This window comes from Enterobacter sp. Taxon_2 (assembly GCF_058355295.1).
On the sequence record NZ_CM178024.1, the window covers coordinates 1,086,409 to 1,545,634 of the forward strand.

Below are 459,226 nucleotides of genomic sequence, written 5' to 3' on the forward strand. Positions count from 1 at the left end.
CAGCAGGTTCTGCTTCATGTTGCGCAGCGTGGCTTTTGAAATGGCCAGCGCGTCGGCAACGCCCATCAGGCTATGGCGCATCAGCGTGATGGCAGCGGTTTCAATGGCGACATCGCTCCCGCCACCCATCGCAATCCCCACGTCAGCCTGGGCCAGCGCCGGGGCATCGTTGATGCCGTCGCCGACCATCGCCACCTGACGGCCCTGGCTTTGCAGTTTCTTGATGGCGTCCGCTTTACCGTCCGGCAGTACGCCCGCAATTACCTCATCAATTCCGGCTTCTTTCGCGATGGCGTTGGCGGTGGTCGGGTTATCCCCGGTCAGCATTACCAGACGGTAGCCGGCACGGTGCAGGCGCTGCAGGGCGTCCACGCTGTCCTGGCGAAGCGGATCGCGCACGGCCAGCAGCGCGGCGGCTTTGCCATCCACCGCCAGCAGAACCGGCGTGGCGCCCTGAGACGCCTGCGCTTTCAGCTCGCTTTCCAGCGCGGTGGTATCAATACCGTTTTCATTGAGCAATGCCTGGTTGCCCAGCAGCAGCACGTGGCCTTCTGCTTCACCGCTGACGCCGAGCCCGCGTAGGGTGCGGAAATTGCTGACCTGCGGCAGGGCAGACTCACTCGCTTTATCGAGAATGGCGCGCGCCAGCGGATGGCTGGAGCCTTGCTCCAGCGCGGCGGCGAGGCGCAGCGCGTTCTCTTCCGTAATGCCGACCGTGTGGACGGCCACCACCTGCGGTTTACCTTCCGTCAGCGTGCCGGTTTTATCAAACACCAGCGTGTCGAGGGTGCTGGCTCGCTGCAGCGCGTCCGCGTCCCGCACCAGTACGCCAAATTCGGCCGCGCGGCCTACGCCGGAGATGATCGACATCGGCGTCGCCAGACCAAGGGCGCAAGGACAGGCGATGATCAGTACCGTGGTGGCGATCACCAGGGTATAAACAATCTGCGGCGCGGGGCCGAAGACATACCAGATCGCCGCACTCAGCAGGGCAATACCAACCACCACCGGCACAAAAATGGCCGAGATTCTGTCAGCAAGCTGGCCAATTTCCGGCTTGCTGCTCTGCGCCTGGCGCACCATGCGGATAATACGCGACAGCGTGGTGTGGCTGCCGACGGCGCTGGCGGTGAACAGCACGCTGCCGTCCTGCACGACCGTACCGGCATGCACGGCGTCGCCGTCTGATTTCTGCTGAGGGATAGGCTCCCCGGTCAGCATCGCTTCATCCAGCCAGGCTTCGCCCTGGGTTATCTTACCGTCAACGGGAACCCGGTCGCCGGTGGTCAGACGCAGCGTCATGCCCGGCTGAACCTCGGCCAGCGGAACACTCTTTTCCCCTTCGTCCGTGACCACGCGGGCCGTCGGTGGGGTTAAATCGAGCAATCTTTCCAGCGCTTTCGAGGAGCGCTGACGGGCGCGGGCTTCCAGCATATGACCTAAGTTAATCAGGCCGATAATCATCGCGCTGGCTTCATAATAGAGATGCCGCGCTTCCATCGGGAACCACTGGGGCCAGACGTTCACGCTCATCGAATAGAGCCATGCTGCGCCGGTACCGAGCGCCACCAGCGTATCCATCGTCGCGGTGCGGTTTTTCAGGCTTTTCCAGGCGCTGGTATAGAAATGTCCGCCTGCAAACACCATCACCGCAAGGGTAATCAGCCCAATCACCAGCCACAGGGTGCGGTTGTCGTCGGTGACCATCATGTTGTCTCCGATCATTCCCCAGACCATCACCGGAATACCGACCAGCAGGGCAACGATGGCCTGCCAGCGGAAGCGCTTCATGGTGGCGATAGCCGTTTCCTGCTGGCGCTCGCGGCGCTCGGCATCATCTTCGATGGCCTCCGCCCCGTAGCCCGCTTTCTCAACGGCCTGCACTAAATCTGCGGCGGAGGCACTGCCCATCACCAGCGCAGTACGCTCCGCAAGATTGACCCGTGCCTGCGCGACGCCCGGTACGGCCTGCAAGGCGTTTTGTACCCGGGAGACGCAGCTGGCGCAGCTCATGCCGTTGATCAGCAGCTGTTGGCTGTCATCAATATCATCAGCTACCGGAAGCTCAGGAGTGGCCGCTGTCAGTGCTTCCGACGGGGATGATGACTCTGCCAGCGGTTTAGCCTTTGGGTGGCTTAACTCCGCCCCGTAACCGGCCTGCTTGATGGTATCGATCAGCGCATCCGCGCTGGCGCTGCCGGTCACGGCGGCATGATCGATAGTCACCTCAGCGCTTTCAACGTCAGGGCGCTGTTCCAGGCTTTCTTTAACGCGTTTGACGCAGTGACCGCAGGAGAGGCCGTCCAGCGTCAGGTCAATAGTGTGAGACATAACAAAACTCCCGTATAATATTTTGGTCAGTTGTTGACCGGAGTAACGCTTTTCACTAACTGTTATGAAGGTTAAACCTTCCATCAAGGGGAAGGTCAAGGGGGAAATGTGAATATCAGTGATGTGGCAAAAAAAACCGGCTTAACCAGCAAGGCAATCCGCTTTTATGAAGAGAAGGGGCTGGTCACGCCGCCGCTGCGCAGCGAAAACGGCTACCGTAGCTATACGAAACTGCATATTGATGAGCTGACGCTACTGCGCCAGGCAAGACAGGTCGGGTTTAATCTGGAAGAGTGCGGCGAGCTGGTTAACCTGTTCAACGATCCGAAGCGTCACAGCGCCGACGTGAAAAAACGCACGCTGGAAAAGGTGGCCGAGATTGAACGTCATATCACCGAGCTGCAGGCGATGCGCGAACAGCTGCTGCAGCTCGCGGAATCCTGTCCGGGGGATGACAGCGCCGACTGCCCGATAATCGACAATCTTGCCGGCTGCTGCCATCGTAAGGCCTCTGCCTAACAGGCTTTCACCCGCAGGGTAATGCCTTCCACCGCAATGACCTCAACCCGCGTGCCGGCGCTGAGGTCGTCGTCGGCCACCACCGGCCACGAGCTGTCGCCCACCCGCATATGCCCCCGCCCGTTTACCAGGGCGGTGTCGAGCGTAAAACGTTTGCCGACTATTTGCTGTCCGCGCTGGTTAAGGTGCGCGTCCAGTGGTTTCTGCTCGTTAACCCGCCGGTTGAGCCAGCGCCACCACAGCCAGGCGGCTACCAGCGTCAGCACGGCAAACAGTGCGCCCTGCCACGCCCACTCCAGGGGAAGGATCCAGACCAGAAGGCCCGTAATGACGGCGGCAACACCGCTCCAGAGCAGGTAGCCGTTGCCGCCCAGCATCTCCGCCGCCAGCAATAAGCCACCGAGGCTTAGCCAGAAGGCATGAGGATGTGCAACGATCAGCTCAATCATTTTTTACGCTCGTTTCCGCTGTCCTTGATCAGTTCGGCAATACCGGCGATAGAGCCCATCAGGCTGCTGGCATCCAGCGGCATCATCACCACTTTGCTGTTGTTCGCCGAACCAATTTCTTTCAGCGCGTCGGTATATTTTTGCGCGACAAAGTAGTTCACGGCCTGGATATCACCGGCGGCAATCGCCTCAGACACCATTTGGGTGGCGCGGGCTTCCGCTTCGGCCGAACGTTCACGCGCTTCAGCCTGTAAGAATGCAGACTGACGATCGCCTTCCGCTTTCAGGATCTGCGACTGTTTTTCACCTTCCGCTTTGAGGATCTCCGCCTGACGCACCCCTTCGGCTTCCAGAATATAGGCGCGCTTGGTACGCTCGGCCTTCATCTGGGCGTTCATGGAGGCGATCAGCTCCGCCGGCGGGCGTACGTCGCGGATCTCAATGCGGGTGACCTTGATCCCCCACGGGTTTGTTGCCTCGTCGACAATGTGCAGCAGGCGGGTGTTGATGCTGTCGCGCTGGGAAAGCATCTCGTCCAGCTCCATCGAGCCGAGCACGGTACGGATGTTGGTCATCGTCAGGTTGACAATCGCCAGCTCCAGGTTGCTGACCTCATAGGCCGCTTTTGGCGCATCAATCACCTGAATAAAGCAGACGGCGTCGATGGTGACGTTGGCGTTATCCTTGGAGATCACTTCCTGGGACGGAATGTCCAGAACCTGCTCCATCATGTTGATCTTGCGACCAATTCTGTCCATGAAGGGAACAATCAGGCTTAAGCCTGGCTGGAGTGTGTTGGTGTATCGACCGAAACGCTCAATGGTCCACTGATAACCCTGAGGGACAATTTTGACGCCGGCGCCCACGATAACCAGCGCAACGAAAATAAGGACAGGAACAACGATAAGCATAAAAACCTCCTGTTTTGCATGCTGTGACGAGTGAAAGTGTGTGTTTATTGCTCGTAAGTATAGGTAAAGTCAGAGATGAATCCATCACCCGCTTCAGCAATGGCTTTCGATAATCCCTCGTAGTAATTCTCCAGCCCCAGCGCTTCGATACGCTGGATCTGTTCGCGAATGGGGGCGCAGAACAGTACGGCATTACCCGCCTCAACGCGTTTGTTATTCGGGGGAAGGTCGCCAGCGATGGCTTTAAACCAGGTTCTGATGCCCTGCTTCAAATTATGCGGCGCTTTTGTCAGATTATCCATGCCCGTCAGGACCTGCAGGGTGGGGAACTCATCGGCCAGCACGGCGGTTTTCATACGTGCAAAGAACTGACGGAACAATTCAAACGATCCCAGATCGGTCACGCGTGGTTTGGTGGTTTTACCGTTCTTATTGCCGATTTTACCTGCGGCTGACGCTGCGGCCGGAACCGCATTCACCTTTTCCAGCTCCAGCCCAAATAACAAATTACAGTGCGCGCGGCGTTCTTTCAGCGGGTAGGACATCAGCACGTCAATGAACTGAGTGGCTTTTACATCCGCAAGATTGTGGTTGATAAGCCACTGGGTGCGTGAAAATTCAGCCGGAGAGATGAACCAGTCGGGTACGTCATTGAAACGTTTTGATTTTCCCTTACCGTCAAATTCAAGGAAGTGTGTCCCGTTGTCGAAGGCGAAATAGCAATTTTTGAAGCTGCCGATCGTGGTGTTCACGATGAGCGCCTTCTTAACAAAATCCACCACCTCTGCACCAATGACAAAACGCGTGAGTTCCGACGATTTGATGACTTCCATTAATGTTTCGACATCAGGAACACCAGGCTTCAGGGAAGGAAACTCATAAAAGATATGTGCCATGTCGCATACTTCCTGTAGTGATGGTGGTGACAAATAACAAACAAAAAGTTTAACACTTGCTTTAGCGTGAGGCTATTCGCTCTGTGCGGGCGAAAGGATTATGCTACAGACGGTTATGACAAAAAGCGGTTAACGGAAGCGCAATGAACGATAAAAAAAACGTATTACTTCTCAGGGATGTCGGATTTCGGGTCGGGGAAAACACGATCCTGCAGCACGTCGGGTTTAGCCTGTCGCCGGGCGAGTTTAAATTAATCACGGGCCCCTCAGGCTGCGGCAAAAGCACGCTGTTGAAGATGGTGGCCTCACTCCTCAGCCCGACGGAGGGAACCATTCTGTTTGAAGGGCAGGATATCGCGTCGCTCTCTCCGGAAAGCTATCGCCAGCAGGTCTCCTATTGCGTGCAAACGCCAGCGCTTTTTGGCGATACGGTTTATGACAACCTGATTTTCCCGTGGCAAATCCGCAATAAAACGCCGGAGCCGGAACAGTTTATCCAGGATCTGGCCCGCTTTGGCCTGGCGCAGGAGACGCTGACCAAATCCATCAACGCGCTGTCGGGCGGAGAAAAGCAGCGCGTCTCGCTGATCCGCAACCTGCAGTTTTTACCGAAGGTGTTGTTGCTTGACGAAATCACCAGCGCACTGGATGACGTCAACAAGCGCAACGTCAACGAGATTATTCATCGCTACGCCCGAGAGCAAAATATTGCCGTGCTGTGGGTGACGCACGATGCTAACGAAATAACCCATGCGGATGACGTGATTACGCTTCAGCCGCACGGCGGAAAAATGCAGGAGGCAAACCGTGGGTGAACATAACATTACCAACGAATCGCTGGCCTTTTCGATGGTGCTGGTATTGATTGCGATTGTGGTCAGCTACCGCGAAAAGCTGGGGCTGGAAAAAGATATTGTGTGGAGCATCTGCCGCGCGGTGATTCAGCTCATCATCGTCGGCTATGTGCTGAAGTATATCTTCAACGTTAACCACGCGGTGCTGACGCTGCTGATGGTGCTCTTTATCTGCTTTAACGCGGCGTGGAATGCGAAAAAACGCAGTAAATACATTGATAAAGCGTTTATCTCGTCGTTTATCGCCATTACCACCGGAACGGCGCTCACGCTGGCGGTGCTGGTGCTCTCCGGCTCGATTGAGTTTACGCCGATGCAGGTTATCCCTATCTCCGGGATGATTGCGGGGAACGCGATGGTGGCCGTTGGGCTCTGTTACAACAACCTTGGCCAGCGATTCAGCAGCGAACAGCAGCAGCTGCAGGAGAAACTAAGCCTGGGGGCAACGCCAAAAGTGGCCTCGGCGCGGCTGATTCGCGAGAGCATTCGGTCATCGCTGATCCCAACGGTAGATTCCGCCAAAACGGTGGGGCTGGTGAGCCTGCCGGGCATGATGTCGGGGCTGATTTTTGCCGGTATCGATCCGGTAAAAGCGATTAAGTATCAGATCATGGTGACGTTTATGCTGCTTTCCACGGCAAGCCTGTCGACCATCATTGCCTGCTACCTGACCTATCGGAAGTTTTACAACGCACGTCACCAGCTGGTGGTGACGCAATTAAAGAAAACGGGTTAAGCCTGTTTTGTAGGCCCGGTAAGCGTTAGCGCCACCGGGCATTTTTTTGTTAGTAGAGCAACGCGTACAGCTGACGACGATACTTCGACGCCAGTGCGTCTCCGGTGCCCAGCGCGGCCAGGATCTCCTGGAACATCTTACGCGCCTGACCGTCTGCGGCAGCGAGATCCTTTTGCAGATGGCTGAACAGCAGCTCAAGCGCCTCTTCGTTACGCCCCACCTGGTGCAGCTGCAGCGCCAGCTGGCTTGCCAGCGCGGCGTCCGCCGGGTTGTCGGCAACCTGCTGCTGCAGCTGCTGAATTTCCGGGGTGTCCGCCGCCTGTTTCAGCAGCTCAATTTGTGCGACCAGCCCCTGATAGCGGGTATCCTGATCCTGCAGCGGAACGGTCTTGAGTACGGCTTCCGCGTCTTCTGAACGGTGCAGGGCGATCTGCGTTTCCGCCAGCAGCAGGCCAATCTGGCTGTTTTGATTCGACAGCTGCCATGCGTCTTTGAGCAGCGGCAGCGCCTCGTCGTATTTGCCTTCCTGCATCAGCGCCATGCCTTCCTGCGCCTTCAGCTCTTCTTCGCGCGGCAGCACTTTATCCAGCAGGGCGCGGATAGCCTCTTCCGGCTGCGGCCCCTGGAAGCCATCAACAGGCTGGCCGTTCTGGAACAGATAGACGGTGGGAATGGCGCGCAGACCAAACTGGGACGCCACCATCGGCTCGGCGTCGCAGTCCAGCTTCGCGAGAATGAACTGACCGTTGTACTGGGCGGCAAGGCTCTCCAGTACCGGCGTCAGCTGCAGGCAGTGTTGGCTGCGTTCAGACCAGAAGTAGAACAGGACCGGTTTGGTCATCGACTGTTCAAGGGTCTGTTGCAGGTTAGCTTCTGTAATATTGACGATATTCTGTACGGACATGCGGCTTTCTCTTTTGTCGGTTTGTTCTTTACATGGGGATGCGCGTCGTCGCTTCAACTCAGCCGTGTAAAATTTTGTCCATCATCCGGCCCGGCAGCAGGCGTTTTAACCAGCCTACGGCATGGGTGACCAGCGTCACCGGATAGCGCATTTTGGGATGTTCGCTCTCAAAAGCATGGCGCACTTTGGCCACCACTGCCTCTGGCCCGAGGGTAAAACGTGCGGCAATACCGGGGTTCTCGACCGGTTTATCCGCCTGCGTCTGGTTCACGTTTTCTGTAAAGCGGGTGCGAATTGGGCCGGGTTCAATCAGGCTGACCTTAATGCCGCTGTGGCGTAGCTCCATGCGCAGGGCGTCGGACCAGGCCTCCAGCGCATATTTGCTGGCGGCGTAGGCGCCGCGTCCCGGGGTGGAAATCAGCCCCATCACCGAAGACGTCATCACGATGCGCCCCTCACCGTGGGGCAGCATGGCGGGAAGCAGGCGCATGGTGAGCTGATGCACGCCGAAGAAATTGGTCGAAAACTGCTTCTCCAGCGTTTCGCGGGAGAGCGTATCCAGCGGTCCATACACGCCGTAGCCGGCATTGTTAAAGAGCCCGTACAGACGATTGTCGGTCAGTGCGATCACTTCATCGGCGGCGCGCTCAACGCTCTCCGGTGAGTCCATATCCAGCAGCACACCGGTAAAGCCCAGCCCGTTCATGCGTTCGACATCGTCGGGTTTGCGGCAGGCCGCCAGGACCCGAAACCCCTGGCGCTTCAATTCGAGCGCGCTTTCCAGACCGATTCCACTGGAACATCCTGTAATTAAGACCGATTTTTGCATAACTTTACCTGTCAGGATCTCCGCTTAATCAGGAGTCATGTTTAACTAAAGGAGCCAGCCGCGTTGCCATCCAGTCGGCAATAAACGGCTGCGCATCGCGATTGGGGTGGATCCCGTCGTCTTGCATCCACTGGGGTTTGAGATAGACCTCTTCCATGAAAAATGGCAGCAGCGGAATATCAAACTCTTTGGCAAGCTTAGGGTAGATCGCGCTAAAGGCCTCATTATACCGACGACCGTAGTTGGCGGGCAGGCGAATTTGCATCAGCAGCGGCCGGGCGTTTGCCGCCTTAATGTCCTGCAAAATGGTGCGCAGCGTATTCTCCGTTTGCTGAGGCTGGAAACCGCGCAGGCCATCATTACCGCCAAGCTCCACCAGCACCCAGCGCGGCTGATGCTGTTTGAGCAGCGCAGGCAGGCGCGACAGGCCCTGCTGCGAGGTATCACCGCTGATGCTGGCGTTGATTACAGACGTTTTGCTCTGCCATTTGTCATTGAGCAGAGCGGGCCAGGCCGCGCTGGCCGCCATGCGATAGCCTGCGCTCAGGCTGTCGCCAAGAACCAGTAACGTGTCCGCTGCTGCCGCGCGGAAGGTCATCAGAATCAAAAACAGGAAGGGCAAATGCCAGCGGAAAACAGTGTTGAAGTTCATCATCTTAAGAAGTCCGTCGGTCAGGGGGAACACGAGCTTTCCATCCTTACTGGAGTTGAACTCGTTGTCAAACGCGCTGAAACCATCGCGCTGATTGGCGAATCCGGTTCCGGTAAGTCCACGCTGCTGGCGATTTTGGCCGGTCTGGACGACGGCAGCAGCGGCGAGGTCCACCTTGTCGGGCAGCCGCTGCACCAGCTTGATGAAGAGTCGCGGGCGGCGCTGCGCGCGCGTCACGTGGGTTTTGTCTTTCAGTCCTTTATGCTGATCCCGACCCTGAACGCGCTGGAAAACGTCGAGCTCCCGGCGCTGTTGCGCGGTGAAAACAGCCGTGAAAGCCGCGCTCACGCGAAGGCGCTGCTGGAACAGCTCGGTCTGGGTAAACGTCTCGACCATCTTCCCGCCCAACTTTCCGGCGGTGAGCAGCAGCGCGTGGCGCTGGCCCGCGCGTTTAACGGCCGCCCTGAGGTGCTGTTTGCCGATGAGCCTACCGGCAACCTTGACCGTAAAACCGGCGACAGGATTGCCGACCTGCTGTTTTCGCTCAACCGCGAACACGGCACTACGCTGATCCTCGTGACCCACGATCCGCAGCTCGCCGCCCGCTGCGACCGCCGCCTGCGGCTGGTCAACGGTGTTCTTCAGGAGGAAGCATGATTACCCGCTGGTTCTGGCGTGAATGGCGTTCCCCCTCGCTGCTAATAGTCTGGCTGGCGCTAAGCCTGGCGGTGGCCTGCGTGCTGGCGCTCGGCAGCGTCAGCGACCGCATGGAAAAGGGGCTCAGCCAGCAGAGCCGGGAGTTTATGGCGGGGGACCGGGCGCTGCAAAGCTCCCGCCCCGTGCCGCCGGGTTGGATTGACGAAGCGCGTAAAGAAGGGCTAAAGGTGGGGGAGCAGGTAAGCTTCCAGACCATGACCTTTGCGGGCGACACGCCGCAGCTGGCGAGCGTCAAGGCCGTCGATGACATCTACCCGATGTACGGTGACTTGCAGACCCGCCCGCCGGGATTAAAGCCCACGCCCGGTACGGTGCTACTGGCATCGCGTCTGATGGCGCTGCTGAATCTGAAACCCGGCGACAGTATCGACGTCGGCGACGCCACCCTCAAAATTGCCGGGGAGGTGGTACAGGAACCTGACTCTGGGTTTAACCCGTTCCAGCTTGCGCCGCGCCTGCTGATGAACACCGCGGATGTCGCGGCCACCCATGCGGTACAGCCGGGCAGCCGCGTCACCTGGCGCTATAAGTTTGGCGGCACGCCTGCCCAGCTTGACGCATATGAAAAATGGCTTCTGCCGCAGCTCAAACCGGAACACCGCTGGTATGGGCTGGAGCAGGACGAAGGGGCGCTGGGTAAATCTCTGGAGCGCTCTCAGCAGTTCCTGCTGCTGTCGGCATTGTTGACCCTGCTGCTGGCGGTGGCGGCGGTGGCCGTGGCAATGGGGCATTACTGCCGCAGCCGCTACGACCTGGTGGCGATCCTCAAAACCCTGGGGGCGGGCAGGGCGCAGCTGCGCAAGCTGATTGTCGGTCAGTGGCTGATGCTGCTGGTCCTGTCCGCGCTGACCGGCGGAATAATGGGGCTGCTGTTTGAAAAACTGCTGATGGTGATGCTGAAACCGGTGCTCCTGGCCGCATTGCCGCCGGCCAGCCTCTGGCCGTGGCTATGGGCAATCGGCGCGATGACGGTCATTTCGCTGCTGGTAGGGCTACGCCCCTACCGACTGCTGCTCGCCACGCAGCCGCTGCGCGTGCTCCGCAGCGATGTGGTGGCGAACGTCTGGCCGCTGAAGTTCTACCTTCCGGTGATTATTGCGGTGGCGGTGGGGCTGCTGGCGTGGCTGATGGGCGGCAGCACGCTGCTGTGGGCGGTACTGGCCGGGGCGGTTGTGCTGGCGCTGCTGTGCGGCGTGCTGGGCTGGATACTGCTTAACCTCCTGAAAAAGGTGACGGTAAAATCCCTGCCCGTGCGCCTGGCGGTCAACCGCCTGCTGCATCAGCCCTGGTCAACGCTCAGCCAGCTGTCGGCCTTTTCGCTGTCGTTTATGCTGCTGGCGCTGCTTTTAGTGCTGCGCGGCGATCTGCTCGATCGCTGGCAGCAGCAGCTTCCCCCGGAAAGCCCGAACTATTTCCTGATCAACATTGCCCCAGAACAGGTCACGCCGCTAAAGGGTTTCCTGTCGGAGCATCACATTATCCCTGAGTCGTTCTATCCCATCGTTCGCGCGCGTCTGACGCAGATCAACGGGCAGCCAACGGAGGGGAACAAGGACGAGTCGCTGAACCGCGAGCTGAACCTGACCTGGCAGGAGAAACGCCCTGACCACAACCCGATAACCGCCGGCATCTGGCCGCCGAAAGCGGGAGAGGTGTCGATGGAGGAGGGGCTGGCGACGCGCCTGAACGTGAAGCTTGGGGACAGCGTGACCTTTACCGGCGATACCCAGGATTTTACCGCGAAGGTCACCAGCCTGCGTAAAGTTGACTGGGAAAGCCTGCGGCCCAACTTCTTCTTTATCTTCCCGCAGGGGGCGCTGGACGGTCAGCCGCAGAGCTGGCTCACCAGCTTCCGCTGGGAAAACGGCAACGGCATGCTGACCCAGCTTAACCGGGAATTTCCGACGGTCAGCCTGCTGGATATTGGGGCGATCCTGAAGCAGGTAGGGCAGGTTCTGGAGCAGGTGAGCCGCGCGCTGGAGGTCATGGTGGTGCTGGTGACGATCTGCGGCGTGCTGTTGCTGCTGGCCCAGGTGCAGGTGGGCATGCGCCAGCGCCATCAGGAGCTGGTGGTCTACCGCACGCTGGGGGCCGGAAAGCGGCTGCTGCGGATGACGCTCTGGAGCGAGTTTGCGCTGCTGGGGCTGGTGGCGGGTCTGGTGGCAGCCATTGGCGCAGAAACGGCGCTGGCGGTGCTGCAGACAAAGGTCTTCGACTTCCCGTGGGAACCTGACTGGCGCCTCTGGTTGACTCTGCCTCTCTGTGGCGCGGTGCTGCTTTCTCTCTGCGGAGGCTGGCTCGGCACGCGGCTGTTAAAGGGCAAAGCCCTGTTCCGTCAGTTCGCGAGTTGATTTAGCACGGTGAAAGTTACGCACCGGTTTTAAATGCCGGTGCGTAGTGTTTAAAAAGCACAAAGTGATAATACCCACTCATTTAGTAGCACAAAACATTAAAAACCCGACCACACAGCCCGATTATTTCCAGTTAATATTCACCCGCTAAATATTTAGCAGCGTGTCTATTAAGGAAAAATAATGACTATAAAAAAATCAGCGCTGGCGGCAACGATCGGCGCGGCAGTGGCATTAACGACCTTCGCTTCTCAGGCGGAAATCACCGTTCTTAAGCAGGATCCTCAGGCGGGTAACCCGCTGAGCCGCCTGAACTTCACCGTTGGCGGCAGTATTCGTCCTCAGTTCCAGAACATGACCGGCGACGACGGTAAAAACAGCTACAAGCGTAACGGCTTCGACGGCGGCACGCGTTTCCGTTTCGCGGCTGATTACTACCTGTTTGATGACATCAGCTGGATTAGCTACTACGAGCTGGGTGTCAATATTCCCGCGCAGTTTAACTGGGATCACCACTATGCCGACGGCGCACACGACACCACGCGTCGTATGCTCTACACCGGTCTGAAGAGCGACACCTGGGGTACGCTGACCTTCGGTCAACAGAACAGCGTTTACTATGATGTGGTGGGCGCGAAAACCGATATCTGGGACTACGACATGATCGCTCAGGCGCCAGGTAACGGGATCAACGGCGATTACGACGGTTCTTACCGTTCACGCCAGATGCTGAAATATAAGAAAACCGTGGGCGATGCTGATATTTATGCATCCTACCTGTTTGAAGACAGTGAATACCTGCCGGGCAACGGCCTGCGCTACAAGCGTAAAGGCGGCGGTTCACTGGGTCTGGATTACCACCTGACCACCGATCTGACCTGGGGCGCCGCGTGGAACTACACCCGCGCCGACATGCGTAACCCGGACAACGGCGACAGCAAAACCTACGACCAGAACATCCTCGGTACCGCGCTGAGCTGGACCCCGGACAACTGGACCTTCTCCGCAGGCGGCGGCTGGTATCAGAACTTCCTGACCACCAAAAAAGTGTCTGTTAACGACTACTTCGCCGGTGATGCATGGGGTATTGAATACTTTGCAGGGTACAAATTCCCAGTCGGTCAGTACGCGGTTAAATCCATCCAGCCTTACTTCATGGGTGACCGCATTGAGTACGTGAACGGCCGTAACTACCAGCGCATCGACAACGGCGTGGGTATCAGCTTCCAGCTGGATTACGGTTTCCGCGTGGACTACGAACACGTGTTCACCTCCAGCACCGACAACCTGGGCGACATGAACCTGGTGCGTCTGCGTTACGACTTCTAAGTCGTCTGTTCCCCGGTGGCGCTGCGCTTACCGGGGCTACAAATGCACGAGTAGGCCGGGTAAGGCGTAGCCGCCACCCGGCTTTTTTATTTGCGAGGCGCTTTCCAGTTTGTTTCTGAAGTTGTAGCTGTACAAAAATACAGATCTATAATGTCTCCGCATCTGCAAAATCAGATGCCAGGATTGGCGTCCTGTAAACATAACGTAGGCATGAGCGCTTGTGCATGCCGCCTCGATTTCGTTCACCTTATTTTTGGCATTATGGATATAATGCTTACTTAAGATATGGTGGACTGAACGAGGGCTTCATTAGAAGCGCCGGTTTCCGTTATGACCCGGTACTCTGCCTCCAAAATGTGGCGTTTACGGTGGCATCGCAAGGTAAACATAACGGATGCTAAGAAATGGAAACTTATACTTCAGTACAGCAAGCTACAATTCATTTTTATTCTGAATTATCTAGCGATATTTCAATAGTAGATCTTATAGAACGTTGTGAATTGTTAACTCAAATTCTCATGGATGATGAAAAAACTCAGAGTTCAAAAGCAATCTATAGATGCTTAGGTGCTTATCTAGATGTTTTGAGTAAGGAATTGAAATTATCAATGGCTGATTTCATCATTATTAATGATGAGTCAAGCAATTGTAACTTTGGTTCTGGGGGGGGTATTTGATAGTTCAGGTTTACAATGTGAATATTGCCAAGCAATAAACCATGTACTAGCCTCATTTGACTGTAGCGATACACTGCAAAAATCTCTTAATGGATTATTACACGATCTAATGTTGGATATGTCCCTTGATATAACATCTTCATATGTAACTTTAGGGAAACAATACCATACGCATATGATAAAGCCGGAACAAGTCCGGCTTTTAGATATACAACTGAAATTAGTCCATAAATGGAGATAGCAATTCATCCAGTTCAGCATCATCTTTTATGATCCAGCGATTAAATGCTGAGTATGGATAAGAACGTCTGATCATGACTTTAATATCCTCGATGGAATCTTCTCTTTGAGAATCGGTGGAGTTCTCATCGTAATATATTGTCATTAATTTTGTTAGTCTGTGTGTTATCTTAACAACATCTGAACGTAACGAACGCGCCGTGAAACGTTTGTTTATTGTTTTATCATTATTATATACATCATTAAGTAAAGCCGCAGTTTCAATTGTAGCGGCATCATGTGTCATAGCTTCAATAAAAAAATTTTTTGCTCCAGGAGAAAAACCTGGAAGTAATTTTATTTTCTCCCAAACACTATCATTACAACAATCAAGTAGATTTTTATATTTTGCAAGCTTGATGTTATTGCACCTTGAACAGACCAAATAAAGATTACGCCAGTCAAATTTCTTATTGATATCGCCCATGTGTGGGATGAAATGTTCAACATTAATATCTAATGGTGATTTTGTTTCACAAATATAGCACTTTTTATAGAATGATTGTTCAAGCGCTATATAAACATCTTCGCCATCATAACGTCGTTGCGATGCTAGAGATGCAGGGGCAGGTAATATTCTATTTACATTAAACATGGCTACACCTTACCCTTGTATTCTTTTTTTGCTTTTCAATAATTGTAATTTTGCTCGATCAAGGAAAGCTTGGGCATCTTCACTCATATTGCTTTGATCTACAGCTAGCGAGCTAATTTCTTTATCTATTTCTTGAATGTTATCGTTATTTATATCATTTATAAGTTTTTCTATGTTTAGAAGCTTATCAGTTAATGCGTGAGATTCTGTTGCAACTCCAAATAATTCCTCCATAACTATGCCATATGAGTAGGAAGATACATCTGTAATTTGTTCGTTTGAACTGAGGTCGTATATAACAGCCTCTGTTACTGAGGTTACTACAAATGGTGAGTGGGTAGTTACAATAAATTGTACTTTAGGAAAGGCTTTCATAAAGAAACGAAGGATTTGCTTTTGTAATGATACATGTAGATGGGCATCTATCTCATCAATGAAAATTATTCCTTGAATATTATCTGGCGTAACCCCCCACATCTCTACACGCATAACGAGATCTGTATAAATGCTCAGTATGGAAGAGTAACCTGAAGAAAGAGTTTGAAAAGTATATTTTTCCTTACCTTTTTGAATAAGATAAAATTTCTCATCGCTAGTGTCAAAATCTAAAATTAAATCATGGTCCTCAAATAATGAACGTAAATCGCTTTGGATTTTTTCAAACCACAACGCAATATTTGCAGCTTTTTCTTTATCCTCATCGAATGAAATCGCGTAACTTTGGTTTTTTTTCAAACTCAATAAATAACTTTCGAAAATATTACTTCCATCAACATTGTTACCAAAATGCTGATGGTTCTGCATAAGGGTTGAGTACTTTGGAGCATCGACAGGTGATTGAATATTCGACTGCCTTGTTGCATTGTGAAATCGTAGTAGTGAACGGATTTCTGTTATTTCGTTGGAAGTTGTTTCAATGTTGAAATTTAATAGGTCGTTTAATCTTTTTTCATATTTTATTTTTTGAGAGGTGTAGTGGGAATAAGAACCATCATCCCTTCCAATTCTATTTAAATTGTCTGTTGCGGATTTTAATTGTCTTTTGACATAATCAATGTCATTTTCGTTTATATTGTTAATACTTTGAAGTAGATGATTATACACTTGATTTATAAAACTAGTTTTACCACTACCATTATTCCCTGTGATAATTAAGCTTTTTCCGTCAAGTTCTATGCAGGCTCTTTTGAAAGAATATTGAATTGGAATATCTATTCTAGTAATGCTACATAACATACATTTATCCTTCAAGCAGTAGGTGAACGATTTTTTAATTAATCACATTTTATGGTGTGGCGATATAGTATGGTTGTATTCTAGCCACTCAGCAATTTCTTCGTACGTCCCGCGATACACAATTTTCTCCGCTTTCTTCTCCAGCTGATAGCCGTACATCGGGTCGTAATAGTCGTTCAGGAGCGGCACAAGCCAGCTGAAGTGCGCGTCCGTGCAGCCAGAGCGTTGTTGTTCCAGCAGCGCGGAATCTAACAGCGCGGTGAATTCTGCGTACCGCTGCAACCCCAGGCGGCGGCGAATGGCGAACAGGCCGTGATGCAGGTACTCGCTGTACTCCTTCCAGCCCGCTTCTTCACCGTAGGCAGCAGAAAAATCTGCCCACATATGGTCGAAATACTCTTCGCGCAGGCGCTCAAGGCGGACGTCAAACGGGTCTTCGACGACAACGATAGGGGCTTCAACCATGCGGTCGCGCAGGCACTCCGGCAGGTGGTTGGAGCCAATCATCCGGCCTTCATCTTCCAGCACCCAGCGCGCGGCGTCTTTTTTCAATAGCTCAACCGCAAGGTGGTTTTCAAAGCTCGCCTGGGAAAGCTGCGGCGTGAGCGTGCGGCCAAACGACGAGCCGCGATGGTGCGCCAGCCCTTCCAGATCGATGCCCTGTGCGTGCTGCTTCACCAGCAGGGTTTTACCGTTTCCGGTACAGCCGCCAATAAGCACCATCGGCTTTTGCGACTGCTCAATGGTCACCTGAATCGCCGTCTGGCGCAGGGCCTTATAGCCGCCGCGGATCAGCGGGTAGCCGATGCCAGCCTCTTTAAGCCAGGCCTGCGAGATATGCGAGCGCTGACCGCCGCGCGCGCAGCAGAGAAAGCCCTCAGGATGGGCAAGGCTGGCTTCCCGCCAGGCGTTGATGCGTGTCTCACGCGTCTCGCCGTTCACCAGGCTATGGCCAAGCGCCAGCGCGGCCTCGGGGCCCTGGCGTTTATAGCAGGTGCCGACGGCGGCGCGTTCGTCGTCATTCATCAACGGCAGGTTAATGGCGGCGGGCATCGCACCCTGGGCAAATTCGATCGGCGCGCGAACGTCGATTAAAGGGGTATCAGACGCGAGGATCGCGCGATAGTCCGTTCCATCGTTCATGGTTATTCCAGAAGAAAACTCAGCAGCAATGGGCGGGGATTGTACGCCGGGGAAGGGGAAGGTCAACTCCCCGGCGCAGATGTCTTACTTGAGCTTTGACTGTGCCCAGACGATACCGCTCGCATATTCCGGCGGCAGGAGAGGGATCATGGCTTCCAGGGTGGCGCTCAGGCGGCCCGTGTCGCTGTCGTTCAGGTTCAGGTGACCGACCTTACGACCCGCGCGAACCTCTTTGTCATACCAGTGCAGATGCACCAGCGGCAGCTTCAGCCAGTCGTAGTTCAGATCGGTGCCGATCAGGTTGATCATCACCGACGGGCTGTCCACCACCGGCTGCGGCAGCGGCAGGTCGGTGATCGCGCGCAGGTGCAGTTCGAACTGGCTGATGGACGCGCCGTTTTGCGTCCAGTGGCCGCTGTTGTGTACGCGCGGCGCAAGTTCGTTGATCAGCAGACCGGACGGGGTGATAAAGCACTCCATCGCCATGACGCCCACATATCCGAGTTCGTGCATGATGGCAGAAAGCATCTCTTCTGCCTGCGCCTGCTGCTCAGCATTGGCGTGCGGGAAGGCGACGCTGGTGCGCAGAATACCGTCCTGATGCAGGTTATGCGTCAGCGGATAAAAGACGGTATGTCCGTCGTGCCCGCGTGCGCCAACCAGCGACACTTCACCGCTAAAGTTGATGCCCTGCTCAACGATGCATTCGCCGTAGCAGTCGTCCGGCAGCTCGGCAGTGTCGTCTGCGCGCAGACGCCACTGGCCACGGCCGTCGTAGCCGCCCACGCGGCGCTTCACGATGGCCAGCTCGCCCAGCATCGCGAAAACATCATTCCACTCGCTTTTATCGGACAGGAGCTGCCACGGCGCGGTCGGCAGGCCGAGTTTGTCGAACAGCTGCTTTTGCGTCAGACGGTCGGCAATGATCGGGAACACGTCGCGGTTCACGAAAGCGTTATGACGCGCCAGCTCGCGGGTCAGTGCGGTTTCCGGCCAGCGTTCGATCTCGGCGGTGATCACGCTCTGGTGGAACGGTACGGCTTCAGGTTCAGCGTCCAGCCCGACGGGCCAGACGGCAATACCCAGCGGCTCACCGGCCTGACGCAGCATGCGGCCTAACTGGCCGTTACCGAGGACGCAAACCTGCTTCATGCCGCACCCCGCGGGTCCGGATTATCCAGCACTTCGTCGGTCTGGGTTTTACGCCACTCCGCCAGACGCTGATGTAACGCTTTATCGTGCGTCGCCAGGATCTGCGCGGCCAACAGGGCAGCGTTCGCCGCGCCCGCTTTGCCAATCGCCAGCGTCCCGACAGGAATACCGCGCGGCATCTGGACGATGGAGTAGAGGCTATCCACACCGCTTAACGCGGCGCTTTGTACCGGGACGCCCAGAACCGGCACCAGGGTTTTGGCGGCAATCATGCCCGGCAGGTGTGCTGCGCCGCCCGCACCGGCAATGATCACCTCATAACCGTTCTCTTCGGCGCTTTCGGCGAAGCTGAACAGTTTGTCCGGTGTACGGTGCGCGGAGACCACTTCGACGTGGTGCGGAACATTCAGGATTTCAAAGATTTCGGCGGCGAACTGCATGGTAGCCCAGTCGCTTTTGGACCCCATCACGATGGCGACACGCGCCGGATTATTGCGGGAAGACATGCGTCTTAAAACTCCTGTGGTGCGAAACACACTGCTTTCGAGGGCACAGAGAATAGCATGTTATACGGGCAAGGAAAACGGTTGCGTGGCTGAGAAATAAGCGAAACGACGAGAAAACGTTAAAACGGAAAAGCGATCAGTTCGACGCCTTCCGGGGTGACTTTGACCATCGACCCCTCGGCGTGCCAGGCACCCAACACCACGCGATGGGCCGGTTCGCCGTTGGCGATAAGGGAATGCACGTCAGGACGATGAGTATGCCCGTGGATCAACCACTGCACGCCATGTTTTTCCATCACGTTGACCACCGCTTGAGGATTAACGTCCATGATGGTCATGGATTTGCTGCTGTTGGCGGCTTTACTGCCCGCGCGCATTCTGGCGGCGATACGGTTGCGGATAAACAGCGGCAGGGCGAGGAACAGCGTTTGGATCCACGGGGTGTGGACTTTGGCGCGAAACGCCAGGTAGCCGGTATCGTCAGTGCAGAGCGTGTCGCCGTGCATGATCAGCACCTTGCGGCCATAAAGGTTAAGTACCTGCTCTTCTGGCAGCAGCGTCATGCCGCTTTCGCGGGCGTAGCGCTTGCCGATCAGAAAATCACGGTTGCCGTGAATGAAGTAGCAGGGGACGCCGGAATCCACCAGCGCTTTAATGGCCGAAGCCATTTCACGGTGCAGCGGGTTAGGGTCGTCGTCGCCAATCCAGGCTTCAAAGAGGTCGCCCAGGATGTACAGCGCATCGGCGCTTTTCGCTTCACCGCGTAAAAAACGCAGAAAACCGGCGGTTATCGCCGGTTCTTCTGTTTGCAGATGCAGATCCGCAATAAAGAGTGTCGCCACGAATTACTCGCTGACGGTCACGCTTGTAATCACAACGTCTTCTTTAGGAACGTCCTGGTGCATACCGCTGCGGCCAGTAGAGACGGCTTTGATCTTGTCAACCACGTCCATACCTTCAACCACTTCTGCGAATACGCAGTAGCCCCAACCCTGCAGGCTTTCGCCGGAGAAGTTCAGGAAGTCGTTGTCAGCCACGTTAATGAAGAACTGTGCAGTAGCAGAGTGAGGCGCCTGAGTACGCGCCATCGCCAGCGTGCCGCGGGTGTTTTTCAGGCCGTTGTTCGCTTCGTTCTTGATCGGCTCTTTAGTGGCTTTCTGGTTCATGCCAGGTTCGAAACCGCCGCCCTGGATCATAAAACCGTTGATCACGCGGTGGAAAATGGTGTTGTTGTAGAAACCTTCGCGGCAGTAGTCCAGGAAGTTTTTAACTGTTTCAGGCGCTTTGTCATCAAAGGTTTTGATTACGATATCGCCATGATTAGTGTGGAAAGTAACCATTTTTGCATCCTGTTCCGTTATTGTGGTACGTCGACCCGCGTTCGGGTCATCTATAGGGGCTTGTTATAGCATAACCACAGGATGCGATCACCTTGCATTGTGTGCTGCTTCGGGTTTGAATTACGGGTAGAATAGCCGGTTTTCAACCACACACGTGTTTATATGGAATCTTCGATGTTAAAAATCTTTAATACAATGACGCGCCAAAAAGAGGAATTTAAACCTATCCATGCCGGGGAAGTCGGCATGTACGTGTGTGGTATTACGGTTTACGATCTCTGTCACATTGGCCATGGCCGTACCTTTGTCGCTTTTGACGTGGTGTCACGCTACCTGCGTTTTCTGGGCTATACCCTGAAATACGTGCGTAATATCACCGACATCGACGATAAAATCATCAAGCGCGCTAATGAGAACGGCGAAAGCTTTGTTGCGCTGGTCGATCGCATGATCGTCGAGATGCACAAAGATTTCGACGCCCTGAATATTCAGCGTCCGGACAGCGAGCCGCGCGCGACCCACCATATTCACGAAATCATCGAGATCACCGAAAAGCTGATCGCACGCGGTCATGCCTACGTGGCCGACAACGGTGACGTGATGTTCTCCGTGCCGACGGACCCAACCTACGGTTCGCTTTCCCGTCAGGATCTGGAGCAGCTCCAGGCCGGCGCGCGCGTTGACGTGGTTGACGTGAAGCGTAACCCGATGGACTTCGTGCTGTGGAAAATGTCCAAAGAGGGCGAACCAAGCTGGCCATCCCCGTGGGGCGAAGGCCGTCCGGGCTGGCACATTGAGTGTTCCGCGATGAACTGCAAACAGCTGGGCAAGCACTTCGACATTCACGGCGGCGGTTCAGACCTGATGTTCCCGCACCACGAAAACGAAATTGCGCAGTCCACCTGCGCCCACGGCGGCGAGTACGTGAACTACTGGATGCACTCCGGGATGGTAATGGTTGACCGCGAGAAGATGTCGAAATCGCTGGGTAACTTCTTTACCGTGCGCGACGTGCTGAAGTATTACGACGCGGAAACCGTGCGCTACTTCCTGATGTCCGGCCACTATCGCAGCCAGCTGAACTACAGCGAAGAGAACCTGAAGCAGGCGCGCTCGGCGCTGGAGCGTCTGTACACCGCGCTGCGCGGGACCGACAGGTCTGTTCCGGCGGCAGGCGGCGAAGCGTTCGAAGCACGCTTTGTTGAGGTGATGAACGACGACTTCAACACCCCGGAAGCCTACTCCGTGCTGTTCGACATGGCGCGCGAAGTGAACCGCCTGAAGTCAGAAGATATGGCGGCGGCGAATGCGCTGGCGTCTCATCTGCGTAAGATCTCTTCCGTGCTCGGCCTGCTGGAGCAGGATCCGGACGTGTTCCTGCAGAGCGGTGCGCAGGCGGACGACGGCGAAGTGGCGGAAATTGAAGCGTTGATCAAAGCGCGTCTGGAAGCGCGTCAGGCGAAAGACTGGGCGGCGGCCGATGCGGCGCGTAACCGTCTGACCGAGATGGGCATCATTCTGGAAGACGGCCCGCAGGGCACCACCTGGCGCCGTAAGTAAGTCTGTAACGCCCGGTGGCGCTTACGCTTACCGGGCCTACGGGTAAAAGTAGGCCGGGTAAGGCGCAGCCGCCACCCGGCTTTTTTTTACCTTCTTTTCCACCACAACATTCCCATCAGCACAACCCCCGGCAGCCACACCCACAGCAGTTCTGAAATAATCACCTGATGCCCGTACGGCGTGGTATAGCGTGAGAGCGCAAACGGCGCGACCTTAATCACCTGCCACGGCGCAAAAAAACGTTCATCTGACCACGGCCACAGCCAGCCGACGCCTTTCCCGCCTGTAGTAATCGAATCCAGCAGGCTGTGCGACAGCAATGACACCGTTAAAAACAGCCAGCACCGCGTCAGGCTGGCCCTGAACCATCGTCGTCCAGTCAGCACGCAAAGTATCGGCACCGCAAAGGCAAACAGCAGGGAGTGGGTAAAGCCGCGATGGCCGAAAATATTGCCGTACGCGACGCCGAACTTAAACGCCAGCACGTCGGCGTCCGGCAGCATGGCGAGAACAATCCCGGCAAACAGCAGGCGGGGAGGAATCACTTTGGTTCCCAGGCCCAGGCCCAGGCAAAGCGGAACAGCAGCGTGTGTAATGACGGTAGGCATTGTGATTATCCATGGCAAATCATGGAAATATAGCAGTCATCTCGCGCTAAAAAACCTGTGCGAAATTCTGATTTTACGCCGACTCGCGCGCGATAAGCTGTCCGGAAAGCGTAATGCGCTGGGTTTGCAGCGTCGGCTCCTTTAGCGTGCGAATAATCAGCCCGGCAGCCTGACGCCCCGTCTCTTCGCTTGCGGACGAGACGTAGGTAAACGAGGGCGAGGTGAGGTTAACATGGAGCATATCTTCGAAACCGACCAGCGCGACCTGCTGTGTTAAAAACACATCTTTACCCACCGTACGCCCGACCTGATGAATACCGGAGATTGAACCGATCATGGCATCCGGCGAGTGGCAGAGCAGGGCGGTGATAGTATTGTTTTTTTCCAGCAGCTGGCGGGTGGCGAAACCCGCGGCCAGAGTGTCATCGCTGCAGGCCGGAGAGTATTCATCGCGCCAGACCAGCCCGTTTTGCGTCATCGCGCTGCGAAAACCGAGCAGGCGCTGCTCGCGGATAAGGCAGCCTTCACGTCCACCAATGTAGGCGATATTGCGATGGCCGCGCTCGATAAGATAACGCACCGCCAGGTTTGCCGCCTGACGGTTGTCGCGCATCACCAGATTGCATTTTTCATCCAGCAGCGACTGAGAGACCACCACCAGCGGTAGCGGGCAGCGGCGAATCTGTTCCGGTAGGGTAGAGGTGCGGGTATCCGAGGCCAGATAGATCACCCCGGCGACGCCCTGCTGCTTAAACGACAGCAGGCAGCGCTCAAGTTGGTCATGGTCGTTCTGGGGCTGTCCGAGAAAAACCATATACCCCTGTTTTTCAAGATCCTGAACGATGCTCGCCATCACCTTGATGGAGAAACTGTCGCTAAAGTCACGGAGGATCAGGCCAATCAGATTGGACGTATTGGCGCGGAGGTTGGCAGCGGCAACGTTATGAACATAGCCCAGCGTATTGATGGCAGCGTTGACCTTCTCGATCGTTGCCTCTGAGATTTTCCCTTTCTGGCGCAGCACCAGCGAGACGGTTGAAACTGACACACCCGCGTGCTTTGCGACATCAATAATGCTGACTTTCTTCAAAACCGCTCCCTGAAATTTGCCGATTATCAGCCAGATAAAACACGTCTCCCAGCGTACAGGAGACGTGTCGCTCAGGCATCTTATTATTTGCCGATCATGGTGGACATGGTCTGGGCGATAAACTGTGCTCTGGCACCGAAAATCACCTGAATACCGTTATCGCCGACGAAGACCACGCCGCGCGCGCCGAGTCCGTTCAGGCCGTCTTTATCCACCACCTCGCTTTTTGTCACTTCCAGGCGAAGACGGGTGATACAGGCGCCGACGGAGTCGATGTTATGCGCCCCGCCCAGCAGGGTGATAATCTCGGTCGCGAGTTCGGAATCCGATTTCTCATCCGCGTTGGCGGTCACTTCAGTGCGGCCCGGCGTTTTCACGTCGAAACGACGGATCACAAAGCGGAACGTGAAGTAATAAATCAGGCCCATTGGAATGCCGATGATAATGGCATTCAGGAAGTGGGTCTGGTAGCCGTTAAACGACGGCAGGATCCCGAATGACAGATAGTCGATAAAGCCCGCAGAGAACGACTTGGCGATATGCGCATGCAGCAGGTACATGGTCATGTAGGCCAGACCCGCCATGATGGCGTTAAAGACGTACAGAATCGGTGCCACGAAGATAAAGGTAAACTCAACCGGTTCGGTGATCCCGGTCAGGAAGCAGGTGAGCGCCGCGGAGAAGAGAATACCGGCCGCGATTTTTTTATTCTTCGTATGGGCTTCGTGATACATCGCCAGGCACGCCGCAGGCAGCGCGAACAGCATCAGCGGGAATTCACCCTGCATGAACTTGCCGGCGTTCTGGTAGGTGTCGCTGCTGAAGGATTTCACCCCTTCTTCCAGCATCTTGAACCAGATGGTCTGGTCGCCATGGATCACCTGGCCTGCCTGGGTGGTGTAATCGCCAAACGAATACCAGAACGACGGATACCAGATATGGTGCAGACCGAGCGGGATCAGCGCACGTTCCACCAGACCGAAGATAAAGGTCGATGCCGCCTGATTATCGCCGTTCACCACCACGGAGAGCGCGTCGATACCGGCCTGGATATGCTGCCAGACGTACGGCAGCAGCAGCCCCATCAGGAAAGAGAGGAACGCCGTTGCAATCGCTACGAAGCGCTTGCCGGAAAAGAAGCCCAGGAACTCCGGCAGCTGCATGGTGTGGAAGCGGTTATAGCACCAGGCCGCGAGAATACCGCAGATCAGGCCGCCAAAGACGCCCATCTGCAGCGTCGGAATGCCCACCACCATGGCGTATTTCCCGCCCTGGGAGGCCATTTCCGGCGTGATGCTCAGCACGGTGCTGATGGTGATATTGGTGACAAACACCGAAACGGCCGCAGACAGCGCCGCGATGCCGGATTCTGACGCCAGACCCACGGCGGAGCCAATGGCAAACAGCATTGGCAGGTTATCAAAAATAACCCCGCCTGCGTTCATCATCAGCGGCAGGTGAAACTTATCGCCGAAGGCCAGCAGCAGGCCCGCAGCGGGAAGCAGTGAAATTGGCAGCATTAAGGCGCGACCAATCATCGATAACTTAGACAGCGATTTAACAAACCCTGATATCAGACTCATGCTGATTTCCCCCGAATAGCGCTTTTTTTGGCGCTGTTATTGTAAGTAGAACGTTTTAGTAGAACGTTCTACTTATCGTGGGCAAAGAGTGAAAAACGCGCAACTGAATTTTCACGTTTCAACAGATGAAATAGCGATTATTTGAAGTGGATCGATAAATAACCGTGATGGGTGTGAGGGAATAGTGAGAGAAATTGCCGGGTGGCGGCTTCGCCTTACCCGGCCTACAAACGGAGACCGTACGTAGGCCCGGTAAGCGCAGCACCACCGGGCATCAAAGGGCTCAGGCCGTAACGGTTACGCTCTGTCCTTCAAAGCTCACGGTCTGGCCCGCGACAATCTTGCAGCGCTTGCGCGTTTCTACCACGCCGTCGACTTTCACCCGCCCGTCGGCGATAACGATTTTCGCCTGCGCGCCGCTTTCGCTCCAGCCTTCCAGCTTGAGCAGATCGCACAGCTCAACGTGCGGATGTTTACCTAATGAAAAAGTCGCCATCTTACGCGTCCTCTACGTCGTGATATTCTTCGCATGCCTGCAAAGTATTCTGAATCAGCGTTGCGACGGTCATTGGACCTACGCCGCCCGGTACGGGGGTAATGTAAGAGGCGCGCGCGGCGGCATCTTCATACACCACGTCGCCAACCACTTTGCCGTTTTCCAGACGGTTAATCCCGACGTCCACGACGATCGCACCCTCTTTAATCCACTCGCCCGGAATAAAGCCCGGCTTACCGACCGCGACGATCAGCAGATCGGCATTTTCGACGTGATGACGCAGGTTCTTGGTGAAGCGGTGGGTCACGGTGGTGGTGCAGCCGGCCAGCAGCAGCTCCATGCTCATCGGACGGCCCACGATGTTAGAGGCACCAATTACCACGGCGTTCAGGCCGTAGGTGTCGATGTTATAACGCTCCAGCAGCGTCACGATGCCGCGCGGGGTGCACGGGCGCAGACGCGGCGCACGCTGGCACAGGCGGCCAACGTTGTACGGATGGAAACCGTCCACGTCTTTATCCGGTGCGATACGCTCCAGCACCTTAACGTTGTCGATACCTGCTGGCAGCGGCAACTGAACCAGAATGCCGTCGATCTCTTTATCGGCATTCAGAGTGTCAATAAGTTCCAGCAGTTCTGCTTCGCTGGTGGTTTCCGGCAAATCGTAAGAGCGGGAGACGAAGCCGACCTCTTCACACGCTTTGCGCTTGCTGCCGACATAAATCTGCGATGCCGGGTTGCTGCCAACCAGCACAACGGCCAGCCCGGGGGCGCGTTTTCCGGCGGCTTTACGCGCCTTCACTTTTTCCGCGACCTCAGAGCGCACCTGCTGCGCAATCGTTTTACCGTCAATAATCTTTGCTGCCATCAGAGAGAAGATTCCGTCTGTAACGTTTGAAGGGGGGGATGCGTGTATTTTGTCAGAAGCGAGCCTCGCTGTCAGTCACCCTTTACGCGTTTTTATCAGCAAGACGCAAAAACCCTTCTTAAGGGATGGTCAATTTCTTAGGCGGGATTAGGATGTGACCTGGCGAAATGGCAGCGTTTTGACATATTTAAAAATCGCCTCCTGAGCTACTTTGTCTCCTCCGAAATAAGCTTTCAATTACTCAATTGAACGTATTTCTTATTCCCGATTATTCGCGGGAAGGGTTATTTACATTTTAAAGGAATAGACATGAAACTCAGCAACATTGCTTCTACTGTTATTGCAACTTTGGCCCTGGTTGCGGGTGCCGCAAATGCAGCAGATCCTGCTGCGCCGGTTTCCGTAAATGGCGGTACCGTACATTTTAAAGGTGAGCTGGTTAATGCCGCTTGTTCAGTAAATACGGATTCTTCCGAGCAGACCGTTAATCTGGGTCAGTATCGCACCGCGAAATTTACTAAAGTGGGCGACACCACCTCTAATATTCCATTCAACATTGAACTGAATGATTGCGATCCGCTGGTTGCCAAAACTGCAGCTGTTGCGTTCACCGGTCAGATCGACCCAACCGACAAAACCCTGCTGGCCGTGACCTCCGGTAACAACGACAACACCGCGAAAGGTGTGGGTATCGAAATCCTCGACAGCAAATCCAGCGTTCTGACCCCAGACGGTGCGACCTTCTCTGCTGCGCAGACGCTGATCGAAGGGACCAACACCCTGAAGTTCACCGCGCGTTATAAATCAACGGCTGCCACCACCGAGCCGGGCCAGGCGAATGCTGACGCCACCTTCGTAATGAAATACGAGTAATTCCTCCGCACAGGGATGTTCAGGCCTCAGGGACGAGGCCCGTCATACGCTATTGCCAGGAACGAAGGATGACAAGGACTGGAACACTACTGCTGTTAACCCTTGCGATGGCTTGCCCGGCATCGGCGCATACCGTGGTGATCGAAGGTGGCAAGGTTCATCTTCGGGGTGAACTGGTGAACGGCGGCTGCGCCGTGGCGCCCGATAGCCAGAATATGCGCATCGACATGGGGCAGTACCGAACCAATTCATTTTCCGGCGTGGGCAGTTTTTCCACGGTGAATGTGCCTTTCACCGTGCGGCTGCTGGACTGCAGCGTGGATGTTTCGCGCACCGTGGGGATCCAGTTTCAGGGCGTCACACCCGCAGAGGATCCGCAGGTCTTTCTGGCGACATCGCGGCCGGGTGAAACACCTGTCAGCAGCGGCGTCGGGCTGGCGCTCTTTGACGAACAGCAGCGTCAGATTATCCCAAACGCCACGGCCATCAGTTGGCTGCCGATCGAAACCCGCGAGCTCGCGTTCCATTTTAGCGCTCGCTATCGGGCTATTTCCGAACATCTCGAGCCAGGCAAAATTCAGTCGGATGTCTGGTTTACGTTGATTTATCCATAACACCTGCGAACACATTATTAAAGGTACGGTTGTGATGAATACCCTAATTAAACCAGGACTTTTTTTATCGTTTATTTTGATGATGGTTTCTGCCTGCGCAAATGCATCCGGCGGTATTGCGCTGGGGGCCACGCGTGTTATTTATCCCGCAGAGGCGAAGCAAACGTCGCTGGCGATCACCAACAGCAACAAACAGGAACGCTATTTAATTAACGCGTGGATCGAAAATGCGAACGGGCAAAAAGAAAAAACCTTTGCCGTCACGCCGCCCCTGTTTGTTAGCGAGCCGAACAGTGAAAACACGCTGCGTATTATTTACGCCGGGCCGGCGCTGCCTGCCGACCGCGAATCGCTGTTTTACATGAACGTGAAAGCGATCCCGTCAGTGAACAAAGCGAAAACGGAAAACAATAACGTGCTGCAGCTGGCGATCCTCTCACGCATCAAGCTGTTTGTACGCCCTAACAACCTGGCGATGCAGCCGGAAGAGGCGCTTTCCCAGCTGCGGTTCGAACGCGCGGGTAACCACCTCAAAGTCAGCAACGCGTCCCCGTATTACATCACCCTCGTCAATCTGAAGCTGGGCGGGCAGCAGCTGGATAACCTGATGGTTGCGCCGAAAAGCTCGGCTCAGCAGGTGCTGCCAGCCGGTGCTAGCGGTACGCTTTCCTGGCAGAGCGTGAATGACTACGGTGCCATCACCCCGGCGCGTAGCGTCAACCTGTGAGCAGAGTCAGGGCGATGAAAAACCACCAGAGACGTTACTGCCCGGTTGCGCTGGCGCTGATGGCTGCGCTCTGGCCGCAGGCTGGCTGGAGCGAAAGCTATTTCAACCCGGCCTTTTTGTCCGACGACACCGCCAGCGTGGCGGATTTGTCGCGTTTTGAACAAGGACATCAGCAGGCACCCGGCGTTTATCGCGTGGATATCTGGCGCAACGATGAGTTTATCGGTACCCAGGACGTGCGTTTTGAGCAGGCCGAGAACACGCCGCCGGTGGCGGGCGGTTTATCGGCCTGCATTACGCGCGCGATGCTTGACCGCTTTGGCGTCAACGTTGCGGCGTTTCCCGAGCTGGCTAAGGTGCAGGGCGAGACCTGCGTTCCGCTGGCTACGGCCATACCCGGCAGCGAAACGGTATTCAACTTTGCCTCACAGCGTCTGGACGTCAGCCTGCCGCAGGTGGCGTTGCAGAACAGCGCCCGGGGGTATATTCCGCCCGAACAGTGGGATGAAGGCATTCCCGCCGCGCTGGTGAACTACAGCTTCACCGGTAACCGGGGAAGCGAAGACGACAGCTATTATCTGAACCTGCAAAGCGGGTTGAACTATGGCGCCTGGCGTTTACGTAACAACGGTGCATGGCGGTACACGCAGAATAACGGGCAGCGGCACAGCGAGTGGCAGAATATTGGCACCTGGGCGCAGCGCACCGTTATCCCGCTGAAAAGTGAACTGGTACTGGGCGACAGCAATACCGGCAATGACGTTTTCGACAGCATGGGGTTCCGCGGCGGGCGGCTCTTCTCGTCTGACAGCATGTACCCGGACAGCATGCAGGGCTACGCGCCGACCGTGCGCGGGATCGCCCGTACGCCCGCCAAAGTGGTGGTTCGCCAGAATGGCTACGTTATCTATCAAAGCTATGTCCAGCCGGGCGCATTTGCCATTACCGATCTTAACCCGACCTCCTCAAGCGGTGACCTGGAGGTCACGGTCGAAGAGAAAGACGGCACCCAGCAGCGCTATACCGTGCCGTACTCCACCGTGCCGCTTCTACAACGTGAAGGGCGCTGGAAGTACGACCTCGTCGCGGGGGATTACCGCAGCGGTAACAGCGATCAGGATACGCCGTTCTTCACCCAGGGAACCCTGATTACCGGTCTTGCCAACGGTTACACGCTCTACGGCGGGACACAGCTGGCGTCACGCTATACCGCGGTGGCCGTCGGGGCCGGAAAAAACCTGGGTGACTGGGGGGCGGTCTCGCTCGATATCACCCACGCCCGCAGCCAGCTCGCGGACGACAGCAAGCATGAAGGGCAGTCTCTGCGCTTCCTCTATGCGAAATCCCTTAACGGCTTCGGCACCAACTTCCAGCTGCTGGGCTACCGCTACTCCACAAAAGGCTTTTACACCCTCGACGATGTCGCCTGGCGCTCAATGGAAGGCTATCAGTATGCCGATAGCCAGAACGATAACGATGTGCCAGATGTGCAGAGTTATCACAACCTGACGTGGAATAAAAAAGGCCGCTTCCAGCTCAACGTATCTCAGTCGCTGGGGGACTACGGCTCGGTCTATATCTCCGGTAGCGAGCAGACCTACTGGGGAACCGATGAGACGAACCTCTGGTACCAGTTGGGCTATGCGGGCGGCGTGAAGGGGATCAACTACTCCGTTTCGTGGTCGTGGAACAAATCTGTTGGGATAGACGGCACCGATCGGATCGCGTCATTTAACGTCTCCGTGCCGTTCAGCCTCTTTACCCGTCAGGGCTATCGCCGGGACAGCGCGATTGACCGCGCCTACGCTACGGCATCCGCCAGTCGAAACAGCGATGGCGACACAAGCTGGCAAACCGGCGTCAGCGGAACGCTGCTGGAGGACCGCAACCTGAACTACAGCGTGACCCAGGGACACACCAGCACCAACGGCGCAAGCGGAAGCGCCAGCGCCAACTGGCAGGCGACCTACGGCACATTGGGCGTGGGCTACAACTACAGCGACGATCAGCACGATCTCAACTGGCAGCTCTCCGGCGGGGTGGTCGGACACGCCGACGGCGTGACCTTCAGCCAGCCGCTGGGCGACACCAACGTGCTGATCAAAGCGCCGGGAGCATCAGGCGTCAGCATTGAAAACCAGACCGGGGTGAAAACCGACTGGCGAGGCTACGCGGTGATGCCGTATGCCACCGTCTATCGCTACAACCGCGTGGCGCTGGATACCAACACCATGAGCAACAACACCGATATCGAAAACAACGTGAGCAGCGTGGTGCCGACGAAAGGCGCGCTGGTGCGCGCCAGCTTTGATACCCGCATTGGCGTACGCGCTCTGCTGACGGTGATGCGCGGTAACCAGCCCGTGCCGTTCGGCGCGGTGGTCCGTGAAACCCGAAGCGGTGTCACCAGCATGGTGGGGGATGACGGGCAAATTTACCTGAGTGGGCTGCCGCTGGAAGGCGAACTGCTGATCCAGTGGGGCGACGGGGCGCAGTCCCAGTGTCGCGCACCTTACAGCTTGTCTGAACAGAGCCTGCAACAGGCAATCACACTTAAGGGGATCAGCTGTGATTAAAACCCAAATCTTTGCCTTGTCGCTGCTGGCGTTACTGCCCGCGACAAACGCATTCGCTACCGTGTGCGTCAATGAGAAAGGCGTGCCGACGGAGGTGCATTACGACCTGACGGATAAATTTAATAGCTCGAATAACCAGATTGGACAGGTCGTAACGCTCAGCGAAAAATCGCAGTGGGTAGGGGTGAATGCCGTCTGCCCGAAGGGCACGACCGGGAACACCACCAAGCGCAGCTATGTGACGGATTATCCAATCACCGGGACCAGCGATGGCTACCAGTATCTGAAGCTGAACGACTATCTGGACGGGGCCATGAAAATCACGGACAGCTACGCTGGCGTGTTTTACCCGCCAAAAAGCTATATCCAGATGGGGAGTCATCCTAACGTCTCCAAAAACAAACCGTTTGGCGTTCAGGACTCCAGCCTTGTCTTCCGCCTTAAGGTGACCCGGCGTTTTATCAACATGGTGGTTATCCCGCGTGCCACCATGTTCCGGGTCTACGTCACCACTACCTCCTCCGATCCGCTAACCACGCCGGTCTATACCATTAGCTACAGCGGAACCATTCAGGTGCCGCAAAGCTGTGCCATTAATGCCGGTAACGTGGTGGAGTTTGATTTCGGTGACATTGGCGCCTCTTTGTTCAGCAAGGCGGGCGTGGGTAACAAGCCGGAGGGCGTCTCATCGCAAAGCAAAACCATTGCGATCAAATGCACCAACGTGGAGGCGAACGCCATGCTGACGATGCGCGTCGAGGCGGAAAAAGTCTCTGATAATGTGCTGGTGTCGGATAACCCGGATGTGGGGTTCATCATTGCCAACGAGAGCGGAGCGCCGCTCACGCCTAACAATCTGACAAGCAAAATTCCGTTCCGCCTTGACGACAGCGCGCAGGCGCAGGTGGGGATCCGGGTATGGCCGGTGAGCGTGACGGGCAATAAGCCAGCGGAAGGGCGTTTCACCTCGCGCGGGTACTTGCGCGTGGATTACGACTAAGGAGCCAATATGCGAAACGGGATCCGTTTTATCACCGTGGCGCTTTTTGCGCTTTGCACACAGGCTCAGGCGGACACCGCGTTGGGCGAGATTAACATTCGGCTCTACGGCAATATCGTCGATTTTACCTGCGTTGCCGAGGGCAGCGACAGCGACAAGACCGTCACGCTGGGCACCTGGCCCACGAAACAGCTCAGCACCACCGGAAGCCGCACGCAGCCCATGCCATTTACGCTGAAGCTGACCGGCTGCCCGCCGGGCGCGGCGTCCATTACGTTTTCGGGTAAAGCTGACGGGAGCAATAACGGTTTGCTGGCGCTCAATGACGCCAGTACAGCAAGTCATGTCGCGGTAGAGATCAGGGATGCAGATAAAACGCGTCTGGCTCTCCAGCAGGCCAGCCAGCCGGTGTCGGTTGATGCGCAGGGGAATGCGACATTGTCGTTTTATGCCAATTATATTGCCACCGCAGATAATCCTCAGCCCGGACGAGCCGATGCGGATGCCACCTTTATGATTAACTATAATTAGCACTGACCGCACTCCCTGCAGCTCAGATAAGCTGCAGGGAGTGAATTCAGGTTAAAGCAGTTCGTGCGCTTTGGCGTAATCAATTAATTCCACGATGCTTTGCACACCCAGCTTGGAATAAATATTGGATTTATGCGCGCTAATAGTTTTGTTGCTTAATAGTAGCTGTTCAGCAATTTCCTTATTGGATAATCCATTCGCCAGATACCGTAATACCGTGACCTCACGATTCGATAATGGCATATCTACTGCCATCCCTTTCCCTGACCCCAGGTGGTTTATAAAGTTCAGCGTTTCCGACGGGAAAAAGGAATAGCCCATCAGGATCATTTCTACGGCGTTGTAGATCTCACCCAAATCTTTCCGTTTGCTGACGAAGCCATTTGCCCCGGCGCGAATGGCGCGACCCGCGTAAAATAGCTCTGATTTAGACGAGAGGAACAGAACCTTAATCTCTTTGTTTAAGTTTCTGATTCTCTTAAGTAAAGAGAAAGCATCCGTGCCCGTGAGTTCAATGTCAAGGATCACCAGATCGATAGGGTGATTGCGGATACAGTCAAGGACTTCATGGCTATCGCCAGACTTGAGCTTGACTGCGATATTCTTATTTTTCTGTAGCAGGACTTCTATCGACATTCTGACGATAGGATGTTCGTCCATAATGATAACGGATGCCGGTTTCATTTTTAATGCCTCAGATTGTTAAAAGCGTTATGCAGAGTTTGGTAAAACTCTCGAAATGCCGGAAGGATATAATGTGCAGATCCCTATACCGTAGTATTTCCCTGGAAAGAGCGAAAGCATCCTTGTTTACGTAATGAAAAGAACTATGCCTCAGCGCGGTCATCTCATTAGGCTGGTGTTGGCAAAAAGGTTTTTCTTATTCAAATTTGGTACGCATCTTATTATACAGGGTAAGTTTTTTCCGAAAACCCTGTAAATTAATATCCGCGTATGGGTTTGTATTATCTTCTGGATCTGAATCACTATTTTTTTAAAATTAGCGGAAATATCCTATTATCTCATTTACCGCATATTTTCATCTTTATGTAATAACAAAAAATAACAGATATCTCTGTATGTTGATCAATTGTTAACAAAAATAGACATCATTTCTGCGGGTGAACCCACGACGCTGAGGTTAAAAATTGCCCTCGCAGGCCGGTAGACCTTCATCCGAAAGTGCTTGCGTTGACCACGATAACGGCGCCAGCTCCGCAGGAGAACATGCTACCCGCTTCGCTTTTTACTCCTGGACGTTGTCGCTAAGCTGCTTGTTTTTACATCATTATCATCTTGTTAACGCTATCTGCATTCACTTAACGGATGGAGGAAAGTGCTGCCGTTCATTCAATTTATGGCATTTCACAAGGTTTACGCCCATAAATTAGGAATAGTTATAATTTCGATTTTATTGTTAAAAATTAACATTTATGTAACGCATTTGGTAAGTAAATTCCTAAACCGCTTTAGGAAATAAGGGGTTAGGACGTGAGTGTAAATGTGCAGTCTGAGAGGTTATTAAGAAGGTGAAGTAATTCCTGCCGATGACTCAGCCCCAGTTTCACCAGGATGCAGCTGAGACGATAGATAATGCGGCTATAGGGGCGATTCTGCATCAGGGCAATCTGACGCAGCGTCTTGCCCCGTGAGAGTTCCTGCAGGATGGGCCATTCATTGCGTGAGAACCAGTCTTTGTCGGAACCCTGCGGGGGGCGGGTATCCAGCAGGCTGTGCTGGAGCGCGGCGGCGTTCAGTTGACGTTCGAGCACATGAAAGGGACCTGCCGCTTTGCAGAAGAGGCGGGTGTCGTAATTATCGGCCCGGACTAACAGCCAGGGCGTCAGGAACGGAGGAAACAGGCTATGCCTTCTCAACTGATCCAGTTTCTCCAGCAGCCCCGTGGACCGGCTTTCTATATCCACGACCAGACGGGCGGAGGGCCACTGTGTCTGCGCGATAAGGGCGTCGTCCAGCGTGGCGTAGTCGCAGCAGCTGCTCAGAGGAAACTGCCCGTTGAGAAAGCCGGTGCGCAGATAGTGATCCTCCGTCACCAGAAGGATAAAAGGGGCGTCTGTTTTGCGGGGCTGGCTGATGGACTGGCTCAAAAATTCGAGTCGGTCGAAAAAGGGGGGAGCAAAAGGTGAGCGCGTAAATCCCAGTGCATCACTTCCTGTACGCCGCCGCCGGTAACGGCGCACTGTCATTCGCATGGTCTCCCTCCTGGAAATGGCGTTTTAATCCTCCGGCCATGTCCAGGACGGCCAGTAATATCCCTGGCCGAGGTCTGCGCCTGCCTGCAGTGCCCAGGTACGATCGCGTTCAGTCTCAATACCTTCAATAAGCACTTTCCCGGCCAGCTGAAAGCAAAGGGAAACCAGTTGCCTCAGCGCTGGGGTGTCGCGTAAACGCCAGAATGCTTCCTTATCTATTTTGACGCCGCTTAACGGGAGTCGACAGGATAAAAACGACTGCACTAAGACGTCATCTACGTCATCCAGCCAGATAGCGTGTCCCTGTCTGCTAAGTTGCTGCAGATTCTGAACCACATGCTGCTTCTGTGCGACAGATAGCGCCAAAAAGGACGCGAGGTCGACAATCTCAATATTGAGCGGCACGCCAGGTAACTTGATAAGTCGCTGAAAAGACGCAGGCTCCGTCAGGACGGTTATCGGCAGATTAATAAAAAGGTTATGTCCGTGCGGCGTATTTTTTAGCGTGGCAAGCTGCGCTTCAAGCAGGGTTATCGACCACTCAGCGGACCGATCGCAAAAAAAGTCCTCGCTGTGACGCGTGTCGGACAGAACGCTAAGTACCTCCACGCCAACCTGGCGCAAGGAGGTGAGGGCGACGATAGGCTCAAGCTTAATGCCGACGATGTCCTGAGAAAGGTACTGTAACCGGGGGGGCGTATCGATCAGGTTTTGCGCTGTCACTCCATTGTCCTGTTGTCTGTCAGCCTCCAGGCGGCCGGGATACCTGACTCTAGTGTGACGAGCTGACGTTCAGGAAAACAGCAGGCGTTACTTAAATGCAACTAGGCCTTTTCGCAGCGCTAAATTTTACGGTGAAACAGGGAGAAATGTTGAGAAAATAGCCGTATTTACAATCGGCTAGCGGTAATTGCCCAGGAAAGCGGAAAAGGCATTGACTCACCTGCCATTGACCGTATAATTCTTCGCGTTTCACCACCGCGAAGCACACGCTTCTCAGTGCGCCCTTAGCTCAGTTGGATAGAGCAACGGCCTTCTAAGCCGTAGGTCGTAGGTTCGAATCCTACAGGGCGTGCCATTTCCTCTCAACGCACGTCTTTATTCGTCGACATCACCCACGCTATGAAGGTTCTCAGCGGTGCTGGCAGATGTTTTCGGCTCGGGTAGTAAACACAAAAATTATCAGCGGGATAGGTATAATCAGGTAGCAAACGGACAAGTTTGTTTTCGCTAATTTTATCCTCAACCAGATTCTCATAAACAAACGCAATCCCTAACCCATATTCAGCAGCCTGGATCATTGCCGCGTCTGAATCGACAACCAGATCGCCATTAACAGATACCTCCATTTTTTCCCCTTGTGGATCCATAAACTCCCAGCGATACAGCTTTCCATCAGGAAAACAGCGATTTATACACCTGAAATTGACCAGATCTTTTGGTGAGTCAGGCGTGCCTGATTTCTTCAGAAAATCGGGGCTGGCAACGGGAATAAGAGCCATCTTGCCACCAAAAGGAATGGCAACCATATCTTTAGGAACATCTTGTGTATAACGTATTCCGGCATCGAAACCTGAGTCGATAATATTGATTTTTCTGTCAGTGGTGAACAACTCTAATGTAATACCCGGGTAATCATTTTTGAACGTAACGAAATGGCTTTGAAAAAAGAGATCAACCACGATCCGGGGTAAGTTGACTTTGATGACGCCTTCTGGCTTTTCTTTGTGGTCATTGAGATTATCAATGACGCGTCTGTAGTCATTCAGGACGGGCGTCACGTCATCAAGAAACGCTTTACCGACGGCCGTCAAAGACAAGCTTCGGGTGGAGCGATTCAAAAGTCTAACCCCAAGTTTTTCTTCAAGATTATTTATGGCGACAGTTAACGTCGGCGCTGAAACATTTAATTCTTTTGCGGCCTGACGAAAACTCCCGTGTTTTACAATAAGAAGTAATATTTCTATATGTTGTAATTCTGGTGCATTTTTCATTGTTAATTCTCATAAAATACTGCATTAAAAATATACTAATTGTTATGCGTTAAGAATGAAAGTATATATTTCCTGTCATTTATCAAAACAGGAATATAAGATGAAATCACGTTATCTGGGAAAAGATAAATTCCAGGTGTCAGCGCTGGGGTTGGGTTGTATGGGGATGAGTTTTGCCTATGGTGGCGCCGAAGAATCGGAGGCGATCAATACCATTCACGCTGCGGTCGATTTGGGCGTTACCTTCCTTGATTCCGCGGAAGTCTATGGCCCCTATGATAATGAAGTCCTGGTCGGGAAGGCGATTAAAGGCATTCGCGACAAGGTACAGATTGCGACAAAATTTGGTTTTCGCATCCTTCCTTCCGGACATGGTCTTGAACGTATGGCTGGTGTTGACAGCCGCCCTGAACATATTCGTGAAGCGGTAGAAGGTTCACTTAAACGTCTCAATATCGAGACTATCGATCTGCTTTATCAGCACCGCGTCGACCCGTCTGTACCTGTTGAAGACGTTGTGGGAACAATGGCTGATTTAATCAAGGAAGGGAAAGTTCGCCATATCGGGCTTTCAGAAGTCTCAGCCGAAACGTTGCGCCGGGCCTGCAAAGTTTATCCGATTACCGCCGTGCAAACGGAATATTCGCTCTGGACTCGCGAGCCGGAGGAAAGCATTCTCAACGCTTGCCGCGAGCTGGGCGTTGGGTTTGTGCCCTACAGTCCGCTGGGTCGCGGATTTTTAACCGGGAAAATCACGGACAGCTCAGGCTTTGGCGAGGATGATTTCCGGCGGAACCTGCCTCGCTTCCAGAAAGCAGCGATGCAGAAAAACCAACAGCTGCTCGGCCAGCTACAGGATGTCGCGGATAAATACCGCTGTTCCCTCGCACAGCTGGCCCTCGCATGGGTGATGAGTAAAGGAGATGACATTGTTCCTATTCCGGGGGCTCGAAAAATAGCGCATTTGCAGGATAATGCGGGGGCGGTCAGCCTGAATCTTTCCGATTCTGATATTAAGTTCGTTGACCATGTCTTTACGCCTGACAATATTCAGGGGCAAAGATATAACCAGGGTGATTTTAATTTAATCGATAAATAACACACCGCATTACATTCTCCCGCTTCTCTGGCGGGAGAGTTGTTCATCTGTGCATTAAATATCGCAATAATAAATAGAAGGCTAATGAATTCTTCTTCCGTTCAGTCTTAAGGTTTTCTTAATTTTGAATTGAACTATCTTTCCCATCTGGATTTTTATCATTTCAAACCACGCAATAATGAAATTTTACACTTTTACGCGTAAACTGGATTGATACTAATTATCATTAGCGTTGTTGTATGCTTTAATCCTGTCCCACAAAGCTATGAGTGGTTACTCCCGTTGGTCTATTAAGGATATGTTCATGAATTCTCGCCTGCTGTCCTGCTTCTCGCTTGCCTTGTTGTCGTCATCCCTTTTCCTTTCCACACAATCAGTTGCCGCAGATAACAACGAAGGTATCGTTGTGTATAACGCGCAGCATGAAAACCTGGTGAAGTCGTGGGTTGACGGTTTTACCAAAGAAACCGGCATTAAAGTGACTTTGCGCAATGGTGATGACAGCGAGCTGGGTAACCAGCTGGTTCAGGAAGGCAGCGCATCGCCGGCCGACGTATTCCTGACGGAAAACTCACCGTCCATGGTGCTGGTGGATAACGCTAACCTGTTTGCGCCGCTGGATGCAGACACCCTGAAGCAGGTACCGGCAGAGTATCGTCCGGCGCACGGTCGCTGGATCGGCATTGCCGCCCGCAGCACGGTATTCGTCTATAACCCTGCGAAACTGAGCGAGCAGCAGCTTCCTAAGTCGCTGATGGATCTGGCGAAACCCGAGTGGAAAGGCCGCTGGGCGGCATCACCGTCAGGCGCGGATTTCCAGGCCATCGTGAGCGCGATGCTGGCTCTGAAAGGCGAAAAGGCCACTCTGGAATGGCTTAAGGCGATGAAAGCCAATTTCGTTGCCTATAAAGGCAACAGCACGGTGATGAAAGCCGTCAATGCCGGCCAGATTGATGGCGGCGTGATTTATCACTACTACCGCTTTGTCGATCAGTCCAAAACCGGTGAAAACAGCAAAAACACTCAGCTCTACTACTTCAAACACCAGGATCCGGGCGCGTTTGTGAGCCTCTCTGGCGGTGGCGTGCTGGCGTCCAGCAAGCACAAAGCCCAGGCGCAGGCCTTCATCAAATACATTACCGGCAAAGAAGGTCAGGAGAGTCTGCGTACCAACAACGCCTTTGAATACGCTGTGGGCGTAAACGCGGCCTCAAACCCGAAACTGGTCCCGCTGAAAGATCTTGATGCACCGAAAGTTGAACCTTCAACGCTCAACAGTAAAAAAGTTATCGAGCTGATGACGCAAGCCGGTCTGCTGTGATCCTGAGAGTGAAGTGAACGTCTTATGTCTGGTCTGAGTCTCGACATCGGAAAAAACAGAGTGCAGGAGCCTGCCCGCAGGCGTCCTGCACTGCCGATGGTTGCGTTAGCTGTGTTGTTTTCATTAATGGCGCTTCTGCCTTTGGGTTTTATCATTGCCATTGGCATTGAGACCGGCTGGGAAACCATTAAGGCGCTGGTGTTTCGCCCGCGTGTTGCTGAGCTACTCAGCAACACGCTGTGGCTGACGGCTTTAGCGGTTCCGCTGTGTATCGTGACGGGCGTGGCGATAGCCTGGCTCACCGAGCGCACAGATCTTGCCGGGCGAGGGATCTGGTCTGCACTGGCGGTCGCCCCGCTGGCGATCCCCGCGTTTGTGCAAAGCTATGCCTGGGTGAGCGTTGTCCCTTCCATGCATGGGCTCTCTGCGGGCGTGTTCCTCTCCGTTCTGGCCTACTATCCGTTTATCTATATGCCGGTTGCGGCGGTGCTGCGTCGTCTTGACCCGACGCTTGAAGATGTCGCCGCATCGCTCGGCACGCCGCCCTGGCGGGTCTTTTTCCGCGTGGTGCTGCCTCAGCTCAAGCTGGCTATCTGCGGCGGCGCGCTGCTGGTGGCGCTGCATCTGCTGGCGGAATATGGCCTGTACGTGATGATCCGCTTTGATACCTTCACCACGGCAATCTATGACCAGTTCCAGTCTACCTTCAGCGGCCCGGCGGCGAACATGCTGGCGGGCGTGCTGGCCTTGTGCTGTCTGGCTATTCTGGTGCTGGAAGGCGTAACGCGCGGAAAAGCACGCTACGCGCGCATTGGCGCCGGGGCCGCGCGCGAACAGAAACGCTGGCCGCTGAAGCCTGCGGCTACCGCGCTGGGCCAGCTGTTTTTCATCGTGCTGATCGTGCTGGCGCTGGGCGTGCCGTTGATTGTCCTGTGTCGCTGGATTTGGCTCGGCGGCGTGCAAAACTGGATGAGTCCCGATCTCTGGCACTCCCTGCGCCAGACGCTGATGCTCGGCGTGGGCGGTGCGCTCCTGACGACGGCGTGCGTGATCCCCATCGCGTGGCTCGGTATCCGCTATCCGCACCGTATCTTCCGGATGCTGGAAGGGTGCATCTATATCACCAGTTCACTGCCGGGCATTGTCACGGCGCTGGCGCTGGTCACCGTCACCATTCATTACGCCCGCCCCATTTACCAGACGGAAATTACCCTGTTCCTGGCCTACCTGCTGATGTTTATGCCCCGAGCGCTCATAAACCTTCGGGCGGGGATTGCGCAGGCGCCGGTCGAGCTGGAAAACGTGGCGCGCAGCCTGGGCAGCACGCCCGCGAAGGCGCTCTGGAGCGTCACGATGCGGCTGGCCGCGCCTGGTGCTGCGGCGGGTGCCGCGCTGGTTTTCCTCGGCGTCAGCAACGAGTTGACCGCCACGCTGTTGCTCTCTCCGCTGGGCACGCGCACGCTCTCCACCGGATTCTGGGCGCTGACCAGCGAAATTGACTATGTGGCCGCCGCGCCTTACGCGATGCTGATGATCCTGATTTCACTCCCGCTGACCGCCATTCTCTATATGCAGTCGAAAAAAATTGCAGGGCTATGACATGCTTGAATTAACCGCCATTTCTAAATCGTTTTCTGATGTGCAGGTGCTCGACAGCTTAAACCTGAGCGTTGCGCCGGGGAGCAGGACGGCGATTGTCGGTCCGTCCGGGTCGGGGAAAACCACGCTGCTGCGTATTCTTGCCGGTTTCGAAACGCCTGACATCGGGCGTATTGTCATGCAGGGGAGAACGCTGTTTGATGAAAACCGTTTTGTCCCTGCTCACCAGCGCGGGATCGGTTTTGTACCTCAGGAGGGGGCGCTGTTCCCGCACCTCAATGTGGCAGACAACATTGCCTGGGGGCTGGACGGCACCCGCCATGAGAAACGCCAGCGCGTTGAGGCGCTGATGGAAATGGTGTCTCTGGACAGGCAACTGGCAACGCACTGGCCTCACGAGATTTCCGGCGGACAGCAGCAGCGCGTGGCGCTTGCCCGTGCGCTGGCCCAGCGTCCTTCACTGATGCTGCTGGATGAACCGTTCTCGGCGCTGGATACCGGCCTGCGCGCCATGACGCGTAAGGCAACGGCCGATCTGCTGGCAGAAGCGGGCGTGGCCTCGATTCTGGTCACCCACGATCAGAACGAAGCGTTGTCCTTTGCCACGCAGGTTGCCGTGATGCGCTCCGGATGCTTCACACAGGTCGGTACGCCTTATGAGGTTTACACCCGTCCCGTTGACGAAGAGACGGCGCTGTTTCTTGGCGACGCCGTGATCCTGCCAGCGCAGCTCGCTGCCGGGTATGCCGTGTGCGCGCTGGGTGAAGTGCCGACGGACAACGCGCATGCGACAGGACAGGGCAGGGTGATGATGCGCCCTGAACAATTACGCGTGACGGCATGTGCCTCACATGAAAGCCCGATCTCGATTCTTGATGTGGATTTCACCGGACAGCTATCGACGCTCACCCTCGGATTAGCCGGGCAGCAACAGCCCGTGATTCTGAAGACCGTCAGCCAGCCAGGATGGAACCCGGGCACGGCGGTACGCATTGATATTGCTGGCACCGCGCGGGTATTCGAATATTCTTAATATTCGTTAGTAATTTCATGCAACGGGTTGTTATAAAAGAATTTTCCCGACCGTATGGCATTTCCTGAGATTCTCTACCATGCTCATAAAACCTCACCACAATGCGTGAGGTTTTTCGTAGTTGCTGATTAATCTCAAGGAAAAAAGGTTATGAAAAAGACGACTGCTATTTTGTTGGGAACGGCGTTACTGTTTACGACCAATGCTTTTGCTGCTCAGTTGCTGACAAAAAATGAGTTCAAGAAAGTTGCGTCTCAGTATCAAAAAATCGGTACGGTAAGTACCTCGAATGAGGTATCGGTTGATGATGCAAAAAAAGAACTGATTGAGAAAGCCGATAAGAAAGGCGCAGATGTCCTGGTGCTCACGTCAGGGAACACCAACAATAAAATTCACGGTACGGCCAATATCTACAAGAAAAAATAACGTCATTGCAGCCACCCCCGCAACGGGGTGGTTGTTCCCCTCATTTCTCGCCAAACCTCCTCATGAACGCGGTTACACTTGCTAATGCATGTATAATGCGTATAGTTCTCATTTGCATTTCAATAAACACATTCTAAGGCCCGACAACGGGTCATTTTTGCGCGCACGTTTAAATGAGTTAACGATGAACAACACTAAAATAAACAACACGCTGTTGGCGCTCGCCGTTGGCGCGGTGACGCATTCCGCCTTCGCGGCGGACGATCAAAAAGAGGACACCCTCGTTGTCCAGGCTGCACCAGCCAGCGATTTCAAACCCGGTGGCGACCAGTTGGTACCGGCCTTCCTTGACGGGCAGATGGCGAATGGCGGGCGCATGGGGATGCTGGGCCAGCAGAACGCCATGGACGTGCCGTTCAACATCATCAGCTACACCTCGAAGCTGGTGGAAGATCAGCAGGCGAAAACCATTGCCGATGTCGTCGCGAACGACGCGGGCGTGCAGTTCGTCCAGGGATTCGGCAACAGCGCGGAAACCTACCGTATCCGTGGCTTGAAGTTCGACGGTGACGACATGACCTTTGGCGGGCTGTCCGGCGTGCTGCCGCGCCAGGTGGTGGATACCCAGATGGTTGAGCGCATTGAGATCTTCAAAGGGGCAAACGCCCTGATGAACGGCGCGGCGAGCTCCGGCGTGGGCGGGATGATCAACCTTGAGCCAAAACACGCGGGCGAACTCCCGCAGGCGAAAGTGGGCGTGGACTACACCTCAGATTCTCAGATTGGCACCACGCTGGATGCGGGTCGTCGCTACGGCGACAACGACCAGTTTGGCGCGCGGGTGAACCTGGTCCATCGCGAAGGGGAAACCGGCATACCGAACGATCGCCGCCGCACCACGCTGCTCTCTACCGGCCTGGATTACAGCGGTGACCGCTTCCGCACCTCGCTTGATCTGGGCTATCAGAAGAAAACCTTCCACGGTAGCCCAACCAGCGTCAACATTTCGGCGGTGGATTTCGTGCCCGAGCCGCCGAAAAACGATCGCAACTTCTCGCAGAAGTGGGCCTACAGCAACATCGAAAACGAGTTCGGGATGTGGCGCAGCGAGTACGACATCACCGACGGCTGGACCGCCTATACCGGCCTGGGCGCGCAGCATGCGCATGAGGAAGGGATCTACAGCGCGCCGAAGCTGGTGGACAAAAGCGGCAAGGCAACGGTCAGCCGCCTTGATACCAACCGCATCAGCGACTCCGTCAGCGGTATGGCGGGCATTCGCGGTAATTTCAATACCGGTTTCGTCTCGCATAAGGTCAACGTCGGCTATTCGGCGATGACCAAAAACGAAAAAATCGCGTGGAAAATGTCGGCGACGAAGGATAACCCGACGACCAACATCTACCACAATACCGGCGTGGATATGCCGGACAGCAGCAACCTCAACGGCTCAGGCGGGAAATACAGCGATCCGCTGACCAGCGGACGCACCCGTACCCAAGGCTGGCTGTTGAGCGATACGCTGGGCGTACTGGACGACAAACTGCTGTTCACCGCCGGCGCGCGCCACCAGAAGGTGGTCATTCGCGGGTATAACAAAATTACCGGTGCGGAAAACGCGGCAGACGGCTTCGACGGCAGCCGCTGGATGCCAACCTACGGCGTGGTCTACAAGCCGTGGGAGGAAATCTCCCTCTATGCTAACCATACCGAAGCGCTGCAGCCGGGCAAAACCGCGCCTAATACCGCCACCAACTACGGCCAGAGCACCGGTATCGTGCACTCTAAGCAGAACGAAGTGGGCGTGAAGGCGGACTTTGGCCGCGTGGGCGGATCGCTTGCGCTGTTCGAAATCAAGATGCCGTCGGCGATCCTCGACGACAGCGGCCACTACGGCCTTGACGCCGAGCAGCGTAACCGTGGCGTGGAGCTGAACGTCTTTGGCGAGCCCCTGCTGGGGATGCGCCTCAACGCCAGCGCCACCTGGCTGCAGGCCGAGCTGACCAAAACCAAAAATGGCGTCAATCAGGGGAACGATGCGATCGGTATTCCGAACTTTTACGCCGTGCTGGGCGCAGAGTACGACATCAAGCCGATTGACGGTCTGACCGCCACTGCCCGCGTCAACCACTCCGGCGCGCAGTACGCTGACCTGGCAAACACCAAAAAGCTGGACAGCTACACCACGCTGGATCTGGGTATGCGCTATCGCTTCGCGGTGAACCACAATGCAAACCCGATGACCGTGCGCGCAGGCATCGACAACGTGACCAATGAAAACTACTGGGCCAGCGTGGACGATTCCGGTACTTACATCACGCAGGGTGAACCGCGTACCTTTAAGATCTCGGTTGGCTACGAATTCTAAGCGTTCCATCTCGTTATCCGGGGCTGGGATGCCCCAATCCCTTGCTACCTCCAGCATGAAGTGTTAAAACGTGCCCCTTCTAAAAAAGAGACAGGGGTAGGACGTGAAAGACGCGTCATCCGCTTCAGGCCATGGTAGCGCCGAAGCCTCGTCGGATCAGAATCCGACGCTGCAACGTGGTTTGCAAAATCGACATATTCAGTTAATTGCCCTTGGCGGCGCGATCGGTACCGGGCTGTTTCTTGGCATCGGCCCCGCTATTCAGATGGCGGGCCCGGCGGTACTGCTGGGGTATGGTATCGCCGGGATTATTGCCTTCCTGATCATGCGCCAGCTTGGCGAGATGGTTGTTGAAGAGCCGGTTTCAGGCTCCTTCGCGCACTTTGCTTATAAATACTGGGGCCCGTTTGCCGGCTTCCTGTCCGGCTGGAACTACTGGGTTATGTTCGTGCTGGTGGGGATGGCGGAGCTGACCGCCGCAGGCATCTACATGCAGTACTGGCTGCCGGATGTCCCGACGTGGATCTGGGCGGCGGCCTTCTTCATCATTATCAACGCCGTAAACCTTGTTAACGTCCGCCTGTATGGTGAAACCGAGTTCTGGTTTGCGCTGATCAAGGTGCTGGCGATTATCGGCATGATCGGCTTTGGCCTGTGGCTGCTGTTCTCCGGCCACGGCGGCGAGCGCGCCACGATCGATAACCTCTGGCAGCACGGCGGCTTCCTGGCGACCGGCTGGAAAGGGCTGATCCTCTCGCTGGCAGTGATCATGTTCTCCTTCGGCGGATTAGAGTTGATTGGCATCACCGCCGCGGAAGCGCGCGACCCGCATAAAAGCATTCCAAAAGCGGTCAACCAGGTGGTGTACCGTATTCTGCTGTTCTACATCGGCTCGCTGGTGGTGCTGCTGGCGCTCTATCCATGGGTGGAAGTGAAATCCGACAGCAGCCCGTTCGTGATGATTTTCCACGATCTGAACAGCAACGTGGTCGCCTCGGCGCTGAACTTTGTCATTCTGGTGGCGTCTCTGTCGGTCTATAACAGCGGCGTTTACTCCAACAGCCGTATGCTGTTTGGCCTCTCCGTGCAGGGCAACGCGCCGAAGTTCCTTACCCGCGTCAGCCGTCGCGGCGTGCCGGTGAATTCCTTGTTCCTTTCCGGTGCCATTACGTCGCTGGTAGTGCTAATCAACTACCTGCTGCCGAAAGAGGCCTTTGGCCTGCTGATGGCGCTGGTTGTCGCCACGCTGCTGCTGAACTGGATCATGATCTGCCTGGCGCACCTGCGATTCCGCGCCGCGATGCGCCGCAAGGGACGCGAGACGCAGTTCAAAGCGCTGCTTTACCCGGCAGGGAACTACATCTGTATCGCTTTCCTGGGGCTAATTCTGGTGCTGATGTGCACCATGGATGAGATGCGCCTTTCGGCGATGCTGCTGCCGGTGTGGGTGATCTTCCTGTTTGTGACGTTTAAGCTTTCCCGCAAAAAGTAGCACGTTTTTCACCCTCTCCCTGTGGGAGAGGGCCGGGGTGAGGGCACCAGACCGCACTTGCCTTCACGCCCGGTTGCCTACACAGATTACCTGGCAATGATCCCCGACAGGGCGCGAATATCGTTCCCGGTCGGGGACTGGTGAATACGCAACCCAAATTCATCCACCACCGCGAAAATATGGTCGAAGATGTCGGCCTGAATCTCCTCATATTCTGCCCAGACCACCGTATTGGTGAAGGCATATATTTCAATCGGCAAACCATTCGCGTCAGGTGCTAGCTGGCGCACCATCAGCGTCATATCTTTGCGAATGCGCGGGTGGTTGCGCAGATATTCGTTCAGGTAGGCGCGGAAGGTGCCGATATTGGTCATCTTGCGCAGGTTTAATACCGATTCCCCTTCACCGTTCTGCTGATTCCACAGGTTAATTTCCTCATGACGCGCGGCCAGATAAGGCTTCAGCAGTTTCGCCTGAATGAGTTTCTGCTGCTCCTGCTCGTCGAGGAAATGAATACTGGTGGTATCAATATTCAGGCTGCGCTTAATACGTCGCCCGCCGGAGGCAGACATGCCGCTCCAGTTGATAAAGGCGTCGGAGACCAGGGCCCATGTCGGAATGGTCGTAATCGTATTATCGAAATTGCGTACTTTCACGGTGGTCAGGCCGATATCCGTCACCGTGCCGTTGGCGCCGTATTTCGGCATCTCCAGCCAGTCGCCGAGCTTGAGCATGTCGTTGGCGGAAAGCTGAATACCCGCCACAAGTCCGAGTATCGGGTCTTTAAACACCAGCATCAGCACGGCGGCCATGGCGCCCAGACCGCTTATCAGAATCGCCGGGGACTGGCCGATGAGCAGGGAGATAATCAATATCCCCACCAGGATGGCGCTCACCAGCTTGATGCCCTGGAAGATCCCTTTCAGCGGCAGCTGTGACGCGGTGGCCATTTTCTGCGACAGATTGAAAATCACGTCCAGCAGCGAGAAGAAGGAGAGCAGGGCATATACCATTACCCACAGCCTGGCGCAGGTAGTGAGAATTTCCGCTGCTTCGCTGCCTTTTTGCAGCCACAGTACCGCCTGGACGTTGACAATTATCCCCTGCAGGGTAAAGGCCAGACGGTGAAATAATTTATTCTGGGTGATGATCTGCAGCCATAAATGGCTGCTGGCCTGCGCGCGTTTTTCGAATGCGCGAAGCACCCCTTTGTGCAGAATAAAATGAACGATGATGGCGGTAAGAAAAATAATACCAAAGATAATCACTAAAGAGGTGGTGTGATTAATTTCAATGCCTAACTCTTCAACCTGAGCAATCAATTCCTGCATAACGTCTCCTGTATTTTTGCAGCCCCATAATGGCGGCTGCGGATCTATTATGCAAATTCACGAACTTATTTGACGGCCTGGCAGACCTTTACCACTGGCAGGCACAGGCTATGGCGGATGCGCAGCGTCGCCAGAGCCAGCACCACCATCATGGCCGTTTCCACCATCAGGAAGACGTTAACCGCCTGGGTGTAATCCCCGTGATGGTTTTGCAGCGCGTGCAGCAAAATTGCGCCAAAAATGGCCGGGCCAAGACCCAGCGCGGCCTGCTGCAGCGTGCTTAAAATAGCGCTCGCGGCCCCCGCGTCGTCAGGCTGAATGTCGCGCATCCCGATGCGGTAGAAGCTGTTCACGATCAGCGCCTGCCCGTAGCCCACCAGTCCGGTGGCGGGTGCCAGCGTCAGGGCGGTATTCTCCATGCCCCAGACGCGGAACGTGGCGATCAGCGCCAGCAGGCCGGTAATCTGGATCGCCAGACCCGTCAGCAGGATGGTGCTGGTGCTGTAGCGGGCAATCAGCCGCGGCGCGAACCACGCCGAAACAAAGTAGGTCACGCCAAGGGCGATAAAGCTGTTCCCGGACTGCCACGGCGCCATCCCCAGACCCGTTTGCATGGTCAGTGCCATACAGAACATAAATCCGGACCAGACGCTGAAAAAGAGCATCGCAATCAGAATGCCAAAGCGAACGCTGCGAAGCGCAAGCAGGCGCGGCGGGATCAGCGGGTGGGCATTCTCACGCTCTTTTTTGCGCGCATTCAGCGCCATCAGCCAGGCCAGCGGAACAAGGGCTAGCAGCATCGCCTTCAGCGGCCAGGACCAGTGCCACTGCGGGCCGAGCGCCATCGGGAACAGCAGGCAGCAAAGCATGATGGCCAGCAACACGGTACCCGGCCAGTCGATGCGTGACGGCGTCTCGCGACGGGTTTCCGGTACGAAGCGGCGGCTCAGCGCCAGCACCACCAGACAGATCGGCACGTTGATAAAGAAGGCGTTACGCCAGCCCAGTCCGGCGATATCCGCCGACACCAGCCAGCCCCCGCCCATCTGCCCGACGATAAACGCAATCCCGCCGATGCCGCCGAACAGGCTGATGGCTTTTGCATGCGCCGTACCTTTCAGCGTCACGTGCAGCGTGGCAAGAATTTGCGGCATGATCAGTGCGGCACCCGCGCCCTGAACGATGCGCGCGGCGAGCAGCTGTTCAATGTTCCCCGCCATTCCGCACAGCAGCGAGGCCAGACCAAAGCTCGCCACACCCCACATAAACAGACGGCGACGGCCAAAATTATCCCCCAGCTTGCTGCCGAGCGCGAGGCAGACGGCAAAGGCCACGCCGTAGAGCGCGACGATCAGCTCCAGCTCGGTGGCGGTAGCGTGCAGTGAATGGGTAATGGCGTCCAGCGCCACGTTGGTGATTGAGGTATCAATCATCGGCAGCATCTGGCCGGTTAACAGCAATATCAGGCCAGCGCGACCCGGTGAAACAACTGACGTATTCATGGTAACTCCATTGCGTCATTCAGCAGATGGTCGTAGCATCTACCATCAGATAAACGGGTACCAGTTCTTGCTTATACTGGTACTGGCACTACCATGCAGGGGGATTTATGGCGCTGATGTCTGAACCCGTCGTCTCACTTCAGGATGACACCCGAAAACAGCTGGGGGCATTTTTACGCGCGCGGCGTGAAAGCCTCGATCCGCAGCGCTTAGGCCTGCCGCGCAGCGGTCGCCGCCGCACGCCCGGTCTGCGTCGGGAAGAGGTAGCGATGCTCGCTGACGTGGGCGTAACCTGGTACACCTGGCTTGAGCAGGGCAGGGACGTCAATCCGTCCAGCGCGGTGATGGCGGCCGTGGCAAAAGCGCTGCAATGTACCCCGACCGAGGCCCGGCATCTGTTTGTATTAGCGGGTTTGCCGCCGGGTGAAGCACCCCAGGCGGTCTGCTGCGAGGGCATCAGCGAAGGCACACGCCGCCTGCTCGACACCCTGCTGCCAAAACCTGCCAGCATCCAGAAGCCCAATTTCGACATCGTGGCGTGGAACGACAGCTTCGGCCACCTGATGGGGGTGGATTTCAATGAAATCCCGCCGGAAGATCGCAACTGTATTTACCTGTTCCTCACGCATCCGGCGTGGCGCGCGCGCCTCGGCAGACGCGACGACGTGCTGCCCATCTTTGTCTCCTATTTCCGCGCGGCGATGGCCGAGCACCGGGGTGACCCGCTGTGGGAGGCCAAACTGGCGCGCTTCTTTGCGGTGTCCGAAGAGTTTAAAACCCTGTGGCACCAGCGTAACGACGTGCGCGGCGTGGAGAACCAGCTCAAGCTGTTTACCCATCCCGAACTGGGGGAGTTTACGCTGCAGCAGATGTACTGGTATTCCGCGCCGCGAAACGGGTCGCGTCTGCTGGTGTATCTGCCGGTAGATGAGGCAGGAGAGCGGGCGATGGCGTGGCTGGCGGCGCAGGGGAAATAGTTTTTTTGCGAGGGGTTTTCAGGGAATAAGCACGGTTTCGGTTTAGCCTGGTTGAAGCGTATAAAGTGCGTCATGAAAGGCAATATTAGCCTTTAATGCAAATTGTCTTATATGCTAATATCATCAGGGATGAAAATCGTGTTCAGACTTATCGTTCATGAGGCCGTCAGAGAAGAAATTCTCGCATTGCCAGCAGAGGTACAGGCGAAGCTGATTCGCCAACTTGATAAATTACGCACTCACCCGACAGCACTACGAGAACCAGACAGCAAGCCCTTACCCTATGGTTTGTTTGAAATCAGAACCGTTGGGGCGATCCATAGCCGTGGGATCTATGTGTACCAGCGGGAAAAGACGATTTTCCTGTTGCGTGTGTTTATCAAAAAGACGCAAAAAACACCCTCTGCTGAGATTCGTCTGGCGCTGAAAAGACAACAGGAGATGTTGGATGAGCAAGAAGATTATTGACTGGGACGAATTAAGAACCGAGCTGTTAAGTGATGCGGAAGTAAAGGCGTCTTTTGATGCGGAAGCCCGTAAAGAACGTTTGCAGGAGATGCTGGCACAATGGCGTAATCATGCTGGCCTGACGCGTGCTCAGGTTGCAGAGCGAATGGGCGTCAGCGCGCCAACGGTATCGCGAATGGAAGCCAATATCACCCGGGCGAGCCTTGATACGTTAACGCGATATGCGCTGGTATGTGGGGTTAAGCATCCGCAGATCACGCTTTATTGATGGCTGGCACGCCGGGATCCAGCGTGCCAGTAAGGTTTAGCACTCAGTCACAATCGTGCTCAGCGGCAGGCGAGATTTCGGCAGCGTGGCGTTGAAATCTTCCACGCTGTGATGCCCAACCGGCACCACCACCAGGCTGGTGAAGCCCTTCTCTTTCAGGCCAAACTCTTCGTCGAGAATAGCGGCATCGAAACCTTCAATCGGTACCGCGTCCAGGCCCATTGCGCCCACGCCCAGCAGGAAGTTGCCGACGTTCAGGTAAACCTGCTTCGCCATCCACTGGTCGTCATCCTTCAGATCCACGCGGTGCATGTCGGCAAAGTAGGTACGGCCCTTATGGTTCGCGGCTTTGGCTTCCGGGGTGTTGAAGCGACCGTCAGCTTCTTCCTGATCGACAACGCGTTCCAGCCAGGCATCGTCCATCGCGGTTTTCGCGCAGAACACCACCACGTGAGAAGCATCCAGCATTTTGCGTTCGTTGAACACATAGGTGCCCGCCGCGGATTTCGCCACGCGCGCTTTTCCTTCCTCGGTGCTGGCCACAATGAAGTGCCACGGCTGGGAGTTGGTGCTGGACGGGCTGTACTGCAGCAGGGTTTTGATTTTTTCCGCTTCTTCCGCGGTCAGTTTTTTGCTTGCGTCGAACGCCTTGGTGGAGTGGCGTTTCAGGGCGACAGAAATGATATCCATAACAACTCCTGGTGATGAAATTCGCCCGCTCGCGGGCGCGAAAGGAAAGCAGATTACCGCGCGAAGCGGCAAAAGATAAGTGCAATTCGAGCGCTTAATCTGTTCGTCTCAGACGAACAATCAGACTGGCCGGATCCACTTCTGGTCTTTTTTCGGCAGCTTATCCACCACCAGATGCCAGGAGTCATTAATGAGGTCGGTAACCAGTTCCGGCGTCACGTCGTCAGTGCCGTAAAGGGAAATCCAGTGCTTTTTACTCAGATGGTAGCCGGGTTCTACCCCGCGGTAGATCTGCTGGTTTAACAGTGATTTCTCCGGGTCTGACTTCAGGCTGACGTGCGGCCGCCCGTGCGCGACGGCCACAATCATGAAAATTTTTCCGCCCACTTTGAAGACGTCAAACTCCGGCCCGAACGGCCAGCAGTGTTCGGTGAACGGCAGTTCCAGGGCCACATGCATAGCGTGCTCCTGTAAGGCTTTACTCTCCATTGGCGTCCTCATACGCAAGCCCGCGCCACATCACCTCAAAGCCGAGCGCTTTAAAATCAACGGCGCGGGACGGATCGCGGGTGGCAAATTCCATCGTGCTTTCAGCCAGCGATAAGAAAAGTGCATCGCCAAACGTTTTAAATTCATCCGACATAAACACCGGGCGCACCGAGCGGCGGCACAGCTCATGGAGTTCCGGGAACATATCTTTCACCGCCTGTTCCGTTTCGACGCTCAGCTTTTCACTGACGCCAATCTGGCGGATCGCCGCATGAGAAACGGGGTTACGTATACCCCAGTCCACATAGCTGTTCCAGATATTGCGGGTATGTTCTTTAGGCAGCGTGATGGTGCGATCGAGGTTCGCCAGCATGGTCTGGCAGAGATCCTGCTTTAGATGCACATAGAGGGCATTCAGCAGATCGTCTTTCGTAGCAAAGTAGCGGAACAGGGTACCTTCGGCGACGCCCGCCTTACGGGCAATGAGCGCCGTTGAGGCGGCAATACCTGACTGTGCAAACGCCGCCGTTGCGGCTTCCAGTAAGGCCTGTTTTTTATCTTCACTCTTCGGACGTGCCACTAAATTGTTCCCCCTGTCAATGGTTAAAACCCTGATTGAAACACGTGCTTTGACACGCTGCAACGCGGAATGTCAAAGATCGAAAACGTCTTGACGACTTTATCATCATATCTATAATGAGTGCTTACTCACTCATAATCAAGTTTACCCTGCGCACGCTATCGGATGGGGCGCGTTTTCGGGTCAGGATATGAAAAAACCTCTCTTCATCTGCGTGGTGTTAATCATGATTATTGCTTCAGCCGCGAGTTTACCGTTTGTTCTGAATGCCGGATTCGGCCAGCCGCCGCAGGGTGAGCAGCTCACTGAAGTGGAGGCCTCCCCTCAGTATCGCGAGGGGAAATTCCACAATACGTTGCCGACGCCGGGTTATAACGGTGACAAAAACATGCTGGTCGCGATGTGGGAATTTCTGACCAAAAAAACCGAAAACGCCCGCCCGGCCCGGCCGCTTCCGCTGGTGAAAACCGATCTTGCGAGCCTGCCGCTGGAGCAGGACACCCTGGTGTGGCTCGGTCACTCCTCGTGGTACCTGCAGCTCGCGGGCAAACGCATCCTGATTGACCCGGTTCTTGGCAACTATGCCGCGCCGTTCTCGTTCCTCAATAAGGCCTTTGCCGGCGAGTATCCGTGGCGCGCTGAACGCATGCCGGCGATCGACCTGCTGATTATCTCGCACGATCACTACGATCATCTGGATTACGCCACCATCAGGGCGCTACTGCCGAAGGTGAAGCGCGTGGTGACGCCGCTGGGCGTGGGATCCCACCTGCGCTACTGGGGAATGAAGCCCGAGATTATTGACGAGCGCGACTGGAACCAGTCGGTACGCATCAGCGATGAATTGACGGTGCATGTTCTGCCAGCACGTCACTTCTCCGGGCGCGGCATTAAACGCGATCGCACCCTGTGGGGCAGCTTTATGTTCGTCACGCCAGATCAGAAGATTTATTACAGCGGGGATTCCGGTTACGGCCCGCACTTTAAGGCTATCGGAGAGCAGTTTGGCGAGGTGGATTTAGCCATTATGGAAAACGGCCAGTACGACCAGGACTGGAAGTACATCCACATGCTGCCGGAGGAAACGGCGCAGGCCTCGGCGGATCTCAACGCGAAAGCCGTGGTGCCCGGGCATAACGGACGCTTCGTGCTGGCGAAACACGCCTGGAACGATCCGCTGATCCAGCTGGCAAAAGCCAGCAAGGATAAAAATTATCGGCTGCTGACGCCGGAACTGGGCGAGCCCGTCAGGGTAAGCGACAGCGCACAAACCTTTCGTGCGTGGTGGGAATAATGTTTAAGCGAGAAGCAGAGGGGGACAGCAGTATGACCATTTCCGCTCAAGTCATCGACACTATCGTCGAATGGATCGACGACAATCTGCATCAGCCATTACGTATAGAAGAGATTGCCCGCCACGCGGGTTACTCGAAGTGGCACCTGCAGCGGCTGTTTATGCAGTACAAAGGGGAGAGCCTGGGACGTTATATCCGTGAACGTAAGCTGCTGCTGGCGGCGCGCGATCTGCGAGAATCCGACGCCCGGGTGTACGACATCTGCCTGCGCTACGGGTTTGACTCGCAGCAGACGTTTACCCGTATCTTCACCCGTACGTTCAACCAGCCGCCGGGTGCGTACCGTAAAGAGAACCATAGCCAGACACATTAATCTGTCGCGTGTAGGCCGGGTAAGGCGTAGCCGCCACCCGGCTTTTTTATGGGCTCAGGACGCGAGTGAAAACCAGCGTCGCCAGACGAAACGCAGCACGAAGAATTCAATCGCCCCGAGCAGTAAAAACCACACGCAGAACAGAATGGTGTAGAGCTGGTTAAGATCGACCATGTGAAAGGTCTGAACCAGCTTTTGCGCCAACACCAGCCCAAGCGAAGGCGCAGGGAGCAGCAGGCACGAAAGCAGGGCCAGCAATAAAATGCCCCCCGCCGTAAGCAGCGATTCTAACGGGTGTTTCATCGTAATGTTAATCGTCAGTTAAAAATGTCATTGTCCGGCATTCTGTAACGTAAAGCAATATCAGCCCCGCTGGCCTTTTTGAATAAAACAAAGACATTATTACTGCGAATTAATAACAACATACGACCCGGCGTTTATATTAATATCGCGTTATGTAAATAAACGTCCGCATCAGGAAAATAATTTTACAAATGTATAGGTGCTATAACCAATTAACGTGGCAATAACAATGGCCGCGATAACGTATAACACCAGTCTGCGCCCGCGATAAATACCCCACATGGTTCCCCCTCGTTTAGTATTGGTTTAGAAATATTTTGTAAAAATCAGCTCATCGAAATAGTTTTAATCAGTTTTGAATAACCGAGAAGCCATTATATTGCGGTAGATCAATTTTACCCGCAAGACTTTAAAATGAATTTATTTAAGCCCGAAAGGAATTCAGGCTTCAGTTCACCGGATATTGAAGGAAAAATACCATGAGCGAAAAAAAATTGTCCCCAAACATGCCGCCTTCCGGCGGGCTGGCATACCAGCAGACCGCAGAGCAGGTGCTTGCACACGCGCAGAGCCAGGCCAGCGGTCTGGATCGTGCGGAGGCGCAGGCGCGTCTGCAAAAATCAGGGCCGAACGCGCTGCCGGAGAAAAAAGGCAAACCCGCCTGGCTGCGTTTCCTGGCCCATTTTAATGATGTGCTGATTTATGTCCTGCTGGCCGCCGCCGTATTAACGGCAGTAATGGGCCACTGGGTGGATACGCTGGTTATTTTGGGCGTGGCGGTAATCAATGCCTTAATTGGCCATATTCAGGAAAGCAACGCGGAAAAATCCCTGAAGAGTATTCGTAATATGCTCGCCAGCGAGGCGCGCGTTATTCGTAACGGTAACCATGAAACAATCCCCACAACTGAAATAGTCCCGGGCGATATTATTGTATTACGCGCGGGGGATCGTATTCCGGCGGATATGCGTTTAATTGAAGCGCATAATTTACGCGTGGAAGAAGCGATTCTGACCGGTGAATCCACCGTGGTGGATAAACACGTTAATCCGCTGAGCGGTGAATTACCGCTGGGCGATCGTACCAACATGGTCTTCTCCGGGACGACAGTCAGCGCGGGCGGCGGCGTCGGTGTGGTCACCGCGACCGGTCAGGATACGGAACTCGGCCACATCAACCAGATGATGGCGGGTATCGAAAAGCACCGCACACCGCTGCTGGTGCAGATGGACAAGCTGGGTAAAGCGATCTTCGCGATTATTCTGGCGATGATGGCCGCGCTGTTTGTCTTCAGCCTGGCGTTCCGCGAGATCCCGATGGGCGAGCTGCTGCTCTCCCTGATTAGCCTGGCGGTCGCCTCCGTACCGGAAGGTCTGCCGGCAATTATCTCCATCATCCTCTCCCTGGGCGTGCAGGCGATGGCGCGCAAGCGGGCGATTATCCGCAAGCTGCCGACGGTTGAAACCCTGGGCGCGATGACCGTGGTGTGCTCGGATAAAACCGGCACCCTGACCATGAATGAGATGACGGCTAAAGCCATCATCACCGCCGACGCCTGCTACCGTGTGGACGGTAACAGCTACGAGCCGGAGGGCAACATATACCTGGAAGGCAGCGACGAGCCGGTGCAGATCCAGCCGGGCACCGTGCTGGAGCAGTACCTGCGCACCATCGACCTGTGTAACGACAGCCAGCTGATTCAGGACGATCGCGGGCTGTGGGGCATCACCGGTGGGCCGACCGAGGGCGCGCTGAAGGTGCTGGCGGCGAAAGCCAGCCTTGAGCCGGTGATGACCACGCTGGTTAACAAGATCCCGTTCGACTCGCAGTACAAGTACATGAGCACCCACTACCAGATTGGCGGTGAGGAGCAGATCCTGATCACCGGCGCGCCGGACGTCATTTTCGCCCTCTGTGCGCAGCAGCAGACCCGTCACGGTGCGGAAGCCTTCAACCGCACGTACTGGGAAAGCGAGATGGAGCGCTATGCGCGTCAGGGGCTGCGCATGGTCGCCGCGGCGTTCAGGCCGGCGAACGGCGAGCAGGAGCTAACGCACGATGACCTGAGCCACGGCCTGATCTTCCTTGGCATCGCCGGGATGATGGATCCGCCGCGTCCGGAAGCGATTGACGCGATTAACGCCTGCCAGCAGGCGGGGATCCGCGTGAAGATGATCACCGGGGATCACCCGCAGACGGCGATGAGCATTGGTCAGATGCTGGGAATCACCAACAGCGAGCAGGCGGTCACTGGCTACGAGCTGGAGAAGATGGACGACGCCGCGCTGGCGGACGCCGCGGTGAAGTATGACATCTTCGCCCGTACCAGCCCGGAGCATAAGCTGCGCCTGGTGAAAGCGCTGCAGGACAAAGGTGAAATCGTCGGCATGACCGGTGACGGCGTGAACGATGCCCCGGCGCTGCGTCAGGCTGACGTGGGCATCGCGATGGGCATCAAGGGCACGGAAGTGACCAAAGAGGCGGCGGATATGGTCCTGACGGACGATAACTTCGCCACCATCGCCAGCGCGGTGAAAGAGGGGCGTCGCGTTTACGACAACCTGAAGAAGACCATCCTGTTCATCATGCCGACCAACCTGGCGCAGGGGCTGCTGATTGTGATTGCGCTGCTGGCGGGAAACATCATTCCGCTGACGCCGGTGCTGATTCTGTGGATGAACATGGCTACCTCCGCCACGCTCTCCTTCGGCCTGGCCTTTGAGGCCGCCGAGCGCAACATCATGCGCCGTCCGCCGCGTCAGACCGGGCAGCACGTGATGGACGCCTACGCCGTCTGGCGCGTGGCCTTCGTCGGCACCATGATTGCCATTGCCGCCTTTGCGCTGGAGGCCTGGCTGGCCCCGCGCGGCCACAGCGCGGAGTTCATCCGCACCGTGCTGCTGCAGATGCTGGTCTGCGCCCAGTGGGTGTACATGATTAACTGCCGCAACACCGAAGGGTTCTCCCTGAACCGCGGCCTGCTGGCGAACAAAGGGATCTGGCTGGTGACGGGCGTGCTGTTCCTGCTCCAGGCGGCGATTATCTACCTGCCGTTTATGCAGATGCTGTTCGGCACCGAAGCCCTGCCGCTGCGCTACTGGTTTGTGACCCTGGCCGTTGCAGGCGTGATGTTCTTCGTCGTCGAAATCGAGAAGCGACTGACCCGCAGGTTCCGTAAGGCTGCATAACCTTTTGCCCTCACCCTAACCCTCTCCCACGGGGAGAGGGGACTCTGACCTCCCTCTCCCTGTGGGAGAGGGCCGGGGTGAGGGCAACAACCCTGAGGTACTCCCATGAAATTCCCACTCCTGTTCGCGCTCCTCGCCTGCACCCTGCAACCCGCATTCGCCGCCATTCCCGTTCGCTTCGCCACCGTGGAGCAGACCGCCCATGCCGCCGAGCGCCAGATCCCGGGCCGCATCGAAGCCATCCACACCGTTGAGCTGCGCGCCCGCACGGAAGGCGTGATTACCCAAATCCACTTCCGCGACGGGCAGTACGTGAAAAAAGGCGACGTGCTGTTTGAGCTGGACGACGCCGAGCCGCGCGCCGCCCTGCGCCTGGCGCAGGCCGAAGTGAAAAGCGCCGAAGCCACGCTGCGTCAGGCGCAGCAGCAGCTTTCCCGCTTTGAAAGCCTGGGCAGCAGCAACGCCATCAGCCGTCACGACGTGGACAATGCCCGCATGCAGCGGGACGTGGCGAGCGCCGCGCTGGAGCAGGCCAAAGCCCGCCTCGACACCCGCAGCGTCACCCTGAACTACACCCGCATCACCTCGCCGATTGACGGCCGCGTGGGGCACAGCAGCTTCCACGTGGGTAGCCTGGTCAACCCGGCGAGCGGCGTTTTGGTGGAGGTCGTGCAGCTCGATCCGATCCGCATCGCCTTTGCGCTGGAAGAGGGGGCGTTTGCGACCAAAGCCGGACAGCATGCGGATATCAGCGCCATGAAGCAGGCCTGGCAGGCATTAATTGACAGCAACGGCCAGCGCGTCAGCGGTGAGCTGACCTCCGTGGACAATCGCATCGACCCGCGCACCGCCAGCGTGATGCTGCGCGCCGAGTTTGCCAATCCGCGCCATCAGCTCCTGCCCGGAGGCAACGTAAACGTGACCCTGCGACCGGCAAGCGAGCAGCCGGTGCTGACCCTGCCTGCCGCCGCGGTCCAGCAGAACGGCGACGGGTTCTTTGCCTGGGTGGTTAACGCCGACGGCAACGCCGAAATGCGCCCGCTGAAGGTCGCCGGACAGATTGGCCAGCAGTTCCAGATTTCATCCGGCGTGAAGCCCGGTGAGCGAGCGATTACTGACGGCGCGCATCGCGTGCAGCCCGGCGCTGCCGTCCAGATACTGAATTAAGGAGCCATCATGCTGACGTTTTTCATCAAACGCCCGCGCTTCGCGATGGTGATTGCGCTGGTCATCACCCTGCTGGGGGCCATTGCGCTGAAGATTATCCCGGTGGAGCAGTATCCGCAGATCACGCCGCCGGTGGTGAACGTCTCTGCCAGTTGGCCGGGTGCCAGCTCCGCTGACGTGGCGGAGGCCATCGCCACGCCGCTAGAGACGCAGCTGAACGGCGTGGATCATATGCTCTACATGGAGTCCACCAGTTCGGACGAAGGCACGTACAGCCTGAACATCACTTTTGCGGCGGGCACCGATCCGGACCTCGCCGCCATCGACGTGCAGAACCGCGTGGCGCAGGCCGTGGCGCAGCTGCCCACCGAGGCGCAGCAAAACGGCGTGCAGGTGCGCAAGCGGGCCACCAACCTGATGATGGGGGTAAGTCTTTACTCACCGAATAATACCCACACGCCGCTGTTCGTCAGCAACTACGCCAGCACCCAGGTGCGCGAGGCGCTGTCGCGTCTGCCCGGCGTGGGGCAGGTGCAGATGTTTGGCGCGCGCGACTACAGCATGCGCATCTGGCTGCGCCCGGACCGTATGAACGCCCTGAACGTCACCACCGACGACGTGGCGCAGGCGCTGCGCGAGCAGAACGTGCAGGGCGCGGCGGGTCAGGTGGGCACGCCGCCGGTGTTTAACGGCCAGCAGCAGACCCTGACCATCAACGGGCTGGGGCGCTTAAGCCAGGCCGACGAGTTTGCCGACATCATCATCCGCGCGGGGGAGATGGGCCAACTGGTGCGCCTGAAGGACGTCGCCACCATCGAGCTCGGCTCGCGCAGCTACAGCTCCGGCGCGCAGCTGAACGGGCACGATTCCGCCTACCTCGGTATCTACCCGACGCCGTCCGCCAACGCCCTGCGCGTGGCCGACGCGGTGCGCGCGGAGCTGGAGCGCCTCTCGACGCGCTTCCCGGATGACCTGGTCTACGAGGTGAAATTCGACACCACCTCTTTTGTCGCCGCGACCATTAAAGAGATCGGCGTCTCGCTGGCGCTGACGATGCTGGCGGTGGTGGTGGTCGTTTCCCTGTTCCTGCAGAGCTGGCGCGCGACGCTGATTGTCGCCCTCGCCATTCCGGTGTCGCTGGTGGGCACCTTTGCGGTGCTCTATACGCTCGGCTACTCCGCCAACACGCTGAGCCTGTTCGCCATTATTCTGGCGCTGACCATGGTGGTGGATGACGCCATCGTGGTGGTGGAGAGCGTCGAAACGCTGATGGCGGAAGGGCAGAGCCGCACGGCGGCGACCGCGCTGGCGCTGCGCCAGATCGCCGGGCCTGTCATCGCGACGACGCTGGTGCTGCTGGCGGTATTTGTGCCGGTGGCGCTGCTGCCGGGCATTGTCGGCGAACTCTACCGCCAGTTCGCGGTGACGCTCTCCACCGCCGTGACGCTCTCAAGCCTGGTGGCGCTGACCCTGACACCCGCGCTGTGCGCGATGCTGCTGCGTCCGCGCCCGGAGAAACCGGCGGCCGTTTATCGCGTCTTCAACCGCGGGCTGGATGCCACGCGCGGTTTCTACACCCGCCTCGTGCATGTCTTAAACCTGCGTCCGTGGCTGGCGCTGCTGGCCACCGCAGGCGCGGCGGCAGTCGTGCTGTTCAGCTTTATGTCGATGCCAAAAGGCTTCCTGCCACAGGAGGACCAGGGCTACTTCTTCGCCAGCGTTCAGCTGCCGGAAGCGGCTTCGCTGGAGCGCACCGAAGCGGTGATGACCACCGCGCGGGAGCTGATCGCCGAAAATCCGGCGGTGGAGGACGTTATTCAGGTCTCCGGATTTAACATCCTCAACGGCACCAGCGCCTCCAACGGTGGGTTTATCTCCATCATGCTGAAGGACTGGAGCGAGCGTCCGCCGCTGGAGGAGGTGATGGGCACCCTGCAGCGCCAACTGCTGGCCCTGCCGGAAGCGACCATCATGACCTTCGCGCCGCCGACGCTGCCGGGGCTGGGCAACGCCTCCGGCTTTGACCTGCGCATCCAGGCTCAGGCGGGGCAGAGCCCGGCGGAGCTGGAGCGCGTCACCCGCGAGGTGCTGGCGAAAGCCAACCAGCATCCGCAGCTGAGCCGCGTGTTCACCACCTGGAGCAGCAACGTGCCGCAGCTGACGCTGACCGTTGACCGCGAGCGCGCCGCGCGTCTCGACGTGCCGGTATCGCGCATCTTCAGCAGCCTGCAAACCGCCTTTGGCGGCACGCGCGCCGGGGATTTCAGCATTAACAACCGCGTCTACCACGTGGTGATGCAGAACGAGATGCAGTGGCGCGAGCGTGCGGAGCAGATCGGCGAGCTGTTCGTGCGCAGCAACAGCGGCGAGCGGGTGCGCCTGAGCAACCTCGTCACCATCACGCCAACCGTCGGCGCGCCGTTCCTGCAGCAGTACAACCAGTTCCCGTCGGTGTCGGTGAGCGGCTCGGCAGCGGCTGGGGTGAGCAGCAGCACCGCGATGGCGGTGATGGGTGAGATTCTGGCGGAGAGCCTGCCGGCCGGATACGACTACGCCTGGAGCGGCATGTCGTACCAGGAGCAGCAGACCGGCAATCAGGCGATCTGGATCGTGCTGGCGGCGGTGGTGATGGCGTGGCTGTTCCTCGTCGCCCAGTACGAGAGCTGGACGCTCCCGGCGAGCGTGATGCTCTCGGTGCTGTTCGCCATCGGCGGGGCGCTGGTCTGGCTGTGGATGGCCGGATACGCCAACGACGTGTACGTGCAGATTGGTCTGGTATTGCTGATCGCGTTAGCGGCCAAGAACGCGATTCTTATCGTCGAGTTCGCCCGCGCGCGGCGTATGGACGGAATGGCGATTGTCGATGCCGCGCGGGAAGGGGCCTCGCGCCGTTTCCGGGCGGTGATGATGACCGCCGTGTCGTTCATTATCGGCGTTCTGCCCATGATGCTGGCGACCGGGGCAGGTGCCCAGAGCCGCCGCATCATCGGCACCACGGTGTTCAGCGGCATGCTGGTGGCGACCGTGGTGGGGATCCTGTTCATCCCGGCGCTGTTCGTGCTGTTCCAGCGCCTGCGCGAGTGGGGCCACGGCCTTACGGACTCGTCGCCCACAGCTCGCAGTGCTTCTGCACCAGAGAAATCAGCGAGCCGCCGTCGGCGATAAACTCCCGCATGCGCTGCGCCTCGCTCTTGCCCTGCTTTAACAGCAGGGCAATTTCATTAATTGCGCTCGTCGCGCCAAGCTTCTCGGCCGACGGCGCAACCTGCTCCAGTAGCCAGGCGATATCTTCCGCCACGGTTTTGTGCTCGCCGGTGTGCACGTCCGTCAGGATCCCCTCCAGCCCGTAGCGACACGCCTGAAAACGGTTAAAGCGGTACAGCAGAAAATCTTTTTCCTGATGCTTATAAGGCCGCGTGGTCAGCAGCCAGTGGGACGTCGCCTGGATCAGCCCAGCGATGTTAATCGCGTGGCCGAGCGTCAGCGGCGTATCCATCACCCGCACCTCCACGGTGCCAAAATGCGGGCTGGGGCGAATATCCCAGTGCAGATCCTTGATGCTGTCGATCATGCTGGTGGAACTCAGGCGGCGGAACAGCCCCTCGAACTCCTGCCAGCTGTTGACCCACGGCATCTGGCCGTTATCCGGGAACCCTGAAAAGATGTTGAGCCGCGACGAGGAGAACTTCGTGTCGGTGCCCTGCATATACGGCGAGGCGGCCGCCAGGGCGATAAAATGCGGCACGAAGCGCGACAGGCCGTGCAGCAGGTAAATCGCGTCATCCCCGGTCCGGCACCCGACATGCACATGCTGGCCGAATACCGTTGCCTGCAAAATCAGATAGCCAAAGCGCTCCAGCGTGACGTTATAGCGCTCGTCGTCGCACACCTCCTGGCGCTGCCATTTCTGGAACGGGTGCGTCCCGCCGCCGCAGATCTGGATATGCTGCTCCGCCGCCGCGCGCAGGATGCTCTGCTGCATCACTGAGAATTGTGCCGCCGCCTGATCGATGGTCTGACACACGCCGGTGGCGATTTCGAGCATGCTTTCGGTGATGTCGTGTTTGACCTCACCGCCTTTGATGTCGTCTTTGACGGCGGCGATGAGCGCGGAGGAGTCCTGGCTCAGATCGTAGCCCGGCGGGTTAACCACCTGCAGTTCGAGCTCGATGCCAAGGGTGAACGGTTCAGAGGATTTGAAATCGGGTAAAGGCATGGCGCACTCCGTTGTCTGTGAATGTTGAGTATAGACAACGGGTGTGGCGCACTCGTCTCAGGGTGGTATAACTGATAGCAGGCTTAGCAAAAGGGGAGTGACTCATGTCTGACTATCCAACCATTGCGCTGATAGGACCCGGTGCGATTGGCACCACCATTGCCGCAGTACTGCATGACGCTGGCCGCACGCCGCTGCTCTGCGGACGGACCGCACACGCGGCGTTACGCCTGCGTCACGATGAGGGTGAAACGGTGGTGCCCGGTCCGGTATTAACCGATCCGACAGCCATCGCGCGTCCCGTTGACCTCGTTTTTATCGCGGTGAAAACGACGCAAAACGCCGACAGCGCCGGGTGGCTGCGCGCGCTGTGCGATGAAAATACGGTGGTCTGCGCCCTGCAAAATGGCGTAGAGCAGAAGGCTCAACTTGAGCCTTTGGTCAGTGGCGCAACGGTGCTGCCGTCGGTGGTCTGGTTCCCGGCGCAGCGCGAGCCGGATGCCTCCGTCTGGCTGCGGGCGAAGCCGCGCCTGACGCTGCCGGACATGCCGCAGGCGCAGCGCGAGCCGGATGCCTCCGTCTGGCTGCGGGCGAAGCCGCGCCTGACGCTGCCGGACATGCCGCAGGCGCAGCGGGTGGTGGAGGCGCTTCGCGGTACGCGCTGTGAAGTTGCACTCTCGGCAGATTTCGCCACCGTCGCCTGGCGCAAGCTGCTGCAAAACGCGGTCGCCGGGCTGATGGTGCTGGCCAACCGCCGCGCCGGGATGTTCAGGCGCGAGGATATCAGCGAACTTTCGCTGGCCTACCTGCGCGAGGGGCTTACCGTCGCCCGCGCCGAAGGGGCGAAGCTGAACGATGACGTGGCGCAGGAGATCCTGGCGAACTTTCAGCGTGCGCCTGAGGACCTGGGTACGTCTATTCTGGCTGACCGTCAGGCGGATCGCCCGATGGAGTGGGACATCCGCAACGGCGTGATCCAGCGCTACGGCCGCAAACACGGCATTGCGGTACCCATCAGCGACGTGGTGGTGCCGCTGCTGGCGGCGGGGAGCGAGGGGCCGGGTTAACGGCCGCTGTTTTTCCGTTCGGCAAAGTAATGGGCGGGCGTGCTGCCCATCGCTTTTCGGAACATGGTGATAAACGCGTTCACGGATTCGTACCCGAGCGTTGTCGCCACGTTCTGGACCGGCACGCCGCTTGCCAGCTCCCGTAGGGCAATAATCAAGTGCAGCTGCTGGCGCCATCGCCCGAAGCTCAGCCCGGTCTCGCGCTGCATCAGGCGTGCAAACGAACGCTCGCTGAGGGCAAGCCGTTTCGCCCACTCCTTAAGGGTGCTTCGGTCCTCAGGGCGGCTGACCAGCGCGTCGGCCATGGCGCGAATTTTCGGGTCGGTTGAGACCGGCAGGCTCAGCTTCTGCTGCGGCATGCTGGCAAGCTCATCAAGCGTGACCCTGATTAGCCTGGCGACATGGCCGTCGGGCGGATAATCAACGCCCTCGCGGGTTAGGCGATCGACCAGCTCCTTGATCAGCGGCGAGATCGCCAGCGTGCAGCATCTCTCCGGCAGCGCCGCCGCGCCGGGCTCAATAAACAGATAGTTGAGATGCGCGTTCCAGGTCGCTTTGGCGCTGTGCGGGATCCCCCCAGGGATCCAGACGGCGCAGTCTGGCGGCACGATCCAGATGTCATTCTCCGCGTAACAGCTGACCGCACCGTACCGGGCAATAATCAGCTGTCCTTTCCGATGGTTATGCACCGGCACTTCCGCGGCGTAGTCCACGAAGTCCAGATGACGCGCTACCGCCGGGCTGACGGTAGAGTCGGGATCATACAGCGTAGTAGCAGATTGAGGCTTCACGATTCTGGCAACATTTAGGTATTTTTTGACAGAATAGAGTATTTAAGCGGGTCTGCAAGCCGGTAATAATTCCGGCATGAAAAACGTCTTCTCTTATCCCGTGCGCCTGCCCGCCGCGCTGCAAAACGACGCGGGGGCGCTGATCTACGCCGCGAAGAGTTTCGCCGCGGCGATGCTCGCTTATTACCTCGCGCTGTCTATCGGCCTCGAACGCCCCTCATGGGCGATTATTACGGTTTACATCGTGTCGCAGACGTCGGTCGGGGCATCGCTCAGCAGAAGCCTCTACCGACTGGCCGGTACGGTTGTCGGGGCCAGCGCGACCGTTCTGATTGTGCCCACCTTCGCGAATACGCCGATCCTGTGCAGCGTGGTGCTGACGGGCTGGATCGTATTCTGCCTGTGGCTCTCCCTGCTGGAGCGCACGCCCCGGGCCTATGCTTTTGTGCTGGCGGGCTACACCGCGAGCCTGATTGGTTTTCCCGCGGTATCCGATCCCGGCTGCATCTTTAACGTCGCCATTGTCCGCGTGCAGGAGATCGCGATTGGGATTTTCTGCGCGGCACTGATTCACCGCTACGTGCTGCCCGCGCGGGTATCAGGGCTGTTCAACGCTAAATTATCCCAGACGCTACAGGCCACGCGCGAGCGGGTGGCGGATACCTTAGCGGGCAAGCCCGATGCGGCTTCCGGCCCGCTGCATCTGGCCCTGGCGCTGCAGTTCCTGCAGGGTATAAGCCACCATATCCCGTACGATTTTGCCCTCTCCGCCCCGGTGCGGCAGGCCAGAAAAGCGATTCATGACCGGCTGGCGCGGCTCGTTATCGTAAACTGTGAACTACACGACCGCATGCCAACGCCTGGAACCCTGCCCGCCGACGTGCAGGCCTTGCTGGAGGATGTTCAGGCCTGGGTGGCCGGTGAAGGCGCTAGCCTCAGCAGTACGGCAGAGGCGCTGCGGCTCCGCTGTGCGCTTCTCATCGATCGGTATGCCGCGCAGGCGCAGACGTTTGACGACGCGCGGCTGGTCAGTTTTATCCGCTACCTCGCGGAGGCTATCGCTCTTCTGCAGCAGTGCGAGCGCCTTTCCGGGGCCATCCTCCACGCCAAACCCGTCTTTGGGGAGGTGCAAACCCGCGCGGCTAAAGGCTACGTTTTTCACCGCGATCCTCTTACCGCGGCCCGCACGGCGCTGGGGGCTTTCGCTATTATCCTGAGCGGCTGTCTGGTCTGGATCTTCTCAGCATGGCCGGATGGCGGTACGGCGGTGTCTATCCTGGGGGTCTGCTGCACGCTGTTTGGCAGCTTCGACACCCCGGCCCCCCACATTGTGAAATACATCATTGGCTCGTTCTGGGGCGTGGTGATTAGCCTGTTCTACAGCTTTGCGCTGCTGCCGCTGGTGAGCGATTTCCCGGTGCTGGTGGCGGTGCTGGCTCCTGCGTATCTTCTGGCCGGGTCGCTTCAGGCGCGTCCACCGACCACGTTTATGGCGATGGGCATCACCCTGACGCTGCCCATTCTGTGCGAGCTGGGGGCGCACTACAGCGGAGACTTCGCCGTTGCGGCCAACACCGCCATCGCGCTATTTGCCGCGACCGGCTTTGCCGTTATCAGCATGAGCCTGCTGCAAACCGTGCAGGCGGATGGTGCCATCACGCGTCTGCTGAACCTCTGTCAGCGCGACATTCGCCGCAGCGTGAAGGGCACGCTGCGGGTTGACGAAACGCACTGGATCAACCTGATGATGGACCGAACCGCCCTGTTGCTGCCGCGACTGCAGCGCAGCGAGCGCGCGCCAGAGCAGGCGCTCGATCGGCTGTTACACGCGCTGCGTCTGGGGTTGTCGGTCATGCATTTACGCCGCAGTGACGCACCGCCCGGCAGGGAGGTTGACGCACTTTTTCATCGAATAAACGACGCAGACCGTGACGCCTTACGGGAACGCATCGTCACCCTTATCGAGCGCCATCTGCCTGCGGCAGATGAACATACGCGCCAGTTTATCTTCAGGCTGGTGGATCTGCACTGTGCACTAGGGGGACCTGACTATGGTTAACGATCTTAATATCGGCGGGGTTTTTATCCCGGGGCTGCTGACGGTCGCCCTCGCGGCGCTGGTCTGCACGCTAAGCCTCGTCGCGCTTTTCTCTCTTAGCAGGGGCTACCGGCGCTTGCCGTTTCGCCCGCTGATGGATGTTTCAACCTGGATTGTCACCTTTTTCCTGCTGATGCAGGGTCTGACCGCGTTGGGGTTATTGTCATGAAATCACTGCTCTCTTTACTGGCTCGGTATGCGCTGACGTTGAGCGTCGTCGCGGCGGCTACGCTTCTGGCGTTTATGATGTGGAAACACTACGCAGAAACGCCGTGGACCCGCGACGGGCGCGTGCGTGCGGATGTGGTGCAGATTGCGCCGGACGTCTCCGGGCCCGTCATCAGCGTGGCCGTCCGGGATAACCAGTGGGTGAACCGGGGGGATGTGCTTTACACCATCGATCCGCGCTGGCTCAAGCTGGCGGTGGCAAGCGCGCAGGCTGATGTGGAGTCGAAACGCCATGAGATGCTGATGCGCCAGGACGCGGCCCATCGCCGCACGCTGATTAAAAACGCCATCTCCAGCGAGGATTTGCAGCAAACCGGCAGCGCGGCGAACGTCGCGGCGGCCAATTATCACGGCGCGCTGGCCGCGCTGGATCTGGCTGAGCTTAATCTGGCGCACGCCACCGTCCGTGCGCCGGTTTCGGGGTACGTTACACACCTGCGGCTGCGGCCCGGAGACTACGCGACGGCGGGAGAGACAAAGGTCGCCATCGTCGATGCCCACAGCTTCTGGGTGGTGGGGTACTTTGAAGAGACCAAGCTGCGCCATATTCGCGTTGGGGATGCCGCGCAGGTTGTGCTGATGGGATACGAGCCGGTCATCACGGGGCACGTTGAGAGCATCGGGCATGGGATTGGGGACAGCAACGACGAGACGGGAGGGCTGGGTCTGCCCGACGTCGAGCCTACCTTTAGCTGGGTGCGGCTGGCACAGCGCGTACCGGTGCGCATTCATATCGACAGGTTGCCGGAGGGGGTTGAACTGGTGGCGGGGCTGTCGGCGAGCGTGGCGGTGGGGGAAAAGTGAGGGGGATAGATGTGAGTATGAATGTCTGCTTTGTGCCAGAAGCGGACAAAGCTGACATCATCATGTACCAAGCAACGTGGCGCAAGCCAGTCAGTTGGTGATGTGAGTGAGTTGTCAAAGCTTGTCGCCCGCTACCACCGCCATCGGAGATTCTTGAGTGTACCAACCCTAAGTAAAAGTTGCTTCAATTAGAAGTAAAGGAAACGTACAATGACAATAAATACTCTTAATCAAGAGATCCCCCGTTCTCTCATGGACAGGGGGAGTACTGTTTTTTCAAATTTTCTTCTTAGCGATAAAAATACAATAAAAAAATAATGTTTTGATAATGTGATTGATGCTGTGCACCTCGCGGAATAATAACAAAAGCTTCCGCATAAAAGACATGAAACTAAGTTCGTTATATTTTGTGCGTTCCATTCCTTCCTTGGCGTAATAGTAGGTTATAATCTGAGTTGACTCTCTATACTCATATTTATAATGTGCAATGCCATTTCGAAGTTTATTGTCTAAGGCATTGAGGTCAACTATGTAAAAACTATTATCCAATCCACTTGTCTTTGTTCCTAAATCAACGTTTGCATATTCATTGAGGCTAGAAAATCCTTTTATCAACTCGCCTTTTTTATTTAATTTTACTGAATCATCAAAAGTGTTATGATCTCCGCGGTTTAGTAAATTATTCAATCCGGCCACAATAATTAATTGCCTAGAAAATACTTCAGATAAATCTTTGTAGAAATTATTGCAGTCATCAAATTCAGCAGTAGAAACTCGAGCAGGAATCATTGATAAATCTACATTTTCAACATAATCATAGTAAAGCGCTGGGCGTGAAGGGAGTTCAAAATCGAGCATTTTTGGATATAAGCTTAAACAATCAAAATGCAAGCTTTTCAGAAATCCACTTTTAATAATATCATCTAAAAAATTGTTTAGCTGTTTTGGATGGTTTTTCTGAATATAATGTAGAAATTGCGGCATTTTTTCACTAATTTCAGCATTATGTGCATGTATTGTAAATGGAAAAGACATTGTAGATGTTGCTGTATACAGTGCTGAAAGAATATCTTGTATTTTTAGCGAGCGTGGTTTTTTAAGGGTAGGTAATTCTTTCATTAGGTTACTGAAAGTATTGTAATTTTCTTGTTTGTATTGAGTGATAAGTCGCTGTAATTTATCGCGATGTTTATAAATAAAATTCATTCCATCCAAACGAGCATTCAGCATTAAGTATTTTTCATGACCAATTTCTCTTGTTGCTTTTAAGAATGCTGTTTTTCCTTTTTCGTATTTTCCAAAGCCTACTGGAAAATCCAAATGCAAATCGATGAATGGATTTGTTGTGCCGAAGTCATTGTCTTCTACAGTTTCCGCACCGTTAAATACTGGTTCCCCCTCGCCAAGAGTAAAAGATATATTATTCTCGCATTTTGGGCATGCAAATTGAAATGGTTGTATGTCGCGATTTGACATACCTATTCTTGTATCAATGATCGTGTCACATACAAGGCATTTAAATTGCTGTAAAAAGTTCATGATTTTTATGAATCCTATAAATTTAAAATGGAAAGTAATATTTTATCTACAAACCAAAGCCATTTTACTAGTCTGCTTAACTGCACTTTAAACAAAGTTGAGTGCTGTCTTAAAAAAGGTAAACGCAAGATACTATTTTATTCAAAAGCCATATTAATTCAAGACACCTATATGAGTAGAACACTATGAACACCATACAATGCTTTGAAAAGGTGTCTTCAATAACCCAGAAACTTACTGGATTAACAATTTGTAGATTTTCCGACTAAATTTCCGCGCGCAGTGTGACCCCATATCTTAGAGGTCACCTTATCTCTTTCCACTAGTTGTTTACGGTGCATCAAGTCGGCAAGCAGTATGGCAACAAAGAACATGAATTTTGCTTTGGGAGTGTTTGGAACATCTTTGGGGCCAAGCCAAGGTAACTGTTCCAATTGATTTTGTATTTTGGGTGTATCGAAGCTAACACCATTCCAACTATGCCCAAAAGCATTTCTAATTCTACGCAGAGTGTTTAATTCTTTATATTCATGTTCCATTATCAGTCCTAACGCATATGCTAAACCTGTCCTGGCAGCAAAAGATGATAGTGGCGCTGTTGCACCATTCAGTAGCCCCTTAGCTACTTTGTCATTCAACAGATGAGCTTGGATGATTTCGGATAACCACTCATCGAAAATGGATGCAGCTATAAGAACAGAGCCACGGTCTGATTCTTTATTCAGTTCGGACAAAAATTGACCGAGTTCATTTTGGGTTTTATCACTCGCAGAGTCTGGAACTCCTTAAACAAAAATAAAACATAAGGGTGTTTCGGTCGCATATCAATTTTAACCATTTGGAATTGAAATTATGTTAGGTCTGGGTCAAAGTATCCACAAAAAATTGGAAAAATGATTGTGGGATTATTTGGAGGTATCTACAATGATTCTTTCTGAATAATGTCTTTAATATCAATTAAATGCCGAGAATGTTTCTCTTCCGGTTATCGGTCAGCTTGTCGCTCATAGCGGATCTTCATCTCAGTAGGCTTATCAGTTCCGCTCTGCGAGCCCTATCGAAGCAGTTTAAGGGGGCACAGAATGACGTTCGCCACTATTGATGACGTCAGAAACCGGATCGAACCGTTAGACAGAGAACTGCTCAATAGCAAGAATAGTCTTTTTGCACATAAATAATTAACTTTAATATAATTTCAATTTTAATTGTCCCATTATTCTATGAGCACATCTTTGGGATAAAAGACAGATAAGTGGGTATGCACTGGAATAATTAGTGCGGAGAGGAGGGATGTCGTTATCCGCACTTTTTTAGTGCTCAAAGCGAGCTGCCTAAAGTTCACCGGCCACTACCATAGTGCCAGAACATTTCGCCCCCTCAGCAGGCATATTTATCGAGTACGAGCTTAAGCAACAAGACCAGCTTCAACATATTGCAGCGGCCGGATAACGGAAATGCAAGCTGTCGTTTTTACCCGTTCTGGTAGCTGTTAAGGGTGACCGGTTATGAGAAAATAACCCACGCAAACGGTTTCGTTGGTTTTAACCGTTTTCGACACATTATCTATCGCTGTGATGGCGTTGTTGTTTAGCATTTTATTCTTTACGTCTCCTCCCTTGGGGAGACGTCTTTTTCCCACGCACTCTTCACAATGTCTGCAACCCCAAACGCCCCTGAAAAATCGCCTTTGATAAGGGATTAGATGTACCTCTATGATAGTTTGGCCATCAGAAGAAAGGGTTTGAGCTCTGGATGGAAGTCAGATGCAGCCATGTTCCGTATTCGCTGCAGGGGAACCTGCTCTGAGTTTGTTTAACCTTTCCACGGCAATAACGTCTCTTTCGCACGGAACGGGAGGCGCGTAAAAATAACCCTGTATCTCTGCACACCTTCCTCAAGGATACGATCAAATTGCTCCTGAGTTTCAACACCTTCAGCGACAGCGACACAGTCCGGCCGAACGACGGCATCTTTAACAAAACTGCCGTCAATTTTGATTTTGTCAAACGTGAACATGCGCGGATCATGTCTATGCGTTATGGTATACCGCCCGATCACCATATTTCACAGGCGTTTCCCCAGATAAAAAAATTATCTGTAAAAGCATCGAAAACGCCTCTTATCGAAGGGTATTTTAACGTCAGTTTTTATGGCCGGTAACAGACCAGAATGCGGCCTGAACGTTTTCTGGTGAAGTCTTTCCGTTTGCAAGCAGAAGCTGAGTAAGGATCCGTGCTTTTGCCGGATTCAGCCCCGACGAAACAACAAAGCCGGCTTTGTTATCATCGACCTCCACGTTACGTTTTACTGCTCCTGTATAGGAGCGCGATGCGCGGACCACGACAAGTCCATGCTCCCGGGCTGCTTTGAGCGCGGCTAACGCTGAGGCGGATGTATTTCCGTCTCCCACGCCGGCGAGGATAATTCCTTTTGCACCATCACGCACCGCATTGTTGATTTGGACATCGTCCATATTACTGTGGGCATAAATGATCTCAACCCGCGGAAGTTTATGGGACGCAGGTAATTGTAGAGACAGACGAGATTCTGCCGGCACCGGGGTAATATAATGAACTTCTGCCGCATCGACATAACCCAGTGGGCCGGCGTAAGGTGACTGAAAAGTAGCCACTCCGGTTGTATCCGATTTCGTGGACCAAATCGGTGACTGGATAGTGTCATTCATCACAATCATTACTCCCCGTCCCTTCGATTGTTTGTCCACAGCAGCATTCACAGATTCAAGCAAATTAGCAGGGCCATCTGCACCAGTTGCTGTCGCCGGTCGCATGGCTCCAGTAATAATAACAGGTTGGGGGTGATGTATTACCAGACTGAGGAAAAAAGCTGTTTCTTCAAGAGTATCCGTGCCATGGGTAATAATAATAGCGTCAGCGGCACCTGTACTGAACAGATCGTCGATCTTTTGGGCAAGATCAAACCAGATTTTATCATTCATGTCCTGAGAACCAATGGATGCGACCTGGACACTACTAAGCTGGGCTTTTTTATCCAATCCTGGAACGGCTGCAAGCAATACTCTTGGGCTGATGGCGCCGGATGTGTATCCGATAGAGCTGGAGTCTTCACCAGTGCTCTGTCCAGCAATGGTACCGCCGGTAGCAAGGATCATCAATTTAGGCAGAGCTTCAGTCGCTTTTTGGCTATATGTCGTTAATGACGGCGAGGCCGTTGCAGCCTGAGAACCATGAGTAAATAGCGAGGCATATACTAGTGTTAGCGCAAACGCGACAGGATGATTTATAGGCTTAAACATGACTTATTCCTTAGATAAAAGGCAGATGCCTTAACTTTTGTCGCCGATACTTTGGCTGGAGCATCATGGGGCATGACAATCGTAGCCGACATACCGGGTAATTTTGCAGACAGAGTGGTAGCCTGAACATAATTGCCGGATGAAAAGGCCAGAGTGCCGACTGATCACCGGCGTTATAATTACTCATCTATCAATTTTTCAGCAGATGCAACTGCATCACTATAAGCAAGTAGTGTTATATAAAGAACACCTCATTTATACACACCTTGTCCTTTCACTTCCAGTTCTCACTCTGGAAGACAAGCTTATATTGCGACACATCTCAAAGAAAAAATCCCTGGAACATAAATGGGGTTATTTAATCTATGTAATTTATTCCATACAAAATTTGATACAGAACCCACTAATGAGTCAAAAGTTGTCCTGGTGATGGTTTTAACAGAGTTGATGTTATCAAAATATAAAAAATAGAACTAACGCATACGCAATGTTAACAATATGAAAACATTTTCAAGTCAATGCGTTAGCAAATTGCTAAGTCTGCATTGCATTCACCGGAGAGGTACAATGCAGACGATTAGATTACCTCTGCCAGTCAAGGAAAACCTCCAAATGAGGCCCGGTCGAGGGCTGTTGACTGGCTATTTCAGCTTCTGTCTCAGATCGATATAGACATTAGTCAGCGTTGCGACATTGGCTTCATCCATGGAGAGCTCTGAGAAGTCCACAAACCAGTTTCCAGTACTGTGCTTATTGATAACAAATAGCTTTTTACCGTTCACGAATCGATACTCAACATCGTAGTCTTTATGGGTCCACGAAAGATTATCCAGAATAGTGAATTTTGTCGGCTGCGCTGGATTTTGCGGATCCCATTTTAAAAAGTCAGTGTACATGGTTATCCAACTTTCGAGACTGTCCTTGGTGACATATCCGAAGTGACTCGACATATCCCCACCGTTGTATATAGCCATTACTGCGTATTTGCCTTTATCGTCAAGGCGAAGAATTCCATCAAAACCATCTTTGTACTGCGGTTCGTTGACCAGCATCACTTCAACACCGGTTTTGTACTGTGTCCAGGTATAATAGAAAGCTGGTTTTCCAGGCGTTGAACACCCTGCCGTAAGTAACAAAAATATAAACCCTAGAATTCTAATCATCATTATTCCCTATTTAATAAAAACTATGTCTTTATCACAGTCAATAAAGAAACATACTTAACTTCAGTACATAAACATCCATGTTATATCGGCAAAAAAAAGACTTTCATGAGCGGTTATTTGAGCTACATATGACGCCTCACCAGATTGTGGTTCAATCAGTAGAGAACCGTCCGTTTCTCGCTCTTAAGGGGCATTCAACAAACAACATTGTATTTTGCGTAAGGCCGAAATTCCTGCTTCTTACTCAACAGTTTTCCGGCCTCCCATCTCACACCTCAGTGCGCCGCGATATACGGCTCCTTCACAAACTCCGCCATTAGCCAGACCATATCATGCAGCAGCCCGGTCAGCTCTTTCGCCACGCTCGCAGGCAGTGTTCCGCCCATCACCGCCAGCGTTAACGCCACGGCATAGTCCACCTGCAGCGTCGTCTCTTGCCAGCAGTCCGGCACGCAGGAAACCATTTTTTCTCCCGCAATCAGCTGTTCAACCAGATACGGCGGGAGTTCAGCATCACAGCACTCCCGTAGTCGCTTCAGCGCAGCCAGCAACCGCTTACAGAGCGTGGTGTATGTCACTTCGTCGTCAGTTTCCACCAGCACGCTTACATATGCAGTACAGGCATCGGCCAGTTGGAAGAGATCCGCAGATTCGGAAATTGAATTGTTGATGAGGTGACAAACAGCGCTTTCCGCAGAGAGCGCGTAAGAAAATTCAGGAGTAGTAGCCATTTAGCATCCTCGTTGTGCAAAAAAATGTCATGTTATGCTAACGGGTTCCTACGCCCGGTTACGGATGTGCCGCAACGCAGGCACTTTACGACCGCGAACAAGGGATGAAAAGGGATTACCCTGAATTACATCAGGTTGCTTGCGGGTTTGCGAGGCGGCTTCCAGAAGGGCGTTGCCGGGTGGCGGCTACGCCTACCCGGCCTACAAAACCATCAACCAAACCCACCGCGACACGAACCGTAGGCCCGCGCAAGCGCAGCGCCGCCGGGCACATTTTGTACCGCGGTTACTCTTTACGCAGACTTTTTCATTTTGATCAATCCTTCTAATAACGTCTGCGTCGCGCGGGAAGCTTTGCCCGCCAGGGAACAAACAAGCCCAAACTCCCGGCACAGCGAAGGCGTCACGGGCACGATGCACAAACCGCGTAATTCATCCGGCAGGGCGGATTCAGGTATCAGTGCGACGCCCAAGCCTTCGCGTACCAGCAGGCAGGCGCTAATCCAGTCGCGGACGGTCACCTGCACGTCAGACAACTGCAAGCCTGCCTGTTCCATCAGGCTTTTTCCATTGACGGCACAACCGCCTGTGGCGAGTACGAAGGGCTGGTCTGCCAGTTCCTCAAGGGTGATGCCGCGCGTGCGTGTATAGCGAGCCAGGCGGTGGTTGGCTGGCAGCACCGCGACCCATGCATCTTGCCCCAGGATCGCATCCGCGCGTCCGGGAACAGGGTTCATGACCACGCCGAGATCAACCGTATCTGCCGCAAGCCACTCTTCGACCTCCTGGTCCGTACCTTCCAGTACGACCACCTCTATTTCAGGATGCAGGCGCTTCACGTCCCGCAGCAGCCCCGGCAAAAGCGTGGACGTCACAGACGGAAAACTGGCAAGTCGAATGCGCCCGCCACTCAGCCCGCGGCTCTCATCCGCCAGCGTGCGGATGGCGTCCAGCCGTGCCAGCATGCTTCTTGCCTCTTTGACAACCCGCTCGCCCAGGGCTGTAACACCGACGTGGCGTCGCTCACGCGTAAATACCGCAAATCCTAATGAAGCCTCTAACTGAGCGATCGCCTGGCTGGCACCCGACTGCGTCATGCCGACCTCTTCAGCGGCACGCGAAATATTACTGGCGTCCGCCACGGCAACCACCAGGCGCCAGTGCAACAGATTCATCATGGATATCAGTAGCTCAGCTAATAGTTAATTTATGAATCATTAATTTTACAGAGATAACGGTTTTAAGCACAGTGAATGCAAACCGAATGTTTATCACTCACAGCTTTAACGGAGAGATTATGAAACTCTATTACGCCCCGGACACCTGTTCACTCTCACCCCATATCGTGCTTCGCGAACTGGCGATTGAGTTTGAGCTGGTTAAAGTGGACAACAGGAGCAAGCTTACCGCTGACGGGCGCGACTTCCTGACCATTAACCCTAAAGGCTATGTCGCCGCGCTTGAACGGGATGATGGAAATGTCCTGACCGAGGGGCCAGCGATTTTGCAATACCTCGCTGACCTCAAGCCGGAGAGGGGGCTGGCACCGCGCGCAGACAGCTGGGAGCGGGTGCGGCTTCAGGAATGGCTTAACTTTATCACCAGTGAAATACACGCGGGATCGGCTCCTCTTTTCAATCGCGTGTTGCCCGAAGAGGTCAAATCCATTTTTCGTGAGAAGCTCTTCAGGCGGTTCAGTTTTCTTGAGGAAACGCTCTCCACTCGCGCTTATTTGACGGGATCGACCTTCAGCGTGGCAGATGCCTATCTTTTTACCGTACTAGGGTGGTGCAAGTTCTTCTCCATTGAGCTGAGCCCCTGGCCTGCGCTGCTGGCATACAGGGATAAAATCAGTGCCCGTCCAGCGGTGCAGGCCGCATTACGTGCGGAAGCGGCTCAGTAAGACTGTAAAGCAGGTTTTTGCCGATCGTGTGTGAATATCTGCCATTTTATCTCCGACGTACTCAGGGTAAAAATGGCCGTGGCCAGCGTGTTCTCTTCATCCGGGTCGTGTGGCGAGAGACGATAAATCGGGAGTGCGGGATCATGCTGGTCTGAAAGAATACCCAATGCCGCCGCACCATCAAGGTGATATTGCGTCTCCAGCCAGGCGTTTAGCCGCTGCTGGCGTGACCGGGAGCTTTCAGTGATCACCTGCTCAACCGCGTCAAGCTGAGGGTGGATAAGGTGATTAGCATGGGCGAAAACCTCCCGCAGCGGCGTGACGGAACAGCCTGTTCCCGTCGCTTCCACGCTAAACAGCCGGCTGTCTCCCATTTGTCCCACCGTATGATGAAATGCACCGGCGCGTGGCCCTGTGGTCAGTATGGTGATGGCTTCATCTAAGGTGGCGGCATTCAGCGCGGCGCGGGCTAATACCTGGCGCGGCATTCCGTCCGGACGGTGCAAAGCGCGAATGTTATTCACCGTATTCACCACCCCCTTTTCGTTTACGGAGAAGGTATGTCCGCAAATCGATCCCGGATAAGCGAAACTGGTGAACGCCAGGCCGTCATCCGGGGTGATGCTGACGATGGCGCAGTCATTGCGAAGCTGCGGGAAACCGTCTTCATTATGCGCGATAATCAGCTCCCCCTCTGCGGTTCTTCCCGCTACCGTGGTACAGCCATCTGATGTTGAGCGCACCAGATCGCCGCGGCAGTTCCAGGCAAACACCTCATCAAACGGTGCATCCAGACCCTCGGCCAATCCCTCCAGCTCCTGCCAGATCAGGGGATAGTGTGACTGGACCAGCGAGCGCATGCTTCGGGTCTGTTCTGCGTCTTTCATGGCGGTAACGGTTTGCCACAACGCCGTTTGCGTGAGTTTTGCATGCCAGGCCTCGCGGCCAAAGGCGCCAAGTTCCTGACCTACTGCAAAAGCGGAACCACGAATTTCGATTTTTTTCATAGTATTATCATTCACTTCTGTTCAGGATACGTGTTGCAAAAATTCTTTCAGGCGTGGATTGCGACTGCTATTCAGCAGCATATCAGGTGGACCATCTTCGGCAATGGTACCGCCATCAATAAAGATGAGCCGGGATGCCACATCCCGGGCGAAGCCGATTTCGTGGGTCACAATCACCATGGTCATGCCTTCTTCGGCCAGCGAGCGCATAACTTTCAGCACCTCGTGCCGTAATTCGGGGTCCAGCGCTGAGGTTGGCTCATCGAACAGCATCATTTTCGGTTTCACCGCCAGGGCTCTGGCAATGGCCACGCGTTGCTGCTGACCGCCAGAGAGCTCTGATGGGTAGTGACTGGCGCGTTCGCGTAAGCCAACGCGGTCCAGTAGCGCCAGCGCCTGCTCCCGCGCGGCGGCTTTGCTCTGTTTGCGTACGCGAACCGGACCAAACATCACATTCTCCAGCGCCGTCAGATGGGGGAACAGATGGAACTGCTGAAACACCATCCCGGCTTCGCGGCGGATATCACATTCGTTAGCGTGAGGATCGGTAATATGCATTCCCGCTACCAGCAGCGTGCCAGAGGAAATTTCCTCCAGCTTGTTAATGCAGCGCAGCAGCGTCGATTTGCCCGAACCGGAAGGGCCGATGATCACCACGACTTCGCCGGCGTCAATTTTTAAATTGATGTCGTGCAGCACCTGAGTGGCACCGAAATTTTTCGACACTGCGCTAAATTCAACCATGCTCATAAAATATGGATCCTCTTCTCCAGTTGCTTCAGCAGGAAACTCAGGCACAGCGTCACCAGCAGATAAATCATTGCCACTGCGGTCCAGACTTCCAGCGCGCGGAAATTACCGGCAATAATTTCTTGCCCCTGACGAGTCAATTCCGCCACACCAATCACAATAAACAGCGAGGTGTCCTTAATACTGATAATCCACTGATTACCTAACGCAGGGATCATACGGCGTAATGCCAGCGGCATAATGACGTGCCATAGCGTGCTGCGCTGAGATAATCCCATTGCCAGGCTGGCCTCTCTAAAACCTTTATTAATCGAGAGGATCGCCCCTCGGGTGATTTCTGCAATATAAGCACCCGAGTTAATCACAATAGTCGTAATGGCCGCCGTTACCGGATCAATATGAATCGGTAACACCATGGGCAGTGCGAAGTAAATAAACATCACTTGCACCATAATAGGCGTCCCGCGGATTAACTCAACAAAGACTAACGAGACTGTCTTTGATATTTTTCCTCCGAGCGCCCGGCAGGTTCCCGCCAGCAGGCCAATAACAAAACCACCCAATAAGCCTGATAATGAAATAATCAGCGTCAGCTGTAGTCCTTGCAACAACAGCGGCAGGGACTCCCAAATATATTTACTGTCGAAATTCATATGTTACCCGTTAAGATGCAACGAGGTCGGATCGCTCCGACCTGGCGGGATTATTTTGGCTGTTTAGCAAACCACTTCACGTAAATCTTGCTGTAAGTGCCGTCCGCACGTAACGCCTGCAGCGCGGCGTTGATCTTCGGCGTCAGGCTGCTGTTCTTCTGCATCGCAAAGCCGTAGTGCTGCGGCAGAATGCTGTCAGTCTCGCCGGTCGATTTCACTTTGCCATCACCTGCCGTTTTTACGTAATAGAGCACGTTGGGGGAATCATGCACCACGGCATCCAGGTTACCTGCCTGCAAATCAAGATAGGCGTTATCGATATTCGGGAATTCGACATAGTTCGCCTTATATTTGCTTTTCATAAAGCTGGCCGCCGCCGTTCCCTGCTTTAATCCCACTTTCTTTCCTGCTAAATCGCTGAATTTAGTAATGGTATTATCGCTGCTTTTCACCGCCATTAATAAATCAGCATCATAATAACCGTCGCTGAAATCGACGACCTGTTTACGCGCGTCGGTTATCGTAATGCCCGCCATGGCGACATCCAGATTACGTGATTGCAAACCCGGAATCAGCCCCCCGAAGTCCATCGGGCGTAATTCGTAGCTGACGTGCATTTTTTTAGCAATCGCATCCCACAAATCAATATCAAAGCCGACGTATTTATCGCCTTGTTTAAATTCAAAGGGGACAAACGCGGTATCAACGCCAACCGTTAATTTATCCTGTGCTTCCGCCACAAAACTGGCGGAGCAAGCGACCAGTGCTAACGTAACTTTTAATTTAGTGAATAATCCAGACATGATAACCCTCGGCGTCAGTGAAGTAGCGTGCATGAATGTCACCCGGCGAAATATATCGGCAGGGTGGGGAAATAAAAAAGTTGATATGCAGGGCGCACTTTCATGCGCCAAAATTAAAACGATACTTATGCGGGAATAATCTCATCCCGGGTGTCGGGTACCGGCGTCTGTGCGCCGTTCATTACCATCGAGAGAAAACTGTAATAACCATTAATTCCGATCAGATCCACCACGCCTTTCTCGCCCCACAGCGTGATAGCGTGCTGCCAGGTGGCATCGCTGACCTTCTGCTGCTCCTGTAACTCCTTGCAAAAGTGATAGACCGCCCATTCATCCGGCTGCAGATCCTCTGGAAGACGCTTTTCATTAATCGCCTGCACTGCCGCGGCAGAAATACCTTTCTCGCGCGCTATCGGCGCATGAATCGCCCACTCCACAGGCTGTGACCAGTGCCGCGCGGTCATCAAAATCGCCAGTTCCGACAGGCGCTGTCCCAGCGCGCTGCGATAACGCAGGTATTCGCCCATGCGTTGCGCATGCGCCATCAGCTCGGGACTGCGCAGCAGCGGCTCGAAAGGTGGCAGCAGCGCACCGCGGGGCCCATTGATTATCTCTTCGGCCAAAGCACGCTGCTGGTCGTCCCATTCATGCTCCGCCAGTGGGGGTAAACGATTGATCATAATTTGCCGGTCTCTTCGCGAATGACGGTGTTCAGCGTGTCCACTACAAAGTCGAGCTGGCCAGGCGTGACAATAAACGGGGGGGCGATCAGGATATGGTCGCCATACTGCCCGTCAATCGTTCCACCCATTGGATAGACCATCAGCCCACGTGACATACAGTTTGCTTTGATTGCTGCGTGCAGTTTCAGGGCAGGATCGAAGGGGGTTTTGCTGGCTTTATCGCGTACCAGCTCAACGCCCGCAAACAAGCCTCTTCCACGCGTATCACCGACATGCGGTAATTCCCCCAGCACTTCACGCAATGCGTTGTGCAGGTAAGCCCCCTGTTGCCTGACCGCCTGCAGCAAATTATCGCGCGCGATCACCTGCTGCACGGCCAGCGCTGCGGACGCGGCGGTCGCGTGACAAATGTAGGTGTGCCCGTGCTGGAACAGACCGCTACCGGCCTGCAGCGCTGAGACAATCTTCTCGCTCGCTAATACTGCGCCAATCGGCTGATAGCCGCCCCCCAGCCCCTTCGCGATGGTCACCAAATCCGGCACCACATCATCCTGTTCAAACGCATGCAATGTGCCGGTGCGTCCCATGCCGCACATGACTTCATCCGCGATATAGAGGATGCCGTATTTATCACACAGGTTGCGTACACCTTTAAGATAGCCCGGGGTAGGCGGCGTGGCGCCGGTGGTGGCTCCCACCACGGTTTCTGCACAGAAACCAATAATGGTGTCGGGACCGGCCTCAATAATCGCTTGCTCCAGCTCGTTGAGCAGACGCGTGGTGTATTGCTGCTGGGTTTCGTCAGCGCGGCGGTCGCGATACTCGTTGCAGGCCGAAACGCGGATAACGTCGATTAACAACGGGGCAAACTGGCGGCGGCGCCATTCGTTGCCTCCCACCGCGAGCGCCCCAAGGGTATTACCGTGATAGCTCTGCTTACGGGCGATAAATTTGGTGCGCGACGGCTGGCCGATCTCAACAAAATACTGGCGCGCCAGCTTGAGCGCGGTTTCGACCGCTTCCGAGCCGCCCGAAACGAAATAGGCATAGTTAAGATCGCCAGGTGCCGTGCGCGTCAGCTGTTCAGCAAGCTGTTCAACGGTGTCGCTGGTAAAAAAACTGGTGTGGGCATAGGCCAGTTGATCGATCTGGCGATGCATCGCAGCCAGAACGTCCGGATGCGCGTGGCCTAAACAGGAAACGGCGGCGCCACCGCAGGCATCCAGATACTGTTTTCCCTGTGCATCAAAAATGTACGCCCCCTGGGCGCGTACCGCCACGGCGGGCGTGTTGCGTAGACTGCGGTGAATGATATGGGTCATGCGGGTCCTGCTCCTGAATACGCTGTGCTAATAAAGCGCATCTTGCAGGATCCATTTGTATCACGTCAATTTCATTTTGATCCAAATGCATTCTGTTTTCTTATGCCGGATGCAAATGAATTATTTTTCAGGGTTTCCCGGGCACCACATAGGCACCAGAGTCGATAAGATAGCGTTCAGCATTTTCGATTTTATTGACTGCATCCCGACCATGGCGCGCGACCAGCATCGCCAGTAAACACTCGGCGAGCCCCATACCGGACACCACGGAAGGAAAAAACGACGGGCTGTCGATGGAAAACAGCAGCGTGCAATCGGCAGCCTGAGCTAATGGCGAGACGGGAGAATCCGTAATGGCGACGATTGTCGCGCCTGCCTGCTGGGCCGCGCGCAGGACATCGAGCGACTCACGCGAATAGGGGGCAAAACTGGTGAGTAACAGGCAATCTTGTGCTGTTAATTCGCGGGTGAACACCTCGATATTGCTCGCCAGACCATCAATGAGTGATGCTTGCCGATTGAACAGTCGATAGACATAAAACAGCGACCAGGCGATAGGAAAACTGGCCCGGAAGCCGCAAATATAGACATTCTCAGCCGCGTCCAGCAGCGATACAGCCTGCTCCATGGCCTGATGGTTTTCATGCTGTGTGAAAGCCAAATTTGCCTGATGCGCCTGAAACACCTCTTCATACAGCTGCGGCTGAGTGCCTTTGGCAATCAATTTCTCGGCTTTGGATACATATGTATCATTGCGCAGTCCGAGTTCATCAATGAATGCGTTCTTGAGTTCACCCCAACCGTTGTAACCCAATCGTTGCGCTAACCGCAGCAGCGTGGCGGGTTTTACACCGGCTTCACTGGCGAAGGCACGCATCGATAGCACGACCAGCTGATTGGTATTCTGTAGAGAGAACTCGGCAGCACGCTGTAATTCTGCAGACAACTCACTGAATGTACTGACAATATTTTCCCTTGGATTCATAGCAAATAGTCCCGCTTTTTAAGGTTAGCGCTGCTGTCGTCAACTTACGTTCGATCTTCTCAGACCGAACGGGTTCGCGTTGTCTCAGAAACGGATGATGAAAACACAGAGTGAATAAGTCAACGGGGAGCTGAACAGGGGGGTTATCAGATGCGCGAAACTAATCTGATGATCATTATGATAAAGGCCAAAGGTAAGACTGTTTTCTATGCAGCATAGCGCTGCTCCTCGCTCATTCCAGCCCTTCAATATTCGACTTAACCGCTTTCAGCGTCCTTCTTCGGATCCAGCCGCTCCCGGCCCGTATTGCCAGCCAGTAGGCTGCCATTTTTAGGTGAGTACGTTTGTCCGGACAATAGACGAAGGTCTCCGTACAGAGTTCATGTTGACCTGGCGCCAGTTCCGATACCTGGTAGCGGAGCAACAGTTTTGCGCTGCCCGGCGCGGCTGGAGACTGAAAAGCAATGGCATCCGGTGCGTTTTCCAGACCGAAATCAGTCCTCCAGAATTGGCCTTTTAAGCCGTAGCTGAGCTCAGAGGCTGAGCTTTTCAAAAGCGTAAAGCTGTGCAACCCAAAGTTGCTGATTGAGTTAGCCTGCTGATTGCGCAGAAATCTTTGCGGCAATTGCCGCAAAGACATCAGCCGACGAATCACGGCATCTTGCCGGACGTCAATGTTGGCAATCAACGGCAGAATATTTTCAGGATGCGCAGTATGAATGACCGCTCGGTGTTTTTCATGAAACTGGAACTGGGGGAGAAAAGCAGGAACATCCCGCCACTGAGCAAGCGCTTTGCGGGTAACGAATCCGGGGTTCAGCATTGTTCTTCCTTGTCATCCTTTGAGCACAGCCAGAGTAACAGATGGTTTGCGGCAGACAATTACCAGGAAAACGTAGTACCGAAGCGTGCATCAACAAAACAATTACGGCTTTTAGATCCCGTTTTCAGACATGAAATCAATAAAGCAGCGAATTCTCGGGGAAAGGTGGCGTCTGGTTGCCCACAGCGCAGAAAATTGCTCTTGTCGTATACATGAACCCGATAAAACTTCTCTTAACTCTCCCTTTTCCAGTGCGTCACTCACGACAAAATCAGGAACGTAACTGATGCCCATTCCCGCAGTGCTCATGCGGATGATGGCTTCAATATTGTTGGCGGTTAAGACAGAAACCGGTGTGAAGTTACTTATCCCATCCGCACACTGCATCTCCCAGGGCTGTAATAACCCAGTTGAGGGAAAGCGGTAGAGAATGCACTTATGGTTGTTTAAATCCTCCGGGGATGCCGGTGAACCATACTCCAGCAGATAAGCGGGGCTGGCGCAGAGAACAAAACGGAAGCTACCAAGCTTCTTCGATGTGAGCCTGGAGTCCGCAATTTCACCGCTGCGTATCGCCACATCGAACCCTTCATCAATGATGTTTACCAGCCGATCGCTGAAGTCCAGCTCCAGCTCTATAGCTGGGTAGCGGCGGGTGAAGGACGGTAGAAGGGATAACAGCAATCGATAGCCTGTTACCGGAAGAGAAACCCTGAGTTTGCCAGAAGGTTGAGCAATATGGCGGGTCAGTTCGGCCTCCGCGTCCTGCAACTGTTCCAGGATCTGCTGACAACGAACCAGTAATACCGCTCCTTCTGCCGTCAGGCTTACGCTCCGGGTGCTGCGATTGAAAAGCCTGACGCCCAGTTTTTGTTCAAGCCTGGCAACATTTTTGCCAACGGCTGACGCTGAAATGCCTAGCAATCTTGCTGCCTGAACAAAACTCAGCGTTTCCGCGGTCCTGACAAACGAGGTGAGTGACGTCAAACTATCCATTGATTATCAACTTTATCTCTATTCAGTTGGTATTTTCAGTCTATTTATCTTGCTAATTGTCCGCAATAACATGGTTCACGTATTTCTCGCGAACCAGGATAACCCGATGCGCTCTTTCATAACTTCATTTCTCCGGCTTGCAGGAAGCCCCGCCGCCGCCTCAATTTTCGTGGCGGCCATACTGCTGCCGGTCAGTTTTACCGGTGGAGTGGTGACCACCCCTGCAATCAGCCATGCACTGGGCGGTTCCGCTGCGGCACTCTCATGGTTGACGAATGGATTCATGCTGACCTTCGGTAGCTTTCTCCTGTCAGCAGGCATAATGGCAGATGCAGCAGGCAGAAAACGGGTATTCATCCTGGGATTATTGATCTTTGGCCTCAGCAGTTCGCTCATATTCTTGGCCAATAATCTCTTTTTAATCAGCGTGCTCAGGTCACTACAGGGTATCGCAGCAGCGATGACTTTAGCGGGCGGGAGTGCTGTGCTCGCTCAGCTCTATGAGGGCGTTGCCCGAACCCGGGCATTCAGTATCCTGGGGACGATGTTTGGCACAGGATTAGCCTTCGGCCCTCTGGTTATTGGGTTTATCACTGATGTTCTGGGCTGGCGGTGGGTATATGCCTTGATGGCGCTGATCTCCGGAACGGTCATGCTGGTGGGCTCGTTGTTTATTCCCATGTCGGAAAAAAGTGAAAATCGACAGGTGGATTACGCAGGCTTAGCGCTGTTTACCGCTGCGCTGGTTCTGTTTACCGCGGGGGTCATGCTGGTGCCTGTCTGGGGGTTCTTATCCCTCTCCAACCTTGCTCTGTTTGCTACCGCTTTACTGCTTTTTATCACGTTTATAGTGCGCTGCCTGAACGTCGAAAATCCTGTATTCGACTTATCTCTTGTGCGCGAGCCGCGTTTTGCCGGCGTCTTGTTGCTGCCGGTAGCAACCTGCTATTGCTATGTTGTACTGTTGATTATCCTCCCGCTGCATTTTATGGGCGGTGACGGCCTGAGCGAGACACAGAGTGCGTTTTATCTTATGGCACTGACGGCTCCGATGCTGATCGTTCCCTCATTCGCCGCCTTAATGACCCGGTGGTTTAATCCCGGGGCTGTTTCTGCCGCAGGACTCATGTTATCCGCAGCCGGATTGCTTATTCTCGGGCAGGCTTTACAGAGCACCAGTAGCAACCTCTTAGTGTTTTCACTGGTTTTAACCGGTGCGGGCGCCGCGCTTCCATGGGGGCTGATGGATGGCCTGGCTATTTCCTCCGTGCCTGTCGAAAAATCCGGTATGGCAGCAGGCCTGTTTAATACTGTTCGCGTTGCGGGAGAGGGCATTGCGCTTGCTATGGTGTCAGCATTTTTAGTGGAAATGAACGCGCTCAATCTTAGAAAGAACCTCTCCGGTTATGCGTCAAAAAGTATTGATAGTGCCGCTTCATGGCTGGGAAGTGGCAATATTGAACGGGCCGCCGCTCTTTTGCCGGAACTTTCTCATCCATTACTCAGGGAAAGTTATGATTCAGCCTATGTCTGGCTCTTTCGTCTCCTCGCCGTCATCACTGCGCTTTGCGCATTCCTGGTCTGGCGAATGTTAGGGCGGATAAGTCCCGTTTATACCACCTTACCTTCAGCGGAGTCCCGGCCCCGACCCCCGCGTTAGCGCAAGGTCTTGCCGCGTTGCCAGCGACGACTTTCCAAACTGCACCCTATGCGTTTATGGTGTTGTTTCACCCTCACAGGGCATCAGGTGTCATCTATGACGAATGCAAAAGCCAACAAAGACTGGGTCAGACTGGCGCAACAACCCGGGAAAATAGAGCGCATTGAGGCGTATTTCAGCGGCCATGGCTATGAGCCGCATCGCCATGACACTTACGCCATAGGCCGGACCTTGTCCGGGGTGCAGAGTTTTCACTATCGGGGGAGTCAACAACATAGCCTTCCGGGCGGAACGATGGCCCTGCACCCGGACGAAGTGCATGATGGAGAAGCGGGAACAACAGAGGGATTCCAGTATCGAATGCTGTATATCGATCCGGCGTTAATTCAAAAAATCCTGGGCGGAAAGCCTTTGCCATTTATTCCCGGCGGGATTTCATCCGATCCCCGGCTTTTTGCCGCGACCGAACCGCTGTTAAAAGCGCCAGAAGAATCTGTCGATACGCTGGAAGAAGACGATGCGCTCTACGATCTCGCCCACGCGCTGGCCATCGTGGGAGGGCAACGTTTTCGCCGGAACAAGGTGGATTATCAATCCGCAGAGCGCGCGCGCGAATATATACACACTGAATTCATTCAGAACATTACGCTGGATACCTTATCCACCGTCAGTGGCAGGGATCGCTGGAGCCTGAGCCGGGATTTTCGTGCGCTTTATGGAACGAGTCCCTATCGCTATGTGACCATGCGTCGTCTTGAATACTGTCGACGCCTAATTCAGGCAGGCTTGTCGCTTGCTGAGGCTGCCGCTGCCGCGGGGTTTTCCGATCAAAGTCATATGACACGACAGTTTATAAAAACGTTAGGGATCTCTCCGGGACGCTGGCAAAAATTCATCCAAAACAGCCGTGCCTGATTTGCACGATCGTTCAAGACCGGCACGCTGACCTTATTCTATCCTGGACGCTTCTCAACCATAGGAAGTGTCTCCATGTATCAACCTGTTAATTTAGAAAATAAATTTTCTCTCTTCGACGCGCACTGGCAGCCGAAAGTCATCGCCCGGATGAACGACTATCAGTTTAAAATCGTCAAAATATCGGGTGATTTTATATGGCACGCGCACCCTGAAACCGATGAGGCATTCATCGTGGTCGAGGGCGTGTTACGTATTGATTTTCGTGACGGACATGTGCTCGTCAATCAGGGGGAAATGTACGTAGTGCCACAAGGCGTTGAACATAAAACGTCTGCTGAAACGACGGTAAAAATGATGATGATAGAACCTTGCGGGGTCCTGAATACCGGACACGAAGGCGGGGATCGCACCGCAGAGAACGATGTCTGGATTTAACGTCGGAGGCTGACTTGCCGGGTGGCGGCTGCGCCTTACCCGGCCTACAAGAGAAAAAAGAAAAGCGACACGAACCGTAGGCCCGTGCAAGCGAAGCGCCGCCGGGCACAGCCACACTGCCGTCACCCTTCGCTCAGCATCGTCAAAAACCGCTTTACCGTCCGCGAACGTTCAAACCGCCGCCAGCAGAGCGCGATGTCGGTATAAAGCTCCGGTGAGCTCAGCGTGTGATAGGTGACATTCGGCGGCGAAATGGCCGCCATGGATTTCGGCACCAGCGCGAACCCGCCGCCTGCAGAGACCATGCTCAGGGAGGACGAAAGCTGCGACGACTGCAGCGCGTGCTGCACGTCAATCCCGGCCCGCTCGCAGCAGCCGTGAACCCGGTCATACAGGCCCGGCGCGACCTCCTGCGGGAACAACACCACCGGCGTCTCCCGAAGCTGCTCTAACGCCAGCGAATCGCACGCCGCCAGCGGATGATCGCGATGCAGCGCCACCACCATCGGCTCCCGGTCGAGGATTTTTAACTCGAACGCCTTGCTGCTCTCGCACGGCAGGCGCACGAAGGCGATATCCAGTTCACCCTCTGCTAGCATCGTCGTCAGCGACGACATATTGGCTTCCACCTGGTGAACCTGCACCGCCATGTTCTGCACCTGAAACTGGCGAATCAGGGTAAAGATTTTGGGATGAAAAGCGTCGGAGCTGGTGATGCCAATCGACAGGTTGCCGTTCAGCCCGCGCGCGATGCCGCGGGCTTTCTCCAGCGCGGCATCGCTCAGCGCCAGGATCTTGCAGGCATCCTCGTAGAAGGCTTCTCCCGCTTCGGTCAGCTCCACGCCCCGCGTCAGACGTCTGAACAACGGCGTACCCACTTCCTCTTCGAGCCGTTTGATTTGCTGACTCAGAGGAGGTTGTGAAATACCCAGCGCTTCGGCCGCCCTGGTGAAGTGTCGCTCGCGTGCTACCGCGACAAAATACCGCAGATAACGAAGTTCCATATCTAAAACGTCTCAAACCAGCATGGTTTCTATATTGGAACTCTCTGCTGAATCGGGTCAACATTTATTTAACCTTTCTAAATAAAGTTGAAGAGGAAGAGCATGATGATGCATTCATCTGCCTGCGACTGTGAGGCCAGTTTGTGCGAGACCCTGCGCGGGTTCTCCGCCCAGCATCCTGACAGCGTGATCTATCAGACATCGCTAATGAGCGCCCTGTTAAGCGGCGTGTATGAAGGAGAGACCACCATCGCCGATCTGCTGGCACACGGTGATTTTGGTCTGGGTACCTTCAACGAACTGGACGGCGAAATGATTGCCTTCAGCAGCCAGGTGTACCAGCTGCGCGCCGACGGCAGCGCCCGGGCCGCGAAGCCGGAGCAGAAAACGCCGTTCGCGGTTATGACCTGGTTCCAGCCGCAGTATCGTATCACCTTCAATGCGCCGGTGAGCCGTCAGCAGATCCACGACGTCATCGACCAGCAGATCCCCTCCGATAACCTGTTCTGCGCGCTGCGCATCGACGGCAACTTCCGTCACGCCCACACCCGCACCGTACCGCGCCAGAAGCCGCCGTACCGCGCGATGACCGACGTGCTGGACGACCAGCCGGTGTTCCGCTTTAACCAGCGCGAGGGTGTGCTGGTCGGGTTCCGCACGCCGCAGCATATGCAGGGCATCAACGTGGCGGGCTATCACGAGCATTTCATCACCGACGACCGTCAGGGCGGGGGCCATCTGCTCGACTACCAGCTGGAGAGCGGCGTCCTCACCTTCGGTGAAATTCACAAGCTGATGATCGATCTGCCCGCCGACAGCGCCTTTTTACAGGCCAACCTTCACCCCAGCAATCTGGATGCGGCGATCCGTGCCGTCGAAAACTAACAGGAGAACTACCGTGAACAGTGAGAAACAGTCACGTCAGTGGGCGCACGGCGCCGATTTGGTTGTTGGCCAGCTGGAAGCGCAGGGCGTGAAGCAGGTGTTCGGGATCCCGGGGGCGAAAATCGACAAGGTCTTTGATTCCCTGCTGGATTCCTCCATCGAAATTATTCCGGTGCGTCACGAAGCCAACGCGGCGTTTATGGCGGCGGCGGTAGGGCGTCTGACCGGCAAGGCCGGGGTGGCGCTGGTGACCTCCGGGCCGGGCTGTTCCAACCTGATCACCGGCATCGCCACCGCCAACAGCGAAGGCGACCCGGTGGTGGCGCTGGGCGGGGCGGTGAAGCGGGCAGATAAAGCCAAGCTGGTGCACCAGAGCATGGACACCGTCGCCATGTTCAGCCCGGTCACCAAATACGCCGTGGAGGTGAGTGCGCCGGACGCGATTGCTGAGGTGGTTTCCAACGCGTTTCGCGCCGCCGAGCACGGCAGGCCGGGGGGCGCATTCGTCAGCCTGCCGCAGGATATTGTCGACCAGCCCGCCACGGGGGCAATTTTGCCCGCCAGCGGTCCCGCGCTGATGGGGCCGGCACCGGAATCCGCCATCAACGACGTGGCGAAGCTTATCGAAAAGGCCAAAAACCCGGTCATCCTGCTGGGGCTGATGGCGAGCCAGCCAGCCAACAGTGCGGCGCTGCGCAAGCTGCTGGAGAAAAGCCGCATTCCGGTTACCAGCACCTATCAGGCCGCCGGGGCGGTGAACCAGGAGCACTTCACCCGCTTCGCCGGACGCGTCGGTCTCTTCAATAATCAGGCGGGCGACCGGCTGCTCCATCTGGCGGATCTGATTATCTGCATCGGCTATAGTCCGGTGGAATACGAGCCGTCCATGTGGAACAGCGGCGACGCCACGCTGGTGCACATCGATGTGCTGCCTGCCTATGAAGAACGAAACTACGTGCCGGATCTGGAGCTGGTGGGGGACATCGCCGAAACGCTGAATCAGCTCGCTAACCGTATCGACCATAAGCTTGAGCTAAGCCAGCGGGCCTCCGAAATTCTGGTCGATCGTCAGCATCAACGCGATCTGCTCGATCGTCGCGGCGCCTCGCTCAACCAGTTTGCCCTGCATCCGCTGCGCATCGTGCGCGCCATGCAGGACATCGTGAATAACGACGTGACGCTCACCGTCGACATGGGCAGCTTCCACATCTGGATCGCCCGCTATCTCTACAGCTTCCGGGCGCGTCAGGTGATGATCTCCAACGGTCAGCAGACCATGGGCGTCGCGCTGCCGTGGGCCATTGGCGCGTGGCTGGTCAACCCGAGCCGCAAGGTGGTTTCGGTCTCCGGTGACGGCGGCTTCCTGCAGTCGAGCATGGAGCTGGAAACCGCGGTGCGCCTCAACGCTAACGTGCTGCACATCGTCTGGGTGGATAACGGCTACAACATGGTTGCCATTCAGGAAGAGAAAAAATACCAGCGTCTTTCCGGCGTCGAGTTTGGCCCGGTCGATTTCAAAGTCTATGCCGACGCCTTTGGCGCGAGAGGCTTTGCCGTGGAGAGCGCCGACGCGCTCGAACCCACGCTGCGTGCGGCGATGGATGTGGATGGCCCGGCCGTGGTGGCCATTCCCGTCGACTACAGCGATAACCCGCTGCTGATGGGCCAGCTCCATCTCAGCCAGATTTTGTGAATCAACATAAGGACAGAGAAATGCAAAAAGTTGCTCTCGTAACAGGCTCAGGCCAGGGGATTGGTAAAGCGATCGCGCTTCGCCTGGTGAAGGATGGCTTTGCCGTCGCCATCGCCGACTATAACGTTGAGACGGCAAGAGCCGTCGCCGATGAAATCATCCGTAACGGCGGGAACGCCGTCGCCGTGAAGGTGGATGTCTCTGACCGCGAACAGGTATTTGCGGCGGTGGAGAAAGCCCGCACCGCGCTGGGCGGATTCAACGTGATCGTCAATAACGCCGGGATTGCGCCGTCTACCCCAATTGAATCCATCACGCCGGATATTGTCGACAAGGTCTACAACATTAACGTGAAAGGGGTGATCTGGGGGATCCAGGCCGCGATTGACGCGTTCCGCAAAGAGGGGCACGGCGGCAAGATCATCAACGCCTGCTCCCAGGCGGGCCACACCGGCAACCCGGAGCTGGCGGTCTATAGTTCCAGCAAGTTCGCGGTGCGCGGCTTGACCCAGACCGCGGCACGGGATCTCGCGCCGCTGGGGATAACCGTTAACGCCTACTGCCCGGGCATCGTTAAAACGCCGATGTGGGCAGAGATTGACCGTCAGGTCTCCGAGGCGGCGGGTAAACCGCTCGGCTACGGGACCGAAACCTTTGCCAAACGCATCACGCTTGGCCGCCTGTCCGAACCGGAAGATGTCGCCGCCTGCGTCTCATACCTGGCGGGGCCGGATTCCGACTACATGACCGGCCAGTCGCTCTTAATTGATGGTGGGATGGTGTTCAACTAAATTCTAATAAGCTCTGACATGAGTTTTCCCCTGCACCCGTGCAGGGGCTTTTTTTTGTCTCCTCCGCCATTGTGCATTACACTGCGCGCTGCAAAACTTTAGTCATTACGATCTGACAGGCGGTAACAGCGATGAACGGTACAATCACAACGTGGTTTAAAGATAAAGGCTTTGGATTTATCAAAGATGAAAACGGCGATAACCGCTATTTTCATGTGATTAAGGTCGCGAACCCCGATCTGATTAAGAAAGATGCCGCGGTGACCTTCGAGCCGACCACCAACAACAAAGGCCTTTCCGCCTACGCGGTGAAGGTGATCCCGGAAAGCAAACATCTCTTTATTGCGGGCGAGCGCGTGAAGCTCACCTCCATCAAATCCTTCGTGGTATTCAACGAAGAAGAGCCCGCGGATACCAAAATCGACAAAGAGAATGCGGTGCTGTCGGTGGGGCTGCTGATGAACAGCATCAAGCCGAAATCCGAGAAAAAGCCGGGCGAAATGCGCACGGTGAAGAAGCTGGCAATCACCACCTTCCAGAACACGACGCTGATCTTCACCGAAGATGAGATCGACATTGATGCCACGGTGAAGCTGCTGAAGTAACGTTTTGCCGGGTGGCGGCTACGCCTTACCCGGCCTACAAAAAAACTCAACGCGGCACGAAACGTAGGCCCGGTAAGCGCCGCGCCACCGGGCACCGCCGCACGGTTTACCCCATCCTGTGCTCGCCCCGTAACATCGCCTCATGGTCAAACACCTTCTGGATCTCCCCGTGCGACATAAACGCCGCCCGGTCGGACATATGGGCAATCACGTCCGCATCGTGACTCACCAGCAGATAGGTCATCTCGTGCTCGGCCTTCAGGCGGTTGAGCAGGTTCAGGATCTCCGCCTGTACCGACATATCCAGCGCCGAGGTCGGCTCGTCCAGCAGCAGAAGCTGCGGGCGCAGCAGCAGCGCGCGGGCAATGGCCACGCGCTGGCGCTGGCCGCCGGAAAGCTGATGCGGATAACGTTTACCCGCGTCGGCAGAAAGCCCCACCTCGTGTAGTGCATTGGCCACCTTTTCCGCGATTTGCGTCTCGCCATGGATGCTTAACGGCTCCGACAGCGTGCGCGCAATGGTGTGGTTCGGGTGCAGCGACGCCCACGGATCCTGAAACACCATCTGCACGTTGCGGCGAAGCTCGCCTTCAAAACGTCGCCCTGGCGTTAACGCTTCTCCCAGCAGTGCAATACTGCCGCGCCAGTCGCGCTGCAGCCCAGCCAGCACGCGCAGAAGGGTCGATTTGCCGCAGCCGGATTCACCTATCAGGCTGAAGGTTTCACCTTTCTCGATGGCAAAGCTGGCGGCGGACACCGCCGTTTTCTCCCCGAAGCTCACCTGGAGATCCTTTACTTCAACGAGCGCCATTATCGGCCTCCTTCCACGGCTGCGAACGGTCGAGCGTTGGCAGCATCTGCCCATAGGTACTGGCGTCTGGACGACAGGTCCACAGGGTGCGCGTGTACGGATGCGTTGCCTGCGGGAGTTGGCTTGCCGCCATCTCATCCACCTTTTCGCCCTGATACATCACCAGCACGCGGTCGCAGTGCTCCGCCACCAGCGGCAGATCGTGGCTGATTAACAGCATCGTCATCCGGCGTTCTTCGCACTGCTGCACCAGCAGTTCGAGGATCTGGCTACGCAGGCGGGCGTCCAGCGCGGAGGTAGGTTCGTCGGCAATCAGCACCTGCGGGTTGTTGATCAGCGCAATCGCAATCATCACCCGCTGGCCCATGCCTCCGGAAAGCTCACCGGGGTAGCGCTGGAGGACATGTTCGTTGAGTCCGACGGCGCGGATGATGTCGTGAATGCGTGCCTGGCGTTCTGAACGCGGCAGCCGCTGATGCAGCGTAAGCGCCTCATCAAGCTGGGCGGCGACGCTTTTCACGGGGTTAAGGGCGTAGCGCGGGTCCTGCAGGACCATCGCAATCCCGTTGCCGCGCAGCGCCTGCCAGCGGCGGGGGCTCAGGGTCAGGAGGTCGTTGCCGAGCACGTTAAGCCGGTTAGCGCTTACGATGCCGGGCTTACGCACCAGCCCCATCAGGGCGCGGGCGGACATCGACTTGCCGGAGCCGGATTCCCCCACCAGCGCCAGCCGTTCGTTGCCAAGCGTGAAGCTCAGGTTGTTGACCACGCGCGCGGCGGGGTAGTCGATATTCAGCGCATCGACGATGACGCGGTGTTCAGTCATGCTGTGGCTCCAGTACGTCGCGCAGGCCGTCGCCCAGCAGGTTAAAGGCCAGGCTGGCAAACAGAATCGCCCCGCCCGGAATGGCGGCAATCCACCACTGGTCGAAAATGACCTGCATGCCGTCGGCAATCATCGCGCCCCATTCGGCCATGGGCGGACGTGCGCCAAGACCGAGGAAGCCCAGCCCGGCGGCCGCCAGAATAATCCCCGCCAGATCCAGCGCCAGGCGCACAATCGCGGACGGCAGGCACAGGGGCAGAATATGGCCGACCAGCAGGCGCAGGCCGCGAATGCCCATCATCTCGGCGGCGGCCAGATAATCGCTGTGGCGCAGACGCTGAATTTCACTCCGCGCCTGACGCGCATAGGCAGGCCAGGTGGTTAAGGCCAGCGCCAGCGCGCCGTTGACCAGCCCCGGGCCGAGCATCGCCACAAACGCGAAGGCGAGGATCAGGCGCGGCATCGACATCACCACGTCGGTGAAGCGCATCAGGATGCGCTCCATCCAGCCGCCGTAGTAGCCGGACAAAATCCCCACCAGCAGCCCGGCAGGCAGGGTGATAACGGTAACCAGCGCCACCAGCCCGAGCGCCGGACGGGTGCCATAAATCAGGCGCGAGAGCAGGTCGCGCCCGTAGCTGTCGGTACCCAGCCAGTGCTGGCCGTTCGGGGCCTGTAAGCGCGTGGCGGCGTCCTGCCAGTTCGGGTCAAGCGGCGCGAGCCAGGGGGCGAACAGGGCGATAAACACCAGCAGCGCGATGGCCACCAGCCCGCAAAACGCGGCAGGGGAGCGGCGCAGGCGGCATAAGAAAAGATAAAACGGCATCAGCGCACCCTGGGATAGGTCGCCCGCACGAGCAGGTCGGTAAGGTTATTGATCAGCACGAAGCAGACGCCAATCAGCAGCGTGCCGCCCATGATGGCGGTGGTGTCTCCGGCGAACAGGGCGGTGGTGAGGTAGCGCCCGATCCCCGGCCAGGAGAAGACGGTTTCGGTCAGTACCGCGCCTTCCAGCATGCTGGTGTAGGCGAGGGCGATCACCGTCAGCAGGGTGCCGCGAATGTTTGGCAGCACGTGGCGCAGCAGGATGGTCATCTCCCCGGCTCCCTTGGCGCGGGCGAGCAGGATGTACTCTTTGTTCATTTCGCCGAGGCAGGCGGAGCGCGTCAGGCGGGTAATGCTCGCCAGCGAGTAATAGGCCAGCAGCAGCACCGGCAGCACCAGGTGGCTGATGGCGTTGCGAAACGCCTCGCGGTCGCCGGAAAGCCAGGTATCTATCAGCGCAAAGCCGGTACGCGGTTCGACGGTGAACTGCCAGATATCATCCAACCTGCCGGGACCCGCGCTCCACTGCAGCTTCGCGTAGAACAGGGCCAGCATCAGCAGGCCGAGCCAGAAGATCGGCACCGAATTGCCGAGCAGGGTGAGGGTTCTGATGGCGAAGTCCAGTGGCGAACCGGCGTAGCGGGCGCACAGCACACCCGCAATCACGCCGAGTACCGTGCCGATAATTAGCGCCAGCGTTGCCAGCTCCAGCGTGGCGGGGAAGGCGTGCAGCAGATCCTGCAGCACCGGCTGCCCGGTGGCGCTGGCGGTGCCCAAATCACCGTGGGCAAGGTTTTGCAGGTAGTGCCAGAACTGCACGGGCAGGGAACGATCCAGCCCAAGCTGGTGGCGAACCTGATCGTACGTCGACTGGCTGGCGTGATCCCCGACGATCTGCAGCACGCGATCGACCGGTGAAAACGCCGACAGCGCAAACGTGACGAGCAGCAGTCCGAAGAGCGTGAGCAGCAGGGTCAGCAGGCCCTGGAGCACGCGGGTGGAAAGATGTGGCATGGGAAAATCGTTATCCTGAAAATATGCACGGACGACCCCCTCTCCCCTTGGGAGAGGGCGGGGGTGAGGGGAAACAGGCGGCTCTGCTGCGCGATGTTGCCCTCACCCCAACCCTCTCCCACGGGAGAGGGAGAAAGACAAGGGCTACTTCGTAACGCGATCGTACCAGACCATATCCGCGTTCAGCCCCTGCTGATACCCCTTCACGTTATCGCGCACCACGATCTGGGTTTTGCCCTGATCGACAAATACGTATGGCGAGCTCTGCTGCAGCTGTTCCTGCATCTTCTTGTACAGATCCAGACGCTTCGCCGGATCCGGTTCGGCAACCGCCGCCAGCGTGGCCTTGTTCAGCTCCGGGATTTTCCAGCCGTTCAGGCCGGCCACGGTGCTGGACTTCCCGTCGTTCCACGCGAAGGCGCTGGCGTTAGAGTGCGCATCGAAGTAGTCCGGGATCCACAGACGAATCGCCGCCTGATGCTGCTTAGCGCGCACGCGGGCATAGACCTGGCTCCCGGCGGCAGGCAGCAGATCCACCTTCACGCCACCCTGCGCAAAGCTCGCCTGCATCGACTGGGCGATGGTGATAAACGGCGGCTTGTTCTCCACGTCCAGCGTGAAGTGCGCGTCCTTAATGCCCGCTTTGGCGAGAATGGCTTTCGCTTTTGCCGGGTCAAATTTAAACGGATTGTCTTCCAGCGCGCCCGGCAGACCGACCGGCAGGAAGCTCTGATGAACAAAGTACTGGCCTTTCAGCAGATTTTTAGTGATGCCGTCATAATCCACCAGCCAGCGCGACGCTTCCCAGAAGGCCGGGTTATTCAGCAGCGGGTTAGCGCTGTTGCCGGTGTTAAACACCAGGTAATTCTGTTCCGCAGACGGGATGCTCAGCACCTTCACGCCCGGCTTGCCGTCGAGCGCGCTTATCTGATCGGCCCCCAGATCGCGCGCCACGTCCGCATCACCCTGCTGGATCAGCAGGCGGCGTGAAGCAGGATCGGGGACGTTTTTAATGATGATGCTTTTGAGCTTCGGCGCGCCGCCGGGCGCGGAGTCGTTAGCTTCCAGCACGATAGCCTGATGCGGCTGATAGACGCGCATTTTGAACGCGCCGCTGCCCGCCGAGTGCATTTTCAGCCACGCGTTGCCGAAGTCATTATCCTTCACGTTTGCCGCGACCTGCTTTTCATCGACGATAGAGGCAATCGGCGTGGAGAGAATATTCAGCGCCACCGATGGGCTGACGTCCGCCGTCCAGTGCAGCTGGAGGGTGTGATCGTCCACCTTTTTTAGCTGGCTGGCGATGTTGCTCGCGTCCCAGCCCAGCACGTTGAGGATAAAGGCCGGGGATTTGTTCAGCGTCACGGCGCGGGTGTAAGAGAAAATCACGTCTTCCGGGCGCAGCGGGTTGCCGGAGGCGAATTTCGCATCGGGTTTAAGCTTGATGGTCAGGGTTTTTGCTGCCGCGTCCGCTTCCCAGCTTTCCGCCAGAATCGGCGTGATTTTTTCCGGATTATCGCGGTCCGGCTGGACCAGACGCTGGTACAGGCTCGGCACGGTCTGGATGCTGGAAAGCTCGTTGGCTTCAGCCGGGTCGAGGCTCACGATGTCATCAAGCCCCTGGGCAACCACCAGCGTGTTGGGCGGAGTAGCGGCGTGGGTAGCGCCTGAGAGCGCAGCCAGCACCAGTAACGGCAACAGTTTTTTCGTCATAGCGATCCCTGAGAAGAATATATTGTGATTGTTTTATGCTCCGCTAAGTTAGGTCGACTATGACATTCCGCAAAGTCGAAATTCAGCTTTACTTATACTTTCCGGGAATATCGCATGCGCTCGGGCTATTAAAACACGCTGCTTTTCGCGCGCTTTTTAACCTGATATAACAAATGCCTTACCTTTCAGGGAGTCACCACCGTGCCCGAAATCAATCAACATGGTCAAACCGTTAACGATATCGTTCCCGACTGGAAAGGCGCGCGCGTATTAACCCGCACGCCGCTGCTCGGCCAGTATTGCCGCCTGGAGCCGCTGGACGCCGATCGCCACGCGGCCGATCTCTATGAGGCCTACGCGCTGGGCGACGACAGCGACTGGACGTGGCTTGCCAGCACGCAGCCAGCGAGCGTGGAAGCCACCGCGCACTGGATCATGGCGAAGGTGATGGACGATGAGCTGGTGCCGTTTGCCGTCATTGATTTACGCACCGAGCGTGCGGTGGGGCTGGTGAGCTATATGGCCAACGAGCGGCTGCTGGGGTCGGTGGAGATCGGGCACGTCACCTGGTCGCGCAAGATGAAAGGGACCCGGATAGGCACCGAAACGGTGTGGCTGCTGCTGAAAAATGCGTTTGAGCACGGCTACCGGCGCCTCGAGTGGAAGTGCGATTCGATGAACGTTGCCTCACGCAGGGCGGCGGAGCGGCTGGGGTTTGTCTGGGAAGGGCGCCTGCGCCAGAAGCTGGTGCGCAAAGGGCGCAACCGCGACAGCGATATGCTTTCTATTATTGACGGCGAATGGCCGCAAAGAGACGCGGAGCTGCGCGCCTGGCTGGCGACGGAGAATTTTGACGACGACGGGCGTCAGATAAAGCGTCTTGAGGCGTTTCGGTTATAAGTTTTTTATGTAGGGTACAGCGTAAACGCGTGGCTAATCCGCGGAAATCGCGATTTCTATCAGGTTGGTTTTTCCTGACTGTAGCCCGCGCGCTACCGCTTCGGCGATATCTGCAGCCTCGGTTACCCGGCAGCAGTGGACGCCCATGGCGGTGGCCAGCGACTGAAAATCGATATGCGGGTTCACCAGGTCCATCCCGATAAAACGCCCCAGCCGCGTTGAGCTGTAGTCGGCCTGGCTCTTCATAAAGTTTTTCAGGATGTTGTACTCCCTGTTATTCATGACGATAAAGGTGACCGGCAGATTTTCGTGTGCCGCCGTCCAGAGCGCCTGCGGCGAGTACAGGGAGGCTCCGTCACCTATCAGGCAGACCACCGGCTCCCGTCCGCGTCCCAGCGAGTGCCCTACTGAGGCAGGCATCCCCCAGCCCAGTCCGCCGCCGCGCATAAAGTAGTAGCGCTGGTGCTGCTGGTCAGAGATGAACCGGCGGACATGCCTGGCGGTCGCTATTGCCTCATCAACGATGGTGGTACCCGCCGGAATGGATCGGATGACTTCCCAGGCTGCGACCATCGGGGAGATCGCCGGGCGTAGCCGCTCGGCGGCCAGACGTTCCTCCTGCTGCTGCCACTCCTTCTCCCGTTCGTCGCGGGCCGCAACCAGCATCCGCTGGTGGACCAGCCTGCTGGCGATCAGGCGCTGCTCAAGCTTCGGCAACAGTTCGTGCAGGGAGAGCTTGATATCCCCCATCACCGAAAGGCGAGTGGCATAGGTGCGGCCAAGCTCGTGCATATCCGCCGAGAGCTGATACACCGCGCAGGTCGCCGGAATGGCTTCGCCCTCGCTGTACAAAATGGTGATCAGGCTTCTGCCGCCGATGATGAATACGGCATCGTAGGCGTTAATGATGCTGGAGATTTCGCTGGCGGTGGTGGGCATATTGCCCCGCCAGAGCGCGTGCTGAGTGGGAAAAGGCAAATTCAGCGGCCAGGAGGAGCCGTAGACGTGGGCGCTGAGCGCTTCCGCCAGCTGGACAATCTCCTGCGTCGAGCCGCTGGAGTGCACCTCATCCCCCGCCACAATCATGATCCTGCCGGGCGTAACCTGGCTCAGTTCTTCGGCCAGTTCGTCCAGCGAGCCCGCCACGGTGTGGTAGTTCACTTTAGAGGCCGTTTGTATCCCGGCGTCGCTGAGCTCTTCCATCACGTTCATTGGCAGAGAGAGCAGCACCGGACCGGCCGGAGGATAGCTGGCAGCGTGAAACGCGCGGCGTACCAGCACCGGGAGCTGGTCGGCGCTGGTGACCTCCTGCGCCCATTTCATGACCGGGGAGCCAATGGAAACAATATCATCATACAGCAGCGGGTCGCGGACGTAGTGCCGCGTATCCTGCTGTCCGACGGTGACCACCAGCGGGGTTTTCATGATCCGCGAATTAATCAGATTCCCCATGCCGTGCCCCAGACCGCTGGCGGTATGCAAATTGATAAAGCCCGTTTTGCCGGAGGCTTTCGCATAGCCGTCAGCAATCGCCACCACGGTGCTCTCCTGAAGCGCCAGAATATAGTGAATATTTTCATGGCGAAGCAGGGCATCAATGAGTGGAAGCTCGGTGGTACCGGGGTTGCCAAAAATATATTCCACGCCTTCACTCTCCAGCACTTCAAGGAGAATATCGGCACCCGTTCGCATATTGAGATCTGATAAGGACGTTAATGATTTAATCATAATGACACCTCATTCAGCATTATTTAACGCCGGCTAAAATTCTTCCTGCGTTGGACGAACAACAATTTCATTAATATCAACGTCGCCAGGCTGTTCTATGGCAAATAAAACCGCGCGGGCAATCGCGTCAGCCGGAATAGCCTGCTTATAAAACTCATGGAGAAATTTTTTGCTCTCTTCGTCAGAGCTACCGAATTGCAGTTCGCTTTCAACGGCGCCGGGGGAAATAAGCGTCGTGCGGAGGGTTTTACCCGCTTCCTGACGTAAGCCTTCACTCAGCGCGCGGACGGCGAATTTCGTGGCGCTGTACACCACGCCGCCAGGCGCCAGCACCTTGATGCCCGCGACGGAGGCAACGTTAATAAAATGCCCACTGCCCTGACGCTGGAACACCGGGAAAGCGGCAGCGATGCCGTACAGCACCCCTTTCAGATTGGTATCAATCATCTTGTCCCATTCGTCGGTTTTCAGCTCGCTAAGGGGGGCGATAGCCATAAAGCCCGCGTTGTTGATCAGCACATCCACGCGCTGGTAGGCGGCAACGGTAGCGTCAATGGCGCGCTGAACCTCTTCCTGACGGGTGACATCGGCCTTGACGGCAATAGCCTGGCCGCCTTGCTGAATAATCTGATCCACCAGGGCATTAATTCTGTCCAGACGGCGCGCCACCAGCACCAGCGAAAACGCGTTATTCGCTAAATGGAGGGCAATCGCCTGACCAATACCGCTGCTGGCACCGGTAATGACAACAACCTTGTTTGCACTATTATTCATGATCTTATCTCGCTATTGAGTGATGCAAAAAATAAAAGGCAGAGAAGCGTTAATGAATAATGACAAATTCATTAACGCGGTTTTGGATATATTGTGTATCGGGAATAAAATGATGTTCGTTTAAAACTTAATGGAGTGCGGGAGAGTCTGTCAATGTCGTTTTTTTATAATTAAATTAATTACAGGCTTAATATTTAATTCTTATAGGTAACCGATAATAGTATATAAATGAAATGGGGTCACGATAGCGGCCCTGCGAACAGGGCCTGAGGATTACAATTTGCCACTGTAAAGCACCGGGCCAGTGGGAAGTCCAGTGGGCGAGCCGCCCTCTGGTTCAAGGCTTATGGCTATCGTGGCGTCAGGTGGAAGCGTTGTGTTCCTGAGAGTGACGCGTGTGGGGATGTCGTTATGCAGCAGCCCCATGGATACCGGCGCCTGCCCGCCTGGGATCAGCCAAAGCTGCAGGCTGTGTTGCGCCGCGACGGCCGTTGGTCGAAGAGGGGCAATGCTCAGGTGTTGACGGCTGGCGTCCGCGCTGACGACCCACTGTCCGTGCTGTTGGGTATCGTTGAGTACCATCAGCGGAGCGAGTTCCGGGGTACGGATGGCATACCAGGCAACGACCGACAGGGCGGCGAGGGAGGCCGCAGCCATCCAGCCGACATAAGGCCGACTTTTGCGTAAAGGCTTTTTGGGCGGCAGATCGAGGGCGATTCTCTTCCACACCGTCTCGGGTGGAGGGACGGGCACAAGATGACTATCCAGTGTGCTGAACATGTCCTGCCAGTACGCCACGCGGGCGGCCAGAGCGGGTTCATGGAGGACCCTTTTCTGGAACTGAAGCCGCGCTCCTCCCCGCAGCGTGCCGAGGGCATACTCTGCTGCCAGCATGTCGTCGCGTTTTTCTGCGTCATTCATAGCCCGACACACTCCCGAAGATGGTCCATTGCCCGACGTATCCAGCTTTTCACCGAGCCCAGAGGCTGCTGGAGCCAGTCGGCAATGTCGCTGTGAGACATTCCCTGATAGTAGGCGAGCGTAATGCTCTGGCGCTGTTCGCTGCTCAAATGTTCGAGACACTGCCTGAGCCGTTCTGCCTGCACATCGTCGTGCCAGTTATTCTGCTCATCGTTCTCGCAAGGCAGAATCGCGTCGTTATACGCCGTCTCGCGGTCGGCAGCGCGGGTTTGCCCGCTGCGCAGCCAGTCAATACAGCGGTTGCGCACAATGTGCGTAAGCCAGGTCATCGGGGAGCTCAGTGCAGCGTTGTAGGTTTCGGCTTTACTCCAGACGGTGATAAAACAGTCGTGAAGGATCTCTTCTGCCCACGCGCGGTCACGCAGCATGCGCAGCGCGACGGCAAACAGGTGTGGCGACGTGAGTCGATAAAGTTGTTCAAATGCACGGCGATCGCCGTTTGCGACCGCCTGCATTAATTTCAGTTGCTGTTCAGCCAGCGCGTTATCCATGTTTTTCCCGGAAGGCAACGTCACACTTCCGAAGTATAGACAACTACTTAGGCATCAGGACGGTATCAATCACATCGATCACACCGTTTTTTTGATGAACGTCATAGGTGCTAATGTTCGCCACATTGCCTTTACCGTCCTTAAGCTGAATATTGTGCGGACCGTTGCTCATGATCCACAGCGGCTGACCGTTAACGGTCTTCAGCTCCGCGTGGCCGCCGCCCTGTTTAATTTTCTGCTCCAGCGCTTTCATATCGTAATTACCGGCGACCACGTGATAGGTCAGGATGCTGGTGAGCGTGGCTTTGTTTTCGGGTTTGACCAGGTTCTCGACCGTGCCGGCAGGCAATTTCGCAAACGCCGCATTGGTCGGCGCAAACACGGTGAACGGCCCTTTGCTCTGAAGCGTATCCACCAGTCCTGCCGCTTTGACGGCGGCTACCAGCGTGGTGTGATCTTTCGAGTTTATGGCGTTTTCAACAATATTTTTGCTCGGGAACATTTCCGCTCCGCCCACCATCACGGAGCCTGACGTCATGGCGGCTGATGCGCCTGCACAGAAGAGTAAAGCGCTGGTTACGAATGCAACACGGGTTAGCTTTTTCATCATCTTTCCTCGGATTGGGGAGCAAAGGGGTTGCTCACAGACTCATATACGAGAGGCGGGGGGAAACTGGATGCAGGTAAATAAAAATAAATTTTTGAAGAGGGGGATCCCCTCTCCCCTATGGGGAGAGGGCCAGGGTGAGGGGAAATATCCTCAGCGACGAACAGGTGCCCCGTTCGCCACATAATACGCAGCCGTGCTCTTCGCCAGCGGCTCGCGTCCGCGAATGGCGTCGGCAATCTTTTCGCCGATCATAATGGTGGTGGCGTTCAGGTTGCCGGTAATGATCTGCGGCATAATCGACGCATCCACCACGCGCAGCCCTTCCAGTCCGTGAACGCGGCCTTCGCCGTCAACCACCGCCATCTCGTCATAGCCCATCTTGCAGGTGCCGCACGGATGGAAGGCGGTTTCGGCGTGGTTGCGCACGAACTCGTCCAGTTGCTCGTCGGTCTGGCATTCGATACCTGGGCTGATTTCGCGCCCCCGGTACTTGTCCAGCGCCGGCTGGTGCATGATCTCGCGGGTGATACGGATCGCGTCGCGGAACTCCTGCCAGTCCTGCTCGTGGGACATATAGTTGAACAGGATCGCCGGATGCTGATGCGGATCGCGGGACGTGATGCGCACGTGTCCGCGGCTCGGCGAGCGCATGGATCCGACGTGGCACTGGAAGCCGTGCTCTTTCACCGCGTTCGAGCCGTTGTAGTTAATCGCCACCGGCAGGAAGTGGTACTGGATGTTCGGCCATTCAAACTCTTCGCGGCTGCGGATAAACCCGCCCGCTTCGAAGTGGTTGCTCGCGCCCACGCCGGTACCGCCAAACAGCCACTCGGCGCCAATCTTCGGCTGGTTCCACCACTGCAGGGCAGGGTAGAGGGAGACCGGCTCTTTGCATTCGTACTGGAGGTACATCTCCAGGTGATCCTGCAGGTTTTCACCCACGCCGGGCAGATCGTGCACCAGCGGAATATCGAACTCGGCGAGCATGTCAGCGTCGCCCACGCCGGAGCGCTGGAGGATCTGCGGGGAGGCAATCGCCCCGGCGCTCAGCAGCACTTCTTTATTTGCCGTCGCTTTGGATGGGATGGTGCTTTCACCCTCCAGCCACTCGACGCCCACCGCGCGCTTGCCCTCAAAGATAATGCGATCGGTCATGGCATGGGTGCGGATGGTCAGGTTCGGACGCGGTTTCGCCTGGTCCAGATAGCCGCGCGCGGTGCTGGCGCGTCGGCCCTGCGGCGTGACCGTGCGGTCCATCGGGCCGAAGCCTTCCTGCTGGTAGCCGTTGAGATCGTCGGTGCGCGGATAACCCGCCTGCACGCCCGCCTCCACCATTGCCTCAAACAGCGGATTCACGCCCGGTTTCGAAGTGGTGACGCTCACCGGACCGTCGCCGCCGTGGTAGTCATTCGGCCCCACGTCGCGGGTCTCTGCCTTGCGGTAGTAGGGCAGGCAGTTGAGGTAGCTCCAGTGCTCCAGACCCGGCTCTTTTGCCCAGTGGTCGAGGTCCATCGCGTTACCGCGGATGTAGCACATGCCGTTGATCAGCGATGAGCCGCCCAGCCCTTTGCCGCGCCCGCACTCCATGCGGCGGTTGTTCATGTGCGGCTCAGGCTCGGTTTCGTATGCCCAGTTGTAGCGCTTACCCTGCAGCGGGAACGCCAGCGCGGCGGGCATCTGGGTGCGGAAGTCAAAGCGGTAATCCGGCCCGCCTGCCTCAAGCAGCAGGACAGTGGTGTTAGGATCTTCAGTCAGTCGCGTTGCCAGCACGTTGCCGGCAGAGCCGGCCCCGATAATGATGTAGTCAAATTGCAAATAAACCTCCCGGTTAAAATATGGACTGGAATTTACCCATCTCAACCTGGATGGACTTCACCTGGGTGTAGCTCTGCAGCGTCATGACGCCGTTCTCGCGGCCAATGCCGGAGTGCTTGTAGCCGCCGACCGGCATCTCTGCGGCGGATTCACCCCAGGTGTTGATCCAGCAGATGCCCGCTTCGAGCTGATGAATGGCGCCGTGGGCGCGGTTCAGGTCGGCCGTGACGATGCCTGCCGCCAGCCCGTAGTCAGTGTCGTTGGCGCGGCGAATCGCTTCTTCGTCGGTGTCATAAGTGAGGATGGACATCACCGGGCCGAAGATCTCTTCGCGCACGATGGTCATCTCGTCGGTGCAGTCGGTGAACACGGTCGGGGCCACCCACGCGCCGTTATCGAAGCCTTCGCCCTTCAGCGCGTCGCCGCCGCACAGCACGCGCGCGCCTTCCTCTTTACCTTTGGCGATGTAGCGCATCACGCTGTCGCGGTGCGGGAAGCTGACCATCGGACCAAAGTTGGTAGCTTCATCGAACAGATCGCCCGCGCGGATGCGGCCCACGCGCTCGACGATTTTCTGCTCAAACGCGGCTTTGAATTTGGCCGGAACAAACACGCGGGTGCCGTTGGTGCACACCTGGCCGGAGCTGAAGAAGTTGGCCATCATGGCGATGTCCGCCGCGAGATCCAGATCGGCGTCGTCGAAAATAATCAGCGGGGATTTACCGCCCAGCTCCATCGTCACCTCTTTCAGGGACGAGGCCGCCGAGTTGGCCATCACCTTTTTGCCGCTGGCGACGCCGCCAGTAAAGGAGACTTTGGCGATGCCCGGATGCTCGGTCAGGTACTGGCCGGTCTCCGCGCCCACGCCCGGCAGGACGTTAAACACGCCGTCCGGCAGGCCCGCTTCGGTGTAGATCTCGGCAAGCTTCAGAGCGGTAAGCGGCGTCACTTCGCTTGGCTTGAAGATCATCGCGTTGCCCGCCGCCAGCGCCGGGGCCGATTTCCACAGGGCGATCTGGATCGGGTAGTTCCACGCCCCGATACCCGCCACCACGCCCAGCGGCTCGCGGCGGGTGTAGACGAATGAGGTCTCGCGCAAGGGGATCTGGCTGCCTTCCAGCGCCGGGATCAGCCCCGCGTAATACTCCAGCACGTCCGCGCCGGTGACGATATCCACGGTTGAGGTTTCGGAATACGCTTTACCGGTGTCGAGGGTTTCCAGCTTTGCCAGATCGTCGTTGCGCTCGCGCAGGATGTCGACGGCGCGACGCAGGATGCGAGAGCGCTCCATGGCGGTCATCGCTGCCCAGACTTTTTGCCCGCGCGTTGCGCTTTCTACGGCGCGATCGACATCTTCGCGCCCGGCGGCCTGAACGGTCGCCAGGACTTCACCGTTGGCCGGGTTGATGGTCTCGAAGGTGCGACCGCTGGTGGCCGATGTATAACCACCACTGATATAAAGCTGCTGTTCTGCCATTCGGGACATAAATTCTCCTCGGTTATTCGGTCGGTAAATGCTGGCTGATAAAGTGGCTGGTCAGTGACTGGGCCAGGGTCTTATCCAGCGGCTTGCCGCTTAGTGCGGCGCGCAGCCACAGCCCGTCGATCAGCGCCGCCAGGCCGTAGCCCGCCTCTTCGGCCTGTTCGCGCGGCAGTTCGCGGCGAAACTCGTACACCAGGTTCGACAGCAGGCGGCGGCTGCTTACCTGCTGCAGGCGGTAGAGCATCGGCTGGTGCATGCTGCTTGCCCAAAAGGCCAGCCAGGCCTTCATTGCCGCGCCGCTGGTCTGGGTTTCATCAAAATTGCCGCCTACAATCGCCTGCAGGCGCTGCTCCGCGCTGGCGTCCGGCAGGGCGCGTAAGCGGCTCAATACCGCGTCGCGCAGCTGGCCGGTGATATCGCGCATGGTTGCTTCCAGCAGACCGTTTTTGTCTTTGAAATAGTGACTGATGATCCCCGTGGAAACGCCCGCCCGACGGGCGATCTGCGCGATCGTCGCGTCATGCATTCCCACTTCATTTATTGCTTCCAGCGTGGCGTCGATAAGCTGCCTGCGCCGGATCGGCTGCATCCCCACTTTGGGCATTTTTGCCACTCCATTCATCAGCGTTGGTTAACCATTAAAGCGGTTTTTGATTGGACGTTCAATATAAAATGTGTCTTAATTGTTGCGGATTTGGATTTTAATAGTTACAAAAACAGTGGGGATACTGGATGACAGACCTTTCACAGGACAGAGAAAAAGACAAAATCAACCCGGTCGTTTTTTATACCTCCGCCGGGCTGATTTTGTTGTTTTCCCTGACAACGATCTTCTTTCGCGATTTTTCTGCCGAGTGGATTGGGCGCACCCTGAACTGGGTGTCGAAGACCTTCGGCTGGTACTACCTGCTGGCGGCGACGCTCTATATCGTCTTCGTGGTCTGCATTGCCTGCTCGCGCTTTGGTTCGGTGAAGCTCGGGCCAGAGCAGTCAAAGCCCGAGTTCAGCCTGCTGAGCTGGGCCGCAATGCTGTTTGCCGCGGGCATCGGCATCGACCTGATGTTCTTCTCCGTGGCCGAACCCGTCACGCAGTATATGCAGCCGCCGGAAGGGGCAGGGCAGACGATGGAGGCCGCGCGCCAGGCGATGGTCTGGACGCTGTTCCACTACGGCCTGACCGGCTGGTCGATGTATGCCCTGATGGGCATGGCGCTGGGATACTTTAGCTATCGTTATAATTTGCCCCTCACCATCCGCTCCGCGCTGTACCCGATTTTCGGTAAAAAGATAAACGGCCCGATCGGCCACAGCGTCGACATTGCGGCGGTGATCGGCACCATCTTCGGTATCGCGACGACGCTCGGGATTGGCGTGGTGCAGCTTAACTACGGGCTGAGCGTGCTGTTTGATATTCCGGATTCGATGGCGGCGAAAGCGGCGCTGATTGCGCTCTCCGTCATTATCGCCACCATCTCGGTGACGTCGGGCGTCGATAAGGGCATCCGCGTGCTCTCCGAACTGAACGTGGCGCTGGCGCTGGGCCTGATCCTGTTCGTGCTGTTTATGGGCGACACCTCGTTCCTGCTCAATGCCTTAGTGCTCAACGTGGGCGACTATGTGAACCGCTTTATGGGCATGACGCTGAACAGCTTCGCCTTCGACCGCCCTGTAGAGTGGATGAACAACTGGACGCTGTTCTTCTGGGCGTGGTGGGTCGCGTGGTCGCCGTTTGTCGGCCTGTTCCTGGCGCGCATTTCGCGTGGCCGCACCATCCGCCAGTTTGTGATGGGCACGCTGATCATCCCGTTCACCTTTACCCTGCTGTGGCTGTCGGTGTTCGGCAACAGCGCGCTGCACGAGATTATCCACGGCAATGCTACTTTCGCGCAGGAAGCGATGGCGCACCCGGAGCGAGGCTTCTACAGCCTGCTGGCGCAGTATCCGGCGTTCACCTTTAGCGCCTCCGTGGCGACCATTACCGGCCTGCTGTTTTACGTCACCTCGGCGGATTCCGGCGCGCTGGTGCTGGGCAACTTCACCTCGAAGCTCAAAGACATCAACAGCGATGCCCCGAACTGGCTGCGCATCTTCTGGTCCGTCGCCATCGGCCTGCTGACGCTCGGCATGCTGATGACCAACGGCATCTCTGCGCTGCAGAACACCACGGTGATCATGGGGCTGCCGTTCAGCTTCGTTATCTTCTTCGTGATGGCCGGGTTGTATAAGTCCCTCAAGGTGGAAGATTACCGCCGCGTCAGCGCCAGCCGCGACACCGCGCCGCGTCCGATGGGCGCGCAGGACCGCCTGAGCTGGAAGAAACGTCTGTCGCGCCTGATGAACTACCCGGGCACGCGCTACACCAAACAGATGATGGAGACGGTCTGCTTCCCCGCCATGGAAGAGGTAGCCCAGGAGCTGAAGCTGCGTGGTGCTTACGTGGAGCTGAAAAACCTGCCGCCGGAGGAGGGCGAGACCCTGGGGCACCTGGATCTGCTGGTGCACATGGGCGACGAGCAGAACTTTGTCTACCAGATCTGGCCGCAGCAGTACTCGGTACCCGGTTTTACCTATCGGGCACGCAGCGGGAAGTCGACCTACTACCGGCTTGAGACCTTCCTGCTGGAAGGAAGCCAGGGGAATGATTTGATGGACTACAGCAAGGAGCAGGTGATTACGGACATTCTGGATCAGTATGAACGGCATCTGAACTTTATCCATCTGCACAGGGAAGCGCCGGGAAATAGCGTGATGTTCCCGGATGTTTGAGCCTTGAACTGAAGAACGTAAAAAGGCGTCGCCGCTGCCTTCATGCCGGGTGGCGGCGATGCCTTACCCGGCCTACAAAACCGGTTTGCCGTAGGCCTGATAAGCGAAGCGCCATCAGGCGTTAAATTTGCTTTGGGACTGAAGGGCAATATTTCCTTTATTTATATTCACCATTCTGTTTTTCTTTCTGCGCAGGTTTCATCCATGCATCATCATAAATAATATTGCCTTTAACATAGTTCCATTGAATGCCACGAAATCGCAGGCCTACTACTTCATGCATGTTAGGGGCAGAACTGCCTGGATAGTATACATGCGTAAAATCTAAAGATGAGATTACAACGCTATCAAGCGTGATGGTGTAGATCTCTCTTTCTGCTCCCGCTTCAATGATTTCATAATATTTAATAATAGCTTTTTGCAGGCGTCTTCCTTCGCAAGCGACAACGGCAAGGTAAGGACTTACCTTATCTAATTGCTTATGCAGCGTAACCGGGCCATGCTGTCGTGTTCCGGTCATATTTCCGGTATGACTATCGACGGCTTGTTTTACACCATAGCTGCTATTCATGATTTCGATAGCACCTTCTCGACCTGGCGTCATACATTCGCCCTGTACGAGCATTCCGTTCTCGTCGTAGAGAAATAGGTAAGCGGGTAGTGACATTATCGTTCTCCTAAATTTATTAGCTTGCCATTTTTATCGATATCGAACTGATGTACATATTCTTTGCCATTTAAGCCGTAGTGAATTACGTAAGTATTTTCATTCTCCCATTTAATATTCATACAGGTATCAGGATAGGAAAGGTTTAAATCACCGTATCCGGAACCCGTCACTATGCTTATCTGATGGGCTTTGCTTGAATAAATTGTGTAATATTTCAAAATGTCATTTTTATTTATGCTGAAACAAATATGATTGCCGTTAATAAAAGTTAGTCGTGTTATGGGGGCTCGTTTACCACCGGGACAACCGGTAATTGAAATACACATACCAATAATAAACAGCAGTTTTTTCATCCGGGAAATCCTTTTAAAACTGTTTTGTATTTATTCAGGAGGTAATAGATCGTTTCTTTAAGATGCAGATCTCGGTATTGTAATAAACTCTGATTTTTGTCCAGGCCAAAATATTTTAATAACCAGTAATCGCTTACAATTGATGCTTGCTGCTCTAACCCATAATGCAATAAATCTACTTTATCTAAGCTATAAGTGTAGTCAGCAATACCGGAAAATAATCCTCTGGTTCTGACAAACATTCCCTTTTGTGTTTGCCAGACGTGCATCATCTCATGCATAAATCTATGCTTCTTAACTAAGTCGTCCTCTAATGAGAAATCAGGTGAATAAGTTTCTTCTCTAAACCACATTTCACCATTGGGACTCATCGCTATATCGACAGGCTGGAGATTAAAAGGAAGATAACTTTCCCTGTGTACCCACACCAGATGATAATGGATACTGTAACCGTAAAGCGTCTTCGCGAGGGCTATCTCACCGATGGTGAGTTGTCGGATACCGCCTGGGTTAATCGGGGTTCCTGAGGTGGGAATAATGCGTTCATTTACCGGCATTATAAATCCATTTTAATAGTATGGTTATTGGGTTTTTATCCTACTCCTGTCTAAATGGAAAAGAAGATTGATATATTCCTAAAAAACGTTTTTTGCGTTGTGAGAAATAAATCAAATAGGGACTGAAAGAAGATTTTCGAAACCTGATGAGCGTTACAGCAAAGTGATCGCGTGGTCGCCATGAAGCAGCCAGTGAAGTGTAAATAGAGTTCCTTCTTTAAACTCAGCCTGTGGGTGGGTCAGCGCCAGCGTGAGTGTTTTCTCATTGAGTCTTGTTATGCGGGCACAGTCAAAACCTATGTAAATCTTCACCCGCGGATAGAGCGCCTTAAACAGACTCTCTTTGGCGCTAAATGCAAGCGTCAACGCCAGCGCAAAGGGGTAGCCCGAACGCTTCAGGCACATCGCTTCCTGTGCATCAATGATGCCGTCCTGGATTTCGCGGGCTTCAGGGTCTGGAAGAATGGCTTCGCAATCAATACCCACAAGCGCATCTGGATGACGGATGGCAAGCGCCATCGCCTGCGTGCCGCAGTGGGTGATGCTCCCTGATACGCCGTCAGCCCAGAGAGGTTCACCGCTGGGGCCGATGCCGGGCACGGTGTGGTCAGGTAAGGCATGCGCGGCGGCGATGCGGCCTGCCAGATGCTCGGCTTTGCGTTTGCGCCCGGCGTTTGAAAGCTCGGCGTGGTGGGGGAGCCAGAGGAGATCGGCGTCGGTGAAGGTGGTTGGGTCGAAGGTAACGTGGTGAACGGTGTGGTTAGCGAGAGAAAATGTGCTGTGGGTGGTGTGCATGGTTTTTTCCTTCAGAGTTGTGCGGCCTGATGCCCTCACCCCGGCCCTCTCCCACGGGGAGAGGGAGCAAACACTAAAAACGGCAACGGGGTTGCCGTTTTGCTTTTACCTAGAAACGCGTATTCACGCTCATGTACCAGGTACGACCCGGTTCATTATACGTATACGCACCCGCACCGTACATATACGCACCGGTGGTGGTGTTTCCGGTTGTCTGGGCATTACCCGCGCGCCACTGGCGTTTGTCGAAGACGTTGTCCACGCCGCCGGTCAGGCTGACGTTTTTGGTCATGTCCCACGTCGCGCTCAGGCCAACGATGCTGTACGGACTGACTTCGTCTTTTTCAGACCCGGTCACCGGCTGACCTTTGTAGTTGTACTTCTTCGGCTGCTGCTTGCCGTACCAGGTAAAGGTCGACTGGAGCGACACGTCCTGATGCACCTGCCAGCTCAGGGTTGAGTTCAGCGTGTACTCCGGAATGATCGACAGACGGTCACCGGTCTCCTTGTTCTTGCTCTGCAGCATGTAGGTGATGTTGTTGGTCCAGTTAATCGTGTCGCTGACCGGCACGTTCAGGGAGCCTTCCAGACCTTCCACCACCGCCTTCGGCACGTTTTCCCACTGGTAGATATCGGTCTGCACTTTACCGGAAGAGGTGTGACCAATCGGCGCGTAGCCCGCTTCAATCTTGTCGCGGTAGTCGTTGCGGAACCAGGTGACGCCCGCCAGCCAGCCGTCGCGCTTCCACTCCAGACCAATCTCTTTGTTGATGCTGGTTTCGGCCTTCAGGTCGTCGTTACCCATCATGTAGCAGCCCACGCCGTCGGAGCTGGCGTAGCAGCCCTGGCCTTTGCTGTAGAGCAGGTAGTTCGGGTTGGTCTGGTACAGGCTCGGCGCCTTATAGGCACGCGCGATCCCCATCTTCAGCGTGAAGTTATCCCCCAGACCCTGCGACAGGTTAAGTGACGGGCTCCAGTTGTTGCCGACGATGGTGTGATGGTCGAAGCGCAGGGCAGGGGTCAGCATGGTGCTGTCGGTCAGCTCCATGTTGTTTTCGGCGAACAGAGAGAAAATCTCTGCCGAGGTATAAGGGCTGCGATCGTTACTCATTCCCGGGATCGCGCCGCCCTGCTGGGTTTGGGTGAAGGAGGTCGAGTCCTTCATGCGCTGCTGGTTCCACTCGGTGCCGAGCGTCAAGTTTTGGTTGACGATGAAATCAATCGGCAGGTTGATTTCACTGTGCAGCATCACGTCGGCCAGATCGGTGTCGGTGAATTTATTACTGTTGAACAGACCTTCCAGACCGCCCGCCAGCCCCTCTCCCAGACGGGAGTTGCGGGTGTGCTCGTACTGCGCCCAGTTGCTGGTGGTAATGCCGTTATCCCAGCCGCCGTTCCAGGTCACCGCGAAGTTCTGGCGATAGATGCGGTTGGTCTCTTTGCCGTAGTTCTTTTTCACCAGACCGCTGGAGCTGTTGTCGTTGTTGGTGTTCTGGGTATCACCGGCGTAGAGGTTATTCTGGCGGCTGTAGCCCGCCTCAAATTCCAGAGACTGCATCGGCGCAAAGTCCCAGCGCACCACGCCGTTGATGTCTTTATTTTCCACCCCTTCACGGCCCGCGGGCAGCGTGTCGGCGTAGGCACCGGTTCGGTCAGACTGGTGACCCTGGTTGATGTCCCACGCGTCGGCCTGGGTTTTGTCCAGATTGCCGTACATGCGGAAGCTGAAGTCACCGCCCAGCGGGCCGCTTAGGCTGAAGTTGGTGCGTTTGGTGGAACCTTCATCCTTGTGCTCAGGCGCATTCAGGTAGGTATTCCAGGAGCCGTGCCACTGGTCGTCGAATTTTTTGGTGATGATGTTCACCACGCCGCCTGCCGCGCCGTTGCCGTAGCGCGCGGCGGCCGGACCGCGGATCACTTCGATGCGCTCGATCATCTCCGGCGGCACCCAGCCGGTATCGCCGCGGGTGTCGCGCTCGCCGCGCCAGCCCAGACGGATGGAGTTTCGGCTGGTCACCGGCTTGCCGTCGATCAGGATCAGGGTGTTTTCTGGCCCCATGCCGCGGATATCAATCTGACGGTTATTCCCGCGCTGGCCGCTGGTGGAGTTACCGGTCAGGTTAACGCCCGGCATGGTGCGGATGATTTCAGCCACGTCCCGCGCGGGCGGGTTTTTACGTATCTCATCGGCGGTGATGGTCGATACCCCCGGCGCCTGCAGATTCTGCTCGGCGGCGGTGATCACCATCGTGTCTTCGTGCTGCGCAGAGGTGGTGTTGTCGTCTGCCAGAGCGGGCAGCGCGACGCCGTAAATCCCTAAATTGACCAGCAAGGCCAGAGAGTGAATCTTCTTATTCATTGTACGTCCTGCTTTTGTGGTTGTTTTATGAGCGCTTCCCACAGCGCGGGCACTACGCTATTGCAAATGCAAATAGTTATCAATAATATTATCAATAAAATTTGCTCTGAAACAAAAAAGACTGTTAAACATGAGGTTATAAGGGTGACGGCGTTAACAACGGGAAGTGAAGCGTGGTGGCAGTCGAAAAACGGGCCTGAATGGAAGCCGGAAAAGGGAAACTACCGCGTCACGTTCTGGTGGCGTGACCCGGCAGGAACGCAAAGAACGTCACCGATCAAACGCGTCTGGCTCTACGTCACCGGCGTGACCGATCACCATCAAAATGCCCGCCCGCAGTCCCTCGAACGCATGCCCGATACCGACGTCTGGCAGTGGCAGGGCGAGTTCAGCCCCGAGTGGCGCGGAAGCTACTGTTTTATCCCCTCCGTGAATGAAAACGATTTTGCCGACGCGGTATTCGAAGGCCAGCAGCCGGACCGCATGGCGCTGCGCGAAGGCTGGCGCAAACTGCTGCCGCACGCGGTGTCTGATCCGCTGAATCCGCAGAGCTGGCGCGGCGGGCGCGGTCATGCCGTCTCGGCGCTGGAAATGCCGGAAGCACCCGTTCAGCCGGGGTGGAATCATCCCGATACGTCGTATCAGCCGCCAGTCTGCATTGAGTGGGAAAGCGCGCGCCTGAACAACCGCCGCCGCGTCTGGATTTTCACCAGCGGGGATCATAGCCCGGAACGCCCGCTGGCGGTGCTGCTCGACGGCCAGTTCTGGGCCGAAAGCATGCCCGTCTGGCCTGCGCTGGCGTCGCTCACCAGCGAGCGCAAACTGCCGCCTGCGGTCTACGTCTTAATCGATGTTATCGACATGGAGCATCGCAACCGCGAGCTGCCGTGCAATCCCGATTTCTGGCTGGCGGTGCAGGAAGAACTTCTCCCCCTTGTCCAGAAACACGCGCCGTTCAGCGACCGCGCCGACCGTACGGTGGTGGCAGGCCAGAGCTTTGGCGGTCTCTCTTCCCTTTATGCGGCACTGAACTGGCCGCAGCGTTTTGGCTGTGTGCTCAGCCAGTCCGGATCCTTCTGGTGGCCGCACCGCGGTGGGCAGCAGGACGGGCTGTTAATCGAACAACTTAAAGCCGGTGAAATATCCCCTCGCGGGCTACGCATCATTCTTGAAGCCGGGCGCAACGAGCCGCTCATCTTCCGCGCGAATCAGGCGATTTACGCCGAGCTGCACACGCACCAACCGGTTATCTGGCGTCAGGTTGACGGCGGACACGATGCGCTTTGCTGGCGCGGTGGGCTGACGCAGGGGCTGATGACCCTCTGGCAGCCGCTAATTCACTAACGGAGTCTGTATGGAATTCAGCAATCCTTTCGATAATCCGCAGGGACAGTTCGCCATTTTGCAAAACGACCAGGGGCAGTACAGCCTGTGGCCGCAGCAGTGCGAACTGCCGGCGGGGTGGCACGTGGTGTGTGAAGCACAGTCTCAGGAGGCGTGCCAGCAGTGGCTTGTCGGGCACTGGCAAACGCTTGTCCCGTCCCATTTTGCGGAGGGAAGCGCATGAACCGTCTTCCTCTCGTCGCCGCCCAGCCGGGGATCTGGATGGCGGAACAGCTGTCCACGCTGCCAAACGCCTGGAGCGTGGCGCACTACACCGAGCTGAAAGGCGATATCGACGCGCCGCTGCTGGCAAAAGCGATTGCTGAAGGCATGATGCAGGCCGATACCCTGCGGATGCGTTTTGCCGAGGAGAACGGCGAGGTGTGGCAGTGGGTGGACGAGTCCACGATCCTGCCTGAGCCGTCCATCGTTCGCGTTAACTCTCACGACGACGCCATGACGCTGATGGAATCCGATCTTGACCAGAACCTGCGCGTCGACAGCGGTCAGCCGCTGGCGTTTCAGCAGCTGATTCAGGTCGGTGAAAACCACTGGTACTGGTATCAACGGTATCATCACCTGGTGGTGGATGGCTTCAGTTTCCCGGCCATTACCCGCCAGATCGCCGCGATTTACGCCGCGTGGGAAAAGGGCGAACCTACGCCCGCATCTCCGTTTACGCCGTTTGAAGAGGTGGTGGACGAGTATCAGCGCTATCGCGACAGCGAGGCGTACCAGCGTGACGGTGCCTTCTGGGCAGAGCAGCGCAAGGAGTTGCCTTCTCCGGTCTCGCTCTCCTCCACACCGCTGCCGGGCCGAGCCGCGACAACGGATATCCTGCGCCTGAAAATCGCCGCCGACGGCCGCGCCTTCAGCCAGCTTGCACAGGCGGCAGGGCAGGCGCAGCGTACCGACCTGGCGCTTGCGCTGGTAACGCTCTGGCTGGGCCGCCTGACCGGACGGCTGGACTACGCCGCCGGGTTTATCTTTATGCGCCGCATGGGTTCCGCGGCGCTCACCGCGACCGGGCCGGTGCTTAACGTCCTGCCGCTGGCGGTCAATATCGATCCACAGGAGAGCCTGCCGGAGCTGGCGCTGCGCCTGGCGAACCAGCTGAAAAAAATGCGCCGCCACCAGCGCTATGACGCCGAGCAGATCGTGCGCGACAGCGGGAAAGCGGCGGGTGATGAAGCGCTGTTTGGCCCGGTGCTGAACGTCAAGGTGTTCGACTATCAGCTGGATATCGACGATGTGGAGGCCATTACCCACACGCTGGCAACCGGCCCGGTGAACGACCTTGAGCTGGCGCTGATCCCGGACGAGCAGGGCGGGCTGAGCATTGAGATCCTCGCCAATAAGCAGCGCTACGATGAAGTGACGCTTTCCCGACACGTCGCGCGTCTGAACGCGATGCTGAGGCAGTTTGCGGCTAATCCGGACCTGCGCTGTGGCGAAGTGGAAACCGTTTCAGAGCAGGAGTATCAGCAGCTGGCGCGCATCAACGATACCGGGCTGGCGCTGCCGTCCACCACGCTCGCGGATCTGGTGGCGGAGCAGGCGAGCAAAACGCCGGACGCGCCCGCGCTGGCGGATGCGCACGTTGAACTCAGCTATCGTCAGATGCGTGAGCAGGTCGTCGCGCTGGCAAACCTGCTGCGCGCGCGCGGCGTGAAGCCGGGCGACAGCGTGGCGGTGGCCCTGCCGCGCTCGGTATTCCTGACGTTAGCATTGCACGGCATTGTGGAGGCGGGCGCCGCGTGGCTGCCGCTCGACACCGGCTATCCGGACGACCGCCTGCGGATGATGCTTGAGGACGCGAAGCCGTCCCTGCTCATTACTACCGACGAACAGCTTCCGCGCTTTAGCGATCTGCCGATTACGACGTTTAGTTACAACACACTGTTACCGACCGCGGGTGCTGAGCCGCTGCGGCTGGCGACGCCGGAGCAGACGGCGTACATCATCTTTACCTCCGGCTCGACGGGGCGCCCTAAAGGGGTCATGGTCGGCCATACCGCCATCGTTAACCGCCTGAAGTGGATGCAGGATCATTACCCGCTGGACGCGACGGACGTGGTGGCGCAGAAAACGCCGTGCAGCTTTGACGTGTCGGTGTGGGAGTTCTGGTGGCCGTTTATCGCCGGGGCGAAGCTGGTGATGGCCGAGCCGGACGCGCACCGCGATCCCCAGGCGATGCAGAGCTTCTTCACCCGGTACGGCGTGACCACCACCCACTTCGTGCCGTCGATGCTGGCGGCGTTTGTTGCCTCGCTGACGCCGGAAAACGTCGACAGCTGCAAAACACTTAAGCAGGTGTTCTGCAGCGGCGAAGCGCTGCCGACGGCGCTGTGCCGCGAGTGGGAGCAGTTGACCCATGCGCCGCTGCACAACCTCTATGGCCCGACGGAAGCGGCGGTGGACGTGAGCTGGTATCCGGCGTTTGGTCCCGAGCTGGCGGCGGTGGAGGGCAACAGCGTGCCGATCGGCTTCCCGGTGTGGAACACGGGGCTGCGCATTCTGGACGTGATGATGCGCCCGGTGCCGTTCGGCGTGGCGGGCGATCTCTACCTCACTGGCATTCAGCTGGCGCAGGGGTATCTTGGCCGTCCGGACCTCACCGCCAGCCGCTTTATCGCCGACCCGTTTGCGCCGGGCGAGCGGATGTACCGCACCGGAGACGTTGCCCGCTGGCTGGATAACGGCGCGGTGGAATATCTGGGCCGCAGCGACGACCAGCTTAAAATTCGCGGCCAGCGCATCGAGCTGGGTGAAATCGACCGGGCGATGCTCTCGCTGCCGGACGTGGCCCAGGCCGTGGCGCACGCCTGCGTGTTCAACCGGGCGGCGGCAACGGGCGGCGATGCCCGCCAGCTGGTGGGGTACGTGGTTTCTGAATCCGGCTTACCGCTGGACCGCGACGCGCTGCTGGAATCGCTCAAAACCCAGCTGCCGCCGCATATGGTGCCGGTGGTGCTGCTGCAAATCAGCGCGCTGCCGCTGAGCGCCAACGGCAAGCTGGATCGCAAGGCGCTGCCGCTGCCGGAGCTGACCGGTAAAACGTCCGGACGGGCCCCGGAAAGCGAAACCGAAATCGCCGTCGCGCAGGCGTTTGCCGCGCTGCTGGGCTGCGAGGTGAACGACATTGAGGCCGACTTCTTTGCCCTCGGCGGCCACTCGCTGCTGGCAATGCGTCTGGCGGCGCAGCTTAGCCGCGCGTTCGAGCGCAAGGTTACGCCGGGGCAGATTATGGTCGCCTCGACGGTGAGCAAGCTCGGCGCGCTGCTGGACTCGCAGATGAGCGACGAGCAGGCGCAGCGTCTGGGGTATGAAACGCTTCTGCCGCTGCGCGAGAGCGACGGCCCGACGCTGTTCTGCTTCCATCCGGCGTCCGGCTTTGCCTGGCAGTTTAGCGTGCTGGCGCGCTACCTCAGCCCGCGCTGGTCAATCGTCGGCGTTCAGTCGCCGCGTCCGGACGGGCCGATGCAGCAGTGTGCGGATCTGGATGGGGTCATCGACCATCACCTGAACACCTTACGGGAGCAGCAGCCGCAGGGTCCGTATTATCTGTTCGGCTATTCCCTCGGCGGTACGCTGGCACAAGGGATTGCCGCCCGTCTGCGCGAGCTGGCTGAAGAGGTGGCCTTCCTCGGCCTGCTGGACACCTGGCCGCCGGAAACCCAGAACTGGGCGGAGAAAGAGGCCAACGGCCTGGACCCGGAAGTGCTGGCGGAAATCGAGCGCGAGCGGCAGGCGTTTATCGCCGCCCAGCAGGGGCAGGGCTCCAGCGAGCTGTTTAACGCAATCGAGGGCAACTACGCCGACGCGGTGCGGCTGCTCACCACGGCGCACAGCGCGCGCTTTGACGGCAAAGCGACGCTGTTTGTCGCCGAGCGCACGCGAACCCTGGATCCGCAGGTCGCCTGGGCGCCGTGGGTGGCGGAACTGGAGGTGTACAGTCAGGACTGCGCCCACGTGGATATCATTTCACCGCAGGCGTTTGAGAAAATTGGGCCAGTGTTGAAGAATATTTTGGGGTAACGTCAAAAGCGCCGGGTGGCGGCTACGCCTTACCCGGCCTACGGGAGCCGAGTGTAGGCCGGGTAAGGCGTAGCCGCCACCCGGCAATTACCGCCGACCTAACGGCACCACCAGCGGTGTGCCCGCCACCGGATCGTCAATAATCATGCAGCGCATGCCGTAGATCCGCTCGATCAGCTCCGGCGTCACAATCTCTTTCGGCGCGCCCTGCGCCACAATCTCACCGTCTCGCAAGGCAATCAGATGCGTAGCGTAGCGGCACGCCTGGTTTAAATCGTGCAGCACCGCTGCCAGGGTATACCCCTGCGAGCGGTTCAGCTCGCTCAGCAGCTCCAGCAGGTCAATCTGATGGCTGATGTCGAGCCAGGTCGTCGGCTCGTCCAGCAGCATGATCGACGTTTCCTGCGCCAGCACCATCGCGATCCACGCCCGCTGACGCTGTCCGCCGGAGAGGGTGTCTACGCTCTGCTGGGCCAGATCGGTAATCCCCGTCGCCTGCATCGCGCGGTTCACTGCCACGTCGTCCTCTTTACGCCAGCGGGTAAACAGCGGCTGGTGCGGATAGCGTCCGCGTGAGACCAGCTCCTGCACCGTGATGTCCCCCGGCGTGGTGGCGTTTTGCGCTAGCAGCCCGATGCGCCGCGCCACCTCTTTGCTGGCGAAACGCTGGATCTGCTCCCCGTCGAGGAATACGCTGCCTTCAGCCGGCGTCATCAGGCGGCTCAGGGTGCGCAGCAGGGTCGATTTGCCGCAGCCGTTCGGCCCGATAATTGCCGTGAAGTGGCCGTCCGGAATGGCAACGGATAAGTCACGGGCAATGATTTTTTTGCCGTAGCCAAGAGTGAGGTTTTCGCCGCGCAAGCGGGTGGTTGAATCTGTCATTTCTTGCGAGACTCCTGAACGAGCAAGACGATAAGGTAAATACCGCCGAGGCTGACGGTCACCACGCCCACCGGAAGCTGGTAAGGCATAAACAGCCGCTGGGCGCAGAGATCGGCGGCCAGCAGCAGCAACGCACCGCACAGCGCCGCCAGAGTTAATCCCCAGCGCGCCGTCCCGCTTAGACGTCGTGCGATATGCGGTGCGACGAGGGCAATAAACGAGATCGGCCCGGCAATCGCGGTGGAGGCGGCGGTCAGCAGTACGGCGACCAGCATCAGTATCAGGCGCGAGCGCTCGACGCCCACGCCCAGCGCGCAGGCGCTGTCGTCGCCCATTTCCAGCAGGCGCATACGCCGCACCAGCAGCAGCGCGCCGATAAACATCAGCACAATCAGCGGCGCGGCGGGCCAGGTTTTGCCCCACGTCAGGCCGTTGAGGGAACCGGCGTACCACAGCCCGGCGGAGAGCGCCGTTTCCAGCGAGGCCTGCAGCAGCAGCCAGGTATTAAAGGCCATCAGCATCGCACGTACGCCGATACCGATAATGATCAGCCGGAAGGTGTCGATACCGTTGCGCCAGGCCAACAGCCAGATAACCAGCGACGTCAGAATGCCGCCCGCCATCGCCGTAAAGGTGATGGCCGTCAGGTGCTGGCCGAACAGCACCATCGCCACCAGCACGCCGCTCCAGGCCCCGGTATTGAGGCCCATCACGTCCGGGCTGCCGAGCGGGTTGCGCATCAGTGACTGGAAAATCGCGCCGCTGACGCCGAGCGCCGCGCCGACCAGAATGGCCATCGCCACGCGCGGCAGTCGCCATTCGGTGACAACCAGAGTGATGTTACGCGGCGCGCTGCCGGTGAGGACGTCAAACACCTGGGTGAAATCGAGCGTCACCGCGCCGTTTTGCAGGCTCCAGACCGCCATCAGCAGAATGGCGATAACCATCAGGGAGACGCAGGCGACTAAACGCCGGGACGGGGCCATCATGCGCCACCTCCGCGTCTGCGTCGTACCAGGAAGATCAGCACCGGCGCACCGATAAAGGCGCTGACCACCGAGACGCGCAGCTCGCCGGGCACCAGCAGGCGGCCCAGCACGTCGGCAAACAGCAGCAAGGCAGGGGTGGCCAGCAGCGTCACCGGCAGCGACCAGCGGTGATCCGCCCCCACCAGCCAGCGCGCCATGTGCGGCATCATCAGGCCAATAAAGGCGATCGGGCCGACCACGGCGGTCGCGCTGCCGCACAGTACGGTGATGGCCAGCAGGCCCGTCAGCTGCGTGCGCGCCACGCGATTGCCGAGGGCGGTCGCGGTGTCGCTGCCGAGGCTCAGGCTGTTGAGCGACCGGCTTAAAAACAGCGCCACGGCAGCGGCAATCATCACCGGGATCGCCACCACTTTCAGGGTTTCAAGAGTGCGGATATCCAGCGAACCGGCCTGCCAGAAGCGCAGTTGGTCGTAAACGTCCGGGTTCAGCAGGGCGATGCCGTTGGATAAGCCTTCCAGCACCGCCGCGAGCGCCACGCCCGCCAGCGTCAGGCGCACCGGGCTCAGCTGTCCGCCGCCCTGGCTGCCGGTAAAGGCGACGACCAGCGAGGCGGCCAGAGCGCCGCAGAAGGCCATCACCAGCTGTTCAGAGGGCGACGTCAACCCGAACAGCGCCGCGCCGAGCACGATGGCAAAGCTGGCGCCGGAGTTAACGCCGAGAATGCCGGGGTCTGCCAGCGGGTTACGGGTAAGGGTTTGCATCAGGGCACCGGCAAGGCCGAGCGCGCCACCGGCCAGCAGTCCGGCAAGGGTGCGGGGCAAGCGGGCGTCGAGCACAATGACGCAGTCAGCGCTCTGGCAGGTACCGGAGAGCGCATCAACGATAACGGACGCGGGCAGAGGCTTCGCGCCAACCAGCAGGCTGAGTGCAATCGCCAGGCTCAATAGCAGCAATAAAACGGGCACGGCAACGGCGCGCACCGAAGAAGAGGAAAACGACATAGCAACATCCATGATTTGATAATGATAGTGATTATCGTTATCTATCTTATTTGGCTATGTTAGCATGTGCGCCCATGGAATGGGTAGAATTACACTCAAGGCTTTGTCATGAATCAAAAATCCTGGCTGCTCAACCTCAGCCTGCTCAAAACGCACCCGGCGTATCGCGCCGTTTTTATCGCTCGCTTTATCTCCATTTTGTCCCTCGGCCTGCTCGGCGTGGCCGTGCCGGTACAGATCCAGACTATGACCCACTCCAGCTGGCTGGTGGGGTTATCGGTGACGTTAACCGGCGGGGCGATGTTTATCGGTCTGATGGTCGGCGGCGTGCTGGCGGACCGCTACGAGCGTAAAAAGCTGATCCTGCTGGCGCGCGGCACCTGCGGCGTGGGCTTTATCGGGCTGTGTCTGAACGCTATGCTTCCGGAGCCGTCGCTGATCGCCATTTATGCCCTCGGGCTGTGGGACGGTTTCTTTGCCTCCTTAGGCGTGACGGCGCTGCTGGCGGCGACGCCCGCGCTGGTCGGGCGCGAGAACCTGATGCAGGCGGGGGCGATCACCATGCTCACCGTGCGCCTCGGCTCGGTGATTTCACCGATGGTAGGTGGCCTGCTGCTGGCGACCGGCAACGTGGCGTGGAACTACGGGCTGGCGGCGGTGGGGACCTTTATCACCACGCTGACCCTGCTGCGCCTGCCGCTGCTGCCGCCTCCGCCGCAGCCGCGCGAGCATCCGCTAAAATCGCTGATGGCCGCTATTCGTTTTCTGTTCAGCAACCCGCTGATTGGCGGGATTGCGCTGCTCGGCGGCCTGCTGACGATGGCGAGCGCCGTGCGCGTGCTGTACCCGGCGCTGGCGGGAGAGTGGCAGATGAGCGCGTCGGAGATTGGCATTCTCTACGCCGCCATTCCGCTCGGTGCGGCCTGCGGGGCGCTGACCAGCGGCAACCTGGCGCAGAGCGCGCGTCCGGGGCTGATTATGCTGCTTGCCACGCTGGCCTCGTTTATCGCTATCGGCTTCTTTAGCCTGATGCCGGTGTGGGCGCTGGGCGTGCTGTGTCTGGTGATCTTTGGCTGGCTGAGCGCCATCAGCTCGCTGTTGCAGTACACCCTGATCCAGACCCAGACGCCGGAAGGGATGCTCGGGCGCATCAACGGCCTGTGGACGGCGCAGAACGTGACGGGTGATGCCATCGGCGCGGCGATCCTCGGCGGGCTGGGGGCGATGATGACTCCGGTGGCGTCGGCGAGCAGCAGCGGGTTAACGTTAGCGATGGTTGGCGTGATTTTGTTAGTGGCGTTGGTGGAATTGCGGCGGTTCAGGCAGGAGAGTGCCCCGGTGTGATTTGCCGGGTGGCGGCAGCGCCTTACCCGGCCTACATTTTGCACCCGTAGGCCCGGTAAGCGAAGCGCCACCGGGCGCAGGCATTACCCGAAAATTGCCTCTAAACGCTGCAACACCAACATCGCGCTGTAATAATCCAGGCGGAACGTCTCCGTTCCCAATGCCCAAACCCGTTTGTTTTTCACCGACGGCAGATGCGCCAGCAGCGGGTTGGCGTAAATCGCCTCCACGTCTTTCTCGTCACCGGCAAACACAAACAGCCCTTCGCCGTTCAGCCCCGTCGCCAGGTTTTCGCCGCCTAGCTGGATAATGTCGTGGCGCTTACCCTGGCTAGTTGAGGTCTGCAATCCGGCAGGCAGCTCCGCCAGCGCAAAGCCCAGCTGGTGCAGCAGCTTGCCCTGTGCGGATTCCGCGGTCCACAGGTTGGCGCTGTGCGCGGCGGCGGTGTAGACGATGGCGTTCACCGGCTGCGGCGGCAGCTTCATCTGCTGTTTCACCTGCGCGAGCTGTTTATCAAACGCGGCAATGCGCTCTGCGGCCTGCTTTTCCTGTCCGGTGATGGTGCCCAGCTGGGTCAGCAGCGCCTGCCAGCTCTTGTCGTCGTAGTTGATGATAAGCGTCGGCGCGATAGCTGAGAGCTGATCGTACAGCGCCAGCGCGGAATCCCCGCCGGTAGCGCTGATCAAAATCAGGTCCGGCATCTGGGCGGCGACCGCTTCAGCGCTGGGCTCGCCAATGTACAGCCGCGCTACCTTGCGCTGCTTCGCGATATCACCCCACTGGCGCAGGAAGCCCTGCCCATCAGCCACGCGGTTATTCGGCGTGGTCGCGCCGCTGGCGACGACCGGTGCGTCAATCGCCAGCAGGGAGCCGGTTAAGGTCACGCTGGTGGAGACAATGCGCGTCGGTTTGCTCTCAAGCGTGTGAACGCCGCGGCTGTCGGTTACCTGACGCGGCCAGTCGGCGGCAGCGGCTGAGGCAAGTCCGAAAACAATAAGTCCAGGTAAAAGCAGGGTAATACGAAATACGGCGGGGAATTTCACAGCGCGACATCCTGTTTTTGTTGAGGATAATGCTTCTCATTTTCATGGTTGCCGCGAAGGGATGCAAGCTTTTGTCGCACAAGTTATTTGCCCGACGGTTGACAGCGAAGCGATGTGGGATTAGGTTAGCCGACGAAAATATAAATGATAATCATTATTGCTTCTTTTATCATTTTAAGGAGGATGATATGGATACGTCCCTGGCTGAGGAAGTTCAGCACACCGCAACCACGCTCGAATCAGACCGCTTTTTCTTTATGTCGCCTTACCGCAGCTTTACCACGTCCGGCTGCTTTGCCCGCTTCAGTGAACCCGCCGTTGGCGGCGACGATCAGGCAGGCCGTTTCCAGCAGAAATTAGCCCAGGCTTTCCAGAACGCGAAGGCCAGCGGCATCGCCCATCCGGTGATGGTAGGGGCTATCCCGTTCGATACCCGCAAGCCATCCTCTCTGTTTATTCCACAACGCTGGCAGACCTTTTCCCGTCCGGCGCGTCAGCAGTCTTCACGCTATTTTTCAGGCTCGCAGGCGCTGAAGGTGGAACAACGCACCGAGATCCCGCCGCAGCCCGTGTTCGAAGAGATGGTCGCCCGCGCCGCGTCGCTCACTGCCACACCGCAGGTGAACAAGGTGGTGCTGTCGCGCCTGATTGATATCGCGACGGACAAACTCATTGATAGCGGCGCGCTGATGGAGCGCCTGATCGCTCAGAACCCGGCGAGCTTTAACTTCCACGTGCCGCTGGAAGACGGCGGCGTGCTGCTGGGCGCCAGCCCGGAGCTGCTGCTGCGCAAAGAGGGTGGGCACTTTAGCTCGCTGCCGCTGGCAGGCTCCGCGCGCCGTCAGCCGGACGACGTGCTTGATCGTGAAGCGGGCAACAAGCTGCTGGCCTCCGAAAAGGACCGTCACGAGCACGACCTGGTGACCCAGGCGATGAAGGCCATTCTGGCACCGCGCAGCCACCATCTCAGCATGCCGGATTCGCCTCAGTTGATTACCACGCCGACGCTGTGGCATCTGGCAACGCCGGTAGAAGGCGAGGCGCGTAAAAATGAAAACGCCCTGACGCTGGCCTGTCTGCTGCACCCGACGCCGGCGCTGAGCGGTTTCCCGCATCAGGTGGCGAAAGACCTGATCGCCGAGCTGGAGCCATTCGACCGCGAGCTGTTCGGCGGCATCGTCGGCTGGTGCGACAGCGAAGGCAACGGCGAGTGGGTGGTGACCATCCGCTGCGCGCGTCTTCGCGAAAATACCGTTCGCCTGTTTGCCGGTGCGGGCATTGTGCCTGCCTCCTCGCCGGTGGGCGAGTGGCGCGAGACGGGCGTGAAGCTCTCCACCATGCTCAACGTGTTTGGTTTGCACTAAGGAAGACTCATGACCATCCCTTTTACCCGCTGGCCTGAGGAATTCGCCCGCCGCTACCGCGAAAAAGGCTACTGGCAGGATCTGCCGCTGACCCACATCCTGACGGATCGTGCGGACAGCGATGCCGTGGCGATAATCGACGGCGAACGGCACATCACCTACCGCGCGTTTAATCAGGCGGTGAACAACCTGGCGTCCGCCCTTCAGGCTCAGGGGCTGCACCGCGGCGAGACGGCGCTGGTGCAGCTTGGCAACGTGGCCGAGTTCTACATCACCTTCTTCGCGCTGCTGCAAATCGGCGTCGCGCCGGTCAACGCGCTCTTTAGCCATCAGCGCAGCGAGCTGAACGCCTACGCGGAGCAGATCAACCCCGCCGTGCTGATTGCCGATCGCGACCACGCGCTGTTCGCGGACGATGAGTTCCTCAACGCCTTTGTGGATGCGCACCACTCGGCACGGGTCGTACTCCTGCGCGGCGATAAGGGTGACTACGCTCTGGAAGCGGCGATTGCGTGTCCAGCTGACAACTTCATCCCTAACCCGACGCCCGCCGACGAAGTGGCCTTCTTCCAGCTCTCCGGCGGCAGCACCGGCACGCCGAAGCTGATCCCGCGGACGCACAACGACTATGACTACAGCATTCGCCGCAGCAACGAGATCTGCGGTATCACTGCGCATACCCGATATCTGAACGCGCTGCCCGCGGCGCATAACTACGCCATGAGTTCGCCGGGCTCGCTGGGCGTCTTCACGGCGGGCGGCTGCGTGGTGCTGGCGAACGATCCGAGCGCCACGCTCTGCTTCCCGCTGATCGAACAGCATCAGATTAACGTCACCTCGCTGGTCCCGCCGGCGGTGAGCCTCTGGCTGCAGGCGATTGCCGACGGTGCGGGGAACGCGCAGCTCAACTCCCTGAAGCTGCTGCAGGTGGGGGGCGCACGCCTCTCCGCCACGCTCGCGGCGCGCATTCCGGCAGAAATCGGCTGCCAGCTTCAGCAGGTGTTCGGCATGGCAGAAGGGCTGGTGAACTACACCGCGCTCGACGACGCGCCGGAGCGCATCATCAACACCCAGGGCCGCCCGATGTGTCCGGACGACGAAGTGTGGGTGGCGGACGAGCACGGCAACCCGCTGCCGCGCGGGGAAGTCGGGCGTCTGATGACGCGCGGTCCGTATACCTTCCGCGGCTATTTCAACAGCCCGGAACACAACGCCAGCGCCTTCGACGCCGACGGCTTTTACTGCTCCGGGGATCTGATCGCCATTGACGAGCAGGGCTACATCACCGTGCAGGGGCGCGAGAAAGATCAGATCAACCGCGGCGGCGAGAAGATTGCTGCCGAAGAGATCGAGAACCTGCTGCTGCGCCATGAGGCGGTGATCCACGCCGCGCTGGTGAGCATGGAGGATAGCCTGCTGGGTGAGAAGAGCTGCGCGTATCTGGTGGTGAAACAGCCCCTGCGCGCGGTCGAGGTGCGTCGCTTCCTGCGCGAGCAGGGCGTCGCCGAATTCAAGTTGCCGGATCGCGTAGAGAGCGTGGATGCGCTCCCTCTGACGCCGGTCGGCAAAGTCGATAAGAAACAGTTGCGCCTGTGGCTTGCTGAACGCGCCCGGGGCTGAGGAACAGAGTATGGCCATTCCAAAATTAACCGCTTACGCGCTGCCCACCGCCGCAGAGCTGCCGACCAGCAAGGTGAACTGGGCGTTTGAGCCCGAGCGTGCAGCGCTGCTGATCCACGATATGCAGGAATATTTCCTGAACTTCTGGGGCGAAAACAGCGCGATGATGCAGCAGGTGGTGGCGAATATCGCCAGACTGCGCGCTTACTGTAAAGCGCACAATATCCCGGTGTACTACACCGCTCAGCCGAAAGAGCAGAGCGACGAAGACCGCGCCCTGCTGAACGACATGTGGGGGCCGGGCCTGACCCGCTCGCCGGAGCAGCAGCGCATCGTCGCAGAGCTGACACCGGACGAAGCGGACACGGTGCTGGTGAAGTGGCGCTACAGCGCGTTTCACCGCTCGCCGCTGGAGCAGATGCTGAAAGAGACGGGACGAAACCAGCTGCTGATTACCGGTGTGTACGCCCACATCGGCTGTATGACCACCGCCACCGATGCCTTTATGCGCGACATTAAGCCGTTCTTCATTGCCGACGCGCTGGCGGACTTCACCCGTGACGAGCATCTGATGTCGCTGAACTACGTGGCAGGACGCTCGGGCCGCGTGGTAATGACCGACGAGCTGCTGCCGTCCGTTCCGGCGACCAAAACCGCGCTGCGCGAGCTGATCCTGCCGCTGCTGGACGAGTCCGACGAGCCGATGGATGACGAAAACCTGATCGACTACGGCCTGGACTCGGTACGCATGATGGCGCTGGCCGCCCGCTGGCGCAAAGTACACGGCGATATCGACTTCGTGATGCTGGCAAAAAATCCAACAATCGACGCCTGGTGGGCGCTGCTTTCCCGCGAGGTGAAGTGATGGGACTGGATTTCACCGGAAAAACCGTCTGGGTGACGGGCGCGGGGAAGGGGATTGGCTACGCGACGGCTCTGGCGTTCGCCGAAGCCGGCGCGCAGGTGACCGGGTTCGATCTGGCGTTTCCGCAGGATGATTACCCGTTCGCCACCGAAACGCTGGACGTGGCGAACGTCGCGCAGGTGCATGAGGTGTGCGGGCGCGTGCTGGCTTCGCTCGAACGGCTGGACGTGCTGGTCAACGCAGCGGGCATTCTGCGCATGGGGGCAACGGACCAGCTTTCGCAGGAGGACTGGCAGCAGACCTTCGCGGTCAACGTCGGCGGCGCGTTCAATCTCTTCCAACTGACCATGGGCCAGTTCCGCCGTCAGCAGGGCGGGGCGATTGTTACCGTGGCGTCCGATGCGGCGCACACGCCGCGCATCGGCATGAGCGCCTATGGCGCATCGAAAGCGGCGCTGAAAAGCCTGGCCCTGACCGTCGGGCTGGAGCTGGCAGGCAGCGGCGTGCGCTGTAATCTGGTGTCGCCGGGCTCAACAGACACCGATATGCAGCGCACCCTGTGGAAAAGCGACGATGCGGAGCAGCAGCGCATCCGCGGCTTCGGCGAGCAGTTTAAGCTCGGCATTCCGCTGGGCAAAATCGCCCGTCCGCAGGAGATTGCCAGCACTGTGCTGTTCCTGGCATCCGATGCCGCCAGCCATATCACCCTGCAGGATATTGTGGTGGACGGCGGCTCCACGCTGGGGGCGTAAGATGATCTGGAAACGTCATATACCGCTCGAGGAGCTGAACGCGACCAGCCTGAACACCCTGGTGGCGCATCTCGGCATTGTCTATACCCGTATCGGCGACGACACGCTGGAAGCGGAGATGCCGGTGGATGCGCGTACCCACCAGCCGTTTGGCCTGCTGCACGGCGGGGCCTCGGCGGCGCTGGCGGAAACGCTGGGCTCAATGGCCGGTTTTCTGATGACCCGCGACGGGCAGAGCGTGGTGGGGACGGAGCTGAACGCCACGCATCACCGCGCGGTCTCCCACGGTAAGGTGCGCGGGGTATGCCAGCCGCTGCATCTGGGGCGCTCCAGCCAGAGCTGGGAGATCGTGGTCTTCGACGAGCAGGGGCGGCGGTGCTGCACCTGCCGGTTGAGTACGATGGTGTTGGGTTGAACGGTGCAGAATTGCCGGGTGGCGGCTTCGCCTTACCCGGCCTACACCTCACACGTAGGCCCGGTAAGCGAAGCGCCACCGGGCAATGTTTACAGCATCGATACCACCCGCTTCAGCAGACGAATTCTCGGCTCAATCGACGCTTTATCCAGCCATTCCGCGGGGCTGTGGAACCCGGCGCCAATCGGCCCTAGTCCGTCGAGCGTCGGGATGCCCAGTGCGGCGGTGTGGTTGGCGTCGCTGCCGCCGCCGACCGCCTGCCAGGTAATGTCGATACCTTCCGCTTTTCCTGCAGCCTCAACCTGCTGCATCAGGGCCTGAGTCGCAACGCTTGCTGCCATCGCCGGTTTGTGATTTACCCGCGCAAGCGTGGTGGTCACGCCGTCTAAAAAGCCCTTTTCACATAATGCTTCCAGCGCCTGATTCACACGATCGTATTCGTCGTTTTCCCAGAAACGCACGTCGAGTTCGGCTACGGCGTTATCCGCCACCACGTTGGCCGCGCTGCCGCCGTGAATCACCCCGACGTTGAGCGTGGTGCCGCGATCCCAGTCGGTTAGCGCATTAATGGCGATGACGCTGTTTGCCAGGGCGGTAATTGCCGAGCGGCCTTTCTCCGGGTCGTTACCCGCGTGTGCCGCCACGCCGCTAAAGGTAAGGTGATAGCCCGCCATCCCTTTACGCGCTTTCACCAGCGAGCCGTCCGCGCGGGCGGCTTCGCAGACCAGCACGCAGCGGGAACGCTTCGCCAGCTCGCCGATCCATTCGTGGGAATGCACCGAACCGGTCTCTTCGTCCGGGTTCATCGCCACGGCAATCGCGAGACGATCGTTGTCCGCGGCGTCGAGCCCGCGCATCGCCCACAAAATATTCAGAAGTCCGCTCTTCATATCCGACACGCCGGGGCCGTACAGGCGGGTATCGTCCTCGCTCATCGGGCGCTCGGCGACGGTGCCGGGGGCAAACACGGTATCCAGGTGCCCGACCAGTAGCACGTCAAAGCGTTCCGCCTGCGGTTTGTTGCTGACGAACACGCCGGGGCCCACCTTATTGCCCAGATTCACCTGCTCGGTGTGCCAGCCCTCGCGCTGCCAGAGCTGCTGAATAATGCCTGCCACGGCGGCAACGCCCGCAATGGACTGGGTGCCGCAGTCCACGTTCACCAGGGTTTTCAGCTCTTCAATATAGTGGTCAAGATTCATGTTCACGTCCTGTTCAGAGAATAATGCGCATCAGCAGCATGGCTAAAAACGCGTTGACTACCGAGATGGCGATCATCAGCGGGATACGTTTGGCGCGGGTGCCGATCACGCCCAGAATGCGGCCCAGATACTGCACCTGCGAGCCCATCAGATAGATGGCGGGCGCCAGGATCGCCAGGTGCTCGCCGGTGATAATGCCTTTATCAAACAGGCCGATGGCGACGCCGATCCCGCCGCCCATCGACATCCAGCCGCCAATCAGCACGGCGGCGGCCTCACCCGGCAGGCCGAACAGGCCCATCAATGGGGCGAAGATCATGCCCAGCCCTTTCAGGGCACCGGTAATTTCCAGCGCTTTGATGATGATAAACGCCATCACCACGTTGGGCAGGGTGCTGCCGGTGGCAATGCTCCAGCCCTTGCGTGCGCCTTCGACGAAGACATCGGTAATCACGGGGTTAGACTGTGGGGCACTCATGCGGCGTCTCCTTTACGGGTGAAGGACAGGATCAATCGCAGCAGATTTGCGCCCACGATTTTCATGATGAACATGACGGCGATACAGGCCCCGATGGACGTGGGAACCGCCGCCGTGCCGTCAACGGCGACCAGCGTGAAGAGGATCGCCCCGGAAGAGAAAAAGTTGGTGATCATCGCCCCGGCGGAGAACTGGAACATGGCAAAAACGTCCTTCTCCTTTTCGCTGATTTGCCCTTCATCAGACAGATTGCGGGTCAGCGACGCGCCCACGTCGGTGCTTTGCAGGCTGCCAATCAGCGCCAGCCCGGTGGTGCCAGGGATCCCCAACAGCGGGCGCAGCAGGGGAGTTAAGAGTTTGCGCGCGGCACGCAGGGCGCCGTAGTGCTCCAGCACGTTGATCATCCCCAGCGCGAACATCACCGCGGGAATTAAACCGAGTGCGAAGAGAAAACCGTCCATCGCGCCGCTGCCGCCGGTGCCGCGAAAGGCGCTGCTGGCTGTGGTTAACGTGCCGTCATCCAGGCTGGCCTTGCTGACCACTTTGCCAAATGCGCCGTTGAGGGTGGTGAAATCAAAGACGCCGTACCACTCTTTTCCGCCTAACAGGCCGGAGAAGAAAACGGCTGCAAACGCCAGGGCGAAGTACGCGCCCGGCCCGACCTTATGATCCTGAGGTACAGAACTGTTCATATCCTTTTCCTTGTATGCACGCGATTGCGCAGGATCATTCTGGCGAGGTTATGAGCAAAAAAAATGATACAAATCATTCCGTAAGGCCGCGTCTGGCTGAAAAAGGCAAAAGTGTGACCGAGGACGTCGCGAAAGTGATCGGCTTAACACTGTGGTGTAAATCTCTGGTTTGACCACGCATTATTGCGTTTCAAAGTTGTTAAATTTTTCCTGTTGTTCTAGAAACAAAATGTAACATCTCACTGTTTCACAACAACGGACAACAACTATGAACAACTCAGGGAAATACCTTACATGGGCAGGGCTCTCCGTTGTGGGAGCCTTTGCCCTGGGCTATATCGCCCTCAACCGGGGGGAGCAGATCAACGCGCTCTGGATCGTTGTCGCCTCCGTCTGCATTTATCTGATCGCGTATCGTTTTTATGGCCGCTATATCGCAAAGAACGTGTTAGGCGTTGATGCGACGCGCATGACGCCAGCCGTCCGCCACAACGACGGGCTGGACTACGTGCCGACCGACAAGAAAGTGCTGTTCGGTCACCATTTTGCGGCGATTGCCGGGGCAGGCCCGCTGGTGGGGCCGGTGCTGGCGGCGCAAATGGGTTACCTGCCGGGGATGATCTGGATCCTCGCCGGGGTGGTGCTGGCGGGGGCGGTACAGGACTTTATGGTGCTGTTTGTCTCCACCCGTCGCGACGGACGTTCGCTGGGTGAGCTGGTGAAAGAGGAGATGGGGGCCACCGCCGGGGTGATTGCGCTGGTGGCGACCTTTATGATCATGGTGATCATCCTCGCGGTGCTGGCGATGATCGTGGTGAAAGCATTGACCCACAGCCCGTGGGGAACGTATACCGTAGCCTTTACCATTCCGCTGGCGCTGTTCATGGGGATCTACATTCGCTATCTGCGCCCGGGGCGCATTGGTGAAGTGTCGGTGATTGGTCTGGTATTCCTCGTGTTCGCCATTATCTCCGGCGGCTGGGTGGCGGAAAGCCCGACCTGGGCGCCGTTCTTCGACTTTACCGGCGTGCAGCTGACCTGGATGCTGGTGGGCTACGGCTTTGTGGCGGCGGTGCTGCCGGTGTGGCTGCTGCTGGCTCCACGTGACTACCTCTCTACCTTCCTGAAAATCGGTACCATTGTCGGGCTGGCGATTGGCATTCTGATTATGCGCCCGACCCTGACCATGCCTGCGCTGACCAAATTTATCGACGGCACCGGCCCGGTCTGGACCGGTAACCTGTTCCCGTTCCTGTTTATTACCATTGCCTGCGGTGCGGTGTCGGGCTTCCACGCGCTGATTGCCTCCGGCACCACGCCGAAGATGCTGGCGAATGAAAATCAGGCCTGCCTGATTGGCTACGGCGGCATGCTGATGGAGTCCTTCGTCGCCATCATGGCGCTGGTCTCGGCCTGCATTATCGATCCGGGTGTGTACTTCGCGATGAACAGCCCGATGGCGGTGCTGGCGCCTGCCGGAACCGTTGACGTGGTGGCATCCGCCGCGCAGGTGGTGAGCGGATGGGGCTTTGCGATTACTCCTGATACGTTGACGAACATTGCCAGTGAAGTGGGCGAGCAGTCCATTATCTCCCGCGCGGGCGGGGCGCCGACGCTGGCGGTCGGCATGGCCTACATCCTGCACGGCGCGCTGGGCGGGCTGATGGACGTGTCGTTCTGGTATCACTTCGCCATCCTGTTCGAGGCGCTGTTTATCCTGACGGCGGTGGATGCGGGAACCCGTGCGGCGCGCTTTATGCTGCAGGACCTGCTGGGGGTGATCTCCCCGAACCTGAAGCGTACAGATTCGCTCCCGGCTAACCTGCTGGCGACGGCACTGTGCGTGCTGGCATGGGGCTACTTCCTGCATCAGGGCGTGGTCGATCCGCTGGGCGGGATTAACACCCTGTGGCCGCTGTTCGGTATCGCCAACCAGATGCTGGCGGGCATGGCGCTGATGCTCTGCGCGGTGGTGCTGTTCAAGATGAAGCGCCAGCGTTACGCCTGGGTGGCATTAGTCCCAACCGCGTGGCTGCTGATCTGTACCCTGACGGCGGGCTGGCAGAAAGCCTTCAGCCCGGACAACAAGGTGGGCTTCCTGGCAATCGCCAACAAGTTCCAGGCGATGATCGACAGCGGCAAGATCCCGGCGCAGTACACCGAGTCGCAGCTGTCGCAGCTGGTGTTTAACAACCGTCTGGACGCCGGGCTAACTATCTTCTTTATGGTGGTGGTCGTGGTGCTGGCGTTGTATTCTCTCAAGACCGCGCTGGCGGCGTTGAAAAACGATAAGCCAACGGCGAAAGAGACGCCGTACGAGCCAATGCCTGAAAACCTGGAAGAGATTGTGACCCAGGCGAAAGGGGCGCACTAACCTTTGTGCCGGGTGGCGGCTTCGCCTTACCCGGCCTACATTCCCTGTGAGATCAGAATCATGTTCGACACTCTTTCCAAAGCAGGTAAGTACCTGGGCCAGGCCGCCAAAATGATGATTGGCGTGCCGGACTACGACAACTACGTCGAGCATATGCGCGTCAACCATCCGGACCAGACGCCAATGACCTACGAAGAATTTTTCCGTGACCGCCAGGACGCCCGCTACGGCGGCAAGGGCGGGGCGAAGTGCTGTTAACCCTCTTTCGGGAGATAGAGGCTGATCTGCTCCTGCTTACAGCCGTAGATCGCCGCCAGCTTTTCGCGGGTGCGTTTTTGCGGACGGGAGTCCAGCGCTTCCAGCTGTGATACGGCGGACTGGCTAATGCCAAGTTTATCCGCCACCTCCTGCTGGGATAACCCGCGCAGGATACGCCATGCGGCCTGCAGGCTGACGTTCTGCCAGGTCATGATGCTGCACACTTCTCCGGGCAATTCCACGTCATCCAGACTATCGTGTTCGACCTCAATATCCTCCAGATCGTCATCGGTTTCGTCGTCAATTTCTGACATCTGTAAGAGCATACGAAAATATTCGTGATAGGGAATAACGGCGTACTGCGTTTTCCCGTTATCGTCCTTGATTAGCTGTACAGCCATAGGTGGCACTCTCCTCATGCAGGTAAGTCGTTGAAGTTCTGCGCTTGACGGCCAAAACATAACAATGGTCATCGGGATCGTCCCGAAGCGTATAGACGATGCGGTAATCGCCAACGCGTAACCGGAAATGATTTTCTGTCGCCGATATTTTTTTGATATCGGGCCGGGGGGCTGAACGGTCATCCAGCTCAGTAAGCTTTACCTCAATGCGTCGCTGATACCGCTCGTCAATCTTTGAAAACGCCTTCTTTGCACCATTGGACCAGACAATCTTCATCCGTACCTCCACTGTACGCCCACACAGAATATAAGGAAATAATAAGACTATTAGATAAATTCCGAATTTCTAATGGGGTACTGTAGAGCGGAGAAAAACCGGGAGAAAGCGGCAAAACGTGAACCGTCGAGGGTGCTCGGGAAGGCCTCTGCCGGACGACAGAGGCTTGCAGGAAATGTGCGATCAGGCGTTCAAACCACCGTCCACGTCCAGACCGGTACCGGAGATCTGCCCGGCAGCCGGGCTAGCAAGGAAGGTGACCGCCGCCGCGATGTCTTCCGGCTGGCCGTAGTGACCGACCGCAATCATCTGGCGCTGGGCTTCCGCCTGTTCGCCGTCTTCCGGGTTCATATCGCTGTTCGTGGGGCCGGGGTGCACCAGGTTTACGGTAATGCCGCGCGGTCCTAAATCACGGGCCAGACCGCGGGTGAGGGAGTTAAGGGCAGACTTGGTCATCGAGTAAACGGCAATGCCCGGCATCGCCACGCGGTTTGCCAGACAACTGCCGATGTTGATGATGCGTCCGCCGTCGGACATGTGCACCAGCGCTTCCTGAATGGCGATCACCACGCCGCGGATGTTGACGTTGATAAGGGCGTCAATATCTGCCAGCGTCATGGACTCCAGCGGGCCGCCGCGCGCGATCCCGGCATTGTTGACCAGAATGTCCAGCCCGCCAAGGGAACGTGCCGCATGTGTGACGGCATCCTGAATCGCCTGCGCGCTGGCGCTGTCCGCCTGCACGGCTTCGCTGTGTCGTCCCAGCGCCTTAATCTCATCGGCGACCGCCTGGGCTTTATCGGCCGATTTTTCATACGTAATAATCACATCCGCACCGGCGCGCGCCAGCGAGAGTGCAATAGCCCGACCCAACCCGCGGCTGGCACCGGTAACCAGCGCCTTTTTACCTGTTAAATCGATCTGCATGATGACCTCGTTACAAGAGTAGAAAGAATCATCATTAGGTATAGCCTGTCGGCGCGATTAACGGCTGAAGGATTCCACTTTCTCAAACGCGGCGCGCAGAACGTCAGGCGTTAACGCAACCGGTAGATAGTGAATCGACTCCACCGGGCGCAGGGTGTGGGCGATGACCTTATCCAGCGCTTCCCGGTTATTGATGTCGACGTCCAGCTCGCGAAGCGTGGTCGGCAGGTTAAAGCGCTGGTACGCCGTCACCAGCTGCGCCAGCACGTCGTCCTGGCCGAGCAGGGCGCTCTGCACCAGAATGCCGTAGGCCACCTTGGTACCGTGGAGGTATTTTTCCGTCTGCGGCAGCACGGTTAAACCATTGTGCACCGCATGCGCCGCCGCCACGCGGGTATAGCGTTCGCCCAGACCGCCGACCATCCCGCCGCCGGCGATAATCGCATCTACCACGTCCTGGAACGCCTGCGTCTGTTCGCCGCGCTGCTGGTCGGCCAGCGCTTCCTCACTGTGCTCCAGCAGCACGTCGCGGATCGCCAGCGCGCCGTTGATGCCCAGCCGCACGGTCAGCGGCAGGTTCTCCGGCTCAGGTGCCAACACAACCGCTTCGTACCACTTCGCCAGCGTATCGCCGATACCCGCCAGCAGGTATTCCGCCGGGGCGTTAAGGACGATCTGCGGCTCCACCAGCACCAGGAAGTTGGCGTCGTCGAAGATCTCAAAATGCAGCGCCTGACCTGCATCGTTGTACCAGACGGAGAGCGGGGTCCACGCCGCGCAGGTGGCGGCAATGGTGGGGATGCCCACGAACGGCACGCCCAGACGACGCGCCACGGCCTTGACGGTATCCAGTACCGCACCGCCGCCCACGCCAATCACCACGCTGGCGTCACTGCCGGATTCGTTCACCAGATGGGTGACGTCGCGCTCGCTGCAGTGGCCTTTAAACAGCAGGTGTTTCGCCCCCGGCGCGTGAAAGCTCTCCGGCAGGAAAGGGCGCGCACCGTCGATAGCGCGCTCGCCGTAGATCCACACCGCGCGGGAAAGCTGTTCCGGGGTAAAGAAGTCATTCAGATACGCAAGGCTTCCGGGATGGGAGAAGTAGTTCGCCGGGCCAGGCACGACGCGGATATCGGTGTTGCTCATGGTGTTGTCCTTTTTTAGCAATCGCTAACCCGATGTTATGTCTGGACATCCGGATGGCTAATAATATTTCGCTTTAACTTATGCCTTTTCCTTCGTTGTCAGTCAACCGGAGCTGTGAAAAATTCGATAAATCAGAAGAGTAATGAAGGATTTACGTGGATGGTTTCCAGTCGCCTTGAAATGCGCGGTATCAGCCTGGCCTTTTCCGGCTTTCAGGCGCTGTCGCGCGTGAACTTCACCTTAACCGGCGGATCGGTACATGCGCTGACCGGCGCCAACGGCGCGGGGAAATCGACGCTGATGGCGGTGCTGTGCGGGACGCACGACCACTATGAGGGTGAGATCAGCATTAACAACCAGCCGGTAAGCATCCGCGAGCCGCTCGACGCCAAACGGCTGGGGATCCACCTTGTGCAGCAGGAGGTGGACGTGGCGCTGATCCCGGGGTTAAGCATTGCCGAAAATATCATGCTCGACCAGCTGGCGCAGCCGGGGCATCGCTTCCGCTGGCGTGCAATCCGCCAGCAGGCGAGACAGGCGCTGGCACAGCTGGACGTTTCTCTGGACGTACGCCGTTCCATCGACAGCTGCACGCTTGCCGAAAAGCAGCAGATTTTGCTGGCGCGCGCCTTGTCCCACCACTGCCGTTTTTTGATTCTTGATGAGCCCACCGCGCCGCTGGACGCGCACGAGAGCGAGCGCCTGTTTGGCGTGGTGAGACGGTTAAAGCAGCAGGGCATCGGGGTGGTGTTTATCTCCCACCGCATTCACGAGCTGAAGGCCATCTGCGACACCCTGACGGTGCTGCGCGACGGCAAGCTGATTGAGTCCGGCCCAATGGCCAATCTCAGCGGCGAAGCGATCGTCGAGAAGATGCTCGGCCACGTGCTGAGCGATATCTACCCGCCCGCTCGGCCGCCGCACGGCGACGAAACGCTGCTGCGGGTGGAAGGTCTGCATGACGACGCGCTGCTGAAAGATATCTCCCTGCACCTGCGCAAAGGCGAAATTCTCGGGATTGCCGGGCTGGCGGGGGCGGGGAAAACCGAACTCTGCAAGGCGCTGTTTGGCGCCAGCAAAAGCCGCGTGGCGCGCGGTGAGCTGAATCACCAATCCTGGCAACCTCGCGACCCGGCCGACTCGGTGCTGCGCGGCCTGGCGCTGGTGCCGGAGGAGCGGCGCAAAGAGGGCATTTTTATCGACGAGCCGGTGAGCATGAACCTTGCCGTGTGCGCCGATAACAGCTTCTCGCGCTGGAGCCTGTTTGGCCATCGTCAGGCGTGGCGCTGGGCGGAGGAGGTGATCGCTCGCGTCGGCGTGCGCGCCCGCGGTCCCAGGCAGGTTTTGCGACGTCTCTCCGGCGGCAACCAGCAGAAGGTCGCCATCGGCAAGTGGCTGCGCAATGATGCGAGCGTGCTGATCTTCGACGAGCCAACCAAAGGCGTGGACGTGAAGGCCAAAACCGATCTGTTCCAGCTGATTGACGGCCTGGCGCGCGAGGGCAAAGGGGTCATTTACGCCTCGGGCGAGTTTGCCGAGCTGGTCGGGCTGTGCGACCGCATCTGCGTGCTGTGGGACGGGCGCATCGTGGCGGAAATCGCCGGAGCCGAGGCCCGTGAAGAGACACTACTTTATTATTCAACCGGAGGAACGGCGTCGTGAGCAAGGCCCTTTCAGTAACCGCGACGGCGTCTGGCCGTCAGCAGATTTTCGATTTTCTCTACAAGTGGGGCATGCTGTTAACCGTCGTCGCGCTGGTGGCCGTCTTTGGCCTGGCGTCGGACAGCTTCCTCGATCCGAACAACATCATCAATATTCTGCGCTCAATTGCCATTGTGACGGTGATTGCCGTTGGCGTGTCGATATCATTGACCATTGGCGGGTTCGATCTCTCCGTGGGATCGACCGCCTCACTGGCGAATGCGCTGGTGATTTCCCTGTTCGTCTGGCACGGCTTTGGTACCACCGAGTCGATTCTGATCACCCTCGCGCTCTGCACGCTGGTGGGGCTGTTTAACGCCTTTCTTATCGTCATCCTGCGCATTCCGGACATGCTCGCGACGCTGGCCAGCCTGTTTGTGATCCAGGGCGTGGCGATGACCTACAGCTACGGCGGGTCGATTACCGAGAACATGGTGCTGCCGAGCGGTGACATGGCGGAAGGCACCATTCCGGCGGCGTTCAGCCTGCTGGGGCAGGTGCCGACGATTGTGATCATCATGCTGGTGGTGACGGTTCTGGCGCAGCTGGGGCTATCGCTCACCACTCACGGTCGTCGGATGTACGCCATCGGCGGTAACCCGGAAGCGGCGCGCCTCTCGGGGATTCGCACCACCCGCTACAAGGTGGCGGCCTACGTGATTGCCTCCCTGCTGGCGGGCCTGGGCGGGATTTTGCTGGCCTCGCGCATTGGCTCGTCGCAGGTAAACGCGGGCGGCGGTTACCTGATGGATGCGGTGGCGGCGGCGTGGATTGGCTTCTCGCTGGCCGGGTCCGGCAAGCCGAACGCGCTGGGAACCCTGGTCGGGGCGGTTATTCTCGGCGTGCTGTCGAACGGGCTGGTGATGCTCTCCGTGCCGTATTACGCCATGGACATTATAAAAGGGCTGGTGCTCGCGGTAGCGCTGGCGATTACGTACATACAAAAACGCTGACAACACAACGGGATAAAAAATGAAAAAGATTGCACTCTCTTTGGTGGCATTAGGGTTATTCACCGCTCTGCCTGGCTTCGCGGCTACGCCCGCGCCGCTTCCGGCGGCAATTGCCAACCATGATGGCCCGATCCGCATCGCGGTGATCCGTAACCTTGGCTCAGACGACAACACCACGCAGTTTATTGCCGGGGCCATTCAGGAAGGGAAGAAGCTTGGCTTTAAGGTCAGCACCTTTTTAAGCAACGGGGACGACGCCAAATTCCAGGACTTCGTGAACCAGGCTATCAGCCAGAAGTACGACGGGATTATCCTTTCTCAGGGCCGCGATCCTTACTCCACCGCGCTGGTGAAGAAGGCAGTGGATGCCGGAATTAAAGTCGCCGTTTTTGATACCGCCGTTAACGGCGAGATCCCGGGCGTGACCGTCACCCAGCAGGATGACGCCTCCCTGACGAATCTCTCCTTCGGCCAGCTAGCGAAAGATTTCAACGGCAAGGCCAATATCGTCAAGCTGTGGGTAGCGGGCTTCCCGCCGATGGAGCGTCGTCAGGCGGCCTATAAAGAGCTACAAAAGCAGTATCCGGACATCAAAGAGCTGGAGTCTATCGGCGCGGTCTCCTCTGACGTGCAGGGCGACACCGCTAACAAAGTGGGCGCGATCCTGGCGAAATACCCGAAAGGCAAGATCGACGCCATCTGGGGCACCTGGGACGCCTTCAGTCAGGGCGCGTATAAGGCGCTGAAAGAGAACGGCCGTACCGAGATCAAACTCTACAGCATCGACATCTCCAACCAGGATCTGCAGCTGATGCGCGAGCCGGGCAGCCCGTGGAAGGTGAGCGTGGCGGTGGATCCGAAGCTGATTGGCGCGACCAACGTGCGTCTGGTGGCGAACAAGATTGCCGGAGAAACCACGCCTGCGACCTACGATTTCAAAGCGGCGGCCATTCCGCAGGCGCTGCTGACCGCCCAGCCGGGCGCGGTGAACGTGGCGTCGCTGGGGAAAATCATTCCGGGCTGGGGCCAGACGGAAGATTTTATCGCGCCGTGGTTTGCGACGCTGGAAGCGAAGAATAAATAAAACCAAGCCGGGTGGCATCAGGTGCGGCCTGATGCCCTCACCCCGGCCCTCTCCCACGGGGAGAGGGGGAAAACCAACAGGAGCTAACGGTGAATCATTTACCCCCTCCCGAATACAGCCGCAATATGCGGCTGATTGGTCATAGCGACCAGGGCGGTCGCCCGGACGGCGTGCAGCTGATGGTGCACCGCGGTTTCGCCTGGATCGGCCATATGGTGTCGCAGGGCTTTTCGATTGTCGACGTGCGCGATCCGAAGAACCCGAAAGCGGCGGGCTACGTGCCCGCGCCGCCCGGCACCTGGAACGTGCACCTGCAGGCGCATGATGACCTGCTGCTGGTGATCAACGCCCGGGATCTGTTTGCCGATGCCCGCTTTGCCGACGAAAAGGTCTACTACACCCGCCAGGTGGGCGAGACCGTCAGCGACGTGCAGGACAAAGGCTGGAGCGCCGGGCTGCGCGTGTTTGATATCTCCACGCCGGACAGGCCGCGCGAAATCGGCTTTCTGTCGCTGAACGGGATTGGCATTCACCGCATCTGGTACGTCGGCGGCCGCTGGGCGTACGTGTCGGCGCTGATCGATGGCTTTACCGACTACATCTTTCTGACCATCGATCTTGCGGACCCGCGTAAGCCCGAAGTGGCCGGGCGCTGGTGGCTGCCGGGGATGAACCAGGCCGAAGGTGAGAAGCCGAACTGGCCGGAAGGGAAACGCTACGCCCTGCACCACGCGATTATCGCGGGGGATACCGCGTACGGCAGCTGGCGCGACGGCGGCCTGACGCTGCTGGACGTGAAGGATCGTACCCAGCCGAAGCTGATTAGCCACCGTAACTGGAGTCCGCCGTTTGGCGGCGGGACGCACACCGCGCTGCCGCTGCCGGACCGCGATCTACTGGTGGTGCTGGACGAAGCGGTGCTGGATAACCAGGAAGACGGCGAGAAGCTGATCTGGCTGTTTGATATTCGCGAGCCGTCGAATCCGGTCAGCATCTCTACCTTCCCGCAGCCGGACGAAACTGACTACGTGGCGAAAGGGGCGCATTTCGGGCCGCATAACCTGCACGAGAACCGGCCGGGGAGCTTTGTCAGCTCGACGCTGATTTTTGCGACGTATCAGAACGCGGGCGTGCGCGCGTATGACATCTCCAATCCGTATCGTCCGGTGGAAACCGGCGCGCTGGTGCCTGCTGCACCGGAGAAAATGATGGATACCCGCCCGAATCGCCCGCAGGTGATCCAGTCGTGTGACGTGTTTGTGGATGCGCAGGGGATTATCTACAGCACGGATTATAACGGTGGGCTGTCGGTGATTGAGTATTTGGGGTGAGTTTTTGCCGGGTGGCGGCTTCGCCTTACCCGGCCTACATTTTGCACCCGTAGGCCCTGTAAGCGCAGCACCACCGGGCAAATGCACTCAGCTATATTGCCGCACCCGCGCCACCAGCTCTTCCGCGCTGTCGATACGGTCGGCAATCACAATCAGCGCCTTGCCGAGCGTTATCGCGTGGCGAAGGCATTCGTGGCGCATCGCCTCGTCCTGAATGGTGTCGATATCCGCGACGTGGGAAAGCCCGACGCTGCGGCGAATGAGTTCGGTGCCGCAGAAGCCGATGGCATCATGCCAGACCTTTTTCAGGAATGCGGAGGCATAGCCCGGCGCGCCGAGCGCGGCGTCGCGTGTTTTCTCGTGTGCCAGCGCCTGGAAGCGTTCCGCGAAGGTGTTCCACAGTTCCTGAATATCGGTCAGGCGCTGCTCGCGCGCGGCGGCGGCATCGCGAATGCCCAGATGCCCCGGCAGGCCGCAGAAGTTGAGCAGCAGGTTGCCGATTGCGGTGCCGACGTCAAAGCCAATCGGCCCAAAATAGCCGAACTCGGCGTCGATGGCCTTCAGGCTGCCGTCGGCCACAAAAATCGAGCCGCTGTGAATATCGCCGTGCAGCAGGGCTTCCGCCTGAGAAAAGAAACGGTGCTTCAGGGAGGCCACGGCAATTTTCAGCTGGGCGTCGTCGCGCAGGGCGGCGACGTCATTTTCCAGCTCGGCCGGGTAGCTGTTGCGCGCGTGGATCTGGTACGGATCGTTGAAGAACAAATCTTCGGTGATCTCGCACATCGCCGGGTTGATGAATTTTGCCACCTGCGCTTTTTTCTCGTGCGGGTGCAGGTAGAAATCGCTGGTGTGGAACAGCGCGTGCGCGAGGTATTCACCCAGCTGACGCGCCGCCTGCGGGTAGTAAATGTTGCCGATCAGCTCGCCGCGCCAGATGCGATGGCTGGAGAGATCTTCCATCACCATCACCGCCAGCTCCGGGTCGAAGTGGTGGATTTTCACCGTGTGCTGCGGGCTGTGCCGGTAGTGCTCGACCAGGGTTTGCGCCTCCAGACGGGCGCGGTCCAGCGTCAGCGGCCAGGACTCGCCGACGCAGCGCACGTAGGGCAGCGCCTGCTTAACGATGATGCGGCTCACGCCCGTGCTGTCGAAAATTTTAAAGACCAGATTGAGGTTGCCGTCGCCTACCTCCTGCGCCTCCACCAGCGATGAAGGATCGTCAAGGCCGCCAAACTGCCTGGCATACTCCACGGCGTCCTGAGCGGTAAAGGTACGGTATTGCGACATGGCCTGCTCCTCACGGTTTGCTAATAAAGACATGTAGACGTCTATACATCTGGATTTCATCCTGACACAATGTGCTACAACAACGCAACAGGGAATTAACGACATGCAGACATTACAGACGACCAGCCTGCGGGTAGCGGATAATCAGCTCTTTATTCTCGACCAGCAGGCCCTTCCGCAGGAGAAACGCTGGCTGGATGCCTCAACGGTAGAGGCGCTGGTGGGGCATATTCACGCCCTGCGGGTGCGCGGCGCGCCGCTGATCGGTCTCTCTGCAAGTCTGCTGCTGGCGCTGCTGGCGGAAAACGGCAAAAGCCGTGACGAGCTGGCGGTGGCGCTGGAAACCCTGCGCGCATCCCGCCCGACGGCGGTGAACCTGATGAACAACCTTGACCGCATGAAGATTGCGCTGTGGCAGGAAGAGTATGTTCCGGCGCTGGTCGCGGAGGCGCTGCGCCTGATCGACGAAGACAAACGGCTCTGTGACGCCATTGCGCAAGCGGGCAGCGCGCTGGTGAAGCCCGGCAGCCGCCTGCTGACCCACTGCAACACCGGCGGGCTGGCAACGGCGGGCGTCGGTACGGCGCTGGGCGTGATTGCTCGCGCGCATCAGGAGGGCAAGGTCAGCAACGTCTGGGTGGATGAAACCCGTCCGCTGCTGCAGGGGGGCAGACTGACCGCGTGGGAGCTTGGCGAACTGGGCGTGCCGTATCAGCTGATTACCGATTCCATGGCCGCCAGCCTGATGGCGAAAGGGCTGGTGGATGCCGTGTGGGTGGGCGCAGACCGCATTGCGGCTAACGGCGACGTGGCGAATAAGATCGGCACCTATTCTCTGGCGGTGCTGGCGAAATTCCACGGCATTCCGTTCTATGTGGCCGCGCCGCAAACGACCCTCGATCCGGACTGCCCGAACGGTGACGCGATCCCGATTGAGCAGCGCGCCGCCAGCGAGGTGACGGGCGTCGCCGGAAGCTTTGGCGCGGTGCAGTGGGCGCCGGAAAACGCGCAGGTCTACAATCCGGCGTTTGACGTTACGCCAGCCTCGCTGGTTAGCGGCTGGGTGCTGGATACGGGTGTGGTCACGCCGGAAGCGGTGGCAAACGGAAAATTCGCCTGAGTCCGGCTATTCTTTAAGGGGTTTCCCTGAGAGGACAATATCGTGACGCTCGATCCTGAAACAGACTTAAAACTGGAGCGCGTGGTGGATGCCCCGCGCGACCTGCTGTGGCTCTGCTGGACTACGCCCGAACACATCAAAAACTTCTTCATTCCTGCTCCCCATAAGGTGACCGAATGCGACCTCGATCTGCGCGTGGGCGGACGGTTCAACACTGTGTTTGAGGTGGACGGTCAGCGGATGGATAACCGGGGTGTGTTCCTTGAAATCGACCCGGGGAAAAAGCTGGTCTTTACCGACGGCTATACCGAAGGCTGGAAACCGGTCGAGAAGCCGTTTATGACGGCGATTTTATTGCTGGAAGATGTCGGGGAGGGCAAAACGCGCTATACGGCGATTGCGCGTCACCCCACGGAGGAAATCCGCGAGCAGCACGAGCAGATGGGCTTCCACGAAGGGTGGGGGATTGTGCTGGATCAGCTGGTGGAGTATGTGAAGGGATTGAAGCGTTGAAGCTCGAGCGGCCTGATGCCCTCACCCCGACCCTCTCCCACAGGGAGAGGGAGCAAACACTAAAAACGGCAGCTATAGCTGCCGTTTTGCTTTTACCTATGCCAGCCGTGGATACGCATCCGCGATCGCATCACCCGTAAACTGGGCCACCCAGCCTTCCGGGTTATCGAAAATACGAATGGCGGTAAAGTTCGGCTCTGAGCCCATATCAAACCAGTGCGGCGTGCCCGCAGGAACGGAGATCAGGTCGTTTTTCTCGCACAGCACCTGATACACCTCATCGCCAATGTGCAGGCAGAACAGCCCTGCGCCTTCCACGAAAAAGCGCACTTCGTCTTCGCCGTGGGTATGCTCGTTCAGGAACTTCGCGCGCAACGCCTCTTTCTGCGGGTTGTCGGCGCGCAGGCTGATCACGTCCCAGCTCTGGTAACCCTTCTCTGCGACCAGCTTGTCGATCGCATGTTGATACGCCGCGATCACGGCTTCAGGAGCGGGATCGTGTCCTAAATCGCGATCCGCCGCCCAGCGTTCAAACCGCACGCCTTTCGCGTTGAGCTGTTGGGCAATCTCGGCGGCGTCGGTACTGTGCCACTGGTGTTGACTGGCGTCTTTATCGGAATAAATAGTCAATGCGCTCATGAAGGGATCTGCTCCGGGTTAATCTCGTCAAACTGGTGGACCTGATGGTGGTGGCTTGCGCCGTCATCATCGCCGCGAATCAGCTGCAGGGTGCGAAAACCTGCCTGTTCAGCCGCGTCCAGCTCCTGATGAATATCGGAGAGGAACAGGATCTGCGACGGGGCGATGCCCGTTTGCGCCGCGATGTTCTGATACGACTGCACCTCGCGCTTGGCGCCGATGTGGGTGTCGAAATAGCCGCTGAACAGATGAGTAATATCACCTTCGTCGCTGTAGCCAAATAACAGTTTCTGCGCAGCAACGGAGCCAGAGGAATAAACATAGAGATCAATCCCTTGCGCTTTCCATTTTTCCAGCGCGGGCAGCACGTCCGGGTAAAGATGTCCGGTAAAGTCGCCGTTAACGTAGCCGTCGTGCCAGATGATCCCCTGCAGCGCTTTTAGCGCGGTAGATTTGCGGTCTTCATCCATAAAGGCAAACAGGGCGTCGATAAGCTCGCTGACGCTGGCGTGCGGATTACCGATTTCATCACGCAGGTTGTCCAGAATGGATGTGACCGGCTCGGCGTACTGCTGCGCGGTGACGAAGGCCGCCAGCCGCTCACGCGCGTAGGGGAACAAAACATCATGGACAAAACGAATATCGCTGGTGGTGCCTTCAATATCCGTCACAATTGCGCGAATCATACTCTCTCCAGTTGTCGTAAACGCATTTCACATTCAAACAGGAATTCCAGTCCTTCCAGATGACGGCGGGCTTCGGCCACGTCGCATCCCCAGCAGGTTAAGCCATGACCGCGCAGAAGAAAACCATAATTAAGCGGGCGTTCCTGCGCGTAATGGGCGATTCGCGAGGCGAGGGCGTCAATATCCTGATCGTTATCGAAGACCGGGATAGCCACCGTATCCAGATGCGTGGTCTGCCCGGTGAGGGATTTTTGCATCTCAAAGCCGCTGATGTTGAGCTCGGCTTCTTTGACCAGACGCGAGAGCACCGTGGCGTTGACCGTATGAACGTGCAGGACGGCGTTGGCCTCCGGGAACAGACGATAGATAAGGGTGTGTAGCCCCGTTTCGGCTGATGGCTTACGACCAGACGGTGCGCGGTTGGTGGCGATCTCCACCTGGAGAAAATCCTCCGTCGTCAGGCTGCCTTTGTCTTTGCCGGATTCGCTGAGCCAGCAGAGGCGTTCATCCTGACGCACCGACATGTTGCCTCCGGTGGCGGGTGCCCAGCCTTTGGCGCCAATCCAGCGGCAGGCGTCGACCAGATGCGTGAGTTGCAGGTTGTCTGTCATTTTCCTTTTACCCTCTCGGACAGGAATATTCATATTGTTTAGACGTCTAAGCGTCTTGATTGCCAAAGACTAACATCGTGTTATAGTGGCAGCAACAAAAGTATTACAAGCAGGCACAACACAATGAGCATTAACCCATTGATTCCGCAAAGTAAACTTCCCAATCTCGGTACCACTATCTTTACGCAGATGAGCGCCCTGGCGCAGCAGCACAACGCCATTAACCTTTCTCAGGGATTTCCGGATTTCGACGGGCCGACCTATCTGCAGGAGCGTCTGGCGTACCACGTGGCGCAGGGGGCGAATCAGTATGCGCCGATGACGGGCGTGCAGGCGCTGCGGGAAGCCATTGCGGACAAAACGGCTGAGCTGTATGGCTACAAGCCCGATGCCAACAGCGACATCACGGTGACGGCAGGGGCGACCGAAGCGCTGTATGCGGCGATTACCGCGCTGGTGCGTGCGGGCGATGAAGTTATCTGCTTTGACCCGAGCTACGACAGCTATGCGCCTGCGGTTGAACTCTCCGGCGGCGTGGTGAAACGCGTGGCGTTACAGCCACCGCATTTCCGCCCTGACTGGCAGGCGTTTGCTGCGCTGCTGAGCGACAAAACCCGTATGGTGATCCTGAATACCCCGCATAACCCGTCCGCGACGGTGTGGCAGAAAGCCGATTTCGCCGCGCTGTGGCAGGAGATTGCCGAACGTGAAATCTACGTGCTGAGCGATGAAGTTTACGAGCACATCTGCTTTGCAGAAGAGGGACACGCCAGCGTGCTGGCCCATCCGCAGCTTCGCGAGCGGGCTATCGCCGTCTCGTCGTTCGGTAAGACCTACCATATGACCGGCTGGAAAGTGGGCTACTGCGTCGCACCGGCCGCCATTAGCGCTGAGCTGCGCAAGGTGCACCAGTACCTGACGTTTGCCGTAAACACGCCGGCTCAGCTGGCGCTGGCGGATATGCTGCGCGCGGAGCCCGAGCATTATCGCGCGCTGCCGCGTTTCTACCGTGAACGTCGGGATCTGTTCGTGACGGCGCTGAGTAAAAGCCGCCTGGAAATTTTGCCGTCTGAAGGAACCTACTTCCTGCTCGCGGACTACAGCGCGATTTCCGATCTGGACGACGTCAGCTTTTGCCAGTGGTTGACAAAAGAGGTGGGGGTGGCCGCCATTCCACTGTCGGTATTCTGCGCCGATCCCTTCCCGCACAAGCTGATCCGTCTTTGCTTTGCCAAGCAGGAATCGACGCTGCTGGCGGCGGCAGAGCGTCTGAACACGCTCTGATTATTTCACCGTCCAGGCATCGGAATAGCGACGGTCTGCAAACAGCATCAGCAGGCCGTTGATTTGCTTGAGGCGCAGCACCTCGTCGCTGTCCATCCCCAGCTCTTTGCCAATTCGCTCATCGTTCCAGCCGAGCTGTGCCAGTTCGCGCACGATATCCGACATGGCGTTAATCTGGTGCCGACCCCGCGCCCGGTTGTGACGGATCGTGGCGGCCATACGGTCATGCTTTTCCTGTCGATCCTGGCGCAGGCAGGTGACGGGGAGATATCCCCTGAGCTGACGCTTCAACACCGCCCGAGTTTTGCCGATTTCATGGCGGTGGAAACCATCCACAATTTCGTAATGTTGCGGTTCACTTTCTGTCACGACAATAGGTTGGGTGAATCCATCGAGTTCCAGCGACTTGCTGAGCAGCCGTTTTTCTGGAGGGGCAACGTTATTGGGGTTGTAGTCGTTAGCGGTAATCGCGTCCTGTTTGATCCAAAGCACGCAGTCTATCGGTTGCTCACGAAAAGGACTGTTTCGATGGATCGCTTCACGAAAAGCATTGATGGCGTTAATCCGATCCTCTTCGGGAAGAGACTGAAGGTACGTTTCGATCTCGGTGATTAATCGTTGTCGCATAATATGCCCCACTCCTTGCGTTTCGCCTTCACTCTTTCACTGTAGCGCTGATAATGTTTGGGTTTATTTGGGCTGAACGACAGCGCTCTGCACCAGTAGTCGTTATTAAGGATAACCTTGCAAATACGGCGCCATGAGGGAATGTCTTTGGCACCAATATCACCGTCCTGGGTGTCGGGAATATCCTCTATGCCTTTCTTCTGATACCAGCGCAGGTAAATGGCGATTTTATTGCGGTAATGCTCAGCCGTATTTTGCGGCATGCTGTCGAGCAGCAGCAGGGCATATTCGCGCCAGCAGAGGTGATCGGGTTTCAGGATTTTCCGGTGACCATAAAAGTGGTTATCGTGCCCGGCGTAAATTCCTCCGCTGCGTACGCCGCTCACGCGCTCGCACATGGCCGCCCAGCGATCGGGCTCAACAACATGGTAGAGCCATAATCCCTGACGCTGCTCCGGACCAAAGGGCTCACAAATACGCATATAGCGGGGCGGCACGCCGGCCTGGAACATCAGGTCATAGAGCGGGTTATAGCAACATCCCGATTTGGCAAACCAGGTCCAGATATCGGCTGTTTTCCAGTCGTAGAGGGGATAAACATACCAGGCATGCCCCCCAGGGGCGACAGTCGTCCAGGGTTTATCATCGGCAAACCGCTGCTTACGCGCCGACGCGATAGCCAGAAAACGGTTGTAAGATTCATCGGCGCGGATGCCAATCATCACCGCCGCCGGGCGATTGTGAGAGAACCAGTCGGAGAAGCTGCGAACAAAAGTTTCAAACGTCATGCCGGGCTGGTAGAAGGGAAAAAAAGCGGGATCGGTTATCGCACCGTCAGGGGGCTGGCGGACCCATCGGGTGCCGGGTTCCCAGCATTGCCATTCCGGCTGAAATTGCGACAGAGAATTTTGCGTTGTCAGGGGAAGCGCGACCCACCAGAAATGGCTGATGATATCGCTGTATAACTCGCGCATACGTTCAACATGGGTGATGGTATGGCTAAACTGCGCTTCCCAGTCGATAAAGAGAACGTCTATTTTTATATTCATCTGTCGCGCCTGCCGGGCAACCAGGTGCAGCATGGTGGTGGAGTCTTTACCTCCTGAGAAAGAGACACAGATCCTGGGTAAATTTTCGAGAGTCCATGTTATTCGTTCCCGAGCCGCAGAAAGAACATCCTGATTAAGAGGGTACTTATAAATTGACATGTTTATTCTCATCCTGAGGAATAAATACCAGACGTTAGTGTCAATACTAGAGTGAGAATGATATCAGTCAATAATTAATGAGGTGTGCAAAGTTTATACCGAATATTTCTATAACGGAGATGTATGTTTCTGAAACTGGCGGCTCCCATTATGTATGAGAACCACAATGCCGTTTCAGGGTAAGGTTATTTCTTCAATAAAGCTTGCGAAGGCTGCGCTATGCAATGCGGAGCGATTATACATCATGTAAATATCAATGATGGGAAATTGAATGTCTGTTTCGACTTTGTGAAGATTAAGTGCCTGTCCATATTGTTCAAAAGCGACTGTTGGCACTAATCCAATGAGGTCCGATGAACTGATCATCGACAAAAGAGAAATAAAAGAGTCACTTCGATAGACGATATTTCGTTCTGTTAAAAGATTATCGGCTTTCTCCTGATACTCTTTAACGCTACTTTCATCGCTCAGGTAGGCGGTAAAGTCTTCATTGAGGATCTCTTCGTGAGTAGGTTTTCCGCTAACGCGAGGATGACCCTTTCGGCAAACAAGAACAAAAGGGAGTCTGTAGTACAGACTGCAGGCGATAGAGCGGCTTGTAGAGGGGGCAAAAGAAAATATCAGGTCAGCCTTTCGGTAAGCTAAGAGATCTTCTGCTGAATCAGGAGCAAGAAAAACATCATGTAATTCAATGGAATAATTGTACTTATCCATCAGCAGCTTCATAGGCGCAAGCATCGTTTTCGTGCTCATAAACTGCGGGCTATAAATGACAAAGTTTTTTTTCAGCCCGGTGCTGTGCATCATGTTAATGGTCTGCTCGAGCTGGTTCAGGTTTTGTTCCAGATGATGATGCAGATTGACGCCGACCGTCGTGGGCGTTATTCCCTTTCCTGAACGGATAAACAACGGATCGTTGAGCTGCCCGCGCAGACGCTGCAGTGACTGGCTGACCGCTGAGGGCGTGATATAAAGCGTCTCTGCCGCCTTACTGATGCTCAGATGTTGATAAATGCATTCAAAAATGACCAGCAGGTTGAGGTCGAATTTTTTAAGGTCGTAGAGATTTGCCATGTTTCGTCCTGAGATTGTCATCTATGCTGGGTTATCACATCACTGATAACTATAGTTTGAAGTTAACCATTAACAATCCTTTCGATTAACCCTCTTAAATTTAAATTAAATTCACCTTAATATATCATGACGCCAGATTATTGAAATAGTGCTTCAAGGAACATTAAGATAATTTTATCTCAGATGTTGGAGTGAGCATTTTAAATAACAATTGTCATTTATATATTGAGGTATTTTTATAATAAAAATAAATTTATAACGTCCCGAAATGGTGTTTGGCAAAACCTATCACAGCCATAGGCAGGAATACCTCTCTTATGGATTGCCCAATTCCTGAACGGGTGGTGTAATCAAAGGGCTGTTACCCCTTGATATAAAGGGTTGTAGAGCGCAACGCAACGCCAGCTTCGGCTGGCACTGAATGTACCTGCGGGGAATTCAGGTATCAGGGCCGCCCGTTGAGGCGGCCTTTTTACTTTCAGGCTTTCCTGTAAAAGGTTCACCTTGTTGTCTTGTCGACGTTGTAAGGTTTGGCTGATTGATTTGATAAAGCATACGCATTAGCCCCGATGGATAAAGTTGGTTACCTTACATCTCAACGAAAACACGGAGGAAGTACAGATGTCTTTGATTAACACTAAAATTAAACCTTTCAAAAACCAGGCGTTCAAAAACGGTGAGTTCATCGAAGTAACCGAGAAAGATACCGAAGGTCGCTGGAGCGTCTTCTTCTTCTATCCGGCTGACTTCACCTTCGTTTGCCCGACCGAACTGGGCGACGTGGCTGACCATTATGACGAACTGCAGAAGCTGGGCGTAGACGTTTACTCTGTCTCTACCGATACCCACTTCACCCACAAAGCATGGCACAGCAGCTCTGAAACCATCGCAAAAATCAAATACGCGATGATCGGCGACCCGACTGGCGCCCTGACCCGTAACTTCGACAACATGCGTGAAGATGAAGGCCTGGCTGACCGCGCCACCTTCGTTGTTGACCCGCAGGGTATTATCCAGGCTATCGAAGTTACCGCTGAAGGTATCGGCCGTGATGCGTCTGACCTGCTGCGTAAAGTGAAAGCAGCGCAGTACGTGGCTTCTCACCCAGGCGAAGTGTGCCCGGCGAAATGGAAAGAAGGCGAAGCGACTCTCGCTCCATCCTTAGACCTGGTCGGCAAGATCTAAGTCTGTAAAGTCTGGCGGCGCTGCGCTTGCACAGGCCTACAGTATCGTAGGCCGGGTAAACGAAGTGCCACCCGGCAATCAATGGGCGCTCCCCGCGCCCATTTCATTCCAGCACCATGATGCAAGTTGCATTCAGGCCGCCCGTTAAAGGCAGCTTGCATGATGACGTTTTAAGAGAGGGAAGAATAATGCTCGACACTAATATGAAAACCCAGCTCAAGGCCTATCTTGAGAAACTGACCAAACCCGTTGAGCTGATTGCCACGCTGGACGACAGCGCGAAATCGGCAGAGATCAAGGAACTGCTGGCTGAGATCGCCGAACTGTCGCCAAAAGTGACCTTCAAAGAAGATAACTCGCTTAACGTCCGTAAGCCTTCTTTCCTGATTACTAACCCAGGCTCTGAGCTGGGGCCGCGCTTTGCCGGCTCGCCGCTGGGTCACGAATTTACCTCGCTGGTGCTGGCGCTGCTGTGGACCGGTGGTCATCCGTCGAAAGAGGCGCAGGCGCTGCTGGAGCAGATCCGCGATATCGACGGCGATTTCGAGTTTGAAACTTATTACTCGCTCTCTTGCCATAACTGCCCGGACGTGGTGCAGGCGCTGAACCTGATGTCGGTCCTGAACCCGCGCATTAAGCACACGGCGATTGACGGCGGTACCTTCCAGAATGAAATCACCGATCGCAACGTGATGGGCGTTCCGGCGGTGTATCTGAACGGTCAGGAATTCGGTCAGGGTCGTATGACGCTGACGGAAATCGTCGCCAAAGTGGATACCGGTGCCGAAAAACGTGCCGCAGAAGCGCTGAACAAACGCGATGCCTACGACGTGCTGATCGTCGGTTCCGGTCCGGCGGGCGCGGCGGCGGCAGTGTACTCCGCGCGTAAAGGGATCCGCACTGGCCTGATGGGCGAGCGTTTCGGTGGCCAGGTACTGGATACCGTGGACATTGAAAACTATATCTCCGTGCCGAAAACCGAAGGTCAGAAGCTGGCGGGGGCGCTGAAGGCGCACGTCAGCGACTACGACGTGGACGTGATCGACAGCCAGAGCGCCAGCAGGCTGGTACCTGCTGCGGTTGAGGGTGGTTTACACCACATTGAAACCGCGTCCGGCGCGGTGCTGAAAGCGCGCAGCATTATCATTGCCACCGGTGCGAAATGGCGCAACATGAACGTCCCGGGTGAAGATCAGTATCGCACCAAAGGCGTGACCTACTGCCCGCACTGCGACGGCCCGCTGTTTAAAGGTAAACGCGTGGCGGTGATCGGCGGAGGTAACTCCGGCGTGGAAGCGGCTATCGACCTGGCGGGGATTGTTGAACACGTCACCCTTCTGGAGTTCGCACCAGAGATGAAGGCCGACCAGGTTCTGCAGGATAAAGTGCGCAGCCTGAAAAACGTCGACATCGTCCTTAACGCGCAGACCACGGAAGTGAAGGGCGACGGCAGCAAGGTGACCGGTCTGGAATACCGCGACCGCGTGAGCGGCGACGTTCACAGCGTTCAGCTTTCAGGGATCTTCGTGCAGATTGGTCTGCTGCCAAACACCACCTGGCTGGAAGGCGCGATTGAGCGCAACCGCATGGGCGAAATCATCATCGATGCGAAGTGTGAAACCAGCGTGAAGGGCGTGTTTGCGGCGGGTGACTGTACTACCGTGCCGTACAAACAGATCATCATCGCCACGGGCGAAGGGGCGAAGGCGTCGCTGAGTTCGTTTGACTATCTGATTCGCACCAAAACCGCATAAGAAAAGAAAGTAAGACGATACCTGCAATAGCGAGAGGCCACCGAAAGGTGGCCTCTTTTTTTATCTGACGACCATCACCGGTATGTGTGTGTGGCGGATCACGCTGGAGGCGTTAGAGCCCAGCAGATGTGTGGTAATGGAAGGGTTGCGCGAACCGATGACCACCACGTCTGCTTTCAACTCGTTCGCCAGTTCATTTACCGCATCACGTACGCTGCCGAATCTGACGTGCGTTTTGATCCGTGAAGGGTCAATACTGAAGTGGCTGACCATGGTTTGCAGACGCGTTTCCGCTTCATGCTGCAAATGCTCCTCGAAGCGGCGCACATCGGCAGCGAAGCGGTGCAGGCTCAGGCTGGCTGAGCCCGGGAGCACGTGCAACAGATGGATGACACCGTCCTGCTGCGCCAGGAACTCCGCGTGGCGAACGGCCTTGTCGCTCAACTCCATCTCAAAAACATCAACCGGCATAATGATTCTCTGATACATACCCGTTTCTCCTTGTTTATAAACGCTGTACTTATTCAACCACAAAATATTAATGGTTTCTGTAAGCGCCCCGTCAGTTTTCTTATCTCGCCAGGATAAATCTCAAAAGAACCGTATTACGGGGCAGACCTTCAGGGGTAGCTACCCTTATAGACTTACCTGGAACCTTTCGGAGGTCGCATGAAAGCACTTACGTATCACGGTCCACACCATGTTCGCGTCGAGAATGTCCCTGACCCCATCATCGAACAGCCCGACGATATCATTCTGCGCGTCACGGCCACGGCGATCTGCGGCTCCGATTTGCATCTCTATCGCGGAAAGATCCCGAAGGTGCAGCACGGCGATATTTTTGGCCATGAGTTTATGGGGGAAATCGTCGAGTGCGGTGCAGAGGTAAAGAATTTGCAAAAAGGCGATCGCGTGGTGATCCCCTTTGTCATCGCCTGCGGGGACTGTTTCTTCTGTCGTCTGCAGCAATACGCGGCCTGTGAGAATACCAATGCCGGGCAGGGCGCCGCGCTGAACAAAAAGCAAATCCCCGCGCCGGCCGCGCTGTTTGGCTATAGCCACCTCTACGGCGGTGTACCGGGGGGACAGGCGGAATACGTTCGCGTGCCGAAGGGGAACGTCGGACCGTTTAAAGTCCCGCAGCTTCTTTCTGATGATAAAGCACTTTTCCTTTCCGACATTTTGCCCACGGCCTGGCAGGCGGCAAAAAATGCGCTGATTGCAAAAGGTTCAAGCGTAGCCGTTTTCGGCGCCGGGCCGGTGGGGCTACTGACCATTGCCTGCGCGCGGCTGCTGGGGGCTGAGCAGATCTTTGTTATCGATCACCACCCGTACCGGTTGCGATTTGCCGAGGCCCGTTACGGCGCAATTCCCATCAACTTTGATGATGACAACGACGCCGCGGAAAAAATCATCGAGCAGACAGCGGGCCAGCGCGGCGTTGACGCCGTGATTGATGCGGTCGGGTTTGAAGCGAAAGGCAGCACCACGGAAACGATCCTCAGCAATCTTAAAATTGAAGGCAGCAGCGGCAAAGCGTTGCGTCAATGCATTGCTGCCGTGCGGCGCGGTGGGGTGGTTAGCGTACCCGGCGTGTACGCCGGGTTTATCCATGGCTTCCTGTTTGGCGATGCCTTTGATAAGGGGCTGACGTTTAAGATGGGTCAGACGCACGTCCATGCCTGGCTGGGTGAACTGTTACCGCTGATCGAAAAAGGGCTGCTTACGCCGGAAGAGATCGTGACCCATTATCTCCCCCTTTCGGATGCGGAACGCGCCTATAAGATTTTCGAAAAACGGGAGGAGGAGTGCCGGAAGGTGATTCTGGTCCCGGGCGCAGAGACCCCCGAAGCCGCAGAGCAGACCGTTAAGGGCCTGGTGAATGCCTTCCCGGGTGGGGTGGCCTGAAAATGTTCGCTTACCAGTGGCGTTCAAGATAGAGCACGGCCGTGACGATAATCGCCACAAAAATCAGAAAGATAAGTGTGATAACGCCTATCTCACTCATGACCGTCCCCGCGGCACCAAAACAGATTAAGCGTGGATTAAGGCCATTTTGCGCGGTATAGGAAAATCGTGTGAATTTGCGGAAAGAGGATGCGGTGGCATCCTCTGTGCAAAGCGGGTAGGCGCTTATTCAGAAGAGATTAACGCAGGTAATCGCCTGCAGCTTCTGGCTGGTAGAGCAGCTCCAGCACTTCCAGATGGGTCGAAGCGCCGCCCGGCAATTCCCAGTGGATCGTATCCCCCGTACGCAGTCCCAGCAGTGCGGCACCCACAGGCGCAAGCACAGAAAGCTGTGCGCTGCTGTCGGTCATCTGCGCCGGGTAAACCAGCGTGCGGGTCAGCTCTTCACCGGTGGTCAGATTGCGGAATTTCACCTGGCTGTTCATGGTGACTACGTCATGCGGCATCGTCTCAGGCGTGCACATCTGTGCCCGGTCGAGTTCTTCATTCAGGGCGTCGGCCACGGGGAGCGAGGCGAACTCCGCTTTTTCCAGCAGCCTGTCGATACGTTCTGCGTCGAGCTCATTGATGATAATGGTAGGTCTGGACATTTTTTACTCCATGTCGTTAATGCTGCGTCTAACGCAGAAACTGATCCAAAAGAAAACCCTCGCCGTCTGGCAGCGAGGGTTTAACTCTCCCGATAATACTGGCTGAGCGCGCAAGTTTGAAGTGATGAAAGTCACATTCATGGTCCATATGAATTTTCGCTGAAATTTATTCAGTCTTCATTCCTGGCGGAATACGTTACGCTGAGTGTCCTGAATCCGGGCGTTGCCCGCCAACGAGAGAGCACTATGTACTTCTATCAACCGTCTCAGGGACACGGCCTGCCGCACGATCCGCTGAACGCCATTATTGGTCCACGTCCGATCGGCTGGATCTCCTCATGCGATAAGGCCGGTCAGCTGAACCTTGCGCCGTACAGCTTCTTTAACTGCTTTAACTATCGCCCACCGATCATCGGCTTTTCCAGCAACGGCTGGAAGGACAGCGTGCGTAATATTACTGAGACAAAAGAGTTTGTCTGGAATCTGGCGACGCGCGATCTTGCCCAGGCGATGAACCAAACCTCAGCGATGCTTCCCCACGATCGGGATGAATTTAGCTTTGCCGGACTCACGCCAGCGGCCAGCCAGCTGGTTAACGCCCCACGCGTTGCAGAAAGCCCGGTGAATTTTGAGTGTCGACTGTCGCAGTGCATTCAGCTTACCGGTGCCGATGGTACGCCGGTGGACACGTGGCTGGTGCTGGGGGAAGTGGTCGGTATCCATATTGCCGAAACGCTGCTGGAAGAGGGGATATACCAGACGGCGAAAGCGCAGCCCATCCTGCGTGCGGGTGGGCCGACGGCGTACTATGGCATCAGCGATGAAAACCGGTTTGATATGGTGCGCCCGGGCGCGGATCAGTAACCGGCTTTATCAATCACGAATTGGCTTCCGCAGTTACCCGGATGTGGCTGCGGGGCAAACGAGGTCGCAGAAAGCGGGTTGTTAATGGCGTTTGCCTTCAGCGAAACCTGCATCTCGGTGAGATACGCCGGATTGCCGTTGCAGGTCAGCTTGAACGCTTTGACGTTCTCGTTGCCCCAGCTTTTGGCCACGGCACTGTCAAAATCACTACGATTGACGGATTTCCCGTAGTTATCGGCGAGGAATTTTCCGACCGCACTGTTTTTAACTTCCTGATTCATCCGCACCATCGTGCCGAAATAGGCATCCGGGTCAAAACCAAAGCAGACGCCATGTTTGGCATATTCGTAGCGTTCCAGGCAGGAATTCCCGCCCGCGCCCGGCATCACGTCATTGAGCTTTGCGGCAGCGGAAAGCGACAGTCCGGTTTCGGCGGCATCGCATTTGCGGCTGGCCTTCACTTCCGGCATGTTCGGAATGGGGCGTGTGGCGCAGCCAAAACGCATCCATCGACGGTCATCCACGCCGCGTGAGGCAATAGATTTCGGCAGGCCGGGCCATAACCCGTGAACGGTCAGAAAATCGGCTTTATTCTCGCGCTCTTTTTGCAGGCGACATTCGTCAGGTTCATTACGGTTGCGCTCAACCATGCTCTGGCAAAACCCGGTTTGCCAGGACAAAGCCAGCACATAGCGATCGAAATCGCCATACTGGGTTGCCTTCAGCGGTTCCGCCTGTGCGGAGAAGATACAGAGTGCAAGCGCCAGTGCGCCAGACGGGATGACGATATCCTTCCTGAACATATGATTTCCTGATCGAATGAGCGTGATTAATTTCTGAGGGTTATTAAAGCATAAAAAGCGCCCGCAGGCGCTTTTTGGATATCCCTAATTTAGCTTAGGCCGCGCCGGGAACCAGCACTTCCGTGGCGATAATCACGATAATCAGGCCAACCATCACTGGCACTGAGGTACGTTTTACCACTTCGAATGGTGAGATTTTCGCCATCCCGGCAACGGCGACCACCACGCCTGATACCGGGGAGATGGTACGGCCCAGGTTTGACGCTTGCAGCATGGGTATGGAGAGATAGGCCGGGTTAATACCGGAGGAGTGTGCCAGTTTCGGGATCATCTCAACGAAAGCGTAGAAAGGCGCATTACCGGAGCCCGTGGTCATCGCCGCCAGCATGGTGAGCACCACCAGAACCAGCATCAGGATAATACTGGCCGATCCGAACGAGGTGGCGATCGAGATCAGGCTCTGGATAAAGCCGATGGTGCTCAGACCCTGGGCAAAAACGCCCGCTGCCACCAGCAGCATCACCACGCCAGCGAAGGCATCCGCCATACCGCGATAGGCAACTTCCAGACCCGAGAACACCTTTTGCGTATTAAAACCACGCACAAATTCCAGCACGGCAGCCAGCAGCATGCAGATAACCAGAATGGTGATGATGTGCAGCTGTGGACCCCATTTGCCGTCAAAAATCAGCACCCCGATAATCGGCGTGAAGGGCAGAATGGCATAAAACGCGGGAGCGGTGGTGGTGATTTCACTCACGTCCATCATTTCATGGCTGATGTTTTCTTTCTTATCGAGATAGCGCTGCCAGAAGAAATGCGCGATACCCATGCCGACAATGGCAACAATGGAGATCGGCAGCGTGGTTTTAAAGGCGAAGTCGATGAGCGACATCTCCGCCGCCTTTGCCGCCAGCACGACGTCACCGGAGGTCGGGGAGAGAATAATCGCTGCCGGAGACGCGCAAATGGCTGCGGCCGCGCCGCGGCTGATACCGACGTTCACCATGACCGGGAACAGCGTCGCCATCAGCAGTACGCCAAGTCCGGTAGCCGACGAAACGGCCAGCGACATCAGGCAGGCGAGGAAATAGGCGGCGACCATCAGCAGATACGGCGAGTTAATGTACTGCAGGGGTTTGGAGGCAAGTTTAACGACCATGTCGTTGGCGCCGATGTGGGTCATGTAGGCCGCAAAACCACACAGCATCATGATCATCATGCCCAGATCGCCGCCGCGGCTCATGAGCAATATTTTAATGTATTCAACAATATCTGTAGCGGTGTAACCGGTGCTCGTGGCGCTGGCAGGTAACACCTGGTGCCCCATCAGTGCGCTGATAATCAACAGCGTTAAACCGCCAACAAATAATACGCCCGTGGCCGAGTAGCCTTTAATGATGTAGCGCGCGACGCCGACAATGACGACGACTCCAATAAGGAGTTCGAATAGCGTAAGCATGATTTCCCCTGTATCTCTGCTGCAATGGAGCACAAAAAATCAATAAAAAAAGAAGGATGAAATGTGCCGAATAAATGGCCTGTTCTTGCTGATTAAAATCAATAAACAGACGACTAGAGAACAGAACAAGCGTGTTTTTGCCATGGCCCATACATTTATACCATGAGGGTCTTGACCGTCAGAAATAGCGCAATGTGTCCCAATAATGATAACAAATTGTTAATGTTTTGTATGGTTTTGCATGTCACTGATTACGAACACTAAATGGGAAAAGTCACACCTCTTGTGGGCTTATTCGAGCATATCCCCCGATTTCTTTAAGAATATTCCCGCAAAATGGTCGAATAATTAGGAATAACGCCGATGCCGTTAAGCCTTGATTCAACTATTTTATGGTAAACTTTGCCTCGAATACTAAGAATGGTAATTGCATTGTGATCGTACGTAATACATTTTTCTCTGTTTTGTTGTTTATTTTTGGGCAGTTAACGTTTTCTTCTGTTGCACAGGCAGAAGGCAACGCGACGGACAAAGGCTGGTTCTCCACCTTTACGGATAATGTTTCCCAGACCTGGACGGCACCTGAACATTATGATCTCTATGTTCCGGCAATAACGTGGCATGCGCGTTTTGCTTACGACAAAGAGAAAACCGATAAATACAACGAGCGTCCGTGGGGCGCGGGTTTTGGTCAGTCTCGCTGGGACGAAAAGGGAAACTGGCATGGCATCTATCTGATGGCCTTCAAAGACTCGTTTAATAAATGGGAGCCGATTGGGGGGTATGGTTGGGAGAAAACCTGGCGTCCGCTAGCGGACGAGAACTTCCACGTCGGTTTGGGCTATACCGCCGGGGTCACTGCACGTGACAACTGGAACTACATCCCGATCCCGGTGCTGCTGCCTTTGGCCTCTATTGGCTACGGCCCCGCAACGTTCCAGATGACCTACATCCCGGGTACGTACAACAACGGAAACGTTTACTTCGCCTGGATGCGTTTTCAGTTTTAACTGACAAAACGTTACATAGTGGTGAAAAAACGCGCAGGCGTTGATTCATAAACGATAAAAATCTGCCAGTGAAAATTAACGCGACTTTAGTCACTTTTTATCAAAGATCCGCTGGACAAAAGGTCCCACAATTGATGTACTGGTAACCGACACAGCATTTGTGTCGTTTTTTAATGTAAAGGTAATTTTGATGTCTAAGATTAAAGGTAACGTTAAGTGGTTTAATGAGTCCAAAGGATTCGGTTTCATTACTCCTGAAGATGGCAGCAAAGACGTGTTCGTACACTTCTCTGCAATCCAGTCTAATGGTTTCAAAACTCTGGCTGAAGGTCAGCGTGTAGAGTTCGAAATCACTAACGGTGCCAAAGGCCCTTCTGCTGCTAACGTAATCGCTCTGTAATTCAGACGCGTCAGCAAGAATTTCAAAACCCGCTCCCTGAGCGGGTTTTTTTCGTTTTGAATCAGCCAAGCAGATACATTTTCAGGAAGCTGGCAACGATCAGCACGCTCAACAACACCATGCCTGCGCTCATCAGACTCTGTTTCATTCTGTCACCCTCGTTCAGTACTGCACTCAGAGTGACAGAGAAAAATTAAGCCAACATTAACGGTTCGACAGTTAATGCGTGCTTGCGGTGGAAAAGAGCCAAAATGCGATCCCCGTCATCGCAAACGAGCCGAGCATGTTAATCGCGATGTTCGCGAGTGCCCAGCCGATACGGCCTTCCTGAAAGAGAAACACGACTTCTGCGGAGAACGTCGAGAAGGTGGTTAACCCGCCGCAGAAACCCGTCGTAATCAGGACCTTCCACATCGGGTCGATGTGCGTCATTCGGTTAAACCAGGCCAGACCCATGCCAATGATAAAGGCACCAATCAGGTTAGCGGCCAGTGTCCCCATCGGAATCGCCTGATGCAGAGGATTAAACCGCATACTCAGAAACCATCGCGCAACGCTACCCGTTCCCCCACCAATAAAAACGGCTAAAAGTAGTTGTAACACGCTAAATACCTGCTATTTGATGTGTAAGAGAAGCGAGTTTAACGCCGTTTATGATGAGGGGACAAATATGTATGTTGCGGTAGGGCAATTTGCGGTCACGCCTGACTGGCATGAAAATGCGCTCACGTGCGTCAACCTGATGAAGCAGGCCCGGCAGAAAGGCGCGTCGCTACTGGTTCTCCCCGAAGCGCTGCTGGCCAGGGATGATAATGACCCGGATTTATCGGTGAAGTCCGCGCAGTCTCTGGACGGCGAATTCTTGCAGCAACTGCTCGCCCAGAGCGTGGGCAATACGATGACGACGATCTTAACGATCCATGTCCCCTCCACGCCGGGCCGTGCAGTGAATACGCTGGTGGCGATTCGTGGCGGGGCTATTATCGCCCGCTACGCCAAGCTCCATCTCTATGATGCGTTCAGCATTCAGGAGTCGCGGCGCGTTGACCCCGGAGACAGTATCCCACCGCTTCTGGAGATTGACGGACTTAAGGTTGGGTTGATGACCTGCTATGACCTGCGTTTTCCGGAACTGGCGCTCCATCTGGCGCTACAGGGAGCGGACGTGCTGGTACTGCCTGCAGCGTGGGTTCGCGGGCCGTTGAAAGAGCACCACTGGGCAACGCTGCTGGCGGCACGCGCGCTGGATACCACCTGCTATGTCGTTGCCGCAGGTGAATGCGGCACGAAAAACATCGGGCAAAGCAGGGTGGTCGATCCGCTGGGAGTGACGATCGCCGCCGCTGCGGAAGCGCCCGATTTGCTGGTGGCGGAGATAAATGTAGGCAGAATTACGCTTGCACGTCAGCAACTACCTGTTCTTCGCAATCGTCGGTTTGCGCCACCGCAATTATTGTGATGTTTTTTTCAACAATGCTTGATTCACCTTGTTACAGATTGCTATTGTGTGCACGCGCTAAATGACCGTTAATACAATCAGGTTTTGGCGCTGAATGCAGCCTGTTTTAAGTAAAGAAGGTATCTATGGGTGAGATTAGTATTACCAAACTGCTGGTGGTTGCCGCACTGGTCGTCCTGCTGTTTGGTACCAAGAAGTTACGCACGCTGGGTGGTGACCTGGGGGCTGCCATCAAAGGCTTTAAGAAAGCGATGAACGACGATGATGCAGCGGCGAAGAAAAGCGCCGAGGATGACGTCCCGGCAGACAAGCTTTCTCACAAAGAGTGACAGCAACGCCTGAGGGCTTGCGAAAAAAAAAACCGGCTCATGAGGCCGGTTTTTTTGTATTACTGTAAAAGAATATTACAGCATTATTTAACTTCTTCGCCTTTTGCCTGCATATCGGCGTGGTATGAGGAGCGAACGAACGGGCCGCAGGCTGCGTGGGTGAAGCCCATCGCCATCGCTTCGGCTTTCATTTCATCGAACTCGTCCGGGCTAACGTAGCGCTGTACCGGCAGGTGGTGACGGCTTGGCTGCAGATACTGCCCCAGGGTCAACATGGTCACACCGTGGCGGCGAAGATCGCGCATCACCTCAATGATTTCCTCATTGGTTTCACCCAGCCCCACCATCAGACCAGACTTGGTCGGAATATGCGGATGCGCTTCTTTGAAACGCTCCAGCAGTTTCAGAGACCAGTTATAGTCAGCGCCCGGGCGGACCTGACGGTAGAGACGCGGCACGTTCTCCAGGTTGTGGTTAAACACATCTGGCGGCGTTGCGGTCAGGATATCCAGCGCGCGGTCCATACGGCCACGGAAGTCAGGCACCAGCGTCTCGATTTTGATGTTAGGGCTTTTCTCGCGAATGGCCGTAATACAGTCGGCGAAGTGCTGAGCACCACCGTCACGCAGATCGTCACGGTCAACGGAGGTGATAACCACATAGCGTAGCGCCATGTCGGCAATGGTCTGCGCCAGTTTCTGGGGTTCGTTAGCATCAGGTGCGACTGGACGGCCATGAGCAACATCGCAGAACGGGCAGCGGCGGGTACAGATAGCACCCAGAATCATAAACGTCGCGGTACCGTGATTGAAACATTCAGCAAGGTTCGGACAAGAGGCTTCTTCACACACGGAGTGAAGGCCATTCTTGCGCATCGCCGCTTTGATCCCCTGGATACGCGAAGAGTCGGCCGGAAGTTTGATTTTCATCCATTCCGGTTTTCTTAACAGCGCCTCGCGCTCTGTAGCCACGTTTTTAACCGGGATAAGGGCCATTTTATCGGCATCGCGGTATTTAACACCGCGTTCCATCACAATGGGTTTACTCATAGCGTGCGTGTTCCAGTTGCGAATATCGAAGGAAAGCGTTTCAATTCAAGGGAATGTTGTATTTATCAACTATTTTTGAACGAACGACAGGCAGTATATCATTGAAACGGTCGTTAAAGCAGCCTGCCAGATCGCCAATTTGTAAAATAGTTGTTGTTTTGTGCCTTTCGCCCTGCCTGGTGCAGGGTCTTGTGCTGGCTAAACCTGTCAGAAGGCCTGACGGATAATACGGATGACGTTTTCCAGAACCGGGTCGCGTAAACTCAGCTTGTTGTAATGCAGTGAAATCTCGATTGATTCCGCATTAAGCTGACTGAGTGGAATGCTCTCCAGCGGCCAGCATTTTTGTAGCAGGCTGTACAGGCGCGATGGCATAACGCACAGCATATCGCTGCTGCCGATCAGCGATGCGGTGGTAAACATATTGTAACTGCTGAAGCTGATCTGACGTTCCGGGAAAATTTCATCAATACGCTGACGAAGGGCGTGGTTAGACTGCCCTTCGGTCATGAAAGACGAGTGGTCGTAGTTGCGCAGGTTTTCGATGGTCAGCGGTTCGCTGAGAACCGGATGCTGCTGCCGGCAAACCAGCACCAGGTTATCCGAATAGAGCACATTTTGACCCAGCGCTCTGGCACTGAAGCTGCCGCTTTCAATAATCAGGTCCGTCTGGAACTGGGCAAGCTGAATGTCAGGTTCATTGAGCGGCACATTGCGAAGCAGGAGCTGCGGAGCATGCTCTTTCACGGCCTGGAAGATCGCCGGCATCACCAGCACACCCACAGAAGGGGAGCAGCCGATGGTGATGGTTCTCTGCTTATCATAGCTCCCGGTTAAATCCAGTGCGCCCAGAATCGACTCCAGCCCCTGGCTGATGTACTCGTGGAGATGCGTGGCGTAAGCCGTCGGCGTTACCCCCTGGCCCTTACGGATAAATAACGGGTCAGGAAATATAGCGCGTAGCTTTTGGATTGACTGACTTATTGCTGATGGCGTGAGATTAAGAATTTTCGCAGCGTTAACGATACCTTTATGGACATATACTGCCTCAAAAATAGTCAGTAAATTGAGATCAATATTACGTAAAGTCCGAAAAATTTGCGGCTTGTCTTCGCCACCAGGTTCATTCAGTCGTTTGGCTGGTAAATTATTATACTCCACGCTTTCACCCCGTATACATTCACAATATGAATGATAGTTGAATTTATTTATTATGCTTGTAGAGATTCGTAAAGTGTTGGTTCTGTTTCACTTGTTTATCAAAAGCAAACAGTTGTGTGATAATTGCTCACGTTACTTATGCCGTGTTTGCCGAGCTTGCTGGAGGCTAAATAATATGTAGCGGTAATATTCGGGCGCTTCGAAAATATAGAATCTGTGGTTTATTGTAAAGTGCAAAAGCGGTAAATAAACAGTGGCCCGTCAAATTATCGAGCCCTGTTGTACGATATATTAAGCAGGGATATATTCGTGTGGGGGATTGTTAAGTAGCGCTAACACGTTCTTCAAAAGCACGGGACGAATATGTTCGGGCGTAGCGGCTTCTACCCACTGGCGCATTTGCGTCATTTCCATGCCGGCGTAGCCGCAGGGGTTTATGCGCTGGAACGGCGCGAGATCCATATTAATATTCAATGCCAGGCCATGGAATGAGCAGCCTTTTCGAATACGCAGCCCCAGGGAGCAGATCTTCATTTCCCCAACGTAAACGCCCGGCGCATCGGCACGCGGATGCGCGTCAATACCATATTCCGCCAGCGTGTTGACGACGGTTTGTTCCAGTAAAGTGACCAGTTCACGCACGCCCAGCTTTCTGCGCTTCAGATTGAGCAGGACGTACATCACCTGCTGCCCGGGCCCATGGTACGTGACCTGACCGCCGCGATCGCTCTGAATAACCGGGATATCTCCCGTCATTAATAGATGTTCTGCTTTACCCGCCTGACCCTGCGTGAACACCGGCAGGTGTTCGACCAGCCAGATTTCATCTGGGGTGTTGTCATCGCGTGAATCGGTGAAGTCATGCATGGCCTGGGAGACAGGCTCATAAGGTTGCAGCCCGAGGTGACGGACCAGAATTTTATCCTGATACAAAACTGCGTCTCCGAAGACGAGGGACAAAAGGTGTGGGGGGAGTATATCACAGCGGGGAGAAGGGTTACCCGGCAAACCGGGTAACCGCAAAGGGACTACAGTACCATACGAACGATTTCGATATTGCCGAGCTCTTCGTACAGCGTCTCAACCTGCTCAATGTGTGTCGCAGTGATGGTGATAGAAACCGAGTGGTAGTTGCCCTTGCTGCTTGGTTTTACTGACGGAGAGTAGTCACCCGGCGCATGGCGCTGTACCACTTCAACCACCTGATCAACCAGCTCAGGTTTCGCCAGACCCATTACTTTGTAGGTAAATGGGGTAGGGAATTCAAGCAGTTCGTTAAGTTTGGTTTTCATGTCAGCTCCGGCGTAACGTCAAAAAATAATAACTCCCACGTCAGGTGGGAGTTATCAGGATACTTAGTATATGGGGATCAAAATCACACTTTCAAGTGTTCAATTTTTAACCAAACCAGTGGTGGAACATCAATTTAATGTAATCAATGATTTTGCCGAAGAAATTGCCTTCAGGAATTTCTTGCAGGACAACCAGCGGACGCTGATCGATCGTTTTTCCATCCAGCTGGAAGTTGATCGTGCCTACAACCTGGTTTTTCTGCAGTGGAGCGTGCAGCTCGGTGCTGTTCAGCACGTAGCTGGCTTTCAGATCCTTCATACGACCGCGCGGAATGGTCAGGTAGAGGTCTTTATCAACGCCGAGAGAAGCACGGTCGTTGTCACCGAACCAGACGGGTTCAGACGCAAACTCTTTGCCTGCTTTCAGTGGATTCACGGTTTCGAAGAAACGGAAGCCCCAGGTCAGCAGCTTCTTGCTTTCTGTTTCACGACCTTTAAAGGTGCGGCCGCCCATCACGGCAGAGATCAGACGCATCTGACCTTCAGTAGCAGAGGCCACCAGGTTGTAGCCCGCTTTGTCGGTGTGGCCAGTTTTAATGCCGTCAACGTTCAGGCTGTTATCCCACAGCAGGCCGTTACGGTTGGTCTGACGAATACCGTTGAAGGTGAACTCTTTTTCTTTGTAGATAGAGTATTCGTTAGGGACATCGCGGATCAGCGCCTGACCAATCAGGGCCATATCACGTGCGGAGCTGTACTGACCGTCTGCGTCCAGGCCGTGTACGGTCTGGAAGTGGCTGTTTTTCAGACCCAGCGCGGTAACGTAGCTGTTCATCAGACCCACGAAGGCATCCTGGCTACCGGCGGCGAAATCGGCCATCGCCACGCAGGCATCGTTACCCGACTGCAGGTTGATACCACGAATCAGCTGGGAAACAGGAACCTGCATACCCGGCTTCAGGAACATCAGAGAGGAACCTTTGAAGACAGGGTTCCCGGTTGCCCACGCATCGTTACCGATGGTGACCAGATCCGATTCTTTGAATTTACCTGCCTTCATCGCCTGGCCGATAACGTAGCTGGTCATCATTTTGGTCAGGCTGGCCGGATCACGGCGGGCATCGGCATTCTGTTCTGCCAGCACTTTGCCAGAGTTGTAATCGATCAGGATGTAGGATTCCGCATCGATTTGCGGAACGCCAGGGATCATGGTCTTGATATTCAGGTCATCGGCGTGAGCTGCGGAGAGCGCAGTCGCGCAAAGGGCCGTGGTCAGCGCCATGCGCTGCACAAAACGAGCAGAAAAAGTGGTCTTCATGGTCAGAACTACGACATCCGTGATGGAATTAAAAAAAGTGCCTTACTATAGCAAATGCTATTCAGGCAGGCATCCGACTTTAAGCATGAGTTTGTGAATGTGTTTTACACTAACTGACAATTCGGATACCGCCGGTTAATTATTTCGCAACAGCGATAAATGACTGAAGTTGAGCTTCATTCTGCAGACGCTGCTGCAGGGAGGCTGCCTGCGATTTGCTGGCAAACGGTCCCATCTGAATGCGCCAGACCGCGCCGTTCTGCTCAACGCGTCCTGGTACGCCAAACTGCTGGCTCAGACGCTGTTGATACTGTTTGGCCCGTGCCTGATCGCTCACTGCGCCTACCTGAACCACATAGCTTCCGCTGGCCGCTGCTGGAGCCGCCACCGCCGCACTTCGCGTGGCCGCTGGCGCCGTTACGGGAGCCGGCTGGGTCGCTGGCGCAGCGACGGGGGCAGGGGCTGGAGTGGGTTCACTGCCTTCCAGCACGCCCGCGGCTAAGGTCGTCGGTGCGCCAAGAAAGCCGCTACTCTTTACCGGCGCGCCGGTAGCATCCTCGCTTTGCAGCGTGTCATTGCTGATCGGGCGTATTTCTCCTCCCGGCTGAGCAGGCTCTGCCGGAGACGAGACGCTTCCCATTCCGCCGTCAAGATTTGGGCGGTCAGGAAGGGCATAGGTCTGTTTCGCCACCGTTGTACACGCGGTACCCGGTCCGGAGAGCGAACCATCCTGCGCGACGATAATCGGGTCAATACGGACTTTGGTGTTGTTGGAGGTGTTCAGGCGATCGGCAGACGCGCGCGAGAGGGAGATCACCCGGTCATTCCCGTACGGGCCGCGGTCGTTGATACGCACGACAATCATGCGGCCATTCGCCAGGTTGGTGATACGGGCGTAGCTCGGAATCGGCAGCGTTGGGTGTGCCGCCGTCAGTTGCATTGGGTCGAACGCCTCCCCGGAAGCCGTCAGGTTACTGCCTGGCTCGGCATCATAAATGGCGGCAAAGCCTGCCTGACTGAAACGGGAAGGATCCTGAACAATTTTATAGCTTTTGCCGTCGCGCTCGTAATCCTGATTGGCACTGGCATTCAGCGGTTCATAAACGGGATCGGCACCGCTGATTTCAACGATCGGGCCATTACACACCGCAGGCTGCGGCGGCGCGACGGTTGCCTGTTGCTGACCATCATCACTTGTGCAGGCCGCAAGTAAACTTGCCGCGATGCAGATCCCCAGCCACTGCTTACGCATTCCGATCCCCTTATTTTTATACGCTTTTTGACAACATTTTTCTGTGGGTATGGATCGACATCACGATACCAAACCCGGCCATCAACACGATCAGTGCTGAGCCTCCGTAACTCACCAGCGGCAGCGGTACGCCTACCACCGGCAGAATACCACTCACCATACCAATATTTACGAAGACATAAACGAATAAAATCAGCATCAACCCGCCAGCCATGACGCGACCAAACGTGGTTTGTGCACGCGCTGCAATCCACAATCCCCGCATGATCAGCAGGACATACAGCGCAAGAAGTATCAGAATGCCAACCAGCCCCAGCTCTTCCGCCAGTACAGCAAAGATAAAATCGGTGTGGCGTTCCGGTAAAAATTCCAGCTGCGACTGCGTACCGTGCAGCCAGCCTTTACCGCGCAGGCCCCCGGAGCCAATCGCAATCTTGGACTGAATAATATGATAGCCCGCGCCCAGCGGATCGGTTTCCGGATCGAGTAGCATCATGACGCGCTGGCGCTGGTAGTCATGCATCAGGAAGAACCAGAGGATAGGGATGAACGCCGCAATCAGCACCACCGCGATACCAATCAGGCGCCAGCTCAGTCCCGACAGGAACAGGACAAACAGGCCGGAGAGGGCAATAAGGATTGAGGTCCCCAGGTCAGGCTGTGCCGCAACCAGCAGCGTTGGCAGGAAAATCAGCACCAGCGCGATAGCGGTATTTTTCAGAGATGGCGGACAGACGTCGCGGTTGATAAAGCGTGCCACCATCAGTGGCACGGCGATTTTGGCAATCTCCGAAGGCTGGAAGCGGACAATCCCCAAATCCAGCCAGCGCTGCGCCCCTTTTGAAATGGCGCCAAACGCATCTACCGCAACCAGCAAAATAATACAGAAGATGTAGAGGTAGGGCGCCCAGCCTTCGTAGACGCGCGGCGGGATCTGCGCCATTACCACCATAATGATCAGACCCATGGCAATCTGGCCGATTTTGCGCTCCATCATGCCGATGTCCTGGCCGCTGGCGCTCCAGATAACCAGGGCGCTGTAAACCAGCAGGGCCAGCAGGATCAGCAGCATGGCTGGGTCGATGTGGATTTTGTCCCACAGCGATTTTTTATTTGGATTATCCGTCATGATTATTGGTCCTCCGCCGCAGCGGCGGCCGGGTTTTCAGCCGGCAGTTCGGTGTTGTTATCACCCAGCATAATGTGGTCAAGGATCTGGCGCATGATGGTCCCTACAGCTGGGCCGGCACCGCCGTTCTCCAGAATCATCGCCACCGCGACCTGCGGGTTATCATAAGGGGCAAACGCCGTCATCAGCTTATGGTCACGCAGACGTTCAGCAATGCGGTGCGCGTTATAGGTTTCGTTGGCTTTCAGACCGAACACCTGCGCAGTACCGGATTTCGCGGCCACTTTGTACGGCGTACCGGTGAAGTACTTATGCGCGGTACCGTTCGGGCGGTTTGCCACGCCGTACATACCGTCTTTCGCAATTTCCCAGAAGCCGGAATGAATGTCACCCACCGGGGCTTCGTGCGGCTGGTTCCACGGCACTTTTTTGCCGTCTTCAACCGTGCTCTGTAGCAGATGAGGCACTTTTACCACGCCGTCATTGATGAGGATCATCATGGCCTTGTTCATCTGAAGCGGTGTTGCCGTCCAGTAGCCCTGGCCGATACCCACCGGAATGGTGTCACCCTGATACCACGGTTTTTTAAAGCGCTTCAGCTTCCATTCACGCGTTGGCATGTTGCCAGAACGTTCTTCGGAAAGGTCAACGCCGGTGTAATGCCCGTAACCGAATTTGCTCATCCACTCTGACAGGCGGTCGATCCCCATGTCATACGCCACCTGATAGAAGAAGGTATCCGCAGATTCTTCCAGCGATTTGGTGACGTTCAGATGACCGTGGCCCCATTTTTTCCAGTCACGATAGCGTTTATCTGAACCAGGCAGTTGCCACCAGCCCGGGTCAAACAGGCTGGTATTACGGTTAATGACGCCGGCACTCAGCGCAGAAACCGCCACGTACGGCTTAACCGTTGATGCCGGCGGATAAACCCCTTGCGTTGCACGGTTCACCAGCGGCGTGTTCGGGTCATTCAGCAGACCGGAATAGTCCTTACTGGAAATGCCGTCAACGAACAGGTTCGGGTCATAGCTAGGCATGGAAACCATTGCCAGGATGCCGCCGGTACGAGGATCGGTGACCACAACGGCTGCACGGCTGCCCGCCAGCAGGGTTTCGATATACTGCTGCAGCTTAAGGTCGAGGGTCAGATAGACGTCATGCCCCGCCTGAGGCGGCACTTCTTTCAGCTGGCGGATCACTCGGCCGCGGTTGTTAACCTCAACTTCTTCATAGCCGGTTTGCCCGTGCAAAACGTCTTCGTAGTAACGTTCGATTCCCAGCTTACCGATATCGTGCGTTGCCGCGTAGTTTGCCAGCTTGCCGTCTTTATCAAGGCGGTCGACGTCTTTGTCGTTAATCTTGGAGACGTAGCCAATCACATGCGTCAGCGCGGAGCCGTAGGGGTAGTAGCGACGCTTATAACCCTTCACTTCCACGCCGGGGAAGCGGTACTGGTTTACCGCAAAGCGGGCCACCTGGACTTCCGTCAGGTTGGTTTTAACCGGAATGGAGGTGAAACGGTGAGAGCGGGAGCGCTCTTTTTTGAAGGCCGCGATATCGTCATCGTTAAGGTCGACAACGCTTTTCAGCGCTTCCAGCGTATCCTGAACATTATCGACTTTTTCCGGCATCATCTCGATTTGATAGATGGTGCGGTTTAACGCCAGCGGCGTGCCGTTACGATCGTAAATAATGCCACGGCTGGGGGCGATAGGTACCAGCTTGATACGGTTTTCGTTTGAGCGCGTCTGGTAGTCGGTAAAGCGGACAATTTGCAGATTATAAAGGTTGGCGATCAGCACGCCGGTAAGCAGCAAAATCCCGGTAAAGGCGACCAGCGCCCGGCGCACAAACAGCGCGGACTCAGCCGTATAGTCGCGAAAAGAATTCTGTAGTTTCATCCGCTGCTTAATCTACCCTGGTCAGTCATTACTCGCGGTGATAGGGGTGGTTGGTAGTAATGCTCCACGCGCGATACAGGCTCTCTGCCACCAGTACCCGAACGAGCGGGTGGGGAAGCGTCAGCGCGGAGAGGGACCAACTTTGTTCAGCCGCCGCTTTGCAGGCGGGGGATAACCCTTCTGGACCGCCAATCAACAGACTGACGTCACGGCCATCCTGCTTCCAGCGCTCCAGTTCGTGCGCCAGTTGCGGCGTATCCCAGGGTTTTCCTGGAATATCGAGGGTGACGATGCGGTTTTTGCCTGCGGCAGCCAGCATCAGTTCGCCCTCTTTATCGAGAATACGTTTGATATCCGCGTTCTTGCCGCGCTTACCGGCGGGAATTTCCACCAGTTCGAACGGCATGTCTTTTGGAAAACGACGCAGATATTCAGTAAAACCGGTTTGTACCCAGTCCGGCATTTTGGTGCCGACGGCGACCAGCTGCAACTTCACGCATTAACCCCAGAGTTTTTCCAGCTCATACAGGCGACGGCTCTCGTCCTGCATGACGTGGACAATCACATCGCCGAGGTCGACAACCACCCAGTCAGCCGTTGCTTCACCTTCAACACCCAGTGGCAACAGTCCTGCTGCACGCGATTCCTGAACCACGTGATCGGCAATCGAAACAACATGACGCGTAGATGTACCGGTGCAGATGATCATGCAGTCGGTAATACTGGATTTACCCTTAACGTCGATAGCGATGATGTCCTGACCTTTCAGGTCATCAATTTTGTCAATAACAAAATCCTGGAGTGCTTTACCCTGCAAGTTTTCCCCCTGGGGTGAATGAGATTGTAAAACGTTGAATTCGTAGCCAGACAGTATACCTGAACTCACGCCTGTGTCGGGACAAATGTCTCCGACCGGGCTTTTGAAGGCGGGTATCATCCCACCCTCTGCCTGAGATTGCATCGCCATTTTTGTAAAACAATTTCTGTAAAGCAATGATCGGCGGGAAAGTCTGGCAGCGGAGAATAACAGTATGGCTTAACCTGTCAAGGCAGGATAAACAATAAGCCGCTTTTTATGCCCTCCGGCTATTCATCTGCGCTTTTCTGATACAACCCGTGCGTATGGATATACGCCAGCACCGGGGCTGGCAGTAGATCGTCACAGGCTAAACCCTGCTGTAAACGCTCACGTATGAGGGTTGCAGAGATATCGAACCACGGCGTTTCCGCCAGATAGATCTTCCCGGCAGGCCGATTGTGAAGATCTTCAACATTATCGGTGAGATGATCTTCCAGCCACTGCTGGTACTGCGCTTCACGCATGGTCAGAGGATAGCCAGGGCGGCGGCAGACGAGGAGATGGCTGTTCTCCAGAATGGTTTCATACTGATGCCATGTGGGTAAATTCAGCAGGGAATCCTGGCCGATAATAAACGCCAGCGGCTGGTCTGGACCCTGTTCTGCGCGCCACTCCTGAAGCGTCTGTGACGTCCAGGAGGGCGTGTCGCGACGCAGCTCACGCTCATCAAGTTGGAAGAGCGGTTTATCTGCGATGGCAAGGGCGAGCATCGCTTTTCGCTGCTCGCTGGTCGCCTCGGGCTGTGGACGATGGGGCGGGACATTGTTGGGCATGATGGTGACGCGCTGAAGGCCGATCAGATTCGCCAGAATTTCAACCGGCTTCAGGTGCCCGTAATGTACCGGGTCGAAGGTGCCGCCATACAAGGCCTGTAAAGAATGCATACTATCCATCAATAAAAACGTCTGCCAGCGCCTTGTGGCAGAGCAGCAGAGAAAGGCTTTCCAGCTCCGCCCAGACTGACTGGCCGTAATCTTGTTTTAACGTGAGCTCAGCGCGCATCAGAAGCTGTACAGCCTGACGAAGCTGTTCATGACTCAGGCGGTTGACGGCCTCGGTGGTCAAAGCCCGGCGATTTTGCCACACGCGGTGTTTATCAAACAGCGAACGCAGCGGCGTATGGGCAGACTGACGCTTGAGCGTAATCAGCAGCAGTAATTCGCGCTGCAGGGTTCGCAGCAGAATAACGGGTTCGCTCCCTTCAAGACGCAGCTGTTGCAGAATATGCAGGGCGCGTTTGCTCTTCGCCGACAGTAGTGCATCCACCCAGTGGAACGGCGTAAAGTGCGCCGCGTCGTTAACGGCCTGCTCGACGCGCGGCAAGGTCAGCTTGCCGTCCGGCCAGAGCAGGGAGAGTCTGTCCAGCGCTTGCGCCAGGGCCAGCAGATTACCTTCATAGCAGTAGCAAAGCAGTTGATTCGCCGCGTCATCCAGCTGAAGGTTGTGCTGTTTCGCTCTCGCGGCGACCCATTTAGGCAGATGTGCCTGCTCAGGCGTCTGACAGGTGACCAGCACCGCGTGGGTCGCGAGTTGGGTAAACCAGGCCGCGTTTTCCTGCGCTTTGGTCAGCTTGTTGCCACGCACAATAAAGAGCAGATCGCTGTGTAAGAGGCTGACCAGCGTAGCGAGCTGCTCGTTCATGGCCGCGTTAGGGCCGTTCTCCGGCAGCAGGATCTGAATTGTCTGGCGCGAGGCGAAAAGGCTCATCGCCTGACAGAGCGAGAAGAGGGCGTTCCAGTCGGTGTTGTTATCCAGCTGGACGGTGTGATGTTCATCAAAGCCCTGCTCGGCGGCGGCATGCCGCACGGCATCCAGGCTTTCCTGAAGCAATAACGGATCGTTTCCAAGAAGCAGATACGCCGCGCGCAGCCCTTCATTGAGCTGCGCGCGGAGTTGTTCAGGATACAGCCTGATCATCATTTACCCAGAGAGTTAGCAGCAGGAAGCGTGCCATCAACCGGTTTATCAACAATGTCAGATCCTTGTTTGGTTGACGCTGCAATACTTGGCAGTTTACGGATCAGCTGTTCCGCCGCCTTGTCGTACATTTCGTTGATGATAATCTGCTGTTCGGCATCTTTTGCCAGCGCCGTCTGCGGGTTATCGAAGAACGAACGGTACACTTTCGTGCTGATCGGATAGATGTCTTTACCCGGTATCAGAACTGCCGCGTTGACCGTCAACACCATTTGATACTCTGCGGTACGGCCATCCTGGAAGATAGACGCTGTATCTCTCGACAGACCACTTCCTGTCACACGCAGAGATGGAATGTCCTGGCGCAGCGTCTGTTTCTCAACAAGCTCAACGCCGTTCAGACGCAACTGATTGCGAATTGCCCGGCTCAGTGGACCATTCGGATCTGATGAGTCGAACATCATCGTTTTCATCTCAGCGGGCACCGCCGTGGTATTGCGCAGGTGCCAGCCACAGCCAGCGGTGACAAGCACCGCCAGTGATAAGAGTATTGTTGCCAGTTGTCGCACGTTTCCTCCCGCGCTTAGCCAACGACCAGATTGAGCAGTTTACCCGGTACGTAGATCACTTTACGTACGGTAACGCCCTCAAGATATTTAGCGACCAGAGGTTCCTGGCCCGCGCGCTCGCGAACCTGTTCTTCGGTTGCATCGACCGCCACGGTAATTTTACCGCGGACTTTGCCGTTCACCTGGACCACGACCAGCGTCGTGTTTTCCACCATCGCGGCTTCGTCAGCCTGCGGCCACGGCGCGTTGTCGATATCGCCTTCGCCTTTCAGCTCCTGCCACAGGGTAAAGCTAACGTGCGGCGTGAACGGGTTCAGCATGCGAACAACGGCCAGCAGCGCTTCACGCATTAAAGCACGATCCTGCTCGCCGTCCTGCGAAGCCTTCGCCAGCTTGTTCATCAGTTCCATAATAGCCGCAATTGCGGTATTGAAGGTCTGACGACGACCAATATCATCGGTCACTTTTGCAATCGTTTTATGAACATCGCGACGCAGCGCCTGCTGATCTTCAGTCAGTGCGGCGGCATTCAGCGCCGGGGCATAGCCCAGTGCAGTGTGTTCGTAAACCAGTTTCCAGACGCGTTTCAGGAAGCGGTTTGCACCTTCCACGCCAGACTCCTGCCACTCCAGCGTCATGTCCGCCGGAGAAGCAAACATCATGAACAGACGCACGGTATCTGCACCGTAACGCTCAACCATCACCTGCGGGTCGATACCGTTGTTTTTCGACTTAGACATCTTGCTCATGCCGGTGTAGACCAGCTCATGACCTTCGGCGTCTTTGGCCTTCACGATACGGCCCTTCTCGTCGCGTTCAACGATCGCGTCAACCGGAGACACCCAGTTACGCTCGCCGTTTGCACCGACGTAATAGAAGGCATCCGCCAGCACCATGCCCTGGCACAGCAGCTGTTTTGCAGGTTCGTCAGAGTTCACCATGCCCGCATCGCGCATCAGCTTGTGGAAGAAGCGGAAGTAGAGCAGGTGCATGATGGCGTGTTCGATACCACCGATGTAGATATCTACCGGCAGCCAGTAGTTTGCCGCTTTGGAATCCAGCATACCTTCCTGATACTGCGGGCAGGTGTAGCGCGCATAGTACCAGGATGACTCCATAAAGGTGTCAAAGGTGTCGGTTTCACGCAGCGCAGGCTGGCCGTTGACGGTGGTTTTTGCCCACTCAGGATCGGCTTTGATCGGGCTGGTGATGCCGTCCATGACGACGTCTTCCGGCAGGATCACCGGCAGCTGATCTTCTGGCGTTGGCATCACGGTGCCATCTTCCAGCGTCACCATCGGGATTGGCGCACCCCAGTAACGCTGACGGGAAACGCCCCAGTCGCGCAGACGGAAGTTAACTTTACGCTCACCCACGCCAAGGGAGGCCAGCTTATCGGCGATGGCGTTGAAGCCTTCTTCGAAGCTCAGACCACTGAATTCACCGGAGTTGAACAGGGTGCCTTTTTCAGTCAGCGCGTTTTCGGACAGGTCTGGTTCAGAACCATCGGCGGTCAGAATAACGGCTTTAATCGGCAGGTTGTATTTGGTGGCAAACTCGTAGTCGCGCTGATCGTGGCCCGGAACAGCCATTACCGCGCCTGTACCGTACTCCATCAGCACGAAGTTCGCTGCCCAGACCGGGATCGCTTCGCCAGTCAGTGGATGCTTAGCATAGAAGCCTGTCGCAACGCCTTTTTTCTCCATCGTTGCCATGTCGGCTTCGGCCACTTTGGTGTTGCGGCACTCATCGATGAAGGTAGCCAGTTCCGGATTGTTTTCTGCCGCTTTCTGCGCCAGCGGGTGACCTGCGGCCACGGCCAGGTAGGTCGCGCCCATGAAGGTGTCCGGACGGGTGGTGTAGACAGTCAGAGTCTGGTCGTAGTTCTCAACGTTGAAGGTAATCTCCACGCCTTCAGAACGGCCGATCCAGTTGCGCTGCATGGTCTTAACGGTATCTGGCCAGTGGTCGAGGTTATCCAGATCGTTCAGCAGCTCATCAGCGTAAGCGGTGATTTTGATAAACCACTGTGGGATCTCTTTACGCTCAACTTTGGTGTCACAGCGCCAGCAGCAGCCATCGATAACCTGTTCGTTCGCGAGAACGGTCTGGTCATTCGGACACCAGTTAACGGCAGAGGTCTTCTTATACACCAGGCCTTTTTTGTACAGCTCGGTGAAGAACTTCTGCTCCCAGCGGTAGTATTCCGGGGTACAGGTTGCCAGCTCGCGGCTCCAGTCATAGCCAAAGCCCAGCATTTTGAGCTGGTTTTTCATGTACGCGATATTGTCGTATGTCCACGGGGCCGGTGCGGTGTTGTTTTTGACCGCCGCGCCTTCCGCAGGCAGACCGAACGCATCCCAGCCGATAGGCTGCAGAACGTTTTTGCCCAGCATGCGCTGGTAACGTGCGATCACATCGCCAATGGTGTAGTTACGCACATGGCCCATGTGTAGTCGACCAGAAGGATAGGGAAGCATCGACAGGCAGTAATACTTCTCTTTGCTCTCGTCTTCGGTTACTTCAAAGGTGCGCTTCTCGTCCCAGTGTTGCTGGACTTTTGATTCTATCTCTTCCGGGCGGTATTGCTCTTGCATGGCAGCCAGTGGTCCTGTTTTCAATACAGCTACAAATGTAGCCAATGGATGTGGTCATTCAGATCCGCATAGCATAGCCCAAACGCCCGCGTCAAAACAGCCTTTCGCACAAATGCGCTTTGCAGGAATTTACCGGGTCTGTGCTTCACCTGACAAAGCGGCGATGAAATAAGGTCTATTATTAGAAATAGTTACTTACCCGGGAGGCAAAATGATGAACAAGGTTGCTCAATTTTACCGCGAACTGGTGGCGACACTGACGGAACGACTGCGTAACGGCGAGCGCGATATCGATGCGCTGGTGGAGCAGGCGCGTGCCCGCGTGTCGCAAACGGGTGAGTTAACGCGAACCGAAGTGGAAGAGGTAACGCGCGCCGTGCGTCGCGATCTGGAAGAGTTCGCGCGCAGCTACCAGGAGAGCCAGGAGGAGGTCACGGACAGCGTTTTCATGCGGGTGATTAAAGAGAGCCTGTGGCAGGAGCTGGCCGATATTACGGATAAAACGCAGCTGGAGTGGCGCGAGGTCTTTCAGGATTTGAACCACCATGGTGTGTACCACAGCGGCGAGGTGGTCGGGCTGGGAAATCTGGTGTGCGAGAATTGCCACCACCATATTGCGGTGTATACGCCGGAGGTTCTGTCGCTGTGCCCAAAATGCGGCCACGATCAGTTCCAGCGTCGTCCGTTTGAGCCCTAGGTAAAAGCGCAGGTTTGCGCCCTCTCCCTGTGGGAGAGGGCCGGGGTGAGGGCATCAGGCCGCACAAGGTAAAAGCAAAACGGCAACCATGTTGCCGTTTTTAGTGTGTGCTCCCTCTCCCCGTGGGAGAGGGCCGGGGTGAGGGCATCAGGCCGCACTATAGTAAGCCAGTCTCTCCGCCAGTAAATCTACAAACGCCTCCCGGTCGATGTCCACCATCACGGTAGTATTCGGCGTATTCCCCGTCAGCGAGTAATAATCCACCACCGTCATTCCCTGGGTGTATTTTCCCTGCGTTTCCACGCCAACCCAGCGGTCAACCGTGGTGAATATCTCAGGCTTTAACAGCCAGGCAATGGTGCACGGGTCGTGCAGGGGCGCGCCGTGGAATCCCCATTTCTCGGCTTTGTGATACTCCATAAAGAAGTCGAGCAGCTCGGCCACGGTTGTCGCGACCGGATTACCAACGGCACGGAAGCGCTCAATATCGTCCGCCATAATCTGCGCGCGATGGGTAACGTCCAGTCCCGCCATTGCAATCGGTAAGCCGGACTGGAAGACAATCTCAGCTGCTTCCGGGTCGACAAAAATGTTGAACTCCGCCGCAGGGGTCCAGTTACCCAGCCCCATGGCCCCGCCCATGATGACGATACGGGCTATTTTGCTGTGCAGTTCAGGGTGGCTGTTCAGCAGCAGCGCGACGTTGGTTTGCGGCCCGGTAGCCACCAGCGTCACGGGTTCCACGCTCTCGCGCAGCACCTTCGCCATCAGCTCCACGGCGGTGCAGTTTTGCGGCGTGAAGCCCGGTTCAGGCAGCGCCGGACCGTCCAGCCCGCTTTCACCATGCACGTTATCCGCGATAATTAATTCACGCATCAGGGGCTTGAGGGCTCCACCAGCGACGGGAATATCGGTGCGCTTGAGCAACGTCAGCATACGTAAAACGTTACGCAGGGTTTTATCCGGCGTCTGGTTTCCGGCAGAAGAGGTGACGGCTTTGACGTCGAGTTCAGGGGAGGCAAGTGCAAGGACGAGCGCGATCGCGTCATCATGACCCGGATCGCAATCGAGAATAATAGGCTGTGCCATAGCGTTCTCCATACGTAGCGTTATTATGTGACAAGGTTAACGCTGCAATGTGACGCCGACGAGAGGAAGTGAGTGAAAGCGTGAAGCAGTGCGCAATCCGCAGATTGCGCACCGGGAAGATTAGTGCAGGATTTTCGCGAGGAAATCTTTCGCACGCTCGGATTTCGGGTTAGCGAAGAACTCTTCTTTCGGCGAGTCTTCGACAATTTTCCCTTCGTCCATAAAGATCACGCGGTTTGCCACTTTACGGGCAAAGCCCATTTCGTGGGTCACCACCATCATCGTCATTCCTTCGTGCGCCAACTCGACCATCACGTCCAGCACTTCGTTGATCATCTCTGGATCGAGCGCCGACGTGGGCTCATCAAACAGCATGGCCACCGGATCCATGCACAGCGCGCGGGCGATCGCCACACGCTGCTGTTGGCCACCAGAAAGCTGCGCCGGGAACTTATCGGCATGCGCAGAAAGCCCAACGCGTTCCAGGAGCTTCAGACCTTTCTCGCGCGACGCTTTTTTATCACGCTTAAGCACTTTTACCTGCGCCAGCGTCAGGTTCTCAATAATAGAGAGGTGAGGGAACAGCTCAAAATGCTGGAACACCATGCCAACGTGAGAGCGAAGCTGGGCGAGGTTGGTTTTCTTGTCGTTGACTTTAGTACCGTTGACGACGATCTCACCCTGCTGCACTGGCTCCAGCCCGTTGACGGTTTTGATCAGCGTCGATTTACCGGAACCTGACGGCCCGCACACTACCACCACGTCGCCTTTTTTCACTTCGGTGGAGCAGTCGGTCAGCACCTGAAAGTGCCCATACCATTTAGAAACATTTTTCAGGGAAATCATTATACCGTCCTTTTCTTCAGCCAGCTGACCAACAGCGACGCGCTTAAACTAATCACAAAATAGACCGCACCCGCAAAGAGCACCATCTCAACCTGCGTACCATCACGCTCACCGATGGTTGACGCGGTACGGAAGAAGTCTGCCAGGCTCAGCACGTAGACCAGAGAGGTATCCTGGAACAGCACGATACCCTGGGTCAGCAGGAGCGGAACCATGGCGCGAAACGCCTGCGGCAGAATAATGAGCTGCATGGACTGCCAGTGCGTCATCCCCAGCGCCAGCGCGGCGCTGGACTGTCCGCGAGAGATACTCTGAATGCCCGCTCGGATAATCTCTGAGTAGTAAGCGGCCTCAAACATCGAGAACGCTACCATCGCCGAGATCAGACGGATATCGGTTTTCGGCGACAGCCCCAGCACGTTCTGCAGGAAGCCGGGCACGATCAGGTAAAACCACAGCAGCACCATCACCAGCGGGATGGAGCGGAACACGTTAACGTAGGCGGTCGCGAACCAGGCGAGCGGCTTGAAGCTCGACAGGCGCATAACGGCCAGCAGGGTGCCCCAGACGATACCGACGATGATGGCAATAACGGTGATTTTTAAGGTAATCATCAGGCCATCAAGCAGGTAAGGCATGGATGGAACGATAGAACTCCAGTCAAATTCGTACATTATTTGCCCCCCATGTTGCCCGGCAGGCGAATTTTGCGTTCAACCAGGTTCATCACCAGCATGATGAAAGCGTTTATCAGAACATAGGCGAGCGTGATCGCGGTGAAGGATTCCCACGCGTGAGCGGAGTAATCCAGCAGCTTGCCCGCCTGCGCAGCCATATCGACCAGGCCAATGGTCGAGGCGATGGCCGAGTTTTTCACCAGGTTCATCATCTCGGAGGTCATCGGCGGAACGATGACGCGGTAGGCGTTAGGCAGCAGCACGTAGCGGTAGGTCTGTGGCAGGGTTAATCCCATCGCCAGACCCGCATTTTTTTGTCCACGGGGCAATGACTGAATGGCGGCACGCACCTGCTCGCAAACGCGCGCAGCGGTAAACAGCCCCAGACACATCATGGAGGAGACAAAGAACTGTACGTTCGGATCCAGTTCCGACTTGAACCACATGCCAATATTTTCCGGCAGCAGTTCCGGGATAACCAGATACCAGGTAAAGAATTGCACGATCAGCGGAACGTTACGGAACAGTTCCACATACAGGGTGCCGAGTGTTGAAAGAAAACGGTTAGGGACGGTGCGCAGAATACCGAACAAAGAACCGACAAGAAACGCGATGATCCACGCCGTTATCGATAATGCCACGGTGACCTGAAAGCCGCTCCACAGCCAGCCAAGATAGGTGATGTTGCCGAACGGGGCTTGTTGCAGGAATATGCCCCAGTTCCAGTCGATTGACATAATAAACTCCAGAAAAAAAAGGGTAGCAGCGCTACCCTCGAAGATTGGTGAGAAGCTCATTTTTCGCGCTGAGTGGGGAACGACCACTCAACGTATAGTCTGTCCATGCTTCCCGACAATCGAGAGGGCAGGAGATCCCGCCCCTGTTGTTCTAATTAGTTAAGAGCCTTGTCATTTGGAGATTTGAACAGCGCTTTCATGTCGTCAGACAGTTCAAAATTCATGTTGAGATTTTTTGGTGGAATCGGGTTCTTGAACCACTTGTCGAACCATTTTTCCGCTTCGCCGGAGGTCTGCACCTGAGCGATGGTGTCATCGATCAGCTTTTTGAACTGCGGGTCGTCTTTACGCAGCATACAGCCGTAGGCTTCTTTCGACTGCGCGGTGCCGACGATATCCCAGTTGTCAGGTTTCTTCGCTTTCGCACGCTCGCCCGCCAGCAGGGCATCATCCATCATAAACGCGACGGCACGACCGCTTTCCAGGGTACGGAAGGAGTCGCCATGGTCTTTCGCGCTGATGATGCGCATATCCATTTTTTTCTCGTCGTTCAGCTTGTGCAGCAGCACTTCTGAGGTGGTACCGGAGGTGACAACAACCGCTTTGCCTTTCAGATCAGCGAAGTCTTTAATGTCGCCGCCTTTCTTCGTCAGCAGACGGGTGCCCACGACAAAGATGGTGTCCGAGAAGGCAGCCTGTTTCTGACGCTCAAGGTTGTTGGTGGTGGAGCCACACTCGAAGTCAAAGGTGCCGTTTTGCAACAGTGGAATACGGTTTTGTGAAGTGATAGGGATCAGCTTCACCTGCAGGTCAGGTTTGTTCAGCTTTTTCTTCACGGCTTCAACGATAGCGTTGGAGTAATCCTGTGAATAGCCCACGACTTTTTGCGTGTTGTCGTAGTAAGAGAACGGGACAGAAGATTCACGGTGGCCGACCACGATGACGCCGTTTTTGGCAATCTTGTCGAGAGTGCTGCCTGCTGCAGGCGCATCTTCAGCGTGAACCACGCCAGCAGACATTCCCATAACCAGCATTGCTGTGGCCAGTTTACGTAATTGCATACCCAACTCCTTTTTTATCAGCGCCAGCGACGCATTGATACCCATTGTGATGTTGTTATATCTCGCGCAATGCGAGTGCAGTGTTATGCAAGCTTGTTAACATTTAGTCTGGCTTAATGTAAAGATTTTGCTGCGTTATTGTTTATTTTTGCGAAGCGCGCCGCACCATTCAGAGGCAAATATCTCCCGTTGCACCGTTTCGGTGCTACCGATGATCTACGCTGGTGCGACAAAGTTGCACATCAAGCCAAACTGCGTTTACCTGAATAAACAAAGCAATAGGCGTGCCAGAATGGGAGTTTGGGAGGATTTGCCGGGTAAGCGTCAGCGCCACCCGGCAACAGAAGGGAAGGTTATTTACGACGCTGACGCAGGCTCATCAGCACCGCGCCAAAGCCGAACAGCACGGTCAGTATCCACAGCGACCAGTTGCCTGTACGGGCGTATGGCGTCAGTCCCGTGGTCGGCGTGACGTTAGCGGTCAGTACCTCACGGGTAAACTGCGGGATCATCGCCTGAATTTCACCCTGAGGACCAATCACGGCGGTGATGCCGTTGTTGGTGCTGCGCAGCAGCGGACGCGCCAGCTCCAGGGAGCGCATACGTGCCATCTGGAAGTGCTGCCACGGGCCAATTGACTTACCAAACCAGGCATCGTTGGAGATGGTCAGCAGATAGTCAGTATCCGGGCGGAAGTTATCGCGCACCTGCTCGCCGAGAATGATTTCGTAGCAGATAGCCGGCGTCAGGGCAGCGCCGTGCGCGTGCAGCTGAGGCTGAACGTACGGTCCGCGGCTGAAGGAGGACATCGGCAAATCAAAGAACGGGGCCAGCGGGCGCAGAATCGATTCCAGCGGCACAAATTCACCAAATGGCACCAGGTGGTTCTTGTTGTATCGGTCAGTGGAGTGGTAGCTGTATTCGCTGTCTTTGCCGAGCGTAATGATGGTGTTGTAGGTGTCGTAGCGGTTCTGCTGATTCAGACGCGCATCGACAATCCCGGTGATCAGCGTGCTGCCGCGGGCCAGCAGCAGGTCGTTCATCATGTTGAGGAACGGCTGCTGGTTAATTTCCAGATCGGGGATCGCAGACTCCGGCCAGATAATCAGCTGCGATTTACCCATCACCTCTTCGGTGGCGTTGGCGTAGATCTTCAGCGTATTCAGCAGCTCTTTTTCGTCCCACTTCATGGACTGCGGGATATTCCCCTGCACCATGGAAACCCGCATGGCGCGATCGGGCTCAGGCGTGAACCACTGGATATAGCGCAGCGGGAAGGGCAGGGCGAACAGCACCAGCGCCACAGCCAGCGGTTTCCAGCCGCGCGTGACCAGCGCTAATACCAGCAGGCCGCTCACGACCATCAGCAGGAAGTTGATAGCTTCAACACCCATTACCGGTGCCAGGCCTTTCAGCGGGCCGTCAATCTGGCTGTAGCCGAACTGCAGCCACGGGAAGCCGGTCAGCACCCAACCGCGCAGGAACTCGGTTACCTGCCAGACCACCGGCGCGGCAATGGCGACGCGCAGCCAGTTGGTTTTGGGCCACAGGCGAGAAAGGATGCCGGCGAACAGACCGGTATAGAGCGAGAGATAGGCGGCGAGCAGTACCACCAGGAAGACGTTTACCGGGCCAGGCATACCGCCAAACTGGGCGATGCTGACATAAACCCAGTTGATGCCTGAGCCAAACAGCCCCAGCCCCCAGAAGTAGCCGATAGCGGCAGCCTGTACCGGACGACGGTTCAGGGTCAGACCCTGAAGCCCCATCAGGGAGAGAATGGCCGCGGGCCAGATATCGTAAGGAGAAAAAGCCAGCGTACCGCTGGCTCCGAGTAACAGCGCCAGCAGCAAACGGACGCGCTGGCGTTCAAGCAATGGGGCAAATGCCATTTACATTAATCTTCCAGTTTTGGCACCGGTGAGTCGTCCGGCGTTCTGACGTGAACCTGTATAATACGTCGGCTGTCGGCCATGGCTACTTTGAACTGGTAACCGTCGATGTCAACGGTCTCTCCACGCGCCGGGAGGTGGCCAAAGGCCTGCATCACCAGCCCGCCAATGGTATCGACCTCTTCATCGCTGAAGTGGGTTCCGAAGGCGTCGTTGAAGTCTTCGATGGAGGCCAGCGCGCGCACGGTCCAGGTGTGGCGGCTAAGCTGACGGAAGTCGATATCTTCTTCTTCGTCGTACTCGTCTTCGATTTCGCCCACGATCAGCTCAAGGATATCCTCGATCGTGACCAGACCGGAAACGCCACCAAATTCATCAATAACAATCGCCATGTGGTAACGCTGAGAGCGAAACTCTTTCAGCATCCGATCCACACGTTTACTTTCCGGCACAACCACGGCCTGGCGTAACACTTTTTCCATGCTGAAGGCTTCGGCATCGCTGCGCATAAACGGCAGCAGATCTTTCGCCATCAAAATCCCTTCGATGTGATCTTTGTCTTCGCTGATGACCGGGAAACGCGAGTGGGCGGATTCGATGATCACATCGAGGCACTCGTCCAGCGTCTGGTTACGTTTCAGGGTGATCATCTGCGAGCGGGGGATCATGATATCGCGAACGCGCTGGTCGGCGATGTCCATAACCCCTTCGAGCATTTCGCGCGTATCTTCGTCGATAAGGTCGTTCTGCCCGGAATCACGAATCAGCTCCAGCAGTTCATCACGGTTTTTCGGTTCGCCGTGGAAAAGCTGGTTCAGAATGAGGGAGAAAAATCCCTTTTTACTGGTTGTCGTGTCGCTACTGTGTGAATTGTCGTCGCTCATGGCGTTTGTTAAGGGTTCTCTTGTTAGTTCAACGTTTACCGCCACGCGATGTCCTTTCGTGGCGGCAGGGGAGTCCGTCAGGTGACGGACTATTCTTTCTCGGCAATGTACGGATCCTCATAGCCCAGAGCAAGCATTATCTCTGTCTCGAGGGACTCCATCTCTTCCGCTTCGTCGTCTTCAATATGATCGTAGCCGAGCAGATGCAGGCTGCCGTGTACCACCATATGCGCCCAGTGGGCCTCAAGCGGCTTTTGCTGCTCTTTGGCTTCCTGCTCAACCACCTGACGGCAGATGATCAGATCGCCCAGCAGCGGCATCTCGATGCCCGGCGGCGCTTCGAACGGGAAAGAGAGCACGTTGGTCGGCTTATCTTTCCCGCGATAGGTCAGGTTAAGCTCATGGCTTTCCGCTTCATCCACCAGGCGAATCGTAACTTCTGATTCTTCCTGAAACTGAGGAATAACGGCATCCAGCCATTTCTGAAACTGTGCCTCATCTGGCATGCCGGAATTGTCTTCACAGGCCAGCTGTAAATCGAGGATCACCTGACTCATTTCTGTTCTTGCTCCTGCGCTTCGCGCTTACGTTCTGCGGCCAGTTCGGCCTTACGCTTCTGATCCGCCTCTTCCCAGGCTTCATAGGCATTAACGATACGCGCGACCACCGGGTGGCGTACCACGTCTTCACTGTGGAAGAAGTTAAAGCTGATTTCGTCGACCTCGGCCAGCACCTCAATGGCGTGGCGCAGGCCGGATTTGGTGCTGCGCGGCAGGTCAATCTGAGTGACGTCGCCGGTAATCACCGCTTTCGAGTTAAAGCCAATACGCGTCAGGAACATCTTCATCTGTTCAATGGTGGTGTTCTGGCTCTCATCGAGAATGATGAACGCATCATTCAGCGTACGGCCGCGCATGTAGGCGAGCGGGGCAACTTCGATAACGTTACGTTCAATGAGCTTCTCGACCTTCTCAAAGCCCAGCATTTCGAACAGCGCATCGTATAAAGGACGCAGATACGGGTCGACCTTCTGGCTCAGATCGCCTGGCAGGAAGCCCAGTTTTTCACCCGCCTCAACGGCCGGACGGGTCAGCAGAATTCGACGGATCTCCTGGCGTTCCAGCGCATCGACCGCCGCGGCAACGGCGAGATAGGTTTTACCCGTCCCCGCCGGACCCACCCCGAAGGTGATGTCGTGGTCGAGGATATTGGCGATGTACTGCGCCTGGTTTGGCGTACGCGGCTTAATGACGCCACGTTTGGTCTTGATGTTAATGGCCTTGCCGTAGTCCGGGACGCTCTCCGCGCTCTGCTCAAGCACGCGCGCCTCTTTAATCGCGAGGTGGATCTGTTCCGGTTCGATATCCTGCGTTTCGCCGCGCATTGGGGCGGTATCAACATACAGGCTACGCAGAATATCCGCAGCGGCGTTGACGCAGATAGGGCGTCCGGTAAGTTTGAAATGATTATCGCGACGATTGATTTCGATACCCAGACGTCGCTCCAGTTGTTTGATATTGTCATCAAACGGCCCGCACAGGCTCAGCAGGCGAGCGTTGTCTGCTGGCTCAAGGCTAATTTCACGCGTATCTATGTTCAAACTGTTCCTCTTTAATTGGTTAACCGATCCGTTGCGACAGGACGTAATAAAACGGTCATTACCGAAATTATTCACGCCACAGAATAAAGGCGCAAGCGTTGCGGAAGATATTGGGGACGATGAGAGGAAATACAAGGCCTGCCGGAAGGGCAGGCCATGAGGATTAAGGCTGGTAAATCCCAACGCCAGAATCGTTTTCTTTTCGGGTGCGCGAGATCACGGATTCCGGTGACTCGGCAATGCGCAGGCCCATTTCGTCCTCGGTGCGGACTACCTTCGCGCGCAGCGAGTTGGTCAGCACTTCGACAATCTCGACGTCTACGAATTTACCGATCATATCCGGGGTGCCTTCAAAGTTCACCACGCGGTTGTTCTCGGTACGACCGGACAGTTCCATAATGCTCTTGCGTGAGGTGCCTTCCACCAGAATGCGCTGAACGGTGCCGAGCATGCGGCGGCTCCAGGCGTTGGCCTGCTGAAGGATACGCTCCTGCAGAATATACAGACGCTGTTTCTTCTCTTCTTCCGGAACATCGTCAATCATATCGGCCGCAGGTGTTCCAGGACGCGCAGAGAAGATGAAGCTGTAGCTGACGTCAAAATTCACTTCACCGATGAGCTTCATGGTGCGCTCGAAGTCATCAGCGGTTTCGCCAGGGAAGCCGACGATAAAGTCGGAGCTAATCTGGATATCCGGACGCGCTTCACGCAGCTTGCGGATGGTGGACTTGTACTCCAGCACCGTATGCGGGCGGCCCATCAGGTTCAGCACGCGGTCAGAGCCGCACTGAATCGGCAGGTGCAGGAAGCTCACCAGCTCTGGCGTATCGCGATAGACGTCAATAATGTCGTCGGTAAATTCCATCGGATGGCTGGTGGTAAAGCGAATGCGGTCGATACCGTCAATCGCGGCCACCAGACGCAGCAGTTCGGCAAAGCTGCCGGTGGTGCCGTCGTAGTTTTCCCCGCGCCAGGCGTTAACGTTCTGGCCCAGCAGGTTCACTTCGCGAACGCCCTGCGCGGCAAGCTGTGCGATTTCAAACAGAATGTCATCTGCCGGGCGGCTGACCTCTTCACCACGGGTGTACGGTACCACGCAGTAAGTACAGTATTTGTTGCAGCCTTCCATGATCGAGACGAAGGCGGTCGGGCCATCGGCGCGCGGCTCAGGCAGACGGTCAAACTTTTCGATTTCCGGGAAGCTGACGTCAACGACCGGGCTGCGGTTGCCGCGAACCTGGTTGATCATCTCGGGCAGGCGGTGCAGGGTCTGAGGGCCAAAGACAATATCCACATACGGGGCTCTCTGGCGGATCAGCTTGCCTTCCTGCGACGCAACGCAGCCACCCACGCCGATGATCAGGTCCGGATTTTTTCGCTTGAGAAGCTTCCAGCGGCCTAACACGTGAAAGACTTTTTCCTGCGCTTTTTCACGAATCGAACAGGTGTTCAGCAGCAGCACGTCCGCTTCTTTCACATTTTCTGTCAGCTGGTATCCGTGGGTTGAATCCAGCAGATCGGCCATCTTGGATGAATCGTATTCGTTCATCTGACAGCCCCAGGTTTTTATATGGAGTTTTTTAGTCATCGACTTGCTCAGCTCAGGATTGCAAGCCGCGTATTGTAATGCTTTGGTGGGGTTGTGACCAGTATGAAGGTTATGTGTCTCAGGACCGCAAAAATCCGGTAAACTTAAGGGATTCTCCAATAAGGAAAATTGACCATGACACTCCTACACACCGAAGTTGCCGTTGTCGGCGGCGGTATGGTCGGCGGCGCGCTGGCGCTGGGGCTGGCGCAGCAGGGATTTGAGGTAACGGTAATCGAACAGGCGGCTCCGCCGGCCTTCGATCCCGCCAGCAAACCGGATGTGCGCATTTCCGCGATCAGCGCAGCGTCCGTCGATCTGCTGCGCGGGCTGGGCGTCTGGGAGGCGGTGCTGGCAATGCGCGCCCATCCTTACAGCCGTCTTGAAACCTGGGAGTGGGAAAATGCCCACGTTGCGTTTGATGCCGCTGAGCTGAAGCTGCCGCGCCTGGGTTATATGGTGGAAAACAACGTGCTCCAGCTGGCGCTCTGGCAGGCGCTGGAGACACATCCGAAGGTGACGCTGCGTTTTCCGGCCTCGATTAAGGCACTGCATCCTCACGAGAGCGGCTATCTACTGACGCTCGACGGCGGCGATGAACTGGCCGTGAAGCTGGTCGTTGGGGCGGACGGCGCTAACTCGCAGGTCAGACAGATGGCGGGTATCGGGGTTCATGCCTGGCAGTATGAGCAGTCCTGCATGCTGATTACCGTTGAGTGCGAGAATGAACCGGGAGAAAGCACCTGGCAGCACTTTACGCCGAACGGTCCGCACGCCTTTTTACCGCTGTTTGATAATTGGGCGTCGCTGGTGTGGTACGACAAACCGGCGCGTATTCGCCAGCTGCAGGGGCTTTCAATGGAACAATTGCAGCGGGAAATCCGCCTGCACTTCCCGAGCCGTCTGGGCAACGTTACGCCGGTCGCAGCAGGGGCGTTTCCGCTCACGCGCCGTCACGCTTTGCAGTATGCCCGTGAAGGGCTGGCGCTGGTGGGCGATGCGGCACACACCATTCATCCGCTGGCCGGGCAGGGCGTGAACCTGGGGTATCGCGACGTCGATGCGTTACTGGATGTGCTGGGCAGCGTCCGCGGACACGCGGAAAACTGGGCCAGCCATCAGGTGCTAAAGCGTTATCAGACGCGGCGTATGGCGGACAATTTCATCATGCAATCGGGAATGGATCTGTTCTATGCCGGGTTCAGCAATGACCTGGCCCCGGTGCGCATTCTGCGTAATATTGGCCTGATGGCAGCGGAACGCGCCGGTGGTCTGAAGCGTCAGGCCCTGAAGTACGCCCTCGGACTCTAAACTTTTTTCCCTCTCCCCGTGGGAGAGGGCCAGGGTGAGGGCATCAGGCAGCACAATTCTGTACAAAAACAAAAAAGCCCGCAGAGCGGGCTTTTTTGTTACTAAGTGGCTGGGGTGCAGGGATTCGAACCCCGGAATGCTGGTATCAGAAACCAGAGCCTTACCGCTTGGCGACACCCCAATTGCGTTAAACAAACTGCTTAACGACTTTTTTAAATTGGCTGGGGTACGAGGATTCGAACCTCGGAATGCCGGAATCAGAATCCGGTGCCTTACCGCTTGGCGATACCCCAACAATTTTTTTCATTACCGAACAACATCGATAATCTAAATTTGGTGGCTACGACGGGATTCGAACCTGTGACCCCATCATTATGAGTGATGTGCTCTAACCAACTGAGCTACGTAGCCAGTACTGCAATCTTCGATGGCTGGGGTACCTGGATTCGAACCAGGGAATGCCGGTATCAAAAACCGGTGCCTTACCGCTTGGCGATACCCCAATACCGCGGAGAACCGCAAAATCGAAGAAATATGGCTGGGGTACCTGGATTCGAACCAGGGAATGCCGGTATCAAAAACCGGTGCCTTACCGCTTGGCGATACCCCATCCGTGCAACGCTTACCCGGGAATGGTGCGGGAGGCGAGACTTGAACTCGCACACCTTGCGGCGCCAGAACCTAAATCTGGTGCGTCTACCAATTTCGCCACTCCCGCAAAAAAGATGGTGGCTACGACGGGATTCGAACCTGTGACCCCATCATTATGAGTGATGTGCTCTAACCAACTGAGCTACGTAGCCATCTTTTTTCGCGTTACCTTATCGGCGTTGCGGGGCGCATTATGCGTATAGACCCTTGCAGCGTCAACACCTTTTTCAACGAAAATAGCCGGAATGTGACTGTTTGGTTAGGTTGCGAACAGCGTGACCGAATATTCGGCAATTATTGGTTATTAATCGTTTTTAGCTGTGCAAAAGCGGGGCAAAAAAAATCAGGCCCCGCAGGGCCTGATGATGAAATACGCGATTATTTGTAGGCTGACTGGTGAACGCCTACCGCACGTCCTGACGGATCGTTCATGGATTTGAACGATTCATCCCATTCGATCGCTTTGGCAGACGAGCAGGCGACGGACGGGCCACCCGGCACACACTCCGCAGCGCTTGGTACCGGGAACAATTCTTCAAAAATTTCACGGTAAAGATACGCTTCTTTCGAACCCGGCGTGTTGTACGGGAAGCGGAAGCTTGCGGTTTCCAGCTGTTGGTCAGAAACCTGTTTCGCCGCGACCTCTTTCAGGGTGTCGATCCAGCTATAACCTACGCCATCAGAGAACTGCTCTTTCTGACGCCACGCCACGCTCGCCGGCAGGTAGGATTCAAAACATTCACGCAGGATATGTTTTTCCATTTTACCGTTGCCGCACATCTTGTCCTGCGGGTTGATGCGCATCGCCACGTCGAGGAATTTCTTATCCAGGAACGGCACGCGCGCTTCCACGCCCCAGGCGGACATCGCTTTGTTGGCACGCGCACAGTCGAACATGTGCAGCGCCTGCAGTTTGCGCACGGTCTCTTCGTGCAGCTCTTTGGCATTCGGCGCTTTGTGGAAGTACAGGTAGCCGCCAAACACTTCGTCAGAACCTTCACCGGAGAGCACCATCTTGATGCCCATCGCTTTGATCTTACGTGACATCAGGTACATCGGGGTCGAGGCGCGGATGGTGGTCACGTCATAGGTTTCAATGTGATAGATCACATCGCGGATCGCATCCAGACCTTCCTGCACGGTGAAATGAATTTCATGGTGCACGGTCCCCAGGTGGTTTGCCACTTCCTGCGCGGCTTTCAGGTCAGGTGCGCCTTCCAGGCCCACGGCAAAGGAGTGCAGCTGTGGCCACCAGGCTTCTGAGCGCTCCTGATCTTCCACGCGACGGGCCGCGAATTTCTTGGTGATCGCGGAGATCACGGAGGAGTCCAGACCGCCAGAGAGCAGCACGCCGTACGGCACGTCGGACATCAGGTGACTTTTCACGGAATCTTCCAGCGCCTGACGCAGCTCGGCTTTGTCCGTGACGTTGTCTTTTACCGCGTCGAAATCGAACCAGTCACGCTGGTAATATTGACGGATCTCGCCGTCTTTGCTCCACAGGTAGCTGCCTGCCGGGAACTCTTTGATGGTGCGGCAGACCGGTACCAGGGCTTTCATTTCAGAAGCAACGTAGAAGTTGCCATGCTCATCGTGGCCCATGTACAGCGGGATAATGCCGATATGGTCGCGGCCAATCAGGTAAGCGTCTTTTTCGCTGTCGTACAGCGCGAAGGCGAACATGCCCTGCAGGTCGTCCAGGAACTCAGGCCCTTTCTCCTGATACAGCGCCAGGATCACTTCACAGTCAGAACCGGTCTGGAACGCGTAGCGGTCGCCGTATTCGGCGCGCAGCGCCTGGTGGTTGTAGATCTCACCGTTGACAGCCAGCGCGTGCGTTTTTTTCTCGTTATACAGCGGCTGTGCACCGGCGTTGACGTCAACAATAGACAGACGTTCGTGAGCCAGAATCGCTTTGTCACTGGCGTAAACGCCTGACCAGTCCGGTCCGCGATGGCGCATCAGGCGGGACAGTTCGAGTGCCTTTTTACGCAGTTCGCCTGCGTCAGTTTTAATATCCAGTACGCCAAAAATTGAACACATAACCTTCTCCGTTAACCCTGTTGCTTTGTAATGTTGCTTGCTTATGAAAATGCCGCAAAGGGGCAGGGCGCGCAAGCGTTTTACGGGTGAAAACGTAAATAGTGCAATGGCGGTTGCCGATCTGTGAAAAATGCATATGTCGTGAGCGCTTTTATTGATGATTATGCAATGAAAGTGCTTTTTCGTTAGATGCAGTTGTGTTTTACAGGCGAGAAAATAAAAAACCACGCCCTGAGGCGTGGTTCGGAATCAGATAATGTCGATTTCGTCGACGGAGGGGTAAATCCAGCTTGGCCGGAACGGCATCGAATCAATGTCATCAAGCTGAGAGACGCCAGAGAGGACCAGAATTGTCTCCAGACCCGCCTGGAAACCGGCCAGAATATCGGTGCGCAGGTTGTCGCCGACAATAACGGTTTCTTCAGAGTGGGCCTGCATTTTGTTTAGCGCGGCACGAATGATCCACGGGCTCGGTTTCCCGACAACGAACGGCTGACGACCAGAGATTTTTTCGATACCGGCACACAGCGCGCCGCAGGCCGGATAAAAACCGCGGCCGTGGGTATCCGGGTTGGTGGCGATAAAGCGCGCACCGCTGGCGACAAAGTATGCAGCTTTATGCATCATCTCCCAGTTAAAGGATCGCGTTTCGCCAACAATCACAAAGTCCGGGTTGACGTCGGTGATGGTAAAGCCCGCTTTGTATAGCTCATGGATCAGCGCACCTTCACCCACCACGTAGGCTTTTTTCCCTTCCTGGCGCTTCAGAAAATCCGCCGTGGCCATCGCCGAGGTATAAAACACGCTGTCCGGGACGTCGACACCCGCCGTGGCAAAGCGGTTTGCCAGATCCTGACCGGTCTGAGAAGGGTAGTTCGTGAGAAGAACCAGAGGCATTCCTTTGTCGATGATGCGGTGAAGAAACTCCGCAGCACCCGGCACGGCAACGTTGTCGTGCATCAGCACGCCGTCGATATCACAAATTACATTCTTAATGGTCATGGACAGTCCGACATTAAAAAAAGAAGGCGTTACTATAAGGTCCGATCAACTTTCCAGCAAATGCTGCAGCAGAATTCCGTTGAGCATGGCGCGTTTGACCAGCGCGAACGCGCCAATCGCCGAGCGATGGTCAAGCTTTGAACGAACCACCGGAAGATTCTGGCGGAATGCTTTCAGCGCCTGGGTGTTAATACAGCCTTCAATCGCGGGGAGCAGCACCTTTTCCGCTTCCACAATTTCACCGGCGATCACCACTTTTTGTGGGTTAAACAGGTTAATGGCGATGGCGATAGTTTTCCCCAGATGGCGCCCCACCTGCTCGATTACTTCACAGGCCAGCGCGTCGCCTTTATTAGCGGCTTTGCAGATGGTGCCTATTTTGCAGTCGTCCAGCGTGACGCGGCTTTGGTAACCCTGTTCAAGTAGATGGCGAACGCGCTGCTCGATGGCCGTGTTGGCGGCGATGGTTTCAAGACAGCCGAAATTGCCGCAGTGGCAGCGCTCCCCAAGGGGCTCAACCTGAATGTGGCCAATCTCACCGACGTTACCGTTGCGACCAATAAAAATACGGCCGTTAGAGATAATGCCCGCGCCCGTTCCGCGGTGAACGCGCACCAGAATAGAGTCTTCACAGTCCTGACTCGCACCAAAGTAGTGCTCCGCCAGCGCCAGCGAGCGAATATCGTGGCCCACAAAGCAGGTCACTTTAAAACGCTTTTCCAGCGCATCGACCAGCCCCCAGTTTTCAACCGGAATGTGCGGCATATAGCGGATCACGCCGCTTTCCGGGTCGACCAGACCGGGCAGAATTACGGAGATAGCGATGAGTTCGCGGATCTTGCGCTGACAGCTTTCAATAAACTGCGCGATGGTATTCAGCAGCGCATGCTCCAGCGTCTCCTGGGTGCGCTCCGGAAGAGGGTAGTGCTCTTCCGCGATGGCTTTACTGCTCAGATCGTATAGCGTGAGCGTGGTGTCATGACGGCCCAGACGGACGCCAATTGCCTGAAAATTACGGGTTTCAGTAATAATGGAGATGGCGCGACGGCCTCCGGTGGAGGCCTGCTGATCGACTTCTTTGATCAGACCGCGCTCAATAAGCTGGCGGGTAATTTTTGTCACGCTGGCGGGTGCAAGCTGGCTTTGTTCGGCTATCTGAATTCGCGAGATGGGTCCGTGTTGGTCAATCAGGCGATATACCGCCGCACTGTTAAGTTGTTTAACGAGATCGACATTACCGATTTGAGCTTGTCCGCCAGGTGTCATACTTTTACTTACTCAGTGACGACCTCGTTACCATTAACGATGGTCTTAATAATTTTATAATCGTGTGTGAATGCCGTCAGGTTTGCAACCATACCTGGTGCAATTCCGCCTAGCTGTTTATCCACGCCCATTGCGCGAGCCGGATAAAGGGTTGCCATACGCAGGACTTCATCAAGCGCAATCCCGCAATGCTCAACCAGGTTACGCACCCCTTCAATCATGGTCAAAGAGGAACCACTCAGCGTACCGTTTTCATCCACACACAGTCCATTGCGGTAGTATATTGTTTTACCGGCAAAAATGAACTGCTCAATATTTGCACCTGCCGGTGCAGTGGCATCCGTCACCAGACAAAGCTTGTCACCTTTCAGCCGCTTAGCGTTGCGAATGTTGGTGTAATCAACGTGTAAGCCGTCAGCAATAATACCGCAGTAGACGTCTGGCTCATCCAGAATCGCCCCGACCAGACCCGGTTCACGGCCTGTGATATACGGCATGGCGTTGTAAAGGTGCGTCGCAAAGGTAATGCCCGCGCGGAAACCGGCTTTCGCTTCTTTCAGCGTCGCGTTTGAGTGACCGGCTGAAACGATAATCCCGGCGGCAGCAAGTTTGTTGATGACATCCGTACCCGTCATTTCAGGTGCCAGCGTCACTTTGGTGATCACATCGGCGTTGGCACACATGTAGTCAACCAGCTCCGCATCAGGCTTACGCACGTAATTCGGGTTATGTGTTCCTTTCTTGACCATGTTCAGCCATGGCCCTTCAAGGTGCAGACCCAGCGCCTGATTAGGATGTTTGGCCAGATATTCACGCATCACACGGATACCCTGCTTCATGAGGTCATCACTGCTGGTAATGAGCGTTGGCAGATAGCTGGTGCAGCCCGATTTCTCATTGGCTTTTTGCATGATCTCCAGCGTTTCGACCGTTACCGCTTCGGCGGTATCATTGAATTGCACACCGCCGCAGCCGTTGAGCTGAACGTCGATGAAACCGGGGGAGATTACTGCTCCATTGAGTGAGCGCTGTTCAATCTCCGGCGGCAGTTCTGCCAGCGGGCAAACACGTTCAATCAGGCCATCAGCGATAACAATCGCATGGTCATCCAGAATTTCATGGCCGGTATAAATCCGACCGTGGGTTAAAGCGTACATAACGACCCCCGGTTAAAAAAAGCGTCCGCCTCCTGATGAAGAGGCGGTTATTCAATTACAGACCTTTGATATTCTCGGCTTCTAACTCGTTGAAGTATTTCAGCGTTTTTACCTTCAGCTCCATCGTGGACGGTTCGTCACAGATGATGACGGATTTCGGATGCAGCTGCAGGCAGCTGATGGTCCACATATGGTTAACGTTGCCTTCAACGGCAGCCTGGAGCGCCTGCGCTTTCACGCCGCCCAGCACCAGAATCATCACTTCTTCGGCATCCAGCAGGGTGCCTACGCCTACGGTCAGGGCGTATTTTGGAACCTGGTTAACATCGCCGTCAAAGAAGCGGGAGTTTGCCACGCGCGTGTCATGGGTCAGCGTTTTAATACGGGTGCGGGAAGCCAGAGATGACGCCGGTTCGTTAAACGCGATATGACCATCATTACCTACACCACCCATGAACAGGTGGATCTTACCGTAAGAACGGATTTTTTCTTCATACTGACGGCATTCTGCGTCAATATCCGGCGCGTTTCCATTCAGCAGGTTAATATTTTCAGATGGAATATCAACGTGATCAAAGAAATTGCGGTGCATAAAGCTATGGTAGCTTTCCGGGTGGTCTTTCGGTAAGCCAACGTATTCATCCATATTGAAGGTGACAACATGTTTGAAGCTAACCTGGCCTGCTTTATGCATCTCAACCAGCGCCTTATAGGCTGTCAGCGGCGTGCCGCCTGTTGGAAGTCCAAGAACGAAAGGACGATCGGCAGTCGGCTTGAATGCGTTAATGCGGTTTACGATATGGCGAGCGGCCCATTTACCAACTTGTTCAGCAGTTGCCAGGGGAATCAGTCTCATTGTTCACCTCGAGAGTTAAAGTAGAAGAGTGGGCGGATGGCTATCGGAACCTGATACTTAAGCGTAACCTGGAAACTTTCAGGCCGGATCAATCCGTCTTGATTTTTTGAATGATAAAATAAGTTTTCGCTGTTAGCCAGTATAAGGGAGGGTGAATAACGATATTTGGTGACAAAAATCACAAAAAGTACGCGTTTAATTTGCGATACGAATTAATTTTTCACACACTCACAATGCCAGTGAATCATCAACTGTATCTATAGTTCGTGACACAATAAAAAAACAGAGCTGAGAACATGCCTTAAACGGGGTCTCATAGGGGGAAGAAAGTGAGTATTCTAGGTTATTTACAAAAGGTTGGTCGCGCACTGATGGTGCCGGTCGCCACGCTGCCTGCCGCAGCCATCCTGATGGGTGTCGGCTACTGGATCGACCCCAACGGCTGGGGTAATACCAGCGCGCTGGCGGCGTTCTTTATCAAGTCGGGCTCTGCCATTATCGACAACATGTCCGTGTTGTTTGCTATTGGTGTGGCTTATGGTATGTCCAAAGACAAAGACGGCGCCGCTGCGCTGACCGGTTTTGTCGGTTTCCTTGTGTTAACCACTCTCTGCTCACCGGCAGCGGTGGCCATGATCCAAAAAATCCCGGCGGACCAGGTTCCGGCGGCATTTGGTAAGATCAGTAACCAGTTTGTCGGTATCCTTGTGGGTATCATCTCCGCTGAACTGTATAACCGCTTCAGCAGCGTAGAGCTGCCAAAAGCGCTCTCCTTCTTTAGCGGCCGCCGTCTGGTCCCCATCCTGACCTCGTTTGTGATGATCGTTGTTGCGTTCATCATGATGTACGTCTGGCCGATGATCTTCGACGGTCTGGTGAACTTCGGTGAGCACATCCAGAAACTGGGTTCTGTCGGTGCGGGCGTGTACGCGTTCTTCAACCGTCTGCTGATCCCGGTCGGTCTGCACCACGCGCTGAACTCTGTATTCTGGTTCGATGTTGCCGGTATTAACGATATTCCTAACTTCCTGGGTGGTGCACAGTCCATCGAAGCAGGTAAAGCGGTTGTCGGTATCACCGGTCGTTACCAGGCTGGCTTCTTCCCGATCATGATGTTTGGTCTGCCGGGAGCTGCGCTGGCTATCTACCACTGCGCGCGTCCAGAGAACAAAGCGAAAGTGCTGGGTATCATGATGGCGGGGGCGTTCGCGGCCTTCTTCACCGGTATCACCGAGCCGCTGGAGTTCTCCTTCATGTTCGTGGCGCCAGTTCTGTATGTGATCCACGCTGTCCTGACCGGTATCTCCGTGTTCATCGCTGCCAGCATGCACTGGATTGCTGGTTTCGGCTTCAGTGCGGGTCTGGTGGATATGGTGCTTTCTTCCCGTAACCCGCTGGCGACCCACTGGTGGATGCTGATTCCACAAGGTCTGGTGTTCTTCGCGATCTACTACATGGTGTTCCGTTTCACTATCACCAAATTCAACCTGATGACCCCGGGTCGTGAGCTGGCCGTGGCCGGTAGCGAAGCGGATGGTCAGGATGTGAACGTGAGCGGTGCTCAGGATCAGGACGTTTCAGGTCTGGCGCGTCAATACATCGCCGCTGTTGGCGGTTCTGACAACCTGACCGGTATCGACGCCTGTATCACCCGTCTGCGTCTGAACGTGAAAGATTCTTCCCTGGTGAACGAAGCGCTGGCCAAACGTCTGGGTGCTTCAGGTGTTATCCGCCTGAACAAAACCAGCGTGCAGATTATCGTTGGCTTCGTGGCAGAGAAAATTGCTAACGCCATGAAAACCACCGGTCCGGTAGCCGCAGCAGAAGCTTCTGCCGCACCTGCCGCCGCGCCAGCGGCTGCAAAACCGCAGGCAGTACCCAACGCCAAAACGGTAGCCGCGCTGGTTTCACCGGTAACCGGTGAAGTCGTTGCGATTGAGCAAGTGCCTGACGAAGCCTTCGCCAGCAAAGCGGTCGGTGACGGTGTGGCGGTGAAACCAACGGAAAAAACCGTTGTGTCTCCGGCGGCCGGTACCATCGTGAAAATCTTCAACACCAACCACGCGTTCTGCCTCGAAACCGAAAATGGTGCGGAGATCGTTGTCCATATGGGTATCGATACCGTTGCGCTGAACGGTCAGGGCTTTACTCGCCTGGTGGAAGAGGGCGCTGAAGTGGTGGCAGGGCAGCCGATTCTGGAAATGGATCTGGACTTCCTGAACGCCAACGCACGCTCCATGATAAGCCCGGTGGTTTGCAGCAACATTGACGACTTCAGCGGTCTGGTTATCCAGGCGAAAGGTCAGGTTGTTGCGGGTCAAACACCGCTGTATGAGATTAAAGGCAAGTAATCGCTCCTGAGTAGAGTCATGCCTTAAGCGGCGGGGGATATCCTCCGCCGCTTTTTTTTGCAGCAAATGCCCCCATTATTTTCTTCAGAGACGTTTTAAGGGTTGTCACTACGTCCGGCTTATAAGATCATACGCCGTTATACGTTGTTTACGCTTTGAGGAATCCACGATGAGTGAGGCAGAAGCCCGCCCGAGTAACTTTATTCGTCAGATCATCGATGAAGATCTGGCCAGTGGTAAGCACACCACAATCCATACCCGTTTCCCGCCGGAGCCGAACGGCTACCTGCACATCGGGCATGCAAAATCTATCTGCCTGAACTTTGGCATTGCCCAGGACTACCAGGGCCAGTGCAACCTGCGTTTCGATGACACCAACCCAGTAAAAGAAGACATCGAATACGTTGAGTCCATTAAGAACGACGTGCAGTGGCTGGGCTTCAACTGGTCTGGCGATATCTGCTACTCCTCTGACTATTTCGATCAGCTGTACGCCTATGCAGTAGAACTGATCAATAAAGGTCTGGCGTATGTCGACGAACTGTCTGCTGACGAAATCCGCGAATACCGCGGTACGCTGACCGCGCCGGGCAAAAACAGCCCGTTCCGCGATCGCAGCGTGGAAGAGAACCTGGCGCTGTTTGAAAAAATGCGTGCCGGCGGCTTCGAAGAAGGCAAAGCGTGCCTGCGTGCCAAAATCGACATGGCGTCTCCGTTCATCGTGATGCGCGATCCGGTGCTGTACCGCATCAAGTTCGCAGAACACCACCAGACCGGTAACAAGTGGTGCATCTACCCGATGTACGACTTCACCCACTGCATCAGCGATGCGCTGGAAGGTATTACTCACTCCCTGTGTACGCTGGAGTTCCAGGACAACCGTCGTCTGTACGACTGGGTGCTGGATAACATCACCATTCCTGTGCATCCGCGCCAGTACGAGTTCTCTCGTCTGAATCTGGAATACACCGTGATGTCCAAGCGTAAGCTGAACCTGCTGGTGACCGACAAGCACGTTGAGGGCTGGGATGACCCGCGTATGCCTACCATTTCTGGTCTGCGTCGTCGTGGTTACACTGCCGCGTCTATTCGTGAGTTCTGCAAACGTATCGGCGTGACCAAGCAGGATAACACCATTGAGATGGCTTCCCTGGAATCCTGCATTCGTGAAGATCTCAACGAAAACGCCCCGCGCGCGATGGCGGTTATCGACCCGGTGAAACTGGTCATCGAAAACTATCCGCAGGGTGAAAGCGAGCTGGTCTCCATGCCTAACCATCCGAACAAACCGGAAATGGGAAGCCGTGACGTGCCGTTCAGCGGCGAGATCTGGATTGACCGCGCTGACTTCCGCGAAGAAGCCAACAAGCAGTACAAGCGTCTGGTGCTGGGTAAAGAAGTGCGTCTGCGTAATGCTTACGTCATCAAAGCCGAGCGCGTTGAAAAAGATGCGGAAGGGAATATCACCACCATCTTCTGTTCTTATGACGCTGAAACGCTGAGCAAAGATCCTGCTGACGGCCGTAAAGTGAAGGGCGTTATCCACTGGGTGAGCGCATCCCACGCGCTGCCGGTAGAAATTCGTCTGTACGATCGTCTGTTCAGCGTGCCTAACCCGGGTGCGGCGGAAGACTTCCTGGCGACCATCAACCCGGAATCGCTGGTAATCAAGCAGGGTTATGCGGAACCTTCTCTGAAAGCCGCTGAAGCGGGCAAAGCGTTCCAGTTCGAACGTGAAGGTTACTTCTGCCTGGACAGCCGTTACAGCACCGCGGAAAAACCAGTATTTAACCGTACTGTAGGTCTGCGTGATACCTGGACGAAGATCGGCGAATAATATTGCTGCTCTGGTCAATGAGAAACAAACGCCGCACTGTGCGGCGTTTTTTTTATTTAACGATCAGGGTATTAAGCCAGGGCCTAAAGAGGTGTCATGAAAATATCAGGTCAATGAGGTGCTACTTATTTTTTAAAAAAAAGTTTGTGCCATTGCGAAAATCAAAAATGTTACATAAAAGGAAAGAGATACTACGTCTACCCACTGAAATACCTGATAATTCCCCGTCATTCCTCGCCTTCCCGTAAATGTTACAAAGCACTACCAATTATGTGCACTTCGTCATAATCCTGACTTTTGTCCGCTAAAAAGCATTGATAATTCGCGTCGCGAAAAATAACCTAAAGACGGTAGTTAATTCGAGGGTATTTAAAACTACCCCTGACCATTTGGTCTTTTTTATTTACGCCGTTTCAGGCGTTTTAATTCGTCAAAGAGGAATAATCTATGCGTACGTTCAGTGGCAAACGTAGTGCGCTGGCGCTGGCTATTGCCGGTGTGACAGCAATGTCGGGCCTGGTGATTGCGCCAGAGGCAAAAGCAGCGGGTTTCATCGAAGATTCTACCCTCACGGGCGGTATTTATTACTGGCAGCGTGAGCGTGACCGTAAAGACGTCACTGAAGATAAATACAAAACCAACCTTTCTCACTCCACCTGGAACGCCAACCTGGACTTCCAGTCAGGCTATGCCGCGGATATGTTCGGTCTGGATATTGCTGCGTTCACCGCGATTGAAATGGCGGAAAACGGCGACAGCGGCCACCCGAACGAAATCGCCTTCTCCTCCAGCAACAAAGCCTATGATGAAGACTGGTCCGGGGATAAGAGCGGTATAAGCCTTTACAAAGCCGCTGCGAAATTTAAATACGGTCCGGTATGGGCGCGCGGCGGTTATATTCAGCCTACTGGCCAGACCCTGTTAGCACCGCACTGGAGCTTTATGCCGGGTACCTATCAGGGTGCGGAAGCGGGAGCTAACTTTGACTACGGTGATGCGGGTGCGTTGAGCTTCTCCTATATGTGGACCAACGAGTACAAAGCGCCGTGGCATATCGAGATGGACAAGTTCTACCAGAACGATAAAAAAACCAAAGTCGATTACCTGCACTCGCTGGGCGCGAAATACGACTTCAAAAACGATCTGGTGCTTGAAGCGGCATTTGGTCAGGCACAAGGCTATATCGATCAGTACTTTGCCAAAGCCAGCTATAAGTTTGATGTCGCGGGTAGCCCGCTGAGTACCAGCTACCAGTTCTACGGTACGCGCGATAAAGTCAGTAACGGTGGGGTCAATGACATTTATGACGGCACCGCGTGGCTGCAGGCACTCACCTTCGGCTACAAGGTTGGCCAGGTTGATTTGCGTCTGGAAGGCACATGGGTGAAGGCGGAAGGGCAGCAGGGCTACTTCCTGCAGCGTATGACTCCGACCTACGCCTCCTCCAACGGCCGTCTTGATATCTGGTGGGATAACCGCTCAGACTTCAACGCCGACGGCGAGAAAGCGGTCTTCTTCGGTGCAATGTACGATCTGAAAAACTGGAACCTGCCTGGCTGGGCGGTGGGCGCTTCTTACGCTTACGCCTGGGACGCAAAACCTGCCGACATGGCAACACCGGATGCTTACTACGATCCAAACTATCGTCTGAAAGAGTCTTCCTACAGTCTGGATGCAATCTATACCCTGCAGGATGGCCGCGCGAAAGGCACGATGTTCAAACTGCACTTCACCCAGTATGACAACCACTCCGATATCCCGAGCTATGCGGGCGGTTACGGCAACATCTTCCAGGATGAACGTGACGTGAAATTCATGGTTATCGCCCCATTCACCATCTTCTGATAAACGCACCGGCGGGCTGAGTCCCGCCGGTATGGAGACTGTATATGATGAAAAAAATCGTAGTTGTCGCGTTGCTGGCATCAGGGCTGGTGGGGTGTGCTCAGACTCAGGCACCAAAAGAGGACTCCCGCCTGAAGGAGGCGTATAGCGCCTGCATTAATACTGCGGAAGGTTCGCCGGAGAAAATTGAAGCCTGCCAGAGCGTGCTAAACGTGCTGAAGAAAGAGAAAGCGCATGAGCAGTTCGCGACGCAGGAAAATGTCCGCGTAATGGATTACCAGGCCTGTATCCAGGCGCGTAAAACCGGCAACGATCAGGAAGTGGCGAAGCGTTGCGACCAGATTTGGAAAGAAATTCGAAGTAATAACAGTAAGTAACTCGTTGTTATCATGCCCGGTGGCGCTGCGCTACCGGGCATTTTTTTAGGCAAAAAAAAAGCCAACCTTACGGCTGGCTCAGAATATGAACACTTGTTTATTTCGCGTCGTGCGCGTGGTCGTCTTCGCGGCAATCGCCTTCAGCGCAATGACCGTAAAGGTACAGGCTGTGGTTGGTCAGGCGGATGCCATGACGCGCGGCGATTTCACGCTGGCGTGATTCGATGGAATCATCGCTGAATTCAATGACCTTGCCGCAATCGAGGCAGATCAGGTGATCGTGGTGCTGCTGCTGGGTCAGTTCGAAAACAGATTTACCGCCTTCAAAATTATGACGGGTAACAATGCCCGCGTCATCAAACTGGTTCAGCACGCGATAGACGGTAGCCAGCCCAATCTCTTCACCCATGTCGATAAGACGTTTATAAAGGTCTTCCGCACTGACATGGTGATTGTCTGGACCCTGAAGCACTTCAAGGATTTTTAACCGAGGAAGCGTAACTTTCAGGCCAGCCTTCTTTAATGCGGTATTGTTGTCAGTCATGCGGAATCTGTCCTGTTGCTAAACGATTCACTTCTGTAGGAAGTGACAGAAAATGCACCTGGGATAATGCGTCTCATTATAGAACTGCCATGGCTAAATGAAAACTGCAAGTCTCAGGCAAAATATGCTTATAAAAATGGGGTATCACCAACAAACTTGCTCAATGGAAAACCACATTTTATCAGGGAGACATTGTACAGGTCTGGGCGAAAAAGTTAAAAGATTGTAGCGATTAATTTAATCGGTTTGACCTGGGGCATGGGCGCAACCGCGGTTGCGCCGCGAAAAAATCAGGCGTTCAGAATATCGTCCAGGTGCAGTTCTTCACGGATCTGCTTCACCCACTTCTCAACACGCTCGGCGGTCAGTTCTGGCTGACGGTCTTCATCGATGGCCAGCCCCACGAAGTGATCGTCATCGGCCAGGCCTTTAGACGCTTCGAAGTGGTAACCGGCGGTCGGCCAGTGGCCTACAATAACCGCGCCATTCGGCTCAATGATGTCGCGGATGGTGCCCAGCGCGTCACAGAAGTATTCGGCGTAGTCTTCCTGATCGCCACAGCCAAACAGGGCGACCAGCTTACCGTTGAAGTCGACTTCTTCCAGCGTCGGGAAGAAATCATCCCAGTCGCACTGGGCTTCACCGTAGTACCAGGTTGGGATACCCAGCAGCAGAATGTCATAGCCTTCCAGATCTTCTTTGCTGCTCTTGGCGATGTCATGCACATCAGCAACGTCTTTACCGAGCTGTTTTTGAATGTTTTTTGCGATATTTTCGGTATTGCCGGTATCACTGCCAAAGAAAATGCCGATGATTGCCATGAGTAAAATAACCTCTTGAAACTTAATAGTATGGTGGCGCAATTCGGCCACGGATAAGGGCAATAATAGCAGAACTGGCAACCCTGCGGAAACAGCTATCGCGCAGGACTGCACTCTGTGCTACATGAAAAGGGTGATAAAGAGGATTTTCAGACTTATGCCTGGCCGCGTAACGTCTCAAGCTGCGCGATCAACATCTCTTCAATGAGTTCGCTGCGGCTGATATTTCGCGCGTCGGCCAGCTCGTTCAGCGCATCGACGGCGTCGGCGTTAAGCTTCAGTTCGACACGCTTAAGCCCACGATTTTTATCGCGTTTAAGCTGGTTGCGTTTATTGATACGCAGCTGTTCATCGCGCGAAAGCGGATTCGTCTTGGGTCGTCCCGGGCGACGCTCATTCGCGAACAGATCTAGTGTCGTACGGTCCGTTTGTTCTTTGGCCATGATTCTGAGACTTCGGGGGAAACACGCCGCCCTGCTAATGCCCGGGCGATAAGCGCGCCATCATACATCACCAAAAACGGCACGCCAACGACTGGACGCCTGCAGCCTTCCAGTCGCTTTCTTTTTAATCAATTTGCAGTATCAGCAAGATAGCGGCGAATGGCGCGCAGCACGGCGTCAGGTTTTTCCGCATGCACCCAGTGCCCGGCACCGGCAATAACGTGGGCGCGAGCCTGCGGGAATTGGGCCAGCAGCGTGTCGCGGTACGCGTCGGTTACGTAAGGCGAGTTTCCGCCGCGAATAAAGAGGGTAGGGTGCGGCCAGGCGGGGACGGTTTTCCAGCCCACGATGTTGTTGTACTGGTCCCAGAGCACCGGCACGTTAAAACGCCATTGTCCGTCAACAAACGACTTCAGCAGGAACTGCACGACGCCTTCTTCATCAAGATGCTCACGCATGACGGCAGCCGCCTGTTGGCGTGTCGCGACACCCGCTTCTGTGACCGCATTAATGGCGGCAAAAATCTCGTCGTGACGACGGACGTCATAATCCACGGGCGCGACGTCAATTACCACCAGGCCGCTAATACGGTCCGGGGCCAGTGCCGTTAGGGCCATCACCGCTTTACCACCCATTGAATGCCCGATCAGCGTTACCTTCTGCAGGCTATGTGCATCCAGCGTATCCAGCAGATCCTGCGCCATCGCCGCGTAGGTCATCTCGTCGGAACGCCCGGAAAGACCGTGATTGCGCATATCGACCTGTAAAATATCGTGGTCGGTAACCAGATCGCGTGCCAGCACGCCCAGGTTATCCAGGCTGCCAAAAAGCCCGTGAACCAGTACGATGGGAGAATTATTGTTCGGCGATTGTGCAGTTTGCGCTCGGGTATTCAATTTCATGGCAAAGTTCTTTTTTTACGTATGTCAGGTTAGGGTATCATGTTGACCATTCTGCCGCCCGGCTGCAAGGTTCCAGTTTAATCTGACTTTTGCCGCCAACCTGGTTTGACGCTATCCGCTGTTGGGATTTGACCTTATAATCCCAATGACTTGTATTCAGATAAGATATCGCACTGGATTAAGATGAAAACAATCGAAGTTGATGACGAACTCTATCAGTATATTGCCAGCCAGACGCGGCATATCGGGGAGAGCGCGTCCGACATTTTACGGCGTATGCTTAAAATTTCCGCCGCTTCACAGCCTGCTACCCCAGTCACCAAAGATGTCGTGTCTCAGCCAAGCGTTGTTGCACAAGCAAAACCTGCCGTGACGCCGGCAAAAGATAAAGTGCGCGCGATGCGCGAGCTGCTGCTCTCCGATGAATACGCGGAGCAGAAAAAGGCGGTTAACCGCTTTATGCTGGTGCTGTCTACACTTTATTCACTGGATAACAAAGCGTTTGCTGAAGCGACCGAGTCGCTGCACGGTCGTACTCGCGTCTATTTCGCGGGCGACGAGCAGACGCTGCTGCAAAATGGCAATCAAACCAAACCCAAACATGTTCCTGGCACCCCATACTGGGTGATCACCAATACCAATACGGGCCGCAAGTGCAGCATGATTGAACACATCATGCAGTCCATGCAGTTCCCGGCGGAATTGATTGAAAAGGTTTGCGGTACAATTTAACCCTTGCATCAGAAGGACCCGGTAATGGCAAATCACAGCCGTGCAGGCCAACCTGCACAACAAAGCGATTTGATTAACGTCGCTCAGCTGACCGCGCAGTATTACGTGCTGAAGCCGGTCGTGGGCAACGCAGAACACGCAGTGAAGTTTGGTACATCTGGTCACCGCGGCAGCGCGGCGCGCCACAGCTTTAACGAACCGCACATTCTGGCCATTGCTCAGGCCATTGCGGAAGAGCGCGCTAAAAACGGCGTTACCGGTCCGTGCTACGTGGGGAAAGATACCCATGCCCTGTCTGAACCGGCGTTCATCTCTGTTGTGGAAGTGCTGGCTGCAAACGGCGTCGATGTCATTGTTCAGGAGAACAATGGCTTCACCCCAACACCTGCGGTCTCTAACGCTATCCTGGTACACAACAAAAAAGGTGGCGCGCTGGCTGACGGTATCGTTATCACGCCATCCCACAACCCGCCGGAAGACGGTGGCATCAAATACAACCCGCCTAACGGTGGCCCGGCCGACACCAACGTCACCAAAGTGGTTGAAGATCGTGCGAACGCCTTGCTGGCCGACGGTCTGAAAGGCGTGAAGCGCATCTCTCTGGATGCGGCCATGGCGTCCGGCCACGTAAAAGAGCAGGATCTGGTTCAGCCGTTCGTGGAAGGTCTGGCGGATATCGTCGATATGGCGGCCATTCAGAAAGCTGGCCTGAAGCTGGGCGTGGATCCGCTGGGCGGCTCTGGTATCGAATACTGGAAGCGTATCGCCGAGCATTACAAGCTGGATCTGACCATCGTGAACGATCACGTCGATCAGACCTTCCGCTTTATGCACCTGGATAAAGACGGCGCGATCCGCATGGACTGCTCTTCCGAGTGCGCAATGGCGGGCCTGCTGGCGCTGCGTGATAAATTCGATCTGGCGTTTGCGAACGACCCGGATTATGACCGTCACGGTATCGTCACCCCTGCCGGGCTGATGAACCCGAACCACTATCTGGCTGTGGCGATCAACTACCTGTTCCAGCACCGTCCGCAGTGGGGCAAAGAGGTGGCCGTCGGTAAAACGCTGGTTTCCTCGGCGATGATCGATCGCGTGGTCGAGGCGCTGGGCCGCAAGCTGGTGGAAGTGCCGGTGGGCTTCAAATGGTTCGTTGACGGTCTGCACGACGGCAGCTTTGGTTTCGGTGGTGAAGAGAGCGCGGGGGCCTCTTTCCTGCGTTTCGACGGCACGCCATGGTCAACCGATAAAGACGGCATCATCATGTGCCTGCTGGCGGCGGAAATCACCGCGGTCACCGGTAAAAACCCGCAGGAACATTACAATGATCTGGCGGCACGCTTTGGTGCACCAAGCTATAACCGTATTCAGGCCAGCGCGACGTCAGCTCAGAAAGCGGCCCTGTCCAAACTCTCTCCGGAGATGGTCAGCGCAAGCACCCTGGCGGGCGATCCGATCACCGCACGTCTGACGGCGGCACCGGGCAACGGTGCCTCCATTGGTGGGCTGAAAGTGATGACCGAAAACGGCTGGTTTGCCGCGCGTCCATCCGGTACGGAAGATGCGTATAAAATCTATTGCGAAAGTTTCCTCGGCGCTGAGCACCGTCAGCAGATTGAGAAAGAAGCGGTAGAGATTGTCAGCGAAGTGCTGAAAAACGCGTAAGTGCGGTTTGTGTGCGGGCTGATGCCCTCACCCCGGCCCTCTCCCACAGGGAGAGGGAGAAAACAATAAAAACGGCAACCCTTGGGTTGCCGTTTTGCTTTTACCTAACTGTGCTTATTCTTCAATTCAAACCGTGGTGACACCAGACCGTACAGCGTCCAGCCCATAAAGGTCACCATCGCGCCATACAGCATCGCTTCCTGGCCGGATGAGTAGAGCGCGTAGAAGCTGTAGATTGCCCCAATCAGCGCCACGATATTCGCCGCACGCGCTTTGCGCGGATCCACCTTCGCGACTTTCTGAATAATCACCAGCGCCGCCATCGACAGAATATACGGAATGATATTTGTCACGACCGCCAGGTTGACCAGCACGTTGAACTGGCTGTTCAGCGACGGGCTAATGGTCATCAGCGACAATCCGCTCTGGAAGATAACAATCGCCAGCATGCCCTGCACCGGCGCATCCGCTTTGGTCACGCGGGAGAAGATTTTTGGGAAGTAACCTTCATCAGCGGAGGATTTAAACACCTGTGCGATGGTGAACTGCCACCCAAGGAGTGAACCGCAGCAGGACATCACCATCAGACCCATGATCACTTTCCCGACTTCCGGCGTGAACATCTGCGCGAAGGCCAGCCCGAACGGCGCCGTGGAGTTAGCCAGATCCATATTCGGTACGATGCCCGCAATCACGTTAGTCGAGACGATATAGATCACCGCCGCGCCCAGCGTTCCGCCAAGGACCGCAATCGGCACGTTCTTTTCAGGATTCTCCACCACTTCCGCGTTCGCGCAGGCGGATTCCAGCCCCAGGAAAGCCCAGAGCGTCATGGCGATAGAAGAGCCCACAGCGGTAAAGAACGGCACATGGTGCGGGTTCCAGGAATTGGCGTACAGCGTCGGGCTGAACCAGAACCAGCCGATGATGCACAGGCCGACAACCGGGATAATCACGCCCCAGACGGTAATGCTGGAGAGCTGTCCGGTGATACGCGCGCCGCCAAAGTTAGCCACGGTGCAGATCCACAGAACCCCGATGGTCGCCAGCCCAATTTGTACCGGGCTGAGCGTCGCGCCGAACAGCTCCGTACCGTAACCCACCGCGGAGATGGCAATCGCCACGTTGGCGATCAGCAGCGACACGCCGTAGGTGTAGTTGGCCATAAAGTTGCCCGACTTGCCAAAAGCGTATTCGGCATAGCCCCCCATCCCGCCTGACTTACGGCTGAACATCCCGCATTTGGCGAACGCCCACGCCAGTGCCATTGAACCGACTGCCGTCACCAGCCAGGAGATAATAGAGATGGTACCCACCTCTGCAAGCTTGGTGGGCAGCATGATAATCCCGGAGCCCATCATGTTCACCATGGTGAGGATGGTCAGCTGCACCACGCCCATCTTATTGGACTTACTCATAATTTCTCTCCTTTCAGCAGCGCGGGCTGAGCGGCGGGTTGTTTGATGACATTACAGCGAACCTGTTTGCGGCCCTCACACTCCTCGACGTACACACCCTGCAGCTCCGGCGCGAAGCCCGGCAGAAGGTTGATGCCTTCTTCCAGGGCGGCAAAGTAGCGCAGTACGGAACCGCCCCAGACTTCCCCTGGGACAACACACAGCACCCCCGGCGGATAAGGAAGTGCGCCTTCGGCGGCGATGCGGCCTTCCGCGTCGCGCAGGGAGACCAGCTCAACTTCACCGCGCAGATAGGCGTAGTTCGCGTCCTGCGGGTTCATCATCACGCGTGGGAAGTGAGACTTGCGGAACATCTCTTTCTGCAGTTGTTTCACGTTGTGACGGGCGTACAGGTCATGCATCTCCTGGCAGATCTGGCGCAGGGTGTAATCCGCGTAACGTTCCGGATGCTGTTTGTAGAGAGAAGGCAGGACCTCTTTCAGCGGAACATCGCTCTCGAGCAGTTTCTCGAAGCGCACCAACTGGGCCACCAACTGTTGAAGTTTGCCCATATCTTCCGCAGGCGTGAGCAGGAACAGGATCGAGTTGAGATCGCATTTTTCCGGCACGATGCCGTTTTCACGCAGGAAGTTGGCAAGGATAGTGGCGGGCACGCCGAAGTCGTCATACTCCCCGGTGCGGGCGTTAATGCCCGGCGTGGTCAGCAGGAGCTTGCACGGGTCGATAAAATACTGATGCTCTGCGTAGCCTTCAAAAGCGTGCCAGTTTTCACCCGGTACGAAGTGGAAGAAGCGCAGATCGGTTGCAATCTCCGCCGTGTCCCAGCTTTCCCACGGACGGCCATCCACCGTCTCCGGCACGAAGGGACGCAGATACTGGCAGTTCTCCAGGATCAGCTTGCGCGCTTCGATACCGTTCACCACGCAGTCCATCCACATGTTGCGGCCGCTCTGGCCTTCATGCATACGGGCGTTAATGTCCAGCGCGGCAAACAGCGGATAGAACGGGCTGGTGGAGGCGTGCATCATAAAGGCATTATTCAGCCGCTTATGCGGGACATAGCGCTGCTGGCCTTTGATGTGGCTGTCTTTCTTGTGAATTTGCGAGGTCTGGGAGAAGCCTGCCTGCTGTTTATGCACGGACTGGGTAACCAAAATCCCCGGATCGTTTTCGTTCAGCTCCAGCAGCAGCGGCGAGCAGTCGGCCATCATCGGAATAAACTGCTCGTAACCCACCCAGGCCGAGTCAAACAGGATGTAATCACACAGGTGCCCAATCTTATCCACTACCTGACGGGCGTTATAGATGGTGCCATCGTAGGTACCCAGTTGGATCACCGCCAGACGGAACGGACGCGCATCGCGTGCACGGCCCGGCGCCACCTCTGCCACCAGCTCTCGTAGATAACTCTCTTCAAAGCAGTGGGCGTCAATGCCACCAATGAAGCCGTACGGGTTACGCGCGGTTTCGAGATAGACCGGCGTTGCGCCTGCCTGGAGGAGGGCACCGTGATGGTTAGATTTGTGGTTGTTACGGTCGAAGAGTACCAGGTCGCCCGGGGTGAGCAGGGCGTTAAGCACCACTTTGTTGGATGACGAGGTGCCGTTCAGCACGAAGTAGGTCTTATCGGCATTAAAGACCTTCGCCGCATGTTGCTGCGCAATGCACGGCGCGCCCTCGTGAATCAGCAGATCGCCCATTGCGACGTCAGCGTTACACAGATCGGAGCGGAAAAGCGTCTCGCCAAAGAAATCAACGAACTGATTACCGGCTGGATGGCGGCGGAAGAACTGGCCGCCCTGATGCCCCGGGCAGTCAAACGCGCTGTTGCCCTGCTTCACGTAGTCGACCAGGGCGCGGAAAAACGGCGGGCGCAGTTGGGTTTCGTACTTCAGGGCCGCTGCTTCCAGCTGGCGTCCATAAAAGTCGTTGCTGGTGTCTGAATACTCAAATACGCCATGAATGCGCGATAAATAGTCTGCCGGAATGATCTCTTCTTTATGCGTCGCGACAAAAACAGGAATGCCAAAACCGGTGGCTTCTATTTCGTCCAGGATACCGCTGGCAATATCCGTGACCGCCAGAACAATGGCGGCAACATCAATATAATCAGAAGCGCGGACATCCACCAGTTCACGCTGGGTGGTAAAGCAATCCGGACAGGCACGGCTGGCTGCGATTTTTAAACTTTTCATCTTTCTCTCTTTATTTTAGGTAATAAACGTCCCTCGATTTCTTGCAAGAAAGAAATCGATAATTTTCCGGAAAAAAAGCAAAGGGTGGCCGCTGATTTAAATCAGTGAATTGCTTTTTTGATGATTGAAATTCAGTCCGCTCGGTGCGGATGAGTCTGAATCAAGATGAATGAGCGCACGGGTTCACAGGCAAAAGCCCGTAAAATAAGATGTTTCAGGATGACCTGTAAGCGAGTGCGCCAGAAGTCGAAGGACTACCGGGCATTAAAGAGATGAAAGTCAAAGCAGTTTCGGTGGGCAAACATCATGATATGTGTTGTCCGCCTTATATGGGGCATTAAGCGATTGTTGTTTTCCATGATTCATTTTCCTTTCAGTAATTGAAAGCATGGTCATTTTATCCAGGAAAAGGCGATTAACCGTGAGGTAGATCACCGATAATCGATCAAATCAGAAATAAATATTCGTTTTAGATGAATATCGCAGATCAAAATTCTGATTTGTTGATGGTGCGTTAATGGGTTGTGTTATCAATGTTTTAAATGAGCAAAAATAACCCGTAAAAATAACGTATGGGTTATTTTTGAAATGTTTTCTGAGGGATTGAGTTTTATTTAGAAATAAAATGAATAGTTATTCAAAGCATAAACCGATAACCGATACCGGTTTCAGTTAATAGATGGCGAGGGCGAGCGGGGTCGACTTCGAGTTTCTGACGAAGATGTCCCATATATATGCGTAAATAATGACTATGTTCCACAGCGTTGGGTCCCCACACCTGACTTAACAGTTGGCGTTGGGTGAGTACCTTACCGTGGTTGTTGAGCAGTACGGCGAGCAGGCGAAATTCTATCGGCGTGAGGTGAATCTCCTCATCGCCGCGCACAATGCGCCGCGCGGCCAGGTCAACCCGGATATCCCCAAACGTGTAGGTTGGGTCAGCAGGCGTGGTTGCGCTGTGGCGACGCAGCGCCACGCGAAGGCGGGCCTGTAGTTCGCCGATCCCAAAAGGTTTAATCAGATAGTCATCCGCCCCGGCATCCAGCGCCGCGATTTTATCCGTCTCTTCAGTACGGGCGGAGAGCACGAGGATCGGCATCTGGCTCCACTGACGGACTTCCCGGATAAAATCGATGCCGTCACCGTCCGGTAGGCCAAGATCGAGGATCACCAGGTCCGGCTTGCGGGTAGCGGCTTCAATTAAACCCCGCTGAAGCGTACCCGCATCATGAACGCGCAGGCCGTCTCCTTCCAGCGCAGCGCGCAGAAAACGGCTAATGGCGATCTCATCTTCAACAATCAGAACGTTGATCACAAATCCTCTGGTAATTCATTAAGTTCTGGCGGGGTTTCCAGAGGAAGTGTAACACAAAACCGCGCGCCGCCTTCCGGACGATTCTCTGCGGAAATGGTCCCGCCATGGACGTCAATGATCGCCTGGCAAATCGCCAGCCCCAGCCCGACGCCTGGAATGGCCGACTCCTTATTGCCGCGTGCGAATTTTTCGAAAATAGCCAGCTCCTGCCCGGCTGGGATGCCGGGGCCAGTATCCCAGACGTCAAGACGAAGCGTACCATCGTCCACCGTCGCATCCACCCCAATCCGGGCGCTGGAGCCCGCATATTTGCCGGCGTTCTCCAGCAGGTTGATCAGCACCCGCTCAAACAGCGGACCGTCGACGTGAATTAACGTCAGAGGCTCGGGCATGTTCAGCGCGATATGTCGTCCACCCAGGCCGGGTTCGAGCATTTTCAGGGCGCTGCCCACCACCTCTTCCAGCGTGAGCCACTCTTTTTTGAGGTTAAAACCGCCTGACTGGATACGCGCCATATCGAGCAGGTTATTCACCAGGCGCGTGGTATTCAGCACATGCTGGCGGATCTCGCTGGCCTGAAGGGCGTGTTTAGAGCCTTCCGCCGCCAGGTCCAGCGTCAGGATTTCTGACTGACCAAACAGGACGGTGAGCGGGGTACGCAGATCGTGCGAGAGCGCCGCCAGCAGCGAGTTACGAATGCTTTCACGCTCGCTCGCCAGACGGGCCTGTTCCTCGCTGGCGGTGAGGGCCAGTCGTTCCAGCGCGCTGGCAACCAGCAGTGTAAACGTCTCCAGTAAACGCTGCTGTTCGGGGATCATCAGCTGGCGCAGGTTGGAAGGCTCTACGATGACCAGCCCCTGATTTTTATCGGCACTGCGCAGCGGCAGAATTTGATAGGGCACGCCGGGGAGGGTGTCGGTCCCTGCGCCCGCCGGTAAGCCTTTGTCAAAGCTCCAGCGCGCGATGGCTTCGTCCCAGGGCGTCATGCCGGTGGCCGAGGTCAGCGGGCGCAGCTTACCGTGTTCATCCGGGAGTAAAATCAGGTTGCTGGCATGAAACGTCGAGCGAATAAATTGCTCGCTGGTCTGCACGATATCCAGCGGCGTACGGCCCACCGCCAGCGATTTCGACATCTCGTAGAGATGGCGCGTACGCTGTTCGCGATAGCGGGCGATGCGTGCCTGGTAGCGTACGCCCGCCGTCAGATTCCCGATCACCAGCCCGACGGTGAGCATCACCGCAAAGGTGAGAATGTATTGTACGTCCGAGACGGCGAGCGTCCCGCGGGGAGCAATAAAGAACAGATCGAAGCTGATGACGTTGACAACCGTCGCCAGTACCGACGGCCAGCGCCCGTAAAAGAGCGCCACCACCACCACGCCAAGAAGGTAGATCATCACCAGGTTGGCGGCATCAAACGCAATCAGCCACTGGCTGGCAATGACGGTAATCAGGGCGCAGAGCACGACGGCGACAAGACAGCCGCGAAGCTGAATGCGCCATTTATCGCTGAAGGTGCGGCTGTCCGGCGCGCGATTCGGTAAGGGGGTAGGTTTGTCATCCAGCGCCACGATCACCAGATCCAGATCCGGCGCACGACGAGCCAGCTTGTCGGCAAAGGATTCGCGGCTAAACCAGCGGCGATGCTGGCGACGGCCAATGACGATTTTCCCCAGGTTGTGCTCGCGCGCGTAGCGCAGAATGGCTTTATCTTCCTGCGGATCGGAAAGCGTCGCGGTTTCGGCACCCAGCTCCTGCGCCAGGCGCAGCGAACTCAGGATCGCGCGACGCTGGTTTTCGGGCAGCGCGTGCAGCTGCGGCGTTTCGACATACACCGCATGCCAGACGCTGCCAAATTTGGCAGCGAGGCGCGCGGCGGTGCGGACAAGCTTTTCATTACCGCTGCCGTGGCCGACGCACAGCAGGATGGCATCCCGCGTGTGCCAGACGCGTTCCTGGCCCTGCAGGTCGCGCCAGGCGCGCATCTGATCGTCCACCCGGTCGGCGGTTCGGCGCAGGGCCAGCTCGCGCAGGGCTATCAGGTTACCTTTACGGAAGAAATGTTCGATGGCGCGCTCGGCCTGGCCGGCGATATAGACTTTGCCTTCGTGCAGGCGCTGGCGCAAATCATCGGGGGGCAGGTCGACCAGCACCACCTCATCCGCGGAATCAAAGAAGGGGTCGGGCACCGTCTCGCGCACCTGAATGCCGGTCACGCCGCTGACCACGTCGTTCAGGCTTTCAAGATGCTGAACGTTAACCGTGGTGAACACATCGATACCGGCTTCAAGTAGCTCTTCAACATCCTGCCAGCGTTTTGGGTGGCGTGAGCCTGGCGCATTGCTGTGCGCCAGTTCGTCCATCAGGATAAGGGCGGGACGGCGGGCGAGGGCGGCATCGAGATCGAATTCGGTGACTAACCGACCGCGATGGCTGATGCGGCGGGGCGGCTGGGTAGCCAGCCCCTTCAGCAGCGATGCCGTCTCTTTACGTCCGTGGGTTTCAACCACGCCGATCAAAATATCGAGCCCCTGCGCCCGAAGCCGCTGGGCTTCCGTCAGCATGGCGAAGGTTTTCCCGACGCCCGCGCAGGCGCCGAAGAAAATTTTCAGTTTGCCACGATGGGCTTCAGCCGTCTGTTCAAGCAGCCTGTCCGGATCCGGGCGCATGGGCTCGTCGGTCATTTAGTTTTTCCTTAGCGCGTCCAGCGCCAGATTCAGCTCAACAATATTTACCACGGGCATGCCGATGAAGCTGACCAGCGGCTTTTGCGTGTGCTCTGCAACCAGCTGGCTCACCTGTTCGACGGTTAGCTGGCGGGCGGCGGCGACGCGCGGGATCTGCCATGCCACGGCTGCCGGCGTCAGGCTGTAGTCCAGCCCGCTGGCCGAGGCGGTCACCAGCTCCACGGGTACTTCCCGGCTGGCCTGCGGATTCGCGGCGCGCAGGGCTGCCACGCGCTCAGCGACGGCTTTGTCCAGCTCCGGGTTGCTGCCCGCCAGGTTGCTGCCGCCGGATGCCATCGGATTATACGGGCTTTCGGCAGTGGCGGAAGGGCGTCCCTGGAAGTAGCGGGCATCCGTAAAGTTCTGACCAATCAGGCGAGAACCGCGGTTTTCACCGTTTTGCAGTATCAGCGAGCCGTTAGCCTGATCCTTAAACCACCACTGGCCCAGCGCGGTGGTCACCAGCGGGTACAGCCCGCCGGTAATGAGAGACAGCAGAATAAACAGAAGTATAGCGGGACGTAACATTGTCATTTGAATCACCTTTTAAACCAGGCCGAACAGCGTCAACAGCAGGTCGATAACCTTGATACCGACGAAGGGCACCACCAGTCCGCCCAGGCCGTAAATCCACAGGTTACGGCGCAGCATGGCGGCCGCCGTGAGCGGCTTATAGCTCACGCCTTTCAGCGCCAGCGGGATCAGGAAGACAATAATCAGGGCGTTAAAGATGACTGCGCTCAGAATGGCCGAGGCCGGAGAGTGCAGGTGCATCACGTTCAGGGCGTTTAACTGCGGATAGGTCGCGGCAAACGCGGCCGGAATGATGGCGAAATACTTCGCCACGTCGTTGGCGATACTGAACGTGGTCAGCGACCCGCGCGTCATCAGCATCTGCTTGCCGATGTGTACCACTTCGATCAGCTTGGTCGGGTTAGAGTCGAGGTCGACCATATTGCCCGCCTCTTTTGCCGCCTGGGTACCGGAGTTCATTGCCACCGCCACGTCGGCCTGCGCCAGGGCAGGGGCATCGTTGGTCCCGTCACCCGTCATCGCCACCAGACGGCCTTCCGCCTGATACTGACGAATCAGTGCCAGCTTGGCTTCCGGTGTGGCTTCGGAAAGGAAATCATCCACGCCCGCTTCGGCGGCAATCGCCGCGGCGGTAAGACGGTTATCCCCGGTGATCATTACCGTTTTGATCCCCATCTTACGCAGCTGGGCAAAGCGCTCCTTGATACCGCCTTTGACGATATCCTTCAGCGCAATCACCCCCAGCACATGGGCCCCTTCTGCCACCACCAGCGGCGTCGCCCCCTGACGGGCCACGCTTTCGACCAGGCTGTCCACTTCCGGCGGGAAGTGACCGTTGTTAGCCTCGATGTGGCGGCGGATGGCGTCAACCGAGCCTTTACGGATCATGCGATCCTGAATGTTAATGCCGCTCATGCGGGTTTGCGCCGTGAAGGGCACGAACGTGGCGTGCAGGCTCTGAACGTCGCGCTGGCGCAGGTTAAAGCGCTGCTTGGCGAGGATCACGATACTGCGGCCTTCCGGGGTTTCATCGGCAAGGGATGAGAGCTGCGCGGCATCTGCCAGCGTTTTTTCATCCACGCCCGGGGCGGGTAAGAAATCTGACGCCTGACGGTTACCGAGGGTGATGGTCCCGGTTTTATCCAGCAGCAAGACGTCCACGTCACCGGCAGCTTCCACCGCACGCCCGCTGGTGGCGATAACGTTGGCACCGAGCATACGGCTCATGCCGGCCACGCCGATGGCCGACAGCAGGCCGCCAATGGTGGTTGGGATCAGACAAACCAGCAGCGCCACCAGTACCGTGACGGTGACCGCGGTACCGCCATAGGCAGAGAATGGCCACAGCGTCGCGGTTGCCAGCAGGAAGACGATGGTCAGGGCCACCAGCAGGATGGTCAGGGCAATTTCGTTTGGCGTTTTACGACGCTGGGCGCCTTCCACCATGGCGATCATCCGGTCGAGGAAGGTTTCACCCGGGTTAACGCTGCACTGGATCACCAGCCAGTCGGAGAGAATGCGCGTCCCGCCCGTCACGGAGGCGAAATCGCCGCCGGACTCACGGATCACCGGCGCGGATTCGCCGGTGATGGCGCTTTCATCCACCGATGCGCCCCCTTCAATGACTTCGCCGTCGCAAGGGATGATGTCACCGGCTTCCACCAGCACCACATCGCCTTTACGCAGTTCATCCGCCGGAACATGGTCCATCTGCGCGCCGTATTTCGGTTCACGTAGCTTGCGCGCGAAGGCGGTTTTTTTCACCCCTTTCAGGCTGTTGGCCTGAGCTTTACTCCGGCCTTCCGCCAGCGCTTCCGCAAAATTGGCGAACAGCACGGTAAACCACAGCCACAGGCTGATGGCACCGGTAAACATCGCATTCCCCGGCATGTGGCCCGTTCCCATGGCAATCGCCAGGCCGGTGGTCAGGACGCTTCCCGCCCAGACAATAAACATCACCGGGTTGTGCCACTGCACGCGCGGGCTCAGCTTTTTCACCGCATCCATGAGCGCCTGACGAACTAAGGACGGTTCGAACAGGGCCAGTTGTTTACGACTCATGACAATTTCTCCGCAAAATCAGCGTAAAGAGAGGTATTCCGCGACCGGGCCTAACGCGAGGGCGGGGATAAAGGTCAGGGCGCCGACCAGTAACACGGTGCCCGTCAGCAGGCCGATAAACAGCGCGCCGTGGGTCGGTAACGTCCCGGTGGTGGTCGGTTGGATTTTTTTGTTCACCAGCGATCCGGCAATCGCCATAACCGGCACAATGATCCCGAAGCGACCCACAAACATGCAGAACGCCAGCAGGCAGTTCCAGAACGGTGAGTTGGCGCTTAAGCCTGCAAAGGCGCTGCCGTTGTTGTTGGCGGCAGAGGAGACGGCATACAGCACTTCACTGAAACCGTGAATGCCAGGGTTAAAGATGCCGCTGCACCCGGCCTCGGTCATCAGAGCCAGCGCGGTGCCGAGCAGAACAAGCGCCGGAGTGACCAGAATCGCCAGAGCGGTTAATTTCATCTCGCGAACGTCGATTTTTTTACCAAGATATTCCGGGGTGCGGCCAATCATCAGACCGGCAATAAACACCGCCAGCAGCACGAACAGCAGCATGCCGTAAAGACCGGAGCCCACGCCGCCAAACACCACTTCGCCAATCTGCATCAGCCACATCGGGATCATGCCACCCAGCGCCGTAAAGGAATCGTGCATGGCGTTGACCGCCCCGCACGAGGCAGCCGTGGTGACCACCGCATACAGGCTGCTGGCGAGAATGCCAAAGCGGCTCTCTTTACCTTCCATGTTGATTGCGCTGTCGGCACCCATTGTCAGGAAGTGCGGATTACCCTGCCATTCGGCCCACATCACCAGCGCAACACAGACCACGAAGATAAGTGACATGGTCCAGAGCAGGGTGCGCCCCTGACGGCGATCGTTGACCACGTCGCCAAAGGCAAAGCAGAGCGCGGCGGGGATCAGAAAAATCGCCAGCATCTGCACAAAATTGGTCAGGGCGGTAGGGTTTTCAAACGGGTGCGAGGAGTTGGCGTTGAAGAAGCCCCCGCCGTTCGTCCCGAGCATTTTGATGGCTTCCTGCGACGCCACTGGCCCCATCGGCAGGAGCTGTTTTGCGCCTTCCAGCGAGGTATAAGGCGTGTAAGGCATCAGGTTTTGCAGGGTGCCCTGCTGAATAAAGAACAGCGCGATCAGCAGCGCAATCGGCAGCAGGATCCACAGCGTAATGCGCGTCAGATCCACCCATGCGTTACCCAGCGTGCTCACTTTCTGGCGCGCAAACGCACGCGTCAGCGCGAAGATCACCGCAATACCGCTCGCGGCAGAGAGGAAGTTCTGCACGGTTAACCCGACCATCTGGCTGAAGTAGCTGAGTGTGGTTTCACCGGAATAGGACTGCCAGTTGGTGTTGGTGACAAAACTGACAGCCGTGTTCAGCGCAAGATGCCAGGACAGGCCCGGTAACTGTTGCGGATTCAGCGGCAGAATGCCCTGCAACATCAGCATGGCAAAAAGCGCAATGAGACCAACGATATTCAGCAGCAGAATGGCGATCAGATAGTCACGCCAGTTCATCTCCCGATCGTCTATTCCCAGTACGCGCCAGATCCCTTTTTCAACGCTTCCCGTGCCGGGCAGGGGAACGTTATTGATTAGCCGTGCCAGCCCCGAGCCCAGTGGCCTTGCCAGCACGAACAACACCACCAAGAAACTGGCAATAAGCAAAAACGCCTGAGCAGCCATCAGAATGCCTCCGCATTAATCAGGGCATAAACCAGATAACCCAATAACAGGAACACCAGCACGATGCCGGCAATAAGACCTGCACTCACAATCCACCTCCGGGTGACTTTCGTTGTTGTACTAACGGTAGGATTTCTGGCGCAAAGATTTCGCAAAAATGGAGAAGGCGGGTGTAAAAAAAGTATAAAAATGGCAAAGCCCACAATTTAACTATTGATAAGTAAATCGTTAACTTTTTTGTAACTTAATTACGGTGTGAGTGTAAATTTTTGCTAAACGGACGAAAATAAGTGGTCGGATGAGTAGTAAAATTACAAACAAAGCGATATTATTTTAGCCAGGTCACAGATTTTGAATTTTCCGGATGACGTTTCCGGCCAACTATAGGGGAGAAAAATATGGATCTTTATAAAGAGTATCCGGCTCATATCGTGTTCATGCGCCGCGCTTTCGCCGTAGTGGCTGGCGTGCTGGCTCTGCCGGTGATGCTGTTCTGGAAAGATCGTGCACGTTTTTATAGCTATCTGCACCGCGTCTGGGCGAAAACCAGCGAGAAGCCGGTGTGGATGGATCAGGCCGAGAAAGCGACCTGCGATTTTTACTAAGACTACACACAGCAATAAAAAAACCGCCAACAGTAATGTGGCGGTTTTTTTGTCCCTCGGGATTCGCGGTCCGTTGGGTGGTTTTCAAGCCCTCGTCAGAGGCTTAAAAGAATATCTCGGGTCCTTAAGTAATCAAACTGCAACTCCCTAAATATATTCTTAAAAACCTTTTCGGTGGATTACGTTTTACGCCAGGGCCAACTACTATGCAGCGTCCCTTTCCGCCATCTCGCACGGCCTTTTTTATTTCATCCCGTCTACACTTCATGGCAAAGTAGTTCAATGCATGCTTTTTCCTTTTACAGCATGCCCTTACGGACATAATGGACAATAGCCTGGAGTTTTATGCCCACCCATCTGGTTTGGTTTCGCGCGGATCTGCGCGTACATGACAATATCGCCCTCGCGGCGGCCTGCCGCGCCAAAGACGCTAACGTACTGGCTCTGTTTGTGGCTACGCCCGGGCAGTGGCGGCAGCATGATATGGCGCCACGCCAGGCGGCCTTGCTGCGTGCGTATCTGACCGAACTGCAGCATTCGCTTGCTGGAAAAGGCATACCGCTTCTCTATAAAGAGGTGAGTGATTTTGCCGCACAGCTGCAGACGGTGCAGGAGACCTGTAAGCAGCACAACGTTACGCATCTTTTTTACAACTATCAGTACGAATTCAACGAGCAGCAGCGCGACCGTCAGCTGGAGAAGGAGCTGCAGGATGTGGTCTGTGAAGGATTTGATGACAGCGTGATGCTGGCGCCGGGCAGCGTGATGACCGGCAACAGTGAGATGTATAAAGTTTTCACACCGTTTAAAAATGCCTTTATCAAACGTCTGAAAGAGGCGTTGCCGGAGTGCGTTGCCGCGCCTGCCGCGAGGGGCGAACCCCTGAAGGACCTGCCTGAACTGACGTTCGATTATCCTCAGCAGCCGTTTGATAAAGCGCTGTTCCCCGCCGATGAGAAAGCAGCCATCGCCCAACTGCGCCAGTTCTGCAAACAGGATGCGGCCAACTACGACGCGCGGCGGGATTTTCCCGCCATCGAGGGCACCAGCCGCCTGTCGGCCTGTCTGGCACTGGGCGCGATCTCTCCTCGCCAGTGTTTACATCGTCTGCTGGCTGAGCAGCCGCAGGCGCTGGAGGGCGGCGCTGGGTCCGTCTGGCTGAATGAACTGATCTGGCGTGAGTTTTATCGCCATCTGATGACGTATCATCCCGATCTCTGTAAGCATCGTCCGTTCATTCCCTGGACCGACAACGTAAAATGGCAGCACGACGAGGCACTTTTACAGGCCTGGCAAACAGGGCAGACGGGCTATCCGATAGTCGATGCCGCGATGCGTCAGCTCAATGAGACCGGGTGGATGCACAACCGCCTGCGAATGATTACCGCCAGCTTTCTGGTGAAGGATCTGCTTATCGACTGGCGTATCGGAGAGCGCTATTTTATCTCTCAGCTGATCGATGGCGATCTTGCCGCGAATAACGGCGGCTGGCAGTGGGCAGCCTCAACGGGCACCGATGCGGCTCCCTATTTCCGGATTTTTAATCCAACCACTCAGGGACAAAAATTTGATGAGGACGGCGAGTTTATCCGCCGCTGGGTCCCTGAACTTAAAGAGATACCGGCTAAAGCGATCCACGAACCGTGGGCATGGGCGGATAAACAGCGTGTAAAACTGAATTATCCCCGTCCGATTGTCGATCATAAACAGGCGCGTGTCGCCACGCTGGCTGCGTACGAAGCGGCCCGCAAAGCATAAGAGAGTGATGATGAAAAACAGCGAACTGGAACGCCTGATTAACGAAAAACTGAACAGCGCCTCCTTCAGCGATTACGGCCCGAACGGGCTCCAGGTCGAAGGACGCGAAACGGTGCAAAAAATTATCACCGGCGTCACGGCAAGCCAGGCGCTGCTGGACGAGGCGGTCCGTCAGAACGCTGATGCGGTGATTGTCCATCACGGTTACTTCTGGAAAAACGAATCGCCGATTATTCGCGGCATGAAGCGCAACCGCCTGAAAACGCTGCTGGCAAATGACATTAACCTGTACGGTTACCACCTGCCGCTGGATGCGCACCCGGAGCTCGGTAACAACGTCCAGCTGGCGCAGCTACTGGGCATTACCGTGTTGGGCGAAATTGAGCCGCTGGTGCCGTGGGGCGAACTGGCGATGCCTGTTCCGGGGCTGGAGCTGGCCTCGTGGATTGAAGCGCGCCTGGGGCGTCGTCCGCTATGGAGCGGTGATACCGGCCCGGATACGGTGAAGCGTGTGGCCTGGTGCACCGGAGGCGGGCAGGGCTTTATCGACAGCGCCGCGCGTTTTGGCGTCGATGCTTTTATCACCGGCGAGGTGTCCGAGCAGACTATTCATTCGGCGCGTGAGCAGGGTCTGCATTTTTACGCGGCAGGCCATCATGCCACCGAGCGCGGCGGCATTCGCGCCCTCAGCGAGTGGCTGACGGAAAATACCGATCTGGATGTGACCTTTATTGATATCCATAACCCGGCCTGATGAGAGGTGCCTGAGTGCAGCGAGCGCGTTGTTATCTTCTGGGAGAAACGGCAGTGGTTCTGGAGCTCGAGCCGCCGGTGACCCTTGCCACGCAAAAGCGTATCTGGCGGCTAACCCAGCGTCTGGTCGATCTGCCGGAAGTGGTTGAAGCCATTCCGGGGATGAATAACATCACCGTGGTGCTGCGTAGCCCGCATACGCTGGCGCTGGATGCCATCGAACGTTTGCAGCGCTGGTGGGAAGAGAGTGAGGCGCTGGAGCCGGAATCGCGTGCCATCGAGATCCCGGTCGTGTATGGCGGTACGGGGGGACCGGATCTTGGCGTGGTGGCGGACCACTGTGGTTTAACAGCAAAGCAGGTTGTTGAGCTGCACAGCTCGGTTGACTACGTGGTCTGGTTCCTGGGGTTTCAGCCCGGATTCCCGTATCTGGGCGGATTATCCCCTCAGCTGCATACGCCACGTCGTGCCGAACCGCGCCTGAGCGTACCGGCGGGGACGGTGGCTATCGGCGGCGAGCAGACTGGCGTTTATCCGCTGACATCGCCCGGCGGCTGGCAGCTTATTGGGCATACCACCACACCCTTATTTGACCCGGGGCTGGAGACGCCAATACTCCTGCGTCCCGGCGATACCCTTCGCTTTATCCCGCAGAAGGAGGGGGTATGTTAACGCTTATTCGCGCCGGGCTTTATACCTCCGTACAGGATGCGGGCCGCTTTGGTATGCGCCAGTCTGGCGTGAGCTATTGTGGCGCGCTGGACAGGCCTGCGCTGGAGATTGCTAACGTGCTGGTGGGCAACCCCGGCAATACGGCCGCGCTCGAAATTACGCTCGGCCAGTGCGTCATTGAGTTTAGTCAGGAGACCTGGTTTGCCTTAACTGGCGCAGGGTGTGACGCGACGCTGGATGGTAAAGCGGTCTGGACCGGCTGGCGGCTGCGGGCGAAAGCCGGACAGCGTCTGACCTTAAAGCGTCCTTTGCACGGTGTACGTAGCTATCTCGCAGTGGCGGGCGGCATCGACGTGCCTGAGGTGCTGGGCTCATCCAGTACCGATCAGAAAGCCGGGATCGGCGGTCATGAAGGGCGTTTGCTGCGCGACGGCGATCGGCTGGCAATCAAGCCCTCGGCACGCCATTTCTCGACCGCGCAGGGCGTAAAACAGCTGCTGTGGGGAAACCAGATCCGCGCCTTACCGGGGCCGGAATATCATGAGTTTGACGAGGCTTCCAAAGAGTCCTTCTGGCGCTCGCCGTGGAAGCTCAGTCCGCAGAGTAACCGCATGGGCTACCGTCTTCAGGGGCAACCGCTGACCCGCACGACGGACCGGGAACTGCTCTCCCACGGTTTACTGCCTGGGGTTATTCAGGTTCCAGGCAACGGGCAACCGATCGTGTTAATGAACGACGCGCAGACGACCGGCGGTTACCCGCGAATTGCCTGCATCATTGAAGCCGATCGCTACCATCTGGCACAAATTCCTCTCGGGCAGCCGATTCACTTCGTGCAGTGTTCACTGGAAGAGGCGCTGAAGGCGCGGCAGGATCAGCAGCGTTATCTCGAACAGCTGGCGTGGAGGCTTGATGGTAAAGATTGATTTGAATGCCGATCTGGGCGAGGGCAGCAGCGCCGATGCGGCGCTGATGACGCTTGTCACCTCAGTCAACATCGCCTGTGGCTTTCACGCGGGCGATGCGCAAACCATGCTGGAGAGCGTGCGTAATGCCATCAAAAACGGCGTCGCGATTGGCGCTCATCCGAGCTTCCCTGACCGGGAAAACTTTGGCCGCACGGCGATGGATCTGCCGCCGGATACGGTCTACGCTCAGGTGCTCTACCAGATCGGCGCGCTGGAGGCGATGGTACGCGCTGAGAACGGTGTCATGCGCCACGTGAAGCCGCACGGCATGCTCTATAACCAGGCGGCAAAAGAACCGGCGCTGGCGGAAGCGATTGCTCGCGCGGTACGCGATTGTAACCCGCAGCTGATCCTTGTGGGGCTGGCAGGCAGCGAGCTTATTCGCGCCGGCGAGCTTCTGGGGTTAACCACGCGGCAGGAGGTCTTTGCCGACCGGGGTTATCAACCCGATGGCAGTCTTGTACCGCGTACACAAGCTGGTGCGTTGATAACGGACGAAGGTCAAGCGCTGGCGCAGACGCTGGAGATGGTGCGCGCCGGGCGAGTGACCGCCGTGGATGGCACATCGGCGCACGTTCAGGCTGATACGGTGTGTTTACACGGCGACGGCGAGCATGCGCTCCAGTTCGCGCGCCGCTTGCGGGCGGCGTTCTCTGAAGAGGGCATTCTGGTCAGCGCAGAATAATCATGAAAGGACAATAACATGCCAGAAGGTCCGGAGATCCGCCGCGCGGCGGATAGCCTGGAGGCGGCGATAAAGGGCAAACCGTTGACGCATGTCTGGTTTGCTTTTCCTCAGCTAAAACCGTTTGAATCACAGCTGGTGGGGCAGACGGTGACCCATATTGAAACGCGCGGCAAAGCGTTGCTCACGCATTTTTCCCATAACCTGACGTTATATAGCCATAACCAGCTTTACGGCGTCTGGCGCGTGGTGGAGGCGGACGAGCAGCCGCAAACCACCCGCGTGCTGCGCGTCAGGCTGCAAACGGCGGATAAAGCGATCCTGCTTTACAGCGCGTCGGATATCGAAATGTTAACGCCGGAGCAACTGCTGACGCACCCGTTTCTGCAGCGGGTCGGGCCGGACGTGCTGGACATGCGCCTGACGGCGAGCGATGTGAAGGCCCGGCTGTTATCACCTAAATTCCGTAACCGGCAGTTTTCCGGCCTGTTCCTTGACCAGGCGTTTCTGGCCGGGCTCGGCAACTACCTGCGGGTGGAGATCCTCTGGGAAGTCGGGCTGGCGCCGCAGCACAAAGCGTCCCAACTGAATGATGAACAGCTGGAGGCGTTATCCCACGCGCTGCTGGATATTCCGCGGCTGTCGTACAACACGCGCGGCGTGGTGGATGAGAACAAGCATCACGGGGCGCTGTTCCGGTTCAAGGTGTTTCATCGGGCGGGAAAGAAATGCGAAAGGTGTGGTGGCATTATTGAGAGAACCACTCTCTCTTCACGACCGTTTTACTGGTGTCCCGGGTGCCAGATGTAAAAAAGCCGGGTGGCGGCTACGCCTTACCCGGCCTACGTTTCACACTTGTAGGCCCGGTAAGCGTGAGCGCCACCGGGCTTAACTTTTAGCGCTTCAGGTCAGACTTAAAATCACGCTGCTCGTAGCCGGTATACAGCTGACGAGGACGGGCGATTTTCATGCCTTCGCTGTGCATTTCGTTCCAGTGCGCAATCCAGCCTACGGTACGGGCCATGGCGAAGATGACGGTGAACATGGAAGACGGAATGCCCATCGCTTTCAGAATAATGCCAGAGTAGAAATCGACGTTCGGGTACAGTTTCTTCTCGATGAAGTACGGGTCGTTCAGCGCGATGTGTTCCAGCTCCATCGCCACTTCCAGCAGGTCATCTTTGGTGCCCAGCTCTTTCAGCACTTCGTGGCAGGTCTCACGCATGACGGTGGCGCGCGGGTCGTAGTTTTTGTAAACACGGTGACCGAAGCCCATCAGGCGGAAGGAGTCATTCTTGTCTTTCGCACGACGCACGAACTCAGGAATGTGCTCAACGGTGCTGATCTCTTCCAGCATCTTCAGTGCCGCTTCGTTCGCGCCGCCGTGCGCCGGTCCCCACAGGGAGGCGATACCCGCAGCGATACAGGCGAACGGGTTCGCGCCTGAAGAGCCCGCGGTACGGACGGTAGAGGTAGAGGCGTTCTGTTCGTGGTCAGCGTGCAGGATCAGAATACGGTCCATCGCACGTTCCAGTACCGGGTTCACTTCGTACTCTTCGCACGGCGTGGAGAACATCATGCGCAGGAAGTTACCCGCGTAGGAGAGGTCGTTGCGCGGATACACAAACGGCTGGCCGATGGAATATTTGTAGCACATCGCCGCCATGGTAGGCATTTTGGACAGCAGGCGGAACGCCGCGATATCACGGTGACGCGGGTTATTCACGTCAAGGGAGTCGTGGTAGAACGCCGCCAGCGCACCGGTAATCCCGCACATCACCGCCATTGGGTGAGAGTCACGACGGAACGCATGGAACAGACGGGTAATCTGCTCATGGATCATGGTGTGACGGGTCACGGTGGTTTTGAATTCATCGTACTGGGCCTGCGTCGGTTTTTCGCCGTTCAGCAGGATGTAGCACACTTCCAGATAGTTGGATTCGGTGGCTAACTGATCGATGGGGAAGCCGCGATGGAGCAGGATACCTTCGTCACCGTCAATGTAGGTGATTTTGGATTCGCAAGATGCGGTAGAGGTAAATCCAGGGTCAAAGGTGAACACACCTTTAGAACCCAGCGTACGGATATCAATAACATCCTGACCGAGCGTGCCTTTTAGCACATCCAGTTCAATAGCAGTGTCACCATTTAGGGTGAGCGTTGCCTTTGTATCAGCCATTTACGGTCTCCTTAGCGCCTTATGCTTAAGACTGCGCTTCACCGGATTTGCTTTCAGCTGTAAATCACCGTTACCAGATTGTTATTTGGCTTACCGCTCAGCTCACGAGGACAAACCAGGGTACAGAGCTATGGCGCCTTGCAGGTAAACGAATGAAATATCAGTGAAACAACAGCAAATCAGCGTTTTTGCAGTCCGAATTATTCAAACCTGTATATCACTAATAACTGTCCTGATAACTTCGGTCAATACCATCACACTGTTACATAACTATTTGTCAGGTGAAAGTGAGACCTCATAACTTTTGCGCATTATATGCCTTTTCTGATGACGTTTGTAACAATATTGTTTAACATTTGTCAAATCAGATGATTAAAAATTAAAAAGATGTTGTTATCGTGACCCTGATCACTGTTCCAGAGAAAACCCGACAAACTGTATGTAGGTTAATTGTAATGATTTTGTGAACGGCCTATACTGCCGCCAGGTCTCCGGAACACCCTGCAATCCCGAGCCACCCAGCGTTGTAACGTGTCGTTTTAGCATCTGGAAGCAATGTTTTGCATGACGCGCAGTTATAGAAAAGGAACGCTGCTTGACCCGCATCGCAGTCCGGAGGAAGGAAACAATAAGAACAGCATGTGGGCGTTATTCATGATAAGAAATGTGAAAAAACAAAGACCTGTCAATCTGGATCTCAAAACGATCCGGTTCCCTGTAACAGCAATAGCGTCCATTCTGCACCGTGTTTCTGGTGTGATTACGTTTGTGGCGGTCGGTATTTTGCTGTGGTTACTGGGCACCAGCCTCTCTTCCCCTGAAGGATTCCTCCAGGCCTCTGCCATCATGAACAGCTTCTTCGTGAAATTCATCATGTGGGGCATTCTGACCGCGCTGGCGTACCACGTCGTTGTGGGTGTTCGCCATATGCTGATGGACTTCGGCTACCTGGAAGAAACGTTCGAAGCCGGGAAACGCTCCGCTAACATTTCATTTGTGATTACAGTCGTGCTTTCACTTCTCGCAGGAGTTCTCGTATGGTAAGCAACGCCTCCGCATTAGGACGCAACGGCGTACATGACTTCATCCTGGTCCGTGCTACCGCCATCGTTCTCACCCTTTACATCATCTATATGATCGGTTTCTTCGCGACCAGCGGCACGCTGACGTGGGAAATCTGGAGTGGGTTCTTCGGATCCGCCTTCACCAAAGTGTTCACCCTGCTGGCTCTGTTCTCCATCCTTATTCATGCCTGGATTGGTATGTGGCAGGTGTTGACCGATTACGTTAAACCGCTGGCGATTCGCCTCCCGCTGCAGCTGGCCATTGTGGTTGCACTGGTGGTTTACGTTATTTATGGATTCGTTGTGGTGTGGGGTGTGTAATGAAACTGCCAGTCAGAGAATTTGATGCTGTTGTGATTGGTGCCGGTGGCGCAGGTATGCGTGCCGCACTGCAAATTTCCCAGAGCGGCCAGACCTGTGCGCTGCTCTCTAAAGTATTCCCGACCCGTTCCCACACCGTGTCTGCGCAGGGCGGTATCACCGTTGCGCTGGGTAACTCCCATGAAGACAACTGGGAATGGCACATGTATGACACGGTAAAAGGTTCCGACTACATCGGCGACCAGGATGCCATCGAATATATGTGTAAAACCGGCCCGGAAGCGATTCTGGAGCTGGACCATATGGGTCTGCCGTTCTCCCGTCTGGAAAATGGCACTATCTATCAGCGTCCGTTTGGTGGCCAGTCGAAAAACTTCGGCGGCGAGCAGGCGGCACGTACCGCGGCGGCGGCTGACCGTACCGGTCATGCGCTGCTGCATACCCTGTATCAGCAGAACCTGAAAAACCACACCACTATCTTCTCCGAGTGGTATGCACTGGATCTGGTGAAAAACGCCGATGGCGCAATTGTTGGCTGTACCGCGCTGTGCATCGAAACCGGTGAAGTGGTTTACTTCAAAGCCCGCGCGACCGTGCTGGCGACCGGCGGCGCAGGCCGTATCTATCAGTCCACCACTAACGCCCACATCAACACCGGTGACGGTGTCGGTATGGCTATCCGTGCGGGCGTGCCGGTGCAGGATATGGAGATGTGGCAGTTCCACCCAACCGGTATCGCCGGTGCGGGCGTTCTGGTAACAGAAGGTTGCCGCGGTGAAGGTGGTTACCTGCTGAACAAACACGGCGAGCGCTTTATGGAGCGTTATGCCCCGAATGCGAAAGACCTGGCGGGTCGTGACGTGGTGGCGCGTTCCATCATGATCGAAATCCGTGAAGGCCGCGGCTGTGATGGCCCATGGGGTCCACACGCGAAGCTGAAACTCGACCATCTGGGTAAAGAAGTGCTGGAATCCCGTCTGCCGGGCATCCTGGAACTCTCCCGCACCTTTGCACACGTCGACCCGGTGAAAGAGCCGATTCCGGTTATCCCAACCTGCCACTACATGATGGGCGGTATTCCGACCAAAGTGACCGGTCAGGCGCTGACCGTGAACGAGCAGGGCGAAGACGTGGTTATTCCTGGTCTGTTCGCGGTAGGCGAAATTGCCTGCGTATCCGTACATGGTGCAAACCGTCTGGGCGGCAACTCCCTGCTGGACCTGGTAGTGTTTGGTCGCGCAGTGGGTCTGCATCTGCAGGAATCTATTGCCGAGCAGGGCGCGCTGCGTGACGCAACCGACGACGAAATTGATGCCTCTCTTGAGCGCCTCAACCGCTGGAACGGTAACCGTAACGGCGAAGATCCGGTGGAAATCCGTAAAGCGCTGCAGGAGTGCATGCAGCACAACTTCTCGGTATTCCGTGAAGGCGATGCGATGGCCAAAGGCCTTGAGCAGCTGAAAGCTATCCGCGAGCGTCTCAAAAATGCCCGTCTGGACGACACCTCCAGCGAGTTCAACACCCAGCGCGTTGAGTGCCTGGAGCTGGATAACCTGATGGAAACCGCGTTCGCGACGGCAATGTCGGCAAATTTCCGTACCGAAAGCCGTGGCGCGCATAGCCGCTTCGACTTCCCGGAGCGTGATGACGAAAACTGGCTGTGCCATTCCCTGTATCTGCCAGAGTCGGAAACCATGACGCGTCGTAGCGTCAATATGGAACCGAAACTGCGTCCGGCGTTCCCGCCGAAGATTCGTACTTACTAATGCGGAGACAGGATAATGAAACTCGAATTCTCAGTTTATCGTTATAACCCGGATGTTGATGACGCTCCGCGCATGCAGGACTACACCCTGGAAGCGGAAGAAGGTCGCGACATGATGCTGCTGGATGCCTTAATCCAGCTGAAAGAAAAAGATCCAACGCTGTCGTTCCGCCGCTCCTGCCGTGAAGGGGTTTGTGGCTCTGACGGGGTGAACATGAACGGCAAAAATGGCCTGGCCTGCATCACGCCAATTTCAGCGCTGCAGCGTCCTGGTCAGAAAATTGTTATCCGTCCTCTGCCAGGCCTGCCGGTTGTGCGTGATTTGGTGGTAGACATGGGGCAATTCTATGCACAATATGAGAAGATTAAGCCTTACTTATTGAATAATGGGCAAAATCCACCCGCTCGCGAGCACTTACAGTCTCCAGAGCAGCGTGAAAAACTCGATGGGTTGTACGAGTGTATTCTCTGCGCATGCTGTTCAACGTCCTGCCCGTCGTTCTGGTGGAACCCGGACAAGTTTATCGGCCCGGCCGGTCTGCTGGCTGCCTATCGCTTCCTGATCGATAGCCGCGACACCGAAACCGACAGCCGTCTGGAAGGACTGAGTGACGCTTTCAGCGTATTCCGCTGCCATAGCATCATGAACTGCGTCAGTGTGTGTCCGAAGGGGCTGAACCCGACGCGCGCCATCGGCCATATTAAGTCGATGCTGCTGCAGCGCAGTGCGTAAGTAAATTTGCCGGATGGCGCTGCGCTTATCCGGCCTACGAAACTGTAGGCCCGGTAAGCGTAGCGCCACCGGGCAAAATGCAGAAACCTTTAAAAACTGCCCTGTACTACCCTGAAGTCCAGACAGTTTCTAAAGGTTCCTTCGCGGGCCAAATGAAAAGAGCTCGCAGGTGAACCCCGGCACGTACACGCGGTGTGCGTGGTAGTTTCTACGGCGAAAGTAAGCATAAAAATGCTTAAGGGATCACGATGCAGAACGGCGCAATGAAAGCCTGGCTGGACTCTTCTTACCTCTCTGGTGCGAACCAGAGCTGGATAGAACAGCTCTATGAAGACTTCTTAACCGATCCTGACTCAGTGGACGCAAACTGGCGTTCCATGTTCCAGCAGTTGCCTGGCACAGGGGTCAAACCGGATCAATTCCATTCCAAAACACGTGATTATTTCCGTCGTCTGGCGAAGGATGCCTCACGTTACTCTTCTGCGATTTCCGACCCTGACACCAATGCGAAGCAGGTTAAAGTCCTGCAGCTTATCAACGCTTATCGCTTCCGCGGTCACCAGCATGCGAATCTCGATCCGCTGGGACTGTGGAAACAAGACCGTGTGGCCGATCTCGATCCGGCGTATCACGATCTGACCGAGGCCGATTTCCAGGAAAGCTTTAACGTAGGTTCCTTTGCCATCGGCAAAGACACGATGAAGCTGGGCGATCTGATTGACGCGCTCAAGCAAACCTACTGCGGCTCCATCGGCGCGGAATACATGCACATTACCTCTACCGAAGAGAAACGCTGGATCCAGCAGCGCATCGAATCCGTAGCGGGCCACGCGACCTTCTCAGCTGACGAGAAAAAACGCTTCCTGAACGAACTGACCGCAGCGGAAGGGCTTGAGCGCTATCTGGGCGCGAAATTCCCGGGCGCAAAACGCTTCTCGCTGGAAGGCGGCGACGCGCTGGTACCGATGCTGAAAGAGCTGATTCGTCACGCAGGCAAGAGCGGTACCCGTGAAGTGGTACTGGGTATGGCGCACCGCGGTCGTCTGAACGTACTGGTCAACGTGCTGGGTAAAAAACCACAGGACCTGTTCGACGAATTCGCGGGCAAACATAAAGAACACCTCGGCACCGGCGACGTGAAGTACCACATGGGCTTCTCGTCTGATATCGAAACCGAAGGCGGTCTGGTTCACCTGGCGCTGGCGTTTAACCCGTCACACCTGGAAATCGTCAGCCCGGTGGTTATCGGTTCCGTACGTGCGCGTCTGGATCGTCTGGACGAGCCAAGCAGCAATAAAGTGCTGCCAATCACCATCCACGGTGATGCGGCGGTAACAGGGCAGGGCGTGGTTCAGGAAACCCTGAACATGTCGAAAGCGCGTGGTTACGAAGTGGGCGGTACCGTTCGCATCGTGATTAACAACCAGGTGGGCTTCACCACCTCTAACCCGCTGGATGCGCGTTCTACCCCGTACTGCACCGACATCGGTAAGATGGTACAGGCGCCGATCTTCCACGTTAACGCGGATGACCCGGAAGCCGTTGCTTTCGTTACCCGTCTGGCGCTGGACTTCCGTAATACCTTTAAACGCGATGTGTTCATTGACCTCTTCTGCTACCGCCGTCATGGCCACAACGAAGCGGATGAGCCAAGTGCAACCCAGCCGCTGATGTACCAGAAAATCAAAAAACACCCGACCCCTCGCAAAATCTATGCTGACAAGCTGGAGAGCGACAAAGTGGCGACGCTGGAAGATGCGACCGAAATGGTCAACCTCTACCGCGACGCGCTGGATGCGGGTGAATGCGTGGTGAAAGAGCTGCGTCCGATGAACATGCACTCCTTTACCTGGTCTCCGTACCTCAACCACGAGTGGGATGAGAGCTACCCGAACAAGGTTGAGATGAAGCGCCTGCAGGAGCTGGCTAAACGCATCAGCACCGTACCGGACGCTATCGAGATGCAGTCTCGCGTGCAGAAAATCTACGCTGACCGTCAGTCCATGGCGGCAGGCGAGAAGCTGTTCGACTGGGGCGGCGCGGAAACGCTGGCTTACGCAACGCTGGTTGACGAAGGCATTCCTGTTCGTCTGTCCGGTGAAGATGCGGGCCGTGGGACCTTCTTCCACCGTCACGCGGTTGTTCACAACCAGTCCAACGGTTCAACCTACACCCCGCTGCAGCACGTGCACAACGGTCAGGGCCAGTTCAAGGTCTGGGACTCCGTGCTGTCTGAAGAAGCGGTACTGGCCTTCGAATACGGCTACGCCACCGCTGAACCACGCACCCTGACCATCTGGGAAGCGCAGTTTGGTGACTTCGCCAACGGCGCGCAGGTGGTTATCGACCAGTTCATCTCCTCCGGCGAGCAGAAGTGGGGCCGTATGTGTGGCCTGGTAATGCTGCTGCCGCACGGTTATGAAGGACAGGGTCCGGAGCACTCCTCCGCGCGTCTGGAACGTTATCTGCAGCTCTGCGCCGAGCAGAACATGCAGGTCTGCGTGCCGTCTACTCCGGCTCAGGTGTACCACATGCTGCGTCGTCAGGCGCTGCGCGGTATGCGCCGTCCGCTGGTGGTGATGTCGCCGAAATCCCTGCTGCGTCATCCGCTGGCGGTGTCCAGTCTGGAAGAACTGGCGAACGGTACCTTCCAGCCGGCCATTGGCGAAATTGACGAGCTGGATCCGCAGGGCGTGAAGCGTGTGGTGATGTGTTCTGGTAAGGTTTATTACGACCTGCTGGAACAGCGCCGCAAGAACGATCAGAAAGATGTCGCCATCGTGCGTATCGAACAGCTTTATCCGTTCCCGCATCAGGCGATGCAGGAAGTGCTGAAACAATATGCTCACGTACATGATTTTGTCTGGTGCCAGGAAGAGCCGCTCAACCAGGGCGCATGGTACTGCAGCCAGCATCATTTCCGTGAAGTGATTCCATTTGGGTCAGCCCTGCGTTATGCAGGTCGCCCGGCCTCCGCCTCTCCGGCGGTAGGGTATATGTCCGTTCACCAGAAGCAGCAACAAGATCTGGTCAATGACGCGCTGAACGTCGATTAATTAAAGGATACAAAATGAGTAGCGTAGATATTCTTGTTCCCGACCTGCCTGAATCCGTAGCAGATGCGACCGTCGCTACCTGGCACAAAAAACCAGGCGATGCCGTTAAGCGCGATGAAGTGCTGGTAGAAATCGAAACTGACAAAGTGGTACTGGAAGTACCGGCTTCGGCGGATGGCGTTCTGGACGCGGTGCTGGAAGATGAAGGTACCACCGTCACCTCTCGTCAGATCCTGGGTCGCCTGCGTGAAGGCAACAGCGCGGGCAAAGAGTCCAGCGCGAAGTCTGAAGAGAAAGCCTCTACGCCGGCTCAGCGCCAGCAGGCTTCTCTGGAAGAACAGTCTAACGACGCCCTCAGCCCGGCGATCCGTCGCCTGCTGGCTGAACACAGCCTTGACCCGGCAGCCATCAAAGGCACCGGTGTGGGCGGTCGTCTGACCCGCGAAGACATCGACAAACACCTGGCGAAAGCGCCTGCTCAGGCAGAAGCGAAAGCCCCTGCGGCAGCACCAGCAGCTCAGCCTGCTCTGGGCGCCCGCAGCGAAAAACGCGTGCCGATGACTCGCCTGCGTAAGCGCGTGGCCGAGCGTCTGCTGGAAGCGAAAAACTCCACCGCGATGCTGACCACCTTCAACGAAGTGAACATGAAGCCAATCATGGACCTGCGTAAGCAGTACGGTGACGCGTTTGAAAAACGTCACGGTATCCGTCTGGGCTTTATGTCCTTCTACGTGAAAGCGGTAGTTGAAGCGCTGAAACGCTACCCGGAAGTGAACGCGTCTATCGATGGCGATGACGTGGTTTACCACAACTATTTCGACGTCAGCATGGCGGTTTCTACCCCACGTGGCCTGGTAACGCCAGTTCTGCGTGATGTGGATACCCTGGGGATGGCTGACATCGAGAAAAACATTAAAGAGCTGGCTGTTAAAGGCCGCGACGGCAAGCTGACCGTAGACGATCTGACCGGCGGTAACTTCACCATTACCAACGGCGGTGTATTCGGCTCGCTGATGTCTACCCCGATCATTAACCCGCCGCAGAGCGCGATCCTGGGTATGCATGCCATTAAAGATCGCCCGATGGCGGTAGACGGTAAAGTTGAGATCCTGCCGATGATGTATCTGGCGCTCTCTTACGACCACCGCCTGATCGACGGCCGCGAGTCCGTGGGCTTCCTGGTAGCGATTAAAGAGCTGCTGGAAGATCCAACGCGTCTGCTGCTGGACGTCTAGTGACTATTTAGCATCACCTGCCCTGTAGGCCGGATAAGCGTAGCGCCATCCGGCACACAGACTGCGCCGGTCTACAGGTTTGAAGATAACGATTACCCTGAAGGATGGATAGAACACATGAACTTACATGAATATCAGGCCAAACAGCTGTTTGCCCGGTATGGCTTACCGGCTCCGGTGGGTTATGCCTGTACTACCCCGCGTGAAGCAGAAGAAGCTGCATCTAAAATCGGTTCCGGCCCGTGGGTAGTTAAGTGTCAGGTTCACGCTGGTGGCCGTGGTAAAGCGGGCGGTGTGAAGGTTGTTAAGAGTAAAGAAGAGATTCGTGCGTTTGCTGAACATTGGCTCGGCAAGCGTCTGGTGACCTACCAGACAGACGCGAACGGCCAGCCGGTTAACCAGATCCTGGTTGAAGCGGCGACCGACATCGCGAAAGAACTGTACCTGGGCGCGGTTGTTGACCGTAGCTCCCGTCGCGTGGTGTTCATGGCGTCTACCGAAGGCGGCGTGGAAATCGAAAAAGTGGCGGAAGAGACCCCGCACCTGATCCACAAAGTGGCTATCGATCCGCTGGCGGGCCCAATGCCTTACCAGGGTCGCGAGCTGGCGTTCAAACTGGGTCTGGAAGGTAAACTGGTTCAGCAGTTCACCAAGATCTTCATGGGTCTGGCAACCATCTTCCTGGAGCGCGATCTGGCGCTGATCGAGATTAACCCGCTGGTGATCACCACCCAGGGCGACCTGATCTGCCTCGACGGCAAGCTGGGCGCTGACGGCAACGCGCTGTTCCGCCAGCCGGATCTGCGCGAAATGCGCGATCAGTCCCAGGAAGATCCGCGTGAAGCGCAGGCTGCACAGTGGGAGCTGAACTACGTGGCGCTGGACGGCAACATCGGCTGCATGGTTAACGGTGCGGGCCTGGCGATGGGCACCATGGACATCGTTAAGCTGCACGGCGGTGAGCCAGCAAACTTCCTCGACGTGGGCGGTGGCGCAACCAAAGAGCGCGTAACCGAAGCGTTCAAAATCATTCTCTCCGACGACAACGTGAAGGCCGTTCTGGTTAACATCTTCGGCGGTATCGTCCGTTGCGACCTGATCGCCGACGGTATCATCGGTGCGGTAGAAGAAGTGGGTGTTAACGTTCCGGTTGTTGTGCGTCTGGAAGGTAACAACGCTGAACTCGGCGCGAAAAAACTGGCTGACAGCGGCCTGAATATTATTGCAGCGAAAAGTCTGACGGATGCAGCTCAGCAGGTTGTTGCCGCAGTGGAGGGGAAATAATGTCAGTTTTAATTAATAAAGATACCAAGGTTATCTGCCAGGGCTTCACCGGTAGCCAGGGGACTTTCCACTCCGAACAGGCGATTGCTTACGGCACACAGATGGTTGGCGGCGTAACGCCAGGTAAAGGCGGCACCACCCACCTGGGCCTGCCGGTGTTCAACACCGTGCGTGAAGCCGTAGAAGCGACGGGCGCAACCGCGACCGTGATCTACGTTCCGGCTCCGTTCTGCAAAGACTCTATTCTGGAAGCGATCGACGCAGGCATCAAACTGATCATCACCATCACAGAAGGCATCCCGACGCTGGATATGCTGACCGTGAAGGTGAAGCTGGATGAAGCAGGTGTGCGTATGATCGGCCCGAACTGCCCAGGCGTTATCACCCCGGGCGAATGCAAAATCGGCATCATGCCGGGCCACATTCACAAGCCGGGCAAAGTGGGCATCGTGTCCCGTTCCGGTACCCTGACCTATGAAGCGGTTAAGCAGACCACCGACTACGGTTTCGGCCAGTCCACCTGTGTGGGCATCGGCGGTGACCCGATCCCGGGCTCTAACTTCATCGATATCCTGAAGATGTTCCAGGAAGATCCACAGACCGAAGCGATCGTGATGATCGGTGAGATCGGTGGTAGCGCGGAAGAAGAAGCGGCTGCTTACATCAAAGAACACGTGACCAAGCCAGTTGTGGGTTACATCGCGGGTGTGACTGCGCCGAAAGGCAAGCGTATGGGTCACGCAGGCGCGATCATCGCCGGTGGTAAGGGTACGGCTGATGAGAAATTCGCAGCGCTGGAAGCCGCAGGCGTGAAAACCGTTCGCAGCCTGGCGGATATCGGCGAAGCACTGAAATCCATCATTAAGTAAGTCCTCTCTGCTCCCCGAAAGGGGGGCGTTGAAGTATAAAAATGTCCGTTTCGACATGGTTGGCCGCTGTAAAGCGGCCTTTTTTATTGCCTGCGTCTGGCGACAAGCGTGAACTTGTAATCGTCGGTATTGAACACGTTGCGGCTGTATTCAAATACCCGTCCGTCCTTGAGAAACCCGCGGGAGACTTTTTCCAGGATCGGCTTTGCCGGATCGAGCGACAGCGCGGCAATCGCTTCCTCTGACGGCATGACTGGCACCAACTCCTGCTCGCTGCGATCGATAACCAGCTTTTTGATCTGCTCAACGTAGTGGTATTTCGAATTCTCCATCACTTCCCAGGTGAGGTCGGGGAACAGGGCTAGCGGCATCCACGTTTCTTCCAGATTTACCGGTTTTTGTTTGATAAAGCGGACGCGTTTGACGTGCCAGACTTTATCGTCAGGAGAGAGATTCAGCTTTTCGGCAAGTTTTGCATCGGCTTTCAGCACTTCGAAAATGCTCACCTCACTGTGGGTATCCACGTTCCGGTCCGCCAGTTTTTCGTAAAACCCGGTGAGCTGGTAAATATCGTAATTGACGCGCTCTTCTTTTACGTAGGTGCCGCTGCCCTGAATGCTCTCGACTATCTGCTCTTCCGTAAGCAGCTTCAGCGCCTGTCTCACCGTGACGCGACTCACGTTGAATGCCTCCTGAAGGCTGGACTCGGTCGGTAACGCATCGCCAGGTTTTAACTCTCCCGCACTGATTTTCTCGCGAAGCGCATCGGCTATTTGCCGGTACATCGGTTTGTTACTCATCGAATCTGCCTTTCTAATACCTTTTCATGGAATTATGCCTCCCACTTAAGATTTGTAAATAATACAAATTAAATACAAATTTGCATTGTTAGTGAAAGTGATCACATAAATGTATTGTGTGACCTGCCACAATTGCCGCCAGACAATAACAACTTATGTGTGAGGATCTTATGAACCTGACGACTTTGACCCACACCAGTGCTGTCTGCGTGCAGGCGCACTATGCCAGCCGTGATGAGGCCATTCGCCAGCTTGCGATGCGGCTGGTGGCGCTGGGCAAAATCACAGATGGCGATGCATTTCTGGCGGAGGTCTACCGTCGTGAATCGCAGGGGCCAACCGCACTGGGTGAAGGGCTCGCTGTCCCCCATGGTAAATCGAGCGTGGTGATCGAAGCGGCTTTTGCGGTTGCTACGCTAAGCGAACCGCTGGAGTGGGAGGGGGTGGACGGCCCTGAAAACGTTGAGCTAATCGTCCTGCTTGCCATTCCGCCTGCTGAAGCGGGATCCACGCATATCCAGGTGCTGACGGCGCTGACGTCTCGCCTGGCTGATGATGCCCTCCGGGAACGCGTTATGGCTGCAGCGACGGCGGAGGATCTGCTTGATGCGCTAAATGGTATCTCGCAGGAAGACGAGGTTGCCACATTGGTGAATGCACCAACCGTCATCTGTGTTACCGCCTGTCCGGCCGGGATTGCCCATACCTATATGGCAGCTGAGTACCTGGAAAAAGCGGGACGTAAGCTCGGCGTCAACGTGGTGGTCGAAAAGCAGGGGGCGAACGGCATTGAAGGGCGCATTACTGCCCAGCAGTTGCAGGAGGCGAAAGCGTGCATTTTTGCCGCAGAAGTGGCGATCAAAGAGAGCGAGCGCTTTCAGGGGATCCCCGCCATTTCCGTACCCGTCGCGGAACCCCTGCGCCATGCTGAAGCGCTGATTGAGCGCGCGCTGGCGCTAAAGCCCTCCACCGATGCGCGTCATGCGCAGGTCGATACCGAAACGAAAAAGAGCGTTAAAACTGAACTCAAGCAGGCGCTTCTGAGCGGCATCTCCTTTGCGGTGCCGCTGATTGTCGCCGGCGGTACGGTGCTGGCCGTATCGGTACTGCTGGCGCAAATCCTTGGCCTGCAGCACCTGTTTGACCAGGAAAACTCGTGGTTGTGGATGTACCGCAAGCTTGGCGGCGGCATGCTTGGCATTTTGATGGTGCCTGTTCTGGCAGCCTATACCGCTTACTCGCTGGCGGATAAACCCGCGCTGACCCCGGGCTTTGCGGCTGGTCTGGCTGCCAATATGATCGGCTCTGGTTTTCTCGGCGCTATCGTCGGCGGGCTGATCGCGGGCTACCTGATGCGCTGGGTGAAAAACCACATCCGGCTCAGTAGCCGCTACAACGGCTTTCTGACTTTTTATCTCTATCCGGTGATTGGCGTGCTGGGCGCGGGCAGCCTGATGTTGTTTGTGATCGGCGAACCGGTGGCCTGGCTCAATAACACGCTCACCGTCTGGCTTAACGGTCTGTCCGGCGCGAATGCGCTGCTTCTCGGGGCGATCCTCGGGTTTATGTGCTCATTCGATTTGGGTGGCCCGGTCAACAAAGCCTCCTACGCGTTCTGCCTTGGGGCGATGGCGAACGGGGTATACGGTCCCTATGCCATTTTTGCCTCCGTCAAAATGGTGTCGGCCTTCACCGTCACGGCGTCAACGTTGCTGGCCCCGAAACTGTTTAAACCCTTTGAAATTGAAACCGGTAAATCCACCTGGCTGCTCGGCCTCGCGGGCATCACCGAAGGGGCGATTCCGATGGCGATTGAAGATCCGCTTCGCGTTATTGGCTCATTTGTACTCGGCTCCATGGTAACAGGCGCGATTGTCGGTGCGATGGGGATCGGCTTGTCTACGCCGGGGGCCGGTATTTTCTCTCTCTTTTTACTTCACGATGCCGGGTTGAGCGGTGTGGTTGCGGCGGCGGGCTGGTTTGGCGCGGCGCTGGTGGGTACCGCTATCTCCACCTTTATTCTGCTGCTCTGGCGACGCCAGGCGGTGAAAAAGGGCAACTACGTCACTGAAGACGCCATACCGTAACAATGCACAAACAGGAAACGAAGATGAAAGCTGTATCTCGCGTTCATATCACGCCGCATATGCACTGGGACCGTGAGTGGTACTTCACCACCGAAGAGTCGCGTATTCTTCTGGTCAATAATATGGAAGAGATCCTGACCCGTCTGGAGCAGGATGACGAGTATAAATATTATGTCCTCGATGGACAGACGGCGGTGCTGGAGGATTATTTTGCCGTCGTGCCCGAAAACCGCTCGCGGGTGAAAGCGCTTGTGGCGCGCGGAAAGCTGATTATCGGCCCCTGGTATACCCAGACCGATACCACGATTGTCAGCGGCGAGTCGATTGTCCGCAACCTGATGTACGGCATGCGCGACTGTATGGCGTTCGGCGAGCCGATGAAGATCGGTTATCTGCCGGATTCGTTTGGTATGTCCGGCCAGCTTCCGCATATCTATAACGGGTTTGGCATTACCCGCACGATGTTCTGGCGCGGCTGCTCGGAACGACACGGAACCGATAAAACCGAATTTCTCTGGCAGAGCCAGGACGGTAGCGAAGTGACTGCGCAGGTACTGCCGCTGGGCTACGCGATTGGTAAGTACTTACCGGAGGACGAAGCGGGGCTGCGAAAACGGCTCGACAGCTATTTCGAGGTCCTGGAAAACGCCTCCGTCACCAAAGAGATTTTGCTGCCCAACGGTCACGACCAGATGCCGCTGCAGCAGAACATTTTCGCGGTGATGGATAAGCTTCGCGAAATCTATCCCCAGCGTCAATTTGTGATGAGCCGGTTCGAAGAGGTGTTTGATTATATCGACGCGCACCGCGATGAGCTGGCGACGCTAAAAGGGGAGTTTATCGACGGGAAATATATGCGCGTTCACCGGACCATCGGCTCCACGCGCATGGACATTAAAATCGCCCATGCGCGTATCGAGAACAAAATTGTCAATATCCTCGAGCCGCTGGCGGCGCTTGCCTGGACGCTGGGCTTCGACTACCACCACGGCCTGCTGGAGAAGATGTGGAAAGAGATCCTCAAAAACCACGCTCACGACAGCATCGGCTGCTGCTGCAGCGATAAGGTGCACCGCGAGATTGTCTCCCGCTTTGAACTGGCTGAGGACATGGCAGACAACCTCGCGCGCTTCTATATGCGCAAGATCGTCGACAACATGCCGCAAAGCGACGCCGATAAGCTGGTGATGTTCAACCTGATGCCCTGGCCGCGTGAAGAGGTGATGAACACCACGATTCGGCTGCGGGCCAGCCAGTTCCGACTGCGCGATGAAAAAGGCAACGAGATCCCCTATTTCATTCGCAGCGCGCGCGAGCTCGACCCGGGGCTCATTGACCGGCAGATTGTCCATTACGGCAATTACGAGCCTTTTATGGAGTTTGATATTCAGCTCAGCCAGATACTGCCGTCGATGGGCTACCGTACTCTGTTTATCGAACCGAATGTGGCCGAGAAGAGGATTTCTGCGGTGAAAAACATCGAATCCTTACTTGAAAATGCCTTCTGGCAGATTGACTTAAATGACGACGGCACGCTGCGCCTGCGCGACAAAGAAAGCGGGCTTATTTATGACCGCGTACTGGAAATCGAAGAGAGTTCGGATGATGGCGACGAGTACGACTACTCGCCTTCTCGGGAAGAGTGGAGACTCACTTCAGCGCAGGGCGAATATGAGGTTGAGGTCACGCATGAAGGCTGGCAGAGCAGGGCGGCTATCCGCCATCGTATCGCCGTTCCGGCTAATCTGGCTGAACGCGCGACGCGCCAGCGAAACGGCTCTCTCAGCGTGGAGTTTGACGTCACGCTTAGCCATAACAGCAGGCGTATCGATGTGGCCGTACATCTCGATAACCAGGCCGACGACCACCGCGTTCGCGTGTTGATCCCAACCCCGTTTATGACAACGGAAGTGTTAGCGGATACGCAGTTTGGCTCGATCATTCGCCCGGTGCAGGACGCGGCGATGGCGAGCTGGGAGGAGGAGGGCTGGAAAGAAGCGCCGGTTCCCGTCTGGAATTTACTCAACTATGCCGTCCTGCAGGAAAAGCGAAACGGGCTGGCGCTCTTCACCGAGGGACTGCGCGAGTTTGAAGTGATGGGCAATGACCAAAAAGCATTCGCCATAACCTTGTTGCGTGGCGTGGGGCTGCTCGGGAAAGAGGATTTGCTGTTGCGTCCAGGCAGACCTTCGGGGATCAAAATGCCTGTTCCTGACTCTCAGGTGCGCGGGCTGTTAGCCTGTCGCTTTAGCCTCTTCAGCTTTAGTGGCGCGCCGGAAAACGCAGGCGTCGCACAACAGGCTAAATCGTGGTTAACGCCGGTGCAGTGCTATAACAAAATTCCCTGGGATGCGATGAAACTGAATCGCGCGTCGTTTATCACGCCGGAAAATTACAGTCTGTTAGCGCTTTCGCCAACGGGATGCGTGCTCAGTACGCTCAAAAAGGCTGAAGATCGTGATGAGCTCATTCTCCGACTGTTCAACCCTTCGGCGTCCAGCGCCTGTGACACGACGTTATCCATTAATCCGACGGTGAAACGGTGGCGCGAAACGGACATGAACGAACGGATAATGGAGCGGTGTGAAGAAGAGGGCATTGTCGGGGCATTCAGGCCGGGGCAGTCGCGAACCTTTAGTATTCTTATCGCCTGAACCCGTGATACAAAAAAGGCTGCAGAGAAGGCGGCCTTTTTTCATTAAATAGTCACACAGTGGTGTTAACTTATGGGGTGCCAAAAGTAAATTAAATGTAATTTTGAAGGGTTGCATAAATGCAATGGAAAAATATTCTGGCCCGACTACGCTTTATTGTTTGTCCCGCGTCGAAATGGTGCTTTCTTTAGCGTTAATTAAAATCACTTCTGTTTATATTTTTTCCCGTCTTCGATAACTAACTCCATCTTTGTATGCACATATCGTTAACATGGTTTTTACCATTCTTACCATGATTAAACATGGTTAACATCAGTGGTTGTTTTTGATTTAAATCAAAGTTTAATCCTTGGAAAAAGACACTGAAAAGCGCTAAATTGTCCGCGATCAAAATGGCCGAAAAGTGGTAATTTTGCTATAAATTGATCACCGTCGAAAAACGTAAATGTGATTCAATAAAAACCTGTTTATTGTAAGGGTTTTGCAGCGTATTATATTTGCGGGATCAATTTGAGTTTTTTATTAACGTATTTGTAACCTCACGTCATCGTTTTTATCCTCCTTCAGGGTAATAACGACGACAAGGATGCGAATAATTTGTATTGGGGCATGCGTGTGGATCTCTCTCTGACGGGGTTCACTCTCGGAGTCTTCATGCGATGAGCAAGGAGTCATGATGTTAGATATAGTCGAACTGTCGCGCTTACAGTTTGCCTTGACCGCGATGTACCACTTCCTGTTTGTGCCACTGACGCTCGGTATGGCGTTCCTGCTGGCCATCATGGAAACGGTATACGTTCTCTCCGGCAAACAGATTTATAAAGATATGACCAAGTTCTGGGGCAAGTTGTTTGGTATCAACTTCGCACTGGGCGTGGCAACCGGTCTGACCATGGAGTTCCAGTTCGGGACTAACTGGTCTTACTATTCCCACTATGTAGGGGATATCTTCGGTGCGCCGCTGGCCATTGAAGGTCTGATGGCATTCTTCCTCGAATCCACCTTTGTAGGTCTGTTCTTCTTCGGTTGGGACCGTCTGGGTAAAGTCCAGCATATGGCGGTGACCTGGCTGGTGGCATTAGGTTCGAACCTGTCCGCGCTGTGGATCCTGGTGGCGAACGGCTGGATGCAGAACCCGATCGCGTCTGATTTCAACTTCGAAACCATGCGTATGGAGATGGTCAGCTTTGCCGAGCTGGTCCTGAACCCGGTTGCGCAGGTTAAATTCGTCCACACCGTCGCTTCTGGCTATGTGTGCGGCGCAATGTTTATCCTGGGTATCAGTTCTTACTACATGCTGCGCGGTCGTGACTTCGCGTTTGCGAAGCGCTCCTTTGCTATCGCGGCAAGCTTCGGTATGGCGGCTATCCTCTCTGTTATCGTTCTGGGTGATGAATCCGGCTACGAAATGGGTGACGTGCAGAAAACCAAACTGGCCGCTATCGAAGCCGAATGGGAAACCCAACCGGCGCCTGCGGCCTTTACGCTGTTTGGTATTCCGGATCAGGACGCGCAGCAAAACCACTTCGCGATTCAGATCCCTTACGCGCTGGGTATCATCGCCACCCGTTCTGTTGATAAGCAGGTGACGGGGCTGAAAGAGCTGATGGTTCAGCACGAAGAGCGTATCCGTAACGGTATGAAAGCCTACTCGCTGCTGGAACAGCTGCGTGCCGGTTCTACCGACCAGGCCGTTCGCGATCAGTTCAACAACGTGAAGAAAGATCTGGGTTACGGTCTGCTGCTGAAGCGCTATACCCCGAACGTGTCTGATGCGACAGAAGCACAGATCCAGATGGCAACCAAAGACTCGATTCCACGCGTTGCGCCTCTGTACTTCGCATTCCGTATCATGGTGGGCTGCGGCATCATCATGCTGCTGATCATTGCGGCGTCCTTCTGGTCCGTGATTCGCAACCGCATCGGCGAGAAAAAATGGCTGCTGCGCACTGCGCTGTACGGTATTCCACTGCCGTGGATCGCAATCGAATCCGGCTGGTTTGTGGCGGAGTATGGCCGTCAGCCATGGGCGATTGGTGAGGTACTGCCAACGGCGGTAGCGAACTCCTCCCTGACAGCGGGCGACCTGATCTTCTCCATGCTGCTGATTTGTGGTCTGTACACCCTGTTCCTGGTAGCTGAACTGTTCCTGATGTTCAAGTTCGCGCGCCTTGGCCCAAGCAGCCTGAAAACCGGTCGCTATCACTACGAGCAGTCCACTGCGACTACTCAGCCGGCACGCTAAGACAGGAGTCATCAAATGATCGATTATGAAGTATTGCGTTTTATCTGGTGGCTGTTGATCGGCGTTCTGCTGATTGGTTTCGCCGTCACGGATGGTTTCGACATGGGGGTGGGGATGCTCACCCGTTTCCTCGGTCGTAATGACACCGAGCGTCGAATCATGATCAACTCCATCGCCCCTCACTGGGACGGTAACCAGGTGTGGCTGATCACCGCAGGCGGCGCGCTGTTCGCTGCCTGGCCGATGGTCTACGCGGCTGCGTTCTCCGGCTTCTACGTGGCGATGATTCTGGTGCTGGCTTCTTTATTCTTCCGTCCGGTCGGTTTCGACTACCGTTCCAAGATTGAAGACACCCGCTGGCGCAACATGTGGGACTGGGGCATCTTCATCGGTAGCTTCGTTCCACCGCTGGTGATCGGCGTGGCGTTCGGTAACCTGCTGCAGGGCGTACCGTTCCACCTGGACGAGTACATGCGTCTTTACTACACCGGTAACTTCTTCCAGCTGCTGAATCCGTTTGGTCTGCTGGCCGGCGTGGTGAGCGTGGCGATGATCATCACTCAGGGCGCAACCTACCTGCAGATGCGTACGGTTGGTGAACTGCACCTGCGTTCTCGCGCGACGGCTCAGGTCGCTGCGCTGGTCACGCTGGTCTGCTTCGCACTGGCCGGTGTGTGGGTGGTGTACGGTATTGATGGCTACGTGGTGACGTCTGCGATTAACCATACTGCGCCGTCTAATCCGCTGACCAAAGAAGTGGCGCGTCAGGCAGGTGCATGGCTGGTGAACTTTAACAATACCCCTGCACTGTGGGCTATCCCGGCGCTGGGCGTATTGCTGCCGCTGCTGACCGTGTTGACGTCTCGTCTGGAGAAAGGTGCGCTGGCGTTCGTGTTCTCATCACTGACCCTGGCGTGCATTATCCTGACGGCGGGTATTGCGATGTTCCCATTCGTCATGCCATCCAGCACCATGCTGAATGCTAGCCTGACCATGTGGGATGCAACGTCCAGCCATATGACGCTGAACCTGATGACGTATGTTGCTTGCGTGTTCGTTCCGATCGTTCTGGCCTACACCATCTGGTGTTACTGGAAAATGTTCGGTCGCATCACGAAAGAACATATCGAAAGCAACACCCACTCTATGTACTAAGTAAGGAGCTGAATATGTGGTATTTCGCATGGATTTTAGGGACGCTTCTTGCCTGTGCATTTGGTGTCATCACTGCCCTGGCGCTTGAGCACGTAGAAGCGACCAAAGCGGGTGAAGAAAAACACTGATGAATATTATCGCGAAACTTTACGCGGTAATGGACAAGCGCCCGTTACGGGCGCTTTCTTTAGTGATGGCATTACTGCTGGCAGGTTGTATCTTCTGGGACCCTTCGCGCTTTGCAGCGAAAACCAGCGAGCTTGAAATCTGGCACGGCTTCCTCATTATGTGGGCGGTGTGTGCAGGTGTGATCCACGGCGTGGGCTTTCGTCCGAAAGCCGTTCACTGGCAGGGAATTTTTTGCCCGCTGATTGCCGATCTGGTGCTTCTCGCCGGTTTGATTTTCTTCTTCTTCTGAATAAGAAATGTCCGTTAACGTTATGGGCTTACCCGAGCCCATAAAAATTTACTCTCCGTTTACTTTCCCCCATTCCCAACCCTCTTTCCCGCGCGTATAGTAGCGAAGTTTAAAAGCATTAACTTTTGTTGCATTACCGGGATGTAAAGTGAATACAACGCTGTTTCGATGGCCGGTTCGTGTCTATTACGAAGATACCGATGCCGGTGGTGTGGTTTACCACGCCAGCTACGTTGCTTTTTATGAACGGGCACGCACAGAGATGCTGCGCCATCATCACTTTAGTCAACAGGTACTGTTGGCTGAGCGAGTTGCCTTCGTGGTTCGCAAGATGACGCTTGAGTATTTTGCGCCTGCCAGACTCGACGATATGCTCGAAGTCCAAACTGAAATTACATCAATGCGCGGGACCTCACTGGTTTTCACGCAGCGGATAGTCAACGCAGAGAATACCGTACTGAACTCAGCTGAAGTACTGATTGTTTGTGTTGATCCAACCATAATGAAGCCTCGTGCGCTTCCTAAGTCTATTGTCGCGGAGTTTAAGCAGTGACTGACATGAATATCCTTGATTTGTTCCTGAAGGCAAGCCTTCTGGTTAAACTTATCATGTTGATTTTGATTGGTTTTTCAATCGCATCCTGGGCCATCATCATCCAGAGAACGCGTATCCTCAATGCCGCTGGCCGTGAAGCCGAAGCGTTTGAAGATAAGTTCTGGTCGGGTATTGAGCTTTCTCGTCTGTATCAGGAAAGCCAGGGACGCCGTGAAAACCTTACAGGCTCCGAGCAAATTTTTTATAGCGGTTTCAAAGAGTTTGCCCGTCTGCATCGTGCAAACAATCATGCGCCGGAAGCGGTGGTGGAAGGTGCCTCGCGTGCGATGCGCATCTCTATGAACCGCGAGCTGGAAAACCTTGAAACGCACATTCCATTCCTCGGTACTGTCGGTTCCATCAGCCCGTATATCGGCCTGTTTGGTACCGTGTGGGGGATCATGCACGCCTTTATCGCGCTGGGCGCGGTGAAGCAGGCGACGTTGCAGATGGTTGCACCGGGTATCGCTGAAGCACTGATTGCGACCGCTATCGGTCTGTTTGCGGCAATTCCGGCGGTTATGGCTTACAACCGTCTGAACCAGCGTGTGAACAAACTGGAACTGAACTACGACAACTTTATGGAAGAGTTCACTGCGATTCTGCACCGTCAGGCGTTTACCAGCACCGAGAGCAACAAGGGGTAAACCATGGCCAGATCGCGTGGACGAGGTCGTCGCGAGCTCAAGTCCGAAATCAATATCGTTCCACTGCTGGACGTCCTGTTGGTACTGCTGCTGATCTTCATGGCGACAGCGCCAATCATTACCCAGAGCGTGGAAGTGGATCTGCCGGATGCGACAGAATCACAGGCGGTGAGCACCAATGACGATCCTCCGGTTATCATTGAGGTTTCCGGCGTAGGGCAATACAGCGTCGTGGTAGAGAAAGATCGTATGGATCAGCTGCCGCCTGAGCAGGTGATTGCTGAAGCGCAGCGTCGCCTGGAGTCAAATCCGAAAACGGTCTTCTTAATCGGTGGCGCGAAAGACGTACCCTACGATGAAATTATTAAAGCGCTGAACTTGCTACATAGTGCGGGTGTTAAGTCAGTTGGCTTAATGACCCAACCTATTTGATCATCCGCGTAGTTTTTGGGAACCGATAGTGTCAAAGGCAACCGAACAGAACGACAAGCTTAAGCGAGCGATAATCGTCTCCGCAGTGCTGCACGTTATTCTCTTTGCAGCGCTGATCTGGAGTTCGTTCGACGAGCATATTGATGCATCAGCCGGCGGCGGTGGAGGGTCTTCCATTGACGCCGTGATGGTGGATCCCGGTGCGGTAGTACAGAACTATAATCGCGAACAACAGCAGAAGGCGAGTGCCAAACGGGCTGAAGAGCAGCGTGAAAAACAGTCGCAACAGCAGGCGGAAGAGCTGCGTGAAAAGCAGGCCGCAGAGCAGGAACGTCTGAAGCAGCTTGAGAAAGAACGTTTGCAGGCGCAGGAAGCTGCGAAAGAGCAGGCGGAACAGCAGAAACAAGCCGAAGAGGCCGCGAAGAAAGCACAGGAACAGCAAAAGCAGGCGGAAGAGGCGGCAGCAAAAGCCGCAGCGGACGCGAAAGCACAGGCTGATGCCCAGGCAAAATTAGCGGCAGAAGCGGCGAAGAAAGCCGCTGCTGATGCTCAGAAGAAAGCTGAAGCAGAAGCGGCGAAGAAAGCCGCTGCAGATGCTCAGAAGAAAGCTGAAGCGGAAGCCGCGAAGAAAGCCGCTGCTGATGCGCAGAAGAAAGCCGAAGCGGAAGCCGCGAAGAAAGCCGCTGCTGATGCTCAGAAGAAAGCTGAAGCGGAAGCCGCGAAGAAAGCCGCTCAGGACGCAGAGAAGAAAGCTGCTGCCGAGGCCGCTAAGAAAGCGGCTGCTGCTGAGAAAGCGGCAGCAGAAAAAGCAGCTGCCGCGGAAAAAGCCGCTGCTGATAAAAAAGCTGCAGCTGAGAAGGCCGCTGCCGATAAGAAAGCCGCAGCTGAAAAAGCGGCTGCTAAAAAGGCTGCCGCAGCTGAAAAAGCCGCTGCCGCCGCAGGGGTTGACGATCTGCTGGGCGATTTGAGCTCCGGTAAGAATGCACCGAAAACGGGTGGTGGGGCGAAAGGAAACAACGCAGCGCCGACCGGAAGTGGTAACACTAAGAGTAACGGTGCGACCGGGGCTGAAATCAACGGTTATGCCGCGCAGATTAAATCCGCTATTGAAAGCCGATTCTATGATGCGTCTTCCTATACCGGTAAAACGTGTACGTTGCGTATAAAGCTGGCTCCGGACGGCATGCTGCTGGATATCAAGTCGGAAGGTGGCGACCCGGCTTTATGTACTGCGGCCCTGGCTGCAGCGCGTCAGGCGAAGATGCCGAAACCGCCGTCTCAGGCAGTTTACGAAGTCTTCAAAAATGCGCCGCTGGACTTCAAACCTTAAGTTACATTTTCCCCGTGCAAACGGGGAAAAATAGACCAGGTTTAGTCACAGGGTTCGGGTAGTTTTGTCTATTTGAGTTTGTTAACATTCTGCTAAATTATCGTGGGTAAGGTTACCCGGATAAGGGAGATATGATGAAGCAGGCATTACGTGTAGCATTTGGTTTTTTAATGCTGTGGGCAGCAGTACTGCACGCAGAAGTACGTATCGAGATCACCCAGGGGGTGGACTCGGCACGCCCAATCGGTGTTGTTCCGTTCCAGTGGGCCGGTCCTGGCGCTGCACCTGAAGATGCCGGTGGCATCGTGGCGGCTGACCTGCGTAACAGCGGTAAATTCAACCCGTTAGATCGTTCTCGTCTGCCTCAGCAGCCGGGTAGCGCGCAGGAAGTACAGCCTGCAGCATGGTCTGCACTGGGTATTGATGCCGTGGTTGTGGGTCAGGTTACGCCTAACCCGGACGGCTCTTACAACGTGGCCTGGCAGCTGGTGGATACCGGCGGTGCACCGGGTACCGTTCTGGCTCAGAACTCTTACAAGGTCACTAAGCAGTACCTGCGCTACGCGGCTCACGCTGCCAGCGATGCGGTATTCGAAAAACTGACCGGCATTAAAGGTGCGTTCCGTACCCGTATTGCTTATGTGGTGCAGACCAACGGTGGTCAGTTCCCGTATGAGCTGCGCGTATCTGACTACGACGGCTACAACCAGTTCCTGGTGAAACGTTCTTCACAGCCGCTGATGTCTCCAGCCTGGTCTCCGGACGGTTCTAAACTGGCCTATGTCACCTTCGAAAGTGGCCGTTCAGCACTGGTTATCCAGACGCTGGCAAACGGTGCTGTTCGTCAGGTAGCATCTTTCCCACGTCACAACGGTGCGCCTTCGTTCTCTCCGGACGGTTCTAAACTGGCGTTTGCGCTGTCAAAAACCGGTAGCCTGAATCTGTACGTGATGGACATTGGCTCTGGCCAGATCCGTCAGGTGACCGACGGTCGCAGCAACAACACCGAACCTTCATGGTTCCCGGACAGTCAAAACCTGGCGTTTACCTCTGACCAGGCTGGCCGTCCACAAATCTACAAAGTCAACATCAACGGCGGTGCTCCGCAGCGTATTACCTGGGAAGGTTCGCAGAACCAGAACTCAGACGTGAGCAGCGACGGTAAATTTATGGTAATGGTGAGCTCCAACGGCGGGCAGCAGCACATTGCCAAACAAGATCTGGTAGCGGGTGGCGTTCAAGTTCTGTCGTCAACGTTCCTGGATGAAACGCCAAGTCTGGCACCTAACGGCACGATGGTAATCTACAGCTCTTCTCAGGGGATGGGATCTGTGCTGAATCTGGTTTCTACAGATGGGCGTTTCAAAGCGCGTATTCCGGCAACTGATGGACAGGTAAAATCTCCTGCCTGGTCGCCGTATCTGTAAATAATAATTAATTGATTACTAAAGGAATCATAGAAATGCAACTGAACAAAATGCTGAAGGGGCTGATGATCGCTCTGCCTGTAATGGCAATCGCAGCGTGTTCTTCTAACAAGAACGCAAGCAATGACCAGAGCGGCGAAGGCATGATGGGTGCCGGCACCGGTATGGACGCGAACGGCAATGGCAACATGTCTTCTGAAGAGCAAGCGCGTCTTCAGATGCAGCAGCTGCAGCAGAACAACATCGTTTACTTCGATCTGGATAAATACGACATCCGTTCTGACTTCGCTGCGATGCTGGATGCGCACGCTAACTTCCTGCGTAGCAACCCATCTTACAAAGTCACCGTAGAAGGTCACGCGGACGAACGTGGTACTCCAGAGTACAACATCTCCCTGGGTGAACGTCGTGCTAACGCTGTTAAAATGTACCTGCAGGGTAAAGGCGTTTCTGCTGACCAGATCTCCATCGTTTCTTACGGTAAAGAAAAACCTGCAGTACTGGGTCACGACGAAGCGGCTTACTCCAAAAACCGTCGTGCCGTACTGGTTTACTAAGAGAATTGCATGAGCAGTAACTTCAGACATCATCTGTTGAGTCTGTCGTTACTGGTTGGAATAGCGGCCCCCTGGGCCGCTTTTGCTCAGGCACCAATCAGTAGTGTCGGCTCAGGCTCGGTAGAAGACCGGGTCACTCAACTCGAGCGTATTTCTAACGCTCACAGCCAGCTTTTAACCCAACTCCAGCAACAGCTCTCCGATAACCAGAATGATATTGACGCTCTCCGTGGGCAGATTCAGGAAAGCCAGTATCAGCTTAACCAGGTTGTGGAACGTCAGAAGCAGATTTTGCTGCAGATGGATAGCCTGAGCAGCGGTGGTGGTGCAGCACAAGCACAGCCAGCCGCGGGCGATCAGAGCGGTGCAGCGACATCAGCTCCGGCTGCGGATGCTTCTGCTTCAACAGGTGCGCCTGTACAGAGCGGTGACGCGAATACGGACTACAACGCGGCCATTGCCCTGGTGCAGGATCAATCTCGTCAGGATGACGCGCTCGTTGCGTTTCAGAATTTTGTTAAGAAATACCCTGATTCCACTTATCAGCCAAATGCGAATTACTGGCTCGGTCAGCTGAATTACAACAAGGGTAAAAAGGACGATGCGGCGTTTTATTTTGCCTCCGTGGTAAAAAACTACCCGAAATCGCCAAAAGCGCCTGATGCGATGTACAAAGTGGGCGTCATCATGCAGGACAAAGGCGACACTGCGAAAGCCAAAGCGGTTTATCAGCAGGTGGTCTCTAAATTCCCGGGTACCGAAGGTGCTAAGCAGGCGCAAAAACGTCTGAATTCGATGGGATGATTATCGCATGACCAGAAATCGCGTTATTTCTGGTCGTGCAGCATGATTCGTAAGCAGTTAAGTGATCTTCATCGAAATTTTTGTTGCGCTGAATTCTTAAATCAGTAATATATGCCGCCGTTGCCACGGGATATCAAACAACGTGAAAACAGCGTAAAAGTGGGTCGTTAGCTCAGTTGGTAGAGCAGTTGACTTTTAATCAATTGGTCGCAGGTTCGAATCCTGCACGACCCACCACTTAACGCATACCGGCAGTACAGAGTGGGTGATTAGCTCAGTTGGTAGAGCATCTCCTTTACACGGAGGGGGTCGGCGGTTCGAGCCCGTCATCACCCACCACTCGGGTCGTTAGCTCAGTTGGTAGAGCAGTTGACTTTTAATCAATTGGTCGCAGGTTCGAATCCTGCACGACCCACCAATTTTAATATCTTACTCAGATATTAAACGTGAAGGATAACGTTGCTTTAGCAACGGCCCGAAGGGCGAGGCGAAGCCGAGTCATCCTGCACGACCCACCACTCTCCGGTGGTACCGAGTAAAAATCTTCGAAGTCAGCACCCGAATGGGTCGTTAGCTCAGTTGGTAGAGCAGTTGACTTTTAATCAATTGGTCGCAGGTTCGAATCCTGCACGACCCACCACTTCGAAGAAAAAAATCCCGCAAGGGGTCGTTAGCTCAGTTGGTAGAGCAGTTGACTTTTAATCAATTGGTCGCAGGTTCGAATCCTGCACGACCCACCAGTGTAAAAAGGCGCCCTAAAGGCGCCTTTTTGCTATCTGCGGTACAACAAATGCTCCGCCCATCTATTCCCGGTGACTTTTCACTCCAGATTCGCTATCTTGTTTAGTATACAAAACACAATTGCCACGCGTTTTGCTATGTCAGGCAAAAGAAAGGCAATATTGTTAAGCCAGTAAAACGAGAAGCCATAATGAGTGTGATGTTTGATCCTGAAGCCGCAATCTATCCGTTTCCGCCAAAGCCTGTCCCGCTGAGCCAGGATGAAAAGCAATTCTACCGCGAGAAGATCAAACGTCTTCTTAAAGAGCGCGATGCGGTAATGGTGGCCCATTACTACACCGACCCGGAAATTCAGCAGCTGGCTGAAGAGACCGGAGGCTGCATTTCTGACTCACTGGAGATGGCACGCTTCGGTGCACGACATCCCGCTTCCACGCTACTGGTTGCTGGCGTGCGTTTTATGGGCGAAACGGCAAAGATCCTGAGCCCTGAAAAAACCATTCTGATGCCCACGCTTAATGCAGAGTGTTCGCTGGATCTGGGCTGTCCGATTGACGAATTCACGGCCTTCTGTGACGCCCACCCTGATCGGACCGTGGTGGTTTACGCCAACACCTCTGCGGCGGTAAAAGCGCGGGCCGACTGGGTAGTCACGTCGAGCATCGCCGTTGAGCTGATTGAACATCTGGACAGCCTGGGAGAGAAAATTATCTGGGCGCCTGACCGTCATCTTGGAAATTATGTCCAGAAGCAGACGGGGGCTGACGTTCTCTGCTGGCAGGGCGCCTGCATTGTGCACGACGAATTCAAAACTCAGGCGCTGGCGCGCATGAAGGCACTTTATCCTGACGCCGCCATTCTTGTTCACCCTGAGTCACCGCAGTCAATTGTCGACATGGCGGATGCCGTGGGCTCAACCAGCCAGCTTATCAACGCGGCAAGGACGTTGCCTCACAAGCAGCTCATCGTGGCGACCGATCGCGGTATCTTCTATAAGATGCAGCAGGCCGTGCCGGAGAAAGAGCTCCTTGAAGCGCCAACGGCGGGTGAGGGCGCAACGTGTCGCAGCTGTGCCCATTGCCCGTGGATGGCGATGAACGGCCTGAAGGCCATTGCCGAAGGGCTCGAGACAGGCGGTGCAGCACATGAAATCCATGTGGATGCCGCTCTGCGTGAAGGTGCGTTGATTCCGCTTAACCGCATGCTGGATTTTGCGGCTACACTACGTACTTAATTCAACACGCCGCGGAGAAAAGATGGATTTTTTTAGCACACATAACATTCTGGTTCATATACCGATTGGTGCAGGTGGCTATGACCTGTCATGGATTGAGGCCGTTGGCACGCTGGCGGGTTTACTCTGTATCTGGCTGGCAAGCCTGGAGAAGATCAGCAACTATGCTTTCGGGCTGATTAACGTCACGCTGTTTGCGATTATCTTCTTCCAGATCCAGCTTTACGCCAGCCTGCTTTTACAGCTGTTCTTCTTCGCCGCTAATATCTACGGCTGGTACGCGTGGTCGCGTCAGAACAGCCAGCAGGAGGCAGAGCTGCAGATCCGCTGGCTGCCCTTGCCAAAAGCCATCGCCTGGTTTGTCGCCTGCGTGGTGGCCATTGGCTTAATGACCGTCTACATCAACCCGGTGTTTGCGTTCCTGACCCGCGTCGCCGTTTCGGTCATGTCCGGTATCGGCCTGAACGTGACGATGCCAGAGCTGCAGCCGGATGCTTTCCCGTTCTGGGATTCCTGCATGATGGTGCTGTCGATTGCGGCGATGATCCTGATGACCCGTAAATATGTTGAGAACTGGCTGCTGTGGGTCATCATCAACGTGATCAGCGTGGCGATCTTCGCCCTGCAGGGCGTCTATGCGATGTCGCTGGAATATCTGCTGCTGACCTTCATTGCGCTGAACGGCAGCCGGATGTGGATTAACAGCGCGCGTGAGCGAGGCTCTCACGCGCTTTCCAGCTAGTGGTGATGATGATGTGAATGTCCGGACTGCGCCTCGTTAAGGTGGCAGTCCGGCCCGTTACAGGGCTGATACTCCATCTGGATGGTGGAGTGGCCAATTTCGTAGTGATGCTCAAGAAAATGCTGGATGCGTTCCAGCAGCGCATCGTGGTCGTGAGGCGGGATCACCTGGACGTGCAGCGTCATGACCGGTTTTTCCCCCACCAGCCAGACGTGCACATGATGCACATTGCGGACTTCCGGGACTGAACGGCGCAGGTTACGCTTCAGCTCATCAATGTCCATGGATGCTGGAGCCCCTTCAAGCAGTTCATTCACGCTCTCCTTCAACAGCCGCCAGGCACTGCGTAAGACCAGACACGACACCAGCACGGACAGAATCGGATCGACAGGTGTCCAGCCGGTGTAGAGGATCACCAGCGCGGCGACAATCGCCCCGACGGAACCGAGTAAATCCCCCAGAACATGCAGCGCCGCCGCGCGCACGTTGAGGTTCTTTTCCCCGCTGCCGCGGTGCAGAATCCAGAAGGCCAGGATATTCGCCAGCAGCCCCGCCACGGCAATCACCATCATGGTCGCTCCGGCGATCGGCTGAGGATGCCGGAAGCGCTGTACGGCCTCCCAGACGATAAGCACGGTAATGACCACTAGCGCAATGGCGTTAACAAACGCGGCCAGGGTGGTCAGCCTCAGCCAGCCGAATGTGTGGCGCGCATTTGGTGGACGACGCGCGAACTGCACCGCCAGCAGGGCGAAGAGCAGCGCGGCGGCATCGGTCAGCATATGTCCGGCATCGGCCAGAAGCGCCAGAGAGCCGGAAACCAGGCCGCCAATGACCTCGATAACCATAAACGTTGCCGTGACGCCAAAGGCCAGCATCAGTCGTTTAGCGTTGTCGTTGCCGGGAGAATGCGAGTGGGAATGGGAGTGCGCCATGTCTGCTTTCCTGAAGTGTTATTGTTTTTAGTGTAGCGTTTTTAATAGCTTACTCCAAAAAGAAAGGAGAGCCTGGGCTCTCCTTTTTCTGAGGGTTCATAACAAATTACTGGGTGGTGCCATCAGTTTTGGTATTGGCGCCGTTACCCACTTTGTCGTTAGGGTCCGGGCATTTGCCGTCCTTACACATCGAGTTCTTATGAACCTCATCCGAACTCATATTGTCATGATTCATGGTGCCGGAAGCGCTGCCGTTGGGATGCAGCATCGTGCCGCCGGTGTTGGTGTTCCCGGTATTGATCTGGTTGTTGTCGACATTATTCGGGGCGATATTCTGTTTCGCATCCGGGGCTGGCTGGCCTGCTGCCGCAGCCGCATTCGCATCCCCGTTGCTGTCTGATGTGCCCGTTTCCGCGGCCAGGACGCTGCCGCTGGCCAGAGTGAGTGTGGCGGTCAGGAAGAGGGTTGCCAGTTTTGTCATTTTCATCATGGTGCTCCTGTTCTTGTCGTTACGCTGGATAACATTCTCCAACAGTGCATCTTTTTCAGAGGCGAAAGATTCCGCCTTACGGACTTACGTCAGTAGGGAATCGCGTTTAAGCGTGTAAAATTGGTTGTTACAGTTAAAAAGCTTAGGTTAGATCTCATTTTTCGCTATTTTGTGGCGATTTTTAGGCGAATTCCAGGAATTATCTGCGTGAAGTGTAAAACCGTGTTTACACTTCCTGGTCGACAAGATAGATTGAAAGGATTGCTTTCATTACTAAAGATATGGCAGAGCTGGAAAGAAAATGAATTATCAGAACGACGATTTACGCATCAAAGAGATCAATGAGTTATTACCTCCTGTAGCGCTCCTTGAGAAATTCCCCGCCACTAAAAATGCCGCAAACACGGTTTCTCATGCTCGTAAAGCGATCCATAAGATCCTGAAAGGTAATGACGATCGTCTTCTGGTGGTGATTGGCCCGTGCTCCATTCACGATCCTGCAGCCGCGAAAGAGTACGCAGCCCGTCTGCTCACCCTCCGTGAAGAGCTGAAGGACGAGCTTGAAATCGTCATGCGCGTCTACTTTGAAAAACCGCGCACCACTGTGGGCTGGAAAGGGCTCATTAACGATCCGCATATGGATAACAGCTTCCAGATCAACGACGGTCTGCGTATTGCACGCAAGCTGCTGCTGGAGATCAACGACAGCGGCCTGCCTGCGGCCGGTGAATTCCTGGACATGATTACGCCACAATACCTGGCAGACCTGATGAGCTGGGGCGCAATTGGTGCCCGTACCACTGAATCTCAGGTGCACCGCGAGCTGGCGTCCGGTCTCTCTTGCCCGGTGGGCTTCAAAAACGGCACTGACGGCACCATCAAGGTCGCCATTGACGCTATCAATGCTGCAGGTGCACCGCACTGCTTCCTGTCGGTGACCAAATGGGGTCATTCCGCCATCGTTAACACCAGCGGTAACGGTGACTGCCATATCATTCTGCGCGGCGGTAAAGAGCCGAACTATAGCGCAAAACACGTGGCAGAAGTGAAGGTCGGGCTGGAAAAAGCCGGGCTGCCACCGCAGGTGATGATCGATTTCAGCCACGCCAACTCCAGCAAGCAGTTTAAAAAGCAGATGGAAGTGGGTGCAGATGTCTGTCAGCAGATTGCCGGCGGTGAGAAGGCGGTGATTGGGGTGATGATCGAAAGCCATCTGGTTGAAGGTAACCAAAATCTGGAAGGCAGCGAACCGCTGGTGTATGGCAAAAGCGTGACCGATGCCTGCATCGGCTGGGAGGATACCGATACCATCCTGCGTCAGCTGGCGAATGCGGTAAAAGCGCGTCGCGGCTGAATTATCAGGCACAAATAAAAAAGCGCGGAAGGCTCCGCGCTTTTTTTATGTCTGGCGAAAATTACTTCGCTTTACCCTGGTTCGCGACAGCCGCTGCTTTCGCAGCGATCTCTTCCGCGTTACCCAGATAGTAGTGTTTGATTGGCTTGAAGTTTTCGTCGAACTCATACACCAGCGGTACGCCAGTTGGGATGTTCAGTTCGAGGATTTCGTCTTCACCCATGTTGTCCAGGTATTTCACCAGCGCGCGCAGGGAGTTACCGTGAGCCGCGATGATCACGCGCTCGCCGCTTTTCAGGCGTGGCAGAATGGTTTCGTTCCAGTAAGGCACAACGCGGTCGATGGTCAGCGCCAGGCTCTCGGTGGTTGGCAGCTCAGCGTCGGTCAGCTTCGCGTAACGCGGGTCGTGGCCCGGGTAGCGCTCGTCATCTTTGGTCAGCTCTGGCGGGGTGATTGCGAAGCCGCGACGCCACTGTTTAACCTGCTCGTCGCCGTATTTCTCAGCGGTTTCCGCTTTGTTCAGGCCCTGCAGCGCACCGTAGTGACGTTCGTTCAGTTTCCAGGACTTCTCAACCGGCAGCCAGGCCTGATCCAGTTCGTCCAGCACGTTCCACAGGGTGTGGATGGCACGTTTCAGCACAGAGGTGTAAGCAAAATCAAAGCTGAAGCCTTCTTCCTTCAGCAGTTTACCTGCTGCTTTTGCTTCGCTTACGCCTTTCTCAGACAGATCAACGTCGTACCAACCGGTAAAGCGGTTTTCGTTGTTCCACTGGCTTTCGCCGTGACGCACCAGGACCAGCTTAGTTATAGCCATCTCTTACTCCTCAAGCATTTTTAGAATGATAACAATTCTCATTATATTGCCGTGGCCGTGCCACCAGCAACGCTTAACCCTAACCATAGCGAAAATAGTCTCTGAGTGTAAGATGCTTGTGAATCCAGGGTTATGATTTTGTCTGCGATCGGCGCTATTTTCAGCAAGGCGCGCAGAAAAAAGCCCTCCGATGGGAGGGCTGGAAATCAATGCGGAATAAAATGATACTCTGTGACGCTAACGTACTCTTTACCCGGGCGCAGCACGCAGTCCGGCTGCGGCCATTCCGGATGGTTCGGGCTGTCCGGCAGGAACTCGCTCTCCAGCGCCAGGCCTTGCCAGTCGCTATACTCTTCGTGTTCGCGCGCCGTTGTGCCGCCGAGATAGTTACCTGAGTAGAACTGCAGGGCAGGGGCAGTGGTATACACCGTCATCTGCAGCTTCTCATCCGCAGACCAGACCTGCGCGGCAGGTTGTTTCACATCACCTTTGGCCTGTAGCAGGAACGCGTGGTCGTAGCCTTTCACCTTGCGCTGATCGTCATCGCTCAGGAAATCCTGGGCGATCGTTTTCGCGCTGCGGAAGTCAAAGCTGGTGCCGCTCACGTCTTTGAGGCCCTGATGCGGAATACCCATCTCGTCAACCGGCAGCCAGGCATCCGCCAGGATCTGCAGCCTGTGGTTACGCACGTCGCACTGGTTACCGTCCAGATTAAAGTACGCGTGATTGGTCAGGTTGACCGGACACGGCTTGTCGACCGTCGCACGGTATTCAATGGCGATACGGTTGTCGTCGGTCAGCGTAAAGCGCGCGGACGCGATAAGATTCCCCGGGAACCCCTGATCCCCATCAGGCGAATCCAGCGAGAACAGCACTTCCCCGTCGTTTTGACGAACAATCTTCCAGCGGCGTTTATCAAACCCGTCCGGTCCGCCGTGCAGCTGGTTCTCACCCTGGCTTGGAAGCAGGGCGTACTGCACGCCGTCGAGCTCAAAACGGCTCTTCGCGATGCGGTTAGCATAGCGCCCAACGGACGCGCCCAGATAGGCGGACTGATTGACGTACTGCTCAGGCGAGGCGCAGCCCAGCAGAGTCTCGCGCACGCTGCCGTCAGGCATCGGTACGCGGGCAGAAAGAAGGGTAGCACCCCAGTCCATCACCGTAACGACCATCCCTGCGCGGTTGCGCAGGGTTAACAGGCGATACGGCAGACCATCCGGTGCGAGGGTAGGCGTTTCGTTTAGCACTGTCCGGCTCCTTGTGATGCTTTGCAAACATAGAAGGTTTCTTTGATACCCGTTTTTGCTTCGTACTGCTTCGCCACGGCATCCTGTACGGCAGGAACCAGCTCTTCAGGCACCAGCGCAACGATGCAGCCGCCAAAACCGCCGCCCGTCATGCGCACGCCACCTTTATCGCCGATGGTGGCTTTGACGATGTCCACCAGGGTGTCGATTTGCGGAACGGTGATCTCAAAATCATCGCGCATGGAGGCGTGAGATTCCGCCATCAGCTCACCCATACGTTTCAGGTCACCTTTCGCCAGCGCGGAGGCGGCTTCAACGGTACGGGCATTTTCCGTCAGCACGTGACGAACGCGCCTGGCGACGACCGGATCCAGCTCGTGCGCCACTTTGTTAAATTCATTAAGCGTTACGTCGCGCAGGGCAGGCTGCTGGAAGAAGCGGGCACCGGTTTCGCACTGTTGGCGGCGGGTGTTGTACTCGCTGCCCACCAGCGTGCGCTTAAAGTTACTGTTGATGATTACCACAGCCGCGCCTTTTGGCAGGGGAACGGCTTTAGTGCCCAGCGAGCGGCAGTCGATCAGCAGCGCGTGCTCTTTTTTGCCCAGCGCGGAGATCAGCTGGTCCATAATGCCGCAGTTACAGCCTACGAACTGGTTTTCAGCTTCCTGACCATTCAGGGCGATTTGCGCGCCATCCAGCGGTAAATGATAAAGCTGCTGGAACACCGTACCCACGGCGACTTCCAGAGAAGCAGAGGAGCTTAAGCCCGCACCCTGCGGCACGTTGCCGCTGATCACTAAATCTGCGCCGCCAAAGTTTTTGTTACGCTTCTGCAGATGCTTCACCACGCCGCGCACGTAGTTTGACCACTGCTGGCTGTCGTGTGTCACAATCGGGGCATCGAGGGAAAACGCGTCCGTTTCATTACCGTAATCCGCCGCAATCACGCGAACCTGGCGGTCGTCGCGCTTCGCACAGCTGATGACGGTCTGGTAATCGATGGCGCACGGCAGGACGAAACCGTCGTTATAGTCGGTGTGTTCACCAATCAGGTTGACGCGGCCAGGGGCCTGGATAACGTGGGTGGCAGGGTAGCCAAATTTCTCAGCAAACAGGGATTGTGTTTTATCTTTCAGACTCATTTTTTAGACTCCTGATTCGCGATAGTGGACGTCGCTAACGGCACGCAGACGTTCTGCTGCCTGTTCAGCCGTCAGGTCACGCTGGGTTTCCGCCAGCATTTCATAGCCCACCATAAATTTACGCACCGTCGCAGAGCGCAGCAGCGGCGGATAGAAATGGGCGTGCAGCTGCCAGTGTTGATTCTCTTCCCCGTTAAACGGGGCACCGTGCCAGCCCATGGAGTACGGGAAGGAGCACTGGAACAGGTTGTCGTAACGGCTGGTCAGCTTTTTCAGCGCCAGGGCAAGGTCGTCGCGCTGCGCGTCGCTGAGTTCGGTGATGCGCTGTACGTGCGCTTTCGGCAGCAGCAGCGTTTCAAACGGCCAGGCTGCCCAGTAAGGCACGACGGCCAGCCAGTGTTCGGTTTCCACCACGGTGCGGCTGCCGTCGGCCAGCTCACGGCGGGTGTAATCGACCAGCATTGGGGAACCGTTTTCCGCGTAATACGCTTTTTGCAGACGGTCTTCACGCTCGGCTTCGTTAGGCAGGAAGCTGTTCGCCCAGACCTGGCCGTGCGGATGCGGGTTGGAGCAGCCCATAGCCGCGCCTTTGTTTTCGAATACCTGCACCCACGGGTAAGTTTGACCCAGCTCGGCGGTTTGCGCCTGCCAGGTGCTTACCACCTCTTTCAGTGCCTCAACGCTCAGCTCCGGCAGCGTTTTGCTGTGGTCGGGGGAGAAGCAGATCACGCGGCTGGTACCGCGCGCGCTTTCGCAGCGCATCAGTGGATCGTGGCTTTCCGGTGCGTCCGGGGTGTCGGTCATCAGGGCGGCAAAATCGTTGGTGAAGACGAAGGTGCCTTTGTAGTCCGGGTTTTTATCCCCGGTGACGCGCGTGTTGCCCGGACAGAGGAAGCAGTCCGGGTCGTGCTGTGGCAGCGTTTGTATCGCAGGCGTTTCCTGCGCCCCCTGCCAGGGGCGCTTGGCGCGATGCGGAGAAACCAAAATCCATTGCCCGCTTAACGGGTTAAAGCGACGATGCGGATGATCGACGGGATTAAATTGCGTCATGACGGATCCTTAGTCCGGATAGCCCTGCGGGTGGCGTGACTGCCAGTGCCAGGTATCCTGTGCCATTTCATCAAGCGTGCGCGTCACACGCCAGTTAAGCTCTTTGTCGGCTTTGGTGGCATCGGCCCAGTAAGCAGGCAGATCGCCATCACGACGCGGCGCGAAGTGGTAGCTCACCGGTTTACCGCAGGCTTTGCTGAAGGCGTTAACCACGTCCAGCACGCTGCTGCCGACCCCGGCGCCGAGGTTGTAAATATGCACGCCCGGCTTGTTGGCCAGCTGCTGCATCGCGGCAACGTGGCCGTCGGCCAGATCCATGACGTGGATGTAGTCACGCACGCCGGTGCCGTCTTCGGTAGGGTAGTCATTGCCAAAAATCGCCAGCGAGTCGCGGCGACCCACGGCAACCTGCGCGATATACGGCATCAGGTTGTTCGGGATGCCCTGCGGATCTTCACCCATATCGCCGGACGGATGCGCGCCGACCGGGTTGAAGTAGCGCAGCAGCGCGATGCTCCACTCCGGCTGGGCTTTTTGCAGGTCGGTCAGGATCTGCTCCACCATCAGTTTGCTCTTGCCGTACGGGCTTTGCGGTGTCCCGGTTGGGAAGCTTTCAACGTAAGGGATTTTGGGCTGATCGCCGTAGACGGTAGCCGAAGAGCTAAAGATGAAGTTTTTGACGTTGGCCGCACGCATGGCGGAGATGAGACGCAGAGTACCGTTGACGTTGTTGTCGTAATACTCGAGCGGTTTCGCAACGGATTCACCGACCGCTTTCAGACCTGCGAAGTGGATCACCGCTTCGATGGCGTGGTCGTGAAGGATCTCGGTCATCAGCGCTTCGTTGCGGATGTCGCCTTCTACAAAAGTCGGTTGTTTACCGCCAAGACGTTCAATCACAGGCAGCACGCTGCGCTTACTGTTGCACAGGTTGTCGAGGATGATGACGTCGTGACCGTTTTGCAGCAGTTGCACGCAGGTATGACTACCTATGTAACCGCTACCACCTGTTACCAGAACTCGCATATTTCGCTCCATTGGGCTTATGGTATGTAATAACCATAGCATAACAGAGACGCGAAAAGTGTGACATGGGATAAAATAGTGGAATCGTTTACACTGTTTTTAAAGTCCGATTATCAGCCGCTGTGGGGCATTGTAGATCAACGGGATAGCAATGTCTTAGTGCAGGTTATCTGAAAAACGGAGGGCGGTGCCCTCCGGGAGTTAATCGATTTTGCTTTGCAGATAACGATACTGCTCACCGTCCGGAACAAACTCCAGCCGATGGGTGATGCAGGAGGGGGCATCTTCGGCATGGTGTGAAACGAAAAGCAGCTGCGTTTCACCTTCGCTAATCAGCACGTCCACAAAGCGGCGGATAAGCTGTCGGTTCAGCGGATCGAGTCCCTGCAGCGGTTCGTCGAGGATCAGCAGCGTAGGGTGTTTTACCAGCGCGCGAACGATCAGGGCCAGACGCTGCTGCCCCCAAGACAGACTATGAAACGGTGCGTCAGCGACCCGGTTGTCCATGCCCAGGATATCCAGCCACTGCTGGGCCAGCTTGTGCTGTTTGTCCGACACAGCCTGATAAATACCGATGGAATCAAAATAGCCGGAGAGGATCACGTTGCGTACCGTGGTACTGACCCGGTAATCCAGATGCAGGCTGCTGCTGACATAGCCGATATGTTTTTTAATATCCCAGATGGTTTCGCCGCTGCCGCGACGCCGACCGAACAGCGTCAGATCGTTGCTATAGCCCTGCGGGTGATCGCCGGTGATCAGGCTAAGCAGCGTTGATTTTCCCGCGCCGTTAGGGCCGACAATCTGCCAGTGCTCGCCTGGATTGACCGTCCAGCTTAGACGGTTAAGGATCGGGCGATCGTCATAAGAGACCATCCCATCCCGCAGCACGATGCGCGGCTGGTGGGGGTCAAGCGCATGGCGGGCCGAAGGGGCGTCAGGTTCCGGAAGAGTAATACCGTCGAGCTGTTCGCTATGCGCGAGCTGGGCAATGAGCGCCTGCTTAAGCAGTGCGGTTTTTTCGCCAGTCTCGGTCAGGTTACAGTCGGCCAGTACGCCCGCGTGCTTGATAAAGTCCGGAATTTCATCGAAGCGGTTAAGGACCAGCACCAGGGTATATCCCTGCCGATTAAGCGACTCCAGCAGAGCCGCAAGCTGCGCACGGGACTGCACGTCAAGACCGTCGAACGGTTCGTCCAGAATAAGAAGGTCAGGCTCGCTCATCAGCGCCTGACAAAGCAGCGTTTTCCGCGTCTCGCCGGTCGAAAGGTATTTAAAGCGCCGGTTCAGCAGGGCGGTGATACCGAACCGTTCTGCCAGGCGCTGACAGCGGGCGGGGTCTTTCACCTCATCCTGAATAATTTCTGCCGTCGTACGGCCGGTATCGTCTTCGCCAGGGCTGAGTAAATCGGTGTTGTTGCGCTGCCACTCGTCGCTGACCAGCTTTTGCAGTTGTTCAAACGACAGGCGCGTCAGGCGCGTAAAGGTGCTCTGGTATTCGCCCTTGAGGAGGTTGAGCTCGCCGGCCAGCGCGCGGGCCAGCGCAGATTTACCGCTGCCGTTAGTGCCGACAAACGCCCAGCTTTCACCCGCGCGTATCGTCAAATCAGCAATCGTCAGCGTTCGGGTATCGCTAAGACGAAACGTGCCTTGCGAAATATGCAATGATGACATGATTTATCCCTGTTTTTGCAGCAATAGATATCAGGGATACGCACTGTCGGCGCGATTGTCAATGTGCTCAGCACAATGTGGCGATAATCACCCGATCTGCGTTGAACCAGGCGGTGACGACAGTACCTTCTTCTAAACCGTCCGCCTCGCTAAGCGGTATTGTCGCGCAAAGCCGTTGCCCGTCTGCCAGGGTCATCAGCACTTCGCACTGCGCCTGGCCGCGTTCGATATGGCTAATTTCGCCCTGCAGCTGGTTATCTGCTGCCTTTGCGGTGTCGGGATCGCGCGTGATATTGACCCACGGTGCTTTCAGCAGCACCAGCACCTCTTTCCCTTCGTCCAGCTCAAGGCGCTCTGCACTCTGCGCCGTTATGGCGGCTTTCAGACGGGTAGTCCCATCGGCAAGCAGGATTTCAATATGCTGCTGTACCTGGAGATTATCGCGCGCCGTCACCGTGCCAAACCACTGGTTGCGGGCGCTGGTTTGTAACGAGAAGCGGGAAATGGCGGCCAGCAAACTGTCCAGCGGAACGTCGTCGTCGTCGCTCAACACATCAAACGCTTTTTGCTGGATCCGGGCCAGCAGATCGTAAAGCTGAATAAGGCGCTGACCGTAACGTGTCACGATTGCACCGCCGCCGCCTTTGCCGCCCGTGGCTCTGTCTACCAGCGGCTGTTCGCTCAGGGTGTTCATCTCGTTGATGGCGTCCCAGGCGCTTTTATAGCTGATGCCCGCGTTTTTCGCCCCCTGGCTAATCGAGCCTGTTTGTTCTATTTGTTTAAGCAGGGCGATACGTCGCGGATCGGCGAACAGCTTTTGCTGAAGTCGGAGTGTGAGAAGAATTTCGGCCTGCATAACAGTGTCCTGGCAAAAAGAGTATTGTGACCCAAATGGTGCAGGGCGCAAAGGGTACCGCACAAAAGGGGATGTTTTTCTCACTTGAAAGGGTAGAATAAGCTATTCACAATATCTGGAGAAAACCATGTTAGAGTTGTTGAAAAGTCTGGTATTCGCCGTGATCATGGTACCAGTAGTGATGGCCATCATCCTCGGTGCCATCTACGGCCTGGGTGAAGTGTTCAACGTCTTTTCGAACATTGGTCACAGAGACCAGGCTAAAAAGCAGCATTGATTCCCCACAAAACGCCCGGCTTGTCCGGGCGTTTTGCTCTCAAGATTTTCCCGTTTTCGCCGATAATATTTAACGTATCACACCGGTTTACCTCTTCAGCGGTACGATTTAACGCTGGGATCTCCCTGACGTTACCGTTATATTAATATGTATATAACGCTACTCACAGGAGTTAAAAATGGCACGTACCTGGGTACGCCTTTTCGCAGGGGCAACGCTGACGCTTTCACTTACCGGACACGCGCTGGCGGACGAGGGTAAAATCACGGTCTTTGCGGCGGCATCACTGACCAACGCGCTGCAGGATATCGCGGCGGCGTATAAAAAAGAGAAAAACGTCGAGGTGGTCTCCTCTTTTGCCTCTTCCTCGACGCTGGCGCGCCAGATAGAAGCGGGCGCACCGGCGGATTTGTTCATCTCCGCCGATCAGAAGTGGATGGATTACGCGGTGGAGAAGAAAGCGATTGATGCGACAACCCGCGAAACGCTGCTGGGGAATAGCCTGGTTGTCGTGGCGCCAAAAGCCAGCGCCCAGGCGGACATTACCATCAACAAAGAGACCAACTGGACGAGCCTGCTGAACGGTGGCCGTCTGGCGGTGGGCGATCCGGAGCACGTTCCGGCCGGTATTTATGCCAAAGAAGCGCTGCAAAAGCTGGGGGCATGGGAGACATTGTCGCCGAAGCTGGCTCCGGCGGAAGATGTCCGCGGCGCGCTGGCGCTGGTGGAACGCAACGAAGCCCCGCTGGGCATTGTGTATGGCTCTGATGCTGTTGCCAGTAAGGGTGTGAAAGTGGTGGCAACGTTCCCGGAAGACTCCCACAAGAAAGTGGAATATCCTGTTGCGATTGTTGATGGACATAAAAATGCGACCGTGACGGCCTTCCGCGATTACCTGAAGGGGCCGGAAGCGTCCGCAATCTTTAAACGTTACGGATTTACGACTCACTGATGATATTGACCGATCCTGAATGGCAGGCTGTTCTGCTGAGCCTTAAAGTCTCTTCCCTGGCGGTTGCGCTGAGTTTGCCCTTTGGGATCTTCTTTGCCTGGTTACTGGTTCGCTGTCAGTTTCCCGGCAAAACGCTGCTCGACAGCGTGCTTCATCTTCCGCTCGTTTTGCCGCCCGTGGTGGTCGGTTACCTGCTGCTGATTTCGATGGGGCGGCGCGGTTTTATCGGCGAGAAGCTCTACGACTGGTTTGGGCTGACGTTTGCGTTTAGCTGGCGCGGTGCGGTACTGGCGGCGGCGGTGATGTCATTCCCGCTGATGGTGAGGGCGATACGCCTCGCGCTGGAAGGCGTGGACATAAAGCTTGAACAGGCGGCGCGTACGCTGGGGGCAGGCCGCTGGCGCGTCTTTTTCACCATCACGCTACCCCTGACGTTACCCGGCATTATTGTTGGCACGGTGCTGGCCTTCGCCCGCTCGCTGGGCGAGTTTGGCGCGACCATCACGTTTGTGTCGAACATCCCCGGCGAGACGCGAACCATCCCGTCGGCGATGTATACTCTGATTCAAACGCCGGGCGGTGAAGGCGCGGCGGCGCGTCTGTGTATTATTTCAATTGTGCTGGCGCTGGCATCGCTAATGGTGTCTGAATGGCTGGCGCGGCTCAGCCGTGAGCGGATGGGGAAATAAGCATGCTGGAACTCCATTTCACCCAGACGCTGGGAAACCATACCCTGACGCTTAACGAGACGCTGCCGGCAAGCGGCATCACCGCCATCTTCGGCGTGTCGGGGGCGGGAAAAACGTCGCTGATTAATGCCATCAGCGGTCTGACCCGCCCGCAGTCAGGCCGTATTGTCCTGAATGACCGCGTCCTGAATGACGTGGAGAATAAAGTTTACCTCTCGCCGGATAAGCGCCGCATCGGCTATGTTTTCCAGGACGCGCGCTTATTCCCGCACTACAGCGTGCGCGGCAACCTGCGTTACGGCATGGCGAAAAGCATGGCCGGGCAGTTTGATAAGCTGGTGACGCTTTTAGGCATTGAACCTCTGCTCGACAGGCTGCCTTCCTCGCTTTCCGGCGGAGAAAAACAGCGCGTGGCGATTGGCCGCGCGTTGCTGACCGCACCCGAACTGCTGCTGCTCGACGAACCGCTGGCCTCGCTGGATATTCCGCGTAAACGTGAACTTCTGCCTTATCTACAGCGCCTGACGCGGGAAATTAATATTCCGATGCTCTACGTCAGCCATTCGCTGGATGAGATCCTGCATCTCGCCGACAAGGTGCTGGTGCTGGAAGAGGGCCGCGTCAAGGCCTTCGGCAACCTGGAAGAGGTGTGGGGCAGCAGCGTAATGCACCCGTGGTTACCCCGGGAACAGCAGAGCAGCATCCTGAAAGTGAACGTGCTGGAACACCACCCGCACTATGCGATGACCGCCCTGGCGCTGGGTGATCAGCATCTTTGGGTCAATAAGATTGATAAACCGTTACAGTCCGTACTGCGAATTCGCATTCAGGCGTCGGACGTTTCGCTGGTGCTGCAACCGCCGCTGCAAACCAGTATTCGAAATATTCTGCGCGCCAAAGTCGCGGAGTGTTTTGATGATAACGGGCAGGTGGAAGTGAAGCTTGAAGTGGGAAGCAGAACGCTCTGGGCGCGCATCAGCCCGTGGGCCAGGGATGAGTTAGGGATCAAACCCGGCCTGTGGCTTTACGCGCAAATTAAGAGCGTCTCGATTACCGCCTGATTACAACAGGTGGGTATAAATGTACTGCGCGATGCTGTCGGTGGTGTTGTCGCCGATCACCACGTTAGCACGCGCTTTGACCGCGTCGTCGGCATTGCCCATCGCCACGCCGGTACCGGCGGCTTCCAGCATGCTGATGTCGTTGTAGTTGTCGCCGAAGGCGATCACATCCCGCATCGACCAGCCTTTTGATTCCACAAACTGCGTCAGACGCTTGCCTTTGCTGTTGCCTTTACGGGCAATGTCCACCTGGTCATGCCAGGACCATTCGCACTCCAGACCCAGCGTCTGTTCCACGTGTTTTGCAAAGGTATTCAGTTTGGTCGTGTCTTCATCCGTCAGGGCGAATTTCCAGATAGCCTCAACGTCCTGGGCCGCCTGACGCAGTGAAGATACCTGAGTAAAGACCGGACGCTGCGCTTCAGGCAGGGACAACGCCCAGTTGCTGGTGCGCACCACATGGCCGGTTGGGCGCTCGTACACCATCGCGTTATCCACGTACATCAGGCCGTGAACGGCATGCTCATCCAGCAGATCAATCAATTGCAGCGCCTGGGGAACCGGCAGCGGGTCGGAGGCTAAAACCTTTTTTGCCTGATAATCATACAAATAGGTGCCATTACAACAAATTGCAGGTGTATCTAACGCCAGTGCCTGATAAAAAGGGTGAATGGCAACGTGATGTCGACCCGTTACGATAAGGAGTTGATATCCCGCTTCCTGTGCGCGTTTAAGCGCTTCCAGAGAAGAGGGGAGAAGGGTTTTTTGCGGCGTCAGTAAGGTACCGTCTAAATCCAGAGCAATCACACGCGAGGTCATCTGTTTTCCCGGGTTAATATTGAATTTACGTTTTGATGGGATGGTACACCGAGAGGCGAATGCTTCAAAACTCCTGTCGACAATTCAGCATTCACCGTCAAAAGTTAACTACTTTCATGCGCAGTGAGGAGTGAATATTCATGAAACAAACCGTTTATACCGCCAGTCCTGAAAGCCAGCAGATCCACGTCTGGCGTTTAAATACCGAAGGGACACTCACGCTGGTGCAGGTTGTTGATGTGCCAGGCCAGGTGCAACCGATGGTCATCAGCCCGGATAAACGTTTCTTGTACGTGGGTGTGCGCCCGGAGTTCCGTGTGCTGGCCTATCGCATTTCTCCGGACGATGGCGCGCTGACGTACACTGCCGAAGCCCCGCTGCCGGGCAGCCCAACCCATATCTCTACCGATCGTAAAGGCAACTTTGTCTTCAGCGGCTCTTATAACGCGGGCTGCGTCAGCGTAACGCGTCTGGAAAATGGTATTCCGGTCGACACCGTGGACGTGGTGGAAGGGCTTGAAGGCTGCCACTCGGCGAATATCTCTCCGGATAACCGCACGTTGTGGGTGCCTGCGCTGAAGCAGGATCGTATCTGCCTGTTCACCCTGAGCGACGATGGTCACCTGGTGGCGCAGAATCCTGCCGAAGTGACTACCGTTGAAGGCGCAGGTCCGCGCCATATGGTCTTCCATCCGAACCAGCAGTACGCCTACGTGGTGAACGAACTGAACAGCTCAGTGGACGTCTGGGAGCTGAAAGATCCTAACGGCCAGATTGAGTGCGTGCAGACGCTGGACATGATGCCGTCTGACTTCTCCGATACCCGCTGGGCGGCGGATATTCACATTACGCCAGATGGCCGTCATCTGTACGCCTGTGACCGTACCTCCAGCCTGATTACCGTGTTTAGCGTTTCCGAAGACGGCAGCGTGCTGGCGGTTGAAGGCTTCCAGCCGACGGAAACTCAGCCGCGCGGCTTTAATATCGATCACAGCGGCAAATACCTGATTGCGGCGGGGCAGAAATCCCACCACATCGCGCTGTATGAAATTAAAGGCGAGCAGGGTCTGCTGGAAGAGAAAGGGCGCTACGCCGTAGGCCAGGGGCCAATGTGGGTCGTGGTAAACGCTCACTAAGCGGCTAAAACAAAAAACCTCGCGAACGCGAGGTTTTTTTATGCCCGGTGGTTGCCGGGTGAGCACATCAAAACGTAACCAACATGGTTATCATAATGTCGACTCAAGGTGAAGTAAACTCATCGTCAACGAAGGACAAAGAACACAGAATGATTATCGGTTGTTATTTTTAAAATAATCAGTTGTTTAGAGGCATTTTCTTTATAAATTCCTAAACTGACCTTATCTGTTTTTATGTACAGTAGTGATTTGATATCATTCTGTCCGTTGGCTTGATGTGTTGCAGTTCCGCAATTCAGGATCCGTATTCAGTCCTGGCTGTCGGGTGGTGCCGACAGTGCCTAAACTGCGGAGCACATCAAAACATAACCAACACACCTCTGGTGACAGGCAGCGGAAAGGTAAATCAGGGGAGAAGTGCTCTATACCAAAGGAGTGGCGTATGAGCGGTGTGGAATGGGCAATTCTGTTCCTGCAACTCATGGTTGCGATTATGCAACTATTGGATGCGTATCTTAAGTTTGGAGCCTGACGCATTCAGTCGCAGTAAAAAGGGGGATTAAACTCCCCCTTTTACTCTCATCTTATTACTGCTTCGGCTCAGCAACCACTTTGCTACCCAGACCGCGGTTGTTGTATTCCCACATGCGGTTGAAGTTAGCGTCGTTCAGGTTGCGCTGCACGTTCCCTTTATCATCCATCGCACCGGTATTGCCGGAGAACAGACGTTTGGAGATTGCTGCATCAGCCCACGGCTTCGCCATGTTGAAGCCTTCGTTGATCACGCTGTCGCGGATCACGACCTGGCCGTTAGTGGCAGAGTCCACGTCCAGGGAACGTCCCAGCTGCGCCACGCCGTCACCGGCAGCATTAAAGCGGCTGTTCACGGCCAGGAAGCCGTAGAAGAGGTTAGACTGGGTTGCCGGAGCAAACACGTAACCTTCCTGCTGAGTACGTGAGTTCACCACGCGGAAATCGGTGTTATCAAACACCACCGCGCCGCGACCGGACACCAGATCCACGTCACCTTCAACGTAGCTGTTGGTCACCAGGGTACGGGTCAGGCGGTTATTCTGCAGGGCGTTCTGCACGCCGCTGTTGGTCACGAAGAAGGTGTTCTGACGGCCCAGAATGTTGACGTTGTTAATCTGCACCTGGTCACCATCGCTACGCAGCGCAACGGCCTGGTGGTTACCGGCATCAACGCTGTCGCCCAGGGTATTCTGGATGGTCAGGTTCTGCAGCTGCAGACCGTTATTCTGAGACCAGAACACCGCTGAACACATCACGCCAATGGTGGCGGAACGCTTGCTCTGGCAGTTATCAAACATGTACCACGCCGGTTTACCCGGCATATATTTACCGGCCGGGTTCACCAGGTGACGCCAGGTGTTGCTGTCGATTTCGGAATCAATCGCCAGGCCAATTTTTACGTCGATAGCTTTTTCGCCCAGACCGTAAAGCGTAATGCTGCCTGGTGCGGCCGGAACATACACGGTACCTTCATATTCACCTGGCAGGATCGCGATGTACTGGCGAGACGCGCTGTGTTTAGTGATGGCAGCATCAACCGCAGCCTGAATAGAGGTATGCGTTACGCCCTGCGCACCCGCCGGGCCTACCACGAAGTCAGGCTGTTTAGGCAGGTTAATAGACGACGGTGTCCACGGTGCAGCGTTAGGATCCATCGCTGAGAAGTAGTGCGCACGGTCGAAGTTCTTCGCTTCATCAGCGGACAAAATCGGGCGGGAGGCGGTACCGGGCGCAACCTGCTCAGAAGGTCGCTGATCCGGTGGAGTTGAACTGCATGCGGATAAGGTCACGCCAAAGGCGAGTGCTAACGCCAGACGGGAAATCCTGGAAATGTTCAAGGTGAAGCTCCTGGGTATGCAAGTCTTTACGGGATAGACGAAATAGCCTGCTTTTTTATACTAAGTTGAGCGAAACGGGAAGATAAAAAGGGTAAAAGTTGCATTTTTAGCCCCGGAGCCGCAGGTAAGTGATCACAAATAAATAACATTTTCCACAAAGTCGGTTGACAGCAGGCAACAGATGAAAATAAATGTCTATACAACCTATGACAAGTGGAATGCCCATGCAGCAGATTCATCCCGACGATGTAATATGGCGAAATGCGCGACTGGCGACGATGGTGCCGGACGTCTCTGCGCCCTATGGACTGAAAGAGCAACATGCCCTGGTCGTGCGCGGCCACACCCTTCTGGCCGTGATCCCTGAATCTGACATTCCTGCCGGACACCCTCACTGTGTCGATCTCCAGGGGCGTCTGGTCACGCCTGGCCTGATTGACTGCCATACCCACCTGGTGTTTGGCGGCGATCGCGCGGCGGAGTGGGAGCAGCGTCTGAACGGCGTCTCTTATCAAACCATCAGCGCCCAGGGGGGCGGGATTAACGCGACCGTGACGGCGACGCGCAGCAGCTCACCCGAAACCCTGCTTAAGCTGGCGCAGCAGCGGCTTCAGCGACTGATGAATGAAGGCGTCACTACGGTTGAAATCAAGTCGGGATACGGTCTAAACCCCGAGGCCGAAGAGAAGATGCTGCAGGTAGCCCGCCAGCTGAGCCTCAATAATCCGATCGATATCAGCCCAACGCTGCTGGCGGCCCATGCGGTTCCGCCGGAATACCGACAGGATCCCGATGCGTATCTCACGCTGGTCTGTGAGCAGATATTGCCCGCGCTGTGGCAAAAAGAGTTATATGAAGCAGTAGACGTGTTCTGCGAAAACGTCGGCTTTACGCCGTCGCAAACCGAGCGCCTCTTTCAGGCGGCAACCGCGCTCGGCATCCCGGTGAAAGGACATGTCGAACAGCTGTCGAATCAGGGCGGTGCGGCGCTGGTCAGCCGGTATAAGGGACTCTCCGCCGATCATATCGAATATCTTGACGACGCAGGCGTTCAGGCGATGGCGGAAAGCAGCACGGTTGCGGTCCTGTTGCCGGGGGCGTTCTATTTTCTGCAGGAGCGCCAGCGTCCGCCGGTTGAACAGCTCAGAAAACAGGGCGTGCCGATGGCGGTCGCGACCGACTATAACCCCGGCACCAGCCCGTTTGCCAGCCTGCACCTGGCGATGAACATGGCCTGCGTCCAGTTTGGCCTGACGCCGGAAGAGGCCTGGGCTGGCGTCACGCGACACGCGGCGCAGGCGCTGGGGCGTGGTGCAACCCACGGACAGCTGCGGGCCGGGTTTGTCGCCGATTTTATCGTCTGGGATGCTCACCATCCGGTTGAGATGGTCTACGAGCCGGGACGCAATCCGCTGTATCAACGTATTTTCCGTGGGGAGGCAGTATGAGGTTATGGCGGCCCGTAGCCGAAACGGTCTGGCAGGGGCGCGACGACAGCGCCGAGGCCAGCAATGCGACGCGCATTTTCCAGACGATACGGCAGCAGGGGCAGTTCACGCCGCTTTCATCCGGCATTGCGCTGATAGGCTTTGAATGTGATGCAGGGGTAAAACGCAATCAGGGCAGGCCCGGCGCCGTGCAGGCGCCTGATATGCTGCGAAAGGCGCTGGCGAATATGGCAAGCCATCAGGGACACGATCGGCTGGCGGATATGGGCTCGGTTTACGTTGAAGGCGACGAGCTGGAAGCGGCACAGCAGGCGTTAAGCGATGCCGTTACGGCCTGTCAGCAGTCCGGAATGCGTACGCTGGTTTTTGGCGGTGGGCACGAAACCGCCTGGGCACATGGTCGGGGCGTTCTTGACGCGTTCCCTAACGAGCGCGTGGCGGTGATCAACCTTGATGCGCATCTTGACCTGCGCAAGGCCGACCATGCCACGTCCGGCACCCCGTTTCGTCAGCTGGCGCATTACTGCGATGAGCGCGGGCGGGCATTTCAGTACGCCTGCTTTGGCGTGAGCCGGGCGGCGAACACGCAGGCGCTGTGGGATGAGGCTGAACGCCTGAACGTCACGCTGGTGGAAGATCTCCATTTCAGGCGCGATGCGCTATCTTCGCTGGAAAAAGTGCTGGCGCAGGCTGACCGTATCTACCTGACGATCGATCTGGACGTCCTGCCCGCCAGCGAAATGCCTGCTGTTTCCGCTCCGGCTGCGTTAGGCATACCGGCACTGGATCTTCTGCCGGTTATCGAACAAATCTGCCGTAGCGGTAAGCTACAGGCCGCCGATCTGGTAGAGTTTAACCCGCAGTACGATCGGGACGGACAGGGCGCAAAGCTTGCCGCCCGTCTGGCCTGGCAAATTGCTCACTGGTGGGCATAACACTATTCAAGGAGTTACGATGTTTTCACGCTCACCTCTGCCGCAGTCGAGCCCTCCCGCGCCTTTCTACGAAAAAGTGAAGCAGGCGATCAGCGAAAAAATCGCCACCGGCGTCTGGCGGCCGCACGATCGCATTCCCTCGGAGGCCGAGCTGGTGGCGCAGTTTGGTTTTAGCCGGATGACCGTCAACCGGGCGCTGCGCGAGTTGACCGACGAAGGGCTTCTGGTGCGCCTGCAGGGCGTGGGGACATTTGTGGCGGAACCGAAAGGGCAATCCGCCCTGTTTGAAATCCGCAGTATTGCCGATGAGATAACCTCGCGTAATCACCAGCACCGCTGTGAGGTACTGGTGCTCGAAGAGACCCAGGCCAGCGCCGAGCAGGCGGTAGAGCTGAATGTCAAAGAAGGTAGCCGGATCTTCCACTCGGTTATGGTGCATTTTGAGAACGACATTCCGGTGCAGATTGAAGATCGCTGCGTGAACGCTGAACGGATACCGGACTATCTGAACCAGGATTACACCCAGACGACGCCGCACGCCTATCTCTCGCTCGTCGCACCGCTGACGGAAGGGGAGCACATTGTGGAGGCCGTGCTCGCCACGCCGCAGGAGTGTGAACGGTTGCGAATTAAAGAGCATGATCCGTGCCTGCTGATCCGCCGTCGAACCTGGTCCTCGTCGCACATTGTGTCGCATGCCCGACTGCTTTTCCCGGGGAACCGTTACCGGCTGCAGGGCCACTTTATGTCATAAGTTTTAAAAGCGTGATAGCTAACGCAATATAACAAAATTGTATCTTTTTTGTTAAAACTGACCTTGTGTGTGCTTGTCTATACAAGTATATCTAAATGCATCACTGTCCCGTATGAGGAGCACACAATGTCGTCAGGTAAATACCGCCAGCAGGATGTCCGCGCCGCGCGCGGCACCACTCTCACCGCCAAAAGCTGGCTCACCGAAGCCCCGCTGCGTATGTTGATGAACAACCTTGATCCTGAGGTGGCGGAGAACCCCCACGAGCTGGTGGTCTACGGCGGCATAGGCCGCGCCGCGCGCAACTGGGAATGCTATGACGCAATTGTAAAATCCCTGACCGAACTCGAACACGACGAAACCCTGCTGGTGCAGTCCGGCAAGCCGGTGGGCGTGTTCAAAACGCACAAAAACGCGCCGCGCGTGCTGATCGCCAACTCTAACCTCGTGCCGCACTGGGCCACCTGGGAACACTTCAACGAACTGGATGCAAAAGGGCTGGCGATGTATGGCCAGATGACCGCGGGTAGCTGGATCTATATCGGCAGCCAGGGGATTGTGCAGGGCACCTACGAAACCTTCGTGGAAGCCGGTCGCCAGCACTATAACGGCTCGCTCAAAGGCCGCTGGGTACTGACCGCGGGTCTCGGTGGGATGGGCGGCGCGCAGCCGCTGGCCGCCACGCTTGCCGGCGCGTGCTCGCTGAACATTGAGTGCCAGCAGAGCCGCATTGATTTCCGTCTGCGTACCCGTTACGTCGACGAACAGGCAACCGATCTGGACGATGCGCTGGCGCGCATCAAAAAATACACGTCTGAAGGCAAAGCGGTGTCGATTGCCCTGTGCGGCAACGCGGCGGACATTCTCCCGCAGCTCGTCGCCCGCGGCGTGCGTCCGGATCTGGTCACCGACCAGACCAGCGCCCATGACCCTCTGCACGGTTACCTGCCAAAAGGCTGGACGTGGGAAGCCTACCAGCAAAAAGCGGAAACCGATCCGGAAGGCACGGTGCTTGCCGCGAAGCGCTCCATGGCGGAACACGTCTCCGCGATGCTGGCCTTCAGCAAGATGGGCATTCCGACCTTTGATTACGGCAATAACATTCGCCAGATGGCGAAAGAGATGGGCGTGAATAACGCCTTCGACTTCCCGGGCTTCGTTCCTGCCTATATTCGCCCGCTGTTCTGCCGCGGCATCGGTCCGTTCCGCTGGGTTGCCCTGTCCGGTGACCCGGAGGATATCTACAAAACCGACGCCAAAGTGAAGGAGATCGTCGCCGACGACGAACACCTGCACCGCTGGCTGGACATGGCCCGCGAGCGCATTAACTTCCAGGGCCTGCCGGCGCGTATCTGCTGGGTAGGGCTGGAGTGGCGGCAAAAACTCGGTCTGGCCTTCAACGAAATGGTGCGCAGCGGTGAAGTTTCCGCGCCGATCGTCATTGGCCGCGACCACCTGGACTCCGGCTCCGTCGCCAGCCCGAACCGCGAAACCGAAGCCATGCGCGACGGCTCGGATGCGGTCTCCGACTGGCCGCTGCTGAACGCTCTGCTCAATACCGCCAGCGGCGCGACCTGGGTATCGCTGCACCACGGCGGCGGCGTGGGGATGGGCTTCTCCCAGCATTCCGGGATGGTCATCGTCTGCGACGGAACCGATGAAGCCGCCGCGCGTATCGCTCGCGTACTCCACAACGACCCGGCAACCGGCGTGATGCGTCACGCGGATGCGGGTTATGAGATTGCCATTGACTGTGCCAAAGAGCAGGGCCTTAACCTGCCGATGATCCCTGCCACACAAGGAAAGCATGAATGAACGCATTAACACTCACTCCCGGCTCGCTGGCGCTCAAACAGCTGCGTAACGTCTGGCGTAAACCGGTCACCCTTTCGCTTGATGAAAGCGCGCACGCGGCCATTAATGACAGCGTTGCCTGTGTGGAAGCCATTGTGGCCGAAGGGCGCACCGCCTACGGGATTAACACCGGCTTTGGGCTGCTGGCGCAGACCCGCATCGCGACGCACGATCTGGAAAACTTACAGCGTTCGCTGGTGCTGTCGCACGCGGCGGGCGTCGGCCAGCCGCTTGACGATGAGATTGTCCGTCTGATGATGGTCCTCAAAATCAACAGCCTGGCGCGCGGCTTCTCCGGCATTCGCCTGAGCGTCATTCAGGCTCTGATGGCGCTGGTCAATGCGGAAGTCTATCCGTGGATCCCGGCAAAAGGTTCTGTTGGGGCATCCGGCGATCTTGCCCCGCTGGCGCACATGTCGCTGCTGCTGCTGGGCGAAGGCAAAGCGCGCTGGCAGGGTGAGTGGCTGCCTGCGAAAGAGGCGCTGAAAAAAGCCGGCTTAACACCCATTACGCTGGCGGCGAAAGAGGGGCTGGCACTGCTGAACGGCACGCAGGCATCGACCGCTTTCGCGCTGCGCGGCCTGTTTGAAGCGGAAGATCTGTTTGCCTCGGCGGTGGTGTGCGGCGCGCTGACCACCGAAGCCGTGCTGGGCTCGCGTCGCCCGTTCGATGCCCGCATCCACGAGGTGCGCGGTCAGCGCGGGCAGATTGATGCCGCCGCGATGTACCGTCACGTGCTTACCGACACCAGCGAAATTGCCGATTCACACCATAACTGCGAAAAGGTGCAGGATCCGTATTCCCTGCGCTGCCAGCCGCAGGTGATGGGCGCGTGCCTGACGCAGCTGCGTCAGGCGGCGGAGGTGCTGCTGGTGGAGGCCAACGCGGTGTCCGATAACCCGCTGGTGTTCGCTCAGGAAAACGAGGTGGTCTCCGGCGGTAACTTCCACGCCGAGCCGGTAGCGATGGCGGCGGATAATATCGCCCTGGCGATTGCCGAAGTCGGCGCGTTGTCCGAGCGCCGTATCGCGCTGATGATGGATAAACATATGTCCCAGCTGCCACCGTTCCTGGTGCGTAACGGCGGGGTTAACTCGGGCTTTATGATTGCTCAGGTGACGGCCGCAGCGCTGGCAAGCGAGAACAAAGCCCTGTCGCACCCGCACAGCGTGGACAGCCTGCCAACGTCTGCAAACCAGGAAGATCACGTTTCGATGGCACCGGCTGCCGGGCGTCGTCTCTGGGAAATGGCCTCCAACACCCGCGGCGTGCTGGCGGTGGAATGGCTGGCGGCAAGTCAGGGTATCGATCTGCGTGAAGGGCTAAAATCCAGCCCGCTGCTGGAGCAGGCGCGTCATGCGCTGCGCGAGCATGTATCGCATTACGATGACGATCGCTTCTTTGCGCCGGATATTGATAAGGCGATGCAGCTTCTGGAAGAAGGGCGGCTGGTGGGGCTGTTACCTTCGGTGCTGTGATTTTTACCCTCACCCTAACCCTCTCCCACAGGGAGAGGGAATTGCCAGGTTTTCTCCCTCTCCCTGTGGGAGAGGGCATCAGCCCGCACTATTACGAATACATCGCCGTAATCGACGCGCTCCCCAGCGTATGGAAATGCACGTTAAACCCGACCATCGCGCCGCTCGTCCCTTCATCGACCTCAATCTTCTCCACATCCAGCGCGTGCACCGTGAAGATATAGCGGTGGGTTTCCCCTTTTGGCGGCGCCGCGCCACCGTAGCCCGCTTTACCGAAGTCAGTGCGCGTCTGAATGGCACCTTCAGGCAGGGCAACCAGGTCTGAACCGGAACCCTGCGGCAGGACGCGCGTGTCGGCAGGCAGGTTCGCCACAATCCAGTGCCACCAGCCGGAGCCGGTAGGCGCATCCGGGTCGTAGCAGGTCACGACAAAGCTTTTGGTGCCTGCCGGAACCTCGTCCCACGCCAGGTGTGGGGAGATATTGTCTCCCTGATACCCCATGCCGTTGAAAACGTGACGCTCCGGCAGTTTTTCGCCGTCGCGCAGATCTTTGCTGATGATTTTCATACGGTTTACCCTCGTTGATCGCTCGTTCAGCAAGTGTAATGCATAGGGTTAAATCGTGAAATGCGCGGGAATGTTAACGGCTGTTACGACCGCATCGGTTAATTTACGCAGCTGCTCCGACGTAATGCTGTACGGCGGCATCAGGTAGATAAGCTTGCCGAAAGGCCGCACCCACACGCCCTGGTCCACGAAGAAGCGCTGTAGCGCCGCCATATTCACCGGATGGGTGGTTTCAATCACCCCGATGGCGCCCAGCACCCGCACGTCCGCCACGAAATTCGCCCCCGAGGCGGCGCTCAGCTCCGCTTTCAGCTGCGCTTCAATCGCCGCAACCTGCGTCTGCCACTCGCCGCTCTCCAGAATGGCGAGGCTTTCGCTTGCGACGGCGCAGGCGAGAGGATTACCCATAAACGTCGGACCGTGCATAAAGCAGCCCGCTTCGCCGTCGCTGATGGTGTCGGCGACCTGGCGGGTCGTGAGCGTGGCGGAGAGCGTCATGGTGCCGCCGGTCAGCGCTTTGCCGAGGCACAGAATATCCGGGGCGATACCCGCATGTTCGCAGGCAAACAGCTTGCCGGTGCGGCCAAAGCCGGTGGCGATCTCATCGGCAATCAGCAGAATGCCCTCGCGGTCGCACATCCTGCGAATACGCTTCAGCCATTCCGGGTGGTACATCCGCATCCCGCCCGCGCCCTGCACGATCGGTTCAAGAATGACGGCAGCAATCTCGTGACGATGCGCCGCCATCAGCCGCGCGAAGCCGACCATGTCCATCTCGTTCCACTCGCCGTCGAAGCGGCTCTGGGGAGCCGGGGCAAACAGGTTTTCCGGCAGATAGCCCTTCCACAGGCTGTGCATGGAGTTGTCCGGATCGCATACCGACATCGCCCCGAAGGTATCCCCGTGATAGCCGTTGCGGAAGGTGAGGAACCGCTGGCGCGTTTCGCCTTTGGCGTGCCAGTACTGCAGCGCCATTTTCATCGCCACTTCCACCGCCACGGAGCCGGAATCCGCCAGGAACACGCACTCCAGCGATTCAGGCGTCATCGCCACCAGGCGACGGCATAAATCCACCGCGGGCTGATGGGTGATCCCGCCGAACATCACGTGCGACATCTGGTCAATCTGCGCCTTCATCGCCGCATTCAGGCGCGGGTGGTTGTACCCGTGAATGGCCGCCCACCAGGAGGACATCCCGTCAACGAGCTGTTCGCCGCTGGCGAGATGCAGCTCGCAGCCGTGGGCGGAGGCCACCGGATAGACGGGAAGGGGGCGAGTCGTGGAGGTATAAGGGTGCCAGATATGCTGCTTGTCGAAGGCGAGATCGTCCTGGGTCATAATCGACTTGTAAACCATTTTGAAAAGTTTTAGGTTTACGAGTATAAACCGAACCGAAAATTAACAAAACCCTTTGGAGAAGCCCCATGGCTCACCACGCACGCTGGACGATGTCGCAAGTCACTGAATTATTCAATAAACCTTTCCTTGAGCTGATGTTCGAAGCCCAACAGGTGCATCGTCAGCACTTCGATCCTCGCCATGTTCAGGTCAGCACGCTGCTGTCGATCAAAACCGGTGCCTGCCCTGAAGACTGCAAATATTGCCCGCAGAGCGCGCGCTACAAAACCGGCCTGGAATCCGAACGGCTGATGGAAGTTGAGCAGGTACTCGATTCGGCGCGCAAGGCGAAAAACGCCGGCTCGACCCGCTTCTGCATGGGCGCGGCGTGGAAGAACCCGCACGATCGCGACATGCCTTACCTGGAGCAGATGGTAAAAGGCGTGAAGGAGATGGGCCTCGAAGCCTGTATGACGCTCGGCACGCTGAACGACGAGCAGGCGCAGCGCCTCTCGGCGGCGGGGCTGGACTACTACAACCACAACCTCGACACCTCTCCGGAGTTTTACGGCAACATCATCACCACGCGTACCTACCAGGAGCGTCTGGATACGCTGGATAAAGTGCGTGATGCCGGAATCAAAGTGTGCTCCGGCGGTATCGTGGGCTTAGGCGAAACGGTGAAAGACCGCGCGGGCCTGCTGCTGCAGCTGGCTAACCTGCCGACCCCGCCGGAAAGCGTGCCGATCAACATGCTGGTGAAGGTCAAGGGCACTCCGCTGGCGGACAACGACGACGTGGATGCGTTTGATTTTATTCGCACCATCGCGGTGGCGCGCATCATGATGCCAACCTCTTTCGTGCGCCTCTCTGCCGGTCGCGAGCAGATGAACGAGCAGACCCAGGCCATGTGCTTTATGGCCGGAGCCAACTCCATCTTCTACGGCTGCAAGCTGCTGACCACGCCGAACCCGGAAGAGGACAAAGACGTTCAGCTGTTCCGCAAGCTGGGGCTTAACCCGCATCAGACCGAGGTGCTGACGGGCGATAACGAGCAACAGCAGCAGCTGGAGCAGCAGATTTTCAACGCTGACACCGACCAGTTCTACAACGCGGCAGCCGTATGACCTGGCAGGCACGTATCAACTCTGCGCTTGACGACCGTCGGGCGGCAGAGGCATTTCGCGTTCGCAGGGTGGTGGAAAACGGCGCGGGCCGTTTTCTTACCCGTGAAGGCCAGCGGTTCTGCAATTTCTCCAGCAACGACTATCTCGGGCTGAGCCAGCATCCGGCCATTATCCGCGCCTGGCAGCAGGGCGCTGAGCGGTTTGGCGTGGGCAGCGGCGGCTCGGGACACGTCAGCGGATACACCACAGCGCATCATGCGCTGGAAGAGGAACTGGCTGACTGGCTCGGCTACCCGCGCGCGCTGTTGTTTATCTCCGGCTTTGCCGCCAACCAGGCGGTGATTACTGCCCTGATGGAAAAAGAGGACCGCATTGTCGCCGACCGCTTAAGTCACGCCTCCCTGCTGGAGGCGGCACATTTAAGCCCGGCGCAGCTGCGCCGCTTTGCTCATAACGACGCGGGACAGCTTGCTGCGCTGTTGGATAAACCCTGCGACGGACAACAGCTGGCGGTCACGGAAGGGGTATTCAGCATGGACGGCGACAGCGCGCCGCTTGCCGCGCTGCACGATACCGCCAAACGGCAAAACGCCTGGCTGCTGGTGGACGATGCCCACGGCATTGGCGTAATGGGCGACGAAGGGCGCGGGAGCGCGTATCAGCAAAACGTGAAGCCGGAGCTGCTGATTGTCACCTTCGGCAAAGGTTTTGGCGTCAGCGGCGCCGCCGTGCTGTGCAGCGAATCCGTCGCCGACTATCTGCTGCAGTTTGCCCGACACCTGATTTACAGCACCAGCATGCCCCCGGCGCAGGCCGTGGCGCTGTCTGCATCGCTGGCGGTGATCCGCAGCGCAGAAGGGGATGAACGTCGCCAGCGTCTGGCAGAGCATATCGCCCGCTTCCGTCAGGGACTCGCGGCGCTGCCCTTCCGCAGCACCGATTCGCAGAGCGCTATCCAGCCGGTGATTGTCGGTGAAAACGGCCGCGCGCTGGCGCTGGCACAGGCGCTGCGCCAGCGCGGCATGTGGGTGACCGCCATCCGCCCGCCAACGGTCCCGCCGGGTACCGCGCGGCTGCGCTTAACCCTGACGGCGGCGCATGAACGACAGGATATTGAGACGTTGCTGGAGGCGCTCCATGTTGCCGGTGGATAAACGGGCCGTCGCGGCGGCATTTGGTCGTGCCGCGCAGAGCTATTCACAGCACGATGAGCTGCAGCGTCTGAGCGCGCAGGGGCTTCTGGCCGCGCTTGGCGAGAGCCGTTTTCCGCAGGTGCTGGACGCCGGCTGTGGTCCGGGCAGCAACAGCCGCTACTGGCGCGGGGCGGGAAGCCAGGTCACGGCTATCGACCTCTCAGAGCAGATGCTCGACGAGGCGCGTCAGCGGCAGGCAGCGGATCGCTATCTGCTGGCCGATATCGAGGCGATCCCGCTGGCGGATGCGCAGTTCGATCTGGTCTGGAGCCATCTGGCGGTCCAGTGGTGCAGCAGCCTGCCGCAGGCCTTACGCGAGCTTTATCGCATGGCGCGACCGGGCGGGAAGGTGGCCTTTACTACCTTGCTGGAGAGTTCGCTGCCGGAGCTGAATCAGGCGTGGAAAGCGGTGGATGAGCAGCCGCACGCTAACCGTTTTTTATCGCATGACCAGGTGACGCAGGCGCTGGCAGGCTGGCGCTATCGCAGCACGGTACAGACCATCACCCTCAATTTTAGCGATGCGTTCAGCGCCATGCGCTCGCTGAAGGGCATCGGCGCCACGCACCTGCATGCCGGACGGGAGAAAAAACCGCTGACCCGGGGACAGCTGCAGCGCCTGGAGCTGGCCTGGCCTCAGCAGCGGGGGCATTTCCCGCTCTCTTATCAACTTTTTCATGGGATTATCGAACGTGACTGAACGTTATTTTGTCACCGGAACGGATACGGAAGTGGGCAAAACGGTTGCCAGCTCTGCGCTGCTGCAGGCGGCACGAAAGCTCGGAAAAAACACCGCCGGATATAAGCCTGTTGCTTCCGGCAGCGAGATGACGGCGGAAGGGTTACGCAACACCGACGCGCTGGCGCTCCAGCGTAACAGCACGCGTGAACTCGCCTATTCAGCGGTCAATCCGTACACCTTTGCCGAGCCGACCTCGCCGCACATCATCAGCGCTGACGAAGGTCGTCCGATTGATTTCGCCGTGCTTTCAGCCGGGTTACGGGCGCTGGAAAGCCAGGCCGACTGGGTGCTGGTGGAAGGGGCTGGCGGCTGGTTTACGCCGCTTTCGGACACGCAGACGTTTGCTGACTGGGTGCAGGCCGAGCAGCTTCCGGTCATTCTGGTCGTCGGCGTTAAGCTGGGCTGTATCAATCACGCCATGCTGACCGCGCAGGCCATACAGCAGGCCGGGCTGCGTCTGGCGGGCTGGATAGCCAACGACGTGGTTGCGCCGGGGAAACGACACCAGGAGTATCTGGCGACGCTCAGGCGCGTCCTTCCCGCCCCGTGCCTCGGGGAAATTCCCTGGCTTGCTGACGGCGCGGAAAATGCCGAAACCGGGCGTTATCTCGATCTCAGCGTCTTGCTTCCCGCGACATCCAGTGCGCGATAAGCTCGTCATCCAGTTCGTTAACGTGGCCCTGCGCCACGTTACGCCCGCGATAGAGCATACAGAAACGGTCCGCCACCCGGCGGATAAACGACAGCTGCTGCTCCGCTAACAGCACCGTCATACCTAACTCCCGGTTTAAGCGCACCAGCAGCTGCCCCAGCTTCTGGGCGAAGCTGTGTCCTGCGCCGTGCAGGGGCTCATCGAGGATCAGCAGGTGAGGACGGTTCACCAGCGCATTAGCCAGCGCCAGCTGGTACTGGTCGTCCGGAGAGAGCGTGTTGGCGCGGGTCTGTCGCAATGCGTAGAGCGCCGGAAACAGGTCGTAAACGTCATTTTTCGCTTCCGGGTTGGGTTTCCCCATCGCCCGCATGGCGATATGCAGGTTTTCCTCGATCGTTAGCTGGGAGAAGATCCGCCTGTCCTGCGGGACATAGCCTATCTCCGTTCCTGAACGCTGTTCTGGCGGCAGGTTAAGCAAATCGCGCGGCGGCGCGCCTGCCTCATGCCAGATGATGCTACCACTTTCGACGGGCACTCTCCCGGCGATGCAATTCATCAGGGTGGTTTTTCCCATTCCCGGCAGGCCAACGACGCCTGTACACATCCCTTGCGGAAAATCCAAATTCACGTTCCATAGCGTATGTTGGCTTCCGTAAAACTGATTCACAGCACGCAGACTCAACATCTTTCTCTCCTTAAAAATGTGTGTAGGTGAGGCTCGGGTTTGAATCTGCAAAACCCCTGCCAGAAACCGAAAAGCGTTTAAAAAACCGGCTTTTTTAGGAATAAGTCACCGGAGAGGGGGTGAGAAAAAAAGGGATTGCACATCGACGGTGCTGGCGGTGTTGAGTTGTGGTGCAGAACCCGAAATGCTGAAAATGTGAGCAAGATCGCATCGGTTGGTTATGAATGACGCAACTGTTAATCAGCAAAAAATAGCTATAAAAATTTTTTACCGCCGTCTCGTGGGAAAATCCGGGAATTTGCCGAGCGCCAGTCTGCATGGGCTGGAAGCAGTTATCCACTATTCCTGTGGATAACCATGTGCATTAGAGTTAGAAAACACGCGATAAGCGAGAGAAGACGCGGCTTACGCCCAAATTGACGCGAAACGCGGCTTTAGAAAATATCGTTTATTATTTAATTGCTTAGATAAAAGCAATTCCCGTCATGAAAGTGTCACCCGTTGCCACAAAACTATCATTACCTGGCTTGACAAATGTTAAAAAAGAAAAAGTTCTGGGGATAACCTGACCTGACTGGTGTTTTATATTGTCACAGTCCAAATTTTGGTCGCTATCGCGCTAATCATTCAGGCGCTACTCTAAATATCCTGACATGCTACTGGTTTTTCATCCAGTGTTTTTTACTGGCATTCCTGGCAACAAGGAGTAAAATTACTCACCTGCCGCTTATAACGTCATCAGGTTGTCGCCCATGAGTAAACCGTTCAAATTGAATTCTGCTTTCCGTCCATCTGGCGATCAGCCTGAGGCGATCCGTCGTCTGGAAGAAGGGCTGGAAGATGGGCTGGCGCACCAGACGCTGCTGGGGGTAACCGGCTCGGGTAAAACGTTCACCATCGCCAACGTGATTGCGGATCTCCAGCGCCCCACGATGGTGCTGGCACCCAATAAAACCCTGGCCGCACAGCTTTACGGCGAGATGAAAGAGTTCTTCCCGGAAAACGCCGTGGAGTATTTCGTCTCCTACTACGATTACTACCAGCCTGAAGCTTATGTACCGAGCTCTGACACCTTCATTGAGAAAGATGCCTCGGTGAACGAACACATCGAGCAGATGCGTCTGTCGGCCACTAAGGCGCTTCTGGAGCGTCGCGATGTGGTCGTTGTCGCATCGGTTTCCGCGATCTACGGCCTGGGCGATCCGGATCTTTATCTCAAGATGATGCTGCACCTGACGCAGGGGATGATCATCGACCAGCGCGCCATCGTCCGTCGTCTGGCTGAGCTGCAGTATGCCCGTAACGATCAGGCGTTCCAGCGCGGCACCTTCCGCGTACGCGGTGAGGTGATCGACATCTTCCCGGCGGAATCGGACGATATGGCACTGCGCGTCGAGCTGTTCGACGAAGAGGTTGAACGCCTGTCGCTCTTCGACCCGCTGACCGGACACGTTGAGTCGGTGATCCAGCGCTTCACCATCTACCCGAAAACGCACTACGTGACGCCGCGCGAGCGTATCGTGCAGGCGATGGAAGAGATCAAAGTGGAGCTGGCCGAGCGCCGTAAGGTGCTGCTGGCGAACAATAAGCTGCTGGAAGAGCAGCGCCTGAGCCAGCGCACCCAGTTTGACCTTGAGATGATGAACGAGCTGGGCTACTGCTCCGGCATCGAAAACTACTCCCGCTTCCTCTCCGGGCGCGGGCCGGGCGAGCCGCCGCCGACGCTGTTTGACTACCTTCCGGCTGACGGTTTGCTGGTGATCGACGAATCCCACGTTACGATCCCGCAGATCGGCGGGATGTACCGCGGTGACCGCGCGCGTAAAGAGACGCTGGTGGAGTACGGATTCCGCCTGCCGTCGGCGCTGGATAACCGTCCGATGAAGTTTGAAGAGTTTGAGGCGCTCGCGCCACAAACCATCTACGTCTCGGCCACGCCGGGCAACTACGAGCTGGAAAAATCGGGCGATGAGGTGGTTGACCAGGTGGTGCGTCCGACCGGACTGTTGGATCCGGTTATCGAGGTGCGTCCGGTGGCCACCCAGGTGGACGACCTGCTTTCGGAAATTCGCGCGCGTTCCGCCATCAACGAGCGCGTGCTGGTGACCACGCTCACCAAGCGTATGGCGGAAGACCTGACCGAGTATCTCGAAGAGCACGGTGAGAAGGTGCGTTATCTGCACTCGGATATCGATACCGTGGAGCGCATGGAGATTATCCGCGACCTGCGTCTGGGCGAGTTTGACGTGCTGGTAGGGATTAACCTGCTGCGAGAAGGTCTCGATATGCCGGAGGTCTCGCTGGTGGCGATTCTCGATGCGGACAAAGAGGGCTTCCTGCGTTCTGAACGCTCCCTGATCCAGACCATCGGTCGTGCGGCGCGTAACGTCAACGGTAAAGCGATTCTGTACGGTGACAAAATTACCCCGTCGATGGCGAAAGCGATTGGTGAAACGGAGCGCCGCCGCGAGAAACAGCAGCGCTACAACGAAGAACACGGCATTACGCCGCAGGGTCTGAACAAGAAGGTGGTGGATATTCTGGCGCTGGGTCAGAACATTGCCAAAACCAAAGCGAAAGGCCGCGGCAAGGCGCGTTCAGTGGTGGAAGAAGATACCGTCGTGCTGACGCCGAAAGCGCTGCAGCAGAAAATCCACGAGCTGGAAGGTCAGATGATGCAGCACGCGCAGAACCTGGAGTTCGAAGAGGCGGCGCAGATCCGCGACCAGCTTCATCAGCTGCGGGATCTGTTTATCGCGGCATCGTGAGACGGTTTTGCCCGGTGGCGCTGCGCTTACCGGGCCTACGGGGTTAGCGTCTTTTGTAGCCCCGGTAAGCGCAGCGCCACCGGGGGGTTTTTGCTAACCCAGCGCCTGAATCGCCTTCTCCAGCGCCTCGCGCAGCAGATGGCGGTCGTGGCGATACTTGATGTCTGAGGCCTCCAGCGGCTCCTGCACCACCAGACGATTGCCAATCCCTGACACATCCACTTTTGGTCCCACGACTACGCCGTCAATGATTTTCTTGCCGACGTAATGCTCCATTAATTCAAGCTTGTCCGCCAGCGACAGGCTCGCCGCCGCCGGGCTCAGTTCACGTCCCAGATTACCGATGTAAACCATCGGCGCCGGGGTGCGGCGCAGCGCCTGCGCCAGCTCTTTCACCAGCAGAATGGGCATCAGGCTGGTATAAAAACTGCCTGGACCGATCAGGATAAGATCCGCTTCCCCGATTGCCTCTACCGCTTCACGCGTGGCGGGCACGCTCGGATAGGTCATCAACTCCGTTGGCGGCAGAAGGAGCTGGTCAATATTCACCTCGCCGTAAACTTCATGCCCTTCGGCGTCGATGGCCATCAAGTCAACCGGTTGTTCAGACATGGGGATCAGGAATGCGTCCACTTTGAGCAGATTACGGATTAAGTTGATGGCTTCGAGAGGCCGTACGCTCAGGTGATCCAGCGCCTTTAACATCAGATTTCCGAGGTTATGCCCGGAAAGTTCGCCATTACCGCCAAAACGGTACTCAAACATCGCCGACGCGACGCTCGGCTCGGTAATTAACTGATTCAGGCAGTTGCGCATATCTCCCCAGGCAATGCCGCCTTCGGCACGACGAATGCGCCCGGTTGAGCCGCCGTTATCGGTGGTGGTCACTATCCCTGTCAGCCTTGAGCCCAGTGACGACAAAGAGGACATAACCCGGCCTAAGCCGTGTCCTCCGCCAAGAGCGACCACTCGGTCAAGATCCGCAAAAGTGCGATTGCGCATACGTATTCCTTATCACGTTCGATCGCGTAACAGTAACCTAACTACCCCTAAAAGACGATGCCTCACCCGATGCAAAATGACGTATATCAATGTGAAAATGCGGTTTTTAGGTATTCTGTAGCGAAAATGGACGAATGACTCGCTATATACTTAATTATATAGCGAAAAGCGATAATGGCGCCGTCAGAATTTCCGCGCTACTATCGCCCTAACCACGTTTTCTAAATTGAAAACATACACTCTAGCCCTTGTGCCTGTGTCGAAAGATATGGCGCTCTGGCCGTGGCGAATTTGCCACCAGGGTACAGAAAGAAATGACTGTGCCTCCCGATCTGGAAAGGTGTACATGGCTTCACAACTTACTGATGCTTTCGCGCGTAAGTTTTATTACTTACGTCTGTCGATTACCGATGTGTGCAACTTCCGTTGCACCTACTGCCTGCCCGATGGCTACAAACCGGGCAGCGTCACCAATAACGGCTTTCTCTCCGTGGACGAAGTGCGCCGCGTCACGCGCGCCTTCTCTGAGCTCGGCACCGAAAAAGTGCGTCTGACCGGCGGCGAACCCTCGCTGCGCCGCGATTTCCCCGACATCATTGCCGCCGTACATGAAAACGAACGTATCCGCCAGATTGCGGTGACCACCAACGGTTACCGCATGGTGCGCGACGTGGCGACCTGGCGCGATGCGGGCTTAACCGCCATCAACGTCAGCGTAGATAGTCTGGACGCCCGCCAGTTCCACGCCATTACCGGCCAGGATAAATTCCAGCAGGTCATGGACGGTATCGATGCAGCATTTGCGGCCGGCTTCGAAAAAGTCAAAGTCAACACGGTGCTGATGCGTGATGTAAACCATCACCAGCTCGATACCTTCCTGGCGTGGATCAAATCCCGTCCCATTCAGCTGCGTTTTATTGAGCTGATGGAAACCGGCGAGGGCAGCGAGCTGTTCCGCCGCCATCACATCTCCGGCATGGTGCTGCGCGACGCGCTGCTAAAACGCGGCTGGATCCACCAGATCCGCCAGCGCAGCGACGGCCCGGCGCAGGTCTTCTGCCATCCTGATTACGAAGGCGAGATCGGGCTTATCATGCCTTACGAGAAAGATTTCTGCGCCAGCTGCAACCGCCTGCGCGTCTCCTCCGTGGGCAAGCTCCATCTTTGCCTGTTTGGTGACGGCGGCGTAGACCTTCGCGATCTGCTGGAAGACGATGCGCAGCAGGACGCGCTTGAAGCACGCATTTCTGAAGCGCTGACGCATAAAAAACAGACCCACTTCCTGCATCAGGGCAATACCGGCATTACTCAGAACCTGTCCTACATCGGCGGGTAATCAGGCTTAAGAAGGAAACAGAAAATGAGTCAGGTCAGCGCAGAATTTATCCCGACACGCATTGCTATCCTTACCGTTTCCGACCGTCGTGGCGAAGAGGATGATACCTCCGGCCACTGGCTGCGCGAGGCGGCCCATGACGCGGGGCATCGCATCGTCGATAAAGCGATCGTGAAGGAGAACCGCTACGCCATTCGCGCGCAGGTCTCGCAGTGGATCGCCAGCGATGAGGTGCAGGTGGTGTTGATTACCGGCGGCACCGGTTTTACCCCAGGCGACCAGGCGCCCGAAGCGCTGATCCCGCTGTTTGACCGTGAAGTGGAAGGCTTCGGCGAAGTGTTCCGCATGCTCTCCTTTGAAGAGATTGGTACCTCCACGCTGCAGTCGCGCGCCGTGGCGGGTGTGGCGAACAAAACCCTGATTTTCGCCATGCCGGGCTCGACCAAAGCCTGCCGCACCGCGTGGGAAAACATCATCGCCCCGCAGCTGGATGCCCGTACCCGTCCGTGTAATTTCCATCCCCATTTAAAGAAATAAGCTATGTCACAACTGACCCACATTAACGCCGCCGGTGAAGCGCATATGGTGGATGTTTCCGCCAAAGCCGAAACGGTGCGCGAGGCGCGCGCGGAAGCGTTCGTCACCATGTTGCCAGAGACGCTGGCGATGATTATCGACGGCAGCCATCACAAGGGTGATGTCTTTGCCACCGCGCGCATCGCGGGGATTCAGGCCGCCAAGCGCACCTGGGATCTCATCCCGCTGTGCCATCCGCTGATGCTGAGCAAGGTGGAGGTGAACCTGCAGGCCCAGCCGGAGCACAATCGGGTGCGGATTGAATCGCTGTGCCGCTTAACCGGCAAAACCGGCGTGGAGATGGAGGCGCTGACGGCGGCCTCCGTTGCCGCGCTGACCATCTACGACATGTGCAAAGCGGTGCAGAAAGATATGGTGATTGGCCCGGTTCGCCTGCTGGCAAAAAGCGGCGGAAAATCCGGTGATTTTAAGGTGGATAGCCATGATTAAGGTGCTCTTTTTTGCGCAGGTGCGCGAGCTGGTGAATACCGACAGCCTGACGCTGGATGCGTCTTTTGAAAACGTTGCTGCCCTGCGCGCGCATCTGGCGGCACAAAGCGACCGCTGGGCGCTGGCGCTGGACGAAGGCAAGCTGCTGGCCGCCGTTAACCAGACGCTGGTGGAATTCACCCACCCGCTGGCCGAAGGGGATGAAGTGGCTTTCTTCCCGCCGGTAACGGGGGGGTAAGATGGCTGAAACCCGCATTCTGGTGAGCCCCGGGCGTTTTAACGTGGGGACCGAATACAGCTGGCTGGCGGAACGCGATGAAGACGGCGCGGTCGTGACCTTTACTGGCAAGGTGCGCAACCACAACCTCGGCGACAGCGTGAAGGCCCTGACGCTGGAGCATTATCCCGGCATGACGGAGAAGTCGCTGGCGGAGATTGTGGACGAGGCGCGGGGCCGCTGGCCGCTCGGCCGCATCACGGTAATTCACCGCATCGGCGAGATGTGGCCCGGCGAGGAGATTGTCTTCGTCGGGGTGACCAGCGCGCACCGCGGCAGCGCGTTTGCGGCAGGGGAGTTCATTATGGATTACCTCAAAACCAGAGCGCCGTTCTGGAAGCGCGAAGCCACGCCGGAAGGTGACCGCTGGGTAGAATCTCGCGACAGCGATAAACAAGCCGCCAGCCGTTGGTAGTCGGTTTACGTGGATGTGTTAATCTTAACGTGTGTGTCTACTTAATCTTAATCAGGAGTGAATCATGGACCGATTTCCGCGTTCCGATTCAATAGTACAGCAGACCCGTAGCGGCCTGCAGACGTATATGGCTCAGGTGTACGGCTGGATGACGGTTGGCCTGCTGCTTACCGCGTTTATCGCGTGGTATGCGGCGAACACGCCTGAACTGATGATGTTTATCTTCTCCAGTAAGATCACCTTCTTTGGGCTGATTATCGCGCAGCTGGCGCTGGTGTTTGTGCTTTCCGGTCTGGTGCAAAAGCTGAGTGCCGGCATGGCAACGACCCTGTTTATGCTCTATTCGGCACTAACGGGGCTGACGCTTTCCAGCATCTTTATCGTTTACACCTACTCATCCATTGCCAGCACCTTCGTGGTCACCGGCGGGATGTTCGGTGCGATGAGCCTGTACGGTTACACCACGAAGCGCGATCTGAGCGGCTTCGGCAGTATGCTGTTTATGGGGCTGATCGGGATTGTGCTGGCGTCGCTGGTGAACCTGTGGCTGAAGAGCGAAGCGCTGATGTGGGCCGTGACCTACATCGGGGTGGTGATCTTCGTTGGATTGACGGCGTATGACACCCAGAAGCTGAAAAACATCGGCGAGCAGATTGACGTGCGCGACAGTTCAAACCTGCGCAAATATTCGATCCTGGGCGCGCTGACGCTGTATCTGGACTTCATCAACCTGTTCCTGATGCTGCTGCGTATTTTCGGCAACCGTCGTTAAGGTTGCTTTGCCGGGTGGCGGCTTCGCCTTACCCGGCCTACGAAGCGCGAACCGTAGGTCGGGTAAGGCGAAGCCGCCACCCGACTTATTCACTTCGCCAACATCCTCTCATTCTTCGCGCGCAGCTTTTTCGCCCGACTTTCCAGCACCAGATAGCAGATCGTTGCCAGCGCCAGCGGCAGGAAGTAATACAGCAAGCGGTACGCCAGCAGGGCGGCGATAATCGTTCCCTGAGAAACATGCTCCCCGGCCAGCAGGGCAATAAACACCGCCTCCAGCACGCCGATCCCCGCCGGAATATGCACAATCACGCCCGCAATACTGCTCACCAGCAGCACGCCCAGCACGAAGAAGTAGTTTACGTCCTCGCCAATCAGCAGCCAGATGATGGCTCCCATCGCCATCCAGTTAGCGCTGGAAACCGCCATCTGCAGCACCGCAAACTTCCACGAGGGCAGGACCAGCTTTTGCCCTTTAATGGTCATATGTCGGCGTCTGGCAAAGGCGCAGGCCCATAGATAAACGGCGATAATCAGCAGCAGTACGATGCCCAGAATGCGCAGCGTTGCCTCGTCGATATACCAGTGCGCGGGGAGCTGCACCACGCCGATGGTGAATATCACCCCGCCGAGCAGAATATAGCCCAGCCAGTTAGTGGTGATGCTTAACGAGAAAATGCGCGTGATGGTTCCGCCCGGCAGGCCAAGGCGCGAATAAAGGCGATAGCGCATGCCAATGCCGCCGACCCAGGTACTCAGCGTCAGGTTAAAGGCGTAGCAGATAAATGACACCAGCATTACCTGACGTTTGGCCAGCTTGTGGCCGCAGTAAGCGCGGCCCAGCAGGTCATAGCAGCCGTACATCAGGTAGCTCACGATAACCAGCCCCACAGCGCCCAGCAGCACCATCCGGTTATAGTTGCGGATGACCTTCCACACCTCTTCCCAGTCAACTTTCTGTGCGTAGACCACCAGCAGAACCGCGACCGCAATAAAAAACAACCAGGTCAGGATCTTTTTTGCCAGCCGCCAGCGTGGATGCGATTTCGACATCAGGGTTTGCCTCCATCTTCCGCTTCTATGCGGTCCTGGGTTTCCATTTCGGGTTGTACCGGCGGGTCCACCTGCGCCAGCTTCGGCGTATGCGCCGGCAGCCAGCCGACCATCGCCGGGAAATGCCGCAGAAAGTGGAACACCACCACGCTGATGCCCAGGTTCCACCAGGTGCGTTTGGGAACCATGGACTCATCCACGCGCACGCAGTCGTTAACGATCAACGCCTGCAGGTTATCCCGCAGGGTCTGATTAAACTGGCGATCGTGGATGATCAGGTTGGCTTCAAGGTTGAGCGATAAGCTCAGCGGATCAAGGTTGCTGGAGCCCACGGTGGCCCAGTGATCGTCCATCAGCGCGACTTTGCCGTGCAGCGGTCGGCGGCGATATTCGTAGATCTGGACGCCGCCCTTCACCAGATAGTTATACAGCAGCCGCGCCCCGACTTTAACGATCGGCATGTCCGGCTCGCCCTGCACAATCAGCTTCACGCGCACGCCGCGTCGGGCGGCATTGCGCATGGCATGCAGCAGACGATAGCCCGGGAAAAAGTAGGCGTTAGCGATGATCACTTCACGCTTCGCGTTGGCCAGCATCTTGAGATAATGACGTTCAATATCGTCCCGGTGCTCGCCGTTGTCGCGCCAGACGAAAAGGGCCTGCGCTTCGCCGGGCTTCCGGTTCTCTTCCGGGCGATGACGGCGTTTCCACCAGCGGCGAACGGCCTCTTTCCCCGGCAGGTTCTCCAGCTCAAACAGCAAGATGTCCTGTACCACCGGGCCTTCAATGCGAATCGCGTAATCCTGCTTCGCTTCCGGGCCGTAGTCGGACATATGCTCAGCGGAGTAGTTAATGCCGCCGACAAACGCCACCGTCTCATCCACCACCACAATTTTGCGATGCATCCGGCGGAAAAGGTTGGTACGCATACCGAACAGGCGAGGGCCGGGATCGTAGTAGCGGAACACCACCCCCGCGGCGGTCAACTCATTCACAAACGTATCGCTGAGATCCGGCGAGCCGTAGCCATCCAGCAGCACTTCAATTTTCACCCCGCGCTGGGCGGCGCGCAGCAGCACGCTGTGCAGCTGCTTGCCAACGTTGTCTTCGAACCAGATAAAGGTTTCGAGGATCACCTTCTGCTGAGCGTGATCAATCGCCTTAAACACGGCCGGGTAATACTCGTCCCCGTTGACCAGCAGCGTGATCCGGTTGCCCTCCTGCCAGGAACATTTCATAGGTGGATCTCCGCGCTGAGCGGGGCATGGTCGGAAAGATGCCGCCAGTTGAGGAGCGCCAGGGCGGTCGGGCTGCTGGCATGGGCATTTTTTACGTAGATGCGGTCAAGCCGCAGCAGCGGGAAACGGACCGGAAACGTGCGCGCAGGTCTGCCGTTCGCCCGGGTGAAAATTTCCTCCAGTCCGGCCTCTACCTTTAACGGATGGTTTGCCCGCTGTCGCCAGTCGTTGAAATCGCCCGCCACTACCACCGGTTCACCTTCGGGAAGCGCGTTGGCCCATTCGGCCAGCATTTTCAGCTGCGCCTGACGATGGGCTTCGCGCAGGCCCAGATGAACACAGCCGACATGGATGGGCAGCTCAAGATCGGGCGGGGTAACGCGGCAGTAAAGCAGGCCGCGTTTTTCGCTCTCCCCGACGGAAACGTCGCGGTTTTCGTAATGTTCTATGGGATAACGGGACAGCACCGCGTTGCCGTGATGCCCTTCCGGATAGACCGCATTGCGGCCGTAGGCGTAATCACTCCACATGGTGTCGGCCAGAAATTCATAGTGCGGCGTGTCGGGCCAGTTCTCAAAGTGAAGCGGATGCACTTCGTGTGCGCCCATCACCTCCTGCAGGCAGACAATATCCGCGCTGACGGTGCGAACCGCGTCGCGCAGCTCCGGTAAAATGAAGCGGCGATTAAATGCTGTGAAGCCTTTATGAATGTTTATCGTCAGCACTTTAAGCGAGAAATGCTGCATTTTTTTCGTCATAAGCTCCTTCCTGAGTGACTATCCCAATGAAAATAAAGTGTAGTCGGCGTCACAAAAAGATGCGGCGTTACGGAATTTTCCGTAAAGTGCGGTAGTCTGATTAAGCAGAGAAAAATCCTTCAGGAGAGAAGCCATGAAGTGGCAACAACGTGTTCGTGTCGCAACTGGCCTGAGTTGCTGGCAGATAATGTTGCATTTACTGGTCGTGGCCGTACTGGTGATGGGCTGGATGAGCGGCACGCTGGTGCATGTTGGCCTGGGGCTATGCGTCCTTTACGGCGTCACCGTGCTGTCGATGCTGTTCTTACAGCGCCACCATGAAGCACGCTGGCGCGAGGTGGGTGATGTGCTCGAAGAGCTCACCACCACCTGGTATTTTGGTGCGGCGATGATCGTCCTGTGGCTGCTGTCACGCGTGCTGCAAAACAACCTGCTGCTGGCCCTGGCGGGTATGGCTATCCTCGCAGGGCCTGCGGTCGTCTCATTGCTGACCAAAGAGAAAAAGCTACGCAATGTTGCGTCTAAACATCGCGTACGCCACTGAGCCCGTCGTGGCCGCAATCACCAGTAGCGGCCACAAACTTCCCCAGACAATATCCAGACTCGCATCCTTCAGATAGATTTGTTTGGTGATGTCCGTAAAGTGCCGAATCGGATTTACCCACGTCAGATCCTGTAGCCATACCGGCATGTTCTCGACGGGAGAAACATACCCCGAGAGCAAAATCGCGGGCATCATAAAGACGAATACCCCGATAAACGCCTGCTGCTGCGTTGAGCAGAGCGCCGAGATCAACAGCCCGAACCCCACCAGCGACAGCCCGTAAATCACCATCGTGAAGTAAAACAGTGCCAGCGAACCGGCGAACGGGATCTGGTAAGCAAATATTCCCACGCCCAGCACGATGGTGGCCTGGAAGGTCGCGACGATCAGCGCCGGAACCGCTTTACCGACGAAAATCTGCCAGGTAGCAAGCGGGGAGACCAGCAGCTGATCCAGCGTGCCCTGTTCGCGCTCGCGGGCGACGGAGAGGGAGGTCACGATCATCACCCCGATGGTGGTGATCATGGCGATCAGCGACGGCACCACAAACCACTTGTAGTCCAGATTCGGGTTGTACCAGTTGCGCACCACCAGTTCGCTGTTGTTAGGCTTCGGTTTGCCGTCCATCAGCTCCTGCTGGTAATCCTTCACCACCTGCTGCAGATAGTTGGCCGCTATCTGGGCGCTGTTGGAGTTACGTCCGTCGAGGATCAACTGCATCGGCGCGGTCTGGAAGGTATCCAGATTGCGGGAGAAATCCGCCGGGAACCGTACCAGCAGCAGCGCTTTTTGCGTGTCGATAGTGGGCTGGATCTCCTGCGGGCTTTTTAGCAGCAGGATGTGGGTAAAGGCTTTCGCGCGGGCAAAGCGCTGCGTTAGCTCAACGGCGTGTTTGCCGTTGTCTTCGTTGTAAATGGCGATGGTGGCGTTGGTCACCTCAAGGGTGGCGGCAAACGGGAACAGCAGTACCTGGATCAGCACCGGCAAAACCAGAATGGCGCGGGTTTGCGGCTCGCGCAGCAGGGATTGCAGCTCTTTGCGTATTAACGTCCATAAACGGTAAAACATGCGCGCTCCTTAATCTAACCGCCGTTTGGTTTTCATCCACGTCAACCCGATAAACATCGCCGCTGACGCCAGTAAAAACAGGGTGTTGATAATCAGCACCACCGGAATATTCCCTGCCAGGAACAGGCTTTGCAGCGTGCTTACAAAGTAGCGCGCCGGGATGATGTAGGTCACGGCGCGGATCACCGCAGGCATACTGTCTATCTGGAAGATAAACCCGGACAGCATAATCGACGGCAAAAAGGCGGCGTTGAGGGCCACCTGGGCGGCGTTGAACTGGTTGCGGGTGATGGTGGATATGAGTAGCCCCATCCCCAGCGTGCTGAGTAAAAACAGGCTGGTGATAAAGAACAGCACCACCAGCGAGCCGCGATACGGCACGCCGAGGATAAAGACGGACACCAGCATGCAGAGCAGCATCGCCAGCATACCGAGGAAGTAGTAGGGAATAAGCTTGCACAGCAGCAGCTCGACGCGCGTCACTTCGGTTGAAAGCAGCGCCTCCATGGTGCCGCGCTCCCACTCGCGGGCGATGACCAGCGAGGTCAGAATCGCGCCAATGACCGTCATGATGATGGTCACCGCGCCCGGAATAATAAAATGCTGGCTGATGGCGGCGGGGTTAAACCAGTAGCGCGTCTGCACGTCAATCAGCGGGTTGAACGTCTCGCCCCGGTCTTCCGCCCGCTGCATCTGCCAGAGCTGCCAGATCCCCTCCGCATAGCCCTGCACGAAGTTCGCGGTGTTCGGCTCGCTGCCGTCGGTGATCACCTGGATCGGCGCATCGGTATTTGCCCGCGCCATATTGGCGGCGAAATCCACCGGAATGACGATCAGACCGCGAATTTTCCCGGCCTGCATCTTCTGGATCAATTCCTGACGGCTGTCGCTGATGGTGGCGTCAATATAGGGCGATCCGGTCATGGCGTGGGTGAAGTCCAGCGCCTCTTCGCTCTGCTGTTCCAGCAAAATCCCGACCCGGAGCTTGCTGGAGTCCAGATTAATGCCGTAGCCAAAGATAAACAGCAGCAGCAGGGGGATCACCACCGCAATCAGCCAGCTGCTGGGGTCACGCACGATCTGCCGCGTCTCTTTAATGCACAGCGCGCGCACCCGGCGCCAGGAAAGGGCATTACTGCGCATGGGCATTCTCCTTATCCCAGTCGTGGATGAGGGTGATAAACGCCTGCTCCATGGTCGGGTCCGGGACCTCCTCGTCGGCGGCCTGGTTTTTCAGGTCGTCCGGGGTACCGTGGGCAATCAGCTTACCGCGATACACCAGCCCGATGCGGTCGCAGTACTCCGCCTCGTCCATGAAGTGGGTGGTTACCATTACGGTCACCCCTTTTTCCACCATGCTGTTGATATGCAGCCAGAACTCGCGGCGGGTGAGAGGATCAACGCCCGAGGTCGGTTCATCCAGAAACAGAATATCCGGCTCGTGCATCAGCGAGCAGGCCAGCGCCAGCCGCTGCTTAAAGCCGAGCGGCAGCTCGTCGGTGGCGTGGGAGGCAATGTTGGTTAACCCGAAGGCGTCGCTCATGCGGCGGATTTTGTCGTTCTGCGCCCGCCCGCGCAGGCCGTACACGCCGGAGAAAAAGCGCAGATTTTGCTCGACCGTCAGGTTGCCATACAGGGAGAATTTCTGCGCCATATAGCCCAGATGCTGGCGCGCCTTGCCGGAGCTGACCTTCAGGTCCATGTCCAGTACCAGCGCCTTGCCGGACGTCGGCACCAGCAGGCCGCACATCATCTTAAAGGTGGTCGATTTTCCCGCACCGTTCGGCCCGAGCAGGCCAAAAATCTCCCCGCGCTTCACCGCAAAATTAACGTTGTCGGTGGCGGCGAAATCCCCGAACTTTTTGGTGAGGGATTTGGCTTCAATGACCGTTTCGCCCGGCGTGCCTTCCACCGTGTGCAGAATGGCGCCAAGCGGCGACTCTGACGTCCCCGCGCCGCCCAGCAGGTCAATAAACGCATCTTCGAAACGCGGCGCCGTCTCTTCCATGTCGATCTCAGGCATGCCGGGCGCATGGCGAATATCGTCGACGGTGGCCTCTTTTTTGAGGATCACCCGCACCGAGCGGCCCTGAATCATCCCGTCGCTGACCTGCGGCAGCTTGAGCACTCGCTGCAGCAGCGTGCGGTTGGACGCCTGCGTGCTGTGCAGCAGGAAGCTGCGCCCGGCCATGCTCTGCGTCAGCGTCGTCGGCTCTCCCTGATAAAGCAGTTCGCCTTCGTTCATCAGCAGCACGTCCCGGCACTGCTCCGCTTCGTCGAGGTAGGAGGTGCTCCAGAGGATCAGCATCCCGTCGCCCGCCAGCTCGTGCACCATCTGCCACAATTCGCGGCGGGAAATCGGGTCAACGCCGACGCCGGGCTCGTCCAGCAGCAGCACCTTTGGTTCGCCCACCAGCGTACAGGCCAGCCCCAGCTTCTGCTTCATCCCGCCGGAGAGTTTGCCCGCCAGCTGGTCGGTGAACGGGCCGAGGGAGGTAAATTCCAGCAGGCGGGCGAAGGTTTTCTGTCGCGTTTCGCCGGTGACGCTGCGCAGGTCGGCGTACAGGTTCAGGTTTTCCATTACCGTCAGGTCTTCGTACAGGCCAAACTTCTGCGGCATATAGCCGAGCATGGCGTGGAGCGCGCCGTCATCTTTTATCGGGTCAAGGCCGAGCACGCGGGCCGATCCTTCATCCGGCTTCAGCAGCCCGGCCAGCATCCGCATCAGCGTGGTTTTCCCCGCGCCGTCCGGGCCGACCAGCCCGGTCACATAGCCTTTCTGGATGGTACAGTTCAGCGGTGCGACCGCGGGCTTATCCATCCCCTTAAAGCGTTTAACCAGATTGTTGAGCTGAATAACCGCGTCATTCATGTCGTTCCCCGCCGTTCACTTTTACGGTGACGGGCATGCCCTGACGCAGCGCGTCATCCGCATCGGTCACGATGATGCGCAGGCGATACACCAGGTCGGTACGCAGGTCCGGTGTTTCTACTGTTTTCGGCGTGAATTCGGCGGTAGGGGAGACAAAGCCCACTTTGCCGTGATACGGCTTGTCCGGGCGACCGTCGGTATAGAGCAGCAGCTCGCGGCCCGGCTGCATCTGGCCGAGATTCGTCTCATCAATGTAGGCGCGCACCCACACCGGGCGGGTCAGGGAGAGGGTCAACACGGTGCTGCCCGCGCTGAGCATGCTGCCCGGCTCCACGGCGCGGGTCATCAGCGTGCCGTCAGACGGTGCGATGAGCGTGGTATCGTGCAGATCCAGCTCCGCCTGGGCCAGCTGCGCCTGCGCCTGTTCAAGGCTGGCTTTCGCCTGGGCGATATCCTGCGGGCGGTTACCGGTGTGGTATTGGCTTAATTTATCCTGCGCGGATTTCAGCGTTGCCTGCGCCTGGTCGCGGGACGAGCGCGCATTTTCCAGATCGTTAGCGGAAATGGTGCGGCTTTTCCACAGCCCCTGCTGACGGGCGTAGAAATTCTGCGCGTAGTCATAGGCGGCCTGCGCCTGTTTAACGGCGGCGGCGGCCTGGGCGATCTCTTCGTCGCGATAGCCTGCCAGCATCAGGTCATATTGTGCCTGGGCGACGGACACGCCTGCTTTGGCCTGCAGCAGCGCATTCTCATAGGGCGCTTTATCCAGCATCCCCAGCGTCTGCCCGGTTTTAATGGCATCGCCTTCGTCAACGCTCAGCGAGGCGAGACGTCCGCCCACGCGGAAGCTCATGTTCACCGTGCGAATATCCACGTTACCGTACAGCGTCAGGCCTTTATCCTGATGGCTCTGATACCACAGCCATCCACCGACTCCGGCGGCAAGCAAAACAACAACCACCAGAACGATGGCGACAGGTTTTTTCATGACTTCAGGCTCCTTTGCGTTAAGCCTTGCAGGATTAGATCGAGATGACAGGCGATGACCTGGCTAATCTGCGCGGCTTTATCCTCATCAAATTGTGTCCAGCCGGTGCGTAACAGGATGGTTTCCCTGCCCAGACGGAAGGCAAGAATTTCACCCAGCAGGGCGTGGGTATGCAAAATTGTCTCGGTATCACTGGCATCGCGCCCGGTATAGGCGGCGATCAGCCGGGTCAGGTGGGTGTGCATCGGCTCAATCACCCGATCGTGTACCCGCTGGTAGGCGGCAGTTGGGGAGAGCTGCTCGCGGGAGATAAACTTGCTCAGGTTGAGCGTATCGTCGTGCGTCAGCAGGCGGATCATATCGTGGCAGGCATTGAGAATAAGCTGGCGAACGGCGGCGCGATCGGGCGACGGCTGGCCGAGCAGCGCGGTGGCTTCCTCAACGTGCGGGTGAAACTGCGTGCCGATAAAATCGGCGATCCACTCGGCGCAGGCGAGGTATAAATCCTCTTTTGAGCCAAAATAGTAGGTAATCGCCGCAATGTTCTGCCCGGCCAGCGCCGCAATATCGCGCGTGGTTGCATGCAGCCCGTACTCACCAAACTGCGCCAGCGCGGCGGCAATAAGCTGGTTTTTGGCCTGTTCACCTTTTGATGTCGTCGGGGTTGTATTCATAGCGGCATTAAGAATTAATCAATCGATTGATTAAGATTATGCCTGATTCACGCTAACGTCGAGGGAATGCGGAGGGATATTTTATGCGCCACGTCACAAAAGCTGCTACACTCCGCTCCTTCGCGACATTGTGGTTTTTGTCCTCTCCTATTCGTTATATCTCCCTGAAAACTACACCTGTGATGGTCGGGGCGGTTCGGAGTTTTTATGTCTTTTGATTCCCTTGGCCTGAACCCGGAAATTCTGCGCGCGATCGCAGAGCAGGGCTACGTTGAGCCAACCCCAATCCAGCAGCAGGCTATTCCTGCCGTTCTTCAGGGCCGTGACCTGATGGCCAGCGCCCAGACCGGCACCGGTAAAACCGCGGGCTTTACGCTGCCGCTGTTAGAGCTGCTGGTAAAAAATCAGCCGCACGCCAAAGGCCGCCGTCCGGTTCGTGCGCTGATCCTCACCCCAACTCGCGAGCTGGCGGCGCAGATTGGTGAGAACGTGCGTGACTATAGCCGCTATCTCAACATTCGCTCGCTGGTGGTGTTCGGCGGCGTCAGCATCAACCCGCAGATGATGAAGCTGCGCGGCGGCGTCGACGTACTGGTGGCAACGCCGGGTCGTCTGCTGGATCTGGAACACCAGAACGCGGTGAAGCTCGATAGCATTGAAATTCTGGTGCTGGACGAAGCCGACCGCATGCTCGACATGGGCTTTATTCACGATATTCGACGCGTGCTGGCCAAGCTGCCGCCGCGTCGTCAGAACCTGCTCTTCTCCGCGACCTTCTCCGACGAGATCAAGGCGCTGGCGGAAAAGCTGCTGCATAACCCGCTGGAAGTGGAAGTGGCGCGTCGCAACACCGCCTCTGAGCAGGTGACCCAGCACGTTCACTTTGTTGATAAAAAGCGTAAGCGCGAACTGCTCTCCCAGATGATCGGTCAGGGGAACTGGCAGCAGGTGCTGGTCTTTACCCGCACCAAGCACGGCGCCAACCACCTGGCAGAACAGCTGAATAAAGACGGCATCCGCAGCGCCGCCATTCACGGTAACAAGAGCCAGGGCGCGCGTACCCGTGCGCTGGCGGACTTCAAATCTGGCGACATCCGCGTGCTGGTGGCGACCGACATCGCCGCCCGTGGCCTCGACATTGAAGAGCTGCCGCACGTGGTGAACTACGAGCTGCCAAACGTGCCGGAAGACTACGTTCACCGTATCGGCCGTACCGGCCGTGCAGCGGCAACCGGTGAAGCGCTTTCGCTGGTCTGCGTGGACGAGCACAAGCTGTTGCGCGACATCGAACGTCTGCTGAAGAAAGAGATCCCGCGCATCGAAACCCCGGGCTACGAAGTGGATCCGTCAATCAAAGCCGAGCCGATTCAGAACGGTCGTCAGGGCGGTGGTGGACGTGGCCAGGGTGGCGGCGGTCGCGGTCAGCAGCCGCGTCGTGCCGAAGGCGGCGCACCGAAATCATCCGGCAAACCGCCGCGTCGCAACAACGACAGCAAACCGGCGGGTGAAAACCCGTGGCGCAGCGGCGAAGGGAAACCGGCAGGGGAAGGGCAGCGTCGACGCCGCCCGCGTAAACCTGCTAACCCGCAGTAATCTGGAAGCCCGGTCGTAAAGCCGGGCTTTTCTTTTTGCGGCAGCGAAGAGAAAGTGCCACAATAGTGGCTGTTTATACAGTATTTCAGGTTTTCCGATGGCTTTAACCGCGGCGCTGAAAGCGCAAATTGGCACCTGGTATAAGGCGCTACAACAGCAGATCCCCGACTTTATCCCCCGAGCGCCGCAGCGGCAGATGATTGCTGACGTGGCAAAAACGCTCGCCGGGGACGACGGGCGACATCTGGCGATTGAAGCCCCGACCGGCGTCGGGAAAACCTTGTCGTATCTCATTCCCGGCATTGCCATTGCGCGGGAAGAGGGCAAAACGCTGGTGGTCAGCACCGCCAACGTGGCGCTGCAGGATCAGATCTTCAGCAAAGATTTACCGCTGCTGCGTAAAATCATCCCCGACCTGCGGTTTACGGCCGCCTTTGGTCGCGGGCGTTACGTGTGCCCGCGTAACCTGGCGGCGCTGGCCAGCAGCGAGCCGAATCAACAGGATCTGCTCGCGTTTCTGGATGACGAGCTGACGCCAAACAATATGGCCGAGCAGGAGCAGTGTGCAAAACTCAAAGCCGAGCTCGACGGCTATAAGTGGGACGGCCTGCGGGATCACACCAGCCAGGCCATCAGCGACGACTTATGGCGCAGGCTTAGCACCGATAAAGCGAGCTGCCTGAACCGTAACTGTCACTACTACCGCGAGTGCCCGTTCTTTGTCGCCCGGCGCGAAATTCAGGAAGCCGAAGTGGTGGTGGCTAACCACGCGCTGGTGATGGCGGCGCTGGAGAGCGAAGCGGTGCTGCCGGAGCCGAAAAACCTGCTGCTGGTGCTCGACGAAGGCCACCATCTGCCGGACGTGGCGCGGGACGCGCTGGAGATGAGCGCGGAAATTACCGCCCCCTGGTTCCGCCTGCAGCTCGATCTCTTCTGCAAGCTTGTCGCTACCTGCATGGAGCAGTTTCGCCCGAAAACCACGCCGCCGCTGGCGGTGCCCGAGCGTCTGAGCGACCACTGCGAAGAGGTTTACAGCCTTATCTCGTCCCTGAACAACATCCTGAATCTTTATCTTCCTGCAACCCAGGAGGCGGAACACCGCTTTGCGATGGGCGAGCTGCCGGACGAGGTGATGGAGATCTGCCAGCAGCTGGCGAAGCATCTGGAAAAGCTGCGCGGGCTGGCGGAGATGTTCTTAAACGATCTGAGCGAGAAAACCGGCTCGCATGACGTGGTGCGTCTGCACCGCATCCTGCTGCAGATGAACCGCGCGCTGGGCATGTTCGAAGCGCAGAGCAAGCTCTGGCGGCTCGCCTCGATGGCGCAGGCGTCCGGCGCGCCGGTCACCAAATGGGCCACCCGCGAAGTGCGGGACGGGCAGGTGCACCTCTTTTTCCACTGCGTGGGCATCCGCGTGGCCGATCAGCTGGAAAAGCTGATCTGGCGCAGCGTACCGCACGTGGTGGTCACCTCTGCCACGCTGCGTTCCCTGAACAGTTTCTCAAGGCTGCAGGAGATGAGCGGGCTTAAAGAGAAAGCGGGCGACCGCTTCGTGGCGCTGGACTCGCCGTTTAACCACTGCGAGCAGGGCAAGCTGGTGATCCCGCGTATGAAATTCGAGCCGCTCATCGACAACGAGGAGCAGCACATTGCGGAGATGGCGGCCTACTTCCGCGAACAGGTCGAGAGTAAAAAGTACCCCGGCATGCTGGTGCTGTTTGCCAGCGGGCGCGCGATGCAGCGCTTCCTGGAACACGTCACCGATCTGCGTTTATTGCTGCTGGTGCAGGGCGATCAGCCGCGCTACCGGCTGGTGGAAACTCACCGCAAACGTATCGATAACGGCGAGCGCAGCGTGCTGGTGGGATTACAATCCTTCGCGGAAGGTCTGGATTTGAAGGGCGATTACCTGACGCAGGTGCATATCCATAAAATTGCCTTCCCGCCCATCGACAGCCCGGTCGTCATCACCGAAGGTGAATGGCTGAAAAGCCTCAATCGCTATCCGTTTGAGGTGCAGAGTTTACCTGCGGCGTCGTTTAACCTTATTCAGCAGGTCGGGCGTCTGATCCGTAGCCACGGCTGCTGGGGGGAGGTGGTGATTTATGACAAGCGTCTCCTCACCAAAAACTACGGCCAACGACTGTTGAACGCGCTGCCGATCTTTCCGATTGAACAGCCAGAGGTGCCCGAGGTAAAAAAACGCCCGGCGACACTGACCGCCGGGCGCAGGAAAAGCATCCGTGCTAAGGGGCGCGGTCCTACTGGTAAGTGAAGGTCACCTGCACCACGCTGCTGAACGTCCCCGCACTCACCGGCATGGAGGTGGCGTAGTAGCGTGCGGCGAGTGGGAAGTCGACGGTATGATCGCTTTGATTAACCAGGGCGCTGAAGCTCGCCTGCGGGGCTATCGTAATGCGATCCAGGCGGTCTGCCAGCTCCAGCGCCAGCCCGCCGGCGCTGCCCGTGCTGGCAAATTTCGTCGGGTGTGCGCTGTCCGCCTGGCCGTTAAAGGTCGCGGTGGCGAGTGTGGTGGTGGACGGGCATTTGGACAGCGTAAGATCAAAATTCTTCCACTCCCCGGTATCCCCCACATCCTTAAAATCGCTGGAGGCGGCTTGTCCCAGGTTAACGGTCAAATTCTGGCTGGCGCTGTCTACCGAGCAGGTATTGGCGATGATATTGCCTCTCATCTGGATCGCGATCTCATCGGCATTCGCCTGCGTGAGAAGGCCTGCCAGTAGCAGTAAGGTGATTTTTTTCATTTATATCCCAACGTAATCGTGGCAATGCTGTTTGCTGTGCCGGGGGTGACGCTGGCTGCCGTTTGTTGATATGCGACCTCAAACGGGATCGCCAGCGGAACGTTTGCTTGTGCGATGGCCGCCGTATTTTTGTAGGTATCAAACTCGGCGACTTCGCCATCGAACAACATGCGTACCCCTACACCGGTTGCCACGCCGTTCTCCTGAGTGAGTTTGATGACGCCGGGAAAATCTGTTTCATAACCGTTTGCGCTGGAAACCATGACTTCGGGCTGCACGGTGTCGTTGCAGTTGACGGTAACGTCGAACGTCTGAGACGACGTCAGGGTCCCTGTCCCGGTGAAGTCGCTGACCGGGAAATCGCCCAGCGTTACGGTAAGGCTTTTCGGCGAAACGGAGCAGGTGACTTCGTTGAACGTGACGTTACCCGAATAGGAAATGGTGTTCGGACTGCCTATGCCCTCCTGATTGTAAACGCCAAGCCCAAACTCCGTCTGAGCCTGAGAAAGCGAACCTGAGGACACAGTGGAGCTGGTTTTCACCAGCTCCAGAGTTACGTCAAAATTGAACGAGAGCTGTCCATCTGAAGAGAGATATCCCACCGGCGTATTCCGGGAATCACAGTGGACGCCACCGGCCCCCTGGATGCGTTGCCCCTGATCGTTCATCAGGGCGATACCAATCCCGGCGACACCAGAGTCGTACACGCCCGGCAGGCCCGGTATTTCTGAACCGGAACCATAATAGCAAGCCACTATTTCCATCCCCGGGCTGTAGGTACTGGAGCAATTTCCGGCAACGTGTACCGTCTGCTCTGAACCCGGAATGGTCGCGCCAACGGCCAGCGAGGTGGGTACCGATATGGAGGCCACATCAATCATCTTTGGCATATCCGGTGACGTGCATGACGCTTTCGCGTACGGCATGAATAATGCGGATATTCCCAGCACTAACAATAAAAAACTCTGTTTAACGATTTGCATCATCTTACGTCTCAGCCAGTGTATTACTGACATGTTGCGGCAGCGGTAATAATGCCGGATTTATCTCTCTCTTCAGCCAGCGCGTACTGCGCGTTGCATTGTTCGCTGGCATTGTCACCCCACGCAACGGAGAGTTTTCCGCGCGCGGGGAGGCCGGAGAGGTACGTTTGGCCATCTGAGCCAACGATAAATTCGCTGTCCTTATCCTCAGTGCTCACCGTCGCGCCGAAGGGCAGCGGTTTACCGTTGTGCGTGAGCGTCATCAGCACGCGATTGCCCACGCGGGTGTTAAAGCTGGCGCGCACCACCGCTCCCCGCGTTGGGGTGACGACCTGCGCCGCGTGCGTCACGTCGGCATCATCCGGCAGCGTTTCGGTATCCAGCGCAATGGTGTTATGGCGATACGCGGTGACGAATGGCACGACGGTGTAGCCGCGGAAATCGGTCTCAACGCCCGTCTGGTTGGTGATATGCGTCCCGTGCGTTCCCGGCGCCTTCACCAGCGCGATGGTCTCACCGAGCGGCTGGCTCAGGGTGATGCCGTTCGCATGGGCAACCACGCCGCCCTGCAAACCGACGTTCACGGTCTGCTGATATTTATCCTGACTGACGCCTGCGCTCACTTCGCCATAGGTCGCTTTGTAATCGGCGTTCATGCTGGTGGAGTTACCGCTGCCGGTACTGCTCAGCCCTTCCTGAATATTCCAGTTCAGGTTGTCTTCCTTCAGCGCCGTGCCGTTCAGGCCGATATTCTGCGTGGTACCGTCTTTGGTATTGTTCAGGTTGTAGGTGGCCCAGGTGTTATGCATCCAGTGGTCCAGCGGCACGGAGACGCTCAGCGAGAACTGGTTGTCGTTCGTCACTTCGTCGCCGTTTTCATCGCTGTCCTGGGTGTTCTTGTTCATGCTGTAGCTCAGGCTGTAGCTCACCCCGTGCCAGCTGTTGTTGTAGCTGACGCTCATGGAGGTCATGTCCTGGTTCTGGCTCCAGTAAGTCTCTTTCACCATGCTCAGGGTGACGGACCCCCAGCCTTCGGGCAGCGTCTGGTCGATGGTGGCCTCGGTTCGGGCGCGGCGCTGCTGGGGGGCAGACCAGTCGTCAGAGCGGGTATATGACTCCATGGTGTCTTCAAGGGTGTAAAACCCTTTGCTGTTGTAGCGATAGCCCGCGAGCGAGAAGTTGGTGCCTGAACCGGCAAAATCTTTGCTGTAGCGCACGCGCCAGGACTGGCCTTTGCTGGCCTGCTGCTTTTTCAGCAGGGCCTTTGCGCGGGTGACGTCGATGGAGAACGCCCCTAAATCGCCCATGTTTTTCCCGGCGCCGAGCGCCTGGGACTGATAGTGGCTGCTCTGCTGTATGCCGCCGTAAGCGGTAAAACCAAAGGGCAGGCCGTAAATCGCGCTGCCCTGGGCAAACGGAGTTTTCTCGACGTCTTTGTCGTAGGAACGGTACCGCCCTGCGGTCACGCTGTAGCGCAGGTTTTTTTCGCGCTGCAGTACCGGTACAGAGGCATATGGCACCACGAAATGGCTTTCGCTGCCGTCGGTCTCTTTCACGGTGACCTGCAGATCGCCGCTGCTGCCGGTGGGGTAAAGGTCGTTAATTTCAAACGCGCCGGGGGCGACCGTGTTATGATAAATGACGTAGCCGTTCTGGCGAACCATCACCAGCGCATTGCTGTGTGCGGTGCCGCGAATAATGGGCGCATAGCCTTTTTCGCTGTCCGGCAGCATGTCGCTGTCGGATTTAAGCTCCACGCCGGTGTAGGGTACGCTGTCAAAAACATCAGAAGGCGAAGAGCTTTGTCCAACGGTGAGGTCGCTTTTCATCGCCACGATATCGCGCTGGGCATAGGTATAAACGGAAGAGAATTTTTGCTGCTCTTCCTTGCCCTGGGTGCTGCGATTCCACGTGGAGTAGTTGCGTACGAGCCAGGCGCCAACGTTAAACCCGGGACGCAGGTTAATGTACTGGCTGCTGTTATTCTGCTCGCCCGACTGTCGCGCATGGCTCTGGCTGGCAGTCGCGCTGTAGTTGAGAATACCTGCGGTGATCCCCTCGTCGAATTCTTTCGGGTCGATATAGCCGCGTGGAACCTGGCCCAGGGCCAGTTGAGGGATACTGAGCAGCAGCTGCTGATTGCGAACGTGAAAAGACGTGGAGGCTGCCGGGATGGCGGTTAAATCGGCACACTGGCCTTTTGCCATCAGCGCCGGATATTTTTGGGTTTTGATCCCAAGGCTTTTTAAATCATTCAGGCTAAAGCAGGGCTGAAGTGAACTGCTGCCGTGTGAACCTTTTTGCAATGTGAACGTGACGTCGCGGGTATCAATTTTATTATTATTAATAAAAATAGCGACCTGATATTTCCCCGGTGCCTGCCCTGGCCCTTTTTCGTAAACCGACAGATCGGTCTTACCCTGTTGCGGATTATCAATATCCAGCAGTGCGGGGTTAAAATAATCATCAGCCATAACCTGCTGCGCAAAGATCGCCAGTGCCAGGCCACAGAGAATGACCAGCAGTGATGAAATTCGGCAGGTGAACGGCTTTTTATGGCTGTACATGATTATTTTATTACCGGGGGATAGTATTAACGAACGGCTTTCGACCAGGTATGGCTGATGCTGCCGTAATCAGTAATAATGGAATACGTGACGGTTGAGCCTCCGATATTGCCAGGCAAGGCAAAATGCGTTTCCGTTTTCGGGACCGCCCAGGTGGCTTTTGTTACTTTATGACCGTTCAGCGTGACGGTTTGGAAGTTCATAAAGAAAGGCGTGGGGTTATTCACCACCAGTTCATTACCTTCACGGCGCCATTCAAGCTTATCGGCCACCTCTTCTGGTCTGCCTTGTACTGCTGACGGGCGATAAAGCAATTTAATACGCGTATTAATGGCAATTTGTAGCGTATTCACACCTTCGACGTGCTTTGATGATGGGATCGCTTTAATATTTAACCAGTACAGAGATTCCCTGTCTTCCGGTAAATTTCCGCCCGTACGTACAACGCGCAGAACGTTATCTTCTTTCGCATCCAGACGGAAAAGAGGTGGGGTGATCAGGAACGGCGCTTTGGCCAGGTTTTTACCGCCAGAGTCGACCCAGGACTGTACCAGATAATCCGTTGCATCTGGGTTTGAAAGACCAAGAGACGATTCCTTTTTCTCTCCCTGGTAGACCAGACGTGTGCCATTAATAATGACACCTGCATGTGCAGTAGTGGCCGCCAGTAAAAGCGTGCTCAGTAAATAACCGTGGCGCATAAATATTTCTCAATAAGATAAGAGATATTAACGTGTATAACCGCGTTAATATCTCAGGATTGATAATATCAGTTATAGATAACGGTGAAGGTCGAAACGGAGTTAGCCGGACCTGCGGTAATCGCGGCCCCGGTTTGAATATAACGCGCGCCGAATATCAGGTCGTTAACTGCTGTACCGGAGGCTAACGGATATTGCTGAGAAGGGGTGTACAGACTCACCGGCTGCTCAGAAGCGTCAACCAGCTGAATAGCGACACCCGTTGCCGCATCCACATCCGGCGTTAATGCCAGCGTTGCGTTGTTATTCGCATCCGGCGTTCCGCCGAAGTTAATCGCTGCAGAGGTAACGGTTTCCGGACAGTCTTTTAACTGAATATCGAACTTCGTTAACGTGCTGGTAGAGCCTGCCCCGGTAAATACCGTTTTAGAGACTTTACCTAACTGAACGTTTAACGGGTTACTTAACCCATTAACCACCTGACACGCTGAATCAATAATTTCTCCGGTGAAATTGATCTGCCCTTCACCGTTTGTTGCCGCAAATGCGGATGCAGAACATCCCACCGCTGCGGCGATGAATAAACCTAAAGCAACCTTGTTCATAGTGAATCCTGATATGTGACTGGTGCGAACGTTGCCTGGACGTTTTCACCGTTGACCCTGGAAGACTTTCCGCTGGTTATTTAATCAAAAAATACATGTCTAAGAATCTTCTACAGAAATCACAAATAATTGAAAAATTGCTTGTATATATTTTTTTTCATTAAAACAGAGCATTGGGTTAGGGGATAAAACACTAACGGCCGGGCAATCATCAGGGCTATATTGTTAACAAGATGATGTTGTCAGGAGAGAAGTCGTGGATTACCGCAAAATTATCAAAGAGGTAGGGCGTGGGAAAAATCATGCCCGCGATCTGGACCATGAAACCGCGCGTGCACTTTACACCCGCATGCTTGAGGGCGACGTCCCCGACCTGGAAATGGGGGGCATTCTGATCGCGCTGCGTATCAAAGGAGAGGGTGAGGCGGAGATGCGCGGGTTCTATGAAGCCATGCAGGCGCAAACGCTGCGCTTAACGCCGCCTGTGGCAAAGCCCATGCCGATCGTAATCCCGAGCTACAACGGCGCGCGCAAGCAGGCAAATTTAACCCCGCTTCTTGCTATTTTATTACATAAGCTGGGGTTCCCGGTGGTGGTGCACGGGGTGAGTGAAGACCCCACTCGCGTACTGACGGAAACCATTTTCGGGATGCTGGGCATCGAGCCAACGCGTCATGCCGGTCAGGCGCAGGCGAAGCTGGATGGCCATCAGCCCGTTTATATCCCGGTTGGCACACTTTGCCCGCCACTTGAAAAGCAGCTCGATATGCGCTGGCGCATGGGCGTGCGCAACAGTGCGCACACGCTGGCGAAACTGGCCACACCGTTTGGCGAAGATGCCGCCCTTCGTCTTTCCAGCGTCTCGCACCCGGAATACGTGGCGCGTGTGGGTCAGTTCTTTGCGGCTATTGGTGGAAGGGCGTTACTGATGCACGGCACGGAAGGTGAGGTTTATGCGAACCCACAGCGTTGCCCGCAGGTGATGCTGATTGATTCTGCAGGTACGCGCGCCATTCTGGAACGCGGAGAGGAAAATAGCGGTGTGATATTGCCTGAGGCAAAAGATCCCCATACTACAGCCCACTGGATTGAGCAGTGCCTTGCCGGAAAAGTTCCTGTTCCGTATTCGATCAAGTTGCAGATGGCCTGCTGTTTGCTGGCAACCGGTGAAGTGGACACGGTAGAAGCCGGGCTGGCACGCGTGGCGCAGTCTTTTTAACTAAAAAAAAGCCCGTCCAGTGGCGGACGGGCAAGCAAGGGTAACAAACAACAGGGTCAATGAGGGTTGGAGCAGCTCACCAGAGGGTTTGGCGAGGGGACAGCATTCGTTCAGGCGATTATTTGTAGATAACCGCGGTACCGCTCAGCTTGTTATTGCCGTTAGCGGAGGTAATGGTGTATCCGCTTGCACCGGCAGCAGCGGCTTTCTCAGCCAGTTTGGCTTCCAGACCGTCCAGCGTGGTCGCGCCATCAGCACTCACCACACCGACTTTATTCATGTTTTGTGCCTGAGTTGAAGAGACTGGCTCTACGGCGAAAGCGCCGAAAGACAGAGCGGACAGGGCAACAGCAGCTACAGCATATTTGATGGTTTTCATAATTAATCTCTCGCAGGTGTTTCTGTTAAGGGGACGATGTTCCGTCGATGTGATAAGTATCACGGTTTTTTACGAGGGATAAAATCGAAGAGAATTGACGTGGTTACTCAAAAAAATTGAATGACAAATAACTTATTGAATATTAATAAATTCAAACTGGCGATTTACACTTCTTGTTGATGCGCTTTACAGAAGCGAAATGAAGGGCACATTTTGCCACGCGGTTCGTTAAAAATCGTGAGCGTAAAGGTAAGGGCCTGCGGGGTTAACTTAGGTAAAGGAAAGTCAACGTAACTGGCTGTCTTTCGAACCTCTGCGATTATATCCCGAATGCGATGAGTTTTTTGAATCTTTATGCTGCTGGCAGGAGATGCAAAGCCTTACGCCGGGGATGGCTTTCCGGCGCGCCTCCGGAATGGGTTCTCCGCATTCTTCGCATTCCGTTAAGCTTTCGCCGCGCGGAATTTCACCGCGGGCGCGCGCAACCGCATCTTCAATAGTACTGTTGATCTGTTCGTTAACAGCGTCGTCATTTGCCCAGCCGGAAGCCATTATGCCCTCCTGATATCGGTTTCAGCCCTGCTTTTAATATGGGGTTAAAAAACGAACAGTCAAGGCGAGGGGGAAGAGAACTGCATCCGGTGGTCAGATGCAGTCTGGGGAAAAAAGCAGATTATTTATAAATGGTCGCTGTGCCGTACATATGGTTATCTCCGCCAGCGGAGTTCACCACGAATCCTTTTGCACCTTCCTGGCGGGCTTTTTCAGCCAGTTTATCTTGCAGATCGTCAAGGTTGCTGGCACGGCTAACCGAAACGGTGCCTGCAGGACGGAGTTGGCTGGTGTCGTTACTCTGGGTCAGTGACTGAACGGCCATGGCAGAGAATGAAGCAGTTGCCAGGACGCCAGCGATAATAGCAAGGGTCAGATACTTTTTCATAATCACATCCTCATGAGGAAACAGCAGGTGATTCCCTTTAAGTTTAGAAGCCTGATGAGTGTGACTTAGCGCAAATATTTGATGATGATCTGCTTATTTTTTGAACGATATAAATTGACAATTCGCTGACAGATCATAGACATAAAGGTCTTTGATTTATGGCGTTTTTTTGAGCGACGCAGAGAAAGATTTACCGTTGGGCCAGCAAAGGGTATCTTACGCCGCTGTTTAAAGGAGAATGCCATGACTGCCCAAAAGCCGGGATTGCACCCGCGAAATCGCCACCGCAGCCGCTACGACATGAATGCGTTATGCCTGAGCTGCCCGCCGCTGCAGGACTACCTGGTTCAGACCCCAGCGGGAGAGCCCTCGGTCAACTTTGCTGACCCGCAGGCGGTTAAAATGTTGAACAAAGCTCTACTGGCGCATTTTTACGGTGTGGCTCACTGGGATATTCCGGAAGGCTTTCTCTGTCCACCTGTGCCGGGCCGCGCGGATTACGTGCATCACCTTGCCGATCTTCTTGCCGAGGGCAATGAGGGCGTTGTTCCGCAGCAGGCCACCATTCTGGATATTGGCACCGGGGCGAATCTGATTTACCCGCTGATCGGCGCGCATGAATACCACTGGCGCTTTACCGGAAGCGAAATCGGTGCCGAGGCCTTTGCCAGCGCCCAGGCGATTATCAGCGCGAATCCTGGGTTGAGCCGCGCCATTCGCCTGCGTCGTCAGAAAGAGGCGGTGTCGATCTTCAACGGCATTATTCACAAAAACGAAAGCTATGACGCCACGATGTGCAATCCGCCGTTCCATGATTCGGCGGCATCGGCCCGCGCGGGCAGCGAGCGCAAGCGCCGCAATCTGGGTCAGGCTGAAGACGCCGCGCTGAACTTCGGCGGTCAGCAGCAGGAGCTCTGGTGTGAAGGGGGCGAAGTGGCGTTTATCCTGCGCATGATTGCGGAAAGCAAACAGTTTGGCCGTCAGGTGAAGTGGTTCACGACGCTGGTTTCCCGCGGAGATAACCTGCCGCCACTCTACCGCGCGCTCACGGAAGCGGGTGCCGTAAAAGTGGTGAAAAAAGAGATGGCGCAGGGCCAGAAGCAAAGCCGCTTTATCGCCTGGACGTTTATGGACAATAACAAACGTCGCAAATAGCACTCCGTCGCAGGCCGGGTAAGGCGAAGCCGCCACCCGGCAACGAGGCTACAGCGTCGGCTCCTGCGGTGGGAGCGGCGCTGCGGGCGGCGGTAGTACCTGATAGGTCTGGACCGGCATCCGCACGTTCGCCAGATCGAAGTGTTTTTTCACCATGCTGTCGAGCGCAAAGCGCACCGTCCACTGCTTCAGCGGCTGGGTGGTGAACGACACACGCAGGGTAAACGCCGTGTTCGTCAGTCCGACGATGCCGGCGAATGACGGCTCGCCAATCACCAGCCCGCGAATATCCTCCATCTGCATCAGCTCTTCTACCGCATCGCGCAGCGCCTGCTTCGCTTTATCGGCATCCTCGTGACGATCCACATCGTAGTTCGCTACAACTGAACCAATGCCGCGCACAAAGTTGGCGAAGGTGGTGATCGAAGACCAGGGAATGATGTGGTACGCCCCGGTGTCCTGGCGCACGCCCACCGAGCGGATGGACATCCTCTCCACGGTGCCGGTTAACGGTCCGATGGTCACCAGATCGCCCGTGTTCATCCCGTTCTCAAACTGGATAAAGATGCCGGTAATAATATCCTTCACCAGCGTTTGCGACCCGAAGGAGATCGCCAGGCCCAGGGCACCGGCACCGGCCAGCAGCGGGGCGATATTCACCCCGATTTCCGACAGCACAATCATGATGGTGATGGTGCTGATAATCACCGCCAGCGCGTTACGGAACAGGGTTAACAGCGTTCTTGCCCGCGCGCTGGGCAGGGGACGGCCGTGAATATCGGACACCAGACGGTTCTCGATAAGGCTCGCCAGCAGCGTCCAGCCGACGGCGGAGAAGAACAAAATCAGCGCGATGCGAATCAGGATGTCGACCGTTTTTTCACCCGCACCGTTGTGCAGCCAGTTCCAGAAATCAAACAGGCTCCACGCATTCAGGAGCAGCATAATCGCCACGCAGACGGTGAGAATGCGCGCCACTTTGAGCGATACCGACATCCAGCCGTTCACCCGTTTTTGCAGCTCCGGGTAATTACGCTGTACCTGCGGCGACAGGGTGATGGTTTTCGAGATCCAGCGCGACAGCAGCCCCGACACAAACGCCGCGATACCGATAATGGCCAGGCTTTTGAACGTCGCCCCCATCATGAATTTCAGGCTATTGCCCGGGTCGAACAGCGAGAAGAAGCACAATACGATGAAGTAGGCGCTTGCCAGCCAGTGCCACACCAGGGCGAAAGCGCGGATAAACAGGCTAAAGAACGAAAGGGAGCGATCGGCCAGATTCAGCAGGCTTTGGGTAATGGTTTTTTTATTGTGGAAGATCAGATACAGCGACCAGACGGTAATGCAGATCATGATAATGACGTTTGCCAGCGCCCCGAACTGGACGTTCACCTGGTTGGAGATGATCGGCACGGCAACCAGCAGACCGTAGCCAATCAACCCGCTGAGCACGCTCAGACGCAGCGCCCAGTACTTCGCGCTCTCATCCCGAATGGAGAAAGGACGCAGTTCAGGCACGTGCGGACAAAAAAGTAACCGCAGCAGCGCTTTGAAGAACTCAATCAGGGCAAAGGCGTTCAGGAAAAGCGACTGCTGGAAGGCGATGGTTTTGTTGTCCGCGTTCAGCCTGTCGGCCAACATCTGGCCTAAGAACAGCGTCAACGCAAGCAGCAGTAAATCGATGATAAACGCTGAGGCTATCATCAACGGCAGGTGCAGCCAGCTGCTTTTCTGCTGATTCTTTCTGCGTCCCCATTGCCCCATTTTGCGATAGAGCGGCCACGCGCACAGGCGTACCAGCCAGTAAAAAAGAAATACTGAACCGGCCAGCATCAGGAACTGCGTGGCGGCGGCGGTAAACGTTTGTGGGTTAAACGGCTTATGCGGCGAGCCAATCAGATTGCGGTAGAGCTGAGCAAAGCGCGAGGAGAGCGCTTCCCCATAGTGCCGGCTCACGTCGGTGACATTTTCCAGCACCGTTTTTTGTTCCTCCACCTGGGGAGGGGTGATGACAGGCACCGGCTCCTGCGGCGGCGTGGCGGCCACTTTCCGCAGCTGACCAATAAGTTCCTGCCGGGAGGTGTCGTTCTCAAGGACGTCGGCGAGGGCGCTGTAGGCGGCTTTTTTCTGTTCGACATCGGGTTCCGGTGGTGGCGTATTTTGCTGGCTGGCGGTTGTTCCGGTGGTCACGCCGGGGATCGCGACGGCGAACGATGGCGCACTAAACAGGCTAATCAACAGCAACAGGATCCACGGCACGGCGTCCTCCGGTGAAAATGTCGAACAAAATGATAAGTATAGAAGTCGGGACGCGGAGGGGGATTTTTGGGAACAATCTGGCGTAAAAAAGCCGGGCAAGCCCGGCTTTAGCGTAAAGCGATGGATCAGGAGACGTGCTGCAGGAACTCCTGCAGACGCGGGCTCGGCGGGTTCGCAATTAATTCCTGCGGGTTACCGTCTTCCGCGATACGGCCTTTATCAATAAAGATCAGGCGGGACGCCACTTTTTCAGCGAAGCCGATTTCGTGGGTCACGATCACCATCGTCATCCCTTCTTCTGCCAGATCCTGCATGACCTTCAGCACCTCGTGGCGCAGCTCGGGGTCGAGTGCGGACGTAGGCTCATCAAACAGCATCATTTTCGGTTTGACCGCCAGCGCGCGGGCAATCGCCACGCGCTGTTGTTGACCACCGGACAGCTCAGAAGGGTAGTGGTGCGCGCGTTCAGCCAGGCCGACTTTCGCCAGCAGATCTTTGGCCAGCGCTTCTGCCGCCGCTTTGTTGGCGCCGCGCACGCGCAGGGGGCCAAACATCACGTTCTCCAGCGCCGTCAGGTGCGGGAACAGGTAGAACTGCTGGAACACCATGCCCGCTTCCTGACGAATCAGACGGTCATCCACTTTCGGGTCGTTCACCTTCAGACCGTCGACGATAAGGTCGCCGCTGGTGATCTCTTCCAGCTTGTTGATGCAGCGCAGCAGGGTGGATTTACCGGAGCCGGATGGCCCAATAATCACCACCACTTCACCCTGTTTAATGTTCAGATCAATATTGTGCAGCACCTGGGTTGGGCCAAAGTGCTTGGAAACGTTTTTAAATTCAATCACAGGATTTTCATCCTTCTTTCAAGACGACGCAGAACGAAGCTCAGAACCAGAGTAATGATCAGGTAGACAACGGCTACCGCACTCCAGATTTCCAGCGCACGGAAGTTGCCAGCAATGATCTCCTGACCCTGACGGGTCAGCTCGGCCACGCCGATAACAATGAACAGCGACGTATCTTTAATGCTGATGATCCACTGGTTACCGAGCGGTGGCAGCATGCGACGCAGTGCCAGCGGCAGAATAACGTGGCGGATCGTTTCGCGACGAGAAAGACCTAGCGCCAGACCGGCTTCACTGAAACCTTTATGAATCGACAGCACCGCACCGCGGGTGATTTCCGCAATGTAAGCGCCTGAGTTGATCATAATGGTGACGACGGCTGCGCTGAACGGATCGATGCGCAGGTCGGTGAACGCCATTGGCAGGGCGAAGTAGATGAACATGACCTGTACGACAATTGGGGTGCCGCGGATCACTTCGATGAAAACCAGTGCGATGTGGTTTGCAATCCAGCCGCCGTAGGTGCGAGCGAAACCGGCGACAAGACCGATAATCAACCCACCAACCAGACCCAGGACCGAAATCCACAGGGTCATTTTAGCGCCTTCAAGCAAGATAGGAATGGCAGGCCAGATGGCGCTCCAGTCAAACTGCATGATAATTTCCTGTTACTGTTACCGTGTTTCAAAAATAGCAGGGGCGAAAGGTCGCCCCCGAGTGAACGTCATTGTTACGTCTTATTATTTAGGCTCGGTACCGAACCATTTTTTGTAGATTTCGTTATAGGTGCCGTTCTCTTTCAGCGTTTTCAGCGCGCCGTTAACTTTCGTGCGCAGGTCGTCGCTGCCTTTCGGGAACGCGATACCGTACTGCTGGGCTTCCAGAGACTCACCAACCGCTTTGAACTTGCCGTTGCCCGCGGTTTTGATGAAGTACAGGATGTTCGGCGTGTCGTGCAGAACCGCATCAGCACGGTTGGTGCCGAGTTCCATGTACGCGTTGTCGATGTTCGGGAACTGACGCAGGTCTTTGGTTTTGATATTTGCTTTCGCGTAATCAACCGAACCGGTGCCGCTCTTCACTGCCACCACTTTGCCGTCGAGATCTTTCACGCTTTTTACGTCGTTATTATCGGCTTTGACCATCACCAGCAGGCCGCTTTTGTAGTAGCCGTCAGAGAAGTCGATCGCTTTTTTACGTTCATCGGTAATGGTGATGCCCGCCAGCGCCAGATCAACGTTCTTGGTTTGCAGTGCCGGGATGATGCCGCTGAAGTCCATCGGCTTCAGGGTGTAATCCAGTTTGAGTTCTTTTGCGACTGCGGCCCACAGATCCACATCAAAACCAACGTATTTATCACCCTGTTTGAATTCAAACGGAACGAACGCCGTGTCGGTCGCCACAACCAGTTTGTCGGCAGCCTGAGAGGACACCGCAAAAGCCAGGGTAAGTGCAGCCAGTGAAACTTTTAATACAGACTTCATAGCATTTCCTTTTATATCCACGGGGCGATCCCCTGCGAGAACAGGTGGCACAATGAAAAAATCGTGCCAACTTTACAAGCTATTGTTTTGCAAAGGGGATGATGTCATACATTGCACATTAAATGGGGCAATGAGGTTTTATTGCACCAAAGTGGAGCACTGTTTTGGTGCGCTTCGTTTGGCTCAACTGACGGGGAGATATTTAGCGTAAATTATGACGAAAAAACAATCTTCCGTTAACGGTTGTGTGAGGTGATTATTACATTTCGTTCACTTTTGCAGGTGTGCAGACAAAAACTGTGCACCATAGATGTGCAAAACCCTCACCGGAGGGCGAGGGTTTGATAGAAAATTCGTATGAATTATTCGATGTTAGATTCGATAAACCACAGGAATTGATCCAGGTCGCGGGACGCGGCGGTGAAGATGTCTGCAGTATCTTCGTCTTTGGCTTCGCCAATCGCTTTGCGCACATTATTTGCCACAATCGCGTAGCGGTCGGCCAGCTCTTTCAGGTGATCCTGAACGGTATGGATATCCAGCGGATAACTCTTCAGTGGCGTTTTGCTGTTGATCACCTGCGTGGTACCCAGCGCCACGCCGCCTAGCTGAACGGCACGTTCAGCCATCGTATCGAGGTGGGTCACCAGTGCTGTGCGGAAGCCATCCAGCATTTCATGAACGGCAATAAAGTTTGCACCGCGCATATTCCAGTGGGCCTGTTTGGTGATCAGCGAAAGATCGATGAACTGGATCACCTGGCGATTCAGCAACTCAATGGTTGCTTTTTTGTCGCTGTCCGATACATCGTTACGGGTATAAAGCAGATTAGACGCTTTCGTTTTCACCAGTTTAGCGGTACTCATAATCTCATATCCTCTTGATGTTTATGTCCCAGGTAATTACGGAACTAAGTATAGCACCGGATTTTTTCCCTGCGGTTTGGCTGTGCCTATCGGTATAATAGCGAGAAGGAGGTTGAGAATTTAACTCATTGAAATTAATCTATAATTTTAAAATTGATACAGATCAATCTTAATTACTGGCTGGGAATGTAAACCCAGAGGGATATTTTGAAAATAGGGTAAAGTGTGTAAAAAATTATAACGACAGTCTTTCTGGCCTTTATTCTGCATGGCATGGAAGCCATGCAGAATATATGGGCTTAGCGGATATCCACTTTCTCCACTTTAGGTTCAGGGCGCATGGTGAGCGTCGAGCCCATTGATGCCGCGATAATCGAGCAGAGCGCCAGCGTCTGGGTCAATGTCAGGGTTTCGCCGAGAAACACCATCCCGGAAATGGCGGCTAGCGCAGGCTCCATGCTCATCAGGGTGCCAAATATGCGCGTCGGCAGACGCGTCAGGGCAATCATCTCCAGAGAATAGGGAAGTGCGGTAGAGAGGATCGCGACCGCCAGCCCGATGGGCATGACGGACCATTGCCAGATAGATTCGGTCGCTTGCGCCATGCCGATGGGCACAAAGACGATAGCAGCGATCAGTGACCCCAACGCGACGGTCGCCGGACCGTGCTCTTCTCCTGCACGCTGGCCCGTAAGTATATAGACGGCCCAGCAGGCGCCTGCACCCAGCGCCAGCGCTGCGCCCGTCAGATCAATCTCAGAAACACTCTTGCCCAGCGGCAGCAGGAACCACAACCCCAGTACGGCTAACACGACCCAGATAAAATCGACCGGACGTCGCGAGGAGAAAAGCGCCACCGCCAGCGGGCCGGTAAACTCCAGCGCGACGGCGATCCCCAGCGGTATCGTCTGAATAGAGAGGTAGAACAGGTAGTTCATTGCCCCCAGGGAGAGTCCATAAAACAGCAGCGGTAAACGCTGCTCCTTTTTGAATCGCAGACGCCAGGGTTTGAAAATAACCACCAGTATCGCCGTGCCCAGGACGATACGCAGGGCTGTTACCCCAGGCGCACCGACCAGCGGAAAAAGCGATTTTGCAAGCGAAGCACCGCTTTGAATGGACAACATGGCAATGAGTATGACTGCGACCGGCAACCAGACCGACGACGTGCGGGATAACCCAGGCATCCTTTCTCCTGTCAGCTTATGTCAAATGAGGTAAAAGTTGCAGTGTAAAGGAAATATGCGGCTACGGTTGAGGCGCTGTTGAAAAAAAACCACGTCAAATCCGTAAAATGGTTAAGCGCTGGTGGATTTATCGCCTGTCAGATTAGGAATAATCTGGATGAATGTAACTGCGCAGGCGCGCACTATGCGCATTTAGTAGTGAAAATTGCATGTGATTTGAAAGAGATAGCTGACGCTGGAAACGTTCTGTTACAGGAAAGGTTTCATTAGACATCACGAATCACAAAGAGTTTCGCAAATTTTTTTGATATATTTAAAACTTACGGACTTACTTGGATCACATTTGAGGTGGTTATGAAAAAAATTGCATGTCTTTCAGCACTGGCCGCTGTACTGGCTGTTTCCGCAGGTACCGCTGTAGCTGCTACTTCTACTGTTACTGGTGGTTACGCTCAGAGCGACTATCAGGGCGTGATGAACAAAGCTAACGGTTTCAACCTGAAGTATCGCTACGAGCAGGATAACAACCCACTGGGCGTGATCGGTTCTTTCACCTACACCGAGAAAGATCGTTCTGAAAACGGCGCATACAACAAAGGCCAGTACTACGGTATCACCGCGGGCCCGGCTTACCGTCTGAATGACTGGGCGAGCATCTACGGTGTTGTAGGTGTTGGCTACGGTAAATTCCAGCAGACCGAAAACCAGGGTCTGAACCGCACTGCAAGCAACAGCGACTATGGCTTCTCCTATGGCGCAGGCCTGCAGTTCAACCCAATCCAGGACGTTGCTCTGGACTTCTCCTATGAGCAGAGCCGTATCCGCAACGTTGACGTTGGCACCTGGATCGCTGGCGTAGGTTACCGCTTCTAATCACTTCGGTGATTAAATAAAAAATCCGCCCAATGTGGCGGATTTTTTTTTGTCGAAGAGAAAAGCAAAACGGCAACCTTAGGTTGCCGTTTTTAGTGTTTGTTCCCTCTCCCCGTGGGAGAGGGCCAGGGTGAGGGCATCGGTCCGCACGAGACGGCAATTACTTATTCTTAATATCAAAAATATCCGTACCCAGATGGTTGTAGTCAACTTTCTGTAACTTGAAGTTGGTAACGTACACTGGGGAAGCTTTCTTGTTAGAGACAAACGGGTAAGCATTTTTTATCTGCTCAGCCTTAATCCCGGTCCACTGTGAGAAGAACTGCAGGAAATCATTTGCTGAACGACGCGCTTTAATGACGCGATGCGTTTTATCATCACTCGACAGCACCATAAACGGCACCTGGAAGTTCTGCTGGAACTTGTCATCGTGCGCCAGGTACTGCACCTCTTTACCACGCTCTTTAAACGCCAGGCCGTGATCCGAGAAATAGACCATGGAGAAGCTGTCGCCCGTATTGCGTAGCTGATCGTACAGTTTGCTCAGCAGGTCGTCGGTTTGCGTCATGGTGTAGAGATAGCAGGACGTCTCTTTGGACTGCACAAACTCCGAGTACTTCCCACCGGTCCGATCGCAGGCCTGCGGGTGCGACCCCATCAGGTGCAGGACGATCAGCTGAGGCTGGGTGCGCGGGGTGGCGAAGACCTGTGCTGTCATTTTCAACAGCGCTTCGTCTTTGGTGTTTTTGTCGGCTTCGAAATCGCCATTTTTCAGGAACTGCACTTCGTCAGCGCGTTTGGCGATACTGGCGATGGCCGTATCGTATTCGCCAATTTGCCCCTGATTAGAGAACCACCACGTCTGAAAACCCGCACGGTTTGCCAGGGTGACGAAATTATCCTGATACTGCGGTTTGCCATCCACCACCCGGTTAAGGGTCAGGCCGAGCGATTTCTGCGTCGAGCCGCTGGCCGCGACATAATCGGTAAACAGCGTGCCTTTGACTGAACTGGCAAACGGTGTGTTATTCCAGTGACCGCCAAACGCTCCCATCGCATCGCGACGCGCGCTTTCGCCAATCACCACCACATAGGTGTGATATTTCGGCTTAACGGCCAGCACGTTCCAGGTGTCTTTCATATTGGAAAGCTCAGCCATGCGCGCCTGTTCGTCGAGAACCTCTTTATTGTTTACAACGACGTCTTTCACGAAGCGGAAAACCGGATAACCGATATTGCTGAGCCTTAGCTTACCGTCCCAGGGAATATTCTGGATGGGAGCGACAAAGGCCACGGCAATGCTGAACACCAGACAGAGTATTTCGATCTTACCCCAGGATTTTTTCTCGCCCGACTGACGGCGGATGGCGATAACGCCCAGCGCGAAGATAAAGATCCCGACCACGTAGCTGTACCACGGGAAGATCGTCAGGATCTCCGTTGACTCTTCCATATTGGTCGAGTGCAGCGCCAGCAGGGTATTAAAGTTTGGCGCGCCGTAAGCCTGACCAAACGGGAAATAGAGTGCAGCAACCAGCGAACAGATGCCGATTAACGCTTTTTGCACGCGCGGTGCGGATCGCCACAGCAAATGCAGAACGCAGGTGAACGCCACCGCGTAAAGCAGACTAAAGGGATAACCCAGCGCAAAGTTAATCAGTAATGACTGCAAAAAGTAAAAACCCGTCCACGGGCTTAAGGCCCGGCTGCGGGTCACAACGGTATCTATCAGGGTTACATTCATAGGTCACTATCATGGATGAAAACGCCATGTGCTCACCCTGGCGTCAAGGGTCATAACCTGCCTGACAGTGCGTGGAGAGGGAATGAGGGTCCGCTTCAGCGAGCCGCAAATTGTGCAGGGCTGCAAGAAGATAGTGCGAGCGCTAAATAATATCAACAGTTGCTAAGCAGATGTTTTGCGAAGGGGATTGCAAATCCGTAAAAAAGATCGGGAATAAGGCGGCTGGAAGCCAGTTTAGAGCGAGATTGTGACGGAAAAATGAAGCGGCGTACCGCAACGCCGCTTAGTGGGAAGGTTTGTCGTCCTGATGCGGTTTGTTGTTAAACATATCGCACAGCATGTTCAACAGCATTAAGCGCACTTTAAAAGGAGAGTGGGTAAACACGGTCATGCACCTCTTGAATTCGTTCATAAGACCTCCTGAGTTTTGATCCCTTCGATCCGTGAAGGGTGACTGCATTACATACAGATATAGCACAGGCTATATTGTATAGCTATGGCTATTTCGTTAATTTTTTGTGCTTGCGGAGCTATGGTTTACAATGTGCGCTCTCGAAACCGGGCGCTGGAAGCGTCACCCCACTGAGGAAGTACAATGAACCGTCGCGCAGGTCATCCGACAATGAGGAAAACGACGCAACTGGTGAATGTTGAAGAACATGTCGAAGGTTTTCGCCAGGTCCGTGAAGCGCACCGGCGTGAACTGATTGATGATTATGTTGAACTCATTTCCGATCTGATCCGTGAGGTTGGTGAAGCGCGCCAGGTCGATATGGCCGCCAGGCTGGGGGTTTCACAGCCAACTGTCGCTAAAATGTTAAAACGCCTGGCCTCCGTGGGCTTAATTGAAATGATCCCCTGGCGCGGTGTTTTTCTGACGCCGGAGGGGGAGAAACTCGCGCAGGAGAGCCGCGAGCGCCATCAGCTTGTCGAGAATTTTTTACTGGTGCTGGGCGTCAGCCCGGAGATCGCCCGCCGGGATGCGGAAGGAATGGAACACCACGTTAGCGAAGAGACGCTGGTGAAATTTCGTGAATTTACGCTTAAATATGGTCCCTCCGCTGAATGAAAATCCCTGGACTGCAGGCCCTGGCACGCGATCGTTTCTTCCATCTGTTATTACTCATTGGCGCAGCGTTAAGCCTCTTTGTGCCGTTTGCCCCACACGCCTGGCCCGCCGCGATTGACTGGCGCACCATCATTACCCTGAGCGGCCTGATGATGCTCACCAAAGGGGTCGAGCTGAGCGGCTATTTTGACGTTCTGGGACGTAAAATGGTGCGCCGGTTTGCCACCGAACGCAGGCTGTCCCTGTTTATGGTGTTCTCCGCCGCGGTGCTGTCGACGTTTCTGACCAACGATGTGGCGCTATTTATCATCGTGCCGCTCACGCTCACGCTGCGTAAGCTCTGTGAAATTCCGGTCAGTCGTCTGATTATCTTTGAAGCGCTCGCCGTTAACGCCGGTTCTCTGTTGACGCCTATCGGCAACCCGCAAAATATCCTGCTCTGGGGCCGTTCCGGCCTGTCGTTTGCCGCCTTTACCTGGCAGATGGCCCCGCTGGCGCTGGTGATGATGCTGTCCCTGCTGGCGGTCTGCTGGTTTGCCTTCCCGGATAAAAAACTGCAGTACCACAGCGGCACCACGGGCCCGCAGTGGCAGCCGCGTCTGGTGTGGAGCTGCCTCGGGTTATACATCGTCTTTCTGTTCGCGCTGGAGCTGAAATATGAGCTGGCGGGCGTCCTGCTCGTTGCCGCAGGGTTTGTCGTTCTGGCGCGGCGCGTGCTGGTGAGCGTGGACTGGACGCTGCTGCTGGTCTTTATGGCGATGTTTATTGATGTGCATCTTCTCATCCAGCTTCCGGTGCTGCAGAACGTGCTGCATAGCGTCAGCACGCTGTCTCAGCCGGGATTGTGGCTAACGGCGATTGGCCTGTCGCAGTTTATCAGCAACGTGCCGTCCACCATTCTGCTGCTCAACTACGTTCCGCCGGATACGCTCCTGGCCTGGGCGGTGAATATCGGCGGGTTTGGGCTGTTGCCCGGCTCGCTGGCCAACCTGATTGCCCTGCGTATGGCCAACGACCGTCGTATCTGGTGGCGTTTCCACGTCTGGTCTATTCCGATGCTGGTTTGGGCCGCGGCGATCGGTTTCGGACTATTCCTTCTCATATAGTGCGCAATTTGTCAGTTTTTCCTGGCAAACGTATAGCAACGTCCTAGCTTTAGTGAACGGCATAGTGTGATGCCGCTCACTGACAGGACCGTTGCTGACCTATGGCTGAAGATCAAAACCCGCCTGCTGACGAGCAGGACAAAAACAATAATGCGCGTAAGCGCCCGGGCAAAAAACCGTTAATTATCCTCGGCATTGTCGTGGTGGTGATGGTCGTCGTGGCGCTGGTCTGGTGGTTTTTAACCCGTAACGAAGAGACGACCGACGACGCCTTTACCGACGGCGACGTGGTGACGATTGCCCCCAAAACGGCGGGCTACGTCACCGAGCTGCGCGTGCGTGATAACCAGCGCGTGAAAAAGGGCGATCTGCTGGTGGTCATCGACCCGCGTGATACCACCGCCCAGCGCGATCAGGCCCAGGCCCAGCTTGGGCTGGCTATCGCGCAGCTGCATCAGGCTCAGGCACAGCTGGCGCTCTCAAAAGTGCAGTATCCCGCCCAGCGTGACGAAGCCAAAGCGCAGGTGCTGAAAGCGCAGGCCGATCTGGCGAACGCGCAGGCGGAGTACCGTCGCCAGCGCGGCGTCGACCCGCGGGCAACCACCCAGCAAAGTATTGATTCCGCGAACGCTCAGCTGCGCAGCGCGCAGGCGGGGCTGGCCAGCGCCCAGGCGCAGCTGGAAGTAGCGGAACAGGTACAGTTGCAAATCCGCCAGCAGGAAACCAACGTTGAAGCGCGCGAGCGTCAGGTCGATCAGGCGAAAGCGCAGCTGGAAACGGCTAATCTGAACCTCTCTTACACCGAAGTCCGCGCCCCGTTCGACGGGTTTGTCACCAAACGCAACGTGCAGCCCGGCACGCTGGTGCAGGCGGGAACGGCGCTGTTCTCCCTGGTTTCGCCAAACGTGTGGGTGGTGGCGAACTTCAAAGAGTCCCAGCTTGAGCGCATGAAGCCCGGCGATAAGGTCACCGTGTCCGTCGACGCGTGGCCGGATATGGCGCTCGAGGGCCACGTTGACAGCATCCAGCAGGGCAGCGGCTCGCGCTTCTCCGCCTTCCCGGCAGAAAATGCCACCGGTAACTTCGTCAAAATTGTGCAGCGCGTGCCGGTGAAAATCGTGATTGATAAGGGGCTCGATCCGAACAAACCGCTGCCGCTGGGGCTCTCGGTTGCGCCGAAGGTGACGGTGGAATGACGGACCACAGCCACGACAGCTGGAAGCCCGCCAGCAACCCGTGGGCGGTGGCGATTGTCGTCACCCTGGCGGTGTTTATGGAAATTCTGGACACCACCATCGTCAACGTGGCGCTGCCCCATGTGGCGGGTTCGCTCTCGTCCAGCTACGACGAATCCACCTGGGTGTTAACCAGCTATCTGGTCGCGAACGGCATCGTGCTGCCCATCTCGGCGTTTCTGAGCCGGGTCTTCGGCCGCAAGCAGTTCTTCCTGATCTGCATCGTCATGTTCACCGTCTGCTCGTTCCTGTGCGGGATCGCCACCGAGCTGTGGCAGATCATCTTGTTCCGCGTGATGCAGGGCTTCTTTGGCGGCGGGCTTCAGCCCACGCAGCAGTCGGTGCTGCTCGACTACTTCAAGCCCGAAGACAGGGGCAAAGCCTTTGGGCTCTCGTCCATCGCGATTATCGTTGCGCCGGTCCTCGGTCCGACGCTGGGGGGCTGGATCACCGACAACTACTCCTGGCGCTGGGTGTTCTTTATCAACATCCCGGTGGGGATTGTCACGGTGCTGGCGATCTACCAGCTGCTGGAAGATCCGCCGTGGGAGAGCAAGTCTAAAGAGAAGCTGACCATCGACTGGACGGGGATCGGCCTGATCGCCCTGGGGCTGGGCTGTCTGCAGGTGATGCTCGACCGGGGAGAAGACGAAGACTGGTTTAACTCGAACTTTACCCGCACTTTCGCGGTATTAACGCTGATCGGCATCATTGGTGCGGTTTACTGGCTGATGTATGCCAGAAAACCGGTGGTGGATCTGCACTGCATGAAGGACCGTAACTTTGCCATCTCCAGCCTGCTGATGGCGGGGATGGCGATGATTTTGTACGGCAGTTCGGTGGTGATCCCGCAGCTGGCGCAGCAGGACCTGGGCTATACCGCCACCTGGTCCGGGCTGGTGCTGTCGCCCGGAGCGGTGCTAATTGTGCTGACCATTCCGCTGGTGCTGAAGCTGATGCCGGTGGTGCAAACGCGCTGGATTATCGCCTTTGGCTTTACCTGCCTGGCGGTGTCGTTCTTCTGGTCGCGCACGCTGACCCCGGATATCGACTTCGAAACCCTGGTGTTGTTCCGCAGCGCCCAGTCGCTGGGGCTGGGGTTCCTGTTTGTGCCGCTGACTACCATTGCCTTTATCTCGATACCAAGGCGGCTGAACGCCGATGCGGCGGCGCTGTTCACCATGTTCCGCAACGTGGCGGGCTCGGTCGGGATCTCGCTGTCGACGGCGGCGATTACCGAGCGCTCGCAGGCGCACAGCGCGCACCTTGCGTACCACGCCTCGCCGTTTAACGAGCAGTTTCAGCAGGCGATACGCGAAAGCGCGCAGGCGATCCAGAACTTCACCACCCAGGTGGGCGATCCCACCGGCATCGCCACCGGGCGTATGTACCAGACGATGATTGAGCAGTCGCGCTTCCTGGCCTACATCGACGTCTTCACCATTCTGAGCGCGGTGGCCTTGCTATTGATTCCGTTTTGTTTGTTGCTCTCGCCGGTTAAGAGCGAGGGGAGTGCAGGAGCACATTGATGATACACAGACGTTTACACCCCCTGATGATAATGATGCTGCTGGTGGGCTGCGCCGTCGGGCCGGACTACCAGCAGCCCGCGCCACCTGCCGTCACGCACTGGAACGATAAGGGCGACAGCGCGGTGAAATCGCAGACGACCTCCGCCGCGACCAACCCGCGCTGGTGGAAGACCTTCGGCTCGCCGCAGCTCGACAGCCTGGTTGAACGCGCCATCGCCGGGAACCTGACGCTGCAGCAAACGGTGCTGCGCATCGCCGGAGCGCGCGAACAGATTAACCAGGCGGGCGGGGCGTTTTATCCGTCGGTGAACGGCAATCTGCAGGCGACGCGCCAGCAGCTCGGGCTGGAAGGAGAGCTAAAATCTCACGGCGTTTACGACCAGGTGGATAGCATCGATCCCGCTCTCAAGGGCGCGCTGGGACCGCTGACGCAGCCGATCAACCTCTACCAGGGCAGCTTCGACGCCCAGTGGGAAATCGACCTGTGGGGCAAGGTGCGCCGTCAGGTGGAAGCCGCCGAAGCGCAGCAGAAAGCGGCTATCGAGCAGCGTAACGACGCGCTGGTGTCGCTGGAGGCGGAAGTGGCGCGCGCGTGGCTCCAGCTGCGCGGGGCGCAGAGCATTATCGCCACGCTGAACACCCAGATTAAAAGCGCGCAGCAGACGCTGGATCTGACCGAGAGCCGCCAGCGCGGCGGGCTGTCGCCGCAGATGGATGTGGAAAACGCCCGGGCGCAGTTAGGCAACCTTGAAGCACAGCTTCCGCAATATCAGGCGCAGGAGCGGCAGGCGATGAACGGCCTGGCGATCCTGCTCGGCAAGCCGCCGGGGGCGCTGGATGCGGAACTGCAAAGCGTGCAGCCGATGCCCGCGCTGCCGGATATTGTGCAAACCGGCATTCCGTCGACGCTGGCGCGCCGCCGTCCGGACGTGCGCGAAGCGGAGGCGAACCTTCATGCCGCCACGGCTCAAATCGGCGTCTCGGTGGCGGAGCTGTTCCCGAGCTTTACCCTCTCCGGGCAGTTTGGCCTGCGCAACAGCGAAACCAACTGGCTGACCGACTGGAGCAGCCACTTCTACAGCTTTGGCCCGCAGGTCTCCATTCCCATCTTCCAGGGCGGTCGACTGGTCTCCAGCGTGAAGGTGGCGCGCGCGCAGCAGGGTGCGGCGGTGCTGGACTATCGTCAGACGGTGCTCACCGCGCTTGGTGATGTCGAAAATGCGCTGGTGAGCTATCGCACCGACCAGCAGCGTGAAGCGGGGCTGGCGAAAACGATCGATGCGCTGCAAAACGCGTTTGACCTGGCAAGCGACAGCTACCGCCAGGGGATCGCCAGCTTTATCGACGTGCTGGACGCCCAGCGTCAGCTGGCGCAGGCCCAGCAGCAGCGCGCGCAGGCGCAGGTGCAGAGCGCGCTCGATCTGGTGGCGCTCTACAAGGCGCTCGGCGGCGGCTGGGAGCCGTATCAGCAGGTGCAATTACCGGACTACAGCGTCTTTGGCGACGCCCCGCGCGGATAAATATTCAGAGGATTGGGCAAGAAACGGACAGGAACGCCACATTCGCGATCGCTGAGGGGCGGGTATAACTATCGGGTACCCCTTAAACGACATGCGAGGATTATCTTATGCGTTATCAAAAACTGGGCAACACCGGACTGTTTGTTTCTGAACTGTGCCTCGGCACCATGACCTTCGGTGGCGAAGACGGCATGTGGGGCAAGATTGGCCAGCTTAAGCAAAACGAAGCTGAGCAGCTGGTGGGCCGCGCGCTGGATGCGGGCATTAACTTTATCGATACCGCCGACGTCTATTCGGAAGGGCGCTCGGAGACGATCCTCGGGCAGGCGCTGAAAAACCTGAAAATCCCGCGCGAGAACGTGGTGGTCGCGACCAAGGTATTCGGCGAAACGGGTACCGCCGGGGTGAACTCGCGCGGCAGCTCGCGCTATCACATCATCAGCAGCGTGAAGGAGAGCCTGCGCCGCCTGCAGCTCGATCATATCGATCTCTATCAGCTTCACGGTTTCGACCCGGCCACGCCGATTGAGGAGACGCTGTATGCGCTGGATAACCTGGTGCAGCACGGCCACGTGCGCTACATCGGCGTTTCCAACTGGGCGGCGTGGCAGATTGCCAAAGCGCTGGGCATTTCCGAGCGTCTCGGGCTGGCGCGTTTCGCATCCCTCCAGGCGTATTACACCATCGCCGGACGCGATCTTGAGCGTGAGCTGGTGCCAATGATGCAGAGCGAAGGCGTCGGGCTGATGGTCTGGAGCCCGCTGGCGGGCGGTCTGCTGAGCGGAAAATATGGTCGCGACGGGCAGAGCGAAGCCGGTGGTCGTCGTCTGGAGTTTGACTTCCCGCCGGTGAATAAAGATCGCGCCTTCGACTGCGTGGACGTGATGCGCACTATCGCCGAAAGCAAGGGCGTATCCGTCGCGCAAATCGCGCTGGCGTGGCTGCTACATCAAAAAGCGGTGACCAGCGTCATCATTGGCGCGAAACGCGTTGAACAGCTGGACGACAACATTGCCGCCACCGGGATCCTTCTCAGCGAAGACGAGCTTAAACAGCTGGATGCGGTCAGCGCGCTGCCGCGGGAATATCCTGGCTGGATGCTGGAGCGTCAGGGAGAGTATCGCCGTAATCAGCTCGCGCAACAGTAACCCTTCTTGCCCCGGGAGTGCATCGCTTACCGGGGCTTTTTTTCCCGCCTTGCTCACAAAAAACGATCCTCCTCTTTGATCCTCTTTTCATCATCGCCTATATGACTAGACATGAAATTTTAAATGACTAGTCATATAGGGAGAAAACATGAACCATCAGCTACCGGCCAACTTTTTATGGGGCAACTCGGTCTCCAGCATGCAGACGGAAGGAGCCTGGAACGAAGGCGGGAAGGGGATGTCGGTGTATGACATTCGTGAAGCCGGGGAAAACGTGTCCGACTGGAAAGTGGCGACCGACTCCTACCACCGCTACAGGGAAGATTTCGATCTGATGCAGGATCTGGGCATGAACTGCTACCGCTTCCAGATCTCATGGAGCCGCGTCTGCCCGCAGGGTGACGGCCCGTTCAACGACGAAGGCATCGCATTTTACGACCGCTTTATTGACGATCTGATCGCCCGCGGCATCGAGCCGATGATCTGCCTGTACCATTTCGACATGCCGCTGGCGCTGGCGCAGGAGTACAACGGCTTCAACGACCGCCGCGTAATGGACGCCTTTATCCGCTATGGCAAAAAGATGATCGACTGTTATGGCGACCGCGTGAAGTACTGGTTGACCTTCAACGAGCAGAACATCTTCCATATGCCGGAAGCGTTCCGTATTTCCGGCTATATGAAAGGCGAGAAAACCCTGCGCGAGCTGTATGAGCTGCAGCACCATACGATGGTGGCGCACATGGCGCTGACCGAATACCTGCACCAGACCAGACCGGGCCAGCTGATGGGAGGCATGCTGGCGCACCAGCTGATCTACCCGGCTACCTGCAAACCGCGCGATATCTTCTGCGCCCAGCAGTATGACGAGTTTCTCAACCAGAACCTGCTGCGCGTCTTCGCAGGGCAAGGCTACAGCCCGGCGGTGATGGCGGTGGTGGAACAGGAGGGCTTTGGTGATATCTACCGCGCCGAGGACCTGGCGCTGTTCGCTCGTACAAAGAACGACTATATGGCCTTCAGCTATTACGCCAGCAAAACGCTGGACAGCGATGCGATTCCGGAAGGCACGCCGGTGAACTATTACCTGCTGCACGGCGAGAAAAATAACCCGTACCTGAAGGCCACCGAGTGGAACTGGCAGATCGATCCGCTGGGCTTCCGCACCATCATCACCCGCTACGCCAACGACTGGCGCCTGCCGGTGTTCCCGATCGAGAACGGCATTGGGGTGATTGAGTCATGGGACGGCGTGAACCCGATTGAGGACACCTACCGCATCGACTATCACCGGGCGCACATCGAGGCCATGAAAGCGGCGATGTTCGAGGACGGGGCAGAGGTCATTGGCTACCTCGGCTGGGGATTGATCGACATTCTCAGCTCCCAGGGCGACATGCGTAAGCGCTACGGCGTGGTCTATGTCAACCGGGAAAACCACGACCTGAAAGACCTGAAGCGCGTGCCGAAGAAGAGCTACGCGTGGTTAAAACAGGTTATCCATACCAACGGACGCGAGATGTAAGCCGTACGCTGCTGGGCCGTTTTTGTGACTGATTGATGGGAACACTCCGCTATGTCTGAAACAAAAATCACACCGCACATGCAGTCCTTTGTCGATAAATTTGTCGAGTTTTCGGCGCGCCTGGCAAACCAGGTGCACCTGCGCTCCCTGCGCGACGCCTTCGCCACGGTGATGCCGATTTTCATCCTCGCCGGTCTGGCGGTGCTGGTGAACAACGTGGTGTTTCCGTGGATTTTTCACGGCGATACGCTGGCACACTTCAAAGTGTGGGGCGAGGCGATTATAAACGGCACGCTGAACATTGCCGCGCTGCTGCTGGCGCCGATGATCGCCTGGTCGCTGGCGCGCAACAAAGATTTCGACAATCCGGTCTCGGCAGTGGTTATCGCCGTCAGCAGCTTCATCATCATGATGCCGATGCGATTGCAGATTATGCCCGTCGGCAGCGATACCACGGTGAACGTCACCCAGGTGCTGACGTTCGCCAATATCGGCTCCACCGGGATTTTCGCCGGGGTGCTGATTGGGCTGCTCTCAACGGAAGTGTTTATCGCTATTTCGCGCCTGAAGGCGCTGCACATTTCGCTGGGGGAAAACGTGCCTCCGGCGGTGAGCAAATCTTTTACCGCGCTGATCCCGACCATCCTCACGCTCTCCCTGTTTGCGGTGCTGGCGGCGGTGCTGGCAAACGTGCTGCATACGGATCTGATCCATCTCATTACGACCTTCATCCAGCAGCCGCTGCGGCTGATCAACACCAGCCTGCCGGGGACGATTTTCATCTACAGCTTCGGCAACTTCCTGTTCACGCTCGGTATTCATCAGTCGGTGGTCAACAGCGTGGTGCTGGAGCCGTTCCTGCTGATCAATACCAACGAAAACATGCTGGCCTTCGCCAACGGTCAGCCCATTCCGCACATCATCAACAATATCTTCGTGCCGACGTTCGGCATGGTAGGCGGCACGGGCAGCACGATCTCGCTACTGATTGCGATATTTATCTTCTCGCGCCAGCAGTCGGCGAAGCAGGTGGCGCGTCTCTCGCTGGCGCCGGGCCTGTTTAATATCAACGAGCCGGTGATTTTTGGCCTGCCGATCGTGTTTAACCTGCCGCTGATGATCCCATTCGTGCTGCTGCCCGCCATCGGCATTTATTTCGCCTGGCTCTGTACCACGCTGGGGTTAATGTCGCGCTGCGTGGTGATGATCCCGTGGACCACGCCGCCGATCCTGAGCGCCTGGCTGGCCACGGCGGGGGACTGGCGGGCGGTGGTGGTGCAGTTGGCAATCATCGTATTTGGTGTATTCTTCTACCTGCCTTTCCTCAAAATTGCCGAGCGAGTGGCCTTGAAAAACAGCGGGATAGAAAACTAACAGAAAGGAAGGACGATGGCGGCGAAGTACATCACCATAGCGCGGGAAATTAAGAAACGCATTATCAGCCAGCAGTACGCCGCCAACGAACCGCTGCCGGACCAGTTTGCGCTGGCGGCGGAGTTCAACTCCAGCCGGATGACCATTCAGCAGGCGATGCGCCAGCTGATCGTCGAAGGTCTGGTCTATACCCGTCAGGGCCAGGGCACGTTCATCCGTAAAAACTTCCTCCAGCTCTCGCAGTGGGATCTCTCCGGCAGCGACTACTTTGGCGCGACCAAAACCTGGGCACATCTGGGCACGGTCACGAGCCAGGTGGTGCATTTCGAGCTGCGCTTTCCGAATGAAAAAGAGCAGGCGTCGCTGATGATTAACGCCGATGCGCCGATCTATGACTTTATTCGACTCCGTTTGCTGAACGGTGAACCGATGTCGCTGGATTCCACGGTGATGCCGATGAATCTGGTCCCGGGCCTGACGAAAAACCATCTTGAAGCTTCAGTGTTCCAGTACGTTCAGGAAACGCTGGGGCTGAAAATTATGGGGTCGTACCGGGTGGTGCGGGCGCTTAAGCCCAGCGCGCTGGACAGAGAACATCTGATCTGCGAGGAAACCGATCCGGTGCTGGAGGTGGAGCAGGTGATTTATCTGGAGGATGGCACGCCGCTGGAGTATGCCCACTGCCACTATCGCTACGACCACGGCGGGATCGTGATCGTGAATAACGGGTAAAAAAAAGCGGGCAACGAGGCCCGCTTTTTTAATGCTTCTTTATCAGTTCAAACGCACCGGCATACCGGAGCGGTTCTGCACGGCCTGGTCAACAATCGTCGTTTCGACGTCTGGCTGAGACGTCACCGCCTGCACCGCGCTGTTCAGCGTAACAGGAACGACTTCGTTGTTGTTGATCTGGTCTTCGCTGGTGGACAGCGGGTTGTGCACTTCGATGTAGCGGCTGCCGTCTGGTTCAGACGTTGCTTTCACCGGTTCGTTGATGAACTGCACGCGCGTACCGACCGGCACGTTTTCGAACAGGAACTTGATGTCGTCGTTACGCAGGCGCACGCAGCCGTGGCTCACGCGCAGGCCGATACCGAAGTTGGCGTTGGTGCCGTGGATCGCATACAGACGACCAATGTACAGCGCGTACAGACCCATTGGGTTATCCGGGCCTGCCGGTACAACGGCTGGCAGCGGTTCGCCCGCCGCAATGTATTCTGCGTGCATTTTGGCGGTCGGCGTCCAGGTCGGGCCCGCTTTCTTACGCTCAACTTTGGTGGTCCAGTTCAGCGGGGTGTCTTTACCCAGCTGGCCGATACCGATTGGCAGCACGATCACGGTGTTGGTGCCTTTCGGGTAGTAATACAGACGCATTTCGGCGCTGTTAATCACGATACCTTCATGAACGGTATCCGGCAGGATCAGCTGCTGAGGAATATTCAGCACGGTACCCGCTTTTGGCAGATACGGGTCAACGCCCGGGTTCGCTTCCAGCATGTTAGACAGGCCCAGCTGGTACTGCGCAGCGAAATACTCCAGCGGCTGAGAGTTACCTTCAGGAACCGTCACCACCTGGTTTTGACCCACCAGACGGCTTCCGTCGGTCGGCAGGGGATACGTCACCGCAGACGCGGTCTTACAAAAACCTACTACGGCTAACGCCGCCGCAAAAAGCGCTGTTAATTTCATGTTCATGTTGTGCGAGGTATCTAAGCCATTCAGGCGATGAGTTGATAAGTCTGAATCTGTGATGGGAGCGCATTATATGTGCATTCCCGCTCACAGGGAATTCAGATGTGTACGAAATCACATTTTTTTCGATTTTGTTAAAGTTTAGTGGATGGTTGCAACGCGGGATCTCAATTCGGAATTGTGGCATAATGCCGTGTTTATCACACTTTTCGCAGGAATCTCCCCGTGTTAGTTACCAGCAACGTCACTATGCAGTTTGGCAGTAAGCCGCTGTTCGAAAACATTTCCGTCAAATTTGGCGGCGGCAACCGTTACGGCCTGATTGGTGCCAACGGTAGCGGAAAATCCACCTTTATGAAGATCCTCGGCGGCGATCTGGAGCCGACCCTTGGCAACGTGTCGCTCGATCCGAACGAGCGCATCGGTAAGCTGCGTCAGGATCAGTTCGCCTTCGAAGAGTTCACCGTGCTCGACACCGTGATCATGGGGCACGCGGAGCTGTGGGAAGTGAAGCAGGAGCGCGATCGCATCTATGCGCTGGCCGAAATGAGCGAAGAAGACGGCTATAAAGTGGCCGACCTGGAAACGCAGTACGGCGAGATGGACGGCTACTCTGCGGAAGCGCGCGCGGGCGAGCTGCTGCTGGGCGTGGGCATTCCGGTTGAACAGCATTACGGCCCGATGAGCGAAGTCGCGCCAGGCTGGAAGCTGCGTGTGCTGCTGGCTCAGGCGCTGTTCTCTAACCCGGACATCCTGCTGCTCGACGAACCGACGAACAACCTGGACATCGACACCATCCGCTGGCTGGAGCAGACGCTGAACGATCGCGACAGCACCATGATCATCATCTCGCACGACCGTCACTTCCTGAACATGGTCTGCACCCACATGGCGGATCTGGACTACGGCGAGCTGCGCGTGTATCCGGGCAACTACGACGAGTACATGACGGCGGCCACCCAGGCGCGCGAGCGTCTGCTGGCGGATAACGCCAAGAAGAAAGCGCAGATTGCTGACCTGCAGTCCTTCGTCAGCCGCTTCAGCGCCAACGCCTCTAAGTCGCGTCAGGCAACCTCGCGCGCGCGTCAGATTGATAAAATCAAGCTGGAAGAGGTTAAAGCCTCCAGCCGTCAGAACCCGTTCATCCGCTTCGAGCAGGACAAGAAGCTGTTCCGTAACGCGCTGGAAGTGGAAGCCCTTACCAAAGGCTTCGATGAAGGCCCGCTGTTTAAAAACTTCAACCTGCTGCTGGAAGTGGGCGAGAAGATTGCCATTCTGGGCGCTAACGGCGTGGGTAAATCCACCATGCTGAAAACCCTGGTCGGCGAACTGCAGCCGGACAACGGCACCGTGAAATGGTCCGAAAACGCGCAGATTGGTTATTACGCGCAGGACCATGAGTACGAGTTCGAAAATGACCTGACCGTCTTTGACTGGATGAGCCAGTGGAAGCAGGAAGGCGACGACGAGCAGGCGGTGCGCAGCATTCTGGGTCGTCTGCTGTTCAGCCAGGACGACATCAAAAAGCCGGCTAAAGTGCTCTCCGGTGGTGAGAAAGGCCGCATGCTGTTCGGCAAGCTGATGATGGAAAAACCAAACATCCTGGTGATGGACGAACCGACTAACCACCTGGACATGGAATCTATCGAATCTCTGAACATGGCGCTGGAGATGTACCAGGGCACGCTGATCTTCGTCTCTCACGACCGTGAGTTTGTCAGCTCGCTGGCGACCCGCGTGATCGAAATTACGCCAGAGCGCGTGGTGGACTTCACCGGTAACTACGAAGATTACCTGCGCAGCAAAGGTATCGACGGCTAAAAAAAAGCCCGGTGGCGCTTCGCTTACCGGGCCTACGGGTGACTTTGTAGGCCGGGTAAGGCGAAGCCGCCACCCGGCAATGTTCAGAGCACCCACTCACTCCTTTCAACCCCGTTCACCCGCAGCGTACGTTTTTCCCCCGCCGGTAACGACACCTTCAGCGCCTTCCACGCCGGACGATAATCCCCGCGCGCATTCACCTTCAGGTTGATGGTTGCGCCATCGCACACCATTTCCCATTCCACCCACAGCGCATTGCCGTTCTGGTATCCCCAGCTTTCGCCGTCGTCTTCAAACAGCATGCCCGAGGTTGTGCCGACGCCCTTCACCGGGAACAGCTTCAGTTCGCGGGTCGTATCTTTTTCGGTACTCACATGCGTGATGCGCTCGCTGAGCGGCAGACCGGCTCCGGCGCGCACCAGCAGCGGCAGTTTTTCCAGCGGCGCGTCGAGAACGATGGACTGACCGCCAGCGAACCACGCGTGGGTGTAAAAATCATACCAGCCGGTGTCGTTATCCGGCAGCCAGACGCGTCGCTCGCGCTGCCCGGCTTCGACCACGCTGGCGACCAGCAGGTCGCGGCCCAGCAGGAAGTCATCGCACTCTTCGAAGGTCTGCGCATCGTGCTCGTGATCGAGGAAGGTCGGGCGCAGCATCGGCTCGTCGTCGGCGTGCGCCTGCCAGAGCAGGGTGTAGAGATACGGCAGCAGGCGGTAGCGCAGCTCAATCGCGCCGCGAATGGCAGGCGTGACGCCCGGGTACATCCACGGCTCGTTCACGGTGCGATCGTCGTTCCACGAGTGAATGGTAAAGCGCGGATGCATCACGCCGTTCTGCACCCAGCGCACGAACAGCTCGGCGTCCGGTTTGTCGCCGGAGAAACCGCCGACGTCGTGGCCGACGTTGAACAGCCCCGACAGGCTCATGCCCAGCCCCATGCGGATGTTATAGCGCAGCGTGTCCCAGTTGGTGCGGTTGTCGCCGCTCCAGGTCTGAACGTAGCGCTGCATCCCGGCGCAGCCGGAGCGGGAGATCAGATACGGGCGTTTTTCCGGCGCAAAGCGCTGCTGCGCTTCCAGCGAGGCGCGCATCATCAGCAGCGGCATCACCGGGCGAATGTGCTTGATGGCGATCTCCTTACCGAAGCCAAAGCAGCGCGCTTCCCCGTCCCACACTTCATATTCGTTGTTGTCGTTCCAGGTGGAGTCGATGCCCATCTCCAGCAGCTGCGTGGTGACGCCGTTCTGCCACCACTGCACCGTCTGCGGGTTGGTAAAGTCGAGGTGCGAGCCTTCGTCATCCCAGAAGCTGGAACGTTCGGGTGCATCGGTTTCTGAATCACGAATGAACAGGCCGCTCTCCGCCACTTCGTTATAGCGAGGATGATCCTGCAGCAGGCACGGCTTGATGTTGGCGGCCAGCTTCAATCCCGCGTCGTGGAACGCCTGGCTCATTACCTTCGGCTGCGGCACTTTGTCATAGTTCCAGTTGAAGACGTAGCGCTTGCCGTTGATGGAGGTATAGCCGGAGGAGAGCTGGAACGAGTCGCACGGAATGGCGTGTTCTTCACACAGTCGGATGAAGTTCATCAGCTGGTTTTGCGCGTCCGGCGCGTCGGTGTAGTGCATGGTCGAGCCGCTGTAGCCCAGGCTCCACTTCGGTCCGAACAGCGTTTTCCCGGTGAGGCGCACAAAGGCCTTGGTGACGTCCAGCACGCGCTTGCCGGTAAAGATGTAGTAGTCGATATCGCCCGCTTCCGCCTGCCAGCGGCGATAGGCGGTGTGGTAGTTGTCGATTTCGTTACCCAGATCCAGCCAGCAGCTGCTCAGGTTGTCGTAGAACAGGCCGTAGCTCACGTCGTCGCGGCGGGCGATGGTGAACGGGATGTGCTTGTAGAGCGGGTCGGTGCTGGCCGCGTTGTACCCCATTGCGTCGAGGTTGCGCATCTCATAGCGTTTACCGTTGCGCTGCAGATCGCCCGCTTTTTCGCCCAGGCCGTAGAAACGCTCGTCCTTGCGACGGCTGAGATAGTGCGCTACGCCGTCGCCGTGGGCGTTCAGCAGGTAGGCGCTGGTGGGGCGGTCATTGACCAGCGGCAGCCATTCGCCCGCCTCATTGCGGTAGTGCCACTCCAGCCACAGCGGCTGGTGGACGGTCACGCGCAGCTGTTCGGTTGCCACGGTTAGCGTCTCACCTTGCTGAGTCAGGTTCCAGGCCGGGCAGGAGAAACCGCTTATGTCGTCACGACGGCGGCCTTCCCAGGGCACGTCTTTTTCCGGAGCGATACTCCAGGTGCGGTCCAGCGCCAGCTCGCCTTTGCGCTTAATCAGCACGCGGAACAGGTTCTCTTCCAGCACGTACAGGCACAGGCGGTGCTGGTTATCGACCAGCAGTTCCAGATGGTTTGCCGACTGTATATCAACGGTCCAGTTTTTCAGGGTTTTCATATGCAATACATCCACTATCAGGCGCGCTTGGCGCGACGTTCAGCAATAAATGCTACCAGGAAGACAGCGCCAATCAGGTCAAAGAAGCCCATGGCGATAAAGAGCGGGTTAAAGCCGATTTTGTCGGCGGTCACACCGATTAACAGCGAGAACAGGAAACTGGCGATCCACGCCGCCGAGCCGCGCATGCCGTTGACGGTCGCCATCTGGCCTTTGTCGAACGACTCCACGACCAGGGCGCTCAGCATGCAGGAGATGATCTGGTGCCCGAAGCCGCCGATGGAGATCAGCACGATGGTGATATACGGGTCGCGGGTAATGGCCACGATGGCCAGCGAGATCATCAGGAACGCGCCGGTTACGGAGCTGGCGACGACCGAGTTAACGCGGGAGCAGCCGAACAGTCGGGTGTACAGACGCGTCAGGTAGCCGCTCGCCACGCTGCCGAGGTCGGCGGCGAGGAACGGCAGCCAGGCAAACATCGCAATCTGCTTCAGGTCCATGCCGTGCTCTTTGGCGAGGTACAGCGGCACCCAGAAGCTCAGCACCGCCCAGGCGGGTTCCGCCATAAAGGCCGGGATGGCGATACCGTAGAAGCGTTTGTTTTTCGAGACGGTTTTCAGCGCGGTCAGGAAGGGCAGTTTGACGGCAGGCGGTTCGTTATCCTGCTTGATAAACGCCAGCTCGTCCTTGCTCAGGTTCGGGTGCTGCTCCGGGTTATGGTAGAACGCCCACCACAGGATCACCCACACCAGCGCCAGCACGCCGGTAAACATAAACGCCCCCTGCCAGCCAAACGAGGCGTGAGCAAAGTAGATGATTGGCGGAGCCAGCATCGCGCCGATGGAGAAGCCCACGCCCGCCCAGCCGGCGGCAACAGGTCGTTCTGATTTCGGGAACCACTCACCGATGGTTTTGGCGTTAGCCGGGGTAGCGGCGGCCTCAGAGGCACCCATAAAGAAGCGCAAAATAGCCAGGTGCAGCCAGCTTCCGGCGCCCGCGTGGAAAATACACATCAGCGCCCAGATCCCGGCGCAGACCATAAAGCCAATCTTCAGGCCGATCACGTCAATCAACCACCCGCAGAGGGGCTGGAAAATGGTGTAGGCGATCTGGAACGCGCCAACGATCCAGGAGTATTGCTCGGTGGTGATCCCGAGGCTCTCTTTCAGCTCGGGGGCAAGAATGCCTAACGAATTTCGGGTGATGTAGTTAACGGTGACGCCAAGTAAGAACAGCACCAGCACGTACCAGCGCAGGTTCTTGATGACGCGACGGGTTTTGCTTGTCGCAACGGTGTTATTGATGTCCTGACTCATTTTACTCTCCACAAGACGGACGGTAAGGGGACGGAGGTTCAGGTGTCACACAGATTTTTATGCCTTTGATTTCTATCCGTTTAAACTGCTTAAGTTGGTATACAACTAGTATGGAAGTTGTGTGACAAGTTCACCTTAAGGGAGAAAATGAGTGGGCAATAGTGGATTTTGTGCAAAATTTCTCATAACTGACTCAACCACTCTGGCATGATGGCATTTATGTCAGTTATTGCCTGACGGATACGCTATGAAAATTTTTTCATTTCGCAAATGGAGCCAGATCACAAAATGGACAAAAGGCTAAAAATCACCGAAATCGCCGCTCGTACGCAGCTCTCGATCAGCACTGTGTCTCGGGTGCTGGCAGGGAAAGCGAATACCAGCGAAAAAGCGCGCACAAAGGTGCTGGCGTGCGCGCGGGAGCTGGGGGTGATGGAGGGCATGGCGGCGGGACGGCTGCTGCTCAATAGCCTGGTGGTTTTTGCCCCCCAGCGCGCCTTCGACGAGCGGTCCGACATCTTTTACTACCGCGTGATCCAGAGCGTGAGTAAAGGCCTGGCATCCCATGATGTGCGCCTGCGCTACTGCGCGCTGGAAGAGAACGACAGCGACGCCCAGCTTTTTCTGGCGCGCATGAATGAGCCGGATACTCAGGCGGCAATCCTTCTCGGCATTGACGATCCCCATATTCACGATCTGGCGGTAGATGTGGGTAAACCCTGCATGCTGATTAACTGCCGCGACCGGCACATGCGTCTGCCTGCCGTTGCGCCGGATCACCGCGCCATTGGCGAGCGGGCGGCGGAATACCTGTTCGAGATGGGACACCGTGAGGTGATGAACGTGCTATGCCTGCGTCGCTACACCATGGAGCTGCGCCTGTCGGGGATCCGCGACGCGTGGCAGTCCCATAACCTGACGTTCAGCGATAAACGCGATCTGCTGGTGGTGCCCAGCTTCAGCGCGCGCGAAACGGAACAGGCGGTCAGCAGCTGGCTCAGCGAAGTGCAGGGGAAAGATTTACCTACCGCGTTTCTGGTCGGCGGCGACTTTATGGCGGCGGGCACCATCAGCGCATTACAAAACCACGGTCTGCGCGTGCCGCAGGACGTCTCGGTGATGAGCATCGACGGGTTTAACCTGGCGGCGATCCAGGATGTTCCATTAACGGCCGTGCACGTTCCCCGCGACGAGCTCGGAACAGAAGCGGTATATATGCTCCAGCAGCGGCTCATGCGCCCGGACGCGCCGGTGGGGACGTTGCTGCTTAACGGCACGCTGACCGTGCGGGGATCCGTACGGCGGATACGTCAGGGGAAACGACGCACCGCCGTGGAGCGGGAAGGGCTGTACGACAGTTAGACCATGCCCAGCGCGCGCTTGCCGTGGATGTTGAGATCGGCCACGGTAAAGCGGTCCTGCCAGCTCTTTTCATAATCTTCGCGCGGGAAATCCCCCGGCGACGCGCCGGTCTCCAGCGCTTCCTTCACCTTCTTCGCATAGGCGAGGTTTTTCTCGCACATCGGTGCGGCGGGAATGTACATCACGTTGCCCCAGCCCTGCTGATTGTCCACCGGCGCGACGGAGTGGATCACATCGCAGTGCCACCACACGGAATCGCCTGCCTCGAGTGCCGGAATGCTGCTTAATGCCTCGATGAGCAGCGGGTGCCACTTCTCGGAAACCGGCAGCACGCGCCCCGGCGCCACACCGCACAGCTCGTCTTCCGGCACGTCGTCCAGCAGCGGACGCAGCAGAATGTACGCCATCGCTTCCGGGATGGGCACCACGTGCAGCAGCCCCTGGCCGGGGATCATGTCCGACAGCGCCGTCCACCCCTGGAAGGTGCGGAACACCGAGCATTTGGTGGTGTTATCGACGGTGTACTCTTCCACTTCGGTACGGTGCGCGGCGTTCCACGGATCGTACTTCTCGACGTTGCCGTCAAACACGCGGGCAAAGACCTGCTGATAAGCTGGAAGCAGCCAGCGCTCCAGTGCGCCGGAGTCGGTATGCGCGCCCAGTCCTTTCGAGGTGGTTCCCGGCGGACGGCGGCGGATACGGTCCGGATAAATCACGCTCACGTCCGGGTCAAACCACTGTTTGCCGTTGCTCTCGAATGTCCATAAACGGTTCAGGAACGACTGCACCTGCGCCATCTCTTCGCTCTGGCGCGCCTGCATCTGTGCCTGCGACCAGTAGATCGGGTAAATCTCCGGACGGGAGGCAGTCAGGGTACCAAAGAAGTTATCGCCTGGCCCTTTGTACACCTCGTCAAACTTGTTCAGATCGAGGTAGTCGAGCATCGACTGATCCCACGCCAGTGCCTGCTCGCGCGGGAAATGACCTTTAATCACCGCGCAGCCGCGGCGCTTAACGGCTTCGCGCTGTGCGTCGGTAATGGTGCCGTTTTTCACGTCCGCAAATGGGATCGCTGGCCAGACGGATTCGCCTTTGTTTTTAAGGGCGTTGATTTCCGCCACGCGGGTGGCAATTTTATCGCTGAGCTTGTTAAACACCGCCTGCACGTCGCCGATCTGCGCGCGCAGCTCACGTTTCAACTGACGGATTGCCGCTTTGTGATCTGCCGGTAAAGTTTCACTGGTAAAGGTCATAACTGCCTCGCATCTTTCATTCGAAAGTAAAAATGTCTACAAGTGATACTTTAAGTTAAAATTAAGTTAATGCAAGTTTAAAAACTTGACGCAAGCCACAGGACGGAAAAAGAGTGAGAAGCCGGAGCCAGGCTCCGGCGAGGAGAGGATCAGGCGTCGAACGGGGAATGGTTGTCGAGCACGGCCTGAATGACGTTGAGCGCGCCCTGATGGTTGTTGTCGTCGGTGCTGTAGCGGCTGATTTCTTTGATGCTTTCCGCCGCGTTGCCCATCGCAAAGGAATATTTCACCAGCTTCAGCATCTCGGCATCGTTGCCGCTGTCGCCAATGGCTACGCACTCCTGCGGGGAGATTTTCCAGCGCTTCAGCAGACGGCTGATGCCGTTGGCTTTGTGCAGGCCGGGGATAATCAAATCCACAAAACCAAAGCCGCTGGTGACGGGCTTCATGATGCCGTCCAGGGAGACGTGCAGCTTATCCACCAGATTAGGGATATCGCTGTCCGGCAGGTTCAGGGAGAACTTAAACAGCACGTCGTCAATTTCGCGGTAATCGCTGATGCGCTTTAAGCGGTGGTAGTGCTTTGACATCAGCGCCACGAACGCTTCAGGGGCTTTGTCGCTCACGTAGGCACTCTCCAGCCCGCAGGCCACGAAGTTCAGCCCTTTATCTTTCAGCAGCTCGCCAATGACGATCTGCGATTCATGGCGGGTCAGCTCGCCGTGAAAAATTTGCTCCCCGCGATCGAACACCAGCGCGCCGTTTTCCGCCACGAAGGAGATCCTGTCTTCCAGCTCCGGAAAGAAGGAGATGAGCTGGTAATACTGATTGCCGCTGGCGACAACGAATTCAATGTCGCGGGCTTTAAGCTGCTCAAACTGTGCCTGGAAGCGGTCACGATCGTACTGCTTGGCATCATCAAGAAAAGTTCCGTCCATATCGGTGACGATAACTTTAACGGTCATACTGTGCTCCTGGGTCACTGCGTTTTGAAACATTCTAATAACAAGGTGACGGGGAGCACAAATTTAATTTCGAATGAAAGTCAGAAAGCCGGGTGGCGGCTTCGCCTTACCCGGCCTACGGGGAGACTCTGTAGGCCCGGTAAGCGCAGCGCCACCGGGCGTTTTTTTACAGCGTATGCTCAGTACGGGCAATAATATCATCCTGCGCATCCGGCGACAGGGCGGTGAAGAACGCCGAGTAGCCCGCGACGCGCACCACCAGGTCACGATACTGGTCAGGGTGTTTCTTCGCCTCCAGCAGCGTGTCGCGGGAGACGATGTTGTACTGAATATGCCAGCCCTTATGCACCTCGAAGAAGGTGCGCAGCAGCACCATCAGCTTCTGGCGATCGCTGTCGTTTTCCAGCGTTGACGGGTTCAGCTTCTGGTTCAGCAGCACGCCGCCGAGAATCGCCTCGGTAGGCAGTTTACCCACCGAGCCGATCACCGCCGTTGGACCCAGGTGGTCGGTACCGGAAGCCGGGCTTGCCCCTTCCGCCAGCGGGGTGTGCGCCTTACGTCCGTCCGGGGTGGCCATCGTCGCCGCGCCAAACGGCACGTTTGCGGAAATCGAGGAGGTGCCCGCGTAGTAGTTACCGCCAATCGGGCCGCGGCCGTAGCGCGGGTTATGGTACTGCTTCAGCTCTTCAATGTAGGTCTGATAGGCGCGCGTCAGCAGCATATCCACGCTGTCGTCGTCGTTGCCGTACTTCGGCGCGCCATTGATCAGGCGCTGACGCAGCTGCTCGTGGGTCAGCCCGTCGAAGTCATCCGCCAGGGCGGCCGCCAGCTGTTGCTGGCCAATGACGCCCTGTTCGAACACCAGCTTCTTCACCGCCGCCAGGCTGTTGCCGAGGTTGGCGATGCCCACCTGCAGGCCGGAGACCCAGTCATACTTCGCGCCGCCCTGCTTGATGCTTTTCGCGCGCTCGATGCAGTCGTCCACCAGCGCCGAGCAGAGAATATCGTGGACGTTCTCCTCCAGCATGGTGTCGACCACGTACTCAATCTCGATGGATTTACGGGTGTAGTAGCGGATCTGGGTATCCCACGCCGCCATCACCTCGTCGAAATTGTCGAAGTTACCGGCAGAAAGCGCTTTTTCCTGCGGCAGGAATACCTTGCCGCTGGTGGCGTCGCGCCCGCCTTCCAGCGCCGCCAGCATGACGCGGGCGAAGTTGATAAAGCTCATGCCGGTGCAGCGATAGCCCCACTTGCCGCCCACCGCGGTTTCGATGCAGCCGATGGCCGCGTAGTCGTAGGCGTCGTCGCGCTCAACGCCGAGCTTGATGAATTCCGGGATCACGATTTCGTCGTTGTTGAATGCCGGCATCCCGAACCCGCAGCGGATCACCTGCACGCAGGCGTCGAGGAAGTCGTTGCTCATGCCCGCGTGATAGCGCACGCTCAGGTTCGGCTGGGTGGAGCGCAGACGACCGCAGGATTCCAGAATCGCGTACGAGAGCGGGTTCACCGCGTCCATCGGCTCACCGTTGACCAGCTTCTGGCCGCCGATGGTGACGTTCTGGTACAGCGGGCTACCGGCGGAAGCCTTGGAGTGCGAGCCGGAGCGGATCTTGTTCACTTCCAGCAGCTTCAGCCAGCAGCTGTGCAGCAGCTCGATGGCGTGTTCGCGATCCAGGCTCTGGTTCAGCTCCACGTCGCGGCGGTAGTACGGATAGAGATACTGGTCCATACGCGCGAAGGAGACGGAGTGGCCGTTGGACTCAATCTGCAGGATCAGCTGAATGAAGTAGCACAGCTGCAGCGCCTGCCAGAAGGTTTTTGGCGGCTCGTGGGCAATGATGTCGCAGTTTTCCGCCATCGCCAGCAGCTCGTCGCGGCGGCTTTCGCGGGTTTCGGTTGAGGCCATCTCGCGCGCCAGAACGGCGAAGCGTTTGATGTGCAGGCTCACCGCTTCCAGCACGATATCAATTGCCTTCAGGAACTGATCGCCGTGCAGGTCTTCCAGCACCGTCAGGTTGATGCGCGAGCGGCGCTCGGCCACTTTGGCGCGCAGGCCGTCGAGACCTTTCTCCAGCACCAGTGGGAAGTTCACCGCCAGGTGCGCGTCGCCGGAAGTCATGTTGCCTTCGGCTTTGATAATGCCGGTTTCCAGCAGGCCTTTCTGCTCGTCGGTGAACATGCCGTAGCAGCGGTCCTGCACCGTCTGGCCGCGCCACCACGGGCAGATCTCATGCAGTACGCGCTTGTTCTCTTCGCTCACCGCAAAGCCCGCGCCCGGGCGATCCGCCAGGTCGTCGATCTCTTTCTCAATCCAGGAGACGGTGTATTCCGGGAAAATCGGTGCGGCGCGCACTTCGCTGGCCTGGTTACCGATAATCAGCTCGTCGTGTTTGATCCAGATGGTACGCTCGGCCAGGTGATGGGCCAGCGCCAGGGCGCGACGGACCGGGATCGGCTTGTCCATGTGCTGCTGGTACATTTCGGTGTAATGCTGCGCGCGCTCAGTACAGACCGGCGGCTTAACGATATGCACCAGCGCCGTTTTGTGCGCCTTAATGCGCTCGCTGAGGGTGTTGAGATTCAGGGTCGTCATAAGTTTATCCTCGTAAGGTTGCGGTTAACCCTTTCTGGCAGGCGTACTGCTGCGCGAAGTCCAGCAGGGCAGGGTTATCCAGCGGTTTGTCAGGGGCAGAGTAGGATTGGCCGAGCAGGGTGTATTTGTTCATGCCCAGCGTGTGATATGGCAGAAAATGAATATCGTCGACGCCGAGCTCATCGGCGGCGAAGTTGGTAATGGCGGTGATCGAGGCTTCATCCGCGTTAAAGCCCTGGATCAGCGGCACGCGGATGGTGATCGTTTTCCCGGCGGCGGCCAGGCGTTTCAGGTTGTCCAGGATGCGCTTAGCCGAACCGTCCGTCCACTGTTTGAACACCTCTCCGTCGACGTGCTTCAGGTCGGCGAGGAACAGATCGACGTAAGGTAATGAAGGCTCGATATAGTGCCACGGCACGTGAAGGCAGGTTTCGACGGCGGTGTGGATACCCTGGTCATGGCTGGCTTTAAACAGGGCGTGCGCCAGCTCGGGGTTCATAAACGGCTCGCCGCCGGAGAGGGTGATCCCGCCGCCGCTGCGGTCGTAGAAGGGTTTATCGCGCCGTACGGTCGCCATGATCTCCTCGACCTGCTGCTCTTCACCGCAGACGGTCAGCGCCTGCGTCGGGCAGCAATCGGTAAGGGCATTAAGCGTCTCTTCATTCAGCTTTTCGCGGTGGATGACCAGGCCATTCAGCGCGCGTTCGATACAGTCCGGTGCCGCCTGCTGGCACAGGTCGCAGCCGTCCAGACACAGGCGCGCATCAAACAGCACGTCCCGGCTGCGGGAGCGGCTTTCCGGGTTCTGGCACCAGCGACAGCCCAGCGAGCAGCCTTTCAGGAACACCACGGTTCGGATACCGGGGCCATCGTGGGTAGAGTAACGCTGAATATTGAAGATCATGATTTCGCCTCTCGTATTGCATATGAAGATTAAATGACTTTCGAATGAAAGTTATCTTGATGCAGGTCAACTCTTGAGTAGGTTTTGTCGTGATAGGGTAAGTGCAGGCTAATTTTGAGGGTGACATCATGGAACTTTATCTCGACACATCTGACGTTGCGGCAGTTAAAAAGCTGGCGCGTATCTTCCCGCTGGCGGGCGTGACCACCAACCCAAGCATTGTGGCGGCAGGTAAAACGCCGCTGGACGTGTTACTGCCAGAGCTGCACGACGCGCTGGGCGGTAAAGGCCGCCTGTTCGCCCAGGTGATGGCGACCACCGCCGAAGGGATGGTGGAGGACGCGCGCAAGCTGCGCGCCATCATTAACGATCTGGTGGTGAAAGTGCCGGTGACCGCAGAGGGGCTGGCAGCAATCAAGATGCTGAAAGCGGAAGGCATCCCGACGCTGGGCACGGCGGTGTACGGCGCCGCGCAGGGGATGCTCTCCGCGCTGGCGGGTGCCGAGTATGTGGCGCCTTACGTTAACCGCGTGGACGCGCAGGGCGGGGACGGGATCCAGACCGTGGTTGAATTACAGCAGCTGCTGACGCTGCATGCCCCGCAGTCAAAGGTGCTGGCCGCGAGCTTTAAAACCCCGCGTCAGGCGCTGGACTGCCTGCTGGCTGGGTGCGAGTCCATCACGCTGCCGCTGGACGTGGCGCAGCAGTTTATTACTTCTCCGGCAGTGGATGCGGCGATCGTGAAGTTTGAGCAGGACTGGCAGGGGGCATTTGGAAGGACGTCGATCTGATACTGTTGCCGGGTGGCGCTGGCGCTTACCCGGCCTACGTTCGAGCCGTTGTAGGTCGGGTAAGGCGAAGCCGCCACCCGACTTTTTAGTGACTACACACCTCACACCCCGGGTTACGCATCAGCTTCATCTCGCGGAACTGGCAGGTCATCGCGTCATATATCACGATTTTCCCCGCTGCGGGCGTGCCGTAGTTCGCCAGCACTTTGATCGCTTCCATTGCCTGCAATGAGCCAATCACGCCGACGAGCGGCGCCATCACGCCCGCCTCAACGCAGGTCAGCGCATTCTCGCCAAACAGACGGCTCAGGCAGCGGTAGCAGGGTTCACCCTCGGCGTACGTGAAGACGCTGATTTGCCCCTCCATGCGGATTGCCGCGCCGGAGACCAGCGGGGTTTTGTGGGCAAAACAGCCCGCATTGAGCTGGTTGCGGACGGCGACGTTATCCGTGCAGTCCAGCACCAGGTCATGCTGCGCAATCTGCGCGGAGAGCGCGTCGTCATCCAGCATTGCGTCAATCAACGTGAACTGAACGTGGGGGTTGAGGCGCGCCAGCACAGCCCTGGCGGATTCCACTTTCGGCTGGCCCACCGTCGCGTCGCTGTGCAGCGTCTGGCGTTGCAGGTTCGAGACCGATACGGTATCGAAATCCAGCAGCGTCATTTTTCCCACGCCCGCTGCGGCAAGATACTGCGCGGCGGCGCAGCCCAGACCGCCCAGACCGACAACCAGCACGCTGGCTGCCTTGAGCGCTTCCTGGCCCTCGAAATCAAACCCGCGCAGCACAATCTGGCGGTTGTAGCGCATCATCTCCGGGTCGCTCAGCTCCACCGTCATGTCAGCCTCCGAACAGGTGGTTAAAGCGCTCGACCTCAACCCACTCGCCTGCTTCCACGTTACCGCGCTCGCGCTCCAGCACGATGAAGCAGTTGCCCAGAGTGAAGGAGCTGAAAATGTGCGATCCCTGGTGCCCGGTGGTGCTCACTTCGAGCTCGCCGTCCGCGTTGCGCGCCAGAATGCCGCGCTGGAAATCGAGGCGGCCCGGTGATTTTTTCAGGCGCGTGGCGGCACGAACGCGCTGGCGTTCCGGCAGCGGGTTAGCATTGTTGCCGGAAAGCTTCGCCAGCAGCGGGATCACCAGCTGGTAGAAGGTGAGTGCCGCCGAGACCGGGTTACCCGGCAGGCCGCAGAACCAGCTGTGTGAAAGCTTGCCAAACGCGAACGGCTTGCCCGGCTTGATCGCCAGCTTCCAGAAGGCGATTTCACCCAGCTCCTCGAGGATGGTTTTGGTGTAATCCGCTTCGCCCACGGAGACGCCGCCGGAGCTGATGACCACGTCGGCTGCGTTATCCGCCTCGATAAACGCGGCGCGCAGTTTTTCCGGATCGTCAGGAATGATGCCGAGGTTAATCACTTCGCAGCCCAGCTGCTCCAGCATCAGGTGTACCGCCAGGCGGTTGGTATCGTAAATCTGGCCGTCCTGCAGCGGCTGCCCCGGAAGCTGTAGCTCGTCGCCGGTGGAGAAAACGGCGACGCGCACTTTACGGATAACGTCGATGTCCGCGATACCGAGCGAGGCCAGGACCGGCAGCTCCGCCACCGTCAGCTTCTGTCCGGCAGCAAAGACCGTCGCGCCGAGGGTAATGTCCTCGCCGGTACGGCGGATGTTCTGGCCCGCTTTAACGTTCGCGGTAAAACGCACGCCGTCGTTGGTCTGTTCGGTCTCTTCCTGCATCACCACGGCGTCGCAGCCTGCCGGAACCGGTGCGCCGGTCATGATGCGCACGCAGGTGCCCGCAGGCCATTCACCGCTAAACGGCTGACCCGCAAAGGCTTTACCCGCCACCGGCAGGGCGTTACCCGTCTGGAGATCCGCCAGGCGTACCGCGTAACCGTCCATCGCGGAGTTATCAAACCCCGGCACGTTAAGCGGAGAGACGATATCGCGCGCGGCAATACGGCCAAAACAGCGCACGAGGGGCAGCGTCTCAACGTCATGCAGCGGGGAAACTCGGTCAAGCATCTGCGTGAGTGCCGTCTCAAGCGGCATCAGTCCGGCGGTAAAATCCATGGTGGGCTCCTGCGGAGTAACAACGAAAGCGTCCATTATGGCAGAAAAGTGCGGCTAACTGTATGACCGAAGGGTGCACGCTTTACATCACTGTTACGTCTTTCTATATTCAAAAATCATCTGAAGTTTCGTCGACGATAATGATATTTATAGAAAAAGCCGCAAAACAGGCTAACGGGTGATGCGAATGGTTAAGGCGGTAATCGCAATTCATGGCGGGGCCGGGGCAATCACCCGAGCACAGCTCACGCCTGAGCAGGAAAAACGCTACATCGACGCGCTGTACGCCATTGTGGAAACGGGCCAGAGAATGCTGGAAGCGGGCGAAAGCGCGCTGGACGTGGTCACCGAGGCGGTGCGCCTGCTGGAAGAGTGCCCGTTATTTAATGCGGGGATCGGTTCGGTCTTTACCCGGGATGAAACGCACGAGCTGGATGCCTGCGTGATGGACGGCGTCACCCTGAAAGCGGGGGCCGTGGCAGGCGTCAGCCACCTGCGTAACCCGGTGCTGGCCGCGCGTCTGGTGATGGAAGAGAGCCCGCACGTGCTGCTGACGGGCGCGGGGGCGGAGAGGTTTGCCTTCGAACACGGAATGGAGCCGGTATCGCCGGATCTGTTTTCCACGGAAGCGCGCTATCAGCAGCTGCTGGAAGCCCGTTCGGCGGGCATGACGCAGCTTGACCACAGTGCGCCGCTTGATGAAACCACCAAAATGGGCACGGTCGGCGCGGTGGCGCTCGATAAAGCCGGGAACCTCGCGGCGGCGACGTCAACGGGCGGGATGACCAACAAGCTGCCCGGACGCGTCGGCGATAGCCCGCTGCCGGGCGCTGGCTGCTATGCCAATAACGCGACGGCGGCGGTGTCGTGTACCGGAACCGGGGAAGTGTTTATCCGCGCCCTCGCGGCCTACGACATCACCGCGCTGATGGATTACGGCGGTTTAAGCCTGAGCGAGGCCTGCGAGCGCGTGGTGATGGAAAAACTGCCTGCCCTGGGCGGCGTCGGCGGACTCATTGCGGTGGATCGTGAGGGCAACGTGGCACTGCCGTTCAACAGCGAAGGTATGTATCGCGCCTGGGGCTATGCCGGTGATGAACCGAGCACGGGTATCTATCGTGAATAAGGGGGCAGCGCGTGCCGCACAGTGAAGAACTGGACAACCGCGAAGTGCTGGCTGTCCATCAGCTCAATATTGCGTTTCAGGAAGAGCGGCAGTTCATCCCCGCAGTACAGAATTTATCGTTCACGCTCAGGCGCGGCGAGACGCTGGCGATTGTTGGCGAGTCCGGCTCCGGGAAATCGGTCACCGCGCTGGCGCTGATGCGCCTGCTGGAACAGACGGGCGGGCAAATCAGCAGCGAGAAAATGCTCCTGCGCCGCCGTAATCGTCAGGTCATTGATTTAAATGAGCTAAGCGGTTCGCAGATGCAGAGCGTGCGCGGGGCGGATATTGCGATGATCTTCCAGGAGCCAATGACCTCCCTGAACCCGGTGTTCCCGGTCGGGGAGCAAATTGCCGAGTCCATCCGCCTGCATCAGGGGCTGAGCGGCGATGAAGCGCTCAAAGAGGCCCGACGGATGCTGGAGCTGGTGCGCATTCCGGAGGCGCAGGCCATTCTGGGGCGCTATCCGCATCAGCTTTCCGGCGGCATGCGCCAGCGGGTGATGATTGCCATGGCGCTCTCCTGCCGTCCCGCAGTGCTGATTGCCGACGAACCAACGACGGCGCTGGACGTGACGATTCAGGCGCAGATCCTGCAGCTCATCAAAGTCCTGCAGCAGGAGATGGAGATGGGGGTGATTTTCATCACCCACGATATGGGCGTGGTCGCCGATATCGCCGATCGCGTACTGGTGATGCATAAGGGCAGCGCGGTGGAAACCGGCACGGTTGAGCAGATTTTTCACGCGCCCGTGCATCCTTACACCAAAGCGCTGCTGGCGGCGGTTCCGCGTCTGGGGGCGATGAACGGCAGCGATTTGCCGCGCCGCTTCCCCCTGATTTCTCTCGAGGCGTCTGAGCAGCAGGAGGATGAGCGCGAACAGGACACCGTGGTGTCGGGTAAGCCCATTCTGGAAGTGCGCGATCTGGTCACCCGCTTTCCGCTGCGCAGCGGCGTACTGAACCGGGTGAAGCGCGAAGTGCACGCGGTGGAAAACGTCAGTTTCGATCTCTGGCCGGGTGAAACGCTGGCGCTGGTGGGGGAGTCCGGCTGCGGTAAATCTACCACCGGACGCGCGTTGCTCCGTCTGGTGGAATCACAGGAAGGCAGCATTACCTTTAACGGCGAGCGCATTGATACCCTTCCGGACAGCAGGCTGCAGGCGGTGCGGCGGGATATTCAGTTTATTTTCCAGGATCCGTATGCCTCCCTCGACCCGCGCCATACGGTGGGGTATTCGATCATGGAGCCGCTGCGGGTACATAACCTGCTCGACGGCGAAGCGGCACAGCGTCGCGTGGCCTGGCTGCTGGAGCGCGTCGGCCTGAAGCCGGAGCATGCCTGGCGTTATCCGCACGAGTTTTCCGGCGGACAGCGGCAGCGTATCTGCATCGCCCGCGCGCTGGCGCTAAACCCGAAAGTGGTGATTGCCGATGAGTCCGTCTCGGCGCTGGATGTCTCTATCCGGGCGCAGATCATCAACTTATTGCTGGATTTACAGCGGGATATGGGCATTGCCTTTCTGTTTATCTCGCACGACATGGCGGTGGTCGAGCGCATCAGCCATCGCGTGGCGGTGATGTTTATGGGGCAAATCGTGGAAATTGGTCCGCGAAGAGCGGTGTTTGAGAACCCGCAGCACCCGTACACCCGCAAGCTCATCGCGGCGGTCCCGGTTGCCGATCCCGCGCATCGTCACGGCCAGCGTGTGCTGCTGCAGGATGAAATGCCGAGCAATATTCGTAAGCGTGGCGAGGCCGTGGAGCGCGTGACGCTGCGCGAGGTCAGTCCGGGTCATTTCGTGGCTCCCCCGCGTCAGGACAATGCCTTTTCGCGGTTATAACTTTCAACAGGCAGGAGAACACAATGGTTACATTTGTAGCGCGTAGATGGTTGTTAGCCGCGAGCGTGACGGCAGCCCTGGCCACTGCCCCCGCGTTCGCTGCCAAAGATGTGGTGGTCGCCGTCGGCTCCAATTTCACCACGCTCGATCCATATGACGCCAACGACACGCTCTCTCAGGCGGTGGCGAAATCGTTCTACCAGGGCCTGTTTGGCCTGGATAAAGAGATGAAGCTCAAAAACGTGCTGGCGGAGGGGTACACCGTGTCCGACGACGGACTGGTGTATACCATCAAGCTCAGGACCGGCGTGAAGTTCCAGGATGGGACAGATTTCAATGCGGAGGCGGTGAAGGTTAACCTCGATCGCGCCAGCAATCCGGAAAATAGCCTCAAGCGCTATAACCTGTATAAAAATATCGCCAGCACCGAGGTGGTCGACCCGGCAACGGTAAAAATCACCCTGAAAGAGCCGTTCTCCGCGTTTATCAATATTCTGGCGCATCCGGCAACGGCGATGATTTCCCCTGCCGCGCTGAAGAAATACGGCAAGGAGATCGGCTTCCACCCTGTTGGCACCGGTCCGTACGAGCTGCTCACCTGGAACCAGACCGATTTTGTGAAGGTGAAGAAATTCGCCGGATACTGGCAGCAGGGGCTGCCGAAGCTCGATACCATCACCTGGCGACCGGTGGTGGACAACAACACCCGCGCGGCGATGCTGCAAACCGGCGAGGCGCAGTTTGCCTTCCCGATCCCGTATGAGCAGGCCGCCATTCTGCAGAAAAACAGCAAGCTGGAGCTGGTCGCCAGCCCGTCGATCATGCAGCGTTACATCAGCATGAACGTCACGCAAAAGCCGTTCGATAACCCGAAGGTGCGTGAGGCCATCAACTACGCCATTAACCGTCAGGCGCTGGTGAAGGTCGCCTTTGCGGGCTATGCCACTCCGGCCACCGGCGTGCTGCCGCCGGCTATCGCCTATGCGCAAAGCTATCAGCCGTGGCCGTACGATCCGGTCAAAGCGCGCGAGCTGCTGAAAGAGGCGGGCTTCCCGAACGGCTTCAGCACCACGCTGTGGTCCTCGCATAATCACAGTACCGCTCAGAAGGTGCTGCAGTTTACCCAGCAGCAGCTGGCGCAGGTCGGCATCAAGGCGCAGGTGACCGCGATGGATGCCGGACAGCGTGCGGCAGAGGTGGAGGGCAAAGGGCAGAAAGAGAGCGGCGTGCGGATGTTCTATACCGGCTGGTCGGCCTCGACCGGTGAAGCAGACTGGGCGCTGTCGCCGCTGTTTGCCTCGCAGAACTGGCCGCCAACCCTGTTCAACACCGCGTTTTACAGCAATCCGCAGGTGGACAAAGACCTGGCCGATGCCCTGAAAACCACCAAGCCGGAAGAGAAAGCACGTCTCTACAAGGACGCGCAGGACATTATCTGGAAAGAGTCGCCGTGGGTGCCGCTGGTGGTGGAGAAACTGGTGTCAGCCCATAATAAAGCGTTGACCGGGTTCTACATTATGCCGGATACGGGCTTTAGCTTTGACGATGCGGATTTAAAATAAACCTCATGCTGAATTATGTGTGTAAACGCCTGCTGGGGCTTATCCCGACGCTGCTGATTGTGGCGGTCCTTGTGTTTTTGTTTGTCCATATGCTGCCGGGCGATCCGGCGCGTCTGGTTGCCGGGCCTGAAGCGGATGCCACCGTCATTGAGCTGGTGCGTAAGCAGCTTGGCCTCGACCAGCCGCTGTATATGCAGTTCATCCATTATATCTGCAACGTTCTGCAGGGCGATTTTGGTATCTCGATGGTGTCGCGTCGTCCGGTGTCGGAGGAGATTGCCAGCCGTTTTATGCCGACGTTCTGGTTGACGATTGCCAGCATGAGCTGGGCGGTCGTGTTTGGGCTGGGCGCCGGGATTGTCGCGGCCGTCTGGCGCAACCGCTGGCCGGACAAGCTCGGCATGGCGCTGGCGGTGACCGGCATCTCCTTCCCGGCGTTCGCGCTGGGGATGCTGCTGATGCAGATCTTCTCCGTCGAACTGGGCTGGCTGCCGACCGTCGGGGCCGATACCTGGAAGCATTACATTCTGCCTTCCATGACGCTGGGGGCTGCCGTGTCGGCGGTGATGGCCCGCTTTACCCGCGCCTCGTTCGTTGACGTGCTGAGCGAAGATTATATTCGCACCGCGCGGGCGAAAGGGGTCAGCGAGAAGTGGGTCATTCTCAAGCACGGGTTCCGCAATGCGATGATCCCGGTGGTGACGATGATGGGACTGCAGTTTGGCTTCCTGCTGGGCGGCTCTATCGTCGTGGAAAAGGTCTTCAACTGGCCGGGGCTGGGACGCCTGCTGGTCGATTCCGTCGAGATGCGCGACTACCCGGTGATTCAGGCGGAAGTCCTGCTTTTTTCGCTGGAGTTTATTCTTATCAACTTAGTGGTGGACGTGCTCTATGCCGCCATTAACCCGGCCATCAGGTACAAGTAAGATGCGATTGTTGAACTGGCGACGTCAGGCCGTTTTAAACGCGATGCCGGGGCTAAAACCGGACCACGTCCGCACCCCGTGGTCTGAATTCTGGCGGCGTTTTCGCCGTCAGCCGGTCGCGATGACCGCGGGGCTGTTTGTGCTGCTGCTGATTGCGGTGGCGGTGATTGCGCCGTGGGTGGCACCGTTTGATGCGGAAAACTATTTTGACTACGACCGTCTGAACGACGGACCGTCGATGCTGCACTGGTTCGGCGTGGACTCCCTCGGTCGCGATATCTTTAGCCGCGTGCTGGTGGGGGCGCAGATCTCGCTTGCCGCCGGGGTGTTCGCGGTGCTGATCGGCGCGGCCATCGGGACCGTACTGGGTCTCGTTGCCGGGTATTACGAAGGCTGGTGGGATCGCATCATCATGCGCATCTGCGACGTGCTGTTTGCTTTTCCCGGCATTTTGCTGGCAATTGCCGTGGTGGCGATCATGGGCAGCGGCATGGCAAACGTCATCATTGCGGTCGCGGTGTTTTCGATTCCGGCGTTTGCCCGTCTGGTGCGCGGCAACACGCTGGTGCTGAAACAGCAGACCTTTATCGAGTCGGCCCGCAGTATGGGGGCCAGCGACGCCACCATTCTTTTCAGCCATATTCTGCCGGGGACGGTGTCGTCCATCGTGGTCTATTTCACCATGCGTATCGGCGTGTCGATTATCTCGGCGGCCAGCCTGTCGTTTCTGGGGTTAGGGGCTCAGCCTCCAACGCCGGAGTGGGGCGCGATGCTGAACGAGGCGAGGGCAGATATGGTGATTGCGCCGCACGTGGCGATCTTCCCGAGTCTGGCGATTTTCCTGACCGTGCTGGCGTTTAACTTGTTAGGTGACGGGCTGCGCGACGCGCTGGATCCGAGGATTAAGGGGTAGAGATACCTTCCTGGTGGATCTCACCTCAGCGCATCACATGCTTCCGACCTTCAACCAACGTTAGCGGCGGCAATGCACACAAGGGTGTAGAGCCTCTCTGCATCGCATTGAGTACGGCAAGGGCCAGGTCGGTTCCCAACTGCTGATAGGGGATGTCAAATCCGGTGGGTTTTGTGGGCAGAAATGACGACATATCACTGCTAAAGACCCCGGCAAAAAAGGGAACCGTCCAGTGGTTTTGCTGGCAGTAAGCGCTGGCGCCGAGTAGCTGGAGATCGCTCAGGAACACGACGTAATCGGGTGGAGTGGCAAGGTTGTGAAAGTGGCGAAGTGCTTCAAATCCCGAGGCTTCGCTGATCTCACCGCAGAAAAGATACTCGTCGTTGACGGTCAGGCCGCGCGCGCGAAGCGCCTTGCGCCAGGCCTGCGCAAAAATCTCGCCTTGCGTACTTTGGTCACCCAGCGTGACCAGCGCGACATGCTGATAACCCGCAAGCCGAGCGCGTTCAACCGCTATTTCAGCAACATGTTCAAAATCGAGGTCGACCCAGTTAAAGTTGCCTTCAAGCGTTTCACTTCGTCCCAGCGTGGCGAAAGGAAAGTCATGCTGATAGAGGTACTCAATTCGCGGATCGTTTAGCGTTGTGTTCGTGAGGATCACGGCATCCGCTTTACGCTGCTCAATGATTTTTCGCAACCAAAGTCGCTCGTCGTTTTCATCAAGGGCAAGATGGAGAATGGTATCAATATCCTGCTGGCGCAGATGGCGCTGCAGGCTGGCGGCGACGCGCATAAAAAAAGACGCGGTATAAAAATTATCACCCTCGCCTGAAGGCAATAGTAGCGCAACAGTATTCACTTTCCCTTTTCGTAAATTACGGCCTGCGGCATTGGGTAAATAACCATAGAGGCTGGCGGCTTCGCGGACCCTTTTTTGTGTGGCAGCGCTGACTTCCGGATGATTGTTCAGTGCACGAGAAACGGTCGCGATAGAGAGATTTAGTTTTTTCGCTAATGCCTTGATATTCATTGCTTTCCTTTGTGTTAGGCATGGACTAACTTGCTAAATATATACCGTGTCCTGCTCAATTTATCTATCTGCGATAATATTCTCAATAATATATCATAGCATGGTTAAAAACCGCTAAAAGTAAAGCGGCGATCACATAAATGTTATTTTGAAATTCTTTATCTCTTTTCTGAATTGACACTTCATGGAATCTTAACCAGGATCGGAAACGTTTCCGGAATCATGCCTGGCATCTCTATGAGGTAAATATGAATACATTGCAGATAAAAGATGACGCCATTTACTGGGTGTGGAATGGTCAGTATTTAAAAATTGTGCCGTGGGGTGAAAATAGTCTCAGGGTAACGTCTGGATGGCTTCCTGATGATATTCATCCAGACGAACACGCATTATTAGCGCAGCCTCCTGTCAAACCTCAATTCCTGCAAGGGGAAGGGGAGGTGACGATGATTAACGGCAATATTCGTGCCCGTGTCGACAGGCAAGGGCGGACGGCTTTTTACAATCAGCACGGAGAATGTTTGCTGGAAGAGCTCTGGCGGCAGCGTGATAATGGTGAACATTTCTGGAATGCGGGTGAGCAGCCGCAAAAGAAAATTAGTGCGCTGAAAATATCCGGTCGGGAGTGCAACCCCCTGGCAGGCGATGCCTTCGAAGTGACGGTCAGGTTCGAAAGTCAGGTGAATGAAAAAATCGTCGGCATGGGGCAGTATCAGCAATCGTTTATTAATTTAAAAGGCTGCTCCGTGGAGCTGGCGCAGCGCAACTCGCAGGCCAGCGTGCCGTTTATGGTATCGAGCCTGGGCTATGGTTTTTTATGGAATAATCCGGCTATCGGGGAGGCGGTATTTGCCCATAACGAAACCCGCTGGAGCGCCAAAGCAGCGGCGCGTATTGATTACTGGATAACCGCTGGCGACACGCCCGCAGACATTATTCGTCAGTACGCCGCGGCGACCGGAAAACCGCCCATGATGCCGGAATTTGCGCTGGGACTGTGGCAGTCTAAGCTGCGCTATCGTACTCAGGAAGAGCTGCTGACCGTCGCCCGGCGCTACCGTGACGAAGGGATCCCCCTTGCGGTGATTGTCGCCGATTTCTTCCACTGGCCGGTGCAGGGCGACTGGCGGTTTGATGAACGTGAATGGCCAGACCCGGCCGCTATGACTGCTGAACTGCGCGAAATGGGCACCGAATTAATGGTCTCGGTTTGGCCGACGGTGGATGTGCGCAGTGAAAATTATGCCGTCATGAATGAGCGCGGATATTTAGTGAATACCCGTAAAGGGCTCAATATTAATTTCGATTTCCTCGGTAATACACGATTTTTAGACCCAACGCATCCGCAGGCTCGAAAATATGTCTGGCAGGTGTGCAAGAAAAACTATTTCGATCGGGGCGTGAATCTTTTCTGGCTTGACGAAGCGGAGCCAGAATACGGCGTTTACGATTTTGATAATTACCGCTATCACCTCGGCAATACGCTGGAGGTGGGAAATATCTATCCACTGCACTATACCCAGGCATTTTATGATGGTTTGCGCGAGGCAGGTCAAAAGGATCCCGTAAGCCTGGTACGCTGCGCGTGGGCCGGAAGTCAGCGCTATGGCGCGCTGGTGTGGTCGGGGGATATTCATTCTTCTTTTGAATCCATGCGTAACCAGATTTGCGCCGGTCTGAATATGGGCATGGCGGGTATTCCGTGGTGGACGACGGATATTGGCGGTTTTCACGGTGGGAACGTTAACGACCCGGCATTCCATGAGCTGCTGATCCGCTGGTTCCAGTGGGCGGTATTTAGCCCGGTATTGCGGATGCACGGCCATCGTGACCCGATAACGGAGCCTGATATCCCGTGGCGGGATGGGATTGCCCAGTGCAATACCGGCGCGGGCAATGAGCTGTGGAGCTTCGGCAGCGCGGTATTTGCTCAGCTTAAACGCTACGCTGCCCTGCGGGAGGCACTGCGTCCCTATCTCCGTACCTTAATGCAGCAGGCGCACGAGACCGGGGAACCGTTAATGCGGCCGATGTCTTACCACTACGCACGTCAGCCGGGCAGTTGGGATATCACCGATCAATACATGTTTGGTGCCGATATTCTGGTGGCGCCAGTGGTGTATGCGGGTGACACCGCGCGCAGCGTCTGGCTGCCAGCCGATGAGGTCTGGCTGGATGTGAACTCGGGTGAATATTATCAGGGCGGGGCGCATGTCAGGGTGCCTGCACCGCTCTCGGTGTTGCCACTGTTTGTCAGAAAAGGCGCGGAGGTGCAAACCATTCTGGCTCAAATCAGGGAGATGGAAAATGAGTGAGTTATCGCAAGCGAGCCATTCCGCTGTTATCGCCAGCGCGTCTGCCCGGTTATCCGTCAGAGAGAAAATCAGCTATGGCTTAGGAGACGCGGGCGGCACAATCGTCACCGGCCTGATTTCAAACTTTCTGACCTTTTTCTATACCGATATATTTGGCCTGACGCCAGCGATTGTCGGCACATTATTTCTGGTGCTGAGGGTCATTGATGCCGTCTCCGATCCGTTAATCGGTATTGTTGCTGACCGCACATCAACGAAAATGGGGCAATTTCGCCCCTTTATTTTATGGACGTCAGTCCCGCTCGGGTTAATTGCCTTCCTGACCTTTAGCGTGCCTGATTTGGCTTATCACTGGAAAATCGTCTACGCCGTACTGACCTATTTTGCGCTATCGGTGCTCTACTCGCTGAATAATGTGCCTTATTGCGCATTGATCACCAAAATAACCGCCAACCCCCTGGAGCTGGTGTCCTGTCAGTCGTGGCGTTTCGCCCTGTGCGGGGTCGCCGGTTTTGCTGTGTCGGTGGGGCTGCCGATAATGGTGAAATATTTTGGCGGAGACGCTCAGGCGCGGGGTTATCAATTTGGCGTCGGCGTGTTGTCAGTATTTGCCGTCATTATGTTCTTATGCTGTTTTTATGGCGTGAAAGAGCGCGTTGCCGCGAAAACACAGCATACGTTTAATCTTAAAGAGAGTCTGAAAAGCATTCGCCATAATGATCAGCTGTTGTTGACCTTTGTAATGTCGCTGCTGATTATCAGTATTTTCAACACCAAGGGCGGCGCAGCGATGTATTTCATCACCTATGTTTTACACGGTGACGCGACTTATACCTCGTTCTTCTTTGGCCTGGCGACGCTTGGGGGGATTATCGGCTCTGTACTGGTGCAATATTTCACCCGCATTTTTGAGATCCGCAAAATCTACCTGTGGGTGAACATCTTACTGGGGCTGGCGCACTTCGCCGTGTGGTTTGTGCCGGGCGATGCCGCGACGCTGTGGCTGGGGCTGGTTTTTGTCTGCTGCGTGGTACTGGGGTTTATTCTACCGATGCATTTTACGCTGGTCACTTTTGCCGATACGTATGGTGAATGGAAATCGGGGCGTCGCTCGTCGGGAATGAACTTTGCCTTTAATTTATTCTTCGTCAAACTGGCATGGGCGGTGGCAGGCGTTATCGTTAGCGTGACGCTAATGGTGGTGTCGTATCAGTCGGGGCAGGAAAATCAAACGACCGCTTCACTGGCCGGGATAACGCTGTTGTCCACGGTTATTCCTGGCGTACTGCATTTGCTGCTGGCGGTGACGGTGGCGTTTTTCCGCATTGATAACAAAATGGTGGCGACGATGGAGAACGCGCTGGGAAGATAAACGGGAGTAGAGTGCCGGGTGGCGGCTACGCCTTACCCGGCCTACTACAGAGGGGGGAGATTAAATCCGGCTACCCCACAGGTCATACTCATCCGCGTTTTCAACCTTCACGCGAATAATATCACCCGGCTTAACGCTGGTTTCGCCGTTCAGGTACACCGCACCGTCGATTTCAGGGGCGTCCGCCATGCTGCGGCCAATCGCGCCTTCTTCATCCACTTCGTCGATGATAACCATAATCTCGCGGCCCACTTTTTCCTGCAGACGCTCAGCAGAGATCTGCTGCTGCAGCTGCATGAAGCGGTTCCAGCGCTCTTCTTTCACCTCTTCCGGCACCTGGTCCGCCAGCTCGTTGGCGGTTGCGCCTTCTACCGGGCTGTACTTGAAGCAGCCAACGCGGTCCAGACGCGCTTCTTTCAGGAAGTCGAGCAGCATCTGGAAGTCTTCTTCGGTTTCACCCGGGAAGCCGACGATGAAAGTGGATCGCAGGGTCAGATCCGGGCAGATCTCGCGCCACTGCTTGATGCGCGCCAGCTGGCGGTCAACGGACCCAGGGCGCTTCATCAGCTTCAGAATGCGCGGGCTGGCGTGCTGCAGTGGGATATCCAGGTACGGCAGAATCTTGCCTTCCGCCATCAGCGGGATCACGTCGTCAACGTGCGGGTACGGGTAGACGTAGTGCAGACGCGTCCAGATACCGAGTTTGGACAGCTGCTCGCACAGGCCCACCATGCTGGTTTTCACCGGCTCGCCGTTGTGGAAACCGGAGCGGTGTTTAACGTCTACACCGTAGGCCGAGGTGTCCTGGGAGATGACCAGCAGCTCCTTCACGCCCGCGTCGGCCAGACGTTTAGCTTCCGCCAGCACTTCACCAATGGGACGGCTCACCAGATCGCCACGCATGGACGGGATGATGCAGAAGGTGCAGCGATGGTTGCAGCCTTCGGAAATTTTCAGGTACGCGTAGTGACGCGGCGTCAGCTTCACGCCCTGTTCCGGCACGAGGCTGAGGAACGGGTTGTGCTTGGGTTTTGGCACGTAGTGATGAACATGTTGCAACACCTGCTCGTAGCTGTGCGGGCCGGTGATCTCCAGCACCTTCGGGTGCACTTCGCGGATCTGGTCTTCTTTCGCGCCCAGACAGCCGGTCACGATCACTTTGCCGTTTTCCGTCAGGGCTTCACCGATGGCTTCCAGTGACTCCTGAACCGCGCTGTCGATAAACCCGCAGGTGTTAACGATCACCATATCGGCGTTGTCGTAGCTTGGCACCACGTCATAGCCCTCGGTGCGCAGTTCGGTCAGGATGCGTTCTGAATCCACCAGGTTTTTCGGGCAGCCCAGGGAGACGAAGCCGATTTTCGGCTGGTGCGTAACATTGCTCATAGGTTAAAAATTCATCAATTATGGAGTTATCAGGGCGGGATTTTACAGCGTATCGCGGGGGATTTATACAGGTCTGTGGCGATCTCAGCAGGTTTGGATCAACCGCTTTGCTTAGCAACACTGTTTAGAATTACTTATCCCGGCTTTAAGCGATGCTAATTGGCTAAAAAATCATCAAAAGATATCTTTCACCCTGTCAACATGACTTGTGAGATCCTTAATGAAAGATATGTATGTCCAGTCCAAAGTCGCTATGGCTAAAACCCTTTATGCGCACGGCGTCAAGCTAACCGATATTGCTGTCGCAACAGGGCTAAATCCGCGAAAAATTAAATCAGAACTGAAACGCGCCGCTAAGTTGTCGGGACCAGCAGGTCATCCAGCACAGTAGAGAGCAATTTATTGCTCTCTTTTCGGTATGAGGAGTAAATGCTGAATTTCGGTAACGGGAACGGGGTGCCAACTCGTCTGAGTTTGTACATCTCTGAGTAAGTGGCAAAGGCGCGCTCGGGAATAATCCCCAGACATGGAGTTTTGGCGATAATGATCAGAATGGAAGCAAACGAGGTGGTGAGTAAACAGCGTTCGCTGGAGCGGAATTTTTTATCAGCGATGCTGCGGTAATAAATAATTTTTTCGTTTTTAGTGTTATAGCCCACCAGGCTGGCATTTCTGAACAGCTCTTCATCGATAGTACTGCCATAAAGCGGGTTATCCTGCGCGGCGACAAGCACCAGGTCTATATCGCACACCTTCTGACATCGGATGTTGCTGTTTTCCACTGAGAACGTAGAGAACACCACATCAGCCTGACGCATGTTCAGCAGTTCAGTGGTTTTTTGTTCATTCAGGTCTTCAGTGCGATGCAGCAGACTAATGTCTGAATTCGTTTCAAGGAGCTTTTCCGTTAATTCCGGTACCACCAGCGGAGAAATAAAGGATTCTGTATAAAGCGTCACGCGCTTCTTACGTGAGGGGGCTGAGTCAGGCAGAAGGGTGGAGAGCCTGTCGATTATCGAGATTGTATTATCGTAAAGCTCATCTGAAAACACCGTCGGCAGCAGGATGTTGCCGCTGCGGACAAAGAGGTTGTCCCCCATCATTTCACGCAGTTTTCGCAGCGACTGGCTGACAGCAGAAGCGGATATGTCCAGCATATCGGCAACCTTAGAAATGCTTCCTACGCTATAGATTAAGCAAAAGATGGTGAGAAGATTCAGGTCTACCTTAGAGAGAGAACATATTTTTTCAGACACCGGGAGTGCTGCCATACTCACCTCTGCGAGTGCGATTTTGCAAGCCATTCAGCCTAATAAAAAAGTAGCATAGCTCCCCGTAACGCGCTTCGCTGCACGTGAGGTTGTAACATTGTAAATTATGTTAATCAGTTAATAAAAATTGATCCCAGGCATTAAACTGTACAAAAAATGAACTTATCCTGACTATGCACCATGGCTGACAGAGGAGGAAAGAGCATGACCGTTGACAGACTTAAACGCGATCTGCTGAACAAGCTGATCAACGCCCGAATCGACCTGGCCGCGTACCTGCAATTGAGGAAGGCAAAAGGGTATATGTCAGTCAGCGAAAGCGAACATCTGCGTGATAACCTGTTTGAACTGTGTAATTTCATGCGTGAAAAAGCACCGACCCTGAAGGCGAACGGCGGCGAAAGTGAAGAAATAGCGCTGCGCCGCGCCGCCGAGGTGCTCTCCATTGCAGGGGTGTGTCTGATGAACGGACGCCACGACTGCCCGAACTTTATCGCCGTAAACGCGGAGAAGCTTGAAAACTGCCTGACAACGCTCTCTCTATGCATCATGTGTCTGAACGAGCACAAACAGCTTGAACAGCACTGATCCCGGGGGAGGCAACTCCCCCTTCTGATTAAGCTTTTGTAAAAGTGGTAACGCGCCCGGATGCAGTGGCTAACCTTTATGCCATATGCCGATAAAGGAGCGCGTTATGCCTCGATCCTCGCTGATTTTCCTGCCTGCGTTATTCATTCCATTTTCGCTTCTTGCTGCGCCAGAGGCGGTCAAGGTCGAGGTGCTGCAAAATAAACTCGATCACCCCTGGTCTCTGGCGTTTCTGCCGGACAATAAAGGCCTGCTGGTGACCCTGAAGGACGGTCAGCTCAAACGCTGGCAGGCCGGAAAAGGGTTGTCCGATCCGATTATCGGCGTGCCGAAGGTCTGGGCAAACGGTCAGGGAGGATTGCTGGACGTGGTCCTCGCCCCGGATTTTGAAAAATCACGCCGCATCTGGCTGAGCTTCGCCGAAGCAGGGAGTGATGGCAAAGCCGGAACGGCGGTGGGCTATGGCCGGTTAAGCGACGATCTTACGCGCATTGAAGCCTTCCAGGTGGTGTTCCGCCAGATGCCGAAACTCTCCACCGGGAACCATTTTGGTGGGCGGCTGGTGTTCGACGGCAAAGGTTCTCTCTTTATCGGACTCGGCGAGAACAACCAGCGTCCGACGGCGCAGGATCTGGATAAATTGCAGGGTAAAGTGGTGCGCCTCACCGAAGACGGGAAAGTCCCGCCGGATAACCCCTTTGTGAATACCCCCGGCGCGCGGCCCGAAATCTGGTCTTACGGCATTCGCAACCCGCAGGGGATGGCGATGAACCCCTGGAGCGACACGCTCTGGCTGAACGAGCACGGACCGCGCGGCGGAGATGAGATCAACATTCCGGAGAAAGGCAAAAACTACGGCTGGCCGCTGGCGACGCACGGCATTAACTACAGCGGCCTGAAAATACCGGAAGCCAAAGGCGAGCACGTTGAGGGTACCGAGAAGCCGCTGTTCGTCTGGAAAGTCTCACCCGCGGTGAGCGGCATGGCGTTCTACAACAGCGACGTTTTCCCGCAGTGGAAAAACAAGCTGTTTATTGGGGCGCTGAAGGAGAAGGACGTGATCGTGCTGAGCGTGGAGGGAAACAAGGTGACGGAGGACGGGCGCATTCTGGGCGACCGGGACCAGCGTATTCGCGATGTGCGGGTCGGGCCGGATGGGTATCTGTATGTCCTGACCGACGAGACGGACGGGCAGCTGTTGAAAGTCAGCCCGTCCGGAGCGTAATCAGGTGACCGGGATCATCACCACGTTGCGGTACGCCGGGCGATCGCTCAGCTGTTTAAGCCAGCGCTCAAGGTGAGGGCGCGGCGTCCACTTCAGGCCCATGTTGGTCAGGTTCCAGACGAACGGCGCCACGGCGATATCGCCTGTGCCGAACGCCTCGCCGGAGAACCAGGCGTGCTTCGCCAGCTCGTCATCCATCATCGCAAACAGATTTTCGCAGGCATCCTGCGCGGCGTGAATTGCGGGATAGTCGCGTTCAGCTTCCGGTGTGCGGATAAGCCCCATCAGGATCACGCGGTGGGTCGGGGATAACGTCTGGTTTGCCCAGTCCATCCACTTTTCGCCCTGAGCGCGCCGGGCCGGGTTTTCAACCCACAGGCGGCCCTGACCGTACTGCGCGGCGAGGTAACGCACAATGGTGTTGGACTCCCATAGCGTCGCGTCTGTTTCATCATCGCGCAGCAGCGGCACCAGGCCGTTCGGGTTCATGGCCAGATAGTCGGCCTCTTTGTTTACGCCGAACGACATGCCAGCCATGATTTGATTGAACGGTAAATCCAGCTCTTCCAGCGTCCAGAGCACTTTCTTAACGTTGGTCGAATTATTCCTGCCCCACAGCGTAATCATATTTACTCCCGATGAGATGTGAATCCGAGTCAGCCTTTCGCCATGGTGAGATAAACCTAACAATTACGCAACAGAAGACAAAAAAATCGTCTTAATCAAAGCGTATCTGAATGTTATTGCATAAACTTTAATAACTTTACCCTCGTTGGGTTTCTTTAACGGTTTTAGTGCGCTATTACTCATCGCTTCTTGCGACACGGTGATGTGACGTAATTTTTGAATGGACACTCGGGTGGCATTTATGACGCGTAAAATGACTTCTCTGCGCAGCCTGGCGACCGGCTCTGCGCTTCTTTTCCTGTTTGCACCAACGCTCTACGCAGCTGAACAGGCTGCGCCCGAAGCGCCGCCTGTGGATGCGCGCGCCTGGATCCTGATGGATTATTCCAGCGGTAAAGTGCTGGCGGAAGGGAATGCGGATGAGAAACTCGATCCGGCAAGCCTGACCAAAATCATGACCAGCTATGTGGTGGGCCAGGCGTTAAAAGCGGGCAAGATCAAGCTGGACGATATGGTAACCATCGGTAAGGACGCGTGGGCGACCGGCAACCCGGCGCTGCGCGGGTCATCGGTGATGTTCCTGAAGCCGGGCGATCAGGTTTCCGTTTCCGATCTGAACAAAGGGGTAATTATTCAGTCGGGAAATGATGCGTGCATCGCGCTGGCCGATTATGTTGCCGGCAGCCAGGATTCTTTCATTGGTTTGATGAATGGCTACGCGCAAAAGCTGGGCCTGACCAATACGACCTTTAAAACGGTTCACGGTCTGGATTCGCCGGGACAGTTCAGTACCGCGCGCGACATGGCGCTGCTCGGGAAAGCGCTGATCCACGACGTGCCGGATGAATACGCGATCCACAAAGAGAAAGAGTTTACCTTCAACAAAATCCGCCAGCCGAACCGCAACCGCCTGCTGTGGAGCAGCAACGTCAATGTGGACGGGATGAAAACCGGCACCACGGCGGGTGCAGGTTATAACCTTGTGGCCTCCGCGACCCAGGGCGATATGCGCCTGATTTCGGTGGTGCTGGGCACCAAAACCGACCGTATTCGCTTTAATGAGTCAGAAAAACTGCTGACCTGGGGCTTCCGCTTCTATGAAACCGTGACGCCGATTAAACCGGATGCCACGTTCGTCAGCCAGCGCGTCTGGTTTGGTGACAAGAGCGAAGTGAACCTGGGCGCGGGTGAGGCGGGCTCGGTGACCATTCCGCGAGGTCAGCTGAAAAACCTGAAAGCCAGCTACACCCTGACCGACCCGCAGCTCACCGCGCCGCTGAAAAAAGGCCAGGTGGTCGGGACGATTGATTTCCAGCTCAACGGTAAGTCGATTGAACAGCGTCCGCTGATTGTGATGGAAGCGGTGGAAGAGGGTGGCTTCTTCAGCCGGATGTGGGATTTCGTGATGATGAAATTCCACGGGTGGTTTGGCAGCTGGTTTAGCTAACCTCGATGCGTTTTCTCCCTCTCCCTGTGGGAGAGGGCCGGGGTGAGGGCATCAGACCGCACCCCGTTTAATACATCAACTTCACCTGCTGCGCCTTCGCGTGGGCCACGATCTCGTCGTCCGGGCGGCAATCGCTGACGATGGCATCGAACTGCGCAAGCTCGCCCATTCTTGCCGAACGCACCTTACCAAACTTGCTGTGATCGACCACCAGCACATGGTACTGCGCGGCGCTCAACGCCCAGTGCTTCACCGGCAGCTCTTCCAGATTAAAGCAGGTCGCGCCCTGACGCACGTTGACGCCCGCGGCGGAATAAAACGCGATATCCGGGCAGAGATTGCTGAGCGTGTCCTGCAGGTTGAGCGGCTTAAAGATCGCATTACTGGCGTGAAACTCGCCGCCGCAGAGGATCACCCGGCACTCGGGTTTCTCCTGAAGCGCCAGAAAGGTGTTCAGGGAGTAGCAGACGGCGGTAAAAGGAATGCTGCTGTCGATGGCCTCGATAATCCACGGCGTAGTGGTACCGCAGTCAAAAAACAGCGTCTGGTGCGGCTGCACCAGTGAGGCCGCAAGCCGCGCGGCTTTGCGTTTCTCTTCCACCAGGCGCGTCTTCTGGTCGCTGATCAGATAATGGCTGGCGCTGCGCGGCTCAAGCACAATATACCCGCCCAGCAGCACGACGGGCGCGCTCTCGCTGTTCAGATCCCGACGAATGGTCATCTCTGAGACGCCGAGGAGGTTGGCGGCTTCCTTAAGATGCAGCTTATCGCTGCGCTTCAGCGCCTGTAGCAGCTGAGCAATGCGGTCATCGCGACGTGTTTCCATAGTTCCTCGGGATAAAAAAGTGAACCCCCGCAGGGCGGGGGTTCAAGTGTAACCTGTCAGGTCGGGGTTAGTCACGTATCCAGCCTTTGCGGATCGGGATAGCGAAAATGGCGCGATAGAGGGTAGAGAGCCCGCTATAGAGCGCCTCACCAATGAGACTCCACAGGATAGCCGCGCTCACGCAGCCAATCAGCCCGACCAGGAAACCGCCCACCATATCCAGCGGCCAGTGGACGCCCAGATAAACGCGAGACCAGGCGATTGCCAGGGCTGCAACCATCAGGACCGCACCAGACCACAGGCGATGCCAGAACAGGAAAGCCAGCGCGAAGGTAAAGATCACCGTGCCGTGATCGCTCGGGAACGAGTCATCCGGCGCGTGGTGCAGGAAGGTATAGCCCACGTGGGCAACAAAAGGGCGGGCGTGCGGGAACACATGACCCAGTACGAAGCTCACCAGAACGCTCACGCCCAGCGCCATCGCCACTTTGATCACCAGCTGGCGCTGCGCTTTCACCTGGCTACGAGGTCCCCACAGCCAGAGGATGGCGGCCAGCGCTGGCACGATGCTGATCAGATCTTTTGCCAGAAAGGTGGCAAAATCGATCGCCCACTCAGGCGAGGCCGGGGTGGCGTTGATCAGATAAAACAGCTGATAATTCAGATTCTCTAACATAGCGTTATCACTCTTTAGCAAACCGGGTGGAAATAAGGCCGTAGACCACCACCTGAGAAAACCAGACCCACCACCCAGCCCACAGGTTGTGAGAGAAAAAATGCGCCCCGCGCATGATCTGGCCGTAGCCCATCACCAGACCTAACACCACGCCCAGCGCGACGACGGACCAGGCGAGACGCGGACGCTCGCGCCAGAAGGCAAAAAACAGCCCCATCACCATGAAACCGCTGGAGGCGTGACCGCCGGGGAAACAGCGCCCCGGACCGCTGTCAGCAGGGACGGCGCTAAACAGGGGATAAGAGACGGCCTTACCGCCATATTCCACCAGATCCCATGGGCAGCTGTGATGGCTCACGCTTTTCAGCACGCCTACCACCAGCGCGCCAACGCCCATCAGCAGCGCTGCCGTAACCAGCCTTGCGTTACGCTTGTAAGCGCCGTAAAACAGCGCCACGGCACCTAAGGCGATGGCAATGTACTTCGCCAGACGGTGGTTCAGCAGATCCAGCAGATGATCTTTCTGCAGCGGAAAGCTTTGCGTTGCCGCGTCATACCAAAAACCGGTGATCCATCTGTCGAGCGCTTCATTGCGTGATAACCACGTGAAAAGCACGGCAAGGACGACCAGTACGAAAAGCTGATAACCATAAAAGCGGCCCGGCAAGCGGTAAAGTCGTTTTGTCTTATTTGTCTGTAAGTTAGACAATTCTGAACGGCTGGAAGTGAGTGCCATAATTTGGGGTCGTTGACGAGTAATGGGGCTATCATAAATCTGTCAACTTAAGGAAACCTTAAACGAAGACGATATGTGCTTTATTTCTGTTTATCCTCGATAAATCACTATCTCGGGCTGCGGCATTTCATTAAACTCGTCGCGATTTTGTCATTATAAAGAGATTGCATGTTAAACCGTTCTTCTTCTGGTTCACGTCTGGGTCGTCAGGCGTTGCTTTTCCCTCTGTGTCTGGTGCTCTACGAATTTTCTACCTATATCGGCAACGATATGATCCAGCCCGGTATGCTGGCCGTAGTGGCGCAGTACAACGCGGGAATTGAGTGGGTACCGACCTCCATGACCGCCTATCTGGCCGGCGGCATGTTTTTGCAGTGGCTGTTAGGTCCGCTGTCGGATCGTATTGGCCGTCGTCCGGTGATGCTGACGGGCGTGGTGTGGTTTATCGTCACCTGTCTTGCCACGCTGCTGGCGCAAAACATTGAACAATTTACCCTGCTGCGCTTCCTGCAGGGGGTGAGCCTGTGCTTTATCGGCGCCGTGGGGTATGCCGCCATTCAGGAGTCGTTTGAAGAGGCGGTGTGCATCAAAATTACCGCGCTGATGGCGAACGTGGCGCTTATCGCTCCCTTGCTCGGGCCGCTGGTGGGGGCCGCGTGGGTGCACGTTGCGCCCTGGGAAGGGATGTTTGTGCTCTTTGCGCTTCTCGCCGCCTTCGCGTTCTTTGGCCTGCACCGGGCGATGCCGGAAACGGCCACCCGCATCGGCGAGAAACTCTCGCTGAAAGAGCTGGGTCGGGATTACAAAGAAGTGCTGAAGAATGGCCGCTTTGTGGCGGGCGCGCTGGCGACCGGGTTCGTTAGCCTGCCGCTGCTGGCGTGGATCGCGCAGTCGCCGGTTATTATCATCAGCGGTGAAAAGCTCAGCAGCTATGAGTATGGTCTGCTGCAGGTGCCGATCTTTGGCGCGCTGATTATCGGCAACCTGGTGCTGGCACGTCTGACGTCACGACGCACCGTGCGTTCACTGATTATCATGGGTGGCTGGCCGATTGCGGCAGGGCTGATTCTGGCAGCGGTGGCGACCGTCGCGTCATCCCACGCTTACCTATGGATGACTGCAGGGCTGAGCATTTACGCCTTCGGGATTGGCGTGGCGAACGCCGGGCTGGTGCGCCTGACTCTGTTTGCCAGCGAGATGAGTAAAGGTACGGTGTCAGCGGCGATGGGGATGCTGCAGATGCTGATTTTTACCGTCGGTATCGAGGTGAGCAAGCATGCCTACGCGATGGGAGGCAACGGGCTGTTCAGCCTGTTTAACCTCGCCAACGGCGTGCTGTGGGTTGGACTGATGGTGGTGTTCCTGAAGGACAAACGCGTCGGGAACGCCCTGCAGCCGTGATCTTTATTCCCTCTCCCAGTGGGAGAGGGTCAGGGTGAGGGCACCAGACCGCACGCGGTCAATTAAACGGCGCCTCCCCTTCCAGCACCTTATCAATCACATCCAGCACGCCTTCATCGTTATTGTGCGGCGCTTCAAAACGTGCCGCCGCTTTGATATGCGGTCTGGCATTCGCCATCGCAAAGCTGAACCCGGACTGACGCAGCATCTCCACGTCGTTACCGCTGTCCCCAAAGGCCACCACGTCGCTGTCGTCAATGCCCCAGCGCTTTTGCAGGATCCGCAGACCGTTGGCTTTATGCACGCCGGGGATGATCAGGTCGATACTGCCGTGACCGGTGGTGACGGGCACCATGATGTCGCTCAGCTTTTCATGCAGCAGCGCCTGAATCCGCGGAATTTCATCGTCAGAAACGTTAAGTCCGAACTTGAAGAAAATATCGTTCAGGTTGTCGAAATCGCTGACCATTTCGAGGCGGTGGTAGTACTTCGCCGCGATATGCTTAAAGCCCTCGTCATAGCATTTCAGCGTGTAGGCGCTGCTCTTCCCGCAGGCGATGATCTCAATACCCGGCACGTCGCTTAACACGTTCGCGACCGTGTCGAAATGGGCTCTCGACAGTTCACCGTTAAAGACATCTTCTCCTTCGCTCACGACCCAGCCGCCGTTCTCGGCGACGAACGCAATCTCATGCGCAATCTCCGGGAAAAAGGAGATTAACTGGTAGTACTGGTTGCCGCTGGCGACCACAAAGCGAATGCCTTGCGCCTTCATGCGGGCGTACTGCGCCAGAAAGCGCGGGCGATTATAGGTCTTGGCATCGCTCAGAAAAGTACCATCCATGTCGACGGCGATCAGTTTAACGCCCATATCCCTTCTCCAGTGTCGTTTGATTCGTTTCCGGCTTTGCCACCGCGCGCGCCACCAGTGCCGCGACGATCACCAACCCTAACACCACCAGCATGGCGCTGCGCAGTCCGTAGTGCTCACCGAGGAAGCCGAGCAGCGGCGGCCCGACCAGGAAGGCGAGATAGCCCGTGGTTGCCACCACGCTGACGCGCGTCGGGGCATCCGGGCCGGTGTCGCTGGCGGCTGAAATGGTCAGCGGGAAGCCGAGCGACGCACCCAGTCCCCAGAGGATCACCGAGACGCCGGCAATCCAGTCCACATCCACAAAGATGATCATCGCGATGCCCAGACCGCCCAGCAGGGCGCTGGCGCGTACTACCGCCACGCGGCTGTAGCGGTCGATAAACCAGCCGCCGGTGAAGCGACCCACGGTCATCCCCAGCGTAAACCCGGCGTAGATCAGCGAGCCGGAGGTCGGGCTAAAGCCGTGGCCGTCCACCATCAGCAGCGGCAGCCAGTCGTTGGCAGACCCTTCCGCGAACGCCATCGCCAGCACCACCACGCCGATCAGCATCAGCTGGAAGTCGCGGTAGAAGGGCAGCCCTTTTTCGGCCGAGTGATGTTCGTCAGCGGAGTTTTTGCCGGTACCGTCCGGGATGGCCCGGATGCCGGTCAGGATCGGAATGATGCACACCAGCGCCGCCAGCAGAATATGCAGATTGGCGCTCACGCCGGTGGCCGTCAGCGCCATCCCCACGCCGGCACCGGCCAGCGTGCCGAGGCTGTAAAAGCCGTGCATCATCGGCAGCACGGTTTTGTTCATCTCACGTTCGACCGCCGCCCCTTCAACGTTGATGGCAACTTCTGCAGAACCGAAGCTACCGCCAAATACCGTCAGGCCCAGGGCGAAGAGCACCGGTGAGGCAAACCACAGCGCCACGCTCAGCACGATCATCCCGAACACCGCGAAGCACATGGTAGTGCGGATCACCGCCCGCGTACCGAAGCGCTTAACCAGCCAGGCAGAGCAGAGAATGCCGCTCATGGAGCCTATCGACAGGCCAAACAGCACGATGCCCATCTCAGCGGTAGAAACGGACAAAATATCGCGAATGGCGGGGGTGCGCGTGGCCCAGGAGGCCATCAGCAGGCCGGGAATGAAGAAGAACATAAACAGCGCCCACAGGCGGAGCTGCAGGGCTTTACGGGGAGAGGTCAGCGTCATTGGGGTAGCACCAGAAGTACAACAATAGCGACAACACTAGCAAGTTTGTGTACATTTGTACACAAACCACGTGAGGAATTTATGAGCAGACCACCGAACGATCCGCATCGCCGGGAGAAGATCCTGCAGGCAACGCTCGATACCATTGCCGAGCACGGGATCCACGCCGTCACGCACCGTAAAATCGCCACCTGTGCGGGCGTGCCGCTGGGGTCGATGACCTACTATTTCGACGGCATGGAGCCGCTGCTGGAGGAGGCCTTCACGTGGTTTACCCGGCAGATGTCGCAGCAGTACCGGGATTTCTTTGCCGGCGTCACCGGGCCGGAGATGGCGTGCGAATCCATCACTACGCTGATCCACAGCTCGCAGGTGACCACGCCGCACAACATGGCGCTGATGTACCAGCTCTACGCCTTTATGCACCGCAGCGCGGCGCTCAAAACGGTGATGCAGGACTGGATGAAGATGAGCCAGACCACGCTGGAGCAGTGGTTCGACCCGGTCACCACCCGCGCGCTGGATGCCTTTATCGAAGGGATGACGCTGCACTACGTGACCGACCGGACGCCGCTATCCCGCGAAGAGATCCGGGCGATGGTGGGGAGGATTGCGGGCGAGGGCAGAGGCTAGGTTGCGCCCGCGGTCATATTGACGGTAGTTCCCGTGATAACACCTGCCGCATCTGATGCCAGAAACGTAATTGTATCTGCCACCTGTGCCAGCGTCGGCAGGCGATGCGTCAGGATACTTTGCGCGGCACTGCCGAGAAATTGCTCAACCGTTATCCCCATCGCCTGCGCCTTGGCGGCGAAAATGGCACCCACATACGAACCCGCCTGCACCGCATCGGCTATCGCGTGCGAACGCAGACACAGCACACGAATATTTTGAGTCCCCAGCTCAGCCGCAAGCGCCCGGGTCAAGGCTTCCATACCCGCGCAGCCGACGATATGCCCGAGGTGGCCCGCCATCGCCATGTTTGCGGCGGGGGCGACGACGGTAATTATGGTCCCGCCATGCTCGCCGCCCATAAAGGGCGACACGGCTTTCGCAATGTTAAAGTACGCGGCCAGGAAAGGGTCGAAACCCTGCCTGAACTCGCCGAGCGTTAACGCCTCAAGGCGTTTACCCTGATCGTGCATAAAGCCCGTGGCGTTGACGACGATATCAATGCGGGCAAGGTCCGGGAGCTGCGAGGACTCCTCAAGCGCATCGAAAATAAACGTGCTGGCAGAACCGCCCGCTGCGCGAATACGGCTGGCGACCTGCTCCAGCCTGGCGTGGTCACGTGCGGCAAGGTATACATCCGCTCCTTCACGCGCCAGAGCGTGCGCAGTTGCGCTGCCGATAGCGCCGCTGCCGCCGAAGATGACGGCGGTTTTGTTTTTAAAGTCCATACCCGCATACCCTCACCAGACTTAACCCTCAAAAGTATGTGCCGGGTTTCGGCGGATGCAACTCAACCGTTGGGTGGGGCATGCGGTTGGCAGATCTTACCGTGCCATTATCAATGGGTTACTTTGGCGAGATTTTTTTCCCGCCGGCGTCTACGACGGCTTCGCCATCCTCTTTCGTAAACGCTCCTTTTTGCGCGTCCGGCAGAATATCGAGAACGACTTCAGACGGGCGGCACAGGCGGGTGCCCAGCGGCGTGACCACGATCGGACGATTAATCAGGATCGGGTGTTGCAGCATAAAATCGATAAGCTGGTCGTCGGTGAAGCTATCGTCGGCAAGTCCGAGCTGCTCATAGGGCTCCACGTTTTTACGCAGCAGATCCCGCACCGAAATGCCCATATCGGCAATCAGGGTGGTCAGCTTATCGCGCGAAGGCGGGGTTTCCAGATAGAGGATAATCTCTGGCTCCGTGCCGCTGTTGCGGATCATCTCCAGCGTGTTGCGCGAGGTTCCGCAGGCCGGGTTGTGGTAAATGGTGATGTGGCTCATATCAGTGGCTCATTACAGTGTGAAGGAGAGACGTAGCGCCAGCGCGGCGAGCGTCACAAACAGGACCGGCAGCGTCATGATGATGCCCGTCCGGAAATAGTAGCCCCAGGTAATCGTCATGTTTTTCTGCGCCAGCACGTGGAGCCAGAGCAGGGTGGCGAGGCTGCCGATAGGCGTGATTTTCGGCCCCAGATCGCAGCCAATCACGTTGGCGTAAATCATCGCGTCCTTGATCAACCCCGTTGCCGTGCTGCCGTCAATGGAGAGCGCGCCAATCAGCACCGTGGGCATATTGTTCATTATGGATGACAGAAATGCGGTGATGAACCCGGTTCCCAGCGTGGCGGCCCATAATCCGTGTCCGGCCAGGCTATTCAGCACGCCTGAGAGATATTCCGTCAGCCCGGCATTGCGCAGGCCATACACCACCAGATACATCCCCAGCGAGAAGATGACGATCTGCCACGGTGCGCCGCGCAGCACTTTTCCGGTGTTTATCGCATGTCCGCGTTTTGCGACAGCGAATAAAATCAGCGCGCCGATGGTCGCAATGGCGCTGACCGGAATACCCAGAGGCTCCAGCACGAAGAAACCGACGAGCAGAAGCAGCAGGACGATCCAGCCCGTTCTGAACGTCGGGAGGTCGTGAATGGCCCGGGCGGGCTCGCGGAGTTTTGCCAGGTCATATTCCGGCGGAATTTCCTTGCGAAAGAACAGATGGAGCATCACCAGCGTTGCGGCAATCGCGGCGATATCTACCGGGATCATCACCGAAGCATATTCGCTGAACCCCAGCTTAAAGAAATCTGCCGACACGATGTTGACCAGGTTGGACACAATCAGCGGCAGGCTGGCGGTATCGGCGATAAAACCTGCCGCCATTACAAACGCCAGCGTGGCCTGCTTGCTGAACCCTAGCGCCAGCAGCATGGCGATAACGATAGGCGTCAGGATCAGCGCCGCACCGTCATTGGCAAACAGCGCCGCGACGGCTGCGCCCAGAAGGATAATCCAGGTAAATAGCAATCGTCCGCTACCGTTCCCCCAGCGGGCGACGTGCAGCGCCGCCCACTCGAAAAAGCCGGACTCATCCAGCAGCAGGCTGATGATGATGACGGCAATGAACGTTGCCGTGGCGTTCCAGACGATATTCCACACTACCGGAATATCATTAACGTGGATCACACCGCTGAATAGCGCCAGCACGGCGCCGATGGTCGCGCTCCAGCCGATACTCAGTCCTTTGGGTTGCCAGATGACCAGTACCAGCGTAAACAGAAAAATAGCCCCTGCCAGAAACATTGTTTACTCCGTTATATCTGTTTTTATGAATATGTTTGGGTTAGCACGAGCCCGGAAGTCGGTTTTTCAGCTTCAGACGCGTCTCTTCCCGCAGGCAGTTCCAACTGGTGTCGATAACGGTTGCCGCCCATGCAGGCATGTTGGGAGAGAGACGGTAATGGACCCATTTGCCCTCGCGACGGTCGATCACCAGCCCGGACTCGCGGAGCAGGGCCATGTGGCGGGAGACCTTCGGCTGAGATTCGGCGGTGGCGGCGCAGAGATCGCAGACGCACAGTTCGCCCGCTTCACGGAGCAGCACGACGATGGCGAGCCGCGTTTCGTCGGAGAGGGTTTTGAAGAGGTGGAGTGGGTGGAGCATTCGGTCATCCTGAATGTCTTTTATCATATGTATTAAATCATATGTGTTTATGGCTGGCGAGAGAAGAGGAAAAAGCAGGAAGGATAGAAAAACTCATGGAGGGCTTGTAGAAGGTCAAAATAGTCTTTATGGCTTGCCCGGAGCAATCCTGACCGTCATGGGAACGAAACCGTCCCCTGGAACGGTTTCTTTTTATCTGCTCACTTTCAACACTCTTCTGCGCTCAGGCGCAACAGCGATCGTTCCAGGTGTCACGGTAAATGATATTCCCCTCCGTGTACTTCCATGAGATGGCTTCATAACGCAATTCGAGCGTTTCAAGATGGGTGCTGCTCATCCCGTTAGGGGTCAGGAAGGGGGCCACTGTCGTGAACTTAACGTTTTCCATAACGATATTGAAATATTCGGCCTCGATACCGGACTCCAGAATACGGTACATCTTAATAATCCCCTTCTTCATCACTCGCCCTTCGCACACGGCTCGGTAAAGAAGTGGGGTAGTCTGATCAAATTCTTTGACTATCGTAATAGGGCGATGGACGCGCGTGCCGGTGAGCTTGCCCCAGCTTGGGTCAACCGGAATGGTTACGCCATGGGAGAACGATTTCAGTTCTATGGAGCCATTACGGGTGGGCATCATGCAGCTACCAACAATTGGTGAGCCGTTCTCGTCCTCAAGCCAGAGATGTGCGGGTGTAGACATGTCATTTCCTTATTAGTAAACGTGAAGCTTTTATGGTCCTCAATGCCATATCCAGTAAGCCAGCCCCAGTGTGACCAGGTAAAACAGGAGGATGAATCCCTGGCTAACCTCAGGGAAGTAAACGTCAAGGACATAGCCAAAAATGAACGCGAGGATGATGGGTATATAAGTCCAGAAGAAAAACTGGGCCTGAGATTTGAGCCAGCGTCTTAGAAAGCCCATTAGTGCCTGCCCATGAGCTTCAGGATCGTGTCAGCAGCATCATAAGGGCTTTGACTATCAGTCCACTGTTGGGTTAGCACGCCTGCGCGCATAAACGCAGGCTCCACCAGGAAATACATCATCTCCAGCTCTCGCAGGTATAACGCTTGATAGTAGGCTGGATGCATCACTTGCAGGCGATGAGCGCTGTCAGCAGCTTTTTGCACAACCCCGTATACCCCCAGCCCGCCAATAGCCGCGCCCGTTAATCCTGAAACGACTTTTAACCCTGAGGGTGGAAGGGTCACATAGAGGCAAACAGTCGATGCGACGCCTGCAGAGAATGAATACGAGGTTAGCGTGCTGGTGGATATATAAACGTTAGCGCGCATTAGAGCATGCTGTATCGCTGATAATTCTGCCGGGGAATAATCCTTAATCAGCCCCTCAACGTACGTGTTGATTAGGTCAAAGACGATGTTCCAGCGAGAAACGAGATGGAATATGCCCTTTCGGAAGCGAGCGTCCTCCAGGTTTTGTCGGGTGCATACATCGTAATATTCATCAGTAAAGCAGGAGGTGTAGTACAGCAGGCGTTGGGCACCGGCACCTATATTACTCAGCTGGCTCTTTACTTCTTCACCTACCGCGCGTACCGCCTGGTCCAGCTTCATTGCCAGTATCTTTTGGCTCTGAAGCTGGCGGATGATCTCTTCAGAATGGTACATGCTTACTGACCTCGCACTTCAGTTCAATTGTGCGATCTTTTGCTTCATTCCCTAAGACCGGTATTGCTATTACTGAACCTGAAAACTGCATTCCTGTCCCCTCCATAGCGTTTCTATCCGCTCCAGCGTATGCCTGTAACTAATATGGAAGTTCAAAGCAGATCATGTTTATGAAAAGCAGGGGATTTTTAGGATAATGACCTGATATTTTTTAATCTAAATACGATTTATCGGGAGCTTTAAGTGCGAATCGATGAGTTCAATACTGAGTGGCGCGTTCCAAAATCCGAAAGAATTGCAGGAACAATTAGCTGACTGATACAGACCCGCCGCTGGCTGGTTTTTTATTATCTGTTGCAGCTATATAAAAGTTCTGCCGTGACGATGTCGCTATGCAGGGGAACCTGGAGGCATAAAGCATTAATTTACAGAGTGGTAATTTTCAGGCAACAAAAAAACCATTTATGTAAACGGGTTAGTGAAAACAACGATTTGTAAGATTATCAATAAGTTATATTGGTGGTAAGGAGTGGCGATTACGGGCTACTGCCAACCGCTGCCGCCACTTTGTCGCCACTTGGCAAAATAGCTAACGGGTTAAAGCGCAGGGCGGTTTCAAGGTGATCGGGAGCCAAGTGAGCATAGCGCATGGTCATTTTTATGTCGTGGTAGCCTAGAATTTTCTGAAGGGCAAGAATGTTCCCGCCGGACATCATGAAGTGTGCTGCGAATGTATGGCGCAGGACGTGGGTGAGCTGCCCGCGCGGGAGTACGATAGAGGTCTTATCCATTACTGATAAAAACTGGAAATAGCAGTCAGTAAAGAATCTGAATCCGTCCAAGGCTATGATTTCCTCATATAGCTCTTTGCTGATAGAATGCTGCGGTTCTTTTTGCCTTTGGTCCTTACAAATGTGATTCGGTACTTTGTGACCTGGGAGCGAGTTAAATTCACCGCTTCGCGCCAGCGCGCACCGGTACTCAAGCAGATCTTAACGACCAGAGCGAGGAGGACACTTTGGCGTTGGCAGTCGTACAGAAGCTCTGTAATTTGTTCATGCGTTAGCCAGGCCATTTCCTTTTCGGCAATAGTGAACTTACGCATATTTTCCAGCGGGTTCGGTGCAGTCCATTCTCCAAGTCGGGCCAGCTCACTAAAAACACCGCTCAGGTAGCTTTGTTCAAGGTTTACAGTTACCGGGCTGGCTCCTTTCTTCCACTTCTCGCTAAAGTAGATTTCACCCGTCAGGCGTTTGTCACGGTAATGTGCGAATAATTTTGAGCTGAGATCAGTAGCGAGAGGGTTTCCGAGTGCATCGACCATCAGGACCAGCTTATCGTAAACATGTTCGCCAGCGGCTAGGGATTTGCCGTGCAGTTTGAACCAGAGTTCAACAACGTCCCTCAGAGTTCGACGGTCCACTGATTCACCCAACCAAGGTTTAGCCTCAGTCTCAGCCATCATGTGGCGTTCAAAAGCGCTAGCTTCGCCTTTAGTAGCGAATTGTTTACGCACACGCCGTCCACTTCTACCAAATGGATAACATTCACATATCCATTTACCACTACTTAATTTACGAATTGACAAAGCAAACCTCCTACACTGTAAGAGGTTATTTTACCTGTATGAATGTACAGTGTAAATGTTTGTTATTTGTAGAACAAACATTTGCATGCTTAATCTTTCGGTTTTAGGACGGTATAAATTTCATCTTGTACTTTTGCTGAGAAAATAATCAGGCAATTATTTTTAATGTCAAAATATCCATAGCATTGCCCTGATACCGTCTTAGGATTCAGTGATAGAAGGGTCGTTGAATGAGAGTCCTCTTTTTTCTTTTTTGAATAAAATCCATTAAGAGTGCCATTGATGTTTGAAGATGTATAATTAATATCAAAGGCCTCATGAAGCCATACGAATTTATACATTGATTCTGTAACTAATAGCTTTACCTCCATTCCACTTTCATCGAGCCAAATATCGTTGGATGGAATGGTACTGCGTTCACTGTAATAATAGTGGACGTAATTCCTCAGGTCTTTTTGGATCTTCTTCGAGTAAGTTATTGCGTCTTTCCATTTCTTCTCTTCGCTAACTTTTTCTTTGCTAATTTTCATAAGCAGTTGATGGACATTCTCATGCGGTTTCTCAGCTTTTAATGCTTCATTCGCCAATTCCTCAGCAGCTTTAAGATAGCCACACTCTAACAAAACGAAACCGAGATTAACCTTGGCTAAGGAAAATCCTGTATGGCTTGAGGATGCCCATAAATTAGTTGCGATACCTTTTAAATTTAAATTTTGCGCTGTTACTCCTAAGTTGTTAAGCGCTGCAGAATGTTCGGGTTCAAGATTAAGTAACTGTTTGTAGTTAGCGATCTGAATACTATCAAGCGGAGAGTCAATTGAGGTGAATGCTGACGAAAAAAGTGTTTCTTTATTTGTTGGGTTATATTCAAGGGCTTTATCAAGACATAATGATTCATGTACTTTATTACCATCAGCACTTTCGATAGCAGCTAATTGAACATAGCAATGATATAAATCATCATCAAGGTTTTCATTTTTGTTATCTAAAGCTTTGCTTATTGTATTTAAAATTGTTTTGCGAGCATTTAAATTATCTAAATCCGTAATGTATAACCTTGATAAACGTATTGATAAGGTTATTTTATCCTTCATTTCAGATGTTTTTTCTATTTCCTTGATTAGAAATTGTATTGCTCGTTTATATTGACCTGTGTAGTCAAGACACATTATATAGGCATTTATATAATCTTTTTTGTCATTGTAGATATTACTGGCTTCAATTTTTTTATAAATTTCACTCAATAATGTTTCTGAATGGTTATGCTCATAAAGTCTGAAAAGGAAGAATGAATGTTCAAAATTATAATTAATACTATCTTTGTTTTCTTTTATAAATGTTTCAAAAATTAATTTTGCCTTATCTTCATCGTTTTCATCTAAAGCTTCAGTAACGTCTAAAAACCACCAGTTGGATGGTTTTTCTTTTTCTTCTTTCTCGTCTAATTTTTCTGTATCTATTGGGCGTACCTCAACTTGTAAGTTAGTGGGTACATCAAACTCGCCTTCAAAATTACCTACAGGAGTCGATATTTTCAGGTTTCTTGAACCAATAATTTTATCTAAAAGACTTGATAATTGCGTTCGAAAGATGAAACAAAGTAAGCCAATTAATATCGGCCAAGATGCGTAGGTTAAAATTATTTCAATGATTTTAAATATGCGTTCTTCCATTTTTCACCTCAGGATATAGTTTTAATAATACTTCCGGCGAGCTGAATTGCATCCTTGTCGCAATCGAAGGATAGCGTATCATTCGAAATTCTAATCTTGTTTCCAGCAATGCGCGCAACATGCCTGACGCTGTACAATCCATCCATGTTTACTAACCACATACCGTCATGAAGTTCTAAATCATTTTCTTCAACAATATAAAGTATTGATGAATCTTCAATAATAATAACCTTATTAAAATTCGTTGGGAGAATTACTTTATCGAAAAAGACATTACCAGCAGGGAAAAGATTACCATCAATGATTTTCTTCTTTTCAAGAGTAATAACATCACTTTTATAGTGTTCAAATTTTGAACCATTCCCGGTAGTCAACCATTCTAAAGATGCTCCGGTTTCTAATGCGCAAGTGATGACCCAATCTGAGGGAAAAATGTCTCTCATATATCGCGTTGCAAGCGTGCTTTTCGAAACCTTCAAATGGTCTGCCAGGGCTTGTCTTGTCGAAAAGCCATACGCTTCGACTAAACGTTCTATGGCTTGTCTTCCGCCGCTATTGAAATCCATGAGTACTCCAGGGGGAATCTAATTTTGATTGACAGATTCCAAAAGCGATCTTAATCTTCGTTTCAGAGTTTGCTTTTGCAATCTACACGCTTCAACACATTTAACCCTTGCTCTCCACAAGCAAGGCAATTTGGGATCTTGCTACATGAATCGACATATTTCAATCTCAATTGCAACTCCACACGTGACAATTGAGCGTTACAGCGAACTAACCGGTTTATCCATCGATACAATCAATGACATGTTGGCAGATGGACGTCTTCTGCGGCACAGGTTAAGGAAAGATAAAAAACGCGAAAAAGTGATGATTAACTTGGTCGCAATGACGGTCGATGCTTTGTCTGAGTGCAATCTGGAAATTCGTTAAATGCTTGGTTCGATTTTGGAATCTTACGAGGGATAATACTATGTTTGATTATCAAACTTCCAAACATGCACATTTTGATGCAGCTTGCCGAGCGTTTGCGCAGTCGCACAATCTGGAAGAAGTGGCCGCTGCCGTTGGTATGCGTCCGCAAATCCTGCGCAATAAGTTGAACCCGATTCAACCGCACCGCCTGACCTGTGACGAGCTGCTGGCGATCACCGATTATACCGAAGATGCGCGTTTATTGGATGGGATGCTGGGGCAGATTAACTGCCTCCCATCCGTTCCGGTCAATAATGCCACTGAAGCGAACATGCAGTTTTGCGCATTAAGTGCCACTGCAAACGTGGGTGCGATCGCTGGGGAAGCCGTTTCAACTGAGCACATGACCGCCGCGCGCCGCACACAAATTCTTGATCGTGCCCGTGATGCCATCCGTTCCCTTTCCGTTCTGGCTTATACCGTTGAAAGCAGCATATGAGCACTGGATGAATCGAAGTAAAAATACCGCGCCGCCGAAAAAACATGACAATAACCTGTCAGAGTTTCCGTTCAGTCACCTTGAGCCCAACAATTTCTTTTGACTTGAGAGCCATAGTGTATATGTATGCCATGATGACATACTCGTTCAAGCCATTGGTTGATTTCACAGAGATTAAATTATTAATGTAGTCGATGAATAGTATTTAAAAACAAGGATGGTTGGTAAGTAAAACATCCTTGTCTTATTATTATTTAGCTAAAATACGTGCATATTCCTTGAATGACTCTGTCAAGAATATTATTGTGGCAGTAATCGATTTTGATATCTCTTCCTCCTTAATGTCCGAGTCTTTGAAGTTCTGATGAGTTAAAGAATGTCTTAATAATGCTAGCCTTTCGAGCCCATCTGATTTTAACTGGTCAATTTTTTTCGTTCTATCATCTTCAGGAAGAACGTCTAGACCTGATGTATCAATTCCAAGATACGAGCAAAAGTTATGACTTGCATATTCCTTGGCTGCTCTCAGACCATAATTATGATTAACATTCCAATTCAGTTCATTCCTGCAATGCTCTAAAAGTTGTATAGGGGAGCCTTCGAAATTGATGCGTTCGGAAAAATTGAAAACATTTTTCAATGGAAAGAAGAATTCAAGCATTTTATAGAGACATAAAAACATACTATCTTGCTTTTTCGCCCGAATGGCCCTTATTAATTCGAAGTAAAGCCAGTCATGATATTCTTCCGGTAAAGATAAAGCTAACTCTAAAATTTTATCATGTATAGCTTCATGCTTCTTATCAAGTAGTTCTACGTGTAGTAGAACTCTTATGATTTTTAACTCTGTTTTTTCGTTCGTATATTGTTTTTCAAGGCTAAGAGTTAAAAGGTTTGGAAGAAATTGAGTTAACTCTTCTTCGAAAACATATTCACCAGATAAAATTAAATTTAACTGACCTGACGGTTGTATGTTAAACTCTGTATAGAATACTAAATGTGATAAAAAGTGACAATCATCCTCTACAACACCAGCATACATATGTGTTGAGTCTTTATATTCAAAGCCTTTATTCCAATAAATAAAGAATTCTTTATCATTAGAAAATAATTGTAGAATATAATAATCGTCTTTGTGAAGTGCAATTCCCCACTGACAATTTTTAAAAAAATCGCGACCTTCAAGGGCTAGCGGCCTAAAAGTTGTTTGATCTTGAGGGTCGCAGGGGACGACTATAACTCTTTCGACTGCATTAACACCTGAGTTAGAATTAAACCATCTTGTAAACTGGTTTGTCATGTAATTCATTGCGTTCTTAGTCAGGCCACTAAGATCAGTCATTTCAGCCATATTAAATCACTCGCCAACATGGGTACATACTATTATTTTCGATAACAGCTTCAACGTGCTTAAACAAGGTAGTAAAAGCTTTAAGATAATAGCTTCGTTCTAATTCACCAATCCGGCTAGTTCTAGTTCTTGTCGAAAGAACTTCATTTAGTGTTTGTATGTCTACAAATTCATTTAACTGAATACTATTCAAACTATCCATATAAGCAATAAGCTTATCCATTCTGGATTTCAAATCTTCCATCTTATTTTTTGCTTCATTTAAATCATAATCAAAACCTGAATAACCAAGAGTATATTCGGCTACAGCTACAATAAAACCGATAGAACCGGGCGCTGATGTGAATATGTCTCTTCCTGATTTAATTCTAGGTTCCTCCTCAGCGTCAATATCTGTCCTTGTGACTTTGTCAAATTTCTCGTCTAAATTAACCAACAATCTAATGGCATCTAAGAAAAGAGGGAAGTAATCAGCATCTGAAGCAGCATCGGTAATATCAATTTTTGAAAACTCTTCCGCCATTTTATCTTTAATATCAACATCTATTGAACGAGATGTAAAAGCTAAAAATAATTCGACTACTCGTGAGCTTTTATAGGTGCCAGCTTGAGTTCTCCTGGAGTTATCCCCCACTGTTATTATTCTAATGCTCCCCACACTTTCATTAACTTTTGTTATTAATTGTTTATATAATACATCTAATTGCCTTTTTAGATCCCAAGGTACCTGTCCTGTGTTAAGTACAAGCATTCTATAAATCAGAGTGTCAACTTTTTCTGAAATCCATATTTCAACTCTAACTAAACTATCTTGCGCGTTAGCTTCTTTGAGTGCAGTTGTCCTTTGCATTCCGTCAATAATACTAACTTCAAGGTTTTTATTTTTTATCTCACAGATCAATTCGTTAGAATTATTGATTTCGCTCAAAAGATCATAATCATCCCTGGTACATACGACACCAATAACAACGGGGGGAATAACAGCACCATCCTTAATGTCTCTTACTAATCTATTTCTTATTTTAAGACCAGTCTTTGATTTAATCGCTGGTCGCTGTCCATCTAAACCACCATCATTAGCATAGGATGCCTCGACTAACTCTAAATAATCTTTTGCTGAAACTGTAGCCATGATTGACCAGCAAGAACTTCTTGCGTCACGTAGCTTGATAACTGGGCTATCTTGCATAAAAATTCTCTACCATTCGTGAGTTGTTAAAAAAAAGTTATGTTAACTTAACGAAATTACGAGGGTTGGATAAAAACAGAACAGTAACTGCTGCTTTTGGTCACGAGTGTCCAAATCCGTCGTCTAAGTTAAGCAATATCTAAATGATAAGCGAGATCCACTCTTTCACCGTTGAACTGGTTCGATAAAAAACATAGAGAATGGAAAACGCTGAAATCTTTTGCCGCCATTTTGTCGCCATTGAAAGCAATGGATTCAACTAACTCGCGGTTTCATAAGGGATAAAATAGCAGACAACAAAAAACCCATCAACCTTGAACCAAAACGGCGGGGTTGATGGGCTCCACAAATTGGGGACATCAAAGAAAAGCAGTGGCACTAGTTATGACTGCCCCCTGATAAAAAAGTTCTGCGCGTAACAAAAATATTTTCCATCACGCGCATTCTTAGGAGTTATCCGAGTCCTGGCCAGATGATGATAATCAGCGTACCCGCCAGCGTCAGCAGCACGTTAGCGATAGCATAGGTGCCCGCATAGCCCAGCGCCGGGATGTTGCTGCGCGCAGTATCGCTGATGATTTCCATCGCTGGAGCACAGGTACGCGCCCCCATCATCGCCCCGAAGAGCAGGGCGCGGTTCATGCGCAGCACGTAGGCACCGAACAGGAAACAGATAACGACCGGTACCAGGCTGACGATAAGTCCGGAAACCAACATCTGCCAGCCGACGGCGCCGAGGCTGTGACCAATCCCGCTGCCCGCGCTTAAGCCCACGCCCGCCATAAAGACCATCAGACCGAACTCTTTCACCATGTTCAGCGCGCCCTGCGGAATATAGCCGAAGGTTGGGTGGTTGGCTCGCAGGAAGCCCAGCATGATCCCGGCGAACAGCAGCCCGGCGGCGTTACCGATGCCGAAACTGAAGTTGCTGAACTGGAAGGTGATCATCCCGATCATCAGGCCAACGATAAAGAAGGCGCAGAAGGCCAGCAGGTCGGTGACCTGGCTGTGAATCGAGATAAAGCCGATGCGGTCGGCCACGGTTTTCACGCGGCGGGCGTCGCCGCTGACCTGCAGCACGTCGCCTTTGTTGAGCACCACGTTGTCGTCGATAGGCATCTCAATCTGGCTGCGGATCACGCGGTTGAGGAAGCAGCCGTGGTCGGTCAGCTTCAGCTGCGCCAGACGGCGGCCCACGGCGTTATGGTTTTTCACCACGATCTCTTCGGTGACGATGCGCATGTCGAGCAGGTCGCGGTCGAACACCTCTTTGCCGTTACGGAAGCTCGGGTCGAGACGGGCGTGGGCATCCGGGTAACCCACCAGCGCGATGTCGTCGCCCATCTGCAGCACCGCGTCGCCGTCCGGGTTCGCCAGAATGCCGTTGCGGCGGATACGTTCGATGTAGCAGCCCGTCTGGCGGTAAATCCCCAGCTCGCGCAGATTTTTGCCGTCAGCCCATGCCACCAGCTCTGGCCCGACGCGATAGGCGCGGATCACCGGGAGATAGACTTTACGTTTGGAATCGGTATCCAGACCGCGTTCGCGGGCGATTTGCTGGGCGCTGGTCTGCAGATCCTGATGCTGCAGTTTTGGCAGGTAGCGTGCGCCAACGATCAGGCTCACCAGACCAATCAGATAGGTCAGGGCATAGCCAAGACTCAGGTGGTCGAGTGCGGTAGAAAGCTGCGCGCCGGCCATGCCGGAATGGCGCAGGGTATCACCGGCACCCACGAGCACGGGGGTGGAGGTCATGGAGCCTGCCAGCATACCGGCCGTTAACCCGATATCCCAGCCAAACAGTTTACCCAGCCCTAACGCGATCAGCAGCGCGCTGCCGACCATCACCAGCGCCAGCATCAGATAATTTTTGCCGTCGCGGAAGAAAATTGAAAAAAAGTTCGGTCCCGCTTCCACGCCAACACAAAAAATAAACAGCATAAAACCTAAGTTGAGCGCGTCCGTGTTAATGCTGAAGTGCTGCTGGCCTAATAATAAGGAGACGACTAAAACGCCAATGGAATTACCAAGTTGAACTGAACCCAGGCGCAATTTACCCAGGCAAAGGCCCAGCGCCAGTACCACAAATAATAACAGGATGTAATTCCCATTTAACAAGTCTGCGACGTTTATATTCACGGAGGCTAACTTCTTGTTTACCAGTAAGTTGTTGAATGAAAGGACTTTTTGGGCTACTGTTTTCTGGGTCAGGGAAAGGCGTTAACGCTCCCTGTTTCCTGCTTTATTCCCTAAAACATTAGCTGGCGTGTAGTTTAATCGCATTAGCTACTGACAGCTACTGATTATCGCATCACCCTGTGCGTACTTTGGCAAGGATTGCCGCATTGCTTTATCTGACTGGGCGTCTACCCGACGAAAGTGTATTTGATAGAGATAAGTCAGGAGGATAGTTTGAACACTAAACGAAACTGGGCGGGGGTGATCAGCTGCTTTTTGCTGTTCACGGTCGTATGCATGTCACTTGCTTTTAACGTGAAAGGGGCATTCAGGGCGTCGGGTCATCCGGAGCTGGGGCTGCTCTTTTTTACGCTGCCGGGGGCTGCTGCCAGTTTTCTCTCCCGTAAAGGGGAGGTGGTGAAGCCGCTGCTGGGCGCCATGCTGGCCGCGCCGCTCTGTTTGCTGCTGATGCGCTTGCTCTATATATCAACGCGGAGTTTCTGGCAGGAGCTGGCATGGTTGATGAGCGCCGTATTCTGGTGCGCCCTTGGCGCGCTCTGCTACTTATTTTTGCGCAGTCTGCTTCAGCACCGACGGCACCACAAATAAAAACGCCCTCTCGGTGAGGGCGTCCTTTCATTTCATTACTGGGCAGCAAACAGGCCCAGATGCTCTTTGGCGTAAGCTTCAAAGTCAGTGCAGCCGCCGATGTGTTTCTGATCGAGGAAGATCTGCGGTACGGTTTCAACCGGCTTGCCGACGGTTTTTTCGAGATCCGCTTTGGTGATGCCTTCCGCGTGGATATCCACGTAGCGGAAGTTGAAGTCATCGCGCTCTTCGGTCAGTTTCTCAGCCAGCTCTTTCGCGCGCACACAGTAAGGGCACCCTGGACGACCAAAAATTACTGCAAACATTTCTCTCTCCTCAAAAAACAAGCCTGACGGCGAATAGGACATATAGTGCCCGATAACCTGCCGCCATTAAAGAAGGTTTCGCCTGTCGCTTTGATACAGTCAGGCTATGTTTCGCCAATTACATCGCGCAGATCATTGCCTATACTGGCTGCAATACGTATTAAGCACGACAAAGAGAGACAAGATGACACCTACGATTGACCTGCTCCGTTCCCACCGTTCCATTCGCCACTTCACCGATGAGCCGATTACCGAGGCGCAGCGTGCCGCGATTATTGACAGCGCCAGGGCGACCTCGAGCTCGAGCTTCCTGCAGTGCACCTCCATTATCCGCATCACCGACCCGGCCATGCGTGAGCAACTGGTGACGCTGACCGGCGGGCAGAAGCATGTGGCGCAGGCAGCGGAGTTCTGGGTGTTCTGCGCCGACTTTAACCGTCATCTGCAGATCTGCCCTGAGGCCGAGCTGGGGCTGGCCGAACAGCTGCTGCTGGGCGTGGTGGATACCGCGCTGATGGCGCAAAACGCCTTCACGGCGGCGGAGTCGCTGGGGTTAGGCGGTGTCTACATCGGCGGCCTGCGCAATAACATCGAAAGCGTGACCGAGCTGCTGAAGCTGCCAAAACACGTGCTGCCGCTGTTCGGCCTGTGCCTCGGCTGGCCTGCGGATAACCCGGATCTGAAGCCGCGCATTCCTGCGACGATGCTGGTGCATGAAAACCACTACCAGCCGGTCGATCAGGATGTCCTGAATCAATACGATGAAGAGCTGGCGAACTACTACATGACGCGCGGCAGCAATAACCGTCGTGATACCTGGACCGACCATATTCGTCGCACCATCATTAAAGAAAATCGCCCGTTTATTCTTGATTATCTGCACAAACAGGGCTGGGCGACGCGATAGTCCATTTATCCTGTGCCTGCCTGCGTATATGATACGCAGGCTTTTTCCATGTCTTCAGAGAGGTGCAGGTTGAAAATTGCCATATTGTCCCGGGATGGAACGCTCTATTCATGTAAGCGCCTGCGAGAAGCGGCGGCGAAACGCGGGCATCAGGTTGAGATCCTCGACCCGATGTCCTGCTACATGAACATCGACCCGGCCGCCTCGTCGATTCACTACAAAGGCCGCAAGCTGCCGCATTTCGATGCGGTCATCCCCCGCATCGGCTCCCAGATTACCTACTACGGCACCGCCGCGCTGCGCCAGTTCGAGATGCTGGGCAGCTATCCGCTCAACGAATCCGTTGCTATTTCCCGCGCCCGCGACAAGCTGCGCTCGCTGCAGCTCCTTGCTCGTCAGGGGATCGATCTCCCCGTCACGGGGATTGCCCATTCACCGGACGACACCAGCGATCTGATCGACATGGTGGGCGGCGTCCCTTTGGTGATCAAGCTGGTGGAAGGCACCCAGGGCATTGGCGTGGTACTGGCGGAGACGCGTCAGGCAGCGGAGAGCGTGATTGACGCCTTCCGCGGGCTGAATGCCCACATTCTGGTGCAGGAGTATATTGAAGAGGCCAAAGGACGTGACATCCGCTGCTTCGTCGTGGGAAACGAGGTGGTAGCGGCCATTGAGCGTCAGGCCAAAGAGGGTGATTTCCGCTCTAATCTTCACCGCGGCGGCGTCGCGCATGTAGCCGATATCAGCGATCGCGAACGGGAAATTGCCGTCAAAGCGGCGCAAACCCTGGGGCTGGACGTGGCGGGTGTAGATCTTCTGCGCGCGACGCGCGGGCCGCTGGTCATGGAGGTGAACGCCTCGCCCGGGCTGGAAGGCGTGGAAAAAACCACAGGTGTCGATATTGCGGGTAAAATGATCTCATGGATCGAGCGTCATGCCACGCCGGGCTACTGTCTGAAAACGGGTGGTTAAATGGATTACCGCGCGCTTTTTGAGTACCCTATGCGAAGTTTTTATTAAAGAGGCTGCATCGCGATGGATTTACAGGTCGTACCTACACTGGATACGTTACGTCAATGGCTTGATGATGCCGGAATTACGTTCTTCGAATGCGATTCCTGCCAGGCGCTGCATCTGCCTCATATGCAGAATTTCGACGGCATTTTCGATGCCAAAATCGATCTCATTAACGACGTGATCCTTTTCTCCGCGCTGGCCGAAGTGAAGCCGTCCGCGCTGCTGGCGCTGGCCTCCGACCTGTCGGCCATCAATGCCAGTTCTTTGACGGTGAAGGCATTTCTCGACATTCAGGATGATAATCTGCCAAAACTGGTCGTTTGCCAGTCTTTATTCTCCGGGGCAGGGCTGTCGTTCAACCAGTTCGCCTGGTTTATGCGCTTGAGCGAAGAGCAAATTTCGATGGTGATGATGGAAGCCAATGCACACCATCTGCTGTATAGCGCGGAAGATGATGCAGAGAATAATGATGCATCTCCCAATTTTCTTCACTAAGCCTGTCTGACTTTTGCGCAGTCGCTGCCATGGCGGCTGCAGAAGGCCATTTTTTCTGCTGCTTTTAACCTTTCTTTAAAGAATTATTCACCTCCCTGAAGGCCGTTTCGGCTTATCACGTAGACATAAACTGCATAAAAAATTGATAAAAGGCGTTTTTTCGTCTGGGCTATAGCCGGGGACACGGGCTACAGTTATTCTTGCGATGCTTAAAAAAGCGAGCGGAAACTGCCGGGTAAAGAGGTTTCTTTTTATTTTGGGCAGAGCGACAAACTATGCATGATTATTGCATATCTTCAGATTGCACAGTTTTAGTTCGTTTGTTAACGAGCTTTCAGAAGGAATAACACTATGATCGCCTTGAATAAAAAATGGTTATCGGGTCTGGTTGCGGGTGCTCTGATGGCCGTCTCTGCCGGCACGCTCGCTGCGGAACAAAAAACGCTGCACGTTTATAACTGGTCTGACTATATTGCGCCGGACACGGTGGCAAATTTTGAAAAAGAGACCGGCATTAAAGTGGTCTATGACGTGTTCGATTCCAACGAAGTGCTGGAAGGAAAACTGATGGCGGGCAGCACCGGGTTTGACCTCGTGGTGCCTTCCGCAAGCTTCCTGGAGCGTCAGCTGACGGCAGGCGTCTTCCAGCCGCTGGACAAGAGCAAGTTACCGAACTGGAAAAACCTCGATCCGGAAGTGCTGAAGCTGGTGGCTAAGCATGACCCGGACAACAAATACGCCATGCCTTACCTGTGGGCGACTACCGGTATCGGCTACAACGTTGATAAAGTCAAAGCGGTGCTGGGCCCGGACGTGAAGCTGGACAGCTGGGACGTGGTGCTGAAGCCGGAAAACCTTGAGAAGCTGAAAAGCTGCGGTGTCTCCTTCCTCGATGCGCCGGAAGAGATTTTCGCCACCGTGCTGAACTACCTGGGTAAAGACCCGAACAGCAGTAAAGCCGATGATTACACCGGCCCGGCGACCGATCTGCTGCTGAAGCTGCGTCCAAACATTCGTTACTTCCACTCGTCCCAGTACATTAACGACCTGGCGAACGGCGACATCTGCGTCGCGATCGGCTGGGCAGGGGACGTATGGCAGGCGGCTAACCGCGCGAAAGAGGCGAAAAACGGCGTGAACGTCTCTTACTTCATTCCGAAGGAGGGGGCGCTGGCCTTCTTTGACGTCTTCGCGATGCCGACTGACGCTAAAAACAAAGACGAAGCGTATCAGTTCCTCAACTACCTGATGCGTCCTGACGTGATCGCCCACATCAGCGACCACGTTTACTACGCGAACGGTAACAAGGCCTCCGTGCCGCTGGTGAGCGAAGAAATCCGCAATAACCCGGCTATCTATCCGCCAGCGGATGTGTTCGCCAAGCTCTTCACCCTGAAAGTACAGGATCCAAAAATCGACCGCGTGCGTACCCGCGCGTGGACCAAGGTGAAAAGCGGTAAATAAGTTACCGTGAGTCACAGGCCGGGCAAGCGAAGCGCCCCCGGCAACAGGCGCACCGTTCTGGTGCGCCTGCACCATGATTTGATCTCTACCGGAGAACACCCCGTGAATGACGCGATCCCCCGCCCGCAGGCGAAAGTCCGTAAAGCGCTGACCCCGCTTCTTGAAATACGTAACCTCACCAAATCTTTCGATGGCCAGCATGCCGTGGACGACGTCAGCCTGACGATCTATAAAGGCGAAATTTTTGCCCTTCTGGGGGCCTCTGGCTGCGGTAAATCGACCCTGCTGCGTATGCTGGCCGGTTTTGAACAGCCCACTGCCGGGCAGATCATGCTTGATGGCGTGGATCTCTCCAGCGTGCCGCCGTATCAGCGCCCGATTAACATGATGTTCCAGTCTTACGCGCTGTTCCCGCACATGACGGTGGAGCAGAACATCGCCTTTGGCCTGAAGCAGGACAAACTGCCGAAAGCGGAAATTACCGCGCGCGTGGCCGAGATGCTGAGCCTGGTACACATGCAGGAGTTCGCGAAGCGTAAGCCGCACCAGCTCTCCGGCGGCCAGCGCCAGCGCGTGGCCCTGGCCCGCAGCCTGGCAAAACGCCCGAAACTCTTGCTGCTCGATGAACCGATGGGCGCGCTGGATAAAAAACTGCGCGACCGTATGCAGCTCGAAGTGGTCGATATCCTCGAGCGCGTGGGGGTGACCTGCGTGATGGTGACCCACGACCAGGAAGAAGCCATGACCATGGCCGGACGTATCGCGATCATGAACCGCGGCAAGTTCGTGCAGATTGGCGAGCCGGAAGAGATTTATGAGCATCCGACCACCCGTTACAGCGCGGAGTTCATTGGCTCGGTTAACGTCTTCGAAGGGCTGCTGAAAGATCGTCAGGAGGATGGCCTGGTTATCGAATCGCCCGGGCTGCAGCATCCGCTTAAGGTCGATCCTGATAACTCGGTGGTGGATAACGTGCCGGTCTACGTCGCGCTGCGTCCGGAGAAAATCATGCTCTGTGAGGATCCGCCTGCCGATGGCTATAATTTTGCCGTCGGCGAAGTGGTGCACATTGCCTATCTGGGCGATCTGTCCATCTACCACGTGCGCCTGAAAAGTGGGCAGATGCTCAGCGCGCAGCTGCAGAACGAACATCGCTATCGCAAGGGGCAGCCGACCTGGGGCGACGAAGTGCGCCTGTGCTGGGACGCTGACAGTTGCGTCGTGCTGACGGTATAAGGAGCGATCATGAGCACACTTGAACCTCCAGCCCGCGTAGAAAAGCCGGGTGCCATTGCCGGTTTACTGACGCGCATGCAGATGAAACACGGCCGCAAGCTGGTGATCGCCATGCCGTACGTGTGGCTGATCCTGCTGTTCCTACTGCCGTTCCTGATTGTTTTCAAGATAAGCCTGGCGGAAATGGCGCGGGCGATCCCGCCCTATACCAACCTGCTGGACTGGGCCGACGGGCAGCTGACGCTGACGCTTAATCTCGGCAACTTCCTGCAGCTCACCGACGACCCGCTCTATTTCGAAGCCTATCTGCAGTCGCTGCAGGTGGCGGCGATCTCGACGCTCTGCTGTCTGGTGATGGGCTACCCGCTGGCGTGGGCGGTGGCGCACAGCAAGCCGTCGACGCGTAACATCCTGCTGCTGCTGGTGATCCTGCCGTCGTGGACCTCGTTCCTGATCCGCGTTTACGCCTGGATGGGGATCCTGAAAAACAACGGCGTGCTGAATAACTTTCTCATGTGGCTCGGGGTTATCGATCAGCCGCTGACCATCCTGCACACCAACCTCGCGGTCTATATCGGCATTGTGTACGCCTATCTGCCGTTTATGGTGCTGCCGATCTACACGGCGCTGACGCGTATTGATTATTCGCTGGTGGAAGCGTCGCTCGATCTCGGCGCGCGTCCTTTAAAAACCTTCTTCAGCGTCATTGTCCCGCTGACCAAAGGCGGCATCATCGCCGGGTCAATGCTGGTCTTTATCCCGGCGGTCGGGGAGTTTGTGATCCCGGAACTGCTTGGCGGCCCGGACAGCATCATGATTGGCCGCGTGCTGTGGCAGGAGTTCTTCAATAACCGCGACTGGCCGGTGGCCTCGGCGGTGGCGATTGTGATGCTCCTGCTGCTGATCGTGCCGATCATGTGGTTCCACAAGCATCAGCAGAAACAGATGGGAGACCACGGATGAACAACTTACCGGTAGTGCGCTCCCCGTGGCGAATTGCGATCCTGGTCATCGGCTTTACCTTCCTGTATGCGCCGATGCTGATGCTGGTGATCTACTCGTTTAACAGCTCCAAACTGGTGACGGTCTGGGCAGGCTGGTCGACGCGCTGGTACAGCGAGCTGTTCCACGATGATGCGATGATGAGCGCGGTGGGGTTGAGCCTGACCATTGCGGCGCTGGCGGCGACCATGGCGTCGGTGCTGGGCACGATCGCCGCGCTGGTGATGGTGCGCTTCGGGCGTTTTCGCGGCTCGAACGGCTTCGCCTTTATGATCACCGCGCCGCTGGTCATGCCGGACGTGATCACCGGTCTCGCGCTGCTGCTGCTGTTCGTGGCCCTGGCACACGCCATCGGCTGGCCGGCGGATCGCGGTATGCTCACCATCTGGCTGGCGCATGTCACCTTCTGTACGGCCTACGTGGCGGTGGTGATCTCCTCGCGCCTGCGCGAGCTGGATCGCTCCATTGAAGAGGCGGCGATGGATCTTGGCGCGACGCCGCTGAAGGTCTTTTTCATCATCACCCTGCCGATGATTATGCCGGCGGTGATCTCCGGCTGGCTGCTGGCGTTTACGCTGTCGCTGGACGATCTGGTTATCGCCAGCTTTGTCTCCGGCCCGGGCGCGACGACGCTGCCGATGCTGGTCTTCTCCAGCGTGCGTATGGGGGTCAACCCGGAGATCAACGCCCTGGCCTCTATCATCCTCGGCGTGGTCGGAATTGTCGGATTTATCGCCTGGTATTTGATGGCGCGCGCGGAAAAACAGCGCGTGCGCGATATCCAGCGTGCAAGACGCGGCTGAAGGATTTAAAATTTCCAGTGATGTGCCGCGCATGACGCGGCACTGTTTTTCAGGGAAGTAAAACATTGGGATTATTAAAAAAATCACGTATTACGCACGCGCGTCCTAACGTACCTGCACTGGTTCAGGTGGCGGCGCTCGCCATTATTATGATCCGCTGCCTGGACGTGCTGATGATTCTGAATACCCTGGGCGTGCGCGGCATCGGTGAATTCATTCACCGCAGCGTGCAGACGTGGAATCTTACGCTGGTCTTTTTGAGCAGCCTGGTGCTGGTGTTTATCGAGATCTACTGCGCGTTTTCGCTGGTCAAAGGGCGCAACTGGGCGCGCTGGGTCTATCTGCTGACGCAGATTACCGCGGCGAGCTATCTGTGGGCCGCCTCGCTGGGGTATGGCTACCCGGAGCTGTTCAGCATTGCCGGTGAATCCAAACGCGAGATCCTGCGCGCGCTGTTTATGCAAAAACTGCCGGACATGCTGGTGCTCTTTCTACTCTTCGTTCCGGCTTCCAGTCGGCGGTTCTTCCGCCTGCAATAATGTGTATAATCGCAGCCCTCGTGATTCTTAAGGTTTTCATATGCAGTGCGCACTCTATGACGCCGGACGCTGCCGCTCCTGTCAGTGGATAGAACAGCCGGTCTCTCAACAACTCACCGCCAAAATGGCCGACCTGCAACAGCTGCTGGCAGCGCACGCGGTGGGCGAATGGTGCGCACCCGTCAGCGGCCCGGAGCAGGGTTTCCGTAATAAAGCCAAAATGGTGGTCAGCGGCAGCGTTGAAAAACCGCTGCTGGGGATGCTGCACCGCGACGGCACGCCGGAAGACTTAACCGACTGCCCGCTGTATCCCGCCTCCTTTGCGCCGGTCTTTGCGGCGCTTAAGCCGTTTATCGCGCGGGCGGGGTTAACGCCCTACAGCGTAGCCCGCAAGCGCGGCGAGCTGAAGTACCTTCTGCTGACGGAAAGCCAGAAAGACGGCGGCATGATGCTGCGCTTTGTGCTGCGCTCTGAAACCAAGCTGGCGCAGCTTCGCGCGGCGCTGCCGTGGCTGCAGGCGCAACTCCCGCAGCTAAAGGTCATTACGGCGAATATTCAGCCGGTGCATATGGCGATTATGGAAGGGGATAAAGAGATTTTCTTCACCGACCAGCACGCGCTGGCCGAAAATTTCAACGGCGTACCGCTGTGGATCCGCCCGCAAAGCTTCTTCCAGACGAACCCGACCGTGGCAAGCAGCCTGTACGCCACCGCCCGCGACTGGGTTCGCGCGTTAAACATCCAGCATATGTGGGATCTCTTCTGCGGCGTGGGCGGCTTTGGGCTGCACTGCGCGACGCCGGAGATGCAGCTCACCGGGATTGAGATCTCTGCCGAAGCGATTGCCTGCGCGAAACAGTCCGCCGCCGAACTGGGGTTAACGAATCTGCACTTCCAGGCGCTGGACTCCACGCAGTTCGCGACCGGCCAGGGCAACGTGCCTGAGCTGGTGCTGGTCAACCCGCCGCGCCGCGGCATCGGCAATGCGCTGTGCGACTACCTGAGCCAGATGGCGCCAGAGTACATCATCTATTCCAGCTGCAACGCGCAGACCATGGCGAAAGACATTGCGCACCTACCGGGCTATCGCATTGAACGCGTTCAGCTTTTTGATATGTTCCCGCATACCGCGCACTATGAAGTGCTGACGTTGCTCGTAAAATCTTAAACAAAATGTGAACTCTTCATCCCGGCGAAATCAGGTAAGCTTACCTCATAAGAAATGATTGAAGGCTTACCCATGAAGCAGATCCTGCTGGTGGAAGACGACCACGATATCGCGGCGCTTCTGCAACTCAATTTAGAAGACGAAGGCTACGCCATCACCCACGAGCCCGACGGGGGCAACGCCCTGCAGCGTCTTGAAAAACAGCCGTGGGATGCGGTTATCCTCGACCTGATGCTGCCCAACGTTGACGGTCTGGAGATTTGCCGCCGCATCCGTCAGATGACGCGCTACCTGCCGGTGATCATCATCAGCGCCCGCAGCAGCGAAACCGACCGCATCGCCGGGCTGGAAACCGGCGCCGACGACTATCTGGCTAAGCCGTTCTCCGTGCAGGAGCTGATTGCGCGCATCAAAGCGCTGTTTCGTCGCCAGCAGGCGATGGGGCAGGCGCAAACCGACGGACACATTCAGGCCCACGGGCTGACCATCGATCCGCTGGCGCGCAGCGTGCTGCTTCACGGCCAGGTGGTGGACCTCACCCCGCGCGAGTTCGAGCTGCTGTACTTCTTTGCCCGTCATCCCGGCGAGGTGTTTTCCCGTCTGGCGCTGCTGGAGCAGGTCTGGGGCTACCAGCACGAGGGCTACGAACACACCGTTAACACCCATATCAACCGCCTGCGCATCAAGATTGAGAAGGACGCCGCCGAGCCGGAGATCATTCGCACCGTCTGGGGCAAGGGCTACAAATTTGCGGAGCCGCAGCATGATGCGTCGCTTTAGCCTGAGCCAGCGCCTGACGCTGCTCTTCATCCTGCTGATGATGCTCTGCGCCACCGTCGCCTGCGCGGTACAGCTCTACAGCAGCATGCAGTACGGTAACGCGATGGTGCAGCGTTTGTCGGGTGGGCTGGCGCAGCAGATCGTCCAGCGCGAACCGATTCTGGACGCGCAGGGCCGGGTCGACCGCAGCGCGCTGAAACCGCTGTTTGGCCGGCTGATGACCTTTAATCCGAGCGTTGAGCTCTACGTTATCTCTCCTGACGGCGATATCCTCGCCGATGCCGCACCGCCGGGCCATATTCAGCGGCAAAAAATCGACCTGGCGCCGGTGCAGAGCTTCCTGAGCGGCACCGCCATGCCGGTACTGGGGGACGATCCACGCAGTCAAAATCAAAAAGTCTTTAGCGCCACGCCGCTGCGGCAGGACGGCGAGCTGAAAGGCTATCTGTACATTATCTTGCAGGGCGAGGAGTCAAACGCCCTGGCAGAAATGGCCTGGCACAAGGCGCTGTGGAGTACCGTCCTGTGGTCACTGCTGTGGGTCGCGCTGTTTGGGCTGCTGGCAGGGCTGCTGGTCTGGTACTGGGTCACGCGTCCGGTCAAACAGCTGACGGTGGAGGTCGCCGGGCTGGAGCAGGACAGCATAAGCGCAATCAGGCTGCTGGCGGCACAGACGCCAGACGCGGCGGCAAAAGATGAAGTGGCAATCCTGCGCAACAGCTTTATCGAGCTGGCGTGCAAAATCACCCGCCAGTGGGATCAGCTGGCCGACAGCGATCGCCAGCGCCGGGAGTTTATCGCCAATATTTCGCACGATCTCCGCACGCCGCTGACCTCGCTGCTGGGCTATCTCGAAACCCTGTCGCTCAAATCCGCCACTCTGACGCCGCAGGAGCACCAGCAGTATCTCGCCACCGCGCTGCGTCAGGGGCAAAAAGTCCGGCATCTTTCGCAGCAGCTGTTTGAGCTGGCGCGCCTTGAACACGGCGGTATTAAACCCCAGCGCGAGCGGTTCGCGATGGGAGAGCTGATTTCCGACGTGGCGCAGAAGTTTGAGCTCACCGCCCGCACGCGAGAGGTCAATCTGCATATTGACGTGCCGGGGCCGCTGCCGCTGATAAACGCCGATGTGTCGATGATCGAACGCGTGGTGACCAACCTGCTCGATAACGCGATGCGCCATACGCCAGCTGGCGGGGAAATTCGTCTGGCGGTCTGGCAGGAGAATGAACGGCTGCAGGTCGAAGTGGCTGACAACGGAACGGGCGTGGATGCCTCGCTGCGCGACGATCTGTTCCAGCGGCCGTCGGCGCTCAATACCCAGGCCTCGCGGGAGAATCGCGGCGGGTTGGGGCTGTTAATCGTGAAACGGATGCTGGAGCTGCACGGCGGTGGGATCAGGCTGATGGAGTCGGTGAGCGGGGCACGGTTCAGGTTCTTTGTGCCGCTTTGAGAAATTGCCGGGTGGCGGCTTCGCCTTACCCGGCCTACAGACTACCACCCCCGTAGGCCAGGTCACCCGGCAAAAAAGGTTACTGCGGGAACCACTGCTCGCTGATTTTCTGGTACGTACCGTCCGCTTTAATCGCTTTCAGCGCGCCGTTCAGTTTTTCCAGCAGGGCTTTGTTATCCGGACGTACCGCGATGCCGAGGCCCGTACCGAAGTACTGTGGATCGGTCACTTTTTCCGTTGCGGTGCCCAGCTGCGGGTTGGTTTTCAGCCATTCGTTCACCACGGCGGTGTCGCCGAAGACGCCGTCGATACGGCCATTTTTGAGGTCGATAATCGCGTTCTGGTAGCTGTCATAGGCCACGGTTTTCACTTCCGGATGTTTGTCCTGCAGGTATTTCTGATGCGTGGTGCCGTTTTCCATCCCGATGCGTTTGCCTTTCAGCTGATCGAAAGAGGTATAAGCGCCTTTCTTCGCAATCACCACCGCCGAGTTGGCGTAGTACGGGTCGGTGAACGCGACCTGCTTGCTGCGCTCAGGCGTGATGTCCATCCCGGAGATCACCGCATCGTATTTTTTGAACTTCAGCGACGGGATCAGGCTGTCGAAAGCATGGTTGGTAAAGGTGCAGTCGGCCTGCATTTGTTTGCACAGCGCTTTCGCCAGGTCGATATCGAAACCAACGATCTGGTTGCTGGCATCCAGCGATTCAAACGGCGGATAGGTGGCGGAGACGCCGAAATTGATTTTATCCGCAGCGGATGCGCCAGCGGCGAAGGTGGCGAGTAATGCGGCCAGAACTAACTTTTTCATTGTAATGCTCCCGTCTGTCTTATTGATGCGCCGTGTCTGCGGCCTGGATGTACAATGCCAGTTAATGAATTTATATGCAATAAAAATGATTAAGTATTATTTTTATCGCAAAAAAAAGCGGATAACCCATCAGGTTACCCGCTTTATGAATACCGTTTTATGCATTCGCGTGGTTAATTTCTGCGCTCAAACGCTAACGCTTTACGCTCGATCAGGCGCATCATCAGCGTCAGCAGACCGTTCACCACCAGGTACACCACGCCCGCCGCGCCGAACACCATTACGTCATAGGTGCGTCCATACAGCAGCTGTCCGTGACCCATCACTTCCATCAGGGTGATGGTGTAGGCCAGCGAGGTACTTTTGAACACCAGCACCACTTCGTTGGAATAGGAGGAGAGGGCGCGCTTAAAGGCGTACGGCAGCAGGATTGCCAGCGTGTCTTTCTTGCTCATGCCCAGCGCCCCGCAGGACTGCCACTGGCCTTCCGGAATGGCGCGGATCGCCCCGTAGAACAGTTGGGTGGTATAGGCCGCGCTGTTCAGCGAAAGGGCAATCAGGGCACACAGCCACGGCTCAGAGAGCAGATGCCAGATAACCGGATAGTCCTGCAGCGACGGGAACTGGCCCGGGCCGTAGTAAATCAGGAAGATCTGCACCAGCAGCGGCGTACCGGTGAACAGGGTGATGTAACCGCGCACAATCCACACCAGCACCGGCGTTTTCAGCGTCAGGATGATGGTGAAGATAAGGGCCAGGACCAGCGCCACGATAATGGACGCCACGGTCAGCGTCAGGCTGGTGTGCAGCCCTTTCATCAACTCGGGGAAATATTCAAGCATCAGCCTGGTCTCCGTTCAAAGCGCGTCGCTCGCAGGTCAATACGCTTGAGGATGTACTGACTGAGCAACGTGATCACCAGGTAGATCGCCGCCGCCACAATGTACCAGGTAAACGGCTCCTGGGTACGGGTGGCGATGCTTTTGGTTTGCAGCATCAAATCGTTAACGCTTATCAGGCTCACCAGCGCGGTATCTTTCAGCAGCACCAGCCACTGGTTGCCGAGCCCCGGCAAGGCATGACGCCACATCTGCGGCATCACCAGACGGAAAAAGATGGCGGATTTCGACAACCCTAACGCCTGACCCGACTCCCATTGTCCCTGCGGCACGGCTTTCAGCGCACCGCGCAGGGTTTGCGACGCGTACGCGGAGTAGAGCAGGGAGAGAGCAATCACGCCGCACAGGAACGGGCTGACGTCGAAGTTATCAATCTGCATCTGCACCGGGATCTGCGCAAAGCCGAGATTGAGGGTGAAGCCGTCCGACAGCGTAAGCAGCAGCTGTGAGGAACCGAAATAGATAAACAGGACCACCAGAATTTCCGGTAGCCCACGCAGCACGGTGACCAGCGCGGAGCCTGTCCAGGCGACGGGGAACCATTTCGCGGATTCCCACACCGCAAAGAACATCGCCAGCACGAGGCCGATAATCAGTGCGCAAACGGCAAGGCCGACGGTCATCCCGGCGGCGCTTGCTAAAGGAAAAATTTCATTCATCAGGAATTACTTCTGGAACCATTTTTTGTAGATGGTTTCGTAGGTGCCGTCTTTCTTCACTTTTTCCAGCGCAGCGTTGAATTTCTGCTGCAGCTCAGTGTTGCCCTGACGAACGGCAATCCCCAGACCGGTACCGAAGTAATCCTTATCGGTCACTTTGTCGCCCACTGGCGCCAGCTTGTCGTTGGCTTTCAGCCACTCGGTCACGACCGCGGTATCACCGAAAACGCCGTCGATACGGCCATTTTGCAGATCCAGCTTCGCGTTCTGGTAGCTGTCATACGGAACGGTGGTGATTTCCGGATGCTTATCCGTAATGAATTTCTGGTGCGTGGTGCCGTTCTGCACGCCGACTTTTTTGCCTTTCAGCTGATCGACAGAGGTGAATTTACCTTTCTGACCAATGAACAGGGCGGAGTTGTCGTAGTAAGGGGTGGTGAACAGCACCTGCTTTTCACGCTCCGGGGTGATATCCATACCGGCCATCACGGCGTCGATACGGCGGAACTTCAGGCTTGGGATCAGGCTGTCAAACGCCTGGTTGCTGAAGGTACAGGTCGCATCGATCTCTTTACACAGGGCGTTAGCCAGGTCCACGTCGAAGCCCACAATTTTGTTGTTCGCGTCGATGGACTCAAACGGAGGGTAAGAGGCTTCCGTGGCAAAACGAATGGTCTGGGCTGCGGTAGCGGAAAGGGTAACGCCAGCAAGCAGCACGGCAAGTAATACTTTTTTCATTATATTTCCCCTGACACAATCAATGAGATAAATAGTTTTTGAAGGCATCGGTTTGCGGGTTCGCGAAGCAGCTCGCATCACCTTGCTCAACGATATAGCCGTTTTCCATGTAGACCACACGGCTGGCGGTTTTACGCGCCACTTCCACTTCATGGGTGACGATGACCTGCGTAATGTTGGTTTCCGCCAGCTCGCGGATGATGCTCACGATCTGGGCGGTGATTTCCGGATCCAGCGCCGCGGTGGGTTCATCAAACAGCAGCACCGCAGGCTCCATCATCAGCGCACGGGCAATGGCCACACGCTGCTGCTGACCACCAGAAAGATGCAGCGGATAGCGGTCGCTGTAGGGCTTGAGACGCAGGCGGTCCAGCAGCTTTTCGGCGCGCGCGATCGCCTGATCCTTGCTTAACCCCAGCACGCGGCACGGGGCTTCAATCAGGTTTTGCAGGACGGTCAGGTGCGGCCAGAGATTGTATTGCTGGAAGACCATGCCGACGTTTTGACGCAGCTCACGAATCGCTTTATCAGACGGCGTCTTCGCGAAATCAAAATGGTTACCGGCAATCGCCAGCGTACCTGAACGGGGCATTTCAAGCAGATTAAGGACACGCAGAAGGGAGCTTTTGCCTGCACCGCTTGGGCCAAGCAAAACCAGCGTTTCGCCTTCCGGGCAGTTCAGCGTGATGTCAAACAGCGCCTGGTGTGCGCCGTAGAAGCAGTTAATGCCGTTTAGTTTAATACTCATCGGGGCAGTCTTTACTCATCCAGGCAATCTATAGCAATTGAGGCCGCAGATAGTACCGTTGACAGAATAGTTATGCAATATTTCTGCGTTAAAAGTTAAATATAACCCGTGTTTCCTCTTAAACATAGCACAAAATAGCGAACGGCAAGGTCGGCGAGTATAAATGTCGGCATTCCGCATGAAATGCCGCACATTTTACGGGGGTTACCAGGGAATATCGGCGGATTTAGCGATTCTCAATCGACTGGCGAAGCGTGCCTGCCGGGGCATGAACGCTGCCGCCCACGTAGCGTACGTCGTCCACTGCCCAGCATTGACCTTCACGGATCATCAGCACTTCATCCTGCCAGGTTTGGGTTCCCTGCGTCAGCTTCACGCGCAGCGGAATATTACGGGCGTCCGTATTCGGGATGGTTGACGCGCTCGCCACTTCGGCGCTGTCCGGTAGCGTGGTGCGGCTGGAGAACGGATCGGATTTCAGCAGGGCGTTATGCTGCGGATCGCGGGTGGCGTCGTTAAGCAGTTTTGCCAGGCCATCGCTCAGATACGGGCGCAGGCCGGTGAGATCGTTGCTGCGGTGCTGAATGCGATAATCATAGAACTGTTGCGCCACGGTGTCCGGGCCGCCCTCTATGCAGGGGCCGCTGCGGGTACCGATATCCTTAAAGGCTGGCGTGACCGTGGTGGTACAGGCGCTGAGCACCAGCGCGCAGGGCACGAAAAGTGTTAAAGCAGAATAGCGCATGTTGATTTCCTTATTTATTAACTATCCTTTCAATCATAGCGTAACGAACCGATAATGCTGTGCCTAAGGCATTGAACGCTAAAGAAGGAGAGAAACCATGCAGTTTTCAACAACGCCAACCCTGGAAGGGCAGACAATTACCGAGTACTGCGGCGTGGTCACCGGCGAAGCGATTCTCGGCGCCAATATCTTCCGTGACTTTTTTGCCGGTATCCGCGATATCGTGGGTGGCCGCTCGGGTGCATACGAAAAAGAGCTGCGCAAAGCGCGCGAAATCGCCTTTAAAGAGCTCGGCGAGCAGGCGGAAGCCCTCGGCGCGGATGCGGTCGTCGGGATTGATATCGACTACGAAACGGTCGGGAAAGATGCCAGCATGCTGATGGTGAGCGTGAGCGGTACGGCGGTGAAAACCCTCCGATGAGGCGTTCGTTTGCCACAATCCTGCTGGCGCTGCTGCTGGCAGGGTGTGCCGCGGAAAAGGGAATCATCGATAAAGGTGCCTACGAGCTGGATACGCGTCATCAGGCTCAGGCGGCTTACCCGCGCATCAAGGTGCTGGTTATCCACTACACCGCGGATGATTTTGACAGCTCGCTGGCCACGCTGACGGATAAGAACGTCAGCTCTCACTATTTGATCCCGGCTAAACCCCCGGCACCGGACGGTAAGCCGCGCATCTGGCAACTGGTGCCCGAGAGCGAACTGGCCTGGCATGCGGGCATTAGCTTCTGGCGCGGCACAAACCGCATCAATGATACGTCTGTCGGCATTGAGCTGGAGAACCGCGGCTGGCAAAAAACGTCGGGCGTTAAGCGCTTTACCCCGTTTGAGCCTGCCCAAATTGCGGCGCTGGTGCCACTCGCCAAAGATATTATTACCCGCTACAACATCAAACCTGAAAACGTGGTGGCCCATTCGGACATCGCGCCGCAGCGCAAAGACGATCCCGGCCCGCTGTTCCCGTGGCGACAACTTGCTCAGCAGGGCATTGGCGCCTGGCCCGATCCGGCGCGCGTCGCGTTCTATATTAACGGGCGTCCGCGCTATCAGCAGGTGGAGACCGGGGCATTACTCGATCTCCTCGCGCGGTATGGCTATGAGGTGCCGGTTGACAGCACCCCTGCGCAGCAAAAGCGCATCATCACGGCGTTCCAGATGCATTTCCGGCCTGACCTGTGGAACGGTATTGCGGACGTCGAAACGATGGCCATTGCCGAAGCGCTTCTGGAGAAGTACGGGCAGGGGTAATCCTTCGGACTACTCCGAATGTCTTAACGTATTCTGATTTTCTTCAGATTAATCTTAAGTACAAACTCAATTCATTTTTAGTTAATTGACTTAAAATTATCCGGATTTAAGATAGACACATAGCTTGCTAATTAATATAGCAAATAAATATATCGCATTTATTCTTTATTTCTCTCATTGAGAATTTCACAGGAACATATTCAGGGCTTAAGGCTTTTTTGCCCTATGCCTGCATTTTTAAATTTCACATCTTAAATCGGGTATAACAATGTTAAGCATCTATGCAAAAAAATTACGTCCGCAATATGAAATGGAAGCCATTATTTCTGCTACATCAGGTTTTGAAGAGAAGATCTTAAAGAAATGGCAGAAACTCTCCACGTCCGATTCACAATATATTCATATTATCGTCAGCGGTGAAGTTGAATTCCGACGCGAATCCGACGAACTGTGTATGTTCACGGTAACGGGCCAGTGCATTTTTGGCCTCTCGTCGATGTACTATAACGCAACCCATATGTACGGCCTCATTCGCGCTAACGCTGTGGTGCGCTCAATCAAAAAAGAGGTCTTCGCGCAGCTGATGACCGATAACAATTTATGGCCTGAACTCACCAAAGTGCTGGCCTGGTACATCTGCATGCTGAGCAAACGTGACGATGTGCTGGTTGCCCGCAGCGCTTATTCTGTAGTGCGCGAGTTTTTATACGAGATTAATGAGCTGATTGTTCATCATCAGCGTGATATCAATATTTACGATTATATTCAGGAATATACCAATCTGGCGCGCAGTACCATCATTAAAATCCTCTCCGACCTCAAAAAAGGTCAATATATTGTGGTGGAAAAAGGTCGACTCCTTAATCTGACCACATTGCCTGAAAAATACTAACTATTCCAGCCGATCTCCTTTTTCACTTAAAGGAGATCGGGATCCCACGTTACGTTGCACTCTCATCTGCGAATTATCCTGCGTTTCATCCACCGGTGGCGCGGGAATTTTGCCTTGCGAATAATCTTGCTCCTGTTCTTTTAACGCCTGCTTAAACAACTCGGTTAAAGAAGCATCCTCACTGCCTGTACTGGCGGGCGCGACATCATGCGCTTCGGTGCCGGGTAACGTATCCCGCGACGTATCGTGCGGTTCCGCGCCGTCGGGCGCTTGCTGCCAGTCGGCATCGTCGCTGTTAATCGGCAGATCCTGCATGGCAGGGATGTCAGCCTGCACCGGTGCGGGTTTCGGATGTGGATGCGGGAACGGCTTGCTCACATACACGTAGTGCATATCAGAAAGCTGCGTTTCAGGTTTCGCGACGCTCGCTTTTGTTACCGGTTCCGGCGCAGGATGACGCAGATTCCAGTAAGTATGCGCGTACACGCCCGCCGTCAACATGACGCACAGACCCAACATCCATAAAAAGGCGTTGCCGACGATTTTTCTCAGGCTGGGGAGGCGATACGAAAACCAGACCGCCTCCCCGGTAGCGTAGCTGCGCTGGGCCGCAAGACAGAGGGTAGACATCAGGCTTTCTTCTCCTGCATTTTCGGGGTGGTCTGGATCAGCACGCTCGGCGTGGAATGGGTTTCACGCATTAACTGCATCAATGTATCTTCCCCTGGAATGCCATCCACATGCAGATGCATTTTTTGCTGGAACTCGCGGGTGCGTTTCATCATCTCCGTTGTCCAGGTCCGGGAATGGGTTTCCGGCTGGTTAAGGGCTACGCTCAGCTGCTGGTCAAGCCAACCCATGTCCTTCGCATCGCTGGCGGCGCTGATGACGTCTTTACCTTCCGGCGTCAGGCGGTGCAATTGGGTAAAGTTGCCGGTGGCATGCTGGTTAAACCAGCTGCGGCTTACCTGCCAGGTACGGTTGTTCATCAGCAGGTCGAGTGAGTTATCCCCGACGCGGGCGACCACGGCATAATTGAGGTGGTTGCCGGTTTTCAGTTCACTTACCCACGGATACCCTTCCTGCGCCAGCGCGTCCGGTGAGGCGTTACCCTGCCTGCACATCAGGTTCACCTTCTCGGCGTTTTGACACAGGGCATCGTCCGCTGAGGCGTCATATCCCCACATCAGATAGAGCTGATGCATGGCATCCGGCTGATTGACCATTTCATTGTCGATAACCGGCACCATCGGGGCCTGAACATGTGGCGTCTGCTGTTTCCAGCTGGCAGGCACCGGGAGCTGAACCGGAAGTTTTGCACCGATCGAGGAGGTCAAATACCAGCCGCAGGCGGCAAACAGCACGGATGTGAATAAACCGACGGTAGCCAGGCGCTTACCGTGTTTTTTCGCAGGCAGCGTCTCGCCGGAGGCCAGACGTAAATGACGCGGACTGACCTGATGCGCACGCTCGGTCCAGGCGGCGAGCATCGACAGGTGGGCCAGCTCGTTCAGCTTGCTGATATTCCCCCTGGTCAGCGTATGCATCTTGCGCACGCGCGCCGGGGTTAACGGTGAGCTCTCGCACCCGTGCTCTTCACACTGCGCCTCAACGTAGCGGAGAGATTCCCGACAGGTAAGAGGACGCAGGCTGTGACGGGTATGTGTATATTCACGCAGCTCGGGCTGCTGCATCAGGACGGCTTCCTGACCCGCTGCGCCCATCAGCACGATGGAGAGGCAAAACCCCAGCTCCTGGGCGCGCGTCAGCAGCATAGCCAGCACCTCCTGACAGGTGTCCTTCATGGCTTCGGTGTGGCTAATCACCAGCACTTTCGTCCTGGTTTTTCCCCCTTGCCACTGATGCAGGATGGTATCCACCGCCTGAAGCCGGTTTTTGCTCTCTTTCGTTCCCGGGTTGAGTTTATACAGCAGGCTACTGGCACTCAGTTTTGGAAACGCGTTGATGGCAAAAACGCCAGGATTAGCGGATTTCAGGGCGTCGCTGAACTGGCCCAGCAGCGGGGCATCGTCAGCAAAGAGCCCAATAATCCCCGCCTGTTGGGTTTTCTCTTTCAGCAGGTTGAACACATCCTGATGATAAGGCACCAGAAAATCCCCGGATAACCCGGTTATTTTCCGAAAGGGCGGGTTTTTAAAATTAAAGTGGCTCTGATACATAACGACTTACCGTCTCTGATTAGGAATAGCAACAGGACGAGAAAGTAAAGCAACGCTATAGGGTGGTCAATTTGCGCACAGGGTAAAAATATCCTGCCAGTGAGCCCTAACATCTGGATTTTATGCGGTCAATATTTTTCTGTATGAAAGTTAGCGGCAAAGTGAGTGGTCGTTTTTACAGCGGGAAATTACGCTTTGCTCACATATTGGCGCAGCGCGACGCTGCTTATTTTCGCTTTGCTAAAGGAAAGATGAAAAATGAGGTTTTCATTTCTGTCACGGTGGATAACGCCTTGCATTATGTTTGTGCTGTTAATTTTTTGCGGCCAGCAAGGGTATCTGACGTTTAAAGATTATAAAAAAGTTACGAATAAGTTGGCTAACGCTGATGCGCAGCCGCTGAAAACGCGTCGTGATAAAAAGACATTCACCCTTTTCACGGCGGCCGTGCGTCAGGACAACCTGCCAGCCGCCGCGAAAGCCCCGCTGGCAGCGGAGATCGAAGGTATTGTGCGCAGCGATGACGCCTGGCTTTCTTTCGCCGTGATCAAAACGCCGGGTGGTCAGAAGAGCTACCGTGAAGGCGAGCCGCTGACCGGTTTTAACGATGCCTATATTCAGGAAATTAACAAAGACAATGTGGTGGTTAATTACGAAGGTGCTACGCAGGTACTGGCATTAAATAAACCTGATTATTTTAAGGGCGGCGTTGACAGCGGCCCGGTAAGCAAATCGACGAAAGATGCAGGCGCGGAAAGTGTGCATCTGAATGATTATCTGGTGTTAAAGCCGTTAATCGAAAAGGGCCAGCTGGAAGGCTACAACATTAATCCAAGGAATGCCTCTTCCTTCTACAGCCATTCAGGGCTGGAAAAAGGTGATGTGGCGGTAAAAGTGAATTCTGTCGATATGACCGATGAAGCAAAGGCAAAAAGTATTATTGCCAACTGGTCGAAAATGAAAGAGGCGGAGGTCGTCGTCAGACGTCACGCTCACCTTGAAAATATTCGGGTTAATGTTCTAAACAATTAACAAGTGTACAGACATGAAGAAATTTCCCTGGGCGTGCGTGGCGCTGACCGCATTGTCGTTATATTCAAGTTCGCTGCTTGCAGCCAACTTTAGCGCGAGCTTTAAAAATACCGATATCCGCGAGTTTATCGATACGGTAGGCCGCAATCTGAATAAAACCATACTCGTCGATCCGTCCGTGCAGGGCTCGGTGTCGGTGCGAACCTACAACGTGCTGACGGAAGATGAGTATTACCAGTTCTTCCTGAGCGTGCTGGATCTGTACGGCCTGTCGGTGATCCCGATGGACAACGGCATGATTAAAGTAGTGCGTTCCAGCGTGGCCCGTACCGCCGGCGCGCCGCTGGCAGACAGCAAAAACCCGGGTAAAGGTGATGAGATCATCACCCGCGTCGTGCGCATGGAAAATGTGCCGGTACGTGAACTTGCCCCGCTGCTGCGCCAGCTCAACGATGCCACCGGCATCGGCAACGTGGTGCACTTTGAGCCGTCCAACGTGCTGCTGTTGACCGGTAAAGCCTCGGTGGTGAACCGCCTGGTGGATCTGGTTCAGCGCGTGGACAAAGACGGGATTCAGCGCCGCGAGATCGTGCCGCTGCGCTTTGCCTCTGCCAAAGAGCTCTCTGACATGTTGAACAACCTCAACAACGAAGAGCAGAAGGGGCAGAACGCGCCGCAGCTGGCCACTAAAGTGGTGGCGGATGATGAAACCAACAGCCTGGTGATCAGCGGCTCGGAAGATGCGCGCATGCGTACCCGCTCTCTGATCCATCAGCTGGACCGCGAGCAGAACAACGAGGGGAATACCCGCGTCTTCTACCTCAAATATGCCAGCGCCACGAAGGTGGTGCCGGTTCTGACCGGGATAGGTGAACAGCTGAAGGACAAGGCCAGTACGCCGAAGGCGAAAACCGCCACCGCGTCCAGCGATCTGAACATTACCGCCGACGAGGCCACCAACTCGCTGGTGATCACCGCTCAGCCTAACGTGATGAACTCCCTTGAGAAGGTGATCGACAAGCTCGACATCCGTCGTCCACAGGTGCTGGTGGAAGCGATCATTGCTGAAGTGCAGGACGGTAACGGCCTGGATCTCGGCGTGCAGTGGACCAGCAAGCACGGCGGCGTGCAGTTCGGCTCCACCGGCCTGCCAATCAGCCAGATTAAAAACGGCACCATGAAGGGGGCGAGCTTCACCGGCCTTGCGACCGGCTTCTTTAACGGCGATTTCGGGGCGCTGATGACCGCGCTCTCCACCGACGGCAAAAACGATATTCTCTCCACGCCAAGCGTGGTCACGCTGGATAACAAAGAGGCGTCGTTCAACGTCGGTCAGGACGTGCCGGTGCTTTCCGGCTCCCAGACCACCAGTGGCGACAACGTCTTTAACTCCGTTGAGCGCAAGACGGTCGGGACCAAGCTGAAAATTGTGCCGCAAATCAACGATGGCGACATGATCCACCTGAAGATTGAGCAGGAAGTCTCCAGCGTCGACAACAGCGCGACGGAAGATGCCAGCCTCGGCCCAACCTTCAACACCCGTACCATCAACAACGAAGTGATGGTGCACAGCGGGCAGACGGTGGTGCTCGGCGGCCTGATGGAGAACGTCACCAAACAATCGGTCTCCAAAGTGCCGCTGCTGGGCGATATCCCGCTGGTCGGCCAGCTGTTCCGCTATACCTCGCAGGATACGTCTAAACGCAATCTGATGGTGTTTATCCATACCACCGTGCTGCGCGACGACGACAACTACAGCGCGGCGTCGAAAGAGAAATATGACCAGATCCGCGCCCGCCAGCAGCAGCGCGTGGAAGAGAAAAAGCTCGGCATTATCGAACCAACGGATAACGCGGTACTGCCCGCGTTTCCCGTCGACGCCAGCGCCGCGCCGGTAAAAACCAGCGCCAGCACACCGCGCAATCCGTTTAAACACTAAGGCGGCGAGGGCACCGTGGACGAACTGACTAAAACCCTGTGTAGCAGCAGCTACGCAAAAGATAACGGCGTTCTGTTTTACAACAACGACGTCTATATCCGTGATAACACCCCGGCGTTAGCACTGCTGGAGGTGCGCCGGGTGCTGGGACGCGCGTTCGTCCCGGTGACCCTGACATCTGAAGCCTTTGACGAGCTGCTGGCCAAAATCTGGCAGCAGAGCAGCGGCGTTTCGCAGCAGCTGGTGGATGATATGGACGCGGATATCGACCTGATGGCGTTAACCGAGGAGATCCCGGATAACGAAGACCTGCTTGATAACGACGAGAACTCGCCGGTGATCCGCCTGATCAACGCCATTCTCGGCGAGGCGGTGAAGGACGGCGCGTCGGATATTCATATCGAAACCTTCGAGCGCACGCTGAGCATTCGCTTCCGCGTTGACGGCGTGCTGCGCCCGGTGCTGCAGCCGGCGCGTAAGCTGGCACCGCTGCTGGTGTCGCGCATCAAGGTCATGTCGAAACTGGACATCGCCGAGAAGCGCCTGCCGCAGGATGGCCGTATCTCTCTGCGCATCGGCCGCAAGGCCATCGACGTGCGCGTCTCGACCATTCCGTCCCAGTACGGCGAGCGCGTGGTCATGCGCCTGCTCGATAAAAGCAACCTGAAGCCCGACATCAACAAGCTGGGCCTGATTGATGAAGAGCTGGAGAAGTTAAAAGAGCTGATTGACCGCCCGCACGGCATTATCCTGGTCACCGGGCCGACAGGTTCCGGTAAAAGTACCACCCTGTACGCCATTCTCTCGGCGCTGAACGGTCATGAGCGCAACATCCTGACCGTTGAAGACCCGATTGAATACGAGCTGGAAGGGGTGGGGCAGACGCAGGTTAACCCGCGCGTGGACATGACCTTTGCCCGCGGGCTGCGCGCCATTCTGCGTCAGGACCCGGATGTGGTGATGATCGGAGAAATTCGCGACGGCGAAACCGCGCAAATTGCGGTACAGGCCTCGCTTACCGGTCACCTGGTCATGTCTACGCTGCACACCAACAGCGCCGCCGGGGCGATAACCCGCCTGCGGGATATGGGGCTGGAGTCGTTTTTAATCGGTTCATCGTTGCTCGGTGTCATTGCCCAGCGTCTGGTGCGTCGGCTGTGTAGCCACTGCCGGATCACCAGTCCGCTGGATGACAATGAAAAGGCGCTGTTCAGCTTCATGGATACGCCGCCGAAAGCGATCTATCGCGCGGTGGGCTGCGAGCACTGCCGCCAGAGCGGCTATCAGGGCCGTGCCGGTATTCATGAATTTCTGGTGGTGGACAGCACCATGCGCCGCGCGATCCATGAAGATAAGGACGAAATGTCCATCGAAACGCAGCTCTTTAAGCAGGCCTACAGCCTGCGCGAAAACGGGCTGCTGAAGGTGATTAGCGGCATCACCTCTCTGGAAGAGGTGATGCGCGTCACCGCCGAGCGCGGGGGGGATGAATAATGGCCTTCTACGCCTGGACGGCAACGGATGCGGCGGGCAAAACCCGGCGCGGTACGCTGCAGGCCGAGGGGCAAAAGCAGGTTCGCCAGTGGCTTCGCGAACAAAAGCTAATGCCCGTCAGCATCACCGAAACCCGCGAGGCGGCGGTGTCCGGGAAAGCAAAGACCGGGGCTAAGCTCTCCACGCCGGTGCTGTCGATGTTTACCCGCCAGCTCTCCACGCTGGTCAACGCCGCGCTGCCGCTGGAAAGTGCGCTGAAGGCCATCTCGAAGCAGACGGAGGACAAAAAGCTGGCGGCGATGGTGGTGGAGATCCGTGAAAAGGTGGTGGAAGGGCACACGCTGTTTGACGCCTTCAGCCAGTTCCCGCGCACCTTCGACAAGCTCTACTGCACGCTGGTGATGGCCGGTGAAAAAACCGGCCACCTCGGTGACGTGCTGGAGAAGCTGGCGGAGTACAACGAGCAGCGTCAGAAGATGAAAAGCAAGCTGACGCAGGCGATGGTCTACCCGATTACCCTGACGGTGGTGGCCATCGCGGTGATCGGCATTCTGCTGGTGGCGGTGGTCCCGCAGGTGATCGAGCAGTTCACCCACATGAAGCAGCAGCTGCCGATCACCACCCGCACGCTGATCGCGGTGAGCGATTTCCTGCAGGCGTACGGCATCTATATTGTCGGGATCCTGGCCGGTGGGTTTATCGGCTTTAAGACCTGGCTCAGAAATGCCAAAAACCGCTTTCGCTGGCACAGCTGGCTGGTGAACGGCTCGCCGATTAAAAAGCTGGTCTGCGCCATCAACAGCGCCCGCTATATCCGAACCCTGAGTATTCTGCAGGCCAGCAGCGTGCCGCTGCTTGAAGGGATGTATATCGCGATGGACGGTATCGAAAACCTCTACGCCCGGCAGGTGCTGGAGCAGGCCGCCGATACCGTGCGCCAGGGGGCGTCGTTATATGCCGCGCTTGAACAGGCGAAATTATTCCCGCCAACCATGCTGTACATGATCGCCTCCGGCGAAGAGAGCGGCGAATTAGGCAACTTAATGGACCGCGCGGCGGAAAACCAGGAGTCGGCATTACAGCATCGAATTACGTTAACGCTGTCGGTATTTGAACCGGCGCTGGTGGTCTCCATGGCGACGATTGTTTTATTTATCGTGCTGTCAATATTACAGCCGCTTCTGCAACTTAATAATATGGTAGGTTAAATCATGGCTATAAAACGTAAAAACCTGGCTCGCCAGGCGGGCTTCACCTTGCTCGAATTAATGGTGGTGATCGTTATTCTCGGCGTTTTAGCGAGTATGGTGGTGCCAAACTTAATGGGCAATAAAGAAAAAGCGGATACGCAAAAAGCGACCAGCGATATTGTCGCGCTCGAAGGCTCGCTGGATATGTATAAGCTCGATAACCACCGCTACCCGACAACAGAGCAGGGCCTGCAGGCGCTGGTGACCAAGCCTGAAATCGCACCCATCCCGAACGGCTACCGCGCTGACGGCTATATTCGCCGCCTGCCGCAGGACCCGTGGGGAAACGATTATCTGCTCGTCAGCCCGGGCGAACACGGCGCAGTTGACGTCTTCTCTGCCGGTCCGGACGGTGAAGCCAATACCGCCGATGATATTACGAACTGGTCGCTGGATAAGAAAGAGAAATAATGAAAAATCAACGCGGCTTTACGTTGCTGGAAATTATTCTGGCGCTGGTGATATTTGCCAGTTGCGCCATGATGGTGGTGTCAACAATACCCTCACGCAGCGGTGCGGATATATTTGGCCAACAATTAAAAGCCCTTGTTGATTATGGTTCAGACCGCGCGGTAATGGACGGAAATATCGTCGGGCTGGTAATCACCACCGATAAATATCAGCTGGTCACGCTCGACGATAAAAATGGCGTGCGTCACTGGGTGCCTTTATCTGCCGGACGAATTACCACCAAAGGCGATTTTCCGCAGGAGATGCATGTATCGCTGTCGCCCCAGCGCCTGGCGGCCACCGTCGAGGCTGATCCTCAGATCCTTTTTCTGCCGGACGGTGAGATTGGCCGCTTTACGCTGACGCTGCAAAGCTACGACAAACAGCACCATTTCCGCGTGGTGTCGCAGGGCGCGGCCCCGGTATCGGTAGAGAACGATGACTAAAGGCAAGGTTAAGCAGAACGGGATGACGCTGCTGGAGGTGATGGTCGCGCTGGTCATCTTCTCCACCGCCGCGCTGGCGCTGATGAACTCGGTCTCCCTGAACGTGCGTTTTACCCACGGGCTGGCCGACACGCTGCAGGCCAGTTGGGTGGCCGAGAACCAGCTGGCGGAAGCGCAGCTCGCGAAAACCGACTTCCCGGATGCTGAGGAGCAGGGAACGGAAATCATGGGCGGGCGCGGGTGGAACTGGCGCAAGCAGCGGGTCAAAACCGCCGACAAGGGCTGGGCTAACGCGATTCGCGTGTATGCGGAAGGCGACGACAGCCAGCCGGTTATTTCGCTGCAGATCGTTGGGCCAGGAGAGAGCCAGTGAAGAGAACCCGACGCCAGCACGGTTTTACCCTGCTGGAGATCATGATTGCCCTGACCATCTTTGCGGTGATCAGCACCCTGGCCTGGCAAATTCTGGACGGGGCGATGCGCACCAGTTCGGCCACCGACGCCAGCGCGGCGAAGCTTAATCAGCTGCAGCGCGCCTGGAGCCTGATGGAACGTGATTTCTACCAGCTGCAGGCACGCGCGCCGCGCAACGAGCCGGATCTGTTCCGTCAGGTGGACGATGCGCTTGAGCTGACCACGCTGAACGGCGTGAGCGGCACGGTCCAGCTGGAGCGCGTGCGCTGGCGGCTGGAAGAAGGGCGTCTGTATCGCGACGTCTGGCCGGTGATTGACGGCCCGGCGGACGCGAAACCCGACGAGGTGCCGATTGTCAGCAACGTGAAATCCCTGCAGTGGCGTTTTTACCGTCAGGGCTGGCAGAAAAGCTGGAGCGACCCGGCGCATCTGCCGGACGGCGTGGAGCTGACGTTGACCATGGAAAATGGCGATACCTGGCGCTGGGTCTTTACGACGCCGGGCGATCTGCCTGAAGCGGCTGCACCTGAAAACGCACCCGTACCGCCACCGGAAGCAAAATCATGAGTGCATTGCGTAAACAGAAAGGCGTAGCCCTTCTGGTGGTGCTGATCCTGCTGGTGATGATGTCGGCGCTGGCTGCCAAAATCAGCCAGCAGTTCTGCCGCAACCTGCAAAAAACGCATTACCAGGTAAGCCAGCAGCAGCTGCGCTGGGCGATGCAGGCCCAGGAAAAGGTGGCGAAGGACCGGCTGCAGGCCGACGCCAGCGGGGAAAGCAAAGCGCTCTCCCCCGACGGCGACTGGCATCAGCCGCTGGAAACCCGGGGCGAAGACTACACGGTGGTCGGCCAGGTGGAAGACGCGCAGGACTGCTTTAACGTCAACAACCTGCTGGCGGTCGAGAACGTTGCGCAGGGGCAAAACCTCCCAGCGGTGCCGGAAAAGCCCCGCAGAGAGCAGATTGTTGAACAGCTTCTGACGGAGAGCGGCCTGAGCCAGACCAATGCGGAAGAGGTGTATCTGCAACTGGTGGACTATCTCGATGGCGACACGACGACGGCCAAAGAGGGCACTGAGACCGATGCCTGGGCTGGCGTGGTGCCCGCTCGCCAACCGGCGAACCAGATGATGCGCACCATTGCGGAGATCACGCTGCTGCCCGCGTTCCCGGCTGCCGCTTACCCGAAGGTGAGCAAGCTGCTGTGCGCGCTGCCGGACGCCGCCAGCAAGGTGGATGTGAATACCCTGAAACCGGAGCAGGCCGCCTTACTGGCCGCGCTGTTCCCGGGAAAACTCAATGAAGATGATGCCGTTCGCCTGATTGAATCGCGTCCTGAAACCGGCTGGGAGAGTATGGAAACCTTCAGCAAAGCGCTGGAGCAGGCCTTCCCCCAGTTAAAAGACGACCTTCCGCAGGTGGCCGACTATCTCTCCATTAACAGCCGGTATTTCCGCGTCAATTATACCGGCAATACCGATGAATTAACGCTTCGCGTGGTGAGCCAGCTTCAGGTCAATAACGAAGCCGGTGAGATCGTGACGTGGCAGCGCCGTTACCGAATGATTGAATAAGAAAAGTAGAACGCTATGAAACAGGTCCTTTTTGTTCGTCCCGACAGCCGCGAGGGCGGGAAAATAATGTGGTGTGTCTCCGGTAGCCAGCAGGTTGAGGTGCTGGAGAGCCTGGATGCGCTGATTAACCATCCCCTGGCGGCACGCGTTTGCCTGCTGCTGCCTGCCAGCAACATGATCTTCCGCCACTTTACGCTGCCGAAGAAAGTTGCCTCGCAGGCGACGGCATTCTCGTGGATGGCGGAAGAGACGCTGATTGGTGACGTGGATAATCTTCACTGGACGGTGCTCAACAAAAAGGGCACCGAGGTCGATGCGGTGGCGATTGATGCCGAACTGCTGCGCGGATGGTTAACCCGTTTTCAGGCTGCAGGAATGAAGGTGATCCAGGCGTTGCCGGATGCCTGGCTGCTGCCGGTGGCAGAGGGAGGAAGTACGCTGGTCAAGCAGGATGAAAGCTACTGGCTGCGTTTATCCCCCCACACCGCCGGGGAGATGGAGGCCAGCCTGCTGCCGCTGCTGATGCAAAAAGCGGGCGAGGGCGAGGTGTGCTGCTACGGCGCGCAGCCTGAAGGGGTTGACGTTGACCTCCTGCAGCCCTGGCAGCATCCGCTGGTACTGATCCAGCCGCAGTGGCAAACCTGCCGCGTGAATATCATGCACGGTGAATTCAGCGCGAAAGCGGGCTCGGGTAAGGCCCCGAAAGGCATCAAAGCGGCAATGGCCGCAGCGGGTCTGCTGTCTCTCGGCCTGTTGCTCGGCCCGCGCGTCGCCATGGCCTGGATGCTGGTGCAGCAGGAGAATGCTATACAGCAGGAGATCGCTCAGGTTTATCAGCACCATTTTCCGAGTATGCGCCAGCAGACCAACATCAAATACCACTTTGGTCAAAACATGAAAAAGCAGACCAAAGGGGTATTTTTGCAGCTTGAAGCGCTGGAGAAAGCCAGGCAGGCCGTGCCGGCGATGGAAATCGATCTGCTGGAATACGACGCCCAACAGAACACGCTGACGCTGAGCGTCAGTGCGCAAAACCAAACCGCGTTGCAGACGTTTGTGGATCAGGCGGGGGAAAATTTTGATTTTACCCTGCAGCCTGTTTCCACCGCTGCACCTTATACCGCCATGATCGCAGGGAAATATAAATGAAAGAGCGAATCGCGCAGCTTAAATCTCGTTATCAGAATTACAGCACCAGGGAAAAAGTCATTATAAAAATATGTGCCGTTGCCCTGGCGGGGGCGGCCGTTTATTACGCAGGCATGATCCCGCTGGATAATATGATTCTGAACAGTAAAGCCACGCTGAGCAGACAAAAAGAGACGCTGAACTGGATGCGCAGTGAGATAGATAAAAACCATCTCCAGGTTCAGTTGGTCAAAACGGATAATCCGCGTACGGTGGTGGAGAGTAGCGCGCAGGAAATTAATCTTCCCCTGACGGATGTGCGTCAGGATGGACAAACCTTATCGTTCGTCGTGAATCGCGTTAACGTCTACGAATTAAAGAGCTGGCTGCGGGAAATTAACCAGACCTCCGGCGTCAGGCTGCAAAAAATGAACCTCACGCCGGTCGATCACCTCAGTGATGTAAAAGCGGAAGTCCAGCTTACCTGGAGCAAAGCCGCATGAACACCTTCGCGCTGATGCGGGAGGTTTACCCGGTGGGGTTCCCGCTGATGAGTGCGATTCTGGGCGGCATTGTGGGGAGCTTTCTGGGCGTCGTCGCCGAGCGCGTACCGGGCATGGTGATGGACGAAGAGGGGGGCGGCAATTTGCTTTTTCCGGCGTCGCACTGCCCGGCCTGTCAGCACACCCTGGCCGCCTGGGAGAATATTCCGCTGGTCAGCTGGCTTCTCCTGAGAGGACGTTGTAGCCGCTGCGGCGTGGGTATCCCATTGAGGATATTTTTGATCGAACTTTTTTCCGCGCTGTTTTTCGGCGTCACCGCCTGGTGTATGCCAAACGTACAGGCCTTGTTCTCCCTGTGGGTACTGGCGGCGTTCTTGTTGCCTCTGGCCTTGATCGACTGGCGGCATCAGCTGCTGCCGGATTGCCTGACGCAGCCTCTGCTGTGGGCTGGCCTGTTGCTCCATACGTTTGACCATACGATGCCGCTACGCGATGCGCTTTTTGGCGCCGTGGCAGGTTATCTCTCTCTTTGGCTGCTCTACTGGGCATTTCGGCTTTGTACCGGGCGGGAAGGGCTGGGTTATGGCGATTTTAAGCTGCTGGCGGCTTTGGGGGCCTGGTGCGGCTGGCAGGCGTTACCCACGCTGGTATTAGTCGCCGCCTTAAGCGGTATTGTCGGTTATTTCATCCTGAATATCTTAAATAAAAATAACCTCATTATTGCTTTCGGACCCTATCTCTCATTTGCTGGAATAGTGGTGTTTATTGGGCAGCAGTTTGCTTTCATATTTTAAATATTTCGGTCAAGTTTTTTTGTCAATTTTTTCGACGGTGTAAGAGCAGGACGTCTCTTTGCGCCCAGTGTATCGTAAGGGATATAAGCTATACGGAATTTTGGCTTGTATCTTTTTATGGAGGAATACAACGCAGAAAAATATTTTCTTGTCACGGTTGTAAGGTCAGTTAAATACGCATTATGCAAATAGATTCCATGCTCTCAAGGAAGACATGGATTATTAACGTCACGAATAAATTTATCAGGAAATAAAAATGAAATTTATGAAGCCTAAATATCTGGCGCTCTTCATTGCGGCGGCATCCGGCTCCGCATTTGCAGCAGCACCGGGTACACCGACTATCAGCAGCGGCAATGATAAATTTGCGCTGGTAGAGGTAGACCAGGCGGCTCAGGACTACAACAGCCTTGTCAAAGTGCATAAAGATGGCGTGGATGTGAAAGTTGAGTGGAATGTCTGGAGTGGCGCTGCGCCAACGTCTGCAAAAGTTCTGCTTGATGGCACCCCTGTCTGGACCGGGGCCGGTAGCGCTTCCGGCTCCGCGACGTTTAAAGTGAAAAAAGGTGGCCGTTACCAGGAACAGGTTGAGTTGTGTAACGCCAGCGGCTGTACCAAAAGTGCCAGCAAGCTGATTATTGTGGCGGACACCGACGGCAGCCATCTGCTGCCGCTGAATACAACCATGAAAGAGAACAATAAAACCTTCTCTGAGCATACCGATAAGGTCGTCGGGGCCTATTTCCCTGAGTGGGGCGTATACGGCCGTAACTTCCCGGTTGATAAAATCCCTGCCGCTAACCTGAACCACATCCTCTACGGCTTTATTCCAATCTGCGGTGGCGATGGCATCAACGATGGTCTGAAAACCGTTGAAGGTGGTAACAGCTTCGCCGTATTGCAGCGTGATTGTGCGGGCCGCCCGGACTATACCGTGGCTATCCACGACCCATGGGCAGCCCTGCAAAAACCGCAGGCTGGCGTGTCTGGATGGGATGACCCCTATAAAGGGAACTTCGGCCAGCTGATGGCGCTGAAAAAAGCGCATCCCGGCCTGAAAGTCCTGCCATCCATCGGTGGCTGGACCTTGTCCGATCCGTTCTTCCACATGGGCGATCCTGCGATCCGCGCTCGCTTTGTATCGTCTGTAAAAGATTTCCTGCAAACCTGGAAGTTCTTTGACGGTGTGGATATCGACTGGGAATTCCCTGGCGGCGGCGGTGTGAATGAAAATCTCGGTAATCCGCAGCAGGATAAAGCGACCTACACTGCGCTGATGCACGATCTCCGTGCGATGCTCAATGAACTGTCAAGCGAAACGGGCCGTTCCTACGAGCTGACCAGCGCCATTGGCGCTGGTAAAGATAAAGTTGAGGATGTGGATTACACCACCGCTCAGCAGTATCTCGATCATATCTTCCTGATGAGCTATGACTTCTACGGCGGCTGGAGCAACACCGACCTGGGCCACCAGGCCGCACTGCGTGCACCGTCATGGCGACCAGATACCAACTACACCACCGAAAACGGCGTGAATGCGCTGCTTCAGCAGGGTGTACAGCCAGGTAAGATCGTCGTGGGTACAGGTATGTATGGCCGTGGCTGGACCGGTGTGCACGGCTACACCGGCGATAATCCATTCACCGGTACTGCAACCGGTATGGTGAAAGGCACCTGGGAACCGGGTGTTGTCGACTATCGCCAGATCGTAAATGAGTACAAAGGCAAGCCGGGTTGGGAGTATGGCTACGACGCGACTGCAGAAGCGCCTTACGTCTTCAACAAATCAACGGGTGATCTGATCTCCTATGAAGATGCCCGCTCCGCGGCCGCGAAAGGCAAATACGTCCTGGCCAACAAACTAGGTGGTCTGTTCTCCTGGTCTATTGATGCTGACAACGGCGATATCCTGAACGCGATGAACGAAAGCCTGCTGGGCAGCGCTACCCCGGTTGATCCGGTGGTGACTAACCATGCGCCAATTGCGTCCTCTTCCGATCAGAACGTCTCAGGCCCGGCAACCGTTACGCTGGATGGCTCTGCCTCTACCGACCCGGATGGCGATGCTATCACCTACAAGTGGACCCAGATTTCTGGTCCATCGGTGACCCTCACCAACAGCACCAAAGCTAAAGCGACCTTCAACGTTGCGGCCGTGACCAGCGACCAGACCCTGGCGTTCCGCCTGACGGTAACGGATGCGAAAGGCCTGAGCAACGCAATTGATGTGCAGGTCGTGAACAAAGCGCCAAAAGCGAACCAGGCGCCGGTAGTCAATCAGATGGAAGCGGTAACGCTGCAGGCGGGAGAAACCTATGCTCTGCATGCGCAGGCGGCGGATCCTGACGGCGACGCGCTGACCTACGCCTGGAGCATTCCGGCGGATATGCACGCAACCGGAACCGATAGCGCGAACGTGACCATCACTGCGCCAGAGGTGACTTCAACGTCTACTTACACGCTGAGCGTCGTTGTCGGTGATGGTAAAACCAGCGTGCAGTCTAACGTGCAGGTTACCGTGAATCCGAAACCGGCTGAGGTTACGCCGCCGGCTGATGAGGTGACCCCACCTGCTGACGAGGTTACCCCTCCGTCTGATGAGGTGACTCCGCCATCTGATGAAGGCACTGCAACCGGTAGCTGCGACGCGCCTGTCGATGCTAACGCCAGCAAATATGCCGCGTGGGATGCCAGCAAAATTTACAACAATGGCGATACCGTAAGCTTCGACCATCTGGTGTGGAAAGCGAAGTACTGGACCCAGGGCAACCAGCCTGGCTTCGGTGTGGATGCCTGGGAGCTGGTCAGCAATGTGAAGATGAACTGGCGTTCTGACCTGGTCTACAACGGCGGCGAAACCACAACCTACCAGGGCAACGTTTACCGTGCCAAATGGTGGACCCGCGGTGATAACCCGGCTAAGAGCGATGTATGGGTGAAAGAAGGCCCATCAACAGACTGCAAATAATATAGCCCAGTAATCACTCACCACCCTTTTGGGGTGGTGAGTGATTCAAAATTCATTTTACAGGATGTTGCTAAGGAGAAATCACAGACGCTTACAGCAGGTAAACATGAAAAAGGTAATGTTGTTGTTATTGATAATAAGCCAAAGCGCGCTGGCAAACTGTTGGGATAAAGCGGCGCATTATTATCATGTCGATCCGTACTTATTATATGCCATCGCCAACGTTGAATCCGGCATGAACCCGTACGCGGTTGGTCAAAACCATGACGGCACCCGTGATGTTGGGCTAATGCAAATTAACAGCTCCCATTTTGCGCAGCTTGAGAGCAGGGGGATCGATGAATACCGGCTGATGACCGAGCCCTGTACCTCCATCATGGTCGGCGCTTCCATCCTGTCCGGGATGATTAAGGTTTATGGCTATAACTGGGAGGCGGTAGGCGCGTATAACGCCGGGTTAAAAAAAGAGAATTATCCGCAACGCATGAAATATGCCCATAAAGTCTGGGCGAAATATCAGCAATTGAAATTAGCGGCACGTTATTAAGGTTTTTTATTTTTGAAGAATTCCCGAGGGTGTTCTTCGAAAAGTGAAAACAGCTGTCTGTGGTTTATTTATTAACGGATTAATACATAAGCCGGGATTTTATAATTTAACTTCTATTAACAGGAATACAGAAATGAACAAAAGGACGTTACTGAGTGTACTCGTTGCCGGCGCATGCGTCGCACCGTTTATGGCGCAGGCTGCCTCGCTGCAAGCGACCCCCAGTGAGCCGTACACCATGAAAGCCAGCGATCTGGCGAAGAAGGAAAAAGAACTGACCAGCTTCCCGCTGATGGCCTCGGTGAAAGAGACCATCCAGACTCTGGACAACGCTCAGGTTGAAATGATTGAGCCAGGCCGCGCGGCGAACCCTGAAAACGTGAAGCGCGTGGAAGGGATCGTGAAGGCCAGCGACTGGGAATATCTCTTCCCACTGCGCGCGCAGGCGTATACCTACAGCAACTTCCTGAAGGCGGTAGGTAAATTCCCGGCGCTGTGTAAGACCTACAATGACGGTCGCGACAGCGACGCCATCTGCCGTAAAGAGCTGGCTACCATGTTTGCCCACTTTGCCCAGGAAACCGGCGGCCACGAGAGCTGGCGTCCGGAGGCCGAATGGCGTCAGGCGCTGGTTCACGTGCGTGAAATGGGCTGGAGCGAAGGCCAGAAGGGCGGTTATAACGGCGAATGTAACCCTGACGTCTGGCAGGGGCAGACCTGGCCGTGCGGTAAAGATAAAGACGGCGACTTCCTGAGCTACTTCGGTCGCGGTGCGAAGCAGCTGTCCTACAACTACAACTACGGTCCGTTCTCTGAAGCGATGTACGGCGACGTGCGTACCCTGCTCGATAAACCTGAGCTGGTGGCGGACACCTGGCTGAACCTGGCGAGCGCGATCTTCTTCTTCGCCTACCCGCAGCCGCCAAAACCAAGCATGCTGCAGGTTATCGACGGCACCTGGCAGCCGAACGCTCACGATAAAGCCAACGGTCTGGTCCCTGGCTTCGGCGTGACCACACAGATCATCAACGGCGGCGTTGAGTGCGGCGGCCCGACTGAAATTGCCCAGTCGCAAAACCGTATCAAGTACTACAAAGAGTTCGCGAACTACCTGAAAGTGCCCGTTCCGGCGAACGAAGTGCTGGGCTGCGCTAACATGAAGCAGTTCGATGAAGGCGGTGCCGGTGCCCTGAAGATTTACTGGGAACAGGACTGGGGATGGAGCGCGGATACCCCAACTGGCCAGACCTACTCCTGCCAGCTGGTGGGCTACCAGACGCCGTTCAGCGCCTTTAAAGAGGGTGACTACAGCAAGTGTGTGCAGAAGTTCTTTAACGTCAACATCGTGAACGACGATGGCTCTGCCACCACCCCGGACGAAACCCCGGTAACGCCAGCGCCGACGCCAGCAGAAGATGAAACGCCGGCGCCAGCGCCAGCGCCAGCGCCGACGCCGGATGAAACCCCGGCTGAGCCGGTGGCGGTGAACCACGCCCCGGTCGCGCATATTGCGGGTCCAATTGGCGCCGTTGAAGCCGGTGCGCAGGTCTCTCTGAGCGCGGAAGGCTCCACAGACGCCGACGGTAACAAGCTGACCTACACCTGGCGTTCACAGGATGGTCAGACCGTGACCGGTCAGGACAAAGCGGTTGTGACCTTCAGGGCGCCAGAATCCGCCACGGCACAGCAGATTGAAGTGAGTCTGACCGTTAGCGATGGCGAACTGAGCAGCACCACCTCTTACCTTCTGAACGTGAAGGCGAAAGCGGCACCGTCTCAGGACGAAGGCACTTCCGGCTCTTACGCCGCGTGGAGCGCGAACAGCAAGTACAAGGCAGGTGATATCGTGAACAACCACGGTAAACTGTTCCAGTGCAAACCGTTCCCGTACAGCGGCTGGTGTAACAACGCCCCGGCATACTATGAACCAGGCGCAGGTCTGGCATGGGCTGATGCCTGGACGGCACTGTAAAAGCAAACGGCAACCGAAAGGTTGCCGTTTTAGTGTTTGCTCTTTCCCCTCACCCTAACCCTCTCCCCAAAGGGGCGAGGGAACAATACGGTGCAGTTGTAGGCCCGGTAAGGCGAAGCCGCCACCGGGCAAAAAGGCTAGCGATGAAGCTTCCCGTGATCCCGCAGCCACGCCGCCGTGCGCATAATCCCTTCATCCAGCGTCACAACCGGTTTATACCCCAGCTCATTCTCCGCCCGCGAAATATCCAGCGTGAAGTCAAAGTTGAGTTTAGAGACGCCGTAATGCGTCAGCGCAGGCTCTTTGGCCGATTTACTGCCAAAGCGCTCCATGCTGCGGGCGATCATATCCAGCATCGGGTAGGGAACAGAACGGATACGGCAGTCGATCTGCAGTTCGTCAATCAGCCGCTGCACAATGCTGCGCAGCGTGCACGGTTCGCCGTTAGTGATGTTGTAGGCGCGACCGGAGATCAGCTTATCGCAGTCCGGCTGGCTTGCCAGCCACATAGCGTGAACGGCGTTTTCGTAATAGGTCATATCCACCAGCGCATCGCCGCCGCGCGGCAGCAGCACGCTGCCGTAGTGGTGCATCATCTGCGCCAGACGGGGAATAAACACCTTGTCGTGCGGCCCGAACAGGCTCTGCGGACGCAGGACCGTAAAGCGGGTATGCGGGTTTGACTGCGCCAGCAGGTCAATCACCTCTTCGCTGGCCGCCTTGCTGCGGGCAAATTCACAGGCAAAGCGAGCAGGGCGGAAATCTTCCTGCACGTCACGATGGTGGTGATAGTCGAAATAGAGTGACGGTGACGAGATATGAATAAAGTTACGCACGCCCCAGGCAACGGCCCATTCACCCAGACGACGGGTGGCGCGCACGTTGGCGAGATCGAAGGCTTCCTGGGTCCCCCACGGGGAGGTAAAACTGGAACAGTGCCATAGCGTGTCGATACCGGCGAGCATCACCTTTGCCTGAGAGGAGACCAGCTCCGTCAGGTCAGCATGGACGAACTCTGCGCCCATTTTTTGCAGCAGTTTACCCATCGCTTCGTTGCGACCGGTAGCCCTGACGCTGATGCCTTTATTGCGCAGAAATTCGACCGCATTTCGGCCTAAGCCGCTGGTCGCCCCGGTAACCAGTACCTTCATAGCTATCCACTGTGTTGAAAAGAATTTCGTGCGCATTCTTTCGTGAATTACGGCGCTATGCAATGGGAAAGGTGAAAGAAAGAGAGTTTTATTTATATCTTTTCCGTCTTTTGTTCTGCCCGTTGCGCAATGCGTTTCGCCATTCCCCGGAAGATAAACAGGTGGGCAGGGATCATCAACAGCCAGTAGAACAGTCCCGGCATTCCGTGTGGATGCCACCAGGCGCGGACGTCCAGCTCCCGATGGTCGCCTTTGTCCTTCAGCGTAAAGCAGAGTCGTCCCAGCCCCGGCGCCTTCATACCGAACAGCAGCGCCAGCTGTTTTTCCGGCTCGACGATGATCACCTTCCAGCTGTCAACCGCATCGCCCACCTCAAGATACGGGCGTGCCGGGCGGCCTTTTGCCAGCCTGTGCCCCACCAGCAGATCCATTGCCCCGCGCGTTTGCCAGAGGATATTGCCGAAGAAATAACCGTCTTTGCCGCCAATCTGGTTCACCACCTCCCACAGCGCGGCCAGACTGGCGTGGGTTTTCACCGTGCAGCCCGCCTGTTTCGGATAATAGCCGTACTCCGGACGCCAGCGGGCAAACGCCTGGGCGTCGTAGCCCCAGTCGCTGGAGTTCACCAGTTGCTCTTCCTCTTTCAGCGTATTACGTACGGCATCGTCAAAGCGGATCAGGTCCTGGGGTATGAGTGCCCGCAGCGCGCGATCGTCCGCCAGCAGATCGTGCTTCAGCCCCTGGATCAGCGCTTTGGCGGTCGTCGGCGGCACGGAGGTGATCACGTTCAAAAACCACACCGAGATCCAGCGGGTTGGAAAGGGGATGGGGATCAGCCAGCGGCGGCGGCCGCTGACGCGCATGAAATGTTCGAACTGCTCCTGATAGCTCAGGACTTCAGGCCCGGCGGCCTCCAGCACGCGGTGCTGGTCGGTTGGGTGATCCAGCAATGCCACCAGATAATGCAGCAGGTTCTCCAGCGCAATCGGCGTGGTGCGAGAACGGACCCAGCGCGGCGGCGTGAGCACCGGCAGGTTATACACCATATCACGCATCACTTCGAAGGCGGCGGAGCCCGCGCCGACGATAATTCCGGCGCGCAGTTCGGTGACGGGAATAGCAGCGCCGCGCAGGGTTTCAGCCGTCAGCTGGCGGGCGCGCAGGTGATCGGATTGCTCATGTTCGGGCGCCTGGAGCGAGCTTAAAAAAATCACCTGTTTCACCGGCGTTTGCAGAAGAGCATCGCGGACGTTCATCGCCACCTGACGCTCGTGGGCGATAAAATCCCCGCCTTCGCCCATGCTGTGCACCAGGTAGTAAAGCGTGTCCACCCCTTCCAGCAGCGCGGGAAGCTCCTTCGGCCAGTTGAGATCAACGTTGTGGCAGGTGACGCCAGGTAAACTGAGCTTTTGCAGGCGCTCCGTGTTGCGTGCCGCTGCCAGCACCCGGTGTCCCTGCTGGCTTAACGCCGCGGTGAGATGCTGACCGATATATCCGCTGGCGCCGAGCACCAGAATGCGTTGCGGCACGTGATGCTCCTTATCGCTGTAAAAACGCCTGCCAGTGTTTCACTACGTCGGCCAACTGCTCGCGGTTCACGTCGAGGTGCATTACCAGACGTACGACAGGTGAGGCGTTGATCAGCACGCCACGGGCTTTCATAAATTCCCCCAGCGCTGCGGCGCGATCCTCGCCCACGCGGACGAACAGCATGTTAGTGTCGTGGCGCATCACGTCGGCGCCAATCTCGCGCAGCTGAGCCGCCATCCACGCGGCGTTGTCGTGATCGTCCTTCAGGCGCGCCACGTTGTTTTTCAGGGCATACAGCCCGGCCGCCGCCAGAATACCCGCCTGACGCATGCCGCCGCCGGTCATTTTGCGCCAGCGGTTCGCGCGCTTGATGTAGTCCGCATTGCCCACCAGCAGGGAACCCACTGGCGTGCCCAGCCCTTTAGAGAGGCAGATGGTGAACGAGTCGCAGTATTGCGTAATCTCTTTCAGCTCGCAGCCGTACGCCACCACGGCGTTGAAGATGCGCGCGCCGTCCACGTGCAGGCCGAGCCTGCGCTCGCGGGTAAACTCCCATGCGGATTTCAGGTATTCGCGCGGCAGCACTTTGCCGTTGTGGGTGTTTTCAAGGCTGAGCAGCCGGGTGCGGGCGAAGTGAATATCGTCGGCTTTGATTTTCGCCGCGACCTTATCGAGCGGCAGGGTGCCGTCCGGCGCGGCGTCAATCGGCTGCGGCTGAATGCTGCCGAGCACCGCGGCACCGCCGGCTTCGTAGAGGTAGTTATGCGCGCCCTGGCCCACGATGTACTCTTCACCGCGCTCGCAGTGGCTGAGCAGCGCCACGAGGTTAGCCTGCGTACCGGTTGGCAGGAACAGGGCGGCCTCTTTTCCGCTGAGCTCTGCGGCATAGCGCTGCAGTTCGTTTACCGTCGGATCGTCACCGTAGACGTCGTCCCCGACCGGGGCGGCCATCATCTCTTCGAGCATGGCGCGGCTCGGGCGGGTTACGGTATCACTGCGTAAATCGATCATGGCATGTCCTTATTATTAAAAAGGCGATGCCAGATGTTTTACCTGAGCCAGTTGGTTTTTGCCAGTTCGATCACCTCGTCACCGCGCCCGCTGATGATCGCGCGCAGCATATAGAGGCTAAAGCCTTTGGCCTGCTCAAGCTTGATCTGCGGCGGGATCGCCAGCTCCTCTTTGGCGACGACGACATCCACCAGCACCGGACCGTCGATGGAAAAGGCTCGCTGCAGGGCTTCATCCACCTCGGAGGCTTTCTCCACGCGAATACCGGTGATGCCACAGGCCTCGGCGATACGCGCGAAGTTGGTATCGTGCAGCTCGGTGCCGTCCGTCAGATATCCGCCAGCCTTCATCTCCATCGCCACGAAGCCCAGCACGCTGTTGTTGAAGACCACAATTTTCAGCGGGAGCTTCATCTGCATCACCGACAGGAAATCCCCCATCAGCATACTAAACCCGCCGTCGCCGCACATCGCCACTACCTGACGCTCCGGCGCTGTCGCTTTTGCGCCCAGCGCCTGCGGCATGGCGTTGGCCATCGAGCCGTGGTTGAACGAGCCGAGCAGGCGGCGCTTGCCGTTCATCTTCAGATAGCGAGCGGCCCAGACGGTTGGCGTGCCCACGTCGCAGGTAAAGATGGCATCGTCGTCCGCGAAATGGCTGATCTGCTGCGCCAGATACTGCGGGTGAATGGCTTTGTCGCTCGGTTTGGCGAGATCGTCCAGCCCCTTACGCGCATCGCGATAGTCGCTCAACGCCTTATCAAGGAACTTGCGGTCGGTTTTCTCTTCCAGCAGCGGCAGCAGGGCGGCAAGGGTGGATTTAATGTCGCCCACCAGCGCCATATCGACCTTGCTGTGCGCGCCGATGCTGGCCGGGTTGATATCAATCTGGATGATTTTCGCATCCGTCGGGTAGAACGCGCGGTACGGGAACTGGGTGCCGAGCAGGACCAGCGTGTCGGCGTTCATCATGGTGTGGAAGCCGCTGGAGAAACCGATCAGCCCGGTCATCCCCACATCGTAAGGGTTGTCGTACTCGACGTGCTCTTTGCCGCGCAGGGCGTGGACAATCGGGGATTTCAGCTTACCGGCAAATTCAAGCAGCTCCTTGTGCGCCCCCGCGCAGCCGCTGCCGCACATCAGGGCGATATTGCTGGCGTAACGCAGCAGCTGTGCCAGCTTTTTCAGCTCCTCCTCGGCTGGCGTCACCACCGGCTGCGGAGCGTGATACCAGTGGGTGCTGGCACTTTCCGGTGCGGCCTTGAGGGCTACATCGCCCGGGATAACGACCACCGAAACGCCGCGGTTCAGCACGGCCTTGCGCATGGCGATCGCCAGCACCTGCGGGATCTGCTCCGGGGATGAAACCAGCTCGCAATAGTGGCTGCATTCACGGAACAGCTCCTGCGGATGCGTCTCCTGAAAATAGCCGCTGCCGATTTCGGAAGAGGGGATATGAGCGGCAATCGCCAGCACCGGCACGTGGTTACGGTGACAGTCGAACAGCCCGTTGATCAGATGCAGGTTACCCGGCCCGCAGGATCCGGCGCAGACGGCCAGTTCACCGGTAAGCTGCGCTTCAGCGCCTGCGGCGAAGGCGGCAACCTCTTCATGGCGGGTGGGCATCCATTCGATGGTCTTCATCTTGTTGAGGCTGTCGCTAAGTCCGTTCAGGGAATCGCCGGTTACGCCCCAGATACGTTTCACGCCAGCCTGTTCGAGCGTTTTCGCAATATATGCAGCCACGGTTTGTTTCATGGTTGTCCGTCTCCTTTTTGTGATATCGCTTACAAGCTTAGAAGAAAGTCTCCGTATTGCCCGTCATTTCCCCCTAATTAAAAGGTGCTTTTCACGCGCAATTATTCGGCATAATCTGGCAATACCTCGGTGAAAACAGGAATCATTTCAAATGGTTAAATCATTGTTAATTGCTGTTAATGAAAAGCTATCGTGCGACGATCTTGGCAAACTCTTGTTACGACTTGCCGTCGGCGGACTGATGCTTTTTCACGGTCTGCACAAGCTGTTTGGTGGGGTGGGCTTTATCAGCGGCATGCTGGTGGAGAAAGGGCTGCCGGGGTTTATTGCCTACGGCGTGTTGGTTGGCGAAGTGGTGGCACCGATCCTGATTATTGTTGGGCTCTTTACGCGCCCGGCTGCGCTGGTGCTGGCGTTTACGATGATTGTGGCGTGGCTGATGGTGGGAATGGGGGAAACGCTCGCCCTTGATAAGGTAGGCGCATGGGCGATTGAAAGCCTGGTGTACTTCTTTATCGGCTCGCTGGCCGTCGCGTTTTTAGGGGCAGGGCGCTTTGCGGTAGGGAAAGGTCCGGCGTGGCGGTAGGGTTGTTGTAGGTCGGGTAAACGCAGTGCCACCCGACAAAAAGCCCGGTGGCGCTGACGCTTACCGGGCCTACGAACGTTTATTGTTTATGCGAGGACCAAATCCCCCTGCGGATGGCATGAACATGCCAGCACGTAACCCTCGGCAATTTCCGCGTCGGACAGCGTCATGGTGCTGGTGACGGTGTACTCCCCGGAAACTACTTTCGTTTTACAGCAGCCGCAGACCCCGGCACGGCAGGCCGCCGCCACCGGTACATGGTTGCTTTCCAGCGCCTCCAGCAGCGTGGTCCCCACGCGGCCAAAGAAGGTCTGCGCAGGCTGCAGTTTGGTGAACTTAACGCCGCTGGTTGCCGCTTCCGCCACCGGCGTGAAGAACTGCTCTTTGAAGAAGCGGGTCACGCCAAGCGCTTTCACCTCTTTTTCCACGCTATCCATGTACGGCGCCGGACCGCAGGTCATCACGGTACGGTTTGCCATATCCGGCACGCTTTGCAGCAGCTCGCGGCTCAGGCGACCGGGCACAAAGCCGTGGGTCGCGTTGTGCTCCGCCACCAGCGTTACCGGATAATTCCGCCACTCATCGGCAAAAATGACATCTTTCGGTGAACGTACGCTGAAGATCGCCTGCACGTCAGCCTGCGGGCGATTTTTTGCCAGCCAGCGGCGCATCGACATAATCGGCGTTACGCCACAGCCCGCCGCCAGCAGCAGGAATTTCTCTTCCGCTTTGTCGTCACAGGTGAATTCACCCTGCGCATCGGACAGCCAGATATAATCCCCGCGCTTCACGTCCCGGGTCAGCCATTCTGAACCGGCTCCGCCTTCAATGCGACGGACGGTAAGCGTGATGTACTCGCTCACGCCCGGCGTGGAAGAAAGGGTGTAGGCGCGCAGGGTGTCTGCCGAATGGCGAACGCTAACCAGCGCATATTGACCTGCACGGTACGGATAGTAGTCATGGCACAGCAGCGACAGCGTCCACACATCCGGCGTCTCCTGATGGATGTGATGAACCTGCATCCGCCACGGACATTGTGGGGTTGGCATGGTCATGAGTTACTCCTTACGCGCTCAGCAGCTGCTTCATATCATCTTCAACGTTGGTCACGGAACGCAGACCGAATTTCTCGTTCAGCACCGCCAGCAGGTCCGGCGTCAGGAAGCCAGGCGCGGTCGGGCCGGTCACGATGTTGGTGACGCCGAGAGAGAGCAGGGTCAGCAGGATGACAATCGCTTTCTGCTCAAACCATGAGAGCACCAGCGACAGCGGCAGGTCGTTCACGCCGCAGCCCAGTTTCTCCGCCAGCGTGACCGCCAGAATGATGGCCGAGTAAGCATCGTTACACTGGCCCGCATCGATCAGGCGCGGCAGGCCTTCGATGTCGCCGAAGTCCAGCTTGTTGAAACGGTATTTGCCGCACGCCAGGGTCAGGATCAGGCAGTCTTCCGGCACGCGGGTGGCGAAATCGGTGAAGTAGTTACGCTCGCCGCGCGCGCCGTCGCAGCCGCCAACGAGGAAGATGTGGCGCAGCTTTTGACGGCTGACGAGGTCGATCAGCGAATCAGCGGCACCCAGCAGGGTTTCACGACCAAAGCCGACGGTGATCAGGTGCGGGATCTCGCTGTACGGGAAGCCCGCCATCTGCTGCGCCTGGGCGATAACCGGACCGAAATCGTCACCTTCAAGATGGCTCACACCCGGCCAGCCGACGATGCTGCGGGTCCAGATGCGGTCGTCATACGCGCCGACGGTAGGGTCGATGATGCAGTTAGAGGTCATCACGATAGGGCCCGGGAAGCGGGCGAACTCCACCTGCTGGTTCTGCCAGCCGCTGCCGTAGTTACCAATCAGATGCTTAAATTTACGCAGCTCCGGGTAGCCGTGCGCGGGCAGCATTTCACCGTGGGTATAGACGTTAACGCCGGTGCCTTCGGTTTGCTTCAGCAGATTGTAGAGATCTTTCAGGTCGTGACCGGAAATCAGGATGCACTTGCCTTCGGTCGCCTTGACGTTGACCTGCGTCGGCGTCGGGTGGCCGTAGGTGCTGGTTTCACCGGCATCCAGGATGCTCATCACGCGGAAGTTCATCTGGCCGATTTCCATTGAGCACTCAAGCAGGGCATTCATATCAGCAGGCCAGGTGCCCAGCCACGCCATGATTTTGTGGTACTGGGTGTAGATGTCATTGTCGTATTGCCCGAGCACGTGCGCGTGTTCCATATAGGCCGCCGCGCCTTTCAGGCCGTACAGGCATAGCAGGCGCAGGCCGAGAATGTTCTCGCCAATCGCCGCCTTGTCTTTATTCGGGGTGAATTCTGCCGCCTGACGCTGGAGATCTCCGAGATCGTCGCTGACCAGCTGAAGTTCTGACATCGGGTTTTCCACGCGGGCGCTGGCGTCCGCCTTCAGGCACTGCGCTTTCAGCGCTTCACGCAGGGCAATCGCTTCGCGGGCATAGCCGACAATGCGCGGAGAGTCGAAGTTAACGTTGGTCAGCGTGGAGAAGAAGGCGCGCGGGGCGAAGCTGTCGACGTAGTGGTCGACAATACCGTATTCGCGGGCCTTGAACGCCCAGGCGGAAAGGCCTTGCAGGGCCGCAATCAGCAAGTCCTGCAGGTCAGATGTTTCTGCGGTTTTGCCGCACATACCCTGTGCGTAAGAGCAGCCATTGCCTGCCGGGGTACGGATGGTTTGTTCACATTGCACACAAAACATAATCACACCTGTTAAAGTTATATTTGATATACATGTTTAAGGTTATGCTTGTGCCAGAACGGTGAAAAGGGCTTTCTGCTACAAAATAGAGGGAGATTGATTTAGCGCAATTTTGGCGGCAGGAAACCTACCGCCAAAGAAGTATCAGGCAGAGAAGAAGGCCATCAGAACAGGAACCAGCAGGCTTAAAATAAAGCCGTGTACGATAGCCGCGGGCACCATCTCCAGCCCCCCGGAGCGCTGTAGTACCGGCAGGGTAAAGTCCATCGACGTTGCGCCGCACAGGCCCAGCGCGGTGGAACGACTGCGGCGAACCAGGCTTGGGATCAGCATGATGGCAATCAGCTCTCGCGCCAGATCGTTAAAGAAGGCGGCGCTGCCGATCACCGGGCCGAATGATTCGGTCAGCAGAATACCGGAGAGGGAGTACCAGCCAAAACCTGACGCCATCGCCAGGCCGGTTTTCAGCGGCAGATCGAGAATAAAGGCGTTAATGACGCCCGCCACCATGGAGCTGACGACAACAATGACGGCGACCATCATTCCCCGACGGTTGAGGACAATTTGCTTCAGGGTCATGCCATTATTTCGCAGCTGAATACCGATCAGGAACAGCAGGAAGATAAGCGTATATTCGCTGGCCTCTGTCGCGTGCTGTAAAAATGCCCAACCGGTCAGCCCAAGAAGAAAACCGAGCACCACGACGCCGCACAGTTTTAATGATTCCAGTGCCATGGCAATTCGTGAAGGGAGTTTTTCCTGATGATGGTGATTTTTCCATGGAATAGTGCGTTCCAGCCACAGCAGAGCGGCAATATTGCACAGTAAAATAACCACCACGGTGACGACAGAATAATGGAGGATGGAGAGTAAATTCGCCGACAGGTTATCCAGGAATGCCAGGCTTATCCCCATAAAGAAAAGAATAACGTAAACAATCCAGCTGAGAAAACGGTTGATAAGCCGTAATGCAGATTCCTGATGCAGCGGGATAAGGTAGCCCACAATCAGGGGCAGCAGAATAATGAGGAGTCCTGAAAACATGAACAGCCGGTCCTTTTGAGTATCTGTTGAGCGCCAGAGACACTACCCAATAAAGGCTGTCAGGTAAAGGAGCAATAAAAAAGCCGGGTGGCGGCTACGCCTTACCCGGCCTACAAAGTGCACTCTAACGTAGGTCGGGTAAGCGTTAGCGCCACCCGACACCGCGCTCGATTAATCGCGTTTTTCCAGCAGGGTGCGGTACAGCACGCCGCCCAGGATACCGCCGATAATTGGCATCACCCAGAACAGCCACAGCTGTTGAAGCGCCCAGCCGCCCTGGAAGATGGCGACGGCGGTGCTGCGTGCCGGGTTAACGGAGGTGTTGGTGACCGGAATCGAAATCAGATGGATAAGCGTCAGCGCCAGGCCAATCGCAATCGGGGCAAAACCGGCTGGCGCGTGTTTGTCCGTTGCGCCGTGGATCACCAGCAGGAAGCCGGCGGTCAGCACAATTTCAATCACGATGGCAGACAGCATGGAGTAACCCCCCGGAGAGTGTTCGCCGAAGCCGTTAGAGGCAAAGCCGCTGGCCGTCGCGTCGAACCCGGCTTTACCGCTGGCAATCACGTACAGAACGCCAGCTGCAATAATACCGCCAACCACCTGCGCCACGATGTAGCCAATCACGTCTTTCGCCGGGAAACGGCCGCCCGCCCATAAACCTAATGTCACTGCCGGGTTAAAATGACCACCGGAAATATGTCCCACGGCAAACGCCATGGTTAATACGGTTAAACCAAACGCCAGCGCGACGCCGACAAAACCAATACCCAATTCCGGGAATGCTGCTGCCAGAACGGCGCTACCGCAGCCACCAAATACCAGCCAGAATGTACCAAAGCATTCTGCCGCTAATTTTCTAAACATAACCACCTCAAAATAATTATCCGCACGCTTTCCCGCGCGCGGGATATATCGTCATAAAGGGATGACGACTCAAAGAGTCTCTATTCTAAAAAATAACAACACCCCTTCGCCACTTAAATAAATTCTGTTGGTTTGATTTTAGGCAATGCGATGTCAATCCTTGTTCAAATTAGCGGTAAATAGAGCATAGACTAATTCTCGCAAGGGTGAATGTTGTGCTGTCGTGACAGAACGCCTCCCGCTATACTGCTGATAACTTGAAGGAAAAAGTGATCATTTGTCGGGGGATTTATGCTTCTCGAACGTGTGGAAATTGTCGGGTTTCGCGGTATTAACCGTCTGTCGCTGCAGCTGGAGCAGAACAACGTCCTGATCGGCGAGAACGCGTGGGGTAAGTCCAGCCTGCTGGATGCGCTGACATTGCTGCTTTCGCCCGAAGACGATCTGTATCACTTTGTTCGCGACGATTTCTGGTTCCCGCCTGGCGACGTGACGGGGCGCGAGAAGCACCTGCATATCATCCTGACGTTCCGCGAATCCGAGCCCGGACGTCATCGCGTGCGTCGCTTCCGCCCGCTTTCACCCTGCTGGGTGCCGTGCGATGACGGTTTCCACCGGATTTTCTATCGGCTGGAAGGGGAGATGGCGGAGAACGAGGGGGTACTCACCCTGCGTGATTTTCTCGATGAGAAAGCCAACCCGATCCCGCTTGACAATATCGACGATCTGGCCCGCCACCTGATTCGCCTGACGCCGGTGTTACGCCTGCGCGATGCGCGTTTTATGCGGCGTATTCGTAACGGTACCGTACCCAATATGCCGGACGTGGAAGTCACCGCCCGCGAGCTGGATTTTCTGGCAAGAGAGCTGGTATCGCGTCCGCAAAATCTGACCGATGGTCAAATTCGTCAGGGGTTGTCCGCAATGGTGCAACTCCTGGAGCACTATTTTTCCGAGCAGGGAACCTCTGAGTCGCGTCATCGTCTGATGCGCCGCCGTTCTCATGATGAGCAGCGCAGCTGGCGTTACCTCGACATCATTAACCGGATGATCGACCGGCCCGGCGGTCGTACCCATCGGGTGATTTTGCTGGGGCTGTTTTCAACGCTTCTGCAGGCCAAAGGCACCGTTCGTCTTGACCGGGACGCCCGGCCGCTGCTGCTGGTGGAAGACCCGGAAACGCGGCTGCATCCCATCATGCTCTCCGTGGCATGGCATCTGCTGAATCTGCTGCCGCTCCAGCGCATTACGACCACTAATTCCGGTGAATTATTATCGCTGACGCCGGTAGAACACGTCTGTCGTCTGGTCCGTGAGTCCTCCCGCGTCTCCGCTTTCCGGCTTGGGCCGGGTGGTTTGAACGCGGAAGACGGGCGACGCATCGCGTTTCATATTCGCTTTAACCGCGCGTCGTCGCTCTTTGCCCGCTGCTGGCTGCTGGTGGAGGGGGAAACGGAAACCTGGGTTATCAACGAACTGGCGCGCCAGTGCGGCCACCATTTTGATGCGGAAGGCATTAAGGTGATTGAATTCGCCCAGTCGGGACTAAAGCCGCTGATAAAATTTGCTCGCCGGATGGGGATCGAGTGGCACGTTCTGGTCGACGGTGATGAGGCGGGCAAAAAATATGCCTCCACCGTACGCAGCCTGCTGAATAACGAGCGTGAGGAAGAGCGCGACCATTTAACCATGCTCCCTGCGATGGACATGGAACACTTTATGTATCGTCAGGGGTTCGATGACGTCTTCCACCGCATTGCCATGGTGCCGGTCGATGTCCCGATGAACATGCGGCGCGTGATCGCCAAAGCCATTCATCGTTCGTCAAAACCGGATTTAGCCATTGAAGTGGCGACGGAAGCGGGGAGACGGGGCGTAGAGGCGGTACCGACCCTGCTGCGGAAGATGTTTTCCCGCGTGCTGTGGCTGGCACGCGGAAAAGCGGATTAGCGTTGGGTCGCCTGTTTCACCTGCTGAATCAGGCTATCCAGCAGCGCGTAGCGGCGGCGATATTCGGAACGTTTTTTGCTGGCGATCTCTTCCATCGGTTTACGCGGCATGACGAGCGGCAGCATAAAGTTACCGTTGTCCTGTTTTTCACCGCCGATAGAGATCCAGAAACTGTCGTAATCGGCCAACAGCTTCCCCTCTTTTTTCTTGCGGTAGCGCCAGCTGCGATAAATATGGGTATCGTTACTGACGGCGATAATCTGCTCTACTGGGAACGCGGCGCCGAGGGCCATGGCGGCCTCGACCAGGAGACGTTTCGGGAACAGACCATGGCAGGCTTTCGTCGCTCCCTGGATCAGCTCATGGGGAACATGCGCTTTTGCCCCTTGCAAACCGCCAATGAACAGCGTCGATTTTCCCTCAAACTGGCATAGCGTAAAGGTCATCTCCGCCAGCGCCGTATTTTGACTGTCACAGAAAACGAGGGTAGCTTCTCCCTCTTTATCCATAAACGCGTCGGCACACAGGCGGACGGTAAATTGCTGTTCATCTTTTCCGGTTAAGGTCAGCAGGGCCACGCCCGGCTTTGAAAGGTAACCATTAATGAGCGTCGCCGGCAGCTGGCGGCACATCATCTGATAGTGCCAGGACAGCGATTCCAGCACACGCTGTCGATCCATATTGACCGTTAACCACGGACGATGAAGGCGACAGGGCAGCCCTGGCTGAACCTGGAGCATTTGCATCAGGTGCGGATGTTTCGCAAGATCAGACAGCAGGCGAGCGGTGCTGAGCGGTGTCGCCAGTGAACGCAGAATGAACTTGCGTCGATAGGCGGTTTTTTCCCATGCCAGCCCGGGTGCGATCTCACCGAAAGCCAGGTTTTTGAAGAGCTGCCAGCCGGATTTTGGCTGCGGCAGGTTTGAAAGCGATGTATCGATGATAGAAGACATGGTAGATCCTGATCCTTTTGGAATATCGCTATTTCAGCAGGAGAAATGTCAACATCTCGTAAACAAATTAGGACGATTTCGGAGAACAGGGCTTTCGTTGAAGGGGCGTTTAGTTAGAATCAACACTTATCATTGCCAGAACATTTATTTGGAATATTTATGAACCTCAAGGGAAAACGCAGAACGCTGTTTCTGCTACTGGCGGTCGTGGTTTTAGCCGGTGGATACTGGCTTTGGCAGGTGCTGAACGCGCCGGTGCCACAGTATCAGACACTGATTGTTCGCCCGGGCGAACTGCAGCAAAACGTCCTCGCGACGGGCAAGCTTGACGCGCTGCGCAAGGTTGACGTCGGCGCTCAGGTCAGCGGCCAGCTGAAAACGCTGTCGGTTGAGATTGGCGACAAGGTGAAAAAAGGCCAGCTACTCGGCGTTATCGATCCAGAGCAGGCTGAGAACCAGATCCGCGAGGTGGAAGCCACGCTGATGGAACTGCGCGCGCAGCGTGCGCAGGCGCTGGCAGAACGTAACCTGGCCCAGGTGACGCTGACCCGTCAGCAGGCGCTGGCCAAAACCCAGGCGATCTCGAAGCAGGATTTAGATACCGCCACCACTGAACTGGCGGTGAAACAGGCGCAGATTGGCACGATTGACGCGCAAATCAAACGCAATCAGGCCTCGCTGGATACGGCGAAAACCAATCTCGATTACACCCAGATCGTGGCGCCGATGGCCGGTGAGGTCACTCAGATCACCACGCTGCAGGGGCAGACGGTGATTGCCGCGCAGCAGGCGCCAAACATTCTGACGCTGGCGGACATGAGCACCATGCTGGTCAAAGCCCAGGTCTCAGAGGCGGATGTGATCCATCTTAAGCCGGGGCAGAACGCCTGGTTTACGGTACTGGGCGATCCGCAGACGCGTTACGAAGGCGTGCTGAAAGATATTCTGCCGACGCCGGAAAAAGTGAACGACGCTATCTTCTACTATGCCCGTTTTGAAGTGCCAAACCCGCAGGGCGTGCTGCGTCTGGACATGACCGCACAGGTGCATATCCAGCTGACCGGCGTGAAGAACGTGCTGACCATTCCGCTCTCTGCGCTCGGCGAATCCGCCGGGGATAGCCGTTATAAAGTGAAAGTGCTGCGCAACGGGGAGACGCGCGAACGCGAGGTTGTGATTGGCGCGCGCAACGACACTGATGTGGTGGTGGTGAAAGGGCTGGAAGAGGGCGAGGAGGTTGTTGTCAGCGAAAGCCTGCCCGGAGCCGCCAAATGACGGCGCTGCTTGAGCTGAATAACATTCGTCGCAGCTATCCCTCCGGCGATGGCCCGGTGGAGGTGCTGAAAGGCATCTCCCTGCGCGTGGAAGCGGGCGAGATGGTGGCGATTGTCGGCGCATCGGGTTCCGGTAAATCGACACTGATGAACATTCTCGGCTGCCTGGATAAACCCACCAGCGGTACCTATCGCGTGGCCGGGACGGATGTCTCCACGCTGGATAGCGACGCGCTGGCGAAGCTGCGCCGGGAGCACTTCGGCTTTATCTTCCAGCGTTACCATCTGCTTTCTCACCTCAATGCCGCGCAGAACGTGGAAGTACCTGCGGTCTATGCGGGCGTCGAGCGTAAAAAACGCCTCGAGCGCGCGCAGATGCTGCTGACGCGTCTGGGGCTGGCAGAGCGGGTGGAGTACCAGCCCTCGCAGCTTTCCGGCGGCCAGCAGCAGCGTGTGAGTATTGCCCGCGCCCTGATGAACGGCGGGCAGGTGATCCTCGCAGATGAGCCGACCGGCGCGCTCGACAGCCATTCCGGCGAAGAGGTGATGGCGATCCTCCATCAGCTTCGCGATCAGGGGCACACGGTCATCATTGTTACCCACGATCCGCAGGTGGCGGCGCAGGCGGAACGCATTATTGAGATCCACGACGGCGAACTGGTCAGCAATCCGCCGCCGCGCGAGTCCAGAGCAGCGGCGCCGAAAGAAGTGCTTCCGGCATCAACCGGCTGGGGGCAGTTTTCCAGCGGCTTTCGTGAAGCGCTGACCATGGCCTGGCTGGCGATGGCGGCCAACAAAATGCGTACCCTGTTGACGATGCTCGGCATCATCATCGGTATCGCCTCGGTGGTGTCGATTGTGGTGGTGGGCGACGCGGCCAAGCAGCTGGTGCTGGCAGATATCCGCGCCATCGGCACCAATACCATTGACGTCTATCCCGGCAAAGACTTTGGCGACGACGAGCCACAGTATCAGCAGGCGCTGAAATACGACGATCTCGCGGCCATTCAGAAGCAGCCGTGGGTCAACTCCGCCACGCCTGCGGTGTCGCAGAACCTGCGCCTGCGTGTGGGCAATGTCGACGTTGCCGCCAGTGCGAACGGCGTTAGCGGAGACTATTTCAACGTCTACGGCATGACCTTCAGTGAAGGCGCTACCTTTAACGCCGAACAGCTGGCGGGCAGGGCGCAGGTGGTGGTGCTGGACGCGAACTCGCGCAGGCAGCTCTTCCCCAATAAAGTCAACGTGGTAGGCGAAGTGATCCTGGTCGGCAACATGCCTGCCACGGTCATCGGCGTGGCGGAAGAGAAACAGTCGATGTTTGGCAGCAGCAAGATCCTGCGCGTCTGGCTGCCCTACACCACCATCTCCGGGCGGATTATGGGGCAGTCCTGGCTCAACTCCATCACCGTGCGCGTGAAGGAGGGCTACGACAGTGCGCTCGCCGAACAGCAGCTTGAGCGGCTGTTAATCCTGCGCCACGGGAAGAAAGATTTCTTCACCTGGAATATGGACGGCCTCTTGAAAACGGCGGAAAAGACCACACGTACTCTTCAGCTGTTCCTCACGCTGGTGGCGGTGATTTCGCTGGTCGTCGGCGGCATCGGGGTGATGAACATCATGCTGGTGTCGGTAACGGAACGCACCCGGGAGATCGGCATCCGCATGGCGGTCGGGGCCCGCGCCAGTGACGTGCTGCAGCAGTTTTTGATTGAAGCCGTGCTGGTGTGTCTGGTCGGCGGGGCGATGGGCATTGCGCTCTCGATGATGATCGCGTTTGCACTCCAGCTCTTTTTACCCGGCTGGGAGATTGGCTTCTCGCCGGTTGCCATTATTACCGCATTTTTGTGTTCGACCTTTACCGGCATTTTGTTTGGCTGGTTGCCCGCCCGCAATGCGGCGCGGCTGGATCCGGTGGACGCGCTGGCTCGGGAATAACCCGAAAATAAAAATGCCAGCCGATCGGGCTGGCATTTTGACTGCGGGATGTACACAATAAAACAGAGAGCTATGCAACCGTCTCTGCTTCAACGGGTACGATTAGGCTTGCATGATTGCCTTTTGGTCCCTGGTGTACATCGAACCGGACGGACTGCCCGGCTTTGAGCGTTCTGTAACCATCCATCTGAATGGTGGAATAGTGAGCGAAGATATCCTCGCCGCCGCCTTCGGGGCAGATGAAGCCAAACCCTTTGGCGTTGTTGAACCACTTAACAGTACCCATTTCCATGCTTCGACATCCTTCGTAAATCTTATAAGTTAAGATGGAATGAACCGGTGGTGGAGTGGGGGCTGTTCAAAACCTCGCCATCTCACGCTTGTACAATTTAGAGAAACGAAAGAAGTCGTCAAGCGTTTGGCGCTGGAGATGGGACAATAATCAACCAAAGTTTGAAGCAGTTAACGCTATTGCAATAGTTTGTGACAGACATCGCGGATGACAGTAATAGATGATTGTTATCTAACATCTGAGGTAGATTCAAAGTGGTTATGCATAATGGGTAAGACCAACGATTGGCTGGATTTTGACCAGCTGGCGGAAGATAAAGTGCGCGACGCGCTAAAACCGCCATCTATGTATAAAGTTATGTTAATGAACGATGATTACACGCCGATGGAATTTGTTATTGACGTGCTACAAAAGTTCTTTTCTTATGATGTAGAACGTGCAACGCAACTGATGCTTACCGTTCATTATCGTGGCAAAGCTATCTGCGGCATCTTCACAGCCGAAGTGGCGGAAACCAAAGTAGCGATGGTGAACGACTATGCGAGGGAGAACGAGCATCCGTTGCTGTGTACGCTGGAAAAGGCCTGATAAGGCATAAAATTGGGGGAGGTGCCTATGCTCAATCAAGAACTGGAACTCAGTTTAAACATGGCTTTCGCCAGAGCGCGTGAGCACCGACATGAGTTTATGACCGTCGAGCATTTACTGCTCGCACTGCTTAGCAACCCATCTGCCCGCGAAGCGCTGGAAGCCTGCTCCGTGGATCTGGTGGCGCTACGTCAGGAACTCGAAGCCTTCATCGAACAAACCACACCGGTGCTGCCAGCCAGTGAAGAAGAGCGCGACACGCAGCCGACGCTCAGCTTCCAGCGCGTGCTGCAGCGCGCGGTATTCCACGTCCAGTCTTCCGGACGTAGCGAAGTGACTGGCGCAAACGTCTTAGTCGCCATCTTCAGCGAGCAGGAGTCACAGGCTGCCTACCTGTTGCGCAAACATGAAGTCAGCCGCCTCGATGTGGTTAACTTTATTTCTCACGGAACGCGCAAAGACGAGCCTAACCAGGCATCGGATTCCAGCAATCAGGTCAATAACAATGAAGAGCAAGCAGGCGGGGAGGATCGTATGGAAAACTTCACCACCAACCTTAACCAGCTTGCTCGCGTTGGCGGTATCGACCCGCTGATTGGTCGCGATAAAGAGCTGGAGCGCGCGATCCAGGTGCTGTGCCGTCGCCGCAAGAACAACCCGCTGCTGGTGGGGGAATCAGGCGTGGGTAAAACCGCGATTGCCGAGGGTCTTGCCTGGCGCATTGTGCAGGGCGACGTGCCGGAAGTGATTGCCGACTGCACCATCTACTCGCTGGATATCGGCTCGCTGCTGGCGGGCACCAAATACCGCGGTGATTTTGAAAAACGCTTCAAGGCGCTGTTAAAACAGCTGGAGCAGGACACCAACAGCATCCTGTTTATTGATGAGATCCACACCATCATCGGCGCGGGTGCGGCCTCCGGTGGCCAGGTGGATGCGGCTAACCTGATCAAACCGCTGCTCTCCAGCGGCAAGATCCGCGTGATTGGCTCCACGACCTACCAGGAGTTCAGCAACATCTTTGAGAAAGACCGTGCGCTGGCGCGCCGCTTCCAGAAAATCGACGTGACCGAACCGTCCGTCGAGGAAACGGTGCAGATCATCAACGGCCTGAAGCCGAAGTACGAAGCGCACCACGACGTGCGTTACACCGCGAAAGCGGTCCGTGCGGCGGTGGAGCTGGCGGTGAAATACATCAACGATCGTCATCTGCCGGATAAGGCGATTGACGTGATTGACGAGGCAGGTGCGCGTGCGCGTCTGATGCCGGCCAGCAAGCGTAAGAAAACCGTTAACGTGGCGGATATTGAGTCCGTGGTGGCCCGCATCGCGCGTATCCCTGAGAAGAGCGTCTCTCAGAGCGACCGCGACACGCTGCGCACCCTCGGCAATCGCCTGAAAATGCTGGTCTTTGGTCAGGATAAAGCCATCGAGGCCTTAACCGAAGCGATCAAGATGGCCCGTGCCGGACTGGGGCATGACCACAAGCCTGTCGGTTCCTTCCTGTTTGCCGGCCCGACCGGCGTGGGGAAAACCGAGGTAACGGTTCAGCTCTCCAAAGCGCTGGGCATTGAGCTGCTGCGCTTTGATATGTCCGAGTATATGGAGCGTCACACCGTCAGCCGTTTGATTGGTGCGCCTCCGGGCTACGTGGGCTTTGACCAGGGCGGCCTGCTCACCGACGCGGTGATCAAGCATCCGCACGCGGTCCTGCTGCTCGATGAAATCGAGAAGGCGCACCCGGACGTGTTCAACATCCTGCTGCAGGTGATGGACAACGGGACGCTGACTGACAACAACGGGCGCAAGGCGGACTTCCGCAACGTGGTGCTGGTGATGACCACCAACGCCGGTGTACGTGAAACCGAGCGTAAATCCATCGGCCTGATCCACCAGGATAACAGCACCGATGCGATGGAGGAGATCAAGAAGATCTTCACGCCGGAGTTCCGTAACCGTCTGGACAACATTATCTGGTTCGATCACCTGTCTACCGAGGTGATCCATCAGGTGGTGGACAAGTTCATCGTCGAGCTGCAGGTTCAGCTGGATCAGAAAGGCGTGTCGCTGGAAGTGAGCCAGGAGGCCCGCAACTGGCTGGCCGAGAAAGGCTACGACCGTGCGATGGGTGCCCGTCCGATGGCGCGCGTGATTCAGGACAACCTGAAGAAACCGCTGGCGAACGAACTGCTGTTTGGCTCGCTGGTGGACGGCGGCCAGGTGACCGTGGCGCTGGACCAGGCGAAGAACGAACTGACGTACGATTTCCAGAGTGCGGCGAAGCACAAGCCGGAAGCGGCTCACTGAGTTGTAAGATAAAAGCAAAACGGCAACTTCGGTTGCCGTTTTTTTTGTTTTCTCCCTCTCCCCGTGGGAGAGGACTGGGGTGAGGGTAACAGGCCGCAGAGGAATTTTGCGAGGCGCTTTCCAGTTTCTTTCGAAGTCAGTTGCTGGATAAATCCACAGTAATAAAATGGCGGCGCACCTGCAAAATCAGGTGCCGGGATTGGCGTCCTGAAAGTGTGCACAAACCATCTTACGTGCATAAAGGATCACATATGACTGATATTAATAATTTCGCCCAACTTTACAGCGAACTCTCCCTCAACCCCGATCTCCCCACCCTCGCCGAGCGCTGCAAACTGCTCACCGAAATCCTCCTCGACTGCAAATCACTCCCCCAAACGCAGCCCGTTTGCCGTTGCCTCGGGGCTTATCTGGAAGAGGTGAAAACCGGCCTCACGGAATCCATGCGTGATTTTCAGGTGGTGGAATTTGGGGATGAAGCGGAACAACCGCTGCAAAAAGAGTGGTTGCTGGAAGATACAGAAACGAAATGTGACTACTGCCGGGCGTTAAACCACGTGCTGCTGGTGTCGCATTTTGACCGCGATATGTTGCCGCATCTTACGGGATTACTTCACGACATGGCGCATTCTATGGCAGGAGATTTAATCGCTCCTGTACAACCATGGATGACAATACATCTTCCGACGCAGCAACACTAACGCCATAAATAAAAAAGGCCGGGATAATCCCGACCTTTTAAATATTCATCTGCCATTACAGGCGAAAACAATTAGCGACTACGGAAGACAATGCGGCCTTTGCTCAGGTCGTACGGGGTCAGTTCAACAGTCACTTTGTCGCCCGTCAAAATGCGGATGTAGTTTTTGCGCATTTTACCGGAGATGTGCGCAGTTACCACGTGACCGTTTTCCAGCTCTACGCGAAACATGGTATTAGGTAACGTATCAAGTACGGTACCCTGCATTTCAATATTGTCTTCTTTGGCCATCTAATCCTCTGGGGTATCACTACCAAGTTTTGAACCGGCAAGATAATGCCGAAATTCATCAATTAAGTAAAGAATTGCGCGATTAAAACGCAGCAAAACAGTTTCGGCGCATTGCCCAAGCGTCACGGTACAACCGAACAGGAAGCGCATTCGTAAAGGGGAGACGACAGGATAAACGTCAGGACGTTATCTGAAGCGAGGGTCCCAAACGGCGGCGGGGCAACAGGCAGAAGCTACTCTGCGGCGTAATTATAACACCCTCACAAAAAATATGCGGAAAACATTTAGGCATTGGGCATAAAGAGCGTTCTCGGTATCCAGAAGTCGCGCGGGAGTTTCTCCTGACGGCTGGCATCAAGCTGTTCGATGTACTGGCGTCGCGGGATTTCAATAGCACCCAGGGAGGCCGTGTGCTCGTTGAGCACCTGACAATCGATCAGGCGTCCGCCGTGCTGGGCAAACGCCTCGCAGAAGACCAGCAGTGCAGTTTTCGAGGCGTTAACAGCACGAGAGAACATCGACTCGCCGCAAAACAGTGTCCCCTGCGCCACGCCGTACATGCCGCCGACGAGTGCTCCGCCTTCCCATACCTCGATGGAGTGGGCGTAGCCAAGCTCATGGAGCTGGTGGTAGGCGGTAATGATATCGCGGGTTATCCATGTCCCTTCATAACGGTCTTCAGCACAGCCTTCAATGACCTGACCAAAGGCGTGGTTGAGGGTGACGCGGTAAGGTGATTTCGCATGGAAACGCTTCATGCTGCGGCTCACGTGAAACTGCCCTGGCCACAGCACGGCACGCGGATCGGGAGACCACCATAAAATCGGATCGCCAGGGGAAAACCAGGGGAATATACCGCGCTGGTACGCCATTAATAGTCGAGCGGGACTGAGGTCACCACCGAGGGCCAGCAGCCCGTTGGGCTCACGCAGAGCCCCTTCCGGAGAAGGGAACGCGATGTTATGACGAGAAAGCTGGACCAGGCGCATGACAGCAAAACTCCAGTACGCGAGTGAGGACGCTACAAATATAGTCTACAGACGCTGTTTAAACTGGTAGTAGCGACCCTGTTTCGCCAACAGCTCTGCGTGACTACCTTGCTCAATAATGTGTCCGTTGTCCATCACAATTATCCGATCAAAGCTCGCCAGTCCGCGCAGGCGGTGCGTGACCATCAGCACGGTTTTGCCGGTCATAACATTCGCCAGTAAATCAAGGATTTGGCTTTCGGTTGTGGCGTCCAGCCCTTCGGTGGGCTCGTCGAGCAGCATCAGCGGCGCATCGTGCAGCAGCGCGCGCGCAATGGCCAGACGGCGCAGCTCACCGCCGGAGAGCTGACGGCCACCTTCGCCCAGCCAGCTGTTCAATCCCTCGTCCTCAAGCAGCTTTTGCAGTCCGACCTGCTCCAGCATGGTGCAAAGCGCATCATCAGAGGCCTCTGGCGCGGCCAGCAGCAGGTTATCGCGCAGCGTGGCGCTAAACAGATGCACGCGCTGTGGAACGACGCTCACGGTCTTGCGCAGGGCCTGCTCGCTAAAATCAGTCAGCAACGTATTATTAAAACGGATCTGACCGCGCTGCGGATCCCAGGCGCGGGTCAGCAACTGCAGCAGCGTCGATTTACCGCAGCCGGTACGGCCGAGGATCGCAATCCGCTGTCCTGCCTTAACAGAAAGGTTGATACCGTCCAGCGCGTTCTGCGCCTGTTTGTCGTAGGCGAAGGTGACATCTTCCAGCGTTAGCGCAACCTGCTCTGGAACAGCGGTTTGCCCGGCACTGAACGTAACTTCAGGCTCCTGCTCCGCAATCTGGGTGATGCGCAGGGCAGAGGCGATGACCTGACCCAGATGCTGGAAGGCGCCCGTCACCGGGGCCAGCGCTTCAAACGCCGCCAGCGCGCAGAAGACGAAAAGGGCAATAAGAGGACCCGGCTGTGAATTTCCCCCGACATCGCCGGAGGCCAGCCACAGCATGGCTATCACCGCCACGCCGCCGATCAGCATCATCAGCGCCTGAGAGAAGGCCGTCAGCTCCGACTGGCGGCGCTGGGCCTCATGCCAGTTCAGCTCCGTACTTTCCATCCGCGCGCGGTAGCGCTTGCTGGCACCAAAAATGGTCAGCTCAGCCTGCCCCTGAAGCCAGGAGGTTAGCTGCTGACGGTAGTCCCCGCGCAGACGCGTCAGGTTTTCCCCGGTGGATTTCCCGGCGCGGTAAAACAGCGGCGGCAAAATGATGAGCGTCAGCAGCATGATCCCGCCCAGCGTCAGCGCCACGGGAACATCCAGAACAGACAGCCCCAGCGTGACCACCACAATCACCACAAACGCGCCCACGATCGGGGAAATCACGCGCAGGTAAAGGTGATCCAGCGTGTCGACATCCGCCACCACGCGGTTAAGCAACTCGCCCTGACGAAAACGCGCCAGCCCGGCAGGGGAGAGGGGCAGCAGTTTGCTAAAGGTATAGATACGCAGGTGCTGCAGCACGCGGAAAGTGGCGTCGTGGCTGACCAGCCGTTCGAAATAGCGTCCGGCAGTACGGGTGATGGCGGTACCGCGAACCCCGGCAGCCGGAAGCATGTAGTTGAAGCTGTATAATCCGGCGAACCCCGCGACGGCCGAGGCCGACAGGAACCAGCCGGAAAGCGTGAGCAGGCCGATGCTGGCGAGCAGCGTGACAATGGCCAGCACAATCCCCAGCGTCAGCATCCATTTGTGGCGTTTATAGAGCGCAAGATAAGGCAGCAGAGCACGCATCAGATGTCCTCCTGACGGTTCGCCAGCAGGGCGGCAAACGGTCCCTGCGCGGCAACGAGAGAGGCGTAATCGCCTTGCTCAACAATACGGCCGTTCTCCATGACCCAGATCTGGTCCCAGTCGGCAATGCCTTCCAGCTGATGGGTGACCATCAGGGTAGTTTGCTGCCGGGAGGCGGCGTTCAGGGCTTCCATTACGCGCTGCTCGCTGTGGGCATCCAGGCTGGCGGCGGGCTCATCCAGCAGCATCAGCTGGCAAGGATTCAACAACGCGCGGGCAACGGCCACACGCTGCGCCTGTCCGACCGACAGCCCGGCGGACTGGTCACCGACCACGGTATCTACCCCTTGCGGGAGCAGCGGCAGAAACTCGCTGACCCAGGCGCGGTCGAGTACCGATTGCAGTTCATCTTCACGCGCATCCGGGCGCGCCAGCAGGACGTTTTCACGCAGCGTAGCGGCGGGAAGCTGCGGGTTTTGGCCCACCCAGCTGAGCTGTTTACGCCAGGCGTCAGGATCGAGGTTACGCAGTTCGGTTCTGTTGATCCGCAGTGAACCCGTATAGGCCATAAATCCGGATAGCGCATTCAGCAGAGAACTTTTCCCGGAACCGCTGGTGCCGACGAGCACCACGCGTTGTCCGGCAGGTAAGGTAAAGTTCAGCGGACCCGCAAGCACTTTGCCTTCGGGTGACAGAATGGAAAAGTCCTGCGCTTCGATGGTCACGGGCTCTTTAGCATTCAGCGTCACGTCACCGCGCTCCGGGTGTGCCAGCGGCGTTTCCAGGAACGTTTTCAGGCTATCGGCTGCGCCAACCGCCTGGGCTTTGGCGTGATAGAAGGTCCCCAGATCGCGAAGCGGCTGGAAAAACTCCGGGGCCAGGATCAGCGCCAGGAACCCGGCAGAAAGGGTCACCGCCGTGCCGTAATGGCCGAAATCCAGCGCGCCGAGGTAGGAGAACCCGAAGTAGACCGCCACGAGGGCAATCGACAGAGAGGTAAAGAATTCCAGTACGCCGGAAGACAAGAAGGCGAGGCGTAACACTTCCATGGTGCGCTGACGGAAGTCCTGTGACGCCTGGCGAATGTTTTCGGTTTCCGCTTCACCGCGGCCAAAAATGCGTAACGTCTCCATGCCGCGCAGACGATCGAGGAAATGGCCGCTCAGGCGACCCAGTGCCAGGAAGTTACGGCGGTTGGCATCCGCAGCCCCCATCCCGACCAGCGCCATAAACAGTGGGATCAGCGGGGCGGTGCCCATCAGAATCAGTGCAGCCATCCAGTTCACCGGGAAGATGGCGATCACGATCAGCAGCGGAACGAAGACGGCAAGGGCCATCTGCGGCAGATAGCGCGCATAGTAGTCGTGCATATCGTCAATCTGCTCAAGGATCAGCGTCGCCCAGCTACCGGCTGGTTTACCCAGGATCCACGCGGGCCCGGCTTCCTGAAGCCTGTCGAGCACCTGACGGCGGATCTCGTAGCGGATGTGCTGTCCGGCGTGAAAACCGACGCGCTCACGCAGCCACACCACCCAGGCGCGCAGGATAAAAATCAGGATCAGGACAATAAAGGGCAGCAGGAGCGCTTCGCGTGGAATGTTCTCCATGATCATGTGATTAAGAATGCGGGCCAGCAGCCATGCCTGGGCAACAATCAACAGGCCGCTAACGAACCCCAGGAGACGGGAGATCGTAAGCCAGCGGCGGGAAATAACGCTTTGCTGTTTCAGCCAGCGTGTTAACTCTTGTTGACGGGTTTTTTCCATTGCGTACTTTGCAGGTGACGTTATTAGAAATTGGGCAGCGCAATGTTACAACGGGGAGACAATAAAGGCGACTTATCGCCGCCTTTATTTACGTTTGTTACTGACTTGTAAAGATTATTTACCTTGTTCAGCCAGCCCATCGAGGTAGCGTTCAGCGTCCAGCGCGGCCATACAGCCGGTGCCCGCAGAGGTGATCGCCTGACGGTAAATATGGTCCATCACGTCGCCGGCCGCGAACACGCCCGGGATGCTGGTCTGGGTCGCGTTACCGTGAATGCCGGACTGCACTTTGATGTAGCCGTTTTCCAGCTCCAGCTGACCGTCGAAGATCGCGGTGTTCGGGCTGTGACCGATGGCCACAAACAGACCCGCCACTTCCAGCGTTTCGACGTTATCGGTGTTCTGGGTATCACGGATACGCAGACCGGCAACGCCCATCTGGTCGCCCGTCACCTCTTCCAGGGTACGGTTGGTGTGCAGCACGATGTTGCCGCTTGCCACTTTATCCATCAGGCGTTTGATCAGGATCTTCTCCGCGCGGAAGGTGTCGCGACGGTGGATCAGATGCACCTCAGAGGCAATGTTCGCCAGGTAGAGCGCTTCTTCCACGGCGGTGTTGCCGCCGCCGATGACCGCGACTTTCTGATTGCGGTAGAAGAAACCGTCGCAGGTTGCGCAGGCAGAAACGCCGCGGCCTTTGAACGCTTCTTCGGATGGCAGACCGAGGTAACGGGCAGAGGCGCCGGTGGCGATGATCAGCGCGTCACAGGTGTATTCGCCGCTGTCGCCCGTCAGGCGGAACGGACGGTTCTGCAGATCGACCTTATTGATGTGATCGAACAAAATTTCGGTTTCGAATTTAGCAGCATGCTCGTGCATACGCTCCATCAGCAGCGGCCCGGTCAGGTCGTTCGGGTCCCCTGGCCAGTTTTCCACTTCGGTGGTGGTGGTCAGCTGACCGCCTTTTTCCATGCCGGTGATGAGTACCGGGTGCAGGTTAGCGCGTGCAGCATAGACCGCCGCGGTATATCCCGCAGGTCCAGAACCAAGGATTAGCAGCTTACTGTGTTTGGCCGTGCCCATGAGATCCCCATTGTTGTTGGCAGACATTTGGCTGGATTGTAGGGAATTTGTTGTCGTAAAAAAAGAGCGCAGCAATTTTGATATCAATCTGTGTAATAGCCACGGACGATGAATAGCGCGCGATAACATCACGCTTTCTCCTGAAAACCGGTCGTTTGTAAGGCAATAAAATGAGGATTAATACCCTGCCGCAATGAATATCCGGCATGTTGTACTAAAAAACGATGTTTTGCTTTGACAATCCCCTGCGCTTTTGCGAAAACATTCAAGGAAGAAGAAAAAACCGTGTTAACCGTATGCCGCATAGGCATGCACGTAAATGCCATTTTTACCGGGTCAGTGAAATCTACGCATGGCGTGGACAGACGCCATACGTGATGTCGGTGACTGCCTTCGGGCAACGGTCTTCTTACCAACAGAACCCGAATCCGCATCGCGTCTAATACATAATCAGGCGATGTGATGACTAACGGGTACAGGCTCTGAACAGTGATGTGCACAGGGTCCAGGCAGGAGTAGGGAAGGAATACAGAGAGACAATAATAATGGTAGATAGCAAGAAGCGCCCTGGCAAAGATCTCGACCGTATCGATCGTAACATTCTTAATGAATTGCAAAAGGATGGGCGTATTTCCAACGTCGAGCTTTCAAAACGTGTGGGACTTTCCCCGACGCCGTGCCTTGAGCGTGTGCGCCGACTGGAAAGACAGGGTTTCATTCAGGGCTATACTGCTCTGCTGAACCCGCATTATCTGGATGCCTCACTTCTGGTATTTGTTGAGATTACTCTGAATCGTGGTGCGCCGGATGTGTTTGAGCAATTTAACGCCGCTGTACAGAAACTTGAAGAAATTCAAGAGTGTCACCTGGTATCCGGTGATTTCGACTACCTGTTGAAAACCCGTGTGCCTGATATGTCCGCCTACCGTAAGCTGCTGGGTGAAACCCTGCTGCGTCTGCCAGGCGTGAACGACACCCGTACCTATGTGGTGATGGAAGAGGTCAAACAGAGCAATCGTCTGGTTATTAAGACGCGCTAACACGGAACAGGTGCAAAATCAGCGTAGTTTGATTACACTCCTGTTAATCCATACAGCAACAGTGCCGGGGAGTCCCGGCACTGTTGTCCGTTTTAGCAAACAGGCAGGATATGCCTGATACCTGGAGAGCCTTTCTTGAGCCAGGAATACACTGAAGACAAAGAAGTCACACTATCGAAGCTAAGCAGCGGACGTCGTCTCCTCGAGGCTTTGCTGATTGTTATTGCCCTTTTTGCCATCTGGCTGATGGCAGCCTTACTCAGTTTCAACCCCTCGGATCCCAGCTGGTCACAAACTGCATGGCATGAGCCTATCCATAATTTAGGCGGTGTCCCCGGTGCCTGGCTTGCGGACACGCTGTTTTTCATTTTCGGTGTGATGGCCTATACCCTTCCCGTCATTATCATTGGCGGATGCTGGTTTGCGTGGCGTCATCGTCAGAACGATGATTACATCGACTATTTCGCCGTGTCGCTGCGCCTGATTGGCGCGCTGGCGCTGATCCTCACCTCGTGCGGGCTGGCAGCGATTAATGCGGATGATATCTGGTACTTCGCCTCGGGCGGGGTGATCGGCAGTTTGTTGAGCTCTGCGCTACAGCCGATGCTGCACAGCAGCGGCGGCACGCTCGCATTGCTCTGCATCTGGGCGGCCGGGCTGACATTGTTTACCGGCTGGTCCTGGGTGAGCATTGCCGAGAAAATCGGCAGTTTTATCCTCACTATTCTGACCTTCGCCAGCAACCGTACCCGTCGTGACGATACGTGGGTTGATGAAGACGAGTACGAAGAGGAAGAGGAAGATGACGCGCCTGTGCAGCGTCGCGAGTCTCGTCGTGCGCGTATTCTGCGCGGCGCGCTGGCGCGTCGTCAGCGTGTTGCTGAGAAATTTGCCAACCCGCTTGGCCGTAAAACCGATGCGGCGCTCTTCTCCGGTAAACGCATGGATGAAGACGAGCAGGTGGCGTATCGCGCGGCGGGTGTCGCCGTCGATCCTGACGATGTGCTCTTCTCCGGCAGCCGGGCCATGCCGGGTGACTTCGACGAATACGATCCGCTGTTAAATGGCCACTCGGTTACCGAGCCGGTTGCGGCAGCAGCCGCCGCGACGACCGCTGCGCAGGCGTATGCCGCGCCGGTCGACGCTGTGATGTCATCCGCGCCGGTTTCGCCGCCGGAATCCGTTATTCAGCAGCCGCAGGTTGACTGGCAGACTGCGCCCGGTGTTCACACGCCGGAGCCCGTTATCGCGCCTGAACCTGAAAGCTACGTCCCTGTTCAGCAGGAGCAGTGGCAGCAGCCTTATCAGCCGCCGCAGCCTGCGTATGAACCGCAAAATTACCCGTACGATGAACAGCCGGTGGCCCAACCTTATCAGGAGTATGTGCCTGAACCGGTTGAACCTGTGCAGCCTTATGTTGAGCCGCAGCCTGAACCTGAAATCGTGGAAGAGGTGAAGCCCGCCCGCCCACCGCTGTACTATTTCGAAGAAGTCGAAGAGCGTCGTGCGCGTGAACGCGAGCAGCTGGCTGCCTGGTACCAGCCGGTGCCTGAACCGGTGCAGGAGCCGGTGACGAAAGCGCCTTCTGTTTCCGTTCCACCGATCGACCCGACGCCTGCAGTCGCACCGGTAGCGGAAAGTGTGAAGCAGGCTACTGCGGCCGCTGCCGCGGCTGCACCTGTCTTTAGTCTGGCAACAGGGGGCGCGCCACGCCCTCAGGTGAAGGAGGGAATTGGTCCGCAACTGCCTCGCCCTAACCGCGTTCGCGTTCCAACCCGCCGAGAGCTTGCCTCCTACGGTATCAAGCTGCCTTCCCAGCGTATGGCTGAAGAGAAAGCGCGCGAGTCTGACTACGAAGATGACGCCGATGAAATGCAGCAGGACGAGCTGGCCCGCCAGTTCGCTGCGCAGCAGAATCAGCGCTACGGTGAAGAATACCAGCACGATGAACCGATGCTGGAAGATGAAGAGGACGCGGCAGAAGCAGAACTGGCGCGCCAGTTTGCCGCCACCCAGCAGCAGCGCTATTCCGGTGAGCAACCAGC

Annotated in this window: 426 protein-coding genes, 13 tRNA genes, 3 pseudogenes and 1 riboswitch (2 of these 443 running past the window's edge); of the genes and pseudogenes, 207 read left to right on the forward strand and 235 right to left on the reverse strand. The window is 56.2% G+C overall.

What is annotated here, in order from left to right; all coding sequences use genetic code 11:
- Positions 1-2,331 carry the 5' portion of a copper-exporting P-type ATPase CopA gene (gene copA / locus AC4IC4_RS05010; RefSeq protein WP_491472262.1) on the reverse strand. It extends 168 nt beyond the left edge of the window, so the window shows 2,331 of its 2,499 coding nt (coding positions 1-2,331); its start codon is at positions 2,329-2,331; the stop codon falls past the left edge of the window.
- A 108-nt stretch (positions 2,332-2,439) separates the two neighbouring features.
- Between copA and cueR the strand changes: the two genes are divergently transcribed.
- Positions 2,440-2,850: a Cu(I)-responsive transcriptional regulator gene (gene cueR / locus AC4IC4_RS05015; protein ID WP_024906861.1), complete on the forward strand. Its 411-nt coding sequence runs from the start codon at positions 2,440-2,442 to the stop codon at positions 2,848-2,850.
- On the opposite strand, the gene AC4IC4_RS05020 is transcribed toward cueR, so the two are convergent.
- From AC4IC4_RS05020 to AC4IC4_RS05030, 3 genes are read right to left on the reverse strand one after another with little or no spacing between them, the layout of a single operon-like run.
- Entirely contained in the window at positions 2,847-3,299 is a 453-nt protein-coding gene (locus tag AC4IC4_RS05020; protein WP_032646195.1) for an NfeD family protein, read from the reverse strand. The two genes, cueR and AC4IC4_RS05020, sit on opposite strands and share 4 nt — an antisense overlap.
- Positions 3,296-4,210 (reverse strand): SPFH domain-containing protein, encoded by a 915-nt coding sequence (locus AC4IC4_RS05025; RefSeq protein ID WP_491472263.1) that lies wholly within the window; start codon positions 4,208-4,210, stop codon positions 3,296-3,298. Before AC4IC4_RS05025 ends, AC4IC4_RS05020 begins: the two co-directional genes overlap by 4 nt.
- A gap of 44 nt (positions 4,211-4,254) precedes the next feature.
- Positions 4,255-5,106, reverse strand: coding sequence for a hypothetical protein (locus AC4IC4_RS05030; RefSeq protein WP_267217124.1), 852 nt, complete (start codon positions 5,104-5,106; stop codon positions 4,255-4,257).
- A 143-nt stretch (positions 5,107-5,249) separates the two neighbouring features.
- Between AC4IC4_RS05030 and fetA the strand changes: the two genes are divergently transcribed.
- Together fetA and fetB are read left to right on the forward strand one after the other, a co-directional pair.
- Positions 5,250-5,921, forward strand: coding sequence for an iron efflux ABC transporter ATP-binding subunit FetA (fetA, locus tag AC4IC4_RS05035; protein WP_491472264.1), 672 nt, complete (start codon positions 5,250-5,252; stop codon positions 5,919-5,921).
- Positions 5,914-6,696: an iron efflux ABC transporter permease subunit FetB gene (fetB, locus tag AC4IC4_RS05040; protein ID WP_024906866.1), complete on the forward strand. Its 783-nt coding sequence runs from the start codon at positions 5,914-5,916 to the stop codon at positions 6,694-6,696. The genes fetA and fetB overlap by 8 nt, the downstream gene beginning before the upstream one ends.
- 49 nt (positions 6,697-6,745) lie before the next feature.
- On the opposite strand, the gene AC4IC4_RS05045 is transcribed toward fetB, so the two are convergent.
- From AC4IC4_RS05045 to tesA, 3 genes are read right to left on the reverse strand one after another with little or no spacing between them, the layout of a single operon-like run.
- Complete coding sequence (locus AC4IC4_RS05045) at positions 6,746-7,600, reverse strand: co-chaperone YbbN (RefSeq protein WP_024906867.1); 855 nt, start codon at positions 7,598-7,600, stop codon at positions 6,746-6,748.
- 58 nt (positions 7,601-7,658) lie between these two features.
- Complete coding sequence (locus AC4IC4_RS05050; protein WP_014882827.1) at positions 7,659-8,429, reverse strand: SDR family oxidoreductase; 771 nt, start codon at positions 8,427-8,429, stop codon at positions 7,659-7,661.
- 28 nt (positions 8,430-8,457) lie between these two features.
- A complete protein-coding gene (gene tesA / locus AC4IC4_RS05055) occupies positions 8,458-9,081 on the reverse strand; it encodes a multifunctional acyl-CoA thioesterase I/protease I/lysophospholipase L1 (RefSeq protein WP_491472795.1) in 624 nt (207 codons plus the stop codon).
- On the opposite strand from tesA, the gene ybbA reads away from it, so the two are divergent.
- The 4 genes from ybbA (at position 9,052) to AC4IC4_RS05075 (ending at position 14,155) form a co-directional block, all read left to right on the forward strand.
- On the forward strand, positions 9,052-9,738 hold the full coding sequence (gene ybbA, locus AC4IC4_RS05060; RefSeq protein ID WP_135345890.1) for a putative ABC transporter ATP-binding protein YbbA: 687 nt from the start codon (positions 9,052-9,054) through the stop codon (positions 9,736-9,738). The genes tesA and ybbA overlap by 30 nt on opposite strands.
- Complete coding sequence (gene ybbP / locus AC4IC4_RS05065) at positions 9,735-12,149, forward strand: putative ABC transporter permease subunit YbbP (protein ID WP_491472265.1); 2,415 nt, start codon at positions 9,735-9,737, stop codon at positions 12,147-12,149. Before ybbA ends, ybbP begins: the two co-directional genes overlap by 4 nt.
- Positions 12,150-12,332: 183 nt before the next feature.
- Entirely contained in the window at positions 12,333-13,478 is a 1,146-nt protein-coding gene (locus AC4IC4_RS05070; protein ID WP_491472266.1) for a porin, read from the forward strand.
- Positions 13,479-13,882: 404 nt separating this feature from the next.
- Positions 13,883-14,155, forward strand: a complete 273-nt coding sequence (locus tag AC4IC4_RS05075) for a hypothetical protein (RefSeq protein WP_491472267.1) — start codon at positions 13,883-13,885, stop codon at positions 14,153-14,155.
- Between the two features lie 220 nt (positions 14,156-14,375).
- Here AC4IC4_RS05075 and AC4IC4_RS05080 read toward each other — a convergent pair whose 3' ends face one another.
- From AC4IC4_RS05080 to ppiB, 7 genes are all read right to left on the reverse strand, one after another.
- Entirely contained in the window at positions 14,376-15,029 is a 654-nt protein-coding gene (locus tag AC4IC4_RS05080; RefSeq protein ID WP_491472268.1) for an HNH endonuclease, read from the reverse strand.
- A gap of 9 nt (positions 15,030-15,038) precedes the next feature.
- The gene (locus AC4IC4_RS05085; RefSeq protein WP_491472269.1) at positions 15,039-16,265 is read right to left on the reverse strand and encodes an AAA family ATPase; all 1,227 of its coding nucleotides are present in this window, start codon (positions 16,263-16,265) and stop codon (positions 15,039-15,041) included.
- 42 nt (positions 16,266-16,307) lie between these two features.
- Complete coding sequence (gene mnmH / locus AC4IC4_RS05090) at positions 16,308-17,408, reverse strand: tRNA 2-selenouridine(34) synthase MnmH (protein ID WP_491472270.1); 1,101 nt, start codon at positions 17,406-17,408, stop codon at positions 16,308-16,310.
- Between the two features lie 84 nt (positions 17,409-17,492).
- Positions 17,493-18,560 carry a 5-(carboxyamino)imidazole ribonucleotide synthase gene (gene purK, locus AC4IC4_RS05095; protein WP_024906874.1) on the reverse strand — a complete coding sequence of 356 codons (1,068 nt, stop codon included), beginning with the start codon at positions 18,558-18,560 and terminating at the stop codon, positions 17,493-17,495.
- Positions 18,557-19,066: a 5-(carboxyamino)imidazole ribonucleotide mutase gene (gene purE, locus AC4IC4_RS05100; RefSeq protein ID WP_491472271.1), complete on the reverse strand. Its 510-nt coding sequence runs from the start codon at positions 19,064-19,066 to the stop codon at positions 18,557-18,559. The genes purK and purE overlap by 4 nt, the downstream gene beginning before the upstream one ends.
- A gap of 119 nt (positions 19,067-19,185) precedes the next feature.
- Complete coding sequence (lpxH, locus tag AC4IC4_RS05105; RefSeq protein WP_491472272.1) at positions 19,186-19,908, reverse strand: UDP-2,3-diacylglucosamine diphosphatase; 723 nt, start codon at positions 19,906-19,908, stop codon at positions 19,186-19,188.
- 3 nt (positions 19,909-19,911) lie between these two features.
- A complete protein-coding gene (gene ppiB, locus AC4IC4_RS05110) occupies positions 19,912-20,406 on the reverse strand; it encodes a peptidylprolyl isomerase B (protein ID WP_008499327.1) in 495 nt (164 codons plus the stop codon).
- Positions 20,407-20,580: 174 nt separating this feature from the next.
- On the opposite strand from ppiB, the gene cysS reads away from it, so the two are divergent.
- Positions 20,581-21,966 carry a cysteine--tRNA ligase gene (gene cysS / locus AC4IC4_RS05115; RefSeq protein ID WP_248272951.1) on the forward strand — a complete coding sequence of 462 codons (1,386 nt, stop codon included), beginning with the start codon at positions 20,581-20,583 and terminating at the stop codon, positions 21,964-21,966.
- A gap of 86 nt (positions 21,967-22,052) precedes the next feature.
- Here cysS and AC4IC4_RS05120 read toward each other — a convergent pair whose 3' ends face one another.
- The 5 genes from AC4IC4_RS05120 to folD form a co-directional block, all read right to left on the reverse strand.
- A complete protein-coding gene (locus AC4IC4_RS05120; protein WP_491472273.1) occupies positions 22,053-22,574 on the reverse strand; it encodes a metal-dependent hydrolase in 522 nt (173 codons plus the stop codon).
- A 73-nt stretch (positions 22,575-22,647) separates the two neighbouring features.
- Positions 22,648-23,664, reverse strand: a complete 1,017-nt coding sequence (malI, locus tag AC4IC4_RS05125) for a Mal regulon transcriptional regulator MalI (protein ID WP_248272950.1) — start codon at positions 23,662-23,664, stop codon at positions 22,648-22,650.
- A gap of 83 nt (positions 23,665-23,747) precedes the next feature.
- The gene (locus AC4IC4_RS05130; RefSeq protein WP_491472274.1) at positions 23,748-25,247 is read right to left on the reverse strand and encodes a PTS transporter subunit EIIC; all 1,500 of its coding nucleotides are present in this window, start codon (positions 25,245-25,247) and stop codon (positions 23,748-23,750) included.
- A gap of 283 nt (positions 25,248-25,530) precedes the next feature.
- On the reverse strand, positions 25,531-25,743 hold the full coding sequence (gene ybcJ, locus AC4IC4_RS05135) for a ribosome-associated protein YbcJ (RefSeq protein ID WP_023310640.1): 213 nt from the start codon (positions 25,741-25,743) through the stop codon (positions 25,531-25,533).
- A gap of 1 nt (position 25,744) precedes the next feature.
- Positions 25,745-26,611: a bifunctional methylenetetrahydrofolate dehydrogenase/methenyltetrahydrofolate cyclohydrolase FolD gene (folD, locus tag AC4IC4_RS05140; RefSeq protein ID WP_008499332.1), complete on the reverse strand. Its 867-nt coding sequence runs from the start codon at positions 26,609-26,611 to the stop codon at positions 25,745-25,747.
- A gap of 309 nt (positions 26,612-26,920) precedes the next feature.
- On the opposite strand from folD, the gene fimA reads away from it, so the two are divergent.
- The 6 genes from fimA to sfmF all read left to right on the forward strand — a co-directional run bounded on the left by fimA (position 26,921) and on the right by sfmF (position 32,932).
- Positions 26,921-27,484 (forward strand): type 1 fimbrial major subunit FimA, encoded by a 564-nt coding sequence (fimA, locus tag AC4IC4_RS05145; protein WP_023310641.1) that lies wholly within the window; start codon positions 26,921-26,923, stop codon positions 27,482-27,484.
- A gap of 68 nt (positions 27,485-27,552) precedes the next feature.
- Entirely contained in the window at positions 27,553-28,098 is a 546-nt protein-coding gene (fimI, locus tag AC4IC4_RS05150; RefSeq protein ID WP_048991450.1) for a type 1 fimbrial protein subunit FimI, read from the forward strand.
- A 34-nt stretch (positions 28,099-28,132) separates the two neighbouring features.
- The gene (gene fimC / locus AC4IC4_RS05155) at positions 28,133-28,825 is read left to right on the forward strand and encodes a type 1 fimbria chaperone FimC (protein WP_061715842.1); all 693 of its coding nucleotides are present in this window, start codon (positions 28,133-28,135) and stop codon (positions 28,823-28,825) included.
- 14 nt (positions 28,826-28,839) lie between these two features.
- A complete protein-coding gene (locus AC4IC4_RS05160) occupies positions 28,840-31,401 on the forward strand; it encodes a fimbrial biogenesis usher protein (RefSeq protein WP_032646210.1) in 2,562 nt (853 codons plus the stop codon).
- Complete coding sequence (gene fimH, locus AC4IC4_RS05165) at positions 31,394-32,401, forward strand: type 1 fimbria D-mannose specific adhesin FimH (protein WP_024906884.1); 1,008 nt, start codon at positions 31,394-31,396, stop codon at positions 32,399-32,401. The genes AC4IC4_RS05160 and fimH overlap by 8 nt, the downstream gene beginning before the upstream one ends.
- A 9-nt stretch (positions 32,402-32,410) precedes the next feature.
- Entirely contained in the window at positions 32,411-32,932 is a 522-nt protein-coding gene (sfmF, locus tag AC4IC4_RS05170; RefSeq protein ID WP_032646212.1) for a fimbria assembly protein, read from the forward strand.
- A gap of 51 nt (positions 32,933-32,983) precedes the next feature.
- Here sfmF and fimZ read toward each other — a convergent pair whose 3' ends face one another.
- The 3 genes from fimZ to AC4IC4_RS05185 all read right to left on the reverse strand — a co-directional run bounded on the left by fimZ (position 32,984) and on the right by AC4IC4_RS05185 (position 35,868).
- Positions 32,984-33,616 carry a fimbria biosynthesis transcriptional regulator FimZ gene (gene fimZ / locus AC4IC4_RS05175; RefSeq protein WP_491472275.1) on the reverse strand — a complete coding sequence of 211 codons (633 nt, stop codon included), beginning with the start codon at positions 33,614-33,616 and terminating at the stop codon, positions 32,984-32,986.
- Between the two features lie 800 nt (positions 33,617-34,416).
- Positions 34,417-35,145 carry a helix-turn-helix transcriptional regulator gene (locus AC4IC4_RS05180; RefSeq protein WP_032646214.1) on the reverse strand — a complete coding sequence of 243 codons (729 nt, stop codon included), beginning with the start codon at positions 35,143-35,145 and terminating at the stop codon, positions 34,417-34,419.
- Positions 35,146-35,169: 24 nt separating this feature from the next.
- A complete protein-coding gene (locus AC4IC4_RS05185; protein ID WP_032646215.1) occupies positions 35,170-35,868 on the reverse strand; it encodes an EAL domain-containing protein in 699 nt (232 codons plus the stop codon).
- A gap of 278 nt (positions 35,869-36,146) precedes the next feature.
- Between AC4IC4_RS05185 and AC4IC4_RS05190 the strand changes: the two genes are divergently transcribed.
- A tRNA-Arg gene (locus tag AC4IC4_RS05190) sits at positions 36,147-36,223 on the forward strand.
- A gap of 7 nt (positions 36,224-36,230) precedes the next feature.
- On the opposite strand, the gene AC4IC4_RS05195 is transcribed toward AC4IC4_RS05190, so the two are convergent.
- Entirely contained in the window at positions 36,231-37,139 is a 909-nt protein-coding gene (locus AC4IC4_RS05195) for a LysR family transcriptional regulator (RefSeq protein WP_491472276.1), read from the reverse strand.
- A gap of 100 nt (positions 37,140-37,239) precedes the next feature.
- On the opposite strand from AC4IC4_RS05195, the gene AC4IC4_RS05200 reads away from it, so the two are divergent.
- The 7 genes from AC4IC4_RS05200 (at position 37,240) to pheP (ending at position 46,477) form a co-directional block, all read left to right on the forward strand.
- Complete coding sequence (locus tag AC4IC4_RS05200; RefSeq protein WP_491472277.1) at positions 37,240-38,238, forward strand: aldo/keto reductase; 999 nt, start codon at positions 37,240-37,242, stop codon at positions 38,236-38,238.
- Positions 38,239-38,542: 304 nt separating this feature from the next.
- Positions 38,543-39,559, forward strand: coding sequence for an iron ABC transporter substrate-binding protein (locus AC4IC4_RS05205; RefSeq protein ID WP_047748646.1), 1,017 nt, complete (start codon positions 38,543-38,545; stop codon positions 39,557-39,559).
- A 24-nt stretch (positions 39,560-39,583) separates the two neighbouring features.
- Positions 39,584-41,158 carry an ABC transporter permease gene (locus AC4IC4_RS05210; protein ID WP_491472278.1) on the forward strand — a complete coding sequence of 525 codons (1,575 nt, stop codon included), beginning with the start codon at positions 39,584-39,586 and terminating at the stop codon, positions 41,156-41,158.
- Position 41,159: 1 nt separating this feature from the next.
- Entirely contained in the window at positions 41,160-42,191 is a 1,032-nt protein-coding gene (locus AC4IC4_RS05215; protein ID WP_491472279.1) for an ABC transporter ATP-binding protein, read from the forward strand.
- Positions 42,192-42,341: 150 nt separating this feature from the next.
- Entirely contained in the window at positions 42,342-42,617 is a 276-nt protein-coding gene (yahO, locus tag AC4IC4_RS05220; RefSeq protein ID WP_024906894.1) for a DUF1471 family periplasmic protein YahO, read from the forward strand.
- 184 nt (positions 42,618-42,801) lie between these two features.
- On the forward strand, positions 42,802-44,985 hold the full coding sequence (locus tag AC4IC4_RS05225; protein ID WP_491472280.1) for a TonB-dependent receptor: 2,184 nt from the start codon (positions 42,802-42,804) through the stop codon (positions 44,983-44,985).
- 103 nt (positions 44,986-45,088) lie between these two features.
- Positions 45,089-46,477, forward strand: coding sequence for a phenylalanine transporter (gene pheP, locus AC4IC4_RS05230; RefSeq protein WP_371898810.1), 1,389 nt, complete (start codon positions 45,089-45,091; stop codon positions 46,475-46,477).
- 86 nt (positions 46,478-46,563) lie between these two features.
- Here the strand turns inward: pheP and AC4IC4_RS05235 are convergent, their stop codons facing one another.
- Together AC4IC4_RS05235 and AC4IC4_RS05240 are read right to left on the reverse strand one after the other, a co-directional pair.
- Positions 46,564-47,808 (reverse strand): mechanosensitive ion channel family protein, encoded by a 1,245-nt coding sequence (locus AC4IC4_RS05235; protein ID WP_491472281.1) that lies wholly within the window; start codon positions 47,806-47,808, stop codon positions 46,564-46,566.
- A gap of 65 nt (positions 47,809-47,873) precedes the next feature.
- Complete coding sequence (locus AC4IC4_RS05240; protein WP_491472282.1) at positions 47,874-49,310, reverse strand: MFS transporter; 1,437 nt, start codon at positions 49,308-49,310, stop codon at positions 47,874-47,876.
- Between the two features lie 107 nt (positions 49,311-49,417).
- Here AC4IC4_RS05240 and AC4IC4_RS05245 point away from each other — a divergent pair, with 107 nt between their 5' ends.
- The 3 genes from AC4IC4_RS05245 (at position 49,418) to AC4IC4_RS05255 (ending at position 51,023) form a co-directional block, all read left to right on the forward strand.
- Positions 49,418-50,287, forward strand: a complete 870-nt coding sequence (locus tag AC4IC4_RS05245) for a helix-turn-helix transcriptional regulator (protein ID WP_061715828.1) — start codon at positions 49,418-49,420, stop codon at positions 50,285-50,287.
- 138 nt (positions 50,288-50,425) lie between these two features.
- Complete coding sequence (locus AC4IC4_RS05250; RefSeq protein ID WP_248272941.1) at positions 50,426-50,755, forward strand: type II toxin-antitoxin system RelE/ParE family toxin; 330 nt, start codon at positions 50,426-50,428, stop codon at positions 50,753-50,755.
- Positions 50,736-51,023, forward strand: coding sequence for a helix-turn-helix domain-containing protein (locus AC4IC4_RS05255; protein WP_104949203.1), 288 nt, complete (start codon positions 50,736-50,738; stop codon positions 51,021-51,023). Before AC4IC4_RS05250 ends, AC4IC4_RS05255 begins: the two co-directional genes overlap by 20 nt.
- A gap of 36 nt (positions 51,024-51,059) precedes the next feature.
- Here the strand turns inward: AC4IC4_RS05255 and nfsB are convergent, their stop codons facing one another.
- The 3 genes from nfsB to AC4IC4_RS05270 all read right to left on the reverse strand — a co-directional run bounded on the left by nfsB (position 51,060) and on the right by AC4IC4_RS05270 (position 52,782).
- A complete protein-coding gene (gene nfsB, locus AC4IC4_RS05260; RefSeq protein WP_024906901.1) occupies positions 51,060-51,713 on the reverse strand; it encodes an oxygen-insensitive NAD(P)H nitroreductase in 654 nt (217 codons plus the stop codon).
- A 120-nt stretch (positions 51,714-51,833) separates the two neighbouring features.
- Positions 51,834-52,202 (reverse strand): MmcQ/YjbR family DNA-binding protein, encoded by a 369-nt coding sequence (locus AC4IC4_RS05265; protein ID WP_491472283.1) that lies wholly within the window; start codon positions 52,200-52,202, stop codon positions 51,834-51,836.
- Entirely contained in the window at positions 52,192-52,782 is a 591-nt protein-coding gene (locus AC4IC4_RS05270) for a TetR/AcrR family transcriptional regulator (protein WP_024906903.1), read from the reverse strand. The genes AC4IC4_RS05265 and AC4IC4_RS05270 overlap by 11 nt, the downstream gene beginning before the upstream one ends.
- 190 nt (positions 52,783-52,972) lie before the next feature.
- Here AC4IC4_RS05270 and AC4IC4_RS05275 point away from each other — a divergent pair, with 190 nt between their 5' ends.
- Positions 52,973-54,076: an MBL fold metallo-hydrolase gene (locus AC4IC4_RS05275; RefSeq protein ID WP_491472284.1), complete on the forward strand. Its 1,104-nt coding sequence runs from the start codon at positions 52,973-52,975 to the stop codon at positions 54,074-54,076.
- 32 nt (positions 54,077-54,108) lie between these two features.
- The gene (locus AC4IC4_RS05280; RefSeq protein ID WP_010428317.1) at positions 54,109-54,450 is read left to right on the forward strand and encodes a RamA family antibiotic efflux transcriptional regulator; all 342 of its coding nucleotides are present in this window, start codon (positions 54,109-54,111) and stop codon (positions 54,448-54,450) included.
- A gap of 54 nt (positions 54,451-54,504) precedes the next feature.
- Here the strand turns inward: AC4IC4_RS05280 and AC4IC4_RS05285 are convergent, their stop codons facing one another.
- Positions 54,505-54,753, reverse strand: a complete 249-nt coding sequence (locus AC4IC4_RS05285) for a DUF1158 domain-containing protein (RefSeq protein ID WP_013097677.1) — start codon at positions 54,751-54,753, stop codon at positions 54,505-54,507.
- Between the two features lie 479 nt (positions 54,754-55,232).
- Between AC4IC4_RS05285 and AC4IC4_RS05290 the strand changes: the two genes are divergently transcribed.
- The 3 genes from AC4IC4_RS05290 to AC4IC4_RS05300 all read left to right on the forward strand — a co-directional run bounded on the left by AC4IC4_RS05290 (position 55,233) and on the right by AC4IC4_RS05300 (position 62,273).
- Positions 55,233-57,941 (forward strand): cation-transporting P-type ATPase, encoded by a 2,709-nt coding sequence (locus AC4IC4_RS05290; protein ID WP_491472285.1) that lies wholly within the window; start codon positions 55,233-55,235, stop codon positions 57,939-57,941.
- Between the two features lie 105 nt (positions 57,942-58,046).
- A complete protein-coding gene (locus tag AC4IC4_RS05295) occupies positions 58,047-59,108 on the forward strand; it encodes an efflux RND transporter periplasmic adaptor subunit (protein ID WP_491472286.1) in 1,062 nt (353 codons plus the stop codon).
- A gap of 9 nt (positions 59,109-59,117) precedes the next feature.
- Positions 59,118-62,273 (forward strand): efflux RND transporter permease subunit, encoded by a 3,156-nt coding sequence (locus AC4IC4_RS05300; protein ID WP_491472287.1) that lies wholly within the window; start codon positions 59,118-59,120, stop codon positions 62,271-62,273.
- On the opposite strand, the gene AC4IC4_RS05305 is transcribed toward AC4IC4_RS05300, so the two are convergent.
- Positions 62,203-63,324 (reverse strand): YbdK family carboxylate-amine ligase, encoded by a 1,122-nt coding sequence (locus AC4IC4_RS05305; protein WP_024906908.1) that lies wholly within the window; start codon positions 63,322-63,324, stop codon positions 62,203-62,205. The genes AC4IC4_RS05300 and AC4IC4_RS05305 overlap by 71 nt on opposite strands.
- Before the next feature lie 104 nt (positions 63,325-63,428).
- On the opposite strand from AC4IC4_RS05305, the gene AC4IC4_RS05310 reads away from it, so the two are divergent.
- Positions 63,429-64,391: a 2-dehydropantoate 2-reductase gene (locus AC4IC4_RS05310; RefSeq protein ID WP_491472288.1), complete on the forward strand. Its 963-nt coding sequence runs from the start codon at positions 63,429-63,431 to the stop codon at positions 64,389-64,391.
- Here AC4IC4_RS05310 and AC4IC4_RS05315 read toward each other — a convergent pair.
- Complete coding sequence (locus AC4IC4_RS05315; RefSeq protein ID WP_491472289.1) at positions 64,388-65,182, reverse strand: AraC family transcriptional regulator; 795 nt, start codon at positions 65,180-65,182, stop codon at positions 64,388-64,390. The genes AC4IC4_RS05310 and AC4IC4_RS05315 overlap by 4 nt on opposite strands.
- A gap of 76 nt (positions 65,183-65,258) precedes the next feature.
- On the opposite strand from AC4IC4_RS05315, the gene AC4IC4_RS05320 reads away from it, so the two are divergent.
- From AC4IC4_RS05320 to AC4IC4_RS05330, 3 genes are read left to right on the forward strand one after another with little or no spacing between them, the layout of a single operon-like run.
- Complete coding sequence (locus AC4IC4_RS05320; protein WP_491472290.1) at positions 65,259-67,241, forward strand: FUSC family protein; 1,983 nt, start codon at positions 65,259-65,261, stop codon at positions 67,239-67,241.
- Positions 67,234-67,449, forward strand: a complete 216-nt coding sequence (locus tag AC4IC4_RS05325; protein ID WP_024906912.1) for a DUF1656 domain-containing protein — start codon at positions 67,234-67,236, stop codon at positions 67,447-67,449. The genes AC4IC4_RS05320 and AC4IC4_RS05325 overlap by 8 nt, the downstream gene beginning before the upstream one ends.
- On the forward strand, positions 67,446-68,312 hold the full coding sequence (locus AC4IC4_RS05330) for an efflux RND transporter periplasmic adaptor subunit (protein WP_491472291.1): 867 nt from the start codon (positions 67,446-67,448) through the stop codon (positions 68,310-68,312). Before AC4IC4_RS05325 ends, AC4IC4_RS05330 begins: the two co-directional genes overlap by 4 nt.
- Before the next feature lie 276 nt (positions 68,313-68,588).
- Here the strand turns inward: AC4IC4_RS05330 and AC4IC4_RS05335 are convergent, their stop codons facing one another.
- The 8 genes and pseudogenes from AC4IC4_RS05335 to AC4IC4_RS05370 all read right to left on the reverse strand — a co-directional run bounded on the left by AC4IC4_RS05335 (position 68,589) and on the right by AC4IC4_RS05370 (position 76,203).
- Positions 68,589-69,851 (reverse strand): hypothetical protein, encoded by a 1,263-nt coding sequence (locus AC4IC4_RS05335; RefSeq protein ID WP_491472292.1) that lies wholly within the window; start codon positions 69,849-69,851, stop codon positions 68,589-68,591.
- A gap of 242 nt (positions 69,852-70,093) precedes the next feature.
- Positions 70,094-70,585: an MltR family transcriptional regulator gene (locus AC4IC4_RS05340; RefSeq protein ID WP_491472293.1), complete on the reverse strand. Its 492-nt coding sequence runs from the start codon at positions 70,583-70,585 to the stop codon at positions 70,094-70,096.
- Between the two features lie 1,078 nt (positions 70,586-71,663).
- A complete protein-coding gene (locus tag AC4IC4_RS05345) occupies positions 71,664-71,867 on the reverse strand; it encodes a hypothetical protein (protein WP_491472294.1) in 204 nt (67 codons plus the stop codon).
- A 124-nt stretch (positions 71,868-71,991) separates the two neighbouring features.
- Positions 71,992-73,128: an asparaginase gene (locus AC4IC4_RS05350; protein WP_053084269.1), complete on the reverse strand. Its 1,137-nt coding sequence runs from the start codon at positions 73,126-73,128 to the stop codon at positions 71,992-71,994.
- 35 nt (positions 73,129-73,163) lie between these two features.
- Positions 73,164-73,280: pseudogene (locus AC4IC4_RS05355) on the reverse strand (serine dehydratase); the annotation flags it as partial.
- A 489-nt stretch (positions 73,281-73,769) separates the two neighbouring features.
- Positions 73,770-74,294, reverse strand: coding sequence for a hypothetical protein (locus tag AC4IC4_RS05360; protein WP_491472295.1), 525 nt, complete (start codon positions 74,292-74,294; stop codon positions 73,770-73,772).
- A gap of 275 nt (positions 74,295-74,569) precedes the next feature.
- Positions 74,570-75,025 carry a hypothetical protein gene (locus AC4IC4_RS05365; RefSeq protein ID WP_491472296.1) on the reverse strand — a complete coding sequence of 152 codons (456 nt, stop codon included), beginning with the start codon at positions 75,023-75,025 and terminating at the stop codon, positions 74,570-74,572.
- Between the two features lie 293 nt (positions 75,026-75,318).
- On the reverse strand, positions 75,319-76,203 hold the full coding sequence (locus tag AC4IC4_RS05370) for a LysR family transcriptional regulator (RefSeq protein ID WP_491472297.1): 885 nt from the start codon (positions 76,201-76,203) through the stop codon (positions 75,319-75,321).
- A gap of 119 nt (positions 76,204-76,322) precedes the next feature.
- Here AC4IC4_RS05370 and gstA point away from each other — a divergent pair, with 119 nt between their 5' ends.
- The gene (gene gstA, locus AC4IC4_RS05375) at positions 76,323-76,928 is read left to right on the forward strand and encodes a glutathione transferase GstA (RefSeq protein WP_491472298.1); all 606 of its coding nucleotides are present in this window, start codon (positions 76,323-76,325) and stop codon (positions 76,926-76,928) included.
- Here the strand turns inward: gstA and AC4IC4_RS05380 are convergent.
- The 9 genes from AC4IC4_RS05380 to AC4IC4_RS05420 form a co-directional block, all read right to left on the reverse strand.
- Complete coding sequence (locus AC4IC4_RS05380; RefSeq protein WP_491472299.1) at positions 76,922-77,935, reverse strand: C45 family autoproteolytic acyltransferase/hydrolase; 1,014 nt, start codon at positions 77,933-77,935, stop codon at positions 76,922-76,924. The genes gstA and AC4IC4_RS05380 overlap by 7 nt on opposite strands.
- Before the next feature lie 21 nt (positions 77,936-77,956).
- Positions 77,957-78,679 (reverse strand): glutamine ABC transporter ATP-binding protein GlnQ, encoded by a 723-nt coding sequence (gene glnQ / locus AC4IC4_RS05385; protein WP_024906944.1) that lies wholly within the window; start codon positions 78,677-78,679, stop codon positions 77,957-77,959.
- Between the two features lie 2 nt (positions 78,680-78,681).
- Positions 78,682-79,338 carry a glutamine ABC transporter permease GlnP gene (glnP, locus tag AC4IC4_RS05390; protein WP_024906945.1) on the reverse strand — a complete coding sequence of 219 codons (657 nt, stop codon included), beginning with the start codon at positions 79,336-79,338 and terminating at the stop codon, positions 78,682-78,684.
- A gap of 50 nt (positions 79,339-79,388) precedes the next feature.
- Positions 79,389-80,141 carry a glutamine ABC transporter substrate-binding protein GlnH gene (gene glnH / locus AC4IC4_RS05395; protein ID WP_032649674.1) on the reverse strand — a complete coding sequence of 251 codons (753 nt, stop codon included), beginning with the start codon at positions 80,139-80,141 and terminating at the stop codon, positions 79,389-79,391.
- A 125-nt stretch (positions 80,142-80,266) separates the two neighbouring features.
- On the reverse strand, positions 80,267-80,821 hold the full coding sequence (locus AC4IC4_RS05400; RefSeq protein ID WP_491472300.1) for a carboxymuconolactone decarboxylase family protein: 555 nt from the start codon (positions 80,819-80,821) through the stop codon (positions 80,267-80,269).
- The gene (locus tag AC4IC4_RS05405; RefSeq protein WP_048993199.1) at positions 80,818-82,146 is read right to left on the reverse strand and encodes an aspartate aminotransferase family protein; all 1,329 of its coding nucleotides are present in this window, start codon (positions 82,144-82,146) and stop codon (positions 80,818-80,820) included. The genes AC4IC4_RS05400 and AC4IC4_RS05405 overlap by 4 nt, the downstream gene beginning before the upstream one ends.
- Before the next feature lie 127 nt (positions 82,147-82,273).
- Positions 82,274-83,131 carry a MurR/RpiR family transcriptional regulator gene (locus AC4IC4_RS05410; protein ID WP_032649670.1) on the reverse strand — a complete coding sequence of 286 codons (858 nt, stop codon included), beginning with the start codon at positions 83,129-83,131 and terminating at the stop codon, positions 82,274-82,276.
- Between the two features lie 232 nt (positions 83,132-83,363).
- Entirely contained in the window at positions 83,364-83,954 is a 591-nt protein-coding gene (locus AC4IC4_RS05415; RefSeq protein ID WP_491472301.1) for a hypothetical protein, read from the reverse strand.
- A 111-nt stretch (positions 83,955-84,065) separates the two neighbouring features.
- Positions 84,066-84,950, reverse strand: coding sequence for a LysR family transcriptional regulator (locus AC4IC4_RS05420; protein ID WP_491472302.1), 885 nt, complete (start codon positions 84,948-84,950; stop codon positions 84,066-84,068).
- Between the two features lie 106 nt (positions 84,951-85,056).
- Between AC4IC4_RS05420 and AC4IC4_RS05425 the strand changes: the two genes are divergently transcribed.
- From AC4IC4_RS05425 to AC4IC4_RS05435, 3 genes are all read left to right on the forward strand, one after another.
- Entirely contained in the window at positions 85,057-86,610 is a 1,554-nt protein-coding gene (locus AC4IC4_RS05425; protein WP_491472796.1) for an MFS transporter, read from the forward strand.
- 96 nt (positions 86,611-86,706) lie between these two features.
- Entirely contained in the window at positions 86,707-87,525 is an 819-nt protein-coding gene (locus AC4IC4_RS05430) for an AraC family transcriptional regulator (protein WP_491472303.1), read from the forward strand.
- A gap of 75 nt (positions 87,526-87,600) precedes the next feature.
- Complete coding sequence (locus AC4IC4_RS05435) at positions 87,601-87,963, forward strand: cupin domain-containing protein (protein WP_491472304.1); 363 nt, start codon at positions 87,601-87,603, stop codon at positions 87,961-87,963.
- A 122-nt stretch (positions 87,964-88,085) separates the two neighbouring features.
- Here AC4IC4_RS05435 and AC4IC4_RS05440 read toward each other — a convergent pair whose 3' ends face one another.
- Positions 88,086-88,967: a LysR family transcriptional regulator gene (locus tag AC4IC4_RS05440; RefSeq protein ID WP_032649661.1), complete on the reverse strand. Its 882-nt coding sequence runs from the start codon at positions 88,965-88,967 to the stop codon at positions 88,086-88,088.
- Positions 88,968-89,072: 105 nt separating this feature from the next.
- Between AC4IC4_RS05440 and budA the strand changes: the two genes are divergently transcribed.
- The 4 genes from budA (at position 89,073) to AC4IC4_RS05460 (ending at position 92,941) form a co-directional block, all read left to right on the forward strand.
- Positions 89,073-89,852 (forward strand): acetolactate decarboxylase, encoded by a 780-nt coding sequence (gene budA / locus AC4IC4_RS05445; protein ID WP_024906952.1) that lies wholly within the window; start codon positions 89,073-89,075, stop codon positions 89,850-89,852.
- A complete protein-coding gene (alsS, locus tag AC4IC4_RS05450) occupies positions 89,824-91,545 on the forward strand; it encodes an acetolactate synthase AlsS (RefSeq protein WP_491472305.1) in 1,722 nt (573 codons plus the stop codon). Before budA ends, alsS begins: the two co-directional genes overlap by 29 nt.
- A gap of 20 nt (positions 91,546-91,565) precedes the next feature.
- Positions 91,566-92,336, forward strand: coding sequence for a (S)-acetoin forming diacetyl reductase (locus AC4IC4_RS05455; protein ID WP_024906954.1), 771 nt, complete (start codon positions 91,566-91,568; stop codon positions 92,334-92,336).
- 131 nt (positions 92,337-92,467) lie between these two features.
- Positions 92,468-92,941, forward strand: a complete 474-nt coding sequence (locus tag AC4IC4_RS05460) for a cold-shock protein (protein ID WP_029741637.1) — start codon at positions 92,468-92,470, stop codon at positions 92,939-92,941.
- A gap of 106 nt (positions 92,942-93,047) precedes the next feature.
- On the opposite strand, the gene AC4IC4_RS05465 is transcribed toward AC4IC4_RS05460, so the two are convergent.
- From AC4IC4_RS05465 to AC4IC4_RS05485, 5 genes are all read right to left on the reverse strand, one after another.
- Positions 93,048-93,752, reverse strand: coding sequence for an ABC transporter ATP-binding protein (locus tag AC4IC4_RS05465; RefSeq protein ID WP_491472306.1), 705 nt, complete (start codon positions 93,750-93,752; stop codon positions 93,048-93,050).
- On the reverse strand, positions 93,739-94,575 hold the full coding sequence (locus tag AC4IC4_RS05470; protein WP_491472307.1) for an ABC transporter ATP-binding protein: 837 nt from the start codon (positions 94,573-94,575) through the stop codon (positions 93,739-93,741). Before AC4IC4_RS05470 ends, AC4IC4_RS05465 begins: the two co-directional genes overlap by 14 nt.
- Positions 94,568-95,401 carry an ABC transporter permease gene (locus AC4IC4_RS05475; protein ID WP_491472308.1) on the reverse strand — a complete coding sequence of 278 codons (834 nt, stop codon included), beginning with the start codon at positions 95,399-95,401 and terminating at the stop codon, positions 94,568-94,570. The genes AC4IC4_RS05470 and AC4IC4_RS05475 overlap by 8 nt, the downstream gene beginning before the upstream one ends.
- Positions 95,401-96,414, reverse strand: a complete 1,014-nt coding sequence (locus AC4IC4_RS05480) for an ABC transporter permease (RefSeq protein ID WP_491472309.1) — start codon at positions 96,412-96,414, stop codon at positions 95,401-95,403. The genes AC4IC4_RS05475 and AC4IC4_RS05480 overlap by 1 nt, the downstream gene beginning before the upstream one ends.
- A 144-nt stretch (positions 96,415-96,558) precedes the next feature.
- Positions 96,559-98,127 (reverse strand): ABC transporter substrate-binding protein, encoded by a 1,569-nt coding sequence (locus tag AC4IC4_RS05485; protein ID WP_248163545.1) that lies wholly within the window; start codon positions 98,125-98,127, stop codon positions 96,559-96,561.
- Positions 98,128-98,328: 201 nt separating this feature from the next.
- On the opposite strand from AC4IC4_RS05485, the gene AC4IC4_RS05490 reads away from it, so the two are divergent.
- Entirely contained in the window at positions 98,329-99,027 is a 699-nt protein-coding gene (locus AC4IC4_RS05490; protein ID WP_491472310.1) for a GNAT family N-acetyltransferase, read from the forward strand.
- 33 nt (positions 99,028-99,060) lie between these two features.
- Here the strand turns inward: AC4IC4_RS05490 and AC4IC4_RS05495 are convergent, their stop codons facing one another.
- The 8 genes from AC4IC4_RS05495 to betI all read right to left on the reverse strand — a co-directional run bounded on the left by AC4IC4_RS05495 (position 99,061) and on the right by betI (position 107,513).
- The gene (locus AC4IC4_RS05495; protein ID WP_491472311.1) at positions 99,061-100,755 is read right to left on the reverse strand and encodes a thiamine pyrophosphate-binding protein; all 1,695 of its coding nucleotides are present in this window, start codon (positions 100,753-100,755) and stop codon (positions 99,061-99,063) included.
- Between the two features lie 33 nt (positions 100,756-100,788).
- Positions 100,789-101,529 (reverse strand): SDR family oxidoreductase, encoded by a 741-nt coding sequence (locus AC4IC4_RS05500; protein ID WP_491472312.1) that lies wholly within the window; start codon positions 101,527-101,529, stop codon positions 100,789-100,791.
- A gap of 273 nt (positions 101,530-101,802) precedes the next feature.
- Positions 101,803-102,450, reverse strand: a complete 648-nt coding sequence (locus tag AC4IC4_RS05505; protein ID WP_032649642.1) for an anti-sigma factor — start codon at positions 102,448-102,450, stop codon at positions 101,803-101,805.
- Entirely contained in the window at positions 102,447-103,001 is a 555-nt protein-coding gene (locus tag AC4IC4_RS05510; protein WP_032649640.1) for an RNA polymerase sigma factor, read from the reverse strand. Before AC4IC4_RS05510 ends, AC4IC4_RS05505 begins: the two co-directional genes overlap by 4 nt.
- 43 nt (positions 103,002-103,044) lie before the next feature.
- Positions 103,045-103,608, reverse strand: a complete 564-nt coding sequence (locus AC4IC4_RS05515; protein ID WP_024906966.1) for a fasciclin domain-containing protein — start codon at positions 103,606-103,608, stop codon at positions 103,045-103,047.
- Between the two features lie 153 nt (positions 103,609-103,761).
- Positions 103,762-105,426, reverse strand: a complete 1,665-nt coding sequence (gene betA / locus AC4IC4_RS05520) for a choline dehydrogenase (RefSeq protein WP_491472313.1) — start codon at positions 105,424-105,426, stop codon at positions 103,762-103,764.
- A 13-nt stretch (positions 105,427-105,439) separates the two neighbouring features.
- Positions 105,440-106,912, reverse strand: coding sequence for a betaine-aldehyde dehydrogenase (gene betB, locus AC4IC4_RS05525; protein WP_491472314.1), 1,473 nt, complete (start codon positions 106,910-106,912; stop codon positions 105,440-105,442).
- A 13-nt stretch (positions 106,913-106,925) separates the two neighbouring features.
- Positions 106,926-107,513: a transcriptional regulator BetI gene (gene betI, locus AC4IC4_RS05530; protein WP_024906969.1), complete on the reverse strand. Its 588-nt coding sequence runs from the start codon at positions 107,511-107,513 to the stop codon at positions 106,926-106,928.
- A 128-nt stretch (positions 107,514-107,641) separates the two neighbouring features.
- On the opposite strand from betI, the gene betT reads away from it, so the two are divergent.
- Positions 107,642-109,675 carry a choline BCCT transporter BetT gene (gene betT / locus AC4IC4_RS05535; protein ID WP_024906970.1) on the forward strand — a complete coding sequence of 678 codons (2,034 nt, stop codon included), beginning with the start codon at positions 107,642-107,644 and terminating at the stop codon, positions 109,673-109,675.
- Positions 109,676-109,832: 157 nt separating this feature from the next.
- Here the strand turns inward: betT and AC4IC4_RS05540 are convergent, their stop codons facing one another.
- From AC4IC4_RS05540 to AC4IC4_RS05560, 5 genes are all read right to left on the reverse strand, one after another.
- Positions 109,833-110,342: an Hcp family type VI secretion system effector gene (locus tag AC4IC4_RS05540; protein ID WP_491472315.1), complete on the reverse strand. Its 510-nt coding sequence runs from the start codon at positions 110,340-110,342 to the stop codon at positions 109,833-109,835.
- Positions 110,342-110,698 (reverse strand): putative T6SS immunity periplasmic lipoprotein, encoded by a 357-nt coding sequence (locus AC4IC4_RS05545; protein ID WP_491472316.1) that lies wholly within the window; start codon positions 110,696-110,698, stop codon positions 110,342-110,344. The genes AC4IC4_RS05540 and AC4IC4_RS05545 overlap by 1 nt, the downstream gene beginning before the upstream one ends.
- Positions 110,695-111,255, reverse strand: a complete 561-nt coding sequence (locus tag AC4IC4_RS05550) for a type IV secretion protein Rhs (protein WP_491472317.1) — start codon at positions 111,253-111,255, stop codon at positions 110,695-110,697. Before AC4IC4_RS05550 ends, AC4IC4_RS05545 begins: the two co-directional genes overlap by 4 nt.
- Before the next feature lie 153 nt (positions 111,256-111,408).
- Complete coding sequence (gene entD, locus AC4IC4_RS05555; protein ID WP_491472318.1) at positions 111,409-112,050, reverse strand: enterobactin synthase subunit EntD; 642 nt, start codon at positions 112,048-112,050, stop codon at positions 111,409-111,411.
- Between the two features lie 109 nt (positions 112,051-112,159).
- Positions 112,160-114,409, reverse strand: a complete 2,250-nt coding sequence (locus AC4IC4_RS05560) for a TonB-dependent siderophore receptor (RefSeq protein WP_491472319.1) — start codon at positions 114,407-114,409, stop codon at positions 112,160-112,162.
- Positions 114,410-114,553: 144 nt separating this feature from the next.
- Here AC4IC4_RS05560 and fes point away from each other — a divergent pair, with 144 nt between their 5' ends.
- The 3 genes from fes to entF are packed head-to-tail and all read left to right on the forward strand — an operon-like array spanning position 114,554 to position 119,830.
- Positions 114,554-115,753, forward strand: coding sequence for an enterochelin esterase (fes, locus tag AC4IC4_RS05565; RefSeq protein WP_491472320.1), 1,200 nt, complete (start codon positions 114,554-114,556; stop codon positions 115,751-115,753).
- A 10-nt stretch (positions 115,754-115,763) separates the two neighbouring features.
- Positions 115,764-115,976 (forward strand): MbtH family protein, encoded by a 213-nt coding sequence (locus AC4IC4_RS05570; protein ID WP_463726981.1) that lies wholly within the window; start codon positions 115,764-115,766, stop codon positions 115,974-115,976.
- Positions 115,973-119,830, forward strand: a complete 3,858-nt coding sequence (gene entF / locus AC4IC4_RS05575; RefSeq protein ID WP_491472321.1) for an enterobactin non-ribosomal peptide synthetase EntF — start codon at positions 115,973-115,975, stop codon at positions 119,828-119,830. The genes AC4IC4_RS05570 and entF overlap by 4 nt, the downstream gene beginning before the upstream one ends.
- A gap of 87 nt (positions 119,831-119,917) precedes the next feature.
- On the opposite strand, the gene fepC is transcribed toward entF, so the two are convergent.
- Genes fepC through fepD form a run of 3 tightly spaced genes read right to left on the reverse strand, consistent with a single transcriptional unit; the run spans position 119,918 to position 122,702 of the window.
- Positions 119,918-120,712, reverse strand: a complete 795-nt coding sequence (gene fepC, locus AC4IC4_RS05580) for an iron-enterobactin ABC transporter ATP-binding protein (protein WP_491472322.1) — start codon at positions 120,710-120,712, stop codon at positions 119,918-119,920.
- Complete coding sequence (fepG, locus tag AC4IC4_RS05585) at positions 120,709-121,698, reverse strand: iron-enterobactin ABC transporter permease (RefSeq protein WP_491472797.1); 990 nt, start codon at positions 121,696-121,698, stop codon at positions 120,709-120,711. Before fepG ends, fepC begins: the two co-directional genes overlap by 4 nt.
- The gene (gene fepD / locus AC4IC4_RS05590; protein WP_491472323.1) at positions 121,698-122,702 is read right to left on the reverse strand and encodes a Fe(3+)-siderophore ABC transporter permease; all 1,005 of its coding nucleotides are present in this window, start codon (positions 122,700-122,702) and stop codon (positions 121,698-121,700) included. Before fepD ends, fepG begins: the two co-directional genes overlap by 1 nt.
- Positions 122,703-122,810: 108 nt before the next feature.
- Between fepD and entS the strand changes: the two genes are divergently transcribed.
- Positions 122,811-124,046 (forward strand): enterobactin transporter EntS, encoded by a 1,236-nt coding sequence (entS, locus tag AC4IC4_RS05595; protein WP_491472324.1) that lies wholly within the window; start codon positions 122,811-122,813, stop codon positions 124,044-124,046.
- Between the two features lie 83 nt (positions 124,047-124,129).
- Here entS and fepB read toward each other — a convergent pair whose 3' ends face one another.
- Positions 124,130-125,089: a Fe2+-enterobactin ABC transporter substrate-binding protein gene (gene fepB, locus AC4IC4_RS05600; protein ID WP_491472325.1), complete on the reverse strand. Its 960-nt coding sequence runs from the start codon at positions 125,087-125,089 to the stop codon at positions 124,130-124,132.
- Positions 125,090-125,277: 188 nt separating this feature from the next.
- Here fepB and entC point away from each other — a divergent pair, with 188 nt between their 5' ends.
- The 5 genes from entC to entH are packed head-to-tail and all read left to right on the forward strand — an operon-like array spanning position 125,278 to position 130,105.
- Complete coding sequence (gene entC, locus AC4IC4_RS05605; protein WP_491472326.1) at positions 125,278-126,453, forward strand: isochorismate synthase EntC; 1,176 nt, start codon at positions 125,278-125,280, stop codon at positions 126,451-126,453.
- A 9-nt stretch (positions 126,454-126,462) separates the two neighbouring features.
- Positions 126,463-128,073 carry a (2,3-dihydroxybenzoyl)adenylate synthase EntE gene (gene entE, locus AC4IC4_RS05610; protein ID WP_491472327.1) on the forward strand — a complete coding sequence of 537 codons (1,611 nt, stop codon included), beginning with the start codon at positions 126,463-126,465 and terminating at the stop codon, positions 128,071-128,073.
- Positions 128,074-128,083: 10 nt separating this feature from the next.
- Positions 128,084-128,938, forward strand: coding sequence for an isochorismatase (locus AC4IC4_RS05615; RefSeq protein ID WP_199029172.1), 855 nt, complete (start codon positions 128,084-128,086; stop codon positions 128,936-128,938).
- A gap of 5 nt (positions 128,939-128,943) precedes the next feature.
- Positions 128,944-129,690 carry a 2,3-dihydro-2,3-dihydroxybenzoate dehydrogenase EntA gene (entA, locus tag AC4IC4_RS05620; protein WP_473722686.1) on the forward strand — a complete coding sequence of 249 codons (747 nt, stop codon included), beginning with the start codon at positions 128,944-128,946 and terminating at the stop codon, positions 129,688-129,690.
- Position 129,691: 1 nt separating this feature from the next.
- A complete protein-coding gene (gene entH, locus AC4IC4_RS05625) occupies positions 129,692-130,105 on the forward strand; it encodes a proofreading thioesterase EntH (protein WP_048993150.1) in 414 nt (137 codons plus the stop codon).
- 89 nt (positions 130,106-130,194) lie between these two features.
- On the opposite strand, the gene AC4IC4_RS05630 is transcribed toward entH, so the two are convergent.
- From AC4IC4_RS05630 to AC4IC4_RS05640, 3 genes are read right to left on the reverse strand one after another with little or no spacing between them, the layout of a single operon-like run.
- Positions 130,195-131,307 (reverse strand): M20 family metallopeptidase, encoded by a 1,113-nt coding sequence (locus AC4IC4_RS05630; protein WP_491472328.1) that lies wholly within the window; start codon positions 131,305-131,307, stop codon positions 130,195-130,197.
- Positions 131,308-131,320: 13 nt separating this feature from the next.
- Positions 131,321-131,785 (reverse strand): YjiG family protein, encoded by a 465-nt coding sequence (locus AC4IC4_RS05635; protein WP_121425485.1) that lies wholly within the window; start codon positions 131,783-131,785, stop codon positions 131,321-131,323.
- On the reverse strand, positions 131,782-132,477 hold the full coding sequence (locus AC4IC4_RS05640) for a nucleoside recognition domain-containing protein (protein WP_010428444.1): 696 nt from the start codon (positions 132,475-132,477) through the stop codon (positions 131,782-131,784). The genes AC4IC4_RS05635 and AC4IC4_RS05640 overlap by 4 nt, the downstream gene beginning before the upstream one ends.
- A 268-nt stretch (positions 132,478-132,745) precedes the next feature.
- On the opposite strand from AC4IC4_RS05640, the gene cstA reads away from it, so the two are divergent.
- Positions 132,746-134,851, forward strand: coding sequence for a pyruvate/proton symporter CstA (gene cstA, locus AC4IC4_RS05645; RefSeq protein ID WP_491472329.1), 2,106 nt, complete (start codon positions 132,746-132,748; stop codon positions 134,849-134,851).
- Between the two features lie 60 nt (positions 134,852-134,911).
- A complete protein-coding gene (locus tag AC4IC4_RS05650; protein ID WP_006809671.1) occupies positions 134,912-135,109 on the forward strand; it encodes a YbdD/YjiX family protein in 198 nt (65 codons plus the stop codon).
- Here AC4IC4_RS05650 and AC4IC4_RS05655 read toward each other — a convergent pair.
- The 4 genes from AC4IC4_RS05655 to AC4IC4_RS05670 form a co-directional block, all read right to left on the reverse strand.
- Positions 135,106-135,510 (reverse strand): helix-turn-helix domain-containing protein, encoded by a 405-nt coding sequence (locus tag AC4IC4_RS05655; protein WP_032649598.1) that lies wholly within the window; start codon positions 135,508-135,510, stop codon positions 135,106-135,108. The two genes, AC4IC4_RS05650 and AC4IC4_RS05655, sit on opposite strands and share 4 nt — an antisense overlap.
- On the reverse strand, positions 135,482-135,787 hold the full coding sequence (locus AC4IC4_RS05660; protein ID WP_267214493.1) for a type II toxin-antitoxin system RelE family toxin: 306 nt from the start codon (positions 135,785-135,787) through the stop codon (positions 135,482-135,484). Before AC4IC4_RS05660 ends, AC4IC4_RS05655 begins: the two co-directional genes overlap by 29 nt.
- 183 nt (positions 135,788-135,970) lie before the next feature.
- Positions 135,971-136,714 carry an SDR family NAD(P)-dependent oxidoreductase gene (locus AC4IC4_RS05665; RefSeq protein WP_024906989.1) on the reverse strand — a complete coding sequence of 248 codons (744 nt, stop codon included), beginning with the start codon at positions 136,712-136,714 and terminating at the stop codon, positions 135,971-135,973.
- Positions 136,715-136,771: 57 nt separating this feature from the next.
- Positions 136,772-137,860, reverse strand: a complete 1,089-nt coding sequence (locus AC4IC4_RS05670; protein WP_491472330.1) for an oxidoreductase — start codon at positions 137,858-137,860, stop codon at positions 136,772-136,774.
- Positions 137,861-138,019: 159 nt separating this feature from the next.
- On the opposite strand from AC4IC4_RS05670, the gene AC4IC4_RS05675 reads away from it, so the two are divergent.
- The 4 genes from AC4IC4_RS05675 to AC4IC4_RS05690 all read left to right on the forward strand — a co-directional run bounded on the left by AC4IC4_RS05675 (position 138,020) and on the right by AC4IC4_RS05690 (position 142,929).
- Complete coding sequence (locus tag AC4IC4_RS05675; protein WP_491472331.1) at positions 138,020-139,522, forward strand: sugar ABC transporter ATP-binding protein; 1,503 nt, start codon at positions 138,020-138,022, stop codon at positions 139,520-139,522.
- Positions 139,519-140,514 (forward strand): ABC transporter permease, encoded by a 996-nt coding sequence (locus AC4IC4_RS05680; RefSeq protein WP_491472332.1) that lies wholly within the window; start codon positions 139,519-139,521, stop codon positions 140,512-140,514. Before AC4IC4_RS05675 ends, AC4IC4_RS05680 begins: the two co-directional genes overlap by 4 nt.
- A 19-nt stretch (positions 140,515-140,533) precedes the next feature.
- Positions 140,534-141,598, forward strand: a complete 1,065-nt coding sequence (locus AC4IC4_RS05685) for a sugar ABC transporter substrate-binding protein (protein WP_032649589.1) — start codon at positions 140,534-140,536, stop codon at positions 141,596-141,598.
- A gap of 89 nt (positions 141,599-141,687) precedes the next feature.
- Positions 141,688-142,929 carry an LVIVD repeat-containing protein gene (locus AC4IC4_RS05690; RefSeq protein WP_491472333.1) on the forward strand — a complete coding sequence of 414 codons (1,242 nt, stop codon included), beginning with the start codon at positions 141,688-141,690 and terminating at the stop codon, positions 142,927-142,929.
- 87 nt (positions 142,930-143,016) lie between these two features.
- On the opposite strand, the gene mtnK is transcribed toward AC4IC4_RS05690, so the two are convergent.
- Complete coding sequence (mtnK, locus tag AC4IC4_RS05695; protein WP_491472334.1) at positions 143,017-144,216, reverse strand: S-methyl-5-thioribose kinase; 1,200 nt, start codon at positions 144,214-144,216, stop codon at positions 143,017-143,019.
- A 103-nt stretch (positions 144,217-144,319) separates the two neighbouring features.
- On the opposite strand from mtnK, the gene mtnA reads away from it, so the two are divergent.
- Together mtnA and AC4IC4_RS05705 are read left to right on the forward strand one after the other, a co-directional pair.
- Positions 144,320-145,336 carry an S-methyl-5-thioribose-1-phosphate isomerase gene (gene mtnA / locus AC4IC4_RS05700; protein WP_032649584.1) on the forward strand — a complete coding sequence of 339 codons (1,017 nt, stop codon included), beginning with the start codon at positions 144,320-144,322 and terminating at the stop codon, positions 145,334-145,336.
- Positions 145,337-145,378: 42 nt separating this feature from the next.
- On the forward strand, positions 145,379-145,849 hold the full coding sequence (locus AC4IC4_RS05705) for an SRPBCC family protein (RefSeq protein WP_491472335.1): 471 nt from the start codon (positions 145,379-145,381) through the stop codon (positions 145,847-145,849).
- Positions 145,850-145,945: 96 nt separating this feature from the next.
- On the opposite strand, the gene AC4IC4_RS05710 is transcribed toward AC4IC4_RS05705, so the two are convergent.
- Genes AC4IC4_RS05710 through AC4IC4_RS05720 form a run of 3 tightly spaced genes read right to left on the reverse strand, consistent with a single transcriptional unit; the run spans position 145,946 to position 147,785 of the window.
- Positions 145,946-146,488 carry a 1,2-dihydroxy-3-keto-5-methylthiopentene dioxygenase gene (locus tag AC4IC4_RS05710; protein WP_023315605.1) on the reverse strand — a complete coding sequence of 181 codons (543 nt, stop codon included), beginning with the start codon at positions 146,486-146,488 and terminating at the stop codon, positions 145,946-145,948.
- Positions 146,485-147,174: an acireductone synthase gene (gene mtnC, locus AC4IC4_RS05715; protein WP_024906997.1), complete on the reverse strand. Its 690-nt coding sequence runs from the start codon at positions 147,172-147,174 to the stop codon at positions 146,485-146,487. Before mtnC ends, AC4IC4_RS05710 begins: the two co-directional genes overlap by 4 nt.
- Positions 147,171-147,785, reverse strand: a complete 615-nt coding sequence (locus AC4IC4_RS05720) for a methylthioribulose 1-phosphate dehydratase (RefSeq protein WP_491472336.1) — start codon at positions 147,783-147,785, stop codon at positions 147,171-147,173. Before AC4IC4_RS05720 ends, mtnC begins: the two co-directional genes overlap by 4 nt.
- A 123-nt stretch (positions 147,786-147,908) precedes the next feature.
- On the opposite strand from AC4IC4_RS05720, the gene AC4IC4_RS05725 reads away from it, so the two are divergent.
- Positions 147,909-149,069: a pyridoxal phosphate-dependent aminotransferase gene (locus AC4IC4_RS05725; protein WP_267217078.1), complete on the forward strand. Its 1,161-nt coding sequence runs from the start codon at positions 147,909-147,911 to the stop codon at positions 149,067-149,069.
- On the opposite strand, the gene AC4IC4_RS05730 is transcribed toward AC4IC4_RS05725, so the two are convergent.
- The 3 genes from AC4IC4_RS05730 to citR all read right to left on the reverse strand — a co-directional run bounded on the left by AC4IC4_RS05730 (position 149,070) and on the right by citR (position 151,978).
- On the reverse strand, positions 149,070-149,696 hold the full coding sequence (locus AC4IC4_RS05730; protein ID WP_491472337.1) for an IbrB-like domain-containing protein: 627 nt from the start codon (positions 149,694-149,696) through the stop codon (positions 149,070-149,072).
- The gene (locus AC4IC4_RS05735; protein ID WP_491472338.1) at positions 149,681-150,904 is read right to left on the reverse strand and encodes a phosphoadenosine phosphosulfate reductase; all 1,224 of its coding nucleotides are present in this window, start codon (positions 150,902-150,904) and stop codon (positions 149,681-149,683) included. The genes AC4IC4_RS05730 and AC4IC4_RS05735 overlap by 16 nt, the downstream gene beginning before the upstream one ends.
- A 174-nt stretch (positions 150,905-151,078) precedes the next feature.
- A complete protein-coding gene (gene citR, locus AC4IC4_RS05740; protein ID WP_491472339.1) occupies positions 151,079-151,978 on the reverse strand; it encodes a DNA-binding transcriptional repressor CitR in 900 nt (299 codons plus the stop codon).
- Positions 151,979-152,599: 621 nt separating this feature from the next.
- On the opposite strand from citR, the gene ahpC reads away from it, so the two are divergent.
- Entirely contained in the window at positions 152,600-153,163 is a 564-nt protein-coding gene (gene ahpC, locus AC4IC4_RS05745) for an alkyl hydroperoxide reductase subunit C (protein ID WP_008501015.1), read from the forward strand.
- 188 nt (positions 153,164-153,351) lie between these two features.
- The gene (gene ahpF / locus AC4IC4_RS05750) at positions 153,352-154,917 is read left to right on the forward strand and encodes an alkyl hydroperoxide reductase subunit F (RefSeq protein ID WP_090417811.1); all 1,566 of its coding nucleotides are present in this window, start codon (positions 153,352-153,354) and stop codon (positions 154,915-154,917) included.
- 60 nt (positions 154,918-154,977) lie between these two features.
- Here the strand turns inward: ahpF and uspG are convergent, their stop codons facing one another.
- Positions 154,978-155,406 carry a universal stress protein UspG gene (gene uspG, locus AC4IC4_RS05755; protein ID WP_023310731.1) on the reverse strand — a complete coding sequence of 143 codons (429 nt, stop codon included), beginning with the start codon at positions 155,404-155,406 and terminating at the stop codon, positions 154,978-154,980.
- Between the two features lie 180 nt (positions 155,407-155,586).
- Here uspG and AC4IC4_RS05760 point away from each other — a divergent pair, with 180 nt between their 5' ends.
- Positions 155,587-156,825: a zinc-dependent alcohol dehydrogenase gene (locus AC4IC4_RS05760; RefSeq protein ID WP_491472340.1), complete on the forward strand. Its 1,239-nt coding sequence runs from the start codon at positions 155,587-155,589 to the stop codon at positions 156,823-156,825.
- A gap of 10 nt (positions 156,826-156,835) precedes the next feature.
- On the opposite strand, the gene yldA is transcribed toward AC4IC4_RS05760, so the two are convergent.
- On the reverse strand, positions 156,836-156,925 hold the full coding sequence (gene yldA / locus AC4IC4_RS05765) for a small membrane protein YldA (protein ID WP_008501020.1): 90 nt from the start codon (positions 156,923-156,925) through the stop codon (positions 156,836-156,838).
- Between the two features lie 139 nt (positions 156,926-157,064).
- Positions 157,065-157,475 (reverse strand): nucleoside diphosphate kinase regulator, encoded by a 411-nt coding sequence (gene rnk, locus AC4IC4_RS05770; protein ID WP_024907006.1) that lies wholly within the window; start codon positions 157,473-157,475, stop codon positions 157,065-157,067.
- A gap of 246 nt (positions 157,476-157,721) precedes the next feature.
- Between rnk and AC4IC4_RS05775 the strand changes: the two genes are divergently transcribed.
- Positions 157,722-158,339, forward strand: coding sequence for a flavin reductase family protein (locus tag AC4IC4_RS05775; RefSeq protein WP_023310735.1), 618 nt, complete (start codon positions 157,722-157,724; stop codon positions 158,337-158,339).
- Here AC4IC4_RS05775 and rna read toward each other — a convergent pair.
- Positions 158,333-159,142, reverse strand: coding sequence for a ribonuclease I (gene rna, locus AC4IC4_RS05780; protein ID WP_491472341.1), 810 nt, complete (start codon positions 159,140-159,142; stop codon positions 158,333-158,335). The two genes, AC4IC4_RS05775 and rna, sit on opposite strands and share 7 nt — an antisense overlap.
- Positions 159,143-159,236: 94 nt before the next feature.
- Positions 159,237-160,604 (reverse strand): anaerobic C4-dicarboxylate transporter DcuC, encoded by a 1,368-nt coding sequence (dcuC, locus tag AC4IC4_RS05785; protein ID WP_032649567.1) that lies wholly within the window; start codon positions 160,602-160,604, stop codon positions 159,237-159,239.
- A 392-nt stretch (positions 160,605-160,996) separates the two neighbouring features.
- Between dcuC and pagP the strand changes: the two genes are divergently transcribed.
- Both pagP and cspE read left to right on the forward strand, forming a co-directional pair.
- Complete coding sequence (pagP, locus tag AC4IC4_RS05790) at positions 160,997-161,614, forward strand: lipid IV(A) palmitoyltransferase PagP (RefSeq protein WP_080350496.1); 618 nt, start codon at positions 160,997-160,999, stop codon at positions 161,612-161,614.
- Between the two features lie 190 nt (positions 161,615-161,804).
- A complete protein-coding gene (gene cspE, locus AC4IC4_RS05795) occupies positions 161,805-162,014 on the forward strand; it encodes a transcription antiterminator/RNA stability regulator CspE (protein WP_002439184.1) in 210 nt (69 codons plus the stop codon).
- A 219-nt stretch (positions 162,015-162,233) separates the two neighbouring features.
- Here cspE and crcB read toward each other — a convergent pair whose 3' ends face one another.
- The gene (gene crcB, locus AC4IC4_RS05800) at positions 162,234-162,617 is read right to left on the reverse strand and encodes a fluoride efflux transporter CrcB (RefSeq protein WP_429053416.1); all 384 of its coding nucleotides are present in this window, start codon (positions 162,615-162,617) and stop codon (positions 162,234-162,236) included.
- Positions 162,618-162,684: 67 nt separating this feature from the next.
- Here crcB and AC4IC4_RS05805 point away from each other — a divergent pair, with 67 nt between their 5' ends.
- Together AC4IC4_RS05805 and tatE are read left to right on the forward strand one after the other, a co-directional pair.
- A complete protein-coding gene (locus AC4IC4_RS05805; RefSeq protein WP_491472342.1) occupies positions 162,685-163,473 on the forward strand; it encodes a deaminated glutathione amidase in 789 nt (262 codons plus the stop codon).
- A 125-nt stretch (positions 163,474-163,598) separates the two neighbouring features.
- A complete protein-coding gene (tatE, locus tag AC4IC4_RS05810; protein ID WP_023310742.1) occupies positions 163,599-163,802 on the forward strand; it encodes a twin-arginine translocase subunit TatE in 204 nt (67 codons plus the stop codon).
- A gap of 83 nt (positions 163,803-163,885) precedes the next feature.
- On the opposite strand, the gene lipA is transcribed toward tatE, so the two are convergent.
- The 14 genes from lipA to leuS all read right to left on the reverse strand — a co-directional run bounded on the left by lipA (position 163,886) and on the right by leuS (position 178,849).
- On the reverse strand, positions 163,886-164,851 hold the full coding sequence (gene lipA / locus AC4IC4_RS05815; protein WP_024907012.1) for a lipoyl synthase: 966 nt from the start codon (positions 164,849-164,851) through the stop codon (positions 163,886-163,888).
- A gap of 207 nt (positions 164,852-165,058) precedes the next feature.
- Positions 165,059-166,012, reverse strand: a complete 954-nt coding sequence (locus AC4IC4_RS05820; RefSeq protein WP_024907013.1) for a YbeF family transcriptional regulator — start codon at positions 166,010-166,012, stop codon at positions 165,059-165,061.
- 291 nt (positions 166,013-166,303) lie between these two features.
- Positions 166,304-166,945, reverse strand: coding sequence for a lipoyl(octanoyl) transferase LipB (gene lipB / locus AC4IC4_RS05825; RefSeq protein WP_370883998.1), 642 nt, complete (start codon positions 166,943-166,945; stop codon positions 166,304-166,306).
- Positions 166,946-167,040: 95 nt separating this feature from the next.
- Complete coding sequence (ybeD, locus tag AC4IC4_RS05830; RefSeq protein WP_003858718.1) at positions 167,041-167,304, reverse strand: DUF493 family protein YbeD; 264 nt, start codon at positions 167,302-167,304, stop codon at positions 167,041-167,043.
- A 106-nt stretch (positions 167,305-167,410) separates the two neighbouring features.
- Positions 167,411-168,622, reverse strand: coding sequence for a D-alanyl-D-alanine carboxypeptidase DacA (gene dacA / locus AC4IC4_RS05835; RefSeq protein ID WP_028019477.1), 1,212 nt, complete (start codon positions 168,620-168,622; stop codon positions 167,411-167,413).
- A 139-nt stretch (positions 168,623-168,761) separates the two neighbouring features.
- On the reverse strand, positions 168,762-169,874 hold the full coding sequence (gene rlpA, locus AC4IC4_RS05840; protein WP_491472343.1) for an endolytic peptidoglycan transglycosylase RlpA: 1,113 nt from the start codon (positions 169,872-169,874) through the stop codon (positions 168,762-168,764).
- A 16-nt stretch (positions 169,875-169,890) separates the two neighbouring features.
- On the reverse strand, positions 169,891-171,003 hold the full coding sequence (gene mrdB / locus AC4IC4_RS05845; RefSeq protein ID WP_008501037.1) for a peptidoglycan glycosyltransferase MrdB: 1,113 nt from the start codon (positions 171,001-171,003) through the stop codon (positions 169,891-169,893).
- Between the two features lie 2 nt (positions 171,004-171,005).
- Entirely contained in the window at positions 171,006-172,907 is a 1,902-nt protein-coding gene (mrdA, locus tag AC4IC4_RS05850) for a peptidoglycan DD-transpeptidase MrdA (protein WP_032649564.1), read from the reverse strand.
- Between the two features lie 28 nt (positions 172,908-172,935).
- Positions 172,936-173,403 carry a 23S rRNA (pseudouridine(1915)-N(3))-methyltransferase RlmH gene (rlmH, locus tag AC4IC4_RS05855; protein WP_003858701.1) on the reverse strand — a complete coding sequence of 156 codons (468 nt, stop codon included), beginning with the start codon at positions 173,401-173,403 and terminating at the stop codon, positions 172,936-172,938.
- A 3-nt stretch (positions 173,404-173,406) separates the two neighbouring features.
- Complete coding sequence (rsfS, locus tag AC4IC4_RS05860) at positions 173,407-173,724, reverse strand: ribosome silencing factor (RefSeq protein WP_023334893.1); 318 nt, start codon at positions 173,722-173,724, stop codon at positions 173,407-173,409.
- Between the two features lie 269 nt (positions 173,725-173,993).
- Complete coding sequence (nadD, locus tag AC4IC4_RS05865; RefSeq protein ID WP_032649561.1) at positions 173,994-174,659, reverse strand: nicotinate-nucleotide adenylyltransferase; 666 nt, start codon at positions 174,657-174,659, stop codon at positions 173,994-173,996.
- Positions 174,652-175,683, reverse strand: coding sequence for a DNA polymerase III subunit delta (holA, locus tag AC4IC4_RS05870; protein WP_491472798.1), 1,032 nt, complete (start codon positions 175,681-175,683; stop codon positions 174,652-174,654). The genes nadD and holA overlap by 8 nt, the downstream gene beginning before the upstream one ends.
- Entirely contained in the window at positions 175,683-176,252 is a 570-nt protein-coding gene (gene lptE, locus AC4IC4_RS05875) for an LPS assembly lipoprotein LptE (RefSeq protein ID WP_491472344.1), read from the reverse strand. Before lptE ends, holA begins: the two co-directional genes overlap by 1 nt.
- Positions 176,253-176,266: 14 nt before the next feature.
- The gene (gene leuS, locus AC4IC4_RS05880) at positions 176,267-178,849 is read right to left on the reverse strand and encodes a leucine--tRNA ligase (protein WP_491472345.1); all 2,583 of its coding nucleotides are present in this window, start codon (positions 178,847-178,849) and stop codon (positions 176,267-176,269) included.
- A 214-nt stretch (positions 178,850-179,063) separates the two neighbouring features.
- On the opposite strand from leuS, the gene AC4IC4_RS05885 reads away from it, so the two are divergent.
- The gene (locus tag AC4IC4_RS05885) at positions 179,064-179,546 is read left to right on the forward strand and encodes a zinc ribbon-containing protein (protein WP_023617134.1); all 483 of its coding nucleotides are present in this window, start codon (positions 179,064-179,066) and stop codon (positions 179,544-179,546) included.
- Between the two features lie 147 nt (positions 179,547-179,693).
- On the opposite strand, the gene rihA is transcribed toward AC4IC4_RS05885, so the two are convergent.
- From rihA to miaB, 10 genes are all read right to left on the reverse strand, one after another.
- Positions 179,694-180,635: a pyrimidine-specific ribonucleoside hydrolase RihA gene (gene rihA, locus AC4IC4_RS05890; protein WP_491472346.1), complete on the reverse strand. Its 942-nt coding sequence runs from the start codon at positions 180,633-180,635 to the stop codon at positions 179,694-179,696.
- Positions 180,636-180,755: 120 nt separating this feature from the next.
- On the reverse strand, positions 180,756-181,481 hold the full coding sequence (locus tag AC4IC4_RS05895; protein WP_014883001.1) for an amino acid ABC transporter ATP-binding protein: 726 nt from the start codon (positions 181,479-181,481) through the stop codon (positions 180,756-180,758).
- Complete coding sequence (gene gltK, locus AC4IC4_RS05900; RefSeq protein ID WP_032649550.1) at positions 181,481-182,155, reverse strand: glutamate/aspartate ABC transporter permease GltK; 675 nt, start codon at positions 182,153-182,155, stop codon at positions 181,481-181,483. The genes AC4IC4_RS05895 and gltK overlap by 1 nt, the downstream gene beginning before the upstream one ends.
- Positions 182,155-182,895, reverse strand: coding sequence for an amino acid ABC transporter permease (locus tag AC4IC4_RS05905; protein WP_491472347.1), 741 nt, complete (start codon positions 182,893-182,895; stop codon positions 182,155-182,157). The genes gltK and AC4IC4_RS05905 overlap by 1 nt, the downstream gene beginning before the upstream one ends.
- A gap of 155 nt (positions 182,896-183,050) precedes the next feature.
- Positions 183,051-183,956 carry an amino acid ABC transporter substrate-binding protein gene (locus AC4IC4_RS05910; RefSeq protein WP_014883004.1) on the reverse strand — a complete coding sequence of 302 codons (906 nt, stop codon included), beginning with the start codon at positions 183,954-183,956 and terminating at the stop codon, positions 183,051-183,053.
- A gap of 353 nt (positions 183,957-184,309) precedes the next feature.
- Positions 184,310-185,848: an apolipoprotein N-acyltransferase gene (gene lnt, locus AC4IC4_RS05915; protein WP_048992563.1), complete on the reverse strand. Its 1,539-nt coding sequence runs from the start codon at positions 185,846-185,848 to the stop codon at positions 184,310-184,312.
- Positions 185,849-185,853: 5 nt separating this feature from the next.
- The gene (corC, locus tag AC4IC4_RS05920; protein ID WP_021242574.1) at positions 185,854-186,732 is read right to left on the reverse strand and encodes a CNNM family magnesium/cobalt transport protein CorC; all 879 of its coding nucleotides are present in this window, start codon (positions 186,730-186,732) and stop codon (positions 185,854-185,856) included.
- Between the two features lie 89 nt (positions 186,733-186,821).
- Positions 186,822-187,289: an rRNA maturation RNase YbeY gene (ybeY, locus tag AC4IC4_RS05925; protein ID WP_008501052.1), complete on the reverse strand. Its 468-nt coding sequence runs from the start codon at positions 187,287-187,289 to the stop codon at positions 186,822-186,824.
- Positions 187,286-188,332: a PhoH family protein gene (locus tag AC4IC4_RS05930; protein ID WP_023310759.1), complete on the reverse strand. Its 1,047-nt coding sequence runs from the start codon at positions 188,330-188,332 to the stop codon at positions 187,286-187,288. The genes ybeY and AC4IC4_RS05930 overlap by 4 nt, the downstream gene beginning before the upstream one ends.
- Positions 188,333-188,495: 163 nt before the next feature.
- The gene (gene miaB, locus AC4IC4_RS05935) at positions 188,496-189,920 is read right to left on the reverse strand and encodes a tRNA (N6-isopentenyl adenosine(37)-C2)-methylthiotransferase MiaB (RefSeq protein ID WP_491472348.1); all 1,425 of its coding nucleotides are present in this window, start codon (positions 189,918-189,920) and stop codon (positions 188,496-188,498) included.
- A 135-nt stretch (positions 189,921-190,055) separates the two neighbouring features.
- On the opposite strand from miaB, the gene ubiF reads away from it, so the two are divergent.
- The gene (gene ubiF, locus AC4IC4_RS05940) at positions 190,056-191,231 is read left to right on the forward strand and encodes a 3-demethoxyubiquinol 3-hydroxylase (RefSeq protein WP_491472349.1); all 1,176 of its coding nucleotides are present in this window, start codon (positions 190,056-190,058) and stop codon (positions 191,229-191,231) included.
- Positions 191,232-191,337: 106 nt separating this feature from the next.
- On the opposite strand, the gene AC4IC4_RS05945 is transcribed toward ubiF, so the two are convergent.
- The 12 genes from AC4IC4_RS05945 to nagB all read right to left on the reverse strand — a co-directional run bounded on the left by AC4IC4_RS05945 (position 191,338) and on the right by nagB (position 198,206).
- Positions 191,338-191,412: transfer RNA gene (locus AC4IC4_RS05945), tRNA-Gln, on the reverse strand.
- A 37-nt stretch (positions 191,413-191,449) separates the two neighbouring features.
- Positions 191,450-191,524, reverse strand: a tRNA-Gln gene (locus AC4IC4_RS05950).
- A gap of 41 nt (positions 191,525-191,565) precedes the next feature.
- A tRNA-Met gene (locus tag AC4IC4_RS05955) sits at positions 191,566-191,642 on the reverse strand.
- A 17-nt stretch (positions 191,643-191,659) separates the two neighbouring features.
- Positions 191,660-191,734: transfer RNA gene (locus tag AC4IC4_RS05960), tRNA-Gln, on the reverse strand.
- A gap of 32 nt (positions 191,735-191,766) precedes the next feature.
- Positions 191,767-191,841, reverse strand: a tRNA-Gln gene (locus AC4IC4_RS05965).
- Positions 191,842-191,864: 23 nt separating this feature from the next.
- Positions 191,865-191,949 (reverse strand) — tRNA-Leu (locus AC4IC4_RS05970).
- 8 nt (positions 191,950-191,957) lie between these two features.
- Positions 191,958-192,034, reverse strand: a tRNA-Met gene (locus tag AC4IC4_RS05975).
- A gap of 226 nt (positions 192,035-192,260) precedes the next feature.
- Positions 192,261-193,925, reverse strand: a complete 1,665-nt coding sequence (asnB, locus tag AC4IC4_RS05980) for an asparagine synthase B (protein WP_014069343.1) — start codon at positions 193,923-193,925, stop codon at positions 192,261-192,263.
- Positions 193,926-194,174: 249 nt separating this feature from the next.
- The gene (gene nagD, locus AC4IC4_RS05985) at positions 194,175-194,927 is read right to left on the reverse strand and encodes a ribonucleotide monophosphatase NagD (protein WP_023310763.1); all 753 of its coding nucleotides are present in this window, start codon (positions 194,925-194,927) and stop codon (positions 194,175-194,177) included.
- A gap of 45 nt (positions 194,928-194,972) precedes the next feature.
- Entirely contained in the window at positions 194,973-196,193 is a 1,221-nt protein-coding gene (nagC, locus tag AC4IC4_RS05990) for a DNA-binding transcriptional regulator NagC (RefSeq protein WP_024907025.1), read from the reverse strand.
- A gap of 8 nt (positions 196,194-196,201) precedes the next feature.
- Positions 196,202-197,350, reverse strand: coding sequence for an N-acetylglucosamine-6-phosphate deacetylase (gene nagA, locus AC4IC4_RS05995; RefSeq protein ID WP_491472350.1), 1,149 nt, complete (start codon positions 197,348-197,350; stop codon positions 196,202-196,204).
- A gap of 55 nt (positions 197,351-197,405) precedes the next feature.
- On the reverse strand, positions 197,406-198,206 hold the full coding sequence (gene nagB, locus AC4IC4_RS06000; protein ID WP_491472351.1) for a glucosamine-6-phosphate deaminase: 801 nt from the start codon (positions 198,204-198,206) through the stop codon (positions 197,406-197,408).
- 329 nt (positions 198,207-198,535) lie between these two features.
- On the opposite strand from nagB, the gene nagE reads away from it, so the two are divergent.
- The 4 genes from nagE to chiQ all read left to right on the forward strand — a co-directional run bounded on the left by nagE (position 198,536) and on the right by chiQ (position 204,616).
- Positions 198,536-200,557 carry an N-acetylglucosamine-specific PTS transporter subunit IIBC gene (gene nagE, locus AC4IC4_RS06005; protein ID WP_024907027.1) on the forward strand — a complete coding sequence of 674 codons (2,022 nt, stop codon included), beginning with the start codon at positions 198,536-198,538 and terminating at the stop codon, positions 200,555-200,557.
- Positions 200,558-200,726: 169 nt separating this feature from the next.
- Entirely contained in the window at positions 200,727-202,394 is a 1,668-nt protein-coding gene (glnS, locus tag AC4IC4_RS06010; protein WP_032649541.1) for a glutamine--tRNA ligase, read from the forward strand.
- Between the two features lie 447 nt (positions 202,395-202,841).
- Entirely contained in the window at positions 202,842-204,239 is a 1,398-nt protein-coding gene (gene chiP / locus AC4IC4_RS06015; RefSeq protein WP_032649540.1) for a chitoporin ChiP, read from the forward strand.
- Between the two features lie 47 nt (positions 204,240-204,286).
- The gene (gene chiQ / locus AC4IC4_RS06020; protein WP_267217789.1) at positions 204,287-204,616 is read left to right on the forward strand and encodes a ChiQ/YbfN family lipoprotein; all 330 of its coding nucleotides are present in this window, start codon (positions 204,287-204,289) and stop codon (positions 204,614-204,616) included.
- A 97-nt stretch (positions 204,617-204,713) separates the two neighbouring features.
- Here chiQ and fur read toward each other — a convergent pair whose 3' ends face one another.
- The 4 genes from fur to ybfF form a co-directional block, all read right to left on the reverse strand.
- Positions 204,714-205,160 (reverse strand): ferric iron uptake transcriptional regulator, encoded by a 447-nt coding sequence (gene fur, locus AC4IC4_RS06025; protein WP_023310771.1) that lies wholly within the window; start codon positions 205,158-205,160, stop codon positions 204,714-204,716.
- 290 nt (positions 205,161-205,450) lie between these two features.
- Positions 205,451-205,981 (reverse strand): flavodoxin FldA, encoded by a 531-nt coding sequence (gene fldA, locus AC4IC4_RS06030; protein WP_008501067.1) that lies wholly within the window; start codon positions 205,979-205,981, stop codon positions 205,451-205,453.
- A gap of 155 nt (positions 205,982-206,136) precedes the next feature.
- Positions 206,137-206,424 carry a LexA regulated protein gene (ybfE, locus tag AC4IC4_RS06035; protein WP_024908816.1) on the reverse strand — a complete coding sequence of 96 codons (288 nt, stop codon included), beginning with the start codon at positions 206,422-206,424 and terminating at the stop codon, positions 206,137-206,139.
- A gap of 128 nt (positions 206,425-206,552) precedes the next feature.
- Positions 206,553-207,326 carry an esterase gene (ybfF, locus tag AC4IC4_RS06040; protein ID WP_024908815.1) on the reverse strand — a complete coding sequence of 258 codons (774 nt, stop codon included), beginning with the start codon at positions 207,324-207,326 and terminating at the stop codon, positions 206,553-206,555.
- 183 nt (positions 207,327-207,509) lie between these two features.
- On the opposite strand from ybfF, the gene seqA reads away from it, so the two are divergent.
- Positions 207,510-208,058, forward strand: a complete 549-nt coding sequence (seqA, locus tag AC4IC4_RS06045) for a replication initiation negative regulator SeqA (protein ID WP_008501070.1) — start codon at positions 207,510-207,512, stop codon at positions 208,056-208,058.
- A gap of 24 nt (positions 208,059-208,082) precedes the next feature.
- Entirely contained in the window at positions 208,083-209,723 is a 1,641-nt protein-coding gene (gene pgm, locus AC4IC4_RS06050; protein WP_032649535.1) for a phosphoglucomutase (alpha-D-glucose-1,6-bisphosphate-dependent), read from the forward strand.
- Between the two features lie 104 nt (positions 209,724-209,827).
- Here pgm and potE read toward each other — a convergent pair whose 3' ends face one another.
- The 9 genes from potE to kdpF form a co-directional block, all read right to left on the reverse strand.
- The gene (potE, locus tag AC4IC4_RS06055; protein WP_014831099.1) at positions 209,828-211,141 is read right to left on the reverse strand and encodes a putrescine-ornithine antiporter; all 1,314 of its coding nucleotides are present in this window, start codon (positions 211,139-211,141) and stop codon (positions 209,828-209,830) included.
- Positions 211,138-213,336, reverse strand: coding sequence for an ornithine decarboxylase SpeF (speF, locus tag AC4IC4_RS06060; RefSeq protein WP_032649529.1), 2,199 nt, complete (start codon positions 213,334-213,336; stop codon positions 211,138-211,140). The genes potE and speF overlap by 4 nt, the downstream gene beginning before the upstream one ends.
- 254 nt (positions 213,337-213,590) lie before the next feature.
- Complete coding sequence (gene speFL, locus AC4IC4_RS06065) at positions 213,591-213,695, reverse strand: leader peptide SpeFL (RefSeq protein ID WP_003858645.1); 105 nt, start codon at positions 213,693-213,695, stop codon at positions 213,591-213,593.
- A 278-nt stretch (positions 213,696-213,973) separates the two neighbouring features.
- Positions 213,974-214,651, reverse strand: a complete 678-nt coding sequence (gene kdpE, locus AC4IC4_RS06070) for a two-component system response regulator KdpE (protein WP_024908812.1) — start codon at positions 214,649-214,651, stop codon at positions 213,974-213,976.
- Positions 214,648-217,335: a two-component system sensor histidine kinase KdpD gene (gene kdpD, locus AC4IC4_RS06075; RefSeq protein WP_032649527.1), complete on the reverse strand. Its 2,688-nt coding sequence runs from the start codon at positions 217,333-217,335 to the stop codon at positions 214,648-214,650. Before kdpD ends, kdpE begins: the two co-directional genes overlap by 4 nt.
- On the reverse strand, positions 217,336-217,911 hold the full coding sequence (gene kdpC, locus AC4IC4_RS06080) for a potassium-transporting ATPase subunit KdpC (RefSeq protein WP_126328032.1): 576 nt from the start codon (positions 217,909-217,911) through the stop codon (positions 217,336-217,338).
- Between the two features lie 12 nt (positions 217,912-217,923).
- Entirely contained in the window at positions 217,924-219,972 is a 2,049-nt protein-coding gene (gene kdpB, locus AC4IC4_RS06085) for a potassium-transporting ATPase subunit KdpB (protein ID WP_024908809.1), read from the reverse strand.
- A gap of 18 nt (positions 219,973-219,990) precedes the next feature.
- Positions 219,991-221,670, reverse strand: coding sequence for a potassium-transporting ATPase subunit KdpA (kdpA, locus tag AC4IC4_RS06090; protein WP_491472352.1), 1,680 nt, complete (start codon positions 221,668-221,670; stop codon positions 219,991-219,993).
- Positions 221,670-221,759 carry a K(+)-transporting ATPase subunit F gene (gene kdpF, locus AC4IC4_RS06095; RefSeq protein ID WP_014069365.1) on the reverse strand — a complete coding sequence of 30 codons (90 nt, stop codon included), beginning with the start codon at positions 221,757-221,759 and terminating at the stop codon, positions 221,670-221,672. Before kdpF ends, kdpA begins: the two co-directional genes overlap by 1 nt.
- Before the next feature lie 309 nt (positions 221,760-222,068).
- Here kdpF and AC4IC4_RS06100 point away from each other — a divergent pair, with 309 nt between their 5' ends.
- The 7 genes from AC4IC4_RS06100 to nei all read left to right on the forward strand — a co-directional run bounded on the left by AC4IC4_RS06100 (position 222,069) and on the right by nei (position 227,921).
- Complete coding sequence (locus tag AC4IC4_RS06100) at positions 222,069-222,275, forward strand: YbfA family protein (protein ID WP_013097552.1); 207 nt, start codon at positions 222,069-222,071, stop codon at positions 222,273-222,275.
- 345 nt (positions 222,276-222,620) lie between these two features.
- A complete protein-coding gene (phrB, locus tag AC4IC4_RS06105) occupies positions 222,621-224,033 on the forward strand; it encodes a deoxyribodipyrimidine photo-lyase (RefSeq protein WP_491472353.1) in 1,413 nt (470 codons plus the stop codon).
- 10 nt (positions 224,034-224,043) lie between these two features.
- Positions 224,044-224,787, forward strand: a complete 744-nt coding sequence (locus AC4IC4_RS06110) for a type 2 GTP cyclohydrolase I (protein WP_491472799.1) — start codon at positions 224,044-224,046, stop codon at positions 224,785-224,787.
- Between the two features lie 14 nt (positions 224,788-224,801).
- A complete protein-coding gene (pxpB, locus tag AC4IC4_RS06115; protein ID WP_407859591.1) occupies positions 224,802-225,458 on the forward strand; it encodes a 5-oxoprolinase subunit PxpB in 657 nt (218 codons plus the stop codon).
- On the forward strand, positions 225,452-226,384 hold the full coding sequence (pxpC, locus tag AC4IC4_RS06120; protein ID WP_024908804.1) for a 5-oxoprolinase subunit PxpC: 933 nt from the start codon (positions 225,452-225,454) through the stop codon (positions 226,382-226,384). The genes pxpB and pxpC overlap by 7 nt, the downstream gene beginning before the upstream one ends.
- Positions 226,371-227,111: a 5-oxoprolinase subunit PxpA gene (gene pxpA / locus AC4IC4_RS06125; protein ID WP_491472354.1), complete on the forward strand. Its 741-nt coding sequence runs from the start codon at positions 226,371-226,373 to the stop codon at positions 227,109-227,111. The genes pxpC and pxpA overlap by 14 nt, the downstream gene beginning before the upstream one ends.
- 18 nt (positions 227,112-227,129) lie before the next feature.
- The gene (gene nei / locus AC4IC4_RS06130) at positions 227,130-227,921 is read left to right on the forward strand and encodes an endonuclease VIII (protein WP_032649518.1); all 792 of its coding nucleotides are present in this window, start codon (positions 227,130-227,132) and stop codon (positions 227,919-227,921) included.
- An 85-nt stretch (positions 227,922-228,006) separates the two neighbouring features.
- Here nei and AC4IC4_RS06135 read toward each other — a convergent pair whose 3' ends face one another.
- Positions 228,007-229,290: a citrate synthase gene (locus AC4IC4_RS06135; RefSeq protein ID WP_023310788.1), complete on the reverse strand. Its 1,284-nt coding sequence runs from the start codon at positions 229,288-229,290 to the stop codon at positions 228,007-228,009.
- A 639-nt stretch (positions 229,291-229,929) separates the two neighbouring features.
- On the opposite strand from AC4IC4_RS06135, the gene sdhC reads away from it, so the two are divergent.
- From sdhC to sucD, 8 genes are all read left to right on the forward strand, one after another.
- Positions 229,930-230,334, forward strand: a complete 405-nt coding sequence (gene sdhC / locus AC4IC4_RS06140) for a succinate dehydrogenase cytochrome b556 subunit (protein ID WP_020684965.1) — start codon at positions 229,930-229,932, stop codon at positions 230,332-230,334.
- Positions 230,328-230,675, forward strand: a complete 348-nt coding sequence (gene sdhD, locus AC4IC4_RS06145) for a succinate dehydrogenase membrane anchor subunit (protein ID WP_008501088.1) — start codon at positions 230,328-230,330, stop codon at positions 230,673-230,675. Before sdhC ends, sdhD begins: the two co-directional genes overlap by 7 nt.
- Positions 230,675-232,441, forward strand: coding sequence for a succinate dehydrogenase flavoprotein subunit (gene sdhA / locus AC4IC4_RS06150; protein WP_024908800.1), 1,767 nt, complete (start codon positions 230,675-230,677; stop codon positions 232,439-232,441). Before sdhD ends, sdhA begins: the two co-directional genes overlap by 1 nt.
- Positions 232,442-232,456: 15 nt before the next feature.
- Positions 232,457-233,173: a succinate dehydrogenase iron-sulfur subunit SdhB gene (gene sdhB / locus AC4IC4_RS06155; RefSeq protein ID WP_008501090.1), complete on the forward strand. Its 717-nt coding sequence runs from the start codon at positions 232,457-232,459 to the stop codon at positions 233,171-233,173.
- Positions 233,174-233,421: 248 nt separating this feature from the next.
- Positions 233,422-236,229, forward strand: coding sequence for a 2-oxoglutarate dehydrogenase E1 component (gene sucA, locus AC4IC4_RS06160; RefSeq protein ID WP_032649515.1), 2,808 nt, complete (start codon positions 233,422-233,424; stop codon positions 236,227-236,229).
- Positions 236,230-236,243: 14 nt separating this feature from the next.
- Positions 236,244-237,464 carry a 2-oxoglutarate dehydrogenase complex dihydrolipoyllysine-residue succinyltransferase gene (gene odhB / locus AC4IC4_RS06165; protein ID WP_008501093.1) on the forward strand — a complete coding sequence of 407 codons (1,221 nt, stop codon included), beginning with the start codon at positions 236,244-236,246 and terminating at the stop codon, positions 237,462-237,464.
- A gap of 117 nt (positions 237,465-237,581) precedes the next feature.
- Entirely contained in the window at positions 237,582-238,748 is a 1,167-nt protein-coding gene (sucC, locus tag AC4IC4_RS06170) for an ADP-forming succinate--CoA ligase subunit beta (protein WP_006809579.1), read from the forward strand.
- Positions 238,748-239,617 carry a succinate--CoA ligase subunit alpha gene (gene sucD, locus AC4IC4_RS06175; RefSeq protein WP_014169173.1) on the forward strand — a complete coding sequence of 290 codons (870 nt, stop codon included), beginning with the start codon at positions 238,748-238,750 and terminating at the stop codon, positions 239,615-239,617. The genes sucC and sucD overlap by 1 nt, the downstream gene beginning before the upstream one ends.
- 83 nt (positions 239,618-239,700) lie before the next feature.
- Here the strand turns inward: sucD and AC4IC4_RS06180 are convergent, their stop codons facing one another.
- Positions 239,701-240,417: a GntR family transcriptional regulator gene (locus AC4IC4_RS06180; protein ID WP_491472355.1), complete on the reverse strand. Its 717-nt coding sequence runs from the start codon at positions 240,415-240,417 to the stop codon at positions 239,701-239,703.
- 170 nt (positions 240,418-240,587) lie between these two features.
- On the opposite strand from AC4IC4_RS06180, the gene mngA reads away from it, so the two are divergent.
- From mngA to pnuC, 20 genes are all read left to right on the forward strand, one after another.
- The gene (gene mngA / locus AC4IC4_RS06185) at positions 240,588-242,504 is read left to right on the forward strand and encodes a PTS 2-O-a-mannosyl-D-glycerate transporter subunit IIABC (protein ID WP_491472356.1); all 1,917 of its coding nucleotides are present in this window, start codon (positions 240,588-240,590) and stop codon (positions 242,502-242,504) included.
- A gap of 23 nt (positions 242,505-242,527) precedes the next feature.
- Positions 242,528-245,158, forward strand: a complete 2,631-nt coding sequence (mngB, locus tag AC4IC4_RS06190) for a mannosylglycerate hydrolase (RefSeq protein ID WP_491472357.1) — start codon at positions 242,528-242,530, stop codon at positions 245,156-245,158.
- Positions 245,159-245,834: 676 nt separating this feature from the next.
- Positions 245,835-247,403: a cytochrome ubiquinol oxidase subunit I gene (gene cydA / locus AC4IC4_RS06195; protein WP_048990050.1), complete on the forward strand. Its 1,569-nt coding sequence runs from the start codon at positions 245,835-245,837 to the stop codon at positions 247,401-247,403.
- Between the two features lie 15 nt (positions 247,404-247,418).
- Positions 247,419-248,558, forward strand: a complete 1,140-nt coding sequence (gene cydB, locus AC4IC4_RS06200) for a cytochrome d ubiquinol oxidase subunit II (protein ID WP_032638926.1) — start codon at positions 247,419-247,421, stop codon at positions 248,556-248,558.
- 14 nt (positions 248,559-248,572) lie between these two features.
- Positions 248,573-248,686, forward strand: a complete 114-nt coding sequence (gene cydX, locus AC4IC4_RS06205) for a cytochrome bd-I oxidase subunit CydX (protein WP_003858598.1) — start codon at positions 248,573-248,575, stop codon at positions 248,684-248,686.
- Entirely contained in the window at positions 248,686-248,976 is a 291-nt protein-coding gene (gene ybgE, locus AC4IC4_RS06210; protein WP_008501100.1) for a cyd operon protein YbgE, read from the forward strand. The genes cydX and ybgE overlap by 1 nt, the downstream gene beginning before the upstream one ends.
- 148 nt (positions 248,977-249,124) lie before the next feature.
- A complete protein-coding gene (ybgC, locus tag AC4IC4_RS06215; RefSeq protein ID WP_003858593.1) occupies positions 249,125-249,529 on the forward strand; it encodes a tol-pal system-associated acyl-CoA thioesterase in 405 nt (134 codons plus the stop codon).
- On the forward strand, positions 249,526-250,218 hold the full coding sequence (gene tolQ / locus AC4IC4_RS06220) for a Tol-Pal system protein TolQ (protein ID WP_008501101.1): 693 nt from the start codon (positions 249,526-249,528) through the stop codon (positions 250,216-250,218). Before ybgC ends, tolQ begins: the two co-directional genes overlap by 4 nt.
- Positions 250,219-250,221: 3 nt before the next feature.
- The gene (tolR, locus tag AC4IC4_RS06225) at positions 250,222-250,650 is read left to right on the forward strand and encodes a colicin uptake protein TolR (protein WP_003858589.1); all 429 of its coding nucleotides are present in this window, start codon (positions 250,222-250,224) and stop codon (positions 250,648-250,650) included.
- A gap of 28 nt (positions 250,651-250,678) precedes the next feature.
- Positions 250,679-251,980, forward strand: coding sequence for a cell envelope integrity protein TolA (gene tolA / locus AC4IC4_RS06230; RefSeq protein WP_048990051.1), 1,302 nt, complete (start codon positions 250,679-250,681; stop codon positions 251,978-251,980).
- A gap of 134 nt (positions 251,981-252,114) precedes the next feature.
- Positions 252,115-253,407 (forward strand): Tol-Pal system beta propeller repeat protein TolB, encoded by a 1,293-nt coding sequence (gene tolB / locus AC4IC4_RS06235; RefSeq protein ID WP_032649508.1) that lies wholly within the window; start codon positions 252,115-252,117, stop codon positions 253,405-253,407.
- 35 nt (positions 253,408-253,442) lie between these two features.
- The gene (gene pal, locus AC4IC4_RS06240; protein ID WP_491472358.1) at positions 253,443-253,964 is read left to right on the forward strand and encodes a peptidoglycan-associated lipoprotein Pal; all 522 of its coding nucleotides are present in this window, start codon (positions 253,443-253,445) and stop codon (positions 253,962-253,964) included.
- 9 nt (positions 253,965-253,973) lie between these two features.
- On the forward strand, positions 253,974-254,768 hold the full coding sequence (gene cpoB, locus AC4IC4_RS06245) for a cell division protein CpoB (protein WP_491472359.1): 795 nt from the start codon (positions 253,974-253,976) through the stop codon (positions 254,766-254,768).
- Positions 254,769-254,929: 161 nt separating this feature from the next.
- Positions 254,930-255,005 (forward strand) — tRNA-Lys (locus AC4IC4_RS06250).
- 26 nt (positions 255,006-255,031) lie between these two features.
- Positions 255,032-255,107, forward strand: a tRNA-Val gene (locus AC4IC4_RS06255).
- A gap of 3 nt (positions 255,108-255,110) precedes the next feature.
- Positions 255,111-255,186 (forward strand) — tRNA-Lys (locus AC4IC4_RS06260).
- A 146-nt stretch (positions 255,187-255,332) separates the two neighbouring features.
- Positions 255,333-255,408 (forward strand) — tRNA-Lys (locus AC4IC4_RS06265).
- A 24-nt stretch (positions 255,409-255,432) separates the two neighbouring features.
- Positions 255,433-255,508: transfer RNA gene (locus tag AC4IC4_RS06270), tRNA-Lys, on the forward strand.
- A 191-nt stretch (positions 255,509-255,699) separates the two neighbouring features.
- The gene (gene nadA, locus AC4IC4_RS06275) at positions 255,700-256,743 is read left to right on the forward strand and encodes a quinolinate synthase NadA (RefSeq protein WP_008501105.1); all 1,044 of its coding nucleotides are present in this window, start codon (positions 255,700-255,702) and stop codon (positions 256,741-256,743) included.
- A gap of 22 nt (positions 256,744-256,765) precedes the next feature.
- Positions 256,766-257,485 carry a nicotinamide riboside transporter PnuC gene (gene pnuC, locus AC4IC4_RS06280; protein WP_024908791.1) on the forward strand — a complete coding sequence of 240 codons (720 nt, stop codon included), beginning with the start codon at positions 256,766-256,768 and terminating at the stop codon, positions 257,483-257,485.
- On the opposite strand, the gene zitB is transcribed toward pnuC, so the two are convergent.
- Positions 257,482-258,420: a CDF family zinc transporter ZitB gene (zitB, locus tag AC4IC4_RS06285; protein ID WP_024908790.1), complete on the reverse strand. Its 939-nt coding sequence runs from the start codon at positions 258,418-258,420 to the stop codon at positions 257,482-257,484. The two genes, pnuC and zitB, sit on opposite strands and share 4 nt — an antisense overlap.
- A gap of 106 nt (positions 258,421-258,526) precedes the next feature.
- On the reverse strand, positions 258,527-258,907 hold the full coding sequence (locus tag AC4IC4_RS06290) for a protein YbgS (RefSeq protein ID WP_491472800.1): 381 nt from the start codon (positions 258,905-258,907) through the stop codon (positions 258,527-258,529).
- 304 nt (positions 258,908-259,211) lie between these two features.
- Here AC4IC4_RS06290 and aroG point away from each other — a divergent pair, with 304 nt between their 5' ends.
- The gene (aroG, locus tag AC4IC4_RS06295; RefSeq protein ID WP_491472360.1) at positions 259,212-260,264 is read left to right on the forward strand and encodes a 3-deoxy-7-phosphoheptulonate synthase AroG; all 1,053 of its coding nucleotides are present in this window, start codon (positions 259,212-259,214) and stop codon (positions 260,262-260,264) included.
- 61 nt (positions 260,265-260,325) lie between these two features.
- Here aroG and gpmA read toward each other — a convergent pair whose 3' ends face one another.
- The 7 genes from gpmA to modE form a co-directional block, all read right to left on the reverse strand.
- Complete coding sequence (gpmA, locus tag AC4IC4_RS06300; RefSeq protein WP_023310804.1) at positions 260,326-261,078, reverse strand: 2,3-diphosphoglycerate-dependent phosphoglycerate mutase; 753 nt, start codon at positions 261,076-261,078, stop codon at positions 260,326-260,328.
- A gap of 206 nt (positions 261,079-261,284) precedes the next feature.
- Positions 261,285-262,325: a galactose-1-epimerase gene (gene galM / locus AC4IC4_RS06305; RefSeq protein ID WP_473702311.1), complete on the reverse strand. Its 1,041-nt coding sequence runs from the start codon at positions 262,323-262,325 to the stop codon at positions 261,285-261,287.
- Complete coding sequence (galK, locus tag AC4IC4_RS06310; protein WP_157188783.1) at positions 262,319-263,467, reverse strand: galactokinase; 1,149 nt, start codon at positions 263,465-263,467, stop codon at positions 262,319-262,321. The genes galM and galK overlap by 7 nt, the downstream gene beginning before the upstream one ends.
- A gap of 3 nt (positions 263,468-263,470) precedes the next feature.
- Positions 263,471-264,517: a galactose-1-phosphate uridylyltransferase gene (gene galT / locus AC4IC4_RS06315; RefSeq protein ID WP_491472361.1), complete on the reverse strand. Its 1,047-nt coding sequence runs from the start codon at positions 264,515-264,517 to the stop codon at positions 263,471-263,473.
- Positions 264,518-264,526: 9 nt separating this feature from the next.
- A complete protein-coding gene (galE, locus tag AC4IC4_RS06320) occupies positions 264,527-265,543 on the reverse strand; it encodes a UDP-glucose 4-epimerase GalE (RefSeq protein ID WP_024908784.1) in 1,017 nt (338 codons plus the stop codon).
- Between the two features lie 201 nt (positions 265,544-265,744).
- On the reverse strand, positions 265,745-267,217 hold the full coding sequence (gene modF / locus AC4IC4_RS06325; protein WP_491472362.1) for a molybdate ABC transporter ATP-binding protein ModF: 1,473 nt from the start codon (positions 267,215-267,217) through the stop codon (positions 265,745-265,747).
- Between the two features lie 67 nt (positions 267,218-267,284).
- Positions 267,285-268,073: a molybdenum-dependent transcriptional regulator gene (gene modE, locus AC4IC4_RS06330; protein WP_491472363.1), complete on the reverse strand. Its 789-nt coding sequence runs from the start codon at positions 268,071-268,073 to the stop codon at positions 267,285-267,287.
- A 127-nt stretch (positions 268,074-268,200) separates the two neighbouring features.
- Here modE and AC4IC4_RS06335 point away from each other — a divergent pair, with 127 nt between their 5' ends.
- The 4 genes from AC4IC4_RS06335 (at position 268,201) to modC (ending at position 271,052) form a co-directional block, all read left to right on the forward strand.
- The gene (locus AC4IC4_RS06335) at positions 268,201-268,350 is read left to right on the forward strand and encodes an AcrZ family multidrug efflux pump-associated protein (RefSeq protein ID WP_008501118.1); all 150 of its coding nucleotides are present in this window, start codon (positions 268,201-268,203) and stop codon (positions 268,348-268,350) included.
- Positions 268,351-268,528: 178 nt separating this feature from the next.
- Positions 268,529-269,302, forward strand: coding sequence for a molybdate ABC transporter substrate-binding protein (gene modA, locus AC4IC4_RS06340; protein WP_491472364.1), 774 nt, complete (start codon positions 268,529-268,531; stop codon positions 269,300-269,302).
- Positions 269,302-269,991: a molybdate ABC transporter permease subunit gene (gene modB / locus AC4IC4_RS06345; protein WP_032649484.1), complete on the forward strand. Its 690-nt coding sequence runs from the start codon at positions 269,302-269,304 to the stop codon at positions 269,989-269,991. Before modA ends, modB begins: the two co-directional genes overlap by 1 nt.
- 2 nt (positions 269,992-269,993) lie before the next feature.
- On the forward strand, positions 269,994-271,052 hold the full coding sequence (gene modC, locus AC4IC4_RS06350) for a molybdenum ABC transporter ATP-binding protein ModC (RefSeq protein ID WP_491472365.1): 1,059 nt from the start codon (positions 269,994-269,996) through the stop codon (positions 271,050-271,052).
- On the opposite strand, the gene AC4IC4_RS06355 is transcribed toward modC, so the two are convergent.
- Positions 271,053-271,871: a pyridoxal phosphatase gene (locus AC4IC4_RS06355; protein ID WP_417927104.1), complete on the reverse strand. Its 819-nt coding sequence runs from the start codon at positions 271,869-271,871 to the stop codon at positions 271,053-271,055. It lies immediately after the preceding gene.
- Between the two features lie 140 nt (positions 271,872-272,011).
- Here AC4IC4_RS06355 and pgl point away from each other — a divergent pair, with 140 nt between their 5' ends.
- Positions 272,012-273,007 (forward strand): 6-phosphogluconolactonase, encoded by a 996-nt coding sequence (pgl, locus tag AC4IC4_RS06360; RefSeq protein ID WP_491472366.1) that lies wholly within the window; start codon positions 272,012-272,014, stop codon positions 273,005-273,007.
- 442 nt (positions 273,008-273,449) lie between these two features.
- Positions 273,450-273,539, forward strand: a complete 90-nt coding sequence (tisB, locus tag AC4IC4_RS06365) for a type I toxin-antitoxin system toxin TisB (RefSeq protein WP_023332440.1) — start codon at positions 273,450-273,452, stop codon at positions 273,537-273,539.
- 55 nt (positions 273,540-273,594) lie between these two features.
- Here tisB and AC4IC4_RS06370 read toward each other — a convergent pair whose 3' ends face one another.
- Positions 273,595-274,878 carry a putative acyl-CoA thioester hydrolase gene (locus tag AC4IC4_RS06370; protein ID WP_148769226.1) on the reverse strand — a complete coding sequence of 428 codons (1,284 nt, stop codon included), beginning with the start codon at positions 274,876-274,878 and terminating at the stop codon, positions 273,595-273,597.
- A gap of 224 nt (positions 274,879-275,102) precedes the next feature.
- On the opposite strand from AC4IC4_RS06370, the gene hutI reads away from it, so the two are divergent.
- From hutI to hutH, 5 genes are all read left to right on the forward strand, one after another.
- The gene (gene hutI / locus AC4IC4_RS06375; protein ID WP_491472367.1) at positions 275,103-276,326 is read left to right on the forward strand and encodes an imidazolonepropionase; all 1,224 of its coding nucleotides are present in this window, start codon (positions 275,103-275,105) and stop codon (positions 276,324-276,326) included.
- Positions 276,323-277,261 (forward strand): formimidoylglutamase, encoded by a 939-nt coding sequence (gene hutG / locus AC4IC4_RS06380; protein WP_491472368.1) that lies wholly within the window; start codon positions 276,323-276,325, stop codon positions 277,259-277,261. Before hutI ends, hutG begins: the two co-directional genes overlap by 4 nt.
- Positions 277,262-277,280: 19 nt before the next feature.
- Positions 277,281-278,015 (forward strand): histidine utilization repressor, encoded by a 735-nt coding sequence (locus AC4IC4_RS06385; RefSeq protein WP_491472369.1) that lies wholly within the window; start codon positions 277,281-277,283, stop codon positions 278,013-278,015.
- A gap of 126 nt (positions 278,016-278,141) precedes the next feature.
- Positions 278,142-279,830, forward strand: coding sequence for a urocanate hydratase (hutU, locus tag AC4IC4_RS06390; protein WP_407859600.1), 1,689 nt, complete (start codon positions 278,142-278,144; stop codon positions 279,828-279,830).
- Positions 279,827-281,347: a histidine ammonia-lyase gene (hutH, locus tag AC4IC4_RS06395; RefSeq protein ID WP_491472370.1), complete on the forward strand. Its 1,521-nt coding sequence runs from the start codon at positions 279,827-279,829 to the stop codon at positions 281,345-281,347. Before hutU ends, hutH begins: the two co-directional genes overlap by 4 nt.
- A gap of 91 nt (positions 281,348-281,438) precedes the next feature.
- Here the strand turns inward: hutH and AC4IC4_RS06400 are convergent, their stop codons facing one another.
- The gene (locus tag AC4IC4_RS06400) at positions 281,439-281,915 is read right to left on the reverse strand and encodes a kinase inhibitor (protein ID WP_491472371.1); all 477 of its coding nucleotides are present in this window, start codon (positions 281,913-281,915) and stop codon (positions 281,439-281,441) included.
- A gap of 48 nt (positions 281,916-281,963) precedes the next feature.
- On the reverse strand, positions 281,964-283,253 hold the full coding sequence (bioA, locus tag AC4IC4_RS06405; protein WP_491472372.1) for an adenosylmethionine--8-amino-7-oxononanoate transaminase: 1,290 nt from the start codon (positions 283,251-283,253) through the stop codon (positions 281,964-281,966).
- 86 nt (positions 283,254-283,339) lie between these two features.
- On the opposite strand from bioA, the gene bioB reads away from it, so the two are divergent.
- Genes bioB through bioD form a run of 4 tightly spaced genes read left to right on the forward strand, consistent with a single transcriptional unit; the run spans position 283,340 to position 286,967 of the window.
- Positions 283,340-284,380 (forward strand): biotin synthase BioB, encoded by a 1,041-nt coding sequence (gene bioB / locus AC4IC4_RS06410; protein WP_032641628.1) that lies wholly within the window; start codon positions 283,340-283,342, stop codon positions 284,378-284,380.
- Positions 284,377-285,534, forward strand: coding sequence for an 8-amino-7-oxononanoate synthase (bioF, locus tag AC4IC4_RS06415; RefSeq protein ID WP_491472373.1), 1,158 nt, complete (start codon positions 284,377-284,379; stop codon positions 285,532-285,534). The genes bioB and bioF overlap by 4 nt, the downstream gene beginning before the upstream one ends.
- Positions 285,518-286,273 (forward strand): malonyl-ACP O-methyltransferase BioC, encoded by a 756-nt coding sequence (gene bioC / locus AC4IC4_RS06420; RefSeq protein ID WP_491472374.1) that lies wholly within the window; start codon positions 285,518-285,520, stop codon positions 286,271-286,273. Before bioF ends, bioC begins: the two co-directional genes overlap by 17 nt.
- The gene (bioD, locus tag AC4IC4_RS06425; protein ID WP_491472375.1) at positions 286,266-286,967 is read left to right on the forward strand and encodes a dethiobiotin synthase; all 702 of its coding nucleotides are present in this window, start codon (positions 286,266-286,268) and stop codon (positions 286,965-286,967) included. The genes bioC and bioD overlap by 8 nt, the downstream gene beginning before the upstream one ends.
- On the opposite strand, the gene AC4IC4_RS06430 is transcribed toward bioD, so the two are convergent.
- Complete coding sequence (locus AC4IC4_RS06430; RefSeq protein WP_208763637.1) at positions 286,930-287,652, reverse strand: ABC transporter ATP-binding protein; 723 nt, start codon at positions 287,650-287,652, stop codon at positions 286,930-286,932. The genes bioD and AC4IC4_RS06430 overlap by 38 nt on opposite strands.
- 752 nt (positions 287,653-288,404) lie before the next feature.
- Here AC4IC4_RS06430 and uvrB point away from each other — a divergent pair.
- Positions 288,405-290,420 (forward strand): excinuclease ABC subunit UvrB, encoded by a 2,016-nt coding sequence (gene uvrB, locus AC4IC4_RS06435; RefSeq protein WP_024908763.1) that lies wholly within the window; start codon positions 288,405-288,407, stop codon positions 290,418-290,420.
- A gap of 93 nt (positions 290,421-290,513) precedes the next feature.
- Here uvrB and yvcK read toward each other — a convergent pair whose 3' ends face one another.
- Positions 290,514-291,422, reverse strand: coding sequence for a uridine diphosphate-N-acetylglucosamine-binding protein YvcK (gene yvcK, locus AC4IC4_RS06440; RefSeq protein WP_024908762.1), 909 nt, complete (start codon positions 291,420-291,422; stop codon positions 290,514-290,516).
- Between the two features lie 225 nt (positions 291,423-291,647).
- A riboswitch (molybdenum cofactor riboswitch) is annotated at positions 291,648-291,781 on the forward strand.
- Here yvcK and moaA point away from each other — a divergent pair.
- The 6 genes from moaA to AC4IC4_RS06470 all read left to right on the forward strand — a co-directional run bounded on the left by moaA (position 291,769) and on the right by AC4IC4_RS06470 (position 295,248).
- Positions 291,769-292,758: a GTP 3',8-cyclase MoaA gene (gene moaA, locus AC4IC4_RS06445; RefSeq protein WP_032649453.1), complete on the forward strand. Its 990-nt coding sequence runs from the start codon at positions 291,769-291,771 to the stop codon at positions 292,756-292,758. Its footprint overlaps the riboswitch before it by 13 nt.
- A gap of 24 nt (positions 292,759-292,782) precedes the next feature.
- Positions 292,783-293,295: a molybdenum cofactor biosynthesis protein B gene (moaB, locus tag AC4IC4_RS06450; RefSeq protein ID WP_491472376.1), complete on the forward strand. Its 513-nt coding sequence runs from the start codon at positions 292,783-292,785 to the stop codon at positions 293,293-293,295.
- A gap of 3 nt (positions 293,296-293,298) precedes the next feature.
- On the forward strand, positions 293,299-293,784 hold the full coding sequence (gene moaC / locus AC4IC4_RS06455) for a cyclic pyranopterin monophosphate synthase MoaC (RefSeq protein ID WP_008501142.1): 486 nt from the start codon (positions 293,299-293,301) through the stop codon (positions 293,782-293,784).
- A complete protein-coding gene (gene moaD, locus AC4IC4_RS06460) occupies positions 293,777-294,022 on the forward strand; it encodes a molybdopterin synthase sulfur carrier subunit (RefSeq protein ID WP_032649449.1) in 246 nt (81 codons plus the stop codon). Before moaC ends, moaD begins: the two co-directional genes overlap by 8 nt.
- A gap of 1 nt (position 294,023) precedes the next feature.
- Complete coding sequence (moaE, locus tag AC4IC4_RS06465) at positions 294,024-294,476, forward strand: molybdopterin synthase catalytic subunit MoaE (protein ID WP_491472377.1); 453 nt, start codon at positions 294,024-294,026, stop codon at positions 294,474-294,476.
- Positions 294,477-294,540: 64 nt separating this feature from the next.
- Entirely contained in the window at positions 294,541-295,248 is a 708-nt protein-coding gene (locus AC4IC4_RS06470; RefSeq protein WP_336212778.1) for a Bax inhibitor-1/YccA family protein, read from the forward strand.
- Between the two features lie 89 nt (positions 295,249-295,337).
- Here the strand turns inward: AC4IC4_RS06470 and AC4IC4_RS06475 are convergent, their stop codons facing one another.
- Genes AC4IC4_RS06475 through AC4IC4_RS06485 form a run of 3 tightly spaced genes read right to left on the reverse strand, consistent with a single transcriptional unit; the run spans position 295,338 to position 298,296 of the window.
- On the reverse strand, positions 295,338-296,300 hold the full coding sequence (locus AC4IC4_RS06475; protein ID WP_491472378.1) for a lysylphosphatidylglycerol synthase domain-containing protein: 963 nt from the start codon (positions 296,298-296,300) through the stop codon (positions 295,338-295,340).
- On the reverse strand, positions 296,300-297,538 hold the full coding sequence (gene clsB, locus AC4IC4_RS06480) for a cardiolipin synthase ClsB (RefSeq protein ID WP_248163633.1): 1,239 nt from the start codon (positions 297,536-297,538) through the stop codon (positions 296,300-296,302). Before clsB ends, AC4IC4_RS06475 begins: the two co-directional genes overlap by 1 nt.
- Positions 297,535-298,296, reverse strand: a complete 762-nt coding sequence (locus AC4IC4_RS06485; protein ID WP_032649441.1) for an endonuclease/exonuclease/phosphatase family protein — start codon at positions 298,294-298,296, stop codon at positions 297,535-297,537. The genes clsB and AC4IC4_RS06485 overlap by 4 nt, the downstream gene beginning before the upstream one ends.
- Positions 298,297-298,429: 133 nt before the next feature.
- On the opposite strand from AC4IC4_RS06485, the gene AC4IC4_RS06490 reads away from it, so the two are divergent.
- On the forward strand, positions 298,430-298,840 hold the full coding sequence (locus AC4IC4_RS06490) for a YbhQ family protein (RefSeq protein WP_032649440.1): 411 nt from the start codon (positions 298,430-298,432) through the stop codon (positions 298,838-298,840).
- Here AC4IC4_RS06490 and AC4IC4_RS06495 read toward each other — a convergent pair.
- From AC4IC4_RS06495 to cecR, 5 genes are read right to left on the reverse strand one after another with little or no spacing between them, the layout of a single operon-like run.
- Positions 298,802-299,908, reverse strand: coding sequence for an ABC transporter permease (locus tag AC4IC4_RS06495; protein WP_032649437.1), 1,107 nt, complete (start codon positions 299,906-299,908; stop codon positions 298,802-298,804). The genes AC4IC4_RS06490 and AC4IC4_RS06495 overlap by 39 nt on opposite strands.
- 9 nt (positions 299,909-299,917) lie before the next feature.
- Positions 299,918-301,051: an ABC transporter permease gene (locus tag AC4IC4_RS06500; protein ID WP_032649434.1), complete on the reverse strand. Its 1,134-nt coding sequence runs from the start codon at positions 301,049-301,051 to the stop codon at positions 299,918-299,920.
- Positions 301,041-302,780, reverse strand: coding sequence for an ATP-binding cassette domain-containing protein (locus tag AC4IC4_RS06505; RefSeq protein WP_491472379.1), 1,740 nt, complete (start codon positions 302,778-302,780; stop codon positions 301,041-301,043). Before AC4IC4_RS06505 ends, AC4IC4_RS06500 begins: the two co-directional genes overlap by 11 nt.
- Positions 302,773-303,768, reverse strand: coding sequence for a secretion protein HlyD (gene hlyD, locus AC4IC4_RS06510; protein WP_090417698.1), 996 nt, complete (start codon positions 303,766-303,768; stop codon positions 302,773-302,775). Before hlyD ends, AC4IC4_RS06505 begins: the two co-directional genes overlap by 8 nt.
- The gene (gene cecR, locus AC4IC4_RS06515) at positions 303,765-304,442 is read right to left on the reverse strand and encodes a transcriptional regulator CecR (RefSeq protein ID WP_491472380.1); all 678 of its coding nucleotides are present in this window, start codon (positions 304,440-304,442) and stop codon (positions 303,765-303,767) included. The genes hlyD and cecR overlap by 4 nt, the downstream gene beginning before the upstream one ends.
- Before the next feature lie 207 nt (positions 304,443-304,649).
- On the opposite strand from cecR, the gene rhlE reads away from it, so the two are divergent.
- A complete protein-coding gene (gene rhlE / locus AC4IC4_RS06520) occupies positions 304,650-306,035 on the forward strand; it encodes an ATP-dependent RNA helicase RhlE (protein WP_032649426.1) in 1,386 nt (461 codons plus the stop codon).
- A gap of 97 nt (positions 306,036-306,132) precedes the next feature.
- Positions 306,133-308,310 carry an ATP-dependent DNA helicase DinG gene (gene dinG, locus AC4IC4_RS06525; RefSeq protein ID WP_491472381.1) on the forward strand — a complete coding sequence of 726 codons (2,178 nt, stop codon included), beginning with the start codon at positions 306,133-306,135 and terminating at the stop codon, positions 308,308-308,310.
- On the opposite strand, the gene AC4IC4_RS06530 is transcribed toward dinG, so the two are convergent.
- The 5 genes from AC4IC4_RS06530 to AC4IC4_RS06550 all read right to left on the reverse strand — a co-directional run bounded on the left by AC4IC4_RS06530 (position 308,297) and on the right by AC4IC4_RS06550 (position 313,656).
- Positions 308,297-308,800, reverse strand: a complete 504-nt coding sequence (locus tag AC4IC4_RS06530) for a fimbrial protein (RefSeq protein WP_048991519.1) — start codon at positions 308,798-308,800, stop codon at positions 308,297-308,299. The genes dinG and AC4IC4_RS06530 overlap by 14 nt on opposite strands.
- A complete protein-coding gene (locus AC4IC4_RS06535) occupies positions 308,797-309,783 on the reverse strand; it encodes a fimbrial protein (RefSeq protein ID WP_491472801.1) in 987 nt (328 codons plus the stop codon). The genes AC4IC4_RS06530 and AC4IC4_RS06535 overlap by 4 nt, the downstream gene beginning before the upstream one ends.
- A gap of 23 nt (positions 309,784-309,806) precedes the next feature.
- Positions 309,807-312,350: a fimbria/pilus outer membrane usher protein gene (locus AC4IC4_RS06540; protein WP_491472382.1), complete on the reverse strand. Its 2,544-nt coding sequence runs from the start codon at positions 312,348-312,350 to the stop codon at positions 309,807-309,809.
- Between the two features lie 26 nt (positions 312,351-312,376).
- Positions 312,377-313,051 carry a fimbrial biogenesis chaperone gene (locus AC4IC4_RS06545; protein WP_491472383.1) on the reverse strand — a complete coding sequence of 225 codons (675 nt, stop codon included), beginning with the start codon at positions 313,049-313,051 and terminating at the stop codon, positions 312,377-312,379.
- Between the two features lie 68 nt (positions 313,052-313,119).
- Positions 313,120-313,656 (reverse strand): fimbrial protein, encoded by a 537-nt coding sequence (locus AC4IC4_RS06550; protein WP_024908718.1) that lies wholly within the window; start codon positions 313,654-313,656, stop codon positions 313,120-313,122.
- A 256-nt stretch (positions 313,657-313,912) separates the two neighbouring features.
- On the opposite strand from AC4IC4_RS06550, the gene ybiB reads away from it, so the two are divergent.
- Complete coding sequence (gene ybiB, locus AC4IC4_RS06555; RefSeq protein ID WP_491472384.1) at positions 313,913-314,875, forward strand: DNA-binding protein YbiB; 963 nt, start codon at positions 313,913-313,915, stop codon at positions 314,873-314,875.
- A 118-nt stretch (positions 314,876-314,993) separates the two neighbouring features.
- Here the strand turns inward: ybiB and ybiJ are convergent, their stop codons facing one another.
- From ybiJ to mcbA, 3 genes are all read right to left on the reverse strand, one after another.
- Positions 314,994-315,254 (reverse strand): DUF1471 family protein YbiJ, encoded by a 261-nt coding sequence (ybiJ, locus tag AC4IC4_RS06560; RefSeq protein ID WP_023310874.1) that lies wholly within the window; start codon positions 315,252-315,254, stop codon positions 314,994-314,996.
- Between the two features lie 285 nt (positions 315,255-315,539).
- Positions 315,540-315,806 (reverse strand): DksA/TraR family C4-type zinc finger protein, encoded by a 267-nt coding sequence (locus tag AC4IC4_RS06565; RefSeq protein ID WP_048991516.1) that lies wholly within the window; start codon positions 315,804-315,806, stop codon positions 315,540-315,542.
- A gap of 121 nt (positions 315,807-315,927) precedes the next feature.
- Complete coding sequence (mcbA, locus tag AC4IC4_RS06570) at positions 315,928-316,194, reverse strand: DUF1471 family periplasmic protein McbA (protein ID WP_491472385.1); 267 nt, start codon at positions 316,192-316,194, stop codon at positions 315,928-315,930.
- A 243-nt stretch (positions 316,195-316,437) separates the two neighbouring features.
- Between mcbA and rlmF the strand changes: the two genes are divergently transcribed.
- Positions 316,438-317,349 carry a 23S rRNA (adenine(1618)-N(6))-methyltransferase RlmF gene (rlmF, locus tag AC4IC4_RS06575; protein WP_491472386.1) on the forward strand — a complete coding sequence of 304 codons (912 nt, stop codon included), beginning with the start codon at positions 316,438-316,440 and terminating at the stop codon, positions 317,347-317,349.
- 48 nt (positions 317,350-317,397) lie between these two features.
- Here rlmF and ybiO read toward each other — a convergent pair whose 3' ends face one another.
- From ybiO to rhtA, 6 genes are all read right to left on the reverse strand, one after another.
- On the reverse strand, positions 317,398-319,611 hold the full coding sequence (ybiO, locus tag AC4IC4_RS06580; RefSeq protein WP_491472387.1) for a mechanosensitive channel protein: 2,214 nt from the start codon (positions 319,609-319,611) through the stop codon (positions 317,398-317,400).
- A gap of 125 nt (positions 319,612-319,736) precedes the next feature.
- Positions 319,737-320,459, reverse strand: coding sequence for a glutamine ABC transporter ATP-binding protein GlnQ (gene glnQ, locus AC4IC4_RS06585; RefSeq protein ID WP_048991512.1), 723 nt, complete (start codon positions 320,457-320,459; stop codon positions 319,737-319,739).
- Complete coding sequence (glnP, locus tag AC4IC4_RS06590) at positions 320,456-321,115, reverse strand: glutamine ABC transporter permease GlnP (RefSeq protein ID WP_014169254.1); 660 nt, start codon at positions 321,113-321,115, stop codon at positions 320,456-320,458. Before glnP (AC4IC4_RS06590) ends, glnQ (AC4IC4_RS06585) begins: the two co-directional genes overlap by 4 nt.
- A gap of 84 nt (positions 321,116-321,199) precedes the next feature.
- On the reverse strand, positions 321,200-321,943 hold the full coding sequence (gene glnH, locus AC4IC4_RS06595) for a glutamine ABC transporter substrate-binding protein GlnH (RefSeq protein WP_023310880.1): 744 nt from the start codon (positions 321,941-321,943) through the stop codon (positions 321,200-321,202).
- A gap of 362 nt (positions 321,944-322,305) precedes the next feature.
- Positions 322,306-322,809 (reverse strand): DNA starvation/stationary phase protection protein Dps, encoded by a 504-nt coding sequence (gene dps, locus AC4IC4_RS06600; RefSeq protein ID WP_491472388.1) that lies wholly within the window; start codon positions 322,807-322,809, stop codon positions 322,306-322,308.
- 299 nt (positions 322,810-323,108) lie between these two features.
- On the reverse strand, positions 323,109-323,996 hold the full coding sequence (gene rhtA, locus AC4IC4_RS06605) for a threonine/homoserine exporter RhtA (RefSeq protein WP_024908710.1): 888 nt from the start codon (positions 323,994-323,996) through the stop codon (positions 323,109-323,111).
- Between the two features lie 354 nt (positions 323,997-324,350).
- Between rhtA and ompX the strand changes: the two genes are divergently transcribed.
- A complete protein-coding gene (ompX, locus tag AC4IC4_RS06610) occupies positions 324,351-324,869 on the forward strand; it encodes an outer membrane protein OmpX (RefSeq protein WP_024908709.1) in 519 nt (172 codons plus the stop codon).
- Between the two features lie 160 nt (positions 324,870-325,029).
- Here ompX and AC4IC4_RS06615 read toward each other — a convergent pair whose 3' ends face one another.
- Both AC4IC4_RS06615 and mntS read right to left on the reverse strand, forming a co-directional pair.
- Positions 325,030-326,613: a phosphoethanolamine transferase gene (locus AC4IC4_RS06615; RefSeq protein ID WP_491472389.1), complete on the reverse strand. Its 1,584-nt coding sequence runs from the start codon at positions 326,611-326,613 to the stop codon at positions 325,030-325,032.
- Between the two features lie 283 nt (positions 326,614-326,896).
- Positions 326,897-327,025 (reverse strand): manganase accumulation protein MntS, encoded by a 129-nt coding sequence (gene mntS / locus AC4IC4_RS06620; protein WP_014831181.1) that lies wholly within the window; start codon positions 327,023-327,025, stop codon positions 326,897-326,899.
- Between the two features lie 183 nt (positions 327,026-327,208).
- Here mntS and mntR point away from each other — a divergent pair, with 183 nt between their 5' ends.
- The 9 genes from mntR (at position 327,209) to AC4IC4_RS06665 (ending at position 337,854) form a co-directional block, all read left to right on the forward strand.
- Positions 327,209-327,682, forward strand: coding sequence for a manganese-binding transcriptional regulator MntR (gene mntR, locus AC4IC4_RS06625; protein ID WP_023310887.1), 474 nt, complete (start codon positions 327,209-327,211; stop codon positions 327,680-327,682).
- Entirely contained in the window at positions 327,679-328,788 is a 1,110-nt protein-coding gene (locus tag AC4IC4_RS06630) for an anion transporter (RefSeq protein ID WP_024908707.1), read from the forward strand. The genes mntR and AC4IC4_RS06630 overlap by 4 nt, the downstream gene beginning before the upstream one ends.
- A gap of 101 nt (positions 328,789-328,889) precedes the next feature.
- Complete coding sequence (locus AC4IC4_RS06635; RefSeq protein WP_061715704.1) at positions 328,890-329,984, forward strand: HlyD family secretion protein; 1,095 nt, start codon at positions 328,890-328,892, stop codon at positions 329,982-329,984.
- The gene (locus AC4IC4_RS06640; RefSeq protein ID WP_491472390.1) at positions 329,981-331,552 is read left to right on the forward strand and encodes a DHA2 family efflux MFS transporter permease subunit; all 1,572 of its coding nucleotides are present in this window, start codon (positions 329,981-329,983) and stop codon (positions 331,550-331,552) included. Before AC4IC4_RS06635 ends, AC4IC4_RS06640 begins: the two co-directional genes overlap by 4 nt.
- On the forward strand, positions 331,552-333,075 hold the full coding sequence (locus AC4IC4_RS06645) for an efflux transporter outer membrane subunit (protein ID WP_491472391.1): 1,524 nt from the start codon (positions 331,552-331,554) through the stop codon (positions 333,073-333,075). The genes AC4IC4_RS06640 and AC4IC4_RS06645 overlap by 1 nt, the downstream gene beginning before the upstream one ends.
- A gap of 107 nt (positions 333,076-333,182) precedes the next feature.
- Positions 333,183-334,223: an aldo/keto reductase gene (locus AC4IC4_RS06650; protein WP_370883972.1), complete on the forward strand. Its 1,041-nt coding sequence runs from the start codon at positions 333,183-333,185 to the stop codon at positions 334,221-334,223.
- A gap of 148 nt (positions 334,224-334,371) precedes the next feature.
- Positions 334,372-335,748 (forward strand): glycoside hydrolase family 1 protein, encoded by a 1,377-nt coding sequence (locus AC4IC4_RS06655; protein ID WP_061715701.1) that lies wholly within the window; start codon positions 334,372-334,374, stop codon positions 335,746-335,748.
- Between the two features lie 51 nt (positions 335,749-335,799).
- Positions 335,800-337,122: a PTS sugar transporter subunit IIC gene (locus AC4IC4_RS06660; protein ID WP_032649384.1), complete on the forward strand. Its 1,323-nt coding sequence runs from the start codon at positions 335,800-335,802 to the stop codon at positions 337,120-337,122.
- Positions 337,123-337,137: 15 nt separating this feature from the next.
- Positions 337,138-337,854: a GntR family transcriptional regulator gene (locus AC4IC4_RS06665; RefSeq protein WP_491472392.1), complete on the forward strand. Its 717-nt coding sequence runs from the start codon at positions 337,138-337,140 to the stop codon at positions 337,852-337,854.
- Between the two features lie 42 nt (positions 337,855-337,896).
- Here the strand turns inward: AC4IC4_RS06665 and ldtB are convergent, their stop codons facing one another.
- On the reverse strand, positions 337,897-338,817 hold the full coding sequence (gene ldtB, locus AC4IC4_RS06670) for a L,D-transpeptidase (RefSeq protein WP_371898508.1): 921 nt from the start codon (positions 338,815-338,817) through the stop codon (positions 337,897-337,899).
- Between the two features lie 222 nt (positions 338,818-339,039).
- Between ldtB and AC4IC4_RS06675 the strand changes: the two genes are divergently transcribed.
- Complete coding sequence (locus tag AC4IC4_RS06675; RefSeq protein WP_008501187.1) at positions 339,040-340,635, forward strand: ABC-F family ATPase; 1,596 nt, start codon at positions 339,040-339,042, stop codon at positions 340,633-340,635.
- An 83-nt stretch (positions 340,636-340,718) separates the two neighbouring features.
- Here AC4IC4_RS06675 and AC4IC4_RS06680 read toward each other — a convergent pair whose 3' ends face one another.
- Both AC4IC4_RS06680 and AC4IC4_RS06685 read right to left on the reverse strand, forming a co-directional pair.
- Complete coding sequence (locus AC4IC4_RS06680) at positions 340,719-343,082, reverse strand: glycoside hydrolase family 31 protein (protein ID WP_491472393.1); 2,364 nt, start codon at positions 343,080-343,082, stop codon at positions 340,719-340,721.
- 17 nt (positions 343,083-343,099) lie between these two features.
- Positions 343,100-344,401, reverse strand: a complete 1,302-nt coding sequence (locus AC4IC4_RS06685) for an MFS transporter (RefSeq protein ID WP_032639084.1) — start codon at positions 344,399-344,401, stop codon at positions 343,100-343,102.
- A 288-nt stretch (positions 344,402-344,689) separates the two neighbouring features.
- Here AC4IC4_RS06685 and AC4IC4_RS06690 point away from each other — a divergent pair, with 288 nt between their 5' ends.
- On the forward strand, positions 344,690-345,763 hold the full coding sequence (locus AC4IC4_RS06690) for a LacI family DNA-binding transcriptional regulator (protein WP_491472394.1): 1,074 nt from the start codon (positions 344,690-344,692) through the stop codon (positions 345,761-345,763).
- On the opposite strand, the gene AC4IC4_RS06695 is transcribed toward AC4IC4_RS06690, so the two are convergent.
- The 4 genes from AC4IC4_RS06695 to AC4IC4_RS06710 form a co-directional block, all read right to left on the reverse strand.
- A complete protein-coding gene (locus AC4IC4_RS06695; RefSeq protein WP_491472395.1) occupies positions 345,760-347,016 on the reverse strand; it encodes a DUF1479 domain-containing protein in 1,257 nt (418 codons plus the stop codon). The genes AC4IC4_RS06690 and AC4IC4_RS06695 overlap by 4 nt on opposite strands.
- Positions 347,017-347,165: 149 nt before the next feature.
- Positions 347,166-347,981 (reverse strand): Cof-type HAD-IIB family hydrolase, encoded by an 816-nt coding sequence (locus AC4IC4_RS06700; RefSeq protein ID WP_491472396.1) that lies wholly within the window; start codon positions 347,979-347,981, stop codon positions 347,166-347,168.
- Positions 347,982-348,147: 166 nt separating this feature from the next.
- A complete protein-coding gene (locus AC4IC4_RS06705) occupies positions 348,148-350,580 on the reverse strand; it encodes a formate C-acetyltransferase/glycerol dehydratase family glycyl radical enzyme (RefSeq protein ID WP_491472397.1) in 2,433 nt (810 codons plus the stop codon).
- A gap of 4 nt (positions 350,581-350,584) precedes the next feature.
- A complete protein-coding gene (locus AC4IC4_RS06710) occupies positions 350,585-351,484 on the reverse strand; it encodes a glycyl-radical enzyme activating protein (RefSeq protein ID WP_491472398.1) in 900 nt (299 codons plus the stop codon).
- Positions 351,485-351,612: 128 nt separating this feature from the next.
- On the opposite strand from AC4IC4_RS06710, the gene fsa reads away from it, so the two are divergent.
- The gene (fsa, locus tag AC4IC4_RS06715; protein ID WP_010428983.1) at positions 351,613-352,275 is read left to right on the forward strand and encodes a fructose-6-phosphate aldolase; all 663 of its coding nucleotides are present in this window, start codon (positions 351,613-351,615) and stop codon (positions 352,273-352,275) included.
- An 85-nt stretch (positions 352,276-352,360) separates the two neighbouring features.
- On the opposite strand, the gene moeB is transcribed toward fsa, so the two are convergent.
- Positions 352,361-353,113 (reverse strand): molybdopterin-synthase adenylyltransferase MoeB, encoded by a 753-nt coding sequence (gene moeB, locus AC4IC4_RS06720; RefSeq protein ID WP_491472399.1) that lies wholly within the window; start codon positions 353,111-353,113, stop codon positions 352,361-352,363.
- A gap of 1 nt (position 353,114) precedes the next feature.
- On the reverse strand, positions 353,115-354,347 hold the full coding sequence (moeA, locus tag AC4IC4_RS06725) for a molybdopterin molybdotransferase MoeA (protein ID WP_491472400.1): 1,233 nt from the start codon (positions 354,345-354,347) through the stop codon (positions 353,115-353,117).
- A gap of 187 nt (positions 354,348-354,534) precedes the next feature.
- Between moeA and iaaA the strand changes: the two genes are divergently transcribed.
- The 5 genes from iaaA to gsiD are packed head-to-tail and all read left to right on the forward strand — an operon-like array spanning position 354,535 to position 360,757.
- Positions 354,535-355,473 carry a beta-aspartyl-peptidase gene (gene iaaA / locus AC4IC4_RS06730; RefSeq protein ID WP_048990358.1) on the forward strand — a complete coding sequence of 313 codons (939 nt, stop codon included), beginning with the start codon at positions 354,535-354,537 and terminating at the stop codon, positions 355,471-355,473.
- A gap of 11 nt (positions 355,474-355,484) precedes the next feature.
- On the forward strand, positions 355,485-357,356 hold the full coding sequence (gene gsiA, locus AC4IC4_RS06735) for a glutathione ABC transporter ATP-binding protein GsiA (protein WP_491472401.1): 1,872 nt from the start codon (positions 355,485-355,487) through the stop codon (positions 357,354-357,356).
- A 23-nt stretch (positions 357,357-357,379) separates the two neighbouring features.
- Positions 357,380-358,918, forward strand: a complete 1,539-nt coding sequence (gsiB, locus tag AC4IC4_RS06740) for a glutathione ABC transporter substrate-binding protein GsiB (RefSeq protein ID WP_491472402.1) — start codon at positions 357,380-357,382, stop codon at positions 358,916-358,918.
- A gap of 5 nt (positions 358,919-358,923) precedes the next feature.
- Positions 358,924-359,844 carry a glutathione ABC transporter permease GsiC gene (gene gsiC / locus AC4IC4_RS06745; RefSeq protein WP_248163677.1) on the forward strand — a complete coding sequence of 307 codons (921 nt, stop codon included), beginning with the start codon at positions 358,924-358,926 and terminating at the stop codon, positions 359,842-359,844.
- 1 nt (position 359,845) lies between these two features.
- Positions 359,846-360,757 carry a glutathione ABC transporter permease GsiD gene (gene gsiD, locus AC4IC4_RS06750; RefSeq protein WP_024908682.1) on the forward strand — a complete coding sequence of 304 codons (912 nt, stop codon included), beginning with the start codon at positions 359,846-359,848 and terminating at the stop codon, positions 360,755-360,757.
- A 25-nt stretch (positions 360,758-360,782) separates the two neighbouring features.
- Here gsiD and AC4IC4_RS06755 read toward each other — a convergent pair whose 3' ends face one another.
- On the reverse strand, positions 360,783-361,787 hold the full coding sequence (locus AC4IC4_RS06755; protein WP_491472403.1) for a LacI family DNA-binding transcriptional regulator: 1,005 nt from the start codon (positions 361,785-361,787) through the stop codon (positions 360,783-360,785).
- 248 nt (positions 361,788-362,035) lie between these two features.
- Here AC4IC4_RS06755 and AC4IC4_RS06760 point away from each other — a divergent pair, with 248 nt between their 5' ends.
- Together AC4IC4_RS06760 and AC4IC4_RS06765 are read left to right on the forward strand one after the other, a co-directional pair.
- Positions 362,036-364,102 (forward strand): glycoside hydrolase family 31 protein, encoded by a 2,067-nt coding sequence (locus tag AC4IC4_RS06760; protein WP_491472404.1) that lies wholly within the window; start codon positions 362,036-362,038, stop codon positions 364,100-364,102.
- On the forward strand, positions 364,095-365,474 hold the full coding sequence (locus AC4IC4_RS06765; RefSeq protein WP_491472405.1) for an MFS transporter: 1,380 nt from the start codon (positions 364,095-364,097) through the stop codon (positions 365,472-365,474). The genes AC4IC4_RS06760 and AC4IC4_RS06765 overlap by 8 nt, the downstream gene beginning before the upstream one ends.
- Positions 365,475-365,534: 60 nt before the next feature.
- Here AC4IC4_RS06765 and rimO read toward each other — a convergent pair whose 3' ends face one another.
- Positions 365,535-366,860 (reverse strand): 30S ribosomal protein S12 methylthiotransferase RimO, encoded by a 1,326-nt coding sequence (gene rimO, locus AC4IC4_RS06770; protein WP_491472406.1) that lies wholly within the window; start codon positions 366,858-366,860, stop codon positions 365,535-365,537.
- A gap of 353 nt (positions 366,861-367,213) precedes the next feature.
- Positions 367,214-368,131, reverse strand: coding sequence for a LysR family transcriptional regulator (locus tag AC4IC4_RS06775; protein WP_061715689.1), 918 nt, complete (start codon positions 368,129-368,131; stop codon positions 367,214-367,216).
- Positions 368,132-368,335: 204 nt separating this feature from the next.
- Between AC4IC4_RS06775 and bssR the strand changes: the two genes are divergently transcribed.
- Both bssR and AC4IC4_RS06785 read left to right on the forward strand, forming a co-directional pair.
- Complete coding sequence (gene bssR / locus AC4IC4_RS06780; RefSeq protein ID WP_024908680.1) at positions 368,336-368,719, forward strand: biofilm formation regulator BssR; 384 nt, start codon at positions 368,336-368,338, stop codon at positions 368,717-368,719.
- 106 nt (positions 368,720-368,825) lie between these two features.
- Positions 368,826-369,944, forward strand: coding sequence for a PQQ-dependent sugar dehydrogenase (locus AC4IC4_RS06785; protein WP_491472407.1), 1,119 nt, complete (start codon positions 368,826-368,828; stop codon positions 369,942-369,944).
- Here the strand turns inward: AC4IC4_RS06785 and AC4IC4_RS06790 are convergent, their stop codons facing one another.
- Entirely contained in the window at positions 369,945-370,571 is a 627-nt protein-coding gene (locus AC4IC4_RS06790) for a glutathione S-transferase family protein (protein ID WP_024908678.1), read from the reverse strand.
- 241 nt (positions 370,572-370,812) lie between these two features.
- Here AC4IC4_RS06790 and dacC point away from each other — a divergent pair, with 241 nt between their 5' ends.
- The gene (dacC, locus tag AC4IC4_RS06795; protein ID WP_047653218.1) at positions 370,813-372,018 is read left to right on the forward strand and encodes a serine-type D-Ala-D-Ala carboxypeptidase; all 1,206 of its coding nucleotides are present in this window, start codon (positions 370,813-370,815) and stop codon (positions 372,016-372,018) included.
- Between the two features lie 67 nt (positions 372,019-372,085).
- Here the strand turns inward: dacC and deoR are convergent, their stop codons facing one another.
- From deoR to AC4IC4_RS06810, 3 genes are all read right to left on the reverse strand, one after another.
- Positions 372,086-372,844 carry a DNA-binding transcriptional repressor DeoR gene (gene deoR, locus AC4IC4_RS06800; protein ID WP_008503427.1) on the reverse strand — a complete coding sequence of 253 codons (759 nt, stop codon included), beginning with the start codon at positions 372,842-372,844 and terminating at the stop codon, positions 372,086-372,088.
- Between the two features lie 67 nt (positions 372,845-372,911).
- Positions 372,912-373,520 (reverse strand): undecaprenyl-diphosphate phosphatase, encoded by a 609-nt coding sequence (ybjG, locus tag AC4IC4_RS06805; RefSeq protein ID WP_491472408.1) that lies wholly within the window; start codon positions 373,518-373,520, stop codon positions 372,912-372,914.
- A 7-nt stretch (positions 373,521-373,527) separates the two neighbouring features.
- The gene (locus AC4IC4_RS06810; RefSeq protein WP_491472409.1) at positions 373,528-374,256 is read right to left on the reverse strand and encodes a phosphatase PAP2 family protein; all 729 of its coding nucleotides are present in this window, start codon (positions 374,254-374,256) and stop codon (positions 373,528-373,530) included.
- 168 nt (positions 374,257-374,424) lie between these two features.
- On the opposite strand from AC4IC4_RS06810, the gene AC4IC4_RS06815 reads away from it, so the two are divergent.
- On the forward strand, positions 374,425-375,657 hold the full coding sequence (locus tag AC4IC4_RS06815; RefSeq protein WP_032649341.1) for an MFS transporter: 1,233 nt from the start codon (positions 374,425-374,427) through the stop codon (positions 375,655-375,657).
- A gap of 58 nt (positions 375,658-375,715) precedes the next feature.
- Here the strand turns inward: AC4IC4_RS06815 and AC4IC4_RS06820 are convergent, their stop codons facing one another.
- Together AC4IC4_RS06820 and AC4IC4_RS06825 are read right to left on the reverse strand one after the other, a co-directional pair.
- Positions 375,716-376,528 carry a Cof-type HAD-IIB family hydrolase gene (locus AC4IC4_RS06820; RefSeq protein WP_491472410.1) on the reverse strand — a complete coding sequence of 271 codons (813 nt, stop codon included), beginning with the start codon at positions 376,526-376,528 and terminating at the stop codon, positions 375,716-375,718.
- Complete coding sequence (locus tag AC4IC4_RS06825; protein WP_491472411.1) at positions 376,518-377,732, reverse strand: MFS transporter; 1,215 nt, start codon at positions 377,730-377,732, stop codon at positions 376,518-376,520. The genes AC4IC4_RS06820 and AC4IC4_RS06825 overlap by 11 nt, the downstream gene beginning before the upstream one ends.
- An 81-nt stretch (positions 377,733-377,813) precedes the next feature.
- Between AC4IC4_RS06825 and AC4IC4_RS06830 the strand changes: the two genes are divergently transcribed.
- The gene (locus AC4IC4_RS06830) at positions 377,814-378,365 is read left to right on the forward strand and encodes a TetR/AcrR family transcriptional regulator (RefSeq protein ID WP_024908670.1); all 552 of its coding nucleotides are present in this window, start codon (positions 377,814-377,816) and stop codon (positions 378,363-378,365) included.
- Here the strand turns inward: AC4IC4_RS06830 and AC4IC4_RS06835 are convergent.
- The 9 genes and pseudogenes from AC4IC4_RS06835 to AC4IC4_RS06875 all read right to left on the reverse strand — a co-directional run bounded on the left by AC4IC4_RS06835 (position 378,362) and on the right by AC4IC4_RS06875 (position 386,804).
- Entirely contained in the window at positions 378,362-379,132 is a 771-nt protein-coding gene (locus tag AC4IC4_RS06835) for an SDR family NAD(P)-dependent oxidoreductase (RefSeq protein ID WP_491472412.1), read from the reverse strand. The two genes, AC4IC4_RS06830 and AC4IC4_RS06835, sit on opposite strands and share 4 nt — an antisense overlap.
- A 118-nt stretch (positions 379,133-379,250) precedes the next feature.
- Positions 379,251-379,682: a glutaredoxin-dependent arsenate reductase gene (gene arsC, locus AC4IC4_RS06840; protein ID WP_491472413.1), complete on the reverse strand. Its 432-nt coding sequence runs from the start codon at positions 379,680-379,682 to the stop codon at positions 379,251-379,253.
- 12 nt (positions 379,683-379,694) lie between these two features.
- Positions 379,695-380,984 carry an arsenic transporter gene (locus tag AC4IC4_RS06845; RefSeq protein ID WP_491472414.1) on the reverse strand — a complete coding sequence of 430 codons (1,290 nt, stop codon included), beginning with the start codon at positions 380,982-380,984 and terminating at the stop codon, positions 379,695-379,697.
- 40 nt (positions 380,985-381,024) lie between these two features.
- Positions 381,025-381,345: a metalloregulator ArsR/SmtB family transcription factor gene (locus tag AC4IC4_RS06850; RefSeq protein ID WP_491472415.1), complete on the reverse strand. Its 321-nt coding sequence runs from the start codon at positions 381,343-381,345 to the stop codon at positions 381,025-381,027.
- 223 nt (positions 381,346-381,568) lie between these two features.
- Positions 381,569-382,048 carry an Hcp family type VI secretion system effector gene (locus AC4IC4_RS06855; RefSeq protein ID WP_061715679.1) on the reverse strand — a complete coding sequence of 160 codons (480 nt, stop codon included), beginning with the start codon at positions 382,046-382,048 and terminating at the stop codon, positions 381,569-381,571.
- A gap of 221 nt (positions 382,049-382,269) precedes the next feature.
- Entirely contained in the window at positions 382,270-382,977 is a 708-nt protein-coding gene (locus AC4IC4_RS06860; RefSeq protein WP_032649319.1) for a hypothetical protein, read from the reverse strand.
- A gap of 536 nt (positions 382,978-383,513) precedes the next feature.
- A pseudogene (locus tag AC4IC4_RS06865) lies at positions 383,514-384,565 on the reverse strand (phage integrase).
- Positions 384,566-384,654: 89 nt separating this feature from the next.
- Positions 384,655-386,238, reverse strand: coding sequence for a tetratricopeptide repeat protein (locus AC4IC4_RS06870; RefSeq protein WP_491472416.1), 1,584 nt, complete (start codon positions 386,236-386,238; stop codon positions 384,655-384,657).
- 8 nt (positions 386,239-386,246) lie between these two features.
- The gene (locus AC4IC4_RS06875; protein WP_491472417.1) at positions 386,247-386,804 is read right to left on the reverse strand and encodes a phage repressor protein CI; all 558 of its coding nucleotides are present in this window, start codon (positions 386,802-386,804) and stop codon (positions 386,247-386,249) included.
- 145 nt (positions 386,805-386,949) lie between these two features.
- Here AC4IC4_RS06875 and AC4IC4_RS06880 point away from each other — a divergent pair, with 145 nt between their 5' ends.
- Both AC4IC4_RS06880 and AC4IC4_RS06885 read left to right on the forward strand, forming a co-directional pair.
- Positions 386,950-387,171 carry a hypothetical protein gene (locus tag AC4IC4_RS06880; RefSeq protein ID WP_058692145.1) on the forward strand — a complete coding sequence of 74 codons (222 nt, stop codon included), beginning with the start codon at positions 386,950-386,952 and terminating at the stop codon, positions 387,169-387,171.
- 40 nt (positions 387,172-387,211) lie between these two features.
- Positions 387,212-387,649, forward strand: a pseudogene (locus tag AC4IC4_RS06885) (phage regulatory CII family protein); the annotation flags it as partial.
- A gap of 253 nt (positions 387,650-387,902) precedes the next feature.
- Here the strand turns inward: AC4IC4_RS06885 and AC4IC4_RS06890 are convergent.
- The 3 genes from AC4IC4_RS06890 to AC4IC4_RS06900 form a co-directional block, all read right to left on the reverse strand.
- Complete coding sequence (locus AC4IC4_RS06890; RefSeq protein WP_491472418.1) at positions 387,903-389,003, reverse strand: hypothetical protein; 1,101 nt, start codon at positions 389,001-389,003, stop codon at positions 387,903-387,905.
- Between the two features lies 1 nt (position 389,004).
- On the reverse strand, positions 389,005-390,192 hold the full coding sequence (locus AC4IC4_RS06895) for a hypothetical protein (RefSeq protein ID WP_491472419.1): 1,188 nt from the start codon (positions 390,190-390,192) through the stop codon (positions 389,005-389,007).
- 453 nt (positions 390,193-390,645) lie between these two features.
- Positions 390,646-392,331, reverse strand: a complete 1,686-nt coding sequence (locus AC4IC4_RS06900) for an aspartate:alanine antiporter (RefSeq protein WP_014169303.1) — start codon at positions 392,329-392,331, stop codon at positions 390,646-390,648.
- A gap of 273 nt (positions 392,332-392,604) precedes the next feature.
- On the opposite strand from AC4IC4_RS06900, the gene AC4IC4_RS06905 reads away from it, so the two are divergent.
- Positions 392,605-392,979: an inner membrane protein YbjM gene (locus AC4IC4_RS06905; RefSeq protein ID WP_491472420.1), complete on the forward strand. Its 375-nt coding sequence runs from the start codon at positions 392,605-392,607 to the stop codon at positions 392,977-392,979.
- Positions 392,980-393,014: 35 nt separating this feature from the next.
- Here AC4IC4_RS06905 and AC4IC4_RS06910 read toward each other — a convergent pair whose 3' ends face one another.
- Positions 393,015-393,284: a GrxA family glutaredoxin gene (locus AC4IC4_RS06910; protein WP_006809455.1), complete on the reverse strand. Its 270-nt coding sequence runs from the start codon at positions 393,282-393,284 to the stop codon at positions 393,015-393,017.
- A 184-nt stretch (positions 393,285-393,468) separates the two neighbouring features.
- On the opposite strand from AC4IC4_RS06910, the gene nfsA reads away from it, so the two are divergent.
- The 11 genes from nfsA to AC4IC4_RS06965 all read left to right on the forward strand — a co-directional run bounded on the left by nfsA (position 393,469) and on the right by AC4IC4_RS06965 (position 404,148).
- Positions 393,469-394,191 carry a nitroreductase NfsA gene (gene nfsA / locus AC4IC4_RS06915; RefSeq protein ID WP_491472421.1) on the forward strand — a complete coding sequence of 241 codons (723 nt, stop codon included), beginning with the start codon at positions 393,469-393,471 and terminating at the stop codon, positions 394,189-394,191.
- 69 nt (positions 394,192-394,260) lie between these two features.
- The gene (gene rimK / locus AC4IC4_RS06920; protein WP_491472422.1) at positions 394,261-395,163 is read left to right on the forward strand and encodes a 30S ribosomal protein S6--L-glutamate ligase; all 903 of its coding nucleotides are present in this window, start codon (positions 394,261-394,263) and stop codon (positions 395,161-395,163) included.
- A gap of 63 nt (positions 395,164-395,226) precedes the next feature.
- Positions 395,227-395,703, forward strand: a complete 477-nt coding sequence (locus AC4IC4_RS06925) for a YbjN domain-containing protein (RefSeq protein WP_491472423.1) — start codon at positions 395,227-395,229, stop codon at positions 395,701-395,703.
- A 351-nt stretch (positions 395,704-396,054) separates the two neighbouring features.
- Entirely contained in the window at positions 396,055-397,167 is a 1,113-nt protein-coding gene (gene potF, locus AC4IC4_RS06930; protein ID WP_024907856.1) for a spermidine/putrescine ABC transporter substrate-binding protein PotF, read from the forward strand.
- 102 nt (positions 397,168-397,269) lie between these two features.
- Positions 397,270-398,403, forward strand: a complete 1,134-nt coding sequence (gene potG, locus AC4IC4_RS06935; protein ID WP_024907855.1) for a putrescine ABC transporter ATP-binding subunit PotG — start codon at positions 397,270-397,272, stop codon at positions 398,401-398,403.
- Positions 398,404-398,412: 9 nt separating this feature from the next.
- Positions 398,413-399,366 carry a putrescine ABC transporter permease PotH gene (potH, locus tag AC4IC4_RS06940; protein ID WP_061715675.1) on the forward strand — a complete coding sequence of 318 codons (954 nt, stop codon included), beginning with the start codon at positions 398,413-398,415 and terminating at the stop codon, positions 399,364-399,366.
- The gene (gene potI, locus AC4IC4_RS06945) at positions 399,363-400,208 is read left to right on the forward strand and encodes a putrescine ABC transporter permease PotI (RefSeq protein ID WP_023310934.1); all 846 of its coding nucleotides are present in this window, start codon (positions 399,363-399,365) and stop codon (positions 400,206-400,208) included. Before potH ends, potI begins: the two co-directional genes overlap by 4 nt.
- A 65-nt stretch (positions 400,209-400,273) precedes the next feature.
- Positions 400,274-400,747 carry a YbjO family protein gene (locus AC4IC4_RS06950; protein ID WP_024907853.1) on the forward strand — a complete coding sequence of 158 codons (474 nt, stop codon included), beginning with the start codon at positions 400,274-400,276 and terminating at the stop codon, positions 400,745-400,747.
- Between the two features lie 40 nt (positions 400,748-400,787).
- Entirely contained in the window at positions 400,788-401,915 is a 1,128-nt protein-coding gene (rlmC, locus tag AC4IC4_RS06955) for a 23S rRNA (uracil(747)-C(5))-methyltransferase RlmC (protein WP_491472424.1), read from the forward strand.
- A 72-nt stretch (positions 401,916-401,987) separates the two neighbouring features.
- Positions 401,988-402,695, forward strand: coding sequence for a response regulator transcription factor (locus tag AC4IC4_RS06960; protein WP_491472425.1), 708 nt, complete (start codon positions 401,988-401,990; stop codon positions 402,693-402,695).
- Complete coding sequence (locus AC4IC4_RS06965) at positions 402,679-404,148, forward strand: sensor histidine kinase (RefSeq protein ID WP_491472426.1); 1,470 nt, start codon at positions 402,679-402,681, stop codon at positions 404,146-404,148. Before AC4IC4_RS06960 ends, AC4IC4_RS06965 begins: the two co-directional genes overlap by 17 nt.
- A 79-nt stretch (positions 404,149-404,227) precedes the next feature.
- On the opposite strand, the gene artJ is transcribed toward AC4IC4_RS06965, so the two are convergent.
- The 6 genes from artJ to AC4IC4_RS06995 form a co-directional block, all read right to left on the reverse strand.
- Positions 404,228-404,959 carry an arginine ABC transporter substrate-binding protein ArtJ gene (gene artJ / locus AC4IC4_RS06970; RefSeq protein ID WP_021240923.1) on the reverse strand — a complete coding sequence of 244 codons (732 nt, stop codon included), beginning with the start codon at positions 404,957-404,959 and terminating at the stop codon, positions 404,228-404,230.
- Between the two features lie 173 nt (positions 404,960-405,132).
- Complete coding sequence (artM, locus tag AC4IC4_RS06975; protein WP_032649287.1) at positions 405,133-405,801, reverse strand: arginine ABC transporter permease ArtM; 669 nt, start codon at positions 405,799-405,801, stop codon at positions 405,133-405,135.
- Positions 405,801-406,517, reverse strand: a complete 717-nt coding sequence (gene artQ, locus AC4IC4_RS06980; RefSeq protein WP_024907846.1) for an arginine ABC transporter permease ArtQ — start codon at positions 406,515-406,517, stop codon at positions 405,801-405,803. Before artQ ends, artM begins: the two co-directional genes overlap by 1 nt.
- 6 nt (positions 406,518-406,523) lie before the next feature.
- Entirely contained in the window at positions 406,524-407,255 is a 732-nt protein-coding gene (gene artI, locus AC4IC4_RS06985; RefSeq protein ID WP_048990934.1) for an arginine ABC transporter substrate-binding protein ArtI, read from the reverse strand.
- A 19-nt stretch (positions 407,256-407,274) separates the two neighbouring features.
- Positions 407,275-408,003 (reverse strand): arginine ABC transporter ATP-binding protein ArtP, encoded by a 729-nt coding sequence (gene artP / locus AC4IC4_RS06990; protein WP_023310942.1) that lies wholly within the window; start codon positions 408,001-408,003, stop codon positions 407,275-407,277.
- A gap of 226 nt (positions 408,004-408,229) precedes the next feature.
- Positions 408,230-408,748: a lipoprotein gene (locus tag AC4IC4_RS06995; protein WP_045908429.1), complete on the reverse strand. Its 519-nt coding sequence runs from the start codon at positions 408,746-408,748 to the stop codon at positions 408,230-408,232.
- 97 nt (positions 408,749-408,845) lie between these two features.
- On the opposite strand from AC4IC4_RS06995, the gene AC4IC4_RS07000 reads away from it, so the two are divergent.
- The 3 genes from AC4IC4_RS07000 (at position 408,846) to AC4IC4_RS07010 (ending at position 410,888) form a co-directional block, all read left to right on the forward strand.
- Complete coding sequence (locus tag AC4IC4_RS07000) at positions 408,846-409,169, forward strand: heavy metal-binding domain-containing protein (RefSeq protein WP_023310944.1); 324 nt, start codon at positions 408,846-408,848, stop codon at positions 409,167-409,169.
- Complete coding sequence (locus tag AC4IC4_RS07005; RefSeq protein WP_061715670.1) at positions 409,166-409,996, forward strand: N-acetylmuramoyl-L-alanine amidase; 831 nt, start codon at positions 409,166-409,168, stop codon at positions 409,994-409,996. Before AC4IC4_RS07000 ends, AC4IC4_RS07005 begins: the two co-directional genes overlap by 4 nt.
- A gap of 268 nt (positions 409,997-410,264) precedes the next feature.
- A complete protein-coding gene (locus tag AC4IC4_RS07010; protein ID WP_267214555.1) occupies positions 410,265-410,888 on the forward strand; it encodes a helix-turn-helix domain-containing protein in 624 nt (207 codons plus the stop codon).
- On the opposite strand, the gene AC4IC4_RS07015 is transcribed toward AC4IC4_RS07010, so the two are convergent.
- On the reverse strand, positions 410,889-411,518 hold the full coding sequence (locus AC4IC4_RS07015) for a type II secretion system protein GspB, cryptic system variant (RefSeq protein WP_491472427.1): 630 nt from the start codon (positions 411,516-411,518) through the stop codon (positions 410,889-410,891).
- Positions 411,518-413,068 (reverse strand): ExeA family protein, encoded by a 1,551-nt coding sequence (locus tag AC4IC4_RS07020; RefSeq protein WP_491472428.1) that lies wholly within the window; start codon positions 413,066-413,068, stop codon positions 411,518-411,520. Before AC4IC4_RS07020 ends, AC4IC4_RS07015 begins: the two co-directional genes overlap by 1 nt.
- A 300-nt stretch (positions 413,069-413,368) precedes the next feature.
- On the opposite strand from AC4IC4_RS07020, the gene gspC reads away from it, so the two are divergent.
- From gspC to AC4IC4_RS07095, 15 genes are all read left to right on the forward strand, one after another.
- The gene (gene gspC, locus AC4IC4_RS07025; RefSeq protein WP_090417576.1) at positions 413,369-414,100 is read left to right on the forward strand and encodes a type II secretion system protein GspC; all 732 of its coding nucleotides are present in this window, start codon (positions 413,369-413,371) and stop codon (positions 414,098-414,100) included.
- Positions 414,101-414,113: 13 nt separating this feature from the next.
- A complete protein-coding gene (gspD, locus tag AC4IC4_RS07030; RefSeq protein WP_024907839.1) occupies positions 414,114-416,039 on the forward strand; it encodes a type II secretion system secretin GspD in 1,926 nt (641 codons plus the stop codon).
- A gap of 15 nt (positions 416,040-416,054) precedes the next feature.
- Positions 416,055-417,533: a type II secretion system ATPase GspE gene (gene gspE, locus AC4IC4_RS07035; RefSeq protein ID WP_491472429.1), complete on the forward strand. Its 1,479-nt coding sequence runs from the start codon at positions 416,055-416,057 to the stop codon at positions 417,531-417,533.
- A complete protein-coding gene (gspF, locus tag AC4IC4_RS07040; RefSeq protein ID WP_420277973.1) occupies positions 417,533-418,741 on the forward strand; it encodes a type II secretion system inner membrane protein GspF in 1,209 nt (402 codons plus the stop codon). The genes gspE and gspF overlap by 1 nt, the downstream gene beginning before the upstream one ends.
- 3 nt (positions 418,742-418,744) lie before the next feature.
- Positions 418,745-419,194, forward strand: coding sequence for a type II secretion system major pseudopilin GspG (gene gspG / locus AC4IC4_RS07045; protein ID WP_024907836.1), 450 nt, complete (start codon positions 418,745-418,747; stop codon positions 419,192-419,194).
- On the forward strand, positions 419,194-419,679 hold the full coding sequence (gspH, locus tag AC4IC4_RS07050; RefSeq protein ID WP_208763672.1) for a type II secretion system minor pseudopilin GspH: 486 nt from the start codon (positions 419,194-419,196) through the stop codon (positions 419,677-419,679). The genes gspG and gspH overlap by 1 nt, the downstream gene beginning before the upstream one ends.
- Positions 419,672-420,052, forward strand: a complete 381-nt coding sequence (gspI, locus tag AC4IC4_RS07055) for a type II secretion system minor pseudopilin GspI (RefSeq protein ID WP_032649263.1) — start codon at positions 419,672-419,674, stop codon at positions 420,050-420,052. The genes gspH and gspI overlap by 8 nt, the downstream gene beginning before the upstream one ends.
- Positions 420,049-420,660, forward strand: a complete 612-nt coding sequence (gspJ, locus tag AC4IC4_RS07060) for a type II secretion system minor pseudopilin GspJ (protein WP_491472430.1) — start codon at positions 420,049-420,051, stop codon at positions 420,658-420,660. The genes gspI and gspJ overlap by 4 nt, the downstream gene beginning before the upstream one ends.
- Positions 420,657-421,667 carry a type II secretion system minor pseudopilin GspK gene (gene gspK, locus AC4IC4_RS07065; RefSeq protein ID WP_491472431.1) on the forward strand — a complete coding sequence of 337 codons (1,011 nt, stop codon included), beginning with the start codon at positions 420,657-420,659 and terminating at the stop codon, positions 421,665-421,667. The genes gspJ and gspK overlap by 4 nt, the downstream gene beginning before the upstream one ends.
- Positions 421,668-421,682: 15 nt before the next feature.
- Positions 421,683-422,816, forward strand: coding sequence for a type II secretion system protein GspL (gspL, locus tag AC4IC4_RS07070; protein ID WP_491472432.1), 1,134 nt, complete (start codon positions 421,683-421,685; stop codon positions 422,814-422,816).
- Entirely contained in the window at positions 422,813-423,298 is a 486-nt protein-coding gene (locus AC4IC4_RS07075; RefSeq protein ID WP_491472433.1) for a type II secretion system protein M, read from the forward strand. Before gspL ends, AC4IC4_RS07075 begins: the two co-directional genes overlap by 4 nt.
- The gene (locus AC4IC4_RS07080; protein ID WP_491472434.1) at positions 423,295-424,092 is read left to right on the forward strand and encodes a prepilin peptidase; all 798 of its coding nucleotides are present in this window, start codon (positions 423,295-423,297) and stop codon (positions 424,090-424,092) included. The genes AC4IC4_RS07075 and AC4IC4_RS07080 overlap by 4 nt, the downstream gene beginning before the upstream one ends.
- Positions 424,093-424,348: 256 nt before the next feature.
- The gene (locus AC4IC4_RS07085) at positions 424,349-427,060 is read left to right on the forward strand and encodes a glycosyl hydrolase family 18 protein (protein ID WP_491472435.1); all 2,712 of its coding nucleotides are present in this window, start codon (positions 424,349-424,351) and stop codon (positions 427,058-427,060) included.
- Positions 427,061-427,166: 106 nt separating this feature from the next.
- Entirely contained in the window at positions 427,167-427,607 is a 441-nt protein-coding gene (gene iagB, locus AC4IC4_RS07090; protein WP_024907827.1) for a type III secretion system invasion protein IagB, read from the forward strand.
- Between the two features lie 133 nt (positions 427,608-427,740).
- Positions 427,741-429,579, forward strand: coding sequence for a glycoside hydrolase family 19 protein (locus AC4IC4_RS07095; protein WP_491472436.1), 1,839 nt, complete (start codon positions 427,741-427,743; stop codon positions 429,577-429,579).
- A gap of 137 nt (positions 429,580-429,716) precedes the next feature.
- Here the strand turns inward: AC4IC4_RS07095 and AC4IC4_RS07100 are convergent, their stop codons facing one another.
- The 4 genes from AC4IC4_RS07100 to poxB all read right to left on the reverse strand — a co-directional run bounded on the left by AC4IC4_RS07100 (position 429,717) and on the right by poxB (position 435,028).
- On the reverse strand, positions 429,717-430,730 hold the full coding sequence (locus AC4IC4_RS07100) for a 3-beta-hydroxysteroid dehydrogenase (RefSeq protein ID WP_024907825.1): 1,014 nt from the start codon (positions 430,728-430,730) through the stop codon (positions 429,717-429,719).
- Between the two features lie 92 nt (positions 430,731-430,822).
- Entirely contained in the window at positions 430,823-432,259 is a 1,437-nt protein-coding gene (locus AC4IC4_RS07105; protein WP_157188843.1) for an SDR family oxidoreductase, read from the reverse strand.
- A gap of 10 nt (positions 432,260-432,269) precedes the next feature.
- On the reverse strand, positions 432,270-433,271 hold the full coding sequence (gene ltaE, locus AC4IC4_RS07110; RefSeq protein WP_491472437.1) for a low-specificity L-threonine aldolase: 1,002 nt from the start codon (positions 433,269-433,271) through the stop codon (positions 432,270-432,272).
- Between the two features lie 38 nt (positions 433,272-433,309).
- Positions 433,310-435,028: a ubiquinone-dependent pyruvate dehydrogenase gene (gene poxB / locus AC4IC4_RS07115; RefSeq protein ID WP_491472438.1), complete on the reverse strand. Its 1,719-nt coding sequence runs from the start codon at positions 435,026-435,028 to the stop codon at positions 433,310-433,312.
- A gap of 151 nt (positions 435,029-435,179) precedes the next feature.
- Here poxB and AC4IC4_RS07120 point away from each other — a divergent pair, with 151 nt between their 5' ends.
- Positions 435,180-435,614 (forward strand): DoxX family protein, encoded by a 435-nt coding sequence (locus AC4IC4_RS07120; protein ID WP_090417559.1) that lies wholly within the window; start codon positions 435,180-435,182, stop codon positions 435,612-435,614.
- Positions 435,615-435,700: 86 nt separating this feature from the next.
- On the opposite strand, the gene hcr is transcribed toward AC4IC4_RS07120, so the two are convergent.
- The 4 genes from hcr to aqpZ form a co-directional block, all read right to left on the reverse strand.
- The gene (gene hcr, locus AC4IC4_RS07125) at positions 435,701-436,669 is read right to left on the reverse strand and encodes an NADH oxidoreductase (RefSeq protein ID WP_491472439.1); all 969 of its coding nucleotides are present in this window, start codon (positions 436,667-436,669) and stop codon (positions 435,701-435,703) included.
- A gap of 10 nt (positions 436,670-436,679) precedes the next feature.
- Positions 436,680-438,332 (reverse strand): hydroxylamine reductase, encoded by a 1,653-nt coding sequence (gene hcp / locus AC4IC4_RS07130; protein WP_491472440.1) that lies wholly within the window; start codon positions 438,330-438,332, stop codon positions 436,680-436,682.
- Positions 438,333-438,476: 144 nt separating this feature from the next.
- The gene (locus AC4IC4_RS07135; protein WP_491472441.1) at positions 438,477-439,376 is read right to left on the reverse strand and encodes a LysO family transporter; all 900 of its coding nucleotides are present in this window, start codon (positions 439,374-439,376) and stop codon (positions 438,477-438,479) included.
- A 171-nt stretch (positions 439,377-439,547) separates the two neighbouring features.
- Positions 439,548-440,243 carry an aquaporin Z gene (aqpZ, locus tag AC4IC4_RS07140; RefSeq protein WP_491472442.1) on the reverse strand — a complete coding sequence of 232 codons (696 nt, stop codon included), beginning with the start codon at positions 440,241-440,243 and terminating at the stop codon, positions 439,548-439,550.
- Between the two features lie 291 nt (positions 440,244-440,534).
- On the opposite strand from aqpZ, the gene AC4IC4_RS07145 reads away from it, so the two are divergent.
- Positions 440,535-442,193: an ATP-dependent endonuclease gene (locus tag AC4IC4_RS07145; RefSeq protein ID WP_032649228.1), complete on the forward strand. Its 1,659-nt coding sequence runs from the start codon at positions 440,535-440,537 to the stop codon at positions 442,191-442,193.
- Here the strand turns inward: AC4IC4_RS07145 and AC4IC4_RS07150 are convergent.
- Complete coding sequence (locus AC4IC4_RS07150) at positions 442,190-443,146, reverse strand: VirK/YbjX family protein (RefSeq protein ID WP_491472443.1); 957 nt, start codon at positions 443,144-443,146, stop codon at positions 442,190-442,192. The two genes, AC4IC4_RS07145 and AC4IC4_RS07150, sit on opposite strands and share 4 nt — an antisense overlap.
- Positions 443,147-443,305: 159 nt before the next feature.
- Here AC4IC4_RS07150 and macA point away from each other — a divergent pair, with 159 nt between their 5' ends.
- Both macA and macB read left to right on the forward strand, forming a co-directional pair.
- Entirely contained in the window at positions 443,306-444,421 is a 1,116-nt protein-coding gene (macA, locus tag AC4IC4_RS07155; protein WP_032649222.1) for a macrolide transporter subunit MacA, read from the forward strand.
- Positions 444,418-446,358 carry a macrolide ABC transporter ATP-binding protein/permease MacB gene (macB, locus tag AC4IC4_RS07160; protein WP_491472444.1) on the forward strand — a complete coding sequence of 647 codons (1,941 nt, stop codon included), beginning with the start codon at positions 444,418-444,420 and terminating at the stop codon, positions 446,356-446,358. The genes macA and macB overlap by 4 nt, the downstream gene beginning before the upstream one ends.
- A gap of 70 nt (positions 446,359-446,428) precedes the next feature.
- Here the strand turns inward: macB and cspD are convergent, their stop codons facing one another.
- Positions 446,429-446,650, reverse strand: a complete 222-nt coding sequence (gene cspD / locus AC4IC4_RS07165; RefSeq protein WP_006809408.1) for a cold shock-like protein CspD — start codon at positions 446,648-446,650, stop codon at positions 446,429-446,431.
- Positions 446,651-446,917: 267 nt separating this feature from the next.
- Between cspD and clpS the strand changes: the two genes are divergently transcribed.
- From clpS to AC4IC4_RS07180, 3 genes are all read left to right on the forward strand, one after another.
- Entirely contained in the window at positions 446,918-447,238 is a 321-nt protein-coding gene (gene clpS / locus AC4IC4_RS07170; protein ID WP_006174393.1) for an ATP-dependent Clp protease adapter ClpS, read from the forward strand.
- Between the two features lie 27 nt (positions 447,239-447,265).
- Positions 447,266-449,545, forward strand: coding sequence for an ATP-dependent Clp protease ATP-binding subunit ClpA (clpA, locus tag AC4IC4_RS07175; RefSeq protein WP_008499992.1), 2,280 nt, complete (start codon positions 447,266-447,268; stop codon positions 449,543-449,545).
- A 251-nt stretch (positions 449,546-449,796) separates the two neighbouring features.
- Complete coding sequence (locus tag AC4IC4_RS07180; RefSeq protein WP_491472445.1) at positions 449,797-450,246, forward strand: hypothetical protein; 450 nt, start codon at positions 449,797-449,799, stop codon at positions 450,244-450,246.
- A gap of 71 nt (positions 450,247-450,317) precedes the next feature.
- Here AC4IC4_RS07180 and infA read toward each other — a convergent pair whose 3' ends face one another.
- From infA to trxB, 5 genes are all read right to left on the reverse strand, one after another.
- Positions 450,318-450,536: a translation initiation factor IF-1 gene (gene infA, locus AC4IC4_RS07185; protein WP_002211347.1), complete on the reverse strand. Its 219-nt coding sequence runs from the start codon at positions 450,534-450,536 to the stop codon at positions 450,318-450,320.
- Positions 450,537-450,820: 284 nt separating this feature from the next.
- A complete protein-coding gene (gene aat, locus AC4IC4_RS07190) occupies positions 450,821-451,525 on the reverse strand; it encodes a leucyl/phenylalanyl-tRNA--protein transferase (RefSeq protein WP_491472446.1) in 705 nt (234 codons plus the stop codon).
- 45 nt (positions 451,526-451,570) lie between these two features.
- Complete coding sequence (cydC, locus tag AC4IC4_RS07195; RefSeq protein WP_491472447.1) at positions 451,571-453,292, reverse strand: heme ABC transporter ATP-binding protein/permease CydC; 1,722 nt, start codon at positions 453,290-453,292, stop codon at positions 451,571-451,573.
- The gene (gene cydD, locus AC4IC4_RS07200; RefSeq protein ID WP_491472448.1) at positions 453,292-455,058 is read right to left on the reverse strand and encodes a heme ABC transporter permease/ATP-binding protein CydD; all 1,767 of its coding nucleotides are present in this window, start codon (positions 455,056-455,058) and stop codon (positions 453,292-453,294) included. Before cydD ends, cydC begins: the two co-directional genes overlap by 1 nt.
- Positions 455,059-455,172: 114 nt before the next feature.
- A complete protein-coding gene (trxB, locus tag AC4IC4_RS07205; protein WP_024907808.1) occupies positions 455,173-456,141 on the reverse strand; it encodes a thioredoxin-disulfide reductase in 969 nt (322 codons plus the stop codon).
- 545 nt (positions 456,142-456,686) lie between these two features.
- On the opposite strand from trxB, the gene lrp reads away from it, so the two are divergent.
- On the forward strand, positions 456,687-457,181 hold the full coding sequence (gene lrp / locus AC4IC4_RS07210) for a leucine-responsive transcriptional regulator Lrp (protein ID WP_000228469.1): 495 nt from the start codon (positions 456,687-456,689) through the stop codon (positions 457,179-457,181).
- A 135-nt stretch (positions 457,182-457,316) separates the two neighbouring features.
- Positions 457,317-459,226 carry the 5' portion of a DNA translocase FtsK 4TM domain-containing protein gene (locus AC4IC4_RS07215; RefSeq protein WP_491472449.1) on the forward strand. Its footprint extends 1,780 nt past the window's final position, so 1,910 of the gene's 3,690 nt are visible here — the first part of the coding sequence; its start codon is at positions 457,317-457,319; its stop codon lies beyond the right edge, outside the window.

Bases quoted from the DNA above. Each gene is read 5' to 3' on its own strand.
- dacC (WP_047653218.1), top strand. From the start codon at position 370,813: ATGACGCGTAAAATGACTTCTCTGCGCAGCCTGGCGACCGGCTCTGCG.
- cysS (WP_248272951.1), top strand. From the start codon at position 20,581: ATGTTAAAAATCTTTAATACAATGACGCGCCAAAAAGAGGAATTTAAA.
- AC4IC4_RS06995 (WP_045908429.1), bottom strand. From the start codon at position 408,748: ATGCGCTATTCTGCTTTAACACTTTTCGTGCCCTGCGCGCTGGTGCTC.
- AC4IC4_RS05775 (WP_023310735.1), top strand. From the start codon at position 157,722: ATGTACTTCTATCAACCGTCTCAGGGACACGGCCTGCCGCACGATCCG.
- AC4IC4_RS05710 (WP_023315605.1), bottom strand. From the start codon at position 146,488: ATGAGCGCATTGACTATTTATTCCGATAAAGACGCCAGTCAACACCAG.
- rhlE (WP_032649426.1), top strand. From the start codon at position 304,650: ATGTCTTTTGATTCCCTTGGCCTGAACCCGGAAATTCTGCGCGCGATC.
- cecR (WP_491472380.1), bottom strand. From the start codon at position 304,442: ATGAATACAACCCCGACGACATCAAAAGGTGAACAGGCCAAAAACCAG.
- glnH (WP_032649674.1), bottom strand. From the start codon at position 80,141: ATGTCTGGATTATTCACTAAATTAAAAGTTACGTTAGCACTGGTCGCT.
- AC4IC4_RS06880 (WP_058692145.1), top strand. From the start codon at position 386,950: ATGAATCGACATATTTCAATCTCAATTGCAACTCCACACGTGACAATT.
- AC4IC4_RS05130 (WP_491472274.1), bottom strand. From the start codon at position 25,247: ATGAGTCTGATATCAGGGTTTGTTAAATCGCTGTCTAAGTTATCGATG.
- AC4IC4_RS05640 (WP_010428444.1), bottom strand. From the start codon at position 132,477: ATGAACAGTTCTGTACCTCAGGATCATAAGGTCGGGCCGGGCGCGTAC.
- AC4IC4_RS06665 (WP_491472392.1), top strand. From the start codon at position 337,138: ATGGCGGCGAAGTACATCACCATAGCGCGGGAAATTAAGAAACGCATT.
- AC4IC4_RS05675 (WP_491472331.1), top strand. From the start codon at position 138,020: ATGGTTTCCAGTCGCCTTGAAATGCGCGGTATCAGCCTGGCCTTTTCC.
- aqpZ (WP_491472442.1), bottom strand. From the start codon at position 440,243: ATGTTTAGAAAATTAGCGGCAGAATGCTTTGGTACATTCTGGCTGGTA.
- AC4IC4_RS07015 (WP_491472427.1), bottom strand. From the start codon at position 411,518: ATGTCTACCCTCTGTCTTGCGGCCCAGCGCAGCTACGCTACCGGGGAG.
- alsS (WP_491472305.1), top strand. From the start codon at position 89,824: ATGCGGCGATCCGTGCCGTCGAAAACTAACAGGAGAACTACCGTGAAC.
- hcp (WP_491472440.1), bottom strand. From the start codon at position 438,332: ATGTTTTGTGTGCAATGTGAACAAACCATCCGTACCCCGGCAGGCAAT.
- AC4IC4_RS06925 (WP_491472423.1), top strand. From the start codon at position 395,227: ATGGATTTACAGGTCGTACCTACACTGGATACGTTACGTCAATGGCTT.
- AC4IC4_RS06965 (WP_491472426.1), top strand. From the start codon at position 402,679: ATGATGCGTCGCTTTAGCCTGAGCCAGCGCCTGACGCTGCTCTTCATC.
- ybeD (WP_003858718.1), bottom strand. From the start codon at position 167,304: ATGAAAACCAAACTTAACGAACTGCTTGAATTCCCTACCCCATTTACC.
- AC4IC4_RS05885 (WP_023617134.1), top strand. From the start codon at position 179,064: ATGAACAAGGTTGCTCAATTTTACCGCGAACTGGTGGCGACACTGACG.
- AC4IC4_RS06855 (WP_061715679.1), bottom strand. From the start codon at position 382,048: ATGTCTACACCCGCACATCTCTGGCTTGAGGACGAGAACGGCTCACCA.
- AC4IC4_RS05650 (WP_006809671.1), top strand. From the start codon at position 134,912: ATGTTCGACACTCTTTCCAAAGCAGGTAAGTACCTGGGCCAGGCCGCC.
- AC4IC4_RS06110 (WP_491472799.1), top strand. From the start codon at position 224,044: ATGAAAAACAGCGAACTGGAACGCCTGATTAACGAAAAACTGAACAGC.
- bioA (WP_491472372.1), bottom strand. From the start codon at position 283,253: ATGACCCAGGACGATCTCGCCTTCGACAAGCAGCATATCTGGCACCCT.
- phrB (WP_491472353.1), top strand. From the start codon at position 222,621: ATGCCCACCCATCTGGTTTGGTTTCGCGCGGATCTGCGCGTACATGAC.
- AC4IC4_RS06500 (WP_032649434.1), bottom strand. From the start codon at position 301,051: ATGCGCAGTAATGCCCTTTCCTGGCGCCGGGTGCGCGCGCTGTGCATT.
- rlmF (WP_491472386.1), top strand. From the start codon at position 316,438: ATGACTGCCCAAAAGCCGGGATTGCACCCGCGAAATCGCCACCGCAGC.
- citR (WP_491472339.1), bottom strand. From the start codon at position 151,978: ATGGCAAATCTCTACGACCTTAAAAAATTCGACCTCAACCTGCTGGTC.
- glnS (WP_032649541.1), top strand. From the start codon at position 200,727: ATGAGTGAGGCAGAAGCCCGCCCGAGTAACTTTATTCGTCAGATCATC.
- AC4IC4_RS05020 (WP_032646195.1), bottom strand. From the start codon at position 3,299: ATGATTGAGCTGATCGTTGCACATCCTCATGCCTTCTGGCTAAGCCTC.
- AC4IC4_RS06650 (WP_370883972.1), top strand. From the start codon at position 333,183: ATGCGTTATCAAAAACTGGGCAACACCGGACTGTTTGTTTCTGAACTG.
- gspD (WP_024907839.1), top strand. From the start codon at position 414,114: ATGAAGAAATTTCCCTGGGCGTGCGTGGCGCTGACCGCATTGTCGTTA.
- AC4IC4_RS05335 (WP_491472292.1), bottom strand. From the start codon at position 69,851: ATGAACTTTTTACAGCAATTTAAATGCCTTGTATGTGACACGATCATT.
- purK (WP_024906874.1), bottom strand. From the start codon at position 18,560: ATGAAGCAGGTTTGCGTCCTCGGTAACGGCCAGTTAGGCCGCATGCTG.
- galK (WP_157188783.1), bottom strand. From the start codon at position 263,467: ATGAGTCTGAAAGATAAAACACAATCCCTGTTTGCTGAGAAATTTGGC.
- fimZ (WP_491472275.1), bottom strand. From the start codon at position 33,616: ATGAAACCGGCATCCGTTATCATTATGGACGAACATCCTATCGTCAGA.
- AC4IC4_RS05500 (WP_491472312.1), bottom strand. From the start codon at position 101,529: ATGAATAATAGTGCAAACAAGGTTGTTGTCATTACCGGTGCCAGCAGC.
- cpoB (WP_491472359.1), top strand. From the start codon at position 253,974: ATGAGCAGTAACTTCAGACATCATCTGTTGAGTCTGTCGTTACTGGTT.
- infA (WP_002211347.1), bottom strand. From the start codon at position 450,536: ATGGCCAAAGAAGACAATATTGAAATGCAGGGTACCGTACTTGATACG.
- AC4IC4_RS05480 (WP_491472309.1), bottom strand. From the start codon at position 96,414: ATGCCACATCTTTCCACCCGCGTGCTCCAGGGCCTGCTGACCCTGCTG.
- mrdB (WP_008501037.1), bottom strand. From the start codon at position 171,003: ATGACGGATAATCCAAATAAAAAATCGCTGTGGGACAAAATCCACATC.
- ubiF (WP_491472349.1), top strand. From the start codon at position 190,056: ATGACACTCCTACACACCGAAGTTGCCGTTGTCGGCGGCGGTATGGTC.
- clsB (WP_248163633.1), bottom strand. From the start codon at position 297,538: ATGAAATGTTCCTGGCAGGAGGGCAACCGGATCACGCTGCTGGTCAAC.
- AC4IC4_RS06290 (WP_491472800.1), bottom strand. From the start codon at position 258,907: ATGAAAATGACAAAACTGGCAACCCTCTTCCTGACCGCCACACTCACT.
- nagC (WP_024907025.1), bottom strand. From the start codon at position 196,193: ATGACACCTGGCGGACAAGCTCAAATCGGTAATGTCGATCTCGTTAAA.
- tesA (WP_491472795.1), bottom strand. From the start codon at position 9,081: ATGAACTTCAACACTGTTTTCCGCTGGCATTTGCCCTTCCTGTTTTTG.
- potE (WP_014831099.1), bottom strand. From the start codon at position 211,141: ATGAGTAAGTCCAATAAGATGGGCGTGGTGCAGCTGACCATCCTCACC.
- sdhC (WP_020684965.1), top strand. From the start codon at position 229,930: ATGTGGGCGTTATTCATGATAAGAAATGTGAAAAAACAAAGACCTGTC.
- rlpA (WP_491472343.1), bottom strand. From the start codon at position 169,874: ATGCGTAAGCAGTGGCTGGGGATCTGCATCGCGGCAAGTTTACTTGCG.
- AC4IC4_RS05470 (WP_491472307.1), bottom strand. From the start codon at position 94,575: ATGACTGAACACCGCGTCATCGTCGATGCGCTGAATATCGACTACCCC.
- uvrB (WP_024908763.1), top strand. From the start codon at position 288,405: ATGAGTAAACCGTTCAAATTGAATTCTGCTTTCCGTCCATCTGGCGAT.
- kdpA (WP_491472352.1), bottom strand. From the start codon at position 221,670: ATGGCTGCTCAGGCGTTTTTGCTTATTGCCAGTTTCTTGGTGGTGTTG.
- AC4IC4_RS05305 (WP_024906908.1), bottom strand. From the start codon at position 63,324: ATGCCTTTACCCGATTTCAAATCCTCTGAACCGTTCACCCTTGGCATC.
- mntS (WP_014831181.1), bottom strand. From the start codon at position 327,025: ATGAACGAATTCAAGAGGTGCATGACCGTGTTTACCCACTCTCCTTTT.
- bioF (WP_491472373.1), top strand. From the start codon at position 284,377: ATGACCTGGCAGGCACGTATCAACTCTGCGCTTGACGACCGTCGGGCG.
- ybbP (WP_491472265.1), top strand. From the start codon at position 9,735: ATGATTACCCGCTGGTTCTGGCGTGAATGGCGTTCCCCCTCGCTGCTA.
- AC4IC4_RS07010 (WP_267214555.1), top strand. From the start codon at position 410,265: ATGTTAAGCATCTATGCAAAAAAATTACGTCCGCAATATGAAATGGAA.
- AC4IC4_RS05370 (WP_491472297.1), bottom strand. From the start codon at position 76,203: ATGATGAATCTGTTGCACTGGCGCCTGGTGGTTGCCGTGGCGGACGCC.
- AC4IC4_RS06530 (WP_048991519.1), bottom strand. From the start codon at position 308,800: ATGAAAAAAATCACCTTACTGCTACTGGCAGGCCTTCTCACGCAGGCG.
- gspH (WP_208763672.1), top strand. From the start codon at position 419,194: ATGAAAAATCAACGCGGCTTTACGTTGCTGGAAATTATTCTGGCGCTG.
- AC4IC4_RS05360 (WP_491472295.1), bottom strand. From the start codon at position 74,294: ATGATGATTAGAATTCTAGGGTTTATATTTTTGTTACTTACGGCAGGG.
- speF (WP_032649529.1), bottom strand. From the start codon at position 213,336: ATGAAAAGTTTAAAAATCGCAGCCAGCCGTGCCTGTCCGGATTGCTTT.
- sdhB (WP_008501090.1), top strand. From the start codon at position 232,457: ATGAAACTCGAATTCTCAGTTTATCGTTATAACCCGGATGTTGATGAC.
- bssR (WP_024908680.1), top strand. From the start codon at position 368,336: ATGACCGTTGACAGACTTAAACGCGATCTGCTGAACAAGCTGATCAAC.
- AC4IC4_RS05195 (WP_491472276.1), bottom strand. From the start codon at position 37,139: ATGAAAAATGCACCAGAATTACAACATATAGAAATATTACTTCTTATT.
- AC4IC4_RS06835 (WP_491472412.1), bottom strand. From the start codon at position 379,132: ATGGACTTTAAAAACAAAACCGCCGTCATCTTCGGCGGCAGCGGCGCT.
- odhB (WP_008501093.1), top strand. From the start codon at position 236,244: ATGAGTAGCGTAGATATTCTTGTTCCCGACCTGCCTGAATCCGTAGCA.
- AC4IC4_RS06640 (WP_491472390.1), top strand. From the start codon at position 329,981: ATGACGGACCACAGCCACGACAGCTGGAAGCCCGCCAGCAACCCGTGG.
- AC4IC4_RS05460 (WP_029741637.1), top strand. From the start codon at position 92,468: ATGAACGGTACAATCACAACGTGGTTTAAAGATAAAGGCTTTGGATTT.
- chiQ (WP_267217789.1), top strand. From the start codon at position 204,287: ATGAAAAAAATCGTAGTTGTCGCGTTGCTGGCATCAGGGCTGGTGGGG.
- moaC (WP_008501142.1), top strand. From the start codon at position 293,299: ATGTCACAACTGACCCACATTAACGCCGCCGGTGAAGCGCATATGGTG.
- AC4IC4_RS06760 (WP_491472404.1), top strand. From the start codon at position 362,036: ATGAATACATTGCAGATAAAAGATGACGCCATTTACTGGGTGTGGAAT.
- rihA (WP_491472346.1), bottom strand. From the start codon at position 180,635: ATGGCACAGCCTATTATTCTCGATTGCGATCCGGGTCATGATGACGCG.
- AC4IC4_RS05515 (WP_024906966.1), bottom strand. From the start codon at position 103,608: ATGAAAAAGCTAACCCGTGTTGCATTCGTAACCAGCGCTTTACTCTTC.
- AC4IC4_RS06690 (WP_491472394.1), top strand. From the start codon at position 344,690: ATGGACAAAAGGCTAAAAATCACCGAAATCGCCGCTCGTACGCAGCTC.
- potH (WP_061715675.1), top strand. From the start codon at position 398,413: ATGAGCACACTTGAACCTCCAGCCCGCGTAGAAAAGCCGGGTGCCATT.
- AC4IC4_RS05205 (WP_047748646.1), top strand. From the start codon at position 38,543: ATGAATTCTCGCCTGCTGTCCTGCTTCTCGCTTGCCTTGTTGTCGTCA.
- AC4IC4_RS05080 (WP_491472268.1), bottom strand. From the start codon at position 15,029: ATGTTTAATGTAAATAGAATATTACCTGCCCCTGCATCTCTAGCATCG.
- AC4IC4_RS06870 (WP_491472416.1), bottom strand. From the start codon at position 386,238: ATGGAAGAACGCATATTTAAAATCATTGAAATAATTTTAACCTACGCA.
- entH (WP_048993150.1), top strand. From the start codon at position 129,692: ATGATCTGGAAACGTCATATACCGCTCGAGGAGCTGAACGCGACCAGC.
- AC4IC4_RS05275 (WP_491472284.1), top strand. From the start codon at position 52,973: ATGAAAAAACCTCTCTTCATCTGCGTGGTGTTAATCATGATTATTGCT.
- fimA (WP_023310641.1), top strand. From the start codon at position 26,921: ATGAAACTCAGCAACATTGCTTCTACTGTTATTGCAACTTTGGCCCTG.
- AC4IC4_RS07075 (WP_491472433.1), top strand. From the start codon at position 422,813: ATGAAAGAGCGAATCGCGCAGCTTAAATCTCGTTATCAGAATTACAGC.
- pxpC (WP_024908804.1), top strand. From the start codon at position 225,452: ATGTTAACGCTTATTCGCGCCGGGCTTTATACCTCCGTACAGGATGCG.
- hutH (WP_491472370.1), top strand. From the start codon at position 279,827: ATGAACGCATTAACACTCACTCCCGGCTCGCTGGCGCTCAAACAGCTG.
- arsC (WP_491472413.1), bottom strand. From the start codon at position 379,682: ATGAGCCACATCACCATTTACCACAACCCGGCCTGCGGAACCTCGCGC.
- moaD (WP_032649449.1), top strand. From the start codon at position 293,777: ATGATTAAGGTGCTCTTTTTTGCGCAGGTGCGCGAGCTGGTGAATACC.
- AC4IC4_RS06695 (WP_491472395.1), bottom strand. From the start codon at position 347,016: ATGACCTTTACCAGTGAAACTTTACCGGCAGATCACAAAGCGGCAATC.
- AC4IC4_RS05300 (WP_491472287.1), top strand. From the start codon at position 59,118: ATGCTGACGTTTTTCATCAAACGCCCGCGCTTCGCGATGGTGATTGCG.
- mrdA (WP_032649564.1), bottom strand. From the start codon at position 172,907: ATGAAACTACAGAATTCTTTTCGCGACTATACGGCTGAGTCCGCGCTG.
- AC4IC4_RS06895 (WP_491472419.1), bottom strand. From the start codon at position 390,192: ATGCAAGATAGCCCAGTTATCAAGCTACGTGACGCAAGAAGTTCTTGC.
- AC4IC4_RS05485 (WP_248163545.1), bottom strand. From the start codon at position 98,127: ATGACGAAAAAACTGTTGCCGTTACTGGTGCTGGCTGCGCTCTCAGGC.
- fepC (WP_491472322.1), bottom strand. From the start codon at position 120,712: ATGACAGATTCAACCACCCGCTTGCGCGGCGAAAACCTCACTCTTGGC.
- AC4IC4_RS06490 (WP_032649440.1), top strand. From the start codon at position 298,430: ATGAAGTGGCAACAACGTGTTCGTGTCGCAACTGGCCTGAGTTGCTGG.
- betI (WP_024906969.1), bottom strand. From the start codon at position 107,513: ATGCCCAAAGTGGGGATGCAGCCGATCCGGCGCAGGCAGCTTATCGAC.
- AC4IC4_RS06825 (WP_491472411.1), bottom strand. From the start codon at position 377,732: ATGACGCTGACCTCTCCCCGTAAAGCCCTGCAGCTCCGCCTGTGGGCG.
- AC4IC4_RS06635 (WP_061715704.1), top strand. From the start codon at position 328,890: ATGGCTGAAGATCAAAACCCGCCTGCTGACGAGCAGGACAAAAACAAT.
- AC4IC4_RS05550 (WP_491472317.1), bottom strand. From the start codon at position 111,255: ATGCCGGTAAATGAACGCATTATTCCCACCTCAGGAACCCCGATTAAC.
- ompX (WP_024908709.1), top strand. From the start codon at position 324,351: ATGAAAAAAATTGCATGTCTTTCAGCACTGGCCGCTGTACTGGCTGTT.
- entF (WP_491472321.1), top strand. From the start codon at position 115,973: ATGAACCGTCTTCCTCTCGTCGCCGCCCAGCCGGGGATCTGGATGGCG.
- iaaA (WP_048990358.1), top strand. From the start codon at position 354,535: ATGGTTAAGGCGGTAATCGCAATTCATGGCGGGGCCGGGGCAATCACC.
- iagB (WP_024907827.1), top strand. From the start codon at position 427,167: ATGAAAAAGGTAATGTTGTTGTTATTGATAATAAGCCAAAGCGCGCTG.
- moeB (WP_491472399.1), bottom strand. From the start codon at position 353,113: ATGACGGTGGAGCTGAGCGACCCGGAGATGATGCGCTACAACCGCCAG.
- AC4IC4_RS05030 (WP_267217124.1), bottom strand. From the start codon at position 5,106: ATGGCACATATCTTTTATGAGTTTCCTTCCCTGAAGCCTGGTGTTCCT.
- rnk (WP_024907006.1), bottom strand. From the start codon at position 157,475: ATGTCCAGACCTACCATTATCATCAATGAGCTCGACGCAGAACGTATC.
- mngB (WP_491472357.1), top strand. From the start codon at position 242,528: ATGAAAGCTGTATCTCGCGTTCATATCACGCCGCATATGCACTGGGAC.
- dacA (WP_028019477.1), bottom strand. From the start codon at position 168,622: ATGAAGACCACTTTTTCTGCTCGTTTTGTGCAGCGCATGGCGCTGACC.
- AC4IC4_RS05720 (WP_491472336.1), bottom strand. From the start codon at position 147,785: ATGACAGACAACCTGCAACTCACGCATCTGGTCGACGCCTGCCGCTGG.
- AC4IC4_RS05325 (WP_024906912.1), top strand. From the start codon at position 67,234: ATGGTTAACGATCTTAATATCGGCGGGGTTTTTATCCCGGGGCTGCTG.
- betT (WP_024906970.1), top strand. From the start codon at position 107,642: ATGACAGACCTTTCACAGGACAGAGAAAAAGACAAAATCAACCCGGTC.
- AC4IC4_RS05505 (WP_032649642.1), bottom strand. From the start codon at position 102,450: ATGAATGACGCAGAAAAACGCGACGACATGCTGGCAGCAGAGTATGCC.
- potI (WP_023310934.1), top strand. From the start codon at position 399,363: ATGAACAACTTACCGGTAGTGCGCTCCCCGTGGCGAATTGCGATCCTG.
- AC4IC4_RS06875 (WP_491472417.1), bottom strand. From the start codon at position 386,804: ATGGATTTCAATAGCGGCGGAAGACAAGCCATAGAACGTTTAGTCGAA.
- sucD (WP_014169173.1), top strand. From the start codon at position 238,748: ATGTCAGTTTTAATTAATAAAGATACCAAGGTTATCTGCCAGGGCTTC.
- AC4IC4_RS06660 (WP_032649384.1), top strand. From the start codon at position 335,800: ATGTCTGAAACAAAAATCACACCGCACATGCAGTCCTTTGTCGATAAA.
- AC4IC4_RS06860 (WP_032649319.1), bottom strand. From the start codon at position 382,977: ATGTACCATTCTGAAGAGATCATCCGCCAGCTTCAGAGCCAAAAGATA.
- fur (WP_023310771.1), bottom strand. From the start codon at position 205,160: ATGACTGACAACAATACCGCATTAAAGAAGGCTGGCCTGAAAGTTACG.
- AC4IC4_RS07080 (WP_491472434.1), top strand. From the start codon at position 423,295: ATGAACACCTTCGCGCTGATGCGGGAGGTTTACCCGGTGGGGTTCCCG.
- fimI (WP_048991450.1), top strand. From the start codon at position 27,553: ATGACAAGGACTGGAACACTACTGCTGTTAACCCTTGCGATGGCTTGC.
- gspK (WP_491472431.1), top strand. From the start codon at position 420,657: ATGAGTGCATTGCGTAAACAGAAAGGCGTAGCCCTTCTGGTGGTGCTG.
- sucC (WP_006809579.1), top strand. From the start codon at position 237,582: ATGAACTTACATGAATATCAGGCCAAACAGCTGTTTGCCCGGTATGGC.
- gspC (WP_090417576.1), top strand. From the start codon at position 413,369: ATGTTTGTGCTGTTAATTTTTTGCGGCCAGCAAGGGTATCTGACGTTT.
- rimO (WP_491472406.1), bottom strand. From the start codon at position 366,860: ATGAGCAATGTTACGCACCAGCCGAAAATCGGCTTCGTCTCCCTGGGC.
- folD (WP_008499332.1), bottom strand. From the start codon at position 26,611: ATGGCAGCAAAGATTATTGACGGTAAAACGATTGCGCAGCAGGTGCGC.
- ybjG (WP_491472408.1), bottom strand. From the start codon at position 373,520: ATGTTAGAGAATCTGAATTATCAGCTGTTTTATCTGATCAACGCCACC.
- AC4IC4_RS06685 (WP_032639084.1), bottom strand. From the start codon at position 344,401: ATGAGTCAGGACATCAATAACACCGTTGCGACAAGCAAAACCCGTCGC.
- cydD (WP_491472448.1), bottom strand. From the start codon at position 455,058: ATGGAAAAAACCCGTCAACAAGAGTTAACACGCTGGCTGAAACAGCAA.
- artJ (WP_021240923.1), bottom strand. From the start codon at position 404,959: ATGAAAAAGTTAGTTCTGGCCGCATTACTCGCCACCTTCGCCGCTGGC.
- AC4IC4_RS05410 (WP_032649670.1), bottom strand. From the start codon at position 83,131: ATGAATCCAAGGGAAAATATTGTCAGTACATTCAGTGAGTTGTCTGCA.
- AC4IC4_RS05655 (WP_032649598.1), bottom strand. From the start codon at position 135,510: ATGGCTGTACAGCTAATCAAGGACGATAACGGGAAAACGCAGTACGCC.
- ltaE (WP_491472437.1), bottom strand. From the start codon at position 433,271: ATGATCGATTTACGCAGTGATACCGTAACCCGCCCGAGCCGCGCCATG.
- AC4IC4_RS05400 (WP_491472300.1), bottom strand. From the start codon at position 80,821: ATGATCAATCGTTTACCCCCACTGGCGGAGCATGAATGGGACGACCAG.
- miaB (WP_491472348.1), bottom strand. From the start codon at position 189,920: ATGACTAAAAAACTCCATATAAAAACCTGGGGCTGTCAGATGAACGAA.
- ppiB (WP_008499327.1), bottom strand. From the start codon at position 20,406: ATGGTTACTTTCCACACTAATCATGGCGATATCGTAATCAAAACCTTT.
- pgm (WP_032649535.1), top strand. From the start codon at position 208,083: ATGGCAAATCACAGCCGTGCAGGCCAACCTGCACAACAAAGCGATTTG.
- mnmH (WP_491472270.1), bottom strand. From the start codon at position 17,408: ATGAACGATGGAACGGACTATCGCGCGATCCTCGCGTCTGATACCCCT.
- AC4IC4_RS06475 (WP_491472378.1), bottom strand. From the start codon at position 296,300: ATGTCGAAATCGCATCCACGCTGGCGGCTGGCAAAAAAGATCCTGACC.
- AC4IC4_RS05200 (WP_491472277.1), top strand. From the start codon at position 37,240: ATGAAATCACGTTATCTGGGAAAAGATAAATTCCAGGTGTCAGCGCTG.
- mcbA (WP_491472385.1), bottom strand. From the start codon at position 316,194: ATGAAAAAGTATCTGACCCTTGCTATTATCGCTGGCGTCCTGGCAACT.
- AC4IC4_RS07135 (WP_491472441.1), bottom strand. From the start codon at position 439,376: ATGTTTTCAGGACTCCTCATTATTCTGCTGCCCCTGATTGTGGGCTAC.
- AC4IC4_RS06355 (WP_417927104.1), bottom strand. From the start codon at position 271,871: ATGACCTCGCGTGTGATTGCTCTGGATTTAGACGGTACCTTACTGACG.
- AC4IC4_RS05545 (WP_491472316.1), bottom strand. From the start codon at position 110,698: ATGAAAAAACTGCTGTTTATTATTGGTATGTGTATTTCAATTACCGGT.
- speFL (WP_003858645.1), bottom strand. From the start codon at position 213,695: ATGGAAAACAACAATCGCTTAATGCCCCATATAAGGCGGACAACACAT.
- glnP (WP_014169254.1), bottom strand. From the start codon at position 321,115: ATGCAGTTTGACTGGAGCGCCATCTGGCCTGCCATTCCTATCTTGCTT.
- AC4IC4_RS07005 (WP_061715670.1), top strand. From the start codon at position 409,166: ATGAGGCGTTCGTTTGCCACAATCCTGCTGGCGCTGCTGCTGGCAGGG.
- gltK (WP_032649550.1), bottom strand. From the start codon at position 182,155: ATGTACGAATTTGACTGGAGTTCTATCGTTCCATCCATGCCTTACCTG.
- potF (WP_024907856.1), top strand. From the start codon at position 396,055: ATGATCGCCTTGAATAAAAAATGGTTATCGGGTCTGGTTGCGGGTGCT.
- hutU (WP_407859600.1), top strand. From the start codon at position 278,142: ATGTCGTCAGGTAAATACCGCCAGCAGGATGTCCGCGCCGCGCGCGGC.
- AC4IC4_RS06815 (WP_032649341.1), top strand. From the start codon at position 374,425: ATGTTAAACCGTTCTTCTTCTGGTTCACGTCTGGGTCGTCAGGCGTTG.
- ybfF (WP_024908815.1), bottom strand. From the start codon at position 207,326: ATGAAATTGAATACCCGAGCGCAAACTGCACAATCGCCGAACAATAAT.
- glnH (WP_023310880.1), bottom strand. From the start codon at position 321,943: ATGAAGTCTGTATTAAAAGTTTCACTGGCTGCACTTACCCTGGCTTTT.
- AC4IC4_RS06645 (WP_491472391.1), top strand. From the start codon at position 331,552: ATGATACACAGACGTTTACACCCCCTGATGATAATGATGCTGCTGGTG.
- rhtA (WP_024908710.1), bottom strand. From the start codon at position 323,996: ATGCCTGGGTTATCCCGCACGTCGTCGGTCTGGTTGCCGGTCGCAGTC.
- rna (WP_491472341.1), bottom strand. From the start codon at position 159,142: ATGTTCAGGAAGGATATCGTCATCCCGTCTGGCGCACTGGCGCTTGCA.
- hlyD (WP_090417698.1), bottom strand. From the start codon at position 303,768: ATGAAAAAACCTGTCGCCATCGTTCTGGTGGTTGTTGTTTTGCTTGCC.
- entD (WP_491472318.1), bottom strand. From the start codon at position 112,050: ATGCACACCACCCACAGCACATTTTCTCTCGCTAACCACACCGTTCAC.
- leuS (WP_491472345.1), bottom strand. From the start codon at position 178,849: ATGCAAGAGCAATACCGCCCGGAAGAGATAGAATCAAAAGTCCAGCAA.
- mngA (WP_491472356.1), top strand. From the start codon at position 240,588: ATGAACCTGACGACTTTGACCCACACCAGTGCTGTCTGCGTGCAGGCG.
- AC4IC4_RS05295 (WP_491472286.1), top strand. From the start codon at position 58,047: ATGAAATTCCCACTCCTGTTCGCGCTCCTCGCCTGCACCCTGCAACCC.
- AC4IC4_RS05405 (WP_048993199.1), bottom strand. From the start codon at position 82,146: ATGACCCATATCATTCACCGCAGTCTACGCAACACGCCCGCCGTGGCG.
- AC4IC4_RS06630 (WP_024908707.1), top strand. From the start codon at position 327,679: ATGAAAATCCCTGGACTGCAGGCCCTGGCACGCGATCGTTTCTTCCAT.
- pal (WP_491472358.1), top strand. From the start codon at position 253,443: ATGCAACTGAACAAAATGCTGAAGGGGCTGATGATCGCTCTGCCTGTA.
- galT (WP_491472361.1), bottom strand. From the start codon at position 264,517: ATGACGCAATTTAATCCCGTCGATCATCCGCATCGTCGCTTTAACCCG.
- AC4IC4_RS05245 (WP_061715828.1), top strand. From the start codon at position 49,418: ATGGCGCTGATGTCTGAACCCGTCGTCTCACTTCAGGATGACACCCGA.
- AC4IC4_RS06615 (WP_491472389.1), bottom strand. From the start codon at position 326,613: ATGAATGTAACCCTGATAGATACCGTTGTGACCCGCAGCCGGGCCTTA.
- artQ (WP_024907846.1), bottom strand. From the start codon at position 406,517: ATGAATGAAATTTTTCCTTTAGCAAGCGCCGCCGGGATGACCGTCGGC.
- AC4IC4_RS06135 (WP_023310788.1), bottom strand. From the start codon at position 229,290: ATGGCTGATACAAAGGCAACGCTCACCCTAAATGGTGACACTGCTATT.
- AC4IC4_RS05895 (WP_014883001.1), bottom strand. From the start codon at position 181,481: ATGATTTCCCTGAAAAATGTTTCTAAATGGTATGGGCACTTTCAGGTG.
- AC4IC4_RS05630 (WP_491472328.1), bottom strand. From the start codon at position 131,307: ATGAATCTTGACCACTATATTGAAGAGCTGAAAACCCTGGTGAACGTG.
- nei (WP_032649518.1), top strand. From the start codon at position 227,130: ATGCCAGAAGGTCCGGAGATCCGCCGCGCGGCGGATAGCCTGGAGGCG.
- AC4IC4_RS07000 (WP_023310944.1), top strand. From the start codon at position 408,846: ATGCAGTTTTCAACAACGCCAACCCTGGAAGGGCAGACAATTACCGAG.
- artP (WP_023310942.1), bottom strand. From the start codon at position 408,003: ATGAGTATTAAACTAAACGGCATTAACTGCTTCTACGGCGCACACCAG.
- ybgE (WP_008501100.1), top strand. From the start codon at position 248,686: ATGAATATTATCGCGAAACTTTACGCGGTAATGGACAAGCGCCCGTTA.
- kdpB (WP_024908809.1), bottom strand. From the start codon at position 219,972: ATGAGTCGTAAACAACTGGCCCTGTTCGAACCGTCCTTAGTTCGTCAG.
- artI (WP_048990934.1), bottom strand. From the start codon at position 407,255: ATGAAAAAAGTATTACTTGCCGTGCTGCTTGCTGGCGTTACCCTTTCC.
- AC4IC4_RS05615 (WP_199029172.1), top strand. From the start codon at position 128,084: ATGGCCATTCCAAAATTAACCGCTTACGCGCTGCCCACCGCCGCAGAG.
- fepG (WP_491472797.1), bottom strand. From the start codon at position 121,698: ATGGCCCCGTCCCGGCGTTTAGTCGCCTGCGTCTCCCTGATGGTTATC.
- AC4IC4_RS05805 (WP_491472342.1), top strand. From the start codon at position 162,685: ATGTATGTTGCGGTAGGGCAATTTGCGGTCACGCCTGACTGGCATGAA.
- nfsA (WP_491472421.1), top strand. From the start codon at position 393,469: ATGACACCTACGATTGACCTGCTCCGTTCCCACCGTTCCATTCGCCAC.
- AC4IC4_RS05910 (WP_014883004.1), bottom strand. From the start codon at position 183,956: ATGCAATTACGTAAACTGGCCACAGCAATGCTGGTTATGGGAATGTCT.
- cydA (WP_048990050.1), top strand. From the start codon at position 245,835: ATGTTAGATATAGTCGAACTGTCGCGCTTACAGTTTGCCTTGACCGCG.
- AC4IC4_RS07020 (WP_491472428.1), bottom strand. From the start codon at position 413,068: ATGTATCAGAGCCACTTTAATTTTAAAAACCCGCCCTTTCGGAAAATA.
- bioB (WP_032641628.1), top strand. From the start codon at position 283,340: ATGGCTCACCACGCACGCTGGACGATGTCGCAAGTCACTGAATTATTC.
- AC4IC4_RS05420 (WP_491472302.1), bottom strand. From the start codon at position 84,950: ATGGATAGTTTGACGTCACTCACCTCGTTTGTCAGGACCGCGGAAACG.
- moaA (WP_032649453.1), top strand. From the start codon at position 291,769: ATGGCTTCACAACTTACTGATGCTTTCGCGCGTAAGTTTTATTACTTA.
- AC4IC4_RS05510 (WP_032649640.1), bottom strand. From the start codon at position 103,001: ATGGATAACGCGCTGGCTGAACAGCAACTGAAATTAATGCAGGCGGTC.
- modA (WP_491472364.1), top strand. From the start codon at position 268,529: ATGGCACGTACCTGGGTACGCCTTTTCGCAGGGGCAACGCTGACGCTT.
- AC4IC4_RS05235 (WP_491472281.1), bottom strand. From the start codon at position 47,808: ATGCAGGAATTGATTGCTCAGGTTGAAGAGTTAGGCATTGAAATTAAT.
- AC4IC4_RS05120 (WP_491472273.1), bottom strand. From the start codon at position 22,574: ATGCCTACCGTCATTACACACGCTGCTGTTCCGCTTTGCCTGGGCCTG.
- yldA (WP_008501020.1), bottom strand. From the start codon at position 156,925: ATGAGTGAGATAGGCGTTATCACACTTATCTTTCTGATTTTTGTGGCG.
- AC4IC4_RS05430 (WP_491472303.1), top strand. From the start codon at position 86,707: ATGACGAATGCAAAAGCCAACAAAGACTGGGTCAGACTGGCGCAACAA.
- AC4IC4_RS06550 (WP_024908718.1), bottom strand. From the start codon at position 313,656: ATGAACAAGGTTGCTTTAGGTTTATTCATCGCCGCAGCGGTGGGATGT.
- AC4IC4_RS06400 (WP_491472371.1), bottom strand. From the start codon at position 281,915: ATGAAAATCATCAGCAAAGATCTGCGCGACGGCGAAAAACTGCCGGAG.
- bioC (WP_491472374.1), top strand. From the start codon at position 285,518: ATGTTGCCGGTGGATAAACGGGCCGTCGCGGCGGCATTTGGTCGTGCC.
- kdpD (WP_032649527.1), bottom strand. From the start codon at position 217,335: ATGACCGACGAGCCCATGCGCCCGGATCCGGACAGGCTGCTTGAACAG.
- gspL (WP_491472432.1), top strand. From the start codon at position 421,683: ATGAAACAGGTCCTTTTTGTTCGTCCCGACAGCCGCGAGGGCGGGAAA.
- AC4IC4_RS06890 (WP_491472418.1), bottom strand. From the start codon at position 389,003: ATGGCTGAAATGACTGATCTTAGTGGCCTGACTAAGAACGCAATGAAT.
- ybfE (WP_024908816.1), bottom strand. From the start codon at position 206,424: ATGGCCAAAGAACAAACGGACCGTACGACACTAGATCTGTTCGCGAAT.
- AC4IC4_RS06705 (WP_491472397.1), bottom strand. From the start codon at position 350,580: ATGACGACCCTGAATCTCAACACCCTCAGCGAGCGCATTAAGGCGCAC.
- sdhD (WP_008501088.1), top strand. From the start codon at position 230,328: ATGGTAAGCAACGCCTCCGCATTAGGACGCAACGGCGTACATGACTTC.
- hcr (WP_491472439.1), bottom strand. From the start codon at position 436,669: ATGACCATGCCAACCCCACAATGTCCGTGGCGGATGCAGGTTCATCAC.
- fsa (WP_010428983.1), top strand. From the start codon at position 351,613: ATGGAACTTTATCTCGACACATCTGACGTTGCGGCAGTTAAAAAGCTG.
- AC4IC4_RS05725 (WP_267217078.1), top strand. From the start codon at position 147,909: ATGAGCATTAACCCATTGATTCCGCAAAGTAAACTTCCCAATCTCGGT.
- AC4IC4_RS05905 (WP_491472347.1), bottom strand. From the start codon at position 182,895: ATGTCAATCGACTGGAACTGGGGCATATTCCTGCAACAAGCCCCGTTC.
- cydC (WP_491472447.1), bottom strand. From the start codon at position 453,292: ATGCGTGCTCTGCTGCCTTATCTTGCGCTCTATAAACGCCACAAATGG.
- nagB (WP_491472351.1), bottom strand. From the start codon at position 198,206: ATGAGACTGATTCCCCTGGCAACTGCTGAACAAGTTGGTAAATGGGCC.
- entE (WP_491472327.1), top strand. From the start codon at position 126,463: ATGACCATCCCTTTTACCCGCTGGCCTGAGGAATTCGCCCGCCGCTAC.
- purE (WP_491472271.1), bottom strand. From the start codon at position 19,066: ATGTCTTCCCGCAATAATCCGGCGCGTGTCGCCATCGTGATGGGGTCC.
- hutI (WP_491472367.1), top strand. From the start codon at position 275,103: ATGCAGCAGATTCATCCCGACGATGTAATATGGCGAAATGCGCGACTG.
- AC4IC4_RS06470 (WP_336212778.1), top strand. From the start codon at position 294,541: ATGGACCGATTTCCGCGTTCCGATTCAATAGTACAGCAGACCCGTAGC.
- poxB (WP_491472438.1), bottom strand. From the start codon at position 435,028: ATGAAACAAACCGTGGCTGCATATATTGCGAAAACGCTCGAACAGGCT.
- AC4IC4_RS05435 (WP_491472304.1), top strand. From the start codon at position 87,601: ATGTATCAACCTGTTAATTTAGAAAATAAATTTTCTCTCTTCGACGCG.
- moaB (WP_491472376.1), top strand. From the start codon at position 292,783: ATGAGTCAGGTCAGCGCAGAATTTATCCCGACACGCATTGCTATCCTT.
- moaE (WP_491472377.1), top strand. From the start codon at position 294,024: ATGGCTGAAACCCGCATTCTGGTGAGCCCCGGGCGTTTTAACGTGGGG.
- corC (WP_021242574.1), bottom strand. From the start codon at position 186,732: ATGAGCGACGACAATTCACACAGTAGCGACACGACAACCAGTAAAAAG.
- gsiB (WP_491472402.1), top strand. From the start codon at position 357,380: ATGGTTACATTTGTAGCGCGTAGATGGTTGTTAGCCGCGAGCGTGACG.
- gspF (WP_420277973.1), top strand. From the start codon at position 417,533: ATGGCCTTCTACGCCTGGACGGCAACGGATGCGGCGGGCAAAACCCGG.
- ybcJ (WP_023310640.1), bottom strand. From the start codon at position 25,743: ATGGCGACTTTTTCATTAGGTAAACATCCGCACGTTGAGCTGTGCGAT.
- AC4IC4_RS05570 (WP_463726981.1), top strand. From the start codon at position 115,764: ATGGAATTCAGCAATCCTTTCGATAATCCGCAGGGACAGTTCGCCATT.
- AC4IC4_RS06485 (WP_032649441.1), bottom strand. From the start codon at position 298,296: ATGACGAAAAAAATGCAGCATTTCTCGCTTAAAGTGCTGACGATAAAC.
- aroG (WP_491472360.1), top strand. From the start codon at position 259,212: ATGAATTATCAGAACGACGATTTACGCATCAAAGAGATCAATGAGTTA.
- AC4IC4_RS05045 (WP_024906867.1), bottom strand. From the start codon at position 7,600: ATGTCCGTACAGAATATCGTCAATATTACAGAAGCTAACCTGCAACAG.
- AC4IC4_RS06850 (WP_491472415.1), bottom strand. From the start codon at position 381,345: ATGCTCCACCCACTCCACCTCTTCAAAACCCTCTCCGACGAAACGCGG.
- macA (WP_032649222.1), top strand. From the start codon at position 443,306: ATGAACCTCAAGGGAAAACGCAGAACGCTGTTTCTGCTACTGGCGGTC.
- pagP (WP_080350496.1), top strand. From the start codon at position 160,997: ATGGTAAACTTTGCCTCGAATACTAAGAATGGTAATTGCATTGTGATC.
- dcuC (WP_032649567.1), bottom strand. From the start codon at position 160,604: ATGCTTACGCTATTCGAACTCCTTATTGGAGTCGTCGTCATTGTCGGC.
- nadA (WP_008501105.1), top strand. From the start codon at position 255,700: ATGAGTGTGATGTTTGATCCTGAAGCCGCAATCTATCCGTTTCCGCCA.
- AC4IC4_RS06845 (WP_491472414.1), bottom strand. From the start codon at position 380,984: ATGTTTCTGGCAGGGGCTATTTTTCTGTTTACGCTGGTACTGGTCATC.
- nfsB (WP_024906901.1), bottom strand. From the start codon at position 51,713: ATGGATATCATTTCTGTCGCCCTGAAACGCCACTCCACCAAGGCGTTC.
- seqA (WP_008501070.1), top strand. From the start codon at position 207,510: ATGAAAACAATCGAAGTTGATGACGAACTCTATCAGTATATTGCCAGC.
- AC4IC4_RS07085 (WP_491472435.1), top strand. From the start codon at position 424,349: ATGAAATTTATGAAGCCTAAATATCTGGCGCTCTTCATTGCGGCGGCA.
- gsiC (WP_248163677.1), top strand. From the start codon at position 358,924: ATGCTGAATTATGTGTGTAAACGCCTGCTGGGGCTTATCCCGACGCTG.
- AC4IC4_RS05760 (WP_491472340.1), top strand. From the start codon at position 155,587: ATGAAAGCACTTACGTATCACGGTCCACACCATGTTCGCGTCGAGAAT.
- AC4IC4_RS06385 (WP_491472369.1), top strand. From the start codon at position 277,281: ATGTTTTCACGCTCACCTCTGCCGCAGTCGAGCCCTCCCGCGCCTTTC.
- ldtB (WP_371898508.1), bottom strand. From the start codon at position 338,817: ATGAACATGAAATTAACAGCGCTTTTTGCGGCGGCGTTAGCCGTAGTA.
- AC4IC4_RS05180 (WP_032646214.1), bottom strand. From the start codon at position 35,145: ATGCGAATGACAGTGCGCCGTTACCGGCGGCGGCGTACAGGAAGTGAT.
- ybbA (WP_135345890.1), top strand. From the start codon at position 9,052: ATGCCAGCGGAAAACAGTGTTGAAGTTCATCATCTTAAGAAGTCCGTC.
- AC4IC4_RS05660 (WP_267214493.1), bottom strand. From the start codon at position 135,787: ATGAAGATTGTCTGGTCCAATGGTGCAAAGAAGGCGTTTTCAAAGATT.
- AC4IC4_RS06910 (WP_006809455.1), bottom strand. From the start codon at position 393,284: ATGTTTGCAGTAATTTTTGGTCGTCCAGGGTGCCCTTACTGTGTGCGC.
- glnP (WP_024906945.1), bottom strand. From the start codon at position 79,338: ATGAATTTCGACAGTAAATATATTTGGGAGTCCCTGCCGCTGTTGTTG.
- mtnA (WP_032649584.1), top strand. From the start codon at position 144,320: ATGCAGACATTACAGACGACCAGCCTGCGGGTAGCGGATAATCAGCTC.
- gstA (WP_491472298.1), top strand. From the start codon at position 76,323: ATGAAACTCTATTACGCCCCGGACACCTGTTCACTCTCACCCCATATC.
- modF (WP_491472362.1), bottom strand. From the start codon at position 267,217: ATGTCATCATTGCATATTTCGCAAGGCACGTTTCGTCTTAGCGATACC.
- modE (WP_491472363.1), bottom strand. From the start codon at position 268,073: ATGCAGGCCGAAATTCTTCTCACACTCCGACTTCAGCAAAAGCTGTTC.
- AC4IC4_RS06655 (WP_061715701.1), top strand. From the start codon at position 334,372: ATGAACCATCAGCTACCGGCCAACTTTTTATGGGGCAACTCGGTCTCC.
- dps (WP_491472388.1), bottom strand. From the start codon at position 322,809: ATGAGTACCGCTAAACTGGTGAAAACGAAAGCGTCTAATCTGCTTTAT.
- AC4IC4_RS05380 (WP_491472299.1), bottom strand. From the start codon at position 77,935: ATGAAAAAAATCGAAATTCGTGGTTCCGCTTTTGCAGTAGGTCAGGAA.
- holA (WP_491472798.1), bottom strand. From the start codon at position 175,683: ATGATCAGGCTGTATCCTGAACAACTCCGCGCGCAGCTCAATGAAGGG.
- fetA (WP_491472264.1), top strand. From the start codon at position 5,250: ATGAACGATAAAAAAAACGTATTACTTCTCAGGGATGTCGGATTTCGG.
- AC4IC4_RS05280 (WP_010428317.1), top strand. From the start codon at position 54,109: ATGACCATTTCCGCTCAAGTCATCGACACTATCGTCGAATGGATCGAC.
- ybeY (WP_008501052.1), bottom strand. From the start codon at position 187,289: ATGAGTCAGGTGATCCTCGATTTACAGCTGGCCTGTGAAGACAATTCC.
- cydX (WP_003858598.1), top strand. From the start codon at position 248,573: ATGTGGTATTTCGCATGGATTTTAGGGACGCTTCTTGCCTGTGCATTT.
- moeA (WP_491472400.1), bottom strand. From the start codon at position 354,347: ATGGATTTTACCGCCGGACTGATGCCGCTTGAGACGGCACTCACGCAG.
- sfmF (WP_032646212.1), top strand. From the start codon at position 32,411: ATGCGAAACGGGATCCGTTTTATCACCGTGGCGCTTTTTGCGCTTTGC.
- artM (WP_032649287.1), bottom strand. From the start codon at position 405,801: ATGCTTGAATATTTCCCCGAGTTGATGAAAGGGCTGCACACCAGCCTG.
- AC4IC4_RS06430 (WP_208763637.1), bottom strand. From the start codon at position 287,652: ATGTTGAGTCTGCGTGCTGTGAATCAGTTTTACGGAAGCCAACATACG.
- clpS (WP_006174393.1), top strand. From the start codon at position 446,918: ATGGGTAAGACCAACGATTGGCTGGATTTTGACCAGCTGGCGGAAGAT.
- galE (WP_024908784.1), bottom strand. From the start codon at position 265,543: ATGCGAGTTCTGGTAACAGGTGGTAGCGGTTACATAGGTAGTCATACC.
- AC4IC4_RS06810 (WP_491472409.1), bottom strand. From the start codon at position 374,256: ATGGCACTCACTTCCAGCCGTTCAGAATTGTCTAACTTACAGACAAAT.
- dinG (WP_491472381.1), top strand. From the start codon at position 306,133: ATGGCTTTAACCGCGGCGCTGAAAGCGCAAATTGGCACCTGGTATAAG.
- nagA (WP_491472350.1), bottom strand. From the start codon at position 197,350: ATGTACGCTTTAACCCACGGTCGGATTTATACCGGCCATGAAATTCTG.
- AC4IC4_RS05475 (WP_491472308.1), bottom strand. From the start codon at position 95,401: ATGCCGTTTTATCTTTTCTTATGCCGCCTGCGCCGCTCCCCTGCCGCG.
- trxB (WP_024907808.1), bottom strand. From the start codon at position 456,141: ATGGGCACGGCCAAACACAGTAAGCTGCTAATCCTTGGTTCTGGACCT.
- AC4IC4_RS06540 (WP_491472382.1), bottom strand. From the start codon at position 312,350: ATGTACAGCCATAAAAAGCCGTTCACCTGCCGAATTTCATCACTGCTG.
- AC4IC4_RS06775 (WP_061715689.1), bottom strand. From the start codon at position 368,131: ATGGCAGCACTCCCGGTGTCTGAAAAAATATGTTCTCTCTCTAAGGTA.
- AC4IC4_RS06335 (WP_008501118.1), top strand. From the start codon at position 268,201: ATGTTAGAGTTGTTGAAAAGTCTGGTATTCGCCGTGATCATGGTACCA.
- AC4IC4_RS05025 (WP_491472263.1), bottom strand. From the start codon at position 4,210: ATGCTTATCGTTGTTCCTGTCCTTATTTTCGTTGCGCTGGTTATCGTG.
- ahpC (WP_008501015.1), top strand. From the start codon at position 152,600: ATGTCTTTGATTAACACTAAAATTAAACCTTTCAAAAACCAGGCGTTC.
- AC4IC4_RS05290 (WP_491472285.1), top strand. From the start codon at position 55,233: ATGAGCGAAAAAAAATTGTCCCCAAACATGCCGCCTTCCGGCGGGCTG.
- AC4IC4_RS05265 (WP_491472283.1), bottom strand. From the start codon at position 52,202: ATGGAGAGTAAAGCCTTACAGGAGCACGCTATGCATGTGGCCCTGGAA.
- lipA (WP_024907012.1), bottom strand. From the start codon at position 164,851: ATGAGTAAACCCATTGTGATGGAACGCGGTGTTAAATACCGCGATGCC.
- fepD (WP_491472323.1), bottom strand. From the start codon at position 122,702: ATGTCGTTTTCCTCTTCTTCGGTGCGCGCCGTTGCCGTGCCCGTTTTA.
- asnB (WP_014069343.1), bottom strand. From the start codon at position 193,925: ATGTGTTCAATTTTTGGCGTACTGGATATTAAAACTGACGCAGGCGAA.
- betB (WP_491472314.1), bottom strand. From the start codon at position 106,912: ATGTCCCGAATGGCAGAACAGCAGCTTTATATCAGTGGTGGTTATACA.
- macB (WP_491472444.1), top strand. From the start codon at position 444,418: ATGACGGCGCTGCTTGAGCTGAATAACATTCGTCGCAGCTATCCCTCC.
- AC4IC4_RS07100 (WP_024907825.1), bottom strand. From the start codon at position 430,730: ATGAAGGTACTGGTTACCGGGGCGACCAGCGGCTTAGGCCGAAATGCG.
- AC4IC4_RS05075 (WP_491472267.1), top strand. From the start codon at position 13,883: ATGGAAACTTATACTTCAGTACAGCAAGCTACAATTCATTTTTATTCT.
- AC4IC4_RS05560 (WP_491472319.1), bottom strand. From the start codon at position 114,409: ATGAATAAGAAGATTCACTCTCTGGCCTTGCTGGTCAATTTAGGGATT.
- cstA (WP_491472329.1), top strand. From the start codon at position 132,746: ATGAACAACTCAGGGAAATACCTTACATGGGCAGGGCTCTCCGTTGTG.
- AC4IC4_RS06565 (WP_048991516.1), bottom strand. From the start codon at position 315,806: ATGGCTTCCGGCTGGGCAAATGACGACGCTGTTAACGAACAGATCAAC.
- AC4IC4_RS05735 (WP_491472338.1), bottom strand. From the start codon at position 150,904: ATGTCAATTTATAAGTACCCTCTTAATCAGGATGTTCTTTCTGCGGCT.
- tisB (WP_023332440.1), top strand. From the start codon at position 273,450: ATGAGCGGTGTGGAATGGGCAATTCTGTTCCTGCAACTCATGGTTGCG.
- hutG (WP_491472368.1), top strand. From the start codon at position 276,323: ATGAGGTTATGGCGGCCCGTAGCCGAAACGGTCTGGCAGGGGCGCGAC.
- gspG (WP_024907836.1), top strand. From the start codon at position 418,745: ATGGCTATAAAACGTAAAAACCTGGCTCGCCAGGCGGGCTTCACCTTG.
- uspG (WP_023310731.1), bottom strand. From the start codon at position 155,406: ATGTATCAGAGAATCATTATGCCGGTTGATGTTTTTGAGATGGAGTTG.
- mntR (WP_023310887.1), top strand. From the start codon at position 327,209: ATGAACCGTCGCGCAGGTCATCCGACAATGAGGAAAACGACGCAACTG.
- AC4IC4_RS05425 (WP_491472796.1), top strand. From the start codon at position 85,057: ATGCGCTCTTTCATAACTTCATTTCTCCGGCTTGCAGGAAGCCCCGCC.
- AC4IC4_RS07145 (WP_032649228.1), top strand. From the start codon at position 440,535: ATGCTTCTCGAACGTGTGGAAATTGTCGGGTTTCGCGGTATTAACCGT.
- clpA (WP_008499992.1), top strand. From the start codon at position 447,266: ATGCTCAATCAAGAACTGGAACTCAGTTTAAACATGGCTTTCGCCAGA.
- nadD (WP_032649561.1), bottom strand. From the start codon at position 174,659: ATGGATAGTATGCATTCTTTACAGGCCTTGTATGGCGGCACCTTCGAC.
- AC4IC4_RS07120 (WP_090417559.1), top strand. From the start codon at position 435,180: ATGGTTAAATCATTGTTAATTGCTGTTAATGAAAAGCTATCGTGCGAC.
- zitB (WP_024908790.1), bottom strand. From the start codon at position 258,420: ATGGCGCACTCCCATTCCCACTCGCATTCTCCCGGCAACGACAACGCT.
- AC4IC4_RS06820 (WP_491472410.1), bottom strand. From the start codon at position 376,528: ATGGGCGTTAAACTGATCGCCGTCGACATGGATGGTACTTTTCTGAGC.
- AC4IC4_RS05635 (WP_121425485.1), bottom strand. From the start codon at position 131,785: ATGAGTGCCCCACAGTCTAACCCCGTGATTACCGATGTCTTCGTCGAA.
- AC4IC4_RS05310 (WP_491472288.1), top strand. From the start codon at position 63,429: ATGTCTGACTATCCAACCATTGCGCTGATAGGACCCGGTGCGATTGGC.
- cydB (WP_032638926.1), top strand. From the start codon at position 247,419: ATGATCGATTATGAAGTATTGCGTTTTATCTGGTGGCTGTTGATCGGC.
- AC4IC4_RS05285 (WP_013097677.1), bottom strand. From the start codon at position 54,753: ATGAAACACCCGTTAGAATCGCTGCTTACGGCGGGGGGCATTTTATTG.
- rlmC (WP_491472424.1), top strand. From the start codon at position 400,788: ATGCAGTGCGCACTCTATGACGCCGGACGCTGCCGCTCCTGTCAGTGG.
- AC4IC4_RS06960 (WP_491472425.1), top strand. From the start codon at position 401,988: ATGAAGCAGATCCTGCTGGTGGAAGACGACCACGATATCGCGGCGCTT.
- AC4IC4_RS07180 (WP_491472445.1), top strand. From the start codon at position 449,797: ATGACTGATATTAATAATTTCGCCCAACTTTACAGCGAACTCTCCCTC.
- entS (WP_491472324.1), top strand. From the start codon at position 122,811: ATGAATCAAAAATCCTGGCTGCTCAACCTCAGCCTGCTCAAAACGCAC.
- AC4IC4_RS05160 (WP_032646210.1), top strand. From the start codon at position 28,840: ATGAAAAACCACCAGAGACGTTACTGCCCGGTTGCGCTGGCGCTGATG.
- AC4IC4_RS05255 (WP_104949203.1), top strand. From the start codon at position 50,736: ATGAGCAAGAAGATTATTGACTGGGACGAATTAAGAACCGAGCTGTTA.
- AC4IC4_RS06180 (WP_491472355.1), bottom strand. From the start codon at position 240,417: ATGAGTAACAAACCGATGTACCGGCAAATAGCCGATGCGCTTCGCGAG.
- AC4IC4_RS05050 (WP_014882827.1), bottom strand. From the start codon at position 8,429: ATGCAAAAATCGGTCTTAATTACAGGATGTTCCAGTGGAATCGGTCTG.
- pgl (WP_491472366.1), top strand. From the start codon at position 272,012: ATGAAACAAACCGTTTATACCGCCAGTCCTGAAAGCCAGCAGATCCAC.
- tatE (WP_023310742.1), top strand. From the start codon at position 163,599: ATGGGTGAGATTAGTATTACCAAACTGCTGGTGGTTGCCGCACTGGTC.
- mtnK (WP_491472334.1), bottom strand. From the start codon at position 144,216: ATGTCGCAATACCGTACCTTTACCGCTCAGGACGCCGTGGAGTATGCC.
- glnQ (WP_024906944.1), bottom strand. From the start codon at position 78,679: ATGGTTGAATTTAGCGCAGTGTCGAAAAATTTCGGTGCCACTCAGGTG.
- nagD (WP_023310763.1), bottom strand. From the start codon at position 194,927: ATGACCATTAAGAATGTAATTTGTGATATCGACGGCGTGCTGATGCAC.
- AC4IC4_RS05455 (WP_024906954.1), top strand. From the start codon at position 91,566: ATGCAAAAAGTTGCTCTCGTAACAGGCTCAGGCCAGGGGATTGGTAAA.
- lrp (WP_000228469.1), top strand. From the start codon at position 456,687: ATGGTAGATAGCAAGAAGCGCCCTGGCAAAGATCTCGACCGTATCGAT.
- deoR (WP_008503427.1), bottom strand. From the start codon at position 372,844: ATGGAAACACGTCGCGATGACCGCATTGCTCAGCTGCTACAGGCGCTG.
- tolR (WP_003858589.1), top strand. From the start codon at position 250,222: ATGGCCAGATCGCGTGGACGAGGTCGTCGCGAGCTCAAGTCCGAAATC.
- ybiJ (WP_023310874.1), bottom strand. From the start codon at position 315,254: ATGAAAACCATCAAATATGCTGTAGCTGCTGTTGCCCTGTCCGCTCTG.
- AC4IC4_RS05215 (WP_491472279.1), top strand. From the start codon at position 41,160: ATGCTTGAATTAACCGCCATTTCTAAATCGTTTTCTGATGTGCAGGTG.
- modB (WP_032649484.1), top strand. From the start codon at position 269,302: ATGATATTGACCGATCCTGAATGGCAGGCTGTTCTGCTGAGCCTTAAA.
- yvcK (WP_024908762.1), bottom strand. From the start codon at position 291,422: ATGCGCAATCGCACTTTTGCGGATCTTGACCGAGTGGTCGCTCTTGGC.
- mtnC (WP_024906997.1), bottom strand. From the start codon at position 147,174: ATGATTCGCGCAATTGTGACGGATATTGAAGGCACCACCAGCGATATT.
- fimC (WP_061715842.1), top strand. From the start codon at position 28,133: ATGAATACCCTAATTAAACCAGGACTTTTTTTATCGTTTATTTTGATG.
- gspI (WP_032649263.1), top strand. From the start codon at position 419,672: ATGACTAAAGGCAAGGTTAAGCAGAACGGGATGACGCTGCTGGAGGTG.
- AC4IC4_RS05415 (WP_491472301.1), bottom strand. From the start codon at position 83,954: ATGCTGAACCCCGGATTCGTTACCCGCAAAGCGCTTGCTCAGTGGCGG.
- AC4IC4_RS06545 (WP_491472383.1), bottom strand. From the start codon at position 313,051: ATGCGCCACGGTTATTTACTGAGCACGCTTTTACTGGCGGCCACTACT.
- AC4IC4_RS05540 (WP_491472315.1), bottom strand. From the start codon at position 110,342: ATGTCACTACCCGCTTACCTATTTCTCTACGACGAGAACGGAATGCTC.
- AC4IC4_RS05665 (WP_024906989.1), bottom strand. From the start codon at position 136,714: ATGCAGATCGATTTAACAGGTAAAAAGGCGCTGGTTACCGGTGCCAGC.
- AC4IC4_RS06755 (WP_491472403.1), bottom strand. From the start codon at position 361,787: ATGAATATCAAGGCATTAGCGAAAAAACTAAATCTCTCTATCGCGACC.
- AC4IC4_RS05365 (WP_491472296.1), bottom strand. From the start codon at position 75,025: ATGGCTACTACTCCTGAATTTTCTTACGCGCTCTCTGCGGAAAGCGCT.
- chiP (WP_032649540.1), top strand. From the start codon at position 202,842: ATGCGTACGTTCAGTGGCAAACGTAGTGCGCTGGCGCTGGCTATTGCC.
- AC4IC4_RS05070 (WP_491472266.1), top strand. From the start codon at position 12,333: ATGACTATAAAAAAATCAGCGCTGGCGGCAACGATCGGCGCGGCAGTG.
- gpmA (WP_023310804.1), bottom strand. From the start codon at position 261,078: ATGGCTATAACTAAGCTGGTCCTGGTGCGTCACGGCGAAAGCCAGTGG.
- AC4IC4_RS07095 (WP_491472436.1), top strand. From the start codon at position 427,741: ATGAACAAAAGGACGTTACTGAGTGTACTCGTTGCCGGCGCATGCGTC.
- AC4IC4_RS05320 (WP_491472290.1), top strand. From the start codon at position 65,259: ATGAAAAACGTCTTCTCTTATCCCGTGCGCCTGCCCGCCGCGCTGCAA.
- AC4IC4_RS06790 (WP_024908678.1), bottom strand. From the start codon at position 370,571: ATGATTACGCTGTGGGGCAGGAATAATTCGACCAACGTTAAGAAAGTG.
- AC4IC4_RS06710 (WP_491472398.1), bottom strand. From the start codon at position 351,484: ATGATCTTCAATATTCAGCGTTACTCTACCCACGATGGCCCCGGTATC.
- AC4IC4_RS06495 (WP_032649437.1), bottom strand. From the start codon at position 299,908: ATGTTTTACCGTTTATGGACGTTAATACGCAAAGAGCTGCAATCCCTG.
- gsiD (WP_024908682.1), top strand. From the start codon at position 359,846: ATGCGATTGTTGAACTGGCGACGTCAGGCCGTTTTAAACGCGATGCCG.
- cspD (WP_006809408.1), bottom strand. From the start codon at position 446,650: ATGGAAATGGGTACTGTTAAGTGGTTCAACAACGCCAAAGGGTTTGGC.
- AC4IC4_RS05345 (WP_491472294.1), bottom strand. From the start codon at position 71,867: ATGTTCACGTTTGACAAAATCAAAATTGACGGCAGTTTTGTTAAAGAT.
- AC4IC4_RS05330 (WP_491472291.1), top strand. From the start codon at position 67,446: ATGAAATCACTGCTCTCTTTACTGGCTCGGTATGCGCTGACGTTGAGC.
- lnt (WP_048992563.1), bottom strand. From the start codon at position 185,848: ATGGCATTTGCCCCATTGCTTGAACGCCAGCGCGTCCGTTTGCTGCTG.
- fldA (WP_008501067.1), bottom strand. From the start codon at position 205,981: ATGGCAATCATCGGCATTTTCTTTGGCAGTGATACCGGCAATACCGAA.
- yahO (WP_024906894.1), top strand. From the start codon at position 42,342: ATGAAAAAGACGACTGCTATTTTGTTGGGAACGGCGTTACTGTTTACG.
- AC4IC4_RS06680 (WP_491472393.1), bottom strand. From the start codon at position 343,082: ATGAAAACCCTGAAAAACTGGACCGTTGATATACAGTCGGCAAACCAT.
- AC4IC4_RS07150 (WP_491472443.1), bottom strand. From the start codon at position 443,146: ATGTCTTCTATCATCGATACATCGCTTTCAAACCTGCCGCAGCCAAAA.
- sdhA (WP_024908800.1), top strand. From the start codon at position 230,675: ATGAAACTGCCAGTCAGAGAATTTGATGCTGTTGTGATTGGTGCCGGT.
- AC4IC4_RS06785 (WP_491472407.1), top strand. From the start codon at position 368,826: ATGCCTCGATCCTCGCTGATTTTCCTGCCTGCGTTATTCATTCCATTT.
- budA (WP_024906952.1), top strand. From the start codon at position 89,073: ATGATGCATTCATCTGCCTGCGACTGTGAGGCCAGTTTGTGCGAGACC.
- AC4IC4_RS05225 (WP_491472280.1), top strand. From the start codon at position 42,802: ATGAACAACACTAAAATAAACAACACGCTGTTGGCGCTCGCCGTTGGC.
- AC4IC4_RS05210 (WP_491472278.1), top strand. From the start codon at position 39,584: ATGTCTGGTCTGAGTCTCGACATCGGAAAAAACAGAGTGCAGGAGCCT.
- cspE (WP_002439184.1), top strand. From the start codon at position 161,805: ATGTCTAAGATTAAAGGTAACGTTAAGTGGTTTAATGAGTCCAAAGGA.
- AC4IC4_RS05685 (WP_032649589.1), top strand. From the start codon at position 140,534: ATGAAAAAGATTGCACTCTCTTTGGTGGCATTAGGGTTATTCACCGCT.
- pnuC (WP_024908791.1), top strand. From the start codon at position 256,766: ATGGATTTTTTTAGCACACATAACATTCTGGTTCATATACCGATTGGT.
- AC4IC4_RS06830 (WP_024908670.1), top strand. From the start codon at position 377,814: ATGAGCAGACCACCGAACGATCCGCATCGCCGGGAGAAGATCCTGCAG.
- tolB (WP_032649508.1), top strand. From the start codon at position 252,115: ATGAAGCAGGCATTACGTGTAGCATTTGGTTTTTTAATGCTGTGGGCA.
- AC4IC4_RS06765 (WP_491472405.1), top strand. From the start codon at position 364,095: ATGAGTGAGTTATCGCAAGCGAGCCATTCCGCTGTTATCGCCAGCGCG.
- pxpA (WP_491472354.1), top strand. From the start codon at position 226,371: ATGGTAAAGATTGATTTGAATGCCGATCTGGGCGAGGGCAGCAGCGCC.
- AC4IC4_RS05085 (WP_491472269.1), bottom strand. From the start codon at position 16,265: ATGTTATGTAGCATTACTAGAATAGATATTCCAATTCAATATTCTTTC.
- AC4IC4_RS06505 (WP_491472379.1), bottom strand. From the start codon at position 302,780: ATGAATGACGCGGTTATTCAGCTCAACAATCTGGTTAAACGCTTTAAG.
- sucA (WP_032649515.1), top strand. From the start codon at position 233,422: ATGCAGAACGGCGCAATGAAAGCCTGGCTGGACTCTTCTTACCTCTCT.
- kdpC (WP_126328032.1), bottom strand. From the start codon at position 217,911: ATGACAATGTTACGTCCCGCTATACTTCTGTTTATTCTGCTGTCTCTC.
- entC (WP_491472326.1), top strand. From the start codon at position 125,278: ATGGATACGTCCCTGGCTGAGGAAGTTCAGCACACCGCAACCACGCTC.
- AC4IC4_RS06535 (WP_491472801.1), bottom strand. From the start codon at position 309,783: ATGCAAATCGTTAAACAGAGTTTTTTATTGTTAGTGCTGGGAATATCC.
- aat (WP_491472446.1), bottom strand. From the start codon at position 451,525: ATGCGCCTGGTCCAGCTTTCTCGTCATAACATCGCGTTCCCTTCTCCG.
- AC4IC4_RS05440 (WP_032649661.1), bottom strand. From the start codon at position 88,967: ATGGAACTTCGTTATCTGCGGTATTTTGTCGCGGTAGCACGCGAGCGA.
- AC4IC4_RS05730 (WP_491472337.1), bottom strand. From the start codon at position 149,696: ATGCGACAACGATTAATCACCGAGATCGAAACGTACCTTCAGTCTCTT.
- AC4IC4_RS05465 (WP_491472306.1), bottom strand. From the start codon at position 93,752: ATGGCGCTCGTTGAAGTAAAGGATCTCCAGGTGAGCTTCGGGGAGAAA.
- AC4IC4_RS06100 (WP_013097552.1), top strand. From the start codon at position 222,069: ATGGATCTTTATAAAGAGTATCCGGCTCATATCGTGTTCATGCGCCGC.
- AC4IC4_RS06700 (WP_491472396.1), bottom strand. From the start codon at position 347,981: ATGACCGTTAAAGTTATCGTCACCGATATGGACGGAACTTTTCTTGAT.
- AC4IC4_RS05240 (WP_491472282.1), bottom strand. From the start codon at position 49,310: ATGAATACGTCAGTTGTTTCACCGGGTCGCGCTGGCCTGATATTGCTG.
- AC4IC4_RS05495 (WP_491472311.1), bottom strand. From the start codon at position 100,755: ATGATTAAATCATTAACGTCCTTATCAGATCTCAATATGCGAACGGGT.
- modC (WP_491472365.1), top strand. From the start codon at position 269,994: ATGCTGGAACTCCATTTCACCCAGACGCTGGGAAACCATACCCTGACG.
- ahpF (WP_090417811.1), top strand. From the start codon at position 153,352: ATGCTCGACACTAATATGAAAACCCAGCTCAAGGCCTATCTTGAGAAA.
- AC4IC4_RS05350 (WP_053084269.1), bottom strand. From the start codon at position 73,128: ATGTTTAAGCCTATAAATCATCCTGTCGCGTTTGCGCTAACACTAGTA.
- AC4IC4_RS05670 (WP_491472330.1), bottom strand. From the start codon at position 137,860: ATGAGCAACACCGATATCCGCGTCGTGCCTGGCCCGGCGAACTACTTC.